394 protein-coding genes, 1 tRNA gene, 3 pseudogenes and 1 riboswitch (2 of these 399 cut by a window edge) are annotated in these 449,162 nt (G+C 67.0%); of the genes and pseudogenes, 225 read left to right on the forward strand and 173 right to left on the reverse strand.

What is annotated here, in order from left to right:
• Positions 1-367: the 3' portion of a dihydrofolate reductase family protein gene (locus ACSQ3N_RS18870; protein WP_436147121.1), read on the forward strand. Its footprint begins 179 nt before the window's first position; 367 of the gene's 546 nt are visible here — the last part of the coding sequence; the start codon falls outside the window, past its left edge; the stop codon is at positions 365-367.
• An 85-nt stretch (positions 368-452) separates the two neighbouring features.
• Here the strand turns inward: ACSQ3N_RS18870 and ACSQ3N_RS18875 are convergent, their stop codons facing one another.
• The gene (locus tag ACSQ3N_RS18875; RefSeq protein ID WP_056423167.1) at positions 453-890 is read right to left on the reverse strand and encodes an Lrp/AsnC family transcriptional regulator; all 438 of its coding nucleotides are present in this window, start codon (positions 888-890) and stop codon (positions 453-455) included.
• A 130-nt stretch (positions 891-1,020) separates the two neighbouring features.
• On the opposite strand from ACSQ3N_RS18875, the gene ACSQ3N_RS18880 reads away from it, so the two are divergent.
• Positions 1,021-1,560: an RBBP9/YdeN family alpha/beta hydrolase gene (locus ACSQ3N_RS18880; protein ID WP_436147122.1), complete on the forward strand. Its 540-nt coding sequence runs from the start codon at positions 1,021-1,023 to the stop codon at positions 1,558-1,560.
• Positions 1,561-1,617: 57 nt separating this feature from the next.
• Here the strand turns inward: ACSQ3N_RS18880 and ACSQ3N_RS18885 are convergent, their stop codons facing one another.
• Entirely contained in the window at positions 1,618-2,292 is a 675-nt protein-coding gene (locus ACSQ3N_RS18885; RefSeq protein WP_436147123.1) for a DUF2242 domain-containing protein, read from the reverse strand.
• A gap of 531 nt (positions 2,293-2,823) precedes the next feature.
• Here ACSQ3N_RS18885 and ACSQ3N_RS18890 point away from each other — a divergent pair.
• The 4 genes from ACSQ3N_RS18890 (at position 2,824) to ACSQ3N_RS18905 (ending at position 7,984) form a co-directional block, all read left to right on the forward strand.
• Complete coding sequence (locus ACSQ3N_RS18890; protein WP_436147124.1) at positions 2,824-3,321, forward strand: thermonuclease family protein; 498 nt, start codon at positions 2,824-2,826, stop codon at positions 3,319-3,321.
• Between the two features lie 157 nt (positions 3,322-3,478).
• A complete protein-coding gene (locus tag ACSQ3N_RS18895; RefSeq protein ID WP_436147125.1) occupies positions 3,479-4,747 on the forward strand; it encodes an MFS transporter in 1,269 nt (422 codons plus the stop codon).
• A 176-nt stretch (positions 4,748-4,923) separates the two neighbouring features.
• The gene (locus ACSQ3N_RS18900) at positions 4,924-6,516 is read left to right on the forward strand and encodes a DUF1800 domain-containing protein (RefSeq protein ID WP_436147126.1); all 1,593 of its coding nucleotides are present in this window, start codon (positions 4,924-4,926) and stop codon (positions 6,514-6,516) included.
• Positions 6,517-6,775: 259 nt separating this feature from the next.
• Positions 6,776-7,984 (forward strand): DUF1501 domain-containing protein, encoded by a 1,209-nt coding sequence (locus ACSQ3N_RS18905; protein WP_436147127.1) that lies wholly within the window; start codon positions 6,776-6,778, stop codon positions 7,982-7,984.
• A gap of 85 nt (positions 7,985-8,069) precedes the next feature.
• Here ACSQ3N_RS18905 and ACSQ3N_RS18910 read toward each other — a convergent pair whose 3' ends face one another.
• Positions 8,070-8,987 carry a DHH family phosphoesterase gene (locus tag ACSQ3N_RS18910; protein WP_436147128.1) on the reverse strand — a complete coding sequence of 306 codons (918 nt, stop codon included), beginning with the start codon at positions 8,985-8,987 and terminating at the stop codon, positions 8,070-8,072.
• Between the two features lie 128 nt (positions 8,988-9,115).
• Between ACSQ3N_RS18910 and ACSQ3N_RS18915 the strand changes: the two genes are divergently transcribed.
• Positions 9,116-9,580 (forward strand): TerB family tellurite resistance protein, encoded by a 465-nt coding sequence (locus ACSQ3N_RS18915; protein ID WP_056170703.1) that lies wholly within the window; start codon positions 9,116-9,118, stop codon positions 9,578-9,580.
• A gap of 50 nt (positions 9,581-9,630) precedes the next feature.
• On the opposite strand, the gene ACSQ3N_RS18920 is transcribed toward ACSQ3N_RS18915, so the two are convergent.
• Positions 9,631-9,966, reverse strand: a complete 336-nt coding sequence (locus tag ACSQ3N_RS18920) for an ankyrin repeat domain-containing protein (RefSeq protein ID WP_436147129.1) — start codon at positions 9,964-9,966, stop codon at positions 9,631-9,633.
• A gap of 110 nt (positions 9,967-10,076) precedes the next feature.
• Between ACSQ3N_RS18920 and ACSQ3N_RS18925 the strand changes: the two genes are divergently transcribed.
• Positions 10,077-10,934, forward strand: coding sequence for a pseudouridine synthase (locus ACSQ3N_RS18925; protein ID WP_436147130.1), 858 nt, complete (start codon positions 10,077-10,079; stop codon positions 10,932-10,934).
• Between the two features lie 9 nt (positions 10,935-10,943).
• Here ACSQ3N_RS18925 and ACSQ3N_RS18930 read toward each other — a convergent pair whose 3' ends face one another.
• Entirely contained in the window at positions 10,944-11,534 is a 591-nt protein-coding gene (locus ACSQ3N_RS18930; RefSeq protein WP_436147131.1) for an NAD(P)H-dependent oxidoreductase, read from the reverse strand.
• A 509-nt stretch (positions 11,535-12,043) separates the two neighbouring features.
• Between ACSQ3N_RS18930 and ACSQ3N_RS18935 the strand changes: the two genes are divergently transcribed.
• The 4 genes from ACSQ3N_RS18935 (at position 12,044) to ACSQ3N_RS18950 (ending at position 14,804) form a co-directional block, all read left to right on the forward strand.
• Entirely contained in the window at positions 12,044-12,556 is a 513-nt protein-coding gene (locus ACSQ3N_RS18935) for an MgtC/SapB family protein (protein ID WP_436147132.1), read from the forward strand.
• A gap of 257 nt (positions 12,557-12,813) precedes the next feature.
• Entirely contained in the window at positions 12,814-13,758 is a 945-nt protein-coding gene (locus tag ACSQ3N_RS18940) for a DMT family transporter (RefSeq protein ID WP_436127521.1), read from the forward strand.
• Positions 13,759-13,892: 134 nt separating this feature from the next.
• Positions 13,893-14,120 (forward strand): hypothetical protein, encoded by a 228-nt coding sequence (locus ACSQ3N_RS18945; RefSeq protein WP_056170078.1) that lies wholly within the window; start codon positions 13,893-13,895, stop codon positions 14,118-14,120.
• Positions 14,121-14,264: 144 nt separating this feature from the next.
• Positions 14,265-14,804, forward strand: a complete 540-nt coding sequence (locus ACSQ3N_RS18950) for a DUF924 family protein (protein WP_056170080.1) — start codon at positions 14,265-14,267, stop codon at positions 14,802-14,804.
• A 54-nt stretch (positions 14,805-14,858) separates the two neighbouring features.
• Here ACSQ3N_RS18950 and ACSQ3N_RS18955 read toward each other — a convergent pair whose 3' ends face one another.
• The 3 genes from ACSQ3N_RS18955 to ACSQ3N_RS18965 form a co-directional block, all read right to left on the reverse strand.
• A complete protein-coding gene (locus ACSQ3N_RS18955) occupies positions 14,859-15,635 on the reverse strand; it encodes a fumarylacetoacetate hydrolase family protein (protein ID WP_056170709.1) in 777 nt (258 codons plus the stop codon).
• A 117-nt stretch (positions 15,636-15,752) separates the two neighbouring features.
• A complete protein-coding gene (locus ACSQ3N_RS18960; RefSeq protein WP_056170712.1) occupies positions 15,753-16,730 on the reverse strand; it encodes a Bug family tripartite tricarboxylate transporter substrate binding protein in 978 nt (325 codons plus the stop codon).
• Between the two features lie 253 nt (positions 16,731-16,983).
• Complete coding sequence (locus ACSQ3N_RS18965) at positions 16,984-18,225, reverse strand: pyridoxal-phosphate-dependent aminotransferase family protein (protein WP_056170083.1); 1,242 nt, start codon at positions 18,223-18,225, stop codon at positions 16,984-16,986.
• A 123-nt stretch (positions 18,226-18,348) separates the two neighbouring features.
• On the opposite strand from ACSQ3N_RS18965, the gene ACSQ3N_RS18970 reads away from it, so the two are divergent.
• From ACSQ3N_RS18970 to ACSQ3N_RS18985, 4 genes are all read left to right on the forward strand, one after another.
• Entirely contained in the window at positions 18,349-19,044 is a 696-nt protein-coding gene (locus ACSQ3N_RS18970; protein WP_056170086.1) for a GntR family transcriptional regulator, read from the forward strand.
• Positions 19,045-19,055: 11 nt separating this feature from the next.
• On the forward strand, positions 19,056-22,100 hold the full coding sequence (locus ACSQ3N_RS18975; protein ID WP_056170089.1) for an FAD-binding and (Fe-S)-binding domain-containing protein: 3,045 nt from the start codon (positions 19,056-19,058) through the stop codon (positions 22,098-22,100).
• 205 nt (positions 22,101-22,305) lie between these two features.
• Complete coding sequence (locus tag ACSQ3N_RS18980) at positions 22,306-22,854, forward strand: hypothetical protein (protein ID WP_056170092.1); 549 nt, start codon at positions 22,306-22,308, stop codon at positions 22,852-22,854.
• Positions 22,855-22,995: 141 nt separating this feature from the next.
• Positions 22,996-23,880, forward strand: coding sequence for a LysR substrate-binding domain-containing protein (locus tag ACSQ3N_RS18985; protein WP_436147133.1), 885 nt, complete (start codon positions 22,996-22,998; stop codon positions 23,878-23,880).
• 62 nt (positions 23,881-23,942) lie between these two features.
• Here the strand turns inward: ACSQ3N_RS18985 and ACSQ3N_RS18990 are convergent, their stop codons facing one another.
• The 3 genes from ACSQ3N_RS18990 to ACSQ3N_RS19000 form a co-directional block, all read right to left on the reverse strand.
• On the reverse strand, positions 23,943-24,347 hold the full coding sequence (locus ACSQ3N_RS18990) for a hypothetical protein (protein ID WP_056418947.1): 405 nt from the start codon (positions 24,345-24,347) through the stop codon (positions 23,943-23,945).
• Between the two features lie 87 nt (positions 24,348-24,434).
• Positions 24,435-24,611 (reverse strand): hypothetical protein, encoded by a 177-nt coding sequence (locus tag ACSQ3N_RS18995; protein ID WP_436147134.1) that lies wholly within the window; start codon positions 24,609-24,611, stop codon positions 24,435-24,437.
• Positions 24,612-24,952: 341 nt separating this feature from the next.
• Positions 24,953-25,888, reverse strand: coding sequence for a succinylglutamate desuccinylase (locus ACSQ3N_RS19000; protein ID WP_436147135.1), 936 nt, complete (start codon positions 25,886-25,888; stop codon positions 24,953-24,955).
• Positions 25,889-26,076: 188 nt separating this feature from the next.
• Between ACSQ3N_RS19000 and ACSQ3N_RS19005 the strand changes: the two genes are divergently transcribed.
• Positions 26,077-29,220: a WD40 repeat domain-containing protein gene (locus ACSQ3N_RS19005; protein WP_436147136.1), complete on the forward strand. Its 3,144-nt coding sequence runs from the start codon at positions 26,077-26,079 to the stop codon at positions 29,218-29,220.
• Between the two features lie 63 nt (positions 29,221-29,283).
• Here ACSQ3N_RS19005 and ACSQ3N_RS19010 read toward each other — a convergent pair whose 3' ends face one another.
• Positions 29,284-30,306, reverse strand: coding sequence for an OmpA family protein (locus ACSQ3N_RS19010; RefSeq protein ID WP_200926923.1), 1,023 nt, complete (start codon positions 30,304-30,306; stop codon positions 29,284-29,286).
• 190 nt (positions 30,307-30,496) lie between these two features.
• Positions 30,497-30,961, reverse strand: coding sequence for a redox-sensitive transcriptional activator SoxR (soxR, locus tag ACSQ3N_RS19015; protein ID WP_304439422.1), 465 nt, complete (start codon positions 30,959-30,961; stop codon positions 30,497-30,499).
• Positions 30,962-31,069: 108 nt separating this feature from the next.
• Here soxR and ACSQ3N_RS19020 point away from each other — a divergent pair, with 108 nt between their 5' ends.
• Positions 31,070-31,504 (forward strand): RidA family protein, encoded by a 435-nt coding sequence (locus ACSQ3N_RS19020; RefSeq protein ID WP_056170720.1) that lies wholly within the window; start codon positions 31,070-31,072, stop codon positions 31,502-31,504.
• 251 nt (positions 31,505-31,755) lie between these two features.
• Entirely contained in the window at positions 31,756-31,899 is a 144-nt protein-coding gene (locus tag ACSQ3N_RS19025; RefSeq protein WP_007855012.1) for a hypothetical protein, read from the forward strand.
• 111 nt (positions 31,900-32,010) lie between these two features.
• Here ACSQ3N_RS19025 and ACSQ3N_RS19030 read toward each other — a convergent pair whose 3' ends face one another.
• From ACSQ3N_RS19030 to ylqF, 3 genes are all read right to left on the reverse strand, one after another.
• The gene (locus tag ACSQ3N_RS19030) at positions 32,011-34,293 is read right to left on the reverse strand and encodes a putative bifunctional diguanylate cyclase/phosphodiesterase (protein WP_436147137.1); all 2,283 of its coding nucleotides are present in this window, start codon (positions 34,291-34,293) and stop codon (positions 32,011-32,013) included.
• A 231-nt stretch (positions 34,294-34,524) separates the two neighbouring features.
• Positions 34,525-35,532 (reverse strand): Bug family tripartite tricarboxylate transporter substrate binding protein, encoded by a 1,008-nt coding sequence (locus ACSQ3N_RS19035; RefSeq protein ID WP_436147138.1) that lies wholly within the window; start codon positions 35,530-35,532, stop codon positions 34,525-34,527.
• 267 nt (positions 35,533-35,799) lie between these two features.
• On the reverse strand, positions 35,800-36,768 hold the full coding sequence (gene ylqF / locus ACSQ3N_RS19040; RefSeq protein WP_056170118.1) for a ribosome biogenesis GTPase YlqF: 969 nt from the start codon (positions 36,766-36,768) through the stop codon (positions 35,800-35,802).
• Between the two features lie 180 nt (positions 36,769-36,948).
• On the opposite strand from ylqF, the gene ACSQ3N_RS19045 reads away from it, so the two are divergent.
• A complete protein-coding gene (locus tag ACSQ3N_RS19045; protein ID WP_436147139.1) occupies positions 36,949-37,200 on the forward strand; it encodes a hypothetical protein in 252 nt (83 codons plus the stop codon).
• A 65-nt stretch (positions 37,201-37,265) separates the two neighbouring features.
• Positions 37,266-37,436, forward strand: a complete 171-nt coding sequence (locus ACSQ3N_RS19050) for an oxidoreductase-like domain-containing protein (RefSeq protein ID WP_436147978.1) — start codon at positions 37,266-37,268, stop codon at positions 37,434-37,436.
• 129 nt (positions 37,437-37,565) lie between these two features.
• Here ACSQ3N_RS19050 and gshA read toward each other — a convergent pair whose 3' ends face one another.
• Positions 37,566-39,092: a glutamate--cysteine ligase gene (gshA, locus tag ACSQ3N_RS19055; protein WP_436147140.1), complete on the reverse strand. Its 1,527-nt coding sequence runs from the start codon at positions 39,090-39,092 to the stop codon at positions 37,566-37,568.
• Positions 39,093-39,163: 71 nt separating this feature from the next.
• Entirely contained in the window at positions 39,164-40,072 is a 909-nt protein-coding gene (locus ACSQ3N_RS19060) for an SDR family NAD(P)-dependent oxidoreductase (protein WP_056170122.1), read from the reverse strand.
• A gap of 348 nt (positions 40,073-40,420) precedes the next feature.
• Between ACSQ3N_RS19060 and ACSQ3N_RS19065 the strand changes: the two genes are divergently transcribed.
• From ACSQ3N_RS19065 to tolA, 12 genes are all read left to right on the forward strand, one after another.
• Entirely contained in the window at positions 40,421-40,702 is a 282-nt protein-coding gene (locus tag ACSQ3N_RS19065; RefSeq protein WP_056170125.1) for a DUF427 domain-containing protein, read from the forward strand.
• Between the two features lie 539 nt (positions 40,703-41,241).
• Positions 41,242-41,877: a DUF938 domain-containing protein gene (locus tag ACSQ3N_RS19070; RefSeq protein WP_436147141.1), complete on the forward strand. Its 636-nt coding sequence runs from the start codon at positions 41,242-41,244 to the stop codon at positions 41,875-41,877.
• Between the two features lie 76 nt (positions 41,878-41,953).
• Complete coding sequence (locus ACSQ3N_RS19075) at positions 41,954-42,247, forward strand: 2Fe-2S iron-sulfur cluster-binding protein (RefSeq protein ID WP_056170130.1); 294 nt, start codon at positions 41,954-41,956, stop codon at positions 42,245-42,247.
• Between the two features lie 124 nt (positions 42,248-42,371).
• On the forward strand, positions 42,372-44,117 hold the full coding sequence (locus ACSQ3N_RS19080; RefSeq protein WP_436147142.1) for a DUF2235 domain-containing protein: 1,746 nt from the start codon (positions 42,372-42,374) through the stop codon (positions 44,115-44,117).
• 146 nt (positions 44,118-44,263) lie between these two features.
• Positions 44,264-45,385, forward strand: a complete 1,122-nt coding sequence (gene ribBA / locus ACSQ3N_RS19085; protein ID WP_436147143.1) for a bifunctional 3,4-dihydroxy-2-butanone-4-phosphate synthase/GTP cyclohydrolase II — start codon at positions 44,264-44,266, stop codon at positions 45,383-45,385.
• A 15-nt stretch (positions 45,386-45,400) separates the two neighbouring features.
• Complete coding sequence (gene ribH / locus ACSQ3N_RS19090) at positions 45,401-45,865, forward strand: 6,7-dimethyl-8-ribityllumazine synthase (RefSeq protein WP_436147144.1); 465 nt, start codon at positions 45,401-45,403, stop codon at positions 45,863-45,865.
• Positions 45,862-46,449: a transcription antitermination factor NusB gene (nusB, locus tag ACSQ3N_RS19095; RefSeq protein WP_436147145.1), complete on the forward strand. Its 588-nt coding sequence runs from the start codon at positions 45,862-45,864 to the stop codon at positions 46,447-46,449. Before ribH ends, nusB begins: the two co-directional genes overlap by 4 nt.
• Positions 46,450-46,595: 146 nt before the next feature.
• A complete protein-coding gene (locus ACSQ3N_RS19100; protein WP_436147146.1) occupies positions 46,596-47,792 on the forward strand; it encodes a pyridoxal phosphate-dependent aminotransferase in 1,197 nt (398 codons plus the stop codon).
• A 28-nt stretch (positions 47,793-47,820) separates the two neighbouring features.
• Positions 47,821-48,240, forward strand: a complete 420-nt coding sequence (gene ybgC / locus ACSQ3N_RS19105) for a tol-pal system-associated acyl-CoA thioesterase (RefSeq protein WP_056170144.1) — start codon at positions 47,821-47,823, stop codon at positions 48,238-48,240.
• Positions 48,237-48,953 (forward strand): protein TolQ, encoded by a 717-nt coding sequence (gene tolQ, locus ACSQ3N_RS19110; protein ID WP_056170148.1) that lies wholly within the window; start codon positions 48,237-48,239, stop codon positions 48,951-48,953. The genes ybgC and tolQ overlap by 4 nt, the downstream gene beginning before the upstream one ends.
• A gap of 4 nt (positions 48,954-48,957) precedes the next feature.
• Positions 48,958-49,386, forward strand: a complete 429-nt coding sequence (locus tag ACSQ3N_RS19115; RefSeq protein WP_056170151.1) for an ExbD/TolR family protein — start codon at positions 48,958-48,960, stop codon at positions 49,384-49,386.
• 34 nt (positions 49,387-49,420) lie between these two features.
• Positions 49,421-50,401, forward strand: coding sequence for a cell envelope integrity protein TolA (gene tolA, locus ACSQ3N_RS19120; RefSeq protein ID WP_436147147.1), 981 nt, complete (start codon positions 49,421-49,423; stop codon positions 50,399-50,401).
• A gap of 251 nt (positions 50,402-50,652) precedes the next feature.
• Here the strand turns inward: tolA and ACSQ3N_RS19125 are convergent, their stop codons facing one another.
• Positions 50,653-51,993, reverse strand: coding sequence for an MFS transporter (locus ACSQ3N_RS19125; protein WP_056418988.1), 1,341 nt, complete (start codon positions 51,991-51,993; stop codon positions 50,653-50,655).
• A 250-nt stretch (positions 51,994-52,243) separates the two neighbouring features.
• On the opposite strand from ACSQ3N_RS19125, the gene cyoA reads away from it, so the two are divergent.
• The 7 genes from cyoA (at position 52,244) to ACSQ3N_RS19160 (ending at position 59,478) form a co-directional block, all read left to right on the forward strand.
• Positions 52,244-53,308 carry a ubiquinol oxidase subunit II gene (gene cyoA / locus ACSQ3N_RS19130; RefSeq protein WP_436147148.1) on the forward strand — a complete coding sequence of 355 codons (1,065 nt, stop codon included), beginning with the start codon at positions 52,244-52,246 and terminating at the stop codon, positions 53,306-53,308.
• Positions 53,309-53,332: 24 nt separating this feature from the next.
• Entirely contained in the window at positions 53,333-55,342 is a 2,010-nt protein-coding gene (cyoB, locus tag ACSQ3N_RS19135) for a cytochrome o ubiquinol oxidase subunit I (RefSeq protein WP_436147149.1), read from the forward strand.
• A complete protein-coding gene (cyoC, locus tag ACSQ3N_RS19140; protein ID WP_056170167.1) occupies positions 55,335-55,979 on the forward strand; it encodes a cytochrome o ubiquinol oxidase subunit III in 645 nt (214 codons plus the stop codon). Before cyoB ends, cyoC begins: the two co-directional genes overlap by 8 nt.
• A complete protein-coding gene (gene cyoD / locus ACSQ3N_RS19145) occupies positions 55,980-56,426 on the forward strand; it encodes a cytochrome o ubiquinol oxidase subunit IV (RefSeq protein ID WP_056170170.1) in 447 nt (148 codons plus the stop codon).
• The gene (locus tag ACSQ3N_RS19150; RefSeq protein ID WP_304439423.1) at positions 56,423-57,304 is read left to right on the forward strand and encodes an SURF1 family protein; all 882 of its coding nucleotides are present in this window, start codon (positions 56,423-56,425) and stop codon (positions 57,302-57,304) included. The genes cyoD and ACSQ3N_RS19150 overlap by 4 nt, the downstream gene beginning before the upstream one ends.
• Positions 57,305-57,316: 12 nt before the next feature.
• The gene (locus ACSQ3N_RS19155) at positions 57,317-58,669 is read left to right on the forward strand and encodes an ATP-binding protein (protein WP_056170174.1); all 1,353 of its coding nucleotides are present in this window, start codon (positions 57,317-57,319) and stop codon (positions 58,667-58,669) included.
• A gap of 146 nt (positions 58,670-58,815) precedes the next feature.
• Positions 58,816-59,478 carry a response regulator transcription factor gene (locus tag ACSQ3N_RS19160; protein WP_235507422.1) on the forward strand — a complete coding sequence of 221 codons (663 nt, stop codon included), beginning with the start codon at positions 58,816-58,818 and terminating at the stop codon, positions 59,476-59,478.
• Positions 59,479-59,600: 122 nt separating this feature from the next.
• Here ACSQ3N_RS19160 and ACSQ3N_RS19165 read toward each other — a convergent pair whose 3' ends face one another.
• Both ACSQ3N_RS19165 and ACSQ3N_RS19170 read right to left on the reverse strand, forming a co-directional pair.
• Positions 59,601-60,674: a purine-nucleoside phosphorylase gene (locus ACSQ3N_RS19165; RefSeq protein WP_056170733.1), complete on the reverse strand. Its 1,074-nt coding sequence runs from the start codon at positions 60,672-60,674 to the stop codon at positions 59,601-59,603.
• Positions 60,675-60,835: 161 nt separating this feature from the next.
• On the reverse strand, positions 60,836-61,153 hold the full coding sequence (locus ACSQ3N_RS19170) for an ankyrin repeat domain-containing protein (protein WP_436147150.1): 318 nt from the start codon (positions 61,151-61,153) through the stop codon (positions 60,836-60,838).
• Between ACSQ3N_RS19170 and ACSQ3N_RS19175 the strand changes: the two genes are divergently transcribed.
• The 5 genes from ACSQ3N_RS19175 (at position 61,152) to ACSQ3N_RS19195 (ending at position 67,751) form a co-directional block, all read left to right on the forward strand.
• Positions 61,152-61,319 (forward strand): hypothetical protein, encoded by a 168-nt coding sequence (locus tag ACSQ3N_RS19175; protein ID WP_436147151.1) that lies wholly within the window; start codon positions 61,152-61,154, stop codon positions 61,317-61,319. The genes ACSQ3N_RS19170 and ACSQ3N_RS19175 overlap by 2 nt on opposite strands.
• Before the next feature lie 48 nt (positions 61,320-61,367).
• Positions 61,368-62,048, forward strand: coding sequence for a TetR family transcriptional regulator (locus ACSQ3N_RS19180; RefSeq protein WP_436147152.1), 681 nt, complete (start codon positions 61,368-61,370; stop codon positions 62,046-62,048).
• Between the two features lie 207 nt (positions 62,049-62,255).
• Positions 62,256-64,145, forward strand: coding sequence for a hypothetical protein (locus ACSQ3N_RS19185; protein ID WP_436147153.1), 1,890 nt, complete (start codon positions 62,256-62,258; stop codon positions 64,143-64,145).
• Entirely contained in the window at positions 64,145-65,518 is a 1,374-nt protein-coding gene (locus ACSQ3N_RS19190) for an alpha/beta hydrolase family protein (protein ID WP_436147154.1), read from the forward strand. Before ACSQ3N_RS19185 ends, ACSQ3N_RS19190 begins: the two co-directional genes overlap by 1 nt.
• Positions 65,519-65,612: 94 nt before the next feature.
• Positions 65,613-67,751, forward strand: coding sequence for a UvrD-helicase domain-containing protein (locus ACSQ3N_RS19195; protein ID WP_436147155.1), 2,139 nt, complete (start codon positions 65,613-65,615; stop codon positions 67,749-67,751).
• Positions 67,752-67,928: 177 nt separating this feature from the next.
• Here ACSQ3N_RS19195 and ACSQ3N_RS19200 read toward each other — a convergent pair whose 3' ends face one another.
• Entirely contained in the window at positions 67,929-68,714 is a 786-nt protein-coding gene (locus ACSQ3N_RS19200) for a sulfite exporter TauE/SafE family protein (protein WP_436147156.1), read from the reverse strand.
• A gap of 218 nt (positions 68,715-68,932) precedes the next feature.
• Between ACSQ3N_RS19200 and ACSQ3N_RS19205 the strand changes: the two genes are divergently transcribed.
• Positions 68,933-69,838, forward strand: a complete 906-nt coding sequence (locus tag ACSQ3N_RS19205) for a LysR family transcriptional regulator (RefSeq protein ID WP_436147157.1) — start codon at positions 68,933-68,935, stop codon at positions 69,836-69,838.
• Positions 69,839-69,995: 157 nt separating this feature from the next.
• On the opposite strand, the gene sbmA is transcribed toward ACSQ3N_RS19205, so the two are convergent.
• From sbmA to ACSQ3N_RS19235, 6 genes are all read right to left on the reverse strand, one after another.
• Positions 69,996-70,991, reverse strand: a complete 996-nt coding sequence (gene sbmA, locus ACSQ3N_RS19210; RefSeq protein WP_056170194.1) for a peptide antibiotic transporter SbmA — start codon at positions 70,989-70,991, stop codon at positions 69,996-69,998.
• Between the two features lie 191 nt (positions 70,992-71,182).
• Positions 71,183-73,717 (reverse strand): ankyrin repeat domain-containing protein, encoded by a 2,535-nt coding sequence (locus ACSQ3N_RS19215; protein WP_436147158.1) that lies wholly within the window; start codon positions 73,715-73,717, stop codon positions 71,183-71,185.
• 188 nt (positions 73,718-73,905) lie between these two features.
• The gene (gene acnB / locus ACSQ3N_RS19220; RefSeq protein ID WP_056170739.1) at positions 73,906-76,515 is read right to left on the reverse strand and encodes a bifunctional aconitate hydratase 2/2-methylisocitrate dehydratase; all 2,610 of its coding nucleotides are present in this window, start codon (positions 76,513-76,515) and stop codon (positions 73,906-73,908) included.
• Positions 76,516-76,673: 158 nt separating this feature from the next.
• Positions 76,674-77,303, reverse strand: a complete 630-nt coding sequence (locus tag ACSQ3N_RS19225) for a hypothetical protein (RefSeq protein WP_056170200.1) — start codon at positions 77,301-77,303, stop codon at positions 76,674-76,676.
• 39 nt (positions 77,304-77,342) lie between these two features.
• On the reverse strand, positions 77,343-78,404 hold the full coding sequence (locus ACSQ3N_RS19230; RefSeq protein WP_082517010.1) for an HpcH/HpaI aldolase/citrate lyase family protein: 1,062 nt from the start codon (positions 78,402-78,404) through the stop codon (positions 77,343-77,345).
• Between the two features lie 14 nt (positions 78,405-78,418).
• A complete protein-coding gene (locus ACSQ3N_RS19235; protein WP_056170206.1) occupies positions 78,419-79,405 on the reverse strand; it encodes a malate dehydrogenase in 987 nt (328 codons plus the stop codon).
• A 215-nt stretch (positions 79,406-79,620) separates the two neighbouring features.
• On the opposite strand from ACSQ3N_RS19235, the gene ACSQ3N_RS19240 reads away from it, so the two are divergent.
• The 8 genes from ACSQ3N_RS19240 (at position 79,621) to ACSQ3N_RS19275 (ending at position 86,298) form a co-directional block, all read left to right on the forward strand.
• A complete protein-coding gene (locus tag ACSQ3N_RS19240; RefSeq protein WP_056170208.1) occupies positions 79,621-80,409 on the forward strand; it encodes a GntR family transcriptional regulator in 789 nt (262 codons plus the stop codon).
• 134 nt (positions 80,410-80,543) lie between these two features.
• Complete coding sequence (sdhC, locus tag ACSQ3N_RS19245; RefSeq protein WP_056170211.1) at positions 80,544-80,978, forward strand: succinate dehydrogenase, cytochrome b556 subunit; 435 nt, start codon at positions 80,544-80,546, stop codon at positions 80,976-80,978.
• An 80-nt stretch (positions 80,979-81,058) separates the two neighbouring features.
• Positions 81,059-81,424, forward strand: a complete 366-nt coding sequence (gene sdhD / locus ACSQ3N_RS19250; protein ID WP_056170214.1) for a succinate dehydrogenase, hydrophobic membrane anchor protein — start codon at positions 81,059-81,061, stop codon at positions 81,422-81,424.
• A gap of 32 nt (positions 81,425-81,456) precedes the next feature.
• Positions 81,457-83,262, forward strand: coding sequence for a succinate dehydrogenase flavoprotein subunit (gene sdhA, locus ACSQ3N_RS19255; RefSeq protein ID WP_436147159.1), 1,806 nt, complete (start codon positions 81,457-81,459; stop codon positions 83,260-83,262).
• 28 nt (positions 83,263-83,290) lie between these two features.
• Positions 83,291-83,992 carry a succinate dehydrogenase iron-sulfur subunit gene (locus ACSQ3N_RS19260; RefSeq protein ID WP_056170220.1) on the forward strand — a complete coding sequence of 234 codons (702 nt, stop codon included), beginning with the start codon at positions 83,291-83,293 and terminating at the stop codon, positions 83,990-83,992.
• A 22-nt stretch (positions 83,993-84,014) separates the two neighbouring features.
• On the forward strand, positions 84,015-84,335 hold the full coding sequence (locus ACSQ3N_RS19265) for a succinate dehydrogenase assembly factor 2 (RefSeq protein ID WP_056170223.1): 321 nt from the start codon (positions 84,015-84,017) through the stop codon (positions 84,333-84,335).
• Between the two features lie 62 nt (positions 84,336-84,397).
• A complete protein-coding gene (locus ACSQ3N_RS19270) occupies positions 84,398-85,708 on the forward strand; it encodes a citrate synthase (protein WP_436147160.1) in 1,311 nt (436 codons plus the stop codon).
• 188 nt (positions 85,709-85,896) lie between these two features.
• Complete coding sequence (locus tag ACSQ3N_RS19275) at positions 85,897-86,298, forward strand: hypothetical protein (RefSeq protein ID WP_436147161.1); 402 nt, start codon at positions 85,897-85,899, stop codon at positions 86,296-86,298.
• 21 nt (positions 86,299-86,319) lie between these two features.
• On the opposite strand, the gene ACSQ3N_RS19280 is transcribed toward ACSQ3N_RS19275, so the two are convergent.
• Positions 86,320-87,390, reverse strand: coding sequence for a GlxA family transcriptional regulator (locus ACSQ3N_RS19280; RefSeq protein WP_436147162.1), 1,071 nt, complete (start codon positions 87,388-87,390; stop codon positions 86,320-86,322).
• Positions 87,391-87,608: 218 nt separating this feature from the next.
• Between ACSQ3N_RS19280 and ACSQ3N_RS19285 the strand changes: the two genes are divergently transcribed.
• The 3 genes from ACSQ3N_RS19285 to ACSQ3N_RS19295 all read left to right on the forward strand — a co-directional run bounded on the left by ACSQ3N_RS19285 (position 87,609) and on the right by ACSQ3N_RS19295 (position 91,710).
• Positions 87,609-88,724 (forward strand): S-(hydroxymethyl)glutathione dehydrogenase/class III alcohol dehydrogenase, encoded by a 1,116-nt coding sequence (locus ACSQ3N_RS19285; RefSeq protein WP_436147979.1) that lies wholly within the window; start codon positions 87,609-87,611, stop codon positions 88,722-88,724.
• A gap of 327 nt (positions 88,725-89,051) precedes the next feature.
• Positions 89,052-89,918 carry an S-formylglutathione hydrolase gene (gene fghA, locus ACSQ3N_RS19290; RefSeq protein ID WP_436147163.1) on the forward strand — a complete coding sequence of 289 codons (867 nt, stop codon included), beginning with the start codon at positions 89,052-89,054 and terminating at the stop codon, positions 89,916-89,918.
• 34 nt (positions 89,919-89,952) lie between these two features.
• Positions 89,953-91,710, forward strand: coding sequence for a phosphoethanolamine transferase (locus ACSQ3N_RS19295; protein WP_436147164.1), 1,758 nt, complete (start codon positions 89,953-89,955; stop codon positions 91,708-91,710).
• A 54-nt stretch (positions 91,711-91,764) separates the two neighbouring features.
• Here ACSQ3N_RS19295 and ACSQ3N_RS19300 read toward each other — a convergent pair whose 3' ends face one another.
• The 8 genes from ACSQ3N_RS19300 to ACSQ3N_RS19335 all read right to left on the reverse strand — a co-directional run bounded on the left by ACSQ3N_RS19300 (position 91,765) and on the right by ACSQ3N_RS19335 (position 102,566).
• A complete protein-coding gene (locus ACSQ3N_RS19300) occupies positions 91,765-93,240 on the reverse strand; it encodes an NAD-dependent succinate-semialdehyde dehydrogenase (RefSeq protein WP_436147165.1) in 1,476 nt (491 codons plus the stop codon).
• A gap of 310 nt (positions 93,241-93,550) precedes the next feature.
• Positions 93,551-95,206 (reverse strand): ABC transporter ATP-binding protein, encoded by a 1,656-nt coding sequence (locus tag ACSQ3N_RS19305; RefSeq protein WP_436147166.1) that lies wholly within the window; start codon positions 95,204-95,206, stop codon positions 93,551-93,553.
• Between the two features lies 1 nt (position 95,207).
• Positions 95,208-96,095 carry an ABC transporter permease gene (locus ACSQ3N_RS19310; protein WP_056170242.1) on the reverse strand — a complete coding sequence of 296 codons (888 nt, stop codon included), beginning with the start codon at positions 96,093-96,095 and terminating at the stop codon, positions 95,208-95,210.
• Positions 96,096-96,119: 24 nt separating this feature from the next.
• Positions 96,120-97,076 carry an ABC transporter permease gene (locus ACSQ3N_RS19315; protein ID WP_056170245.1) on the reverse strand — a complete coding sequence of 319 codons (957 nt, stop codon included), beginning with the start codon at positions 97,074-97,076 and terminating at the stop codon, positions 96,120-96,122.
• 36 nt (positions 97,077-97,112) lie between these two features.
• Positions 97,113-98,732, reverse strand: coding sequence for an ABC transporter substrate-binding protein (locus ACSQ3N_RS19320; RefSeq protein WP_056170248.1), 1,620 nt, complete (start codon positions 98,730-98,732; stop codon positions 97,113-97,115).
• 103 nt (positions 98,733-98,835) lie between these two features.
• The gene (locus tag ACSQ3N_RS19325; RefSeq protein ID WP_436147167.1) at positions 98,836-100,128 is read right to left on the reverse strand and encodes an NAD(P)/FAD-dependent oxidoreductase; all 1,293 of its coding nucleotides are present in this window, start codon (positions 100,126-100,128) and stop codon (positions 98,836-98,838) included.
• Between the two features lie 49 nt (positions 100,129-100,177).
• Positions 100,178-100,843, reverse strand: coding sequence for a haloacid dehalogenase type II (locus ACSQ3N_RS19330; protein ID WP_436147168.1), 666 nt, complete (start codon positions 100,841-100,843; stop codon positions 100,178-100,180).
• A gap of 241 nt (positions 100,844-101,084) precedes the next feature.
• Positions 101,085-102,566: an aldehyde dehydrogenase family protein gene (locus ACSQ3N_RS19335; protein ID WP_436147169.1), complete on the reverse strand. Its 1,482-nt coding sequence runs from the start codon at positions 102,564-102,566 to the stop codon at positions 101,085-101,087.
• A gap of 230 nt (positions 102,567-102,796) precedes the next feature.
• Here ACSQ3N_RS19335 and ACSQ3N_RS19340 point away from each other — a divergent pair, with 230 nt between their 5' ends.
• From ACSQ3N_RS19340 to ACSQ3N_RS19375, 8 genes and pseudogenes are all read left to right on the forward strand, one after another.
• Positions 102,797-103,693, forward strand: a complete 897-nt coding sequence (locus tag ACSQ3N_RS19340) for a GNAT family N-acetyltransferase (protein ID WP_436147170.1) — start codon at positions 102,797-102,799, stop codon at positions 103,691-103,693.
• Positions 103,694-103,778: 85 nt separating this feature from the next.
• Positions 103,779-104,732, forward strand: coding sequence for a 2-hydroxyacid dehydrogenase (locus ACSQ3N_RS19345; protein ID WP_056170258.1), 954 nt, complete (start codon positions 103,779-103,781; stop codon positions 104,730-104,732).
• 219 nt (positions 104,733-104,951) lie between these two features.
• The gene (locus ACSQ3N_RS19350) at positions 104,952-106,355 is read left to right on the forward strand and encodes an aminotransferase class III-fold pyridoxal phosphate-dependent enzyme (protein ID WP_436147171.1); all 1,404 of its coding nucleotides are present in this window, start codon (positions 104,952-104,954) and stop codon (positions 106,353-106,355) included.
• A 58-nt stretch (positions 106,356-106,413) separates the two neighbouring features.
• Positions 106,414-106,908 carry an Lrp/AsnC family transcriptional regulator gene (locus tag ACSQ3N_RS19355; protein ID WP_056170752.1) on the forward strand — a complete coding sequence of 165 codons (495 nt, stop codon included), beginning with the start codon at positions 106,414-106,416 and terminating at the stop codon, positions 106,906-106,908.
• Positions 106,909-106,934: 26 nt separating this feature from the next.
• Positions 106,935-107,288: pseudogene (locus ACSQ3N_RS19360) on the forward strand ((2Fe-2S)-binding protein); the annotation flags it as partial.
• Positions 107,289-107,395: 107 nt separating this feature from the next.
• On the forward strand, positions 107,396-108,832 hold the full coding sequence (locus ACSQ3N_RS19365) for an FAD-dependent oxidoreductase (RefSeq protein WP_436147172.1): 1,437 nt from the start codon (positions 107,396-107,398) through the stop codon (positions 108,830-108,832).
• Complete coding sequence (locus tag ACSQ3N_RS19370; RefSeq protein WP_056170268.1) at positions 108,829-109,989, forward strand: NAD(P)/FAD-dependent oxidoreductase; 1,161 nt, start codon at positions 108,829-108,831, stop codon at positions 109,987-109,989. The genes ACSQ3N_RS19365 and ACSQ3N_RS19370 overlap by 4 nt, the downstream gene beginning before the upstream one ends.
• Positions 109,990-110,296: 307 nt before the next feature.
• Positions 110,297-110,656 carry a cupin domain-containing protein gene (locus ACSQ3N_RS19375; RefSeq protein WP_436147173.1) on the forward strand — a complete coding sequence of 120 codons (360 nt, stop codon included), beginning with the start codon at positions 110,297-110,299 and terminating at the stop codon, positions 110,654-110,656.
• Between the two features lie 188 nt (positions 110,657-110,844).
• On the opposite strand, the gene ACSQ3N_RS19380 is transcribed toward ACSQ3N_RS19375, so the two are convergent.
• From ACSQ3N_RS19380 to ACSQ3N_RS19390, 3 genes are all read right to left on the reverse strand, one after another.
• Positions 110,845-112,113 (reverse strand): M20 aminoacylase family protein, encoded by a 1,269-nt coding sequence (locus tag ACSQ3N_RS19380; protein ID WP_436147174.1) that lies wholly within the window; start codon positions 112,111-112,113, stop codon positions 110,845-110,847.
• Positions 112,114-112,483: 370 nt separating this feature from the next.
• Positions 112,484-113,659, reverse strand: coding sequence for a PA0069 family radical SAM protein (locus ACSQ3N_RS19385; protein WP_436147175.1), 1,176 nt, complete (start codon positions 113,657-113,659; stop codon positions 112,484-112,486).
• A 62-nt stretch (positions 113,660-113,721) separates the two neighbouring features.
• The gene (locus tag ACSQ3N_RS19390) at positions 113,722-114,621 is read right to left on the reverse strand and encodes a LysR family transcriptional regulator (RefSeq protein WP_436147176.1); all 900 of its coding nucleotides are present in this window, start codon (positions 114,619-114,621) and stop codon (positions 113,722-113,724) included.
• A 66-nt stretch (positions 114,622-114,687) separates the two neighbouring features.
• On the opposite strand from ACSQ3N_RS19390, the gene mdlC reads away from it, so the two are divergent.
• From mdlC to ACSQ3N_RS19410, 4 genes are all read left to right on the forward strand, one after another.
• Positions 114,688-116,283 (forward strand): benzoylformate decarboxylase, encoded by a 1,596-nt coding sequence (gene mdlC / locus ACSQ3N_RS19395; RefSeq protein ID WP_436147177.1) that lies wholly within the window; start codon positions 114,688-114,690, stop codon positions 116,281-116,283.
• Positions 116,284-116,373: 90 nt separating this feature from the next.
• On the forward strand, positions 116,374-117,372 hold the full coding sequence (locus ACSQ3N_RS19400) for a Bug family tripartite tricarboxylate transporter substrate binding protein (RefSeq protein ID WP_436147178.1): 999 nt from the start codon (positions 116,374-116,376) through the stop codon (positions 117,370-117,372).
• Between the two features lie 106 nt (positions 117,373-117,478).
• The gene (gene rnk, locus ACSQ3N_RS19405) at positions 117,479-117,892 is read left to right on the forward strand and encodes a nucleoside diphosphate kinase regulator (RefSeq protein WP_436147179.1); all 414 of its coding nucleotides are present in this window, start codon (positions 117,479-117,481) and stop codon (positions 117,890-117,892) included.
• A 96-nt stretch (positions 117,893-117,988) separates the two neighbouring features.
• Positions 117,989-118,396: a hypothetical protein gene (locus tag ACSQ3N_RS19410; protein ID WP_056170755.1), complete on the forward strand. Its 408-nt coding sequence runs from the start codon at positions 117,989-117,991 to the stop codon at positions 118,394-118,396.
• Positions 118,397-118,412: 16 nt separating this feature from the next.
• Here the strand turns inward: ACSQ3N_RS19410 and ACSQ3N_RS19415 are convergent, their stop codons facing one another.
• On the reverse strand, positions 118,413-119,531 hold the full coding sequence (locus tag ACSQ3N_RS19415) for an acyltransferase family protein (protein ID WP_056170294.1): 1,119 nt from the start codon (positions 119,529-119,531) through the stop codon (positions 118,413-118,415).
• Between the two features lie 234 nt (positions 119,532-119,765).
• Here ACSQ3N_RS19415 and ACSQ3N_RS19420 point away from each other — a divergent pair, with 234 nt between their 5' ends.
• The 3 genes from ACSQ3N_RS19420 to ACSQ3N_RS19430 are packed head-to-tail and all read left to right on the forward strand — an operon-like array spanning position 119,766 to position 122,752.
• A complete protein-coding gene (locus ACSQ3N_RS19420) occupies positions 119,766-120,350 on the forward strand; it encodes a GbsR/MarR family transcriptional regulator (RefSeq protein WP_056170756.1) in 585 nt (194 codons plus the stop codon).
• A gap of 4 nt (positions 120,351-120,354) precedes the next feature.
• Entirely contained in the window at positions 120,355-121,734 is a 1,380-nt protein-coding gene (locus ACSQ3N_RS19425; protein WP_436147180.1) for a cytochrome ubiquinol oxidase subunit I, read from the forward strand.
• Between the two features lie 16 nt (positions 121,735-121,750).
• Positions 121,751-122,752 carry a cytochrome d ubiquinol oxidase subunit II gene (locus tag ACSQ3N_RS19430; RefSeq protein ID WP_369817176.1) on the forward strand — a complete coding sequence of 334 codons (1,002 nt, stop codon included), beginning with the start codon at positions 121,751-121,753 and terminating at the stop codon, positions 122,750-122,752.
• A gap of 170 nt (positions 122,753-122,922) precedes the next feature.
• Here the strand turns inward: ACSQ3N_RS19430 and ACSQ3N_RS19435 are convergent, their stop codons facing one another.
• From ACSQ3N_RS19435 to ACSQ3N_RS19470, 8 genes are all read right to left on the reverse strand, one after another.
• Complete coding sequence (locus tag ACSQ3N_RS19435; protein WP_056170757.1) at positions 122,923-124,062, reverse strand: ABC transporter substrate-binding protein; 1,140 nt, start codon at positions 124,060-124,062, stop codon at positions 122,923-122,925.
• 244 nt (positions 124,063-124,306) lie between these two features.
• A complete protein-coding gene (locus ACSQ3N_RS19440) occupies positions 124,307-125,260 on the reverse strand; it encodes an NAD(P)H-dependent flavin oxidoreductase (RefSeq protein ID WP_436147181.1) in 954 nt (317 codons plus the stop codon).
• A 169-nt stretch (positions 125,261-125,429) separates the two neighbouring features.
• On the reverse strand, positions 125,430-127,220 hold the full coding sequence (locus ACSQ3N_RS19445) for an acyl-CoA dehydrogenase (RefSeq protein ID WP_056170304.1): 1,791 nt from the start codon (positions 127,218-127,220) through the stop codon (positions 125,430-125,432).
• A 77-nt stretch (positions 127,221-127,297) separates the two neighbouring features.
• Positions 127,298-128,230: an electron transfer flavoprotein subunit alpha/FixB family protein gene (locus ACSQ3N_RS19450; protein ID WP_436147182.1), complete on the reverse strand. Its 933-nt coding sequence runs from the start codon at positions 128,228-128,230 to the stop codon at positions 127,298-127,300.
• A 12-nt stretch (positions 128,231-128,242) separates the two neighbouring features.
• A complete protein-coding gene (locus ACSQ3N_RS19455) occupies positions 128,243-128,992 on the reverse strand; it encodes an electron transfer flavoprotein subunit beta/FixA family protein (protein WP_436147183.1) in 750 nt (249 codons plus the stop codon).
• Between the two features lie 207 nt (positions 128,993-129,199).
• The gene (locus tag ACSQ3N_RS19460) at positions 129,200-130,537 is read right to left on the reverse strand and encodes a mechanosensitive ion channel family protein (RefSeq protein ID WP_056170760.1); all 1,338 of its coding nucleotides are present in this window, start codon (positions 130,535-130,537) and stop codon (positions 129,200-129,202) included.
• Positions 130,538-130,542: 5 nt separating this feature from the next.
• Positions 130,543-131,334: an enoyl-CoA hydratase gene (locus tag ACSQ3N_RS19465; RefSeq protein WP_056170313.1), complete on the reverse strand. Its 792-nt coding sequence runs from the start codon at positions 131,332-131,334 to the stop codon at positions 130,543-130,545.
• Between the two features lie 297 nt (positions 131,335-131,631).
• Positions 131,632-132,537, reverse strand: a complete 906-nt coding sequence (locus ACSQ3N_RS19470; protein ID WP_056170316.1) for a histone deacetylase family protein — start codon at positions 132,535-132,537, stop codon at positions 131,632-131,634.
• A 101-nt stretch (positions 132,538-132,638) separates the two neighbouring features.
• On the opposite strand from ACSQ3N_RS19470, the gene ACSQ3N_RS19475 reads away from it, so the two are divergent.
• The 4 genes from ACSQ3N_RS19475 to mltB all read left to right on the forward strand — a co-directional run bounded on the left by ACSQ3N_RS19475 (position 132,639) and on the right by mltB (position 137,852).
• Complete coding sequence (locus tag ACSQ3N_RS19475; protein WP_436147184.1) at positions 132,639-133,559, forward strand: AAA family ATPase; 921 nt, start codon at positions 132,639-132,641, stop codon at positions 133,557-133,559.
• Between the two features lie 3 nt (positions 133,560-133,562).
• Positions 133,563-134,606, forward strand: a complete 1,044-nt coding sequence (locus ACSQ3N_RS19480) for a DUF58 domain-containing protein (protein WP_436147185.1) — start codon at positions 133,563-133,565, stop codon at positions 134,604-134,606.
• Positions 134,607-134,706: 100 nt separating this feature from the next.
• Positions 134,707-136,734, forward strand: a complete 2,028-nt coding sequence (locus tag ACSQ3N_RS19485; protein ID WP_436147186.1) for a transglutaminaseTgpA domain-containing protein — start codon at positions 134,707-134,709, stop codon at positions 136,732-136,734.
• A gap of 17 nt (positions 136,735-136,751) precedes the next feature.
• Positions 136,752-137,852: a lytic murein transglycosylase B gene (gene mltB, locus ACSQ3N_RS19490; protein WP_436147187.1), complete on the forward strand. Its 1,101-nt coding sequence runs from the start codon at positions 136,752-136,754 to the stop codon at positions 137,850-137,852.
• Here the strand turns inward: mltB and ACSQ3N_RS19495 are convergent.
• From ACSQ3N_RS19495 to ACSQ3N_RS19535, 9 genes are all read right to left on the reverse strand, one after another.
• Positions 137,792-138,883: an LLM class flavin-dependent oxidoreductase gene (locus ACSQ3N_RS19495; RefSeq protein WP_436147188.1), complete on the reverse strand. Its 1,092-nt coding sequence runs from the start codon at positions 138,881-138,883 to the stop codon at positions 137,792-137,794. The genes mltB and ACSQ3N_RS19495 overlap by 61 nt on opposite strands.
• 2 nt (positions 138,884-138,885) lie before the next feature.
• On the reverse strand, positions 138,886-139,830 hold the full coding sequence (locus ACSQ3N_RS19500; RefSeq protein WP_436147189.1) for an ABC transporter substrate-binding protein: 945 nt from the start codon (positions 139,828-139,830) through the stop codon (positions 138,886-138,888).
• Positions 139,831-139,854: 24 nt separating this feature from the next.
• Complete coding sequence (locus tag ACSQ3N_RS19505) at positions 139,855-140,790, reverse strand: ABC transporter substrate-binding protein (protein WP_396503937.1); 936 nt, start codon at positions 140,788-140,790, stop codon at positions 139,855-139,857.
• A gap of 165 nt (positions 140,791-140,955) precedes the next feature.
• Positions 140,956-142,842 carry an amino acid ABC transporter permease/ATP-binding protein gene (locus ACSQ3N_RS19510; protein ID WP_436147190.1) on the reverse strand — a complete coding sequence of 629 codons (1,887 nt, stop codon included), beginning with the start codon at positions 142,840-142,842 and terminating at the stop codon, positions 140,956-140,958.
• Between the two features lie 76 nt (positions 142,843-142,918).
• The gene (locus ACSQ3N_RS19515; protein ID WP_436147191.1) at positions 142,919-143,503 is read right to left on the reverse strand and encodes a GNAT family N-acetyltransferase; all 585 of its coding nucleotides are present in this window, start codon (positions 143,501-143,503) and stop codon (positions 142,919-142,921) included.
• Between the two features lie 27 nt (positions 143,504-143,530).
• Positions 143,531-144,736: a M20 aminoacylase family protein gene (locus ACSQ3N_RS19520; RefSeq protein ID WP_436147192.1), complete on the reverse strand. Its 1,206-nt coding sequence runs from the start codon at positions 144,734-144,736 to the stop codon at positions 143,531-143,533.
• The gene (locus ACSQ3N_RS19525) at positions 144,736-146,094 is read right to left on the reverse strand and encodes an LLM class flavin-dependent oxidoreductase (RefSeq protein ID WP_436147193.1); all 1,359 of its coding nucleotides are present in this window, start codon (positions 146,092-146,094) and stop codon (positions 144,736-144,738) included. Before ACSQ3N_RS19525 ends, ACSQ3N_RS19520 begins: the two co-directional genes overlap by 1 nt.
• Positions 146,095-146,131: 37 nt before the next feature.
• Positions 146,132-147,133: an LLM class flavin-dependent oxidoreductase gene (locus ACSQ3N_RS19530; RefSeq protein ID WP_436147194.1), complete on the reverse strand. Its 1,002-nt coding sequence runs from the start codon at positions 147,131-147,133 to the stop codon at positions 146,132-146,134.
• Positions 147,134-147,264: 131 nt separating this feature from the next.
• Positions 147,265-148,611 carry a branched-chain amino acid ABC transporter substrate-binding protein gene (locus ACSQ3N_RS19535; protein ID WP_436147195.1) on the reverse strand — a complete coding sequence of 449 codons (1,347 nt, stop codon included), beginning with the start codon at positions 148,609-148,611 and terminating at the stop codon, positions 147,265-147,267.
• A gap of 95 nt (positions 148,612-148,706) precedes the next feature.
• Between ACSQ3N_RS19535 and ACSQ3N_RS19540 the strand changes: the two genes are divergently transcribed.
• Positions 148,707-149,093 (forward strand): Hsp20/alpha crystallin family protein, encoded by a 387-nt coding sequence (locus ACSQ3N_RS19540; protein ID WP_056416980.1) that lies wholly within the window; start codon positions 148,707-148,709, stop codon positions 149,091-149,093.
• Positions 149,094-149,260: 167 nt separating this feature from the next.
• Here ACSQ3N_RS19540 and ACSQ3N_RS19545 read toward each other — a convergent pair whose 3' ends face one another.
• Complete coding sequence (locus ACSQ3N_RS19545) at positions 149,261-150,232, reverse strand: helix-turn-helix domain-containing protein (RefSeq protein ID WP_436147196.1); 972 nt, start codon at positions 150,230-150,232, stop codon at positions 149,261-149,263.
• A 221-nt stretch (positions 150,233-150,453) separates the two neighbouring features.
• Here ACSQ3N_RS19545 and ACSQ3N_RS19550 point away from each other — a divergent pair, with 221 nt between their 5' ends.
• The 6 genes from ACSQ3N_RS19550 (at position 150,454) to ACSQ3N_RS19575 (ending at position 156,488) form a co-directional block, all read left to right on the forward strand.
• Complete coding sequence (locus tag ACSQ3N_RS19550; protein ID WP_436147197.1) at positions 150,454-151,671, forward strand: amino acid ABC transporter substrate-binding protein; 1,218 nt, start codon at positions 150,454-150,456, stop codon at positions 151,669-151,671.
• Between the two features lie 6 nt (positions 151,672-151,677).
• Positions 151,678-152,556, forward strand: a complete 879-nt coding sequence (locus ACSQ3N_RS19555; protein WP_436147198.1) for a branched-chain amino acid ABC transporter permease — start codon at positions 151,678-151,680, stop codon at positions 152,554-152,556.
• The gene (locus ACSQ3N_RS19560; protein WP_436147199.1) at positions 152,553-153,500 is read left to right on the forward strand and encodes a branched-chain amino acid ABC transporter permease; all 948 of its coding nucleotides are present in this window, start codon (positions 152,553-152,555) and stop codon (positions 153,498-153,500) included. The genes ACSQ3N_RS19555 and ACSQ3N_RS19560 overlap by 4 nt, the downstream gene beginning before the upstream one ends.
• On the forward strand, positions 153,493-154,257 hold the full coding sequence (locus ACSQ3N_RS19565; protein ID WP_436147200.1) for an ABC transporter ATP-binding protein: 765 nt from the start codon (positions 153,493-153,495) through the stop codon (positions 154,255-154,257). Before ACSQ3N_RS19560 ends, ACSQ3N_RS19565 begins: the two co-directional genes overlap by 8 nt.
• Positions 154,254-154,964 (forward strand): ABC transporter ATP-binding protein, encoded by a 711-nt coding sequence (locus ACSQ3N_RS19570; protein WP_436147201.1) that lies wholly within the window; start codon positions 154,254-154,256, stop codon positions 154,962-154,964. The genes ACSQ3N_RS19565 and ACSQ3N_RS19570 overlap by 4 nt, the downstream gene beginning before the upstream one ends.
• A gap of 72 nt (positions 154,965-155,036) precedes the next feature.
• Positions 155,037-156,488, forward strand: a complete 1,452-nt coding sequence (locus tag ACSQ3N_RS19575) for an aldehyde dehydrogenase (RefSeq protein WP_436147202.1) — start codon at positions 155,037-155,039, stop codon at positions 156,486-156,488.
• Between the two features lie 1,069 nt (positions 156,489-157,557).
• On the opposite strand, the gene tsaD is transcribed toward ACSQ3N_RS19575, so the two are convergent.
• Positions 157,558-158,607: a tRNA (adenosine(37)-N6)-threonylcarbamoyltransferase complex transferase subunit TsaD gene (tsaD, locus tag ACSQ3N_RS19580; protein WP_436147203.1), complete on the reverse strand. Its 1,050-nt coding sequence runs from the start codon at positions 158,605-158,607 to the stop codon at positions 157,558-157,560.
• A 143-nt stretch (positions 158,608-158,750) separates the two neighbouring features.
• Positions 158,751-159,920 carry a branched-chain amino acid ABC transporter substrate-binding protein gene (locus ACSQ3N_RS19585; protein ID WP_436147204.1) on the reverse strand — a complete coding sequence of 390 codons (1,170 nt, stop codon included), beginning with the start codon at positions 159,918-159,920 and terminating at the stop codon, positions 158,751-158,753.
• 206 nt (positions 159,921-160,126) lie between these two features.
• Between ACSQ3N_RS19585 and ACSQ3N_RS19590 the strand changes: the two genes are divergently transcribed.
• From ACSQ3N_RS19590 to ACSQ3N_RS19605, 4 genes are all read left to right on the forward strand, one after another.
• Positions 160,127-160,753: an ANTAR domain-containing response regulator gene (locus ACSQ3N_RS19590; RefSeq protein WP_056170376.1), complete on the forward strand. Its 627-nt coding sequence runs from the start codon at positions 160,127-160,129 to the stop codon at positions 160,751-160,753.
• A 488-nt stretch (positions 160,754-161,241) separates the two neighbouring features.
• Complete coding sequence (locus ACSQ3N_RS19595; protein WP_056170379.1) at positions 161,242-162,486, forward strand: CmpA/NrtA family ABC transporter substrate-binding protein; 1,245 nt, start codon at positions 161,242-161,244, stop codon at positions 162,484-162,486.
• A gap of 65 nt (positions 162,487-162,551) precedes the next feature.
• A complete protein-coding gene (ntrB, locus tag ACSQ3N_RS19600) occupies positions 162,552-163,511 on the forward strand; it encodes a nitrate ABC transporter permease (protein ID WP_436147205.1) in 960 nt (319 codons plus the stop codon).
• Positions 163,512-163,622: 111 nt separating this feature from the next.
• Positions 163,623-164,435: an ABC transporter ATP-binding protein gene (locus ACSQ3N_RS19605; RefSeq protein ID WP_436147206.1), complete on the forward strand. Its 813-nt coding sequence runs from the start codon at positions 163,623-163,625 to the stop codon at positions 164,433-164,435.
• Positions 164,436-164,630: 195 nt separating this feature from the next.
• On the opposite strand, the gene ACSQ3N_RS19610 is transcribed toward ACSQ3N_RS19605, so the two are convergent.
• Positions 164,631-165,068: a CBS domain-containing protein gene (locus tag ACSQ3N_RS19610; RefSeq protein WP_056170385.1), complete on the reverse strand. Its 438-nt coding sequence runs from the start codon at positions 165,066-165,068 to the stop codon at positions 164,631-164,633.
• Between ACSQ3N_RS19610 and ACSQ3N_RS19615 the strand changes: the two genes are divergently transcribed.
• From ACSQ3N_RS19615 to ACSQ3N_RS19625, 3 genes are all read left to right on the forward strand, one after another.
• Positions 165,067-165,558, forward strand: coding sequence for a hypothetical protein (locus ACSQ3N_RS19615; RefSeq protein WP_436147207.1), 492 nt, complete (start codon positions 165,067-165,069; stop codon positions 165,556-165,558). The two genes, ACSQ3N_RS19610 and ACSQ3N_RS19615, sit on opposite strands and share 2 nt — an antisense overlap.
• 30 nt (positions 165,559-165,588) lie before the next feature.
• The gene (locus ACSQ3N_RS19620; protein WP_056170388.1) at positions 165,589-165,876 is read left to right on the forward strand and encodes a hypothetical protein; all 288 of its coding nucleotides are present in this window, start codon (positions 165,589-165,591) and stop codon (positions 165,874-165,876) included.
• Positions 165,877-165,957: 81 nt separating this feature from the next.
• Entirely contained in the window at positions 165,958-166,251 is a 294-nt protein-coding gene (locus ACSQ3N_RS19625; protein ID WP_436147208.1) for a DUF4148 domain-containing protein, read from the forward strand.
• Positions 166,252-166,336: 85 nt separating this feature from the next.
• Here the strand turns inward: ACSQ3N_RS19625 and ACSQ3N_RS19630 are convergent, their stop codons facing one another.
• From ACSQ3N_RS19630 to ACSQ3N_RS19645, 4 genes are read right to left on the reverse strand one after another with little or no spacing between them, the layout of a single operon-like run.
• A complete protein-coding gene (locus ACSQ3N_RS19630; RefSeq protein ID WP_436147209.1) occupies positions 166,337-167,356 on the reverse strand; it encodes a TRAP transporter substrate-binding protein in 1,020 nt (339 codons plus the stop codon).
• Positions 167,357-167,410: 54 nt separating this feature from the next.
• A complete protein-coding gene (locus tag ACSQ3N_RS19635) occupies positions 167,411-168,706 on the reverse strand; it encodes a TRAP transporter large permease (protein WP_436147210.1) in 1,296 nt (431 codons plus the stop codon).
• A 5-nt stretch (positions 168,707-168,711) separates the two neighbouring features.
• Positions 168,712-169,239, reverse strand: coding sequence for a TRAP transporter small permease (locus ACSQ3N_RS19640; RefSeq protein ID WP_436147211.1), 528 nt, complete (start codon positions 169,237-169,239; stop codon positions 168,712-168,714).
• Positions 169,236-169,721, reverse strand: coding sequence for a gluconokinase (locus ACSQ3N_RS19645; protein ID WP_436147980.1), 486 nt, complete (start codon positions 169,719-169,721; stop codon positions 169,236-169,238). The genes ACSQ3N_RS19640 and ACSQ3N_RS19645 overlap by 4 nt, the downstream gene beginning before the upstream one ends.
• A 204-nt stretch (positions 169,722-169,925) precedes the next feature.
• On the opposite strand from ACSQ3N_RS19645, the gene ACSQ3N_RS19650 reads away from it, so the two are divergent.
• Positions 169,926-170,951, forward strand: a complete 1,026-nt coding sequence (locus ACSQ3N_RS19650; RefSeq protein WP_436147212.1) for a LacI family DNA-binding transcriptional regulator — start codon at positions 169,926-169,928, stop codon at positions 170,949-170,951.
• Between the two features lie 163 nt (positions 170,952-171,114).
• Here ACSQ3N_RS19650 and ACSQ3N_RS19655 read toward each other — a convergent pair whose 3' ends face one another.
• Entirely contained in the window at positions 171,115-172,773 is a 1,659-nt protein-coding gene (locus ACSQ3N_RS19655) for a methyl-accepting chemotaxis protein (RefSeq protein WP_436147213.1), read from the reverse strand.
• A gap of 113 nt (positions 172,774-172,886) precedes the next feature.
• On the opposite strand from ACSQ3N_RS19655, the gene ACSQ3N_RS19660 reads away from it, so the two are divergent.
• Both ACSQ3N_RS19660 and ACSQ3N_RS19665 read left to right on the forward strand, forming a co-directional pair.
• On the forward strand, positions 172,887-173,066 hold the full coding sequence (locus tag ACSQ3N_RS19660; RefSeq protein WP_436147214.1) for a hypothetical protein: 180 nt from the start codon (positions 172,887-172,889) through the stop codon (positions 173,064-173,066).
• A gap of 214 nt (positions 173,067-173,280) precedes the next feature.
• A complete protein-coding gene (locus tag ACSQ3N_RS19665) occupies positions 173,281-174,495 on the forward strand; it encodes an MFS transporter (RefSeq protein ID WP_436147215.1) in 1,215 nt (404 codons plus the stop codon).
• A 369-nt stretch (positions 174,496-174,864) separates the two neighbouring features.
• On the opposite strand, the gene ACSQ3N_RS19670 is transcribed toward ACSQ3N_RS19665, so the two are convergent.
• Together ACSQ3N_RS19670 and ACSQ3N_RS19675 are read right to left on the reverse strand one after the other, a co-directional pair.
• Positions 174,865-176,664: a protein kinase domain-containing protein gene (locus ACSQ3N_RS19670; RefSeq protein ID WP_436147216.1), complete on the reverse strand. Its 1,800-nt coding sequence runs from the start codon at positions 176,662-176,664 to the stop codon at positions 174,865-174,867.
• Positions 176,654-176,800 carry a hypothetical protein gene (locus ACSQ3N_RS19675; RefSeq protein WP_436147217.1) on the reverse strand — a complete coding sequence of 49 codons (147 nt, stop codon included), beginning with the start codon at positions 176,798-176,800 and terminating at the stop codon, positions 176,654-176,656. The genes ACSQ3N_RS19670 and ACSQ3N_RS19675 overlap by 11 nt, the downstream gene beginning before the upstream one ends.
• A gap of 206 nt (positions 176,801-177,006) precedes the next feature.
• On the opposite strand from ACSQ3N_RS19675, the pseudogene ACSQ3N_RS19680 reads away from it, so the two are divergent.
• From ACSQ3N_RS19680 to ACSQ3N_RS19710, 7 genes and pseudogenes are all read left to right on the forward strand, one after another.
• Positions 177,007-178,227 (forward strand): annotated as a pseudogene (locus ACSQ3N_RS19680) (NAD(P)/FAD-dependent oxidoreductase); the annotation flags it as partial.
• 72 nt (positions 178,228-178,299) lie between these two features.
• On the forward strand, positions 178,300-179,151 hold the full coding sequence (locus ACSQ3N_RS19685) for a type IV pili methyl-accepting chemotaxis transducer N-terminal domain-containing protein (RefSeq protein WP_436147218.1): 852 nt from the start codon (positions 178,300-178,302) through the stop codon (positions 179,149-179,151).
• A 95-nt stretch (positions 179,152-179,246) separates the two neighbouring features.
• Positions 179,247-182,084: a nitrate reductase gene (locus tag ACSQ3N_RS19690; protein ID WP_436147219.1), complete on the forward strand. Its 2,838-nt coding sequence runs from the start codon at positions 179,247-179,249 to the stop codon at positions 182,082-182,084.
• Positions 182,085-182,256: 172 nt separating this feature from the next.
• Complete coding sequence (gene ybiB, locus ACSQ3N_RS19695) at positions 182,257-183,180, forward strand: DNA-binding protein YbiB (protein WP_436147220.1); 924 nt, start codon at positions 182,257-182,259, stop codon at positions 183,178-183,180.
• Positions 183,177-184,016, forward strand: coding sequence for a uroporphyrinogen-III C-methyltransferase (gene cobA / locus ACSQ3N_RS19700; RefSeq protein ID WP_436147221.1), 840 nt, complete (start codon positions 183,177-183,179; stop codon positions 184,014-184,016). Before ybiB ends, cobA begins: the two co-directional genes overlap by 4 nt.
• Positions 184,017-184,272: 256 nt before the next feature.
• Positions 184,273-184,986 (forward strand): methyl-accepting chemotaxis protein, encoded by a 714-nt coding sequence (locus ACSQ3N_RS19705; RefSeq protein ID WP_436147222.1) that lies wholly within the window; start codon positions 184,273-184,275, stop codon positions 184,984-184,986.
• Positions 184,987-185,336: 350 nt separating this feature from the next.
• Complete coding sequence (locus tag ACSQ3N_RS19710) at positions 185,337-186,830, forward strand: cellulase family glycosylhydrolase (protein ID WP_436147223.1); 1,494 nt, start codon at positions 185,337-185,339, stop codon at positions 186,828-186,830.
• Between the two features lie 106 nt (positions 186,831-186,936).
• On the opposite strand, the gene ACSQ3N_RS19715 is transcribed toward ACSQ3N_RS19710, so the two are convergent.
• Positions 186,937-187,425 (reverse strand): acyl-CoA thioesterase, encoded by a 489-nt coding sequence (locus ACSQ3N_RS19715; RefSeq protein WP_056170428.1) that lies wholly within the window; start codon positions 187,423-187,425, stop codon positions 186,937-186,939.
• Between the two features lie 196 nt (positions 187,426-187,621).
• Here ACSQ3N_RS19715 and ACSQ3N_RS19720 point away from each other — a divergent pair, with 196 nt between their 5' ends.
• Positions 187,622-188,755: a sterol desaturase family protein gene (locus tag ACSQ3N_RS19720; RefSeq protein WP_056170431.1), complete on the forward strand. Its 1,134-nt coding sequence runs from the start codon at positions 187,622-187,624 to the stop codon at positions 188,753-188,755.
• A gap of 35 nt (positions 188,756-188,790) precedes the next feature.
• Here the strand turns inward: ACSQ3N_RS19720 and ACSQ3N_RS19725 are convergent, their stop codons facing one another.
• The gene (locus ACSQ3N_RS19725; RefSeq protein WP_056170434.1) at positions 188,791-189,276 is read right to left on the reverse strand and encodes a DUF4124 domain-containing protein; all 486 of its coding nucleotides are present in this window, start codon (positions 189,274-189,276) and stop codon (positions 188,791-188,793) included.
• A 98-nt stretch (positions 189,277-189,374) separates the two neighbouring features.
• Between ACSQ3N_RS19725 and ACSQ3N_RS19730 the strand changes: the two genes are divergently transcribed.
• Positions 189,375-190,622 (forward strand): NAD(P)/FAD-dependent oxidoreductase, encoded by a 1,248-nt coding sequence (locus ACSQ3N_RS19730; RefSeq protein ID WP_056170436.1) that lies wholly within the window; start codon positions 189,375-189,377, stop codon positions 190,620-190,622.
• A gap of 121 nt (positions 190,623-190,743) precedes the next feature.
• On the opposite strand, the gene ACSQ3N_RS19735 is transcribed toward ACSQ3N_RS19730, so the two are convergent.
• Entirely contained in the window at positions 190,744-194,001 is a 3,258-nt protein-coding gene (locus ACSQ3N_RS19735; RefSeq protein WP_056170439.1) for an EAL domain-containing protein, read from the reverse strand.
• Positions 194,002-194,363: 362 nt separating this feature from the next.
• On the opposite strand from ACSQ3N_RS19735, the gene rpsU reads away from it, so the two are divergent.
• Together rpsU and ACSQ3N_RS19745 are read left to right on the forward strand one after the other, a co-directional pair.
• The gene (rpsU, locus tag ACSQ3N_RS19740) at positions 194,364-194,576 is read left to right on the forward strand and encodes a 30S ribosomal protein S21 (protein WP_007833691.1); all 213 of its coding nucleotides are present in this window, start codon (positions 194,364-194,366) and stop codon (positions 194,574-194,576) included.
• Positions 194,577-194,792: 216 nt separating this feature from the next.
• On the forward strand, positions 194,793-195,239 hold the full coding sequence (locus ACSQ3N_RS19745; protein ID WP_056170441.1) for a GatB/YqeY domain-containing protein: 447 nt from the start codon (positions 194,793-194,795) through the stop codon (positions 195,237-195,239).
• Positions 195,240-195,353: 114 nt separating this feature from the next.
• Here ACSQ3N_RS19745 and ACSQ3N_RS19750 read toward each other — a convergent pair whose 3' ends face one another.
• Complete coding sequence (locus tag ACSQ3N_RS19750) at positions 195,354-196,349, reverse strand: LysR substrate-binding domain-containing protein (RefSeq protein ID WP_235507424.1); 996 nt, start codon at positions 196,347-196,349, stop codon at positions 195,354-195,356.
• A 112-nt stretch (positions 196,350-196,461) separates the two neighbouring features.
• On the opposite strand from ACSQ3N_RS19750, the gene ACSQ3N_RS19755 reads away from it, so the two are divergent.
• Positions 196,462-197,556, forward strand: coding sequence for a tartrate dehydrogenase (locus tag ACSQ3N_RS19755; RefSeq protein ID WP_056170444.1), 1,095 nt, complete (start codon positions 196,462-196,464; stop codon positions 197,554-197,556).
• 128 nt (positions 197,557-197,684) lie between these two features.
• Entirely contained in the window at positions 197,685-198,176 is a 492-nt protein-coding gene (locus tag ACSQ3N_RS19760) for a hypothetical protein (RefSeq protein WP_436147224.1), read from the forward strand.
• A gap of 90 nt (positions 198,177-198,266) precedes the next feature.
• On the opposite strand, the gene ACSQ3N_RS19765 is transcribed toward ACSQ3N_RS19760, so the two are convergent.
• Positions 198,267-198,881 (reverse strand): DJ-1/PfpI family protein, encoded by a 615-nt coding sequence (locus ACSQ3N_RS19765; RefSeq protein ID WP_056170780.1) that lies wholly within the window; start codon positions 198,879-198,881, stop codon positions 198,267-198,269.
• Positions 198,882-199,033: 152 nt separating this feature from the next.
• On the opposite strand from ACSQ3N_RS19765, the gene ACSQ3N_RS19770 reads away from it, so the two are divergent.
• Entirely contained in the window at positions 199,034-200,383 is a 1,350-nt protein-coding gene (locus ACSQ3N_RS19770) for a PLP-dependent aminotransferase family protein (protein WP_436147225.1), read from the forward strand.
• Positions 200,384-200,507: 124 nt separating this feature from the next.
• On the opposite strand, the gene pmbA is transcribed toward ACSQ3N_RS19770, so the two are convergent.
• Positions 200,508-201,941 (reverse strand): metalloprotease PmbA, encoded by a 1,434-nt coding sequence (pmbA, locus tag ACSQ3N_RS19775; RefSeq protein ID WP_436147226.1) that lies wholly within the window; start codon positions 201,939-201,941, stop codon positions 200,508-200,510.
• A 64-nt stretch (positions 201,942-202,005) separates the two neighbouring features.
• Between pmbA and yjgA the strand changes: the two genes are divergently transcribed.
• The 3 genes from yjgA to ACSQ3N_RS19790 all read left to right on the forward strand — a co-directional run bounded on the left by yjgA (position 202,006) and on the right by ACSQ3N_RS19790 (position 204,420).
• Positions 202,006-202,692, forward strand: a complete 687-nt coding sequence (gene yjgA, locus ACSQ3N_RS19780) for a ribosome biogenesis factor YjgA (protein WP_436147227.1) — start codon at positions 202,006-202,008, stop codon at positions 202,690-202,692.
• Positions 202,685-203,314 (forward strand): molybdopterin adenylyltransferase, encoded by a 630-nt coding sequence (gene mog / locus ACSQ3N_RS19785; protein ID WP_436147228.1) that lies wholly within the window; start codon positions 202,685-202,687, stop codon positions 203,312-203,314. The genes yjgA and mog overlap by 8 nt, the downstream gene beginning before the upstream one ends.
• A gap of 209 nt (positions 203,315-203,523) precedes the next feature.
• Positions 203,524-204,420 carry a hypothetical protein gene (locus ACSQ3N_RS19790; RefSeq protein ID WP_436147229.1) on the forward strand — a complete coding sequence of 299 codons (897 nt, stop codon included), beginning with the start codon at positions 203,524-203,526 and terminating at the stop codon, positions 204,418-204,420.
• Positions 204,421-204,463: 43 nt separating this feature from the next.
• Here the strand turns inward: ACSQ3N_RS19790 and cysE are convergent, their stop codons facing one another.
• Entirely contained in the window at positions 204,464-205,246 is a 783-nt protein-coding gene (cysE, locus tag ACSQ3N_RS19795; protein ID WP_436147230.1) for a serine O-acetyltransferase, read from the reverse strand.
• 35 nt (positions 205,247-205,281) lie between these two features.
• Positions 205,282-206,076 carry an RNA methyltransferase gene (locus ACSQ3N_RS19800; RefSeq protein ID WP_436147231.1) on the reverse strand — a complete coding sequence of 265 codons (795 nt, stop codon included), beginning with the start codon at positions 206,074-206,076 and terminating at the stop codon, positions 205,282-205,284.
• Between the two features lie 182 nt (positions 206,077-206,258).
• Between ACSQ3N_RS19800 and ACSQ3N_RS19805 the strand changes: the two genes are divergently transcribed.
• On the forward strand, positions 206,259-207,236 hold the full coding sequence (locus ACSQ3N_RS19805) for an inositol monophosphatase family protein (RefSeq protein ID WP_056170468.1): 978 nt from the start codon (positions 206,259-206,261) through the stop codon (positions 207,234-207,236).
• A gap of 243 nt (positions 207,237-207,479) precedes the next feature.
• Here ACSQ3N_RS19805 and ACSQ3N_RS19810 read toward each other — a convergent pair whose 3' ends face one another.
• The 3 genes from ACSQ3N_RS19810 to ACSQ3N_RS19820 all read right to left on the reverse strand — a co-directional run bounded on the left by ACSQ3N_RS19810 (position 207,480) and on the right by ACSQ3N_RS19820 (position 216,179).
• Complete coding sequence (locus ACSQ3N_RS19810; RefSeq protein ID WP_056170471.1) at positions 207,480-208,610, reverse strand: response regulator; 1,131 nt, start codon at positions 208,608-208,610, stop codon at positions 207,480-207,482.
• A 33-nt stretch (positions 208,611-208,643) separates the two neighbouring features.
• Positions 208,644-213,491 (reverse strand): PAS domain S-box protein, encoded by a 4,848-nt coding sequence (locus ACSQ3N_RS19815; RefSeq protein ID WP_436147232.1) that lies wholly within the window; start codon positions 213,489-213,491, stop codon positions 208,644-208,646.
• A gap of 141 nt (positions 213,492-213,632) precedes the next feature.
• Positions 213,633-216,179 carry a putative bifunctional diguanylate cyclase/phosphodiesterase gene (locus ACSQ3N_RS19820; protein ID WP_436147233.1) on the reverse strand — a complete coding sequence of 849 codons (2,547 nt, stop codon included), beginning with the start codon at positions 216,177-216,179 and terminating at the stop codon, positions 213,633-213,635.
• A gap of 424 nt (positions 216,180-216,603) precedes the next feature.
• Between ACSQ3N_RS19820 and ACSQ3N_RS19825 the strand changes: the two genes are divergently transcribed.
• The 10 genes from ACSQ3N_RS19825 (at position 216,604) to ACSQ3N_RS19870 (ending at position 230,572) form a co-directional block, all read left to right on the forward strand.
• Positions 216,604-217,152, forward strand: a complete 549-nt coding sequence (locus ACSQ3N_RS19825; protein ID WP_056170478.1) for a hypothetical protein — start codon at positions 216,604-216,606, stop codon at positions 217,150-217,152.
• Positions 217,139-217,876 (forward strand): hypothetical protein, encoded by a 738-nt coding sequence (locus ACSQ3N_RS19830; RefSeq protein WP_200926929.1) that lies wholly within the window; start codon positions 217,139-217,141, stop codon positions 217,874-217,876. Before ACSQ3N_RS19825 ends, ACSQ3N_RS19830 begins: the two co-directional genes overlap by 14 nt.
• A 337-nt stretch (positions 217,877-218,213) precedes the next feature.
• Positions 218,214-220,808: a DNA mismatch repair protein MutS gene (mutS, locus tag ACSQ3N_RS19835; RefSeq protein ID WP_056170482.1), complete on the forward strand. Its 2,595-nt coding sequence runs from the start codon at positions 218,214-218,216 to the stop codon at positions 220,806-220,808.
• A 181-nt stretch (positions 220,809-220,989) separates the two neighbouring features.
• Positions 220,990-221,817, forward strand: a complete 828-nt coding sequence (locus tag ACSQ3N_RS19840; protein WP_056170484.1) for a proteasome-type protease — start codon at positions 220,990-220,992, stop codon at positions 221,815-221,817.
• Between the two features lie 74 nt (positions 221,818-221,891).
• Positions 221,892-222,704, forward strand: coding sequence for an alpha/beta fold hydrolase (locus tag ACSQ3N_RS19845; protein WP_056170487.1), 813 nt, complete (start codon positions 221,892-221,894; stop codon positions 222,702-222,704).
• A 156-nt stretch (positions 222,705-222,860) separates the two neighbouring features.
• Positions 222,861-223,685: a carotenoid biosynthesis protein gene (locus ACSQ3N_RS19850; protein ID WP_056170490.1), complete on the forward strand. Its 825-nt coding sequence runs from the start codon at positions 222,861-222,863 to the stop codon at positions 223,683-223,685.
• The gene (locus ACSQ3N_RS19855; RefSeq protein ID WP_436147234.1) at positions 223,682-225,223 is read left to right on the forward strand and encodes an oxygenase MpaB family protein; all 1,542 of its coding nucleotides are present in this window, start codon (positions 223,682-223,684) and stop codon (positions 225,221-225,223) included. Before ACSQ3N_RS19850 ends, ACSQ3N_RS19855 begins: the two co-directional genes overlap by 4 nt.
• A gap of 17 nt (positions 225,224-225,240) precedes the next feature.
• Positions 225,241-227,025, forward strand: coding sequence for a diguanylate cyclase domain-containing protein (locus ACSQ3N_RS19860; RefSeq protein WP_436147235.1), 1,785 nt, complete (start codon positions 225,241-225,243; stop codon positions 227,023-227,025).
• 74 nt (positions 227,026-227,099) lie between these two features.
• Positions 227,100-228,905, forward strand: coding sequence for a diguanylate cyclase domain-containing protein (locus ACSQ3N_RS19865; RefSeq protein ID WP_436147236.1), 1,806 nt, complete (start codon positions 227,100-227,102; stop codon positions 228,903-228,905).
• 173 nt (positions 228,906-229,078) lie between these two features.
• Positions 229,079-230,572 carry an FAD-binding oxidoreductase gene (locus tag ACSQ3N_RS19870; RefSeq protein ID WP_436147237.1) on the forward strand — a complete coding sequence of 498 codons (1,494 nt, stop codon included), beginning with the start codon at positions 229,079-229,081 and terminating at the stop codon, positions 230,570-230,572.
• A 155-nt stretch (positions 230,573-230,727) separates the two neighbouring features.
• Here ACSQ3N_RS19870 and ACSQ3N_RS19875 read toward each other — a convergent pair whose 3' ends face one another.
• The 6 genes from ACSQ3N_RS19875 to ACSQ3N_RS19900 form a co-directional block, all read right to left on the reverse strand.
• Complete coding sequence (locus ACSQ3N_RS19875; protein WP_436147981.1) at positions 230,728-232,053, reverse strand: diguanylate cyclase domain-containing protein; 1,326 nt, start codon at positions 232,051-232,053, stop codon at positions 230,728-230,730.
• A gap of 160 nt (positions 232,054-232,213) precedes the next feature.
• Positions 232,214-233,038 (reverse strand): undecaprenyl-diphosphate phosphatase, encoded by an 825-nt coding sequence (locus tag ACSQ3N_RS19880; RefSeq protein WP_436147238.1) that lies wholly within the window; start codon positions 233,036-233,038, stop codon positions 232,214-232,216.
• Between the two features lie 105 nt (positions 233,039-233,143).
• The gene (locus ACSQ3N_RS19885) at positions 233,144-234,640 is read right to left on the reverse strand and encodes an efflux transporter outer membrane subunit (protein WP_082517019.1); all 1,497 of its coding nucleotides are present in this window, start codon (positions 234,638-234,640) and stop codon (positions 233,144-233,146) included.
• 9 nt (positions 234,641-234,649) lie between these two features.
• A complete protein-coding gene (locus tag ACSQ3N_RS19890; protein WP_436147239.1) occupies positions 234,650-237,832 on the reverse strand; it encodes an efflux RND transporter permease subunit in 3,183 nt (1,060 codons plus the stop codon).
• Positions 237,829-241,059: an efflux RND transporter permease subunit gene (locus ACSQ3N_RS19895; protein WP_436147240.1), complete on the reverse strand. Its 3,231-nt coding sequence runs from the start codon at positions 241,057-241,059 to the stop codon at positions 237,829-237,831. The genes ACSQ3N_RS19890 and ACSQ3N_RS19895 overlap by 4 nt, the downstream gene beginning before the upstream one ends.
• 15 nt (positions 241,060-241,074) lie before the next feature.
• Complete coding sequence (locus ACSQ3N_RS19900) at positions 241,075-242,412, reverse strand: efflux RND transporter periplasmic adaptor subunit (protein WP_436147241.1); 1,338 nt, start codon at positions 242,410-242,412, stop codon at positions 241,075-241,077.
• Positions 242,413-242,841: 429 nt separating this feature from the next.
• Between ACSQ3N_RS19900 and ACSQ3N_RS19905 the strand changes: the two genes are divergently transcribed.
• From ACSQ3N_RS19905 to ACSQ3N_RS19940, 8 genes and pseudogenes are all read left to right on the forward strand, one after another.
• Positions 242,842-243,252, forward strand: a complete 411-nt coding sequence (locus ACSQ3N_RS19905; protein WP_056170799.1) for a DUF2306 domain-containing protein — start codon at positions 242,842-242,844, stop codon at positions 243,250-243,252.
• A gap of 82 nt (positions 243,253-243,334) precedes the next feature.
• Positions 243,335-243,904, forward strand: coding sequence for a DUF6622 family protein (locus ACSQ3N_RS19910; protein WP_436147242.1), 570 nt, complete (start codon positions 243,335-243,337; stop codon positions 243,902-243,904).
• Positions 243,905-243,955: 51 nt separating this feature from the next.
• Positions 243,956-244,261: a 2TM domain-containing protein gene (locus ACSQ3N_RS19915; RefSeq protein ID WP_436147243.1), complete on the forward strand. Its 306-nt coding sequence runs from the start codon at positions 243,956-243,958 to the stop codon at positions 244,259-244,261.
• Entirely contained in the window at positions 244,258-245,340 is a 1,083-nt protein-coding gene (locus ACSQ3N_RS19920; protein ID WP_436147244.1) for an alpha/beta hydrolase family protein, read from the forward strand. The genes ACSQ3N_RS19915 and ACSQ3N_RS19920 overlap by 4 nt, the downstream gene beginning before the upstream one ends.
• A 62-nt stretch (positions 245,341-245,402) precedes the next feature.
• Positions 245,403-246,359: an alpha/beta hydrolase gene (locus tag ACSQ3N_RS19925; RefSeq protein ID WP_436147245.1), complete on the forward strand. Its 957-nt coding sequence runs from the start codon at positions 245,403-245,405 to the stop codon at positions 246,357-246,359.
• Between the two features lie 37 nt (positions 246,360-246,396).
• Positions 246,397-246,702: a 2TM domain-containing protein gene (locus ACSQ3N_RS19930; RefSeq protein WP_436147246.1), complete on the forward strand. Its 306-nt coding sequence runs from the start codon at positions 246,397-246,399 to the stop codon at positions 246,700-246,702.
• A gap of 42 nt (positions 246,703-246,744) precedes the next feature.
• A pseudogene (locus tag ACSQ3N_RS19935) lies at positions 246,745-247,816 on the forward strand (sensor histidine kinase).
• Positions 247,813-248,661, forward strand: a complete 849-nt coding sequence (locus ACSQ3N_RS19940) for a LytR/AlgR family response regulator transcription factor (protein ID WP_436147247.1) — start codon at positions 247,813-247,815, stop codon at positions 248,659-248,661. Before ACSQ3N_RS19935 ends, ACSQ3N_RS19940 begins: the two are co-directional and overlap by 4 nt.
• A gap of 60 nt (positions 248,662-248,721) precedes the next feature.
• Here the strand turns inward: ACSQ3N_RS19940 and ACSQ3N_RS19945 are convergent, their stop codons facing one another.
• Positions 248,722-249,354, reverse strand: a complete 633-nt coding sequence (locus ACSQ3N_RS19945) for a LysE family translocator (RefSeq protein WP_436147248.1) — start codon at positions 249,352-249,354, stop codon at positions 248,722-248,724.
• A 57-nt stretch (positions 249,355-249,411) separates the two neighbouring features.
• On the reverse strand, positions 249,412-250,044 hold the full coding sequence (locus ACSQ3N_RS19950; RefSeq protein ID WP_436147249.1) for an ABC transporter ATP-binding protein: 633 nt from the start codon (positions 250,042-250,044) through the stop codon (positions 249,412-249,414).
• Positions 250,045-250,120: 76 nt separating this feature from the next.
• Here ACSQ3N_RS19950 and ACSQ3N_RS19955 point away from each other — a divergent pair, with 76 nt between their 5' ends.
• From ACSQ3N_RS19955 to ACSQ3N_RS19970, 4 genes are all read left to right on the forward strand, one after another.
• Positions 250,121-250,489 carry a hypothetical protein gene (locus ACSQ3N_RS19955; protein ID WP_436147250.1) on the forward strand — a complete coding sequence of 123 codons (369 nt, stop codon included), beginning with the start codon at positions 250,121-250,123 and terminating at the stop codon, positions 250,487-250,489.
• Between the two features lie 366 nt (positions 250,490-250,855).
• Positions 250,856-251,743: a transglutaminase-like domain-containing protein gene (locus tag ACSQ3N_RS19960; RefSeq protein ID WP_436147982.1), complete on the forward strand. Its 888-nt coding sequence runs from the start codon at positions 250,856-250,858 to the stop codon at positions 251,741-251,743.
• 153 nt (positions 251,744-251,896) lie between these two features.
• On the forward strand, positions 251,897-252,067 hold the full coding sequence (locus ACSQ3N_RS19965; protein ID WP_200926930.1) for a hypothetical protein: 171 nt from the start codon (positions 251,897-251,899) through the stop codon (positions 252,065-252,067).
• 240 nt (positions 252,068-252,307) lie between these two features.
• Positions 252,308-252,997 carry a glutathione S-transferase family protein gene (locus ACSQ3N_RS19970; protein ID WP_436147251.1) on the forward strand — a complete coding sequence of 230 codons (690 nt, stop codon included), beginning with the start codon at positions 252,308-252,310 and terminating at the stop codon, positions 252,995-252,997.
• Between the two features lie 30 nt (positions 252,998-253,027).
• Here ACSQ3N_RS19970 and ACSQ3N_RS19975 read toward each other — a convergent pair whose 3' ends face one another.
• The 7 genes from ACSQ3N_RS19975 to ACSQ3N_RS20005 all read right to left on the reverse strand — a co-directional run bounded on the left by ACSQ3N_RS19975 (position 253,028) and on the right by ACSQ3N_RS20005 (position 261,309).
• A complete protein-coding gene (locus ACSQ3N_RS19975) occupies positions 253,028-254,122 on the reverse strand; it encodes an XdhC family protein (protein ID WP_436147252.1) in 1,095 nt (364 codons plus the stop codon).
• A gap of 165 nt (positions 254,123-254,287) precedes the next feature.
• Positions 254,288-255,034, reverse strand: coding sequence for a CoxG family protein (locus ACSQ3N_RS19980; RefSeq protein ID WP_436147253.1), 747 nt, complete (start codon positions 255,032-255,034; stop codon positions 254,288-254,290).
• Between the two features lie 180 nt (positions 255,035-255,214).
• On the reverse strand, positions 255,215-256,429 hold the full coding sequence (locus ACSQ3N_RS19985; protein ID WP_056170533.1) for a vWA domain-containing protein: 1,215 nt from the start codon (positions 256,427-256,429) through the stop codon (positions 255,215-255,217).
• A 144-nt stretch (positions 256,430-256,573) separates the two neighbouring features.
• Entirely contained in the window at positions 256,574-257,506 is a 933-nt protein-coding gene (locus ACSQ3N_RS19990) for an AAA family ATPase (protein ID WP_056170536.1), read from the reverse strand.
• 120 nt (positions 257,507-257,626) lie between these two features.
• A complete protein-coding gene (locus ACSQ3N_RS19995; RefSeq protein ID WP_056170539.1) occupies positions 257,627-258,418 on the reverse strand; it encodes an FAD binding domain-containing protein in 792 nt (263 codons plus the stop codon).
• An 11-nt stretch (positions 258,419-258,429) separates the two neighbouring features.
• Complete coding sequence (locus ACSQ3N_RS20000) at positions 258,430-260,817, reverse strand: xanthine dehydrogenase family protein molybdopterin-binding subunit (protein ID WP_056170540.1); 2,388 nt, start codon at positions 260,815-260,817, stop codon at positions 258,430-258,432.
• 21 nt (positions 260,818-260,838) lie between these two features.
• Entirely contained in the window at positions 260,839-261,309 is a 471-nt protein-coding gene (locus tag ACSQ3N_RS20005; protein ID WP_056170543.1) for a (2Fe-2S)-binding protein, read from the reverse strand.
• A 225-nt stretch (positions 261,310-261,534) separates the two neighbouring features.
• Between ACSQ3N_RS20005 and ACSQ3N_RS20010 the strand changes: the two genes are divergently transcribed.
• Entirely contained in the window at positions 261,535-262,686 is a 1,152-nt protein-coding gene (locus ACSQ3N_RS20010; protein WP_056170545.1) for a helix-turn-helix domain-containing protein, read from the forward strand.
• A gap of 175 nt (positions 262,687-262,861) precedes the next feature.
• Here ACSQ3N_RS20010 and ACSQ3N_RS20015 read toward each other — a convergent pair whose 3' ends face one another.
• Together ACSQ3N_RS20015 and ACSQ3N_RS20020 are read right to left on the reverse strand one after the other, a co-directional pair.
• Positions 262,862-263,668, reverse strand: a complete 807-nt coding sequence (locus ACSQ3N_RS20015; protein WP_056170548.1) for a TOBE domain-containing protein — start codon at positions 263,666-263,668, stop codon at positions 262,862-262,864.
• A gap of 69 nt (positions 263,669-263,737) precedes the next feature.
• Positions 263,738-264,442 carry an alpha/beta fold hydrolase gene (locus ACSQ3N_RS20020; RefSeq protein WP_436147254.1) on the reverse strand — a complete coding sequence of 235 codons (705 nt, stop codon included), beginning with the start codon at positions 264,440-264,442 and terminating at the stop codon, positions 263,738-263,740.
• Between the two features lie 165 nt (positions 264,443-264,607).
• Here ACSQ3N_RS20020 and modA point away from each other — a divergent pair, with 165 nt between their 5' ends.
• The 8 genes from modA (at position 264,608) to ACSQ3N_RS20060 (ending at position 271,574) form a co-directional block, all read left to right on the forward strand.
• Positions 264,608-265,399 carry a molybdate ABC transporter substrate-binding protein gene (gene modA, locus ACSQ3N_RS20025; RefSeq protein WP_436147255.1) on the forward strand — a complete coding sequence of 264 codons (792 nt, stop codon included), beginning with the start codon at positions 264,608-264,610 and terminating at the stop codon, positions 265,397-265,399.
• 62 nt (positions 265,400-265,461) lie between these two features.
• Positions 265,462-266,142 (forward strand): molybdate ABC transporter permease subunit, encoded by a 681-nt coding sequence (modB, locus tag ACSQ3N_RS20030; RefSeq protein WP_056413008.1) that lies wholly within the window; start codon positions 265,462-265,464, stop codon positions 266,140-266,142.
• Entirely contained in the window at positions 266,142-267,242 is a 1,101-nt protein-coding gene (modC, locus tag ACSQ3N_RS20035; protein ID WP_436147256.1) for a molybdenum ABC transporter ATP-binding protein, read from the forward strand. Before modB ends, modC begins: the two co-directional genes overlap by 1 nt.
• A 61-nt stretch (positions 267,243-267,303) precedes the next feature.
• Entirely contained in the window at positions 267,304-269,037 is a 1,734-nt protein-coding gene (locus tag ACSQ3N_RS20040; protein ID WP_436147257.1) for an EAL domain-containing protein, read from the forward strand.
• A complete protein-coding gene (locus ACSQ3N_RS20045; RefSeq protein ID WP_436147258.1) occupies positions 269,034-270,161 on the forward strand; it encodes a saccharopine dehydrogenase NADP-binding domain-containing protein in 1,128 nt (375 codons plus the stop codon). Before ACSQ3N_RS20040 ends, ACSQ3N_RS20045 begins: the two co-directional genes overlap by 4 nt.
• A complete protein-coding gene (locus ACSQ3N_RS20050; protein ID WP_056170560.1) occupies positions 270,161-270,703 on the forward strand; it encodes an SRPBCC family protein in 543 nt (180 codons plus the stop codon). The genes ACSQ3N_RS20045 and ACSQ3N_RS20050 overlap by 1 nt, the downstream gene beginning before the upstream one ends.
• Positions 270,703-271,101, forward strand: coding sequence for a DoxX-like family protein (locus tag ACSQ3N_RS20055; RefSeq protein WP_056170561.1), 399 nt, complete (start codon positions 270,703-270,705; stop codon positions 271,099-271,101). Before ACSQ3N_RS20050 ends, ACSQ3N_RS20055 begins: the two co-directional genes overlap by 1 nt.
• Positions 271,098-271,574 (forward strand): DUF2269 family protein, encoded by a 477-nt coding sequence (locus ACSQ3N_RS20060; RefSeq protein WP_056170565.1) that lies wholly within the window; start codon positions 271,098-271,100, stop codon positions 271,572-271,574. Before ACSQ3N_RS20055 ends, ACSQ3N_RS20060 begins: the two co-directional genes overlap by 4 nt.
• Positions 271,575-271,711: 137 nt before the next feature.
• Here ACSQ3N_RS20060 and ACSQ3N_RS20065 read toward each other — a convergent pair whose 3' ends face one another.
• The 3 genes from ACSQ3N_RS20065 to ACSQ3N_RS20075 all read right to left on the reverse strand — a co-directional run bounded on the left by ACSQ3N_RS20065 (position 271,712) and on the right by ACSQ3N_RS20075 (position 274,142).
• Positions 271,712-272,539 (reverse strand): extracellular solute-binding protein, encoded by an 828-nt coding sequence (locus ACSQ3N_RS20065; protein ID WP_436147983.1) that lies wholly within the window; start codon positions 272,537-272,539, stop codon positions 271,712-271,714.
• An 83-nt stretch (positions 272,540-272,622) separates the two neighbouring features.
• Entirely contained in the window at positions 272,623-273,375 is a 753-nt protein-coding gene (locus ACSQ3N_RS20070; protein WP_436147984.1) for an ABC transporter ATP-binding protein, read from the reverse strand.
• A gap of 29 nt (positions 273,376-273,404) precedes the next feature.
• Positions 273,405-274,142: an ABC transporter permease gene (locus ACSQ3N_RS20075; RefSeq protein ID WP_056412989.1), complete on the reverse strand. Its 738-nt coding sequence runs from the start codon at positions 274,140-274,142 to the stop codon at positions 273,405-273,407.
• 55 nt (positions 274,143-274,197) lie between these two features.
• On the opposite strand from ACSQ3N_RS20075, the gene ACSQ3N_RS20080 reads away from it, so the two are divergent.
• From ACSQ3N_RS20080 to ACSQ3N_RS20110, 7 genes are all read left to right on the forward strand, one after another.
• Positions 274,198-275,322 (forward strand): substrate-binding domain-containing protein, encoded by a 1,125-nt coding sequence (locus tag ACSQ3N_RS20080; RefSeq protein WP_436128170.1) that lies wholly within the window; start codon positions 274,198-274,200, stop codon positions 275,320-275,322.
• Between the two features lie 252 nt (positions 275,323-275,574).
• A complete protein-coding gene (locus ACSQ3N_RS20085) occupies positions 275,575-276,114 on the forward strand; it encodes a TRAP transporter small permease subunit (RefSeq protein WP_056170573.1) in 540 nt (179 codons plus the stop codon).
• A gap of 122 nt (positions 276,115-276,236) precedes the next feature.
• Entirely contained in the window at positions 276,237-277,775 is a 1,539-nt protein-coding gene (locus ACSQ3N_RS20090) for a TRAP transporter large permease (RefSeq protein ID WP_056170575.1), read from the forward strand.
• 37 nt (positions 277,776-277,812) lie between these two features.
• Positions 277,813-278,304 (forward strand): hypothetical protein, encoded by a 492-nt coding sequence (locus ACSQ3N_RS20095; RefSeq protein WP_436147259.1) that lies wholly within the window; start codon positions 277,813-277,815, stop codon positions 278,302-278,304.
• 270 nt (positions 278,305-278,574) lie between these two features.
• The gene (locus ACSQ3N_RS20100; RefSeq protein ID WP_436147260.1) at positions 278,575-278,988 is read left to right on the forward strand and encodes a hypothetical protein; all 414 of its coding nucleotides are present in this window, start codon (positions 278,575-278,577) and stop codon (positions 278,986-278,988) included.
• Between the two features lie 32 nt (positions 278,989-279,020).
• The gene (locus ACSQ3N_RS20105) at positions 279,021-279,230 is read left to right on the forward strand and encodes a hypothetical protein (RefSeq protein WP_056170582.1); all 210 of its coding nucleotides are present in this window, start codon (positions 279,021-279,023) and stop codon (positions 279,228-279,230) included.
• Between the two features lie 152 nt (positions 279,231-279,382).
• Positions 279,383-279,949 carry a dihydrofolate reductase family protein gene (locus ACSQ3N_RS20110; protein ID WP_436147261.1) on the forward strand — a complete coding sequence of 189 codons (567 nt, stop codon included), beginning with the start codon at positions 279,383-279,385 and terminating at the stop codon, positions 279,947-279,949.
• 89 nt (positions 279,950-280,038) lie between these two features.
• On the opposite strand, the gene ACSQ3N_RS20115 is transcribed toward ACSQ3N_RS20110, so the two are convergent.
• Positions 280,039-281,121 (reverse strand): TRAP transporter substrate-binding protein, encoded by a 1,083-nt coding sequence (locus ACSQ3N_RS20115; RefSeq protein WP_056170587.1) that lies wholly within the window; start codon positions 281,119-281,121, stop codon positions 280,039-280,041.
• Between the two features lie 472 nt (positions 281,122-281,593).
• On the opposite strand from ACSQ3N_RS20115, the gene ACSQ3N_RS20120 reads away from it, so the two are divergent.
• Positions 281,594-282,547, forward strand: coding sequence for an IS110 family transposase (locus ACSQ3N_RS20120; RefSeq protein ID WP_436146346.1), 954 nt, complete (start codon positions 281,594-281,596; stop codon positions 282,545-282,547).
• Between the two features lie 78 nt (positions 282,548-282,625).
• Here the strand turns inward: ACSQ3N_RS20120 and ACSQ3N_RS20125 are convergent, their stop codons facing one another.
• From ACSQ3N_RS20125 to ACSQ3N_RS20140, 4 genes are all read right to left on the reverse strand, one after another.
• Positions 282,626-283,708 carry a TRAP transporter substrate-binding protein gene (locus tag ACSQ3N_RS20125; RefSeq protein WP_056166900.1) on the reverse strand — a complete coding sequence of 361 codons (1,083 nt, stop codon included), beginning with the start codon at positions 283,706-283,708 and terminating at the stop codon, positions 282,626-282,628.
• Between the two features lie 354 nt (positions 283,709-284,062).
• Positions 284,063-285,952 carry a 1-deoxy-D-xylulose-5-phosphate synthase gene (gene dxs, locus ACSQ3N_RS20130; RefSeq protein WP_056166904.1) on the reverse strand — a complete coding sequence of 630 codons (1,890 nt, stop codon included), beginning with the start codon at positions 285,950-285,952 and terminating at the stop codon, positions 284,063-284,065.
• Between the two features lie 113 nt (positions 285,953-286,065).
• Positions 286,066-287,055, reverse strand: a complete 990-nt coding sequence (locus ACSQ3N_RS20135) for a polyprenyl synthetase family protein (protein ID WP_436147262.1) — start codon at positions 287,053-287,055, stop codon at positions 286,066-286,068.
• Positions 287,052-287,294: an exodeoxyribonuclease VII small subunit gene (locus ACSQ3N_RS20140; protein WP_056166910.1), complete on the reverse strand. Its 243-nt coding sequence runs from the start codon at positions 287,292-287,294 to the stop codon at positions 287,052-287,054. Before ACSQ3N_RS20140 ends, ACSQ3N_RS20135 begins: the two co-directional genes overlap by 4 nt.
• A 319-nt stretch (positions 287,295-287,613) precedes the next feature.
• On the opposite strand from ACSQ3N_RS20140, the gene ACSQ3N_RS20145 reads away from it, so the two are divergent.
• From ACSQ3N_RS20145 to flhC, 5 genes are all read left to right on the forward strand, one after another.
• Positions 287,614-288,753 carry an aromatic ring-hydroxylating oxygenase subunit alpha gene (locus tag ACSQ3N_RS20145; protein ID WP_436147263.1) on the forward strand — a complete coding sequence of 380 codons (1,140 nt, stop codon included), beginning with the start codon at positions 287,614-287,616 and terminating at the stop codon, positions 288,751-288,753.
• A gap of 117 nt (positions 288,754-288,870) precedes the next feature.
• Complete coding sequence (locus tag ACSQ3N_RS20150; protein ID WP_056166916.1) at positions 288,871-289,782, forward strand: DMT family transporter; 912 nt, start codon at positions 288,871-288,873, stop codon at positions 289,780-289,782.
• Between the two features lie 70 nt (positions 289,783-289,852).
• Positions 289,853-290,758 carry a sulfurtransferase gene (locus tag ACSQ3N_RS20155; protein WP_436147264.1) on the forward strand — a complete coding sequence of 302 codons (906 nt, stop codon included), beginning with the start codon at positions 289,853-289,855 and terminating at the stop codon, positions 290,756-290,758.
• 316 nt (positions 290,759-291,074) lie between these two features.
• Positions 291,075-291,401 carry a flagellar transcriptional regulator FlhD gene (gene flhD / locus ACSQ3N_RS20160; protein ID WP_056166924.1) on the forward strand — a complete coding sequence of 109 codons (327 nt, stop codon included), beginning with the start codon at positions 291,075-291,077 and terminating at the stop codon, positions 291,399-291,401.
• Positions 291,402-291,456: 55 nt separating this feature from the next.
• The gene (gene flhC, locus ACSQ3N_RS20165) at positions 291,457-292,023 is read left to right on the forward strand and encodes a flagellar transcriptional regulator FlhC (protein ID WP_396504065.1); all 567 of its coding nucleotides are present in this window, start codon (positions 291,457-291,459) and stop codon (positions 292,021-292,023) included.
• A gap of 181 nt (positions 292,024-292,204) precedes the next feature.
• On the opposite strand, the gene ACSQ3N_RS20170 is transcribed toward flhC, so the two are convergent.
• Together ACSQ3N_RS20170 and ACSQ3N_RS20175 are read right to left on the reverse strand one after the other, a co-directional pair.
• The gene (locus ACSQ3N_RS20170; RefSeq protein ID WP_436147985.1) at positions 292,205-292,756 is read right to left on the reverse strand and encodes a FlgO family outer membrane protein; all 552 of its coding nucleotides are present in this window, start codon (positions 292,754-292,756) and stop codon (positions 292,205-292,207) included.
• A gap of 23 nt (positions 292,757-292,779) precedes the next feature.
• A complete protein-coding gene (locus tag ACSQ3N_RS20175) occupies positions 292,780-293,523 on the reverse strand; it encodes a hypothetical protein (protein WP_056166930.1) in 744 nt (247 codons plus the stop codon).
• 187 nt (positions 293,524-293,710) lie between these two features.
• Between ACSQ3N_RS20175 and ACSQ3N_RS20180 the strand changes: the two genes are divergently transcribed.
• A complete protein-coding gene (locus ACSQ3N_RS20180) occupies positions 293,711-295,066 on the forward strand; it encodes an AI-2E family transporter (RefSeq protein ID WP_436147986.1) in 1,356 nt (451 codons plus the stop codon).
• A 91-nt stretch (positions 295,067-295,157) separates the two neighbouring features.
• On the opposite strand, the gene ACSQ3N_RS20185 is transcribed toward ACSQ3N_RS20180, so the two are convergent.
• On the reverse strand, positions 295,158-295,394 hold the full coding sequence (locus tag ACSQ3N_RS20185; protein WP_156372039.1) for a hypothetical protein: 237 nt from the start codon (positions 295,392-295,394) through the stop codon (positions 295,158-295,160).
• Between ACSQ3N_RS20185 and ACSQ3N_RS20190 the strand changes: the two genes are divergently transcribed.
• Positions 295,393-295,767, forward strand: coding sequence for a hypothetical protein (locus ACSQ3N_RS20190; protein WP_156372040.1), 375 nt, complete (start codon positions 295,393-295,395; stop codon positions 295,765-295,767). The two genes, ACSQ3N_RS20185 and ACSQ3N_RS20190, sit on opposite strands and share 2 nt — an antisense overlap.
• A gap of 257 nt (positions 295,768-296,024) precedes the next feature.
• Here ACSQ3N_RS20190 and ppc read toward each other — a convergent pair whose 3' ends face one another.
• Positions 296,025-298,814 (reverse strand): phosphoenolpyruvate carboxylase, encoded by a 2,790-nt coding sequence (gene ppc / locus ACSQ3N_RS20195; protein WP_436147265.1) that lies wholly within the window; start codon positions 298,812-298,814, stop codon positions 296,025-296,027.
• Between the two features lie 197 nt (positions 298,815-299,011).
• Here ppc and hemC point away from each other — a divergent pair, with 197 nt between their 5' ends.
• The 7 genes from hemC (at position 299,012) to ACSQ3N_RS20230 (ending at position 305,864) form a co-directional block, all read left to right on the forward strand.
• A complete protein-coding gene (gene hemC / locus ACSQ3N_RS20200) occupies positions 299,012-299,977 on the forward strand; it encodes a hydroxymethylbilane synthase (protein ID WP_436147987.1) in 966 nt (321 codons plus the stop codon).
• A 12-nt stretch (positions 299,978-299,989) separates the two neighbouring features.
• Positions 299,990-300,811, forward strand: a complete 822-nt coding sequence (locus ACSQ3N_RS20205) for a uroporphyrinogen-III synthase (protein WP_436147266.1) — start codon at positions 299,990-299,992, stop codon at positions 300,809-300,811.
• Positions 300,808-301,923, forward strand: coding sequence for a uroporphyrinogen-III C-methyltransferase (locus tag ACSQ3N_RS20210; RefSeq protein WP_056166944.1), 1,116 nt, complete (start codon positions 300,808-300,810; stop codon positions 301,921-301,923). Before ACSQ3N_RS20205 ends, ACSQ3N_RS20210 begins: the two co-directional genes overlap by 4 nt.
• A gap of 160 nt (positions 301,924-302,083) precedes the next feature.
• Positions 302,084-303,361: a heme biosynthesis HemY N-terminal domain-containing protein gene (locus ACSQ3N_RS20215; protein WP_056166948.1), complete on the forward strand. Its 1,278-nt coding sequence runs from the start codon at positions 302,084-302,086 to the stop codon at positions 303,359-303,361.
• Positions 303,362-303,757: 396 nt separating this feature from the next.
• Entirely contained in the window at positions 303,758-304,333 is a 576-nt protein-coding gene (locus ACSQ3N_RS20220) for a cytochrome b (RefSeq protein ID WP_056166951.1), read from the forward strand.
• 174 nt (positions 304,334-304,507) lie between these two features.
• Entirely contained in the window at positions 304,508-305,083 is a 576-nt protein-coding gene (locus ACSQ3N_RS20225; protein WP_056167040.1) for a YceI family protein, read from the forward strand.
• 202 nt (positions 305,084-305,285) lie between these two features.
• Positions 305,286-305,864 carry a YceI family protein gene (locus tag ACSQ3N_RS20230; protein WP_056167043.1) on the forward strand — a complete coding sequence of 193 codons (579 nt, stop codon included), beginning with the start codon at positions 305,286-305,288 and terminating at the stop codon, positions 305,862-305,864.
• 134 nt (positions 305,865-305,998) lie between these two features.
• Here the strand turns inward: ACSQ3N_RS20230 and ACSQ3N_RS20235 are convergent, their stop codons facing one another.
• Both ACSQ3N_RS20235 and ACSQ3N_RS20240 read right to left on the reverse strand, forming a co-directional pair.
• Positions 305,999-306,442 (reverse strand): ATP-binding cassette domain-containing protein, encoded by a 444-nt coding sequence (locus tag ACSQ3N_RS20235; protein WP_436147267.1) that lies wholly within the window; start codon positions 306,440-306,442, stop codon positions 305,999-306,001.
• 21 nt (positions 306,443-306,463) lie between these two features.
• Entirely contained in the window at positions 306,464-307,750 is a 1,287-nt protein-coding gene (locus ACSQ3N_RS20240; RefSeq protein ID WP_235507346.1) for an ATP-binding cassette domain-containing protein, read from the reverse strand.
• A gap of 349 nt (positions 307,751-308,099) precedes the next feature.
• Between ACSQ3N_RS20240 and ACSQ3N_RS20245 the strand changes: the two genes are divergently transcribed.
• Positions 308,100-308,720 (forward strand): VOC family protein, encoded by a 621-nt coding sequence (locus ACSQ3N_RS20245; RefSeq protein ID WP_056167046.1) that lies wholly within the window; start codon positions 308,100-308,102, stop codon positions 308,718-308,720.
• Positions 308,721-308,976: 256 nt separating this feature from the next.
• On the opposite strand, the gene ACSQ3N_RS20250 is transcribed toward ACSQ3N_RS20245, so the two are convergent.
• Positions 308,977-310,833 carry a M48 family metallopeptidase gene (locus ACSQ3N_RS20250; protein WP_056167048.1) on the reverse strand — a complete coding sequence of 619 codons (1,857 nt, stop codon included), beginning with the start codon at positions 310,831-310,833 and terminating at the stop codon, positions 308,977-308,979.
• Between the two features lie 363 nt (positions 310,834-311,196).
• Here ACSQ3N_RS20250 and ACSQ3N_RS20255 point away from each other — a divergent pair, with 363 nt between their 5' ends.
• Both ACSQ3N_RS20255 and galU read left to right on the forward strand, forming a co-directional pair.
• Entirely contained in the window at positions 311,197-314,094 is a 2,898-nt protein-coding gene (locus ACSQ3N_RS20255; RefSeq protein ID WP_056167051.1) for a valine--tRNA ligase, read from the forward strand.
• Positions 314,095-314,190: 96 nt separating this feature from the next.
• Positions 314,191-315,078 (forward strand): UTP--glucose-1-phosphate uridylyltransferase GalU, encoded by an 888-nt coding sequence (gene galU, locus ACSQ3N_RS20260; protein ID WP_056167053.1) that lies wholly within the window; start codon positions 314,191-314,193, stop codon positions 315,076-315,078.
• Between the two features lie 333 nt (positions 315,079-315,411).
• On the opposite strand, the gene ACSQ3N_RS20265 is transcribed toward galU, so the two are convergent.
• The 3 genes from ACSQ3N_RS20265 to cysM form a co-directional block, all read right to left on the reverse strand.
• A complete protein-coding gene (locus ACSQ3N_RS20265; protein WP_056167055.1) occupies positions 315,412-315,639 on the reverse strand; it encodes a sulfurtransferase TusA family protein in 228 nt (75 codons plus the stop codon).
• Positions 315,640-315,668: 29 nt separating this feature from the next.
• A complete protein-coding gene (locus ACSQ3N_RS20270; protein ID WP_056167057.1) occupies positions 315,669-316,235 on the reverse strand; it encodes an NUDIX hydrolase in 567 nt (188 codons plus the stop codon).
• A 95-nt stretch (positions 316,236-316,330) separates the two neighbouring features.
• Entirely contained in the window at positions 316,331-317,233 is a 903-nt protein-coding gene (gene cysM / locus ACSQ3N_RS20275; protein ID WP_436147268.1) for a cysteine synthase CysM, read from the reverse strand.
• Positions 317,234-317,273: 40 nt separating this feature from the next.
• Between cysM and ACSQ3N_RS20280 the strand changes: the two genes are divergently transcribed.
• Both ACSQ3N_RS20280 and ACSQ3N_RS20285 read left to right on the forward strand, forming a co-directional pair.
• A tRNA-Leu gene (locus tag ACSQ3N_RS20280) sits at positions 317,274-317,358 on the forward strand.
• 740 nt (positions 317,359-318,098) lie between these two features.
• A complete protein-coding gene (locus ACSQ3N_RS20285; RefSeq protein WP_436147269.1) occupies positions 318,099-318,815 on the forward strand; it encodes a hypothetical protein in 717 nt (238 codons plus the stop codon).
• 203 nt (positions 318,816-319,018) lie between these two features.
• Here ACSQ3N_RS20285 and ACSQ3N_RS20290 read toward each other — a convergent pair whose 3' ends face one another.
• The 3 genes from ACSQ3N_RS20290 to ACSQ3N_RS20300 form a co-directional block, all read right to left on the reverse strand.
• On the reverse strand, positions 319,019-320,452 hold the full coding sequence (locus ACSQ3N_RS20290; RefSeq protein WP_436147270.1) for a hypothetical protein: 1,434 nt from the start codon (positions 320,450-320,452) through the stop codon (positions 319,019-319,021).
• A 331-nt stretch (positions 320,453-320,783) separates the two neighbouring features.
• The gene (locus ACSQ3N_RS20295; RefSeq protein WP_436147271.1) at positions 320,784-321,173 is read right to left on the reverse strand and encodes a GNAT family N-acetyltransferase; all 390 of its coding nucleotides are present in this window, start codon (positions 321,171-321,173) and stop codon (positions 320,784-320,786) included.
• A 70-nt stretch (positions 321,174-321,243) separates the two neighbouring features.
• Positions 321,244-321,795, reverse strand: a complete 552-nt coding sequence (locus ACSQ3N_RS20300) for a GNAT family N-acetyltransferase (protein WP_436147272.1) — start codon at positions 321,793-321,795, stop codon at positions 321,244-321,246.
• A 620-nt stretch (positions 321,796-322,415) separates the two neighbouring features.
• Between ACSQ3N_RS20300 and ACSQ3N_RS20305 the strand changes: the two genes are divergently transcribed.
• The 3 genes from ACSQ3N_RS20305 to ACSQ3N_RS20315 all read left to right on the forward strand — a co-directional run bounded on the left by ACSQ3N_RS20305 (position 322,416) and on the right by ACSQ3N_RS20315 (position 324,770).
• Complete coding sequence (locus ACSQ3N_RS20305) at positions 322,416-323,468, forward strand: DUF262 domain-containing protein (RefSeq protein ID WP_436147273.1); 1,053 nt, start codon at positions 322,416-322,418, stop codon at positions 323,466-323,468.
• Positions 323,469-324,107 carry a hypothetical protein gene (locus ACSQ3N_RS20310; protein ID WP_436147274.1) on the forward strand — a complete coding sequence of 213 codons (639 nt, stop codon included), beginning with the start codon at positions 323,469-323,471 and terminating at the stop codon, positions 324,105-324,107.
• 162 nt (positions 324,108-324,269) lie between these two features.
• Positions 324,270-324,770: a hypothetical protein gene (locus ACSQ3N_RS20315; protein ID WP_436147275.1), complete on the forward strand. Its 501-nt coding sequence runs from the start codon at positions 324,270-324,272 to the stop codon at positions 324,768-324,770.
• Positions 324,771-324,939: 169 nt separating this feature from the next.
• Here ACSQ3N_RS20315 and ACSQ3N_RS20320 read toward each other — a convergent pair whose 3' ends face one another.
• The gene (locus ACSQ3N_RS20320) at positions 324,940-325,773 is read right to left on the reverse strand and encodes a tyrosine-type recombinase/integrase (RefSeq protein ID WP_436147276.1); all 834 of its coding nucleotides are present in this window, start codon (positions 325,771-325,773) and stop codon (positions 324,940-324,942) included.
• A gap of 141 nt (positions 325,774-325,914) precedes the next feature.
• Here ACSQ3N_RS20320 and ACSQ3N_RS20325 point away from each other — a divergent pair, with 141 nt between their 5' ends.
• Positions 325,915-326,088, forward strand: a complete 174-nt coding sequence (locus ACSQ3N_RS20325) for a hypothetical protein (protein WP_436147277.1) — start codon at positions 325,915-325,917, stop codon at positions 326,086-326,088.
• Positions 326,089-326,148: 60 nt separating this feature from the next.
• Here ACSQ3N_RS20325 and ACSQ3N_RS20330 read toward each other — a convergent pair whose 3' ends face one another.
• From ACSQ3N_RS20330 to ACSQ3N_RS20345, 4 genes are all read right to left on the reverse strand, one after another.
• Positions 326,149-326,361: a hypothetical protein gene (locus ACSQ3N_RS20330; RefSeq protein ID WP_436147278.1), complete on the reverse strand. Its 213-nt coding sequence runs from the start codon at positions 326,359-326,361 to the stop codon at positions 326,149-326,151.
• A 341-nt stretch (positions 326,362-326,702) separates the two neighbouring features.
• Positions 326,703-327,623: a DUF6279 family lipoprotein gene (locus ACSQ3N_RS20335; protein ID WP_436147279.1), complete on the reverse strand. Its 921-nt coding sequence runs from the start codon at positions 327,621-327,623 to the stop codon at positions 326,703-326,705.
• A gap of 3 nt (positions 327,624-327,626) precedes the next feature.
• On the reverse strand, positions 327,627-327,842 hold the full coding sequence (locus ACSQ3N_RS20340; protein ID WP_436147280.1) for a hypothetical protein: 216 nt from the start codon (positions 327,840-327,842) through the stop codon (positions 327,627-327,629).
• Positions 327,843-327,927: 85 nt separating this feature from the next.
• Positions 327,928-328,881 (reverse strand): LysR family transcriptional regulator, encoded by a 954-nt coding sequence (locus tag ACSQ3N_RS20345; RefSeq protein ID WP_436147988.1) that lies wholly within the window; start codon positions 328,879-328,881, stop codon positions 327,928-327,930.
• 179 nt (positions 328,882-329,060) lie between these two features.
• On the opposite strand from ACSQ3N_RS20345, the gene ACSQ3N_RS20350 reads away from it, so the two are divergent.
• Both ACSQ3N_RS20350 and ACSQ3N_RS20355 read left to right on the forward strand, forming a co-directional pair.
• Positions 329,061-330,257: an acyl-CoA dehydrogenase gene (locus ACSQ3N_RS20350; RefSeq protein WP_436147281.1), complete on the forward strand. Its 1,197-nt coding sequence runs from the start codon at positions 329,061-329,063 to the stop codon at positions 330,255-330,257.
• 107 nt (positions 330,258-330,364) lie between these two features.
• The gene (locus ACSQ3N_RS20355; RefSeq protein WP_436147282.1) at positions 330,365-331,633 is read left to right on the forward strand and encodes a CaiB/BaiF CoA transferase family protein; all 1,269 of its coding nucleotides are present in this window, start codon (positions 330,365-330,367) and stop codon (positions 331,631-331,633) included.
• A gap of 243 nt (positions 331,634-331,876) precedes the next feature.
• Here the strand turns inward: ACSQ3N_RS20355 and ACSQ3N_RS20360 are convergent, their stop codons facing one another.
• The 4 genes from ACSQ3N_RS20360 to ACSQ3N_RS20375 form a co-directional block, all read right to left on the reverse strand.
• Positions 331,877-333,535 carry a hypothetical protein gene (locus ACSQ3N_RS20360; RefSeq protein ID WP_436147283.1) on the reverse strand — a complete coding sequence of 553 codons (1,659 nt, stop codon included), beginning with the start codon at positions 333,533-333,535 and terminating at the stop codon, positions 331,877-331,879.
• A gap of 193 nt (positions 333,536-333,728) precedes the next feature.
• Positions 333,729-334,238 carry a 6,7-dimethyl-8-ribityllumazine synthase gene (locus ACSQ3N_RS20365; protein WP_436147284.1) on the reverse strand — a complete coding sequence of 170 codons (510 nt, stop codon included), beginning with the start codon at positions 334,236-334,238 and terminating at the stop codon, positions 333,729-333,731.
• A 206-nt stretch (positions 334,239-334,444) separates the two neighbouring features.
• A riboswitch (FMN riboswitch) is annotated at positions 334,445-334,625 on the reverse strand.
• A 107-nt stretch (positions 334,626-334,732) separates the two neighbouring features.
• Complete coding sequence (locus ACSQ3N_RS20370; protein ID WP_396503605.1) at positions 334,733-335,215, reverse strand: hypothetical protein; 483 nt, start codon at positions 335,213-335,215, stop codon at positions 334,733-334,735.
• Positions 335,216-335,352: 137 nt separating this feature from the next.
• Complete coding sequence (locus ACSQ3N_RS20375; protein ID WP_436147989.1) at positions 335,353-336,285, reverse strand: LysR substrate-binding domain-containing protein; 933 nt, start codon at positions 336,283-336,285, stop codon at positions 335,353-335,355.
• Positions 336,286-336,499: 214 nt separating this feature from the next.
• On the opposite strand from ACSQ3N_RS20375, the gene ACSQ3N_RS20380 reads away from it, so the two are divergent.
• The 7 genes from ACSQ3N_RS20380 to ACSQ3N_RS20410 all read left to right on the forward strand — a co-directional run bounded on the left by ACSQ3N_RS20380 (position 336,500) and on the right by ACSQ3N_RS20410 (position 344,735).
• On the forward strand, positions 336,500-337,507 hold the full coding sequence (locus tag ACSQ3N_RS20380) for a TRAP transporter substrate-binding protein (protein WP_436147285.1): 1,008 nt from the start codon (positions 336,500-336,502) through the stop codon (positions 337,505-337,507).
• A 257-nt stretch (positions 337,508-337,764) separates the two neighbouring features.
• Entirely contained in the window at positions 337,765-339,546 is a 1,782-nt protein-coding gene (locus tag ACSQ3N_RS20385) for an IlvD/Edd family dehydratase (RefSeq protein WP_436147286.1), read from the forward strand.
• Between the two features lie 202 nt (positions 339,547-339,748).
• Positions 339,749-340,996 carry a fumarylacetoacetate hydrolase family protein gene (locus ACSQ3N_RS20390; RefSeq protein ID WP_436147287.1) on the forward strand — a complete coding sequence of 416 codons (1,248 nt, stop codon included), beginning with the start codon at positions 339,749-339,751 and terminating at the stop codon, positions 340,994-340,996.
• 50 nt (positions 340,997-341,046) lie between these two features.
• A complete protein-coding gene (locus tag ACSQ3N_RS20395; RefSeq protein ID WP_436147288.1) occupies positions 341,047-341,646 on the forward strand; it encodes a TRAP transporter small permease in 600 nt (199 codons plus the stop codon).
• Positions 341,647-341,718: 72 nt separating this feature from the next.
• The gene (locus ACSQ3N_RS20400) at positions 341,719-342,999 is read left to right on the forward strand and encodes a TRAP transporter large permease (protein ID WP_436147289.1); all 1,281 of its coding nucleotides are present in this window, start codon (positions 341,719-341,721) and stop codon (positions 342,997-342,999) included.
• Between the two features lie 56 nt (positions 343,000-343,055).
• Positions 343,056-343,811, forward strand: coding sequence for an SDR family oxidoreductase (locus ACSQ3N_RS20405; RefSeq protein WP_436147290.1), 756 nt, complete (start codon positions 343,056-343,058; stop codon positions 343,809-343,811).
• 60 nt (positions 343,812-343,871) lie between these two features.
• A complete protein-coding gene (locus tag ACSQ3N_RS20410; RefSeq protein WP_436147291.1) occupies positions 343,872-344,735 on the forward strand; it encodes a fumarylacetoacetate hydrolase family protein in 864 nt (287 codons plus the stop codon).
• Between the two features lie 172 nt (positions 344,736-344,907).
• Here the strand turns inward: ACSQ3N_RS20410 and ACSQ3N_RS20415 are convergent, their stop codons facing one another.
• Together ACSQ3N_RS20415 and ACSQ3N_RS20420 are read right to left on the reverse strand one after the other, a co-directional pair.
• On the reverse strand, positions 344,908-345,462 hold the full coding sequence (locus ACSQ3N_RS20415) for an acyloxyacyl hydrolase (RefSeq protein WP_436147292.1): 555 nt from the start codon (positions 345,460-345,462) through the stop codon (positions 344,908-344,910).
• Between the two features lie 362 nt (positions 345,463-345,824).
• Positions 345,825-346,466 carry an NAD(P)-dependent oxidoreductase gene (locus tag ACSQ3N_RS20420; RefSeq protein ID WP_436147293.1) on the reverse strand — a complete coding sequence of 214 codons (642 nt, stop codon included), beginning with the start codon at positions 346,464-346,466 and terminating at the stop codon, positions 345,825-345,827.
• A gap of 139 nt (positions 346,467-346,605) precedes the next feature.
• Here ACSQ3N_RS20420 and ACSQ3N_RS20425 point away from each other — a divergent pair, with 139 nt between their 5' ends.
• The 4 genes from ACSQ3N_RS20425 to ACSQ3N_RS20440 all read left to right on the forward strand — a co-directional run bounded on the left by ACSQ3N_RS20425 (position 346,606) and on the right by ACSQ3N_RS20440 (position 350,686).
• On the forward strand, positions 346,606-347,508 hold the full coding sequence (locus ACSQ3N_RS20425) for a LysR family transcriptional regulator (RefSeq protein ID WP_436147294.1): 903 nt from the start codon (positions 346,606-346,608) through the stop codon (positions 347,506-347,508).
• Positions 347,509-347,860: 352 nt separating this feature from the next.
• Positions 347,861-348,820 (forward strand): chemotaxis protein, encoded by a 960-nt coding sequence (locus tag ACSQ3N_RS20430; RefSeq protein WP_056165232.1) that lies wholly within the window; start codon positions 347,861-347,863, stop codon positions 348,818-348,820.
• Positions 348,821-349,144: 324 nt separating this feature from the next.
• A complete protein-coding gene (locus ACSQ3N_RS20435) occupies positions 349,145-349,726 on the forward strand; it encodes a hypothetical protein (RefSeq protein ID WP_235507301.1) in 582 nt (193 codons plus the stop codon).
• A 252-nt stretch (positions 349,727-349,978) separates the two neighbouring features.
• A complete protein-coding gene (locus ACSQ3N_RS20440; protein ID WP_436147295.1) occupies positions 349,979-350,686 on the forward strand; it encodes a DUF4124 domain-containing protein in 708 nt (235 codons plus the stop codon).
• 51 nt (positions 350,687-350,737) lie between these two features.
• On the opposite strand, the gene ACSQ3N_RS20445 is transcribed toward ACSQ3N_RS20440, so the two are convergent.
• Complete coding sequence (locus ACSQ3N_RS20445) at positions 350,738-351,682, reverse strand: SDR family oxidoreductase (RefSeq protein WP_436147296.1); 945 nt, start codon at positions 351,680-351,682, stop codon at positions 350,738-350,740.
• 79 nt (positions 351,683-351,761) lie between these two features.
• On the opposite strand from ACSQ3N_RS20445, the gene ACSQ3N_RS20450 reads away from it, so the two are divergent.
• From ACSQ3N_RS20450 to ACSQ3N_RS20465, 4 genes are all read left to right on the forward strand, one after another.
• On the forward strand, positions 351,762-352,826 hold the full coding sequence (locus ACSQ3N_RS20450) for a CDP-6-deoxy-delta-3,4-glucoseen reductase (protein ID WP_436147990.1): 1,065 nt from the start codon (positions 351,762-351,764) through the stop codon (positions 352,824-352,826).
• An 11-nt stretch (positions 352,827-352,837) separates the two neighbouring features.
• Positions 352,838-355,096, forward strand: coding sequence for a sensor histidine kinase (locus ACSQ3N_RS20455; protein ID WP_436147297.1), 2,259 nt, complete (start codon positions 352,838-352,840; stop codon positions 355,094-355,096).
• The gene (locus ACSQ3N_RS20460) at positions 355,093-355,773 is read left to right on the forward strand and encodes a response regulator transcription factor (protein ID WP_436147298.1); all 681 of its coding nucleotides are present in this window, start codon (positions 355,093-355,095) and stop codon (positions 355,771-355,773) included. Before ACSQ3N_RS20455 ends, ACSQ3N_RS20460 begins: the two co-directional genes overlap by 4 nt.
• Positions 355,774-355,840: 67 nt before the next feature.
• Complete coding sequence (locus ACSQ3N_RS20465; RefSeq protein WP_436147299.1) at positions 355,841-356,818, forward strand: Bug family tripartite tricarboxylate transporter substrate binding protein; 978 nt, start codon at positions 355,841-355,843, stop codon at positions 356,816-356,818.
• Between the two features lie 30 nt (positions 356,819-356,848).
• Here the strand turns inward: ACSQ3N_RS20465 and ACSQ3N_RS20470 are convergent, their stop codons facing one another.
• The gene (locus tag ACSQ3N_RS20470) at positions 356,849-357,700 is read right to left on the reverse strand and encodes an ABC transporter substrate-binding protein (RefSeq protein ID WP_436147300.1); all 852 of its coding nucleotides are present in this window, start codon (positions 357,698-357,700) and stop codon (positions 356,849-356,851) included.
• Between the two features lie 281 nt (positions 357,701-357,981).
• The gene (locus tag ACSQ3N_RS20475; RefSeq protein WP_436147301.1) at positions 357,982-358,983 is read right to left on the reverse strand and encodes a GlxA family transcriptional regulator; all 1,002 of its coding nucleotides are present in this window, start codon (positions 358,981-358,983) and stop codon (positions 357,982-357,984) included.
• 124 nt (positions 358,984-359,107) lie between these two features.
• Here ACSQ3N_RS20475 and ACSQ3N_RS20480 point away from each other — a divergent pair, with 124 nt between their 5' ends.
• A complete protein-coding gene (locus ACSQ3N_RS20480) occupies positions 359,108-359,743 on the forward strand; it encodes a cysteine hydrolase family protein (RefSeq protein WP_056412815.1) in 636 nt (211 codons plus the stop codon).
• Between the two features lie 92 nt (positions 359,744-359,835).
• On the opposite strand, the gene folK is transcribed toward ACSQ3N_RS20480, so the two are convergent.
• From folK to xylF, 11 genes are all read right to left on the reverse strand, one after another.
• Entirely contained in the window at positions 359,836-360,372 is a 537-nt protein-coding gene (folK, locus tag ACSQ3N_RS20485) for a 2-amino-4-hydroxy-6-hydroxymethyldihydropteridine diphosphokinase (protein ID WP_436147302.1), read from the reverse strand.
• Positions 360,373-360,448: 76 nt separating this feature from the next.
• The gene (gene pcnB / locus ACSQ3N_RS20490; RefSeq protein ID WP_436147303.1) at positions 360,449-362,071 is read right to left on the reverse strand and encodes a polynucleotide adenylyltransferase PcnB; all 1,623 of its coding nucleotides are present in this window, start codon (positions 362,069-362,071) and stop codon (positions 360,449-360,451) included.
• A gap of 44 nt (positions 362,072-362,115) precedes the next feature.
• Positions 362,116-362,841: an HAD family hydrolase gene (locus ACSQ3N_RS20495; protein ID WP_436147304.1), complete on the reverse strand. Its 726-nt coding sequence runs from the start codon at positions 362,839-362,841 to the stop codon at positions 362,116-362,118.
• 33 nt (positions 362,842-362,874) lie between these two features.
• The gene (hda, locus tag ACSQ3N_RS20500) at positions 362,875-363,573 is read right to left on the reverse strand and encodes a DnaA regulatory inactivator Hda (protein ID WP_396503913.1); all 699 of its coding nucleotides are present in this window, start codon (positions 363,571-363,573) and stop codon (positions 362,875-362,877) included.
• 373 nt (positions 363,574-363,946) lie between these two features.
• Positions 363,947-364,951, reverse strand: coding sequence for a Gfo/Idh/MocA family protein (locus ACSQ3N_RS20505; RefSeq protein ID WP_436147305.1), 1,005 nt, complete (start codon positions 364,949-364,951; stop codon positions 363,947-363,949).
• A 24-nt stretch (positions 364,952-364,975) separates the two neighbouring features.
• Positions 364,976-366,292: a xylose isomerase gene (gene xylA / locus ACSQ3N_RS20510; RefSeq protein WP_436147306.1), complete on the reverse strand. Its 1,317-nt coding sequence runs from the start codon at positions 366,290-366,292 to the stop codon at positions 364,976-364,978.
• Between the two features lie 62 nt (positions 366,293-366,354).
• A complete protein-coding gene (gene xylB / locus ACSQ3N_RS20515; protein ID WP_436147307.1) occupies positions 366,355-367,803 on the reverse strand; it encodes a xylulokinase in 1,449 nt (482 codons plus the stop codon).
• Between the two features lie 15 nt (positions 367,804-367,818).
• Positions 367,819-369,006 (reverse strand): ROK family protein, encoded by a 1,188-nt coding sequence (locus tag ACSQ3N_RS20520; RefSeq protein ID WP_436147308.1) that lies wholly within the window; start codon positions 369,004-369,006, stop codon positions 367,819-367,821.
• Positions 369,003-369,797, reverse strand: a complete 795-nt coding sequence (locus ACSQ3N_RS20525; RefSeq protein WP_436147309.1) for an ATP-binding cassette domain-containing protein — start codon at positions 369,795-369,797, stop codon at positions 369,003-369,005. Before ACSQ3N_RS20525 ends, ACSQ3N_RS20520 begins: the two co-directional genes overlap by 4 nt.
• Positions 369,794-370,927: a sugar ABC transporter permease gene (locus ACSQ3N_RS20530; RefSeq protein ID WP_436147991.1), complete on the reverse strand. Its 1,134-nt coding sequence runs from the start codon at positions 370,925-370,927 to the stop codon at positions 369,794-369,796. Before ACSQ3N_RS20530 ends, ACSQ3N_RS20525 begins: the two co-directional genes overlap by 4 nt.
• Positions 370,928-371,127: 200 nt before the next feature.
• Positions 371,128-372,156 carry a D-xylose ABC transporter substrate-binding protein gene (gene xylF, locus ACSQ3N_RS20535; protein WP_056165270.1) on the reverse strand — a complete coding sequence of 343 codons (1,029 nt, stop codon included), beginning with the start codon at positions 372,154-372,156 and terminating at the stop codon, positions 371,128-371,130.
• A gap of 452 nt (positions 372,157-372,608) precedes the next feature.
• Here xylF and purM point away from each other — a divergent pair, with 452 nt between their 5' ends.
• The 8 genes from purM to ACSQ3N_RS20575 all read left to right on the forward strand — a co-directional run bounded on the left by purM (position 372,609) and on the right by ACSQ3N_RS20575 (position 384,715).
• A complete protein-coding gene (purM, locus tag ACSQ3N_RS20540) occupies positions 372,609-373,673 on the forward strand; it encodes a phosphoribosylformylglycinamidine cyclo-ligase (protein ID WP_056165272.1) in 1,065 nt (354 codons plus the stop codon).
• Between the two features lie 46 nt (positions 373,674-373,719).
• Positions 373,720-374,868 (forward strand): AI-2E family transporter, encoded by a 1,149-nt coding sequence (locus ACSQ3N_RS20545; RefSeq protein ID WP_436147310.1) that lies wholly within the window; start codon positions 373,720-373,722, stop codon positions 374,866-374,868.
• A 376-nt stretch (positions 374,869-375,244) separates the two neighbouring features.
• Complete coding sequence (locus ACSQ3N_RS20550) at positions 375,245-380,083, forward strand: RHS repeat-associated core domain-containing protein (RefSeq protein ID WP_436147311.1); 4,839 nt, start codon at positions 375,245-375,247, stop codon at positions 380,081-380,083.
• A 26-nt stretch (positions 380,084-380,109) separates the two neighbouring features.
• Entirely contained in the window at positions 380,110-380,544 is a 435-nt protein-coding gene (locus tag ACSQ3N_RS20555) for a hypothetical protein (protein WP_156372001.1), read from the forward strand.
• Positions 380,545-380,648: 104 nt separating this feature from the next.
• Positions 380,649-381,176 (forward strand): hypothetical protein, encoded by a 528-nt coding sequence (locus ACSQ3N_RS20560; protein ID WP_436147312.1) that lies wholly within the window; start codon positions 380,649-380,651, stop codon positions 381,174-381,176.
• Between the two features lie 78 nt (positions 381,177-381,254).
• The gene (locus tag ACSQ3N_RS20565) at positions 381,255-382,658 is read left to right on the forward strand and encodes an RHS repeat-associated core domain-containing protein (RefSeq protein ID WP_436147313.1); all 1,404 of its coding nucleotides are present in this window, start codon (positions 381,255-381,257) and stop codon (positions 382,656-382,658) included.
• The gene (locus ACSQ3N_RS20570) at positions 382,646-382,933 is read left to right on the forward strand and encodes a hypothetical protein (RefSeq protein ID WP_156372071.1); all 288 of its coding nucleotides are present in this window, start codon (positions 382,646-382,648) and stop codon (positions 382,931-382,933) included. Before ACSQ3N_RS20565 ends, ACSQ3N_RS20570 begins: the two co-directional genes overlap by 13 nt.
• A gap of 177 nt (positions 382,934-383,110) precedes the next feature.
• Positions 383,111-384,715, forward strand: coding sequence for a methyl-accepting chemotaxis protein (locus ACSQ3N_RS20575; protein WP_056167941.1), 1,605 nt, complete (start codon positions 383,111-383,113; stop codon positions 384,713-384,715).
• 220 nt (positions 384,716-384,935) lie between these two features.
• Here ACSQ3N_RS20575 and ACSQ3N_RS20580 read toward each other — a convergent pair whose 3' ends face one another.
• Complete coding sequence (locus tag ACSQ3N_RS20580) at positions 384,936-386,129, reverse strand: extracellular catalytic domain type 1 short-chain-length polyhydroxyalkanoate depolymerase (RefSeq protein ID WP_056167938.1); 1,194 nt, start codon at positions 386,127-386,129, stop codon at positions 384,936-384,938.
• Positions 386,130-386,590: 461 nt separating this feature from the next.
• Between ACSQ3N_RS20580 and ACSQ3N_RS20585 the strand changes: the two genes are divergently transcribed.
• The 5 genes from ACSQ3N_RS20585 (at position 386,591) to ACSQ3N_RS20605 (ending at position 389,965) form a co-directional block, all read left to right on the forward strand.
• Positions 386,591-387,376: a carbon-nitrogen hydrolase family protein gene (locus ACSQ3N_RS20585; RefSeq protein ID WP_056167934.1), complete on the forward strand. Its 786-nt coding sequence runs from the start codon at positions 386,591-386,593 to the stop codon at positions 387,374-387,376.
• Positions 387,373-388,002: a DJ-1/PfpI family protein gene (locus tag ACSQ3N_RS20590; protein ID WP_056167932.1), complete on the forward strand. Its 630-nt coding sequence runs from the start codon at positions 387,373-387,375 to the stop codon at positions 388,000-388,002. The genes ACSQ3N_RS20585 and ACSQ3N_RS20590 overlap by 4 nt, the downstream gene beginning before the upstream one ends.
• The gene (locus ACSQ3N_RS20595) at positions 387,984-388,994 is read left to right on the forward strand and encodes a GlxA family transcriptional regulator (RefSeq protein ID WP_056167929.1); all 1,011 of its coding nucleotides are present in this window, start codon (positions 387,984-387,986) and stop codon (positions 388,992-388,994) included. The genes ACSQ3N_RS20590 and ACSQ3N_RS20595 overlap by 19 nt, the downstream gene beginning before the upstream one ends.
• A 75-nt stretch (positions 388,995-389,069) precedes the next feature.
• A complete protein-coding gene (locus tag ACSQ3N_RS20600) occupies positions 389,070-389,576 on the forward strand; it encodes a GAF domain-containing protein (RefSeq protein ID WP_056167926.1) in 507 nt (168 codons plus the stop codon).
• The gene (locus ACSQ3N_RS20605; protein ID WP_056167923.1) at positions 389,573-389,965 is read left to right on the forward strand and encodes a hypothetical protein; all 393 of its coding nucleotides are present in this window, start codon (positions 389,573-389,575) and stop codon (positions 389,963-389,965) included. Before ACSQ3N_RS20600 ends, ACSQ3N_RS20605 begins: the two co-directional genes overlap by 4 nt.
• Positions 389,966-390,227: 262 nt before the next feature.
• On the opposite strand, the gene ppk2 is transcribed toward ACSQ3N_RS20605, so the two are convergent.
• Positions 390,228-391,142 (reverse strand): polyphosphate kinase 2, encoded by a 915-nt coding sequence (ppk2, locus tag ACSQ3N_RS20610; RefSeq protein ID WP_056169174.1) that lies wholly within the window; start codon positions 391,140-391,142, stop codon positions 390,228-390,230.
• Between the two features lie 126 nt (positions 391,143-391,268).
• On the opposite strand from ppk2, the gene ACSQ3N_RS20615 reads away from it, so the two are divergent.
• Positions 391,269-392,348 carry a transporter gene (locus tag ACSQ3N_RS20615; protein WP_156372070.1) on the forward strand — a complete coding sequence of 360 codons (1,080 nt, stop codon included), beginning with the start codon at positions 391,269-391,271 and terminating at the stop codon, positions 392,346-392,348.
• A 134-nt stretch (positions 392,349-392,482) separates the two neighbouring features.
• Positions 392,483-393,367 (forward strand): hypothetical protein, encoded by an 885-nt coding sequence (locus ACSQ3N_RS20620; RefSeq protein WP_056167921.1) that lies wholly within the window; start codon positions 392,483-392,485, stop codon positions 393,365-393,367.
• A gap of 77 nt (positions 393,368-393,444) precedes the next feature.
• Here ACSQ3N_RS20620 and ACSQ3N_RS20625 read toward each other — a convergent pair whose 3' ends face one another.
• Complete coding sequence (locus ACSQ3N_RS20625; protein WP_436147314.1) at positions 393,445-394,293, reverse strand: SirB1 family protein; 849 nt, start codon at positions 394,291-394,293, stop codon at positions 393,445-393,447.
• A gap of 82 nt (positions 394,294-394,375) precedes the next feature.
• Positions 394,376-395,941 carry a murein biosynthesis integral membrane protein MurJ gene (murJ, locus tag ACSQ3N_RS20630; protein WP_056416930.1) on the reverse strand — a complete coding sequence of 522 codons (1,566 nt, stop codon included), beginning with the start codon at positions 395,939-395,941 and terminating at the stop codon, positions 394,376-394,378.
• Positions 395,942-396,139: 198 nt separating this feature from the next.
• On the opposite strand from murJ, the gene rpsT reads away from it, so the two are divergent.
• Together rpsT and ACSQ3N_RS20640 are read left to right on the forward strand one after the other, a co-directional pair.
• Complete coding sequence (gene rpsT, locus ACSQ3N_RS20635; RefSeq protein ID WP_056167912.1) at positions 396,140-396,442, forward strand: 30S ribosomal protein S20; 303 nt, start codon at positions 396,140-396,142, stop codon at positions 396,440-396,442.
• Positions 396,443-396,688: 246 nt separating this feature from the next.
• Positions 396,689-397,876: an AAA family ATPase gene (locus tag ACSQ3N_RS20640; RefSeq protein ID WP_436147315.1), complete on the forward strand. Its 1,188-nt coding sequence runs from the start codon at positions 396,689-396,691 to the stop codon at positions 397,874-397,876.
• A gap of 19 nt (positions 397,877-397,895) precedes the next feature.
• Here ACSQ3N_RS20640 and ACSQ3N_RS20645 read toward each other — a convergent pair whose 3' ends face one another.
• Positions 397,896-398,216 (reverse strand): DUF3579 domain-containing protein, encoded by a 321-nt coding sequence (locus ACSQ3N_RS20645; RefSeq protein ID WP_056167907.1) that lies wholly within the window; start codon positions 398,214-398,216, stop codon positions 397,896-397,898.
• A 271-nt stretch (positions 398,217-398,487) separates the two neighbouring features.
• Here ACSQ3N_RS20645 and ACSQ3N_RS20650 point away from each other — a divergent pair, with 271 nt between their 5' ends.
• Genes ACSQ3N_RS20650 through ACSQ3N_RS20660 form a run of 3 tightly spaced genes read left to right on the forward strand, consistent with a single transcriptional unit; the run spans position 398,488 to position 401,318 of the window.
• Positions 398,488-399,684, forward strand: coding sequence for an aspartate aminotransferase family protein (locus tag ACSQ3N_RS20650; RefSeq protein ID WP_056416922.1), 1,197 nt, complete (start codon positions 398,488-398,490; stop codon positions 399,682-399,684).
• Positions 399,685-399,698: 14 nt separating this feature from the next.
• Positions 399,699-400,625: an ornithine carbamoyltransferase gene (argF, locus tag ACSQ3N_RS20655; protein ID WP_436147316.1), complete on the forward strand. Its 927-nt coding sequence runs from the start codon at positions 399,699-399,701 to the stop codon at positions 400,623-400,625.
• Between the two features lie 12 nt (positions 400,626-400,637).
• Positions 400,638-401,318, forward strand: a complete 681-nt coding sequence (locus tag ACSQ3N_RS20660) for an HD domain-containing protein (RefSeq protein ID WP_056167898.1) — start codon at positions 400,638-400,640, stop codon at positions 401,316-401,318.
• 29 nt (positions 401,319-401,347) lie between these two features.
• Here ACSQ3N_RS20660 and ACSQ3N_RS20665 read toward each other — a convergent pair whose 3' ends face one another.
• Together ACSQ3N_RS20665 and ACSQ3N_RS20670 are read right to left on the reverse strand one after the other, a co-directional pair.
• Positions 401,348-401,755 (reverse strand): N-acetyltransferase family protein, encoded by a 408-nt coding sequence (locus tag ACSQ3N_RS20665; RefSeq protein WP_436147317.1) that lies wholly within the window; start codon positions 401,753-401,755, stop codon positions 401,348-401,350.
• A gap of 196 nt (positions 401,756-401,951) precedes the next feature.
• A complete protein-coding gene (locus ACSQ3N_RS20670; protein WP_162241079.1) occupies positions 401,952-404,132 on the reverse strand; it encodes a TonB-dependent receptor plug domain-containing protein in 2,181 nt (726 codons plus the stop codon).
• 111 nt (positions 404,133-404,243) lie between these two features.
• On the opposite strand from ACSQ3N_RS20670, the gene ACSQ3N_RS20675 reads away from it, so the two are divergent.
• Positions 404,244-404,900, forward strand: a complete 657-nt coding sequence (locus tag ACSQ3N_RS20675) for a response regulator (protein WP_056167888.1) — start codon at positions 404,244-404,246, stop codon at positions 404,898-404,900.
• Positions 404,897-406,357 carry a sensor histidine kinase gene (locus tag ACSQ3N_RS20680; protein ID WP_056167885.1) on the forward strand — a complete coding sequence of 487 codons (1,461 nt, stop codon included), beginning with the start codon at positions 404,897-404,899 and terminating at the stop codon, positions 406,355-406,357. Before ACSQ3N_RS20675 ends, ACSQ3N_RS20680 begins: the two co-directional genes overlap by 4 nt.
• Before the next feature lie 359 nt (positions 406,358-406,716).
• Here the strand turns inward: ACSQ3N_RS20680 and ACSQ3N_RS20685 are convergent, their stop codons facing one another.
• The 3 genes from ACSQ3N_RS20685 to ACSQ3N_RS20695 are packed head-to-tail and all read right to left on the reverse strand — an operon-like array spanning position 406,717 to position 409,208.
• Complete coding sequence (locus ACSQ3N_RS20685) at positions 406,717-406,974, reverse strand: hypothetical protein (RefSeq protein ID WP_056167881.1); 258 nt, start codon at positions 406,972-406,974, stop codon at positions 406,717-406,719.
• A gap of 6 nt (positions 406,975-406,980) precedes the next feature.
• The gene (gene feoB / locus ACSQ3N_RS20690) at positions 406,981-408,891 is read right to left on the reverse strand and encodes a ferrous iron transporter B (RefSeq protein ID WP_056167879.1); all 1,911 of its coding nucleotides are present in this window, start codon (positions 408,889-408,891) and stop codon (positions 406,981-406,983) included.
• Positions 408,888-409,208, reverse strand: coding sequence for a FeoA family protein (locus tag ACSQ3N_RS20695; protein WP_056167875.1), 321 nt, complete (start codon positions 409,206-409,208; stop codon positions 408,888-408,890). Before ACSQ3N_RS20695 ends, feoB begins: the two co-directional genes overlap by 4 nt.
• Before the next feature lie 261 nt (positions 409,209-409,469).
• On the opposite strand from ACSQ3N_RS20695, the gene ACSQ3N_RS20700 reads away from it, so the two are divergent.
• From ACSQ3N_RS20700 to kynA, 4 genes are all read left to right on the forward strand, one after another.
• Positions 409,470-409,916: a hypothetical protein gene (locus ACSQ3N_RS20700; protein WP_436147318.1), complete on the forward strand. Its 447-nt coding sequence runs from the start codon at positions 409,470-409,472 to the stop codon at positions 409,914-409,916.
• Between the two features lie 206 nt (positions 409,917-410,122).
• Positions 410,123-410,782: an arylformamidase gene (kynB, locus tag ACSQ3N_RS20705; protein WP_436147319.1), complete on the forward strand. Its 660-nt coding sequence runs from the start codon at positions 410,123-410,125 to the stop codon at positions 410,780-410,782.
• Between the two features lie 92 nt (positions 410,783-410,874).
• Positions 410,875-412,185 carry a kynureninase gene (kynU, locus tag ACSQ3N_RS20710; protein WP_436147320.1) on the forward strand — a complete coding sequence of 437 codons (1,311 nt, stop codon included), beginning with the start codon at positions 410,875-410,877 and terminating at the stop codon, positions 412,183-412,185.
• A 144-nt stretch (positions 412,186-412,329) separates the two neighbouring features.
• Positions 412,330-413,217, forward strand: a complete 888-nt coding sequence (gene kynA, locus ACSQ3N_RS20715) for a tryptophan 2,3-dioxygenase (protein ID WP_056167867.1) — start codon at positions 412,330-412,332, stop codon at positions 413,215-413,217.
• A gap of 232 nt (positions 413,218-413,449) precedes the next feature.
• Here the strand turns inward: kynA and ACSQ3N_RS20720 are convergent, their stop codons facing one another.
• Positions 413,450-413,827: an MliC family protein gene (locus tag ACSQ3N_RS20720; RefSeq protein WP_056167864.1), complete on the reverse strand. Its 378-nt coding sequence runs from the start codon at positions 413,825-413,827 to the stop codon at positions 413,450-413,452.
• Between the two features lie 647 nt (positions 413,828-414,474).
• Between ACSQ3N_RS20720 and ACSQ3N_RS20725 the strand changes: the two genes are divergently transcribed.
• Complete coding sequence (locus ACSQ3N_RS20725; RefSeq protein ID WP_436147321.1) at positions 414,475-415,737, forward strand: MFS transporter; 1,263 nt, start codon at positions 414,475-414,477, stop codon at positions 415,735-415,737.
• Here the strand turns inward: ACSQ3N_RS20725 and ACSQ3N_RS20730 are convergent.
• Positions 415,697-416,182, reverse strand: coding sequence for a hypothetical protein (locus tag ACSQ3N_RS20730; RefSeq protein WP_436147322.1), 486 nt, complete (start codon positions 416,180-416,182; stop codon positions 415,697-415,699). The two genes, ACSQ3N_RS20725 and ACSQ3N_RS20730, sit on opposite strands and share 41 nt — an antisense overlap.
• 139 nt (positions 416,183-416,321) lie before the next feature.
• On the opposite strand from ACSQ3N_RS20730, the gene ACSQ3N_RS20735 reads away from it, so the two are divergent.
• Both ACSQ3N_RS20735 and ACSQ3N_RS20740 read left to right on the forward strand, forming a co-directional pair.
• Positions 416,322-417,212, forward strand: a complete 891-nt coding sequence (locus tag ACSQ3N_RS20735) for an ornithine carbamoyltransferase (protein ID WP_436147323.1) — start codon at positions 416,322-416,324, stop codon at positions 417,210-417,212.
• Positions 417,199-417,561 carry a MerR family DNA-binding protein gene (locus ACSQ3N_RS20740; protein WP_436147324.1) on the forward strand — a complete coding sequence of 121 codons (363 nt, stop codon included), beginning with the start codon at positions 417,199-417,201 and terminating at the stop codon, positions 417,559-417,561. Before ACSQ3N_RS20735 ends, ACSQ3N_RS20740 begins: the two co-directional genes overlap by 14 nt.
• A gap of 104 nt (positions 417,562-417,665) precedes the next feature.
• On the opposite strand, the gene ACSQ3N_RS20745 is transcribed toward ACSQ3N_RS20740, so the two are convergent.
• From ACSQ3N_RS20745 to ACSQ3N_RS20765, 5 genes are all read right to left on the reverse strand, one after another.
• Positions 417,666-418,877 carry an FAD-dependent monooxygenase gene (locus ACSQ3N_RS20745; protein ID WP_056416873.1) on the reverse strand — a complete coding sequence of 404 codons (1,212 nt, stop codon included), beginning with the start codon at positions 418,875-418,877 and terminating at the stop codon, positions 417,666-417,668.
• A 165-nt stretch (positions 418,878-419,042) separates the two neighbouring features.
• Positions 419,043-421,559, reverse strand: coding sequence for a putative bifunctional diguanylate cyclase/phosphodiesterase (locus ACSQ3N_RS20750; RefSeq protein ID WP_436147325.1), 2,517 nt, complete (start codon positions 421,557-421,559; stop codon positions 419,043-419,045).
• Positions 421,556-424,933, reverse strand: a complete 3,378-nt coding sequence (locus tag ACSQ3N_RS20755) for an EAL domain-containing protein (protein WP_436147326.1) — start codon at positions 424,931-424,933, stop codon at positions 421,556-421,558. The genes ACSQ3N_RS20750 and ACSQ3N_RS20755 overlap by 4 nt, the downstream gene beginning before the upstream one ends.
• Positions 424,934-425,267: 334 nt before the next feature.
• On the reverse strand, positions 425,268-428,204 hold the full coding sequence (locus ACSQ3N_RS20760) for an aconitate hydratase (RefSeq protein WP_436147327.1): 2,937 nt from the start codon (positions 428,202-428,204) through the stop codon (positions 425,268-425,270).
• A gap of 213 nt (positions 428,205-428,417) precedes the next feature.
• Positions 428,418-428,825, reverse strand: a complete 408-nt coding sequence (locus ACSQ3N_RS20765; protein ID WP_436147328.1) for a hypothetical protein — start codon at positions 428,823-428,825, stop codon at positions 428,418-428,420.
• A 132-nt stretch (positions 428,826-428,957) separates the two neighbouring features.
• On the opposite strand from ACSQ3N_RS20765, the gene ACSQ3N_RS20770 reads away from it, so the two are divergent.
• Positions 428,958-429,842 (forward strand): helix-turn-helix domain-containing protein, encoded by an 885-nt coding sequence (locus tag ACSQ3N_RS20770; RefSeq protein ID WP_436147329.1) that lies wholly within the window; start codon positions 428,958-428,960, stop codon positions 429,840-429,842.
• A gap of 302 nt (positions 429,843-430,144) precedes the next feature.
• On the opposite strand, the gene ACSQ3N_RS20775 is transcribed toward ACSQ3N_RS20770, so the two are convergent.
• Entirely contained in the window at positions 430,145-430,450 is a 306-nt protein-coding gene (locus tag ACSQ3N_RS20775; protein ID WP_436147992.1) for an H-NS histone family protein, read from the reverse strand.
• Positions 430,451-430,929: 479 nt separating this feature from the next.
• Between ACSQ3N_RS20775 and ACSQ3N_RS20780 the strand changes: the two genes are divergently transcribed.
• Positions 430,930-431,775 (forward strand): symmetrical bis(5'-nucleosyl)-tetraphosphatase, encoded by an 846-nt coding sequence (locus tag ACSQ3N_RS20780; RefSeq protein ID WP_436147330.1) that lies wholly within the window; start codon positions 430,930-430,932, stop codon positions 431,773-431,775.
• Positions 431,776-431,960: 185 nt separating this feature from the next.
• Here ACSQ3N_RS20780 and ACSQ3N_RS20785 read toward each other — a convergent pair whose 3' ends face one another.
• From ACSQ3N_RS20785 to ypfJ, 3 genes are all read right to left on the reverse strand, one after another.
• The gene (locus ACSQ3N_RS20785; RefSeq protein WP_436147331.1) at positions 431,961-433,463 is read right to left on the reverse strand and encodes a DEAD/DEAH box helicase; all 1,503 of its coding nucleotides are present in this window, start codon (positions 433,461-433,463) and stop codon (positions 431,961-431,963) included.
• 398 nt (positions 433,464-433,861) lie between these two features.
• Positions 433,862-436,078: a SulP family inorganic anion transporter gene (locus ACSQ3N_RS20790; RefSeq protein WP_436147332.1), complete on the reverse strand. Its 2,217-nt coding sequence runs from the start codon at positions 436,076-436,078 to the stop codon at positions 433,862-433,864.
• An 89-nt stretch (positions 436,079-436,167) separates the two neighbouring features.
• Entirely contained in the window at positions 436,168-437,058 is an 891-nt protein-coding gene (gene ypfJ, locus ACSQ3N_RS20795) for a KPN_02809 family neutral zinc metallopeptidase (RefSeq protein ID WP_436147333.1), read from the reverse strand.
• Positions 437,059-437,180: 122 nt separating this feature from the next.
• On the opposite strand from ypfJ, the gene pcp reads away from it, so the two are divergent.
• The 3 genes from pcp to ACSQ3N_RS20810 all read left to right on the forward strand — a co-directional run bounded on the left by pcp (position 437,181) and on the right by ACSQ3N_RS20810 (position 440,654).
• Positions 437,181-437,858: a pyroglutamyl-peptidase I gene (gene pcp / locus ACSQ3N_RS20800; RefSeq protein ID WP_436147334.1), complete on the forward strand. Its 678-nt coding sequence runs from the start codon at positions 437,181-437,183 to the stop codon at positions 437,856-437,858.
• A gap of 106 nt (positions 437,859-437,964) precedes the next feature.
• Positions 437,965-438,960, forward strand: coding sequence for a delta(1)-pyrroline-2-carboxylate reductase family protein (locus tag ACSQ3N_RS20805; RefSeq protein ID WP_436147335.1), 996 nt, complete (start codon positions 437,965-437,967; stop codon positions 438,958-438,960).
• On the forward strand, positions 438,957-440,654 hold the full coding sequence (locus tag ACSQ3N_RS20810) for a diguanylate cyclase (RefSeq protein WP_436147336.1): 1,698 nt from the start codon (positions 438,957-438,959) through the stop codon (positions 440,652-440,654). The genes ACSQ3N_RS20805 and ACSQ3N_RS20810 overlap by 4 nt, the downstream gene beginning before the upstream one ends.
• Positions 440,655-440,669: 15 nt before the next feature.
• Here the strand turns inward: ACSQ3N_RS20810 and ACSQ3N_RS20815 are convergent, their stop codons facing one another.
• The 9 genes from ACSQ3N_RS20815 to ACSQ3N_RS20855 all read right to left on the reverse strand — a co-directional run.
• A complete protein-coding gene (locus ACSQ3N_RS20815; RefSeq protein ID WP_056167820.1) occupies positions 440,670-441,053 on the reverse strand; it encodes a hypothetical protein in 384 nt (127 codons plus the stop codon).
• A gap of 212 nt (positions 441,054-441,265) precedes the next feature.
• Positions 441,266-441,838 carry a dCTP deaminase gene (gene dcd / locus ACSQ3N_RS20820; protein WP_056167817.1) on the reverse strand — a complete coding sequence of 191 codons (573 nt, stop codon included), beginning with the start codon at positions 441,836-441,838 and terminating at the stop codon, positions 441,266-441,268.
• A gap of 93 nt (positions 441,839-441,931) precedes the next feature.
• The gene (gene guaD, locus ACSQ3N_RS20825; RefSeq protein WP_436147337.1) at positions 441,932-443,230 is read right to left on the reverse strand and encodes a guanine deaminase; all 1,299 of its coding nucleotides are present in this window, start codon (positions 443,228-443,230) and stop codon (positions 441,932-441,934) included.
• A gap of 92 nt (positions 443,231-443,322) precedes the next feature.
• A complete protein-coding gene (locus tag ACSQ3N_RS20830) occupies positions 443,323-444,468 on the reverse strand; it encodes a BMP family ABC transporter substrate-binding protein (RefSeq protein WP_436147338.1) in 1,146 nt (381 codons plus the stop codon).
• A gap of 85 nt (positions 444,469-444,553) precedes the next feature.
• The gene (locus tag ACSQ3N_RS20835; RefSeq protein WP_436147339.1) at positions 444,554-444,679 is read right to left on the reverse strand and encodes a hypothetical protein; all 126 of its coding nucleotides are present in this window, start codon (positions 444,677-444,679) and stop codon (positions 444,554-444,556) included.
• A gap of 11 nt (positions 444,680-444,690) precedes the next feature.
• Complete coding sequence (locus tag ACSQ3N_RS20840; protein ID WP_056167808.1) at positions 444,691-446,283, reverse strand: methyl-accepting chemotaxis protein; 1,593 nt, start codon at positions 446,281-446,283, stop codon at positions 444,691-444,693.
• Positions 446,284-446,562: 279 nt separating this feature from the next.
• Positions 446,563-447,615 (reverse strand): adenosine deaminase, encoded by a 1,053-nt coding sequence (locus ACSQ3N_RS20845; RefSeq protein WP_436147340.1) that lies wholly within the window; start codon positions 447,613-447,615, stop codon positions 446,563-446,565.
• 154 nt (positions 447,616-447,769) lie between these two features.
• Positions 447,770-448,936 (reverse strand): BMP family ABC transporter substrate-binding protein, encoded by a 1,167-nt coding sequence (locus ACSQ3N_RS20850; protein ID WP_436147341.1) that lies wholly within the window; start codon positions 448,934-448,936, stop codon positions 447,770-447,772.
• Positions 448,937-449,102: 166 nt separating this feature from the next.
• Positions 449,103-449,162 carry the 3' end of an ABC transporter permease gene (locus ACSQ3N_RS20855; RefSeq protein WP_436147342.1) on the reverse strand. The gene runs 861 nt beyond the window's last position, so the window shows 60 of its 921 coding nt (coding positions 862-921); its start codon lies off the right edge, out of view; its stop codon occupies positions 449,103-449,105.

Genomic DNA, 449,162 nt, shown 5'->3' on the forward strand with positions numbered 1-449,162 from the left:
CATCGGCGCGGGCCAGCCGTGGCCGTATGAACAGCCCGCGTGGGTGTTCACCTCGCGCACGCTGCGCAGCGTGGCCGGTGCCGATGTGCGCTTTGTAAAGGGCGATGTGCGGCCCGTGCACCAGGCCATGGTGCAGGCCGCGGCGGGGCGCAATGTGTGGGTCGTGGGCGGTGGTGAACTGGTGGGGCAGTTCCACGATGCAGGCCTGCTGGACGAGTTGATCGTGCAGGTGGCACCGGTCACGCTGGGCGCGGGCGCGCCGCTGCTGCCGCGGCAGATCACACAGCCTGGGGCGCTGCGCCTGCAGTCGGTGGCCACGCTGGGCGGCATCTTTGCGGAGTTGCGATATGCGGTGCAGCGGCCCTGATGCACTTGCTGCCCACCGCTATGCTTTCTATAGCTGTCAGCGCTTTATCAACAAGCGGTAGCGGCGTTTTTAGCTCAAAAGACGCTCAGTCCAGCGCCACCGTTTTGCTCACCGGGTGCGACAGCACCAGCGACGTGGACACGCTGCCGTGCGCAGCCAGTGCGTCCACCACGCGCTCCAGGTCCGCGGGCTGGCCGAAGGCGCAGCGCACCACGAAGCAGTCTTCGCCCGTGACGCGCACGGCGTCCAGCACCTCGGGCATGGACTGGAACAGCTGCACGTAGCGCTGGATGTGTTCGTGCGTGGTGCGCACCCGCACCACGGCCTGCAGGCCCAGGCCCACCGCCGCCAGGTCGATGCGGGCCGCGTAGCCGGCGATCACGCCCGCGTCTTCGAGCTTCTTCACGCGCTCGCTCATCGCGGGCTGCGACAGGCCGATCTGCTTGCCCAGCGCCGACAGGCTCTGCCGCGCGTCGCGCTGCAGCGCCATGAGGATCTGACGGTCTTTCTTGTCCAGCTCCACGTGCAAGTCCTTTGCCAGCAGGCGATGGGTTCAAGGTTTGGGGGTGCGCTTTTCGATGATGCCCCCTGGTCGGGAATGCGCGCCGTGCCTATCGTAGACGGTCTTTCACCACCTCGAGAAACATCACGCCATGCGCCCTGTCCTGCTCATCCCCGGCATCCACAACTCCGGTCCGCTTCACTGGCAATCATTGTGGCAAGCGCAGCATGCCGGCGTCTCGCGCGTGCAGCAGTCCGACTGGGACCACCCGCTGTGCAGCGACTGGGTGCAGGCGCTGGACGCTGCCGTGGCCCGCGCGAGCGAACCGCCGATTCTGGTGGCGCACAGCCTGGGCTGCCTGGTGGCGGTGCACTGGGCGGCCCTGAGCACGAGGCCCGTGCACGCCATGCTGCTGGTGGCCGTGCCCGACCCGGTGGGGCCGAACTTTCCAGCCGATGCGCAAGGCTTTGCGCCGCTTCCAGGCGCCCTGCCGCCGATGCGCCGGTTGACGCTCATCAGCAGCACCGACGACCCCTATTCCACGCCCGGCTTTTCAGCGCTGCGTGCGGCCGACTGGGAGGCCGAGCATGTGGTGCTGGGCGCTGCAGGCCACATCAATGCCGACAGCGGCCTGGGCGCATGGCCGCAAGGGTGGAAACACGTGGAGCGCTGGCGCGCGCAGGCAGTCTGAGAACGCAGCGCACGCAGTCAAGGCTGGCGCGGGTGGCACAGCACCATCGCAGTGGGCTCAGCCGCCCAGCGCCTGTGCCTGATCAATGACGAGGTAGCGCTTGACCAGGTCGAAGAAGCTTTCGTAGAACGTGTCCTTGGAGATGGTCTCGCTGCCCACCTTGACCATCGACTCGCTGCTGGCCGACAGCGGCAGCGACACCGAACCGATGGCGCCCACCCCCAGGCTGGCGGAGTTGTTGGTCTTGCGCAGCGCGTAGGTGTCCTGCAGCGCGGTGACGAAGCCCAGGCTCACCTTGCCGTCACTGGCCTCGGGCACGCAGACCACGCGCACGACCATCTGCAAATGCGATTCGGCCTCGGGCTGAAAGCTTTTCTTGCCCTCCACCAGGTCGGCGCTGCTCGACGAGATAATGTAGCCCTGGCTCAGCAGGGCCCGGCGCGACGCCTCGCAGGTCTGGGCCGGCGTGGCGTCGAACATGCGCGAGTAGGTGGTCACCGAGCCGAAGCTTTCCTGCACGCCGAACGTCTTCACGTTCGTACCCACGCAGCCGGCCAGCAGCACCGCCGCCCCCACCAGCACGGCTGCGGCAACGCTGCGCGCCGCAGGTCGCCGTGGGCCCCTGCCAAAAAGGGAGTCCGTCAGCGACGGCGTGAGGGGACACGCAACGTCTGGCAACAGATGCTCCTGGTGGGGTGTCTGGATCTCGGTTCGGGTCTGGGTCTGGGTCATGTCGATCTCACCAATCAATGGCGTGGGCGCTGGCAGGGGCCGCAGCAGGGCTGCCGGCCCCGCGTACTGTGACGGCACCCGCGGCGCCCGGTTCCGTGGATTCTATGAATTCCGGCCTGCGCCGCACGCGCGATGCTGCACTGCACTATGCCGCCAGCTTACGCAGGTCACCGTCAGGAAATGGCGATTGAACGTATCAATTTGCACCACGGGCCAGCGTCTACCCTGAATCTGCTTCTGAATGGATAGCTGCTGGCGCAAAGGACACCAGCGCCTGTGCCGATTTTCCCTCCTCCCAGCCGACACGGCCAGTTATGCCCGTTCCATGTGCAGCAAGCTGTGGATAAATCATGGAACAAGCCGCAAAACCCGCGCCAGCGCTCGCGCCCACCGCACTGCCCAAAAAACCGGCATTGCTGCCCCAGCCTGCGCACCCTGCCACCCCATCGGACGCAGCCGTCAACAGCTATACTATTGATAGCTAATTGCGCATATCCATCGAGCGGCAAGGCCCCAAACGGCCCCACACCCATGCGCTGCGCCACCGACGGGCCCGCCGCATTGCCAGCCGTCAAATCCGCCCCCACCACCGTGCCCCTTGCCACCCTGCTCTGCCTGGTCGTCGCCATCAGCGACGGCGACACCCTCACGGCCCGCTGCGGCACGCCCGGCACCTATGAGCAGGTCAAGGTGCGCGTGGCAGCCATCGATGCGCCAGAGTCGCGCCAGGCCTTCGGCCAGATGTCGCGGCAGAATCTGGCGCGGCTGTGCTTCAGGCAGCGCGCCGCGTTGCAGCCGGTGGACGAAGACAGCTACGGACGCACGGTCGCCAACGTGCGCTGTGGCAGCACCGACGTCGCCACAGCGCAGGTGCGTGCGGGGCTGGCCTGGGTGTACACGCCGTATGCCAGCGCCCACCCGCATCTGGTACCACTGCAAAGCCAGGCGCGCAGCGGCGGCACGGGGCTGTGGTCGCAGCGCCGCCCGCAGGCGCCGTGGGACTACCGGCACCGCCGCAGCAGGCATTGAAGACGCTGGCGACGCCTACGATGTCGTTGGCGCTTCTGGGGGTCTTTACCTCGCCGCCCGGCAAACGCGCGGCTAAGCCAGTAGCATCGAAGGGTCTTTCCCCCGGCCCCTGCGGCACGCTCTGCAGCCGGCCGCCCTGCCTGCCTTTCGCCTTTTCATGACAGCCCCCCAACCCACTCTTGCGGCACCCGATGCCGAGACGGCCAGTGTCTACCGCCATTCCGGCTTTATTTCCTTTCTGATCGCCCGGGTGGTGGCCGTGGTGGCCACCCAGGTGCAGGCGGTGGTGGTGGCCTGGCAGGTGTACGACCTGACGCGCGAGCCGCTGGCGCTGGCCTATGTGGGCCTGGCGCAGTTCCTGCCCATGCTGTGCCTGCTGTTGCCGGCCGGCGACCTGATCGACCGGTTCGAGCGCAAGCGCATCCTGGCCATCAGCTGGTCGGTGGGCGGCGTGTGCAGCGCACTGCTGTGGTGGCTGTCGGGCCACGGGGCCAGCGGGGTGGCGGGCATCTACGCGGTGCTGGTGCTGTACGGCTGCTCGCGCGCTTTCTCGGGCCCGGCCATGCAAAGCCTGCTGCCACAGATCGTGCCACGCGCACAGCTGGCGCAGGCCATTGCGGCCAACAGCATGCTCATGCGCGTGGCCAGCATCGGCGGGCCGCTGCTGGGCGGGCTGCTGTATGCGCTGGGCGGCGGCGAGCTGACGTACGCCGTGTGCTGCGTGTGCTTTGCGCTCGGCGTGGTGCTGCTGCTGCGCGTGGTGGTGGCGCACGCCACCGCGCCCGGCCCCACGCAGGGCACGATGTTCGAGCGCTTTGGCGCGGGCATCACCTTCATCCGCACGCGGCCGATCATCCTGGGCACCATCTCGCTCGATCTGTTTGCCGTGCTGCTGGGCGGCGTGATCGCGCTGCTGCCCATCTACGCCCACGAGGTGCTGCACGTCGGCCCCACCGGCCTGGGGGCGCTGCGCAGCGCCATGGCCGTGGGCGAGGTGAGCGCGGGGCTGTACCTGAGCATGCGCCCCTTCAACCGCCATGTGGGGCGCACCATGTTCATCGCGGTGGCGGTGTTCGGCGCGGCCAACCTGGTGTTTGCGCTGTCGACGGTGTTCTGGCTGTCGTTCGCAGCGCTGTTGGTGGCGGGTGCGGCCGACATGGTGAGCGTGTACATCCGCGGGGCGCTGGTGCAGTTCTCGACCCCCGACACCATGCGCGGGCGGGTGAACGCGGTGAACATGCTATTCATCGGCTCATCGAATGAACTGGGCGAGTTCCGCGCCGGCACCAGCGCGGCGTGGCTGGGTGCAGTGCCTGCCGCCATCGTGGGCGGCCTGTGCACGCTGGGCGTGGTGGCGACCTGGGCCACGGTGTTCAAGCCACTGCGCAAGGTGGACAAGTTCGAGGAAGCCGCGCAGGCCCGATAGCTCCCCCGGGCCGCTCGGTGCGGGCTCAACATGGCCGGCCGCTACAGCTGCTCACAACCTTCGGCGCGTTTGTATCGCGTGGGTAAAACCCGCTGCGGGGCCTTGCCTTGCCTGCGCGGCAAGCGCAGCATGGCGCCCCAGCCCTGGCATCGATGGGCTTGCAGGACACCCGCACCATGCGCCATGACACGCCCGCTTTGTTGAGCACCACCCCGCCCATCAACCGCCGCCAATGGCTGGCACTCGCAGCGCTGGGCGCATCGGCCAGCGCTTTGCCTGCCCTGCCCACCTGGGCGGCCGTGCCCGCGGCGCCGGCCGATGCAGCCGACGACGCCGTGCGTGCGCGGCTGGTGGACCGCATCACCTGGGGCAGCACCGCGCAGGGCGCGCAGGCCATGGCACCGCAGGGCATGCAGGCCTGGCTGGCCAGCCAGCTGCGCCCCCCCGCCGACGCGCCGCTGCCCGGCGACGCCCAGGCGCAGATCGACGCCATGGCCATCACGCGGATCCCGTTCGACACCCTGGCCCTGCAGATGCAGGAGCGCCAGCGCGAAGCGCGCGCACTGCCCACCGAAGACGAACGCAAGACCGCGCTGGAGGCCTGGCAAAAAGACATGCGCAACCTGCAGCGCGAGGCCAGCCAGCGCTTCGTGCTGCGCGCGCTGTACTCGCCCGCCCAGCTGCGCGAGAAGATGACCTGGTTCTGGATGAACCACTTCAACATCTTTGCCGGCAAGGCCAACCTGCGCGCCGCCGTGGGCGACTATGAAGAGCGCGCCGTGCGCCCGCATGCGCTGGGCCGCTTTCGCGACCTGCTGGGCGCCACCACGCGCCACCCGGCCATGCTGTACTACCTGGACAACGTGCAGAACGCCGTAGGCCGCATCAACGAGAACTACGCCCGCGAGCTGATGGAGCTGCACACCCTGGGCGTGGGCGGCGGCTACAGCCAGCAGGACGTGCAGGAGCTGGCGCGCGTGCTCACGGGCGTGGGTGTCAGCATGCGCCCGCTGGACGACGAGCCGCCGCGCATGAAGCCCGCGCTGCGCGCCCAATACGTTCGCCAGGGTTTGTTCGAGTTCAACCCCGCGCGCCACGACTGGGACGCCAAGACCCTGCTCGGCCAGCCCCTGCGCGCCCAGGGCCTGGCAGAGCTGGACGAGGCGCTGGACCGCCTGGCCCGCCACAGCGCCACGGCCCGCTTCATCACGCGCAAGATGGCCGTCTACCTGGTGGGCGACGCACCCTCGCCCGCCCTGCTCGACACCCTGGCCCGCACCTTCGAGCGCACCGACGGCGACATCGCCGCGGTGCTGGCCGCGCTGTTCCAGGCGGGCGAGTTCCAGGCCTCGCTGGGCCAGCGCTTTCGCGACCCGGTGCAGTACGTGCTGGCCGGCGCCCGGCTGGTGCACGGCGACCAGCCGGTGCTGGCCAACACTGAGCCCTTGCTGGGCTGGCTGCAGCGCCTGGCCGAGCCGCTCTACGGCCGCGCCACGCCCGACGGGTACCCGCTCGACTCCGCCACCTGGTCGGGCTCGGGCCAGATGAGCACGCGCTTCGAGGCAGCCCGCGCGCTGGGTGCCGGTGCCGTCGCCAACGCGGGCGCGCCGAGCCAGCGCACACCGCCGCCTGCGCTGTCGCAGACGCCCTACCTGCGCCAGATCGACGCCACCCTGGCCCCGGCCACACGCGCCGCGCTGGTGCAGGCGAATTCGCCGCGGGAATGGAACCTTTTGTTCCTTTCATCTCCCGAATTCATGCACGGCTAGAGATGGAGTACATCCCCCTGAGTCGCTTCGCGCCTCGGTGCGTCCGCCGGAGGCTGTCGCTCTTCAGGCACGTCCAAGCCTGCGCAGGCAGGCTTGGAGCCGCGGCCTTCAGCCCCTTCTCTCGACCCGCTGCGCGGTTCGGGAAGGGGGACGCAGCCAGTGCGGCGGGGCGGCCCTTGCACAGCTGCCCTCGCTTCGAGAGTGCGAAATTCGAGCGCAATAGTGCATGCCATTCGCCGACGTCATTCAAGGAGATCACATGCTGAGACGACACTATCTCCAGGCTTTGGGCGCTGGCGCCCTGGGCATTGCCACCGCTTCCGCCCAGGTGTCCGCTGCCCCGCGCGCAGGCGACGCGCGCCTGCTGCTCGTGTTCCTGCGCGGCGGGTACGACTGCGCGAACCTGCTGGTGCCCACCAGCAGCAGCTTCTATTACGAGAACCGCCCCAACATCGCCATCGCCCGCCCCGGGCAGGAGGGCGGCGCGCTGGAGCTGACCAGCGACTGGGGCCTGCACCCGGTGCTGGCGCAGTCGATGCTGCCGCTTTACCAGCGGCGCGAGCTGGCCTTCGTCCCGTTTGCCGGCACCGAAGACCTGTCGCGCAGCCACTTCGACACGCAGGACAGCATCGAGCTGGGTCAGCCCCTGGCGGGGCGGCGCGACTATGGGTCGGGCTTCCTCAACCGCCTGGCGGCCGAGCTGGGCGCCCGGCAGCAAGACGCATCGCCGATGGCCTTCACCAGCACCCTCCCCTTGGTGCTGCGCGGCACGGTCGATGTCCCCAACACGGCGCTGGCCGCCGCGGCCGGCAAGCCCGGCGTGGACGAGCGGCAGGCCGGGCTCATCGACATGATGTACCGCAGCACCAGCCTGGCCCGGCCCGTGGCCGAGGGCTTTGCCACACAGGGCGAGGTGGCCCGCAGCATGCAGGGCGAGATGGATGCCGCCAGCCGTAATGCGCTGAGCACCAAGGGCTTCGAGGGCACGGCGCGGCGCATGGCGCGGCTGATGCAGACGCGCTACCACCTGGGCTTTGTCGACGTGGGCGGGTGGGACACGCACGTGGGCCAGGGCAACGCCACGGGCGCGCTGGCCAACCGCCTCGAAGAACTGGGCCGCGGCCTGGCGGGCTTTGCGGACGAGATGGGCACGGCGGCCTGGAAGAACACCGTGGTCGTGGTGGTCAGCGAGTTCGGCCGCACCTTCCGCGAAAACGGCAACCGCGGCACCGACCACGGCCACGGCACCGTCTTCTGGGTGCTGGGCGGCGGCGTCGGCGGCGGGCGCATTGCGGGCGAGCAGCAGGCGCTGTCGGCCACCACGCTGTTCCAGAACCGCGACTACCCCGTGCTCAACGACTACCGTGCGGTGCTGGGCGGGCTGTTCGCACGGATGTACGGGCTCAACGCTGCGGCCGTGGGGCGGGTGTTCCCTGGCACGCGGGGCGTGGACCTGCGGCTGGTGTAGCCGCAATCGATTGCTATATTTTCGATAGCTGCCAGCGCTCACCTATCAAGCGGTAGCGGCCTGCAGAGCCCCGATATCGGCCGGGTCAGGCGTTGAACGTGCCCGTCAGCAGTTCGGGCAGGCGTTCGATCTTCATCTTGAAACCACACGCCTGCGCGTGGCCGCCGCCGCCCATGCTTTCGGCGAGCGCAATGCAGTCGAAGTTGCGCTGTGCACGCAGGCCCACCTTCACGCCCTTCTCACCCGCGCTCCACATCAGCGCGAAGGTGCCGGTCTTGGCCGAGAGGATGTCGCCCACCAGGCTGTGGAACATGCCGGGCGCGTTCACCATCAGGCCAGTGATGCCGTTGAACACCAGCGGCTGCGCGCCTTCGGCGATGCTCGCGCACAGCTTGCGGTACTTCTCGTCCATGGCCGCGCCGCGCGCCATGAACTGCGTGAGCTCGTCGGGCGTGAAGGCTGCGATCTGCTGCCAGCGCGCAAAGCCCTGCTCTTCCATGTCGAGCGCCGACAGGAAGGCCCCGCTTTCCGGGAACTCCCACTTCCAGATGTCGCGGTCTTCCACATACTGCAGCAGCGCGGGTACGGGCTCGTGCGGATGAAAGAACTCCCACGCCAGGCGCGCGCCCGACTTGCTCATGTCGAAGTGCACCACGCCGCAGCGGCAGGCAAAGCCGGTGAGCTTTTCGGCCGCGCTCTTGTGGTGGTCCAGCATCACGAGCTTGGCCGCGCGTTCGTCGATGGCGGTCATCACCTCGGCGGCGAACGAGAAGTCGAGGATGTAGACCGCCCGGCCCTGCACCGGCGGCAGGTCGTCCACGGTGGTGATATCGCCGTGGTCCAGCCCCACGTATTCGGCACGGTCGCCGTAGTACAGCCATGCGGCCAGCGCCGCGCCAAAGCCATCGGGGCAGTTGCGCCCGTGGTACAGAATCAGCGGGGCCGGGTCGTTCTTGTCGGGCGCAACCAGCAGTTGCAGGGGGAGTATGGTTTTCTTCGTCATGGCCCCCGATTGTCGCCGGGGCGGTGGCAGGCGGCGAGCACTGCATCGCCAGCCAGGGAACCAAGCGCGGCCCTGCGGCCTCCATCCATGCGTACATGCACGCCCCGGCTCCACAGAAAGCACACCCCATGTTCCAGACACTCAAAGACCTGCTCGACAGCCTGATGCAACCGGCCCACACCGCCACGGCACAAGACCAGGCCCACGCCGTGCAACTGGCCGCCGCCGTACTGCTGGTGGAGGTGGTGCGGTTCGATGCGGCCATGGACCCGGCCGAACGCACGGCCATGGTCACCGCCCTGCGCAGCAAGTTCGACCTGGCGGGCGATGAGCTGGACCGCCTACTGGAGCTGGCCGTCGACACCTCCCGCAGCGCCTACGACTACCAGCGCTTCACCGGCAGCCTGAACGACCACTTCACGCAGCCGCAGAAGGTGCAACTGGTCGAAGCCATGTGGCAGGTGGCGTACGCCGACGCACGCCTGGACGAGAACGAGATGCATACCATCAGCAAGGTGGCCGGCCTGCTGCATGTGACGCACGGCGAGTACATCGCCGCCAAGATGCGCGCGAAGGAAGCGGCTGGCGTCTGAATCGTCTGAATCGTCTGAATCGTCTGCACCGCATACGACTCAGGGGGCGTCTACACCGGCAGCCAGCGCCACCAGAAGGGGTTCTTGACCTCCCGCACACCGCGCTCACGCAGCAGCGTGACGAACTCTGTGCGCCCATGGCGCCGGGCCGCCTGCAGCGGCGTCATGCCGTCGAACTCCGAGCGCAGCTGCGGGTCTGCGCCGTGGTCGAGCAGGTAGTGCGCGATGGCATCGTGCCCGTGGATGAGGGCCGCCACCAGCGGGGTGCACAGGATCTCGGGATGCTGGTAGTTGGGGTTCACGCCCGCGCCGATGTGGTGGCGCACCAGCGCCAGGTCGCCTGCCAGGGCGGCGGCATACATGTCTTTCCAGTCTCCGGCCGACATACGCAGCAATCCTTTGCATGAACTTGATCGCCGCAGTGTAGGTACGCCCGGCGTGCTGCACAATGCGCGCCTTCCCTCATTCGGCCTGCGCCACCGGCCCGGCCTCTTTCATGCACCCTCCCCTGCACATCCTCTGGCGCGACGAGCACCTCGTGGCCGTCTACAAGCCCGCTGGCTGGCTGGTGCACCGCACGGGGCTGGACGCGGGCGAAACGCGCTTTGTGATGCAGACCCTGCGCGACCAGCTGGGCCAGCACGTGTTCCCCGTGCACCGGCTGGACAAGGGCACCTGCGGCGTGCTGGTGATGGCGCTGCACAGCGATGCGGCGCGCGCACTGTCGCAGGCTTTCGAGCACCAGGCCACGCACAAGCGCTACCTGGCGCTGGTGCGCGGCTGGGCGCCGGGTGCCATCGAGGTGGACCACGCGCTCAAGCCCGATGACGCACCGGCCGATGCCGCGGTGCAGGAGGCCCACACGCGCTTTCAGCGCCTGGCACAGCTCACGCTGCCCGAGGCCAGCGACGCCCGCTTTGCCAGCACGCGCGCATCGCTGGTCGAGGCCATACCGACCACAGGCCGACGCCACCAGATCCGCCGCCACCTCAAGCACCTGGCGCACCCCATCATCGGCGATGCGACCCATGGCAAGGGCCCCATCAACCGCTGGTGGGCCGAGCGCCTGGGCCAGCAGCGGCTGTGGCTGCATGCGTGGCAGCTCACGGTGCCGCACCCGGTGAGCGGGGTGCACATGACCTTCGACAGCGGACTGCAGTGGCCGACGGCCCTGCCCGGCAGCCCTGTCGCAGTGGACGATGGCGGCAAAGGCAACGGCAATCACAACGGGAACGCCTTGCGCGCAGCCCCCACGGCCGACTGGGAGCGCCTGCTGGCGGTGCTGCCCTGGCAGCGCTCCGACGATCTTCCGGAAAACCTTTCAAAAGCCCTGCCGGGAGCAGCCCGGCCCTAGGCGATAGCCCTACGCGGCCTTCGCACCCAGCGCCTGCATGCGCGCCTTCCACTTGGCCACCCCGCCGTCGCCCAGTTGCTCCACGCTGCCCACCAGGGTCTCGTGCACGGGGGCGATGCCCACAAAGCCCAGAATATTGCGCTCCAGCGACTTCACGCTGTGCGCCCGGAAGTACCAGCGGTAGACCAGCGCCGGCATGCCCATGGTCACGACCACGCGCGCGCTGCGGCCGGTCAGCCCCTTGCGGCCGAACGGGTTGCTGCCCTCGGTGGTGAACGCAAAGCCGGGCCGCGCCACTTGCTCCAGAAAGCCCTTGAGCAAGGCCGGCATGTCGCCCAGCCACAGCGGAAAGAAAAGGACGATGTGCTGCGCCCAGCCAATGTCCTCTTGCGCAGGCTTGAGCCGTGCCGGCAGCAAGCCCAGCTCCCATTCGTGCTGGCTGCGCAGCAGTGCGAAGTCGATGGCGGCGACGTCGATGTGCCGCACCGCGTGGCCGGCACTGGTGGCGCCCTGGGCGTACGCCTGCGCCAGGGCATGGCACAGATGGGGCGCGCTGGCGTCGGGGTGTCCCTGGATCAGGACGATGCGCTGCGGGGTCATGGGGGGCTCCTCACCGGGCCGCGCCAGGCCCCAGGGGCGGCGGCCTGGGCAAACGGCGGCGTGGGGGCCCACCGCGCATCGTGGCACGCAGCAGGGTGCCATGCAAGCGGTGCGACCCGAGCCTGGCGAACAAGGATGTAAGACCTGATGCGCGCGGTGTCCGAGCGTGATTGAAACGCTCCTTTTTTAATAGCTGCTGGCGCTTTCCTGGCAAGCGGTAGAGGCATATTTTTGCCATTTTTTTTGTTCAACACGGGCCTGCGTGACTGGCGGCGTCGGCTGTGTCCTACCCGCCGGGCGGTCGGTCGCCTGTAGACGGCTGCCGCGGCAAGGCGCACAGTGCGCGGACGGTGGCCCAGCCGGCGCCCTCATCCCTAACCCCTACCTACCCCAACCCTGCACCATGCATGCTCTTGCCAGCCCACTGTGTCCACTGATGTCGCTGCGTTCACCGTGCCCGTGCACGGAGTCTTCCACGGCGCTGATCGCCGCATCCAAGGACCGCTCCCATGGCTGATATCTGGCACGAAATCACCAGCACGGTGGCGTCCGAGTTTTCGGACGTCACCGACGTGGGCCAGGCCACACGCATCGTCGTGCGCCTGACGATGGCCGGGGTGTTGGGCGGCCTGCTCGGGTGGGAACGCGAACACGCGGGCAAGGCGGCCGGCGTGCGCACCCACATGCTGGTGTCGATGGGGGCGGCCCTGTTCGTGCTGGTCGCCCAGCAGGCGGGCATCGAGCCGGCCGACAACAGCCGGGTGCTGCAGGGCATCATCGCGGGCGTGGGCTTTCTGGGCGCCGGCACCATCCTCAAGGGCGATGCCGAAAGCCAGGTCAAGGGGCTGACCACGGCGGCGGGTATCTGGCTCACCGCCGCCATCGGCGTGGCGGCCGGCCTTGGCCGCGAGACCACGGCCGTGCTGAGCACGCTGCTGGCGCTGCTGGTGCTGTGGGCCATGCCGATGCTGCACGACCGGATGGCGCGCACCGCCACACAACCCCGGCGCGAAGACGACTGAGCGCGCTAAACCTGCCACGCGGGCGGCTGCAGCGGCCCGCGCGTGCGCTACACTTTTTGGCCCTCCTCCACACGGGCCTTCGGCATGCGCAGACAGCACCCGCATGCCGCCGGCAGTCCCATGCACCGCCAACCAGCGCAGCGCGCACTTCCCCTGAGCGACACGGCAGCGATGCCCCATTCCACGCGCCCTGTGCGCGGAGATTCTCGGGCGCTTGAAGCCCCCTGCGCCGCCAGCAGCCACGGGGCGCTGTGCCCATGAGCCAGGCCCGCGAACCCGGCACGCTGCAAGCCCCTGCCGCCGACAACGCCGCCACCGCAGCGCAGGCCGAGGCCTCCGGCAACCTGCGCGGCATCATAGCCATGGTGCTGGCGGTGGGGTGTTTTTCATTGATGGACGCGCTGCTCAAGACGCTGTCGGCCAGCTACCCCGCCATGCAGGTGGCGGCGCTGCGCGGCTGGGCGGCCTTGCCGCTGGTGGCCCTGTACGTGCTGTGGCGCGGCGAGGTGCGCGGGCTGCTCAAGGTGCGCTGGCCGCTGCACCTGCTGCGCGGCGTGCTCAACATCTCGATGCTGGGGCTGTTCGCCTACGCGCTCAAGGAGCTGGGCCTGGCCGAGGCCTACACGCTGTTCTTCATTGCGCCGCTGCTCATCACCGCGCTCTCCACCGTGGTGCTGCGCGAGAAGGTGCGCGCCGCGCACTGGGTGGCCATTGCGCTGGGCATGGTCGGCGTGCTGGTGGCGCTGCGGCCCAGCCAGGATGCGTTCTTCACGCTGGGGGCACTCGCAGTGCTGGGCGCCGCCTGCGGGTACGCCGTGTCGGCCATCACGGGGCGGGTGCTGACCCGCACCGACTCCAGCGCCAGCCTGGTGTTCTGGACCACCACGCTCCTGGCCCTGGGCGCGGGCGCACTGGCCTGGCCCGGCTGGGTGGGTGTGGACCGGGCGCACTGGCCGCTGGTGGCGGGCCTCGCCGTCACAGGCTTTCTGGGGCAACTGGCGATCACCGAGGCCTTCCGCCACGGGCAGGCGTCGGTGGTGGCGCCGTTCGAATACACGGCCCTGGCCTGGGGCATGGGCCTGGACTGGGTGCTGTGGCAGACGGTGCCGGGCTATTCCACGCTGCTGGGCGGCGCCATCATCATCGGCAGCGGGCTGTACCTGGTGCGGCAGGAGCGTACGCAGGCGGTGGTGCCGCCCTGACCGGCCAGCCCCCCCACAGCACAACGCTGGAACGCGGCCCGCGCCCACGCAGGGCGCGGTCTTACAGCCACGCAGACCGCGTCGCAGTGCAATGGGCGATCAGCACTGCGGCACGCGCCGCGCAAGGAGATCGCATGACACAACACGCCACCATTGCAGGCCACGTCACTTACACCCCGGGCGACGGAGCACCGCTCACCATCCCCAAGGGCCCTGTGGAGCTTGAGCCCGCCAAGGACAGCACCACGCTGAGCTGGACCGCCGACAACGACGCCGTCGGCTCCGCGGCCATACCGCGCGACCAGTTCAACCAGTACGTGCGCGACGGCAAGATCCGGCTGGACAAGGACGCGCAAAAGTAAGAGGCTCACCAGGGCGGGCTGCGGCAGGCCGCACTCACGCTGCGGCGGCGCCCCAAGGCGCGCCGCCGTGGGCTGCTTTTCACAGCCACGGTGGTCTGCTGAAGCAGCACCAACCGCCCTTTTCAACGACTAGCCTTTGCCCCTATGCCTTCAGAAAACATCCTGCGGTTCTGGTTCGAAGAACTCAGCCCAGCCCAGCACTTCGCGCAGGACGACAAGGTCGACGACCTGATCCGCACCCGCTTTGGCGCCACGTGGGAGGCCGCGCGACTGGGAGAACTCTGGACCTGGCGCGACAGCGCCCGGGGCCGGCTGGCGGAAATCCTGGTGCTGGACCAGTTCTCGCGCAACATCCACCGCGGCTCGGCCCTGGCGTTTGCACAGGATGCCCAGGCCCTGACGCTCGCACAGGAGCTGGTGGCCAGCCGGCGCGATGCCGAGCTGCCCGTGGAGCAGCGCGCCTTTGCGTACATGCCCTACATGCACAGCGAATCGCTCACCATCCACGCGCAGGCCATGGCTTTGTTCAGCCAGCCGGGGCTGGAGCACAACCTGCAGTTCGAGCAGCGCCACCAGGAAATCCTGGCGCGCTTTGGCCGCTACCCGCACCGCAACGCGGCGCTGGGCCGCAATTCAACGCCCCAGGAAACCGCCTTTCTGGCGCAGCCCGGCTCGTCGTTCTAGGGACCGCGGCAGGGCCTGCACCAGCCAAGCCTGCGGGCCAGCTCCGGCGCGCAGCTACAGCTGGGCCGTGGCGCTGCCCACACCGTCGAAAGACACCACAACGCTGTCGCCCCGTTGGGCCTGCAGCAACCCCACCCAGGACCCCGTCGTCACGACCGTACCCGCAGGCACGGTCGCACCGCTGCGTGTGAGGTGGCGCAGCCACACCGGCAGCAGCCAGGCCGGATCGCCCAGCGGGTGCGTGCCCTGGCGCACCACCGGCGCCTGCGAGCCGATGCGCACCTCGCACGGCTGCGCGGCCCAGTCCCGCGCCGCGTAGGGCACCCACTCGCCGAGCACCAGCGCGCCGTGCGACTGCAGGTCGGCCAGGCGCAGCAGCGCGGGCGCGTCGCCGCCTTCCTGCCAGCGCGAATCCACGATCTCGATCGACACGGCCATCGCATCGACCCATGGGCCCGCGGTGGCCGGCGTCATGGCCGCGGCTTGTTCGGGCGACACGGCCCGGCCCAGGCGCAGCGCGATTTCGGCCTCGATGCCCGGCGTGTGGAACCGCATGTCTGCATAGTCGGCCGGGCTGGTGCGCACGCCCGCGGGCGGCAGCGGCGCATGCGTGAGCACCGCCTGGCGATGGGGCCCGCCGGACTTCCAGTGCTGCGCCGGGCCTGCCCGAAACCAGCCCATGCCCTGGGCCACAGCCTCCTGCGCTGCATAGGCCGCAGCCGCATCGCCCAGCGCCCCGGCCCACGGCAGGGCGATGGTGGTCTGGCCTGTTTGCCAGGCGGCGACCAGGGCGTGGGTCAATCCGCGGGTCGGGTCTTTGTCTGTCTGCATCTGATTCATCCCAGTATTTTGCAATCGCACGCAGCCTACAAAAAGCGCAGCCCGGGCCCGGGCCCGTGCCACCGTGCAAGGGCCCAAGGCGCGAAGCGACTCAGGGGGTCACTTAACTTAACTCTCCACCTTCACATTGCCATCCTTCACCACCTTGCCCCACTTGGCAATCTCGGTGGCGATGAAATCCTTGAACTTGTCGCGGGTGCCGCCGCCATCCTCGGCGCCGTAGGTGTCCATGCGCTCCTGCACATCGGGCATGGCCAGCACGGTGTTCACGTCGTGGTTGATCTTGTCCGCGATACCGGGCGCCAGCTTGCCGGGGCCGACCAGGCCATACCAGGTCGTGGCCTCGAAACCCTCGAAGCCCTGTTCCTGCATGGTGGGCACGCCCGGGTGCCCCTTGGCGCGCTTGGTGCGCGTCTGCGCCACGGCCGCCACCTTGCCGCTTTTGACATGCGGCGTGGCCGAGGTCATGGTTTCAAAGCAATACTGGATCTGGTTGCCCATCAGGTCGGCCAGCGCGGGGCCGCTGCCCTTGTAGGGCACGTGCAAGGCATCCACACCCGCCTGCAGCTTGAACATCTCCAGCGCCAGGTGCTGCGCAGAGCCCGGGCCTGCGGAGCCAAAGGTCACCTTGCCCGGGTTGGCCTTGCACAGGGCCACGAGTTCCTTCACCGTGAGCGCTTTTTGCGCAGGGCCCGCGATCAGCAGGTTGGGCGTTACACCCACCATCACGATGGGCACGAAGTCCTTTTGCGGGTCGTAGCGCAGCTTGGGCTGCAGGCTGGGCGCGAGCGCATGGCTGTTGATGTGCGCCATCAGCAGCGTGCTGCCATCGCTGGGCTGCTGCGCCACGTACTCGGCCGCCAGCACGCCGGCCACACCCGCCTTGTTCTCCACGATGACCGACTGCTTCCACAAGGTCGACAACTTGACCGCCACCACCCGCGCCAGCGCATCGGTGCCGCCGCCGGGCGGAAAGCCCACCACGATGCGCACCGGGCCGGTGGGCCACTCCTGCGCAAACAGGCGCGGGGCGCCGAGCGAGGCCGCCGCCGCGCCAGCGGACTGGATCAGGGAACGTCTTTTCATCATCGCTTGTCTCCTTCGTGGGCCCTGGTCGGTGCGGGCCGGGTTGAATGAACTCAGCAAAGCCAAGGCCCCTGCGGCGCGCGTGCAGTGCACGGCGGGCGGTGGGGACTGGAAAACACGGGATCGGTCGATGCGCTGCGGCCTCGGCAGACCGCCAGCGGGAGCGGAAAAATGCGCACATTCAGCAGCCGGCACCTCCCGCAGGCGCCGGCCGGTCCATCTGTCAGAACACGGCTGAACGAAAGCCGCAGGCTCAGGCCGCCTTCTTCAACGCTGCGGGCGCCGCATGGCTGGCGAAGTAGTCCATGCTGGCCTGCACGCCGCTGCCGGCCAAGGCCACGCCCGAGAGCTTGAGCCCCATCTCCACGCCCGCCACCATGGCGATCAGCGTGAGGTCGTTGCTGTCGCCCAGGTGCCCCATGCGGAACATGCGCCCCTTGAGCTTGCCCAGGCCCGTGCCCAACGACAAATCGAACCGCTGGTGGATGAGCCGGCGCAGGGCATCGGCATCCACGCCCTCGGGCGTGATCACACCGGTGAGCACGGGCGAATACACCGCCGGGTCGGCGCACTGGATGGGCAGGCCCCAGGCGTTGACTGCGGCGCGCACGCCCGCACCCCAGCGCTGGTGGCGCGCAAAGACGTTCGGGAGGCCCTCGGCCAGCAGCATGTCCAGCGCCTCGGACAGGCCGTACAGCAGGTTGGTGTTGGGCGTGTACGGCCAGTAGCCGTCCTTGTTCATCTCCACGATCTCGTCCCAGGCCCAGAAGGCACGGGGCAACGTGGCCTTCTTCGAGGCTTCGAGCGCGCGCGGCGACAGCGCGTTGAAGCTGATGCCTGGCGGCAGCATCAGGCCCTTTTGCGACCCGCTGATGGTCACGTCCACGCCCCACTCGTCGTGGCGGAAGTCGGCGCTGGCCAGGCCCGAGATGCTGTCCACCATCAGCAGCGCAGGGTGGCCTGCCGCGTCGATGGCCTTGCGCACCGACGCGATGTCGGAGGTCACGCCCGTGGAGGTCTCGTTGTGCACCACGCACACTGCGCGGATTGTGCGCTCGGTGTCCTTGCGCAGGCGGGCCTCGATCAGGTCGGCCTGCACGCCCCGGCGCCAGCCGCCGGCCAGAGGCAGGTGCTCGTCCTTGCCCTCCCAGGCCAGGAACTCGGTGGAGATGCCCAGGCGCGTGGCCATCTTCTGCCACAGCGAGGCGAAGTGCCCGGTCTCGAACATCAGCACGTGGTCGCCAGCGCTCAGGGTGTTGCACAGGGCTGCCTCCCACGCGCCGGTGCCCGATGCGGGGTAGATCGCCACCGGGTGCCGGGTCTGGAAAATCTTCTGGATGCCCGAGAGCACCTTGAGCCCCAGGCCACCGAACTCGGGCCCCCGGTGGTCGATGGTGGGCAGGCTCATCGCCCGCAGAATGCGGTCTGGGACCGGGCTCGGGCCCGGGATCTGCAGGAAGTGGCGGCCCGTAGGGTGAAAGTCGAGTTGCAGCATGGAGCGTCCTTTCTTTTTTCAGTTTTGCATGCAAAAACTGCTATTGCATGCGGGTATACCCCCAAATCAACAGGATTGTTCGGGTAATTTTTTGCATGCAAAATTCAAATCAACAATCACACCATGGCTGAAATCATTGAAATCTCCCGCCTCGCGCTGCATGACCAGGTCGCCGCGCGCCTGCGCACCATGCTGGTGGAGGGCCACATTGCGCCCGGTGCCAAGCTCAACGAGCGCGAGCTGAGCGAGCAGCTGCGCGTGTCGCGCACCCCGCTGCGCGAGGCCATCAAGCTGCTGGGCGCCGAAGGCCTGGTGGACCTGCTGCCCAACCGCGGCGCGGTGGCGGTCAAGCTGACCGAAGCCGACGTGGTCAACACCTTCGAGGTGCTGGCCACGCTCGAAGGCATGTCGGGCGAGCTCGCGGCCCAGCGCATCGGCGACGCCGAGCTGGCCGAGCTGCGTGCCCTGCACTACGAAATGATGGCCTGCTTCGCGCGGCGCGACCTGTCGGGCTACTACCGCATCAACGCCAGCATCCACACCGCCATCAACGAGGCGGCGAACAACCCGGTGCTCACGGCCACCTACCGCTCCATCAACGCCCGCGTGCAGTCGCTGCGCTTTCGCACCAACCAGAACGAGGCCAAGTGGAAGCTGGCCGTGGCCGAGCACGAACAGATGATCGAAGCCCTGGCCGCGCACGACGCCGAGGCCATGCGCCGCGTGCTGGTGGCTCATGTGCAGCGCAAGCGCGACACCGTGCTGGAGCTGCTGCGCGCAGGCGAGATCTATCCATTGAGACGCCAAGCCCCCACCTAGGACCCCACTCCATGCGCATCGAACCCGCCAGCAGCCTGCAGCCAGCCGGTACCACCCTGCCCCCCAACGAGACCTGCGAGGCGCTGGCGCGGCGCTTGGCGGCAGAGACCGAGGGCGAGGTGCTGTTCGATGCCGGATCGCGCGGGCGCTACGCGACCGATGCCTCCATCTACCAGATCATGCCGGCCGGCGTGCTGGTGCCGCGCACCGAGCGCGACATCGCCACCGCCATCGACATTGCGCGCGACCTGATGGTGCCCGTGCTGCCGCGCGGCGGCGGCACCAGCCAGTGCGGCCAGACCACGGGCGCGGCGCTGGTGATCGACAACAGCAAGCACTTTCGCAAGGTGCTGGCGCTCGATGCCGAGGCCCGCACCGTCACGGTGGAGCCGGGCATCGTGCTCGACCACCTCAACGCCCAGCTCAAGCCCCACGGCCTGTGGTACCCGGTGGATGTGTCCACGAGTGCCCAGGCCACGCTGGGCGGCATGGCGGGCAACAACTCCTGCGGCTCGCGCTCCATTGCGTACGGCAACATGGTGCACAACGTGCTGGGTGCGAGTGCCTGGCTGAGCGATGGTGAGCTGGTGGACTTCGGCCCGCTGGCCACGCTGGGCCCGCGCGCCAGCGCCATAGCGCAGCACGTGCACGCCCTGGCCCAGCAGCACCGCAGCGAGATCGCCGAGCGCTGGCCCAAGGTGATGCGCCGCGTGGCGGGCTACAACCTCGACATCTTCGACAACCAGAGCGAAAAGCCCTACACCGCCGATGGGAGCGTGAACCTGGCGCACCTGCTCATCGGCTCCGAAGGCACGCTGGCCTACACGCGCAGCCTGACGCTCAAGCTCAGCGAGCTGCCGCGCGCCAAGGTGCTGGGCATCGTGAACTTCCCGAGCTTCCACAAGGCCATGGACTCGGCGCAGCACATCGTCAAGCTCGGCCCCACGGCGGTGGAGCTGGTGGACCGCACCATGATCGAGCTGGCGCTGGCCAACCCGGCCTTTCGCCCCACGGTGGAAACCGCCCTTATCGGCAAACCCGAGGCGATCTTGCTCGTGGAATTCTCGGGCGCCGACAAGGCCGCGCTGCTGCCGCAACTGCGCCAACTGGTGGAGCTGATGGGCGACCTGGGCATGCCCGGCAGCGTGGTCGAGATGCCCGACGAGGCCCCGCAGAAGAACCTGTGGGAGGTGCGCAAGGCGGGCCTGAACATCATGATGAGCCTCAAGGGCGACGGCAAGCCCGTGAGCTTCATCGAAGACTGCGCCGTGCCACTCGAACACCTGGCCGAGTACACCGACGGCCTGACCGAAGTGTTCGCCAAATACGGCAGCCGCGGCACCTGGTACGCGCATGCCTCGGTGGGCACGCTGCACGTGCGTCCCATCCTCGACATGCGCACCGATGGCGCCGCCAAGATGCGCGCCATTGCCGAGGAGGCCAGCGCCCTGGTGCGCAAGTACAAGGGCGCCTTCAGCGGCGAGCATGGCGACGGCCTGTGCCGCGGCGAGTGGATCGAATGGCAGTTCGGCCCGGCGATCAACGAGGCGTTCCGCGCCATCAAGAACCACCTGGACCCGATCGGCCTGTACAACCCCGGCAAGATCATCGACCCGCCCAAGATGGACGATGGCGCGCTGTTCCGCTTCGCGCCCGCCACGGCGCCCAAGCCCTACAAGCGCATCCCCCTCACGCCCGTGCTCGACTGGTCGGCCTGGAACGTGCAGGCCGACCCGGTGACCGAGGTGACCACCGCCCCCGGCACCGGCGGCGACGTGACCGGCGGCTTCGCCAAGGCCGTGGAGATGTGCAACAACAATGGCCACTGCCGCAAGTTCGACGCCGGCACCATGTGCCCCAGCTACCGCGTGACACGCGACGAGCAGCACTTGACGCGCGGCCGCGCCAATACGCTGCGCCTGGCCGTGTCGGGCCAGCTCGGGCCCGACGCCTTTACCAGCGAGGCGATGCACGACACCATGGACCTGTGCGTGGGCTGCAAGGGCTGCAAGCGCGACTGCCCCACGGGCGTGGACATGGCCAAGATGAAGGTCGAGTTCCTGGCCCACTACAAGCGCAAGCACGGCCACACGCTCAAGGACAAGCTGGTCGCCCACCTGCCCACCTATGCGCGCACGGCCAGCCATTTCGCCTGGCTGCTCAACCTGCGCAACACGGTGCCCGGCGCCGCCTGGCTGGGCGAAAAGCTGCTGGGCTTTTCAGCCCAACGCTCGCTGCCCGCATGGCGCAGCGACACCTTCTGGCGCCGCCACGACAAGGCGCTGTTCAGCAGCCAGGCCGACACCATTGCCGCCGCACAGGCTGGCCGCAAGGCCGCCGTGCTGTTCGTGGACACCTTCAACGGCACTTTCGAGAGCGAGAACGCCCTGGCCGCCGCGCGCGTGCTGCACGCCGCAGGCTACGTGCTGCACACGGTGGAAAAAGCCGGCGGCCACCACTGCTGCGGCCGCACCTATCTGGCCACCGGCATGGTCGACGAAGCCAAGGCGCGCGCCGGTGCGCTCATCGACGCCCTGCTGCCCCTGGCCCAGGCCGGCATCGCCATCGTGGGCCTGGAGCCGTCGTGCCTGCTCACCCTGCGCGACGAGGCCCTGGTAATGGGCCTGGGCGACAAGGCCGTGACGGTGTCCCAACAGGCCCTGCTGTTTGAAGAATTCCTCGCCCGCGAAGCCAAGGCAGGGCGCTTCGCCCCATCCCTCCAGCCCGCAGGCCGACCCATCCTGCTGCACGGCCACTGCCACCAGAAGGCCTTCGGCGCCGTGCCCCCCATCCTGGAGGTGCTGCGCCTGATTCCCGACGCCAAGCCCGAGCTCATCGAAAGCTCCTGCTGCGGCATGGCCGGCAGCTTCGGCTACGAGGCATCGCACTACGAGGTCTCGATGCAGATGGCCGAAGCCGCGCTGCTGCCCGCCGTGCGCAAGAATCCCGATGCCATCGTGGTGGCGGATGGAACCAGTTGCCGGCACCAGATCGCGGACGGCGCGCAGCGCGAGGCGGTGCATGTGGCGCGGCTGCTGGACCGGCTGCTGACGTAGCAAGCAGTGACGCAGCCGAGGCTGCGAGCGTGGCAGTCCATAGAAGACGAACGCATGGACATTCGGGCTGGCCGCACCTAGTATTCGGTTTTTCCGACCCGAATACGCCATGCTGAATTACCGCCACCTTTACACTTCCTGGATGGTTGCCAAGGAAGGCGGATCTGACACCAGAACGCTGCAATATTTATAGATCAATCCACCCATGCACAAGCTGTCCCATGCCATCTCCGGATCCTGGGTGCCCTACTCGCATGGCGCTGTCTACAGCGTCGTGCCGTCAGGCGAAGGAGAAAAACTTCTGGCGGGTATACCCGCTAGCGATTGGAGACCGTTTGAGCGTCTGGTCAGCAGCCTGGAGCCCCCTTACCTGCTTCTCTACGTACTGCATACACCTCGGGGCGAGGGGGACGCAGGCCGCTATCAGAGCCCGGCCTTGTCACCACTGCAGTTTCAGAAATTCATACAGCGGTTCGGCAGCTATCTGTCATCTGACGCGCGGTTCGATATCTGGGCTCATTCCCCGACAGAGAAGGCAACGATCGTCTGGGACAGGCATGACCAGTTGTTCGCCTACGGCCCTATTGCAAAGTATTCAGCAGTACTGGATGCACTGGGGTTTAGCCATGGTGACGCAGGTATATCGCTCGCTCACCAGCACCACTACCGCCCGGAATCCGATGCCACCGCACACGATATCCTGCGCAGCCTTCCTTGGACGCACTCACCATTGCGGCCCGAGGACGAACAGTGAAAGAGGCGTCCAAGCTTTGCTGATATGCAAGGCATCAGCCGGCGGAGTAACAGCCATTGGATTGAAATTGAGCATGCGAACCCGGAATAGACACCATACCCAGACGAACCTAGTATTCGGTTTTTTCGATCCGCGAACCCCATGCTGAACTACCGCCACCTCTACTACTTCTGGATGGTTGCCAAGGAAGGCGGCTTTGCCCGCGCCGCAGACCGGCTGGAGATGGCGGTGCAGACCATCAGCGCCCAGGTGCGTGATCTGGAAAAGGCACTGGGCCACCAGCTGCTCAAGCCGTCCGGGCGCGGCGTTGCGTTGACCGAGGCGGGCCAGGCGGCCTATGCGCGGGCCGAAGAGATCTTTCAGCTGGGCCAGAGCATTCCGGACGAGGTGCGGGAAGCCGCCAGTGCCAAGGTGGCGCGGCTGTCGGTGGGGCTGTCGGACGGCATCTCCAAGCTGGCGGCGCATGCTTTGCTGGAGCCGGTGCTGGGCACGCCCCACCTGCGCCTGGTGTGCCACGAGGGGGAGTTCGACGAGCTGCTGTCGGAGCTGGCCCTGCACCAGCTCGATGTGGTGCTGGCCGGGCAGGCGGCGCCGCGCAACCCGAACCAGCGCTTGTCCAGCGAACGCATCGCGCGCTCTGCCCTGCAGTGGTACGGGCCGGCGTCGCTGGTGCGCAAATCTGCACGTGACCATTTTCCGCAGTCGCTGCAGGACCTGCCGGTGCTGCTGCCCACCGCCCACTCACCCCTGCGCGCCACGCTGGACCACTGGTTCGAGGATATCGGTGTCCGGCCCCGCATCGTGGGCGAGTTCGAAGACAGCGCCTTGCTGGCCGTGTTCGCCGCCCGGGGACTGGGCGTGTTCCCGGTCAGCCAACTGGGCGCGCAGGATGTGGGGCTGGTGCGGGGCCTGCGCATGCTGGGCGACTGCCCCGGCATCAGTGAAGAAGTGCACGCCATCTGGTCGCGCCGCGGGCAGCACCACCCGCTGGTTCGGCAGATGGTGGACTCCGCGCGCGGTGCTTAGCGGGTGCATGACGGCGGCGGCGGGGGCATCGGCAGGCCGCTGCAGCCCGCCCCACGGTTGCCTCAGCCCTGCGCTGGCAGCTTGCTGACACGCCACTGCGTCAGCGCCGCCCGCATGATCCAGGCTTCTTCCGCGGCCACGTGGCTGTCCGCCATGGCAGCGGCGTCGGCGAAGTACAGCACCTTGTGTTGCAGGTCCGGCTCCGTCACTTCCGCCATCACGGCGTCCAGTGTGGCCTGGTCGATGCTGCCGGTGAGCACGCGGCGCTCGTGTGCGGCCATCAGCAGGTCTTCGCACAGGGTGTTGAGCACCTGGGCGAAGCCGCCGGGTGCCAGGCCGATTTGTCGCTCGATGTCCTGGCCGTACAGGGCTTCCAACTCCTGGCGGCTGACGTTGCCGTCGGATATCAGCAGCAGGGCGACGATACGGGCTGCTGCTTCGGGGCTGTTGTGGGAATAGCTGCGCATGGTTCTTCCTTGTCGATGGGGTGGTTGTTCAGGACGCATGGGGTCATGCCAGACGGCATGGCGAAGGCGGGCCGCAGGCCCGCCGCTTCAATCGCGGTAGCGGTAGCGGCGGCGCGTGTTGTCACGCTGGGATGCAGGGACCCGCAGGGGGACCAGTGCCGGTGCACGCAATGCACCGTACCGTTGCGACCATTGCCAGACCCGTTGCAGCACCTGGGCGCGCAGCGCATTCAGCAGTGAATGGACGAACATCAATCGCTTCATAGGTACCTTGTCGTGGTTGAACAAGGCTTGAATGTGCGGTTGCAGGCACGATTCAAGAAGCAGGTTTTCTATGAGTCATGCATCGGTGGAACCGAACCTGACCTCAATGCCGGACTTTGGCGGCATCCGCCGACGGGCGCTTCAAAGGCGGCCTGCAGAGCAGTATTGCCGTGGGCAGCCCATGGCCCGTGCCCCTGTGCGCAAGCCCCTTTCGGCGAGACGGCACGCCGATGGATTGCATGCCTGTGCCGCCCCAACGCCAGACAGCACAGAAGGCACAGGCAGGCCGCTGGGTGGACAGCGCTGGCAGCGCGCCCACCTCGCCTGCGCAGCGCCGGCCTTCAGATGGGCCGTGTCAGATAGACAGCCTCGCGCCCCACGATGGGCTCGCGCGTGGGCATCAGCACCGTGCAGTCGTCGCACAGCGCGCGAATCTCGTGCGGTCCGTCAGTCGCGATGAGTGCGCCCTTGGCAAACACTTCAAAGCCCTGGATGGGCCGCGCAAAGCGAAAGTCGGGCGTGCGCACCATGCAGGTCTCCAGCAGCTCGTAGCGGCGCTGGGGGCCGGGCGCCGGGCGGCCCCCAGGCGCGTCGATGAGGCCGAAGTGGGCCAGAAAATCGAGCGCCACCGCCGTGGCCATGTCGGCCGCGGACTGCAAAAAGTGCTGCCCGCACTCGACCACCAGGGCCACGCCTTGGCTGTCGGCCAGGCCGTGGCGGCCATGCTGGATGAGCGGCGTGCCTGAGCCCAGGCCACTGGGCATGACCAGGTGCACCGGCGGGCGGCCGATGGACAGCGCCACGTCCGCATTGCGCTGGTAGGCCGGATAGACCCAGAAGGGCTCCACGTCCTGGCTGGTGGAGTGGATGTCGAGAATTTGGTCGGCCGCGGCCACCACGGGGCGCAGGGCGCGGGCGCGCAGCAGCTCGGGGCTCTCGGCCGTGCCGTCGAGCTCGGTGGCGGACCAGATGCGGTTGAGGTTGTGCACCAGCTGGCGGCTCTCGAACGGGCGGCTCTGATCGAACGACTCGTACGCCGCCACGTTGGCAAAGCTGATGGTGAGCGTGCCGATGCGGGGTCGCACGCCGCTGTCGAGCAGGTGCGTGGCGGCCACCATGCCGCAGATCTCGTTGCCGTGCGTGAGCGCATTGATCAGCACGTGGGGGCCGGGTTGGCCCGACTCAAAGCGGTGCACGTAGTCGATACCAACATTGCCCTGGCGATAGGCAGACAAATCGCGCGGCAGGACTTCAAAGGCGGGAAGGTTTTGGCTCATGGGATGGTGATGCTAAGACAACACATGATTGTGTCCCCAATGGCCGGACAGCGCACGCGACCACATCAAAGACCGCGAGCGAAAAATGCAAGCGCCTGCCACCAGCCACTGCAGCAGCGGGCGATGGGGCGATGTACCATGCCCGCCAGTTCCTGGTACCGGTCTGACGCCCTCCCTCGCCTATGCCCATGCCCATTGCCCGAATTTGCCCGCTGGCCGACGTGGCCACCCATTTGCCCGCCGACAGCTCGATCAGCGAGCGCCTCCGGCACGAGCCCGGCGAGCTGGACCACGAGCTGGTGCTCTACCTGCAGGGCGATGTGACGGTCTCGGAGCTGCACCTGAATGCCCCGCTCGACAGCGACCACCCGCTGCACGCATTGGTTGCGGGCGCAGCGCAGGGGGGCGAGACGCCGTACCTCGTGCTCATCGACGGCAGCCTTCAGATCGGCGGCGCCCTCACAGCCGAGGACGATGGCGCCGCAGCGCACCTGGTGGTGCTGGGCAGCGCACACCTGCGCAACGCGGTGCTGGCCGGGTCGCTGCTGTACGTGCGTGATGCCCTGGTGGTGGACGACCTGCTGTGGGGCGACGGCAGCGACGGCGCGCTGCAGGCGTCTGGCGGCCTGCAGGCGCGTGTGGCGCTGTTCACGGACGATTTCACGGTGCAGGTGCAGGGCCCCGAGCAGGTGGAGTTTTTGATGGACGAGGTGCGGGGCGTGGCGCACCGCGCGGAGTTTGGCCGCGAGATCGTGGGGGCTATCTTCCCCGACGAGTTCCATGACGGCATCGACGCCGGCGAAGACGGCCTGCACCCCATGCTCGACCGCGAACGCGTTCTGGCCGCGGTGCGTGCAGGCGACAGCGCCACCCGCACGAGCGAGGAGATCAACGCCCAGTGGCCCGTCGCCCAGGACCTGTGCGCGGACGATGCCATCAGCGTGGAGAACATCTTGGCGGTGGTGCGCACCCCGGTGATTGCGCACAAGGAGCACAAGGCCTACGGCTGGTTCCAGCAGACCGACTTCTCGGTCTGCCAGCGGCATGTGGACGACGATGGCGACCAGCGTGACGACAACGTGTTCATCACCGTCTGGAAGACCTGGGACTTCTATCTGTCGGTGGACATGGCGCGCACCCCGCAAGGGCTGCTGTCCCGGCTGGCGGCTGCCGTGCTGCGCCGGCCCGTCACCACCACGCCTGTGCTGACGCTGGTGTACCGCCCTTACACCGACGGCGAGCCCGGCGAGTGGCAAGCGCTGGCACCCGACTCCGCCGCCGAGGCATGGACCGCCTGCCAGACCGCTTGGCGCGGCGTGCTCGACTACGTGCGCAAGACCGTGGGCCAGCACCGGGCCCGCTACCCGCTCTACCAGCGGCTGCAGGCCGAACTGACCCCTCGGCAGATCGAGGACTTCACCAGCCTGCCCGTATTCACCGAGCGCTACAACGACTGGTGGGACAGCGACAAGAACGGCCACTGGCAGGATGAGGTGTGGGTGGGCGCGCGCCAGCCCTGCATGCACGACGGCGAGCCCTGGGGACGGGCGCTCAAGTTCAGTTGGGAGAACGGCAGCCCCGCGCCGGGGGACGACGACGACAACGCCCACAGCGTCTACCAGATCGATGTGGACGAAGCCCGCGAGGGGCCGGCGTTGGTCGAGTTCACCCACGCGCAGCGCCAGAACGAAGCGCGCGTGGCCTTGCCGCGCGGCGCTGCCGACCACATGGCGCGCCTGCTGCGCTTTTACCGGCTGGTGCAGGCCCGTCTGCGTGACGAGCATCAGCGCGAGCAGGCCCGCGATGCTGAAGCCCGCCGCATCGAGGCTGCGGTGCATTTGCTGGCGGTGCCGCCCCTGGCGCCGGATGTGCCGGACGCAGCGATCTTCCCGCTGGAGCTGATGACACTGTCTGAACAATGGCAGGCCGACGGGCAGGCCTATGTAGCGGCCATCCGAGCCCATCAATTGGCCATGGATGCCCAGGCGCTTCGCGGTGACGACGAGGACGATGCGGTGGAAGTCACTGGTAGTGACGGCGAGCACGACGAGCAAGAGTCACAAGAGGCAAAAGAGTCACAGAACGAGGAAGATGCCCTGCCCTCCGACCCGCGCAAGGCAACAGCCCCCACGGTGCTGCAGCTTGCACGCGTGGTTTACGCCCAGGCGGACGAAGACCTGGCGGAGCGGTTTCGCCAGCGCTTCGCCTTTGCGCCGGATGCCTACGTCAAGCGCGCCGCCAACGCCGGTCGTTTCATCGGACCGGTGATCGCCCTGGACGACGGCCGGGTGCTCGCCCGCATCGGCCCGGCGTATGACGATACCGCGCACTGGGTGGCGCTGCACGGCATGCGCCACACGGCGCTGACGCTGCTCCGTGGCCTGGGCCGGTCCCATGACCGGCAGGTCTTTGCGCAGAGCGACGGCCAGCAGGTCACCACGCACCTCGGCTTTGAAGGCCCGGTGATTGCGCGCTTCGATCTGCCGCGTGGCAACGAGGGGCTGCCTCCCGAAGTGGCTGTGGCCGCGGGCCCGCTGGGACAGCGCTGCGATGAGCTCATCCCCTTCAACGACGGACAGCGTGTGCTGCTGCTCAACCCCACCGGCGTGTACCTGCTGACCGCGGCGGGCAGCGGCACGGGCGTGCAGCGCTTGCACCCGCAGACCTTCGAGGAAGAGGGCCCCTACACGTGGCCCAAGAACCAGATGGACGACGAGGTGGGTGGCCAGACCATCACCACGCTGGCGCTGGACATGCTGCACATGGCACTGTCGCGCGATGAGCGCCACATTGCGGTGGGCGACCAGGACAGCCGCCACATCCTGCTTGACGCACGAGGGGCGGTAGTGGCGGAGTACGACACGTTGTCGTCCTATCCGCACCACGCCGCCTTCTCGCACGACAGCACGCGCCTGTTCGCCAACTCGTGCCACATGTACTGGGGTGCCACGTTATCGGCGTCAGTCGACCACCCACCGCTGCAACCTGCGGGGTCCGATCAGTTGGAGACACCGCCGCTGGACGAGAGCTGCCGCGTGTACGCATCGGTCACCGAACCCGGACTGGTGATCCTGGGCGACGCCGACGGCTACCTGCACGCCATCGGCGACGACGGCCGCCCGCTGTGGCGCCACCACATCGGCAGCACCATCAGCGGCATCGACATATCGCCCGACGGCAACACGCTGTGTGCGGCCAGCTACGGGGGCTACCTGGTGCAGCTGGAGCGCAGCGAGGCGGGCATGGACCTGTACTCCATCGGCACCTCGCCGTATGTGGAAACCAGCCGCTGGATCTTCTGGAAGGACGAAGCAACACCGCTGCGCTGGTGAGCCTGGGGCCGCCGCTGGGCACAGACGTGCTCGTGGCGCAGCGGCCCTCCCCATCGATCCCCCTTACTGCAGCACCAGCTCCACGCGGCGGTTCTTGGCCCGGCCGTCTTCGGTGCCGTTGTTGGCCACGGGTGCCAGCGAGGCCACCCCGTTGCCCACCAGGCGGTTGCCGGCGATGCCGTAGTCCTTGGCCAGCACGGCGGCCACCGCGTCGGCCCTGCGCTTGGACAGGGCCAGGTTGCTGTCAAAGCCGCCCACGCTGTCGGTGTGGCCCACCACATGCAGCTTGACAGCCGGCTCGGCCTTCAGGAAAGCCGCGATCTGGTCGAGCGAGGGCTTGGACTCGGGCTTCACGTCCGCCTTGCCGGTGTCGAACAGGATGCCGTAGATGGCGACCTTGCCGCTTGCGGTGATGGACTTGCCGATGTCGGACGCGCTGACCACCACCATGTTCTGCTCCATGGCCTTGGTCTCCAAAATGTCCACCGCCATGTACGCGCCCTGCCGGGACTTGTACGTCGCGTCTTCCTTGGGCCAGTCGACGGCCACCAGGCGCACCGTGGTGCTGCCCTTCTGGAAGGTGCCGGTGCGCACGGTTCCGGCATCGGCCGCGTACATCACGTATTCGCTGCGGTTGTTCTTGATGAAGTCGCGCTGGCCGCTGCTGAAGTTGGCCAGGAAGTTGGTGTAGTTGCCCGCTGCGCTGTCGCGCGTGGAGTCGTACAGCGCGGTGAAGCCGTTGGCCGCGAGGTCGTTGGCATAGTTGCGGTACAGCTCCAGCGACCGCGTGGCGCCCGGCGCCTCGTACCAAAGGCGGGTGAGTTTGCCCTCCAGCGCCAAAGGCGGCTTCACGTATTGCCGCTTGTTGGTCTGCAGGTCGAACTCCTTGAAGGTGGAGGTCTGGAACTCCACCGCTTCGAAATTGCGCACCTCGTAGCCGACGATGGTGCTGCCGCCAAACCGCTTCACGGCCGGGTGGTCCTTGGCGCCAGCGAGGTCCTGGGCGCTGGCGGGCATGTGGCTGGCCACGGCCAGGAACCCGAGGCACAGCGATGCGCCCCATTGACGAAACAGCCGCATGGTCATGAACATTCTCCGGTTGGAACTGGCGTGGGCCCTGTGGCGCCCTCTTGCGCCCTCGTGCGCCCGGTGGGGTGCTGCGCCGCGTCGGCGAGGCCCGGCCATCATAGGGGAGCCCCTGGCGGCGCGCCATGCAGAGAATGTGCAGAAGCGGCCGGCAGCGGCGTTTGCGCGCAAAAGTTCACGCTCGACGGCATTAAAAATGCGGGCCCGGTCCTTCCTTGGCGAGCGTGTCCTGCGCATTGCGCAGCGGGCAGACCTTGAGCGACAGGCACCCGCAGCCGATGCAGCCGTCCAGCTGGTCGCGCAGTGCGGTGAGTGTGCGGATGCGTTCGTCCAGGTCCTCGCGCCAGCGTTGCGACAGCCGCCGCCAGTCGGCCACCGTGGGCGTGCGGCCCGCGGGCAGGGCCTGCAGCGCGTCGCCAATAGCCGCCAGCGGCACGCCCATGCGCTGGGCGACCTTGATCACCGCGACCCGGCGCAGCACCGACCGGGGGTAGCGCCGCTGGTTGCCCGCGCTGCGCAGGCTGTCGATCAAGCCCCGCGCCTCGTAGAAATGCAGGGCCGACACCGCCAAGCCGCTGCGGCGGGCGACCTCGCCCACGGACAGGTCGGCCGCCATGTCCACCGGGGTGTCGACAAGGGAATCGTCGTGTTGCATGCGTTGGCCTTTCATCGGTGCTTGACCTCAACTTAACCTGAGGTTTGATACTAGCAGCTGTTTCCCTTCAGATCAGGACACCCCGTGCCGCCCATCGCTTCGCGCCTCATGCCAGATCACGCCGCACACATCGTGCACATCAACCCCGAAGGCCTGTACGACCCCGCGCCCAACGGCTACACGCATGTGGTGGCGGCGCCGCTGCACGGCCGCACCGTCTTTGCCGCGGGCCAGGGCGGTGAAAACGCAGCGGGCGAGTTGCCGGCGGGTTTTGCCGCGCAGCTGGACCAGACCCTGTCCAACATGCAAACCGCACTTGCCGCGGCGGGCGCCACGGTGCACGACGTCGTGCGGCTCACCCTGCTGGTGGTTGACCACACCGAAGCGCGCCTGGCAATGTGGACGGACGCGGCGCGCAGCGTGTGGAAGGACGGCCCCGCCCCCGCCTGCACACTGATACCCGTGCCGCGACTTGCGCTGGACGGCATGCTGGTGGAGGTCGAAGCAACCGCCGTGGTGGTGCCACCGGCGCCGCCAAACTGACGGGCCCGCAAGCCGGTGCGCATCTGCCGCACCATCGCGCGCCCGTGCCCCGGGCCTTGCAGGCGCCGGACGTGTTACGCGTGGGGCGTCAACGGCCGGTGATTACCGCTTTGTGCCTGGGGGCCTGCATGCCGTCAGCAGGTCACACGCACAAAGGGCCTGCAAAGCGCTGCCCCGGCCTTCAAACGCCCTCGGTTGTGGCGTACCATCGCGCGCAGTGGTCGCATACCGAGACCCATAAAGGAGGACCCATGGCCAAAGGTGAACAGCGCAGCAACAAGATGGCGAAGAAGCCCAAGAAGGACACGTCGATTCCCAAGGAGTCGCACGGATCCGACCGTCCCATGCCCCCCGTGACGGCAGTGCTGCCACGCGGCAAGGACAAGAACAAGTAACCGCCAAGCGCAGCCGCCAGTCCCGCGCTGCGGGGCTGAACGCACAACGGCCCCCAGTGCCTTGCGACCTGCTCTCAGGTTGCAAGGCACTGGGGGCCGTTTTCATGGGGGTCAGGCCGCGTTACTCGCGGGCAGTCGTGCCAGCCAGTCCTCCTGCGGCTCAGGCCGGCCAAAAAGGTAGCCCTGGTAGATGATGTCGGGCGCGCGTTGGCGCAAGAAGTCGGCCTGCTCGCGCGTCTCGACCCCTTCGGCCACGACACGCAGGCCGAAGTGGCGCGCTACCGACAAGATGCCCTCCACCAGCACGCCGTCGTCGGCGTTGGTGGGAGCCTCGTGCACGAACGAGCGGTCGATCTTGAGCTCCTGGATCGGCAGTCGCTTGAGGTACGCGAGCGATGAATATCCCGTGCCGAAGTCGTCCAACGAGAATTCGACGCCCAGGGCCGCCAACTCGCGCATCTTGGCCACGGCCTCGTCGAAGTCGTCGATCACCAGGCCCTCCGTCACCTCCAGCGTGAGCAGCGAGGGGTCCGCGCCCGAGGTGGCGAGGATGTCGCGCAATTGCGGGATAAAGTTGGTCTGGCGGAACTGCCGCGCGCTCAGGTTGACCGACAGCTTGAGGCGCCGCTCATGCATGGCCGGCTGGGCCAGCAGCGCGCAGGCATGCGTCAGCACCCAGGTGCCCAGGCCCACGATCAGATCGGATTCTTCGGCAATGGAAATGAAGGCGCCGGGTGCCAGCAGCCCGTCGCGCGGATGCTGCCAGCGCACCAGCACTTCGGCCCCGGTAAGCCAGCCGTTCACGTCCACCTGCGACTGCAGGAACAGCCGCAGCTCGTCGGCCGCAATGGCTTGGCGCAGCGACCGCTCCACCTGGAACCGCTGCTCCGCCGCCTCACCCATGCCTTGTTCGAAAAAGGCGGATCGCCCGCCCCCGGCCTGCTTGGCCCGGTGCAGCGCGGTGCCTGCACGGCGCAGGGCCTCGTGCGGCGAGTCGGCGGCGTTCTGGGGGTAGAGGGTGATGCCGATGCTGGCACCGAGCTGCGCCTCTTCGGCGCAGCCTTCGAGCCGCATGGGCTGCAGCAACAAGGCCTGCAGTTGCTCGGCAAAGGCCAGCGCGCGGCGGCTGGCCTGGGGCGGCAGCAGGCCCAGGTCGTGCAGCACGATGGCGAATTCATCGCCCGCCACGCGCACCAGCAGCCCGTGCGCAGGCAGCATTTGCGACAGGCGCAGGGCCACGGCCTGCAGCAGGCGGTCGCCCATTTCGCTGCCACGCGCATCGTTGAAGATGGTGAAGCGATCCAGGTCCAGCAGCACCAGCACATGCAGCGGCTGCGAGCCCACGCCGCCCCGCCAGCGCAGCGCGGTGAGGCGCTCGACCAGCATGGTGCGGTTGGGCAGGCTGGTCAGGGCGTCGAAATGCGCCAGCCGGTGGATCTCGGCAGCTGCGCGTCGGCGCTCGGTGACGTCCTGCTTGATCTCCACATAGTGGGTGATGTGGCCGTCGGGCTGGCGAATGGGGGCCACCACCACGGCTTCGACGATCTCCGCGCCGTCCTTGCGGCGGTTGACCTGCTCACCCACCCAGTTCTCGCCGCGCGCCAGCGTGTCGCGCAGGCTCACCCACTGCACCAGCGTCATGCCGTTGTTCGACACGTACGACGACGATTGCCCGATGACCTCGTCCTGCGCAAAGCCGGTGCGGGTGAGGAAGGCGGCGTTGACGTACTCGATGCGGCCTTCGAGGTCGGTGATGGCGATGCTCTCGGGGCTTTGCTCCACGGCGCGCAGCAGCTTGCGCAGCTCGGCATCGCGCGTGGCCAGGCTGGAGGCGGTCTGCTGCGCTTCCCGCACGCGGCGCAGGTAGCTGCGGCGCGACAGCAGCGTGGCGGCGGCCGTCACGGCCAGCACGCCGCTGAGGTAGGCCACGTACGCGGCCAGGTTGCCGTAGCGGGCCGGGGGCATGTAGTTGTTGAGGTCGGCCCACACGAACACGATGAACAGCAGGCCCGTGGCCCCCGTGAGCCACAGGGTGTAGCGCGCCCCCAGCACCCAGCCGGCGACCACGATGATGACCGGGAAGTTCAGCAGGCTGGGCCCGCGCAGGCCGCCGTTGCTGGCCGACAGCGCCGCCACCACGGCCCATACGCCCCACACCAGCACCAGGCCCGCCTGGTGCCAGCGCCGCAGATGGCCCAGCAGCACAGCCACCGCGCCCATGACGCCCACGCCCAGGTTCAGCAGCACGCGGGCCCAGGGCAAGGGCTCGTCGAGCAGCAGCAGCGCGGCGATCATGGTGCCGGTGATGGCGACCGTCCACGAGCCGGCGCGCACGAGCTGCTGGCTCGTGACGTCGTCGTGGGGGCGGTGCGAAGAAGAGGCGGCTGAGGGCATGGTCAATGAAGTGACAACCTTTGCGGCATGGTAACGCTATCCATGGGCCGCAACGAGTCAGCCATCGCCGTCAGATTTGAGAGGTGCTGTCAGCCCTTCCCCGCTCTGCGGCCAGGGAAAACCCTTTGGCACAGTCCATCGCGGGGCCTGTACGGCCCCGCTGGGGCCGCACGGTCTCGGCCAGTGTGGTGCTGGCGTGCACCAGCCCGTGCAGCACTGCCACCCAGGGCGCTACGAGGGCGTCTGAACGCCCGCCACCTTCACCACCCGGCGCCAGCGCTCGATTTCCTTGCGGATGAAGTCGGTGTAATCCGCGGAGCGTGATGCCACGACCACCAGGCCCTGGGCTTCCAGCTGCTTGCGGATCTCGGTGGCCTTGAACGCGCTGTCCATTTCTTTTTCAATCCGGGCCACCACGGCGGGAGGCGTGCCGGCGGGGGCGGAAATGCCCACCCACGATACGGCCTTGAAGCCGGGGTAGCCTGCCTCGGAAATGCTGGGCACATCGGGGAGCTGCGGGTTCCGGAACAGGCTGGTGACGGCCAGCGCACGCAGCTTGCCGCTGCGCACATGGGGCGCCACCGCGTCCAGGTTGGTGAACATCATGCCGGCCTGGTTGGCCATGACCGCATCCAGGGCAGGCTTGGCGCCGGTGAACGGCACCCCGGTGAGCCCCAGCGTCGTGCAATTACGGGTGCCTGAGGCCCCGTTCACGCACGTGCTGATGGTTTGCTTGAGCAGTTCCATCGCCAGATGCCCCGACGAGGCATGCACCTGCGCATAGGTCAGCTTGCCCGGCTGGGCCTTGCCGACGGCAATCAGCTCCTGCAGCGACTTGAGGGGCGACGCCGCGCCCACCACCAGCACATTGGGGCCTTCGGACAACTGGAAGATGTGCACGAAGTCCTTCAAGGAGTCGTAGTCGAGCTGGGGGTTGAGCGCATGGCTGATGGCGTTGGTGCCCACGCCCGACAGCACCAGCGTGTAGCCGTCTGGCGCGGCACCGGCTGCGGCCTTGGTGCCTTTGCTGTCGGTGTTTTCCACCTGGACGGGCTGCCCGAGCTTTTGCCCCAGTTCCTTGGCCATCACCCGGCCGAGCTGGTCGCTGCTGCCGCCGGCCGGAAAGGGAATGATCAGCCGCAGTGGCTTGGTAGGCCAGCTGTCCTGCGCCATGGCGGGCAGGGAAAAAGACACAAAAAAAGCGGCCACCGCGCACGCCGCTGCACTCACATATTGCATGGACAAAGTCTCCAGTCGTTGTTTTCAACACCGGCGCGGAGGGGCCCGAAGGCACTGGTCTACGCCGAACCCGGAGCCGGACCTGGACTGCGAAAGCAATCACCAAGTCGCGCTGGGTAACTAGATGTACGATGTCATATCACAATGTTGCGCACCAGCAGGTTTTCCCTATGTGCGGTGGTGCGACGCACGGTCGACGCCTGATGGGTGGGTTGGCGGCACGAGGTGTCGCAGCGCGTGGAAATAACTGCGTAGAGGCCTTCGGTGCTACGGCGCGTCCCCGGACGACGGCTCGCGCACGCCGGAGCCCTTGCCCTTGGACTTGGCGCGCGCGTCCTTCTTGGCCTGGCGCTTGGCGTCTTCGGCCAGGCCTGCATCGCGCCACACCTCGAACTCTGCGGGGGTCTCCAGCGTGATGCGGCCCAGGATGGCGGTGCGGAAATCGGTCATCACGATCTCGGCGGTCTTTTGCAGGTTCACCCGGCCACCGCCCAGCATGGCGCCGCGCTTGCGGCCGATGGCTTCGAGCAGCTCATCGTCCTGCATCGTGGCCATGGTGCCGGCAGGCAGGCCCAGCTTGTAGCGCGCCTCCAGCAGCGGCGCGTAATTCGTCTGCAGGCGGCGCAGCAGCTCCAGCGCCACCAGTTCTTCGTCGTAGGCGTTGCGGCCCACGGCGCCGCTGGCGGCCAGGTTGTAGCCGCTCTCGGGCACGATGATGCGCGGCCACAGCATGCCGGGGGTGTCCCACAAATAGAAGTCGTCGGCCAGGGTGATGCGCTGCTCGATCTTGGTGATGCCGGCCTCGTCGCCCGTCTTGGCCTGGCGCTTGTTCGACAACGTGTTGATGAGCGTGGACTTGCCCACGTTGGGCACGCCGCAGATCAGCACGCGCATGGGTTTGGCCATGCCGCCCCGGTTGGGCGATAGCTGGTGGCAGGCGTCGATCAGCTTGCGCGCGGGTGCCGCGTCGGATGCGTCCAGCGGCACGGCGCGGGTTTCGCTCTGGGCGTTGTACCAGTCCACCCACAGCGGGGTGCGCGCGGGGTCGGCCACGTCCTGCTTGTTCAGGATCTTCACGGTGGGCTTGTGACCGGTCAGCTCGGCCAGCAGCGGGTTGCTGCTGGAGCCCGGCAGCCGCGCGTCCAGCACCTCGATCACCACATCGATGTCCTTGATGCGTTCGGTGATGGCTTTCTTGGTCAAGTGCATGTGACCGGGGAACCACTGGATGGCCATGCGGGTTTCTTTCTTCTGTGGGGTTGTCTGTCAGTGCAGCGGGGGCGGTTGCCCGGGGCTGCCACTGGGGAATTGTGGGGCCGCGCGGTGCGGTCTGCGCCCAGCCCCAAGCGGCGGGCGCCAGGCGCCAAGGATAATCGCGGTCTTTCCTGCTTCTGGCCGCCGCGCTTTTTGACCACCATGCCCGCCCCCACACCCGCCCCTCGCACAGCCCCCACCAGCAAGGCCGACAAGGAAGTGCTGTTCAAGGGCGTCACCTGCGCCCTGATCGGCCTGGTGATCCTGCTGGCGCCCTACGTGGCCCGCGCCACCAGCGTGCGGGAGCTGATGTCTCAGGCTTCGCTGGTAGGCTGGTTCGCCCTGGTGCTGGGGCTGGCTTTCATCGCGCAGTACGGCATGCGCCGGGCCAAGGCCCGCCGCCACCTTCCGTGACACCCGCCACCGGCCCGACCGCCGCCCTGCCCGCCCGCGCGGTGGACGGTGCCTCTGCCCAGGCCATGTTCCAGGCGCTGCGCGAGCTGGCGCAGGCTGCCGGCATCACCCTGCGCAACCCGCCGCCGGAGCCGACAACCTGCTGCGGCCGGGGCTGCAACGGGTGTGTGTGGGAGGGGTTTCTGGACGCCGCCGAGTACTGGCGGCAGGAAGCGCTGCTGCAGTTGCAGGGCTGATAAAGATGTTTTCAGCCCCTACCGCTTGATGGGCGGGCGCCAAAAGCTATCAAATAAATAGCAAACTACCGCTAAACCGCCTCCACAGGAGCAAGGTGATGCAGGCCGGCGCCGCGGCAACGCAGGGGCTCAGCCCAGTTCCTTGACCGCCATGTACTGCTCGCGCCAGGTTTCGAACGGCAGCGTGTCACCGGCTTCGATCGCCTTTTGCGCGGCCACCGACTCGTCGGCCAAGGCCAGGTAGCGTGCCTGCTGCTCGGCCGTCCAGGGCAGGCTGAGCAGTGCGTCGCGGGCCGCGGCGGATTGGGCCAGGGCAAAGCTTTCAAAGCTGTCGTGGTGCACCGAGTGCATCGCGTCGAGCACGCGGGCCGACGGCGTGTCGCCGGGGGCCGCCATCAAGGCCAGGGCATCCTGCAGCGCCGCGCTGTAGTCGCTGGTGCCGTGGGTGGCATCAAGCGCTGCGGCCAACGGCACGCATTCGCCCAGCACCTCGGCGCCCCAGTCGGCCAGGGTCACGCTGTGGCCGTTGCGCGCCAGTTGCAGGCCCGGCTCGCGGCCACGCTCGGCCGTGAGGTGCTGGTTGTGCTTGAGCTCGGCGATCTCGGCCGGCGTGTCGGGGGGGCTGTCGGACAGCAGGCAGTGCAGCAAAAACACGTCCAGCAGGCGCATGGTGGGCGCCGTGATGCCCACGGGCACGAACGGGTCCAGGTCCATCAACCGCACTTCGACGTATTCGACACCGCGCTCGCGCAGCGCATGCAACGGGCGCTCGCCGGTGCGCACGGTGCGCTTGGGGCGGATGGTGCCGTAGAACTCGTTTTCGATCTGCAGCAGGCTGGTGCCCAGCTGGTTGTAGTCGCCACCGGGGTTGCGCACGCCCAGGCTTTCGTAGGCGGGGTACGGCTTGGTCAGCGCCTCGTGCAGCGAGTTGGCGTAGCCCTTGAGGCCGTTGTAGCTCACGGCCAGCGTGGCCTGCGCGTCGCTCTGGTAACCCAGGCGGCCCATGCGCAGCGACGTGGCGTGCGGCAGGTACAGCGCCTTGCCGCCGGGCAGTTGCTGCAAGCCATGCTCGCGCCCCGCCACAAAACAGGGGCACAGCGCGGGCGATGCGCCAAACAAATACAGCAGCACGAACGCGTGGCGGCGGAAGTTGCGGATGAGCGAGAAGTACTGCTCGCTGTCCACCCCCGGCAGCGACCAGTTGTAGTGAATGCCCGAGATGGTCTGCATGCGCCGGCCGTACCGGTGCCCCAGGCCCATGCGGTAGATGCTTTTGGCCCGGCCCACGTTGGAGCTGCCATAGCGGCCGATGGGGATGGTCTCGTCGGTGGGCAGCCCGCAGGGCATGCTGGAGGCCCAGAGCAGCTCGCCGCCGCTGTCCTTCAAGGTGTGGTGCACGAACTGGTGCACCTCGGTCAGCTCGTTCAGGCACTCGTCCACGCCCTTGCGGGCGCCGGTGATGAGCTCCAGCTGCGACTCGCTGTAGTCGGTGGTGATGAGGGGGTGCGTGAGCGCGGAGCCCAGCGCCACCGGGTGCGGCGTCAGGGCCAAGCCCCCCGCTGGCAGCGCGCGCAAACCTTCCTTCTCGATGCCGCGGCGAATCCCTCCCAGGGCGTCCGCGGGGTAGGCGGCCAGTCTCTCGTGCAATTTGCTCATATGTTTATACCGATCCAACTTCTGTCGGCCCGGAACTTAGCACGGAGCAGGCTGGCGTGCCCGGACAAACCTCAAGCCCTTGCGGCCAAGGCCTTTCCTACTTCGTTGGTTCCCTGCGCCGCACCGCTTTGTGGTACCTGCTCGCCCGCGCGCTCCGTCACCTCGGCCAGGCGGGCCGCCAGCTGCTCGGGCACGTCGGCGCCGATGCCGACATGGATGCCCTGGGTCAGGGTGATGTGGGCCGCCTCGAAAGTGCCCGCACCGGCGCACAGGATGGTGCGGGTGGGCGCGCTGTCGTGGGCCAGCACCAGCATGGCGGGCACCACGGCCTCGGGCTTGAGGGCGTCGAGCACCTCTTGCGGCATCAGCCCTTCGGTCATGCGCGTGGCCGCCGTGGGGGCCAGGGCGTTGACACGGATGTTGTACTTGGCGCCTTCAATGGCCAGGGTCTGCATCAGCCCCACCTGGGCCAGCTTGGCCGCGCCGTAGTTGGCCTGGCCGAAGTTGCCGTACAGGCCGGTGGACGATGTGGTCATGACGATGCGGCCGTATTGCTGCGCCACCATGTGCGGCCACACGGCCTTGCAGCAGTGGGCGGCGCCCATCAGGTGCACATCGACCACCAGTCGGAAGTCGGCCATGTCCATCTTGGAAAACGACTTGTCGCGCAGGATGCCGGCGTTGTTGACCAGGATGTCCACCCGGCCCCAGGCGTCGATGGCCTGCTGCACCATGGCTTCGACCGCGGCGAAGTCGGTGACGGACGCACCGTTGGCCAGGGCCTCGCCGCCCGCCGCGCGGATCTCGTCCACCACGGCCTGCGCGGCCGACACGGTGGCACCGCTGCCGTCCACCGCACCGCCCAGGTCGTTGACCAGAACCTTGGCGCCGCGCGCTGCCAGGGCCAGCGCATGCTGGCGGCCCAGGCCGCCGCCGGCGCCGGTCACGATGGCCACGCGGCCGTTGAAGTCGATAGCCATGGAATGGGTCTCCTGTGGTGTCTGGATGATGAAGAAAGGAAAGAAGGCCCGCGCCCCGGATAGGGCGACAGGCGCTGCGCGTGGGACTGTAAGTCAGATGCGGGTGGGCGATGGTTGCGCACGCGACTGCGATGCCGGAGCGCGCCTTTCACAAAAACACGCACAACAGTCCGCCCCAATCAGGTATCGTGCCGATGCCCGCGCCGGGCCGACAACCCAGCGGCGCCGGCACTTCCGCGCACACACCGCATTCAGCACGGACCCGCAGCATGGCGAAATGCTCTTCTTTTCATAGCTTCCACCGCTTGCCAGTTGAGCGCTGCGAGCGCATTTGACCCAAGGAACCCCATGAAAGCAACCTGGAACGGCGTCACCATCGCCGAAAGCGACGACACCGTGGTGGTCGAAGGCAACCACTACTTTCCTGAAGCCGCGCTCAAGCGCGAGTTCTTCACCTTCAGCAACCACAAGACCACCTGCCACTGGAAGGGCCAGGCCAGCTACCTGTCGCTGCTGGTCGACGGCGAGATGAACACCGACGCCGCCTGGTTCTACGCCGACCCCAAGCCCGAAGCCGACGAGATCCGCGGGCGCGTGGCGTTCTGGAAAGGCGTGAAGGTCGAGGCCTGACCACTGGCCCTCCGGGTTATCCCTGCAGGCACTGGACAATCGTGTGGATAAATGTGGACAAGCCTTGTATGACAAGCTCAAGTGCTTGATTCATAACGGAACACACTGCACTGCACAATTTTTAGGCAACCAACGCAAAGCGTCCTTCGGTTATCCCTGCCAGCACTGGACAATCCTGTGCATAACTCTGAACAAGCTTTGTATGGCGCACCTAAGCCATTGATTTTAAAAGACTATCCCTGCGTTGATTAAAAAGAAGGCAATCATCCGCAGCCCGCGGGACCGCCACAGCGACCTAGCGCGGCGGGTACAAAAAGCCCCGGTTATCCCTCCCAGCACTGGACAATCATGTGGATAAGTCTGCACAACGCTTGTATGACAGACATAAGTCATTGATTTGCAAGGACTATCCTTGCATTGCTTAAAAACAAGGCAACAGGCATGCCGCCATTGGCAAACCGGCTGCAGTCGCCCGCCTACCGCTCCACTCCTTTATTGATAGCGCCTTGCGCCCGCCCCACAAGCGACAGCCCCCAAAAATGTCCCCATCAGCCCTTCAGAACAGCCCCGCCGCCGAACGCAACCGCGCGCCCATCCTGGACTGCCTGCGCATGCTGCTCGGCGCCGAGGGCCGGGCGCTGGAGATTGCCAGCGGCACAGGCCAGCATGCGGCGCACTTTGCGGCCGCCCTGCCCGGCTGGACCTGGCAGCCGACCGACCTGCAAGGCACCCACTTCGATTCCATCACCGGCTGGGCCGCCCAGGCGGGCGCCGCCAACGTGCGGGCGCCGCTGCGGCTCGACGTGCTGCGGCCGCGCTGGCCGGCCGAAGGCGACGCCTTTGGCGCCGAGTTCGACCTGATCTATTGCGCCAACATGCTTCACATCGCCCCGTGGGCGTGCTGCGCCGGGCTGATGCAGGGCGCGGCGCGCCAACTGGCACCGGGCGGGCTGCTCGTGACCTATGGGCCCTACCTGGAAGACGATGTGCCGACCGCCGCCGGCAACCTTGCATTTGACGCCAGCCTGCGCGCGCAGGACAGCACCTGGGGCATTCGGCGCCTGGCGGACGTGGCAGCCACGGCTGGCGAGGCCGGGCTGGCGCTGCAACAGCGCCACGCCCTGCCCGCCAACAACCTGTTGCTGGTGTGGGCCCGTGCCACCCCGGCACCCTGACCGCCTGCGGCCTGCCTGCCCGACCCGCAAGCTGCACTGACGAATTGACTGAATCACTGACTGACCGCGCCATCCCATGACCACTCCCGCAGCCCCCTTCTTCATCGCCAAGATCGACCCCGACGGTTTGCAATGCGACGCCTGGCCCGAGCAACCCCTGCTGTTGTCCATGGAGCAAGGCGGCATCGACTGGCCCAGTTCCTGCCGCAACGGCACCTGCCGCACCTGCATCGGCATGCTGGCCGAAGGCGAAGTGCGCTACGCCATCGAGTGGCCCGGCCTCACGGCCGAAGAAAAAGCCGAGGGCTGCGTGCTGCCCTGCGTGGCCTACCCGATGAGCGACGTGCGCCTGGAAGCGCCAGGCATCTGATACCGGCTGGCGGGGCCTGACCCCGCGCCGACCCGGTGCCCGAATGGCACTTTCGCGCTTGCTGCGCCGGGCGGTCCTCACCCAGAATCTTCTGCACAACCATTGCAAAGAGAGGGAGGACACCATGAGCACCCAACACGCGCAGGCAGCGCCGCCAGCACGGCCAGCACCGGTAGAGCCTGCCGCCACCGCACCCAACGCCGCCGACCGCGCCCCCACCCGCGAGGACATCCTGGCCCAGTGCATCGCCGCAGACGCGCAATGGGCCAAGCAACCCGGCCGCAACCTCGTGCTGCTGTTCGACGGCACCGGCAACATCCTGGGCAACCAGCAGGACACCAATGTGGTCAAGCTGCTGCGCATGCTGGGCAAGGGCGAGGACCCCGCAGGCATTGCGCCCACCCAGCTGGTCTACTACGACCCCGGTGTGGGCACGGCCAACGAGTTTCCGGCGGACGGCATCGTGTCCAGCACCAAGAACCGCCTGCGGCAACTGGCGGGGCTGGCACTGGGCAACGGCGTGTTCCCCAACATCGCCGAGGCCTACCGATTCCTGGTCAACACCTACAAGCCGGGCGACCGCATTTACCTGTTCGGCTTCTCGCGCGGCGCGTTCACGGCGCGGGCGGTCAGCGGGATGATCAACATGTACGGCCTGATCCACACCGAGGGCCTGCCGCTCATCGACACCCTGGTGCGCACCTACTTTGCGCCCATCGACCACAAGAACCAGACTGGCACCAAGAGCCGCAAGGATTTTGCGCAGGACGTGATCGACAACTTCTCGCTGGGCCGCACGCCGCTGGTGCACTTCGTGGGAGTGTGGGACACGGTGGAGGCCATCGGCCTGGGCGGGGTGGGCAGCATCAAGATCAGCAATTCCAAAGGGTTCGCGGACAAACGCTTCGTCCACGTGCGCCATGCCATGTCGCTGTTCGAATCGCGCAGCAAATACGCGCCCCGCCGCTACGACGATCCCGATTTCACCGCCGAAGAGCAGCGCTGGCGCAGCTACGACCAACGCTGGTTTCGCGGTGTGCACAGCGACGTGGGCGGCTCGTACGCGCGTGACGGGCTGTCCAACCTCACGCTGGCCTGGATGGTGGACGAGGCCCTGGCCCACGGCCTGCGCGTGGACAAGAGCCGGCTGCAACCCGGCAACCCGCTCACCGCCATGCACGACCAGGCGTACGACTGCCCCTATTGGGTCTGGACGGGCCTGAGCGCGCGCGAACGCGAGGCCAGCGACTTCATCGACCCCACCGCCCGCCCGGTGGACGGCGCCGTGCCCGCAGAGACCGTGCCGCGCACAAAGCCCTGGCGCTGGGTAGGCATAGCGCTGGCCATTGCCACGGCGGTGCTGTTCGTCATCACCGCCCTGGCGGGCCGGGCCGCCTGCGACCTGAGCGCAGCGCCGGGCTGGGTGAAGAGCCTGCCGTCGGGCTTTCAGGCGTCGGCCCACTGGCATGCCACCTGGGGCGTGACGTGCGGCAACACCGATGCCGTGCGCCACGCCATCGCCTGGGACTGGGCCCTGCTCGCCAGCTACGCCCTGTGGCTGGCCTACCCCGTGGCGTGGGCCCTGCGGCGGCTGGTGGCGCGGGCTGTGCCCCCGGGCCGGGCGCTGGGCTGGCTCTATCGGCATGCGCACGGGGTGATGGGCCTTCTGGTGGTGTCGGACATCGTGGAGAACTGCATCACGCTGCATCTGCAATCTCCGCACCAGCCGGACTGGCCCACGATGCTGACGGTGGCCACCAGCATCAAGCTGCTGTCCCTGCTGCTGCTGGGCTGGGTGATGGTGGCCGGAGCCCTGGCCGGGCGCGAGGGCGGCCGCGCGCCCGCGTCGCCCGTGCCCCAAGTGCACTAAAATCGCTGCTTTTGGGGCGCACAGCGCTCCTGCACCGCGCGCCCGGCGCCGCGCTGCCCGCTCTTTGGAATCGGCCCTACCCGGGCCGTGGCCGGATCAGCGTGCGGTGCTCGCCACCCGCGCTGCCCACCGAAAGCCAGCCTTCCATGACCTCCCCCCTGACCCCCGTGCCGATCTCGCCCGTCGAGGACATCGTGGCCGAGATGCGCGCCGGGCGCATCGTCATCCTGGTGGATGAAGAAGACCGTGAAAACGAAGGCGACCTGGTCCTGGCCGCAGACCACGTGACTCCTGAAGCCATCAACTTCATGGCGCGCTTCGGCCGCGGCCTGATCTGCCTGACCCTGAGCCGCGAGCGCTGCGAGCGCCTGCGCCTGCCGCCCATGGTGGCGAGCAACGGCACCAAGATGGGCACGGCCTTCACCATCTCCATCGAAGCCGCAGAAGGCGTGACCACCGGCATATCCGCCGCCGACCGGGCCCGCACCGTGCAGGCCGCCGTGGCCCCCAACGCCGTGGCCGCCGACTTGGTGCAGCCCGGCCACATCTTCCCGCTGCAGGCCGTCGAAGGCGGCGTGCTCATGCGCGCAGGCCACACCGAAGCCGGCTGCGACCTGGCCGTGATGGCCGGCTGCAGCCCCGCATCGGTGATCTGCGAGATCATGAAGGACGACGGCACCATGGCGCGCCTGCCGGACCTGCAGCTCTTTGCAGCAGAACACGGCCTCAAGATTGGCACCATCGCCGACCTCATCGAATACCGCAGCCGCAACGAATCGCTGGTCGAAAAAGTGGGCACGCGCGTGCTGCAGACCGCCTTTGGCGCCTTCACCGCCCACGCCTTCCGCGACAAGCCCAGCAAGGAGCTGCACCTGGCCCTGGTCAAGGGCCAGTGGGGCGCCGATGACGTGGTGCCCGTGCGTGTGCACGAGCCGCTGTCGGTGCTGGACGCGCTGGAGGTCAACCGCTCCATGCATTCGTGGAGCCTGGACACCAGCCTGCAGTACCTGTCCGAGCAGGGCAAGGGCGTGGCGGTGCTGCTCAACTGCGGCGAAACGGCGGACCAGTTGCTCGCCCAGTTCGAGGGCACGGCCCGCGCGGCGCAAGCGCCCGAGCGCGGCCGCATGGACCTGCGCACCTACGGCGTGGGCGCACAAATTCTGCGCGAGTGCGGCGTGCACCGCATGGCCCTCATGGGCCAGCCGCGCCGCATGCCCAGCATGGCGGGCTACGGCCTCGAGATCACCGGTTTCATTCCCAAAGAGTAAAAGTACAGGATCACTATGTTTGGCGCAGAAAAAGGAACGGCGGACAAGCTCGATGGCAAGAAACTGCACATCGGCATCGTGCAGGCCCGCTTCAACGAAAGCATCACCAACAACCTGGCCGCCGCGTGCCGCGCCGAGCTGCTGGCGCTGGGTGTGCAGGAAAAGAACATCAAGCACGTGCTGGTGCCCGGCGCCCTTGAAGTGCCCGTGGCCCTGCAAGCCATGGCCGAGGCCGACGAATACGACGCGCTGATCGCACTGGGCTGCATCATCCGCGGCGAGACCTACCACTTCGAGCTGGTGGCCAACGAGTCCGGCGCGGGCGTCACGCGCCTGACACTCGACTACCAGATCCCGATCGCCAACGCCATCATCACCACCGAGAACATGGAACAAGCCATCGCCCGCCAGACCGACAAGGGCGTGGATGCTGCCCGTGTCGCGGTGGAGATGGCCAACCTGCTGGACGAACTGTCATGAGCGAAAGCAACACCCCCTCCGGCAACCGCCCGCCCAAGCAGGTGCGCACCGGCCTCAAGACCACGGGTGCGCGCAAGGCGGCCTCCAAGTCCAACCGCAGCCGCGCCCGCGAATTTGCGCTGCAGGCGCTGTACCAGCACCTGGTGGGCGGCAACGACGCCCATGCCATCGACGCGTTCACGCGCGACCTGGCGGGCTTTCACAAGGCCGACTCGGTGCACTACGACGCGCTGCTGCACGGCTCGATCGCCAACGCCGCCGACATGGACGCACTGATCACCCCGCTGCTGGACCGCAAGATGGCCGAGATCTCGCCCATCGAGCACGCCGTGATGTGGATCGGGGTGTACGAGTTTCAGCACTGCCTGGACGTGCCGTGGCGCGTGGTGCTCAATGAATGCATCGAGCTGGCCAAGGAATTTGGCGGCACCGACGGCCACAAGTACGTGAACGCCGTGCTCAACGGCCTGGCTCCCAAGCTGCGCGCGGTCGAAGTGGCCGCCGACAAGGCTTCGGGCAAGGGCAGCATCGCCGCCGACGACGACACCGGCAACCACACCGACGACGAAACGCCCGCGGCCTGAGCGCCCGGCCTTCATCGCGCACCACTGCCGGCACCTGCGTTGCACGCTGTCGGCGGCCGCCACCCTGGCGCTCTTTCTTTTGGCGGCGGAGCATCGCCGCTGCCCAGGACCGATGGGCACCACGGACCTTTTGCCATGAGGTTTCCATGAAGTTTTCCACGCGCGCCGAGCGCATCGAACCGTTCTATGTGATGGAAGTCGCCAAGGCCGCGCAGGCCCTGGCACGCGAGGTGGCGGGCACGCGCGAGCCGATGATCTTCTTGAACATCGGCGAACCGGACTTCACCGCACCACCGCTGGTGCAAGAGGCCGCCGCCCGCGCCGTGCACAGCGGCGCCACGCAGTACACGAATGCCCTGGGCCTGGACGCTCTGCGCGAACGCATCAGCGGCTGGTACCAGAGCCGCTTCGGCGTTCAAGTGCCCGCACGCCGCATCGTGGTGACGGCGGGTGCGTCGGCCGCGCTGCAGCTGGCGTGCCTGGCGCTCATCGAGTCGGGCGACGAGATCCTCATGCCCGACCCGAGCTACCCCTGCAACCGCCACTTCGTGAGCGCTGCAGAAGGCAAGGCCGTGCTGCTGCCCACCACGGCGGCCGAGCGCTACCAGCTGACCGCCGAGAAGGTGCGCGCCGCGTGGACCGAGAAAACCCGCGGCGTGCTGCTGGCCTCGCCGTCGAACCCCACGGGCACGTCGATTGCGCCCGGCGAGCTGCGGCGCATCCATGAGGTGGTGCGTGCGAACGATGGCATCACGCTCATCGACGAGATCTACCTGGGCCTGTCGTACGAGGAAGAATTCGGCCACACGGCCCTGGCCATCGACGACAGCATCATCAGCATCAACAGCTTCAGCAAGTACTTCAACATGACCGGCTGGCGCCTGGGCTGGATGGTGGTGCCCGACGCGATGGTGCCGGTGGTCGAACGCCTGGCGCAAAACTTGTTCATCTGCGCGAGCACGGTGGCGCAGCATGCGGCGCTGGCGTGCTTCGAGGCCGAAAGCATTGCCGAGTACGAACGCCGCCGCGCCGAGTTCAAGGCCCGGCGCGACTTCTTCATCCCGGCACTGCAGTCACTGGGCCTGGCCGTGCCGGTGATGCCCGACGGCGCGTTCTACGCCTGGGCCGACTGCACCGAGGCCGCGCAGCGCCTGGGCGTCGCCTCGGGCAAGAACTGCAGCTGGGACTTCGCCTTCGAGGTCATGCGCCGCGCCCACATCGCGGTGACGCCGGGGCGCGACTTCGGCACGGCAGAGCCCGAGCGCTTCATCCGCTTCTCGACCGCCAACTCCATGGCGCAGCTCGAGGAGTCGGTGGAGCGGCTGCGCAAGCTTCTCGGCTGAACGATGACAGACAGCGAGCGGACCCACGATGGCGTTTGAATTTCCGATCCGCATCTATTGGGAAGACACCGATGCAGGCGGCATCGTGTTCTATGCCAACTACCTCAAGTTCTTCGAGCGCGCCCGCACCGAGTGGCTGCGCTCGCTGGGCGTGGGCCAGCAGCTTCTTCGGGAACAAACCGGCGGCATGTTTGTCGTAACCGATGCGCAGCTGCGCTACCACCGCCCCGCACGGCTGGACGATGAACTCATTGTTACCGCCGGCCTACAGGCCGCAGGCCGGGCATCGTTGACAATAGTGCAGCGCGCGCTCCTGAAACCAGAGCAGATGACCGACCCGAGCACCACCTTGCTGACCGAAGGCACCATCCGCATCGGATGGGTGGATGCTGCCACCCTGCGCCCTGCAAGAATACCGAGCACCCTTCTGGAACAACTCACACCATGAACTCCCAAAACATGTCCATCATCTCCCTGGTGCTCCACGCCAGCTGGGTGGTGCAACTCGTCATGCTGCTGCTGCTGGGCGTGTCGGTGGCCAGCTGGGCGGCCATCTTCCGCAAGCTGTTTTCCCTGAAGCGCGTGAAGACGCTCAACGACGACTTCGAGCGTGAGTTCTGGTCGGGCACCAGCCTCAACGACCTGTACGCCAGCGCGGCCCAGAACGCCAAGCAGGCCGGCCCCATGGAACGCATTTTTGCCAGCGGCATGCGCGAATACCAAAAGCTGCGCGAGCGCCGCATCGTGGACCCCGGCACCCTGCTCGACGGCGCACGCCGCGCCATGCGCGCGAGCTTCCAGCGCGAGATGGACGTGGTCGAATCGAGCCTCTCCTTCCTGGCATCGGTCGGCTCCGTGTCGCCGTATGTGGGCCTGTTCGGCACGGTGTGGGGCATCATGCATGCGTTCACCGGCTTTGCCGGCATGGAGCAGGTGACGCTGGCCACGGTGGCGCCCGGCATTGCCGAAGCCCTGGTGGCCACCGCCATCGGCCTGTTCGCCGCCATCCCCGCCGTGATCGCCTACAACCGCTTCGCCCGCGACATCGACCGCGTGGCCACGCACCAGGAAACCTTCATCGAAGAGTTCTCCAACATCCTGCAGCGCAACCTGGGCGCCCAGCCAGCGCCCACCACCGGCCACACGGCCTCGGGGCACTGACACCATGCCCGCCATGGCATCCCGCGGCCGGGGCCGCCGCACCATCAACGAGATCAACATGGTGCCCTTCATCGACGTGATGCTGGTGCTGCTCATCATCTTCATGGTGACGGCGCCCATGCTCACGCCCGGTGTGGTCGACGTGCCCAGCGTCGGCAAGGGCAAGAACATGCCCAAGGTGGTAGCCCAGGTGATCGTGAACAAGGACGGATCGCTCCAGTTCAAGACCCCCGAAGCCACGCGCAGCCTGAGCCAGCGCGAAATCGGCGACGCCGCCAGCCGCTGGCAAAAGGCCCAGGGCGCCGACAGCGCCAGTGCGGTGGTCATCAGCGCCGACAAGGGCGTGCAGTACGAAAACGTGGTGAAAGCGATGGACGCCCTGCAGAAGGCCGGCGTGCAACGCGTGGGCCTGTCCGTCAAGCAGGGCGGTTGAACCGAACCCGCGCCAGACGCTCTCACCTACGCCCATGCAAGCCCACAACGACCGCGACCAGTTTGCCCCGCCGCGCCCGCCCGCGCGGCTGCGCGCCATCACGCTGGCGGTGCTCGTGCATGCGGCGCTGATCGGCGCCCTCACCTGGGGCGTGAACTGGAAGAACACCGCAGACCAGCCCGCAGTGGAAGCCGAACTCTGGGCCGCCGTGCCCGTGCAGGCTGCGCCCCGCGCTGTGGAGCCTCCTCCACCCCCCCCTGCGCCCCCGGAAGTCCGCCCGCCCGCGCCCCCACCACCCGCCCCACCGCCACCGCGGGCCATAGAGCCGCCCGACACGCGCGAGGCCGACATCGCCATCGAACGCGAGAAGAAGCGCCTGGAGCAGGAAAAGAAAGCCCGCGAACAGCAGCAGGAGCGCGACAAGCGCGAACGCGAGCGCAAGGAAGACGAGCGCAAGGACCGCCTGGAGCAGGAGAAAAAGGACCGCCTGCAGAAAGAAAAAGAACGCGAGAAGGACAAGGAACAGCGCGAGAAGCAATTGGCCGAGCAGAAAAAGGCCGAGCAGGACAAGCAAAAGAAGCTGGCCGAGGACAAGCGCAAGGCGGACGAAGCTGCCAAGCGGAAGGCTGATGCGGAAGACAAGCAGCTGGCCAAGCTGCGCGAAGACAACCTGCGCCGCATGCAGGGCATGGCGGGCGCTACGGGCGGCGAAACAGCCACCGGTACCGCACAGCGCAGCGCAGGCCCGTCGGGCAGCTACGGCGGCAAGGTCGCTGCCAAGGTCAAACCCAACATCGTCTACCCCGATGCGCTGTCGGGCAACCCACGCGCAGAGGTGGAAGTGCGCCTGTCACCCGACGGCACCATCGTGGGCAAGCGGCTCGTGCAGTCGAGTGGCAACAAGGCCTGGGACGACGCCGTGCTGCGCGCCCTGGACAAGACCGAGACGCTGCCGCGCGATGTGGACGGTAGGGTGCCCTCGTCCCTCACGATCGGTTTCCGGCCCCAGGACTGACACCTGGAACTGAGAGCGAGGGTTCGATCAAGCCCCGCAGCTTGATCGAACCACCCCTTGTCATCGGCGTGCCACAGTGCCACACGCGCCAGCAGTAGCGACTGCGGCGGCGTCACAGACCGTCGATCCACGCAAACCCATTACGCCCCATACCAAGCAAAAAACCCGGTGGCTGCACAGGCAGCCACCGGGTTTTTGTTGTGCATCAGGTGGGCAGAGCGCAGGTCGTGCATCACCTGCCCACAGGTCGCTTACCGATCCCGCCGCTCCATCCGGCGGTTCAGGTTCAGCGCCCCCAGCGTGCAGGCCACACCCGACAGCAGGTACACCGTCAGGGCCAGCAGCCCGAACTGCGACGACAGATACAAGGCCACCAGAGGCGCGAACGCGGCGCCGATGATCCAGGCCAGATCGGCCGACAGCGCAGCGCCCGTGTAGCGGTACTGCGGCGAGAAGTTGGCCGTGACCGTGCCCGAAGCCTGGCCGTACGACAGGCCCAGCAGCACAAAGCCCAGCAACAGGAACATGGTGCTGCCCACTTCGCCCGAGTTGAGCAGCACGGGCGCCATGAAGCTGAACACACCGATCAGCACCGCCATGCCGCCCAGAAGCTTGCGGCGGCCCAGGTGGTCCGACAACCAGCCCGACACCATGATGGCGCCAGCGGCCAGGAAGGCACCCACGATCTGCACACCCAGGATCTGCGTCACGGGCTGGTCCGAGTACAGCGTGATCCACGACAGCGGAAACACGGTGACCAGGTGGAACAGCGCAAAACTGGCCAGCGCCGCAAAAGCTCCCAGCAGCACATTGCTGCCCTCGTCGCGCATCACGCGGCTCACGGGCACGGGTTGCAATTCACGCTCCTGCAGCAGCTCGGCGTAAGACTGGCCCACCACCAGGCGCAGACGGGCGAACAATGCCACGACGTTGATGGCAAACGCCACGAAGAACGGATAGCGCCAGCCCCAGGCCAGGAATTCCTGCACCGAGAGGTTGCTGTACAGGTAAGTGAACAGGCCGGCCGCCAGCACGAACCCGAGCGGTGCGCCCAGCTGGCCGATCATGGCGTACCAGCCGCGGCGGTCCTTGGGGGCCGACATCGCCAGCAGCGACGGCAGGCCGTCCCACGAACCGCCCAGCGCCAAGCCCTGACCGATGCGCAGGATCAGCAGAGCGACGATGGCCACCACGCCGGCATCCTTGTAACCCGGCAAGAAGGCCATGCCGACGGTGCACACGCCCAACAGGAACAGGGCGATGGTGAGCTTGGTGCCACGCCCCCAGCGACGCTGGATGGCCATCGAGATGGCGGTGCCGATCGGGCGGACCACGAAGGCCACCGCCAGCAGCGCAAACGCCATCAGGGTGCCGTCCAGGCGCGACAGGAAGGGGAACAGGAACGACGGGAAGACGAGGACGCAGGCGATCCCGAAAACGAAGAAGTCGAAATACTCGGACGAGCGTCCGATGATCACGCCCACAGCGATTTCGCTGGGGGTGACGTCCTCATGCGTATCAGCCCGCGAGAGAGAGGCGGCGCTTTCTTCAAAGCCGGCCGCAGGGAAAGTGGCAGTGGCGGGGCTGCTCATGAACAGGGCTCCTTCGTTGTGTGAATAAGACAGCCTTGTTCTACACCCAAGTTCGGCTGCCGACAAGTGCGGTTTCACTATGACGGATGCAGGACAAAGCCGTAACCATCTGCTTTTGCACCAGGTTGGGGCAAAATTTTTTGACCTTGGACAAAATGTCCAATGTACAAAAAAGCTAGAGCTATTACATTCGACGGCACTCCGTTATCCGCGTTTACCCTTAAACAAACGCCCCGATTGCGCTCATCCCATGCCCAAAACCCCTCTGACCCGCGTGCCTGTCTGGCTCGCCGCGCTGGCTGCCGTGGGCAGCCTGGCCGGCTGCAGCAAGGCGGTCGTCCTCAACCCTGCCGGTGACATTGCCGCGCAGCAAGGCCACATGGTCATCCAGGCCACGCTGCTGATGCTGATCATCATCGTGCCGGTCATTGCGCTGACCCTGTGGTTCGCCTGGAAGTACCGGCACAACAATGCCGCCAACACCGAAGACGACTACGACCCCGACTGGCACCATTCCACCACGCTGGAGCTGGTCATCTGGACGGTGCCGCTGATCATCATCATCGCCCTGGGCGCGCTGACCTGGATCGGCACGCACAAGCTCGACCCCTACCGTCCGCTGGACCGCATCTCGTCGTCCAAGCCGCTTGATGCGCAATCGACGCCGCTGGAGGTGCAGGTGGTGGCCATGGACTGGAAGTGGCTGTTCTTCTACCCTGAACTGGGCATTGCCACGGTGAACGAACTGGCAGCGCCGGTGGACCGCCCCATCCTCTTCAAGCTCACCGCCACGTCCACGATGAACGCGTTCTACGTGCCTGATCTGGCGGGCATGATCTACGCGATGCCTGGCATGCAGACCGAGCTGAACGCCGTGATCAACCAGCCCGGCGTGTACAAGGGCATGTCCTCGCACTACAGCGGTTCGGGCTTCTCGGGCATGACGTTCAAGTTCCATGGCCTGAGCCAGGGCGACTTCGACCAGTGGGTTGCCAAGAACAAGTCCGAAGGCAAGCCGCTCACGCGCCAGACCTACCTGGACCTGGTCAAGCCCAGCGAGCGCGACCCAGTGCAGCGCTTCGCCAGCGTGGAAGACGGCCTGTACGACAAGGTGCTGAACCGCTGCGTCGAGGACGGCAAGATGTGCATGCACCACATGATGTCCATCGACGAGCGCGGTGGCGAGGCCTTCATGAAGGCCCAGGGCCTGAACCTGCCCCAGGACGTCTGCACCGTGGGCAACGCCGCCCAGGTGGTGGCCGCCCTCGAAGCGCGCCACGCCGCGGTCTACGACCGCACCCTCTCCCGCCAATGATCCGCGCATAAGAGACCGACGAACATGTCCACCTCACCCGTTGTAACCGAACCGCACTGGGCCCTGGGCCGAATCACCTGGGACTCGGTCCCCATGGCGCACGAGCCCATCGTGCTGTGGACCTTCATCGCCACCGTGCTCGGTGGCCTGGTCGTGCTGGCCGGCGTCACCAAGTTCAGGCTCTGGGGCCCGCTCTGGCGCGACTGGATCTGCAGCATCGACCACAAGCGCATCGGGATCATGTACATGATCCTCGGCCTTGTCATGCTGCTGCGCGGCTTTGCCGACGCGGTGATGATGCGCCTGCAGCAGGCCATGGCCTTCGGCGACAACCTGGGCTACCTGCCGCCGCACCACTACGACCAGATCTTCACGGCCCACGGCGTGATCATGATCTTCTTCGTGGCGATGCCGCTGGTCACCGGCCTGATGAACTACCTCGTGCCGCTGCAGATCGGCGCGCGCGACGTGTCGTTCCCGTTCCTCAACAATTTCAGCTTCTGGATGACCACCGCCGGCGCCGTGCTGGTGATGGTGTCGCTGTTCCTGGGCGAGTTCTCCACCGCCGGCTGGCTGGCTCTGTCCAACCTGGGGGCGCAGAACCCGGGGGTGGGGCTTGACTACTACATCTGGGCGCTGCAGATCGCGGGGGTGGGCACGACGCTGTCGGGCATCAACCTGATCGTCACCATCATCAAGATGCGTGCGCCCGGCATGAACCTGATGCGCATGCCCGTCTTCACCTGGACGGCCCTGTGCACCAACGCGCTGATCGTGGCGTCGTTCCCCGTGCTGACGGCAGCCCTGGTGCTGATGTCGCTCGACCGCTATGCGGGCACCAACTTCTTCACGAACGACCTGGGCGGCAACCCCATGCTCTACGTGAACCTGATCTGGATCTGGGGCCACCCCGAGGTCTACATCCTGATCCTGCCCTGCTTCGGCATCTTCTCCGAAGTGGTCGCCACGTTCTGCAAAAAGCGCCTGTTCGGCTACACCTCCATGGTGTACGCCACGGTCGTGATCACCATCCTGTCGTACCTGGTGTGGCTGCACCACTTCTTCACCATGGGCTCGGGCGCGAGCGTGAACACCTTCTTCGGCATCACGACCATGATCATCTCGATCCCGACGGGCGCGAAGATCTTCAACTGGCTGTTCACCATGTACAAGGGCCGCATCCGCTTCGAGCTGCCCATGATGTGGACCGTGGCCTTCATGGTGACGTTCGCCATCGGCGGCATGACCGGCGTGCTGCTGGCCGTGCCACCGGCCGACTTCGTGCTGCACAACAGCCTGTTCCTGATCGCCCACTTCCACAATGTGATCATTGGCGGCGTGCTGTTCGGCCTGTTCGCCGGCATCAACTACTGGTATCCCAAGGCGTTTGGCTACAAGCTCGACCGCACCTGGGGCGTGCGCTCCTTCTGGCTGTGGGTGGTGGGCTTCTGGGTGGCCTTCGGCCCGCTGTACGTGCTGGGCCTGATGGGCGTCACGCGCCGTGCCAACCACTTCGAAGACGCCTCGCTGCAGCCCTACTTCGTGGTGGCCGCCATCGGCGCCGCGATGATCGCTGCCGGCATCGGCTGCTTCCTGATGCAGATCGTGGTGAGCTACCTCAAGCGCGACGAACTGCGCGACGTGACCGGCGACCCGTGGGATGCCCGCACGCTCGAGTGGGCCACGTCGTCGCCACCGCCCGACTACAACTTCGCCTTCACGCCTGTGGTGCATGAAATCGATGCGTGGTGGGACATGAAGAAGCACGGCTACCAGCGTCCTTTGAGCGGCTACGCGCCCATCCACATGCCAGCCAACACCAGCTCGGGTGCGGTGATATCGGCACTGTCGCTGGTGCTGGGCTTTGCGCTGATCTGGCACATGTGGCTGCTGGCCGGTGCGTCGTTTGCCGCCGTGATCCTGGTCGCCATCATCCACACGTTCAACTACAAGCGCGACTTCTACATCCCCGCCTCTCAAGTGACGGAGACGGAAAACCTTCGCACCCAACAACTGCGCGCCAGCCATGTCTGATATCCGTACCACCCCCGGCGCAGCAGGCGCCGCGACCGCAGCGCTCCCGCTGCGCCAGTACCACCCCGCGCACGAGCCGCACCCCGAAAACGGCACGGCCCTGGGCTTCTGGCTCTACCTGATGAGCGACTGTCTCATCTTCGCCGCTCTGTTCGCCACCTACGGCGTGCTGGGCCGCAGCTATGCGGCGGGCCCCACGGGCGCGCAGCTGTTCGACCTGACGCTGGTGGCCATCAACACGGCCTTCCTGCTGCTGTCGTCCATCACCTTCGGCTTTGCCATGCTGCGCAAGCAGGTGGGTGACGTGAAGGGCACGCTGCTGTGGCTGGCCGTGACCGGCTTCTTCGGCCTGTGCTTTCTGGGCCTGGAGCTGTATGAGTTCTACCACCTGATCCACCAGGGCGCCACGCCCCAGCGCAGCGCCTTCCTGTCCGCCTTCTTCACGCTGGTGGGCACCCACGGCCTGCACGTGACCTTCGGCCTGATCTGGCTGGTGGTGCTGATGATCCAGATCGGCAAGCATGGCCTGATCCACGAGAACAAGCGCCGCCTGATGTGCCTGTCGATGTTCTGGCACTTCCTGGACGTGGTCTGGATCGGCGTCTTCACCTTTGTGTACCTGATGGGAGTGCTGTAAATGAGCGCACAACACACACACGCACCAGCACCTGCACACCATGCGCACGGTGATCATGGCCACGGCCATGACGACCACCATGGCGATGTGGGCCCCCACAGCAGCCTGCGCGAATACGCGATCGGCTTCGTGCTGTCGGTCATCCTCACCGCCATTCCGTTCTGGCTGGTGATGGCCAAGGTGATCGCCGACCGCAACACCGCCGTGCTGGTGCTGGGCGCCTTCGCGGTGGTGCAGATCCTGGTGCACATGGTGTACTTCCTGCACATGAACGGCAAGGTCGAAGGCGGCTGGACGCTGCTGTCCACCATCTTCACTGTGGTGTTCGTCGCCATCGCGATCAGCGGCACCTTGTGGGTCATGTTCCACATGAACAGCAACATGATGCCCGACCACCCCACGCCCACGCCGCCCAAGCACGAGGCGACCGGGCACAACACGCCTTGACCACTGCGCCGTCCTTCGTGGCACGCCCCGCCGCGCACCGCGCGCTGCGCCGGGCCGTGCTGCTGGTGGTCGGCATCGCGCTGTTCCTGGGCTTTGTGGCCCTGGGGACGTGGCAGGTACAGCGGCGGGTATGGAAGCTCGATCTCATCGAGCGCGTGGACCAGCGCGTCCACGCGGCCCCGGTCCCCCTGCCCTCGGCAAGCGAATGGCCCGGCATCGACGCTGCGCGCCATGAGTACCTTCCGGTCACCGTCCGCGGACACTGGCTGCCGGGCAAGACCGTGCTCACCCAGGCCGTGACGGCCCTGGGGTCGGGCTTCTGGGTCGTCAGCGCCTTGCAGCAGGACGACGGCACGGCGGTGCTGGTCAACCGCGGCTTCATACCGCAAGAGCAGCGCGCCGCGTGGCCTCCGTCCGACCCCGCGACGTCGACCACAACCCCTTCTGCACCGCCCTCCCCCGTCACCGTGCAGGGCCTGATCCGCATGACGGAACCCAAGGGCGGCTTCCTGCGCAGCAACGACCCTGCGCAGCAACGTTGGTTCTCCCGCGATGTGGCGGCCATCGCGCAGGCACTGCAGCTGGGCCACGCGGCACCCTTTTTCATCGACGCCGGCCTGCCCACCGCCGGCACACGAGCGCTGACCGCCGAGGCCGTCGAGGTGGCAGGCGCCGCTGCAACCGCCAGCACCCCATGGCCCCGCGCAGGCATGACCACCATCCGCTTTCCGAACAGCCACCTGGTCTACGCCATCACCTGGTACGGCCTGGCCATGATGGTCGTGGGCGCGGCCTGGCTGGTGGTGCGCTACGAGCGCCGTGCAGGCCTGAACGGCGGCGGCGCTGCCAACGCAGGCCTGGGCGGCACAGGCCGGTAGACTCCGCCCACCATGCCCCTGCAACGCATCGCCAAAAGCGGTGAACTTCTGCGCAGCAGCCCGCGCGCTGCCGATGCCGCCGCCGGCATCAAGAACCTGCAGCAGCTCATTCAGCTGCGCTGGATGGCTGTCATCGGCCAGATCTTCACCATCGAGGTGGCGCACCACAGCCTGCGGCTGAGCATTCCGCTGGTGCCGATGCTGCTGGTGGTGGCCTGCCTGGCCGTGTTCAACGTGGTCAGCCTGCTGCGGCTGCGCATGGGCGTGCAGGTGCGCAATGTGGAGGTGTTCCTCGCGCTGCTGGTGGACGTGGCCGTGCTCACCACCCAGCTGTACCTGAGCGGCGGCACCAGCAACCCTTTCGTCTTCTTGTACCTGCTGCAGATCGCCCTGGGCGCCATCCTGCTGCGCGGCGCCTACATCTGGACCATGGTGGCCATCACGGCCGTGTGCTTTGGAGCGCTGGCCACCTACCACCTGCCGCTGGAGCTGCCGCAGGACCTGCACCAGGGCCTGTCCAGCCTGTACGTCATCGGGCTGCTGGTGTGCTTCGTGCTCAACGCCATCCTGGTCGTGGTGTTCATCACCCGCATCAACCTGAACCTGCGCGAGCGCGACGCCCGCCTGGCCGCCGCGCGCCGCCGCCGGGTGGAAGAAGAACACATCGTGCGCATGGGCCTGCTGGCCTCGGGCGCAGCCCACGAGCTGGGCACGCCCCTGTCCACGCTCGCCGTGATCCTGGGCGACTGGCAGCACGATGCAGAGCTGATGGCCGACCCGGTACTGCGCGAAGACATCGACGAGATGCGCACCCAAGTGCAGCGCTGCAAGGGCATCGTGAGCGGCATCCTGCTGTCCGCTGGCGAGGCTCGCGGCGAGCATTCGGAGCAGACCACCGTGTGCAAGTTCGTGGACGCGCTGGCCGAGGAATGGCGCACCACGCGCTCCATCCCGGCGTTCTCGTACCACAACGACTTCGGCGACGACACGCCCATGGTGTCGGACACCACGTTGAAGCAGATGGTTTTCAATGTGCTGGACAATGCTCGGGACGCCTCGCCCCAGTGGGTGGAACTGCTCATCACTCGCGACGACGCAGCGGAAGCGCCAGCGCTGTGCATCACCGTCAACGACGCAGGCCCCGGCTTTGCGCCCGGCATGCTGGACCACCTGGGCGAGCCCTACCAGTCCACCAAGCAGCGGCCGGGCAGCGGACTCGGCCTGTACCTGGTGATGAACGTGGCGCGCACCCTGGGCGGCAGCGTGTCGGCCCGCAACCGGGCGGCGGCGGGCGGCGCGCAAGTGAGCATCCGCCTGCCCCTGGCGGCCATCGTGCTGCCCAAGGCGCACCGGCCCGCGGGCTGAGCGGTGCGGCGCCCCGCAGCGTCGAGGCCCCAGGGCGACAATGCCTGCCAAGCGGCTGCAGCCAGCCGAGCGCAATGCAGCGACGGAGACAGCCCAGACAGACAAAGAGAGAAATAGAGAGAGAGGACGAACCACCCGGACCCGCCATGCAACCCAGCAAAAGCAGCAACTCCATCAGCACCGACAACACCGTCAACCTCGCTACCGGCAACGGCGCAGCCGCGTCCCAACCCGCGGCTGACTCCGGCGCGGACGCGGGCACCAAGGCGCCAGTCACCGAAAAGCCCCTGCTGCTGATCGTGGAAGACGACGAGGCCTTTGCGCGCACGCTGGCCCGCTCCTTCGAGCGGCGTGGTTACCGCGTCCTGCAGGCCGCCAGCCTGCCCGAGGTCGAGGCCGTGCTGACCCAGCACACGCCGGGCTACGCCGTGGTGGACCTGAAACTCAAGGGCGATGCCTCGGGCCTGGCCTGCGTACAGAAGCTGCATGCCGCCAGCGAAGGCATGCTCATCGTCGTGCTGACCGGCTTTGCCAGCATCGCCACCGCCGTGGAAGCCGTGAAGCTGGGCGCCTGCCACTATCTGGCCAAGCCATCGAACACCGACGACATCGAGGCCGCCTTCGGCTTGAAGGCAGGCGACACCGAGGTGGACGTGACCAACCGGTCCAGCTCGCTCAAGACGCTGGAGTGGGAACGCATTCACGAGGTGCTGGCGGAGACGGGGTTCAATATCTCGGAAACGGCACGGAGGCTGGGGATGCACCGCAGGACGTTGGCGCGGAAGCTTGAGAAACAGCAAGTGAGCTGAGCAAGACGCCTACAAGTTCCCCGGTCCGGACCAGTCTGTCGCGGCGCCGGAGCAGTGATCGAAGGCGACTTCGTGGTCATCGCCCGTCCTTCCAAGTGGGTTGAGAACAGGCGGCACGGACCCTACCGCGCAGGCACCCCACCCTGCCACTGCCCCCAGTTCCGCACGATGTGGTCCACCACCCGCGTGCCCACCAGCGCCACGTTCTCCACCGTCTCGGCAAAGCCCCCTGCCGTCTCACCCGGCGCCGGGTCCAGGTGCTGCAGCGTGGTCTCATTCGGGTTGCCCTGGTCAAAATTGACCGCGCCGCGCAGGCTCATCAGGCGGTCGGTGCCGTGGGTGCGCTTGACCACCAGAGAGATGGCGGCAGCTTCCATTTCGGTGATGACATAGTCATCGGCGCCGTAAAGCTTCGCGATGTATTGGGCCTGGCGGGACATGCCGGGGCCGTGGAAGAACGTGTCGCCAGTCATGTGGGTGCCACTGGTCACTGCGGGGCTGCGGCGGGCCGCTGTGTCGGGGTAGCGCAGGCGGTAGGTGCGGGCGCTGTCCGAGTCCTTGAGGGGCATGTCCACCGTGAGGTTCATGGCCCAGTCCACCAGCAGTGGGTTCATTTGAATGCGGCGGTATTCCTCGTAGCCCTTGCGCGGCATGAAGGTGGGGGCGCCGGGGGTGTTCTCTTCAGGCGCCCAGCGGTGGCCCAGGTCGTAGTCCACCAGCCAGGTGCCCCAGCTCACATCGGCGATGGTGCCGCGCTGCGGCGGCGTGCCGGCCACGCCGGAGATCACGTAGTACGACTGCGCGAAGTCGAACTTCGGGTTCAGCAGGATGGCCTGCATGGACGATGACGAGTTGACCTTGCCCATGCCCAGCACGGCACCGCAGACACCATCGGTGTTGCAGTACACGGGGCGCAGGGCGCCGGGCACGGTGATGGGGGTGGCGTCTTTCCAGTACCGCTCGTACCAGTGCTGGAACTCGCCCGCGCGGTCGCCGGTGTTCTTGCCGATCTCGAACATGGCGGCGACGAAGACTTTGACGCGGATGGGCGCGTCCTCCGCATGGGCGCCGGTGGTTGCTGACGGGGGCGCGCTTGCGCAGCCTGCCAGGGTGGTGGCGGCCAGCACCGGCAGCAGCCAGCGCGTGGGTTGGAAAGAGAGGCAGGAGGAGAGCGAGAAAAGGGAGAAGGAGCGCATCGAAGACACCTTGGCAAGAAGAGAGAGCGTTGCCGCGCCGGGTTTGGCGTGCACATGCATGGCAACCAGCAAGCAGGCCACCGGCAGCGCAAGAAATGCGCCATTGTGCGCCGCGATGCGATGGCGTTGCAGTACTGCTGCCGTGCTGGTGACGTGTCGGATCAGCGGGGCCGGTAGCGCTGGAGCAGGGCTGCAATCGCCTTGCCGTCTTCGTCCTGGCGGCGCTCTGCACGCATGCGGGCGGTGTGGCCCATCCAACCCGTGATGTCGGGGTCGGCACCATGGGCGAGCAGCAGTTCCACCATCTCGGGGTATCCGCGCCGCACCGCCAGGCACAGCGGGGTCTCGCCAATCGTGGGCTCGTCGTTGGCATTGACGACTGCGCCCTGCTGGATCAGCCACTCTGCCGCGCGGTAGTGGTCGCCCTCCACCGCGTAGTAGCGGGGTGCGGCCCAGGTCGTCGAAGGTGTGCAGCGCATGGCCGTCCGCGGCCAGCAGGCGGCGCATTTCGTCGCGGTTGCCTTCGGCGGCGGCGCGGTGCAGGCGTTCGCGCTCAAACCAGGCGTCGTCGTCGTGGTCGTTGTGGTTCAGGTGGCCCATGGTGAAGCGTACCGGGTGAACGGGGGTGTGCTGGCAATCCATTGAGGGCAAGCCCTAATGCACATGAATTAATTCAAGTGCATTATCCACCCCATGAACTCTGTCCTTGTCTCGGCTGTTACCGACCTGCCAGCACCATCCGCCACCGACCCGCAAGCCACCCGCACCCGCCTGATCGAAGAGGCCCTGCAACTCATGGCGCGCGAGGGGATGAATGCGGTGTCGCTGCGGCGCATCGTGATCGCGGCGGGGGCGCAGAACCCTTCGGCGCTGCACTACCACTTTGGGGGGCGCGATGAGCTGGTGGCGGCCATTGCCAGCTATCTGCAGCAGTGGCTGGAGCCCCGGGCCTGTGCGCGGCTGCACGCCCTGGAGGGCCAGGCGCAGCCCTACACCGTGCGCGATGTGGTGGAGGCCGCCTTCGGCCCTGTGATCGCCATGCTGAGCGCGCCCGCGCTGGGGCGCGATGCGGTCAACTTCATCGGGCGGCTGGGGTGGGACTATGGCGAAAAGGGGCAGGAGATCTCGGCCGCCCTGCACCGCCGCACGCTGGAGCTGACGCTGGCGCGGCTGCAGGCGCTGATGCCCGCCGTGGGGCGCGAGACGATCCAGTTCCGCCTGCTGCTGACCATGAACGCCGTGTACTACGGCATCTCGTACCGCAGCTACATGCGGCGATCGCCCTTTGGTGCCATGGACCTGTCGATGCCCGGCAGCGAGGCGCGCGAGCACGAAGAATTCCTCGACTACCTGGTGGCGGGGTTGAGCGGCTAACAAAACCTCCCTGGCGCCGTTGCTCTGCCCTGCAGTACGGGCAGCACTGTCTGCGGCACAAGCGCCTGGCCAGAGAGGCTTTCTTCACCGCTTTGACCCCCCTGTGATGAACCACGCGTGTGCGTTGCCTGGGCAACGCACCTGCAGCGCCAGCCTGCGCCCATTTTTTTCTTGCCAGTTTCAACCACCACCACGGAGACCACAACGATGACAAAGAACCAATGCAACAGCACCACCCCTGCCCGGCCCGGCATGCCCGCGCGCCGCACCCTGCTGGGCTTGGCCCTGGCCACCGCCCTCACCGCCCTCACCGCCTGCGGCGGTGGCGGGCAGGCGCTGGTGAATGGCGGTGTCACCACCACGGGTGATTTCACCATCAGCACGCACGAGCTGGCCAGCCGCGCCAAGGCGGCGCGCACACCGGGCACGGCAGGCGTCACGGTAGCACCGGGCAGCAAGCTGGCCACGCAGTTCGGCGCGGCGGGGCCGGACCTCAACCGGGTGCGCTACACGCGCTACGGGCTGGCGGCCAATGCCGGCAAGCCGGTGGATGCGGTGCTGGTGGCCATGCCGGGCACGCTGGCCGCGTCGCACAGCTACCTGATCCTGGCCGAGAACCTGGTGCGCCGCATGTGGACCGACCACCAGGCGGTGGTGGAGGTGTGGGGCGTAGACCGCCGGTCCGTGGCACTGCAGGACATGGAAGGCCTGCAGACAGCAGAGCGCGAGCGCGATGCGGCGCTGGGCCTGAATTTTCTCTACGGTGGCGAGCTGGGGCTGCCGCTGCCGGCCCAACTGGCGCGGCGCGCGGTGTTCCATGAAAGCCGCGAGATCCCCTTCCTCGCGGACTGGACGCCGCAGGTGCATTCGCTGGACCTGGACGCGGTGGTGACGCAGGCGCACACGGTGGCGCGCCATGGCAATGTCTTCTTGGGCGGGCATTCGGCGGGCACGGGCTTTGTGGCGCGCTATGCGGCCACGGACTTCAACCTCACGGGCACGGGGCCGGCGCAACCGGGCTACGCCAAGCTCCGGGGGCTGGTGCTGTTCGAGGGGCCGGGCGGTGCGCTGGCAACGAGCACGCCCACGGCGGCGCAGCTCGATGCAGTGGTGCGCGCGGCCGATGGCGGGCTGTATGCAGCGGTGGCCTCGGGGGCCGAGCCTGGCTTTGTTTCGCGCCCCGGCCTCACGCCGCGCGTGAGCGCATCGACCGAGATCGCGGGCATGCAGATGGCCTTCGAAGGCACCATCAACGGCACGCAGGCGCTGCTGCAGGCAGACCAGGGGGGCGTGGCGGGCAACAACGTCTACAACCGCGTGGCGGACTTCACCAAGCGCGACTTCCCGGTCACGGCGGGCGCGGCCATCGGCACCTTCATGGACGACGACAACCTGCAGCGCACGGTGTTCTATTCCGTGTCGATGGGCTACCTGGGCCCGGCGCGCGCTGACGGCCTGCGCACCTGGCTGGACAATACCGACCCACTGCCACCCGCAGCGTTCCGCGACTTCGGCCCGCAGCCGGCCACGCTGGTGGCCAACCCACCCGCCTGGGGCAAGGAGGTGGAGCCCACCAACCTCCAGCGCCTGTCGCGCGCGCTGTTTGTGGGCAACACCACCTACAGCGACTGGTACTACCCCAGCTCGGGCCTGCTGCTCGCCAATGCCGAGGGCAGCGGAGGCGCCAACCTGGGGCTGGATACCAGCGCGCTGTCGCTGCCCGTGGCCCAGGGCGGACGCGGCCGCGCCGACATCGTGAACCAGACGCAGGCGCGCAAAATCGACATCCCCGTCATCGCCTTCGGCGGCACGAATGGCCTCACGCCCGTGGCCGGCATATGGCGCGGCTTTGCCGAGGCCATTGCGCCCTGCGCCGCAGCCAGTTGCAAGGCCGGCATGGCGCGCACGCCCGCCGGCCAGCCCACGCTGGTCGCCAACCGCCAGTACGGCGGGGTGGAGGGCGGCTTCGAGGTGCACATGAGCGAGGGCTATTCGCACGTGGACATCGTGACGGGCGACGACAATGCGACGAACAACGTGATCCGGCCACTGGCGGCGTTCCTGCAGCGCAACGCGAGCGCCGGGGGTGCCAAGTGATGCGCAGCAGTTGCCTTGCCGCCGCAGCGCTGCTGGCCCTGGGCAGCCTGGGCGCCACGGCCCATGCGGCAGAGCCCGCGCCGCTGGACTGCCTGGGCCCGGTCCAGCACGAAGCGCCCGCACCCGGCTCGGCCGAGTGGCAGCAGCGCGATGCCGACAACATGGCCTGCGCACGCCAGCGCATCGACGACTTTGCGCAGCAGCCCGCCGCGCTGTTCACACCCGGCAAGACGCCCGCGCTCGACGCCTACCGCAATCCGGCCAGCCATGCGGACAGGCGCTTTCGGTACACCGAGGCGAGCACGCCATCCGCATCGGGCAAGCCGATTGCGGTGGAGATCTACCGGCCCTGCGCCGCTGGCACCTGCACCGGCATGCCGGCCGGGCTCAAGACCTTCGCGCCGCCCTACCCCGCGGTGGTAATCGTGCACGGGGGCTACAGCTCCAAGCGGCTGCACCGCTCGGCCGCGCAGGTGCTGGCCGAGGCGGGGTACATGACCATCGCACTGGAGACCACGGCCCCCATGGGCACGCACGGGCCCGATGCGCAAAGCGTGGTGGACTGGGTGTTTGCCACGCCCAAGGCGCCGCTGGCGGGAGATGCCACACCATTCTTCCCGCACTGGGACCAGCTGGATGTGCGCATGGTGGGCATTGCCGGCCACTCGCAAGGCGGCAGCACGGCCAGCCTGCTCGGCCAGGCGGACAAGCGCATCAGCGCCATCGTGGCCTGGGACAACCTCACGGCGCTCAAGACCGGCTGGGTCGACAAGATCGGCATGGACCCACCGGCTGACCTGGCCCTGCGCACGCCAGCACTGGGCCTGGGGGCGGACTACTACTTCAAGGTGGTGCCCACCACCGAACCGCCCGAGCCCGCCAAGGCCAACACCCAGGGCGGCCGGGGGCGCGGTGGCGAGCCCCACCCCAAGGACCCGGGCTACCAGGAACTCAAAAGCGCCGGGGTGGACACCATGCTGGTGGTGCTGCGCGCGGGCACGCACCTGGACTTCTCGCTCTTCGGCGGGCCGGCCAGCCGCTATGGCGAGAGTGTCATCAACTACTACACCCTGGCCTGGTTCGACCGCTACCTGAAGGGCGCGCACGACCCGGCGCTGGCGGCCGATGCGTTCCGCCGCCTCACCGCCCCAACCTTCGACGACTCGGCCGACCGCCACAACATCAGCCAAGGGCTGTACGACCAGGCGGTTGCAGGGGATTCGGTCCTAAAGGGCAACCAGCCCTACCTGGTGGGCGGCACGCCGGTGCGCGACCGGCTGTCGTTCTACTACCAGTCGCGCTGCGCGATCACCCAGCCGGGCCGCAGCGTGCGGGTGGCGTCGGAGGACATGCGGGCGGCGGGCTGCCGGTGACCTGTGCGGCGGGCCCGCACCGCGGCAGGGGCTTGCGGCGCAGGGCCCGGCCGCCAGTCAAGGACAATGGCACCCCGCCCCACCCACCGACTCCATGCCCGCTCCACGCTCTCCCGCCTCTGCCTCCGCCTCCGCGCCATCTCCCGCACGCAGCTGGGCCCACACCCGGATCACGGCCACCGCGGAGCAGCGGCGGGTGCTGGACTCCCAGGCCACGGCGTCGATCATCAGCGCGCTGGCGGGCACGGGCAAGACGACCACGCTGTGCATGAAGGCCTGCAACCTTCTGGCCACGCTGGGGGACCAGAAGGCCGCGGCGCGCATCCTGGTGCTGGCGTACTCCCGGGCCGGCGTCACGGCCATCCGCGACCGCATGCTGCAGCTGCACGGCGCCGTGCCGCGCAGCCTGGAGATCCTCACCATGGAGCAGCTGTGCGAGCAACTGCTGCGTGAGCAGGGCGACCCGGTGGAGATGCTGGACGACCCCGTACGCCGTCGCTTTCTGATCCTGCAGGCCCAGCAGGCGCTGCGCCAGGAGCTTGAGCGCAGCGCGGGCAGCGATGGCCTGGACGACGAACTGTTTTCGCACAGCGTGGACGTCGACGCGTTCCTGGCCTTCGAGGCGCTGGCCAAGAAGAAGCTCCTGGACCAGGAGGCGCAGGCCTCGGGGCTGTCGCTGCGCGCGTTTTGTGAAGACCGGGACATCGACCACGCCCTGTACCGCCTGTACGGCCAGTACGAGCGCATGCGCGTGGGCATGAACCATGAACCGCGCTTCTACGCCGAGGGCGACTGCACCTTCGAGCTGTGCCGCCAGTTGGGCGAGCTGGACTGGGACCAGCCCTTCGAAGGGCTGCAGGGGCGCTACAGCGCTGTGCTGTTCGACGAGCTGCACGATCTGGACGAAGGCGCGCTCACCGTGCTGCGCGCGCTGGTGCGGGGCGACAACGGTTTCTTCGTGGGCGCCGGGGACTTCAACCAGCACATCCACGAAGGCTCGTTCTCAGTGTTCGGCGGTGGCATGCAGCACATCCTGGCCTGCCTGCCCGCGGGCACCGAGGTATTCAACATCCACACCACGCGCCGCTTCGGCGCCGACATCTGCGCGGCGCTCAACCCCTTGTTCGGCGTGGAGTTCGCGCCGGTGGCGGGCAACTCGGACGCCTTCCTGCACCTGGCCTACGACAGCGACGAACATTGCGCCCAGCAACTGGTGGAGCTGCACGCGCAGATCGTGAACGGCTGGGGGGCGCTGCAGGAGCAGAAAGGCCCAGTGGCGCGCAATGGCCAGACGGTTCCCCAGAACGCGCAGCACAGCTCGCTGAATGTCGTGCTGCGCAACCCGCAGGACAGCATCCTGCTGGAATGGGTGTTCGGCCACGAAGGCGTGCACTACGGCACCCAGGGCCTGAGCCCGTTCTACCTGCGGCGCGAGGTGGCGCTGGCGCTGGCGCTGATGTGGGCGCTGCACGGCAGCGAGGGCGACCAACCCCATGCCGATGCAGGGGAGCGCCATCTCACCCCCGGCATCGTGGGCGCCGCCATCGAGGGGCTGCTGCACTACGGCCGCCGCGCGCCCCGCACCGATGCGGTGGACACCGACCTGCTGGCGCAGGGCCAGTTCGACACCGCGGTCTGGGCAGGCCTGCCCGGTGCCGACGAAGGCCAGAAGCTGGCCGCCACGCTGCACAGCAGCAGCGCCCGCATGCGGCGCTTCATTGCGCATGGAGCGCTGGCCCCCAATGCGCCAGAGCTGACCGATGCCTGCGCGCGCATCATGGCGCTGGAGCCCACGGACAAGGCGGCCGTGTTGGCCGATGCGGGCGCGTTCTGCCAGCACCCGCTGGTGCAGCGCATCTTTGCCGATGCGCCCATCCAGGACCGCGAGCGGCGCGCCTGCCTGGCCAGCCTGGAAAGCCTGGGCCGGCTTGCGCGGCAGATCCCGGTGGCGGAGTTTCTGGGCCGCCTCACGCTGATCGCCACCGCCAGCATCGCCATGCACGAGCAGGGCGAACCCGTGAGCCTGCGCCTGCTGACTGTGGAGGCCTGCAAGGGCCGCGAGTTCACCTTCGTGGCCGTGCCCTTTGTGGAGCGCGGCCGCTTCCCGGGCCCGGCGCCCCAGCAGGAGGCCTACCGTGAGCGCAACATGCTGTACGTGGCCACCACCCGGGCCCGCGCCGCGCTGTGGGTGCTGGAGAGCGCGGCCAAGCCGGTGTTGCCCGGCCCGGTCTGAGACGCGTTGGCAGCCAGACCGGGAGCCTCTCCAGGTTCCGCAACGACGCCAGTCCTCCGCCCTTCCAGCGGCTGGCAAAACTCAGCGCAGCGGTCCTGGCCAGGCGTTGGGTCGCAGACAGTACTGCAAGGACGGCAAGACCCGACAACGGCGCCAGGAGCGCTTTGCCAGCCGCCGTCACCGAGATGCAAAGCCGTGCCAGGCCACCACATCCGCCACCATGTACACCCCCAGGGCCAGCAGCCCCACCATCAGGCAGCGCCTGAACCACACGGCCGACATGCGCTGGCGGATGCGCGTGCCCAGGGCCATGCCCAGCAGTGCGGGCACCAGCATCCACGCGGACAACACCAGGGTCGAGACCGGGTAGCTCGCATTGAGCGCCAGCCCACCCGCCAGCGCCAGGGTGGACACGGTAAAGCACAGGCCCATCGCCTGCACCAGCGCATCCCGGTGCAGGCCCAGGGCCTGCAGGTAGGGCACGGCGGGCACCACGAACACGCCGGTGGCGGCCGTGACCCCGCCCGTGGCCAGGCCCACCAGGGGCGACAGCCAGGCCTCCGCCCGGGGCGGTACATGCAGGCGCGCCCCCAGCAGTCCCCACACCGCGTAGGCGATGAGCGCCACGCCCAGCAAGGCGCGCGACCAGGCCCCCGCGGGCGCCCCCAGCAGCCAGGCGCCCAGCCACGTGCCCGCGCAGATGCCCCACTGCAGGCCACCCAGGCGGCGCAGCAGCGGCCACAGCGTGGCCCAGGGGCGCAGCTGCCAGAGGTTGGTGACCAGCGACGGCACGATGAGCAGCGCCGCCGCCTCGGCCGGTACCACCAGCAGCGCCAGCAAGGCCATCGACACGGTGGGCAGCCCCAGGCCCACCACGCCCTTGATGCAGCCCGCGAGCACGAACACGGCAGCCATCGCCACCAGCCACGTTTCGCCGTGGGCGCCCAGGCCGAGGCCCGTCATGGGTGCGGCTCCGCCGGCATGCGCCGGGCCTTGCGCGCCGCACGCCGGTATCCGGCAGGTTTCGTCTGATGCATCGCCAGTACTCCGCGGCCCGCACCATGCGGCGGGCCATGGGCGCATTCTTAGCAACACCGGTGTGCCTGGAAATGCGGAAGCCGCGCAGCCAGCCTCAGGCACAGCCGAAGCCTGCTGCAGTGGGCTGTGGTAGCTTTGCGCCCATGCGCTTTGACCTGACCGACCTGCGGCTTTTCGTGCACGTGCACGAGGCGGGCACCATCACCGGCGGCGCCGAGCGCAGCCACATGGCGCTGGCATCGGCCAGCGAGCGCATTCGCGGCATGGAAGACGCGCTGGGCGTGCCGCTGCTGGTGCGCGCCCAGCGGGGCGTGCAGCCCACGCCGGCGGGCCACACGCTGCTGCACCACGCCCGGCTGGTGCTGCGCCAGATGGAGCACCTGCGCGGCGATCTGGGCGACTACGGCAACGGCCTGGCGGGCCATGTGCGCCTGCGGTGCAACTCGTCGGCCCTGAGCGAATTTCTGCCGGCGGCGATGGCGGGCTTTCTGCAGCAGCACCCGCGCATCTCCATCGATGTGCAGGAAGCCCCGAGCGAAGACGTGGCAGATGCCGTGCGCTCCGGCCTGTGCGACATGGGCCTGGCGTCGGATGCGGCGGACCTGCAAGGGCTTGCCACCTGGGCGCTGCGGCCGGACCCGCTGGTGCTGGTCGTACCGCGCCACCACGCCCTGGCCGGCGCGCCACGGCTGGCACTGGCCGACGCGGCGCACCTGGACTTCATCGGCCTGGCCGAAGGCAGCGCACTGCAAAGCCATGTGGCGCGGCACGCCCAGCGCATGGGCCAGCGGCTGCGCTTTCGGGTGCGGCTGCGGCACTTCGAGGCCGTCTGCCAACTGGTGGGGCTGGGCGCCGGAGTGGGCATCGTGCCCCTGGCCGCCGCCCAGCGGCACCGCCGTGCGCACGGCATCAAGGCTCTGCGGCTGACCGACGGGTGGGCCCATCGCAGCCTGGTGCTGTGCACCCGCAGCCCCGGCGAGCTGCCGCAGCATGCGCTGCAACTGCTGCAGCACCTGGTGGCGGGCGCGACGCCCACTGCACGCGAATGACCAGTGGGCGTTGCTGCAGCCCGAATATCGAATAAAAAAAGGCGCTACCGCGCTCTAGAAAAGCGCCAACAGCTATTAAAAATATAGCAAACCACTGAAAGGCCAACGAATGGCCCGCGGTGCAGTTACCAGCCGGCGCCCGCCCTGATCTGCCGCCTCAGCCCGCCAGCCCCTCTGCCATCGGCGCCGTCATCTGCCGCTCGAAGGCGCGCAGGCGCTTGTAGACCGAGATCTGCTCCACCACCGTGCTCCAGTTCAGCACCAGGAACTGGAACGACTCGAGCACCTTGTCGAACGCCCGCGCGATCTGCTGCATCACCCCCAGCGTGATGGCACCGGCCACCAGCGTGGGCCCGAGTGCCACCAGCGGCACGAGCACGCTCACCTGCAGGTAGGACCATTTCACGACGTCGAAATACAGGTAGTGGAAGAACAGCCGGAAGTAGTTGCGCCGCACGTCCTGGAACAACGCGGCGGCAGTGGGCGGGGATGCGCGGGCCGCGTCGTCCTCGCCCAGCACCAGTTCCTTGCGGTAGGCCGCCTCCACGCGCTGGTTCTGGAATTCGAGCCCCGGGAGCTTCACGCCCACCAGCGCCAGCAGCAGCGTGCCGCCCAGCGACCACAGCAGCGCCACCCAGACCAACGAGTGCGGCACGGCACCCAGCACCGGCAGCGCCGTGACCTTGTCCGAGAGCGTCCACAGGATGGGCAAAAACGCGGCCAGCGTCATCAGGCTGCGCATGAAGCTCAGCCCCAGGTCTTCCATGATGCGGGCGAAGCGCATCGTGTCCTCCTGCACCCGCTGCGCCGCGCCTTCGATGTGGCGCAGCCGGGGCCAGGCGGCCATGTAGTGCTCGTTCATGGCCTGCCGCCAGCGAAAGATGTAGTGCTTGGAGAAAAAGTCCACCAGCACCGCCGTGGTCACGTACAGCATGGCCACGTGCGTGAAGGTGGAAAGCTGGCGCCAGAACTCCTGCATCGTGATGCTGCCGGGCTGGCTCAGGCCCTTTTGCACCAGGTCGTAGAAGCTGCCGAACCAGTCGTTGATCTGCACGTCGAGCTCGACGCGGTACCAGGTGGCCAGCAGGATGACGATGGAGCCCAGGATCGACCAGGCCCACCACCGGCGGGAGAAAAAGAAGGACTTGAACATCGTGGATGCCGAGTTGTTATGGTTCTGCGGAATGTGATCGAGGCGTCGCGCGAACGTTCCGTGGCTGGCTCACGGTTCTTTCTGGCCGATGTCCGTGTCGTGGCCTCGCTGCCTGCACCTTCTCTCAGCCCGCATTTCCATCACAGCGCCCCACTCTCGCGTCGCGCCGCATCGAGCCGCAGGGCACCGCGTCAGCGCTGGCGCTCCAGGAGCCAGCGCTCGGCGTCGGCCTGCTGGCCGAAGCGTGCCCAGTCCAGGGCCGTCTTGCCGTGCGGGTCGCGGCGCCACAGGTCGATGCCGCGGCCCTCCAGCCACTGCAGCACCGCCACCCGGCCTTTGGCGGCCGCCAGCATGGCGGGCGTCTCGCCGCGGCTGGCGGGTGCGGGTTCATCCAGCGGCTGGCCCTGGTCGGCCAGCCATTGCAGGCACGGCACGCACCCGCTTTGCGCAGCCATGTGCACGGGGCCCCAGTCCCAGCGGTTGCGGGCTTGCAGGCTGGCACCGGCCTGCACCAGCCGCTGCGCCACGGCCAGATGGCCGCCCCAAAAAGCGCGCAGCAGCGCGGTGTCGCCCCGCTCGCTGTCTTTCTGCGTCTGGCGCAGGTCCGGCTGCGCGCCCGCCTTGAGCAGCAGCTCCACGTGGGCCATCTGCCCCCGGTGCGCCGCCAGCATCAACATGGAAGACCCGTTGTCCGCCAGCAGGTTCGGGTTGGCGCCATCGCGCAGGGCCTGCTCCAGCGCAGCGGCATCGCCCGCGTTCTGCGCATCCATCAGCCGGCCGTCCGGGCCCGACCAGGTCCGGTGCGACGCGGCACCGCCGGCTGCGTTGATGGTGGCGACGCCCACGGGACTGCGTGGCGCCCACCACAGGGCCACAACCACTGCGCCGATGAACAACCAGCCCCAGGCGGGTCGAGACACGTCCTGGCGCTGCGAACGCCGGGCGCCCGGCGTGAAACGGCCGCGGCGGTCCTGCCAGGCCTTGGCAATGGCCCGGCCCACGCCGGCCGCAGCATCGGGCCCGTTCAGCGCCGGCGTGAGCTGCACCAGCGTGCCCTGCGCGTTGCGGCCATACACCGCATGGTGGTTGTTCTGCGCGCTGCCGCTGCCCGTGGCATACACGACCTTGTGCACCAGCGACTGGCTGGCATCGCCCGCCACCGATCTCACGGAGGTCCACATCCAGGAGCTGCAGCGCGCCACCACGCCATCGTCCTGCACCCGGGTCACCCAATTGCGCGTTGCCGCGTGCAGCGCCACGGCCAGCAGCCCCGCCGTCGCGGCCAGCCCGCCCCACGACTGGGGCAACACCACGCCATGCAGGCCGATACGGTCATTGACGAGCCATTCCATGGCCAGCGCCGCCAGCGCGATGCCGGCTCCCCAGCGCCAGGCCTGCTGCTCAAAGCTGATCTGCACGCCCTGCGGCAACTCCTGCAGGACAGCGCCTGCAGGCCACGCGGGGATGGTGCCCGGGATCTGCGCGGCCTCTGGCGGGGCAATGGGCTCCTCGCGCTTCCACACTGCGCGGGGGTCGAAGCGGTCCTCGGGCACCGAATCGCCAAAGCCCACGGGGGCGGCCTTGACGGGTAGGTCGTAGGACAGCTCCATCGAACCATCGGCCCCCAGCAGTTCGACCCTCCAGTCGACCCGCTCCCGGCCCCGCTGCGCACCGTGGGCGGGTGCGTCTGGCGGCACCTCGAAACGTGCGACCAGCCGCAGGCCGCCGTCGGGCATGGGCTGCAGCGAGGCCGGGGCGTCCACCGCTTCGACCTGCCGCTCGGGCGAGCCGGAGCTCGATTCATCCACCCGGTACTGCGCCAGGCGCAGGCGCAGGGCCTGGGCGCCGGGCTGTGCAGCAGTACGGTGCGTCAACCGGAGTGTGACCTCCACCAAGCGGCCCGCCTGGGGCTGCTGGGGCAACGAGGTGAACGCCGAGCCCCGGTAGCGCCACACCATGCGGGTCTGGCGGATGGCCAGGCCCAGCATCAGCACACCGACCAGCACGAAGACGCCGATGAACCCCTGGGCCCAGCCCGACGCATTGCGGTCGGACCAGAGCAGCGCGGCCATGGGGAACGACAGGCCGCACCACAGCAGGCTGAAAATCCAGGCCCCGACCGCCGTGCCGTGCAGTGAATTGCGCGGGGCCGGCCCGCTGGCTGGCAGCTCGCCCTGCGCGGGCTGCGCCAGGCCCATCGACTCGCCGCGACCGATGAGCAGCAGCACAAAGACACAAGCCGCCACCACCCCCACCGCGGTGAAGATCAGAGCAAACGGCAAGCGAAAGATCTGCAGCCGCCACCGGATGGAAGAATCGATCAGCGACTGGGCAGGGTTGTCCGGATTCACCCGTACCGTGATGGGCTGGTCGCGGGCCTGCGCCTGCTGCAGCCGGCCGTGCCACTGCTGGTGCCAGTCGCCGATGTTGTCGGACCCGCTCTGCGCATCGAGCCCCACCCGTGTTCCCTCGTGGCGCGCGCCGTTGAACTCGTAGCGGTAGCGGGCCTGCACTTCGTACGTCGTGCCGCCCTTGCTGCCCGGGTGCCGCTTCAGCTCGGCGCTGATCACCTGCGCAGGTACCTGCTGCCACTGCCCCACCTGCCAGGCGGTCCACAGTGTCTGAGCCAGAGGCTTCAAACCGAAGAAGTAGCCCCCCAGGCCGAAGGCGACGGCAAAAATCGCGCTGAACACCAGCGCCCCTGCGCGCCCCATTGTGTTTTTCATGAATCCCTCCCTTGTCGTGGTGGTTGTTGTTATGCCGCGAGCTTAGCTGCCAACATATGACAAATCAGTGACTGTCATGTTGCCGACAAACCACTGTCACGAGCCACCCTCCCACAACGCGGGCCCCCATAAAAAAAGCGGCCCCGAAGGGCCGCTTGGCAGGCAACGGTCTGGCCGCCGCCGCGGGATCAGCAGGCCACGGCCGCCGACGCAGGTGCAGCCTTGGCGGCCTCTGCGTACTCTTCGATCTGATCGAAGTTCATGTAGCGGTACACGCTCGCCTTGTCGGCGTCGATCACGCCCATTTCCTTCAAGTACTCTTCCTTGGAAGGAAGGTAGCCCAGGCGCGACGCGATGGCAGCCAACTCGGCAGAGCCGAGGTACACGTTGGTGTTCTTGCCCAGGCGGTTGGGGAAGTTGCGGGTCGAGGTGGAGATCACCGTCGCGCCTTCACGCACCTGCGCCTGGTTGCCCATGCACAGCGAGCAGCCGGGCATTTCGGTGCGCGCACCGGCCGTGCCGAACGCAGCGTAGTGGCCTTCCTTGATCAGCTCGCTCTCGTCCATCTTGGTGGGCGGTGCCACCCACAGCTTGACGGGGATGTCGCGCTGGCCGCCCAGCAGCTTGGCTGCAGCGCGGAAGTGGCCGATGTTGGTCATGCACGAGCCGATGAAGGCTTCGTCGATCTTGGTGCCCGACACTTCGGACAGGAACTTGGCGTCGTCCGGATCGTTGGGGCAGCAGACGATGGGTTCCTTGATGTCGGCCAGGTCGATCTCGATCACGGCGGCGTACTCGGCGTCCTTGTCGGCTTCGAGCAGGTCGGGCTTGGCCAGCCAGGCTTCGACCTTCTCGATGCGGCGCTGCAGCGTCTTGGCATCGGCGTAGCCGTCGGCGATCATGTTCTTCATCAGAACGATGTTGGAGGTCAGGTACTCCTTGATCGGCTCGGGGTTGAGCTTGATCGTGCAGCCGGCGGCGGAGCGCTCGGCGGACGCGTCGGACAGCTCGAAGGCTTGCTCGACCTTCAGGTCTGGCAGGCCTTCGATCTCGAGCACGCGGCCCGAGAATGCATTGATCTTGCCGGCCTTGGCCACCGTCAGCAGGCCCTGCTTGATGGCGTACAGCGGAATCGCGTGCACCAGGTCGCGCAGGGTCACGCCGGGCTGCATTTCGCCCTTGAAGCGCACCAGGATGGACTCCGGCATGTCCAGCGGCATCACGCCGGTGGCAGCGCCGAAGGCCACGAGGCCAGAGCCCGCTGGGAACGAGATGCCGATGGGGAAACGCGTGTGCGAGTCACCGCCGGTACCCACGGTATCGGGCAGCAGCAGGCGGTTGAGCCAGCTGTGGATCACGCCGTCGCCAGGACGCAGGGCCACGCCGCCGCGGTTGGAGATGAACGCTGGCAGTTCGCGGTGGGTCTTCACGTCCACGGGCTTGGGGTAGGCGGCCGTGTGGCAGAAGGACTGCATCACGAGGTCGGCCGAGAAGCCCAGGCAGGCCAGGTCCTTGAGCTCGTCGCGCGTCATCGGGCCGGTGGTGTCTTGCGAGCCCACGGTGGTCATCTTGGGTTCGCAGTAGGTACCGGGGCGCACGCCCTGGCCTTCGGGCAGGCCGACAGCGCGGCCGACCATCTTCTGCGCCAGCGTGAAGCCGGCCTGCGTGGCCACGGGTGGCGTCGGCAGGCGGAACACGGTGGAGGCTGGCAGGCCCAGGAATTCGCGGGCCTTGCTCGTCAGCGAGCGGCCGATGATGAGGTTGATACGGCCGCCGGCGCGCACTTCGTCGAACAGCACGTCGCTCTTGAGCTGGAACTCCACCACGGTGGCGCCGTCCTTGACGATCTTGCCGTCGTAGGGCATCACGTCGATGACGTCACCCATCTCCAGCTTGGACACGTCCACTTCGATCGGCAGCGAGCCCGAGTCTTCCTGCGTGTTGAAGAAAATGGGGGCGATCTTGCCACCCAGCGTGACACCGCCGAAGCGCTTGTTCGGCACGAACGGGATGTCCTGGCCGGTGGCCCAGACGATGGAGTTGGTGGCCGACTTGCGCGACGAGCCGGTGCCCACCACGTCGCCCACGTAGGCAACCAGGTGGCCCTTCTTCTTCAGGTCGTCGATGAACTGCATCGGGCCGCGCTTGCCGTCTTCTTCGGGCTTGAACACTGCGTCGGGACGGGTGTTCTTGAGCATGGCCAGGTAATGCAGAGGGATGTCGGGGCGGCTCCAGGCATCGGGTGCGGGCGACAGGTCGTCGGTGTTGGTTTCGCCAGGCACCTTGAACACGGTGACGGTGATCTTCTTGGCGACTTCAGGGCGCGACGTGAACCACTCGGCGTTGGCCCAGCTTTGCATGACTTCCTGCGCCTTGGCGTTGCCGGCCTTGGCCTTGGTCGCCACGTCATTGAAGAAGTCGAACATCAGCAGCGTCTTCTTGAGCGCATCGGCTGCAACGCCCGCCACTTCAGCGTCGTCCAGCAGTTCGATCAGGGGGTGCACGTTGTAGCCGCCCACCATGGTGCCCAGCAGCTCGGTGGCCTTGGACTTGGAGACCAGGCCCACCTGGATGTCACCGTGCGCCACGGCGGCCAGGAAGCTGGCCTTGACCTTGGCGGCGTCGTCCACGCCTGGGGGCACGCGGTGCGTGAGCAGGTCCAGCAGGAAGGCGTCTTCGCCAGCGGGCGGGTTCTTGATCAGCTCGATCAGTTCGGCCACTTGCTTGGCTTCCAGCGGCAGCGGCGGGATGCCCAGGGCGGCGCGCTCGGCCACGTGGTCACGGTAGGCTTTCAACATCATTTTTCTCCGGTTGCGTTCTAAAGTGGGGCGGCATGCAGCGGGCTGGCGCCGTCATCGCGACGGCACAGCCGGGCTGCACGCAGTTCGGTCTGTCTGTCTGTGTTGTTATGTGGTTGTTATGCGGGCAGCCTCTGGCGGCTTCGGCCTGGCAGGGCTTACTTGACCGTCATCGGCTCCAGCACGCTGACGGGCGGGTTCTTCTTGATGGCCTCGGCCACCAGTTGCTGCTCGGGGCTCATGCATTCGTCGGCCAGGCGCTGGCCGACCTTCTGGTTCATCAGCATGGACTTGTTGCCGATCTGCAGCCAGACCGCGCCGCCCTTCTGGTCTTCCAGGCGCACGGTGCCGGTGGTGGTGGCCACGGGCGACATGAAGTACTTGAAGCCCTTGCCTTCCACGTGGAAGTGGCCAGGCGATGCAGGCTCGGCAGTCACCGTCACGAAGGCGCCCAGCTCGCAGGGGATGCGGCCGGTGTGCACGCGATCGGCAATGGCCAGCTCGGCAGGCGACAGCGCAGCTTCAGCGGCAATGATGCCGGCGGCCACCTGGTTGGTCGCGCTCTTGAGCTGCGTGCGGCTGCTGGTGGGTTCGCTCTTGGCCACGGCCTTCTTGGGGGCCGCCTTCTCGGAGGACTTGGCAGACTTGGCTTCGGACTTCGCCGCCGGCTTGGCGGCAGGCTTGGCAGCGGCCTTGGTTTCAGACTTGGCCGCAGGCTTGGCGTCCGTTTGCGCCAGGGCGAGGGCTGGGGCCAGCAGCATCAAGGCAGAGGCGATAAGGAATTTCATGGAGGGTCCTGCGTGGGGGTGTGGGCGGGTATCTACAACTCAAGCGAAAGCCGGCGCGTCAAACCAATGGCGCACCGCCTGGGGAAGCGCGCGCCCGGTGCTGTGGGCGCGCTCGATGACCTGCCAGAAGAAACGGTAGCTGGCACGGTCGTGCAGCGTGCCGTCCATGCTGATCGGAGCCCAATCAGCATCGGCGGCAGCCGCTATTATTTTGGAAGCATGCTCGATATCGTCCTGCTGCGGCGCGAACGCTTGCAGGATGGGGCGGATCTGCGCCGGATGGATGCTCCACATGCGGGTGTAGCCCAGCTCGTGGGCAGCCTGGCTGGCCGCACGTTGCATGGCCGCCGTGTCGGCGAACTCCGTCACCACACAATGGGACGGCACCTTGCCGTGCGCGTGGCAGGCCGCGGCGATCTCCAGCTTGGCGCGCACCACCAGCGGGTGCGTGAACTGCCCGGCCGACGTCATGCCATGGGCCGGGATCGCACCGGCATGGGCCGACACGAAGTCCATGAGCCCGAAGCTCACGCTCTGCACGCGGGGATGGGCTGCGATCTCGAAGGCACGGTGCACAGCCGCCGGGGATTCGATCAGCACATGGATGGGCAGCTGCGAGGGCGACGCGCGGTCGATGGCGCGCTCGGCCAGCAGGACATCGTCCACCGACTCGACCTTGGGCACCATGATGTGGCACAGCCTGTGGCCCGCCTCGCCGGCGATCACGGCCACGTCGTTGGCGAATGCGGGGTGGTCCACCGCATGCACCCGGGCGGCCACGCGGGCGCCGGGGGCTGCGGCAACAGCCAGTGCAGCCACCAGCCGCGCGTGCTCGGACTCCAGACCGACGGGCGCCCCGTCCTCGCAATCGAGGGTGACATCAAAGACGCAGGTTCCGAACTCTTGCGTCATCTCGGCCTGCAATTGCAGGCTTTTGCGCATGCGCGCTTCCACGCCGCTGTAGTGGTCGCAGACCGGCAGAAAACCGGTCTGCGCCTGGGCGCCTAGAAGCACATCGCGCGGATGGGGTTGTGCAGCGCCCTGCCCCTGTTCAGGGGCTGGGGCGGCCCGAAGGCCCGATGCCTGTGGCGTCGGCTGCATGGTGCGGGCTGGTTTTACAGCAGGTGCTTGACGCCGTCCTGCTCGCCTTGCAGCTCGGCCAGGGTCTTGTTGATGGCTTCTTGCGAGAAGGCATCGATCTCCAGGCCTTCGACGATCTTGTACTCGCCGTTTTCGGTGGTGACCGGGAAGCCGAACACGATGCCGGCAGGAATGCCGTACTCGCCGTTTGATGGCACGCCCATCGTGACCCACTCGCCATTGGAGCCCAGGGCCCAGTCACGGATGTGGTCGATGGCGGCGTTGGCAGCCGAAGCGGCCGACGACAGGCCGCGGGCGGCGATGATGGCCGCGCCGCGCTTGCCCACGGTGGGCAGGAAGGTGTCGGCGTTCCAGACCTGGTCGTTCACCAGGTCCTTGATCGACTTGCCGTTGGTGGTGGCAAAGCGGTAGTCGGCGTACATGGTGGGCGAGTGGTTGCCCCACACGGTCAGCTTGCGGATATCGCCCACCTTGGTGCCGGTCTTGGCCGCCAGTTGCGAGGCAGCGCGGTTGTGGTCCAGGCGCAGCATGGCTGTGAAGTTCTTGGCTGGCAGGTCGGGGGCCGACTTCATGGCGATGTAGGCGTTGGTGTTGGCGGGGTTGCCCACCACCAGCACCTTGACGTTGCGCGAAGCCACTGCGTTCAGGGCCTTGCCCTGTGCGGTGAAGATCTGGGCGTTGGCGGCCAGCAGGTCGGCGCGCTCCATGCCGGGGCCGCGAGGACGGGCACCCACCAGCAGGGCGTAGTCGGTGTCCTTGAAGGCTTGCAGGGGATCGCTGTGGGCTTCGATGCCGGCCAGCAGAGGGAATGCGCAGTCTTCCAGCTCCATGATCACGCCCTTCAGGGCGTTCTGGGCCTTCTCGTCGGCGATTTCGAGCAGTTGAAGAATGACGGGCTGGTCCTTGCCCAGCATTTCGCCGGAGGCGATGCGAAACAGCAGGGCATAACCGATTTGGCCAGCAGCGCCGGTGACGGCCACGCGAACAGGCTTCTTGCTCATGGTGAAAACTCCAGGAAGTGAAAAAACAGAAGGTGATGCAAACAAGCACCAGCCTCTGTTACCAGCAGCCCGTGCCCCGCAAAACAGCCTTGGAGTGTACCGCTGATTGGACACCCCGGTCAATTTGTCTTATGTCTTATATAAGATATGATTGAGACCTCTTCGTCGTCCGCAAATCCCTGCCGCAACGCAGGGCTCCACCGCGCCCGCCTGCCATGTCCTCGCTTCCTTTCGCCGCCGACAACCCTGCTGCGCCACCGGGCACCGCGGGCGGTGCCACGCCGGCGTTCAGCCCGCTGTACCAGCAGATCAAGGGACTGATCCTGCAGAGCCTGCAACAGGGCGAATGGAAGCCCGGCGAAGCCATTCCGAGCGAGATGGAGCTGGCCGCCCGCTTTCGGGTCAGCCAGGGCACGGTGCGCAAGGCGATCGACGAACTGGCGGCCGAGAATCTGGTCATGCGCCGCCAGGGCAAGGGCACGTTCGTGGCCACACATGCCGAGCAGCATGTGCAGTACCGCTTTCTGAAACTGCTGCCCGACACCGGCGACGCCCGCGTCGAGGGCCCCGCCCAGCGCCGCGTGATCGACTGCCGCCGCGTGCGGGCCAATGCCGAAGTGGCGCGGGCGCTGGCCTTGCGCAGCGGCGATGCCGTCATGCAGGCCCGGCGCATCCTCGCCTTTGCAGGCGTGCCCACCATCCTGGAAGACATCTGGCTGCCCGGCCAGGCTTTCAAAGGGCTGACGGCAGACCAGTTGGCCAGCTACCAGGGTCCCACCTACGCGATGTTCGAGCTCGACTTCGGCGTACGCATGGTGCGGGCCGAAGAAAAGATCCGGGCCGTGCTGCCAGACGCGGAGCAGGCCGGCCTGCTGGGCATTGCGCCCACCACGCCGCTGCTGAGCGTGGAGCGCATTGCCTATACCTACAACGACGTTCCGATGGAGTTACGGCGTGGTCTGTACCTGACCGACACCCACCACTACCGTAATGAATTGAGCTGACTTCAAGCTGGCACCCGAGTATTAACCTCGAATATTGCGACCCGCTTGAAACCCCGGTTGTTGCGTTGCAATAGAATTTTGCGTTCTTTGCATCTCCGAATTACAAAGAAGTTACATCCACGAAAGCACTCAACATGACCGAGCTCGCCAAAAAACGGCCTGAATTTCGCAACATCAACGCGTTCAAGGACCTGACCACCTACCGCATGACGCCTGCAGCGTGGGTGTCGATCCTGCACCGCGGCAGCGGGCTGATCATGTTCCTGCTGCTGCCTTTCATCATCTGGATGTTCGACACCTCGGTGTCGTCTGAATTCTCGTTCGCCCGGTTCACCGCGGCGTTCAGCATCGGCATCGGCTTCGTGCCTGGCTGGTTCATCAAGCTCGTGGCCCTGGCCCTGATCTGGTCTTACCTGCACCATTTCAGCGCCGGCCTGCGCCACCTGTGGATGGACGTGAGCCACAGCGCCGTGAACAAGGAATTCGGCAAGACCTCGTCCATCGCAGTCTTCGTGGTCAGCATCACGCTGACCCTCGCGCTGGGCGCCAAGCTCTTCGGCCTGTACTGATCGATCCACCACCCCCGATAAAAAAAGCGGTGACTGCTGCCATTCCGCAGCCAACACCGCCGCACCAGAGGAAAGCAGCGATGTCTGTCAATTACGGTTCCAAACGCGTCGTCGTCGGCGCTCACTACGGCCTGCGCGACTGGCTCAGCCAGCGCGTCACCGCCATCCTGATGGCCCTGTTCACGCTGGCCCTGCTGGCCCAGGTGATCTTCTCCAAAGGCCCTCTGGGCTACGACAAATGGGCGGGCATCTTCTCGGCCCAGTGGATGAAGGTGCTGACCTTCACCGTGATCATCTCGCTGGCGTGGCACGCGTGGATCGGCATGCGCGAAATCCTGATGGACTACGTCAAGCCCGTGGGCATCCGCCTGGCACTGCAGGTTTTCACCATCGTCTGGCTCGTCGGCTGCGCCGGCTGGGGCATCCAGGTTCTGTGGCGTCTCTGATACCGATCCCCCGCGACTGAAGGCAAACAACAATGAGCTACACCAAAGCTAACATCACCAAGCGCAAGTTCGACGTCGTCATCGTCGGCGCCGGCGGCTCCGGCATGCGCGCATCGCTGGAACTGTCCCGCGCAGGCCTGAACGTGGCCTGCCTGTCCAAGGTGTTCCCCACCCGCTCGCACACCGTGGCGGCGCAGGGCGGCGTGTCCGCATCGCTGGGCAACATGAGCGAGGACAACTGGCACTACCACTTCTACGACACCATCAAGGGTTCGGACTGGCTGGGCGACCAGGACGCCATCGAGTTCATGTGCCGCGAAGCACCCAACGTGGTGATCGAGCTCGAACACTTCGGCATGCCGTTCGACCGCAACCCCGACGGCACCATCTACCAGCGCCCCTTCGGCGGCCACACCGCCAACTACGGTGAAAAGCCCGTGCAGCGCGCTTGCGCCGCGGCTGACCGTACCGGCCACGCCATGCTGCACACGCTGTACCAGCAGAACGTGAAGTCCAAGACCAACTTCTTCGTGGAGTGGATGGCCCTGGACCTGATCCGCAACGCCGAAGGCGACGTGGTCGGCGTGACCGCACTGGAGCTGGAAACCGGCGACCTGTACGAGCTGCACGCCAAGGCCGTGCTGCTGGCCACCGGCGGCGCGGGCCGCATCTTCGCGGCATCGACCAACGCCTTCATCAACACCGGCGACGGCCTGGGCATGGCCGCACGTGCCGGCATCCCGCTGCAGGACATGGAGTTCTGGCAGTTCCACCCCACCGGCGTGGCCGGCGCTGGCGTGCTGCTGACCGAAGGCTGCCGCGGCGAAGGCGCCATCTTGCTCAACAGCAATGGCGAACGCTTCATGGAGCGCTATGCGCCTACCCTGAAGGACCTGGCACCACGCGACTTCGTGTCGCGCTCGATGGACCAGGAAATCAAGGAAGGCCGTGGCTGTGGTCCCAACAAGGACTACATCCTGATGAAGCTCGACCACCTGGGCGCGGACACCATCCGCAAGCGCCTGCCGTCGGTCGAAGAAATCGGCCACAACTTCGCCAACGTGGACATCACCAAGGAACCGATCCCTGTGGTGCCCACCATCCACTACCAGATGGGTGGCATCCCCACCAACATCAACGGCCAGGTCGTGGTGCACGACGGCCAGCAGAACAACGTGGTCAACGGCCTCTACGCCGTGGGCGAATGCTCGTGCGTGTCGGTCCACGGCGCCAACCGCCTGGGCACCAACTCGCTGCTGGACCTGCTGGTCTTCGGCAAGGCGGCTGGCAAGCACATCGTCAACTTCGTCAAGGAATCCGGCGAGCACAAGCCAGTGCCTGCCGACGGCTCTGACCGCACACTGACGCGCCTGAACCAGCTGCAGGACTCCAACGAAGGCATCTACGCGCAGGACGTGGCCAACGACATCCGCTCCAGCATGCAACTGCACGCCGGCGTGTTCCGCACGCAGACCAGCATGGACGAAGGCGTGGGCAAGATCAACGCGATCCGCGACCGCGTGAGCGGCGTGACCCTGAAGGACAAGTCCAAGGTCTGGAATACGGCCCGCATGGAAGCCTTGGAAGTCGACAACCTGATCGAAGTGGCGCAGGCCACGATGACCTCGGCCGCTGCCCGCAAGGAATGCCGTGGCGCGCACACCGTGTACGACTACGAGCACCCTGCCGACCACGCCGAGTTCCCGCTGGGCCGCAACGACAAGGAGTGGATGAAGCACACCCTGTGGCACAGCGCGAACAACAGCCTGACCTACAAGCCCGTGAACCTCAAGCCCCTGACGGTGGACAGCGTGCCTCCCAAGGTCCGTACGTTCTGATGAACCAGCAGCCTCACGAAAGAACAACATGAAGCGCACCTTTCAAATCTACCGCTACGACCCGGACAAGGACGCCAAGCCCTACATGCAGACCATCGAGATCGAACTCGACGGCCACGAACGCATGCTGCTGGATGCCTTGGTCAAGCTCAAGGAGCAAGACCCCTCGCTGTCGTTCCGCCGTTCGTGCCGCGAAGGCGTGTGCGGCTCCGACGCGATGAACATCAACGGCAAGAACGGTCTGGCGTGCCTGACGAACATGAACACCCTCAAGGGCACCATCGTTCTGAAGCCCCTGCCCGGCCTGCCGGTCATCCGCGACCTGATCGTGGACATGACGCAGTTCTTCAAGCAGTACAACTCGATCAAGCCCTACCTCATCACCGAGGACCTGGCGCCCGAGAAGGAACGCCTGCAGAGCCCCGAAGAACGCGAAGAGCTCAACGGCCTGTACGAGTGCATCCTGTGCGCCAGCTGCTCCACCAGCTGCCCCAGCTTCTGGTGGAACCCCGACAAGTTCGTGGGCCCCGCCGGCCTGCTGCAGGCCTACCGCTTCATCGCCGACAGCCGCGACGAAGCCACCGGTGCGCGCCTGGATAACCTGGAAGATCCGTACCGCCTGTTCCGCTGCCACACCATCATGAACTGCGTGGACGTGTGCCCCAAGGGTCTGAACCCCACGAAGGCCATCGGCAAGATCAAGGAACTGATGGTGCGCCGCGCCGTCTGACCGTATCCAGAGCATCACCTTCATGTCCGACACCCCGACCCCGGTCCTGCCATCGCCCTCCGATGTGCTGGACGACCGCGAACGCGCAAAGCTGCACTGGCGCTGCCGGCGCGGCCTGCTGGAGAACGATCTCTACATCGAGAACTTCTTCGCCAAGCACGGGGCGGGCCTGACCTGGCGCCAGGCCCACGGCATGAACACGCTGATGGACCTGGCGGACAACGACCTCCTGGACCTGGTGCTCGCGCGGCGCGAGCCCGAAGGTGAACTGGATACAGAAGAAGTGCGTGAAGTACTCGGCATGCTGCGGCTCAGTGGTGGCGCAGTACGGCCACGGCCCTGAGCAAGACCTGAGACAAGGCCTGAACCCCCGGATTACCGGCAACCTACCCAAGGAAAGTAACAATGAAGCTAGCTGACAACAAAGCCACCCTGTCGTTCAGTAACGGCAGCCCCAGCGTGGACCTGCCGGTCTACCAGGGCAGCATTGGCCCGGACGTCATCGACATCCGCAAGCTGTATGCGCAAACGGGCATGTTCACCTATGACCCGGGCTTCCTGTCGACGGCAGCCACCCAGTCGGCCATCACGTACATCGATGGCGACAAGGGCGAACTGCTGTACCGCGGCTACCCCATTGAGCAGTTGGCGCAAAACTGCGACTTCCTGGAAACCTGCCACCTGCTGCTGTACGGTGACCTGCCCAACGAAGCCCAGAAGACCGACTTCACCAGCCGCGTGACCAACCACACCATGGTCAACGAGCAGATGCAGTTCTTCCTGCGTGGCTTCCGCCGTGACGCGCACCCCATGGCAGTGCTGACCGGCCTGGTGGGCGCCCTGTCGGCCTTCTACCATGACAGCACCGACATCAACAACCCGCAGCACCGCGAGATCGCTGCCATCCGCCTGATCGCCAAGATGCCCACCCTGGTGGCCATGGCGTACAAGTACGGCGTGGGCCAGCCCTACATGTACCCGCAGAACAACCTGAGCTACGCAGGCAACTTCCTGCGCATGATGTTCGGCACGCCCTGCGAAGAGTACAAGGTCAACCCTGTGCTGGAACGCGCACTGGACCGCATCTTCATCCTGCACGCAGACCACGAGCAGAACGCATCGACCTCCACCGTGCGCCTGTGCGGCTCGTCGGGCACCAACCCGTTCGCGGCCATCGCCGCCGGTGTGGCGTGCCTGTGGGGCCCTGCCCACGGCGGTGCCAACGAAGCAGCCCTGAACATGCTGTACGACATCCAGGCCCAAGGCGGCGTGGAGAAGATCGGCGACTTCATCAAGCAGGTCAAGGACAAGAACTCCGGCGTCAAGCTCATGGGCTTCGGCCACCGGGTGTACAAGAACTACGACCCGCGCGCCAAGCTCATGCAAGAGACTTGCAATGAAGTGCTGGCCGAACTGGGCCTGGAAAACGACCCGCTGTTCAAGCTGGCCAAGGAGCTGGAAAAGATCGCTCTGGAAGACGACTACTTCGTGCAGCGCAAGCTCTACCCGAACGTGGACTTCTACTCCGGCATCGTGCAGCGCGCCATCGGCATCCCCGTGAACCTGTTCACCGGCATCTTCAGCCTGGCCCGCACCGTGGGCTGGATCGCCCAGCTGAACGAAATGATCGGCGACCCCGAGTACAAGATCGGCCGCCCCCGCCAGCTGTTCACCGGCTCCGTGCGCCGTGATGTGCCGCCCATCGGCAAGCGTTGATTGGCAGCCTGGTTCCTTGAAGTCTCCGGTCTTCGAGGTACCTGCTCTGGAAAGCCCGCTTCGGCGGGCTTTTTTCATGGTGTACCGCGCCTGCCCATGCGCAAAGCAGCCGGCGACCCGCTAGGATGGCGCAGAGGACGGCGCCACGGCTCCGGCCGATCGGTACCCATGAGCGACGGAGCCCACCCATGCATCCCCTCAAGCGCATCAATCACCTGGGCTCGGCGGTCCTGCTGGTCCTCGCCGTGCTGCTGGCCTTCGTCCTCATGCTGCCCGAGCTGGGCATCGCGGCAGGTTGGAAGCCCAAGACCACGCCCTACCGGCTGGTCAACAACCCGTTCATCGGCTGGTCCCTGGTGGTTGCACTCGGCGCTCGCCTGGTGCTGATCCGCGCGGGATCGGAGCTTTCCCAGTGCATGAGCGCGCTGGTGCTTGTCGGCCTGGTCTTCGGCCTGGCCATCGTCAGCGGGCTTTTCTGGGACCCCTGGCTGTGCCCCGCCCTGGTGGCAGCCGTGCTACCGATCCAGAAGGCGGCGATCCAACGGCTCCAGACGCTGGCACACCATCGGCCTGCAGGTTCGCGGAGATAGGGAGGGCGGCATCACAGCCCGTCAACGCCGCCCTTGCCCACCGAAACGCTCCCGATATGCCTGCGGCGTAATCCCTAGGTGCCGCACGAACAGCTGCCGCAGCGCCTGCTCCGACCCCATGCCCACGCGCGCGGCCACGGTCTTGAGCGGTAGCGTGGACTGCGACTCGAGCAGCCGCCGCGCGCCCTCGAGCCGCGCGGCATCCACAAACGCCGAAGGCGTCTGCCCTGTCTCCTGCACGAACACCCGCCGAAAGTGACGCTCGCTCATGGCAGCGCGGTCGGCCAGCGCTGCCAGGGACATGGGCTCCTGCAAGTTCTCCAGCACCCAGGTCTGCACGGCCTGGATGTCGCGGTGGGCGGTGCCCTGGCTGGCCAGTTGCACGCTGAACTGCGACTGGCCACCGGGGCGCTTGAGGTACATGACCAGATCGCGCGCCACCTCCAGCGCGAGGGCGTGGCCAAAGTCGTCTTCCACCAAGGCCAGCGCCAGATCGATGCCGGCCGTCACACCGGCCGACGTCCACAGCGGGCCGTCGCGCACGTAGATAGCATCAGGGTCCACGTCGATGGCAGGGTAGCGCTGGCGCAGCAGGGCGGCCACGCTCCAGTGGGTGGCGGCGCGCCGGCCGTCGAGCAAACCGGCGGCGGCCAGGAAGAAGCTGCCGGAGCACAAGGCGATCATGCGGTCCACGCGCGGGGCGACGCGGGCGGCCCAGGCCACCAGGTCGGGCGAGGCGGCCAGCACCTGTTCGATGTTGCGCGAGCCGACCAGCACCACGGTGCAGCCCGGGCCGCCCTCTCCTTTTTCTTGTTGCTGCTCCAGCTCGGCCAGGGTGTGGGTGGCGGTCAGGGCCATCAGGGTGTCCGACTGCACGGCCCCGGCCTGCGCCGCCACCACCCGCACTGCGTAGCCATCAGGCCGGCCGTGCTGGCGCAGGTGCACGTTGGCATAGTCGAACACGGACATGGGCCCCACGGCCTCCAGCGCCTTGAAGCCGGGGTACACGACCAGATCGACGCGATGGGGCTTGCCGGCGGGGTGGTGGTGGTGCTGTGTTTGTGATTGTGGGTGGTGGTGGTTGGCGTCCATGCGGCGTGGCAGTGCGGAAAAGGCGATGCAACTATACGAGAGCCCATGTCCGCCAAGGCCATGAACAGTGGTATTCGGCCATACCCCCAAGGTCTGCGGCCATGGGGTTCTGAGCACGCCGCACATGGCCTACAGTCACAACGTCAACGCACGCCGCAAGGCCACAGAGCCTTCGGCGCCCTCTCCCCTCTGCCAACCCATTCCCACAGACCATGACCATCAAATCCAAAGCCGCCGTGGCCTTCAAGGCCGGAGAACCGCTGCAGATCGTCGAGATCGACGTCGCGCCGCCAAAAAAGGGCGAGGTGCTGATCCGCATCACCGACACCGGCGTGTGCCACACCGACGCTTTCACCCTGAGCGGTGACGACCCCGAAGGCCTGTTCCCCGTGGTGCTGGGCCACGAAGGTGCCGGCATTGTGGTGGAGGTGGGCGAAGGCGTGACCAGCGTGAAGCCGGGCGACCATGTGATCCCGCTGTACACGGCAGAGTGCGGCGAGTGCCTGTTCTGCAAGAGCGGCAAGACCAACCTGTGCGTGTCGGTGCGCGCCACGCAGGGCAAGGGCGTGATGCCCGACGGCACCACGCGTTTCAGCTACAACGGCCAGCCGATCTACCACTACATGGGCTGCTCGACCTTCAGCGAGTACACGGTGGTGGCCGAGGTGTCGCTGGCCAAGATTCACCCCGACGCCAACCCCGAGCAGGTGTGCCTGCTGGGCTGCGGCGTGACCACCGGCCTGGGCGCGGTGAAGAACACGGCGAAGGTGCAGGAGGGCGATACGGTCGCAGTGTTCGGCCTGGGCGGCATCGGCCTGGCGGTGATCCAGGGCGCCAAGCTGGCCAAGGCGGGCCGCATCATCGCCGTGGACACGAACCCCTCCAAGTTCGACTTGGCCCGCACCTTCGGCGCCACGGACTGCATCAACCCCAGGGACTTCGACAAGCCGATCCAGCAGGTGATCGTGGAGATGACGACCTGGGGCGTGGACCACAGCTTCGAGTGCATCGGCAACGTGAACGTGATGCGTGCGGCACTGGAATGCGCGCACCGCGGCTGGGGCCAGTCGGTGATCATCGGCGTGGCGGGTGCGGGGCAGGAGATTTCCACCCGCCCGTTCCAGCTGGTCACGGGCCGCAAGTGGATGGGCACGGCGTTCGGCGGTGTGAAGGGCCGCAGCGAGCTGCCCGGCATGGTGGAAGACGCCATGGCCGGCAAGATCCAGCTGGAGCCGTTCGTGACGCACACGATGGGCCTCAAGGACATCAACGAAGCATTCGACTTGATGCATGAAGGCAAGTCGATCCGCTCGGTGGTCAAGTACGCTGCCTGATCGATCGGGTGAACAGGGGGTGGCGGAAGCCGGTGCCGGGCGTCGGTCTTAGTGCACATGCCCAAGCTGGCATGCCAGTAAGCGTGCAACGATGCGCGGACGCCTTCCTCCGCCCTTTCGGGTCTAGCTTGGCGACGCCTCGCCGTGTGGCCTGACGAGCCCGCAACCCGTTCGGGCTGAGCCTGTCGAAGCCTCGCGCTGCGCATCGACAAGGCTCAGCGTGACCGGGGTTCTCGTTTTGACTGTGCAGCGGCCTGATTTCAGATAAAAACAGCCCCTACCGCTTGCCTATCAAGCGCCAACAGCTATATTTTTGAGAGCAAAAACATGACAACCTCCCTGGACCTGCTCAGCAGCCATGCCTGCTTTGGCGGCGAGCAGCGCTTCTACCAGCACGCCTCTACCGAGATCGGTCTGCCGATGAAGTTCTCGGTATTCCTGCCGCCTGCGGCGCAGCAGGGGCCCGTGCCAGCCCTGCTGTACCTGGCGGGGCTGACCTGTACCGAAGAGACCTTCATGGTCAAGGCCGGTGCGCAGCGCCTGGCGGCCGAGCTGGGGCTGGCGTTGATCGCGCCAGACACCAGCCCGCGCGGCGCCAACGTGCCGGGCGAGGCCGAGAGCTGGGACTTTGGCGTGGGTGCGGGCTTCTACCTCGACGCCACGGCAGAGCCCTGGGCGCGGCACTGGCGCATGGAGAGCTACTTGATGAACGAGTTGCTGCCCCAGGTGGTGCCGCAATTGCCGGTGGACGGCGAACGGCTGGGCATCTTCGGCCATTCGATGGGCGGGCACGGCGCGCTGACGCTGGCGCTGCGCCACCCGGGGCGGTTCAAGAGCCTGTCGGCCTTTGCGCCCATCTGCGCACCCACGCAGTGCCCCTGGGGCGAAAAGGCTTTCACCGGGTACCTGGGCGCGGACCGCACGGGCTGGATCGAGCACGATGCCACCGTGCTGATGCAGCACCAGCCGGTGGCGCCCTACCCCGCGGGCATTCTCATCGACCAGGGGCTGGCCGATAAATTCTTGGCCACGCAGCTGCACCCCCACCTGTTCGACGCCGCCTGCCAGGCCATCGGCCAGCCGCTGACCTTGCGCCAGCACGCCGGCTACGACCACGGCTACTACTTCATCCAGACCTTCATGGCCGACCACCTGAAGCACCACGCCGCTCACTTGAAGCTCATTCCACGTTAATGCGGCCTTAAGTCTCGGGCGCCACAGTGCGCCCATGCCTTTGATCCTGCAGCGCCTGCTGCTCTCCCCCGCGGCCGTGGGCGTTGCCCCCCGGCCTGGCGCTGCCGCCGCGCCCCGTGCCTTGCACCCTGCCTGGGTGGTGGTGTTCATCAGCGTCTGGCTGGCCGCGGCGTGCAATGTGCCGCTGTGGCGCGAAGTGGCCCAGTTGCCCGGGCATGGCAGCCTGCGCGGGTGGATTTTTGCCGCAGCGTTTCTGGTCATCGTGGCGGCGGGCAATGCAGCGCTGCTCAGCCTGCTGGCGTGGCGCCTCACGCTCAAGCCCGCCGCTGCGGTGCTGGTGGTCATGGCGGCTTTCGGCGCGTATTTCATGTTGGCCTACGGGATCACCATCGACGCGAGCATGCTGGTCAACGTGCTGCAGACCGACGCCCACGAGGCCGCCGACATGCTCAGTTGGCGCATGGCCGGCACCGTGTTCGCGCTGCTGGCGCCGCCTCTGGTGTGGCTGTACCGCACGCCGGTGCGGCGCTTGAGCACGGTGCGGCAGGTGGCGCACAATGGCGCGTTGCTGCTGGGTGCCATCGCCGTCATCGTGGTGTGCCTGCTGATGGTGTTCCAGGACTTTGCCTCCACCATGCGCAACCACACCAAGCTGCGCTACCTCATCAACCCGCTCAATAGCGTGTACGCACTGGGCAACATCGCCACCCGGCCCTTGCGCATCGACGGCAGCAAGCTGTTGCCGCTGGGCCGCGATGCCCAGCTGGGCGCGAGCTACGCGGGGCAAAAAGCGCCGCCCCTGCTGGTGCTGGTGCTGGGCGAAACCGGCCGCAGCGGCAACTTCGGGCTCAACGGCTATGCGCGCGACACCACCCCCCTGCTGTCGGCCCGCACCGACCTGGTCAGCGCGCGCAATGCCTGGTCTTGCGGCACCAGCACTGCGGCATCGGTGCCGTGCATGTTCTCGCACCTGGGGCGCACCGGCTACGAGGCGCGCGCCGCCAATTTCGAGAGCCTGATCGACGTGCTGCACCATGCCGGCCTGGCCGTGCTGTGGGTGGACAACCAGTCGGGCTGCAAGGGCGTGTGCGACCGGGTGAGTAACGACATCAATACCTCGGCACTGAAGGACCCCGCGCTGTGCGCCACCCGCGGCGAATGCCTGGACCGCATCATGCTCAAGGACCTGGACGCGCACGTCGCCGCGCTGCCTGCAGAGCAGCGCCGGCGCGGCACGGTGGTGGTGCTGCACCAGTTGGGCAGCCACGGCCCGGCGTACTCCAAGCGCTCCTCGCCCGAGCTCAAGAAGTTCTTGCCCGAATGCGCATCGACCGCGCTGCAGGAATGCGAACGCCAGCAGGTGGTGAACGCCTACGACAACAGCATCCGGGAGACGGATGTGTTCCTCGACTCGGTGCTCAAATGGCTCTCCACGCGCTCTGATCAACCGGAAGCAGCTATGATTTATGTAGCAGATCACGGCGAGTCGCTGGGCGAGAACAACATCTACCTGCACGGCCTGCCCTACGCGATTGCGCCCGACGTGCAAAAGCATGTGCCCTGGCTCACCTGGCTGTCGCCTGCCATGCAGTCCCGCTCCAGTCTGCCGACAGGCTGCCTGCAGCAGGACCTGGCGCAGCGGCGCATCACGCACGACAACTACTTTCATTCCGTGCTCGGCCTGATGGACGTGACAACGGGCGCCTACAACCCCGACCTGGACATGTTCACGGCCTGCAGGAACAAGTCGCAGTCCATGGCCGCAGCCGCTTCTGCAGGCAGCCGGCTGTGATTCTGGGCCTGCGATGAAAAGCGCTGAACGTATCCGCACCGCGCAAGCAACGCGTTAGTCCAGCTGTCCCTGGCAGATGTATTTGGTGTGCAGGTAGTCGTCCAGCCCGTGCGTGGAGCCCTCGCGGCCGTAGCCTGATTCCTTGACGCCACCGAACGGCGCGGCCTCTGCCGAGATGGCGCCTTCGTTGATGCCCACGATGCCCGTCTCCAGCGCGTCCGCAACGCGCCAGATGCGGCGCACGTCGGTGCTGTAGAAGTACGCCGCCAGCCCGAACGGCGTGTCGTTGGCCGCGGCGACCACCTCGGCCTCGTCATGGAAGATGGTCAGCGGCGCCACAGGGCCGAAGGTTTCCTCACAGGCGCAGGCCATGCTCGCGTCCGCACCGGCAAGCACCGTGGGGGCGTAGTAGGTGGCACCCAGTGCCGTCAGGCGCTTGCCGCCAGTGAGCACCTGGGCGCCCTTGGCGATGGCATCGTGCACATGGCGCTCTATCTTCTGCACTGCCCGTTCGTTGATCATCGGGCCGATCTGCGAGGCAGGGTCGCTGGCGGGGCCCACCTTCAGCGCTGCGACCCGGGCGGTGAGCTGACTGGCAAATGCCTCGTGGACACTGGCATGCACGAACACCCGGTTGGGGCACACGCAGGTCTGGCCACCGTTTCTGAACTTGGCGGCCATGAAGCCGTCCACGGCCGCGCCGATGTCCGCGTCTTCAAACACGATGAAGGGAGCGTTGCCGCCCAGCTCCAGCGACAGCTTCTTGAGCGTGTCGGCGCTGCGCCGCGCCAGGTGCTTGCCCACAGGCGTGGAGCCGGTGAAGGTGATCTTGCGCACGCGGGCCTCATCGAGCCACACGTCCACAACGTCGGGCGTTCGCTCGCGTGAAGCGGTCACGATGTTGAGCACGCCCGGAGGCACCCCCGCCTCGTGCGCCAGCAGCACCAGGGCCAGCGAGGTGAGCGGGGTGTCCTCGGCCGGTTTGCACACCACCGTGCAACCTGCGGCCAGCGCCGGGGCGATCTTGCGCGCGATCATCGCGGCCGGAAAGTTCCACGGCGTGATGGCGGCCACCACGCCCACGGGCTCGCGCAGCGCGAACATGCGCCGGCCGGGCACCGGGGCCGGGATGATTTCGCCGTTCATGCGCGTGGCCTCCTCGGCAAACCATTCGATATAGCTGGCGGCGTAGGCCACCTCGCCCTGGCCTTCGGCCAAGGGTTTGCCCTGCTCCAGCGAGATCAGCTTGCCCAGGTCGTCCTGGTGGGCCACCACCAGATCGTTCCAGCGCTTGATGATGGCGGCGCGCTGTTTGGCGGGTACCTTCTTCCATGCCGGGAAAGCGGCGTGCGCGGCTTCCAGCGCGGCCAGCGCCTCGGCAGCGCCGGAGTCAGGAACGCGGGTGATCGTCTCGCCGGTGGCGGGGTCGGTGACGGCAAAGCGCGCTGTAGCGGTGTCGGTCCAGGCGCCGGCAATGAAGTTGGCGTTGCGGATCAGGTCGTGGCGGGTGAGGGCAAGGGTCTGTGGCATGGGGTTGCGGGCGTGGTGTGTGGCACAGGGTGCGGGCGTGGGCGATGGGCTTGGATGGCGGGCGTGGTTAGTGCACTTGGGTTCGGGCTTGGGATGACCGTCGAATGGTTTTAAGCGAACAGTTACGAGCGTCAATAGGGGCACAGGACTGCCGTGATGGGCAGACATGCGAATGAAATTGGCACCTACCGCGCTCCTGTAGAGCGCTACCAGCTATAAAAAAAGGAGCACTACCGCCTAGCCATCGCTGCAGCGCCCGCACCGGCAAGGCGCAACTTGCGGTCATGCGTCTAGGCAGGCGTTCAGACCTTCAGGCGGTCGAGGCGGCCGCAGGAGCCACGCCCACCGCAGCGCCGCGCTCTGCGTCACGCTCATCCAGCCAGCCCTGGCGCAGCTCGGGCACCGACCGTGCCAGCAGCTCGAAGTACGGGTGGTGCGGCCCGCTGTCGAAGTTGGCACGGGCCAGCTGATCGAGCTTGCGGCCGTGCTGCATGACGATGATCTCGTCGCACACCGCACGCACGGTGTGCAGGTCGTGGCTGATGAACAAATAGGACACGCCCAACTCGCGCCGCAGGTCCGCCATCAGGTCCAGCACGGCAGCCCCCACCACCGTGTCCAGCGCCGACGTCACCTCGTCGCACAGGATCAGGTCCGGTTCTGCGGCCAGGGCGCGCGCCAGATTCACCCGCTGCTTTTGCCCGCCCGACAGCCCGCCGGGCAAGCGCTGCGCCACCGCGTGCGGCAGGCGCACCAGGTCGAGCAGTTCATGGATGCGGCGCTGCAACGCGTCGCCCTGCAGGCCTTTGTAGAACTGCAGGGGGCGTGCCAGGATGCGCTCGATGGTTTGCGATGGGTTCAGCGCCGTGTCGGCCATCTGGAACACGATCTGGATGCGGCGCAGCTCGTCCCTGGTGCGGTGGCGCAGCTCGGGCTGCAGCTCGCGGTGGTGGAACAGCACGCTGCCCTTGCACGGCGCCACCAACCCCGCGATGGCGCGGGCCAGCGTGGTCTTGCCCGACCCGGACTCGCCGATCACGCCGATGGCCTGGCCCCGATGCAGCTTGAAGCTGATGTCCTCAAGAATCAGCGTGGCAGGCTGGCCCTGCGCATCCGTGGCACCGTAACCGGCAGAAAGGTTGCGCACTTCCAGCAGCAGTTCACCCTCGCCCTTGCAATGCCCGGCCACGCGTGGTGTGGGGCGTGCCGCCGCTAGCAGGCTTTGCGTGTAGCAGTGCGTGGGCGCCTGCAGGATGTGCGCGGTGGTGTTGATCTCCTGCGTCTGCCCGCCGCGCAGCACCAGGATGTGGTCAGCCATCTGCGCCACCACGGCCAGGTCGTGGCTCACGTACACCGCCGTGGTCCGCCGCTCGCGCACCACGCGGCGAAACGCGCGCAGCACCTCGATCTGGGTGGTCACATCCAGCGCCGTGGTGGGCTCGTCGAGGATGACCACGTCGGGGTCGGTGATCAGCGCCATGGCCGCCATCAGGCGCTGCAGCTGCCCGCCCGACACTTGGTGCGGATAGCGCTGGCCTATGGTTTCAGGGTTTGGCAGGGCCAGTTCGGCGAACAGCTGCACCGCCTTGGCTTCGGCCTCTGCGCGGGGCATGGTGCCGTGGATGCGCGTAGGCTCCACCACCTGGTCCAGAATGGTGCGCGACGGGTTGAACGACGCCGCTGCGCTCTGCGCGATGTACGACACCGTGCGCCCGCGCAGCGCCCGCTGGCCTGCGGGCGACAGGTTGAGCACATCGGTGTCGCCGATGTGCACACTGCCCCCTGCGATGGTGCAGCCGTAACGGGCAAAGCCCATCAGTGCCAGCGCCGTAGTGGTCTTGCCCGAGCCCGACTCGCCGATCAGCGCCAGCACTTCGCCGGGCTCGATGGCAAAGCTGAGGCGGTCCACCAGCGTCTGCCCGCCGGCGGTGATGTGCAGGTCCTTGACCACCACAGAAGCGCCCATGTCAGCACCTTCCCCGCGCACGGGCAGACCGGCCCGGCAGGTTGTCGATCACCAGGTTCACGGCGATGGTAAGGCTGGCAATGGCGAGTGCCGGTGCGATCACCGAGGCGCCTGCATCGGGCAGGGCGCCGATGTTCTCCCGCACCAGCGAGCCCCAGTCTGCAGCAGGCGGCTGAATGCCCAGCCCCAGAAAGCTCAGGCTGGCCAGGAGCAACACCACGTAGACGAAGCGCAGGCCCAAGTCGGCCAGCATGGGGCCCAGGATGTTGGGCAGTATCTCGCGCAGCATGATGTACAGCGTGCTCTCGCCCCGGGTGCGGGCCACCGTCACGTAGTCGAGCTCGTTGATGTTGACGGCCAGAGACCGGGCGATGCGGTAGGCGCCCGGCACGTAGATGAGTGCCGCCGTGAACACCAGCATGCCCACCGAAGAGCCAAACCCCGCCACCAGCACCAGCGCAAACATCTTGCTGGGGATGGACGTGAGCGTATCGAGCAGCCGGCTCAGTACGCTGTCCACCACCGTACCGCTAGCGGCGGCCAGCAGGGCCAGCACCGTCCCTGTGGCGCTGGCCACCAGCGTGGCGACCAGTGCCACGCCCACGGTGTAGCGGGCCCCCTGCACCACCCGCACCAGCATGTCGCGGCCCAGATAGTCGGTGCCCAGCCAGTGGGTGGCATTGATGGGGCCATAGACGACCGATGCCTGCAGATCCACCAGGTGGCGCGGCAGCAGCCAGGGCCCTGCCAGCGCCGCCACCAGCCAAAGCAGCAGGACCAGCAGCCCCACACTGCCAGCCCAGCCGAAGCCGGCCAGCCAGTGGCGCGCAGCGCTTCGGCCACGCACGGCATCGGCCGAAGCCGTGCGTGCAGGAGGGCTGGTGTCCATGGTGCGGTCCTCGCTCGGTAGGGGTCAGCGGTGCCGCAGGCGCGGGTTGGCGACGATGCCGCACACGTCGGCCAGCGTGACCAGCACCAGGTAGCCGGTGCAAAAAATCATGGCGCAGGTCTGCACCAGCGGCATGTCGCGCTGGGTCACGCCATCGACCATCAGCTTGGCAATGCCCGGGTAGTTGAAGATGGTTTCGATCACGATCACGCCGCCCAGCAGGTACGACAGCGACAACGCCACCGCGTTGGCGATCGGCCCCACCGCGTTGGGCAGCGCGTGGACCAGCACCATGCGCAAGGGCGACGCCCCCTTGAGCCGCACCATCTCGATGTAGGGCGCCTCCAGCTGGTCGATGACCGCGGCACGGGTCATGCGCATCATCTGCGCCACGATCACGCAGCACAGGCTGAGCACCGGCATGGCAAACGCACGCAGCATCTGGCCCACGGATTCGATATCGCTCACATACGACAGCGCAGGCAGCCAGCGCAGTTGCACCGCGAACACCAGCACGGCCAGCGTGGCCACCAGAAATTCGGGCACGGACACCACCGCCACCGACAGGTTGGACGCAATCCGGTCCAGCCACGACCCACGCCACACTGCCGAGGAGATACCCAGCGCCAATGCGATGGGTACGGAGAAAAGCGCCGTCACCGCCGCCAGCAGCAGTGAATTGGGCAGCCTGCTGGCCACCAGGTCGCCGACCGGCATCTGGGTGGTGGCCGACTGCCCGAGATCGCCGCGCACCACGCCCCACAGCCACCGCAGGTAGCGCGTGGGCGCCGGTACATCGAGGCCCATCTGGGCGCGCAACGCGGCCAGCGCGTCGGGCGTCGCGTCCTGCCCCAGTTGCTCCTGGGCGGCATCGCCCGGCAGCACCGCCGTGATCGCAAACACGATGACCGACACCGCCAGCAGCGAAAGCAACGCAAACAGCAGGCGTTTGGCCAACAGCGAGAGGATCACACGGTTCATGCGAAAGCTGGGGTGACGGTTGCCGGGTCGTGCGCGTCAGGCGTCCAGCCAGACGTGCTCGGCGAAAGAGTAGCCCATCAGCCCGCCCAATGGAATCGGAGACAAACCCTTGAGCTTGCTGGAGTGCCCGTCGATGCTGGCCAGGAACAGGGGAATACCGATACCCGCCTCGCCATGGATCATGGTCTGCATGTCGGCATACATCTGCTTGCGCTTGGCCAGATCGGTCTCGGCCCGTGATGCCAGCAGCAACTGGTCGAACTGGGCGCTCTTCCAGCGGGATTCGTTCCACGCAGCATCGGACTTGAAAAATTGCGTCAGGATCGTGTCGGCGCTCGGCCGGGGGTTGACGTTGCCGAAGCCCACCGGGCTGGTGAGCCAGTGGTTCGACCAGTAGCCGTCGGCGGGCATGCGTTTGATATCCAGGTCGATGCCGGCGCGCTGGGCCGACTGCTGCAGCAACAGCGCGATTTCGACAGAGTACATCGCGGCCGGTGACACCACCACCGGCACCTTGCCCGTCACGCCCGATTTCTGCAAGTGGAACTTGGCCCTGTCCAGGTCGTATGCACGCTGCGGCAGGCCTTTGAAGTGGAACCGGTTGGTGGGGTCGATGGGCTGGTCGTTGCCGAGCACGGCGTAGTCCAGCGCAATCGTCTTCTTCATCTGCTCGCGGTCGAACAGATGCTTCATGCCGAGCACGAAGTCGGGATTCATGCCCGGCCCCACGTCCTTGCGCATGATGAGGTCGGAGTACTGGCCTGACTGGGTGGTGAAGACGGCGTAGCCCGGCGTGCCGCTCACACGCGCCACGGCGCGCGGGTTGATCGAGGCCACCAGGTCCATGCCGCCAGACAGCAGCGCATTCACGCGGGCGCTTTCATCGCCGATACCCACAAACTCGATCTCGTCCAGGTAGGGTTTGCCGGGCTTCCAGTACGCCCCGTTGCGCACCACCAGCGAGCGCACGCCCGGCTTGAATTCCTTGAGCTTGTACGGCCCGGTGCCGATACCGGCATTGAAGTCGGTGGTGCCGTCCTTGACGATGTGAAAGTGGAAGGTTCCCAGGATGACCGGCAGGTCCGAATTGGGCGCCGACAGCACGATGGTGACTTCGTTCGGCCCACTGGCGCGCACCGATTCGATCTGCTCGGCCAGCACCTTGGCTTTGGAGGCCGTGGCCGGGTCTTTGTGGCGCTGGATGGAGAACACCACGTCGGCCGGCGTCAGGGCCTTGCCGTCGTGGAACACCACGCCCTTGCGCAGGGTGAACACCCAGGTCTTGGCGTCCTGCGTGGCGAACGACTCCGCCAGCGCAGGCTGGGGGGTGAGCGAGGCATCGAGCACCGTGAGCCCGTTGTAGAGCATGGTCCCACGCGAGTAGTCCGTCTGGTTGGACTGCTTGGCGGGGTCGAGCGTGTCGGTGGCCGCGGCCGTTGCGCCTGCCACGCGGATGCGCCCGCCCCGCTTCGGTGTCTGGGCGTGGGCCGTCATGGCCAGCCCGGCGATGCTGCCGGCCACGGTGGCCTGCATGCCGCAGGCTGCCAGCATGGCCAGCACGTCGCGCCGCGAAGCGCCCCGGCGCAGCGAGTCCATCACACGAAGGCTTTCGCGGGAACCGACAAGTTGCTCGAACTGGTGGTGGCTATCGCTCATGGTGCAGCTCCTGGTTGAAAAGCAAGTGGGTGGAAATCGTTGGAGGGAAAGGCAGACTGGCGAACTGATGACGCTGGGACTTCAGGGGTTCAGGCGTCTGGCCTCAGGCCAGCCGGTCCTTGAGCCGGTAGTACAGGCCCACGGCCGGCAGGAACCACGGCGGGCCGAAGTGCCCTGCAATGGCTGGCCACGCCCTGCCGCCCCATGGGTTGGCACTGGCATTGCCAGCCATCACGGCCGCCATGCACTGACCCATGTGCACGGACATCTGGGTGCCATGACCGCTGTAGCCCATGGAATAGAACAGGCCATCGCGCTCACCAGCGTGGGGCAGGCGGTCTTGCGTCATGTCCACCAGGCCGCCCCAGCAGTAGTCGAGCCGCACCGGGCCAAGCCTTGGGAAAATCTCGCTCAGGCCAGCCCGCAGGATCTCGCCACTGGCGGCATCCGACTGCGGACTGGAGATGGCAAAACGGGCACGTCCGCCAAAGACCAGCCGATGGTCGGCCGTGAGGCGAAAGTAATGGTGGATGTTGGCGATGGTGGTGTACGTCCTGCGGGCCGCCAGCAGGGCGCTGGCCCGGTCTTCGCCCAGCGGCTCCGTCACCACGATGAAGCTGCCGATGGGAACGATGCGCCGCCGCAACCAGCCAAAACTGCCATAACCACCATGGCGCGACGCACCGGTTGCCAGAAGCACCTGGTCGGCCGTGACGACCCCATGGGCTGTGTGCAGCTTGTGCGTGCGCCCCTGCACCCGTTCCAGCCGGTCGACGCGGGCGCCGGTGTAGATCTCGGCACCCTTGCGCTGTGCAGCACGCGCCAGCCCCAGCGCAAACCGCCCCATGTGCATCTGCGCGCTGCGTTTGTACAGCAGGCCGCCATGAAAGCGGTCGCTCTGCACCTCGTCGCGTACGCGGGCGGCCGTGAGCACGTCCACGTCGGTGTCCACGCCGTCTGCCACCAGCCGCTCTGCGCTGCGGTGCAGCGCCTCCATCTGCTGGGGCCGCGTTGCGAGCTTGAGCTTGCCGTGGCGCAAAAAGTCGCAGTCGATCGATTCCTCGCGCACCAGGCGGGCCACGGTGTCCACCGCATCGTCGTAGGCGTGGTACCAGGCGCGGGCCTGCTGCACGCCCACCCGCGCAGCCACGTCGGCATAGTCCACGGCCAGACCGTTGTTGACATGCCCTCCGTTGCGCCCCGATGCCTCAGGGGCCACGGTGGGCCCCGCTTCGAGCACGGCCACCGTGGCTCCTTTGCGGGCCAGCTCCAGCGCTGCGGACAGGCCCGTGAACCCCGCCCCGACGATTGCCACGTCCACCTTGGCAGGCAGGCTGCGCCGTGCCTCGGCAGGCCATACCGGCAAAGCATCGTTCCAGTACGAGTCGAGCTTCATATCAGGCAGTGAGCATCAGCGACCAACGGCATGCGGCATCAAACACGGGTCAGAGGCCGACCACGCCCGCAAGACCGCCGATATCCTGGATCTCGGTATAGCGGTACGCAGGGTTGCCAGGGCCGTGCCCGCGGTTCACGAACACCTTGTTGACGATGCCGATGTCGTCGGCGGACATGAGGTCATAGCGCAGGCTGGACGAGACATGCAGGACGTCTTCCGGATTGCAGCCCAGCGAATCGAGCATGTATTCGAACGGTTTGAGGCGCGGCTTGTAGGCCTGGGCTTGCTGGGCCGTGTACACCCGGTGGAAAGGCGCACCCAGCATGGCGACGTTTTTCTGGATCTGATCGTCCGAAGCGTTCGAGAGGATCACCAGCGGAATCTCCTTGGCCACCCTGGCCAAGCCTGCAGGCACATCGGCATGGGGGTCCCAGGTCGGGACGGCGTCGTAGTACTTTTGCCCGTCGGTGTCGAAATACTGAATCTTCCACTTCTTGCACAACCGGCGCACCGCATTCTTGAGGACCACCTCGTAGGGCTGCCAATCACCCAGCACTTCGTCGAAGCGGTAGGCGGTGAAGTCAGCGATGAACTGGTCCATGCGCTCGGCCGGAACGCGGTCGGCGAACAGTTCACGCGTCATCTCCCCCATGCGAAAGCGCGTGAGCGTGCCGTAGCAGTCGAAAGTCACGTACTTGGGACGGAAAGTCATGGTTTCGAATCCTTGGGTTGTGCCGTCACGGGCCGGCGCGGGCCGCCTGCCTTACGCAGCATTTGCGACGGTGTCATGACCAAATGGTTGAAGGCCATTGAAGCACGCTGCTTGGCCGAGTTCATAGGGAAATACGGGGCGAGACACGGGCAATCTGCGTTTTGCAGCACGACCGCAGCATGCAATGCTGTCTGCACCGACGCAGTGCATACCTGCACCTCTGCAACCCTTGCAGACACGGTTATTGCGCCGCAGCAAAATCTATCAACACGCTTTTGAAGCGCAGGTTGGCCTCCACGGCCTGCCGCCCCAGATCCTTGCCGAGACCGGACTGGTGATAGCCCCCGGTGGGAATGACGAAGTCGGCGGTGCGGCCGTAGCGGTTGATCCAGACCGTGCCAGCAGAGATGCTGCGCATGGCGCGCAGGGCGCGGCCGATGTCCGCCGTGTGCACCCCCGCGGCCAGTCCGTAGTGCTCGTGGGCAGCCAGCGCGAGGCCCTCTTCTTCGTCGTCGAAGGTCTGCACGGTGAGTACCGGACCAAAAATTTCCTCTTGCACGGCCGGGTTCTCCCCTGCCACGCCCTCGATCAGCGTCGGCTGGAAGAATGCGCCGCCGGGCCCGCCGTCAAAGAGCCCGCCACCGCAACGCACCCGTCCACCTGCATCGCGTGATCGCTCCACGATGTCGAGAATGCGGGCCGCCTGCGGCGACGAGATGATGGGCGAGAGCGTGGCCTCGGCATCCCAGGTGGCACCTGGGCGCAGCGCAGCAAATCGTGCCGCAATGCGCTCCACCAGGCGTTCACCGATGCCGCGCTGCACGATGAGCCGTGAGCCAGCCACGCAGACCTGGCCCGCATTGCCCGTGATGGCGCCCGCAATGATGCCGGCCAGCCGGTCGATGTCTGGCGCATCGTCGAACACCAACTGCGGGCTTTTGCCGCCCAGCTCCAGCGTCACCGGCTTCGGGCCCTGCAGGGCACAAGTGGCCATGATCGCCGCGCCGGTGCGGGTCGAGCCGGTAAAGGTCATCTTGGAGACCAGCGGGTGGCGCGTCAGCGCATCACCCGTGGTGCGCCCATCGCCCTGCACCACGTTGAAAAGCCCCGGCGGTATACCCGCCTGCACCGCCAGCTGCGCCAGGCGCACGGCAGAAAAAGGCGTCAGTTCCGAGGGCTTGAGCACCACAGCATTGCCTGCGGCCAGTGCGGCCCCCACCTTCCAGGACACCATCACCAGCGGAAAATTCCACGGAGTGATCGCACCCACCACGCCGTAGGGCTCGGCCACCACCATGCCCAGATGATCGTGCCGCGTGGCGGCCACTTCGCCACCCAGCTTGTCGGCATATTCTGCAAAGAACCTCAGCCCTTCAGCCGTGAAAGGCACGTCCCACGCCGCAGCATCGCGCATTGGTCGCGTGGAGCACACGGCTTCGAGGGGCGCCAGATTGGGTGCGTCTGCCTCCACCAGGTCCGCCCAGCGCCGCAACACACGGGCTCGGTCCCGGGGAGCGCGGCGTGCCCAGTCTGATTGGCGCCATGCCTGCCAAGCATTTTGTACCGCAAAGTCCACGGTCCCTCTATCGGCCAGGGGCAAATCGGCGTGCAAATGGCCATCCGAAGGGCGCAGAACGGGCATGCGGAGGGTGTCAGAAACGAGCTGCCCCCCAATGAAATGACCCGAAGGTACAGCGACGGCGTTGGGGTCGAACACGGACATGGGGCAGTGCGCGGGGTAAACGCAGAAAAGATGGACAAGCGTCCGATGCTAGGCAGTAAGCCCCAGCATATGTGCCTGTAAGCAGCCACTGTTCCGCAGCGAATATCAAAACGCGGGCACTCCACAGATGATGCTTGCAAGTTGCGTCCAGCCCTCTCATTGGCGCTGGTGCGCAGAGGCGATGTCGTCCAATATGAGCGCCAATTTCCATTGACATGAGGTTGATTTTCATGCCCCCCACGCATTCCGCTCCCTTGCCGCCCGGCACTTTCATTGCCGACGACGGTGTTGTGCTGCGCGCCATGACGTCGGAAGACCTGCCCCAAGCGCACGCCCTGTCGGCCGAACTGCGCTGGCCCCACCGTCCTGCAGACTGGGAGCAGGTGTTTGCACACGCCGAGGGACTGGTGGCCGAACGTGACGGGCAGGTCGTCGGCACGGCCCAGCGGTGGCTGTGGGGACCGGACCACGCCACCATCGGCTTGGTGATCGTGTCCCCAGCTTGCCAGGGCCGCCGCATCGGCCATCGCCTCATGACGGCCCTGCTGGACGGCCTGCAAGGCCGCACTGTGCTGTTGCACGCTACCACGGAGGGGCGTGGCCTGTATGAGCGCCTTGGCTTTGTGCGTACCGGCGAGGTGCGCCAGCACCAGGGGATGGCGGTGTCGACGCCGCTCATCGCCCTGGCACGAGGCTGTCGCCTGCGGCCAGCCGGGCTGAATGAAGCCCAGGCATTGCACAACCTGGACGCGCAGGCGCGCGGCATGCCGCGTCCCGCGTTGATCGATGACCTGCTGAACCAGTCCGAAGCCTGCGTGGTGCTGGACTGTGACGGCGAGCAACTCGGTTTTGCTCTGCTGCGCAGATTTGGCCGCGGTCATGCCATCGGGCCGGTGATCGCCCCAGATGTTCAAGGCGCCAAGGCGCTGATCGCCCACCTCGCAGGCATGAATGCCGGCCGCTTCACCCGCATCGACATCGACTTCGACAGCGGCATGACCGAGTGGCTTGAAAGCATCGGGCTGCCGCGGGTCGACGCACCCACCACCATGGTGCGCGGCGCGCCGCTTCAGAGTCCTGCCGAAGGTCCCAGGTTGTTTGCAATCGCTACCCAGGCGGTGGGCTGAGCGAGCGGACCGCGACGTCCTTGCATTTGCACTCGCCCCTGTACCTGCCTAGAGCAAACGCAACGCAACGCCAACTCTTTGCAGCATGACTTCGCCCGCACCCAAATCCCCACCCACATTCCTGTATAAAGCCGACCCCGTTCGCGGCAGGCAGTGGGCCGAGGTGTTTCGCGAACAGGCTCCAGAGATCGACTTTCGCATCTGGCCCGACGTCGGCGACCCTGACGCCGTGCGCTTCATGGCTGCGTGGGAGCCGCCGGAGCAGATCGGCGAATTGTTCCCCCACCTGCAGGTGCTGTTTTCGTCAGGCGCCGGCGTGGATCAGTTCGATCTGCATGCCCTGCCCGCCCATCTGCCGGTAGTCCGTATGGTCGAGCCCGGCATTGTGCAAGGAATGGTCGAGTACGTGACGCACGCTGTGCTCGACCTGCACCGCGACATGCCGCAGTACCGGCGCCAGCAGTTGCGTGGCGAGTGGCGCCCGCTGCCGGTGCGCCCTGCCAGCCAGCGCCGCGTGGGTGTTCTGGGCCTGGGCTCGTTGGGCCAGGCGGTGCTGATGCAGCTCAAAAGTCTCGGCTTCATCTGCGCGGGCTGGAGCCGCTCCACCCACACAGTGGCGGGGGTGGATTGCTACGCTGGTCCAGATGGCCTGTGCCAATTCCTGCCCCGGCTTGATATTGCCGTGTGCCTGCTGCCGCTGACCGATGCCACCCGGGGCATTCTGAACAGCGAAATGTTCAGCCGACTGCCAAAAGGGGCGTCGCTGGTGCATGTGGGCCGCGGGGCTCAATTGGTCAGCGAGGACCTTCTCGAGGCGCTGGCCAGTGGGCAGATCGCCCAAGCAGTGCTGGATGTGACCGACCCGGAGCCGTTGCCCTACGGTCATGCGCTGTGGCGGCACCCCCATGTGCAGATCACACCCCACATTGCCAGCATGACCCAGCCCCAGAGCGCTGCGGCAGCCGTCATCGACAACTTGCACCGATTCCGTGCAGGCGAGCCAATGACCGGCTTGGTGGACCGGCGCCGAGGCTATTGAAACCATGCAGATAGTGCCCCGGATCCACCGCGTTACCGCCTTTAGTCCATCGGCAGAACTATGTGCCGTCCAAGACCGAACAACCGCAGGCTGCCGCGTGCAAAAGCCTCAAAGAAGCACAACCTTGTCAAGCGCGGGGTGTAACCTTGGCGTCAAGAGCGGTTGCTGGAAAGGCCTCTTGCCATCACCCTTGTCCCTAGCTTTCCACGGATAGCCGCAATGACCCATTCCGAAGCCCTGCCCCAAATTGCAGCCCTGGACGCAATAGATCGCGCCCACCTCATCCACCCTGTGGCACCTTGGCGCACGCACGAACAGCGCGGCCCCACCATCCTGTCGTCGGCCCACGGTGCATGGCTGACCGATGCCAAGGGACACCGCCTGCTCGACGCCTTTGCGGGCCTGTGGTGCGTGAACGTGGGCTACGGCCAGGAGAGCGTGGTCCAGGCCGCGGCAGAGCAAATGCGCCGCCTGCCTTACGCCACGGGCTACTTTCACTTCAGCAGCGAGCCCGCCATCCGCCTGGCCGAAAAACTTGTTCAGATCACGCCTGCGCCGCTCCAGCACGTGTACTTCACGCTCGGTGGCTCCGACTCCATCGACGCCGCGGTGCGATTCATCGTGCAGTACTGCAACGCCATCGGCAAACCTGGCAAGAAGCATTTCATTGCGCTGGAGCGGGGCTACCACGGCTCGTCATCCACCGGCGCTGGCCTGACCGCACTGCCCGTGTTCCACCGGGGGTTCGACCTGCCCTTGCCCACGCAGCACTACATTTCATCGCCCAACCCTTACCGCGCGCCTGATCCGCAAGACGGGGCCGCCATCATCGCCGCATCGGTGGCTGCACTGCGTGCCAAAGTCGCCGAGCTGGGGGCGGACCATGTGGCAGCATTCTTTTGCGAACCCATCCAGGGTTCGGGCGGCGTCATCGTGCCGCCCAAGGGCTGGCTCAAGGCCATGTGCGACACCGCGCACGAGCTGGGCATCCTTTTTGTGGTGGATGAAGTCATTACCGGCTTCGGCCGCACAGGACCCATGTTCGCGTGCGATGCCGAAGGCGCCGAGCCCGACCTCATGACCGTGGCCAAAGGCCTCACCTCCGGCTACGTGCCCATGGGCGCCACGCTCATGTCCGACGCGGTTTATTCTGCGATTGCCGATGGTGCCCCGGCGGGTGCCTCCATCGGCCATGGCGCCACTTATTCCGCCCACCCCGTCAGCGCTGCGGTGGCACTGGAAGTGCTCCGCCTGTATGAGGCAGGCGGCATCCTGGCCAACGCTCAACGCATGGCCAGCACCTTCGCGAACGGCCTCGACGCGTTGCTGGAACACCCGTTGGTAGGGGATTCGCGTCACCGCGGCCTGCTGGGTGCTCTGGAGCTCGTGAGCAATAAACACACTAAAAGCGGGTTTGCGCCCGCATTGGGACTGCCCGAGCGCATCGCGGCCGCCAGCTACCGCCAGGGCGTTGTCTTCAGAGCGTTCGGCGACAACATCCTGGGTTTCGCGCCGGCACTCACTTACACGCGGGACGATTTCGGCCTGCTGTTCGACCGCGTGCGTGCAACCTTGGACGAAGTGCTGACCGCCCCAGACGTCCGCGCAGCCCTTACAGAATGAACGCTACTGGCAGCCGCCGAGCAAAATCGACGCAATTTCTCCTCGCTTGCAAACCATGATGAACGAAGCCTTCAAGATCGACCGCCTGGACCTGCGCATTCTGGCGCAGTTGCAAAAAAACGGGCGCATGACCAACGTGGACCTGGCGGATGCCGTCGGGCTCTCGCCCAGCCCTTGCCTCATCCGCGTGAAGCGCCTGGAACAGGCGGGGTACATCGGTGGCTACGGCGCGCATCTGCGACTGGAAAAGCTGGGCGACACGCTCACCGTCTTCACGGAAATCACGCTGGCCGATCATCGTCGCGAAGATTTCACGCGATTCGAGGCCGCGCTGCGCGAAGTCGATGAGGTACTGGAATGCCACCTGGTGAGCGGCGGCTACGACTATCTGGTGCGCTTTGTCACGCGGGGCGTCAACCACTACCAGGAGATCATTGAAGAGCTGCTGGAGCGCAATCTTGGTATTGCCAAGTACTTCAGCTACATCGTCATCAAGTCCCCATTCATCAAGACACATTGCCCGATTGAACGGCTGTTTCCCAACCAGCGCTGACGCCACACATTACCGTGATGCCACCCATGCGCGCCCCCGCTCCGCCACAGGCCGCCCGCTTCGTGCGGCTGGCCGAAACGGACCGCCCCTCGGTCTACATCACCATCGACGGCGCCACCTGCATGGCGCTTGCTGGCGACACCCTGCTGGTTGCGTTGATGTGCCACGGCCGACGGGTGCGCGACAGTGAATTTGGTGATGGGCCGCGCGCGGGTTTTTGCCTGATGGGCGCCTGCCAGGATTGCTGGGTGTGGCAGTCCACCGGAGAGCGGCTGCGCGCGTGCTCGACTCCAGTGCAGGCTGGCATGGAAGTGCTGACCCGCCCACCAGCCGGGCACTGGCCGATGACGCAGGACCTGCGGGAATCGCTGACACAGCACGGCGCAGCAGTTCCCGTCTCGCATATCCATGCCGACATGGCCACGGATGCAGATGCAGATGTAGGCCTTCGAGCCGGTGCCGCATCTCCGCCGACCAAAGGCGCCGCATGAGCACGCCCACAGAACCTTCCGTGCCGACCACCGATACAGCGCCGGGCACCGCGCCGCGCATCGTCATCGTCGGTGCCGGCCCCGCGGGCGTGCGCGCTGCACAGGCCGTCGTGCAAGCAGGCCTGCGTCCCACCCTGGTCGACGAAGGCTGTCGCGACGGCGGCCAGATCTACCGTCGCCAGCCAGAAGGTTTTAAACGCCCCTACGCCAAGCTGTATGGCGCGGAAGCATCCAAGGCCGAGTCTCTGCACCGCGACTTTGCGGCCCTTCGCGACCATGTCGACTACAGGCCTGACACCCTGGCGTGGAACGTGACCGCAGGCGAGTTGCATGTGGTGCGAGCGGGCGACACCGCAACCCTGCCGTACGACGCACTGCTGGTGTGCTCTGGCGCCACCGACCGACTGATGCCGGTGCCCGGTTGGCAGCACGCGGGCTGCTACAGCCTGGGCGCCGCCCAGATCGCGCTGAAGGCACAGGCATGTGCCATTGGCTCGCAGGTGGTCTTCATGGGCAGCGGGCCCCTCTTGTACCTGGTGGCATCTCAGTATGTACAGGCCGGAGCGCGTGTGACCGCAGTGTTGGACACTGCACCAGCGATGAAGTCATGGAAGGCGCTGTCCGGGCTGCTCGCGCGGCCGCGGCTGGCACTGCGCGGCCTGTCACTCATTCGCAGCCTGCGTGCAGCGGGTGTGCCGGTGCTGCAGGGTGTGACCCCGGTGGCCATCGAAGGCGACGGCACGCAGGGCGTGCGTGCAGTGACCGTACGGCCGTCACAAGGGGCGGACCGCCGGTTCGAATGCGATGCTGTCGGCATGGGCTGGCATCTGCGCGCCGAGACTCAGCTGGCCGACCTGGCGCGGTGCGATTTCTACTTCGAGCCGGTCACACGGCAATGGCTGCCCCGCATCGATGTCGATGGGCGGAGCAGCACTGCGGGGGTGTACCTGGCAGGCGACGGCACGCGCATTTTGGGCGCAGATGGTGCCGAAGCCGCGGGCAGGCTGGCGGCACTGGCGGCGCTGTCGGACCTGAAGCACGCTGCGGGGACTGCCGTGCACGCACGCGAGTCCCCCGCGCTGCGCAGTGAACTGGCGCGCATGGACCGTTTCCGCCAAGGGCTGGGCCACGCGTTTCCCTGGCCCCACGCGCATGCCGCAGTTCTGCCTGACACGGCTGTAGTGTGCAGGTGCGAATCGGTCACGGCGGGTGAGCTGCGGCGCTGCGTGACCGAGCTGGACAGCCGCGAGGTCAACCGCGCCAAGGCCTTCAGCCGCGTGGGCATGGGCCGTTGCCAAGGCCGTTTTTGCGGACACGCCGCGGCAGAGATCGTGGCGCACACCTGCAGCATTCCGATTGAACAAGTGGGCCGACTGCGCTCGCAGGCGCCGGTCAAACCGCTCATGATGAACACGCGCGAGGTGCAGGCATGAGTGCGTCCCGCACCGGCGCGCACGGCACTGACGTGCTGGTGCTGGGCGGTGGCCTGATGGGCACCACCACAGCCTTTTTTCTGCGCCAGCACGGCCTGTCGGTCACGCTGCTGGAGCGCGAACTGGTGGGCCGCCAAGCCAGCGGGACCAATTTTGGCAATGTGCGCCGCCAGGGGCGCGAACTGCACCAGATGCCATTGGCCCACCGCGCCCGCGCCGTGTGGGGCCGCATCCGCGAACTGCTGGGCGAGGACGCTGAGTTCGTACCTTACGGCCACCTGCGCGTGTGCTACACCGAAAAGCAGGCCGCCGTGATCGAGCAACATGCGCTCGATGTGAAGCCCCTGGGTCTTCACCTGCAGCTTTTTACCGCTGCGCAGCTGCGCCAACGCTGGGGCATCTTCGCGCCAGGAGTGGTGGCAGGCTCCTACTCTCCCGAAGACGGTCACGCAAACCCACGACTCGCAGGTCCTGCGTTCGCACGCGCGGCGCAGCGAGCGGGCGCCCGGATCATCGAGCATGCGGACGTGCTGCAGGTCGAGCACGACGGCAAGGGCTTTACCGCCCACACGGCGGACGGGAGACGCTTTCAGGCACCACAGATGCTGGTGGCATGCGGCGCGTGGTCCAACCGCATGGCAGAGCAGTTTGGCGAAGGTGTGCCGCTGGAGGCCCGCGGCCCGCAGATGGGCGTGACAGAGCCTCTGCCTTACGCCCTGGGGCCGTCCATCGGACTGTCCTCGCCTGTCGAGCACGAGGGGATGTACTTTCGGCAGATTGCGCGCGGCAACATCGTGTTTGGCGGCGGCCTCAAGGGCCCTGCCCACGCCGACCATGTGCGGGCTTACGTCAAGCCTGACAACGTGCTCAGGCAACTGCGCGAGTTGCGCCGCTTTGTGCCGGCGTTCGACAACGTGCAGCTCATTCGCGTGTGGAGCGGCATCGAAGGCTATACACCCGACTGGCAGCCCGTCATGGGCCCGAGCGCCAAAGTGCCGGGGCTGCACTATGCCTTCGGCTTCAACGGAGAAGGTTTTGCCATCAGCCCAGGGGTGGGCGAAACCATGGCCGAATTGATCGCTACCGGATGTACCGCCATCCCGATGAAACCGTACGCGATTGAAAGGTTTGCTGCAGGCCAAACGCTGTCGTCTTGAGCGATTGTTCTTGAGCATTCTTGTCGTGAGCTTGATAGGGAGCGGGCCCGGCGCGGTCACAAACCGAACCGTGCCCCTTCCGCAACCGCCTGCCATCCTTCCCGTGCTGATTGGCGTAGGGGGTGAGTCACGCCACATGCAGCGACCCGGTGCCAAGCAGCCCATGGCTGCTCCCCACGCAGCTGATCCAGAACCCGTAGAACTTCAATGGCTTCCCGTCCTTGAGTGACCGCCATGGCCCTCATTGACCTTCTCAGACCTTCCATTCGATTTAACGCTTTTTCAACCGCCCAACCCAAGGCCACCCATGACCCGCAACCTCGTCACCTTCAGTTTGAACAACCTCGGCGATCCCCGCGAGTACGGGCCGCCGGCGGATCGCGTGCTCGAAGGAGACATCGTTGTGCGCAACTGGGATATAGACAGTGCCAAGGACGGCGCCGTGCGTGCTGGCGTCTTCGAGTCGACACCGGGGACCAACCGTTCCATCAAGGGCGATACCTGGGAGTTCTGCTACATCCTGTCTGGCGAAGCAGAGATCACCGAAGACGGCCACGCCCCCATCACTTTTCGGGCGGGCGATTGTTTCATCATGAAGCCGGGCTACACCGGCACATGGAAGACGCTGGAGACCGTGCGCAAAGTGTGGGTCGTGGCGTCGACGTAGCGCCAGCCCTGCGCGCACACATAGCAGATTGACTGCGGCCCACCGCAACCGTGGATTGCTCCGCACATCGGCTCAGGCCGGCGTTTGGGGCATTCACGGTCGCCCGCTGTCACTCTGACATCTGCACTCGCAACGCCAAACGCCAAAAGGCAAACGTGAATCGCCAATCAACCATCGATTCCCGCCGGTCAGCGCGCATCCGCCGCTGACAAGGCCCTTGCCGCTATCTCACAGAACCAGCGCACCCCCAGCGGCAATGCATCGTCGTTGAAGTCATAGCAGGGGTGGTGCAGTGCATGCTCTCCGTCGGGGCCTGGTTCTGCCTGGCCCTGGCCCAGCCACAGGTAGGCGCCGGGCTTGCGCTGCAGCATGAAGGCGAAGTCTTCGGATGTGAACGCGGCGCGCGGTGCCACATGGGCCTGCAGGCCGACAGCGCGCGCTGCGGCAAGCGCCAGTGCAGCCTCTGCTGCGGTATTGATGGTGGCCGGGTAGTAACGCAGGTACTTGACGTTCACCTCGGTGCCGCTGGCCAGTGCCACGCCCTGAGCGGTGGCGCGCAGCGCGGCTTCGATGCGGTCTTGTGTGGTGGCATCGAAGCTGCGCACGGTGCCGGTGATCTGCACCTCTGCCGGCAACACGTTGTGGCTGTGGCCACCCTCGATGCGGGTAACCGACAACACGGCGGACTCGCCCGGGTCGATGCGCCGGGCCACGATGGTGTTGAGCTGCCCCACGAGTTGGCTGGCCGCCAGGATGGCATCGGGCGTGTGGTGTGGCTGGGCCGCATGCCCGCCGCGGCCCCGCACGGTGATGTCGAAACGGTCTGCGGCCGCCATGATGGGCCCGGGACGTGTCTGCACCTGGCCCAGCGGCAGGTCGGGCCAGTTGTGCAAGGCATAGACGCTGTCGCAAGGAAACCGCTCGAAGAGCCCGTCGTCGATCATTCGGGCCGCACCGCCCTTGCCTTCTTCGGCAGGCTGAAAGATGAAATGCACCGTGCCCTTCAAACCCAGCGCCTGGTGCGTGCGTGCCAATTGCTGCGCGGCACCCAGCAGCATGCTGGTGTGACCGTCGTGTCCGCAGCCGTGGTGCTTGCCGGGCGACCGGCTGGGATGCGCACGTTGGCCCAGTTCCACCATCGGAAGCGCATCCATGTCGGCGCGCAGGCCCACGCTGGGCATGTCTTTGCCGGTGCCACTGTGTTTGCTTTCACCGGGGCCGCAGTGCAGCGTGCCCACTACGCCCGTGCCTCCCACGCTCTCGTGCACTGTGAGTCCGAGCAGCCGCAGAGCGCGGGCCACGATACCTGCGGTGCGTCGCTCCTCGAAGGCCAGTTCGGGATGCGCATGCAGGTCGTGGCGCAGGGCCACCAGGTCGGGCAACAGGTCAGACACAGGCGCTGCGATGGCGGCGCCTGAGAATGCATGGGGAGCGCTCGCCGCCGCTGCGGCGCTCATTGCCCTGCCTCCACCGCATCGGCCAACTGCGCCGGTGTCAGTGTTCCCACCACATCAAACGTCAGTACCCTGAAATCGCGCAAAGCCATGGGTTTCTCCTGTTCTGACTCGCGGCACGCTTAAGAGTTGCGGATGCAGGCGGCCCGCCGCGCACGCCAAAAAGAGTCAAGCTTATGGGCGAGCGGAGCGGGCTTGATGCGGATCGGATGGCGCTCGTCAGCATTCCATGCGTTTTTGAGACTCAAGCACGCAGATGGTGAAAAACACAGGCGCTCGCAGCAATTGCCCTCAGGCAGGGCCATTTTTCGGACAGGCGAGGCGTCGCGGAGCAGAACGCCAACCCAGCCATCTGCCACATCAGCCCCCGCCTTCAGAACAAGCTGCCCTGCCCCCGCGTCAGCCCAGGCCTGAACTGCGTCAGATCCAGCTCGACCCTGGCGCGGTTGAGCCCCAGACGCCGGCACGCGCCGGCAAACCGCTGGCGCAGCAGATCCGCCCAGAGTCCGCTGCCCTTCATGCGGGTGGCAAAGTTGCTGTCGTAGCTCTTGCCCGCGCTGCGCTGGGTGGCGTCGATGCTGTGCAGGTCCTGCACCCGGGCCATCACCCGCGCCGCGCGCTGCGGGTAATGCACTTCCAGCCATTCGCGAAAAACGGCGTCCAACTCCCAGGGCAGGCGCAGCACCGTGTAGAACGCGCTCTGCGCGCCGGCATCGCGCGCGGCTTCAAGTACCTGCTCCATGTCCTCAGTGATGAAGGGGATCTGCGGGGCCACGCTCACGCCCACCGGGATGCCTGCATCGGCCAGCGTGCGCAGAGTGCGCAGGCGCCTGTGGGGGGCCGCAGCGCGCGGCTCCATGCGGCGGGCCAGCACGGGGTCCAGCGTGGTGATGGTCACGTACACCGCCGTGAGATGCTGCGCCGCCAACGGGGCGAGCAGGTCCAGGTCACGCTCCACACCACTCGACTTGGTGATCAGCGAAAACGGGTGGCGCGCATCCCTCATGACCTCGATCAGGCTGCGGGTGAGCTTGAGCTCGCGCTCCACGGGCTGGTAGCAGTCGGTGGCCGAGCCGATGTTGAGCAGGCGCGGCACATAGCGCGGCTGCGCCAGCTCGTGGCGCAGCACCTCGGCGATGTTCTGCTTGGCCACGATCTGGGTCTCGAAGTCGAGCCCGGGCGAAAAGTTGAGGTAGCTGTGCGTAGGCCGGGCGTAACAGTACACACAGCCATGCTCGCACCCTCGGTAGGGATTGACGGACAACTCGAAAAAGATGTCGGGTGAGTCGTTGGCGCAGATGGCGCTGCGCGCGGTCTCCAAGTGCACGGTGGTGGTCAGCGCAGGCGCGCCGTCTTCCTCCTCATGCCCCTGCCCTTCGTCACCCTGGACGGCACGCCCCCAGCCGTCATCTGCCACCTCCCGCACATCGCGTGTGAACCGGTGCGGCATGGCGGTGGCGGCACCGCGGCCGCGGATTGCCTGAATGGGTATGCGCACTTCCGCCGGCACCTCGGGCAGGTCGGGGTCGAAAGCGGTCTTGGGCGTCATGACTGTACAAATATACAGTATTTATTCCCCTACACAAATGGCATTCCGAAGAAGCTGCCGCCCTATTCCCTAAAGAGCTTTTCGATCAGCCCACGCATCCATTGATTGCCGGGATCGCTTTCAAACCGCCGGCTCCAGTGCAGCGACACGGTGAAGTCGCGCAGCGGAAACGCAGGCTCGATGAGCGTGTAGCCGCCGTCGGCTGCAAAGGTGCGCGCGATGTTGCGCGGCATGACCACCGCCAGGTCGGTGGCACGCACGATGGCAGGCAGCACCATGAAGTGCTCGGTGGTCAGCCGCAGCCGGTCTTGCAGCTGCACCATCTCCAGAATGCGCAGCGTGTCCGAATGCGTGCGCACGCCCACAAACTCCAGTTGCCGCAAATCCTTGAGCAAGGCCGGCCCGCTGCGCTTGCGTGCCGCAAAGGGGTGGCCCGCGCGCAGCAGCACCACGTAGCGGTCCTTGATGAGCTGCACGCGCTGCGTGTCCTTCACCGTGGGCAAGAAGCCAAACGCAAAGTCGATGCGGCCGCTGTCCAGCCGCTGCGCGATCTCGATGCGCGGCACGGGCAGTGTCTCCAGCCGCACACCGGGGGCCTCGCGCCGCAGCGCCACCATCAGGTCCGGCAGAAAGCGGCCTTCGCCGATGTCGCTCATGTGGATGCGGAACACCTTGTGCGAATCGAGCGGGTTGAACAGCGCAGACTCGTTGAGGGCTTCCTCCAGCAAGCCCAGCGCGCTGCGCACCGCATCGGCCAGCCGGTCGGCCTTGGGCGTGGGCTCCACACCGCCGCCCGCGCGCACGAACAGCGGGTCCTTGATCAGCAGGCGCAGGCGTGTCAGCGCCTGGCTGGCCGCAGGCTGCGTCAGGTCCAGCAGCTCGGCGGCGCGGCTGACGTTGCGCGTGCGGTAGACGGCATCGAACAGGCGCAGCAGGTTGAGGTCGATGTCCTTGATATGCATTGGATGAATACCGCTTAGTCACTTCATTGTATTGATGGATGAACAATGCACGCAGAAGATCGAGGGATGCCTTCAGAAACCTTGCTCCCCACCGTGCGGGAGGCCGTGCTCGACCTGCTGCGCGGCCTTCACATCGACACCATCTTCGGCAACCCGGGCTCGACCGAGCTGCCGCTGTTCCTCGACTTTCCGGCGGACTTCCGCTACATCCTGGGCCTGCAGGAATCGGTGGTCGTGGGCATGGCAGACGGCTATGCGCAGGCCACGCACAACGCGGCGTTTGTGAACCTGCACTCGGCTGCGGGTGTGGGCCACGCCATGGGCAACATCTTTACGGCGCACAAGAACCGCACGCCCATGGTCATCACGGCAGGGCAGCAGGCGCGGTCCATCCTGCCGTTCGACCCTTTCCTGTTTTCGGGCCAGGCCACCGAGCTGCCCAAGCCCTACGTGAAGTGGAGCATCGAGCCCGCCCGCGCCGAAGACGTGCCATTGGCCATCGCGCGGGCCTACTACATCGCCATGCAGCAGCCCCGCGGGCCGGTGCTGGTGTCCATCCCTGCGGACGACTGGGACAAGCCCTGCGAGCCACTGCAGGCCCGCACCGTGAGCACCGAAACGCGCCCTGAGCCGCGGGTGCTGCAGGCCATTGGCGACGCGCTCGACGCCGCGCAGCGCCCAGTCTTCGTGGTCGGCGCCGCCGTGGACCGCGACCGCGCCTGGAATGATGTGCTCGCCCTGGCCGAGCGGCACAACGCCGCCGTGTGGACCGCGCCCATGTCCGGCCGCTGCGGCTTTCCGCAGGACCACCGCCTGTTTGCGGGCGTGCTGCCCGCCATGCGCGAGAAGATCGTGGCGCTGCTGGGCGGGCACGACCTAGTGTTCGCGCTGGGCGCTGCGGCCTTCACGTACCACGTGGAAGGCTTCGGCCCGCATGTGCCACCGGGCGCGCAACTGGTGCAGCTGATCGACGACCCGGGCACCGCCGCCTGGACACCCGAGGGCACCTCGGCCGTGGGCAGCGTGCGCCTGGGTGTGCAGGACTTGCTGGCACGGCCGGCGCCGGCTATGCGCGCCCTGCCCCCGCCCCGCGCAGCACGCCCACGCGCCGAGCCTTCGGCACCGGGCGCGTTGATGAGCGTGCCCTACGTGATGCAGACACTGGCCGAGGTGCGCGATGCCGCATCAGTCGTGGTGGAGGAAGCGCCCAGCTCCCGCGCCGCCATGCACGCCTACCTGCCCATCGTGCAGAGCGAAACCTTCTACACCATGTGCAGCGGTGGCCTGGGCTATGGCCTGCCGGCTGCGGTGGGCGTGGCGCTGGCAAAGCCCGACCGAAAGGTCATCGGGCTCATTGGCGACGGCTCGGCGATGTACTCCATCCAGGCGCTGTGGAGCGCGGCGCAACTCAAACTCCCCATCACCTTCATCATCCTGAAGAACCGCCGCTATGCAGCGCTGCAGGAATTCGCACCCACCTTCGGCTTCCACGAAAACGACAAGCTCGAAGGCACCGACCTGCCCGACCTGGACTTCCTCGCGTTGGCACGGGGACAGGGCTGCGACGCCGTGCGCGCGAGCGATGCGGCCCAGTTGGCGCATGCGCTGCGGCAAGCCCTGTCCCATCCCCGCCCGATCCTCGTGGAGGTGGACGTGGCCTGACGACACCTACCCCGGCACGGCATGAACCGTGCGGCTTTCTGGATACCTCGCACAAGACCCGGAACACCTGGGCACCCACCGGAGACAAACATGCATTCCTTTCCCCTTCGCACCACCCGCCGGCTGCTGGGCACGCTGGCACTGGCCGGCACCGCAGCGGGCCTGCTGCTGCCCGCCACGGCACTGGCCGACACCTGGCCCGCCAAGCCGATCAAGGTCATCGTGAACTTCCCGGCGGGCGGCGCCGCGGACCAGATCGCCCGCGCGGTGACGGTGCCGCTGCAGGCGGCCCTCGGCCAGCCCGTTGTGGTCGAGAACCGCGGCGGCGCGGGCGGCAACATCGGCGGCGAGGCGGTGGCCAAGTCGCCGGCAGACGGCTACACGCTGCTCATGAGCTCGGGCGGCATGGTGTCGGTCAACCCGCACCTGTATCCCAAGATGCCGTTCGACCCCACCAAGGACCTGGTCCCCGTGGCCGCCGCTGCGCGGGTGCTGGTGTTCCTCGAGGTCCGGCCCACACTGCCGGTGAACAACATCGAGGAGTTCATGAAGTACGTCAAGGCCAATCCGGGCAAGCTGAGCTTCGGCACGCCGGGCAACGGCAGCTCGCCGCACCTGGCAGCCGAGATGCTTAAGGCCCAGGCCAATGTATTTGCGGTGCATGTGCCCTACCGCGGAGCAGCCCCCGCCATGCAGGACCTGCTGGGCGGGCAGGTGGATTTCATGTTCGACCCGGGCATCGGCCTGCAGCACGTGAAGGCCGGCAAGCTCAAGCTGCTGGCCGTGGGCAGCTCCAAGCGCTCGCCGCTGTTCCCGGACGTGCCCACGCTGGACGAGGTGGGCCTCAAGGGCTTCGATGCGGACACGTGGTTCGGCTTCTACGCGCCCGCGGGCACACCGCCCGACGTGGTCAGCCGGCTGAACCGCGAGATCAACAAGGTACTGGCCACGCCGGCCGTGAGGGAGCGCATCCACGCGCTGGGCGGCGTGCCCGCGCCCATGTCGCCGGCCGACTTCAATGCCCGCGCCGCCATCGACAGCACGCGTTTTGGTGCGCTGATCAAGGCGCGCAACATCACCGGCGACTGACGGTGTACGCCGCGGCGCGCGCTGTCGTTGAATGTCCGCGCGCGGCAGTGCGAGATTGCGGATGGTCTACAGTCCCGCGCTTTGCCACAACCCCAGAGGTACCGCCATGGCGCGCAAGCCCCAGATCATCCTGTCGTCGCTCGACGTTGACCGCATCGAGGCCCTGCTGGCCGCGATTCCGGCCAGCGTCTTTCCGGGCAAGGCCGAGCTGCAGGCAGAGCTCGACCGGGCGGACGTGGTGGCGCCCGAAGAGATTCCGCCGAACGTGGTGACGATGAACTCCACCGTGCAGTTCTCCATCCTGGAGACGGGCAAGGAGTTCTGCCTGACCCTGGTCTACCCGCGCGACACCGACGGCAGCGCCGACCGCCTGTCGATCTTCGCGCCCGTGGGCAGCGCCTTACTGGGCCTGTCGGTGGGCGACGAACTGGCCTGGCCGGGCCCGGGCGGCAAGTCCATGACGGTGCGGGTGAAGGACCTGCTGTACCAGCCCGAAAGCGCTGGCGAACTGCACCGCTGAGGCACCACGGCTGCCCGGATGGCGCCCCGCCCCCGGGGCGCTGGCGCCACACACGGCTTGGCGCTTGCCGTGCGAGCAGTGACAATGGCACCCGCCATGACCACGCCGCCAGACCTGCCGACGCCGCCCGCACCGCGCCCGCCGGAGACTCCTCCGTCCATCGACGCGTTCGATCCGGACTCGACCCTCGCATTCCAGCGGCGCATGGAGCGCGCCCCCGAGTGGTTCTGCTCGTTCCTGGCCGGCAACAGCCGAGAGAAGAGCCGTCTCAAGCGCGAGATGGCGACGATGCGGGGCTCGGTGGTGTGGCTGGTGCAGCAGCGCCGCCAGGGCAACTGGACGGCCGACGAGCGCACGCACCTGCGCGACGTGATGCGCTCGGCCTCGTCCGTCAGCCCCTATCTTTTTATCTGGGTCATTCCCGGATCGATGCTGATCCTGCCTTTCATGGCGTGGTTTCTGGACCGGCAACGCAAGCGGCGGGAGCGCCTCCCGCCCGCCTGAGCGCCCAAGCCCCGCGCTAAGCCCAGTTGCTGGACACCGCCACCAGCATGCCCGCCCCGACCAGCCCCACCTGCCAGCGCAGAGCCGTGGTCCACGAGGGAACATGCCGCTCCACATGCAGATACAGCTGACGGCCCGCGGCCAGCGATAGCATGAACGCGAGCAGCATGCCCAGGGCATTGAGCACCGGCGACTCCGGCCACAGGCGGCTGACCACGGCATTTACCAGCAGGCACACCGCAAAGTGCACCAGGAACACCGAGTACGACATTTGCCCGAGTTGCACCAGCGGCGCCACGCCCCGCCACGACCGAACGCTGTCGGAGCGCAAGGCCGCCACCAGGCACAACGCAGTGGCCAGCGCCACCAGGATGCGGCCACGGTGGTCGATGGCCAGGGCAACGCCCCCCAGCACCACCATCAGGGCCACCCAGCCTTGCGCACGTGGGGCCTGCACCGCCCAGTAGGCCAGCATGCCCAGGCCGTAAGAGCCAAAAAAGTACACCGCCCACATGTCGAGCTCGGGCATGCGGTTCAGAACCCACAGCGAGGCCGCCATGCCGGCCACGATGGCGCTCTTGGCCAGCAGCGCCGCATGCTGCTGTGCCCGGGCGCCCGGAAACGCGCGCGCGCCGGCCCACACCAGCACACTCAGGGCGAACAGCTGAAAGTCGATGGCCACGTACCAGACCCCAGCCGACAAGGCACTCTCGCCCACGATGTCCTGCAGCAGCAGCGCATTGGCCAGCAGCTGCGCGAGCGTGGGTTCGTCCGGCACGGAGGCATGGTCCAGGCCGGGCCGTACCAGCGCGGCCACGATCACGGTCAGCAGCAGCGCCACCGCATAAGGCACCACCAGCCGCACGAAGCGCTTGGCGATGGCATGGCCCGCGTGGTCAAAGCGCGGCACACCCTGCGGTGCCAGGCTGGAGGCAGCCAGGTAACCGCCCAGCACCAAAAACACTTGCACCGCCATGCGACCGTAGTCGTACAGCCAGCCGATGAGCCCCGGCGCCAAGGGCTGGGCGATGTCCGACATCGGCCCATAAAACGCCAGGTGGTGCCACACGATGGCAATGCACGCCAGGCCTTTGGCCATATCGATGATGGGCGTGCGGGAGATGGGTGAAGACATGCTGGTTGGGGGCCGGGAGGTGAAGGTGCCGCAGGCCGTGCGCCTACAGGCGCACAGGCCAAAAACCTTCTATTGTCCCCTGTGATGGCACAAATGCTCGTCACGTAGGTGTCTGCACCCCGCCCGTACACCGCACCGCGCCTCGGACATGGATAACCCAGCGCACAACCCCGGCATATTCTGAATTTTCAGTAAATACTGAAAATTCAGAAATTACAGGCACAATGCATGGCCATGACCTACATCAACCATCTGCCCCCCCTCAACCGACAGTTCGTCGCCCACTTCGGCGAGATGGGCAGCCGGTGGGGCATCAACCGCACGGTGGGGCAGATGTATGCGCTCATCTTTCTGTCGTCCCGCCCGCTCAATGCTGACGAGATTGCCGAGACGCTGGAGTTCTCGCGGTCCAACGTGAGCATGGGCTTGAAAGAACTGCAGGCCTGGCGCCTGGTCAAGCTCAGCCACCAGCCCGGCGACCGGCGCGAGTATTTCGAGGCGCCCAAGGACGTGTGGGAGATCTTCCGTGTGCTGGCCGAAGAGCGCCGCCGCCGCGAAATCGAGCCCACGCTGTCGATGCTGCGCATGGCGCTGCTCGAAGAACCCGGCACCGACGCGGAGCGCCACGCCCAGGAGCGCATGCGCGAGATGCACGAGCTCATCGACCGGCTCATGACCTGGTTCGACGACGTGCAGCGCCTGGCGCCCGAGACCGCCATGCAGCTCATGGGCATGGGCACCGCGGTGACCCGGGTGCTGGAGTTCAAGGACCGGCTGACGGGCAAGGGCTCGCCGGCCAAGGACAACAAGGGGGCCTGAGGCCATGGACACCTTCATGCTGTCGCGCATCCAGTTCGCGGCCAACATCAGCTTTCACATCCTGTTCCCGACCATCACCATCGCGCTGTGCTGGTTCCTGGTGTTCTTTCGCCTGCGGTACACCGCCACGCGCGGCACGCCGGCCGCCAAGGGCTGGGAGCAGGCCTACTACCTGTGGACCAAGGTGTTCGCGCTCACCTTTGCACTGGGTGTGGTCTCGGGCATCACGATGAGCTTTCAGTTCGGCACCAACTGGCCGGGTTTCATGGAGCACGTGGGCAACATCGCCGGGCCGCTGCTGGGCTACGAGGTGCTCACGGCCTTCTTTCTGGAAGCCACCTTCCTCGGGATCATGCTGTTCGGCCGGGGCCGCGTGTCCGAGCGGGTGCACCTGGTCGCCACGCTGATGGTGGCGTTCGGCACCACGCTGTCGGCGTTCTGGATCTTGAGCCTGAACTCCTGGATGCAGACACCGCAGGGCTACGAGATCATCGACGGCAAGTTCCACGCGGTGGACTGGCTCGCCATCGTGTTCAACCCGTCGTTCCCCTACCGCCTGGGCCACAAGCTGCTCGCATCGGCACTGACCGCCGGCTTTCTGATCGCCGGCGTCAGCGCGTGGCAGTTGATCAAGGGCACGGCCACCGAGGGCACGCGCAAGGCGCTGCGCACCGCCGTCACAGCCGTGGCCATCGCCATCCCGCTGCAGATCCTCATGGGCGACATGCACGGCCTGAACACGCTGCAGCACCAGCCCGCCAAGATCGCGGCCATCGAGGGTATCTGGCACACCGAGAAAGGCGCGCCCCTCACGCTGTTCGGCCTGCCCAACGAGAAAGAACGCCGCACCGACTACGCGCTGCAGATCCCCAAGGCCGCCAGCCTGATCCTGGCGCACGACATCGACGCCGAGCTCAAGGGGCTGAACGAGTTTCCGAGTGCCCACCCGCCGGTAGCGCCGGTGTTCTGGGCCTTCCGCGTGATGGTGGGCATGGGCATGCTCATGCTGGCCGTGGCCTGGGCCAGCGCCTGGGTGCTGTACCGCCGTCGCAAGCAGGCAACCGCCGCCCTGCCCCGCGTGCTGCTGTTCACGCTGGTGGGCATGACGTTCTCGGGCTGGGTGGCCACGCTGGCCGGCTGGTACGTGACGGAGATCGGCCGCCAGCCCTACCTGGTCTACGGCCTGTTCAAGACGGCGGACGCCGTGGCCGCGCACCCGCCGGCGATGGTGGCGACCACGCTGGCGGCCTACCTCACGGTCTATGTGCTGCTGCTCGTGGCCTACATCGGCGTGATCAAGTACATGTCCGAGCACCCAGCCATGCCCGTACCGGCCGTTCCGCCTCCAGGCCAGTCGCCGCTGCCCACACCCCCTGCTGCCTGAGGAGAACACCATGGAAATGACCCTGGCCCACACCCTGCCCCTGGTCTTCATGGCCGTCATGGGCCTGGCTCTGCTCGCCTACGTGATTTTGGACGGGTACGACCTGGGCGTGGGCATCCTGCTGCCCCTGGCCACCGATGCCGAAAAGGACGTGATGGTCTCCAGCATCGGCCCCTTCTGGGACGCCAACGAAACCTGGCTCGTGCTGGGTGTGGGCGTGCTGCTGATCTGCTTTCCGATGGCGCACAGCGTGGTGCTGTCGGCACTGTACCTGCCCGTGGCGGCCATGCTGCTGGGGCTGACCCTGCGCGGCGTGGCGTTCGACTTTCGGGTGAAGGCCCGCGATGCGCACAAGGCCACCTGGAACAAGCTGTTTGCCGGTGGCTCGCTGGTCACCACGCTGGCGCAGGGCTGGATGCTGGGCGCGTATGTGACCGGGTTTCAGAACGACGCCTGGGGCCTGCTGTTCTCGGCGGGCATCGCGCTCACGCTGCCGGCGGCGTACGCCATGCTCGGTGTGGGCTGGCTGCTGATGAAGACCGATGGCGACCTGCAGACCAAAGCCGCCACGTGGGGCCAGCGCGTGCTGTGGCCCATGGGCCTGGCGCTGCTGGGCATCTCGCTGGCCACACCGCTGGTCAGCCACACGGTGTTCGCCAAATGGTTCGTACTGCCCGAGCTGTTCGCGCTGCTGCCGATTCCGCTGGCGTGCGTGGCGGCGTTCTTCGCCATCCGCCACGTGCTGGGCACGCCGCGCGTGGTGCAGGCCGGCTACGGCTGGATCGTGTTCGTGGCCACGGTGCTGATCTTCATGCTGGCGTTCCTCGGCCTGGCCTACAGCATCTACCCGTACATCGTGATCGACCGCCTCACGGTGTGGGACGCCGCCAGCGCACCGGAGTCGCTGGTCGTGATCGGCATCGGCATGGCCATCACGCTGCCGGCGATCATCGTGTACACGGTCTTCATGTACCGGGTGTTCTGGGGCAAGGCGCGGGAGCTGACGTATGGGTTGTGAAGGGTCAGCGATGCAGGCCGCACACCACCAAGACCGTTCGCGCTGAGCCCGTCGAAGCGCCGTGCAAGGCTTCGACAGGCTCAGCCCGAACGGATGGAGGCTGCAGAAGCTGCTCCATCTCGCTACCTCATGGACTCGCCCAACACCCCGCCGCTGCAGCCAGCTCAATATCAATACCGCAAGCTCCCCTCCGCATCCACAATGGCCAGCTCCACATAGGTAGACCCGTTGTGGCTCCTGGGCGAGTACTTGACGTTGAAGCGCCCGAACGAGATCTCGCCCGCGTCTTCCATGGTCTTGGTGAACGACTCGGTGGTCAGGTTGCGGCCGGTGCGGCGCAGGCCCTCCACCAGCAGCCGGGCGTGCACGAAGCCCTCGAACTGCGAGGCCGACGGCTGGGCGTTGGGCGACTTGGCGCGCAGCAGGGCCAGGTACTCGGCCACCACCGGCACGGTGGTGTTGCGCAGCGACGGCATGATCTGCGCCAGGATGATGCCGCGCGCCTTGTCCTTGAGCTCGCGCTGGATCACGTCCATGCTGGCCACCGAAAATCCGTAGTACGCCGGCCGCGCCGCCGTGGCCTGCACGGCCTTGACGAAGCTGGTGAACGTGGTGCCCGCCGTGGCCACGATGACGGCCTGCGGCTGCGCCTTCTCGGCCGCTTGCGCGGCGGCCGCGAAGTCGGGCTGCTTGGGGTCGACCTTGATCTCGGCGACGAACGCGAGCTTTTCTTCGTCGGATGCCTTCTTGAGTTCGGCCAGCAGTGTCTTGCCCAGGCCGTCGTCCTGGTAGAACACCGCCACGCGGCTGATGCCCTGCTGGCGCAGCTGGGACACGATCTTGGTGGCCTCGCTGGCGTAGCCTGCGCGCACGTGGAAGACCAGCGGGTTCAGCGTTTCACGGAACACCGATGCCCCCGTGACCGGGCCGAACAGCAGTGTGCGGTGCTCCTTGATCAACGGCAGGATGGCGGCGGTCTGTGCCGTGCCGGTGCTGTTGTAGATCATGAAGACCTTGTCGGTCTCCAGCAGCTGGCGCGTGTTCTCCACGGCCTTGGCGGTGTCGAAGGCGTCGTCCAGCGTGGTGTAGCGGATCATGCGGCCGTGCACGCCGCCCTGCGCGTTCACGGCGTCGAACATCAGCCGCGAGCCCTCTCCGTACTGCGCCGTCTGCGGGCCCAGGGGGCCGGAGAGCACTGCCGACGCGCCCAGCCGGATCTCGTCGTTCGTCACGCCCTCATTGCGGGCATGCGCGCCCTGGCTGGCACCCAGGGCCAGCAACAGCAGGCCCAGCAAAGTTGAACGAAGCATGGCGCGATCCCCCGCGATGATGGTGAGCAGCACTCGCTGTCCGCGGCGCTGATCTGGTTATGGTTCATCATCATTCACCAGGCCGAGCGGCGCCGTCTATTGGGGGTTTGCCCGGTCCCGATCGGTGCAAAAACCTGCCAGAGCCGCTGCACAAACAGCTGCGCCCGCAGCGCGTGACACGCTGCGGGCGCAGGGGAGATACTAGCGGGCCGACCCCACAGCCGGCCTGACGGGGATGCAGAACTCAGAGCTTGAGGCGGGCGCGGGCGGCCTCGTACTCGGTGCGCAGGCGAGCCACCAGGTCGGCGGTGCTGGTCACGGCGTCGATGGCACCGATGCCCTGGCCGCAGCCCCAGATGTCCTTCCAGGCCTTCTTGGCGTCGCCGCCGAAGTTCATCTTGCTGGGGTCGGACTCGGGCAGGTTGTCGGGGTCCATGCCAGCCGCGCGGATGGACGGCGCCAGGTAGTTGCCGTGCACGCCGGTGAAGAGGTTGCTGTAGACGATGTCGTCGGAGTTGCCGGCCACGATGGCCTGCTTGTACTCGTCGCTGGCACGCGCCTCGTGCGTGGCGATGAAAGCCGAGCCGATGTAGCCAAAATCCGCGCCCATGGCCTGCGCGGCCAGCACCGCATCACCGCTGGCGATGGAGCCGCTGAGCGCGACGGGGCCGTCGAACCACTGGCGGATTTCCTGGATCAGCGCGAACGGACTCTTCACGCCTGCATGGCCGCCTGCACCGGCCGCCACGGCGATCAGGCCGTCGGCGCCCTTCTCGATGGCCTTGTGCGCGAACTTGTTGTTGATGATGTCGTGCAGCACCACGCCACCCCAGGCGTGCACGGCCTGGTTCACGTCCTCGCGTGCGCCCAGGCTGGTGATGATGATCGGCACCTTGTACTTGGCGCAGACCTGCATGTCGTGGTCGAGCCGGTCATTGCTCTTGTGCACGATCTGGTTGATGGCGAAGGGCGCGGCGGGCTTGTCCGGGTTCGCCTTGTTGTAGGCGGCCAGCGTCTCGGTGATCTCGGCCAGCCATTCGTCGAGCAACTCGGCCGGGCGCGCATTGAGCGCGGGCATGGAACCCACCACACCCGCCTTGCACTGCTCGATCACGAGCTTGGGGTTGCTGATGATGAACAGCGGCGACCCGATGACGGGGAGCGAGAGGTTCTGCAAAACAGGAGGCAGTGTGGACATGGCAGCGACTTCCAGAACAAAGAATTTGATTCAAAACAGCCCCTACCGCTTGATAGGCAAGCGCTAGCAGCTATTATTTTTATAGCAATCGCCTTGAGACATCACCCAAGGCAAGTCTCCTCACCATCGACGGCAGGGCACGGCTGAGCAAAGGCTGGGCCGGTGCCGATCAGAACGCGTCGAGCGCCAGTTCCGTCACGCTGGCAGCACCTTCGACGATGCTGTCGCGCAGGCCCGGTGCCTTGACCAGGATGTGCTCCGCGTAGAACTGCGCTGTCGTGATTTTTGCCTGCATGAACACGGTGTCCTGTCCCTTGTGCAACAGCTCCTGGGCCACCAGCAGGCTGCGCGCCAGCTGCCAGCCCGCCACGACGTTGCCTGCCAGCATCAGGTAGGGCACGCTGCCCGCGAACACAGCGTTGGGCTGGGTCTTGGTGCCGCCCGCCACGAAGTCGATCACGTCGAGCAGCGCCTTGCGCGCAGCCGTGAGGCGTTTGGCGACGGCCAGGGCGGCCGGGGTGCCGCTGGCCAGCAGCTCGCCTTCGGTGGTCTCGATCTGCGCAGCAATGCCCTTGGCCACCTGGCCGCCATCGCGCGCCGTCTTGCGGCCCACGAGGTCGTTGGCCTGGATGGCGGTGGTGCCTTCGTAGATGGTCAGAATCTTGGCGTCGCGGTAGTACTGCGCGGCGCCGGTTTCTTCGATGAAGCCCATGCCGCCGTGCACCTGCACGCCCAGGCTGGTGACCTCCAGGCTGGTCTCGGTGCTGTAGCCCTTGACCAACGGCACCATGAACTCATAGAACGCCTGGTTCTGCTTGCGCGTGTCGGCGTCCGGGTGGTGGTGCGCGGCATCGAACGCGGCCGCCGCCACGGTGGCCATGGCGCGGCAGCCTTCCACGGTGGCGCGCATGGTCATGAGCATGCGCTTCACATCGGGGTGGTGAATGATGGCCGCGCTGGCGGCCATGGAGCCGTCCACCGGGCGGCTCTGCACGCGGTCCTTGGCGTACTGCACGGCCTTCTGGTAGGCGCGCTCAGAGATCGCGATGCCCTGCATGCCCACGGCATAGCGCGCGGCGTTCATCATGATGAACATGTATTCGAGGCCGCGGTTTTCTTCGCCGACCAGGTAGCCCACCGCACCACCGTGGTCGCCGAACTGCAGCACCGCCGTGGGCGATGCCTTGATGCCCAACTTGTGCTCGATGCTCACGCAGTGCGCGTCGTTGCGCGCGCCCAGCGTGCCGTCCTGGTTGACCATGAATTTGGGCACCACGAACAGGCTGATGCCCTTCACACCCTCAGGCGCACCCGCCACCCGGGCCAGCACCAGATGCACGATGTTCTCGGCCATGTCGTGTTCGCCGTAGGTGATGAAGATCTTGGTGCCGAAGACCTTGTAGCTGCCATCGGCCTGGGGTTCGGCACGCGTGCGCACCAGGGCCAGGTCCGAGCCCGCCTGGGGTTCGGTCAGGTTCATGGTGCCGGTCCACTCGCCGGTCACCAGCTTTTCAAGGTACGTGGTCTTGAGCTCGTCGCTGCCGGCGGTGAGCAGCGCTTCGATGGCGCCGTCGGTCAGCAATGGGCACAGCGCAAAGCTCATGTTGGCGCTGTTGGTCATCTCGATGCACGCCGCACCGATGGTCTTGGGCAGGCCCTGGCCGCCGAAGTCGGCCGGGTGCTGCAGGCCTTGCCAGCCGCCTTCGCCGTATTGGCGAAAGGCCTCCTTGAAGCCGGGGGTGGTGGTGACCACGCCGTCTTTCCAGCTCGACGGGTTCTTGTCGCCTTCGAAGTTGAGCGGAGCCAGCACGCCCTCGTTGAACTTGGCGCACTCTTCCAGCACGGCCTGCGCTGTGTCGAGCCCCGCGTCTTCAAAACCGGGGATCTGCGCGATCTGTTCAATGCAGGCCAGGTGCTCGATGGCGAACAGCATGTCCTTGACGGGGGCGATGTAACTCATGAAAGTCTCCGAGATAGCGGAAAAAACTCAAAAAAAAGGCACCGCAAGCGATGCCTTTTTGCGGGCCAGCGGCGTGCTCAGAGCGCCTTGACCAATTCAGGAACGGCCGTGAACAGATCAGCCTCCAGGCCATAGTCGGCCACGCTGAAGATCGGCGCTTCCGGGTCCTTGTTGATCGCGACGATCACCTTGGAGTCCTTCATGCCGGCCAAGTGTTGGATGGCGCCCGAGATGCCGGCGGCCACGTACAGCTGCGGCGCCACGATCTTGCCCGTCTGGCCCACTTGCAGGTCGTTCGGTGCGTAGCCCGCATCCACCGCGGCGCGCGATGCGCCGATGGCGGCGCCCAGCTTGTCGGCCAGGGGGGTGATGACTTCGTCGAACTTTTCCTTGCTGCCCAGCGCGCGTCCACCGGAGACGATGATCTTGGCGGCGGTCAGCTCGGGGCGGTCGTTCTTGGCGATCTCGCTGCCCAGGAAGGTGCTCTTGCCGGCGTCGGCGGTTGCAGCGGCGGTTTCCACCGCTGCGGAGCCACCAGTGGCGGCAGCAGCGTCAAAGCCCGTGGTGCGCACGGTGATGACCTTCACGCTGTCGGCGCTTTGCACCGTGGCGACGGCGTTGCCGGCGTAGATGGGGCGCTCGAAGGTGTCGGCGGCGACCACCTTGGTAATGTCGCTGATCTGCGCGACGTCGAGCTTGGCGGCCACGCGGGGGGCCACGTTCTTGCCGCTGGCGGTGGACGCGAACAGGATGTGGCTGTAGCTCGAGGCAATGGCCAGCACCTGGGCGGCCACGTTTTCTGCCAGGCCGTGTTCGAGGCCCGGGGCATCGGCATGGATGACCTTGGCGACGCCGGCGATCTGGCCCGCAGCGGCTGCGGCGGCGCCTGCGTTGTGGCCGGCCACCAGCACGTGCACGTCGCCGCCGCACGCCACAGCGGCGGTCACAGTGTTGAGGGTTGCGCCCTTGATGGACGCGTTGTCGTGTTCTGCAATAACGAGTACGGTCATTTCTTGTTCTCCTTAGATGACTTTTGCTTCGTTCTTGAGCTTGTCGACCAGGGCGGCCACATCGGCCACCTTGACGCCGGCGCCGCGCTTGGCGGGCTCGGTCACCTTCAGGGTCTTCAGGCGAGGCGCCACGTCCACGCCGAGGTCTTCGGGCTTGACGATGTCGAGCTGCTTCTTCTTGGCCTTCATGATGTTGGGCAAGGTGACGTAGCGGGGCTCGTTCAGGCGCAGGTCGGTGGTGATGACGGCGGGCAGCGTCAGCGACAGCGTCTCAGCGCCGCCATCCACTTCGCGGGTCACGCTGACCTTGTCGGCCGACAGTTCGACCTTGCTGGCGAAGGTGGCTTGCGGCAGGTCGGCCAGCGCCGCCAGCATCTGGCCGGTCTGGTTGGCATCGTCGTCGATGGCCTGCTTGCCCAGGATGATGAGGCCGGGCTGTTCCTTGTCGAACAGGGCCTTGAGCAGCTTGGCCACGGCCAGGGGCTGCAGCTCGACGTCGGTCTCGACCAGGATGGCGCGGTCGGCGCCGATGGCCATCGCGGTGCGCAGGGTTTCCTGGCACTGGGTCACGCCGCAGGACACAGCGATGACTTCGGTCACCAGGCCCTTTTCTTTCAGGCGCACGGCCTCTTCGACGGCGATTTCGTCAAAGGGGTTCATGCTCATCTTCACGTTGGCGATGTCCACACCCGTATTGTCCGATTTGACGCGGACCTTCACGTTGTAGTCCACCACGCGCTTGACAGGGACCAAGACCTTCATTGCTGCGGCTCCTAGAGTTGGTTGAATTGACGTTTACGTAAACTAGAACATTCTATGCCGCGCTGCAGCGAGAGTGCTACGGAGCCGGGACACAGCGTGCAGGATCGAAAAAAAGAACGATCGTGCTTTTTACGGATTATAGGCGACTGCAGCGGCCACTTGTCCAGTGCGGCTGTCGCATGCGGCAACCGGGGTCTGCGTCAGGGCCTACGGAGCCGCACCGGACGGCGCGGAAGGCGTAACCGCAGGCGCCAGGGCCGCAGGCAATGCGCCATCGACCTGCACATGCATGACCCGCTGCGGGTAGGGGATTTCGATTTTGTGGGCGCGCAAAGCCTTCAGGATGGCGCGGTTGATTTCAGAGCGCAGCCCCAGCGACCCGTTCTCCGGGTCGGCGATCCAGAAGCCCACGGTGAACTCCAGGCCATCGGCCCCAAACGCCGACAAGGCCACGCTGGGAGCAGGGTCGCGCAGTACGCGGCTGCTGGCCAGCGCGGCCTCGGCAAGCAGGCCGGTGGCAAGGTCCACATCGGTCTCGTAAGCCACGCTGACCACCGTGGAGAGCCACACCCGCGTGTCGGCCAGCGACAGGTTCTCGACCCGCTGGATGATCAGCATCTCGTTGGGCACGATTGACTCGCGGCCCGTGGACGAGCGCACCACGGTGTAGCGCGCCCTGATGTCGGTGATGCGGCCTTCGAAATTGTCGACGCGCACGTTGTCGCCGATGCGCATGCTGCGTTCGGCCAGGATCACGAAGCCGCTCACGTAGTTGGACGCGAGCTTTTGCAGGCCAAACCCCAGCCCCACGCCGATGGCGCCACCCAGCACAGACAGTGCGGTCAAGTCGATCCCCACGGCCGACAGCGCCATGATCAGGCCCACGAAAATCAGCAGCGCCCGCACCGCGTTGCTCACCGCCTTGCGCAGCGACAGCTCGGCGCCCGTGGCGGCACGCAGCAGGCGCGCCTCGATGGCGGCCGATATCCACAGCGCGATCAGCAGCACCGCGCCTGCGGTGAGCGCCCCTTCGATGAGAGTGCGCACCGACAGGTTGGAGCCACCGACCTTCCAGTGGATCTGGTCCAGCTCCTCCAGCACCAGCGGCAGCAGGCCCGTGACCCACAGCACCATGCCCAGCCAGGCCACCCAGGAAATCGATCGCTCGATGGGCCGCACCCAGGTGGCGTCCGGGTACGCGGCCTGCAGCACCTTCACGCCGATGCGGATCACCACCAATGACACCAGCACCGGAATCGCCACCCGGAACACCGCCAGCGGCATCCAGTGCATCAACGAGGTGCGGGCCACGTAGGCCAGGCTCAGCAGCGCCAGCGGGAACAGCGCTCCGTCGATGACGCGGGTGCCGAACAGGATCGACCGCGGGTCCCCGTGGTGCAGCCCGCGCTGCAGCAGCGTGACCAGCCACCAGGCCAGCCCCACGCAGGCCACCAGCGCGGCCAGCTCCACCAACACCGTGGGGCGCACAAAGGCCTCGGCCCAGCGCCCCAGGCCGTCCAGCATCAAACTTGCGTCTACAGCCATGGTGTTCACTGCTTCCATTCAGGCTGGCGCTTGTCGGCAAAGGCGCGTGCGCCCTCCTGCGCCGCGGCGTCCATCATGTTCGTGGCCATGGCCTGGCCCGCCAGCTGGTAGGCGGCGTCCATGCCCAGTTCGCGCTGCTGGTACACCAGCGCCTTGCCCATGGCCACGGCCACGCGGGGCTTATTCAGGATGGCCTGCACCAGCTGCTCGACTTCGGCATCCAGCGCGTCGGCCGGCACCACCCGGTTGACCAGCCCCTGCGCCAGCGCGGTGGGCGCGTCGATGAAGTCGCCCGTCAGCAGCATCTCCATCGCCCGCTTGGCCGGCACATTGCGCACCAGCGGCACGCTGGGCGTGGCGCAGAACAGGCCGTAGTGGATGCCGCTGGTGGCAAAGCTGGCGGTGTCGGCCGCCACGGCCAGATCGCACTGCGCCACCAGCTGGCAACCCGCCGCGGTGGCCATGCCCTGCACGCGCGCAATCACCGGCACCGGCAGCTTGTGGATGGTGAGCATCATGCGGCTGCATTGGGCAAACAGCTTTTGGTAGTAAGCCAGCTCGGGGTTCGCGGCCATGTCCTTCAAGTTGTGGCCCGCGCAAAAGGCCTTGCCCGCTGCAGCCAACACCACCACCCGCACCGACTCGTCGCGGCCCGCGGCATCCAGCGCCTGCTGCAGCGCGGACAGCATCTCGGTGCCCAGCGCGTTGAAGCGGGCCGGGTCGTTCAGGGTCAGGGTGACCACGCCGCGCGCATCGCGGGTGGCCAGCAGCAATTGTTCAGAGTTCAAGGTCGTCATATCTTTTCTATTCATAGACAGCGAGCGTCAAACCAAGCACGCTGCCATGCCAGCGCCACCGTGGAACTGGCTCCGCCAGGCCACGGGTGGCGTCCCCTCAGGGGGAAGACGCCGCAGGCGGCTCAGGGGGAGCCAGGGATGCTCTGCACGAATCAGCGCGTCGTGGGCATCTGCGGGCTCGGGCAGTCTGCAGCGTTGCAAATACTCGCAATAGCTCCAGCTATTGCTGCGTTTTGCGCCTTGCAGCCCCTCCCGATCCGCAGCGCCCACTTTCCGCTTGATTCGTGCAGAGCATCCCTAAAGATCCGCAAGGACCCGCAAATGCGCTTCCACGCTGCGCGCCAGCGGCCCCATCACATAGCCGCCTTCCAGGCACGAGACGATACGTCCCTTGGAATATCGCAGCGCCACATCCTTCACCCGCTGGGTGATCCAGGCGTAGTCCTGCTCGGTCAGGCCCAGCTGCCCCATGTCGTCTTCGCGGTGACCATCGAAGCCTGCGCTCACAAAAATCATTTCGGGCTTGAAGGCCTCCAGCCGGGGCATCCACATCATCTCGATGATCTCGCGGATGTCCATGCCGCGGGTGTACGCCGGTACCGGCACATTGACCATGTTGGGGGCCGGGCTCTGGTCTCCGCTGTACGGGTAGAACGGGTGCTGGAAGATGCTGACCATCAGCGCACGCGGGTCGTTGGCCAGAATGTCCTCGGTGCCGTTGCCGTGGTGCACGTCGAAGTCCACCACCGCCACACGCCGCAGGTTGTAGCGCTGCAGCGCGTACTTGGCCGCCACCGCCACGTTATTGAAGAAGCAAAAGCCCATGGCCTTGTCACGGCAGGCATGGTGGCCGGGCGGGCGCACGGAGCAGAACGCGTTCTCGATCTCCCCGGCCATCACCGCATCGGTCGCGGCCAGCGCCGCACCAGCAGCGCGCAGCGATGCCTTCCAGGTGTGGGCGTTGATGGAGGTGTCGGTGTCGATCTGCGCGTAGTGGGGGCCGCCTGCCATCAGCTCTTCGTTGAGCCGGTCGGACAGGCCGCGCAACGCTGCGATGTGCATGCGGCCGTGGGCCAGTTCAATGTCGGCGAGCGACGCCTCGGGGGCGTCGTAGCGCTCCAGCGCATCGCCCACGCCGGTGACCAGCAAGCGGTCTTCGATGGCATCCAGCCGTTCGGGGCATTCAGGGTGACCCGGGCCCATCTCGTGCTTCCAACAGTCCCGATGGGTGAAATAGCCCGTCTTGCTCACAGTCTTGTCCCCGCGTATCGCAATTTTTGGTGTTTTTCGGATAACGTCGCGCTATGAATGCACAGCACAAGATCAAATCCTTACTGGATCAGCTTAACACGGTGATCGTGGGCAAACAGGCGCAGGTACAGGACTGCGTGGCCTGCCTGCTGGCCGGCGGGCACCTGCTCATCGAAGACGTGCCCGGGGTGGGCAAGACCACGCTGGCCCATGCGCTTTCGCGCACATTCGGCCTGCAGTTTTCGCGCGTTCAGTTCACGGCCGACCTGATGCCGAGCGACCTGACCGGCGTATCGGTCTACGAGCGAGGCAAGGAGGCTTTTGTGTTCCACCCTGGCCCCGTATTTGCTCAAGTGCTGCTGGCCGACGAGATCAACCGCGCCAGCCCCAAGACCCAAAGCGCGCTGCTCGAGGCCATGGAAGAAAAACAGGTGTCGGTGGAAGGCGAGACGCGCCCCCTGCCCCACCCCTTTTTCGTGATCGCCACGCAAAACCCGCACGACCAGCTGGGCACCTTCGCACTGCCCGAATCGCAACTGGACCGGTTCCTGATGCGCATCTCCATCGGCTACCCCGACCGGGCTGCCGAGCGCGTGCTGCTGGCCGGCGCCGACCGCCGCGACATGGTGGACACCATGCTGCCCCTGCTGTCCGACGAAGAGCTGGCCGAACTGCAGCGCCAGGTGGTGGCCGTGCACACCGCCGACCCGCTGCTGAACTATGTGCAGGACCTGATCGCCGCCACCCGCTCGGGCCGCTGGTTTTTGCAGGGCCTGTCGCCCCGCGCCGGCATCGCCCTGGTGCGTGCGGCCAAGGCCCAGGCCCTTATCAGCGGGCGCGACTACGTGGCCCCCGACGACGTGCAGGCCGTGCTACCCCAGACGATCGCCCACCGCCTGGTGCCTGTGGGGGATGCGGGGCGCGGGGCTGTGGAGCAGGTGCGGGCCATGGTGGATGCAGTACCGCTGGCCTGACGCATGGACTCCGCTGCCCCGCTTTCCCTCTCACCCTTGGCGCGCTGGCGTGGCTTGGCGGCGCGGCTTAGCCCGATAGCACCGCTGCGCCGGCGCTTTCAGCACTGGTGGCAGGGCCGGTTGCCGCTGAACGACACGCTGACGCTGACCCAGCGCAATGTGTACATCCTGCCCACCGGAGCGGGCTGGATGCTGGCGCTGACGCTGATCGTCCTGCTCATTGCCTCAATCAACTACCAGCTCAACCTGGGCTATCTGCTGACGTTTCTGCTCGCCGGCAGCGCGGTGATCGGCATGCACATCTGTCACGCCAACCTGCGCGGCCTCACGCTGCACCTGAAAGCGCCGGATCCGCATTTCATGGGCACCAGCACGGCGTTCGACATCCAGGTGTCCAGCGAGCGCAAGACGCCCCGCTACGGCATTGCGCTGTCGGTGCACGGCACGGGCAAGGAGCCGCACCACTGGGCCTGGACGGACGTGCCGGCGCAGGGGCAGGCCAGCGTGCAGGTGGCCTTCAAGCCAGAGCGCCGGGGTCTGCACCGTGTGCCCACCCTCACCGCCGAAACCCGGTTTCCGCTGGGCACCTTCCGGGTGTGGACATACTGGCGCCCCGCCGCGCAGGTGCTGGTGTACCCCGCGCCCGAAAATCCCGTGCCGCCCTTACCCTCCGGTGAGCCGCGCACGGGTGGTGCCGGCAGTACGCCGACTCAGGGCATCGGCGAGTTCGACGGTGTGCGCGCCTACCGGCGCGGCGACCCTTTGAAGCTGGTGGTCTGGAAGAAAGCCGCCAAGACCTTGGGCACGGGCACGGATGACCTGGTCAGCCGGGATGCGCAGCAGGCCCAGCGGCAGGAGCTGTGGCTGGACCTGGCGCGCGCCACGCTGCCCGACCATGAGGCACGCATTTCGCGCCTTGCGGCCTGGGTGCTGCAGGCCGACCGGCTGGGGCTGGAATATGGACTGCGCCTGCCGGGCGTGGAAATCCACCCCGACACCGGCGTCGCGCACCGCAGGCGTTGCCTGGAGGCGCTGGCGCTGTGCTGACCACAGCACCGACCCCCCCCTCCGCAACACCCATAAGCCCCAAAAGCTATGTTTTCAATAGCAAACCATTCACCGGAACGCCGAGCGTGACCCTTTCGCAATGACCCTGCGCCAAACGCTGACCTCCCTGCCGCGCGACGCGCGCGACACGCTGTTCCTGTTGTTCGTGATCGTCTGGGTCATCGCCCCGCAGGTCCCCAACCTTCCGGTGTGGACCACCGTGCTTGCGGGCGGGCTGCTGCTGTGGCGCGGCTGGCTGGCCATCCAGGGCAAGGCCCTACCGGGCCGCTGGACGGTGGCCGCGCTGCTGGCGCTGGCGGTGGTGGGCACGCTGCTCACCCACCGCACCATCCTTGGTCGCGACGCCGGGGTGACGCTGATCGTGTTGCTGCTGGTGCTCAAGATGCTGGAGCTGCGCGCCCGGCGCGACGCGATGGTGGTGTTCTTCCTGGGCTTCTTCACAATGCTCAGCAATTTCTTCTTCTCGCAGTCGCTGCCCACGGCGGCGGCCATGCTGGTGGCGCTGCTGGGCCTGCTCATGGCACTGGTCAACGCGCACATGCCCGTGGGGCGCCCTGCCCTCGCGCAGACCTTCCGCATCGCCGGCACCATGGCCTTGCTGGGTGCCCCGATCATGGTGGCGCTGTTCATGCTGTTCCCGCGCATGGCGCCGCTGTGGGGCATGCCCAGCGAGAACCTCACCGGGCGCAGCGGCCTGTCGGGCACGATGAAGATCGGCGACATGGCCGAGATCGCGCTCGATGAGCGCGTGGCCATCCGCCTGCGCTTCGAAGGGAGCGTCGACGATGTGCCGCCCCAGGCGATGCTCTATTTCCGAGGCCCCGTCTTGACGGGCTTCGACGGCCGGCAGTGGAATGCGGAACCGTTTCGCGAAGACAGCGCATGGGCGGCCCGTGTGGCCCTGCCGGCAAACCTGCAGACCAGCGGCCCCGCCGTGCGGTACGAAGTGACGCTCGAACCCCAGCGGCAACCCTGGCTGATGGTGCTGGAAGCCACCCCCGAGGCGCCCAGCCTGCCCAACATGCAGGCTTACATGACGCAGGATCTACAGTGGCTGACCACGCGCCCCATCACGGAGGTGCTGCGCTATAAGGCCGTGAGCTACCCGGAGTTCCGCCATGGCCCACAGCAATCGGTGCGCCCATTGCGCGTGCACACCGAGCTGCCGCCCGGTTTCAACCCGCGCACCCTGGAGCTAGCCACGCAGATGCGGGCAGACCCGGCCCTGTCCGGCGGAGGGACGCAGGCCCTCGTCACTGCAGCCCTGCAACGCCTGCGCACCGGCGGCTACAGCTATTCCCTCGACCCTGGCGTCTTCGGCGAACACACCGCCGACGAATTCTGGTTCGACCGCAAGGAAGGTTTTTGCGAACACATCGCCTCCGCGTTCGTCATCCTGATGCGCGCCATGGACGTGCCTGCGCGCATCGTCACCGGCTACCAGGGCGGTGAGCGCAACCCGGTGGATGGCTACTGGACCGTGCGCAACGCCGATGCGCATGCCTGGGCCGAAGTCTGGATGGAAGGCCGCGGCTGGGTGCGCGTGGACCCCACCGGCGCGGTATCCCCCGGCCGGATCGGCCAGTTCCAGCGCCTGCGGGCCCCCCAGGGCGCTTTCGCTGCGGCAATGGGCACCATGGGGATGACCCAGAGCCTGCGCGCCGTCTGGGAAGCCGTCAACAACAGCTGGAACCAGTGGGTGCTCAACTACACCCAGAGCCGCCAGATGGACCTGCTCAAGGCCCTGGGGTTCGAATCGCCCAGCTGGCAGGACCTGACCACCGTCCTGGGCTACCTGATCATCTCAGCTGCCGTGGTGGCTGGAGCCTGGGGCCTGTGGGAGCGCAGCCAGCACGACCCGTGGCTGCGGCTGCTGGCGCGCACGCGCCAGCGGCTGGCGCGGGCAGGCCTGGCGTTGCCAGACAACCTGCCGCCCCGCGCGATGGCCGAGCGCGTGCAGGCACAATTCGGCACCCCGGCCGCCGCGGTGGCCGACTGGCTGCTGCGCCTGGAGCGCCTGCGCTATGCCCCCGACCCCGGCGTTGAACTCGGCACGTTGCGCAGCGAATTCCGCAGCCTGCCCTGGCCCAAGCCCGCACCCCATTGAATACACCGATATCGGACATGCTGAACCCCTTGAGCCGGACCGCCCTTGCAATTGCTATCACATTGGTAGCATCCATCTCCACCCCAGCAAGCGCTAACACGCAAAAAACCCCGAAACCCGCGGGCAAGAGCAGCGCAGCGCCCGCCAGCCAGCCCGCCGTCCTGTACGCCACCCGCCCGGAGGCCCTGCAGTTTGCCGACGACCTGGCCGCGCGCCGCGACCTGGACCGCGAGTGGGTGCGCCAGGCCATCGGCCAGGCGCAGTTCCTCACGCAGGTGCCCCGCCTGATGCTGCCGCCCGCCAAGGGCACGGCCAAGAACTGGCGCGTGTACCGCAGCCGCTTTGTGGAGCCCATACGCATCCGCGCGGGCGTGCGCTTTTGGCAGCAGAACGAGGCCGCACTCGCGCGGGCCGAGCGCGAATACGGCGTGCCTGCAGAGATCATCGTGGGCATCATCGGCGTGGAAACCATCTACGGCCAGCAGATGGGCAACTTCCGTGTGATGGATGCGCTGGCCACGCTGGCCTTCGACTTCCCGTCGGCCCACCCGCGCGCCAAGGAGCGCACCGAGTTCTTTCGCCGTGAGCTCGAACAATTCCTGAGCTTCACCAACCGCAGCAACACCGACCCGTTCGAGGCCCGGGGCAGCTATGCCGGTGCCATGGGCCTGGGCCAGTTCATGCCGTCCAGTTGGGTGCGCTATGCCATCGACTTCGATGGCGACGGCCGAGTGGACCTGTTCAACAGTCCGACCGACGCCATCGGCTCGGTCGCCAACTACTTTCGCGGCCATGGGTGGACGCCCGGCATGCCCACGCACTTCGGCGTGCAGTTCGATGCCGCACGCCTGCAGCTCGATGACCTGATGGCCCCTGACATCCTGCCCACCTTCAGCGTCGCCAGCATGCAGGCCAAGGGCGCCGTGCTGGACGCCGCGGGCGTGCAGCACACCGGCCCGCTGGCGTTGATCGAACTGCAAAACGGCGGCGATGCTGCGAGCTACGTGGCAGGCACCGAGAACTTCTACGCCATCACCCGCTACAACTGGTCGAGCTACTACGCGATGGCCGTGATCGAACTGGGCCGCGAAGTGTCCGCCGCACGCGCCGGGCAGTGACCGCCGCAAGCCCCAGGCCCCGAATCAGCCGGTGACCAGCCGAGTTCCGGTGCGATGTACCGCGCGGTGTCGCTCAGGATCTGCGCATAGTCTTCGACGCTGAAGTCGTACGGAAGCTCCAGCCGCAACGCCTGCACCTGCGGCACGATGGGGTCCTGGCGCAGGCTCTCCAGAATCTCGTCCGACGTGCCCACCAGGTCGCGCGCGAACAGCGTGCGGCGGTCGCCCTGCGGTCCCAGCGTGCGCGGCAACCGCAATGCAGCCCATGCACGGTAGCGGGCGCGCGTGCCGGCGTCCGCACTGTCCAGCGGCACGATGACCCGCCCCAGCGCCACACGCGGCGCATACGGCGCCGACCAGTTCGCGTGGAACAAGTCGAGCTGGCTGCGCTGCGCCGCGAAGAAGTCGTCCGTCTGCTCACCTCGGTTGAGATTGCCGATCAGCAAGTGGTAGCCGTTCGCACCCGCCCATTGGGCTGACCGCAAAGAGCCGCCCCCGTACCACAGGCGCTCCACCAGCCCTGCAGCATGCGGCTGCACCCGCGGGCGCTGGCGGCCTGCAGGCGACTCCACGAAGAAATCATCGTCACCCAAGAAGTCGCCGCGCAAATTGCTGCGCAAGCGCTCCACCCGGGCGTGCGAAAAATCGATGGCCTGCGCATCGCCGTCGAACAAGCGCCCGCCCAACAGCGGCCCGTACGGCGGCGCCCCCGCACTCAGCCCCACCTGCAGCCGCCCGCGCGACAGCACATCCACCGTGGCCAGGTCCTCGGCCAGACGGAACGGGTTCTCATACCCCATCTGAATCACCGCCGTGCCCAGCGCGATGCGCCGCGTGCGCTGTGTGGCCGCAGCCAGCAGCGTGGCCGCGGACGACACCGCCCGCTCCAGATGCCGCTGACGCACCCACGCGCCCTGGTAGCCCAGGGCTTCCCCCAGCTCGAACAGGCGCAAGGTGTCTTCCAGCCCTTGCAGCGGGCTGTCCTCGGCGTAGTTGCCAGGGGTCAGGAATGCGAGATGCGCGATGGCCATTTTCAAAACTTCGGTAGTCCTGGGGGGTTGGTTTCGGATTTGGGCAAAGCCTCCTCCAGCAGGCTCCAGCGCTGTAGCGCCTGCGTGTACTTGCCGTTATTTATGAGCCTGTTGGTGGCCAGCGTCAGCGCATCGGCCAGGCCCGAGCCCTTGCGCGTGGTGATGGCCACGTCGGACTTGAGCGGCCAGCCCGCGTTCACCGTGCCCACGAGCTTGATCTTGCCGTCCTTGGCCGCGTGGTAGGCCTGCGGCGCGTTGGGGTTGAAGTTGGCGTCGGCCCGGCCCGACACCACGCCCAGCAGCCGCGCGGCGTCGTCGTCAAAGTACACGGGCTCCACGGGCTTGAGGCCTGCGGCGACGTTCTGCTTGTTCCACTCCAGCAGGATGCGCTCCTGGTTGGTGCCCGATCCGGTGATGACCTTGAGCCCCGCAATGTCCTTGGGCTCCTTGATGGACGTGATCTTGCTGTCGGCGCGCACATAAAAGCCGTGCAGCCCCAGGCGGTAGGTGGAGAAGTCGTACTTCTCCTTGCGCAGCTCCGTCACGCCCACGTTGGAGATCACCGCGTCGTACTTGCCCGAGGTGAGACCGAGCGGCCAGTCGGCCCAGGCAATGGGCAGCAGTTCGAGCTTGAGCCCCAGCGCGTCGGCAATCAGCTGCGCATAGTCCGGATCGAACCCCACCACGGTCTTGGCGTCGCTGGCATACGTGGCGATGGGCGGCGCAAACGGCGCGATCGCCACGGTGAAGACGCCTTCCTTCACGAACTTGAAATTCTTCGGAATGGCCTGGACGGCCGCTGCGTCTTTCTCGGCGCGGATGCGGCCTTTTTGCTCCGGACTGAAGTCGAACGCGGTGGCAGCACCGGCCACGGTCCACGCGCAGGACAGCGCGCACGCCGAGGCCAGGGCCACCAGGCTGCGGCGCGATAAGGAATGGAGAGTCATGAACAGTCCTTGAAGGCCGCAGGCTTACTTCTTGGGCAGGCCGGGAGGGTTGGTGCGCGAGACCTGGATGGCTTCGGACTGCAGGTTCCAGCGCTCGAGCGCCTTGGCATAGTTGCCGTTCTTGATCTGCGCGTTCAGTGCCGCGGTGATCGCGTCGGCAATGCCCGAGCCCTTGCGCGAGGTCACGGCGATCTCGGCCGCCTGCGGCCAGCCGCCCGAGAAGGTGCCGACCAGTTTCGTCTTGCCATCGCGCGCGTTGTGCGCGGCGATGCCGTTGGGGGCCAGGTACGCGTCGGCGCGGCCCGAGGCCAGCGCCAGGTACAGCACCACATCGTCGTCGTAGTACTGGATGTCCACAGGCTTGAGGCCTGCGGCGATGTTCTGCTGGTTCCAGCGCAGCAGGATCTGCTCCTGGTTGGTGCTCGCGCCCACCACCACCTTCAGGCCAGCCACATCCTTGGGTTCCTTCACCGACGTGATCTTGCTGTCGGCCTTCACGTACACACCCAGCTGGTCGTTGCGGTAGGTCGAGAAGTCGAATTTCTCCTTGCGCTCCTCGGTCACGGTGACGTTGGAGATCACCACGTCGAACTTGCCCGACTGCAAGCCTAGCGGCCAGTCAGCCCAGGCCACCGACACCAGCTCCAGCTTGCGCCCCAGGCTGTCGGCCACCAGCTGCGCGATGTCCGGCGCGTTGCCCACGGGCGTCTTGTTGTCGGTGGCATAGGCGCCAAACGGCAGCCGGCCCGTGGTGGTGCCCACGGTGAGCACACCATCTTTCGCAAACTTGAAATCCTTGGCGACGAGCTTGATCGCCTCGTCCACCTTCTGCGACCGCGGACGCGTGGGCTGCTCGGGACTCAGGTCGATGGCCTGCGCAGAGGCGTGGATGGGCGCCAGTGCGGCGATGGAGGCAGCGGCCAGTGCCAGGGCTGCGAGGGTTCGGTTCACAAGGGTCATGGATCGGCTCCGGGGATGAGATGGATGGGTCACGAAAACAGGCAAAGGAAGAAGCAAAAAATCGGATAGATCACAGCGGCACCCATGCCGCAGCCCGGCCTGGGCTACCGGCCGGCTGACCCATAAGGGCCGTTGCGGGTGAGGGAATATGAGGCGGCCGGCTGCTCAGAGCACCTTGGCCAGGAACTCCGCCGTGCGGGGGTGGTCGGGCTGGCTGAACACCTTGGCGGGGGTGCCGGTCTCCAGTACGCGGCCCTGTTCCATGAAGACGACCGTGTCGGCCACCTCGCGGGCAAAGCCGATTTCGTGCGTCACGATGATGAGCGTGGTGCCGGTGCGCGCCAGCTCCTTGATCACGTCGAGCACCTCGCCCACCAGCTCGGGGTCCAGCGCAGAGGTGGGCTCGTCGAACAGCAGCACCTTGGGCTTGAGCGCCAGTGCCCGGGCAATCGCCACGCGCTGCTGCTGCCCGCCGGAGAGCTGCCGTGGATAGCTGTGCGCCTTGTCGGACAGGCCCACGCGTGCCAGCAGCTCCAGCGCCAGCGCTTCGGCCTCGGCACGCGGCAGCTTGCGCACGGTGACCGGTGCTTCGACGATGTTCTCCAGCACCGTGAGGTGCGGGAACAGGTTGAAGTTCTGGAACACCATGCCCACGTCCACCCGGCGTTGGAGGATGTCCTTCTCACTCAGCTCGTACAGGGTGTCGGCGTCCTGGCGGTAGCCGATCAGCTCGCCATCGATGGCGATGAAGCCGTCGTCCACGCGCTCCAGGTGGTTGATGGTGCGCAGCAAGGTCGACTTGCCCGAGCCCGACTGCCCCAGGATCACCGTGACGCTGCCGGGTGGCACCGTCAGCGTCACGTCCTTCAGTACGCGCAGGGCGCCGTAGCTCTTGGACACGCCGTGGATGGTGACCTCGCCACCGCGATTGCGCTCGCCCGTCCAGCGCGGCACGGTGGCGACGGCGGGCGTGGGCGCTGCTGCCGGTGCGGCCACTGCCGTCTCAGCTTGAGTAGCCACGCGCCGCGCAGGCCACAGGCGCTGCGCAATGCCGCTGAAGATCGATGGCGGCGGGCTGCGCAGCGCGCCTTTGGAGAAATGCCGCTCGATGTAGTACTGCAGCAGCGAGAGCACAGTGAGGATCACCAGGTACCACACGGTCGCCACCATCAGCAGCGGGATCACCTCCAGGTTGCGGCGGTAGATGATCTGGATGGTGTAGAACAGCTCGGGCAGGGCCAGGATGTACACGTTGGACGTTCCCTTGGCCAGTCCGATGATGTCGTTGAAGCCCGCGGGCAGGATGGACCGCATGGCCTGGGGCAGCACGATGCGAAACGCCTGGCGGCGGCGCGGCAGGCCCAGGGCGGCCGCCGCTTCAAGCTGCCCCTGGTCCACTGACAAAATGCCGCCACGCACGATTTCAGACGCGAAGGCTGCCTGGTTCAGCGTGAGACCGATCAGCGCCGCCACGAAGGGGCTGATGAGCTGCGTAGTGGGGTACGAGAAGAACGTCCAGCCGGTGAATGGCACGCCCAGGCTCACGGTCTCGTACAGGTAGCCCAGGTTGTTGATGATGAGCAGCAGCACGATGACCGGGATGGACCGGAAGATCCAGATGAAGGTCCACGACAGCCCCGCCAGCAGCGGCGAGCGCGACACGCGGGCAAGCGCCAGGGCCGTGCCCAGCGTGAAGCCGAACAGCGCCCCGAGCGCCGTGAGCAGCAGCGTGCGGCCCAGGCCCACCAGCACAGGCTCCGAGAAGAAATACTCGCCGAAGATGCTCCAGCCCCAGCGCGGGTTGGTGAACACCGAATACAGCACCAGCGCGATGACCACCGCGGCAAACACCGTGCCGGCCGCCCGTGCCCGGTAGCGCGCGGGCACGACTTTGTAGTGTGAATAGTCGCCCTTCACCGGCGCAGGGGCCGGGGAAGACGAGGGTGTGAGGGCAGGCGCGCTGGGTGCATGGCTATGCGCACCAGGCGGTACCGCATGACCGGGGCCCAGCGGCAGACCGGCAGCAGCGTCCAGGGTGGTGGAGGTGGACATAGTGGTGAGGTCTCGCAGGCTGTCGGGGTTCGTGGAAAAGAGCGGGGGCAGGCGGGGCCGGTGTCCGTGGCGGCTTTCAGGCCGCTTGCGCAACGACCGCGGCGCGTCCTACGCCCAGGGCTTGCGGTGTGGCGGGCGCCGTCAACGTGGCGGTGGACTCCAGGCCCTCCACGGCGCGCAGGGTCTTCTCGAACGGCAGATGGCGGTACGTCTCGTGCGGCAGCGATGTGTCGAACAGCGCCGTGTACCCATGGCCCAGATACAGCCCGACGGCCTCGGGCTGGCGAAAGCCGGTGGTGAGGTACAGCCGCGCATAGCCCTGGCGCAGCGCCTGCGCTTCGAGCTCCAGCAGCACCTTGGCGGCGAGGCCCTGGCGGCGGTGGGCCGAGTGCGTCCACACGCGCTTGAGCTCCGCCGTGTGCGCATCGCTGTGGCGCTTGAAGGCGCCGCCGCCAATGGCCTGCCCGCCGCGCAGCAGCAGCACAAAGCTGCCACCGTGCTCCGGCGTGAACAGTTCGGGCGGGTACTTCTCCATCTCGCGCTGCCCGCCTTCGCGGTCATAGAACTCGCCGTAGCGCGACTCGTACTCGTGCGACAGCTCGTCGATGAGCGGGCGGGCCAGGGGATCGGCGGGCGAGGTGTAGATGAAGCGGTCACTCATGGAGAGGGCTTTCTCGTGAAAGGGGTCTCAGGCCAGAAACCGCTCGGCCAGCCGCACCCAGTACGTGGCCGAGGGCGCCAGGATGGCGTCGTTGAAGTCGTAGTATGGGCTGTGCAGCGATGCCCCATCGCCGTTGCCCACGAACACGTAGCTGCCGGGGCGTTTGAGCAGCATGAAGGCGAAGTCCTCGCTGGCTGTGCGCGGACGAAAGCCTGCGTCCACGCGGGCTGCGCCAAAGGTGTCCAGCGCCACGCTGCGTGCCAGCTCCGTCTCGGCCTCATGGTTGAGCACGGCCGGATAGCCGGGCCGGTACAACACATCGGCCGTGGCGCCGAAGCTCTCGGCCTGCGCGCGGGCGATGGCCGGAATGCGCTCCTTGAGCACCTCGCGCACCTCGGGCTTGAAGGCGCGGGCCGTGAGCTTGAGCTCCACGCTCTCGGGCACCACGTTGGGCGCGTTGCCGCCATGGATGGAGCCTACGGTGACCACGCCCATGTCCAGCGGATCGACGTTGCGCGAGACCACCGTCTGCAGCGCGGTGATGATGTGCGCGCTGGCCACCACCGGGTCCACCGTCTCGTGCGGCGCGGCGCCGTGGCCGCCCTTGCCGCGCACGGTGATGGTGATCTGGTCCACCGAGGCCATGGCAGGCCCCGTCACGCAGCCGAAGTGCCCCGCGCCCACGCAGGGCCAGTTGTGCAAGCCGAACACCGCGTCGCACGGAAAGCGCTCGAACAGTCCCTCGCCGATCATGCGGTGGGCACCGCCGCCGTTCTCTTCGGCGGGCTGAAAGATCAGGTTGAGCGTGCCGTCGAAGCGGCCCGACTCGGCCAGAAAGCGCGCGGCAGCCAGCAGCACCGTGGTGTGCCCATCGTGTCCGCACGCATGCATCACACCAGCGTTCTGGCTGGCATACGGCAGGCCCGTGGCCTCGGCGATGGGCAGTGCGTCCATGTCGGCTCGGATGCCCAGGGTCTTGGTGCTCTGCCCCCGGCGCAGCGTGCCCACCAGGCCGGTGCCCGCGATGCCGGTGGTGACTTCGTAGCCCCAGGACGCGAGGCGCTCGGCCACAATGGCCGAGGTGCGGTGCTCCTGGAACGACAGCTCCGGGTGCTGGTGCAGGTCCCGGCGCAATGCCTGGAACTCGTGGATGAAGGCGGCAATGCCCTCTTCCACACTTTTCACCCGCTGCAGGTCGTGCGCGGAAGCCGCTGCTGGCAATGCGGCGCCCATCACGCGGCTTTCTTCTCTGGCGCCGTGGGTGCGTCCACATCGGCCTGCGCATACCGGCTGGCCTTGCGCGGCAAGCCCAGGTGGTCGCGCAGCGTGTGACCCGGCAGCGTGCGCTGGTAGCGGCCGCGTGCCTCCAGCACGGGGATCACGTGGGTGATGAAATCATCGAGCCCCTGCGACAGCACGGGAAAGCCCAGGATGAAGCCATCGGCCGCGCCCTCGTCCACCCAATGGATGATCTCGTCGGCCACGCGCTCACCCGTGCCCACGAACTGCGAGCGCGGCGTGGCGGCCTCCAGCGCCACCTGGCGCAGGGTCAGGCCTCGTGCCTTGGCATCGGCCTTGATGCGGTCGGTGGTGGAGCGAAAACTGTTGCGGCCGATCTCGCCCAGCTCCGGGAAGGGCGCGTCCAGCGGGTACTGGCTGAAGTCGTGGTGGTCGAAGTAGCGGCCCAGGTAGGCCAGCGCTTCATCGACCGTGAGCAGCTCGCGAATGGCCTGGTACTTGGCGTCCGCCTCTTCCTGCGTGGCGCCCACCACGGGGCCGATGCCGGGGAATATCTTCACATCATCAGCCTGGCGGCCATGCACCACGGCACTGGCCTTGACCTTGCGCAGAAAGCTGCGCGTCTCCTCCACCGACGGCGAGTGGGTGAACACCGCATCGGCGTACTTGCCCGCCAGGCCGATGCCCGAATCCGATGAACCCGCCTGGAAGATCACCGGCTGCCCCTGCGGCGACCGGCCGATGTTGAGCGGTCCCGCCACCTGGAAGAAGCGGCCCTTGTGGTTCAGCGTGTGCAGCTTGGCCGGGTCGAAGAACTGGCCCGTGGCGCGGTTGCGCACCACGGCGTCTTCGTCCCAGCTGTCCCACAGGCCTTGCGTCACCTGCAGGTATTCGTCGGCGATCTCGTAGCGCAGCGCATGGTCGGGGTGGTTGCGGCTGTAGTTGCTGGCCGTGCCCTCGAGCGGCGTGGTCACCACGTTCCAGCCAGCGCGCCCCTGGCTGATGAGGTCCAGCGACGCGAACTGCCGCGCCACCGTGAATGGCTCGCTGTACGAGGTGGAGATGGTGCCCGCCAGCCCGATCTTCGACGTCGCCACGGCCAACGCCGACAAGATGGAGATGGGCTCGAAGCGGTTCAGAAAGTGCGGGATGGACTTGGCGTTGATGAACAGCCCGTCGGCCACGAAGGCGAAGGCGATGCCGTTGGACTCGGCCTTCCGCGTGGTCTCGATGTAGAAGTCGAGGTTGACGCTCGCGTCCGCGGGGCCTGCGGGGTGCTTCCACGAATTCATGTGGCCGCCTGCACCGTGCAGCATGACGCCGAATCGGATGGGTTGTGGGGTGTTGCTCATGGTCTCTGTTCCTGGGGAAAGTGGTGCGGCTGGCGGGTCAGGCCTCGGCGGTGGCATAGGCGCCCGCCAGCAGTTCGACCGAGGCCAGGCGGTCGGCAAAGCCTGTGACGGGCGTGTCGACCACGAACTCTTCGATGCCGTAGCGCTCGCTGAGCGCATCGAGCTGCTCGCGCACATGCTCGGGCGAGCCGGCGATCACATGGGGCCGGGTTTCTTCGAGCCGGTAGTCCGCCACGCCGGCCTGGCGCGCAAACTCCGCGGCGGCCTGGGCACTGGGCAGGTTCACGCTCTGCCCGGTGGACAAATGCAGCTTGAAGACGCGCAACGCGCCCACCAGGCTGTCGGCCTGCGCCTGCGTGGGGGCCACGAGCGCATAGAGCGCCAGCGACGGGGCCCGGCCCGCAGCTTCGCGGTACACGCGCACCGTGCGCTCGATGTTGACGGGGTCGCCGTTGAAGTGGCCCGCGTACGTGAAGTGCCAGCCATGGCGCGCCGCCAACGCCGCGCTGTCGGGGCTGCCGCCGAGCAGGTGGCGCTCGGGCAGGCTGGGCGGTGCGGGGTAGGCCACAGCGCCCGCCAGCGCGTGGTCAGGGTCCAGCGTGCCGTGCAGGAAGGCGTCCAGCTCCGCAAAGCGCGCGCTGAAATCGGACGGCCTGGATTTGTCGTGCAGCGCCTGCAGCGCCCGGGTGGACAGCGGCAGGCCACCGGGCGCCTTGCCCACACCCAGGTCCACGCGGCCGGGCGCCAGGGATGCGAGCACCTTGAACGCCTCGGCCACCTTGAAGGGGCTGTAGTGCTGCAGCATCACGCCGCCAGAGCCGATGCGGATGCGCGAGGTGCGCGCCAGCAGGTGCGCCACCAGCACCTCGGGCGCCGAGCCGGCCAGGCCCGGGTTGCCGTGGTGCTCGGCCACCCAGAAGCGGCGGTAGCCCAGTTGCTCGGCGCGCTGGGCCAGCGCTACGGTGCGCTGCAGCGCCTCGGCCGCCGTGGCCCCTTCGGGGATGGGACTTTTGTCGAGCAGGGAGAGGGCGTAGGACACGGTGGAGGCAGCGATTCGCGCATGGGTGATCAATGCGACAAATTCTGTGGCCCGACGGCCTGCACCGGTTGCGCTAACTTTTCATATCGATATGCGGCGCGCGCTGCGCCGCATACCGCCCACGCCGTGGGTCAGGGTCGCTGCATGGTGCAGCTGTGCGGCTGCTGTGCCTTGGCGGCGGAGATCTGTCGCACCACGCGAAAGCCGTAGCCCGAGCCTTCCACGTCGAACTTCACGCCCGGTGCGCCCTTCTTGTCCATCACGCCCACCACCAGCGCCTGCTGGAACTGGTGGTCCGCCGCGCGCATGCTGCCGCCCTGGCCCGACAGCTGCACATTCGCGCTCTCCATCTGCCGCGCCACAGCCACGGCGTCGGTGCTGCCCGCGCGCTCGATGGACTGGGCCAGCGCCTCGACCATGAGCTGCATGCGCATGTGCACGTAGTCATCCTGCGGCTTAGGGAAGCGCGTGCGGAACGACTGGTAGAACGCCTCGCTCTGCGCGCCCGGCACGTTGGGCAGCCAGTCGGCCACGGCCACCACCTTGCCGATGCCCGCGTCGCCGATGGCGGCGGGCGCGCCCAGGGCGTTGCCATAGAAGGTGTAGAAGCTGCCTTCGTAGCCCACCTCGCGCGCGGCCTTCACCAACAGCGTGAGGTCGTTGCCCCAGTTGCCGGTGACCACGGCCTGCGCGCCGCTGGTCTTGATCTTCACCGCATAGGGCGCGAAGTCCTTCACCCGGCCGATGGGGTGCAGCTCGTCGCCCACCACGGCCACGTCGGGGCGCTGGGCGGCCAGTTGCTTCTTCGCCTCGCGCAGCACGGCCTGGCCGAAGCTGTAGTCCTGGCCGATGAGGTAGACGCTTTTCAAGGCCTTGTCCTCGCGCATCACTTCCATGAGCGCGGCCATGCGCATGTCGGCATGGGCGTCGAAGCGAAAGTGCCAGAAGCTGCATTTCTCGTTGGTGAGAATGGGGTCCACCGCCGAGTAGTTCAAAAAGATCACGCGCTTGTTCGGCTCGCGCTCGTTGTGCTTGTTGATGGCCTCGATCAGCACCGCCGCGGTGGCCGACGAATTGCCCTGCAGGATGACCTGCGCGCCGTCGTCGATGGCCGCGCGCAGTGCCGACAAGGCCTCTTCGTTCTGGCCCTTGCTGTCGTAGCGCTCCAGCGCCAGCGGGCGGGGGCCGCCGCTGCTGGCGGGCAGCTGCACGCCGCCGCGTGCGTTCACACGCTCCATGGCCCAGTAGACGTTGCGGTACACGGCCTCGCCGGTGTTGGCAAACGCGCCCGAGAGGCTTTCGATGAGCGCCACCTTCACCGGCTTGGCGGGCGCACTGGCAGCTGTTGAAGCGGTGCCTTGGGCCGCCGCCGGGGTCACCAAGAACAGCACCCCGGCGACGCCGACAACTGCGGCAAAAACCGATGGACGTAATGCCGTGGCGCCTGTTTTCAAGCCCCCGGAACGCAATTTATTCATGCCACTTTTTCCCTTGAAAAGCGATGCGGCCGTACACAACTCCTGTCCATGCGGCGACCACGTCGAGAGCCGCGCAGTGTATAGGAGTACTTTCCATGATCTTCGCCCCCGTCGCCCGCCGTTCCGCCTTCAACGCACCCCGCTCTGCCGACCTGGCGCTGCAACGCTTCTTGCTGGGCAGCTTCGCCAATGCAGCCCCTGCAGGCTCTGCCGGCGTGAGCGTGACCCAGGACGAAAAGACCACCACCTTGCAGCTCGATGTGCCCGGCCTGGCGCGTGAGCAGCTGTCCATCCAGATCGAAGGCAACCAGGTGCGCCTGCACAGCGTGGAAGGCGCGCCCCGCCAGGTGCAGCGCGCCTGGGAGCTGGCCACCGACATCGACGCCGCCAACAGCTCCGCCAAGCTGGAAAACGGCGTGCTGACCCTGACGCTGGCCCGCCTGGAGCCCGTGAGCCGGGCCACGTCGCTGAGCATTCAGTAAACGGCTGCGCTTGTTGCACAGTTGCCCGCCCACACAGGGGCGGGCAGTCAGCCACCAGCACGACTGCTATTGATTCAATAGCTGGAAGCGCCCTTACCGCACGCGGTAGGGGCGCTTTTTCTTATGAAACGACCTGCCGGCAGGCCTGCGCAGCGGCCCGGGCGCGCTCAGTGTGGCAGTGCAGGAACCCGGGCCCGCGCACGGTACTCGCTGGGGCTGCAGCCCACATGGGTGCGGAACACGCGGCTGAAATGCGCGCTGTTCGAAAAGCCCCAGGACAGCGCGATGTCCGTCACTGATCGCTGCGCCTGCGCACTGCTGCGCAGGTCGCGCAGGCAGGCCTCCAGCCGCCGGCGCTGGATCATGGCGGCCAGCGTTTCCTCGTCGTCGGCCACCGCGTTGTAGAGGTGCCGCTTGCTGCAGTTGAGCGCCTGCGCCATGCGGTCGATGGTGAGTTCGGGGTCGCCCAGGTGGCGGTCGATGAACTGGCCGATGCGGTCGCGCAGGGCCTCGCGCTGCGACACGGCGCTGTGCTGGCCGTTGCGCTCCAGCAGCGACAGCTGCACCAGGTGCGTGATCACGTCGGCCACACCGTCGGCAGCGGTGTCGGACATGCTGGGCAGCTCGGTGAACGCCGCGCGCATGGTGTCCCACGCCAGGCGCGACACGCCCGTGGTGCCTGAAAACCGCTGCACCATCAGGTCGTCGAGCTTGAGCTTGCGCTCGGGCAGTTGTTCCTTGGGGATCATCAGCACCATCTGGCGCACGGCCTCGGGGTTGCTCACGGCATAGGCGCGCGTGGTGTCGTACACGCTCCACTCGCCGGGCGACAGCCACACCTGGCGGCCGTTCTGCTCGAAGCAGGCGCGCCCTTCGAGCTGCGCCACCACCTTGATGTAGGCCCGGTCGCTGCTGCGGATGAGGCTGGGGGTGCGCACGACACGGTGGCGGCTCACGTCGAGCTGGCACAGGTTGATGTAGCCCGCCTGGCCCGACGTGATGTGGCCCGCGAAGGCCTCGTCGCCGAAGGCATCGGACTCCAGCCCGCCAATGAGGCGCCACACCGCATCGCCCCACAGGTGCAGGCGGTCGCGCGGTGGCACGGTGTCGGTCGATACCTCGGTCAGAGGGTGGGCCATGGGTGTCTCCAGTCGTCATGCAGACGGTGCCGCCTGTCTCAGCGGGATTATCGGCCGCGCCGCTATTCCTGCGGCGGGCACGGAAATCCGGGTAAACCCCCTGCGCCGTGCACGCTGGGACAAGGCTTTTGTGCACGCTCAGCCCAGCGTACCGGGTTGCGTCTTCCTACGATCCGGGTACGGCCTGCACTGCGCGGGCCTCCCATCCGAGGAGACACACAATGACAACGCATTCACCGTCCCAACCCTCCAAGCGCCAATGGATCAAGGGGGCCGCCGCCACCGTGGGCGCGCTGGCCGTGGCGCCGCAGCTGCTGGCCCAAGGCAATGGCAGCGGCCCCGTGCGCATCGGCTACGCGATTGCCCGCACGGGTCCCTGGGCTGCGGGCGCCCAGGTCAGCCAGGAGCCCAACTACCTGCTGTGGGCTGAACAGGTGAACGCCGCCGGCGGCCTGAGCATCAAGGGCGCCAAGCGCCCCATCGAACTCATCGGCTACGACGACCGCAGCGAGACCGAGACCTGCGTGCGCACGTTCGAAAAGCTCATGGGCAGCGACAAGGTGGACCTGATCCTGCCGCCCTGGGGCTCGGGCGCCAACTTCGCCATCGCGCCGCTGGCCAACCGCTTCGGCTACCCGCTGCTGGCGCCCACCGCCCTGTCGCGCAAGCTGATCGACATGAACCTGCCCTACTTCTTCTCGCTGCTGCAGCAGCCCGACAAGATGATGGGCGCGCTGGTGGACATGCTGGTGGCCAACGGCGTGAAGTCAGTGGCCATCGTTTACATGGACGACCTGTTCGGCCTGGAAAACTTCGCGGCGCTGAACAGCGCGCTCAAGAAGACCAGCATCCAGGTGGTGGAGAGGAAGAGCTACCCGCTGGGCGTGAAGGACCTGGCGCCCGTGCTGCGCGGCATCAAGGACCTGAACCCCGATGCCTTCATCGGCATCACCTACCCGCCCGACACCATCCTGGCCAGCCGCCAGGCGCGCGAGGTGGGCCTGAACCCCAAGTTCTTCTACGCCTCGGTGGGCACCGCCTTCCAGTTGTACAAGAACGTGATGCAGGCCAACACCGAAGGCGTGATCGGCATGGGATCGTGGAGCGTGAAGACCAGCCCCGAGGCCAAGGCGTATTTCGACGCGCATGTGAAGAAGTTCAGCAAGGAGCCCGACCGCTGGGCCAGCGGCCATGCCTGGGCGGGCCTGCAGATCCTGCAGCAGGCCGTGGAGAAGGTGGGCCTCGACCGCAAGGCGCTGCGCGAGCACATCGCCAAGAACGAGTTCAAGACCATCCTGGGCGGCATCCGCTTTGCAGGCAGCGAGAACGCATCCATCCCCGGCACCGTGAGCCAGTGGCAGGGCAGCGACTTCGAAGTGGTGTGGCCCAAGGACCGCGCCACGGCGCAGCTGAACACCAACAAGCCCGCCTGGAAGTAAGACGGCATGTCCCTGACCTCCTGGGCCGAACTGGTCGCCAGCGGCCTCATTACCGGCGGCATCTACGCGCTGGTGGCCATGGGCCTGAACCTGCAGTACGGGCTGATGCGCATCATGAACATCTCGCATGGCGAGTTTGTGATGCTCGGCGCCTTCCTCACCTGGTGGGCACACACCGCCTGGGGTTGGTCGCCGCTACTGCTGATGCCCATCGCCTTCATCGCGCTGTTCGTGCTGGGCGTGGCGGTGCATGCGCTGTGCTTCAAGCGCCTGGCGGCGCGCGCACCCAACGTGGACGTGTTCGAGGCACGCAGCCTGATGGTGGGCTTTGGCCTGATGTTCCTGGTGCAGAACACCGCCCTGCTGATCTGGGGCGGCGACCTGCGCGGCTACGAATACCTGGCCGACCCGGTGCAGGTGGCAGGCATGCGCTTCACCGAGAACAAGCTGGTGCTGTTCGGCGTGGCACTGGCGCTGTCGGCCGCGCTGATCGCGCTGCTCAAGCTCACGCTGCTGGGCAAGGCCGTGCGGGCGCTGATGCAGTCGCCCACGGGCGCGCAGTTGGTGGGCATCAACACCCGGCGGCTGCACCCGATGATGTTCGGCATTGGCCTGGGCCTCTCAGGCGTGGCGGGGGCGCTGCTGTCGATGACCTACGAGATCTCGCCTTCCATGGGCGAGCCCTACACCGTGACCGCGCTGATCGTGATCACGCTGGGCGGCTTCGGCAGTCTGGCGGGCAGCCTGGCCGGGGGCCTGCTGCTGGGTGTGGTCGAAGCCCTGGGCATGCACTTCAGCAGCCCCTCTCTCAAGATGCTGCTGAGCTATGCGGTGTTCATCGGCGTGCTGATCTGGCGTCCTAACGGCCTCTTCTCCAAAAAATGAAACTCCATTCCAACAAGCCCTGGCTCGCGCTCGCCGCGGGCACGGCCGTGGTCGGCACCCTGCCCTGGCTGGTGTCCGAATTCATGGCCTCGGTGCTGCTCAGCTGCCTGATGTACATCGCGCTGGCCACCAGCTGGTCGCTGTTCTGCGGCGCTACGCGCTATCTCTCGCTGGCCACCTCTGCCTTCTTCGGCATCGGGGCGTATGCCAGCGCCACGCTGCTCGGTAGCCTGCCCTGGCCGCTGGTGATCGTGGCCGGCGCACTGATCGCCGCCGTGGTGGCCATCGTGATGGGTGCGGCGGTGCTGCACCTGCGCGGCACCTATTTCGCGGTGCTGACCTTCGGCATGACGGAGCTGATCCGCCATGCGGTGACCTTTGTCGAAAAGCAGGTCTCCGGCACGGTGGGCCGCGTGCTCACGGTGGTGCCCAGCAACGAGACGGTGTACCTCACGGTGCTGCTGATCGCGGCGGGCGCCATCGCCACCGCGATTGCCGTCCAGCGCAGCCGCTTCGGCCTGGCGCTCTCGGGCATCGGGGCCGACGAGCAGCGCGCGCAGACGCTGGGCGTGGACACGCGCCTGGCCAAGATCGCGGGCTTCGGCATCACGGCCGCGTTTGCCGGCGCCGTGGGCGCGGCCATGGCGGTGCGCTGGACCTACATCGAACCGGCAGCAGTGTTCAGCCCCTTCATCGGCTTCCAGACGGTGCTGATCGCGCTGATCGGCGGCGCGGCCAGCATCGGCGGCCCGGTGCTCGCGGCCATCGTCTTCAGCCTGCTGGCCGAGACGCTGCGCCTGCAGCTGCCCTACGGCTACATGATGGTGCTGGGTCTGCTGCTGATCCTGTGCGTGATGTACCTGCCCAACGGGCTGGCCACGCTGTGGCAGCGCAAGCGGGCGGCCACGCCCGCCGCACCTGCCACGGAGGCTAGCCATGTCTAAGGCCCTCTTGACCATCGACAGCGTGACCGTGCGCTTTGGCGGCCTGACCGCCGTGGACGGCGTGAGCGCCACACTGCATGCGGGCGAGCTCATCGGCATCATCGGCCCCAACGGCGCGGGCAAAACCACGTTCTTCAACGCCATCTCGGGCGTGCAGCCGCCCACTTCGGGCACGCTTGTCTGCGGGGCCGACAACCTCACCGGCAAGGGCCCGCACCACTATGCGGCCCACGGCATCGCGCGTACCTTCCAGACACCGCGCGTGTTCCCGGACATGACGGTGCGCGACAACGTGCGCTTCGGCATGCAGTTCGCGGGCCGCCACCGTCAGGGGCCCGTGGGCCTGCGCAATGAGGACGAGATCCTGGCCATGCTGGGCCTGTCGGCCCTGGCAGACCGACCCGCAGCCGACGTGACGCCTTCGCAGCAGCGCCTGCTGGAGATCGGCATGGCCCTGGGGACGCGCCCTCGCCTGCTGCTGCTCGACGAGGTGGCCGCCGGCCTGACCGAGGCCGAGGTCGACGCCATGGCCCAGCGCATCCGCCGCCTGCGCGATGACTGGGGCCTCACTGTGGTGTGGATCGAGCATGCGGTGACCACGCTGCTCAAGTACGTGGAGCGCGTGCTGGTGCTGCACCAGGGCCGCAAGATCGCCGACGGCACGCCGGCCGAGGTGGTGCATAACCCGGAGGTGATTGAGGCCTACCTGGGCGATGAGATGGGCACACAGACAACGCCCGAAGGAGCCACGGCATGAGCGGCGCACACCTTACGGTACAAGGCCTGACCACGGGCTACAACGGCTTTCAGGTGCTGCAGGACCTGTCGCTGGAGGCCCAGCCCGGCATCACGGTCATCGTCGGCCCCAACGGCGCGGGCAAGACCACGCTGCTCAAGGCGCTGGCGGGGCTGCTGCCGCGCCAGGGCACGGTGCTGCTCGACGGCCAACCAGTTCCCGCGATGAACGCGACGGCCTGCGTGCAGCGCGGCCTGGCCCTGGTAGCCGAGGGCCGCCAACTATTCCCGCAGATGACGGTGACCGAGAACCTGGAACTCGGCGGCTGGCTGGTGCCCTCGCGGGTGCGCGCCGAGCGCCTGGCCCAGGCCTTCGAGGACTTCCCGCGCCTCAAGGAACGCGCCCAGCAACTGGCCGGCACCATGAGCGGTGGCGAGCAGCAGATGGTGGCCGTGGCCCGCGCCATGATGAGCGGCCCGCGCCTGTTGATGCTGGACGAGCCATCGCTGGGGCTGGCACCGCGCATGGTGGACGAACTGCTCGCCATCGTGCAGCGCATCGCGGCGCAGGGCGTCACCGTGCTCATGGTGGAGCAGAACGTGCGCAAGGCGCTGCAGGTGGCCCAGCGCGGCTATGTGCTGGAGCGCGGGCGCATCGTGGCGTCCGGTGAGGCCTCGACCTTGTTGCAATCGGATGCAGTGCGGCAGGCGTATCTCGGCGTAGCCTAGCCGCCGCCCTATTCCCCTCATTTTTTTCTTGATCGAACTTCCTTCGTTCTTGTTGTCCAGGAGACTTTTCCAATGACTGCCATTTCCATGCTGATCCACGGCGAGCGCGTGCAAGCCACCGGCGGCGCGACTTTCGAGCGCCGCAACCCGCTCGACGGCTCCGTGGCCACCACCGCCCCCGCCGCCACCGTGGCCGATGCCAAAGCCGCCGCAGACGCCGCCGCCAAGGCCTTCCCGGCCTGGTCGGCCCTGGGCCCCAATGCCCGCCGTGCGCTGCTGCTCAAGGCGGCGCACGCGCTCGAAGCCAAGGGCGATGCATTTGCTGCCGCCATGGCCGCAGAGACCGGCGCATCGGGCCTGTGGGCCGGCTTCAACGTGCACCTGGCAGCGGGACTGCTGCAGGAGGCTGCGGCCCTGACCACGCAGATCGCGGGCGAGGTGATCCCGTCCGACGTGCCCGGCAGCCTGGCCATGGGCGTGCGCCAGGCCGCTGGCGTGGTGCTGGGCATCGCGCCGTGGAACGCGCCCATCATCCTTGGCGTGCGCGCCATCGCCACGCCGCTGGCCTGCGGCAACACGGTCATCCTCAAGGGCTCTGAGCTGAGCCCCGCCACGCACGGTCTGATCATCGAGGCCCTGCAGGAAGCCGGCCTGCCCCCGGGCGTGGTCAACTTCGTGACCAACGCGCCCGCCGATGCCGGTGCCGTGGTCGAGGCCATCGTGGCCCACCCGGCCGTGCGCCGCGTGAACTTCACGGGCTCGACCAAGGTGGGCCGCATCATCGCGCAGACATGTGCCAAGTACCTCAAGCCCGTGGTGCTGGAGCTGGGCGGCAAGGCCCCGCTGCTGGTGCTGGACGATGCGGATGTGGATGCCGCCGTGGCAGGCACCGTGTTCGGCTCGTTCGCCAACTCGGGCCAGATCTGCATGTCCACCGAACGCATCATCGTGGACAACGCCGTGGCCGATGAGTTTGTGGCCAAGCTGGGCGAGCGCGCCAAGGCACTGCCCCTAGGCGACCCGCGCAAGGGCCCGGTGGTGCTCGGGTCGGTGGTGGACATCGCCACGGTGCACCGCTGCAATGCGCTGATTGACGACGCGCTGGCCAAGGGCGCCACGCTGGTGTGCGGCGGCAAGAGCGAGAACACGCTGATGGCCGCCACCATCCTGGACCACGTGACGGCCGAGATGGAGATTTATCGCGAGGAGTCGTTTGGCCCGGTCAAGCCGGTGGTGCGTGTGAACGGCGTAGAGGAGGCGATCGCCTGCGCCAACGACAACGAGTTCGGCCTGTCATCCGCCGTGTTCAGCCGCGATGTGTCGAAGGCGTGGAATGTGGCGGCGCGCATTGATTCGGGGATTTGCCACGTCAACGGGCCGACGGTGCATGACGAGGGGCAGATGCCGTTCGGGGGGGTGAAGAGTTCAGGGTACGGGCGGTTTGGGGGGATGGCAGGGGTGCGGGAGTTTACGGAGCTGCGGTGGATTACGGTGCAGACGACTGCGCGGCACTATCCGTTCTGAAGCGGTGCTGTCTGTGGATTGAGGTTGTGCTGCCGCCCATCCGTTCGGGTTGAGCTTGTCGAAATCTGGGCACATCGATCCACGTCCGTTCGGGTTGAGCCTGTCGAAACCAAGGCGCAGCGACCCACATCCGTTCGGGTTGAGCTTGTCGAAACCTGGGCGCTGCTCGCAGGCTCGCTGATGGGCAGCATGCCTTTGTTGACGGCGGAGGCCGGGAGTCGCCCGGCGTGCGAGTAACTTTCTTTCGCGTCGCCGAAAGAAAGTCACCAAAGAAAGGGCGACCCTACAGCCTGCGTCCCCACTCGCCCTGCGGGCGAGTGGGGCAACCTGCGGTGCTCGTGCGGGGGGCGCGCTGCGGAACTCGCTGCGCGCTTCGCGCTACGCTCAAACAACCGCAGCGAGTCAGTAGACGAAGGCGTGTGCCCTTCGGCACACGCCCGCCCCCCGCACTGCGCTCCTCGGCGCATCCTGAAGGGCTGGGGGAGCCAACATCCACACGGGCCATCGCTGCGCTCGGCCTAGCGGTCGCGGCGCGAAGCGCCTGCGCGTTCGGGGCCGAGCAACGCGATGGCCCGTGTGGCTGTTCGGATGTTCGGCTGTCCACCCCCTGCTGGCTGCGCCTGCGGCGGGGCGGTTGCGGGGTGGCATGCGCGTCGGAGCGCGCATGCTTCGTGCACTGACTCGCCGCAGTTGTTTGAACGAAGCGCGCAGCGCGCAGTGAGTTCTGCGGCGCACCCCGCAACCGCCCCGACGCAGGTTTGCCCCTTCGCAACGCGAAGGGGTCGCAGACTTGGGGTCGCCCTTTCTTTGGTGACTTTCTTTCGGCGACGCGAAAGAAAGTTACCGCGCCGCCGGGCGCGCACCCCGGCTCCCGCCCTCAGCACAGGCACACCTCTCAAACCAGCGAGCTAGCGAGCAGCGCCCAGGTTTCGACAAGCTCAACCCGAACGGCAGAGGTAAGAAGACAAGCCAAGGCTTCGACAAGCTCAGCCCGAACGGCCTGCGTTGCGAACGGCTCGGCATGTAAACGGTTTCTCGAACGCAAAGTACCGGCATCTCGACAAGCTCATCAAGCCCCCGCAGCAATCGCATCCAACGGCCACCGCGGCTTCACATCAAACGCATAGTCGCTGCTGGCATCCTGCTGCCCCGCCTGCAACCGCATCGCCGCCGCCATCGCAATCATCGCCCCGTTGTCCGTGCACAAATGCAGCTCGGGGTAGTGCACCCGCACCCCCACAGCCGCACAGGCCCCATTCAACTGCGCACGCAAATGCCGATTGGCGCCCACGCCACCGGCCACCACCACACGCTTCAAGCCGGTCTGCTTGAGCGCCGTCAGCGTCTTGCGCACCAGCACGTCGACGATCGCCGCCTCGGTGCTGGCGGCCAGGTCGGCCTTGCGGGCTTCGAGCTCATCGCCCAGCTTCTTGGCCTGCGTGAGCACCGCCGTCTTGAGCCCCGCAAAAGAAAAATCGAGGTCCCCGCTATGCAATAGAGGCCGCGGCAGTTTGAACGCCGTGGCACTGCCCTGCTCCGCCAGCCGCGACAACGCCGGGCCGCCGGGGTAGCCCAGGCCCATGAGCTTGGCGGACTTGTCGAAGGCCTCGCCGGCGGCGTCGTCGATGGTCTCGCCCAAGATCTCATAGCGGCCCACGCCGTCCACGCGCATCAACTGCGTATGGCCGCCCGACACCAGCAGGGCCACAAACGGAAACTCCGGCGGGTCCGCGCTCAGGAAGGGCGACAGCAGATGCCCTTCGAGGTGGTGCACGCCCAGCACGGGCTTGCCCAGCGCCGCACCCAGCGCACAGGCCACGCCAGCGCCCACCAGCAAGGCGCCGGCCAGGCCAGGGCCGCGGGTGTAGGCCACCACGTCCACGTCCGCCAGCGTGTGGCCAGACTCGGTGAGCACCTGCGTGGTCAGCGGCAGCACACGGCGGATGTGGTCGCGGCTGGCCAGCTCGGGGACCACGCCACCATAGGCCTGGTGCATCTCGATCTGGCTGTGCAGCGCGTGCGACAGCAGGGTGGGCACGGCGGTGTCGCCGCTGGAGCGCACCAGGGCCACGCCGGTTTCATCGCAGGAGGATTCGATTCCAAGGATCAGCAAACTCATCGCCCGAGTGTAAAACCCGCACCGGGATGGCCCACCGCCAAAGCACAAAGCCCCTGCGGGCGGTGGCCGGCAGGGGCTTTGTGGGTGAGCGTGGTGCGCAGAAGGGGTTCAACCCACCGGCACGGCGCAACCTCAGGGGACTGCTACCAACGGTCCGACCGCATCCGCAACTCCCAGCTGCCGCTGCGCAGTTCGTACACGCCCACGGCGCCGTAGCGCTGCTCGCCCTTGTCGTCCCAGGTCATGGTGCCGATCACCGGCGCATAGCCGTTGATGCTGTGCATCGCCTTGGTGATCTCTGAGGGCTCTGCCGACTTGGCCTTCTGGATGGCGGCAGACAGCACGTACATGCTGTCGTAGCTGTAGTGGCCACCGTAGGCCGGCGGCTTCTTGTAGGCCTCGATGTACTTTTCGAGGAAGGGCTTGCCGGTGGCGAATTCCTTGGCCTCCAGCACGGGCGACGTGGCGTAGATGCCGTCGATGATGCCGGCGCCCTTGACCATGTCGGTGGTCTTGATGGTGTCGCCGCCCAGCAGGCTGACCTTGGTGTGGTCGACCTTGCGCAGGGCTTCGAGCAGCGCCAGCGCCTGAAAGTCGTTCAGGGTGGAGACGATGACCTCGACCTTGGCGGCCTTGAGCTCGCCGGCCAGTTCATTGAACGCCGTGGTCTTGTCGTCGAATGACTTGCGCACCACGACCTCTTTCTTCTCGGTCTTGAGCTGTGCGGCCGCGCCGTCGGCCAGGCCCTTGCCGTAGGGCGTGCCATCGTCCAGCGCGGCGTAGCGCGAGGCGCCGAGCTGCGTGGCCGCGAACGAGCCGATGGCGCGCGCCTGCAGGGTGTCGTTGCCGACCATGCGGAACGTGGTGGGAAAGCCCAGCTGCGTGAACTTGGGGTTGGTGGAGATGGCGATCTGCGCAATGTCCTTGGCCGCGTAGATGGGCGCGGTCTCGATGCTCACGCCCGAGTTCAGGTGGCCGATGACCGCCACCACACCCGCATCCACCAGTTGCTGGGCCACGGTCTTGCCGGTGGCGGCGTCGGCCTTGTCGTCCACCGAGACCACCTCCAGCGTCACGCGCTTGCCGTCCACGGTGTAGCCGCCCTTGTTCAGCTCGGCCACCGCCAGGTTCACGCCGTTGAGCAAGTCCTGCCCCAGCGCCCCCAGCGGGCCGCTCAAGGGCTGGGCCACGCCGATCTTGATGGTGTCGGGCACCTTGCTGCACCCGGACAGGAGCAGCAGCGCCGCAGACGTGACCACGGTCAAGGCCAGGCCGGCGGAAAGAAAACGGCGCCGGTCGTTAAGCTTGTTCATGCAGATTCCTCATCAGTATGTCAATGTGACCAGATGTATATGCGAGCGAATGGAAGGCGGCTATCGGGTATGCCCTGCCAATCATCAAACTATTAGCAAGTTTCAGGCCCTGCAAGGCATAAATGCTTCGGTGATGTGATGATCGGACGTCTTGCACCGCTGTAGCGCACCAATTTGTGGCGTAAAAATTGCTTATGCTTCGGGGTATGAACGAGTCTTTGCGCATCGTGGTGGTGGCCCCGGACCTGGCCATTGCCGATCCCGACGACGAACACGCCGTATTGCAGGCGGAGCGTTCGCGGGCGCTGCGCATCGGGCTGCTGGAGAACAACTTCAACCTGGTGGCCACACTGCCGGCTGACGTGTTCCTGAGCGAGCGCATCGCCCAGTTGCAACCCGACCTGATCATCGTGGACGCTGAGAGCGAGGCCCGCGACGCGCTCGAGCATGTGGTGGTCGCCACGCGCGACGAACGCCGGCCCATCGTGATGTTCACCAACGACGAGGACACATCGCACGTGAAGGCCGCAGTGGCCGCGGGCGTGTCGGCCTACATCGTGGCCGGTCTGTCGCCCCAGCGCATCCGCCCCATTCTGGACGTGGCGATGGCGCGCTTTCAGCACGAACAGGCCCTGCGCGCCGAGCTGGCCGATGCCAAGACCGAGCTCAAGGACCGCAAGACCATCGACCGCGCCAAGGGCCTGCTGATGCAGCGCCAGAACCTGACCGAGCAGGCAGCGTACGAGAAGCTGCGCAAGACGGCTATGGACAAGGGCCTGAAGCTCGTGGACGTCGCCCAGCGGATGCTGGATGTGATGGACCTGCTGGGCTGAACCCGTGACATCCCCATAGGCACTGCTCGCCTGCAGCAAGGGGCTTCTCGATGTGCTGCGCGTCGGCCTTTGCCTGGCGTCCCTGCCCGGGCCCCGCCCAGTTCTCACCACCACTCCCAGATGGTGCACCGCACAAAGGCAGTGCGGGCGCTCCTGCAGCACCCATCGCACAACCATTTGATTAAAACTGGCCGCTACCGCTTGATAGACAAGCGCTACCAGCTATCAATTACATAGCAATTACTGCGCCGCCTTGGCGCGCAGCTGGTGCGTCACAGGTTGGCACGCAGCTTGCGTTAACCCTGGCAAGACCAATGAAGGTCTTGCCCCTGACAGCAGCGGCCCAATGGCGGGCCGGTGCTGATGCCAAGCCCCAATGCTTGGCAATGGACAAAGGCGTCCCCACCCGCCCCGACGTATGCATGCGTGCATCTCGCGGGGTGTGGTGTGGACGCCTTTTTGTTTTTAACGCTACGAGGAAGTGCCCCATGACCGATCTGCTCAAAACCAGCCTCAACCGCCGCACCGTGCTGCAGGCCGCTACCGTGGGCGCCGTTGGCGTCAGCCCCGCGCTGCGTGCGCTGGTGCATGCCCAGGGCTCGGACGCCCCCGAGAAGAAGGAAGTCAAGATCGGCTTCATCCCGCTGACGGACTGCGCCAGCGTGGTGATGGCCTCGGTGCTGGGCATCGACAAGAAATACGGCGTGACCATCATCCCCACCAAGGAAGCCTCCTGGGCCGGTGTGCGCGACAAGCTGGTCAACGGCGAACTCGACTTTGCCCACGTGCTGTACGGCCTGGTGTATGGCGTGCACCTGGGCCTGGCCGGCCCCAAGAAGGACATGGCCGTGCTGATGAACCTCAACCACAACGGCCAGGCCATCACGCTGTCCAAGAAGCTGGCGGACAAAGGCGCGGTCAACGGCGCGGGCCTGGCCAAGCTGATGGCCAGCGAAAAGCGCGAGTACACCTTCGCGCAGACCTTCCCCACCGGCACGCACGCCATGTGGCTGTACTACTGGCTGGCGGCCAACGGCATCAACCCGATGAAGGACGCCAAGGTCATCACCGTGCCGCCGCCACAAATGGTGGCCAACATGCGCGTGGGCAACATGGACGGCTTCTGCGTGGGCGAGCCCTGGAACCACCGCGCCATCATGGACGGTATCGGCGTAACCGCCACCACCACGCAGGACATCTGGAAGGACCACCCCGAGAAGGTGCTGGGCACCACGTCCGAGTTCGTGCAGAAGTACCCCAACACGGCGCGCGCCGTGACGGCCGCCATCCTGGAGGCGAGCAAGTGGATCGACGAAGGCCTGGCCAACAAGAACAAGATGGCCGAGACCATTGCCGGCAAGGCCTACGTGAACACGGGTGTCGATGCGATCAACCAGCGCATCCTGGGCCGCTACCAGGACGGCATGGGCAAGACCTGGGACGACCCCAACCACATGAAGTTCTTCAACGACGGCGCGGTGAACTTCCCGTACCTGTCGGACGGCATGTGGTTCCTCACGCAGCACAAGCGCTGGGGCCTGATCAAGGACCACCCTGACTACCTGAACGTGGCCAAGGCCGTGAACCGCATCGACGTCTACAAGCAGGCCGCCGCCGCATCGAAGACCCCGGTGCCCAAGACCGAAATGCGCAGCAGCAAGTTCATGGACGGCGTGGTGTGGGACGGCAAGGATCCCGCCAAGTACGCCGACAGCTTCAAGGTCAAGGCCTGATCGCCCTGGCCTGACGACGACATTCACCCCGCCAGCACCACCCGCCCCTCTTTCAGGAGAACACCATGGTCAGCGCCGTCTTTCACACCCCGTTGGATGCAGCCCCGCCGGTTGCCACAAAAGCCATGCACCCTGCAGCCACCGCCACCACGGCCAGCGCTATGCCAGCCATCGGCACCAGCAGCCAACCGCAGTCCACCACCGCCAGCACGCCGTCAGCCCCGCGCCGCGACTGGGCTGCCCTGTCACGCAGCTTCTGGATGGCCGTGCTGCCGCCACTGTGCGGCCTGGGCCTGCTCATCGGCCTGTGGGCGGTGGTCTCCACCACCACAGGCGGCAGCATTCCGACGCCCCTGGAGACATGGAAACAGGCGCTCGAGATTTTCAGCAACCCGTTCTACCGCAACGGCCCCAACGACCAGGGCGTGGGCTGGAACGTGCTGATGTCGCTCGAACGCGTGGCCGTCGGCTTCGGGATGGCGGCGCTGGTGGGCATTCCGGCGGGCTTCGTGATCGGGCGTTTCAACTTCCTGTCGCGCATGTTCAACCCGCTGATCAGCCTGCTGCGCCCGGTGTCGCCCCTGGCCTGGCTGCCCATCGGCCTGCTGGTCTTCAAGGGCGCGAATCCTGCCGCCATCTGGACCATCTTCATCTGCTCCATCTGGCCCATGATCATCAACACTGCCGTGGGCGTGCAGCGCGTGCCGCAGGACTACATGAACGTGGCCCGCGTGCTCAACCTGTCGGAGTGGAAGATCGCCACCAAGATACTGTTCCCCGCCGTGCTGCCCTACATGCTGACCGGCGTGCGCCTGGCCGTGGGCACTGCGTGGCTCGTGATCGTGGCGGCCGAGATGCTGACCGGCGGCGTTGGCATCGGCTTCTGGGTGTGGGACGAGTGGAACAACCTGAACGTCAAGAACATCATCATCGCGATCTTCGTGATCGGCATCGTCGGGCTGGTGCTGGAGTTTGCGCTCATCAAGCTGGCCACCGCATTCACGTTCGAAGAGGTCAAAGCCTGAACCACACGTGACCCACCCCTGAGCTGCGCCTGCAGCGTGCCCCCTCAAGGGCACACCGCGGCCCGGCAAAAACCGGCTCCATCGTGGCCTCGAAACAAACAGGAGTTCCTCATGCACACCTCTCTCACCAGCAAGTTCATTGAAGTCCATGGCGTGGAGCAGACCTTCAAGACCGCCAAGGGCCTGTTCCCGGCGCTCAGGGACATCAACCTCACGATCGCCAAGGGCGAGTTCGTCGCGCTGATCGGCCACTCGGGCTGCGGCAAGTCCACGCTGCTCAACCTGATCGCCGGCCTGACCACACCCACCAACGGCGCGCTGCTGTGCGCCAACAAGGAGATCAAGGGCCCGGGCCCCGAGCGCGCGGTGGTGTTCCAGAACCACTCGCTGCTGCCGTGGCTCACCTGCTTCGACAACATCTACCTGGCGGTGGAGCGCGTGTTCGGCGGCAAGGAAAGCAAGGCGCAACTCAGGGCCCGCACGGACGCCGCGCTGGCATTGGTCGGCCTCACGCCTGCGGCGCAAAAGCGCCCTGGCGAAATCTCGGGTGGCATGAAGCAGCGCGTGGGCATCGCCCGCGCCCTGTCGATGGAACCGCAGGTGCTGCTGATGGACGAGCCCTTTGGCGCACTGGACGCATTGACGCGCGCCAAGCTGCAGGACGAGTTGCTGGAGATCGTGGCGCGCACGCAGAGCACCGTGGTCATGGTCACGCACGATGTGGACGAGGCCGTGCTGCTGTCCGACAAGATCGTGATGATGACCAACGGCCCCGCCGCCACGATTGGCGAGGTGCTGGCTGTCGACCTGCCCCGCCCCCGCCGCCGCGTGGAACTGGCCGAAGACGCGCAGTACGTGCACTACCGCAAGGCCGTGATCGATTTTCTGTACACCCGCCAGGGGCACGTCGAGAAAGCGGCTTGAAGCCCCGCGCTGCCAGGCGTGGCAGTACACCCCAGGCGCTGGCCGGTTCCGGTCAGCGCCTTTTCATTTGCCCCTGATACGCACGCAGGTTGAACCCGTGCGGCCCGAGCCAGTGTCGCGGTGCAAGGGCCGCCCCGCCGCAGGGGCGGCGTGCCCTTCCAGGGCGAAGGCGCGCAGCGCCTCAGCGGGCAGTAGTCAATGACTGCCGCTGATGTACTGTTCCAGCTGCTCGATGATGAATTTTTGCTCCGAGATGATGTCCTTGACCAGGTCGCCGATGGAAATCATGCCGACCAGCTTGCCGTTGTCCACCACGGGCAGATGTCGCAGGCGGCCGGTGCTCATCATCTGCATGCACTGCTCGCTGGTCTGGTCGGGCCGCACGAAACGCACGGCCGAGGTCATCACATCGCGCGCGATGGTGGCCGCCGAGGTGCGGCCCAGCAGGGCGATCTTTCGCGCATAGTCACGCTCGGTGAAGATGCCCACGATGGCATCGCCCTCGGTGACCACCAGCGCACCAATGCCTTTGTCAGCCATGAGCTGCAGGGCAGCCAGCACCGAATCGGTGGGCCGGATGGTGTGCACGGTGGCGTCGGGCTTGGCCTCGAGAATCTTGGAGACGATGGTCATGGAACCTCCCTCTGAAACCTGGAACAGGTGCAGAGAGATTTCAGCCCATAAGCCCTGCCAGCGCAACCCGCGCAAGCCCGATTTGCGGTGCTTTGTGGGCGATCCGCCGCATCAGTTGTTTCGTGCCTGTTGCAGTCGGCCCGCACCGAAACAAACTGAAAAGAACCGAAACCGCTACGAGACGACGCAGCGCGCAGTGATGGGCACGATAGAGCCCATGTTCAACGCACTTCTCATGGGTTCAACGCCTGGTGGCACGAAGCTCCCGTTGTTGTTGTCGTCGCAAGACACGCGCTGCATCTGGCAACTGACCGCTTCATCGATTGTTTCCAATACTGGAACAGTCAGTTTGCGACCAGCTAGTTTTTCTCTGAACAGCCCCGGCGTACAGTTCAACCCATCGATGAGCCGAACCCGCAAGGCGACTCACCGAACCCGGGATCTGGCGATGGACACCTTTCGTTCCTGCACTGGTTACCGGTTTTTTTGAGACGCTTTTTTAACTTCAAGGACTTTCATCATGAACAACACCGCACGCTTCCTCTCCATCGCCGCCGTTGCCGCTTTCGCCTCCTTCGGCGCCCAAGCCGACGAAGCTGACGCTTCGCAATTCGCCACCAAGTTCGACACCAACCGCACCCGCGCTGAAGTGGCTGCAGAAGCTTCCAGCGTTGCTCAGACCCGCAGCATCGAGCCAGCAGGCTCCCGCGTCGTGACCTACAAGTCCACGGCTGACCGCGCTGCCGTGCGTGCCCAGGCTGCTGACGCCGTTCGCACTGGCCAGATCCCTTCGGGTGAGCAAGGCTGATCTGAATCCCACGGATTCAACGCCTGCCTCTCGCTGATAAGTAAACAACCTGATTTCTAAAAATTACCCTGGAGTTCCATCATGAACAAGACCGCACGCTTCCTCTCCATCGCCGCTGTGTCCGCTTTCGCTGCCTTCGGCGCCCACGCTGACGAAGCCGACGCTTCGCAATTCGCCGCCAAGTACGACACCAACCGCACCCGTGCCGAAGTGATGGCCGAAGCCTCGACCGTTGCCGCCACCAGCAGCACCATTCCTTCCGGCTCGCGCGTCCTGTCCTTTACTTCTACGGCCGACCGCGCTGCCGTGCAGGCCCAGGCAGCAGAAGCCCTGCGCACCGGCCGGATCTCTTCGGGCGAAATCGGTTCGCTGTAATCCGCAGACTGCAGCTCTGGCTGCAATGCAAAAAAGGCCGAGGCCCCCAGGGGCCTCGGCCTTTTTCTTTGGTCTGAAGCCTGGCTTACTTCCCGCCGCGCGCCGCAGCCACCGCGCCCTGCACTTCCTTCCACAGGTCTTCACCCACATTGGTCGCGATGCTGGCATTCACGGCGCCCAGTTTCTCGCGCATGCGGCTGGCTTCGGCGGATGACAGTTCGTTGACCTGCATGCCTTTGCCCTTCAAATCGGCCAGTGCCTTGTTGGCCTCATCCCGCGTGTCCTGGCGCTCGAAGTCGCGGCTCTTCTTGGCGGCATCGAGCAGCACCTTCTGCTCGGCCTTCGACAGGCCGTCCCAGTACTTCTTGCTGACCAGCACGATCCAGGGGCTGTAGACGTGGTTGGTCACGGTGAGGTATTTCTGCACCTCGTAGAACTTGCTCGACAGGATGGTGTTGTAGGGGTTCTCCTGGCCGTCGACGGTGTTCGTCTCCAGCGCCGAGAACAGCTCAGAGAACGGCAGCGGCACGGCGTTGGCGCCCAGGGTCTTGAAGCTGTCGAGGAAGACGTTGTTCTGCATCACGCGCAGCTTGATGCCGTTCATGTCCTCGAGCTTGGTGACGGGGCGCTTGCTGTTGGTCAGGTTGCGAAAACCGTTCTCCCAGTACACCAGGCCCACCAGGCCCTTTTCCTGCAGCTTGTCCATCACCTTCTGGCCGACGGGGCCGTCCAACACTACGTCGGCTTCCTTGGCGTTGTTGAACAGAAAAGGCGTGTCCCAGATGGCCATTTCCTTGGTGATGCCCACCAGCGTGGCGGTGGAGCCGACCATCATCTCCTGCGCGCCGCCGATGAGTGCCTGCTGCATTTGCAGGTCCGAACCCAGCGCCGCGGCGCCGATGGCGCGCACCTTCATCTTGCCGCCCGAGGCCTTCTCGACCTCTTGCGCAAACAGCTTGGTGCCGCGGCCCTGGTTGGACACTTCGTTGAGGCCATAGCCAAAGCGGATGATGCGCGGCTTGAAGTCCTGGGCGGCAGCCTGGAACGATGTTGCGAGAGCGGCTACCGACAGGGCGGCCAGCAGGGTACGGCGGAAAGTCTTCATGGTTGTCTCCATTGGCGAACGAAAGAAATACACGGAAAAAATCAGTGCGAGGCGTTACCTCATCCAGTGCACAGGCGCGGTCACGATCTGCGGGAACACCACCAGCAGCGCCATGATCAGCACATAGGTCAAGAGGAACGGGTTCACGCCGCGGATCACGGTGGGCATGGAGATGCGCCCCACGCCCGCCACCACGTTCAGCACGGTGCCCACCGGCGGCGTGACCAAGCCGATGGAGCCGTTGAGCACGAACATCAGGCCGAAGTAAACCGGATCGATCCCCGCCTTGACGGCGATGGGCAGCATCACGGGCGCGAAGATCAGGATGGTGGGCGTGAGGTCGAGCGCCGTGCCGATGAGCACCAGCACGATCATCATCACCGTCATCAACAGGCGAGGGTTCTCGACCAGCGGCCCGAGCCAGCCGGTCAGCACGCTGGGCAGGTCGGCCAGGGTGATCATGTAGCTGGCCACCTGGGCGCCAGCGCACAGGAACATCACGATGGCCGTAGTCTTGGCGGCGCGCACCAGCACGCCATAGATCTCAGGCACGCGAATCTCGCGGTGCACGAAGAGCGCCACCACCAGCGCGTAGAACGCAGCCACCACCGCCGCCTCGGTGGGCGTGAAGATGCCCGACTTCATGCCGCCGATGATGATCACCGGCATGAGCAGCGCCCAGAAGGCCTTGCCGGTGGAGCGCCAGCGATCGCGCATCGGCAGCGGCGCGGGGCCGGCCGGCAGCACCATGCCGCGCAGCACCCAGCGCCACGCCACGATCAGGCCCGCGCCCATGATCAGCCCGGGCACCACGCCCGAGACGAACAGTGCCGAGATCGACGTGTTGGTGGTCACGCCGTAGATCACGAAGGCCATGGACGGCGGGATGATGGGGCCGATCACGCTGCCCGCGGCGATCAAGCCCGCCGATGAATCCACCGGGTAGCCGTTCTTGCGCATCATGGGCAGCAGGATGGCCGACATGGCCGCCGCATCAGCCAGGGCCGAGCCCGACATGGCCGAAAGCAGCACCGCCGCGCCGATAGCCACGTAGCCCAGGCCGCCGCGGATATGCCCCACCCAGGCCTGCGCCATGTCGATGATGCGGCGGCTGATGCCGCCCGAGTTCATCAACTCGCCCGCAAGAATGAAGAATGGCACCGCCAGCAGCGGAAAGCTGTCGACCCCGGCCACCAGGTTCTGGGCCAGCAGCTGCGTGTCCCAGAAATCGAGCACCCAGGCCATGCCGGCCCCGGTGAGCACCAGGGCCAGGCCCATGTTCATGCCGGTGGCCATCAACGCCAGCATGCCGACAGAAAAAACGATGAAAGCTTGCGCTTCTGCACCCATGGCCATCACTCCAGCTCGGCGCCGTGACCGAGGTCCAGCGGCTTGCGTTGAATCAGCTCGACCAGCGCCATGACGCCAATGGCCACCGCACACAAAAAGGCCGGCAGCGGTAGCAGGGCCGACGAATAGCCGAGCACGACCGAATGGCTGTCCGCACCCACCACCACCTGCTGCCAGGCGCCCCACGCGAGCATTGCGCAGGCCGCGATCACCAGCAGGCGGATCACCGCAGTCAACACGGCGAAAGCGGCCGGGCGGCGCGCCAGCAGGCCCGCCAGCGTGGTAAAGGCCATGTGCTCACCCGCCGGGTAGGCGGCTGCCGCGCCGATGAACACCATCCAGACGAACAGCAGGCGCGACAGCTCTTCGCTGGCCACCACGCCACTGCCAAATCCGTAGCGCAGTACCACGTTGACGAACACGGCCACAGCCATCACGCCCAGGCAGGCGGCCATCAGGGCCTCGGCGGTGCGCGTCAAGCGCCCGGTCGGCCGGGGTGTGGGGGAATCGGGTGGGGACGATGTGTTGCTCATGCTGCCTCCGTGGCTGCAATCCAGGCGGACGCCTGTTGTTGAAGGGTTGCCAAGTCCACCGTGGCATCGAGCCGCAACACCCCGGGCTCGCCCACAGGCGACTCGAGCGTGGCGAACTGGCTGTCCACCAGTGCGGTCGAAAAGAAGTGCGTACCCGCCCGCGCCGCCACACGCTGGCCGGCGCTGACACGGTCAATCTCCAGAAACACGAAGCGCAGGCCGGGGCACGCAGCGCGCAGGCGGTCGCGATACGCCTTCTTGAGCGCCGAGCAGGTCAGCACCACGCCCTGCGGGTGCGCCTGCAGCAGTTGGCCCAGCGTGGCGAGCCAGCCTTCGCGGTCGGCGTCGGTGAGCGCGATGCCCTGGCGCATCTTTTCTCGGCTGGTGGGGCTGTGGTGGTCGTCCCCTTCGATCAGGGGCAGGCGCTCGGCCTGGGCCAGAGCGGAGCCCAGGCTGGACTTGCCGCAACCTGCCACGCCCATGACCACCAGAAACACCGATGACGGTACAAAATTCATATTGGTAGCGCTATCCAACGAACTTTTGAAAAAGCATCCTTGCGGGATGCTCAAAATACAGAGGAAATTTCAGCCTCTTCGGGTAAAAATCAGGCATTCGCCTTGTCCAAGCCTATGGACAGCGCTATCCTAACCAGATCACAGCCCACACCAATCCGGGTTAACCCTTTGAACAAACCAGAGTCCCGACGCCGCTCCAGCGGCCGCACCACGCTCAGCGACGTGGCCAAAACTGCCGGGGTGAGCCCCATCACCGCGTCCCGCGCACTGCGCGGCGAGCGGGGTGTGGCCCAGGAGCTGGTGCAGCGTGTGAAGGATGCCGCGCAGCAACTGGGTTATGTGCCCGACCCCGCCGCCCGCGCCCTGGCGTCGCAACGCAGCGTGCAGGTGCCGGTGCTGGTGCCGCTGCTGTCTAACGCACTGTTCGTCGACGTGCTGGACGCCGTGCACCGCACGCTGTTCCCGCACGGCTACCAGGCGCTGATCGGCGTCACGCACTACGACCCGCAGGAAGAAGAGCAACTGCTGCGCACCTACCTGGCCCACCGCCCGGCGGGCCTGCTGGTGACGGGCTTTGACCGCACCGAGGCATCGCGCCAGATGATCGCCGCCAGCGGTGTGCCCTGCGTGCACCTGATGGAGATGACGTCCGCACTCGGCGTGTACTGCGTGGGCTTTTCGCAGCAGGACGCAGGCCATGCCATGACGGCGCATTTGCTCGCGCAGGGCCGCAAGCACATCGCCTTCGTCGCGGCGCAGCTGGACCCGCGCACCCTGCAGCGCGCCGAAGGCTACCGCCGCTGCCTGCGCGAGGCGGGCCTGTACGACCCGCGGCTGGAGCTGCTCAGCGCCCAGCCGTCCTCCATCCGACTGGGCGCCGAGCTGCTGGAAGAAGTGCTGCGCACCCGCCCCGGCGTGGATGCCGTGTTCTTCTGCAACGACGATCTGGCGCAAGGCGGCGTGCTGGCGGCGCACCGGCTGGGGCTGTCCGTACCGGCGCAGGTTGCGATTGCAGGGTTCAACGACCTGGCGGGCAGCGACCAGATGCTGCCGCCGCTGACCACCGTGCGCACACCGCGTTCGGCGATTGGCGAGGCCAGTGCGCAGATGCTGCTGGCGCTGATGCGCGGTGAACTGCCGGATCAGAACTCGGTGGACCTGGGCTTCGAGCTGACGGTGCGCGGGAGTACCTAGCTCCTGCTGAGCCGCTGAGCGGCATCCTCCGGGGGGAACGTGGGGACGCTATCTGTGCCCCCGCGAAGTCGGCCCCCTGGTGGTGCTGATTGAAGCGGCATCTATTGCAAACGCGCTGCAGCCTGGCCAAGCTGGGGCAGGCTGTGCCGGCGAGCTTGGGGCCTTACACCGCTGCCAGCTCGCGGCTCGAAGACGACTCGGTCTTGCCCTTCATCTCCTTGCGCAGTGCCACCGCATCCCGCGCCTGGTTTGGCGCCGACGCGTCGATGCGGAATACCTGCACCGTCTCGGTCATGGTCTGCGCCTGGCCGTTGAGCTGCATGGCCGAGGCGGCGTTTTCCTCCACCAGCGCGGCGTTCTGCTGCGTGATGGTGTCCAGTTGCGCCACGGCCGAGTTGACCTGCGAGATGCCGCTGAGCTGCTCGTTGGAGGCGCTGTGGATCTCGCCGATCAGCGTGTTCACGCGGCGCACCAGCTCGAGGGATTCGGTCATGGTCTTCTGGGCGGCGTCGGTCTTTTCGTGTCCTTCGCTCACCTTGTGGGCCGAGTCGTCGATGAGCTGGCGGATCTCCTTGGCGGCCGACTGCGTGCGGTGCGACAGGCTGCGCACTTCCGACGCCACGACCGCAAAGCCCCGGCCCTGCTCGCCCGCGCGCGCGGCCTCGACCGCAGCGTTGAGCGCGAGGATGTTGGTCTGGAACGCGATGGAGTCGATGAGCTGCGTGATCTCGCTGATGCGGCCGGACGCGGCCTGGATCTGTTTCATGGTGCTGGCCACGCCATCGACCGCCTCGCTGCTGCGCTCGGCCACCTGGGTGGCCTGCGTGGCCAGCACGGTGGCCTGTCGCGCGGACTCGGCCGTCTGTTTGACGGTGCCGGTGATCTCCTCCATGGATGCCGCCGTCTGCTGCAGGTTGCTGGCCTGCGCCTCGGTGCGCGACGACAGGTCCTGGTTGCCCTGGGCGATCTCGCGGGTAGAGACCTGCATGTGCTCGCTCTCCTGGCGCGCGTCGCGCACGATGGACAGCAGGTTCACGTTGAGCTGCGCCAGCGCTTTTTGCAGGTCGCCCACGGTGTCGCTGCGCGACGCGGTGATCTTTTGCGTGAGGTCGCCGGCGGCCATGCGGTTGGCCCAGCGCAGCATCTGCGCCAGTGGCGCGACCGTTGCCTTGTGCAGGTACGACGCCACGCCCAGCGCCAGCAGCGCCACCGCCACCCATGCCACGGTGGATGCAACCGTCATCTGGTGCCCGCCCAGCCAGGCGGCGCCAAAGGAGGCGATCACCAGCAGCAAGGTGCACAGCATCATCTTGCCCATGGGCCCCAGGCGCACCGCGTTGGCCAGACGTCCCCAGGAGGTGTTCTTCACCAGTTGGCCGGCGCGCAGCACGTGCACCTGCGCGCCCGCCTGTTTCTCGGCCTGCATCTGGCGGTACAGCTGGTCGGACGCGTTGATCTGCTCGCGCGTGGCCTCGGTGCGCACCGACATGTAGCCGGTGGGCTGGTCGCCCTGCATCAGCGGTGTGACGTTGGCCATCACCCAGTAGAAGGAGCCGTCCTTGCGGCGGTTCTTGACCGCAGCCGACCAGGGCGCCCCGCTGGCAATGGTCTCCCACATGTCGCGGAAGGCCTCCTCGGGCATGTCCGGGTGCCGGATCATGTTGTGGGGCTGGCCCAGAAGCTCTTCCTTTTCGTACCCGCTGACCTCGATGAACATCGGGTTGCAGTAGAGGATGCGGCCCTTGAGGTCGGTGGTCGAGACCAGGGTCTCACCCTTGGGGAAGGCATATTCTTGCGTGCTGACCGGGAGATTGACGCGCATGGAAACCCTTTCGTGGAGATGCCTCGCACCCCATTGGGAGAACGCGGCCGTTCTGAAAGCCAGGCACATGCTAAGACGCGAAACAGGTTTTTTGAAACTATTAAATGTGCTGGGTGCAAAAAATCACCATCCTGGTGCAACGCACCAACTGCAGGCCCGGCCCCCACGTTGAAGCGCACCATTGCAGAGATCTGCAGGGGCTTTACATCAAAATAGATAGCAAAGAATCCATATACATCAAGCGGCACGGCCTGAAAGAGCTTGAAGAAGCGCAGCACCAGCAGCTGGCATAGCCATTGCTTCGTTGAGGCTGCAGCCAAAGCTGGCTGCGTGTCAGCCCGGTGCAATGGCGGATTGGGCGAACAGGACGTCGGCGTCTTCATGGAATACGTACAGGCTGCACACAGCAGCCTGCGTGGTCCGTGCAGGCGCCTTTTTTGTTTTTCTGGCCCGGTTGCAGATGGCCCCCCGCCATCGCAGCCTTCTCGCTCTTCGCACACGACAGCCATGCTTCAATTCCGAGAGTTCCTCAAATCCGGCCACGCACCCACGCTGTGGTCGTCGTTTCTCTACTTCGGCTTCTCGTGCGCCATCTGGGTGATCAACGGCGCGATGGCGCCCTTCATCCGCGAGACCTTCAACCTCACGCCCACGCAGATGGGCATGATGCTGTCGATCCCCATCTTTGCGGGTGCGCTGATGCGCTTTCCGCTGGGCATCCTCGCGCAGTACATCGGGCGCAAGAACGCCACGCTGGTCGAGATGGCGGGCATCTTCTTCGCCATGGGCTATGGCTTCTTGTTGGTGCACACCTACAACGACCTGCTGGCCATGGGCGTGCTGCTGGGCGTGGCGGGTGCGAGCTTCGGCGTGGCGCTGTCGCTGGGCTCGGGCTCCTTCCCGCCGCGCTACAAGGGCTTGGCCATGGGCATCGTGGGCGCGGGCAACGTGGGCACGGCGGTGGCAGCCCTGCTGGCACCCGCACTGGCGCAAAAGTTTGGCTGGCAGGCCGTGTACGGCTTTGCCGCGGTGAGCGTGGCCGTGCCCGCGCTGGTGATGGCCATCTACGCCAAGGAGCCGCCAGACCTGGCAGCGCATTCGAGCTTTTGCGACCACATCGCCTGTTTGTTCGAGAAGGACGGCTGGGCGTTCAGTCTGATCTACGCGGTGACGTTTGGCGGCTTTATCGGCCTGACCACGTTCTTGCCCAGCTACTTCAGCGACCAGTTCGCCGTGAGCAAGGTGCAGGCTGGCCAGTTGACGATGATGGCGGCCTTTCTGGGCGCGGCCCTGCGCATCTTCGGCGGCTGGCTGTCGGACCACTGGGGCGGCGTCAACACGCTCACCGGCGTGCTGGCCATCACCGCGGTGAGCATGGTGCTGTGCGGCCTGGCGGAAAACTCGCTGCCTGTCACCATGCTGCTGTTCCTGCTGTGCTTTGCAGCCCTGGGCGCAGGCAACGGCGCACTGTTCCAACTGGTGCCCCTGCGCTGGCCGCTGACCACGGCGGTGGCGGGATCGATGATCGGCGAGATCGGCGCACTGGGCGGCGGCCTGATCCCCAATGGGATGGGTATCTCGCGCCAGTACACGGGTACGTACCTGTGGGGCTTCGTGGGGATTGCCGTGTGCGCGCTGGCCATGCTGGTGCTGCTGCGGGTAATGCAGCAGCGCTGGACACGGACGTGGGCGGAGAAGGGTGGGCGGGCGCGCAGCGCATGACGTGCGTGAGCACGTAAGCGCGCAACGCTTGCCGACCTTTCGGTAAAAGGGCGTTCATACAAAGGTTTGAGGGGCCCCAACCCTCCGCGTCCGCACGCTTCATGCAGCGCCCTGAAAACCCCCTCTCCCCTCGCGGGAGAGGGTTGGGGAGAGAGGGCAGAACAGGCAGTGCGCCCCGTAGTAGCACCCCCCTCTCCCCCCGCCCTCTCCCGCAAGGGGAGAGGGAGTCAAGGCACCGCCGCGCCAGGTGGTTAAGCGCTGGGGCGGCTCAAGGCGCAGCAAAGCGCTGCACTTCAAACTAAAAATGCCCCTAACGCTTTCTGGACAAGCGCTACCAGCTACTTTTTTGATAGCATCACCATCCCCGCCCTACCTCGGCAAAAACACCAGCCAATACACCAGCAGCACATTCACCAACACACTCACGACCAGCGCGATCTTCCACAGCGCCATGGCGTCGCGCTGCATCAAAGGCTGGGGACCGGTAGAGCCCAACGGACGTGACGCACCACGCTCCAGCGCCAGCAGCATTTCTTCTGCCGTCTCGAACCGCTGCGCACGCTGGCGCGCCACTGCCTTCAAGGCAATGTGATCGAGCCAGATCGGCACACCCGGGTGGTGGCGGCTGGGGGCCACCGGATCGCGGTGGTAGCGACCCAGCTGGTACGGCACGACGTCGCCATACGGCAGGCGGCCCTGGCTGAGCAGCTGGTACAGCGTCACCCCCAGGGCGAACAGGTCGCTGCCGGCATCGGGCAGTTGCCCCTCTGTGTCCGCGCTGCGCTCGTAGCCCGGCCACTGCTCGGGGTTCATGTAGGTGGGCGTGCCTGCGTGCAGGCGGCGCGTGGCGGCGGGTTCGCGTCCGGACAGGGCCACGCCCAGGTCCAGCACGCGCAGCACGCCGTCGTCGCCCAGGTGCAGGTTGTCGGGCTTGATGTCGCGGTGCACTACGCCCTGGCGGTGCAGCCAGCCCAGCACCCGCGCGGCCTGCACGGTGACTGCCAGGGCCTGGGCCACGCTCAGGTGCTCGCGGGGGCGCAGGCGCTGGCCCAGCGTGGCGCCCGCATGCCAGTCGTACAGCAGGTAGAAGGCGCTGGCGCCGGGGGGCGCGGCCTCGTCCGCGATGGCGCTGGAAACGGTGGCCGCGTCGTGGGGCGGCCAGTCGTTCAGCCGCGCCAGATGCGTGGCCGCCTGGCCTGACTGCATGCGCCGCGCCACCCAGGCTTCGTGGGCCAGCGTGGCGCGTTCTTCCGCGTCATGGGCGCGCGACGGCAGCAGGGTCTTGAGGGCGTACAGCCGCTGCGTGGCGCCCTCGCGCCCGGCATCGCGGACCTGGTAGATGCGGTGGATGCCGCTGTCGGCCACCAGCGCCGTCACCGTGAGGCCGTCGACCTGGTCGCCCACCTTGAGCAGCGGCAGCACGGGCAGGTCCTGGGCGCGGCGGGACTCGTCCTGCAGCGTGGCCTCCTGCACGCCCTGCACGCGCACCACCAGCGCGGTCACGTTGTCGTTGCTGCCGCGGCGCAGTGCGGCTTCGGTCAGCGCATCGCTCAAGGCCTGCGCTGTGCCTCCCTCGCGCAGCAGGTGGCGCAGCTCGCGCTCGGGCACGCTGCCATGCACGCCGTCGGACAGCAGCACAAACAGGTCGCCGCTGTGCAGCTCGCCCTGGCTGTAGTCGACCACCACGTGGTCATCCAGCCCCATGGCACGGGTGATCTGGTGCGCGAAGTCGCGCTGCGCCATCACGTGGTCGGTGGTCAGCAACTGCAGGCGGCCACCGCGCAGCAGGTAGGCGCGCGTGTCGCCCACATGGGCCAGCGTGTACGACTGCCCCCGCAGCACCAGGGCCGTGAGCGTGGTCAGCCCCACCGCGGGCTGGCGGCGCCGGTTCATGGACGCCAGCCAGCCGTTGTGCGCACTCAAGATGCGGTCCAGCGCCACGGTGGTGTCCCAGGTGTCGGGCGTGGCGAAGTAGTCGTTCACCAGCGTGTTCACGGTGGTCTGCGCGGCCTCGCGGCCATTGCCGCCGGTGCTCACACCATCGGCAATGGCAGCAATGGCACCCCGCTCGCGGTCGCGTCCCTGCCCGGCCACCAGCGCGGCAAAGTCCTCGTTCAGCGGCTTGCGCCCTGCCTCGGAGGTGTAGCCAAAGTCCAGTTCAAAACTCATGCACCAGCTTCATGCAGGTTTCATGCCCAAGGTGGTGCATGCCGCGCCAGGCCAGGGCGCCCGCACCCAGCGCCTGCGCAGCCCTGGGGCCGATGCGCACCACCACCCAGCCGCCGCGCCGTGTGCCGCCCCACATCAGTGCGCAGCGACTGGCACAGGCATTGCTTTACACCACCAACGACCCTTCGGGGTCTCGCGGCTCCCCCTTGCAATGGCGCACGGAAGAGTTGCCCGGACAAAGGCGTCCCCACATGCCGTTTCGAGATGGATCGAGGCAGCATCGTGAGGGACGCCTTTTTTGTTTTTCGCACTGGCCCCGCAGTGGCGCAGAAGGAGTCATGAATGAAAAAGCTCAAACTGGTGATGGTAGGCAACGGCATGGCCGGCGTGCGCACCCTCGAAGAGCTGCTCAAGATTGCCCCCGACCTGTACGACATCACGGTCTTCGGCGCCGAGCCCCACCCCAACTACAACCGCATCATGCTGTCGCCCGTGCTGGCGGGCGAGCAGACCCTCGACGAGATCATCCTGAACGACTGGTCCTGGTATGCCGACCACCACATTGCGCTGCACACCGGCTTCACGGTGAACGAGGTAGACCGCGTGCGCCGCGTGGTCAGCGCCACCAACAGCGCGGGCGATGTGGTCACGGCCGAGTACGACCGGCTGATCCTGGCCACCGGTAGCAATCCCTTCATCCTGCCCGTGCCCGGCAAGGACCTGGCCGGTGTGCTCGCCTACCGCGACATTGCCGACACGCAGGCCATGATCGACGCTGCCGCCACCTACCAGCACGCCGTGGTCATCGGCGGCGGCCTGCTGGGCCTGGAGGCCGCCAACGGCCTCATGAAGCGCGGCATGACGGTGAGCGTGGTGCACGTGGGCAAAACGCTCATGGAACGCCAGCTCGACGACGTGGCCGGCCGCATGCTGCAGCACACACTGCAGGAGCGCGGCATGAATTTCCTCCTCAACGCCCAGACGCAAGAGCTGGTGGGCGGCGCCGACGGCCGCGTCACGGCGGTGAAGTTCAAGGACGGCCGCACGGTGCCCGCCGACCTGGTGGTGATGACCGTGGGCGTGCGCCCCAACACCGCGCTGGCCGAAAAGATGCGCCTGCACGTGAACCGCGGCATCGTGGTCAGCGACACCCTGCAGACCATCACCGACGCCCGCATCTACGCAGTGGGCGAATGCGCCGCGCACCGGGGCGTCGCCTACGGCCTGGTGGCCCCGCTATTCGAGCAGGGCAAGGTGCTGGCCAACCACCTGGCAGAGATGGGCATCGACCGCTACCAGGGCTCGCAGACCTCCACCAAGCTCAAGGTGACAGGCATCGATTTGTTCTCGGCCGGCGACTTCCAGGGTGACGAACACACCGAAGAGATCGTGATGAGCGACCCCATGACCGGCATGTACAAGAAGCTCGTCATTAAGGACAACAAGCTGGTGGGCGCCTGCCTGTATGGCGACACGGTGGACGGCAGCTGGTACTTCGAGCTGTTGCGCGAGGGCCGCGCGGTCGAAGAGATCCGCGACCAGCTGATGTTCGGCCCGTCGAGCGCGGACTGAGCCGCCACCCCTGCAACTGCCAACCGCCACACACCAGCGCAACGTCACTCCAAGGCCACCACGATGAAGACTGCCGCCACCGCCCGCCTGCCCGCCGCCCTGCACCGCAGAACCCTGCTGATCACCGCAGGCGGCGGTGCCGTGGCCTGCGCCCTGGCCTGGGTGCCCCGGCCAGCGCACGCGCAGGTCGCCAACCTCAACGACGCCATCAACAAGGCCGGGCGCCTGCGCATGCTCAGCCAGCGCATGGGCAAGGCCTGGCTGGCCATCGCGCACAAGGTGCAGGAGACCGCGGCGCGCCAGGTGCTGGAGCAGTCCGTGGCGCTGTTCGAGCGCCAGCTGGCCGAACTCAAGGCCTACGCGCCCACACCGACCATCCGCGAGACTTACGGCCAGCTCGACACCGCCTGGGCCGCCCACAAGGCCACGCTGCTCGGCGCGCCGCCCGCACTGGCTGGCGCCGCCGCCATGCTGCAGGCCGACGCCAAGGTGCTGGCCCTGGCCCACCTGGGCACCGTGCAGTACGAAGCCGCCTCGGGCAAGCCCGTGGGCCACCTGGTCAACCTGGCCGGCCGCCAGCGCATGCTGAGCCAGCGCATGGCCAAGTTCTACCTAGCGGCGCTGCTGCCGGTGGACGCTGCGGCGGCCACCACTGAAATCGCCAAGGCGCGCACCGAATTCGTCGCGGCCACTGAGGTGCTGCGCAAGGCGCCCGAGGCCAACGACCGCATCCGCCAGGAGCTGCTGCTGGCCGACGGGCAGTGGGTTTTCTTCGATGCCGCCCTGCAGCGCATGCAGGCCGGCAACGCCACGGGCAACACGGCACGGCTGGTGTCGGATGTATTCGTGGCCAGCGAGAACCTGCTGTCCAGCATGGACAAGGTGACGGGGCTCTACGCTGCGCTGGCGGGATGACAGGCTGCGTTGATTACATGCCAGCCCTGGACTGACGAGCACGCACACACGGCACCGCCCCACCGCCTTCACAACACAACAACAAGACCGCGCCCATGACAGAAACCCATTCCACCTGCCCCTACTGCGGCGTAGGCTGCGGCGTGATCATCGAGAGCAACGGCGCGCAGATCACCGGTGTGCGTGGCGACCCGCTGCACCCCGCCAACTTCGGCCGCCTGTGCACCAAGGGCTCGACCCTGCACCTCACGGCCAGCAGCCCCATCACCCTGCAGACCCGCCTGTTGCAGCCGCAGCAGCGCCTGCAGCGCACCGATACGCCCCAGCCGCTATCGTGGGACGCGGCCCTGGGCCTGGCGGCCGGCCAATTCGCCGACATCATCCGGCAGCACGGCCCCGGCGCCGTGGGCTTCTACGTCAGCGGCCAGTTGCTCACCGAGGACTACTACGTCTTCAACAAGCTGGCCAAGGGCCTGATCGGCACCAACAACATCGACACCAACTCGCGCCTGTGCATGAGCAGCGCCGTGGCGGGCTACAAGCAGACCCTGGGCGCCGATGCGCCACCGGCCTGCTACGACGACGTGAAGCACGCGCAGTGTTTGTTCATCGTGGGCAGCAACGCGGCCTGGGCGCACCCCATCTTGTTCCGCCGCATCGAAGACGCGCGCGCTGCCAACCCGGGCATGAAGGTCATCGTGGCCGACCCGCGCCGCACCGACACCGCGGGCATGGCCGACCTGTTCCTGCCGCTGCAGCCCGGCAGCGACGTGATGCTGTTCAACGGCATGCTGCACCTGATGCTGCGCGAGGGCTGGACCGATGCAAAGTACATCGCCGCGCACACCAACGGCTTTGCCGAACTGCAGGCGCTGGTGAGCGAAGCCACGCCCGAGCGCGTGGCCGAGGTGTGCGGCATTTCGGTGGCCGACCTGACCACCGCCGCAAAGTGGTTTGCCACCTCCACATCGACCCTGAGCCTCTACTGCCAGGGCCTGAACCAGAGCAGCAGCGGCACCGCCAAGAACGCCACGCTCATCAACCTGCACCTGGCCACAGCGCAGATCGGCAAGCCCGGCGCCGGCCCCTTCAGCCTGACCGGCCAGCCCAACGCCATGGGCGGGCGCGAGGTGGGCGGCCTGGCCAACCTGCTCAGCGCGCACCGCGACCTGGCCAACCCCCAGCACCGCGACGAAGTCGCTGCGCTATGGGGCGTGGCCGACGTGCCCGCCACGCCCGGCAAGACGGCCGTGGAGATGTTCCAGGCCGCCGCCGACGGCGAGATCAAGGCGCTGTGGATCGCCTGCACCAACCCCGCGCAGAGCATGCCCGACCAGGCCACCGTGCGCCGCGCCCTGCAGCGCGCCGAGTTTGTGGTGGTGCAAGAGGCCTTTGCCACCGCCGCCACCTGCGCCTATGCCGACCTGCTGCTGCCCGCCACCACCTGGGGCGAGAAGACCGGCACGGTGACCAACAGCGAGCGCCGTATCTCGCGCGTGCGCAGCGCCGTGCCCGCACCGGGCGAGGCGCGGCACGACTGGGCGATCGCGGTGCAGTTCGCCCAGCAGCTCGAAGCGCGGCTGCGCCCCGGCGCGCCCACCCTCTTCCCCTACACCACAGACCACGCCGACGCAGGCGCTGAAAAGGTATGGCAGGAGCACCGCGAGAGCACGCGCGGACGCGACCTGGACATCACCGGCCTGTCGTGGAGCCTGCTCGAATCGCAAGGCCCCCAGCAGTGGCCGCTGCCGGAGGGCACCACCACCGGCAAGGCCCGCCTGTACGAAGACGGCATCTACCCCACCGCCGACGGCCGGGCCCGCTTTGCCGCCCACGCCTGGAAGCCCGTGGCCGAGCCGCGCGAGTCGCGCTACCCCTTCAGCCTGACCACCGGCCGCCTGCGCGACCAGTGGCACGGCATGACGCGCACCGGCACCCTGGGCCGCCTGTTCGGCCACGTGGCCGAGCCCAGCGTGCAGCTGAACCCGCAGGACATGGAACAGCGCGCCCTGAAGAACGGCGACCTGGTTTACGTGACGAGCAAGCGCGGCACCATCGTCGTGCCCGTGCAGGGCGACACTACCGTGGGCGTGTCGCAGGCCTTCATGGCCATGCACTGGGGCAGCGAGTTCCTGAGCGGCTGCTCGTCCACCGGCGAGCGGCTGGCGGGCGTCAATGCGCTGACCACCTCGGCCTACTGCCCCACGTCCAAACAGCCCGAGCTCAAGCACGCGGCCGTCAAGATTTTGAAGGCCGAGCTGCCCTGGACGCTGCTGGCCATGGCCTGGCTACCTGCCGACACGGCGCAGGCCACGCGCGAGGCGCTGTCCGCGCTGATGGCGCAGTTTCCGTTTGCCAGCTGCGTGCCCTTCAGCAACAACACGCCGTTGAACGAACCGGGCCGCGAGCGCGTGGGCGTGCTGCTGCGCGCCGCCGCGCACGAAGCCCCGCCGGACGCGACCATCGAGCACATCGAATCGTTGATGGGCCTGGCCGGCAACGACACGCAGCGCTACGCCGACAAAAAGCGCGGCCAGCGCCGCGCGGCGCGCCTGGTGCGCCGGCCTGATGCCATGACGCTCGAAGGCATCGTGCTGGCCGGCGACACCAGCGCCGAAGGCTGGCTCAAGACCCTGCTGCAGGAAGAACTCCCCGCCCAAAGCTACGGCCGCCTGCTGCTGGTCCCCGGCGCCAAGGCCCCGGTGGCGGTGCAGTCGCGCGGCAAGACGGTGTGCACCTGCTTCAACGTGACCGACGCCGCCATCACCACCGAACTGGCCCGCTGCCACGGCACCGACGCCGACCGCCTGGCCCAACTGCAGGGCACACTGCGCTGCGGCACCAACTGCGGCTCCTGCCTGCCCGAACTCAAACGCATGGTCCGCGCCACCGGCCCCCTGGCCCCGAAACCTCTGGCGCAGGCCACCATATAACCAAAAGTTGTCTGGCTTAAAGGAAAATAGCGGCTCAGTTCCCTTCGAACCCCACAAGGACTTGTGCAACAGGGCTCCAGCTAGGCATTTTCGGCGCAGACAGTACTTGCGTACGGCAAGCCGAAATAACGACGCTGGAGCCCTGTTTCACAAGTCCCGCTAAAAAAATACCATGGGCATAAGCCAGTACATCAAGGAAATTGGGCGCGGCGCGCGTGGCGCCAAGCCGCTCACGCGCGACCAGGCCACCGACCTGTTCGGCCAGGTGCTGGACGGCCACGCGAGCGACCTGGAGATCGGCGCTTTCTGCCTGGCCATGCGCATCAAGGGCGAGACGGCCGAGGAGATGTGCGGCTTTCTCGACGCCACGCACCAACGCCTGGCCCTGCTGCCCGCCACCGACCGCCCGCTCATCGTGCTGCCCAGCTACAACGGCGCGCGCAAGCTGCCGGTGCTGACCCCGCTGCTGGCCCTGCTGCTGGCCCGCAAGGGACTGCCCGTGCTGCTGCACGGCATGCGCACCGAGGCGCGCCGCATTTTGGCATCGGATGTGCTGCTCGCGCTTGACATACATGCGCTGACAGCTCCTGAAAAGATAGCAAATGGAACCGTGCGCCACATCCACACCCAGCACCTGCATGCGGGCCTGGCCCGCCTGCTGGCCGTGCGCGAGGTGGTGGGCCTGCGCAACCCGGGGCACAGCGTGGTCAAGCTGATGAGCCCGTGCGCCGGGCCGTCGGTGGTGGTCACCGCGTACACCCACCCCGAATACTTCGAGATGCTGCAGACCACCTTCCGCACGCTGGGCATGACCGCCCTGCTCTCGCGCGGGCTCGAAGGCGAAGTCGCCACCGACCCGCGCCGCACCCCGCGCTACGACGGCTTCATCCACGGCACACATGAGTTGCTCGAGGCCCAGCAGCCCGGCACCGCCAGCGAGGTTCCCGGCCTGCCCGCCGAGATCGACGTGGCCACCACCGCCGCTTACACCCGCCGCGTGCTGGCGGGCGAGCTGCCCATTCCGCCCGCCATCGAAAAACAGGTGGAACACATCTTGCACCTTGCGGATCAAACAGCCCCGGAGACATCGCCATGAGCCGCCCCACGCCACCCGCCAGTCCCTCCACGCCTGCCGCCGCAGTCACCTTGACGCCCCACCTGGGCACCGGCGGCCGCTGCACCCTGGTCGGTGCCGGCCCGGGAGACCCGGAGCTGCTGACCATCAAGGCCTTGAAGGCCATCCAGGCGGCCACCGTGCTGTTGGTGGACGACCTGGTGAGCGACGCCATCGTGGCCCACGCCCCGCCCACCGCCCGCGTGGTCTACGTGGGCAAGCGCGGCGGCTGCAAGAGCACGCCGCAGGCCTTCATCGAAAAGCTGATGCTGATGGCCGTGAACGAGGGCGAGAACGTGGTGCGACTGAAGGGCGGCGACCCCTTCATCTTCGGCCGCGGTGGCGAAGAGGTGGAGCACCTGCGTGCCGCGGGCGTGCAGGTCGAGGTCATCAACGGCATCACCTCGGGCCTGGCAGGGCTGACCTCGCTGGGCGTGCCGCTGACCCACCGCGAGCACGCGCACGGCGTGGTGTTCGTCACCGGGCATGCGAAGCCTGGCGATGCGGGCACCGACTGGCGCCAGCTGGCGGCCACGGCGCGCGACGCCAAGCTCACGCTCGTGATCTACATGGGCGTGAGCGGCGCGGCCACCATCGAGCAAGAGCTGCTCACCGGCCTGCCCGCCCATACCCCCGTGGCCATCATCCAGCACGCCAGCCTGCCCCAACAGCGCCACGCCATCACCACGTTGGGCGTCTTGCACGCCACCATCACCCGCGAGGGGCTGGCCAGCCCCTCGGTAATCGTGGTGGGCGATGTGGTGCGCGGCGTGGCGCTGGCATCGCAGGATGTGCCGATGGCACGCCGCGCGGGCTAGCGCCTCTGGTACGGCATGGACTGGCGGCCAGGGCGGGCCGCCGTGCACTGCCGCGGCGCCAATGCCGACCCACGAACCCCTGCAGGGCCGCGGTGCGTGCGCGGCTTTGCGCCCACGGCAGCGCAGCGCAGCGGGCGGTCAGCGGCGCCTTGGCTGATGGCCGTTGCGACCCCGCTGCACGCTGGCCCGTCGAATGAACACTGGCCCGGCTATTGCTTGTTGTGGGTATCTGAATGCAACAAGCACAAGGACCCCCATGGCAGCCTATCCCGTCCCCTCTCGCACCGGCATGCCTGCATCGCCCTCCACCCTGCCGGCACCGTCGCCCGCCGCCTCGCGCGACACCGACATGTCGCTGGTCAACCTGGCCGCACGCCAGCGCATGCTGTCGCAGCGCATGGTGCTGCAGACCGTGCTGGCCGCCGGTGGCAGCGAGCTGCACTTGAAGGCGGCGCGCACCACGCTGGTCCTGTTCACCGCCAGCCAGGCCCGCCTGGTCGACACGCCGCGGCACCTGGACGGGCCAGATGCTGAGCGTGTGCGCAAGGTCTACGGTGCCCCTGGCGGCGTCGGCGCCACCATCGATGCCTTTGCCCGCCAGGTCGGCACCGCGCTGGACCTGACCGAAGCCCGCAGCCCCCGCGTGGAGGACGCACTGGCCCGGCTGGTGGAAAACACCGATGCCGCACTCGAAGCGCTGAACACCGCCACCACGGTGTTCGACCAGGTGGGCAAGGCCAAGGCCGAGGTCCTCATGAAGGAGCTGGCCGGCATCGTGGCCTCCATCCAGACGGTGGCGCGGGAGGCCAAGGTGGTGAGCTTCAACGCCCAGGTGATGGCCGCCCGCGCGGGCCAGCATGGGCGGGAGTTTGCGGTGGTCGCCAATGTGCTGTCGGGCATCACCAACGAAATCGACGGCCTTTCGCTCCAGGCCGTGTCGCTGGCGGGGCGCAGCCGCAGCGCCGCCTGACCGGGGCTCGCTCAGGCCACTCGCCGCAGCGTGGTCCGCTGGCTCGTCGACACGCAAAACGTCGGACGGCGTCGCGTTGTGTGGTGTGGTGTGGCACGGAGCTGAACACCGCTGCATGGCGAACCGTCGCCCTTGGCTCGGTGCCGTTGCACCGTGATCGACAAAGCGTCTGTCGGACGCGGCCAACACCCAGACGCGTCCCTAACAGACGCTTACAAGGTGGGCCCGATACCTCGGCATTTGCGTGCTTGGCGGACCTATGATTTCCGTAGAAATTGCCTGCGCGGCCACCCGCTGGACTCCCTGATCGGGAGACGCACGGCACCCAACACCCAGCCAGAGAGGATTCCATGCAGCTCACCACACTTTGCCAACGCCTGACGCTCGCCGGCTGTCTGCTCGCCACCTGCAGCGGCGCCTGGAGCTACTCCATCAACGCCGGGAAGGTCACCGACAGCGCCGGAAATGCGGTGCAGCTGCGCGGCGTCAACTGGTTCGGCTTCGAGACCCAGACGAACGTGGTGCACGGCCTGTGGGCCCGCAACTGGAAGGACATGATCACCCAGATGCAGCAAAGCGGATTCAACGCCGTGCGGCTGCCGTTTTGCCCCGCCACGCTGCGCGGCAATGCCCCCAACAGCATCGACTACAGCCGCAACGCCGACCTGCAGGGCCTGTCGGCCATCCAGGTGATGGACACCATCGTGCAGGAGCTCAGCCGCCGGGGCATGTATGTGCTGCTGGACCACCACACGCCGGACTGCCAGTCGATCAGCGAGCTCTGGTACACGCCGAGCTACAGCGAGCAGCAGTGGATCGCGGACCTGACCTTCCTCGCGCAGCGCTACGGCGGAGTGGCCGGCGTCATCGGCATCGACATCAAGAACGAACCCCACGGCGCAGCCACCTGGGGCACGGGCAACCAGGCCACCGACTGGAACCGCGCGGCAGAACGCGCTTCCGCCGCTGTGCTGCAGGTGGCGCCGCACTGGCTGATTGCGGTGGAAGGCATTGGCGAAAACCCCGTGTGCTCCAGCAACACGGGCCACTTCTGGGGCGGCAACCTGGAGCCGCTGGAATGCACGCCGCTGAACATCCCCGCCAACCGCCTGCTGCTGGCACCGCACGTCTACGGCCCCGACGTGTATGTGCAGCAGTATTTCAATGCGGCGGATTTCCCGGCCAACATGCCGGCCATCTGGGACCGGCACTTCGGCCGGTTTGCGCAGGCCGGCTATGCGGTGATGCTGGGCGAGTTCGGCGGCAAGTACGGCCGGGGCGATGCACGCGACGTGCTGTGGCAGAACGCGTTGGTGGACTACCTCGTGACCAAGGGCATGCGCAGCGGCTTTTACTGGTCTTGGAACCCCAACAGCGGCGACACCGGCGGCATTCTGAACGACGACTGGGGCACCCTGCGCGCGGACAAGGTGCAGTTGCTGCAACGGCTGTGGGGCAGCGTGGCACCTGCACCTGCACCTACGCCAGCACCGGCTCCGACACCAGCTCCCGCGCCCGCACCCACGCCGGCTCCGGCTCCGACTCCCGCTCCGGCCCCCACCCCGGCACCAGCACCTACGCCAGCACCCGCACCCAATTTTTCGGTCGTGCAGATCATGGACAGCGACTGGAGCGCCGGCTATTGCCAGCGCGTCCGAGTCATCAACATGGGTTCGGTGTCCGGCAACTGGGCCGTCAACATCCCCGTCAGCGGCACCATCAACAATCTGTGGAACGCCACCTGGACGCAATCCGCAGGCCGCTTGAGCGCTTCGGGTGTGGCCTGGAACAAAACCCTGGCCGCGGGCGCCACGGCCGAGTTCGGCTTTTGCGCGGCGCGCTGAACGGCGGCTTGCACCACGGGCCAGCGGCTTCACAGCTGGCCACTGCGGCCACGGTCACCACGGCGAGCCGCGCTGTCAAGGCGCGGCGCTTGCCGGGGGCCGCAGGCTAGGTACCCGCCGTCTCCCGCACCTGCGTGAACCGCTCGGCCAGCTCCTTGCGCAAGGCCTTGCGCAGCAGGGCGGCCTCCCAACGGCGCTTCTCGTCTGCCGTGGTGGGCGACAAGGGCGGCACCTTCACCGGCTTGCGCGACTCGTCCACTGCCACCATCGTGAAAAAGCAGCTGTTCACATGCCGCACCACCTGCGTGCGGATGTCTTCGGCCACCACTTTGATACCAATCTCCATCGACGAAGAGCCGGTGTAGTTCACGCTGGCAAGGAAGGTCACCAGCTCACCCACATGGATGGGCTGCAGGAACATCACCTGGTCCACGCTCAGCGTCACCACGTAGCAGGCCGAATAGCGGCTGGCGCAGGAATACGCCACCTGGTCCAGCAGCTTCAAGATGGCCCCGCCGTGCACATTGCCCGAGAAATTGGCCATGTCGGGGGACATCAGCACGGTCATGCTGAGTTGGTGTGAGGGGATGTTCATGCTGGAATTTTAGGTGGGGGTGGGATGGGGTGCGTCGCGCCCTCGCAACGCCGCGGCCGCTAAACTTGGGGCAGCACAACCCATGCCACGGCGCGACCGGCCGGTCACTGCAGACCGTCACCCCCGCCGCCCCAGGCCGCCGCCGGCACGCGGCCCATACCGATACCAGGCACACGATGCCGGAGGGAACAGCAACATGCTCGAAATTGACAAGCTCAATGAATTCACCGAAAGCCACGGCGCGCTGCGGCGCGGGCGCGGCCTCGTCTCGGGGGTGATCGCCCTCACGCTGGCCATCCTGTGCTTTCTGGGAGTGCTGGCGTTTCACTTCCCCGAGTACCTGACCACGCCGCAGCTGCGCAAGAGCTACGACGTCACGGTCATCCGCAACATCATGCTGGGCGCGATGGCGGTGGCGGGCGGCATCTCGCTGGTCAACATCCTCTTCAACAGATCGCGCTGGCTGGCGACGTTCGCCTTCGCCATCGTGGCGCTGGCCGCTTTCCTGGGCGGCCACAAGGTCGAAGTGGACCCCAACTTCCCGGACAACACGCCCTACATCGGCCTGGACTGGTTCATCCTCGACCTGCTGGGCAGCTCGCTGATCTTCATCTTCATCGAGAAGCTGTTCGCACTGCGCAAGGACCAGCCCATCTTCCGCGAAGAGTGGCAGACCGACTTTCACCACTTCATCGTGAACCACATGGTGGTGGGCTTCGTGCTGCTGGCCACCAACCTCATCGTGCACAAGTTCTTTGGCTGGGCGGCCAGCGACGGTATCCGCGGCTGGGTGCAGGGCCTGAACTTCTGGGTGGCGCTGTTCCTCATCGTGCTGGTGGCCGACCTGGTGCAGTACTGGACGCACCGCGCTTACCACGAGGTGCCGGTGCTGTGGCGCCTGCATGCCGTGCACCACAGCGTCAAGAGCATGGACTGGATGGCCGGCTCGCGCCAGCACATCCTGGAGCTGCTGATCACCCGCACCCTGGTGCTGGCGCCCATCTACGTGTTCGGGTTCTCGAAGGAAGTGATTGACGCGTACATCGTCGTCGTGGGCTTCCAGGCGGTGTTCAACCATGCCAACGTGAGCGTGCGCCTGGGCCCGCTGCGCTACGTGCTGGTCACGCCCAACTTCCACCACTGGCACCACAGCCAGGATCAGGAGGCGCTGGACAAGAACTATTCAGCGCACTTCGCGTTTCTGGACTACCTGTTCGGCACGGCCGTGAAAAGCGACAAGCTCTGGCCCGAGAAGTACGGCGTGCTGGGCGACTACGTGCCCAACGGGTTTGTGAAGCAGTTCAAGTTTCCGTTCACCTGGAAGGGCTGAAACGGCGTCCGTCGCGCGATCGAAGAATGGCGCGGTCAGAGCGTGCTCAGTTCCTTCTCGAGCGTCCTCAACTGCTCGCGCAGCTCCTCGGTACGGGCCTCGCAGGCAGACTTTCCCTTGGCCACCGCAGCCGCCGCTTCCTGCGCGAACTGATTGCCGGACGCAATGGATTTGCGCAACGGCCCGGCAGTGGCCACGGCCTCTGCCGGGGCTGCTGAGCACTCCCGCTGGTTGCGATCAACAGCAGCACGTGCCTGGGGCACACCCTGGTTCTGCAGGTAGTTCTTGCGTTGCCACGATGGGCCGAATGCGCCCTCTTTCCCGGTGGACTGCGCGGGCGCGATGGGCGTGGCGCCCTCCATGGCGGGCCGCGCCTCGATCTTCTCGCTCTGCCCACCCACGCACGGCGCATCCTGGAACGCCACCTTGCCATCGGCACCCGTGCATTTGTTGATGGCCCAGGCCGGGGCCAGAAAGCCCAGGGCCAGGGCGCAGGCGGCATAGCGGATGGTGGGGTGCATGGATCTGTCCTCGGAATACGGCGGCGCGTGCCGATGGCCATCCTACAGCGCCACACGGCCGATGGTCCAATGGCGACACCCTACAATCCGCCGCTCCCATGACCACCCCATTCTTTGACGCCATCATCATCGGCGCCGGCGCTGCCGGCCTGTTCTGCGCGGGCCAGGCGGGCCAGCGGGGCCTGAAGGTTCTGCTCATCGACCATGCCGAGAAGGTGGCCGAAAAAATCCGCATCTCGGGTGGCGGGCGCTGCAACTTCACCAACCGCGACCTGGACCCGGCTGCGCCGCACAAGCACTTTGTCGGCCAGAACCCGCAGTTCTGCCGCTCGGCGCTGTCGCGCTACACGCCGGCGGACTTCATCGCGCTGGTGCAAAAGCACGGCATCGCCTTTCAAGAAAAGCACAAGGGCCAGCTGTTTGCCGACCGGTCGGCTGAGGACATCATCGCCATGCTGCTGGCCGAATGCGCAGCGGGCGGAGTGACGCACTGGCAGCCGTGTGGCGTCAAAAAATTAGCCTTTTTGCCCTGTACCGCTGGTCCAGAAAACGCTCGCAGCTATCAAATTGATACGGACCGAGGCCCCGTGCAGACGCGCTCGGTCGTCATCGCCACCGGCGGCCTGTCGATCCCCAAGATCGGCGCGACGGACTTTGGCTACCGGATGGCACAGCAGTTCAACCTGCCGCTGGTCGAGCGCCGGCCCGGCCTGGTGCCGCTGACGTTCGACGGCGATGCCTGGGCGCCGTTTGTGCAACTGGCAGGCCTGGCGCTGCCGGTGGACATCAGCACCGGTGCCAAGAAAGAACGCATGGCCTTTCATGAAGACCTGCTGTTCACCCACCGCGGCCTGTCGGGCCCGGCGGTGCTGCAGATATCGAGCTACTGGCGCGAGGGCACTCCGCTGGCCGTCAACCTGGCGCCCACCGTGGACCTGCCCGCTGCGCTGGCCCAGGCCAAGTCACGCTCGCGCAAGCTGATCGCCAACGAACTGGCCACGCTGGTCCCGAGCCGCCTGGCCGATGCCTGGGCCGGCCGCGAAGCCGACTGGCAGCGCCCGGTGAACGAGGCCTCGGACAAGGCCCTGGCGCGGCTGGCCGAGCAGTTGGCCCGCTGGGAGCTGACCCCCACCGGCACCGAGGGCTACAAAAAAGCCGAAGTGACCCTGGGCGGCGTGGACACCAAAGCGCTATCGCAGCAGACCATGGAGTGCAAGACGCAACCGGGCCTGTACTTCATCGGCGAGGTGGTGGACGTGACCGGCTGGCTGGGCGGCTACAACTTTCAGTGGGCCTGGGCCAGCGGCCATGCGTGCGCGCAGGCGTTGAAGGCGACACCCCCCTGAGGCCCTGCGGGCCTTCCCCCCGCTCTCGCAGCGCCAGAGCGCTGCGGGCAGGGGGACGACGCCCTCGCTGCGGGGCGGCCCTTGCTCGGCGTCCCTCGCCTGCGCAGCGCATGTTCGGCCGCTACGCCGTCGCAACCGCCCTCACTTGCAGCGCCCGCTGCTGCAACGCCCAGTCTTCCAGCTGCGCCACCGGCAAGGGCCGGCTGAAGTGGTAGCCCTGCAGCTCCTCGCAGTCGAGCACGCCCAGCACCTGCGCGGTGGCCAGGTCTTCCACGCCCTCGGCCACGATCTTGAGCCCCAGCGTGTGGCCCAGCGCGATGATGGCGCGCGTGATGGCCATGTCGGCGGGGTTGTTCAGCATGTCGCGCACAAAGGATTTGTCGACCTTCAGGCGGTCGATGTCAAAGCGCTTGAGGTAGGCCAGGCTCGAATACCCCGTGCCGAAATCGTCGATGGACAGTTGCACCCCCAGCGACTTGAGCGCCGCCAGTTGCTGCTCGGCCGCGTGGGCGTTGTCCATCAGTTGCGACTCGGTGATCTCCAGCTCCAGCCGGTGGGCGGGCATGCCGGTGCGGGCCAGCAGCGCCTCAATGTCGGGCACGAGCAGCGGGTCGGCCATCTGCGCGGCCGACAGGTTGACGGACACCGAGATGTCCGCCAGCGGGTGCCGGGCGCCACCAGTACCGCCACCACTGCCATCCCCCGCTGAGCGCGGCAGCGCCTGCCAGCGCGCCCACTGCTCGCAAGCCTGCTGCAGCACCCAGCTGCCGATGGCGCGGATCATGCCCGTCTCTTCGGCGATGGGGATGAATTCGCTGGGCGGTATGGCGCCGATGGACGGGTTGTTCCAGCGCAGCAGGGCTTCCACCCCCAGCAGGCGCCCGCCCTTGGCCGCCAGGCGCGGCTGGTAGTGCAGGCTCAGCTCGTGGCGCTCCAGCGCGCGGCGCAGGTGCTGCTCCATGGTCTGGCGCGCCAGGGCGCGCTGGTCGGTCTCCACCGAATAGAAGCGCGCCGCGTCACGGCCGGTGGTCTTGGCCTCGTACATGGCAGCGTCGGCGCGGCGCATGAGCTCGTCGATGTCGCCGCCATCCTCGGGGTACACGGCGATGCCCACGCTGCACGACACGTTCAGCTCGTGCCCCTCCACCGGGTGGCTCTGGCGGATGAGCGGGATCAGACGCCGCTCCACCAGCTGCTGCACGTCGTCGTGCCCGGCCACGTCGCGCATCACCACCACGAACTCGTCGCCGCCCAGGCGGCTGACGGTGTCGCGGCTGCGCACGGCCTGTGTGAGGCGCCCGGCCACCGAGCGCAGCAACCCGTCGCCGATGTGGTGGCCCAGCGTGTCGTTGATGGCCTTGAAGCGGTCCAGGTCGATGAACAGCACCGCCACCTTCTCGCCGGTGATGGGCGCCTGCGCCAGCGCCAGTTGCAGGCGCTGCACGCACAGCGACCGGTTGGGCAGCTCGGTCAGCACGTCGTGGTGCGCCAGGAACTGGATGCGCTCTTCGTTGAGCTTGCGGTCGGTGATGTCGATGGCGATGCCGATGTGGTTGGCCACGGCCCCGCCCTTGCTCTCGCGCACGGCAGACACCATGAGCCAGGCCGGGTAGGTCTCGCCGGAGCGGCGGCGAAACCGCACCTCGCCCTGCCAGGATTCCTTGTCGAGCATGGTGCGGCTGATCTGCGCCGACAGCGGCTCGCCGCCCGCCTCTTCCAGCAAGAAGCCCAGGTCCTCGCCGATGACCTCGTAGAAGTCGTAGTGCGTGCTGCGGCAGAACGCCTTGTTCACGCTGATGATCTGCTGCTCGGCGTTCATGATGATGATGCCCTCGGACGAGGCCTCGAACACCTTGGCCCACAGCTCCAGCCGCTGCTCCATGACCTTGAGCACGTTGATCGGCGTGAACGCCGTGAGCACCGCGTCGCGGCCCTGGAACTGCAGGCGCCGCGCCGACAGCACGGCCCACGAAGGCTCGGTGCTGCCCTTCCAGCGCACCTCGAACTCATCGACCGAGCCCTGGTCCGCCAGGCGCTGGAAGAACCGCGCCCGCACGCCGGGCTCCAGCCCCACGGCCCAGGGGTCGGTCTTGCGCCCGCCCAGCCAGTGGCCGGCCGGCGCGTTCGAATGCAGCACCTCGTGCTCGGGCACCGAGGTGACGACCATCGGGATCGGGAACGCCTCCACCAGCTCGCGCTGCGCCTCGGCCGCGCGGGCACTGGCGGCCAGCTCCTGCTGCAGCACGCGGTCGCGGTCGAGCTGCGAGAGCATCTCGTTGAACGCGGTGACCAGGCGGCCGATCTCGTCGCGGCTCGACCAGTGCGCGCGCAGCGTGTGGTCGCCGCTCTTGCGCACCTCGTCGGCCACGCGCGCCAGCTGCTGCAGCGGCTTGGCGATCTGCCGGGCCACCAGCGTCACCAGGCTCAGGATGCAGCCCAGCAGCACCAGCGCCGTGCCCAGGTGCAGCCACATGCGGGCAAACAGGCCCTCCACGCGGCGGTTGAGCAAACGCTCCAGGTCCGCAATGCCCACCGTCCACGCATCGCGCAGGGCACCGAGCACCTGGACCTGCTGCGTTTCCACCTGCGCCAGCGTCAGGCGCGACTCGCCGGACGCCACGCCCTGCAGCAGCGCCTGAAAACCCTCCAGCGACGTCTTCAATGCCTCGCGCTGGACCATGAGGGCAGTGCGCATCTCCGGCGACCCGGCAATGAACGCCTGGTTGTAGTCGGACTCGATGCCCAGCATCACTGCGTCGAGCCGCCCCACCAGCGTGAGCAGCTCCGACGACCATTGCGGCCCGCGCCCCGTGGGCGCCGCGTGAAGGAACACCACGGTGTCGTGCACCGCCTGCAGCAGCTCGGGAAACCGCAGCACCACCAGCGACATGCCGTAGTAGCTGTCCAGGTCCGGGTCCAGGATCAGGTTGGACTGGTTGCCCACCGTGGTGAGCAGCTCGCGCCCTTCGCGCAGCAACTGGCTGCGCAGCCGGGTCAGCGCGATGGTGTCGGTGGCCGGCGGCGGGCTTTGCACCAGTTGCTGCAGCACCGAACTGAAGCGTTCGCCCACATCGTGCGTGCGCAGCTGGTCGTCGTAGGCCTGGCGCACACCCGCCAGCCGCGTGAGGACATCGGCCACCACGGGCGGCTGCTGCTGCGGCGCGGCGAGGAACTGGCCCATCAGCCCATCGCGCAGCACGGCGGCGTAGGTGGTGCCCACGATCTCCTTGCGCGTGAAGTCGATGGCCACGTACTTCTCGTGGATCAGGATGCTGGAGACGTAGATCACCGCCGACAGGTCCAGCAGGTAGATGAGCATGAGCTTGCGGCCCACACTGAGGCGGCCCAGCCAGCCCGAAACGCGGTGCATGAATGCCATGGTCTTGGTGTCTGCGCGTGGCGGGCCCCGGTCAAGAGGGCCCGCGTTCGCGGTGAATGTTGCTGTTACAACATGAAGCAAATTCCACGCCACGCGGCGCCTTTGAGCCCGGCCCAGCAAGGTTCGGTGCGCTTTCCTTCTCCGCGTACAGGGTAGCCAATGAGCCGCCCGGGCACGTTGCGATCAGGGGTGCGCTCCAACTGCTTGCACTACTTGGCGGGACAAGGGCTATAATCTCCGGCTTTGCTGGCAATGCCCCGTCGGCCAAATACTAGTTACAGACGGGGAACCCGCCACACACGGCCTTCAGGCTCGATCTCCTGGAGTCCCTCTGTGGGCACATTTTGGAAACCATTTAGCTAATGACTACGATCCGCGTAAAAGAAAACGAACCCTTTGACGTCGCACTGCGCCGCTTCAAGCGCACCATTGAAAAGCTCGGCCTGCTGACCGACCTGCGCGCCCGTGAGTTCTACGAAAAGCCCACCGCCGAGCGCAAGCGCAAGAAGGCAGCCGCCGTGAAGCGTCACTACAAGCGCGTTCGCAGCATGCAACTGCCCAAGAAGCTGTACTAAGTACAACTTCGGCTTTGCCCCTCACCGGGCAGCCGCCAAACCCGCGCTAGGGACGCCAAGCGCGGGTTTTTGTTTTTTCGGGTCTGCACAAAGCCCCTCTGGCGTCGTTGCAGCGCCTTGCCGTATCGAGACTACTGTCTGCGGCGCTGCGCCTAGCCAGAGGGGCTTTGTGCAAACCCTCCTTCTCTGCCTGACTTAATAAAAAAGGAAGCTGCCATGAGCCTCAAGGAAAAGATCACCGAAGACATGAAGACCGCCATGCGCGCCAAGGACAGCGAGCGCCTGGGCACCATCCGCCTGCTGCAGGCCGCGATGAAGCAAAAGGAAGTGGACGAACGCATCGAGCTGGACGACGCTGCGGTCGTGGCCATCGTGGACAAGCTCATCAAGCAGCGCAAGGACTCCATCACCGCCTTTGAAGGCGCGGGCCGCCAGGACCTGGCCGACAAGGAAAAGTCGGAAATGGCCGTGCTGCAGGCCTACCTGCCCGAGCGCATGTCGGCCGACGAGACGCTGGCCGCCGTCAAGGCCATCGTGGCCGAGCTGGGCGCTGCAGGCCCCGGCGACATGGGCAAGGTCATGGGCGTGGTCAAGACCCGCCTGGCCGGCAAGGCCGACATGGGCCAGGTCTCTGCCGCCGTGAAGGCTGCGCTGGCGGGCTGATCGCAACGCGGTGCCACGGCGCCACGGCGCTGCGGCGCTGCGGCGCTGCGGGTGGCCTCGGCCATCCACTATCAAAATAATAGCTGCTAGCGCTTGATGGACAAGCGGTAGCGGCTATTTTTTCATCAAGGGCTGAGCGACCGCCGGGCCTGCGCCTGCAGACCCCGCCCCCTGTGCGTCCAAGACCTGCCCGCCTTGCGGCTGCACCTTGCCCCACTCCGTGCGGAAGTACTCCTCCAGAAACTCCACACACACCCGCACCTTGGCCGACCGGTCCAACCGCGTGGGGTACACGGCCCATACATTGGCCTCCTGGTACCAATCGGGCAGCACCTGCACCAGCCGACCAGAGCGAAAGTGCACGCCCACATCCCACAACGAGCGCAGCGCGATGCCGCGGCCATCCACGGCCCACTGCACCACCATCTCGCCGTTGTTGGCCGAGAGCGGGCCGCGCACCTTCACCGTCTCGTCCACCGCGCCGCTGCGCAGCCGCCACACACCGAACGGGTGGTCGCGCTCCTTGATCACCAGGCAGTCGTGGCTGGGCAGCTCGGCCAGCGTGCGGGGTGTGCCGTGGCGCGCGAGATAGGCGGGGGCGGCGCACAGCACCCGGTGGTTGTCGGCCAGGCGGCGGGCGATCAGGTGCGGCGCGATCTCGTCGCCCACGCGCACGTCCAGGTCAAACCCCTCGCCCGCCACATCCACCAGCCGGTCAAAGACCTCCAGCCGCACCTGCAGGCCCGGGTGCTGCTCCACCAGGCGCGACAGCGCAGGCGCCACGATCTGGCGGCCAAAGCCGAAGCTGCTGCTCACCCGCAGCTGCCCGCGCGGCTCGCGCCGGGTGATGGCCACCTCCTGCAGCAGCTGGTCCATGTCGTCCAGGATGCGCTGCGCCCAGTGGAAGACGCGCTCGCCCTCCTCCGTCACCGCCACGCGCCGGGTGGTGCGGTGCAGCAGCTTCACGGCCAGCTCCTGCTCCAGCAGGCGGATGCGCTTGCTCACGTACGCGGGCGAGACGCCCAGCTCCGTGGCCGCATCGCCAAAGCTGGCTTTGCGCACGACCACGGTGAACACGCGCAGGTCGTCGGTGGCCGGGTTTTTATGCACGATGTGTGAAGAATAAGAGCACAGTTGCCGGATTGTATTTTTTGGTGGCCTGCCGAACAATCCTGCTACACCCTGATTTTTTCTTCCTCTCTCCAGACCCAAAGGAACCCGCATGAGCACCAGCCCCACCTACAAGATCGCCGTCATCCCTGGCGACGGCATCGGCAAGGAAGTCATGCCCGAAGGCCTGCGCGCGGTGCAGGCCGCCGCCCAGCGCTTCGGCATCCAGCTCGAAACCACCACCATCGACTGGGCCAGCTGCGACTACTACGCCGCCCACGGAAAAATGATGCCCGACGACTGGAAGGCGCAGCTGTCGGGCATGGACGCGATCTTCTTCGGCGCCGTCGGCTGGCCCGCCACCGTGCCGGACCATGTGTCGCTGTGGGGCTCGCTGCTCAAGTTCCGCCGCGAGTTCGACCAGTACATCAACCTGCGCCCCGTGCGCCTGTTCGAAGGCGTGCCCTGCCCCCTGGCCGGCCGCAAGCCCGGCGACATCGACTACTACGTGGTGCGCGAGAACACCGAGGGCGAGTACACGTCGCTCGGCGGCATCATGTACGAGGGCACCGACCGCGAGATCGTGATCCAGGAGTCGGTCTACTCGCGCCACGGCGCCAACCGCCTGCTCAAGTTCGCGTTCGACCTGGCCCAGAGCCGCGCCAAGAAGCACGTGACCCTGGCCACCAAGAGCAACGGCATCGCCATCAGCATGCCCTGGTGGGACCAGCGCGCCGACGACGTCGCCAAGGCCTACCCCGACGTCAAGCTGGACAAGCAGCACATCGACATCCTCACCGCCCGCTTCGTGCTGCAGCCCGGCCGCTTCGACGTGGTGGCCGCCACCAACCTGTTCGGTGACATCCTGAGCGACCTGGGCCCCGCCACCACCGGCACCATCGGCCTGGCGCCCTCGGCCAACCTGAACCCCGAGCGCAATTTCCCCAGCCTGTTCGAGCCCGTGCACGGCTCGGCGCCCGACATCTACGGCCAGAACATCGCCAACCCCATCGCCATGATCTGGTCCGGCGCGCTGATGCTGGACTTCCTCACGCAGGGCCAAGGCGCAGGCCGCGCCGCGCACGATGCCATCGTGGGCGCGATCGAAGAAGTGCTCAAGAGCGGACCGCGCACGCCAGACCTGGGCGGCAGCGCCAACACCACGCAGGTGGGCGAGGCGGTGGCAGCGTTGGTGGCACGCAACTAAATACGCAGCGCGTTGGCTGAAATGCGGGCGCGCAGCCAGGCTTCAGGCAGCGCCAGCGAGCCGATCTGTGCGTTGGATGGCAGACTGCAGGCTTCGTGGCTGCTGCCACCTCTGGTCGGAGACTTGCCGTGAGCCTCAAGGCCCTCCCCCTGGTGCTGATCATTGGAGGACTCGTCTGGATCGGTGCCGAATATGCGGAGAACCGCAAGCGGCCTTCGCGGCTGAAGGTTCCTGCCGAAACCGAGCTGAGTACGGTGTCCGGCAAAGCCATCGACGCGCGCGTGATCGAGCGCAAGGCCCAGAAGAACGTGCTGGCCAGCCGCTTTTCCGAGCTGGACATCAAAAGCCCTGCCGGCGTGGTGACCGTGCGGGTGGGAGATCCCCATTCAGAGCGCGTGCTGGCCGGCTTGAGCGGAGAAACCGTCACGGCCAAGTACGACCCCAACGACGACAAGGCTGTGTTCAGCCTCAGTACACCCAGCCGGCAGGTCATCACCTACCGCGATACCGCTGCGTACAAACACAAGCTGGCCGAGTCGAACAGCGGCGGCTACACGGCCGGGTGGATCGCCGTGGCGCTGGGTTTTGCAGGTCTCTGGATCAGCCGCAAACTGCGGTAGCGCCCATCTGAATCTGATCCGCGCTGCGGCCCGCAGGCATCCGCGGTGCCGATGCGCAGACGCCAAAACCGCCACTGCCCATACTGCTACCTACGCAGCTTCAGGTTGAGGCAGATAAGCCCCCAGGTACTTCAGCGCATTCGCTACATAGGCCTCCTTCTCGCCCACCGGGGCCATGTAGTGCAGCGCGTCCGTGGCGGCCTTCAGGCCCTCGCTGCGGGCGATGATCCAGGCTGCGAGATAAGGCGATGCCAGACAGCCCCCCGCGGTGGCCACGTTGCCCTCCGCGTAGAACGGCTGGTTCAGCACATTCACCCCCGCCGCCTGCACCCACGGCTTGGTGGTGAGGTCCGTGCACGCCGGTACTGTGCCCAGCAAGCCCAGCCGGGCCAGCACCAGCGTGCCGGAGCACTGCGCGGCAATCAGCTGGCGCGCAGGGTCCAGCGCCAGCCGATCCATCAGCGCTGCGTCTTCCACCACCTCGCGTGTGCGCACGCCGCTGCCCACGATGACGGCATCGGCCGTGCGTGCCTCGTCCAGCAGCGACTGCGCGCGCACCGTTACGCCGTTCATCGACGTGACCTCCGGCGTGGGGCAGCACAGGCTCACGCGCCAGCCCGCGCGCTTGATGCGGTGCAGGATGCCCAGCGCGATGAGCGAGTCGAGTTCGTTGAAGCCGTCGAAGGTCAGGATGGCAATGTGCATGGGAGGTGCGCCGCAGCGGGCGTGTGGTGTGGGGTTGAAGAACAAAGCCCATCGTAGGCAAGCTGCCCCATACAATCAAAAAATTGTCCTGAGTACATCCCGCAGTCACGTACCGCCTATCGCGTACCGCCCTGCATCACACGCCGTGCCACATGACACCACCTTTGTTCCAACCCGTCGTGGACGACCTCGCTGCGCAGATTCGCGCAGGCCGTCTGCCGCCCGGCACCCGCCTGCCCACGCACCGCCAGCTGGCGCGCCAGCACGGCATCGCGCTGACCACGGCCACGCGGGTCTATGCCGAACTGCAGGCGCTGGGACTGGCCATTGGCGAAGTCGGCCGCGGCACCTTTGTGCGCGAGACCACTGTGCCTGCCGGCCAAGCCGTGGACCAGCAGGCCGTCGCGGCCGGGGTGATGGACCTGAACTTCAACTACCCATCGCTGCCTGGGCAGGCCCGGATGCTGGCCAGCGGCCTGCGCCGACTGGTGGCCGGTGGCGACCTGGAGGCTCTGTTGCGCTACGCCCCGCACGGCGGCCGCCAGCACGAGCGCGCGTGCGTGGCACACCATCTGGCCAGCGCACGCGGCCTGGTGGTGGACCCCGCCCAGGTGCTGATCGTGGATGGCGCACAGCACGGCCTGGCCGTGGCCTGCATGGCGCTGCTGCAGCCCGGCGATGTGGTGGCGGTGGACGCGCTCACCTACCCGGGGTTCAAGGCACTGGCCGGCATGCTGCACCTCACGCTGGCGCCGCTGCCCGCCACGGCAAATGGCACCGATGGCCCCGACCTGGACGCGCTGCGGCGCCTATGCGCCCGCCGGCGTGTGAAGGCCATCTACACCATGCCCACCCTGCACAACCCCCTGGGCTGGGTCTGCAGCGCGCAGTGGCGGCAAGAGCTTGCGGCCATCGTGCGCCAGCACGGGCTGGTGGCCATCGAGGACGCGGCGTACGCCTTTCTGGCCAAGGATGCGCCCCCGCCCCTGGCCACCTTCGCGCCCGAATCCACGGTGTACGTGTCCGGCCTGTCCAAAAGCGTGGCCACCGGGCTGCGCTTCGGGTTCACGGCCGCGCCGCCGCAGTGGGCACCGCTGCTGCAGCGCGCCATCCGCACCACCACCTGGAACACGGCGGGCGTGGTCACTGCCCTGGCCTGCGGATGGCTGCAGGACGGCACCGTGCGACGGCTGGAGGCAGAAAAGCGCCGCGACGCCACGGTGCGGCAGGCCATCGCATGCAAGGTGCTGGCCGGGCTGCCGCTGGTGGGCCACCCCGCGTCGTATTTCAGTTGGCTGCCCCTGCCCGAGGGCGTGCGCGCCGACCGCGTGGCGGTCGCGCTGCTGAAGAGCGGTGTTTCGGTATCTACCGCCGAACCGTTCGCCACATCGCGCCAGGTGCCCCACGCGGTACGGCTGGCACTGGGCTCGGTGGGACACGAGCCGTTGCGCGCGGCGTTGCAAACGGTGCGCAACGTGGTGGCGGACCTCACGGATCGCTGATGCGCCCCTGGCCATAGCGCGGCCATGAAAAAAGGCTCCGGCAGGTGCGGGAGCCTTTGGTCTTTGGCGAAAGCACCGTGGCACCGGACTCGCCGGCACTGCGGTGCACCAACGCATCAGCGCATCAGCTGCCGGCCACCTTCATCCGATTGACCAGCACCGACCCCACCGACTTGGCGCCGTAGTTGTACACATCAGCGCCCACCGCCTCGATGCCCTTGAGCATGTCCTTGAGGTTGCCCGCAATGGTGATCTCGTGCACCGGGAAGGCAATGCGGCCGTTTTCGACCCAGAAGCCGCTGGCCCCGCGCGAGTAGTCGCCCGTCACGTAGTTCACGCCCTGGCCCATGAGCTCGACCACGAACAGGCCGGTGCCCAGCTTCTGCAGCATGGCATCGAGGTCGTCGCCGGGCTGGGTCAGCCGCGACGTCAACGTCAGGTTGTGCGAGCCACCGGCGTTGCCCGTGGTCTTCATGCCCAGCTTGCGCGCCGAGTAGCTCGACAGGAAGTAGCCCTGCACGCGCCCGCCCTGCACCACCTTGCGCGGCGCCACGCGCACGCCTTCTTCGTCGAACGGCGAGCTGCCCTTGCCGCGCAGCACGAACGGGTCTTCGGCGATGTCGATGTGCTTGGGGAACACCATCTTGCCCAGCGAGTCGAGCAGAAAGCTGCTCTTGCGGTACAGCGAGCCGCCGCTCACGGCCTGCACGAAGCCGCCCAGCAGGCCTGCGGCCAGGGTCGACTCGAACAGCACTGGGCACTGCGTGGTGGGGATCTTGCGGCTGCCCAGGCGGCTCAGCGCGCGCTGCGCTGCGTAGCGGCCCACGGCCTCGGGCGATGCCAGCTCGGCCGCGTCGCGCATGGAGCTGTACCAGGCGTCGCGCTGCATCTCGGCGTTGCGACCGGGCAGCGAGGCAATCGGTGCCACCGAGAAGCTGTGGCGCGAGCTGGCGTAGCCACCCCGAAAGCCGCGTGTGTGGGCGCTGAAGAAGTGGCTTTGCTGCGCCGACACGCCCGCGCCTTCGCTGTTGGTGATGCGCCGGTGGGTCTTGAGCGCAGCGGCCTCGCATTCCATCGCCATTTGGGCAGCCTGTTCGCTGTCGACGGCCCAGGGGTGGAACAGGTCGAGGTCGCGGTGGGTGTCGGTGGGCGCAATGTCATCGGCGTCCGGCAGACCCGCCACCGGGTCTTCGGCCGTGAAGCGGGCGATGTCGTACGCGGCCTGCACCGTCTGCTCGATGGCCTTGTTGGAGAAGTCCGAAGTGCTGGCGTTGCCGCGGCGGTTGCCGATGTAGACGGTCACGCCCAGGGACTTGTCGCGGTTGCGTTCGACGTTCTCGAGTTCGCCCTTGCGCACGCTGACCGACAGGCCGCAGCCTTCGGATGCTTCGGCGCCGGCATCGGTGGCGCCCAGCGTCTTGGCATGCGCCAGGGCGCGGTCCACCAGCTCTTCAAAGAAGGGGCGGCTGTAGCTGAAGCCCGAGTCGGGAGTGCGGGGGGCGGCGGCTGCGGCAGCAGCGCCTGGCGCGCGCGCGGCGCTTTGGGAGGGTTTGTTCATAGCGACGGCTATGATACTTGCCGCTGTGGCGCGCGCTGCGCCACCTCCCATTTGCCCCCACCCCATGTCACGCAAACCCAAAAAAGGCTACTTTGTGAGAGGCCAGTTCGTTGCCGAAGGCAGCGAAATGGACATTCAACTCAAGGCCGAACTCAAAGGCACGCCGGATGCCAGCCGCACGGATATGAAGCGCGAAAGCGATGAACTTCAGGATCTGGGCAAAGACCTGCTGGGCCTGCGTGCAGACCTGTTCAACAACGTGGGCCTGCCCGACAAGCTGGTGGACGCCATGGCCGAGGCCAAGCGCATCACCAATTTCGAGGGCAAGCGCCGCCAGATGCAGTACGTGGGCAAGCTCATGCGCAAGCTCGACCCCCAACTGGTGGACGCTGCCCGCCAGGCGCTGGAAGTGCAGCGCACCGGCTCTGCGTCGGACAAGCTGGCCCTGCACCTGGCCGAGCAGTGGCGCGACCGCCTGATCGCCGACGACGACGCCCTGCCCCAGTGGATGGCCGAGCAACCCGGCACCGACACGCAGCAGCTGCGCGCCCTGATCCGCCAGGCCCGCAAGGATGCGCAACCGGCCGGCAAGGAAGCCAATGTCCAGGTCTCCCAAGGCCTGGCGCCGCGCAAGGGCCGTGCGTACCGTGAGCTGTTCCAGCTGGTGCGCGAGCACCTGGGCGGCGGTGCCGGCGACGCCGATAACCACGGCGACCTGGACAACGACGGCGACGAGGACGGCAATGACTGACACCCCCACAGGCACGGGCGGCGCGCCGCACGATGCCGTGCGCATCGGCATCGTGTCGGTCAGCGACCGCGCCAGCACCGGTGTGTATGAAGACAAGGGCCTGCCGGCCCTGCAGGACTGGCTGGCCCGCGCGCTGCACAACCCCATCGCGTTCGAGCCGCGCCTGATCCCCGACGAGCAGGAGCGCATCAGCGCAACGCTGATCGAACTGGTGGACACCGCGGGCTGCCACCTGGTGCTCACCACCGGCGGCACCGGCCCCGCCCTGCGCGACGTGACGCCCGAGGCCACGCTGGCCGTGGCGCACAAGGAGATGCCGGGCTTTGGCGAGCAGATGCGCCAGATCAGTCTCAAGTTCGTCCCCACGGCCATCCTCTCGCGCCAGGTGGCGGTGATCCGCGGCCAGAGCCTGATCATCAACCTGCCCGGCCAGCCAAAGGCGATTGCCGAGACGCTGGAAGGCCTGAAGGACGCCGAGGGCGCGCAGATCGTGCCCGGCATCTTCGCGGCCGTGCCCTACTGCATCGACCTGATCGGCGGGCCGTACCTGGAGACCCGGGATGCGGTGTGCAAGGCGTTCCGGCCCAAAAGCGCGGTGCGGCCGCCCAGGCCGGCGGCATAGACGCCTGCGCCCCAAATCCTTCCGACTGCCAGAACGACTACCCGCGCCAAGGCGGGCTCGTCGAACAATACCTGCCACTTCCGAACATGCCCATCTACCGTTGCAACCAATGCAGTTTCGTCTCGGAGGACGCCACAACCCCGGTGGGCACACGGGTCGCCTGCGGCCGTTGTGGCACGCCCAGCATGGTCTACGGCACGGTGTTCTATGTGGAAAAGCTGGTCGAGCGGTACTTTGCAGCCTTGCGGGAGGTGGCGGCGCTGCAGCAGGCAGACAAGCCGGTTGCGGCCGACAGCGGCGGTCCCGCACCCGTGGAGGACGCAGCGGCGAAGATCGATACGCTGGCAGGTATCGATCACAACAACACCACCGCGCTCGCCACGGCAGAACAGCATGCTCCGCTGAGCGCATGGTTTGCAGCGCGCCAGATCGAGGCCCGCTTCGACTATGCCTTGGTAGATACCAGCGGCTTCTTCGATGACGCCGCGAAGATGCTAGGTGAAGGCTACGAGCTGTATGCTGAGCTGATCGACCGCGTGCGGTTTGCCTACCGCAAGAGCCATGGTTGGGTGAATCTGGAGCTGGCCAACCTGTCGCAAAAGGACGCACAGGCCATCAACACACTGTGCCGCCAGCTCTACAGCCACACGTTTTTCTCGCGCTATCACTATCAAAAGCCCGAAAAGATCGTCAGGCTGACCTTGCAGACCGCCCCGGCCGTGCGGCAGTTCTTCGATGGCGGCTGGCTGGAGTGGTATGCCTTCATCGAGCTGCTGACGCAACTGCGCCAGCGCGGGCGCGCTGCCTCGTGCGCCCGAAGCGTCAAGGTTGTGTTCCCGAATGAAGACCTGCACGAGCTCGATGTCATTGCCCTGCCTGAAGGCCAGGCGCCGATCTGCATCGAATGCAAATCCGGCGAATTCCGCCGAGACATCGACAAATACTTGCGACTGCGCAAGCGACTGGGCGTGGACCGCAGCCGCTTCATCATTTGCGCCACCGACTTGAACGAGGAACAGGCCGCGGGCCTCACCACCATGTACGAGCTGACCTTTGTGACGCTTGGCTCACTGGGAAAGCACCTCAACGCACTGATCAAGGCGTGATCGAGTCCTGATCGTGGTCACGCCCTGACTGAGGGCCCCGGCGCTACTTGCCCACCAGCTCGTTGAACTTGCCCGCCTCGAACTGCTCCTTGATCGCCGCGTCGCAGGGCACGCAGTCCTGGGCCTGGTGCGATGAGGCGGAGAGCTTCTCGATGGCCTGCCACAAGAGCGCGATCTGGTGCTCCTGCGACGAGGCGTTGTCGATCAGCCCGCGCATGGCCTGCGAGAGCGGATCGTCCTCCTGCGTGATGCCGTAGGCCGTGAACTTGCGGGCCTGCTGGGGCTCGGTCACGTCGGCGCTCTCGCCTGCCTTGGACGGGATGATGCGGGCCGGAATGCCCACCGCCGTAGCGCCTGGCGGCACGGGCTTGATCACCACTGCGTTGCTGCCGATCTTGGCGCCGTCGCCTACCTCGAAGCCACCGAGCACCTTGGCACCCGCGCTGACCACCACGTCGCGGCCCAGGGTGGGATGGCGCTTGGCGCCCTTGTACAGCGAGGTGCCGCCCAGCGTCACGCCCTGGTAGATGGTGCAGCCGTCGCCGATTTCGGCGGTCTCGCCCACCACCACGCCCATGGCATGGTCGAAGAACACGCGCTCGCCGATCTTGGCGCCGGGGTGGATCTCGATGCCGGTGGACCAGCGCGCAAAGTGCGAGATGAAGCGCCCCGGCCACTTCAGGCCGTTGTTCCAGCACCAGTGCGCGGGCCGGTGCAGCCAGATCGCGTGCAGGCCCGGATAACAGGTGATCACCTCCCACGTGCTGCGCGCGGCAGGATCGCGGTCGAGGATGCACTGGATATCGGAACGCAGGCGGGCGAGCATCGGGTGTTTTCGTTATGTGTTTATGGCCGCACAGTCTATCGTTTTGACCCGCTGGCCTCGATCATCGATTTGGCGACACCTCGCAGGATGTGGATTTCTTCGGGGCTGAGCTGCGCGCGGTTGAAAAGCTGGTTAAGGCGCGGCATGAGCTTCTTGGGCGCGGCCGGGTCCAGAAAGCCGATGGCCGTGAGCGCCTGCTCCCAGTGGCCCAGCATGCCGGCCACCTGGGCGGCGTCGGCCAGGCTGCGCTCGGTGGTGGCGTCCTGCACTGCAAAGCCGCCCAGCGCCAGGCGCCATTCGTAGGCGATGACCTGGATGGCGGCGCCCAGGTTGAGCGAGCCGAAGCCGGGGTTGGTGGGGATGGAGAGCGCCACATGGCAGCGGTAGACGTCTTCGTTGGCCATGCCGAAGCGCTCGGAGCCGAAAAGGAAGGCCACGCCGGCCTGGCTGGCCGGTTTTGCATCCAGATCTGATGCTGTATCAGGCCCTACCGCTTGCTGCGACTGCGCTGCCAGCTCACTTTTCAGGAGCATCTCGAAGTGATCCCGGGGTGACGCTGTGGGCGGGCCGAAGTCGCGCGGGGTCATGGCGGTGGCGCACAGGTGGCTGATGCCATCGAGCGCCTCGTCCAGCGTGGCGACGATGCGGGCGTTGTTCAGCACGTCCAGGGCGCCGCTGGCGCGCTGGATGGTTTCCTCGCGCCGCAGCACGTTGGCCCAGCGGGGCGCCACCAGCACCAGGTCGTCGAAGCCCATGGTTTTCATGGCGCGGGCGGCAGCGCCCACATTGCCGGCGTGGCTGGTGTTGATCAGGACAAAACGGGTCTTCATGGCGCAGGAACGGTAGGAGCGCAACGGCGCAGAAAAGCCGTGCGTTAGGCAAAAAAAGGCGGTCCGGGTAAAATCCCGCCCTCATTGTCGCCGCCCGCATCGCCGGGACGGACCGACCCGCTCATGATTCGCAGGCCGCCACGCCCTTTTTGTGCCGGGCGCCCTGCTCACCACCACAATTTATGTCGTCCAATCTGCACCCCATGCTCAACGTGGCCATCAAGGCTGCACGCGCCGCCGGCGCCATCATCAACCGCGCGGCCCTGGACGTGGAATCGGTGCGGATCTCGCAAAAGCAGATCAACGACTTCGTGACCGAAGTGGACCACGCGTCCGAGAAGATCATCATCGAGACGCTGCTCACGGCATACCCCGGCCACGGCATCCTGGCCGAAGAATCGGGTACGGAATACGGCGCCAAGGATTCGGAATTCGTCTGGATCATCGACCCGCTGGACGGCACCACCAACTTCATCCACGGCTTTCCCGTCTACTGCGTCAGCATCGCGCTCGCCGTGAAGGGCAAGGTCGAGCAGGCCGTCGTGTACGACCCTAGCCGCAACGACCTGTTCACCGCCACCAAGGGCCGCGGCGCCTACCTGAACGAGCGCCGCATCCGCGTGAGCAAGCGCACCCAGCTCAAGGACTGCCTGATCTCCACCGGCTTCCCCTTCCGCCCGGGCGACAACTTCAAGAGCTACCTGAACATGATGGCCGACGTGATGCAGCGCACCGCCGGCCTGCGCCGCCCTGGTGCCGCCGCGCTGGACCTGGCCTATGTGGCCGCGGGCTTTACCGATGGCTTCTTCGAGACCGGCCTGTCGATCTGGGACGTGGCCGCAGGCTCGCTGCTGGTGACCGAGGCGGGTGGCTTGGTGGGCAACTTCACGGGTGAAGCGGACTTTCTGGAGCAGCGCGAGTGCCTGGCCGGCAACCCCCGCATCTACGGCCAGCTGGTGCCCATTTTGGGCAAGTACAGCAAGTTCGCGAGTGCAGGCGACAAGGCGGCGGTGCGCCAGGCGGCTGTAGCAGAAGGCGGCAGCGGTGCAGACCCGATCGATGAGCAAGAGCCTGCGGAAGCGGACAATGCTGGCAATGACGCCCAGGACAACCATGCAGCCAAGAATGGCGGCGGCAAGAGCGAAGACGCGCCTTTCTGACATCCGCAACCTGCAGCCTGAACCGTTCGGGCTGAGCCTGTCGAAGCCTTGCGAAGCGCTTCGGCAAGCTCAGCGTGAACGGTTTTTTGGTTTTGCGAGATCACTGCAGGTGAGCCTGCGGCCCTGGAGACATGGGCCTCTTGTCCCGCCCGCCCGGGCAGCCGGTGAAAAGCCCTCTTTTGTGCGGCATGCGTTCACTGGCCGCACAGCTTGCAGGCTGGCGCGCCACACCCTCACCAGCCATCAAGAAGGGTCAGGATACTTCTGCGCGATGTTGCGAAAGTCTTCCGCGATGTCCACGAACGCATCCACCATGTCCGGATCGAAATGCGTGCCCTTGCCGCGCACGATGGTGTTGCAGGCCTGGTCGTGCGAGAACGCGGGTTTGTAGACGCGCTTGCTGATCAGCGCGTCGTACACGTCCGCCACGGCCATCAGGCGGGCGGCGACAGGGATGTCCTCACCCTTGAGACCCTCGGGGTAGCCCGAGCCGTCCCACTTCTCCTGGTGGCTGTAGGCGATCTCCTTGGACACGCTGAGGAAGGCCACGCGCATGCCCAGGCGGCGCTCGGCCTCGTCGATGGCGTTGCGGCCCAGCGTGGTGTGGGTCTTCATGATCTCGAACTCCTCTACCGTGAGCTTGCCGGGCTTGAGCAGGATGGAGTCCGGGATGCCGATCTTGCCGATGTCGTGCAGCGGCGCCGACTTGTACAGCAGCTCGATCATGCGGTCGGTCAGCGCATGCTCGAAGCGCGGGTGGCTGCGCAGCCGCTCGGCCAGTGTCTTCACGTACAGCTGCGTGCGGCGGATGTGGTTGCCGGTCTCGTTGTCGCGCGTCTCGGCCAGCGAGGTCATGGCCATGATGGTCACGTCCTGGATGGCCTGCACCTCCAGCGTGCGCATGGCCACTTCGCGCTCCAGGTAAGCGCTCTTGTCGCGCAGGAAGTCGGCCGTGGCCTTCAGGGCCAGGTGCGTGTTCACGCGCGCCAGCAAAATGGGCGGGCTGATGGGCTTGGTGATGTAGTCCACGGCCCCCAGCGCCAGGCCCATGCGCTCGTCGTTGGGGTCCGAGCGCGCGGTCAGGAAGATCACCGGGATGTCCCGCGTGGCGGGCGATGCCTTCAGGCGGCGGCAGACCTCGTAGCCGTCGATCTCCGGCATCATGATGTCCAGCAGGATCAGGTCGGGCGGCGTGCCCGACTGCGCGATCTTCAGGGCCTTCTCGCCATGGTTGGCCACCTTCACCAGGTAGTGCTCGCGCAGCAGGCTGCCCATCAGGGTGAGGTTGTCGGGCGTGTCGTCCACCACCAGCACCGTCGCGATCGGCTTATCGACGAGTGCGGATTGCTGGGGGGCAAAGGGCGCGTTGTCCATGGAGTCGGGTCCTGCGTAGTGCTCTGCTCGGTGTCAATGAGCAGCGGGGTGTTCGGAGCCTGGCACCGCTGCCATGGCCCCCAAGGCCTGCTCGAAGTCGAAGTTGAGGGTGTGCACCTCTACCTGCGCAAACGCAGGTCCCAACGCAGACTTCAGCACAGGGCCATTGTGTTGTAAAAACTCGGTCGCCGCAGGGTCATCCTGCTCCAGCAGCCGGCGAAGGCGCTGTAAGGCATCTGCCGATGACAGCGCAGGCGCACCCGCTGCGGCCGGGGCCTCCAGAGCGGCGCGGGGCCCTGCCGCCGCCTGTTGCGCCCAGCTTTGCAGCGCCTGCAGCAGGGGCTGCAAGGCCGTGGCCAGCGGCACCAGCAAGGCTGTCACGCTGTCGCCCCGCTGGCCGCTGCGCAGTGCCTGCTCCAGCGCCTGGGCCTGGTCTGCCACGGCCTGGGCGCCGATGTTCGCCGCCACCGATCGTAGCGTGTGTGCCAGCCGCTCCGCCAGCACAAAATCGCCAATGGCCAACGCCTGCTGCACATCCCCCATCACCGATGCCTGGCCCTGGGCGAACCGGCGCAGCATCTCTGCGTAGAGCCCTGGCTTGCCCAGGGCGCGCTGCAGGCCCAGCACCGTGTCGAGCCCCGGGGCCACAGGCGGCACGACGGGGACCGTGGGGGTCGCCTCGCCGGGCGGCCTGGCGCCCGGCTCCTCCAAGCCCACCACCGCGGCCGGAGTCGGCGCCTTGCCCAGCCCGGGGCGCGGCCGTATCCAGCGAGTCAGCGCCGCCCACAGCGCGGCCGGTTCGATGGGCTTGGCCACATGGTCGTTCATGCCGGCGGCAAAGCAGCGCTGGCGGTCGGCCTCCATGGCGTTGGCGGTCATGGCCACGATGGGCAGGCGGGCAAAGCGCGGGTTGCTGCGCAGCTGGCGCGTGGCGGTCTCGCCGTCCATGATGGGCATCTGCATGTCCATCAGCACCACGTCGTAGGCCTTGCGTTCGATGCACTGGATGGCGGCCTGGCCGTTCTCCGCCACATCCACGGCAAACCCCGCCTCCTGCAGCAGCTCGACCGCCACCATCTGGTTGAGCTCGTTGTCTTCCACCAGCAGCACCCAGGCGCCGCGGATCGCCAGCGGCAGCTCTTCGGCAGCGGGCGCCGGGGTGACCATGCGGCGCGCACTGAAGGTGGAATGCTCCTGGGGCTGCATCAGCGTGTCGAACAGCAGCGATGCGTTGACCGGCTTGATGAGCACCGTCTCGATGCCCTGGGAGCGCGCTGCGCGCATCACGTCCTCGCGGCCGTAGGCGGTGATCATCAGCATCTTGGGCACCTCGGCCATGCCCAGGCCGCGGATGTGGCCCGCCAGCTCCACGCCGTCCATGCCCGGCATGTGCCAGTCGAGCAGTAGTAGGCCGAACGGGCGGCGCTGCGCCATCGACTCGCGCAGCCGCTCCAGCGCCTCCAGCCCGGAATGGGCCTGGTCCACCTCGAACCCCATGGCCTGCAGCATGTCGGACAGGACCGTGGCGGCGGTCTGGTTATCGTCCACCACCAGCACGCGCCGCCCGCGCAGGTCGGGCGGCGGCAGCAGCACGCGGGCCGGTGCGCCGCGCTCCAGCGGCAGCGACACCCAGAAGGTGGAGCCTTTGCCGAATGCGCTGTCGGCCCCCACCTCGCCGCCCATCAGCTCGGCCAGGCTCTTGCAGATGGCCAGGCCCAGGCCCGTGCCGCCGTAGCGGCGGGTGGTGGAGGTATCGGCCTGCTGAAAGCTCTGGAACAACCGCCCCATCTGCTCGGGCGTGAGGCCGATGCCGGTGTCGCGTACTTCAAAGCGCAGCATGACGCGGTGGCCCGCGGCCTCCAGCAGCCGCACGGCGATGCTGATCTCGCCGTTGTCGGTGAACTTGATGGCGTTGTTGGCGAAGTTGATGAGGATCTGCCCCAGCCGCAGCGAGTCGCCCACCAGGTTGGGAGGCACGTCGGCCGCCACGTCGCACACCAGCTCCAGGCCCTTGGCGCCCGCCTTGTAGCCCACCACGTCCGAGACGCTCTCGAGCATGCGATCGAGCACGAAGGGCTGCTTTTCGACCGTGAGCTTGCCTGCCTCGATCTTGGAGAAATCCAGGATGTCGTTGATCACGCCCAGCAAGTGCTGGCCGGCCTGCTGGATCTTGCTCACGTAGTCGTGCTGGCGGGGAGACAGGCCCGATTTCAGCGCCAGATGCGACATGCCGATGATCGCGTTCATCGGTGTGCGGATCTCGTGGCTCATGTTCGCCAGGAAGTTGGACTTGAGCGCGGTGGACTCCTCGGCCAGCTCCTTGGCGCGGCGCAATTCTTCCTCGGCGCGCTGGCGGTCGGTGATGTCGACGAAAGTGCCGATGGCGCCGCCCGGCGATCCGTCCGGCCGCGAGAAGCCGTGCAGCCAGAACAGCGTGTGGTGGATCTTGCCGTCGGCGTATGGCATGTCCACCTCTTTGTGCACCGACTGCACGCCGTGCAGCGCCTCCTGCGCGTCATCGTCGAACTGCGCACGCTCGCTCTGGGGCAAAAAGGTCAGGTCCATCACCGTCTTGCCGATCAGCGTCTCGCGCTGTACGCCGAACGACTGCTCGTACGCGCGGTTGAAGCCGATGTAGCGGCCGTCCGCGCCTTTGTAGAACAGCGGCACCGGGATGGCGTCGATGAGCGCCTGCTGGAAGTCGAGCTGCTCGGCCACCTGGGCCTCCAGCACCTTCTGGTCGTGGATGTCCACGTTGACACCCACCACCCGCACGGCCTTGCCCGCCGCGTCGCGGAAGATGCGCGCTGCCGACAGGAACCAGCGCGCCTCGCCGTCGGGCCGCACGATGCGCCACGAATCGCGCAGGTGGGTGTCGCTGCTCGCCAGGCACTGGCCGAAATGCTCCAGGGCGCGGTCGCGGTCCTCGGGGTGCAGGCGTTCGGTCCAGTCGTGCCGGTTGCGCAATTGGTCGCCGGGTGGCAGGCCCAGCATGGACACCAGCTTTTCGCTCCACAGCACCTGGTCGGTCATCAGGTCGATGTCGAACACGCCTATCTTGCCGGCCTCCTGCGCCATCTCCAGGCGGTCGCGGGCCTGCTGCACGGCCAGCTCGGCGCGCCGCTGCTCGCTCACATCCTCGATCACCCAGATCGACGCGGTCTTGAACCCCTCCATCTGCAGGCTGCGGCCTGCCAGGCGTGCTTCGAAGCTGCTGCCGTCCAGGCGGCTCAGTGCGGCCGTCTCGCGCAGCGCTTCGCCAGCGGCCAGCCCCGGGCCCACGCGGGCAAAGAACTGTTCGGCAGCCGCAGGGGTGCCAAAGAGCCGCGACATACTCATGCCCAGCAGCTCCGACGCCTCGCCCCCCATCAGCTCCACGAAGGACGGGTTGAACTGCCGGAAGTGCCCGTCGCACACCAGCAGGATGGGCGGGGCGTTGTCGAAAATGGCGGTCTGCTGCTCCAGCAGCTCGTTGAGCAGGCGCTCGCGCCGCTCCAGCTCCTTGTGCGACTGGATGCGCTCGGAGACGTCTTCATGCAGGCCCACGATGCCGATGCGTTTGCCGTTCTCGTCGAGCACCGGCGACAGCGTGGCCTCGTCGTGGTAGGTGCTGCCATCCCGGCGCCGGTTCACGAAATGGCCCTGCCAGGACCGGCCCGACAGCAACGTGGACCACATCGCCTGGTAGGTTTGGGCAGGCGTCTGGCCGCTGGCCACGATGGACGGTTTCTTGCCGCGCACCTCGGCCAGCGAATAGCCCGTGTTGCGCTCGTACTGGGTGTTGACCCAGTCGATGCGCCCTTCCCCATCGGTGATCACCACCGACACCGGGCTGGTTTGCAGCGCAGCGCCCAGCAGCCTGAAGCGCTCGAGCGCAGCCGCCACCCGCGCCCGGCTGCGCAGCAGATCGAGCAGCAACAGGCCCAGCAAGAACAGCAGCACGAACGTGGCCCCGCCCACCTGGATGCGCTGGGTGGGCGTCATCAGCGCGCTGATGTCGTCCAACACCACCAGTTGCCAGGGGCCTCCCGGGTCCTTCCAGTCGATGCTGCTGCGGCTGAGCGCATAAGTCACGCCGTTCAGAAGCACTTCCTTGGCATCGGGAGAGAAAGGGAGCGCGGACGCCACGCCGTTCTCGAAATGGTTGCCGAACTGGCGTGTCGCGCGGATCGCGTCGATGCGTGCCTGGGTGAGCGGCGGCGCCACCGCAAACTGCCACTCGGGCCGGGTGGACGAGAACGCCACACCCTGTGGCGACAGCAGCACCGACGGCAACTCGGTGCGCCTGAGCAATTCGTCCACCACCTCGAAGCCCACCTTGAACATCACTACGCCGATGATCGAGCTGGCCGGCGTGTCGCGGTCGTACAGGGGTGCGGCGTAGTACAGGCCGCGCTCCTGCGAATTGCTGCCAATGGCTGCGTAGACGCTCACCGCGCCCTCCACCGCCTGCTGGAAATACGGGCGATAGCCCAGGTTGATGCCGGTGGAGCGGGCGCCGGCCGTTTCGTGCGCCACCACCGTACCGTCGACCGACATCACGTACACACCATTGACCAGGAACCGGCCGCGGGCCACGCCCAGCCGGCTGAGCGCTTCAGGGTGGTCGGGTGGCAGCTTGCCGGTGGCCATGTCCTTGAGCAGCGGCTCGCTCAGGCCCAGCAGCGACACGGCACCGAGCATGCTGCCGCCGGTGGTCTGGCTGATCAGCAGGTCGGAGGTCTGCTGCAGCTGGCGGGCCCGGTCTTCCTCACGCTCGCCTGCGCGCCAGTGCACAACCCCTTGGACCACCAGCCAGGCGCCGAACATGGCCAGCACCGCCACCAGGGCCAGGCCCCGCTTGCCGGGGGCATTGCTGTCGAGCACTTTGTCCAGAAACATGCCAACACCTCCGCCCGCGCGCTTCACACCCGGCCCCTGCCCGTTAGCGGACACGCATCACTGCGGTGTGTGCACCTCTTGCACTGCCAACTGGCGCCGGGCGCGGACAAGCGCCATCGTCGTGGTGCGCGCAGCGCTGCGTCAGCGTGTGGCAAACAAAAAGGCATCGATGTCCTCCACCGGCCCGGGCCGCCCAAACAAGTACCCCTGGAACCCCTCGCACCCATGCAGCCGCAAGAACCCCAGCTGCCCCGTCGTCTCCACCCCCTCTGCCACCACCTCCAGGTCCAGGCTCTTGGCCAGCGCCAGAATGGTCCGCACAATCGCCGCGTCGTTCGGGTCCGACAGCACGTCCCGCACGAAGCTCTGGTCGATCTTCACCTGATCCAGCGGCAGCCGCTTGAGGTAGGACAGGGATGAATAGCCGGTGCCGAAGTCATCCAGCGCAAACCCCACGCCTTCGCTCTTGAGCTGCACCATGCGGGCGATGGTGTCTTCGATGTCCCCCAGCAGCAGGCTTTCTGTGAGTTCGAGCTTGAGCCTTCGGGGGTCGGCCCCGTGCTCCCTCAGGGTCTGCAGCACTTCGGCCACGAAGCCTGGCTGGCGGAACTGGCGGGCGCTCACGTTCACCGAGATGGACAAATGCGCCGTCTCGATGTGCTGGCCCCAGCGCTGCAGCTGCGCGCAGGCGGTCTGCAGCACGTACTGGCCCAGTGGCAGGATGAGCCCGGTCTGCTCGGCCAGGGGGATGAAGTCGCCCGGGCTGATCATGCCGCGCTGGGGGTGGCGCCAGCGCACCAGGGCTTCGGCGCCCAGCAGGGTGGCCTGGTGGTCAACCACGGGCTGGTAGTGCACCAGCAACTCGCCCCGCGCCAGGCCCTGGCGCAGGTCGGCTTCCAGGTTGGAGCGGGCATTCACTGCGGCCTGCATGTCCGGGTCGAAGAAGCGCTGGGTGTTGCGCCCGGCGGCCTTGGCCTGGTACATGGCCAGGTCGGCGCGTTTCAAGAGTTCATCCACCGACAGGCGTTCGTCGCCAAAGAGGGTGATGCCGATGCTGGGGGTGCTGTAGTGCTGGGCGCCGTCGAGTTCGAAGGGCTGGTTCAGGTGGGCCAGCAGTTTCTCGGCCACGGTCTCGGCCTGGGCGGCGGCTTCGGCCAGGTCCGGGGACAGGGCTTCGAGCATGACGACGAATTCGTCGCCGCCGAAGCGGGCCACGGTGTCCGCCTCGCGCACGCTGCCCACCAGGCGGGCGGCGACCTGGGACAAGAGCTGGTCGCCCATGTCGTGGCCCAGGGTGTCGTTGAGGTCCTTGAAGTTGTCGAGGTCGATGAACAGCAGGGCGCCCAGGTTCCTGGTGCGCTGGCAGGCAGCGATGGAGCGCTGCAGGCGGTCGAGCAGCAGGCGGCGGTTGGGCAGGCCGGTGAGTGCGTCGTAGAAGGCCAGGCGCTCGATCTCTTGCTCTGCGCGCTTGCGGTCGGTGATGTCCATGGTGAAGCCATGGGAGACCACCGTGCCGTCCGGCTCGCGGTGCGGAATGGCATTCGTCATGTGCCAGCGGATGCTGTCATCTGGCATGCGCACGCGGTATTCGCACTGCCAGGGCACGAGCTTGCGCACCGAGGTGATGGCAGACTTCTGCACATGCGGCAAGTCTTCGGGCAGCACGCGCAGCATCAGCACTTCGTGGTCGGCCGTCACCTCGTGCGGCTCCACCCCCATGAACTCGCGCACCGCATCGCTGATGTACTGCACGCTGGTGGTGCCATCGGCATGCAGGCGGTACTCATAGATGAAGCCCGGAATGCGGCTGGCGATGCGCTGGATGAACAGCAGCTGCTCGCGCAGCTGTTCGGCCGCGCGGTGTTCGTCCGTCACGTCCTGCACCACGCCCATCACCACCTGCACGCCGTCGCGCGGCAGCGTGCGCTGCACGCGCGAACGCATCCAGCGCACCTCGCCGTCGGGCCGGCGCCAACGGTACTCCACGTCCAGGCCCTGGCCGCGCTCGCGCACCTTGTCGAACACGCCGCGGTCCTCAGGCAGGATGCCGCTCACGGCGCGCTCCGGGTCCACCCACTCCTGCTGCTCGAATCCCGCAATGTTGCACAGGCCGGGCGACCACAGCAGCACCGTCTCGCCCGGGTCCTCGATGCGGCGCCAGTGGCCTGCACGGGCCAGGCTTTCCATGGTGTTGAAGACGTCGGTCTGCTCGCGCAGTTCGCGGCGCACTTCTTCCAGCGCGTGCTCGGCGTTGGCCAGCGCGGCACGCAGGGTCTCGGCCTCGGTGGCGTCGCGCACCGTGACGACGATGCAATCGTTGGTCACGCGGCGTGCGGACAGGTCCCACGCCAGCAGCAGGCGGCCGGCTTCGCGCACGACCTGGCGGCACTCCAGTGGCGCCCCCACCCGCACCACGCCCTGCAGCTGGTCCAGCAACTGGGTGCCGGCCAGCAGGTCGAACACCTCACTCGCGTCAGCGCCGGCGTGGCGCACGGCGCCCAGCCCCGGCATGCGGCGCGCCGCTGCGTTGGCGGCCAGCAGCAGCAGACGGCCGCCCTGCAGCCGGAACTCCATCAACGCTACCGGCACCGCATCCACCAAGGCCTGCAGGCGCGCCTGCGCCATGGGCTCGATGGCCCCTTCGCCAGCGGGAGCCAGAAGGTCGGTCAGCAGTTCGGACGAAATCACGGTCGGTCGAAACCTCTGAGAGAAGGGGAGTCTGCGCACGCGAAACGGCACGGCGCAACGCCCTGGCGGCCACTGCGCCAGGCCATGTCACAGCATACAGGCAAGAGTATGTCAAAACGTAACGCCGGGGCAAACAGACGTGTAACCGCGTGAGGGGAAACCCCAGGGGGTTGAATGGCTGGCCTCACTGCATGTCCGAGACGTTAGAGCGCTACATACCCACGATGCGCCAGTACAGGTCAGCGACAGGGCATGCGGTTGTCGATCAGTGCCACTGACGCAGCCCCCTCATTTTTTATAGCCTCCAACCTGTCACTCTTGCCCCTACCCTGTCCCTACCCATCCGCGTAGCTTCTCCAAAGCTTGCCAAACGCTTGTGCATCAGCGATATTCGCAATTCACGAATAGCGAATTCACATCATCCATGGACCTCAAACCCCAAGACCTGCTGGTGCTGCTGAAGGTCGCAGCCCGCCCGCCCCAACGGTGGCCCTACGCCGCCCTGGGCGAGTCGCTGAGCATGAGCGCGTCGGAAGCGCATGCCAGCGTGAAGCGGGCCGTGGCATCAGGCCTCGCCGTGGCGCCGTCACGCGTCGAATGGTCACCGGTCCGGCCGAACCTGCTTGAGTTCATGCTGCATGGCGTGCGCTACGTCTGGCCGGCCACGATGGGCCCCGTCAAGCGCGGTGTCCCGACGGCATTCGGAGCCGAGCCGCTGGCCAGCCAGTTGACGGCCGCCCCCGGAGAGGCACCCGTGTGGGTGCATCCCGAGGGGAAGGCCAAGGGGCCCACGCTGTCACCGCTCTACCGCACCGCGCCACAGGCGGCTCTGGCCGACCCGTCGCTGCATCGCCTGCTGGCCTTGCTCGATGCCTTGCGCACAGGCAGGGCGCGCGAGCGCAACCTTGCGGCCCAACTCCTGGAAGCCGAACTGATGCGCTCACACGCTGAGGCACCCGATGCGGGCCGATGATCCGAATCTGCCGCAACTGCGCCAGATCGCCGAGGCACTGGGCGATCTGCGTGAACAAGTGGTGTTCGTCGGCGGCGCCGTCGCCGGCCTGCTGGTGACGGACCCGCTGGCCGACCCCGTGCGTGCCACCCGCGACGTCGACGCGGTAGTGAACGCCAGTCGAGCCCTGTTTTATCGCATCGAGAAAGCAGTGGCGCAGCGCGGTTTCGCGCGCGACATGGGCAGCGATGTGATCTGCCGCTGGGTGCACAAGGAGTCGGGCCTGCTGCTCGACCTGATGCCGGTACAGCCGGAGGTGCTGGGGTTCTCCAACCGCTGGTATCCGTATGCGGTCGAAAGTGCGGCGCCTGCGAATTTGGGGTCGGGGATCACGATTCGGCTGGTCAGCGCCGTGGCCTTCGTCGCCACCAAGCTGGAAGCCTTTGCAGGCCGTGGCGGGGGCGACTACCTGAGCAGCCACGACATCGAAGACGTGCTCAACATCGTCGATGGACGCGAGGAGCTGGCCGGTGAGATGGCTGTGGCGCCCGCCGCGCTGCGGCAGGCCGTGAGCGCAGCGTTGACTCAACTGCTGGCGAGCCCGGACTTCGCAAACGTGCTGCCAGGCTTGATTGCCGAGCCGGAGCGGTCTGGGTTGGTCCAGCAACGCCTGAAGGCCATGTGTCTGGGCGATGAGTTCGTCCAGCCTGGAAATTTCAGCGGATACCCTCCCCGTAATCTGTAGATGGTCCCAGGCCGCTGAAGCGGGCAAGAACGGATCACCTGCTGGCCGACATCTGGCGCATGAGCATTGAGGGCATCCGGCAGACGGTGTTGTCTTTCATAGATGCCGAGAACATCGGGATTTTTCACTGCAGTTCAAAGGCGGGCTCCAAGCGATGGCCAGATCAACGAAAATGCGCTTCGGTCCACAACAGCCCCTCCCCAAAGCATCGGCAGGGCTGACGGCCATCGAAAATCCCTGGCAATGCAAGACCAAGAAATAGCTGGTTAAGTTGTTGAACACACAAGACAAATCCCAAACACCCGCAGGGGAGCAGGACCTCGCCGGTCATACCCCGATGATGCAGCAATATTTAGCGCTCAAGGCCGGGTACCCCGACACGCTGCTGCTCTACCGCATGGGCGACTTCTACGAAGTCTTCTGGCAGGACGCCGAGAAGGCGTCGCGCCTGCTCGATATCACGCTCACGCAGCGTGGCCAGTCGGGTGGCCAGCCGGTGTTGATGGCGGGGGTGCCGTTTCATGCGCTCGAGAACTACCTGGCGCGCCTGATCAAGATGGGCGAGTCGGTGGCCATTGCCGAGCAGGTGGGCGAGGTCGGCGCGGCCAAGGGCCCGGTGGAGCGCAAGGTGGTGCGCGTGGTCACGCCCGGCACGCTGACCGACACCGAGCTGCTGCCCGACAAATCCGAATCGCTGCTCATGGCCGTGCACCAGGCGCCGCGCGCGCGCTGCGGCTTGGCCTGGCTGAGCGTGACGCAGGGCCGCGTGTACCTGGCCGAATGCGCGCACGACGAGCTGGGCGGCTGGCTGGCGCGTGTGGCGCCCAGCGAGCTCATCTACAGCGCCGGTGTGACCGAGCGCTTCGAGCAGCAACTGCAGGTGCTGCGCCAGGGCGGCGCCTTCACCTGCCCCATGAGCCCGCGGCCCGACTGGCAGTTCGACAGCGCCCTGGGCGAGCGCAAGCTGCTGGAGAACCTGGGCGCGGCCAGCCTGCAGGCCTGGGGCGCGCAGGACTTGGGCGAGGCGCACGCCGCCGCCGCGGGCCTGCTGGCCTATGCCGAGCACACGCAGGGCCGCACGCTCACGCACGTGCACAGCGTGCAGGTGCAGCGCGGCGACGATCTGATCGACCTGCCTGCCACCACGCGCCGCAACCTCGAACTGGTCAAGACCCTGCGCGGCGACGATGCGCCCACCCTCTTCTCCCTGCTCGATACCTGCATGACCGGCATGGGCAGCCGCCTGCTCAAGACCTGGCTGCTGGAGCCCCAGCGCGACCGCGACCAGGCGCGCCAGCGGCTGTCGGCCACCACGGCACTGCGCGGCGATGCGCATGGGGCCGGCGGGGGCAGCGGCCCGTGGTCGCTGCTGCGCGGCGAACTGAAGGGCGTGAGCGATGTGGAGCGCATCACCGCCCGCATCGCGCTGCGCCAGGTGCGCCCGCGCGAGCTGGTCGCCTTGTGCAAGACGCTACAAAAATCAGAGCACCTTGCGCTTTCCGGGCAGGCGCCAGAGCCCTATTTGATTCAGATCTTCAGCCACCTGCACCCGCCCGAGGGCTGCACCGCGCTGCTGTGTGCGGCCATCGACGAGGAGCCCGCGGCCCTGGTGCGCGACGGCGGTGTGATCGCCAGCGGCTTCGACACCGAACTCGATGAGCTGCGCGCCATCCAGACCAACTGCGATGCCTTCTTGCTCGACCTGGAAACGCGCGAAAAAGCCCGCACCGGCATCCCCAACCTGCGCGTGCAGTTCAACAAGGTGCATGGCTTCTACATCGAGGTGACCAGCAGCCATGTGGACAAGGTGCCCCATGATTACCGCCGCCGCCAGACCCTGAAGAACGCCGAGCGCTTCATCACGCCCGAGCTCAAGACTTTCGAGGACAAGGCGCTGTCGGCCAACGAGCGCGCCCTGTCGCGCGAAAAATGGCTGTACGAGCAGATCCTGGACCAGTTGCAGCCCCACGTGCCCGCCCTCACCCGACTGGCCCAGGCCCTGGCCGCGCTGGACGTGCTGTGCGCCCTGGCCGAGCGCTCGCTCACGCTCAACTGGTGCGCGCCCCAGTTCGTGCCCGAGCCCTGCATCGAGATCGAAAACGGCCGCCACCCGGTGGTCGAGGCCCGCCTTGCCGAAACATCGAGCGGCAGCTTCATCGCCAACCACACGCGCCTGAACGCCAACACGCGCATGCAGATCATCACCGGCCCCAACATGGGCGGTAAGAGCACCTACATGCGGCAGGTGGCGCTCATCGTGCTGTTGGCGTGTATCGGCAGCCACGTGCCCGCGTCGCACTGCCGCCTGGGGCCCATCGACGCCATCCACACCCGCATCGGTGCGGCGGACGACCTGGCCAACGCGCAGTCCACCTTCATGCTGGAGATGACCGAGGCCTCGCAGATCCTGCATGCCGCCACGCCGCACAGCCTGGTGCTGATGGACGAGATCGGCCGGGGCACCAGCACCTTCGACGGCCTGGCGCTGGCCAGCGGCATCGCCACGCACCTGCACGACAAGACGCGCGCTTTTGCCCTGTTCGCCACGCACTACTTCGAGCTGACCGAGCTGCCCGCCAAGGCGCGCCACGCCATCAACATGCATGTGAGCGCCACCGAGTCTGGTGCGGACATCGTGTTTCTGCACGAGATTCAGCCCGGCCCGGCCAGCCGCAGTTACGGTATCCAGGTGGCCAAGCTGGCGGGCATGCCGTCGCCGGTGTTGCACCATGCCCGCCATGCGCTGGCCGCGCTGGAAGAGCGCGCGGGCGAGAACGACCTGCAGGTGGATTTGTTCGCCACGCCGGAGGCGCCCGAGGGCGCGGGCGCAAGCCCCATCGAAGCAGCCCTCGCCGGCATCAACCCCGATCAGCTGAGCCCGCGCGAGGCGCTGGACGCGCTCTACCAACTCAGGAAAATGCTGGCTATTTGAGCGTAAATGCCACCTGCCGCATGTCTGGCGTGCGCTACCAGCTATTATTTCAATAGCAATTCATTGAAAACTGCGCCAGCGCCGTGCTGCGCGCAGGGCCTTGCACAGGCCATGCACCAACCTGGAGCGCAAGCCGGACTAAACTTGCGGGTTCCCCCACCACCGACCCACCATCTGCTCCATGACGTATTGCGTCGCCATCAAACTCAACGCCGGGCTGGTTTTCCTGTCCGATTCCCGTACCAACGCCGGCCTGGACCAGATCAGTTCTTTTCGCAAGATGATGGTCTATGAGAAGGCGGGCGACCGCTTCATGGTGCTGCTGTCGGCCGGCAACCTGTCCATCTCCCAATCGGTGCGCGAAATCTTGCAGACCGAGCAGCTCAAGGACGGAGACTCGGGCGAGACCATCTCCATCTGGAACGCCAAGAGCATGTTCGACGCCGCCCGCGTGCTGGGCGCCGCGGTGCGCCACGTGCACGAGCGCGACGGCCTGGCGCTCAAGCGCTCGGGCGTGGACTTCAACGTGTCGATGGTGTTCGGCGGCCAGATCAAGGGCGAGGGCATGCGCCTGTTCCAGGTCTACTCGGCCGGCAACTTCATCGAGGCCACGTCCGAGACGCCGTACTTCCAGGTGGGCGAGTCCAAGTACGGCAAACCCGTGCTCGACCGCGTGCTCACGCCCGAGACCCCGCTGGACGAAGCCGCCAAGTGTGCGTTGGTGTCCATGGACAGCACGCTCAAGTCCAACCTGTCCGTCGGCCTGCCGCTGGACCTGGTGGTGTACGAGGTGGACAGCTTCTCCACCTCCAAGGTGGTCTGCATCGACGAGCACAACCCGTACTTCCGCATGCTGCACGACAGCTGGGGCCAGAAGCTGCGCGAAGTCTTCGACAGCATCGAGGACCCGGCCTGGGGCGGCGGCGCCACCAGCGTGCCCATCATGGTGACGCCTGCGCGCAGCAAGCCGCTCAAGAAGATCACCACCCACCTGGACAAGCTCATCTGAACGGTAGCGTGCCGGGCCGCTCCGGCCGGCCCGCGCGCACTTCTCCCGCCCTTGCGGGCGGGCATCTCCCATTCATGCTCCCCATCGTTTTCTCGCACGCCAACAGCTTCCCGGCGAGCACCTACCGCGTCCTGTTCAAGCACCTCAAGGCCCGCGGGTTCGATGTGCATGCCGTGGACCGCTACGGCCACGACGCGCAGTATCCCGTCACCAACAACTGGCCGCACCTGGTGCAGCAACTGGCCGACTTCGCCACGCCCCACGTGCAGCGACTGGGCGAGCCGGTGTTCCTGGTGGGCCACTCCCTGGGCGGTTTTCTCAGCGTGATGGCCGCCGCACGCCACCCTGAACTGGTGCGGGGCGTGCTGCTGATCGACTCGCCCCTGCTGGGCGGCTGGAAGGCCAACGCCGTGGGCGTGGCCAAACGCACGCAGGTGGTGGGCTCGATATCGCCCGGCAAGATCAGCCGGCAGCGGCGCTTCAGCTGGGCCAGCACCGACGAAGCGCTGGAGCACTTTCGCAAGAAGAAAGCGTTTGCGCGCTGGGACCCGGAGGTGTTGCACGATTACGTCACCCACGGCCTGGTGGACCACGATGGAAAGCGCGTGCTGGGCTTTGATCGCGCCGTGGAGACTGCCATCTACAACACGCTGCCGCACAACCTGGGGCGCTTGCTCAGCGCCCATCCGCTGATGTGCCCGGCGGCCTTCATCGGCGGACGCGATTCGGAGGAGATGAAGCAGGTCGGCATGGCCATGACGCTGCGCATCACCGAAGGCCGCACGATGATGCTGGACGGCAGCCACCTGTTCCCCATGGAGCAGCCGGTGGCCACGGCGGCCGCCATCGAGGCGGCGCTGCTGAACCTCGCATCGCTGAACCAGTGACGTCGGTGAAATGAAAATTGTGAACTGACGGCGATATAACACCAAAACAGACGGTAAAAGCACAGAAAAGGCATTGCAGTCTCTGTAAAAACAGGGGGCGCGAATAAGGGGTGCATCCTCTACACTGGGGGTTTGTTACAGCGTGATACAGACAACATGCCTGCACAGAATCCTCTGGTGGCCCGACTGCCAGCATTGACCTTCGCCCTGCTGGCTGCCTTCCTGGTAGCCACCGCAGTGCGCACATACAACTACACCACCATTGCCATCGTCACGGCATCGGTGCTCATGTTCGCGTGCTGCTGGGCCAGTGCCACGCATTTGCTGGGCGCCCGGCCGGCGCTGCAGTTCATGCTGATCGCCGTGGGCCTGGGCTGGTTCGCAGAGCAGATGGGCAGCACGCACGGCTGGTTCTTCGGGCACTACACGTACACCGAGGTGCTGGGGGCCCGGCTCGTCAATGTGCCCATCGTCATCCCCATGATGTGGTTCTCGCTGACCTACGCCGGCTATGTGATCAGCAACCTGATCGTCTGGCAGTCGCCGGTGGACGGCGCGCCGGGGCTGGGCAATGCCGCCATGCTGTCGTTTCTGGCGGCGATGATCGTCACCGCGTTCGACCTGGGCGCCGACCCGTACCTTGTCTACACCCTGAAGGCCTGGATCATGGCCAAGACCGATGGCGCCTGGTTCGGCGAAACCGTGCAGGGCTTTTTCGGCTGGGTGTTCGTCGCGTTCTGCATCATCTTCAGCTTTCGCATGTCGGTGCGCAAACTTCCGCTTCGGCCCAGCAGCCCCTTTCTGCGGCGCCACGCGCTGGTCCCGCTGGCCATCTACGCGTGCGGCATGGTGTTCCAGATGATCCTGGGCAACCCGGTGGAGATCCGCTCGATCGCGCCGTTTGCCATGGGCATACCACTGCTGTGCGCGGTCGCCGGCTTTCAGCGCTGGCGCGCACCTTCATCAGGAACTGGCGCATGAACACTGCCACCATCACCATCGACACCCCTGCCCCCGCCACCCGCGTGCCCCCTCTTCCCGAGGCCGAGCTGGCCGGCATGCAGCACCACGCCGACCCGTTGGCAGACCAGACGGTCGCCGACATGCTGGGCCCGTGGCCGCCCGGCACCGTCGATGCCGACGCCGAGCAATGGAAGCGCCTGGACACGGTGAACATCCTGCTGGGCCAGTGGGCGGACAACGCGGGCATTGCGCAGTGGACCGTTGCGGTGGGCCCGGTGCACGGCACCGTGGGCGGCAAGCCTGTCAGTGGCTATGTGGACCAGGCCATGGCCGACGCGCTGAACCACTACGTGCGCACCGCCCAGGCCTTGCCCGACTGGGCCGACCCCCGCAAGATCGAGCGCGCCGAAAAACTCTTCATGGAGCACGGCGCGCTGTCGTGCATCCTGCTGTTTTGCGCCAGCCTGCCCGAGTGCTACGTGATCCCGGATTTGTCGGCCGTGCTGCACACTGCAGGGCAACTGGAGCAGAACACCGAGTACCGCATCCGCTCCACCGCCGCGATGATCTTCCCGGTGATGCTGCACGGCGGCATGAGCGAGCGTGGCGCGGGCGTGGCCCAGGTGCTCAAGGTGCGGCTGATCCACGCCACCATTCGCAACCTCATCCTGCATGGCAGCCCGCAGAGCGCCGTGGCCCACCTGCGCTCCGGCCAGGACAGCGTGGTGCCCCCTACCGCGCTTCCGCCCGGCGCCCGCGTGACGATGTTCCAGATGCTGCACGCGCGCGGCTGGGACGTGGCCGACGACGGCCTGCCCTGTAACCAGGAAGAGCTGGCCTACACGCTGCTGACCTTTGGCTATGTGTTTCTGCGCAGCCTGCACAAGCTGGGCATCGGCCTGCCCCGCCACGATGAAGAGGCCTACCTGCACACCTGGAACGTGGTGGGCCATGTCCTCGGTATCGAGCGCTCGCTGATGGTCGACACCATGGAGCATGGCAAGGTGCTGATGGCGCAGATGCAGGCGCGCGGGCGCGCAGACCCCATCGCACCCGACCCGCGCCCCGCCCTGGGCCAGGCGCTGATGCAGACCATGGCCAAGTACCTGCCCTGGGACATCATCAAACCGTTCCCCCGGCTCATGACCCGCTACCTCTGCGGGAGCGCAACGGCCAGCGACTTGGGGCTGACCCAGCCCGTGCCGTGGTCGTCCGCGCTGCTGTTCTGGGTGGTGCTGACCGTGGCCCGCGTGCTCGATGCGGTGGCACGCCTGGTGATGCCGCGGTTTTCGCTGGTGCGCGCGCTCACCCGGGTGCTGGGCTACCACTTCATGAGCCATGTCCTGATGAGCCAGACACGGCCGCTGCAATTGCCCACCGAGCTGCTCAACCAGGTCGACGACGTGGTCCATGCATGGAGCGACGACCCGCACGCGCCGCGGTGGCTCAACCGCCTGGAAGACCGGCTCACCACCCGCGGCAGCTGGAGCCCGGGCCTGGGTCGGGCGCAGAAGATGCAGGCCACGGGCTCCGCGCAGGCTCAGCGATCCGCGTGACCGGGGCCCCGATACTGATGGACCTGCTGCTGTACACCCTCCTGATGCCGGCCCGGCTCTGGCGCGCGCACGCAGGCTTTCTATCGACCCTGCTGTGCCTGCTCGTACCCATGGCCCTGCCGCTGCAGGTGCAGGCCGACGAGCCCCTGGTGCTCACGCAGACGAGGCCCCAGGTGAATGCCTGGGAGGCCATCACGCTCAAGGCCGACACCACGTACAGCCTCTCGGTCGAGGACATGCTCGCGCGCCTGGACGAGTTCGAGGCGCCCGCCCAGCGCGGGGGATCACTGGGTGTGCACAAGGCGGCGATGTGGCTGCGCATTCCCGTCGTTGCGCCCGAGTCGCTGCGCACCCCCTGGGTGGTCGATCTGGGCTACAGCTCGCTGCAGGCCGAGATCTACCTGACCCGCGGTGGCCAGGTACTGCAGAAGGTGAGCACCCGCCAGCCGGGCGAGGGGCAACTGTCCAGCCGCACCCCTGCGATGGCGTTCGACCTGCAGGCCGGGCAGCCGTACGACCTGCTCATCCGGGTGCAGGCCACGGGGCCGCTGATCCTGCCCATCACGGTGGGGGAGATGCCCTACCAGATGCATGCAGCCCTCAGTGAGCAGATGCTGCAGGGCCTGCTCAACGGGCTGGCGTTCTTCCTGCTCGCGTACAGCCTGGTCCAGTGGGTCACGCAGCGCGACCGGATGTTCGGCTTCTATGCGCTGGTGGTGGTGGGCAGCGCGATTTTTTCGCTGCAGTTCTTCGGCCTGGGGGCCCAGTTTTTGTGGCCGAACAATGTGTGGATGGGCCGGTATGCAGGCCTGGCAGCAGGGCTGATGGCCCTGGCGGGCTCGTTCCTGTTCCTGGGCCACACGCTGGCCGGCGACACACCGCACAGCCGGTACGCGCGCACCATGCGGGCCGGCGCGGCGATCACTGCAGCGGTCTGCGCTGCACTGGTGCTGGGCTGGGTGAGCGTGCCCTTCGGCATCGCGTACATGAGCCTGGCAGGCGCCCTGCCCTCCCTCATCAGCCTGCCCGCCGCCATCACGCGGGTGCGGCACAAAGACCCGATCGGCGCCACCTTGCTGGCGGCATGGATCGCGTTCGGCGTGGCCGCCGCGGTCATGGTGTGCCTGGTCCAGGGCTGGGTGCCAGCGAACTTCTGGACGCTGCATTCGTTCCAGTTCGGCGCCACGCTGGACATGCTGCTCTTCTTTCGCGTGCTGGGCCTGCGCGCCAACGCGGCCCAGGCACGCGCCGTGGAAGCCATGCAGGAGCGCGATCTGATGCGCTCGCTGGCCCACACCGACCACCTCACCGGCCTGAGCAACCGGCGCGGCCTGCAGCATGCGCTGCATTCCGCGCTGGCGCAGTGCTCCGAGCAGCGGCTGGTGGCGCTCTACCTCATGGACCTGGACGGGTTCAAACCCGTCAACGATGCGCACGGCCACGACGTCGGCGACGACCTGCTGGTGGCCGTGGGCCACCGCCTGCAGCGCAGCGTGCGCCACCACTCGGACATGGTGGCCCGGCTGGGTGGCGATGAATTCATCATCATGGCGCAAGGCCTGGAAACGCCGGAGCAGGCGCATGAGCTGGGGCAGGCACTGCTGCGCGCCTTCGAGCAGCCCTTCCAGCTGAGCCACCTCCAGCTGCACGTGGGGCTCACGGCGGGCTACGCCATCGCGCCGCTGGACAGCGAAGACCCGCTGGGGCTGATCCGGCTGGCCGATGCGGCCATGTACACGGGCAAGCAAAACGGCAAACGCTCGGTCCGCCGCGGCAGCAACGAACTGGCGCCGTCCGTTTGAGCAGCGTCAGCCACGCCACCCCACACACCAAGCCCCTGCTGCCCTCCTATACTGCCTGAGCGTCCATCCACCCCATGTGCACCGCCTTCCTTTTGCTACCGTGGCAACGGTTGCCAGCCCTCCTCAGGCGCTGGCTGGCAGGCTGTGTTCTGCTGCTGGTGGCCTTGTGGTGCCACAGCGGCTGGGCGCAGGGCGACGGCACCAGCGGCCGCATCCTGCTGCGCGATGACGTGCACTCGCACGAGGCCTGGCCCGCAGTCACCATCCTGAACGATGCGTCCCGCGTGCTGTCGGTGAACGATGTCATGGCGCGGACCGCCGAGTTCGCCGCGCCCCCGCGCAGCAGCGGCACGCTGGGCGTGCGCACCGATGCGGTGTGGGTGCGCGTGCCGGTCACCGTGGCGCCCAGCTCCGACGGCACCTGGGTGCTGGACATCGACTACCCCGTGCTGCAGCGCATCGAGGTCTACCTGACCCATGGGGGCCACGTGACCCAGCAGGCCACTCTCGGCAGCCTGCAGCCGTTCTCGCAGCGCCCGCTGCGCACCCGCACGCATGCCCTGCCGCTCCTGATGCAGCCGGGCCACCACTACGACCTGCTGCTGCGCGTGGAGACCACCGGCGCGATGGTGCTGCCCATCACGCTCAACAAGCCCACCGCATGGCACAGCGCCGCCATGAACGAGCAGATGCTGCAGGGCATCCTGACCGGCCTGGCGCTGTGCCTGTTGATCTACAGCCTGGCGCAGTGGATCAACCTGCGGGACATCCTGTTCCTGCAGTACGCGCTGCTCATCACCGGCAGCACGCTCTTTTCGCTGCACCTGTTCGGCCTGGGATCGCAGTACCTCTGGCAGGACAACATCTGGCTCGAGCTGCATGCCGCAGGCCTGTCGGCGCTGATGGCCACCTGCGGGTCGTTCCTCTTCATCAGCCAGGCCCTCGTGGGCCACCGGCCGCAAAGCCGGCTGCTGCGCGCCATGCGGGCCGGCGGGGTGCTGTGCGCGCTGCTGGCCGTGGTGCATGCGCTGGACGTGCTGAGCACCGCGGCCATCGCCGCCGTGGTGAGCATCCTCGGGCTGGTCCCGGCGCTCATGGGCATCCCCGGCGCCGTGCGCCGCGCGCGGCAGGGCGACCCGGTGGGCACCAGCCTGCTGCTGGCCTGGCTGATCTACTTTGCCGCAACCGCCACGGTGATCGGCGTCATCCGCGGCTGGGTGCCGGTGAACTTCTGGACCATGCACTCGTTCGGCTTTGGCGCCACGCTGGACATGCTGCTGTTCATGCGGGTGCTGGGGGTGCGCACCAAGGCGCTGCGCACCGAGGCCATCGACGCCAACCGCGAACGCGATGCCATGCGCTCCCTGGCCCACACCGACCCGCTCACCGGGCTGCCCAACCGGCGCGGGCTGAACATCGCGCTGGCCTCGGCCCTGCCCCGCTGCGGCCCCGACAAGCTGCTCGCGGTGTACGTGATGGACCTAGACGGCTTCAAGCCCGTCAACGACCGGCACGGCCACGATGTGGGCGATGAGCTGCTGGTGGCCGTCACGCGCCGCCTGCAGGGCCACCTGCGGCAAAGCGACGTGGTGGCGCGTCTTGGCGGCGACGAGTTCGTGGTGATGACGGGCGACCTGGGCAATGCGCAGCAGGCCCATGAGCTGGGGCACAAGCTGCTCGATGCCTTCCGCTCGCCGTTCTCGCTGGGGCATTTGCAGGTCTCCGTCGGACTGACCATCGGCTACGCCCTGGCGCCGGAGGACACCAACGACGCCGTGGGCCTGCTCAAGCTCGCCGATGCAGCGATGTACAGCGGCAAGCAGGGCGGCAAGTTCTGCCTGCGCCGCAACACGGGCGATCTGGCGTTGTCGTCATCCTGACCTGACTCCAGGCGGGCCCTTGATGGCTGCCTCTCTGAGCGTGGCCTTCGTGCACAAAGGCCTGTCCCTGTCCCTTGCATGTGCTGCATGGTCGCACCGGTCATTCAGAACTAGTCAAAAAACCCTAGCTGCGATAAACACGGGGCTCCATTTACTCTGGAGGACCGTTCGCCATGCCCCATCGCAAGAGCCCTGCCCGTCATGCCAAGGATGAACGCATCGCACTTTACAGGTCGCACGCCGCATTGAATACGGCTGCCGTGGTCGCCGCCGACGGCGCTGGTGAAGCCATGTCGTGGGAGGCCATCGCCGAACTCGAATACCACATCGTCGGGCGCGTCGTGCTGCCGTCCGACCGCAGCTACGAGAAGGACCGGCAGGAATCGAACCCCGCGTTCCAGGCCTACCCCCAGGTCATCGTCTACTGCCTGTGCGAAGGCGACGTGCTCGAATGCCTGGCCGTGGCGCGCAAGTACCGGCTGTGGGTGGCGGTGCGCAGCGGCGGCCACAGCACGGCGGGCTATTCGGTCAACAGCGGCATGGTGATCGACATGAGCGGCATCGCGGGCGTCACGCTCGACCCGCTGGCCAAGCGTGTTCACGTGCTGCCAGGCACCGACTTCGATACCTTCAACGGCGCCATGAAGGGCACCGGCTGGCACGTGCCCACCGGCGCCTGCGGCAATGTGCGCGTGGGCGGCTTCGTGCAGGGCGGCGGCTACGGCTACACGTCGCGCGCCTTCGGCATCCAGAGCGACGTGGTGGAATCGTTTCGCGTGGCGCTGGCCAGCGGGAAGATCGTGCTGGCCAGCGCGGCCGAGAACCCCGAGCTGTACTGGGCGATGCGCGGAGGCACGGGCGGCAACTTCGGCGTGCTGCTGCAGGTGACCTACCGCATGGTGCGCCTGGACGACGTCTGGGCCTGGGCCATCAGCTGGGACGAGGCCCATGCCGCCGACGTGCTCACGCTCATGCAGCGCGACTTCATGAAGACCGGCGCGCCCGATGCGCTGGGCTACATGATGAACCTGGGGCTTCAGAACAACGTGCCGGTGTACATGGTGCAGGGCATGTTCTGCGGCACCCGCGAGGCCGGCCTGCAGGCCATTGCGCCCCTGCTGGCCGTCCCTAGCGCACAGCTGCTGGTCGACAAGTCGGGCAGCTACCCGGCCATGAACACCTGGCTGGAGGACCATCCCTACAGCCTGCCCGACAACCTGCCCAATGGCGTGGCAGAGTCCAAGGCCAGCGGGTACATCAGCACGCGGCTGTCCAAGGCAGACTGGCAGCGCATCATCGACTACTTCAAGACCTCGCCCAACCCCTGGTCGCTGGCGTACCTTGAGCCCTACGGCGGGGCCATCAACCGCTACCCGGTGGGGGACAGCGCCTTCATCCACCGCAACGCGGATGCCGACCTGGTGGTGGACGTGTTCTGGCGCAACCCTGCCGAGCGGGCCCAGATGGAGGCATGGCTTGCGGGCTTCATGAAGCTGGTCAAGCCCTTCCTGAACGGGCACGTTTACCAGAACTACCCGGACGGCAGCCTGGCGAACTTTGCCGAGGCCTACTGGGGGCCCGCCTACCCGCGTCTTCGCAAAGTGAAGGCGCAGTACGACCCGACCAACTTCTTCCACTTCGCGCAGAGCATCGCGCTGCCGGACTAGAGTGCCGGTTCCCACCAGGGCCCGGCGCCCTGGTGTGGCACGGCGATGGCACCGACCGGGGCCGCACGCCCGCCAGTCACCCAACCCATCGGCCAATTAGCAAACCAGCCGATCAGCCGATCAGCCGATCAGCCGATCCATCATTCCGCAGTCCGTCAATCCGTGTCGGCGTAATGCAGGCGACCCTTGCCCGCGCGCTTGGCGCTGTACATGGCCTGGTCGGCGCGGTTCATGAGTTCGTCGATGTGCCCTTCCAGCGGGGGGCAGATCGCCACACCGATGCTGGCGCCGATGACCAGGTCCCGCCCCTCCACCTGCATCGGCTGCTGCAGCGCATGCAGCAGCCGGTGGCCGATGGTGTCCGTCACATCGCGCGTGACTTCGTGCTCCAGCATGACCAGGAACTCGTCACCTCCCAGCCGCGCCATCGTGTCGCCCAGGCGCACGGTGCTGGCAATGCGCTGCGCCACGATGCGCAGCACCTCGTCGCCGGCGCGGTGGCCTTCGGTGTCGTTGACGCCCTTGAAGCCGTCCAGGTCGATGAACAGCAGCGCCACGGAGGCCGCGTTCTGCCGGGCGGCGTCCAGCGCCTTCTCCAGCTGCTGTTGAAACGCCGCCCTGTTGAACAGGCCGGTGAGCGAATCGTGGTGGGCCAGGTAGTGCTGCTGGCGCGCGATCTCGATCTTGGCGGACACGTCTTCGACCAGCGCCATGATCGATGTGACCTGGCCATCCGCATCGGTCAGCGCCGAGTTGAACCACTCGCAATGCACCTCGGTGCCGTCGTCGCGCAGGAACGAGGTTTCGGCCCGGTTCTGTGACTCCTGCCCTGACTGCAGGCGCTGCAGGGCCAGCAGCAGGCTGGTGTCGGCAGGCGAGAGGTGTAACAGCTCGGGCAGCAGTTGCCCTTCCAGACCCGCCACATGCACCCAGCCCATGAGCTGCACGGCACGCTGCGAACAGTGCAGCAGCCGCAGGTTGTGGTCCATCTCAAAGACCGACAGCGGGCTGTTCTCCATGTGCGACGACAGGCGCTGGTTGGCGGCCCGCAGCGCATCCATGGCGACCTGCAGTTCATGCACGTCGAGCGCGGTGGTGATGAAGCCTTCGATGGAGCCCTCGGCGTTGTGCCATGGCGTGAGGCAGATGGTGCGCCACTCGTCAAACCCATACGGCGTGCGCAGAAGTCGCTGGTACTGCACCCGCTCGCCCGACAGCACGCGGGCCACGAAAGGCATGAAAGCGGTGACAGCCGCATCACCGTACATCCTGGTCAGCGACCTGCCCACCAGTTGCTCGGGCACCGTGCCGAACCAGCGCGCGTACTCATCGTTGACATACAGCATGGTGAGGCTGCGGTCCACCACCGCCATGGTGGCTCCAGCGCTGCGCGTGATCACATCCAGCAATTCGCCCTTGGACAGGCTGTGGCCAGGGGCGATGGCCCGATAGTCGGACAACTCTGGATCGTCTTGCTTCATGCGGCGAAAGCCCCAGCGGGCAGGGTCATCGGTGGAACGCCCCGCGCGCCAGTCCTCCAGAAAGGTCACCGCCGCGCGCCTCGGCCCCTGCGCCGAGCGGCAGGGTGTGCCGTCAGCTTATCACTTTCGTTCTATAACCAATCCATCCGGATGCGCAAAGTCATTCCGCCCACTGCACCCAGCCCGTCCAGGCGGTCACCAGCACGATGATGCCGAAGACGATGCGGTAGTACGCAAAAGGCACGAAGCTGTGGCTGCTGATGTAGCGCAGCAGCCAGCGCACGCACAGCCAGGCGCTGATGAACGAGAACACCAGCCCGACCGCGAACATCGGAATGTCGGCCGCCGACAGCAGCGCGCGCTCCTTGTACAGGCTGTACACCCCGGCCCCGATCAGCGTGGGGATGGCCAGGAAGAACGAGAAGTCCGTGGCGGCCTTGCGCGACAAGCCCAGCAGCATGCCACCGATGATGGTCGCGCCGCTGCGGCTGGTGCCCGGCACCATGGCCAGGCACTGCACCAGGCCGACCTTGAGCGCATCGAGCGGCGTCATCTCGTCCACCGTCTGGATGCGCGTGGCGGCGGGCGAGCGGCGCTCGGCCCACAAAATGATGAAGCCGCCCAGGATGAAGGTGCTGGCCACCACGACGGGCGTGAACAGGTGCTCCTTGATCATCTTGCCGAACAGCAGGCCCAGCACCACCGCCGGCAGGAAGCCGATGAACACGTTGAGCGCGAACCGCTGGGCCTGGCGCTCGGTGGGCAGGGCCACCAGCGTGTCGCGGATCTTTTGCCAGTACACCAGGATGACGGCGAATATGGCGCCCGTCTGGATGGCGATGTCGAACACCTTGGCCTTGGCGTCGTCGAACCCGAGCAGCGAGCCCGCCAGGATCAGGTGCCCCGTGGAGGAAATGGGCAGGAACTCGGTCAGGCCCTCGACCACGCCCATGATGGCGGCCTTGGCCAGCAATAGAACGTCCACGCGCACTCCTTAAGGAAAATTTAATTCAAATATGCCTCTACCGCTTGCCAGGCAAGCGCTAGCAGCTATCAAAACAGGAGTATATGCGCAGCGGGCTGCCGCCCTTCAGGGCCGCGCCTGTGCAGACGCCTGCTGAGGCGTCTGTGCCGATGCCTGCCACGGCGACTGCCACCCGCCGCCCAGGGCCTGCACCAGCGTCACCGCCGCCAGCTGGCGGTTGACCTGCAGCTGCAGCAGCGCACGCTGTGCGGACAGCGCCGAGGCCTGGGCCGTCACCACCTCGGTGTAGCCCACCTGCCCTTCGCGGTAGCGGTTGAGCAGCTGCTGCGCCGTGCGCTCCGCCGCGGCCACCGCCTCACGGCGCAGCGGCTCCTGCTCCTGCAAGGTGCGCAGCACCGTGAGCTGGTCTTCCACCGTCTGGAACGCTGTGAGCACCGTCTGGCGGTAGACCGCCACCCGGCCCTCGCGCGCGGCCTGGGCTTCTTCCACCCGGGCGGCGGTGGCGCCCGCATCGAAGATCGTCTGCGCCACTGACAGGCCGAGCGACCACACCAGTGTGGATGCCTTGAACAAATCGGCCACGCTGCTGCCGCCACTGCCCACCGACCCGCCCAGACTCAGGCCCGGGAAATACGCCGCACGCTGAATGCCGATCTGCGCATTGGCCGCCGCCACCGCGCGCTCGGCCGCTGCGATGTCGGGCCGGCGTTGCAGCAGCGTCGATGGCACGCCCAGCGGCACATCGGGCACCTGGGCCGACCACTGCGCGCGCGGCAGCGAAAAATCGGCCGGCGCGCGCCCGGTCAGCACGGCCAGCGCATGCTCGAAGCGGGCGCGGTTCTGCCGCACGGTAGCCAGGTCCGCTCGGGCGTTGGCCAGCTGGGTCTGCGCCTGCAGCACGTCGGTCTGCGCCACCACGCCCGCGCTGTAGCGGTTGCGGGCGATCTGCAGGCTGCGCTCGTAGCCGTCCACCGTGGCGTCCAGCAGCTCGATCTCCGCATCCGCCTCGCGCAACTGAAAGTACGCCGAGGCCAGCGTGCCCACGGCCGACAGGCGCGCTGAAGCCAGGTCGGCCTCGCTCGCTTGCGCGCTGGCCTGGGCGCCGGTGACGCCGCTTTGCAGGCGCCCCCACAGGTCAGGCGCCCAGTCGACCCCCAGCGATGCCTGGGTGGTCAGGCCCGAGCGCGCAGCGCCCTCGCCCCCGTTGCGCGTGGCACCGCCCGACAGGCTCACCGACGGGAACAGCCCCGCCCGCTGCTGGCGCACCACGGCCTGCGCCTGCGCATAGGCCGCCACGGCGGCGGCGATGTTCTGGTTGGACAGCTGCACCTGCTCGGCCAGGCGGTTGAGCTCGGCGTCCTGAAACAGCTCCCACCACGGGCCGCGGTCCAGCGCGTCGGCGGGCGCTGCCGGGGCCCAGGTGGCACCGGCTTCCTTGAACGCGGCGGGCACCGCCATGTCGGGCTGCTGATAGGGCGGCGTGACCGAGCACGCCGACAGCAGCGCGGCGGCGGCCAGCACCAGTGCCAGCGTCGTGGGTCGGGCCGTGGGGAGCCGAGCGGCGTGTGCGCCGGGTGTGAACGGGGCGTGGAGGTAGGTCATGGGCACCGATCAGGTGGCCGTGCCGGGGGCACCGGCGCGGCTCAGATGTTGTTCGTTGGGAGCGGGCGTGCGCAGCTTGTCGAGCAGCACGTACACCACGGGGGTCGTCAGCAAGGTCAGCAACTGGCTGGCGATGAGCCCGCCGATGATCGCCACGCCCAGCGGCTGGCGCAGCTCCGAGCCCTGGCCGAAGCCGATGGCCAGGGGCAGCGCGCCCAGCGCCGCCGCCATGGTGGTCATGAGGATGGGCCGAAAGCGCATCATGCAGGCCTCGCGCACGGCATCGAGCGCCGACAGCCCGCGCGCGCGCTCGGCCTCCAGCGCAAAGTCGATGATCATGATCGCGTTCTTCTTGACGATGCCGATCAGCAAAAACACGCCGATGAGCGCAATGATGGTGAACTGCATGTTGAACAGCAGCAGTGCCAGCACCGCCCCCACGCCGGCCGAGGGCAGCGTGGTCAGCACCGTGATCGGGTGAATTAGGCTTTCGTACAGCACGCCCAGCACGATGTAGATCACGATGATGGCCGTGATGATGAGGAACGCCTGCTGCCCCTGCGACTGCTGCGCGCTGAGCGCCGTGCCCTGGAAGCTGCCGCGCACGTTGGTGGGCATGGCGATGTCGGCCTCGGCCTGCGCAATGACCTGCTGCGCCTGCCCGAGCGACGTGCCCGGGTCGATGTTGAACGACACCGTGGTGGCCAGCTCGCCGTCCTGGTGGCTGATGGAGGTGGGCGACGCCCGCTCCACCACCTTGGCGATCGCGCTCAGCGGCACCATGGTCGATGCCGCCGTGCTGATGACCTGCCCGGTGGACGCACCGCGCTGCCCCGGGTTGGCCACCGTGCCGGTGGCGCCCGTGGGGTTGGCGGCCACGTAGATGTCCTTCAGGGCCGGCGGGCCACGCGTGTACTCCGGCGCCCATTCCATGATGACGGCGTACTGGTTGAGGTCGCCATAGATGGTGGCCACCGAGCGCTGGCCGAACGCGTTGTACAGCGCGTTGTCGATGGCCGACGACGTCACGCCCAGGCGCGACGCGGTGGCCTTGTCCACCTCGATGTACGTCTCCACGCCGTTCTCGGCGAGGTCAGTGTCCACATCCTTGAGCAGCGGCTCGTCCTTGAGCCGGTCGGCCAGCTTGCCAGCCCAGAGCTTGAGGTCGGCCATGTTGTCGCTCTTCAAGGTGTACTGGTAGGTCGAATTGCTCGACCGCCCGCCCATGCGCAGGTCCTGCACCGGGTTCAAGAAGACCCTGAGGCCCGTGATCTGGTTGAGCTGCGGCCGCAGCCGCGCGATGACCGCAGGCGTGCTGTCGGTGCGCTGCTTGAGGGGCTTCAGGTTGACGAACATGAAGCCTCCGCCCGCGCGGCTGCCGCCCGAAAAACCCACCACCGTGTCCACCGCCGGGTCCTTGCGGATGATCTCTACCGCCTGGCGCAGCTTGGCCGCCAGCGCGTCGGACGAGATGCTCTGGTCGGCGCGCAGGCCGGCGTTGAGCTGCCCGTTGTCCTGCTCCGGAAAGTAGCCCTTGGGAATCTTGGCGAACAAATAAACGTTCAGGCCGATCACCGCGAGCAATATCAACACCACCAGCCCCTTGCTGGCCAGCGCCCAGTCCAGGCTGCTGGCGTAGGTGCGCAGCACGGCCTGGTAGCCGCGCTCGGTCCAGCGCGCCAGGCGCGACGGCGGCTTGTCGTTGGCGGGGTCGTGCGCGCGCAGCAACCACGCGCACATCATGGGCGTGGTGGTGAGCGATATGACCAGCGAGATCATCACCGCCGCCGACAGCGTGATGGCGAACTCGCGGAACAGCCGGCCCACCTGCCCGTCCATGAACAGCAGCGGAATGAACACCGCCACCAGCGACAGGCTGATGGACAGCACCGTGAAGCCCACCTCGCGCGCGCCCTGCAGCGCCGCCTGCATGCGGTCCATGCCCGCCTCGATGTGGCGCATGGTGTTCTCCAGCACCACGATGGCATCGTCCACCACGAAACCGGTGGCCACCGTCAGCGCCATCAGGCTCAGGTTGTTGAGGCTGAACCCCAAAAAGTACATCACCCCGAAAGTGCCCAGCAGCGACACCACCGTGGCCACCGCCGGGATCACCGTGGCCCGCACCTTGCGCAGGAACAGCCCCACCACCAGCACCACCAACGCGATGGAGACCATGAGCGTGAGCTCGATCTCCTTGAGCGAAGAGCGGATGGAGTTGGTGCTGTCCGACGCCACCGCCACCTGGATGTCCTGCGGCAGCTGGGCCTGCAGGTCGGGCAGCAGCGCGCGCACCGAGTCCACGGTCTCGATGATGTTGGCGCCGGGCTGGCGCGTGACCAGCACGATGATGGCCGGGTCGCCGTTGAACAGGCCCACCGTGCGGCGGTTTTCCACGCCGTCTTCCACCCGCGCCACATCGCCCAGCCGCACGGCCGCGTTGTTGCGCCAGGCGACGATCAGCGACTCGTATTCAGACGCCTTGCGCGCGGGCGACGGCGTGTAGATCTGCAGGCGGCGCCCGTCGCCTTCGATGGCGCCCTTGGGGCGGTTGGCGTTCGAGGCCTGAATGGCGGCGCGCACGTCTTCGGTGCTGATGCCGTAGCGGTTGAGTGCGAACGGCAGCAGCTCCACGCGCACCGCGGGCAGCGAGCCCCCGCCGATCTCCACCTCGCCCACGCCGTCCACCTGCGACAGCCGCTGGCTGACCACGTTGGACACCGCGTCGTAGATCTCACCCGGCGTGCGGGTCTTGGACGTGAGCGCCAGGATGATGACGGGCGAGGCCGCCGAGTTGCGCTTGCGGTAGGTGGGGTTGCTGCGCAGCGTGGCAGGCAGGTCGGCGCGGGACGCGTTGATGGCGGCCTGCACCTCGCGCGCTGCGGCGTCGATGTCGCGGTTCAGGTCGAACTGCAGGCTCACGCGGGCCGAGCCGTTGGAGCTCGACGAGGTCATCTCGTTGACTCCGGCGATCACGCCCAGGCGCCGCTCCAGCGGCGTGGCCACGCTGGTGGCCATGGTCTCGGGGCTGGCACCGGCCAGGCTGGCCGACACCGAGATGGCCGGGTAGTCCACCTGCGGCAGCGGCGACACCGGCAGCACGAAGAACGCCGCGATGCCCGCCAGCGCGAGGCCGATGGTCAGCAACACGGTGGCCACTGGCCGTTCAACAAAGGGACGAGACAGGTTCACCGCACGTCTCCGGCACCCGCACCGGCGCTGGCCGGAGGCTCCACACCCTGCTGCGGCGCAGCGGCGGTGCCCCGGCCCGTGACACGGCGGCCCATGCGGTCAAACGCCAGGTAGATCACCGGCGTGGTGAACAGCGTGAGCATCTGGCTCAGGATCAGCCCGCCAAAGATTGCCAGGCCCAGCGGCCGGCGCAGCTCGGCGCCCTCGCCCCAGCCCAGCATCAGCGGCAGCGCCGCGAACAGCGCCGCCAGCGTGGTCATCAGGATGGGCCTAAAGCGCAGCAGCGCGGCCTGGTGAATGGCCTCCTGCGGCGACTTGCCCTGGTTGCGCTCGGCGTCGATGGCGAAGTCGATCATCATGATCGCGTTCTTCTTGACGATGCCGATCAGCAGGATGATGCCGATGATGCCGATCACCCCCAGGTCGTTGCCAGTAACCATCAGCGCGAGCAGCGCGCCCACGCCCGCGGACGGCAGGGTCGAGAGGATGGTGACCGGGTGGATGTAGCTCTCATACAGCACACCCAGCACGATGTACACGCACACCATCGCGGCCAGGATGAGCCACAGCTGGCTGGACAGCGACTTTTCGTACGCGCCGGCGGCGCCCAGGAACTCCATCGACAGCCCGGCGGGCATCCCGATCTCCTTGGGGGCGGCGCGGATCGCATCCACCGCCGCGCCCAGCGACACACCCGGCGCCTTGTCGAAGCCCAGCGTGGCCGCAGGGTACTGCGACACCCGCGTGACCTGCAGCGGCGCAGGTTGCTCGCGGATGGTGGCAATGGCCGACAGCGGCGTGGGCGCGCCCGAGCCGGTGCGCAGCTGCAGCGTGCCCAATGCCTCGGGCGTGTTGAGCTGGTCCTGCTGCGCCTCCAGGATCACGCGGTACTGGTTGGTCTCGGTGAAGATGGTGGACACGATGCGCTGGCCGAAGGCGCTGTATAGCGTGTCGTCCACACTGCTGGCCGTGACCGACAGGCGCGACGCGGTGTTGCGGTCGATGTCCACATAGGCCGACAGGCCCTGCGCACCGGCATCGGTGGTGGCGTTGCGGATCTTGGGCTCGGTTTTCAGGCGCTCCGCCAGCTTGCGCGTCCAGTCGTTGACCTGCGCTGCATCCACGCCGCCGATGGACGCGCGGTATTCGGTGGGCCCGGTCTCGGCGTCGATGGTCAAGTCCTGCGTGGGCTGCAGGTACAGCGTGACGCCCGCCACCGACTGCACCCGCTCGCGCAGGCGCTGCATGATGGCCTCTTGCCCGTCGCGGTCGGGCTTGAGGTTGATCAGCATGCGCCCGGCGTTGAGCATGGTGTTGTTGGCCGCGTCCACGCCCACGAAGGAGCTGAGCGACTGCACGTCCGGGTCCTGCAGGATGGCGCGCGAGGCCGCCAGCTGCAGCTCGCTCATGCGGGCGTAAGAGACATCTTGCGACGCCTCGATGCGCGCCTGCAGCTGGCCGGTGTCCTGCGTGGGGAACAGGCCCTTGGGGATCACCACGTACAGCAGCGCAGTGAGCACCAGCGTCAGCACCGCCACCACCATGGTCGCGCCCTGGTGGCGCAGCACCCACACCAGCCACCGGTCGTAGCCCGCGATCACGCGGTCGAAGCCGCGGTTGATGCGGCCCGCCACGCCGTGCTGCCCACCCACAGGCTCGGGCCGCAGCCAGCGCGCGGCCATCATGGGCACCAGCGTGAGCGACACCACGCCCGAGATCAAAATGGTGATGGCCAGCGTCATCGCGAACTCGCGGAACAGCCGCCCCACCACGTCGCTCATGAACAAAAGCGGAATCAGCACGGCGATCAGCGACACCGTGAGCGAGATGATGGTGAAGCCGATCTGCGTGGCACCCTTGAGCGCGGCCTGGAACGGCGGCTCACCCTCTTCGAGGTAGCGCGAGATGTTCTCGATCATCACGATGGCATCGTCCACCACGAAGCCGGTGGCAATGGTCAGCGCCATGAGGCTCAGATTGTTGAGGCTGTAGCCCAGCAGGTACATCACCCCGCAGGTGCCGATGAGCGAGATGGGCACGGCCAGGCTGGCAATCACCGTGGCGCGCAGGCTGTGCAGGAAGAAGAAGATCACCAGCACGACCATCAGCACGGCCAGCAGCAGCTCCATCTCCACATGGTGCACTGAACCGCGGATGCCGGTGGTGCGGTCGGACAGCACCTGCACCTTCAGCGATGCAGGCAGGCCCGCTTCGAGCTCGGGCAACAGCTTCTTGATGCTGTCCACCGTGGCGATCACGTTGGCGCCCGGCTGGCGCTGCACGTTCAGGATGATGGCCGGGGTCAGTGTGGCCCCGGACTCCTTGGCGTCTGCATCAGCCCCTACGGTCCCGCTACCTAGCTGGCGGCGGTCGGGCGCGGCGCCGGGCAGCTCGTTGAGGCCCGCCCACGCGCCCAGGCGGTTGTTCTCGGCGCTGTCCACCACACGCGCCACCTCGATCATGCGCACCGGCGCGCCGTTGCGCCACGAGACGATGAGGTTGCGGTAGTCGTCCGCCGTGAGCAGCTGGTCGTTGGCGTTGATGGTGTAGGAGCGCTGCGGCCCGTCGAAGCTGCCCTTGGCGCTGTTGGCATTGGCCGACGTGATGGCCGTGCGCAGCGTATCCAGGCCGATGCCGTACGACGCCAGCGCCTTGGTGTCGGCCTGGATGCGCACCGCAGGCCGCTGCCCGCCCGCCAGCGACACCAGGCCCACGCCGGTGACCTGGCTGATCTTTTGCGCCAGGCGCGTGTTGACCAGGTTCTGCACCTCGGTCAGCGGCAGCGTGTCGGAGCTGATGGCCAGCGTGAGCACCGGCGCATCGGCCGGGTTGACCTTGGCGTACACCGGCGGCGCGGGCAGGTCGGCGGGCAGCAGCGAGTTGCCGGCGTTGATGGCCGCCTGCACCTCCTGCTCGGCCACGTCGAGCGCCAGGCCCAGGCCGAACTGCAGCGTGATGATGGACACGCCCGACGCGCTGGTCGAGGCCATGCGCTCCAGCCCCGGCATCTGGCCGAACTGGCGCTCCAGCGGCGCACTCACCGTGCGGCTCATCACCTCGGGGCTGGCGCCGGGGTACAGGGTCTGGACCTGGATGGTGGGGTAGTCCACCTCCGGCAGGGCCGACAAGGGCAGGAAGCGAAAGCCCAGCAGCCCCGCCAGCACGATGGCCAGCATCAGCAGGGCGGTGGCAACGGGCCTCTCGATGAACGGACGCGAAGGACTCATGGTGTCAGCGCGCGCTCAAGGATTTTGCGGTGGACGCTGGCGGCGCTGGCCGCCTTCACCACGTTCTCCGCGGGGCCCCGACGCACCGCTGCGCGGCCCGCTGGCACCCGAGCGGGGGCCGCGCGCACCTTGCGTATCCGCCGTCTGCACGGCCATGCCGTCCTGCAGCCGGTCGCCGCCCTCGGTCACCACGCGCTCGCCCTCTTTCAGGCCTTCGGCAATCGCCATCAGCCCCACGGTGGCCTGGCCCCGCTTGACCTTGCGCAGCGTCACCGTGCGGTCTTCGTTGATCACATACACATAGTCGCCATTGGCCCCGGTGCGCACGGCCGTCACCGGCACCACGATGGCGGGCACGTTGCGCAGCAAGAGCTGCACGTTCACGAACTGGTTGGGGAACAGGCTGCCTGCTGCGTTGTCGAAACGGGCCTTGGCCTTCACGGTGCCGGTCGTGGTGTCGATCTGGTTGTCGAGTGTGGAGAAACGCCCCTTGCCAACCTCGGACTTGCGCGTGCGATCCAGCGCAGTCACGGCCAGCGCGTCGGATTCGCGCTGCGCGGCCAGCACGTCGGCCACGCGGTCTTGTGGCACGGCAAACTGCACGTCGATGGGCGCCACCTGCGTGATGGTGGCAATGCCCGTGGCATCGCCCGAGGACACCAGGTTGCCAGGGTCCACCGTGCGCAGGCCGATGCGCCCTGTTGCGGGCGAGGTGATGCGCGTGTAGCTCAGGTTCAGGCGGGCCGTGCCCTCCTGGGCCTTATCGGTCATCACCGTGCCTTCGAGCTGTTTGACCAGCGCGGCCTGGGTGTCCACGTCCTGCCGCGCGATGGAGTCCTGCGACAGCAGGGTCTGGTAGCGCGCCAGCGTCAGGCGCGCGTTTTCCAGCTGGGCTTCGTCGCGCTGGCGGGTGCCCTGGGCCTGCATCAGCGCCTGCTCGAAAGGCCGGGGGTCGATCTGGGCCAACAGCTGCCCCTTCTTGACCATCTGCCCTTCGGTGAACAAAACCTCGGTCAGCGTGCCCGACACCTGGGGCTTGAGCGTGACCGTGATGGTCGGGATGACGGTGCCCAGGGCGTCGATAATCACCGGCAGCTCTGCCTTGCGGGCCAGCGCATCACCCACCGTGACCATGGCCCGCCCGCCGCCGGGGCCGCCGCGGCCCGGGCCCGGCGCTTCGCTCGGGTCGTTGGCGCGCTTGACCAAGTACCAGGCCGCGCCACCCACCAGCGCCACCAGCAGCAGGGCCAGCACGCTGCCCATCCAGCGTCGCCGAGGGCGCGGGGCCCGGGGTGGCTCGGGAGGGACAGCCGGTGGCGGGACGGGCGCGTGGACTTCTTCTTGCGGATTCATGGCGGTGCTATGGGGTGTTCTGAGAACGAGTTCGCGATCTTGTTCGGCCGGGTCAGCGCATCGTAGGGGGCCAGTTCACGGTCTGCCTTGAACGCTGTGCGAAGAAAAGTAAACCTGACGGGCTGAAACCTGCGTGCAAGGGCTGACGCGAAGCCACGCCACGCCAGATTGCACTGCTGGGTGCTCGCCAGGGTACTTGCCTCGCCCGCCTGCCGGCCCGGACGACCACACGGTAGTTTGCCTGCTCTTGGGGCCTGGCACAGCGTCCCAAACCCGCGGCCGGCCGTAGGCCAGGGCCGAATGTTGACCACCGGCCGCTCCCGGTGCCTGCATTTCACGCCCGCCAGGCTGCATTTCGTCGCACACCGCTGGCGGCAGCACAGGCGCAGCGGCACAGTCCACCCCATCGAACGCCCTGGAGACCCCACCATGCAGCTCACCCCCGTCATCGCCATCCATGCCGCCGCCGCGCTGGCGGCCATCGCCATCGGGCCGGTCGCACTGTGGGCCCGCAAGGGCGCCACCCAGCGCCCCCGCCTGCACCGCGCAGCCGGCTACGCCTGGGTCACCCTGATGGTCGCCACGGCCATCTCCGCCATCTTCATCACCGGCGGCAGCGGCCCCCGGTGGGGCAGCTTCGGCCTCATCCACCTGCTCATCCCCGTCACGCTGGGCATGCTGGTGCTGTCGTTCGTCTACCTGGCTCGCCGCAACATCGCCGGCCACCGCAAGGCCATGCAGCGCGTGTACTTCGGCGCCTGCGTGGTGGCCGGCGCCTTCACGCTGCTGCCCGACCGGCTGCTGGGCCATTCGCTGTGGACCCAGCTGGGCGTGCTCTGAACAGTCCGCGTGTCTGACTGCCCGCCACGCCACCCGTCACCCCGAACCAACCCCATTCACCGAACCTTCCAAGGACTACACCATGTTGCTCCAACTCCTCGTTCACCAGCCCCAGGCACTGGGCCAGATCATTCAGCAAACACCCTACTGGGTCTGGGGCCTGCTGGCCCCGCTGGTGTGGCTGGGCGCCAGCCAGCTGTTCGACCGCACCGCCAGCCTGGTGCGGGTGACGGTCATGCCAGTGGCCATGACGGGCTTTTCGATCTACGGGCTGGCCTCGGCCTTCGGCGGCGCGGGCCACACCGGCGCTGCGGTCGGTGCCTGGGTCGTGGCGGCTGTCACTGCCACCTGCCTGGCGCTGTGGTTCCAGCCCACGGCGCCAGCCGGCACGCTGTACGACGGTGCCTCGCGTTGCTTTCAACTGCCGGGCAGCGCCATGCCGCTGGCACTGATCATGGGCATCTTCCTGACCAAGTACCTGGTCGGCGTCGAGCTGGCCATGCAGCCTGCACTGGCCCGCGACGGCAGCTTCGCCCTGCAGATCGCTGCGCTCTATGGCGTGTTCAACGGCCTGTTCGCGGCCCGGTCGCTGCGGCTGTGGCGCCTGGTGCGCAGCAGCACGGGCTTTGCCAGCCAGCCTGCCGGCGCCTGAGGGCGGCCGTCCCCCCATTCCCACCACTCACTTGATCCCCAGGAGTTCCCCATGCGCCACCACCGTTACGACCACGACACCGCCATCGACCCCATCGAACGCCAGGCTCGCAGACGCGCCGGTGCCAAGCTGGGCTGGTACATGCACGCCGGTGTGTATCTGCTGGTCAACCTGCTGCTCGTGACCCTGTCTGCCACCAGCGGCAGGCACTGGGCGGTGTACCCCGCGCTGGGCTGGGGCCTGGGCCTGGCCATTCATGGGATGGTGGTGTTCCTGGTGTCGGGCAGCGGGCTGCACGAACGCATGGTGCAGGCCGAGCGCAAGCGGCTGGCCCTTCAACAGGAGCCGCGCCTGTGAGCCGCACACCGGCCACAGCGCGCACCCCGGCGTGGCGGCTGCTGGCCGCGGGCCTGCTGGCCCTTGCCACCGCCAGCGCCGCCCACGCCGGCACGGGCGTCCGGGAGTTGCCCGGCCTGCAGGGCGACGGCCCGGTCACCGTGTTCTACCCCAGCGGCAGCGCCGACCAGCCAGTGCAGCGCGGCCCCTTTACCCTGCAACTGGCCCCGGACGGCGCGCCCACCCCTGGCAACGGCCGGCTGGTGGTCATCACGCACGGCTCGCGCGGCAGCCCCTGGGTGCACACCGACCTGGCGCGTGCGCTGGTAGCCAGCGGCTTCGTCGTCGCCCTGCCCGAGCACGCGGGCGACAACTACAAAGACCCGTCCACCCCCGGCCCCGAGAGCTGGAAGCGCCGCCCCGCAGAAGCCTCCCGCGCCATCGACGCCGTGGCGCACGATGCGCGCCTGGCGCCACTGGTGACTGTGGACAGGGTGGGGGCCTTCGGTGGCTCGGCCGGCGGCCACACTACGCTGACGCTCGCAGGGGGCCACTGGTCGCCCGCACGGTTTCGCGCGCATTGCGAGGCCCACATCGCCGAAGATTTTTCGTCGTGCGTCGGCTTCATCACCCGGCTGCACGGCAACCTGCTGGACGGGCTGAAAAAAGCCGTGGCGCTGGGCGTGATCCGCCAGCGCTTCGACGACGCCACGGACTACGCCTACTCCGACCCGCGCGTGCAGGCGGCCATCGCCGCCGTGCCCTTTGCCGCCGACTTCGACATGGCCACGCTGGCTACGCCGCGCATTCCGCTCGGGTTGATCACCGCGGGCCTGGACATCAACCAGGTGCCGCAATTCCACAGCAGCGCGGTGCTGGCCGCCTGCCAGGACCGCTGCACCCTGGTCGCCCACCTTCCCGACGCCAGCCACGGCATGATGCTGTCGCCCCTGCCGCCGATGCACCTGCTCGGCACCGTGCACCAGGCGCTGCTGGGCGACCCGCCGGGGTTTGACCGCAGCAGCGCCGTACCCCAGGTGGATGCCAAGGTCGTGGCGTTCTTCACCCAGCACCTGCAGCCGCTGCGGCGCACACCCTGATTCATCCCGTGTATCTTGAGCGCACCCTTCCGATCATGTTCCGTCATCGCCGATTTACCCTCATGCTGACTCCCGCTTTTCTGCTGATCGCCTGCATCGTGGCGCTTGCCGCCGCCATTGCACTGGGTGGCCCCAAGCACATCCTGCCCCTGGCCAGTGTCCACACGCCCTTCGAAGGCGTGGATTTCAGCGGCGTCCCTGCGCCGCAGCGCTTCGCCGCCCGTGACGGCACCTCGCTGGCCTGGTACGACTACCCAGCGGCAGGCCCGTCGGCGGGCGGGCCACAGCGTCGTGTGGTGCTGGTCCACGGATCGTCGTCGCGCGCGCGCTCGATGCACGTCCTGGCCAAGGCTCTGGCGGCCGAGGGGCTCGCGGTGGCGGCGCTCGACATTCGCGGGCACGGCGAGTCGGGCCCGCGCGGCGAAGCTGCCTATATCGGACAGTTGGACGACGACCTGGAGGACTTCCTGCGCAGCGTGCCGCATGCCGGACCGCAGACGCTGATGGGGTTTTCCGCGGGCGGCGGGTTTGCGCTGCGCGTTGCAGGGAGCAGTCGGCAGGATCAGTTTGATCGCTACGTGCTGCTATCGCCTTTCATCGGTGTGAATGCCATCACCGCGCGGCCGGATGTGGGCGGATGGGCGTCGGTCGGCGTGCCGCGCATTGTGGCGCTGAGCTGGCTCAACCGTTTGGGCATTACGCAGTGGAACGACCTGCCCGTCCTGCGTTTTGCGTTGGACCCATCGGTCCGTGATGGGCTGACGCCCAGCTACTCGTATTCCCTGGCGGTGAACTTTCGCCCCCAGGATGATTACCAGAGAGACATCCGCAACGCGCGCAGCACCGTCTGCGTAGTGGCCGGCCAAGACGACGAAATCTTCTACGCCGACCGCTATGCAGACGTTTTTGCGCAGGCGGGCAAACCGGTGCCGGTGACCTTGCTGCCGGGCATCAACCACATGGGGCTGACACTCAATGCCGACGCCGTGCGCGCCGTCGCGCAAGCCTGCAAGACCTGAGCTGCGGCTTTCAGCGCCCTAGAATCGACCCTTCACCATGCCCCACCCCATGACCCCCGACGACATCGAACAACTGGCCCGCCGCCGCGCCGGCGCCAAGCTGGGCTGGTATGTGCATGCTGCCGCCTTCGTCGTGGTCAATCTCGTCCTGTTCAGCATCTCCCGCTACGGCTTCGGAAGCCGGGCCTGGTCGGTGTTCCCGCTGCTGGGCTGGGGTCTGGGGCTGGCGCTGCACGGCATCTCGGTGTTCGTGCTGGGCACCGGCAGCGGCCTGCGTGAGCGCATGGTGCAAAAGGAGCGCGAGCGGCTCCTGCGCGCTCAGCAAGAGCGCAACCAGCGCTAGGCCCCACGGCCCCGCGCCCCACACCACCCCGCCCGCGCTGCCATGAAAATCGACTGGATCGAGAAGCTGCAGCACCTGCTGCAGGTGCTGGCCTTCTGCCTGGCCATCGCGGCTTTGCAGTACGCCTTTCAACCCGAAAAGCCCTATGACATCCCGGCCCGGTATTCGCTGGCCATCGGCTCGCTGACCTGGGCGCTCATCGACTTCGGCCGGCACCTGTTTCCGTCCAGCAAGGAGACGGGCTGGCCCACGGGCCTGTCCGGGTTCCCTGCTGCCGTTTGCCAGCATCGTGCTGGGCTACCTGGGCGGCACGCTGCTGGGCGACTGGTGGTGCGGCTATTCTTCGTGGGACCAAGGCGGCCGCGCGCAGCTGCGCATCTCCATCGGCATCACCGTGGTGGCGGGGTTCCTGGGCACCTATTACTTCTACACCAAGAGCAAGAGCGCCTGGCTGCTGGCCAAGGTGAACGAGGTGCGCAGCCAGGCCAGCGAAGCGCAGCTCAAGCTACTGGAGACCCAGCTCGAGCCGCACATGCTGTTCAACACGCTGGCCAACCTGCGCATGCTGATCGGCACCGACCCGGCCCGCGCGCAGGAGATGCTGGACCGCATGATCGGCTACCTGCGCGCCACGCTCAGCGCATCGCGCAGCACCCAGCACCCGCTGGAAAACGAGTTCGAGCGCCTGCGCGACTACCTGGAGCTGATGGCGGTGCGCATGGGCCCGCGCCTGGCCTACACGCTGGACCTGCCCGACGCGCTGCGCGACGTGCCCGTGCCCCCGCTGCTGCTGCAGCCCCTGGTGGAAAACGCCATCCGCCACGGACTGGAGCCGCAGGTCGAGGGCGGGCACATCACCGTGCGCGCCAGCACCCGGCAGGGTGACAGCGGGCCGCAGCTGGTGCTGGAGGTGACCGACACCGGCGCGGGCCTGCCCGACACCCTGCCCACCCCGGGCCCCGGGCAGAGCTTTGGCCTGGCCCAGGCCCGCGAACGGCTGGCCACGCTGCACGGGGCCGCAGGCACTCTTAAATTGATAGCTGGTAGCGCTGGCGGGACAAGCGCTACGGTCACTTTTCCCTTGAAATCGAGCCCGTCGAGCACCACCCCATGACCCAGCCTGCCCTGCGCGCCCTGATCGCCGAAGACGAACCCCTGCTCGCCGCCGCGCTGCAGCAGGAGCTGGCCCGCGTCTGGCCCGAGCTGCAGGTGGTGGCCACCGTGGGTGACGGCCTGTCCGCCGTGCGCCAGGCCCTGGCGCTGCAGCCGGACGTGCTGTTCTTCGACATCCGCATGCCTGGCCAGAGCGGGCTGGATGCGGCCGTGGAACTGGCCGACGCCTGGCCTGCCGATGGTCCGTCGGGCCGCCCCTTCCCGGCGCTGGTGTTCGTGACCGCCTACGACCAGTACGCGGTGCAGGCGTTCGAGGCGCAGGCGGTGGACTACCTGCTCAAGCCGGTGCAGGCGGCCCGGCTGCAAAAAACAGTGCAAAAACTACAGCTGGCGCTTTCCAGCAAAGCGCCAGCAGCTATTGATTTGGAAGCAACCATGGCGCAGCTGCGCCATTTGCTGGTGGCGCCGGGGGTGGCGGCACCCGTTGCCGCAGCTGCGCCCGCTGTGCCGGCCACGGGCGCGCCGCTCACGCTGATCCAGGCCAGCAGCGGCAGCCAGATCCACATGGTGCCGGTGGCCGACGTGCTGTACTTCGAGGCGGCCGACAAGTACGTGCGGGTGCTGACCGCCGCGCGGGAGTACCTGATCCGCACCCCGCTCAAGGACCTGATCGGCCAGCTCGACACCCAGGTGTTCTGGCAGATCCACCGCAGCACGCTGGTGCGCGCCAGCAGCATCACCACAGTGACCCGTGACGAGGCGGGCAAGCTGCACCTGGAGCTGGCCGGCCGGCCCGAGAAGCTGCCCGTGAGCCGCCTGTACGCCCACCTGTTCAAGGCGATGTAGCGCAGCAGCGCAGCGCTGGCCTGGCTGCGCCCCCGCTGCTCGCTCTACCGCGTCACCGCGTTACCGGTTGGTGGCCAGCAGCAGTCCGCCCGCGCCCATGAAGAAACCGCCCGTGGCCTTGTTCAGCCGCACCACACCGCGGGATGTGCGGATGAAGCGGCGGATCTGCCGCCCACCCGCCGCGTATACCGCCGTGGACACGAACTCGGCGGCCAGGTAGACAGCGCCCAGCACCACGAACTGGCGCACGGCCGGCTGGGCCGGGTCGATGAACTGCGGGAAGACCGCGGCAAACAAAATGATGGCCTTGGGGTTGGTGATGCCCAGCAGGAACTCCTGCGTGATGAGCGCCCGCATGTTCACCGGCGCGCCGGACTCCTTCACATCGCCGCCCTCCTCCACCTCCAGCCCGCTGAACTCGCGGCTGCGCCACGCGCGCCAGCCCAGCCAGAACAGGTACAACGCGCCCACCCACTTGACCACGGTGAACGCCGTCTCGGACGCCAGCAGCATCGCGCCCAGCCCGACAGCCGAAACCGTCAGGAAGATGGCGAACGCCGCCACCCGGCCCACCGTGGCCACCAGCGCGGCGCCCACACCCGCGCGAATGCCGTTGTTCAGGCCACAAAAATTGTTGGGGCCGGGCGTGAGCGCAATGGCCACCGCCACGGGGGCGAAGAGGAGCGCGTCCATGGTGTTCCTTCAGGTAACAGAAAAATCGGAGAAGCTGTGGGCGGGAGATCGCCCAGTTTAGCGAGCCCGGGCCAAGGTCAACGTGCTGCCCCAGGCCACGCCCGGAAGCGCCTCGTAGTGGGCCACCACCACCAGCCGTGCAGGGTCGCTGGCCGCCCGGGCCAGTACCTGCACCAAATAGTTGATCGAGGGCTTGTCCAGCCCCGCCACAGGCTCGTCGATGAGCGTGAGCGCGGCCCCGCTGGCAAAGCCACCCGCCATCAACACCTTGCGCCGGCTGCCGGTCGACAAGGCAAAAAACGGCTTGTCCAGATGCGGCTCCAGCGAGAAGCCTTCGAAATGCAAGGCCAGCGCCGCAGCGTCCCAGGCCGGGTACTGCGCGGGCAAGCCTGCCAGCCACTGCCGGGCCGTGATCTCATCCAGCGCCGTGCTGCGCGGGTCTTGCCAGAACACCTGCGCGCGGTAGGCCTGGGGCGCGCTGCGCTGCGGCACACCCTGCAGCACGATGTCTCCAGCCTGCGGCACCAGCTCGCCCGCCAGCACGCGCAGCAGCGTGGTCTTGCCCGTGCTCTCGTCGCCCTGCACCAGCGCCAGGCCCGCCGGCCATGCCAGCGACACCCCTTCCAGCACCGCGCATTCGGGGTAGGCAAACCGCAACCCCGTCACCTGCAACATCGAGCTGTCGGCCACCCTGTTCCCCTTTTTGGACAAAAAGCGATTCTAGGCACCACGGCAGGCGGCCCGGCCCCGTGCCGCACAATGCCCCATGAGCTTGAACTACCTGGACTTTGATTACAGCGAAGACGACGAAGGCACCGGCACGTTCGACGCCATGGCCAGCGTGCTGCCCGCGCAGCTGGCCGCGCTGCACGCCGAGGTGGCGCTGGTGCTGCAATGGGCGCACTCGGAATTCCCCGACGCCTGCGGGCCTTCGGAAGACGGCGGGCAGTGGCAGTACGACCTGCAGGGCGTGCAGGACGTCAGCACCCCGTTGGCGCTCGACTTCAACGCGGCGACGGGCGGCATCCACAGCGCGCCAGGCACGCCTGCCCCCCCGCGCACCACGCTGACCCTGTCAGTCAGCGGCAACACGGATTTCTGCGCGGCACTGCGCAGCGCGTTCGGTATCTCATGATGGTGGTGTGCCCAGCCCCGCATCCCTCGCCCAACCTGCGCGACGGCGCGCCGTCGGCCTACACGGCCCGTGGCACGTGCGGGTCTATCCTGATGGCAGGCTGTCGCGCCCGGTGTACGGATGCGCAGCACACCAAGGACAACCCATGGACCGCCCACTCCAGACCTTCAGTTCCCCATCTGCCGCCCGCCGCGGCGCAGCTCCATCCACATCTCTGGCCGGATCGTGGAGCGCAGCATGAACTCTCTGCATTTAGTGTCTACCCCTCCCTATGGTGCTTCGATGACCTCTGACGTCTGGCCACTCTCCGGCGCAGCGGGCACGCCAGGTGCCGCGCCCACGCGCCCTCTGGAAGACCGCGTGCGCATGGACCTGCACATCGGGTTGCGCTACGAGATCGACCAGTACGGCGCGGACTTCGTGTTCAACATCCACGCCGCCAAGACACCCCAGCAGACGGTCAGCAACGAACGCCTGGTCATCAACCAAGACATTTCGTACCAGATCCACACCGACCCCGCCACGCTCAACCGCTCGCTGCGGCTGCATGGCGAACCGGGCGTGCTGGAGCTGTCCTACTCCGCCACGGTGGACATTGCCCACCACCGCGCCAACCCGATGCAGCTGGCCGAAGTGCCCGTGCGGCAGCTGCCGCCGGAGGTGATGGGCTACATCTACCCCAGCCGCTACTGCCAGTCCGACAGGTTGCTGCGGCTGGCCAACAAGGAATTTGGCGCGCTGTGGCAAGGCCACGGCCGCGTGCAGGCCATCCGCGACTGGGTGAACCGCCATGTGGCCTTCACATCCAACACGTCCAACTCCAACACGTCCGCCGTCGACACGCTGATCGAGCAAGTGGGCGTGTGCCGTGACTTTGCGCACCTGATGATTGCGCTGTGCCGCGCGGTGAACATCCCCGCGCGCTTCACCACCGGCACCGACTACGGCGCAGACCCGAGCCTGGGCCCGCCCGACTTTCATGCCTATGTCGAGGTGTACCTGGGCGACCGCTGGTACATCTTTGACCCGTCTGGCACCGCCATACCGATGGGGCTGCTGCGCTTTTCCACCGGGCGCGACGCTGCCGACGTGGCGTTCGCCACCATCTTTGGCGGCGTGCGTGCCGATGCGCCGGTCATCCGCACCACCGCCATCGAGGACATCGGGCAGGGTTTTGTGCAGCCCGTGCATTGCGTGGAAGCCCTGTCTACCGACCAGGGAACCATTGCAGGCAACCATTTTTCCGTGCCCTGACGGTGAGGACGAAGCCCTGCTGGCGGCTCAGCCACAGCGCCGCGCAGCAGATGGCATGAGTGGTGGCAAGATACACACATTGCGCGCTGAAAAAGCCCGCAAGCGGCGTGTAGCCTAAAATCACTCTTTTTTCCACTTCGACAGAGAACCACCATGGGCAACAAGATCGTTACCGAAGCAGACCGCAAGCGTACCCCCCGTCCCCAGCCCCTGCCTGGCTACTCGCTGGCCACTCCTGGCCGCGGCCAGCGCAACAGCCTGGAGCGTGGCGTGTCCACCCGCAGCAAGAAGAACCCTGGCAAGCGCACCCACAAGGGCGGTTGATATCTGCCGCTGGGGCCTGCGCCCGGCGCCAAAGAATGCCCTCCTCGCGAGGGCTTTTTTGTGTCTGCAATCTGCTCCGGCTGCAGTGGCACGCTCACCCCGTTGCCATGGCCCGGAGCGGATAACAAAATTCAGCGGAGCGGTTCTGGCCTGGCGCCACTTCGCAGGCAGTACACGCAGTACGACAAGACGTGGCAACGAGGCCAGAAGAGTTTTGTCAACCGCTCTAAGATGCGCGCCATGATCACCGTGCACCATCTCGAAACCTCGCGCTCTCAGCGCATCCTGTGGCTCCTTGAAGAACTGGGCCTCCCCTACGAGCTCAAGATCTACCAGCGCGACAAGGCCACCAAGCTGGCCCCGCCCGAGTTGAAAAAGATCCACCCCCTGGGCAAGTCCCCCGTCATCACCGATGGCGACGAGGTGATTGCAGAGTCCGGTGCCATCGTCGAATATCTGGTGGAAACCTACGGCGCCCAGGCCGGTGGCGACCTGGCCCACCTGCAGCCTGCGCGCGGCACGCCCGCCTATCGCCAGTGCCGGTTCTGGATGCACTACGCCGAAGGCTCGCTGATGAACTGGCTGGTGATGAAGCTGGTGTTCATGACCATCCCCACCCAGCCCATGCCTTTCTTCGTGAAGCCCATCGCCAAGGCGCTGTGCGGCAAGGTGCAGGACAAGGTGATCGACCCCAACGTGAACACCGCGCTCGACTTCATGGAGCAGCACCTGGGCCAGAACACCTGGTTCGCGGGCGAGCACCTGAGCATGGCCGACTTCCAGATGAGCTTTGCGGTCGAGGCCGCCCTCTCGCGTGCCAGCAAAGCCGCCAGTTGCCCGAACCTGCAGGCCTACAAGCGCCGCATGGAAGCGCGTCCCGCGTACCAGCGTGGCATCGCCAAGGGCGGGCCGGTGGTCATGGGGGCCTGAACGGGCGGCTGAACGGGCGGCTGGCTCGGGTCAGCCCAGGCCGCACACCAGCGCACCGGGGTCGTTGTGCGCCAGCTCCCGCTCGTTCTTGGCCTGCGCCACCTCCACGTCGCGCGGCAGGGCCACGCCGTTCTTCACCGCCAATATCTCGGCCATCACGCTCACCGCGATCTCGGGCGGGGTCTTGCTGCCGATGTAGATGCCGATGGGCCCGCGCAGCCGCGCCAGGCTCTCGGCCGTCTGGTCGAAGTGCTCCATCATCCGCGCGCGGCGCGCCTCGTTGTTGCGGCGCGAGCCGATGCCGCCCACGTAGAACGCCTCGGTGTACAGCGCCTCCAGCAGCGCCAGGTCGTCGAGCTTGGGGTCGTGGGTGAGCGCCACCACGCAGCTGCGCCGGTCGGGCTTGAAGGCGGCCACCACGTCGTCCGGCATGTCGCTCACCACCGTGGCGGCGGGCACGTTCCAGCTGCCGCGGTATTCCTCGCGCGGGTCGCACACCGTGACCGCGAAGCCGTTGAACAGCGCCATGGTGGCCAGGTACTCGGCCAGCTGCCCCGCGCCGATCAGCAGCATGCGGTATTCGGGGCCGAAGGTGTTGGTGAGCTGCTGCGCGTCCAGCACCAGGTCCTGCGGCGCTGCGGCGGCTTGCAGCGTGACCACGCCATCGGCCAGGCGCACGCTGCGCTGCATCAGGCGGCCGGCCTCCAGCGCTTGGATCAGCGCGGCCAGGCCGGCCGGGTCGGGGTCGTACTCCAGCAACAGCTCCAGCGTGCCACCGCAGGGCAGGCCGAACCGGTGCGCCTCGTCCGCCGTGATGCCGTACTTCACGAAGGCGGGCGGGCCGCTCGGGATGCTGCGGTCCACCGCCGCATCGCCTGCACCGGCCGCACTGGCTGCGGCGGCCACCTGCGCATAGGCCCGCGTGTGGCGGTCGATCAAATCGTCCTCGATACACCCACCCGACACCGACCCCACCACCGCCCCGTCTTCGCACAGCGCCATGATCGAGCCCACCGGCCGCGGCGACGATCCCCAGGTCCGCACAACGGTGGCCAGCAGCGCCTGCCGCCCCGCAGCCCGCCAGCCCTGCAGCGTGCGCAGCACCATCACATCCAGGTTTTCCATTTGCTTCTTCGCTAGTTCATTTCAACGGTCTTGCACCGCCATCCACCACGCCCGCTGCGCCCCAAAGCAGCACGGTGCCCCCGCCAGCGCCACCGTGGATCCGGCTTCGCCGGTCCACCGGAGGCGTCCCCCTCAGGGGGAAGGCGCAAAGTGACTCAGGGGGAGTCAGTTCCACCACCACGCTAACAGCACCAGCGCGCCTGCGCCGGCCGCCCACACCCAAACCGGTATGCCGCTGGGGGGATTGTCGTCACCCGCTGTGGCGGCCAATGCGCTGTGCTCTGCGGCGGCAGTCGCCCCTGAGGCTGCAGACACGGTGGCGGCGGCAGTGGGCGCACCGGGCCCGCTGCCTGCCTGCATCCCAGTCGCCGCTGCCAGGGCCGCCACCGCAGGCTCGGGCTCTTCGGGCGGCACCGCTGCACCCGCTGCGTCGTCTGCCACAGCGCGCGGGTGGCGGCGCTGCATCTCGTTGTCAAAGCGCTTGAAGAAATCCTCGGCCATCGACTTGGCCGCGCCATCGATCAGCCGCTGGCCCAGCTGCGCGATCTTGCCGCCCACCGTGGCCTGCACGGTGTAGTGCAGCTCGCAGCTGTCCTGCCCTGCCGCATCGGCGGGCAGCGGCACCAGCCGGACCTGCGCGCTGCCCTTGCCGAAGCCGGCCACGCCGCCCGATCCGTCGAAGGCGATGGTGTAGCTCTCGGGCGGCACGATGTCCGACAGCGTGATCTTGCCCGCGAACTTGGCCGACACCGGCCCGATCTTGAGCGCCATGGCCACGCTGTACTGGTGCTCGGCGGTGGGCTCGACCTTCTCGCAGCCGGGGATGCACAGCTTGAGCACCTCGGGGTCGTTGAGTGCGTCCCAAGCCTGCTGCTGGCTCACGGCAAGGGTACGGCTGGCTTGCATTTCCATGGTGGGGTCCTCTCAGTGTTCACAAGTCTCAGAAATCCATTGCATTCGATACAGCGCAGCCCCTTCACCGTTCGTGCTGAGCCTGTCGAAGCACTGCACCGCGCTTCGACGGGCCCAGCATGAACGGTGGTGATGGCATTCGTCGGCAACCACCACCGCCTCCGCGTCCGCTCCAAGTCCTCACTGCCGCAGCAGCGCCGCCAGGCTGACCGCCAGGTCCTGCAGCCGCGCGAGGTTGTGCACCGCCAGCATGCCGTGCGCCTGGCGGTGCAGCGCCGCCGCGCCCCGCGCGGTGGGCGCATAGCCGCCAAAGCGCAGCAAGGGGTTGAGCCACAGCAGGCGGCCGCTGTGGCGGCGCAGCCAGCCCAGCTCGCGCTCCAGCAATTCGGGCGCGCCGGTGTCCAGGCCGTCGGTGATGAGCAGCACCAGCGTGCGCCGCCCCACCAGGCGCCGCGCGTGCTGCAGGCGCAGCGCGGCCAGGCTGTCGCCCATGCGCGTGCCGCCGGCAAAGTCGGCAATCGCCTGGCCGGCCACCTCCAGCATGGCGTCGGTGTCGGCCAGCCGGAACGCAGGCGTGAGGTCGGTCAAGCCCGTGCCGAACGCGAACACGTCGCGCCGCAGACCGGGCCCTGCATGGCGCGGTGCGGTGGCCGCGTGCAAAAAGGCCAGCAGCAGCCGCGCGTAGCGCTCCATGGAGCCCGACACGTCCACCAGCACCAGCAAGGGCAGCGGCTGCTGGCGGCGCTGCAGGCGCGGCAGGGTCAGCAGCTCGCCGCCGGTGCGCGCGGCCTGCTGCATGGCGCCGGGCCAGTGCGGGCGGCTGCCGCGCACGCCGGGGCGGGTGCGGCGGGCCGCGTAGTGCGGCAAGGGCAGTGCGATGTCCCGGGCCAGGCGTTCCACCAGCAGGTATTCGCTGGCCGACAGCTGGTGGAAGTCCGCATGGTGCAGGCGCTGCCGGTCGCTGGCGGTCATGGCGGCGTCAAGGTCGATTTTTTCGTCCTCCCGCACCGGCGGGGCGTTGCGCGCGGCGTGCACCGGCGCCAGGGCCTCGCTCACGCGCGGACGGCGCTTGGCGGGCTCGGCCTTGGTCTCGGCGCTGGGCAGCATCTGGGCGAGCAGCTTCTGCGCAATGTTCGGGTTCTTGAAGTAGGCGTCGAACAGCTCGCGGAACACCAGGCGGTCCTGCTCGCGGCTGATCAGCACCGACTCCAGCGCGGCGCCAAAGTCGGCGCGCTCCACGCCCACCAGCATCACGGCCTGCTGCGCCAGCGCCATGCGGGCGGCATCCACCGGCACCCCGGCGCGGCGCAGGGTGCGGCCAAAGCCGGTGAGGTTGTCGGCCAGCTTGCCGGTGCGAGCGTCGCCGAGTTGAGAGATGGGTGTGCCTCCCGCCATGGTCGCACCCTCACAGGTTCCCACACAGGTGACGGATACGCATTCGATCATTCCAGGCCGTTCGGGCTGAGCCTGTCGAAGCCTCGCGCAGCGCTTGGACAAGCTCAGCGTGAACGGCTGCGTATTTTGGAAGGCCGCTTGGCATCACGCGTCGGCAGGCTGCAACAGCTGCACCGCCATGTCGCTCGTCAGCGCCGCCACGTCCTCGCGCTGCTTGAACAAAATGCCGGCCGTGTCGGACACCACTTCGGGGTCCACCACGATGGTGTCCAGCGCCACCAGCGCCTTGGCCCATTCCACGCTTTCGGCAATGCCGGGCGCGCGCTGGAAGGCGTTGGCGAAGGGCTGGCTGCGCAGCCGGCCCACGAAGTCTGCGACCTGCTGCGCCAGCGCCGCACTGGCGCCCGGCACCTGTGCGCGCACGATGGCCAGTTCGCGGTCGCGGTCGGGGTAGTCCAGCCAGTGGTACAGGCAGCGGCGCTTGACGGCGTCGTGCAAATCGCGCGTGCGGTTGCTGGTGAGCAAGGTGACGGGCGTGGCGCTGGCGCGCACCGTGCCGATTTCGGGGATGCTGACCTGGTACTCGCCCAGGTATTCGAGCAGGAAGGCCTCGAAGGGCTCGTCGGCGCGGTCCACTTCGTCAATGAGCAAAACAGCGCCGGGCGCGGGGGCCTGCAGGGCCTGCAGCAGGGGGCGGCGGATGAGGTAGCGGTCCTGGTAGACCTCGCGCTCGACCTGCGCCATGTCGGCGTTGGCCTTGCCTTCCGCCAGGCGCATGTGCAGCAGCTGGGCGGCATAGTTCCACTCGTACAGTGCCTCGCGCTGCTCCAGCCCGTCGTAGCACTGCAGGCGGATCAGGCTGCGAGAGAGCACCGCGCTCAGGGCCCGGGCCAGCGCGGTCTTGCCCACGCCGGGCTCGCCCTCCAGCAGCAGGGGGCGCTGCAGTTGCAGGGCCAGGAACACCGACGTGGCGAGGCGCCGGTCGGCAAAGTAGCCCACGCCCTGCAGGGCCTGCAGCAGCCCGTCCACGGAGGCGGACGCCGGGTGGTGTGCAACGTGAGGGATTTGTGGATTCATTGCTATTTAATTGATAGCTTCTAGCGCTTGCCTAACAAGCGGTAGCGGCCATTCTTATCCAATACCTGCCCACCACAGAACACTCGGCCCCGTGGTGGGTCACCCAACTCCCCTCCTCGCTTATCCCACCAACTGGGCCACGGCACGTTGCGTCTGCACGCTGATCAGGTTGGCGCGGTAGGCGGCGCTCGCGTGGATGTCGCTGTTCAGGTCGCTCGCGTCGATCTTCACGCCAGCGGCCGATGCGGGCGTGAAGCTCTGGTTGAGCGCTGCCTCCAGCCCCGCATGCCGGAACACGCTGCTGGCCGCGCCGGTGATGGCCACGCGCACGCCGCTGTCCGTCTGCGCTACGAACACGCCCACCAGCGAAAAGCGCGACGCGGCCTGCTTGAACTTGAGGTACACCGCGCGCTTCGGAATCGGAAAGCGGATGGCGGTGATGATCTCGCCCTCCTCCAGCGCGGTGGTGTACATGCCGACGAAGAAATCATCGGCTGCGACCTCGCGCTGGTTCGTGATGACGGTCGCCCCCAGGCCCAGCACCGCGCTGGGGTAGCAGGCCGCGGGGTCGTTGTTGGCCACGGACCCGCCCAGCGTGCCGCGCGCGCGCACCTGCCGGTCGCCGATGTGGGCGGCCAGGTCGGCGAGCGCCGGGATGGCGCTTTTAACCTCTGCGCTGTTCGCCACGTCCATGTGGCGCGTCATGGCACCGATGACCAGCGCGTTGCCCTCGCGGCGGATGCCGGCCAGCTCGGCGATGTTGTTCAGGTCGACGATCTTCCCGGGATTGGCCAGCCGCAGGCGCATCGACGGCAACAGGCTCTGCCCGCCCGCCAGCAGCTTGCCGCCCTGGGCGATGAGCTGCGCGGCGGCTGCGGTGGACGATGGGTTTTCAAAGGTGAAGGCGTACATGGTGTATTTCCTCAGGCCTTGGCTTTTTGAATGGCTTCCCACACGCGGTGCGGCGATGCGGGCATGTCGAACTCCTTCACGCCCAGTGGGTGCAGCGCATCCAGCAGAGCGTTGATCACCGCGGGCGGCGACCCGATCGCCCCCGCCTCGCCGCAGCCCTTGGTGCCCAGCGGGTTGTGCGTGCAGGGCGTGCATACATGGCCCAGCTTGAACTCGGGGAAGTCATCAGCGCGCGGCATGGCGTAGTCCATGAAGCTGCCCGTCAGCAGTTGGCCCGTCTCGCGGTCGTACACGCAGTTTTCCATCAGCGCCTGGCCGATACCCTGCACCAGGCCGCCGTGCACCTGGCCCTCCACGATCATCGGGTTGATGATGGTGCCGAAGTCGTCCACCGCGGTGAACTTGTCCACCCGCGTGCTGCCGGTGGCGGGGTCTACCTCGACCTCGCAGATGTAGGTGCCTGCGGGGAAGGTGAAGTTGGTCGGGTCGTAGAACGCCGTTTCGTTGAGCCCGGGTTCGAGCTTGTCGAGCGGGTAGTTGTGCGGCACATAGGCCGTGAGCGCCACCTGGCCGAACGGGATCTTTTTGTCCGTGCCGCGCACGGTGAACTCGCCGCCGCTGAAGTCGATGTCGGCGTCGCTCGCCTCCATCAAATGCGCCGCGATCTTCTTGGCCTTGGCCTCAATCTTGTCCAGCGCCTTCATGATGGCCGCGCCGCCCACGCTGATGGAGCGCGACCCGTAGGTGCCCATGCCGAACGGCACGCGGCCCGTGTCGCCGTGCACGATGTCCACGTTCTCCACCGGGATACCCAGGCGCGCGGCCACCACCTGCGCAAAGGTGGTTTCGTGCCCCTGGCCGTGGCTGTGCGAGCCGGTGAACACCGTCACGCTGCCGGTGGGGTGCACGCGCACCTCGCCGCATTCGAACAGGCCCGCGCGCGCACCCAGGGCGCCTGCGATGTTGGACGGTGCGATGCCGCAGGCCTCGATGTAGCTGCTGTAGCCGATGCCGCGTTTCAGGCCCTTGGCCTCGCTGGCCGCCTTGCGCGCCGCAAAGCCCGCCACATCGGCCAGCTGCTGCGCCTGCGTCATGCACGCGTGGTAGTCGCCCACGTCGTACTGCAGCGCCACCGGCGTCTGGTAGGGCCAGCTGGTGATGAAGTTGCGCTTGCGGATCTCGTCCTGTGGCAGGTTCATTTCCCAGCCGCAGCGCGAGACCAGGCGCTCGAGCAGGTAGGTGGCCTCGGGCCGGCCCGCGCCGCGGTAGGCATCGACCGGCGCGGTGTTGGTGAACCACGCGTCCACCTCGACATAGATCTGCGGCGTGGTGTACTGGCCCGCCAGCAGCGTGGCGTACAGGATGGTGGGCACCGCACTGGCAAAGGTGCTGAGGTAGGCGCCCATGTTGGCATCGGTGTGCACGCGCATGGCCAGAAACTTGCCATCCTTGTCCATCGCCATCTCGGCATGGCTCACATGGTCGCGGCCATGCGCATCCGACACGAAGGACTCGCTGCGGTCGGCCACCCACTTGATGTTGCGGTTGAGCTTCTTGGCCGCCCAGGTCAGGCACACGTCCTCGGCATACAAGAATATCTTGGAGCCGAAGCCGCCGCCCACGTCGGGCGCGATCACGCGCACCTTGTGCTCGGGCAGGCCCATCACGAAGGCCGTCATGAGCAGCCGTTCGACGTGCGGGTTCTGGTTGCTCACGTACAGCGTGTACTCGTCGTTGGCGCGGCTGTAGCTGCCGATGGCCGTGCGCGGCTCCATGGCGTTGGGGATCAGCCGGTTGTTGACCAGATCGAGCTGCGTCACATGCGCCGCGTTGGCAAAGGCCGCATCCACCGCGCCCTTGTCGCCGATGGCCCACTTGTAGCAGTGGTTGTCCGGCGCCGCGTCGTGCAGGCCTGCGCCGGCCACCGTGCCCGCCGCTGCATCGGCCACGCTGACCACCGCGGGCAGTACGTCGTAGTCCACCTCCACCAACTCAGCCGCGTCGCGCGCCTGCTGCTGCGTGAGGGCCACCACCACGGCCACGTGGTCGCCCACGTAGCGCACCTTGCCCTGCGCCAGGATGGGGTGCGGTGGCTCCTTCATCGGTTGCCCATCAGTGCTGGTGATGAGCCAGCCGCAGGGCAGGCCGTTGATGTTGTCGGCCGCCACATCGGTGCCCACAAAGATGCCCAGCACGCCCGGCGCGGCCTTGGCGGCGGTGGTGTTGATGCTGTTGATGCGCGCGTGCGCATGCGGCGAGCGCACGAACACCGCATGGCTTTGCGCAGCCAGCACCACGTCGTCGGTGTACTGGCCCGCGCCGGTGAGGAAGCGGTAGTCCTCTTTGCGCCGGAGCGATTCGCCGATGTGCGGCAGCTTGGAGAAGTCGGATGCACCCATGGTCTGTCTCCTTGTTTTCCGTTATGCCGAGGCCATGGCTTTTTGGCCGACCTGCACAGCGCGCACGATGTTCTGGTAACCCGTGCAGCGGCAGATGTTGCCTTCGAGCAGCTCGCGGATCTCGCCTTCGTTCGCGTGCGGGTGGCTGTTGCACAGGTCCACCGCGCTCATCACCATGCCCGGGGTGCAGAAGCCGCACTGCAGGCCGTGGCATTCCTTGAAGGCCGCCTGCATGGGGTGCATGGTGCCGTCCGGCGCGGCCAGGCCCTCGATGGTCTGCACATCGGCGCCCTGGGCCTGCACGGCCAGCATGGCGCACGATTTGACCGCGCGGCCGTTGACGTGCACCGTGCACGCGCCGCACTGGCTGGTGTCGCAGCCCACGTGGGTGCCGGTGAGCAGCAGGTGCTCTCGCAGCGCATGGACCAGCAGGGTGTTGGGTGGAACGTCAACACGGGCCGCGCGCCCGTTGACCGTGAACTGGACTTGCATCTGGCTGTCTCCTAGAAGAGTTTGGCTGTGAACCTGTCCTAAGCCGCTGCATCTTCTGCCCGCCCCCCGGCCCCATCCCTAGGGAGAACCCTGAATTTCCGGCAGCGCGCGCCGGAAATTCTCAAAATGAAACATGTTGCGCCGCACACCGGAGCATCATGCGGGGCACGCCGCTGCGGCCGCCCCTGCTGCAGCGCCGCCACCCGCCATCCACCCGGGATACCGATGCTCGCCACCGCACCGCCATCACCCGCCGAGGACCGCCACGCCCTGATCGCCCAGGCGCGCCGCGCACTGCTGGACGAGGGCGCGCTGACCACGCGCACCGCGGTGGAGCCGTGGATCACGCGGTCGTGGCAGCGCTGCCTGGACCGGGGCCTGCAGCCCGCGCAGCGCGTGGCCTTCGACATGGTGAGCGCGCCCGCCCAGCGCCGCAGCCGCGAGCAAAGCCACGCCCTGCTGCGCGCGGCGCGCCCGGTGCTGGACCAGCTCACCCGCGCGATTGCCGGCATGCGGTACTTCGCCATCCTGACCAATGCACAGGGCATCGTGGTGGACGTGCAGGGCCCGTGCGACCGCCACGACCCGCGCGCCAGCGCCATCGGCCGCGTGGGCATCGACCTGTCGGAAGCCGCAGTGGGCACCACCGCCATCGGCGCGGCGCTGTCCGAGCTGCAGCCGGTGTGGCTGCACCGGGGCGAGCATTTCTTCGACGACAACGGCAGCTACAGCTGCGCGGGCGCGCCGCTCTTCGGCCCCGACGGGCAGTGCATCGGCATGCTGGACCTGACCGGCGTGGATGTGCCCGAGCGCCCCGAACTGCGCCACCTGGTGGCCCGGTCCGCCCGCGCCATGGAAGACGCGCTGCTGCTGCAACTGCCCCACGCCCTGCTGCTGCGCGTGAACTGGCCCGGCAGCACGCTGGGCAGCGAAGCCGACGGGCTGCTGGTGCTGGACGGCGACGGCTACGTGCTGGGCTGCAACAGCATGGCCCGGCAACTGCTGCCCCTGCCGCTGTGCCCGCCCGGCAGCCTGCGGCACTGCAGCGACCTGATGGCGCTGCCCTGGCCCCAGCTCTTCGATGCCGCCCGCTCGCGCGGCACGCCCGCGCCGCTGGACCTGCCGCTGTGGTCGGGCCTGCGGCTGTCCGGCCTGGCCCAGGCCCCGCACCAGGCTGCGCCCGGCAGCGGCTGGACTGCAGGCCATGCGGCCATGGCGCCGATTGCCACATCGCCCGCCCCGCTGCGCGAGGCCGAGACCGCCCTCATCCGCCGGGCCGTGCAGGACGCGCGCGGCAACGTGGCCGAGGCTGCACGCGCCCTGGGCATCAGCCGCGCCACGGTGTACCGCAAGCTGGGGGTGCCCAAAGGTCATTGAGCGCAGGCGGCGGGCACACGCGGTGGGCATGCGCGGTGGGACCACGCCCGCAGGGACGCAAATTTCTTGAATAAAAAAGTGGCCTGCCGCTGGGTAGACAAGCGCCACCAGCTATCAAATACATAGCATCTGCGTGGACTGCGCCGCACGACGGGGACGGCGGACCGCGGCGCCTTCAGACTTCCGCCAGCGCCAGCACCACCGCGTTGTCGTCCACGATCAGCTCCACCTGGCTGCCTGCGCGCAGTCCGCTGCCCGCCGCGGCAAAGCCCACCATCTGCACGCCCGCGGCCAACTCGGCCGATACCTCATCGCCCGACTCGCCGCGCACCACGCGCACGGCCTTGGCCGGCAGGCGAAAGCTGCCCGTGGCAGCGCTCTGCGCGCCAGCATGGGTGCGCGAACCCGCCCTGCGCTCCACCCGCACCGCAGTGGCTTTGCACAGCGCCTGCACCACCAGCCCCGGCTGCAGGCCCAGCAGCTCCGCACTCTCGCGGGTGATGCGCGATGCGAGCACCGTCGCACCCGCGAGATCGCCCAGCTCGGCCTCGAGCACCAGGTGCACGCGCACGATCTGCCCCAGCACCTCCAGCCGCTGCACCACGCAGGGCCACTGGTTGCGCATGCTGGTGCGCACCGCCAGCCTCGCCAGCGCGGGCCCCGCATGCGGCGTGGCCTGCCAGCGCGAGAGCACGGCGCCCCGCGCCTGGGTCATCGCATCCGCAGCCGCCAGCAACTGCTGCCCCGCCTCGGTCAGCCGCGCGCCCCCGCCGCCGGCACCACCCACCGCCCGCACCACCAGCGCCGCACCGGCCAGGTTGGTGAGCGTGTCCACCGCCTGCCACGCCGCCTTGTAGCTCACCCCCACCACGCGCGCCGCCTGCGAGATGGAGCCGGTGTCACCGATCTGCCGCAGGATGTCGATGCGCTTGTCGGTCAGGGCGTGGGTCAGTGCGGACGAAATGGACAGCGATGAGGGCATGGAAGATTCAGGATGATGGCCGGGCAGTGCAGCCAAGCTGTTGCAACGAGGCAGCAGTGTCGCACCACGCTAGCCGCGCAGCGTGGCGAGGACGCGGGCAAACACACGCTCACGTTCCACGGGGTGGTCCTGCAGCCAGGCATGCAGATGGTGGCCTGCCCCGGCCAGACGGATCACCTCGACGCCGCGCGCCCGTGTGGCCCGGGTGATGTATTCGTGCTCGACCTCCCGGGGGATCACCGCGTCGAGCTCGCCCAGCACCATCAGCAGCCGGCCTTCGAATTGTTCCAGCGCGCTGAATGCAGGCGACGCCGCAAAGGCGGTGGTGGCGCGAATGACCTGCTGGAATGCCGGCCCGAAAGCCACCGGCTGCGCCGCGGCCTCGTACGCGGCCGGGCAGAACAGCACGATGGCCGCAGGCATCAGGCGCGGGATGAGGCTGCACGCGATGTGGCCGCCCATGCTGCTGGCGATGAGTGACACCGGCGGCTGCAGGCCGAGCCTCTCCACCACCGCCAGCGCCTGCGCCACACGGTCGTCCAGGCTGGAGTCGGACATCGGCCCTGGGCTGTCGCCCTGGCCCGCAAAATCGAACGCCGCCGCAGATTGATCCTGGCCCGCCAGGTAGGTCAACAGAGGCCGGTAGCCCTGGCGCGACGAGCGCCCGCCACCGTGCAGGGCCAGCGTGCGCGGGGGTTGTGGCGAAATGCCGTGACAAGCTGTTCCATGCAGCGCCCTGCCTTTGCACAGCACCTGAAATTCTTGCTCTTGCATCCGCCAAAGCTTACAGCGCAGCCGACTGCGGCCTGGCCGATGCGGCTGCCTCCATTGGCCTGACCCGGCGCAGCCGGCCCCCCCCGGCCCCACCAGCACACCAGAGCGATCTGCATATACTCGCGCTATTCCATTCATGAATAGCGCCACCCGCGCCGCGCCGCCATGCTGCATCGCCTTGCCTCCCTGCCCCGCATCCTCACCGCCATCGGCTGGTCCACCAGCCTGTCCACGGGACTGTTCGCCGCCCTGCTGCAATCGGCCCATGCCGACACCGTGTCGGTCGCGGTGGCGGCCAACTTCACGGCGCCCATGCAGAAGATCGCCACCGCCTTCGAGGCCGACACCGGCCACAAGGCCGAGCTGTCGTTCGGCGCCACCGGCAAGTTCTACGCGCAGATCACCAACGGCGCGCCGTTCCAGATCCTGCTGTCCGCCGATGACACCACGCCCGCCCGGCTGGAGAAGGAAGGCAAGGCCGTGGCCAACGCACGCTTCACCTATGCCATCGGCACGCTGGTGCTGTGGAGCGCGCAGCCCGGCTATGTGGATGCGCAGGGCGCCGTGCTCAAGACCGGCGGCTTCAAGCACCTGGCCATCGCCAATCCCAAGCTGGCGCCCTATGGCCTGGCCGCCATGCAGGCCATGGACAAGCTGGGCGTGACCGCGCAGCTGCAGCCGCGCTTCGTGCAGGGCGAGAACATTGCCCAGACGCACCAGTTCGTCGCCACGGGCAATGCGCAACTGGGCTTCGTGGCGCTGTCGCAGGTGATGGCGGACGGCAAGATCACCAGCGGCTCGGCCTGGCAGGTGCCGGCGGATCTGCACGAGCCCATCCGCCAGGATGCGGCGCTGCTCACGCCGGGCAAGGACAGCGCGGCGGCCACGGCGCTGCTCCAGTACCTGCGCGGCGACAAGGCCCGCGCCATCATCAAGTCCTACGGCTATAGTTTCTGAAGGGCGCGTGCGCAAATCGCTTGGCACCGCTTCCCGACTTCCAAGACACTTTCCGACGCTCCATGCCCTTTTCCAGCGCCGATCTGGCGGCCATCGGCCTGACGCTGCGCCTGGCCGGCACCACCATGGCGCTGCTCCTGGTGCTGTGCACGCCGCTGGCCTGGTGGCTGGCGCACACGCCGTCGCGCTGGCGCGGTCCGGTGTCCGCCGTGGTGGCGCTCCCGCTGGTGCTGCCGCCCACGGTGATCGGCTTTTACCTGCTGGTCACGATGGGGCCGCATGGGCCCATCGGGCAGTTCACGCAGAGCCTGGGGCTGGGCACGCTGCCGTTTACCTTCTGGGGGCTGGTGGCGGGCTCGCTCATCTATTCGCTGCCGTTCGCGGTGCAGCCGCTGCAGCATGCGTTCGAGAGCATCGGCCGGCGGCCGCTCGAAGCCGCTGCCACGCTGGGCGCCGGGCCGCTGGACCGGTTCTTCACCGTGGCGCTGCCGCTGGCCCGCCCAGGCTTCATCACCGCGGCGATCCTGAGCTTTGCGCACACGGTGGGCGAGTTCGGCGTGGTGCTGATGCTGGGCGGCAACATCCCCGGCGTGACGCGCGTGGTGTCGGTGCAGATCTATGACCATGTGGAAGCGCTGGAGTACACGCAGGCGCACTGGCTGGCCGGCGGCATGGTGGTCTTCTCGTTCCTGGTGCTGCTGGGCCTGAACCTCACGCGGCGCCGGGCGTCGATGGTGTCGTGATGAGCGCCAACGCACCGAGTTCTCAGCAGATCGAGGCGCGCCTGCACCTGGCACGCCCCGGCTTCACGCTGGATGTGGACCTGCGCCTGCCCGGGCGCGGCGTGACCGCGCTGTTCGGCCCCTCGGGCTGCGGCAAGACCACCTGCCTGCGCGCCATTGCGGGCCTGGAGCGTGCGCAGCCGGGGCACGTGCAGGTCAACGGCGAGACCTGGCAGGACGACGCACAGCACATCTGGCGGGCCACGCACGAGCGCGCTCTGGGCTATGTGTTCCAGGAAGCGAGCCTGTTCGACCACCTCACGGTGCAGGGCAACATCGGCTACGGCCAAAAGCGCACGCCGCCCGCGCGCCGCCAGGTGGCGCTGAAGCAAGCAGTGGACCTGTTGGGCATCGGCCACCTCATGGACCGCAAGCCCCAGGCCCTGTCGGGCGGCGAGCGCCAGCGCGTGGCCATTGCACGCGCCCTGGCCACCAGCCCGCGCCTGCTGCTCATGGACGAGCCCCTGGCCGCGCTGGATGCACCGCGCAAGGCCGAGGTGCTGCCTTACCTCGACACACTGCAGCGCACGCTGGACATCCCGGTGCTGTACGTGAGCCACGCCATCGACGAAGTGGCGCGGCTGGCCGCGCACATGGTGCTGCTGGAGGACGGCCGCGTGCGCGCCCACGGCCCCACGTCCGAACTGCTGGTGCGGCTGGACCTTCCCCTGGCCCATGGCGACGCTGCCGCCACGGTGATCGACGGCCACGTCACGCAGCACGACGACCACGACCTGGTGACCACAGTGGCGTTCGCAGGCGGGCAGCTGCTGCTGGTCAGCCCCGGCGAGCATGCCGTGGGCGCGCCGATCCGGCTGCGCATCCAGGCGCGGGACGTGAGCATTGCGCTCACGCCGCCCGCGGACACGAGCATCCTCAATATCCTGCCAGCCACGGTGGCCCATGTAGCGCACGACAGCCCGGGCCAGCTGATGGTGGCGCTGAACGCCGGGCCCACGCGGCTGCTGGCGCGGGTGACCCAGCGCTCGGCCAGCGTGCTCGGCCTGGTCCCGGGCAAGCCGGTGTACGCGCAGATCAAGGGCGTGGCCATCGTCAACTGAGCGCAACAGTGGGCCCGTCCACGGGTCGTATGATGACCGCCTACAACGAGGGTGGGGCAACATGGTTTCAATCTGGCATGACGCCGCGCAGGCGTTCGGGGTGGGTTTTCCTGCGCCGCTGCAAGGCCTGCTGTTCTGGGTGACTGCATCTTTGGTGGTGCACGTGTGCCAGCGCCTGGTGGAGCACACGGCGTTCTCGGCCGACCCGCCCAGCCGGCGCGTGAGTGCATCGCACGCATCGCTGGGCATCGGCTGCATCGTGTGGGCGCTGGACGTGGTGGGCCTCTTTCTCTATGAAGAGCTGGCGCACCACGCCGTGGCACTCGACCTGGTGCCCGCGCTCAGCGGGCTCATCATCATGGCGGTGAGCACGCGGCTGACCATACCCACGCTGAGCACCAGCGCCAGCAAGCTGCACATCGCAATGGCGGGGGCCTGCCTGGCGGCGGGCATGCTGCTGGCGCACTTCACCATCACGCAGGACCTGGTGCGCAGCTTCGCCACGGTGAACTGGGCGGCGATCGTGCTGGCGGCGGCCATTGCGCTGTGCCTGGCCACCTGGACATCCATCCGCCACCGGGCGGTGAAGATGAGCGTCCTCACACCCCATCTGCTGCGCCGGTCGTGGGAAGAAAAAGCCGTGTGCGGCGCGGCCATCCTGCTGCTGCACTGGCTGCTGGTCAACACGTTCGGCCTGCTCAGCGTCCCGGCTGGCGACACGGCGCACAACAGCGCGCTGCTGGTCTGCGTGCTGGTGTTCGGCACGGCGCTGGCCGTGGAGCAGCTGCGCAACATGCACTTCGACGCGGGCCGCCAGCAGTTGCTGCGCCGCGGGCTGTCGATGATGCGGGCGTCCAACATGGCGCACAACCCCGAGCGCGACATGCAGCTGTCCCTGATTGCCGACCGGCTGCACGACCTGCTGCAGCCCGACCGGCTCACGCTGCACTTTCAGCCCATCGTGGACCTGCGCCAGCCCGGCGTGCAGTTCGAAGCGCTGCTGCGCGTGAAAGACCCGGCCCTGGGCCCACTCAACCCCGAAATTTTTCTGCTGGCCTGCGAGCTGCAGGGCCGCACCGGCGATGTGGACCGCATGATCCTGCGCAACGCGCTGGACTGCCTGGCCGCTTGGCGCGAGCAGGGACTGCTTCAGATCACCATCAGCGTGAACGTGGCACCCAGCACGCTGCTGGCGACCGGCTTCTCAGATTGGCTGCGCGCAGAACTCGCGCAGCGCGCCTTGCCCCACCACGCGCTGCGGCTGGAGATGACCGAGCACGCCGTGATCGCGCTGGGCGCACCCATGGTGGACGCGCTGCAGGCGCTGGGCACACTGGGCATCGCGGTGGTGATGGACGACTTCGGCACCGGCTACTCGTCGCTGGGCATGCTGGCGGACCTGCCGATTGCGGGCGTCAAGTGCGATAGGTTGTTCGTGCAGCAACTGGCCAGCGATGCGCGCAGGCAGTCGCTGCTGCGGCACATCGGCGCGCTGACCCGCGAGTTCGGCCTGTCGGTGGTCGTGGAGGGCGTGGAGACCGCGGGCGAGCTGCAGGCCGTGGCTGCCGCGGGCCTGCACGCCATCCAGGGCTACCTGTACAGCAAGCCTATGGCATCGGCCAGCGTGCCGGCCTGGTACGCCAACGAGATGCAGCCGCGCCGCAAGGCACTGCAGGCCCTGCTCTCCCACACCACCCGGGCGGCCGCTGGCAGCGCTGCGGCGGCGCCGGTGCTGTCCGCGTCGCGCGCCTCCGGGCCCGACTTTCTGCACTCCGTTCATCCCTCTCATTCGTGACAACACTCACCACATTGGTCCTGGGCGGCTACGGCAACTTTGGCGCGCGCATCTGCCGCGCCCTGGCGGGCAACCCGGCCCAGCACCACCACATGACCCTGCTGGTGGCAGGCCGCGATGCAGCCCGCGCGCAAGCGCTGGCAGACACGCTGCACCACGGCGCACGCGGCGTGGCACTGGACCACCAGGCCCCGGGCCTGGCGGACCAGTTGCGCGCCTGGGGCGTAGGCCTGGTCATCCATACTGCCGGCCCGTTCCAGGCACAGGCCTACGCCGTGGCGCAGGCAGCGGCCGAGGCCGGGGCGCACTACATCGACCTGGCCGACGGCCGGCGCTTCGTGTGCGACTTCCCGGCGGCGGTGCACGGCACCTTCGCTGCGGCGCAGCGCACCGCCGTCACGGGCGCGAGCACCGTGCCCGCGCTGTCGTCTGCCGTCATCGACCACCTGTGCGCCGGCTGGCAGCACATCGACAGCATCGACATCTGCATCGCCCCCGCTCAGCGCGCACCGCGCGGGCAGGCCACGCTGGCGGCGGTGCTGAGCTACTGCGGCGTGCCCATTCCCGTGTGGGAGGGCGGCCGGTGGCAGCACCGGCGCGGGTGGGCCGACCCGGTGCCGGTGCACTTCAAGCGCCTGCGCCCCCGCCTGGCCGCGGTGTGCGACATCCCGGACCTGGAGCTGTTCCCAGAGCGCTACCAGGTGCGCGATCGCGCGGTGTTCCGAGCCGCGCTGGAGGTGGGCCTGGCGCAGCGCAGCTTCGCCGCCATCGCCGCGCTGCGCCACTGGGGCCTGCTGCCGCACCCCGAGCGCCTGGCCGGGCTGCTGCACCGCGCGGGCGGCGTGCTGGACGTGCTGGGCACGCCGCTGGGCGGCATGGTGGTGCGCGTGGCCGGCACGGATGCCCACGGCCACACGCGCCGCCGCGCCTGGCACATCGCGGCCGACCACGACCACGGCCCGGAGATCCCGTGCATGGCCGCCATCCTGCTCGCGCGGCGCCTGGCGGCCGGCAACCCCTTGCCGCTGGGTGCGCACACCAGCACGGGCCTGCTCGCACTCGAATCCTTCGCGCCTGAATTCGACCGCTGGGGCATGGTGAACGATGTGGTGGAAGAAGCCTAATGGCCCACGGAAAGTTGACGTTCCCTATGCCTGCACGCGCAGACATCGTGTTCGATGCATTTCACTACCATGAGTGGAAAGTTCAGTGGGATTCTCTGGTGCGTGATACGCAGGTACTGGATGGTTCGAGCTGCCCCAGCGTGGGCGCAATGACGGAGAACGCGGGTGCAGGCGCTCTGCGCACGTTGTCGATGCGTACCCGCTTCATACAGTACGACCGCCCCCTACTGGCAGCGGCAACCATGGTCGGGCGTTCTTTCCCGTTTGTGCACTGGGCTGCATCGATGCGCCACGAACCCGTGGGCTCCGGCCATTCGCAGCTGGTATATACCTACACATTCCGCACCCGTCCAAGGCTCTTGCGGTGGTTCATGGAACCCCTGGTGAACTGGGTTTTCATCCGCAAAACGCGTGATCGCTTCCAGCGCCTGGAGAAATTCTTGCAGCACCATTCGAACGATATCCACACGTGGCAGCAAAGTCGGCACGAACTGCCCGTGGTGTCGGTACACGCTGCTGTCACAACGCCCCCAGCCCGCTGATGTTCACGCAAGCAACCTTGCGCCTGCTGCGCTACAGCCTCGTGGCCGTGTGGCTCATCACGGCTGTCGTCAGCGTGTGGGAGCTGCACGGTCAAAGCCGCGACCTGCTGGCCGGCCTGCCGGCCGCGCTGCAGACGCCCGGCTGGACCACGGCACTCATTCTGGGCGGCGCCGCTGCCGATGCGGTGCTGGGCGTGTGGATGGCGCTACGCCCGGGCCGCGCCGCGTATGCCGCCGCGCTGCTGCTGATGGCCACCATGACGGTGCTGGCCACCGTGATCCAGCCCGACCTGTGGCTGCACCCGCTGGGGCCCTTGACCAAGAACCTGCCCATCGCCGCCATCCTGTGGGTGCTGCTGCACAACGCGCCGCATGCCGCGCGCGCAGATCGACCATGAGCCTGTACCTCATCCTCAAGTGGATCCACATCGTCTCCAGCATGCTGCTGGTGGGCACGGGCCTGGGCTCGGCGTTCTACATGTTCTTCACCAACCGCAGCGGTAACGTTCAGGCGCAGGCCGTGGTCACGCGGCTGGTGGTGCGGGCGGACTGGTGGTTCACCACGCCCACGGTGTTCGTACAGCCCGCCACGGGGCTGGGCATGGCGTACATGCTGGGCCTGCCGTTGACAACGCCGTGGCTGACGCTGTCGCTGGGGCTGTATGTGCTGGCGGGCGCCTGCTGGCTGCCGGTGGTGTGGCTGCAGCTGCGCATGCGCGACATGGCGGCAGAGGCTGCGCGCACAGGCAGCCCCCTGCCCCCGCAGTACTGGCGCTGCGCCCGCTGGTGGGAGGCCCTGGGCTACCCGGCGTTCGTGGCGATGGTGGTGGTGTTCTACCTGATGGTGAACAAGCCGAGCCTGTGGGGCTGAGTCCCCATCGGACGGTGCTTCAACCCCGCAGGGGTTAGCCAACCGGCGCGCCCCAATCCAGCGCCACCGTGGAGCCGGCTTCGCCGGGCCACGGGTGCCGTCCCCAGGGGAGATGGCGCGCAGCGACTCAGGGGGGATTACTTTCCTGCGTTCGGGAAGAACAGCTGCTCGCCGCCGATCTTGTAGCTGGCGATGACCTGCTGGCCGGCGGGCGACACGACCCAGTCGACGAATTTCTGCGCGTCCTGCGCCTTCACGTGCGGGTGCTTGGCAGGGTTGACCACCATCACGCCGTACTGGTTGAAGAGCTTGGTGTCGCCCTCGACCAGGATGGCCAGGTCGGCGCGGTTCTTGAAGTTGAGCCAGGTGCCGCGGTCGGCCAGCACGTAGGCGTTGCTCGACGCCGCGATGTTGAGCGCGGGGCCCATGCCGCAGCCGCATTCCTTGTAGCCGCTGCCCTTGGCGGCATCGGCACCCGCGAGCTTCCAGTAGCGCAGCTCGGCAGCGTGGGTGCCGCTCTTGTCGCCGCGCGAGACGAAGTTGCCGTTGCCCGCCGCGAGCTTTTGCAGCGCCTGCACGATGTCCTTGCCGCGCGTGCCTGCCGGGTCGTCCTTGGGGCCGACGAGGATGAAGTCGTTGTACATGACGGGGTAGCGCTTGACGCCCCAGCCATCGGCCACGAATTTCTCCTCGGCTGCCTGGTCGTGCACGAAGAGCACGTCGGCGTCGCCCCGGCGCGCCATGTCCAGCGCCTGGCCCGTGCCCAGGGCCACCACCTTCAGGTCGATGCCGCTGGTCTTCTTGAACTCGGGCAGCAAGTAGCCGAACAGCCCCGACTGCTCGGTGGACGTGGTGGACGCCATCGTGATGCTCTGCGCGGACGCTGCGCCAGATGCTACAAAAATAATAGCTGCCAGCGCTTGCTGAATGCGCGGTACAGGGCCAAAAAGCTTGAAATTCTTCATCACCGGGCCGCCCCGGGACGAGAAAGCGGAGTCCTCGGGCGACAGCGACGGCACGGGGTGGCGAGCGTGGGGGGCGGTTTTTTTCATACCAGTTCTCCTTTGACAAACAGACGGGCGGCCTCGGGCAGGGGGCCGTTGAAGAAGTCGTGCACCGGCAGGTCGGCCACCAGGCGGCCGTGTTCCATGTAGATCACGCGGCTGGCCAGGCGCTTGACCTGGCCCAGGTTGTGGCTGCTGAACACCATGGTCACCGGGTGGGCGGGACCGCCAGCGCCGTGGCTGGCGGCGAAGTCGGCCATCAGGGACTCGACCTCGCGCTTGGCGTGCGGGTCCAGGCTGGCGGTGGGCTCGTCCAGCAGCAGCACGTCGGGCCGCAGTGCCCAGGCGCGCGCCAGCGCCAGCCGCTGCTGCTGCCCGCCCGACAGGGTGCGCGCGTTCTGCGCGGCGATGCCCTGCAACCCCACGCGCTGCAGCGCCGTGAGCGCGGCCAGCCGGGCATCGCGCCAGCGCGTGCCGCGCAGCCACAGGGCCAGCGCCACGTTGTTCAGGGCGCTGGTGCGCAGCATGTGCGGCCGCTGGAACAGCATGGCCTGGCGCAGCGTGCGGTTGCAGTGCAGGCCTCCGCCGCCGGTGGCATCGGCCAGGCCGTGCAGCACGCGCAGCAGCGTGCTCTTGCCGCTGCCGTTGGCGCCCACCAGGGCCACGCGCTCGCCGGGCACGATGCACAGGCTGACATTCGCCAGCGCCACCACGGCGCCATAGCGCACCGAGACGTGGCGCAGGTCCACCCACGGGGCGCCGTCGTTGGCGGCTGGCTGGCCTGGCGCGCCGGCCATCTCCACGCCTTGGGTGGTGTGCACTGCGCTCATGCGGCCACCCCCACCGGCATGCCGGAGGCCGCACCGTCCACCCGCTCGCGCCATCGGCGCACCAGGGCGATGACCACGTTGAGCGCCAGCACCACGGCCAGCAGGAGCATGCCCAGCGCCAGCGCCAGCGGCAGGTCGCCCTTGCTGGTCTCGAGCGCGATGGCGGTGGTCATGACGCGGGTGAAGCCGTCGATGTTGCCGCCCACGATCATGACGGCGCCCACCTCGGAGATGGCGCGCCCGAACGATGCGATCAGCACGGTGAGCAGCGCGTAGCGCTCGTCCCACGCCAGCAGCAGGCTGCGCAGTAGCGTGCCCGCGCCCAGGGAGCGCAGCTGCTCGCCGTGCGCGCGCTCTGCGTCTTCCACCGCCTGCCGCGTGAGCGCGGTGACCACCGGCAGCACCAGGATGGCCTGGGCCAGCACCATGGCCTTGAAGCTGAACAACCAGCCCAGCGACCCGAGCGGCCCGCTGCGCGACAGCAGCAAATACACCACCAGCCCCACCACCACGGACGGCACGGCCAGGAGGGTGTTGAGCACCGCTAGCACCGCGCCGCGCCCCGCAAACCGCGCCACCCCAAGCCATGCGCCCAGCACCAGCCCCAGGCCGCAGGCCAGCAGGCAGGCGGTGGCGCTGACCGACAGGGAGCGGCCCACGATGGCCCACAGGACCGGGTCGAAGGAGAGGGTGAGTTGCAGCGCTGTGCTCGCGCTTTCGGTCAGCGTGGACATATATTGAATTGGGCTATCGTAGGCACCCTGCCAATATCCAGCCATATGAAATCCTGTGCATAGGGTCCAACTCCACTACACGCTGAGCCGCGACGCGGGCACTGCACTCATTCGCAACCCCTTGCCGGAGCTGCTGCAGGCCGTGGCCGAGCATGGCTCCATCTCGGGCGCGGCGCGCGCGCTCGACCTCTCCTACCGCCATGTCTGGGGCGCGCTCAAGCGCTGGGAAGAGCAGCTGGGCGGCGAACTCATCATCTGGGGCAAGGGGCAGTCTGCCCAGCTCAGCGAGTTCGGCACCAAGCTGCTGTGGGCCGAGCGCCAGGCCCAGGCGCGGCTGGCGCCGCAGATCGCGGCACTTCATGCGGACCTGGAGCGCGCGTTCGCAGTGGCCTTCGACCCGCAGGCCCACGTGCTCACGCTGTACGCCAGCCACGACGACGCGCTGGCCGCACTGCGGGCGCATGCGGCCACACCGGGGCGCACCGGCGGGCTGCACCTGGACATCCGCTTCACGGGCAGCGTGGACGCGATCCGCGCGCTCAATGAAGGGCGCTGCACGCTGGCGGGTTTCCACACGGTGGAGAACGCCCAGGCCGAGTCGCTGACCGCGCGCACCTACCAGCCCCTGCTGCAGCCGGGCCTGCACAAGGTCATCGGCTTTGCCCAGCGCACGCAAGGGCTCATCGTGGCGCCGGGCAACCCGCTGCAGTTGAACACCCTGGCCGACGTGGCCCGCACCGGGGCACGGTTCGTGAACCGGCCGCTGGGCTCCGGCACGCGCGTGCTCATCGACGAGCTGCTGGCGCAGGACGGGCTGGCACCGGGCGCGCTGGCCGGCTATGCGTCCGACGAGCCATCGCACACCGCGGTGGCGCAGGCCGTGGCCGCCGGCGCGGCCGATGTGGGCGTGGGCATCGAGCTGGCGGCGCGGGCGCGCGGCCTGGGCTTTGTGCCGCTGGTGCGCGAGCGCTACCACCTGGCCTGCCTCAAGGCGAGCCTGGACCAGCCCGCCACCCTGGCCCTGCGCACCCTGCTGCAGACGCCCGACTGGCTGCAGCAGATGGCCGGGCTGCCGGGCTACACGCCGCTGCGCTGCGGCGAGGTGCTGGCGATGAGCCGGGTGCTGCCCTGGTGGCGCTTTGCCAAGCCCAAGCGCGCCTCCCGCGCCCAGGCGGCCTGAGAACGCATACAGGCAGCGCATGCCGCACAAGCGCATGCTGCGGGGGTGGTGCCAAGAGGGAAATGGTGTGGGGATACCGGCGCGCAAAGCCTCGGAAAGCGCCGATGAAGGGGCCCGACCCTGAGGAAAACCCCATGTCGGCGCGTCAGGCTTTCTTCAGCGCTTGGGGAGTAGGATGCGCGTTACTTTCAGACACCCTCGGGCCCAGCAGCGCATTGGGCCCGCCCCATTTTCATACTCAGGAGACACAACGTGTCAGCACTTCTCAAATTGGCCTTGGGCATGGACTGGATTTCCAGCAAGCTGAGCAAGATCGCCACCTGGACCGTCCTCGCCGCCGCCCTCATCTCTGCCGGCAACGCCTTCGTGCGCTACGGCATCGACATGAGCTCCAACGCCTGGCTCGAGATCCAGTGGTACCTGTTTGCCGCCACCGTCATGCTGGGCGCGCCCTTCGTGCTGATGCTCAACGAGCATGTACGCGTGGACATCATCTACGGCAAGCTGCGCGGCAACAAGCAGGTGTATGTGGACATCATGGGCCTGGCGCTGTTCCTGCTGCCTGCCATGGCGCTCATCGCCTACCTGAGCTGGCCCCTGTTCGAGCGCGCCTTCCTGTCGGGCGAGATGTCGGGCAACTCCGGCGGCCTGATCCGCTGGCCCGCCATCATCCTGATGCCCGTCGGCTTCACCCTGATGGTCCTGCAGGGCCTGGCCGAAATCATCAAGCGCGTGGCCTACCTGCGCGGCATCTACCAGATGAACACCCACTACGAAAAGCCGGTGCAGTAAGCAGCCCGCTCCTTCGGCCGCTCCCTCCAGGACGCGCCATGAAGAAGACCCCGCGGCACCCCGGCCCCGCTTGCTAGGACGGCCTGCCGCGCTCTCACTCCCGGAATTTCAGGAACAACAAAATGCACATGGAAAACTTCGCCCCGATCATGTTCGCGGGGCTGGTGGTGGTGATGCTGATCGGCTTCCCCGTCGCCTTCTCACTCGCCGCCCTGGGGCTGGCGTCGGGCTTCTTCGCCATCGAGATGGGGTGGTTCCCGCCCGTCTTCATGGCCAACCTGCCCATCAACATCTTCGGCATCCTCTCCAACGAGCTGCTGCTGGCGATCCCGTTCTTCACCTTCATGGGCGCGATCCTGGAGAAGTGCGGCCTGGCGGAAGACATGCTCGACTCGATGGGCCAGCTCTTCGGCACCGTGCGCGGCGGCCTGGGCTACTCGGTGATCATCGTGGGCTTCATCCTCGGCGCCATCACCGGCACCGTGGCCGGCCAGGTGATCGCCATGGCGCTGATCTCGCTGCCCGTGATGATCCGCTACGGCTACAACATGCGCTACGCCACCGGCGTGCTGGCCGCCTCGGGCACCATCACGCAGCTGGTGCCGCCATCGCTGGTGCTGATCGTCATGGCCGACCAGCTGGGCCGCTCGGTGGGCGACATGTACCGCGGCGCCTGGGGCCCCTCCATCCTGCAGGTGGTGATTTTCGCGGGCTACACGTTCTTCCTGGGTGTGTTCAAGCCGCACTACCTGCCAGGCATTCCGAAGGAAGCGCGCACCATGTCGGGCGCCAAGCTCTGGCTCAAGTGCCTGCGCGGCATCATCCCGTCGGCGCTGCTGATCTTTGCGGTGCTGGGCTCCATGGGCGGCCTGCCCGGTATCGACACTGCCATCGCCACCCCCACCGAAGCCGGTGCCATGGGTGTGGTCGGCGCCATGCTGCTGGCCGCTATCCACCGGCGCCTGAGCCTGTCGCTGATGTGGGAAGCCATGCAGGGCACGATGCGCCTCACGGCCATGGTGGTGTTCATCCTGATCGGTGCCCGCGTGTTCTCGATGGTGTTCCAGGGCGTGGACGGTGCCAAGTGGGTCGAACACATGCTCTCGGGCCTGCCGGGCGGCCAGGTCGGCTTCCTGATCGCGGTGAACCTGTTCATCTTCTTCCTGGCGTTCTTCCTCGACTTCTTCGAAATCGCCTTCATCATTCTGCCCATGCTGGGCCCGGTGGCCGACAAGCTGGGTATCGACCTGATCTGGTTCGGCGTGCTGCTGTGCGTGAACATGCAAACGAGCTTCATGCACCCGCCCTTCGGCTTTGCGCTGTTCTACCTGCGCGGCATCGCCAACACGCTGTTCAAGGAGGGGCGCATTCCCAAGCCCGTGCTGTCCAGCGACATCTACATGGGCGCGATCCCCTGGGTGATCATGCAGCTGCTGCTGGTGGCCATCGTGATCTTCGTGCCGCAGACCGTGACGATGTTCCTGCCCAAGGCCGAGGTGATCGACACCGACAAGGTGCAGATCGAAGTGCCGGTGGACGACATGCGCAACGAGGACTCATCGTCCGGCGGCGAAAACCCCTTTGGCGACTCCGCCACGCCACCCGCTGAGCCTGCCACGCCAGCAGACCCCGCGGCAGCGCCGGCCGAGCCTGCCAAGTGATGGCAGCCGTGATCGCGCGAACCAAGGTGGCCTGCGCATGCTGATGAACATCACGCCGCAGCCCCTGATGGAGCCCTTCCGTTTTGCCCCGAAAGACGGTGAAGTGAAGGGCGCGGCGTTCTCGCCCACCTTCCGGTTTTTTGCCACGCTGATCGTGGGCGGATGTACCCTGTGGTTCTACCAGCTGTGGTCGCGCGGCGCCCTGGGCAGCGGCGTGAGCAACGGCACGGGCTGGTTCATCGCCGGCCTGTTGCTGATGGCCTGGACCTGGTGGAGCATCATGGTCAGCCGCACCCGCATCACCCCCAGCGGCCTGCACCAGCGCTGGGTGTGGGACAAGTCCATGGCCTTTGACGACCTGGCCTACGTGCGCTTGATCCGCGTGCCGGGCTTGAGCTGGTTGATTGCGCCGCGGCTGTATGTGCGCACGCTGGCGGGCAAGTTCACGGTGTTCTATGGCGCCACGCCGCAGCTGATGGCGGAGTTCGAGCGAATCGGAGCAGAGCTGAAAGCGTTTCGGCAGATGTGATTGCGACATGCAGGACGCTTGGCCGGCCTCGCCAAAAAACCGCGTTGAGGCGCGGTTTTTTTTCGTTCGATCGCGGCATGTTGGTGAACAGTGGGCCGTCGCATCTTGACTCTGCGCCACTCCGTGTGGATAGACTTCCAGCATCGGCCCAATGCGGTCAGGCAAAGACGGGGCGTCGACGACTGCTCCAAGCTGATCTGATTCAACAGGGTCTGCCACTTTGGCAACCAAGGCAACCATGGCGACTGATGGCGCTTTGCAAGGAAATAAATGCTGTTAACAGATATAGCCGTGGAGCACACGCTGGTGTCCAAAAAGGATGGCGTTCGTCAGACGTTTTTGCTGCATCCCTTTACCGATACGCAGCGAGATTCGCTGGGTAAATTCGAGATCGTTCGTGACATCCAAGAGCCTGGATACAAAGACGTCAAACGTTCAACCTTTGTGACGTTCCAGCAATTGGCAGAGCTGTATGCGAAGGGGGTCCTCGACGAATTCGGGTTTTCCGTTCGCATGTGTCCGGGTCAGGGCACGTACCCTGGCAAGCATCCAGCAAAAAAGATCCTGCCTTCGAATATCAAGCCAGGCTCACCGTTCGACCTGGCTGTTCAACAGGTGGATGTTTCGAAGTCCGCCACTCGCGAGTTGAGGACAGCCTTGCTGCGCACCAGCGTCAAGCTTTGAGGTCCACTGCGCCGATTGATGTGGGAGTACCTGTGAATTCATCCGTTGCACATTCCGAACTCATCGCCACGTTCAGACGGGCTCAGGCAGATGCCGCTCACAAGCTCGGGTTGATCAAGGCTGCTGAGAACAAGGGCCCCAAGGCCGTCCAGGCTGCCGTCGAAACCGCTGCAAAGGCGGTAAAGCGCAGAGACTCGTATGCGAAAAAACTGGACAGCCTGGGAGTGAGCCTCGAGACTTGAGCGCAGCCGAACCTGCGGCCCGACACCAGCGATGGGCCAGTACCCACCCGTGGTGCGAGCGGCAATGGGCTAAAAGGCACAACAGCGCAGCAGTGGCCGCAATTGCTCAACAGCGGCCCTGAGCACCTGATCACCCAACGCGGAGCCATCCCATGGGACTTCTCACCTTCAGCCTCAACCTCACCCTGGACGGCTGCATCGACCACCAGGAGGGCATTGCCGACGACGAGACACACGCCTTCTTCACCCAGCTCATGGACCAGCACGGCGCAATGCTCTGGGGCCGCGCCACCTACGAGATGATGGAGGGCTACTGGCCGGCCGTCGCGCGCGGTGATATGCAGGCGCCGCCGGCCGTGCGCGAGTGGGCGGTGAAGCTGGAGGCCAAGCCGAAGTACGTGGTCTCGTCCACACGCAAAGATTTCCCGTGGACCCAAAGCCACCACATCGCTGGCGGTGCTGACTTACTAGAACAGGTGCAGGCGCTGAAGAACGCGACACCTGCTGGCGTGCTGCTCGGCAGCGGCCAGCTCGCGGCGGCGCTGGATGCGCTGGACCTGATCGACGAGTACCGATTTCTGATGCATCCCCGCATCGCGGGCCACGGCCCGACGCTGTACGCCAGCGGGCTGCCCGGCACGCGACGGCTTGAGTTGATTGCTGCGGCGCCTATGCGCAACGGCGCCGTCGCACTGCACTACCGGCGCGCGCGTGACTGAGTGCGGAATGGGGAAGCCTCTCCACGCCACCCATAAAAAAACCGCGCCGAAGCGCGGTTTTTTGTTGCAATGCCTGGCGCAGCGCCAGATCAGAGCTTGATGGTCTGCATGTAGCTGTCGAAACGGCCTTCGGCCACGCGGAACCATGCCACCTGGTCCTTCTGGAATGCGGCGAAGTCGGTGTAGATCTTCTTCCACTCGGGGCTCTTGGCGCTGTTTTCTTCGTACACGGCCAGCGAGGCTTTGTAGGAAGCGTCCAGGATTTCCTTGCTGAAGGGCAGCAACTTGGTCTTGGCGCCGATCAGTTGCTTCAAGGCGACGGGGTTGCGGGCGTCGTACTTGGCCAGCATGTCCACCGATGCCTGTGCGGCAGCGGCGGCGATGATGGCTTTGTTCTCGGCCGACAGGGCGTCGAAGGCCTTCTTGTTGATGAAGAAGTCCACTTCAGGACCGCCTTCCCACCAGCCGGGGTAGTAGTAGTTCGGAGCCACCTTGTTGAAGCCGAGCTTCTGGTCGTCGTACGGGCCCACCCACTCGGCCGCATCGATCGTGCCCTTTTCCAGCGCTTGATAGATTTCGCCGCCAGGGATGCTCTGGGGCACCACGCCCATCTTGGTCATCACGTCGCCCACCAGGCCGCCGCCCAGGCGCATCTTCAGGCCCTTCAGGTCAGCAGCCGTCTTGATTTCCTTGCGGAACCAGCCGCCCATTTGCGTGCCGGTGTTGCCACCTGCAAAGCTGAGCATGCCGTAGCCGCCGTAGAACTCGTCCAGCAGCTTGCGGCCGTTGCCGTGCAGCATCCAGGCGTTCATCTGGCGGGCGTTCAGACCGAAAGGAATGGCCGAGCCCAGGGCGAATGCGGGGTTCTTGCCGTAGAAGTAGTAAGGCACCGTGTGGGCCATTTCGACGGAGCCCTGCTGCACGCCGTCGACCACGCCGAAGGGAGGCATCAGCTCGCCGCCTGCATGGACCGAGATCTCGAACTTGCCGCCGGACATGGCCTTGACAGCGTTGGCGAACACTTCGGCACCACCGTAGATGGTGTCAAGGGGCTTGGGGAAGCTCGATGCCAGGCGCCAGCGCACTGCGGCTTGCGCGTGCACTGCTGGTGCCACACCGGCAGCCAGCACACCGGCAATACCTGCCTGCTTGATGATTGAACGACGATCCATGAGTTCTCTCCGAATACTTGTGATTGCACACCCTGGCACGCAAGCGGGTCGCCCGCAGCCAAGGACCTTCTAGCCCGATTGATTGTAGGAACATGCCCCCCCGCAGATTTGGGGGTTTTCCCGTGAAAGCCCGGCGCACGCATACGGGCTTCAGGGTTCTGCAAGCATCGCCATTCAGAGCACCAACGATGGCTCTGCGGCGTCACAGCGCGCAAGCGCCATCACCAGCCGCAGAAACTGGCGCGCCCCATGCGAGTGCACCCGCGGAACTGGCTTGTATGGTGGAGGTGTTGGGGTGGAGGGCCTGAGTACCGGCTATCGGCTTTGACCGACTGGCGAAGATAGCCCCCACCCCGCCCCTGAGCGTCGATAAGGAACTGAGCCGCACCTCAGCGCCGATCTGTAAGCAAGCTAACGCCTGTGGCGGGATTCCACCCCAACGATCGTCATTGTTCATTGGAGGAATCTCATCATGCAAGTACCCCTTTGTTTCATCGGCGTGGACGTCTCCAAGGCTGAGCTGGTCGTGGCCACCCACGGCCAGGACGCTTGCCTTGCCGTCTCTAACGAGTCCACTGCCATCGTGCAGTGGTTGCACACCCTGCCCCCTGGCGCGCTCTTGGCCATGGAGTCCACCGGCCGCTTTCACCAGCTGCTGGCCACCCTGGCCGCCGGCATGGGTTTGACGGTGTTCGTGCTCAACGCCCGCGATGTGTACTTCTACGCCAAGGGCCTGGGCGCGCGCGGCAAGACCGACCGGGTGGATGCCCGGATCATTGCCCGCTACCTGGCCGAGCACCACGAGCGGCTGCACCCGCACCGTGTCCCCAGCGCCTGTCAGGCCGAACTGGAGCAGTTGCTGGGCCAGCGCTGGACGGCGGTGACCAAGCGCACCGCGCTGCGTCAGTCGCTGCGCGGCTGCAGCACGAGCATCGCGCAGGCGGCCGCGGGGCTGGAGGACGCCTTTGGCACCTTGCTGCACACCATCGATGGGCGCATTACGCAGTTGATCAAAGAGCAAGAGCAGTTGCACCGCGCTCGCACGTTGCTGCAAAGCATCGTGGGCATCGGTCCCCAATCGAGCGCGTTGCTGGTCACCGTGCTCGATCGCGTGGCGTTTTGCAGCTGTGATGCGCTGGTGGCCTACAGCGGGCTGGATCCCCGGGCCCACGACTCTGGGCGTAGCAGGGGGCGCAGGCACTTGTCCAAGCGAGGGAATCCGGCGCTGCGCCACCAGATGTTCATGGCGGCGATGTCGGCGTGCCACACGGTCACGTTTGCGGCGACCTACCAAGCGCTGCGCGCCAGGGGGCTCAAGAGCACAGAGGCCCTGGTAGTGCTGGCGCGCAAGCTGCTGCGCATTGCCTTTGCTGTGTGGCGATCGGGCAAGCCGTTTGATGCTCATCGCATCACCCCAAGCGCTTGACTCGAACCATAGAACCTTTGCCAGGCCGCTGGGTGCGTCCCCCTCAGGGGGAAGGCGCCGCAGGCGACTCAGGGGGAGCTAAATCTTCTGCGCCGACATGAACGTGTCATACCGCGCTTCCGCAAACCGGAACCACAGGATCTGGTCACGCTGGAAGTTGCGCATGTCGCCGTAGATCTTTTTCCACTCCGGGCTTTTGGAGTCGTTCTGCGCGAAGACGTCCATCGATGCCTTGAACGCGGCATCCATCACGGTCTGCGAAAACGGCAGCACCTTGGTCTTGGCGGCCACCAGTTGCTTGAGCGCGTTGGGATTGAGCGCGTCGTACCGGGCGAGCATGTCCGTGTGCGCTATCGATGCCGCAGCCTCGATGATGAAGCGGTAGTCTGGCGTGAGCGACTCGTAGGCCTTCTTGTTCACATAGAGGTCGACCTCGGGGCCGCCCTCCCACCAGCCCGGGTAATAGTAGTAAGGCGCCACCTTGTTGAAGCCCAGCTTCTGGTCATCGTAAGGGCCGATCCACTCGGCCGCATCGATCACGCCCTTTTGCAGCGCCTGGTAGATCTCGCCGCCCGGCAGGCTCTGCGGAATGGCGCCCAGCCTCTGCATGACCTCGGCCACCAAGCCGCCACCCACCCGGATCTTCAGGCCTTTGAAGTCCGCAGGCGTCTTGATCTCGCGCAGGAACCAGCCGCCCATCTGCGTGCCTGTGTTGCCGCAGGCAAAACTCACGATGTTGTAGCCGGCGTAGAACTCGTTCATGAGCTTGCGCCCGTTGCCATGCAGCATCCACGCACTCATCTGGCGGGCATTGAAGCCGAAAGGCACCGCACAACCCAGCGCGAACGCCGGGTTCTTGGCGTAGAAGTAATACGGCACGGCGTGGCACATCTCCACCGCGCCGCTCTGCACGCCATCCACCACGTCGAACGGGGGCATGAGTTCTCCGCCGGGGTGGACCGATATCTCGAACTTGCCGTTGGACAGGGTGCGCACGGCCTTCGCGAACACCTCGGCGCCGCCGAAGATGTTGTCCGAGGAGCGCGGAAAACTGGATGCTATGCGCCACCGCAGCGTGGGCTGGGCATGCACGGCCGGCGCAACGCCTGTGGCCAGTACACCCGCCAGACCGGAGTGCTTGATGAGCGAACGGCGATCCATACAAAAAGTCTCCAGAGGGGTGGTAGTGCCGGAAGGGAGCAGCCAGGGCACCCTTGCAGCGCCCGCACGGGCTGGTGGCCCGTTGCTTTTTGACGCAATTGTAGAAGGCAGGGGTGCGGACTGCCCTCTAGGTTTTCCCGGGCGCCGGGCGAGGTATCTCTGCGCCCGGCCGAAGCCGTCCAGGGCCGCAGCGGCAACTGCCCCGCTCTGGCCGATCGCAGTGCAAGGTGACGCCGAAGCGATGGCGCCGCACGCGGCGACGCTCCGAACGCGGCCGGCCATCAGTGCACGGCCTGTGCGGGCCGCCCATGCCAGTAGCCATTGCCGCACCACCGCCCCCTGGCGGTGTGCCGATCAGGACGCCAGGAAGCGTTGGCGGATCGCCCGCTCGATGCCCGCGGCATCCAGGCCCTGCAGTGCCAGCAGCTTGGCCGGGTCGCCATGCTCGATGAAGACATCGGGCAGGCCCAATTGCAGCACGGGGCGCACGATGCCCATGGCGTTGAGCGCCTCGGTCACGGCGCTGCCTGCGCCGCCCTGGATGGCGCCCTCTTCCAGCGTCACCAGCACATCGTGGCGCTCGGCCACGTCGCGCAGCAGGGCCTCGTCGATGGGCTTGGCCCAGCGCATATTGGCCACGGTGGCATCGAGCGCGTCACCGGCCTGCAGGGCCGGGTACAGCAGCGTGCCGAAGGCGAGGATGGCGATGCGCGGGGTGCTGCCGGGCGCAGCAGTGCCCTGTCGTTCGCGGCGGATCTCGCCCTTGCCGAACGGCAGGCCTTCCAGCCCCGGCAGGGGCGCCACGCCCGCGCCGCTGCCGCGCGGGTAGCGCACGGCCACGGGGTGGTTCTGCGCGAACGCGGTGGACAGCAACTGGCGGCATTCGCGCTCGTCGGCCGGGCACGCCATGCTCATGTTGGGAATGCAGCGCACGAAGGGGATGTCGTACGCCCCCGCGTGCGTGGCGCCGTCGGCCCCCACCAGGCCCGCGCGGTCGAGCGCAAAGACCACCGGCAGGTTCTGCAGCGCCACGTCGTGGATCAGCTGGTCGTAGCCGCGCTGCAAGAACGTGGAGTAGATCGCCACCACGGGCTTGACGCCCTCGCAGGCCATGCCGCCCGCAAAGGTCACCGCGTGCTGCTCGGCAATGCCAACGTCGTAGTAGCGGTCCGGGAAGCGCTTTTCGAACTCGACCATGCCCGAGCCCTCGCGCATGGCGGGCGTGATGCCCACCAGGCGCGTGTCGTGCGCGGCCATGTCGCACAGCCATTGGCCGAAGACCTGGGTGAACGTGGGCTTGGGCGGCGTGGCGGGCTTGGTCAGGCCCACGCTGGGGTCGAACTTGCCCGGGCCGTGGTAGGCCACGGGGTCGGCCTCGGCCAGCTTGTAGCCCTGGCCCTTCTTGGTCACCACATGCAGGAACTGCGGGCCCTTGAGGCTCTTGATGTTCTCAAGCGTGGGGATGAGCGAGTCGAGGTCGTGCCCGTCGATGGGGCCGATGTAGTTGAAGCCGAATTTTTCGAACAGCGTGGCGGGCACCACCATGCCCTTGGCCTGCTGCTCGAAGCGCTTGGCCAGCTCCAGCAGCGGCGGCACGGGCTTGAGCACGGTCTTGCCCACGTTCTTGGCGGCGGCGTAGAACTGGCCGCTCATGAGCTGCGCCAGGTACCGGTTGAGCGCACCCACGGGCGGGCTGATCGACATGTCGTTGTCGTTGAGCACCACGAGCAGGTTGGCATCGGCCACGCCGGCGTTGTTCAGCGCCTCGAAGGCCATGCCGGCCGTCATGGCGCCGTCGCCGATGATGGCCACCGCGTGGCGGTTTTCGCCCTTGAGCTTGGCCGCCAGGGCCATGCCCAGCGCGGCCGAGATGCTGGTGCTGGAATGCGCGGTGCCGAAGGTGTCGTACGGGCTCTCGGCCCGCTGCGGAAAGCCCGATATGCCGCCCATCTGCCGCAGCGTCTGCATGCGGTCGCGCCGGCCGGTCAGGATCTTGTGCGGATAGGTCTGGTGGCCCACGTCCCACACCAGCCGGTCTTCGGGGGTGTTGAAGACGTGGTGCAGGGCCACCGTCAACTCGACCGTGCCCAGGTTGGAGCTCAGGTGCCCACCGGTCTGCGAGACGCTTTGCAGCACGAACTCGCGCAGTTCGGTGGCCAGCGCCTTGAGGTCTGCGCGGGAGAGCTGGCGCAGGTCTGCCGGGTCGTTGATGGTCTGCAGCAGGGGAAAGGACGTGGTTGACATTACTATTCTTTTGATAGCTGCCAGCGCTTGCTGGACAAGCGGTAGGGGCTAGTTTTCATCATGATCGGCAACAACGGGGCAGGCACGGCGCATGAACGGGGTGAGGACGAAGCTCAATGAGAGCGGCGCACGACCATGTCCGCCAGCGCCCCCAGGGCGCGGGCGTCGGGCAGTCCGCTGCGCGCGAGCGCCGCGTACGACTCTTGCAGCAGTTCTTGTGCATAGGCCTGCGCCCGTGCCAGGCCCAGCAGCGACACATAGGTGGGCTTGTCGGCCGCGGCATCCTTGCCCGCCGTCTTGCCGAGCGTGGCCGAATCGGCCACCACGTCCAGGATGTCGTCCACCACCTGGAACGCCAGGCCCATGGCCGCACCATAGTCTGACAGCGCCTGGTAGGCCGGCTGCGCGGCATGGCCGCACACGGCGCCCATGAGCACGCTGCCCTGCAGCAGCGCGCCGGTCTTGAGCCGGTGCATCTGGCGCAACTGGTCTTCGGTCAGCACTATGCCCACGCTGGCCAGGTCGATGGCCTGCCCGCCCGCCATGCCGGCCGAGCCCGCCGCGCGCGCCAGCAGGCGGCACAGCGTGGCCTGCGTGGCCGGCGGTATGGCGCTGCCGTCGGGCGTGAGCAGCTCGAACGCAAACGCCTGCAGCGCGTCGCCCGCCAACAGGGCCTGCGCCTCGCCGAACTGCACGTGCACCGTGGGCTTGCCCCGGCGCAGCACGTCGTTGTCCATGCAGGGCATGTCGTCGTGCACCAGCGAGTACGCGTGGATCAGCTCGACCGCGCACGCGGCGCGCAGGGCTGCGTCGTCAGCCGGTGTGGTCGCCGCTGCCGCGGTTGTCGTCGCCGCTGCCGCTGCGGGGTGGGCGCTGCACACGGCCTCGTATGCGGCCATCACCAGCAGGGGCCGCAGCCGCTTGCCGCCATCGAGCACCGCATAGCGCATGGCATCGCCCAGGCCGGCCGGCGCGCCGTCGCCCACCCAGTTCGACAGGGCCTGCTCCACGCGAGCAAGGTGGTGGTGGCTCCAGGGGCCGGCTTCAAATTCAAAAGGCACGGGATTCGTTGCTGCGGATGTCGGCGCGGGCACTGCACTCATTCCTGGCTCCATGGTTGCAGTTGGCCCTCGTCCAGCACCTTGATCTGGTCCTGCACGGCTTCGAGCCGCTGCCGGCAAAAGGCCAGCAGCGTGGCGCCGCGCTGGTAGCCGGCCAGCATCTGGTCCAGCGGCAGCTGGCCCGACTCGATGCGGGCCACAAGCTGCTCCAGTTCCTCCAGCGCCGCTTCGTAGCTGGCGGGTTCGGAAGGAGGCGCGGGGGTGGCGGGGGCCTTGGGCATGGAGGGGGCGCAGAGCGCGGGTGAAAAAACCGGTCATTTTAGGCGCACCACTGCGACGCAGGGGGCCAAGGCCGCAGAATGGGCGCGCCCTTGCCGAAGCCAATCGCCAGCTGGTCCATGCCCAGGGCATCGCGGCGGTTTGATCTGCATCTAGAACGAAGCTTTTCAATACACGTAGCGGGGATGCGGGAATAACCCCACCGCCTATAATCCCATTCCCGCACACCGGCTCATGTTCCCGAGCCGGTTTCTTTTTTCTGGATGCGCTCCGGCGCACCTCCCGCACTTCCCTGTGGGGAGTCTTTAGGTCAGGTCACCCATGTCTGATTTAAGTCTTCAACTGCAGCAGGCCGCAAGCCAACTACCAGTTTCAAGCTACTTTGACGATGCGCTGTTCCAGCGCGAGCTAGCCACCATCTTCCAGCGCGGGCCCCGCTATGTGGGGCACCAACTGAGCGTGCCGAATGCGGGCGACTACTACGCACTGCCCCAGGAAGGCGAGGGCCGCGCGCTGGTGCGCAACGCCCAGGGCGGCGTCGAGCTGGTCTCCAACGTCTGCCGCCACCGCCAGGCCGTCATGCTCAAGGGCAAGGGTTCGCTGCAAGGCCAGGGCAAGGGCCATGCGGGCGGCAACATCGTGTGCCCCCTGCACCGCTGGACGTACAGCCCGAAGGGCGAACTGCTGGGCGCGCCCCACTTCTCGCACGACCCGTGCCTGAACCTGAACAACTACCCGCTGCGCGAGTGGAACGGGCTGCTGTTCGAAGACAATGGCTACGACGTGGCCGCCGACCTCGCCCAGATGGGCCCGCGCGCCGACTTGAGCTTTGACGGCTACGTGCTCGACCATGTCGAGATGCACGAGTGCAACTACAACTGGAAGACCTTCATCGAGGTCTACCTGGAGGACTACCACGTCGGCCCCTTCCACCCGGGCCTCGGCAGCTTCGTGACGTGCGACGACCTGCGCTGGGAGTTCGGCCAGAACTACTCGGTGCAGACCGTGGGCGTGGCCAACCGCCTGGGCAAGGCCGGCAGCCCGGTGTACGAGCGCTGGCACGAGGCGCTGCTGGCCTTCCGCGAGGGCAAGCCGCCCAAGCACGGTGCGATCTGGCTCACGCTGTACCCGCACATCATGGTGGAGTGGTACCCGCACGTGCTGACCGTGTCCACGCTGCACCCCATCAGCCCGACCAAGACCATGAACATGGTGGAGTTCTACTACCCTGAAGAGATCGCGGCGTTCGAGCGCGAATTTGTCGAGGCGCAGAAGGCTGCCTACATGGAGACCTGCGTCGAGGACGATGAGATCGGCGAGCGCATGGACGCCGGCCGCAAGGCGCTGCTGGCGCGCGGCGACAATGAAGTCGGCCCCTACCAGAGCCCCATGGAAGACGGGATGCAGCACTTTCACGAGTGGTATCGCAACGCGATGGGTGAAGCAGTACCAAAGCGCTGAACTGGGGCGCAAAGCCGCCTGAATCCGCGGGTTCACCCGCAATGCTCTCATTACAATAGCTGCCAGCGCTTGGTAATCCAGCGCGGCAGCTATTTTTACTTTCGAGACTCATTCCCCATGCAAGCCCTCTGGATGGTGTTGGCCGCGTTCCTGTTTGCCAGCATGGGCGTGTGCGTGAAGCTCGCCTCCAGCTTCTTCAACTCGGCCGAGCTGGTGTGCTACCGCGGCCTGATCGGCATGGCCATTCTGTGGCTGCTGGCCCGGTCGCAAAAGGTGAGCCTGGCCACGCAGTACCCGGGCATGCATGCGTGGCGCAGCTCGGTGGGCGTGGTGTCGCTCGGGGCCTGGTTCTACGCGATTGCCCATTTGCCCCTGGCCACGGCCATGACCCTCAACTACATGAGCAGCGTGTGGATCGCGGCCTTTCTCATCGGCGGCACGCTGCTGGCCTGGCGGCCCTCGGCCACCACCCCGCGCCCCGCGCTGCAGGGCACGCTGATCGCCACCGTGCTCACCGGCTTCGTGGGCGTGGTGATGATGCTGCGCCCCAGCCTGGACGCGCACCAGGCCTTCGCCGGCATGATCGGACTGATGTCGGGCCTGTCGGCCGCGTTTGCCTACATGCAGGTCGTGGCCCTGTCGCGGCTGGGCGAGCCCGAGTCGCGCACGGTGTTTTACTTTGCGCTGGGCTCGGCAGTGGCGGGCGGCGCGGCGCTGCTGTTCACCGGCACGTCGGTGTGGCCGGGGTGGCAGGCCCTCTGGCTGCTGCCCATCGGCATCCTGGCGGCGGGCGGCCAGCTGTGCATGACCAAGGCGTATGCCAGCGCCAAAACGCAGCGCGGCACCCTGGTGGTGGCCAACCTGCAGTACTCGGGCATCGTGTTCGCCGCCATCTACAGCGTGGCCCTGTTCGGCGACCAGTTGCCGCCCATCGCCTGGGCGGGCATGGCGCTCATCGTGGGCAGCGGCATTGCCGCCACCATCCTGCGCGCTCGTGCCGCACCCGGCGCGCCCGCTGAAGAACATTGATACGAACTGGATGCACGGGACGGCGCGCAACTGGACACAATGGAGCCCGTTGTTTTGACATCCCACTTCGATGACCACCTCTTACACCACCCTCATTTCCGCTTCTGAACTGCAGGCCCTGATCGACGGCGGCGCGCCGCTGATGGTGTTCGACTGCAGCTTCGACCTGATGCATCCTTCGGCCGGTGCACAGCAGTACGACCAGGCCCACATCCCCGGCGCCGTCTACGCCGACCTCGACCACCACCTGAGCGCCAAGCACGGCGCGCCCGGTGCGGGAGGCACCCTGACCGCGCAAGAGGCCGACAAGCCCGCGTCCGGCGGCCGCCACCCGCTGCCCAGCCGCGAGCGATTTTCGATGTGGCTCTCCAGCGTAGGCTTTGCCAACCACATGCAGGCCGTGGTGTACGACCGCCAGGGCGCCAACTACTGCGGTCGCCTGTGGTGGATGCTCAAGTGGGCGGGCCACGATGCGGTGGCCGTGCTCGACGGCGGCCTCCAGGCCTGGCAGACGGCCGGTGGCGCGGTGGCCAGCGGTGAGGATCCCGCGCACTTCCAGTCCAACTTCGAACTGGGCGAGCCCCTGCGCCGCCTGGCCACGGCCGACGAGGTGCTGGCCGGCCTGGGCAGCCCCGCGCAAAACGTGATCGACGCCCGTGCCGGCGCACGCTTTCGCGGTGAAGTGGAGCCGCTGGACCCGGTGGCGGGCCACATCCCCGGCGCGCTGAACCGCCCGTTTGCCGAGAACATCGGCGCGGACGGCCGCTTCAAGCCCGCCGCCACACTGCGCGCGGAGTTCGACGCCCTGCTCGCAGGCCGCGACCCGGCCACCGTGGTGCACCAGTGCGGCAGCGGCGTGAGCGCCGTGCCCAACCTGCTGGCCATGGAAGTGGCCGGCCTGGGCCCTACCGCGCTGTTTGCCGGCAGCTGGAGCGAATGGTGCTCAGACCCCGCCCGCCCGGTCGAAAAAGGCTGATTCGCGCCACAACATGCCAACGCGGCGTGTAAAACCGCAAAAAAGATGGTTTTGCAGGCGCTATCAAAACCATGAGCAGAATCGGGCAGGGTGTGCATACAGGCACAGCACCCCTGCACCAATGGAAATGCGGGACAGCGCCTGAGGTTCTTGTAAGGCAAATTCCTACACGACCCACCGCACAACCAGACACGCGGCACATCCAAACCCCGACTTAATTTCTGATTGGGGCGGTTTCACAATCCATTTCATCGGATCACGCAAAGCCTGCAATCAGCAGGAAACGCGGACCCCGAACTGGAAAAAGGAAGCTGCCATGACCAACGAACAAATCCTCGCTGAAATCCGCGAAGCCAACCTCACTTACCTGATGCTGGCCCAGACCCTGATTCGCCAGGACAAGGCGGAAGCCGTGTTCCGCTTGGGCATGAACGAGGAGTCTGCCGATATTCTCGCTTCGCTGTCCGCAGCGCAAGTGATGAAGCTGGCCTCCCGCAACACGCTGCTGTGCAGCTTCCGTGTGGACGACAACCTGGTGTGGAGCTTGCTGACCAACCACTCGGCCAAGAAGGTGGGGAACGAAGCCACGAACACGCTGCACGCCAACATCCTGATGGCCAGCCGCGTGTCTGAAGTGCTCTGACAGAGCAGCGCTTCACCTGCCCCGCCCTCACCGCCCACCCCGCCGAAAGCCCTCCATGTCGTCCACCACCCCTGCCGCCGCCGTCAAAGCCCCAGCCAAGAGCGTTCTGAACGAATCCAAGCAGATCGAACGCGCTGCCATGCTGATCCAGATGGGCGCACGCATGCAGGTGCTGGAATCGGAAACCACGCTGTCGTACGAGCGGCTGATCCGCCTTTACAAGGAGATCGCGGGCAAGTCGCCGTCCAAGGGCCAACTGCCCTTCTCGACCGACTGGTTCCTGACCTGGCAGGAAAACATCCACAGCTCGCTGTTTTTGAACATCTACGAATATCTGTCCAAGGGCGTGGACCTGGATTCGGTGGAACTGCTGACCAAGGCCTACCGCCTGTACAACGAACAGGTCGCCACGGCCGAGATCGAACCCCTGCTGTCCTTCACCCGCGCCTGGCGCCTGGTGAAGTTCGTGGACGCCGGCATGCTCACCCGCACCAAGTGCTCGCAGTGCAGCGGCCAGTTCGTGACCGAGCTGTACGAAAACCGCCACTTCACCTGCGGCCTGTGCAACCCACCCGCACGGGCCGGCAAGAGCAAGACCGCCGGCGCGCTGATGCTGCATTGACCTTTCCAGCAAAAAGCCCCGCACGGACTACCGGCGGGGCTTTGGTGTTTCTGGAGGAGACAACAGTCCACTGGTCTATGAACTCGCATGGACCAAGCCAGTGCCCCCGCGCAAGGGCCGCCCCGCCGCGCTGGGGGCGTCCCCCTCGGGGGAAGGCGCGAAGCGGCTCAGGGGGGCTTCACTACCTTCCAGCCAGCAACGCCCGCACGTTCTCATCCATCGGCACCGCATAGTTGTGCGCAGCCACCACCGTGTTGCCCACGGGGTTCACCAGCTTCAAGCTGATGTAAACCACCGTCGTGGACACCGCATACGTGCCCACCACCACGGCCTGCGCGTCCTGCGCCTGGCTGACCTCGCGCACCTCGCGCGACAGAAGCAACTCGCCCTGGTCGCGCTGCAGCAGCAGGTTGTCGCGCAGCTTCACCTCGGTCACCCGCAGCCCGCGGTGCACCAGGCGGCCCGCAATCTGCTCGGAGAAGATGCGGCCCAGACGGGACGATTCGGTCAGGCGGTCCACATTCACCAACGTGGCCACCAGCACCGGCTGGCGCGCGTCCAGCGGTGCGTACTGCAGCAGCGCGTCGGCAGCGCGCTCGTTGGTCTCGATCAGGTCGCTGCGCGAAATGCCACCGGCCCGGTCGCCGTAGTAGTAGCTGTGCATGGGGTTGCTCGCACAGCCCTGCAGGCCCAGGGCCAGGCAGGCGGCAGCCAGTGTGTGCATGGCGCGCATTGGGGCGCGGGGCAGGCGGGGCGTCATGGTGCCACCACCTGCCACGTTTTCATGGGGGTGGGCGGGGGCGGCATGGGGGGCGGCGGCTCAGGCGCCTTGGCCTTGTACAGGACCGAGTCATCCTGCTCGATGTAGTAGACATCGGCCGTGCGCGCCAGGTACCGGTCTGCACTTTCGAGCGACGTGGTGATCAGCACTTCGGTGCGCGTGGGCCCACCGGCTGCGGCGCCGCTGATTGCGTATTGCGTCAGGTCGGTGATCGCGCCCAGCGCGACGATCCCGCCGAGCATTGAACCCGCGCTCTGGTGGTAAAGATGCCAGTCACGCGCCACGCCCACGCCCAGTGCCAGGCGCGTCCAGGGCATCGGGCCCTTGCTGACCACCCGTGCCTCGTGCTGCACCAGTTGCGTTTCAAACGTCAGCGTCACGGCCGTCGGCTGGGTGGACAAGGTCACGCCCCGGTCCAGCAAGCGCGTGATGAGCAGCTTGCGAAATCCGTTGTTGAAGCTGGTGTCGCCTGCGATCGTCGACACGTAGATGGGGTACTCGCCGGCCGGCCAGGCGCTGATCTTGCTGGCGATGCGGCTGGCCACATCGTCGGCCAGCACATCCCAGTGGTGCACAGCGCGCGCCTTTTTCTGGTCGGTGGCGGGATAGTTGTCGGCGCGGGGCACATCCAGAGACGAGCAGCCGGCCATCAGCAGGACGGCAGCAGCTGCCGCGGCGCGCCACAGCACGCCCACCGCCCGTGGTCGTTGGTGTTTCATGCGCACGACCCCCTTGTCGCCGTGAAGTGAATGGAATGCAGGCATTGCAATGGCATCGCGTCATCGTAGCGGTGCAGGGGTTACCGCCATCAGGCAATAAGCGTGGGTTTTGCGCCGTTCTTCCCCCGGCACAACACGAGCGGTGGCGTGGCCGCCTACAAACGCGGTGGGATGGCTGCAGCACAATCTGCGCATGACTGCGCCCGCTGCCGACCCCCTGCCCCCTGCCCCCGCCACCACCGCGGACGCCACCCCTGCCAGGCCGGCCGGCACCGCCCCTCAGGAGACAGCGCATGCAGCAGCGCCCCCGGCGCAGCCTCCCTCATCAACTCCGGCCGCTGACCGAATCAGCCCGCAGACTGTGGCGGCACCCGCAGGTCCTGCGACACCCGCCATGTCAGAAGCCGCGCTGTCCTCGGCCTCCCCCACCGCCTTGAACAGCCCGCTCATGCTCCACATGCCCGTGGACGTGCGCAACCTGTCGCTCGCCCTGCTGGCCCTGTTCGCCAGCGTGGCCTTGTTGCACTGGGCCAGTGCGGTGTTCATCCCCATCATGCTGAGCCTGCTGCTCACCACGGCGCTGCGGCCTGCCGTCGAGATGCTGCACCGCGCCCGCGTTCCGCGCTGGCTGGGCGCGGGCGTGCTGCTGATCGCCATCGTCGGCAGCCTGGCCACCGCCGCCTGGTCGCTGAGCGACGGCGCTGCACAACTGGTCGACTCCCTGCCGGTAGCCGCCAAAAAGGTGCGCGACAACATCCGCTCGCGCGCCACCACCGCCAGCCCGCTGGACACCGTGCAGCAGGCCGCCGCCCAGATCGAACAGGCCGCCAATGAGAACACGGCCGCCGCCCCCGCCCGCCGCGGCGTGCAGCGCGTGATCGTCGAGCGCCCGCCCTTCAACGTGCGCGACTACCTGTGGAGCGGCACCATGGGTCTGATGTCGGCCCTGGGGCAATTGACGGTGGTGATCTTCCTCACCTTCTTCGCGCTCGCTTCCGGCAACCTGTTTCGCAACAAGCTGCTGCGCATCGCCGGTACCAGCCTGGAGCGGCGCAAGGTCACCATCCACGTGCTGGAAGACATCACCAACCAGATTCAGCGCTACCTGCTGGTGCAGGTGTTCACCAGCGTGCTGGTGGGCGTGGCCACGGGCCTGGCGTACTGGGCGCTGGGCCTGCAGAACGCCGCCGTGTGGGGCGTGGTGGCCGGGGTGCTCAACCTCGCGCCGTACATCGGCTCGGCCTTGGTCACGGGTTCATCGGCGCTGGTCGCCTTCCTGCAGTTCGGCACCATCGACATGGCCCTGGCCATCGGCGGCGCGTCGCTGGTGATCCACACCCTCATCGGCAACCTGCTCACCCCCTGGCTCACCAGCCGCACAAGCAGCATGAGCCCCGTCGCCGTGTTCGTGAGCGTGCTCGCCTGGGGCTGGCTGTGGGGCCTGTGGGGCCTGCTGCTGGGCATCCCGGTGATGATGGCGGTGAAGGCGATCTGCGACCGGGTGGAAGATTTGAAAGCGGTGGGGGAGTTGCTGGGGGACTAAGGCGCCGTGTCACCCCGTAGCACTGCTGCTGCGCGGGGGCAACGGCCCACCGCCAACGACTGGGAGCTGTGCGAGCGACAGCGAATCGGCGTCAAAATTGCGCTGACTCGTTGCGCCGACGCTTGGCCGACTGGATGGTGCTGACCACGAACCATAGCGTGATGAGCCCGGTGGCGGTCAGCGTCTTCTCCTGCGCGAAGGCCTCTGCCTCCAGCCGGCGAATGGTGCTGTACACCACGATCGGGGAGATTTTCTCGTCCTGCTCTGCCGCGGCTTCCAGCGCCGCTATTTCCTGGTCGGCCTTGCTCCAAGTGATCCAGCGGGCCATGGGCGCCACCGCCAAAAACCAGAGGGCCAATGCAGCCAGCAACAGCGCCATCCGACGGATGATGCGGCCTCGCAGTGTTGAAGAAGAAGAACTCAGCATAGGTATTGATTGCAATGGGTGCGTTCCATGGGTTCATCCAATAGCCAGGGGCATGCAGGCAATCAAGCTTGAGCAGTCCGCCGCCAAACCAGACAGTTGCTGCACGCAGGCCAATGCCCCCGCTGCTGCCATTGCGACCACAGAACGCAAACACGCAGGCGAATGGCCTGCGTGCTTTGTGGTTCTGGAGATGGTTGTGCGCCGACGCTTTTCGCTTGGCTGGGGTCGCGCCGCAGATGCCGTCTATGACCGTGCTCCCCTCAATCTATCGTAGTAGAACGCCGCAGCGGGTAATGCCGGATTGGGGGTGCTCTAACCACCGAAGGTAGGGATTTAGACCGCGCCAGCCGCTGAAATGCTGGCGCCTTCCATCGTGCGGGTGATGGATGTGCACCCGGCCTCTCCGCAGGGGAGATAAGGCCATGGGGACACGGCCCCCTCGGAACCCCGCACCGCCGTGCTTCACAGCACGCCCTGCTCAACGCTCAGTGCTCAGTGCTCGGCACCACAGGGTCGTGCCGTGGAATCGCGTCAGCCCGTATTCCGCAACCCCGCTGCAATCCCGTTGATGGAGATATGAATCCCGGTCTGCACCCGCTCATCCCCCTGCCCTGCGCGCCAGCGCCGCACCAGTTCGACCTGCAAGTGGTGCAGCGGGTCGATGTACGGAAAGCGGTGCTTGATCGACCGGGCCAGTGCCACGTTGTTCGTCAGCCGCTGCTTGTCGCCGGTGATGCGGGTCAGGGCCTCGGCGGTGCGCTGCCATTCGGCCTCGATGGCGGTGAAGACCTTCTTGCGCAGGCGTGCGTCGGTCACCAGTTCGCTGTAGCGTGAGGCCAGGGCCAGGTCGCTCTTGGCCAGCACCATGTCCATGTTGGACAGCAGGGTGCGGAAGAACGGCCACTGGCGGTACATCTTTTGCAGCAGCGCCAGTTGGCTCTTGGGGTCCTTGCCTTCGGCGTTGACGAAGGCATCGACTGCAGAGCCGAAGCCGAACCAGCCGGGCAGCGTGAGGCGGCACTGGCCCCAGCTGAAGCCCCAGGGGATAGCACGCAGGTCTTCGATCTTCTGGCTGGCCTTGCGGCTGGCCGGGCGCGAGCCGATGTTGAGCTCGGCGATCTCGCGGATGGGTGTGGAGTTGAAGAAGTATTCGGTGAAGCCCGGCGTTTCGTACACCAGTGCGCGGTAGCTGCCCATGCTCGCCAGCGACAGTTGGGCCGCGGCGTCGAGGAACGCCTTGGTCGCAGGCTTGGTGGGCTGCAGCAGCGTGGCTTCGAGCGTGGCGGCGACCAGCGTCTCCAGGTTGCGCCGGCCGATCTCTGGGTTGGCGTACTTGGAGGCGATGACTTCGCCCTGCTCCGTCAGGCGGATCTGGCCGCGCACGGTGCCGGGGGGCTGGGCCAGGATGGCCTGGTAGCTGGGGCCGCCGCCACGGCCCACGGTGCCGCCACGGCCGTGGAACATGCGCAGCTGGATGCCGTGGCTGGTGGCCAGGTCGTCGAACAGCTCCACCAGCGCGATCTCGGCACGGTACAGCTCCCAGTTGCTGGTGAAGATGCCGCCGTCCTTGTTGCTGTCGCTGTAGCCCAGCATGATGTCCTGCTCGCTGCCGCTGCGGTGCACCAGGCCTGCCACACCCGGCAGGGCATAGAACTCGCGCATGATGGGCGCGGCATTGCGCAGGTCTTCGATGGTCTCGAACAGCGGCACGACGATGAGGTCGTTGCGCGCATCGCCGTCCAGCGTGCCGCGCATCAGCCCCACTTCCTTTTGCAGCAGCAGCACCTCCAGCAGGTCGCTCACGGTTTCGGTGTGGCTGATGATGTAGTGGCGGATGGCCTGGTGGCCGTAGCGCTGGCGCATGACCAGGGCCGCCTCGAAGATGGCGAGTTCGCCCCGGGCATGGTCCGAGTAGCTGGCGCCCACCACACGCAGCGGGCGTGCATCGTTGAGCAGGCGCAGCAGCAGCGCGCGCTTGTCGGTCTCGGACAGCGTGGAATACGCGGTCTCGATGCGTGCCGTGGACAGCAGCTCGGCCACCACTTCTTCGTGCTTGTCGGAGCTTTGGCGCAGGTCCACCGTGGCCAGGTGAAAGCCGAAGACCTGCACCGCGCGGATCAGCGGGTGCAGGCGCTCGGCGGCCAGGGCTTCGCCGTGGTGGGACTTGAGCGACGCCTCGATCACGCGCAGGTCGGCCAGGAAGGCCTCGGCACTCACGTACGGGTTCTGCGGGGCGACCGCATGGCGCGCCGCCTCGCCGCCGGTCAGCTCCTTGAGCGAAGCGGCCAGGCGCGCATAGACGCCCGTCAGCGCACGGCGGTAAGGCTCGTCCACCCGGTGCTCGTTGGTGTCGGGCGAGCGCGCAGCCAGCGCTTCCATCTCGGCCGACACCTGCACCAGGCGTGCCGACAGCGACAACTCGCCGCCCAGGTAGTGCACCTCGGTCAGGTAGTGGCGCAGTGCCACCTCGGCCTGGCGGCCCAGGGCGTACTGCAGGGTCTGCGCGGTGACGTTGGGGTTGCCGTCGCGGTCGCCGCCGATCCACTGGCCCATGCGCAAGAAGCTGTGCACGGGGTACTGGCCCAGCTCGGCTTCCAGGTCGGCATAGATCTTGGGGATCTCGCGCAGAAAGGTGGCTTCGTAGTACGACAGCGCGTTCTCGATCTCGTCGGCCACGGTGAGCTTGCTGTAGCGCAGCAGGCGCGTCTGCCACAGCTGGGCCACGCGGGCGCGCAGTTGGGCCTCGTTGGCGGCCAGCTCGCGCGGGGTGAGCGCGTCCTTGGCAGTGTTGTACAGCTGGGCGCGCACCTGGATGTCGTCGCGCGTGGCCAGCAGCTGGGCGATGTCGCGCTCGGCATCCAGAATGCTCTTGCGCTGCACTTCGGTGGGGTGGGCCGTGAGCACCGGCGCCACGTAGCTGCCGGCCAGCGTCTGCGAGATGGTCTTGGGCGCAATGCCGGCCCAGCGCAGGCGCGACAGGGCGACCTCGATGCTGCCCTCTTGCGTGTCGCCGGCGCGCTCGTGCACGGCGCGGCGGCGGATGTGGTGGCGGTCCTCGGCCAGATTGGCCAGGTGGCTGAAGTAGGTGAAGGCGCGGATCACGCTCACCGTCTGGTCGCCCGACAGGGACTTGAGCAGCTTCTTGAGCGCCCGGTCGGCCTCCTGGTCGGCGTCGCGCCGGAAGGCGACCGAGAGCTTGCGCACCTGCTCGACCAGCTCATAGGCGGCCACGCCTTCCTGGTCGCGGATCACGTCGCCCAGGATGCGGCCGAGCAGGCGGATGTCGTCGATCAGGGGCTGGTCCTTGTCGGATCGTTTCATGCAGGTGTCTCCGGGAATGGATGGGATGGCCGGGGGCCGCCCGCCCGGTCTGCGCCAGGCCACACCACAGCCCCGGTGCGGGCGCATGCTAGCATCGCCCGCCCCTGAAAGATTACAAACAGGTTACGAACTTGAGCACCCCCAAAGACGCCCCCCACGCCTCGCCGACCGGGTCGCTGCCCCCCCAGGAGTCTCGCTTGCCGCAAGGGCACAGCCCCGCGGCAACCCCGCCGCTGTCCATCGTGATCGCCACGCGCGAGAGCCGTCTGGCGCTGTGGCAGGCCGAGCATGTGCAGGCCCTGCTGCGCGCGCAGGGCCACACGGTGGAGCTGCTGGGCATGACCACCAAGGGCGACCAGATCCTGGACCGCTCGCTGTCCAAGGTGGGCGGCAAGGGCCTGTTCGTGAAGGAGCTGGAAGTGGCGCTGGAAGAAGGCCGCGCGCACATCGCCGTGCACTCGCTGAAAGACGTGCCCATGGAGCTGCCCGAAGGCTTCGTGCTGGCCTGCGTGATGGAACGCGAAGACCCGCGCGACGCCTTCGTCTCGCCCCGCTATGCGTCGCTCGCCGATCTGCCCCAGGGCGCGGTGGTGGGCACCTCCAGCCTGCGCCGCCAGGTGCTGCTGCAGGCCCTGCGGCCGGACCTCAAGATCGAGCCGCTGCGCGGCAACCTTGACACCCGCCTGCGCAAGCTGGACGAAGGCCAGTACGACGGCATCGTGCTGGCGGCCGCGGGCCTCAAGCGCCTGGGGCTCGAGTCCCGCATCCGCACCGCGTTCGAGCCCGACACCATGCTGCCCGCAGCGGGCCAGGGCGCGCTGGGCATCGAGGTGCGCGGCGAGCGGCAGGACCTGGTGGACGCGCTCGCTCCGCTGGCGCACCAGGCCACCTGGCTCACCGTGGCGGCCGAGCGCGCGGTCAGCCGTGCGATGGGCGGCAGCTGCTCCATGCCCCTGGCGGCGCATGCCACGCTGAGCAACGATGTGCTGCACATCGACGCGGCCTGGGGTGATCCGGACGGCCGGGCGCCGCTGGTGCGCGCACAGGCCCACGGCCCCGTGGCCACGCTCGTGCAGGCCGAAGCACTGGGCACCGCGGTGGCCGAGCGCCTTCGCGCTGGCGGCGCGCGCGGCGTGGACCCAGCGTCCCGCCCGCAAGACTGAGCCGAGGCGGCCATGCCCCTGCCCCGGGTGATCGTCACGCGGCCGGCCCGCGAGGCCGCGCACTGGGTCGATCAGCTTTCGGCGCACGGCCTCGATGCCGTCGCGCTGCCGTTGATCGGCATCGGCCCCTGCACCGACCCCGCAGCCCAGCAGGCGCTGGCCCAGGCGCGTGCACGGCTGGCCGGGTACCGCGCGCTGATGTTCGTGAGCGGCAATGCCGCCACCTACTTTTTTGCATCAAAACAGCCCCTACCGCTGGATAGGCAGGCGCTACCAGCTATCAAAACAAGAGCATGGGCACCCGGCCCGGGCACAGCGGCCGCGCTGGTGCAGGCGGGCGTGCCACCCAGCCAGATCGACGGCCCGGCGCCCGATGCCGCGCAGTTCGACTCCGAATCGCTGTGGCAACAGGTGCACGGCCAGATCGGAGCCGGTGACCGTGTGCTCATCGTGCGCGGGCGCTCGGCCACGCCCGACGGCGCGCACGAATCGGTGCAGGGCACGGGGCGCGACTGGCTCGCACAGCAGATCACTGCCGCCGGCGGGCAGGTGGACTTTGTGGTGGCATACCAACGCGGCGCACCCACTTTCCATGCGGCGGAGAGGGCGCTGGCGCAACAGGCCGCGCAGGACGGCTCGGTGTGGCTGCTGAGCAGCTCCGAGGCCGTGGCCCATCTGGCACAGGCGCTGCCGGGCCAAACCTGGGCAGCGGCGCAGGCGCTGGCCACCCACCCACGCATCGCCCAGGCCGCCCGCGCAGTGGGCTTTGGCACGGTGCGGGAATGCCGTCCGGCGCTGGCCGACGTGGTGGCGTCGATAGAATCGGGCGCATGAGTTCCGCGCCTTCCCACGACCTGCCTCCAGCCCACGCCGGCGCGCCCGTGGCCGCACCGGCGGCCATTCCAGCCCCTGCACCGGCACCCGCCGCCACAGGCCGCGGCGGCGCCGTGACGCTGCTGCTCGGCACGGTGGCCGCCGCCGCGCTGATCAGCAGCGGCCTGTTGTGGCAGCGGCTGAGCGCCATCCAGGAGCAACTGGCCCGGCAGTCCGCCGACTCCGGCGCGCAGGCCATCGAAGCCCGCACCATGGCCCGCCAGGCCGAAGAACTGGTGCGCGACACCGCCGCCCGCCTGTCGGTGGCCGAGGCCCGCGTGAGCGAGGTGGCGCTGCAGCGCAGCCAGCTTGAAGAGCTCATGCAAAGCCTGTCCCGGTCGCGCGATGAAAACCTGGTGGTGGACATCGAGTCCGCCATCCGCCTGGCCCAGCAGCAGGCCCAGCTCACCGGGAGCCTGGAGCCGCTGGTGGCGGCCCTCAAGAGCGCCAACCAGCGCATCGAGCGGGCAGCCCAACCGCGGCTGGCGCCCGTGCAGCGCGCCATCGGCCGGGACCTGGACCGCCTGACGCGCGCCGCCGTCACCGACACCGCCGGCCTGCTGGCCCGCCTGGACGACCTGGTGCGCCAGGTGGACGAACTGCCCGTGCTGAACGCCGTGGCGCAGGCAGCATCAACCAAGCGCCTGTCCACCGGCCCGGCCGCTGTCGGCAGCCCGCCCGCCCCCACCGAGGGCATGGCGTGGTGGCAAGCCACCCTGCAGCGCAGTTGGGAAGTGGTGCGCGACGAAGCCCGGGGCCTGGTGCGCGTGAGCCGTATCGACCAGCCCGAGGCGATCTTGCTGGCGCCCGAGCAGACCTTCTTTTTGCGCGAGAACCTCAAGCTCAAGCTGCTCAACGCGCGGCTGGGCGTGCTCGCGCGGCAATTCGAGTCGGCCCGCGCCGACCTGACCGCCGCCACCGTGGCCTTGAACAAGTACTTCGACCCCGCATCGCGGCGCACCCAGAACGCGGCCAGCACGCTGCAGACCGCGCAGGCCAGCATGAAGGCGGCCGAGCAGCCGCGGCTGGACGAAACCTTGTCCGCCCTGGCCACCGCAGCAGCCGGAAGGTAAATGAATCACCCCCTGAGTCGCTTCGCGCCTTCCCCCTCTCCTGCGGGAGGGGGACGCCACCGGTGGCCTGGCGAAGCCAGTTCCACGGTGGCACTCGCCTCTGGCCGCGCCAGTGTCACGGGCAGGCGCGCAGTGCAGCGGATCACTGAGCAATATTGAAATGCGCGCAGCACTTTGGCTTTTGGCATTGTTTGGCGTGGCCGTGGCGGCCGCGCTGTTTGCGGGCAACAACCAGGGCACCGTCACCCTGTACTGGCCGCCGTATCGCATCGACCTGTCGTTGAACATGGTGGTACTGCTGCTGGTGGGCGGATTCGTCACCGTCTACGCGGCACTGCGTGCCCTGGCTGCGCTGCTGGAGCTGCCGCACCAGGCCCGCCGCTGGCGCGTGCAGCAAAAGGAGCGCGCCATGCACGCGGCCTTGCTCGATGCGCTGACCCACATGCTGGGCGGCCGTTTCATCCGCTCGCGCAAGGCGGCGGTGGCGGCGCTGTCGCAAGAGAGCGCGCTGGCCGCCTCCGGCGAAGGCGTGCCGCACGGCGGCCAGCTGCGCGCTCTGGCGCACATGATTGCGGCCGAGGCATCGCATGCCCTGCAAGACCGCGCGACGCGCGAAAGCCATCTGCAGGATGCGCTGCAGGAGGCCCCGGCCCGCGGCTCCGTCAACGAGCAGGAAATGCGCGAAGGCACGCAGATGCGCGCCGCCCGTTGGTCGCTGGACGACCGCGACCCGAGCGCAGCGCTGGAACGCCTGGCCGCCCTGCCCCAGGGCGCGGCGCGGCGCACGCTGGCCTTGCGCATCAAGCTCAAGGCCACGCGCCTGGCACGGCAGACGCAAGAGGCACTCGACACCGCGCGCCTGCTGGGCAAGCACCGCGCTTTCTCGCCCAGCGCGGCGCAGAGCATCGTGCGCGGCCTGGCCACCGAGCTCATCAACAGCGCGCACGACACGGCGCAGCTGCAGCAGATCTGGCTGTCGCTGGAATCGTCCGAGCGCAACATGCCCGAGCTGGCAATCCATGCCGCACAGCGCCTGGCATCGCTGGGTGGTGACGCCACGCAGGTGCGCGCCTGGCTGCTGCCGGTGTGGGACCGCATGGTCGGCCTGCCCGACGCGCTGGCCGAACACCATGCGCTGAAGCTGGTGCGCGCGCTGGAAGCGGGCCTGGATGCACTGGACGCGCCCTGGCTGGCCCGCATCGAATCCGCCCACCAGGCGAATCCGCGCGACGCGCGGCTGCAGTACCTGGCCGGCATGGCCTGCCTCAAGCGCCAGCTGTGGGGCAAGTCCCAGCAGTTGCTCACGCAGGCCGCGCAGCAGCTGGCCGACGCCGGCCTGCGCGCCAGTGCATGGCGCCACCTGGCCGAACTCGCCGAGCAGCGGGGCGACGATGCCGTCGCGGCCGAGGCGTGGAAGAAAGCCGCGCTGGGCCGGTAACCCTGCGCCGCGCAATCCGCGCAATCCGCGCAATCCGCGCACCGGCGGCTTGAGCGAGCTGCCCGAGCACGCCGTTTGAAAGAGCCGCCAGGACGCGCTGCATGACAGAGCGACCTGCCGCCATGCCGCCGCTTCACAGTCCGACCGGCGCGGTCCGACCAGACCCCGGGCGCTCTTCATCCATCGCCTCACCCGATGCCCCCTGACCGCACAGGGTTACCCCAAGCATTGGGGAACTTTGATTGCTCAGGCCCCCTCAATTCATTTTTTTTGAACTGAGTGGTCAATCTGCCTGAAGCCGGGCCTGCCCCTGGCTTCCTACACTGCCCTATCACCGGACGCGCACCAGCACCCGCTGCAGCACGCCGGCGCCCACATTCCTGAGCCACCTTTTTGATGACTGCAACCGCCCAAGCCCCTGCTGCCGCAGCACCACCACGCCGCTACACGCGCACCGCCATCCTCCTGCACTGGGTGCTGGGTCTGGCGCTGATCGGACTGTTCGGCTTCGGCCTGTACATGACCGGCCTGCCGTTCTCGCCCCAGCGGCTCAAGTTCTACAACTGGCACAAGTGGGCGGGCGTGACCATCCTCGTGCTGTCGGTGCTGCGCCTGCTGTGGCGCTTGACGCACCGCCCCCCAGCATTGCCTGCCGCTGTCGACAACGCCATGCCGCGGTGGCAAAAACTGGCGCACCACGGCACGCACCACCTGCTGTACTTGCTGTTCTTCGCCGTGCCGCTGATCGGCTGGGCGTACAGCTCTGCGGCGGGCTTTCCCATCGTGTTCCTGGGCCTGTGGCAGCTCCCCGACTTCGTGCCGGTGAGCAAGGAGCTGGCCGAGGCCATCAAGCCCTGGCACCAGTACACCGCGTTCGCGATGGCGGGGCTGGTGCTGCTGCATGTGGCGGCAGCGCTCAAGCACCAGATCATCGACCGCGATGGCCTGCTCCAACGCATGCTGCCTCGATGAAACACCCCCTGAGCCGCTTCGCGTCTTCCCCCTTTCCTTCGGGAGGGGGACGCACCCGGTGGACCGGCAAAGCCGGATCCACGGGTGCGCTGGCGAGTGCTCGCCCCAGTCATCCGTCAGTGGCACATCTCGGCACTGCTCTCTTTTCCAACAATCTTTGATCGGAGTTTCCGAATGAACTTGTCTTCCGCCTTCTCCCGCATCGTGCTGGGCGCCGCCCTCGCCGTGGGCGCCCAGGCCGCCATGGCCCAGCAGCAACTCGTGCCCGCCCAGAGCGAGGTGCAGTTCACCGCGCGCCAGATGGGCGTGCCGCTGGATGGCCACTTCAAGAAGTTCAGCGCCCAGGTGGCGTTCGACCCGGCCAAGCTGGCCACCAGCAAGATCGCGCTCACCGTGGACACCGGCAGCGCCACGCTGGGCTCCAAGGAAACCGATGCCGAGCTGCCCAAGCCCGTGTGGTTCAACGTGCCCAAGTTCCCGCAGGCGCAGTTCGAGTCCACCGCCATCAAGGCACTGGGCGGCGGCAAGTTCGAAGTGGCCGGCAAGCTCACCATCAAGGGCAATGCCCAGAACGTGGTCGTTCCCGTGACGCTCACGCAAAGCGGTCCCACCACCACGGCCACCGGCACGCTGCCCATCAAGCGCCTGGCCTTCAAGATCGGCGAGAACGAGTGGGCCGACACCTCGATGGTGGCCGACGACGTGACCGTCAAGTTCAAGCTCGCGCTCACCGGCGTGGGCAAGATTTGAATGAAGCTCCCCCTGAGTCGCTCCGCGCCTTCCCCCTCTCTCGCATTGCTGCGCAATGCGGGAGGGGGACGCTCCCAGCGCGGCGGGGCGGCCCTTGCGCGGGAGCGCTGGCCTCGGCCATGCCTGTTTGGGGCGTGAGCTGACAACTCAAACTTATTCGTGTTCCTTCATCCCTGAACCTTTCCTTTTAAGGAGTTTTCGCATGCGCAAGTCCCTGTTCTCCCTGCTGGCCGTCGCCGCCGCCACTGCCATGACCGCTGGCGCCGCCCAGGCCGCCAACTACGCGATCGACCCCACGCACACCTTCGTGACGTTCGAGATCAGCCATTTCGGTGCCACGACCAACCGCGCCCGCTTCGACAAGAAGCAAGGCACGGTGGAGTTCGACCGCGCAGCCAAGACCGGCAAGGTGGAGATCTCCATCGACACCACCTCGGTGAACTCGGGCACGCCTCCGTTCGACAAGCACCTGCAAAGCCCTGACCTGTTCGATGCTGCCAAGCACCCCACCATCAAGTTCGTGTCCGACAAGTTCAGCTTCAACGGCGACAAGGTCAGCGAAGTGACCGGCCAACTGACGCTGCTGGGCAAGACCGCCCCCGTGACCCTGAAGGCCACGCAGTTCAACTGCTACGACAGCCCGATGCTCAAGCGCGAAGTGTGCGGCGGCGACTTCGAGACCACCATCGACCGCACCCAGTGGGGCATGAACTACGGCGTGGAATGGGGCTTCCCCAAGAACGTGCGCCTCGTGGTGCAGATCGAAGCCGTGAAGCAGTAATCACGGTCGTCACTGCCTCCAAGGCGCTGCTGGCGTCTTGGCCCAGAAGCCACCCGCAGCGTCAGCGCAGCGGGTGGCTTTTTTCTGGGGCGCGCCACCGTGGGCATCTGGGGCGCCAACTGCCCGGTGTGCGCTCAGGCGACGTCCAGCGACGCATCCAGGTCCCAGCCCTGCGGCCGCCACGCCCACACCACATCCGGCTGCAGTGCACGCAAAAAGGCGTGGTCGTGGGACACCACGATCCAGGCGCCGGTGAAGGCCTGCAGCGCTGACTGCAGGGCTTCCACGGCGGCCATGTCCAGGTGGTTCGTGGGCTCGTCGAGCAGCAGCATCTGCGCCGGCTCGCCCGCCCACAGCGCGCAGGCCAGCGCGGCCTTGATGCGTTCGCCACCGCTGAGCTGGTCCGAAGGCTGCCGCACCTTGTCCGCCCCCAGCCCCATCTGCGCCAGGTGCGTGCGCAACGCAGCCTCGGGCAAGGGCGAGCCCAGCGCCTGCAGTTGCGCGAGCACGCTGCGCCCGGGCGGCAGCATGTCGGTGTTGTGCTGGTCCAGCCAGGCGGCCCGCACGCTGCGCAACACGCGGCCCCCAGACACGTTGCCCTACACGTTGCCCGACACATCCCCCGAAACATTGCCCGAGACGTTGCCCGACCTGCCGCCCGCAACCTCGCCCGGCGCCGCGATCAGCCGCAGCAGGCTGCTCTTGCCGCAGCCGTTGGGCCCCGTGACCGCGATGCGCACCGGCCCGCTCCACACACCATTCAGCGGCGTCTGGCCGGGTGCGGCATGGGGCACCACCACCTGTTCGAACGCCAGCACCTGCTTGCCCGCGGGCACAGCGCTTTGCGGCAGCACCAGCGTGGCCGATGCCTGTGCGGGAAGGCGCGAGGCCGCCTCGCGCACCGCGTCGTTCAGGCGCATCCGCTCCTGCTGCTGGCGCTCGTGCTCGCGGCCGGCGTGGGCCTGGGAGTTGTTCTTCTGGCGGTCCAGCAGCACGGACGCCTGGTTGGCCGTGCGCCCCACTTCGCGGCCCCGGGCCGCGCGGCGCAGTTGTGCATCGTGGTCCCGCTGCAGCGTGCGCAGGGCCCGCTCGCGCTCGGTGCGCGCGTGGTCCAGATCCGCCTGGGCGGCTGCGGCTTCGGCCTGGCGCTGCGCCTGGTACAGGGCCCAGTTGCCGCCATAGCGCTGCAACCCGGCCGGGGACAGCGCCACGATGCTGCCCACCGTCCCCAGCAGCTCGCGGTCGTGGCTGGCCACGAGTACGCTGCCGGGCCACTGGCCGAGCGACTCCATCAACCAGCGGCGGGCGGGGCGGTCGAGGTGGTTGGTGGGCTCGTCCAGCACCAGCAGGTCCGCGCCCGACAAGAAAGCGCCCGCCAGCGCCACCCGCATGCGTTCGCCGCCACTGAGTTGCCGGGCCGCGTGCCCTGGCTGAAGGTGGGCCAGGCCCAGCGCCTGCAGCGCCTGTTGCCAGCGCGCGGGCAAGTCCCACCGCCCATCGGCCGCCAGCACGTCGTCGGCAGACCCCTCCCCGGCCGCCAGCCGCGCCAGCGCGCCCAGCACCGGCCCCAGGCCGGCGATGTCGGCCACCGTGGCCTGCGCCGCGGCGGCGACCTCCTGCGCCACCGCGTGCACCGAGGGCTGGCCCAGCACCACGCCGCTGGCCGGCTGCAGCGCACGCGACGCCAACTGAAGGAAGACGCTCTTGCCACTGCCGTTGGCACCCACGATGCCCGTCACGCCGCGGCCCACGGCCACGGTCAGGGGGCGCGCCCACAGCGCATGCCCGCCAGGCGGGCCCCAGGTGACGTCGCGAAACTGCAGCACGCTGGCGCCGGCACGCGGATGCGGCGGCGCGCCGCCGTCAGCTGCGTAAGAAGCCGTCAAGACGGCAGACGATGAAAAACCCGAAGAAGGATGAGCAGCTGAAGCTGCGGCAGCGCTGCGGCTGCTGAGGGTGGATGCGGCAGCGCTGCGGCTGCCAGGGGCGGATGTGCCCCGTGAAGGTGTCGCCATGCCAAAGCACTCCAGACAAGACAGAGAGCCCCCTGGCCTTCGCAAAGGCAAGCGGGGGAACGGCTTGAAGGGGCTTACAGGCGCATGGGAGTCGGGCCTCGGTGGGTGGGGCAATGGTCGGATGCGGACTGTACCGCAAACTCGTCGCCCCCAAAAATTAACTTAACGTAAATTGATTACGAATAGTAGAATTGCAAGCATCCATCTGAGGAGACACCGCATGAATGCCGTCCTGAAGCCCGACCTGGCCACCCTGCCCGCGCCCGCTGCCATCCAGCAACTGCACCACTACGCCTACAAGGCGCGCGACGCCGAGGAAACGCGCCACTTCTACGAAGACATCCTGGGCCTGCCGCTGTACCACATCATCCAGAGCGACCACGTGCCCAGCACCGGCGAGTACTGCCCGTACACGCACTTCTTCTTTCGCCTGAAGGACGGCTCGTTCATCGCCTTCTTCGACCTGGGTGACGACGTGAAAGCCGAGCCTTCGCCCAACACGCCGCTGTGGGTCAACCACATCGCCTTCCGCGTGAACACCATCGAAGAGCTGGAGAACACCAAGCAGCGCCTGCAGGCCCACGGCATCGAGGTGCTGGGCGTGACGGACCACCACATCTTCAAGAGCATCTACTTCTTCGACCCCAACGGCATCCGCCTGGAGCTGTCGGCCCAGCTGGCCAATGAAGAAGCCATGGAAAAGGACAGCACGGTGGCGCATGCGCGCCTGAAGGAGTGGACGGCGCGCAAGGAGCAGTGGCGCAAGGAGCGCGCCGAAGGCAAGGCGGCCCAGCCCCTGAAGCCGCAGCAGAACGACCGGCCGGAGTACGCACAGGGCTGATGCGATGGCCCGGGGGCGCCCGGCTGGCACGCGCTTGTGATGAAAAAGTGCTCTACCGCTTGGTAGGCAAGCGCTACCAGCTATAAAAAGCGTAGCAAACAAAATCGACGTCCGGCGCGGGCAGGCTGCTGGCGGCTACAGCTGATAAGACACGAGCTGCACCCACAGCCAGCGCTCGCCGGCACATTCCCAGCCGTCCAAAAGCGCCTCCCCTCTAACGGGCAATGGGGCGCTCCCGCAGGCGCTCCGTGGTGGCTCAGCCGCCCTGCTGATGCGCCCGCATGATCTGGTGCCGCTGCCAGTAGTGGCTCACCGCTGCGTTGAACTCGTCCTTTTGCTTGGCCAGGCCGCCGAGCTTGATCTTCGTGGTCTTGGCCGTGCCCAACGCGCCCTTGTCGGGGTGGGTCACGATGAGCGCATTGCCGAAGCTGCTTTCCTTGTACTCCAGCGCCTTCACCGCGTCCCAGAACACGGTGGTCTCGTCGGCGCTGGTGCGGATGCCGTCGATGCTGATCTCCACGGTGTCACTGCCCTTGAGCGTGAACACCACCGGCGGGAAGTACTTCAGCACCACGGCGCGCTCTGCGTCATTGGCCGGCTCGTAGCGGTAGGCCAGGCTGCGCTCGTGGTCTTGCGCGAACTGCTGCTCGTAGTCGCTCCACAGGCGCTGCTCGATGGCGTCGGCCGTGAGGATCTGCTGCACCCAGGTGGCCGCAGGCACGCGCACGGCGATGCTGCCCCAGTCCTGCTCCTTCAGGGCCATGCCCACGTTGCGCAGCCGCTCCGGCATGGCGGGGTGCGAGTCGTAGGGGTGGGGCACGTTGGCGGTCTTCATCGCGGCCAGGAAGTCGTCCGACGCAGCATACGGCGCGAGGCCCTGGGCCACGAAGCTGGCGATGCCCAGCGTGGCCTGGTCGTGCCGCTCGTTGCGGCCAAAGAGTTCGTCCTCGATCTTGTGGCGGTACTGCGCGTACGCCGCGATCTTGACTAGCGACTGCGCGATCGCCGCGGGGGTGATGAGCTTGGCGGCGATGCGGTCGGCCTTGAACTCGCGCTCGCGGCTGTCGCGGGCCAACGCGATCTCGAAGATCATGCGGTACAGGTCGAGCACGGGCGAGACGACGGCCGTGAGCCCGCCGGTGCGCATGGCGTGACGGTAGTGGTCGTACTGCACGAGCTTGGGCCCCAGCCGGGCGCTGCTTCTGGTGTCGCCACCGCGCAGGTGGGCCAGTTCATGGCCGAAGACCGCGTCGGCTTCGGACTGATCGAGGATGCGCAGCAGCGGCAGGCTGACGAACAGCGTGCGGCCGGTCAGAAGCTTGTCGCCCACGGCCAGCGGGGCCTCGGTCACGAAGAAGTTGGCGTCGATGCCGGCCACGATGTGCTGCGGCGGCTCAGTCTTCAGGCGCTCGGCCATGTGGCGTATGCGCTTCCACAGCAGCGGTGCATCCTCTTCGGACACCAGCTCGCCCACGGCGCGGCTTTCGGAATGCACCCGCTTGAAGATGCCCGCCACCGCCACGAACACCCCGGCCGCCACGGCCAGGCCGACGATGATGATCAGCTTGGGCGAGTACTTGTGAAAGAAGAAGGCCGTGACCCAGAACGACAGCCACACCGCCATCGTGCCCTGCACGACCAGCGCCGCCGCGCTGGCCCAGGTGGTCAGGCGCCAGCCGGTGACGAAGCTGGTGTACTGCAAGGTGCGGTCGGCAAACGCCAGCGCGCCCAGGCCCAGCACCGACAACAGCAGCAAGGCGCTGGCCACGAGGGTCCAGAACGACACCTTGCGCGCCATGTTGAACTGCCACACGTCCGAGTACCGCTCGCACAGCGCCTCGCGGTAGTCCTGCGCCTCGGGGTCGGTGCTGCCGCAGATGGTGGACGGCGGGTTCAGGCGGTAGTAGTCCTTGCGCGCCAGCTTCTCGGCCGCGGGCATGCCCTTTTCGGCGTCGATGCGCTGGCTGATGCCGGCCACGAAACCCGCGTCCTGGTCGCGCTGCGCGTAGCCGCTGAAGAAGTACGTCCCCGCCGGCACCAGGAACAGCGCGAGCAGCGCGTACACGAAGACCTTGGCCAGGGCCGTGCGGAAAGAAGATGGAACTGCTGTCATGGGTTCGGACGTGTGTTGTGGCGGCCCAATGCCCGAAACCGGCGCTTTTGCGCGCCGCCTTTCGGGCCGGTAGTCCACCGTGTTGTATGTAGTGATCCGAAGAGCACGCGCGTGCTCTCTTGCATGGAGCCCGGCCTGCTTCGCTGCGGCCTTCCCTCGCTCCATGGGCGGCGATTATCGGCACCGCTGTGGCTGCAGGCGCAGGCACAAGGTAACAATTGGATAGAAACGCTGGATGAACGGTCGGACAGCCCGCAGCCCCACGGCGCCGGGGCAGTGGCTGCGCTCCCGTAAAATGCCCGGTCCATCTTGTCCGACCCGGCGCCGCACAGCGTGGCCGCCCGGTCCCACTGCCCCATACCCATGAGCTCGCCCCTGCAACAAACCGGCCTCGACAGCCTGTCCAAGTCTTTTGAACCCGCCGCCCTGGAAGCCCACTGGGGCCCCGAATGGGAGCGTCGTGGCTACGGCGTAGCGGGCTTCCGGGGCACCGGCGCCGCCCAGGCGGGCGAGCCCGCGTTCTCCATCCAGCTGCCGCCGCCCAACGTGACAGGCACGCTGCACATGGGCCATGCGTTCAACCAGACGATCATGGACAGCCTCACGCGCTACCACCGCATGCGTGGCTTCAACACGGCGTGGGTGCCGGGCACCGACCACGCGGGCATCGCCACGCAGATCGTGGTGGAGCGCCAGCTGCAGGAACAGGGCATCAGCCGCTACGACATGGGCCCGACCCCGCCCGAGGCGCGCAAGAACTTCGTGAGCAAGGTGTGGGAATGGAAGGAAAAGTCGGGCAACACCATCACCACGCAGATGCGCCGCATGGGCGACAGCGTGGACTGGAGCCGTGAATACTTCACCATGGACGACAAGCTGTCCACGGTGGTGACAGACACCTTCGTGAAGCTGTACGAGCAGGGGCTGATCTACCGCGGCAAGCGCCTGGTGAACTGGGACCCGAAGCTGCAGTCCGCCGTGTCCGACCTGGAAGTCGAGAGCGAAGAAAAAGATGGCTCGCTGTGGCACATCGCCTACCCCCTGGCCGACGGATCGGGCAGCCTCACGGTGGCCACCACCCGCCCCGAAACCATGCTGGGCGACGTGGCCCTGATGGTGCACCCTGAAGACGCGCGTTACACCCACCTCATCGGCAAGATGGTGAACCTGCCGCTGTGCGACCGCCAGATCCCGGTGATCGCCGACGACTACGTGGACAAGGAGTTTGGCACGGGCGTGGTCAAGGTCACTCCTGCGCACGACCAGAACGACTACGCCGTGGGCCAGCGCCACAAGCTGCCGATGATCGTGGTGCTGACCCTGCAGGCCACCATCAATGAGAACGCGCCGCCCAAGTACCAGGGCATGGACCGCTTCGTGGCCCGCAAGGCCGTGGTGGCCGACCTGGAAGCTATCGGCGCGCTGGTCGAGGTGAAGAAGCACAAGCTCATGGTGCCCATCTGCACCCGCACCGGCCAGGTCATCGAGCCCATGCTCACCGACCAGTGGTTCGTGGCCATGAGCAAGGTGTCCGAGCAGGACCCCACGGGCAAGAGCATCGCGCAAAAGGCCATCGACGCGGTGGCCACGGGCGAGGTGACGTTCGTGCCCGAGAACTGGGTCAACACCTACAACCAGTGGATGAACAACATCCAGGACTGGTGCATCAGCCGCCAACTGTGGTGGGGCCACCAGATCCCGGCGTGGTACGACGAAGACGGCAACGTGATCGTGGCCCGCACGGAAGCCGAGGCGCAGGCCAAGGCCCCTGGCAAGACGCTGCGCCGCGACGAGGACGTGCTCGACACCTGGTACTCGTCCGCGCTCGTTCCGTTCAGCACCATGGGCTGGCCTGAGCAAGGTGACGCACCCACCGACGATTTCAACCTGTACCTGCCCAGCACCGTGCTGGTGACCGGCTACGACATCATCTTCTTCTGGGTGGCCCGGATGATCATGATGACCACGCACTTCACGGGCCGCGTGCCGTTCAAGCACGTGTACATCCACGGCCTGGTGCGCGACGCGCAGGGCAAGAAGATGAGCAAGTCCGAAGGCAACGTGCTCGACCCGGTGGACCTGATCGACGGCATTGCGCTCGACCCGCTGCTGGACAAGCGCACCACCGGCCTGCGCAAGCCCGAGACTGCGCCCACGGTGCGCAAGAACACGCAAAAGGAATTCCCTGAAGGCATTCCGGCCTACGGCGCCGATGCGCTGCGATTCACCTTTGCGGCGCTGGCCAGCCTGGGCCGCAGCATCAACTTCGACAGCAAGCGCTGCGAGGGCTACCGCAACTTCTGCAACAAGCTCTGGAACGCCAGCCGCTTCGTGCTGATGAACTGCGAGGGCCAGGACTGCGGCCTGAAAGAGCACACCAAGGAAGAATGCCAGCCCGGCGGCCCCGCCCACGGCTACATGCACTTCAGCCAGGCCGACCGCTGGATCACGTCGCTGCTGCAGAAGACCGAGGCCGAGGTGGCCAAGGGCTTTGCCGAGTACCGCCTGGACAACGTGGCCAACACGATCTACGACTTTGTCTGGAACGAGTACTGCGACTGGTACCTGGAGATCGCCAAGGTGCAGATCCAGAACGGCACGGAGGCCGAGCAGCGCGCCACGCGCCGCACGCTGATCCGCACGCTGGAAGCCATCCTGCGGCTGGCCCACCCCATCATCCCGTTTATCACCGAGGCCCTGTGGCAGACGGTGGCGCCGGTGGCTGGTATTGCCGGCGAGTCGGTCAGCATCGCCCGTTACCCCCAGGCGCAACTGGACAAGATCGATGAGGCCGCCATCGCTCATATGGGCCGTGTGAAGGGCCTCGTGGACGCCTGCCGCGCACTGCGTGGCGAAATGAACGTCTCGCCGTCGACCCGCCTGCCCATGTACGTGGTGGGCGACACCGAGTTCATGCGCGGTGTGGCGCCGGTGCTGCAGGCGCTGGCCAAGCTCAGCGAGGTCAAGGTGTTCGACGACGAAGCCGCCTGGGCTGCTGCCGCGCAGGCCGCGCCCGTGGCTGTGGTGGGCGATGCCCGCATGTGCCTGTACATGGAGATCGACGTGGCGGCCGAGAAGGCCCGCCTGTCCAAGGAGATCGCCCGCACCGACGGCGAGATCACCAAGGCGCACAACAAGCTCTCCAACGAAGCGTTCGTGGCCAAGGCACCCCCTGCCGTGATCGACCAGGAAAAGAAGCGCATCGCCGACTTCGGCGTCACGCTGGGCCGCTTGCGCGATCAACTGACACGACTGGGCTGACAACCGACGCCATACTCTTCGGGCTGGCGGGCCGGCCCTGGCGGCGGCCCCTACCACCCGATTTCACTGCTTCACATCCCCGAAGGAACCTCCTCCATGACCGTTGCCACCACCGTCCGCAAAGCCGTGTTCCCCGTCGCCGGCCTGGGCACCCGTTTTTTGCCCGCCACCAAGGCGTCTCCGAAGGAAATGCTGCCCGTGGTCGACAAGCCACTGATCCAGTACGCGGTGGAAGAAGCCTACGCCGCCGGCATCCGCCACATGATCTTTGTCACGGGCCGGAGCAAGCGCGCCATCGAAGACCATTTCGACACCGCGTACGAGCTGGAAGCCGAACTGGAAGCCGCCGGCAAGAAGGAGCTGCTGGACCTGGTGCGCTCCATCCAACCCGACGACATGGACTGCGCCTTCGTGCGCCAACCCCGTTCGCTGGGCCTGGGCCATGCCGTGCTGTGCGCCGAACCGCTGGTGGGCAAGGAGCCGTTTGCCGTGCTGCTGGCCGATGACCTGATGGTCGGCCCCCAGGGCGGCCCGCCCGTGCTGGCCCAGATGGCCGCGGCCTTCCGCCAGCAAGGCCGCTCGGTCATCGCCGTGCAGGAAGTGCCGGAAGACCAGGTGCACAAATACGGCATCGTGGCCGGTGAATCCGCCGGGGGCCCACTGATCCGCATCGAGCGCATCGTCGAGAAGCCCAAGGCCGACGTGGCCCCGTCCCGCATGGGCGTGGCCGGCCGCTACATCCTCACGCCCGGCGTGTTCGACGAGATCCGCAACCAGCCGCGCGGCGTGGGCGGCGAGATCCAGCTCACAGACGGCATCGCCCGCCTGATGCAGAACGAGGCCGTGTACGCGTTTCAGTACCAGGGCAAGCGCTATGACTGCGGCAGCAAGGAAGGCTTTTTGGAAGCCACGGTGGAACTGGCGCTGCGCCACCCGCAGGTGGGTGCGCACTTCCGTGAGTACCTGAAGGCGCTGGAGCTGTAATCGTAAGCGCGACCCCGGGGATCAGACCCCGGGGATCGGGCTCCGGGGATCAGGACTCGGGAATCAGAGGTGGCCCACCGGCGCACCATCACCCCTGCCCGTTCGGGCTGAGCCTGTCGAAGCCGGGTACCGCACCTGCCCCGCGCAGCGAAAGCTGACCGGGGCCCAGTCACAACACCCTGCCTGCACAACAAAAAACCCTCTCCCAGCAAACGCTGCGAGAGGGTTTCTTTTGTGGATGGCCGGGCGTGCGCCAGCGGGCCCCAGCCCTGCACAGGACGCCCAGCGGCGTGAACCGCCTGCGGTGCCTCCGTGCGTGCGCCCGTCAGGTCTTCAACGCCGACGCAGCACGTGGATGTATTCCTCACCCACCGTCTGCTGCTCCACCAGCTCATTGCCCGTCTGCTTGGCAAACGCCTGAAAGTCCCGCAGCGAGCCGCTGTCCGTCGCCACCACCTTGAGCAACTGGCCGCTGGCCATGTCGGCCAGCGCCTTCTTGGCCTTGAGGATGGGCAGGGGGCAGTTCAGGCCCCGCGTGTCGACTTCTTTGTGGATGTCCATGGTGTTGTGTCCGTATCTTGTCTTGTGCTTCAGTCTTTGGGCGGCAGGTTCAGGCCCCGGCGGCGTTCTTCATTTTCTTCGGCCGTGAAGAACACCGGCTCGTGCCCGCGCGTGCGCAGCCAGTCGGCCAGCGCATAGCCGGTGCCGGCAGGCCAGCACTTGAGCTTGTCGAGGTCATAGAACCGGTAATCCACCAGCTCGGGCGACAGCCGCACCTCGCCCTGCGCCACCACATGGTAGGCAATGATGACTTGGTTCATGCGCAGAAACTCGTACGCCCCCACCATGGTGGTGGACAGCACATCGAGGTTGGTTTCCTCCTTCACCTCGCGCGCGATGCCTTCCTGCGGCGACTCGCCCGCCTCCATGAAGCCGGTGATCAGCGCAAACATCTTCTCCGGCCAAGCCGCGTTGCGCGCCAGCAGCACCCGGCCGTCCACCTCCACGATGGCGGCCAGCACGGGCGTGGGGTTGTTCCAGTGCGTCCATCCGCAGGCGGGGCAGCGCAGACGCTCCTTGTCGCCACCGTCTTCGGCCAGGGTGATTGGCTGCAGCGCGGTGCCGCAGTGGGTGCAGTAGCGGGTTTCGTAGTGCATATGCTCTTATTTTGATAGCTGCTTGCGCACGTTCATCCAGCGGTAGCGGCCGTTTTCATTAAAAAAGAAGGGCACGCAGCCGGCCTTCCTCTAGATCACGCGGGGAATACGCCGGTGGACAGGTAACGGTCGCCCCGGTCGCACACCACGAAGACGATCGTGGCGTTGCTTTCGCGTGCCGCGATCTGCTGCGCCACCCAGCAGGCCCCGGCGGCAGAAATGCCCGCAAAGATGCCCTCTTCGCGCGCCAGGCGGCGGCACATGTCTTCGGCGTTGTCCTGGTTCACGTACACCAGCTCGTCCACCGTGCTCGCGTCGTAGATCTTGGGCAGGTATTCCTGCGGCCACTTGCGGATGCCGGGGATGCGCGAGCCCTCTTCCGGCTGCGCGCCGATGATCTGGATGGCCGGGTTCTTCTCTTTGAGGAACCGCGACACACCGGTGATGGTGCCCGTGGTGCCCATCGCGCTCACGAAGTGCGTGATGCGCCCGCCGGTCTGCTCCCAGATCTCGGGGCCGGTGGTTTCGTAGTGGATGCGCGGGTTGTCCGGGTTGCCGAACTGGTCGAGCACCTTGCCCTCGCCCCGCTTTTGCATCGCCTCGGCCAGATCGCGCGCATGCTCCATGCCGCCGCTCTTGGGGGTGAGCACCAGGTCTGCGCCAAAGGCCTTCATGGTCTGGGCGCGCTCGATGGACAGGTCCTCGGGCATCACCAGCACCATGCGGTAGCCCTTGATCGCCGCCGCCATGGCCAGCGCAATGCCGGTATTGCCCGACGTGGCCTCGATCAGCGTGTCACCGGGCCGAATGTCGCCCCTCTCTTCGGCCCGGCGGATCATCGACAGCGCCGGCCGGTCCTTGACCGAGCCCGCCGGGTTGTTGCCCTCGAGCTTGCCCAGCACCACATTGCCGCGCGCGGCATTGTCCTGGGCCCCAATGCGCTGCAGCGCGACCAGCGGCGTGTTGCCAACCGCATCTTCAATCGTCGGATATTTCATGCGCCCTACTGTGCCATAATTTGCGGCTTCACGAATTCCAGCCCGGGTGGTGAAATTGGTAGACGCAGGGGACTCAAAATCCCCCGCCGCAAGGCGTGCCGGTTCGATTCCGGCCCCGGGCACCACGAACGAGTCCAGAAGAGTCCATGCTCTTCTGGACTTTTTTTTATTTGTCCTTTGGGATCAGCAGCTTGGCTGTCCGTACCCGTCGAGACCAGCCGCCCATCCGAGAAAACTAGGGCATATTTACATGTGCCAGGTCTACAGCTTGTGCCCCCACTGCGGGGTCGTATCGCACCCTGGAAAGCGCCCTGAAGCGGACTCTTGTGACAGCAGACGTCAGCCCAACGTCTTTCCATACTATTTCCGTCATACAGAGCGTCCGAATCTGCTGCTAGGCACATTTTTTCGCGCTCTCGGTCAGGTCCCACAACTCACCGAAACCCACCGAATTCACGAACCGCCCGCCGGTAGTGCCCCCAGCCGCTCGGATTTGTGCCGCTCGCCTTGCACGGTCACCCTTCTCACACGGCCCCCTTAATTGCTCAACGCCCGACGGACCCGCCCCGCTATTGCCCCGGCGCCGGCCCTGCGCGAGGACGCCCAGTCGCTGCGCACGCAGCTCAGTGCAGCCCGCAGACGCAGCGAGGCGCAGCGGCCCGCCGGTGGTCCTGCGCGCAGTGTTGCAGGGACTCATTGGCAAGTTCTCGCAAGGCCGGGCGTGCGGCGCGCCGTCACCTGCAGAAGACAGATCGCCGGCGAGTCTCCGCTGTCGACAAGAAGGTGTTGCTGCAGTTCAACACCGGCACGGGCCAGGCCACACCGCAGAAATCCAGTTGACCGACTGCTGAAAGGAACCCTCACCTTGACCACCAAGACCACCTCCATTCAGGCCGAAGTGACCCAAGCCGAAGCCACCTATCACGCTGCGCTGCGGGCGCTCGCACAGGCCTGCGCGGAGTTCAACAACGGCGCGGGCAAGACCTACGCCGAGCTGCTGGAGCGCCATGCGGAGCTGCGCAAGAAGATCGCCGCGCATGAGGCCGCGGCCGGGTCCGCAACGCAGGAATTCAAGCGCCTGTTGGCGGCCTCGAACTACGAGAAGACCAAGGCGGTCAAGGATGCGTTGTTCACCAAGAACGACGCCCAGTCGATTGCCGAAGAGCTGCGCGAGGCGCTGGCCGATTCGGAGCGCACGGCACTGCCCATCCGGGCCAGTGCATCACGGGCTGCGGAGCACTACGCAACCACCCACGATGCCGCCTATGGGGCCTATGCACGCCTGGAGGCCTACAAGGCCTTGGCAGAGTGCGAAGAGGCCCTCTCGAAGGCCATGGCGCTGCTGGCGCACGTTCCCGACCCGCTGGGCTTTGATCAGCGCGCTGACGATATGCAGGCCTACCGCATGAAGTTCGTCGCGGACCGCCTTACGGCCGTGGCGCTGGAGCGGCCTGAGGCTTTGGAGCAGCCCGAGGTGGAGGCGCTCGGTGTGCTGGAGCTGGGACCGTTTACGGGGCGTGCGTACCTGACGCCGGTGCAGGCGCTACAGCTGCAGCGCGCGGAGGATGCTGCAGCGGCCTGAGCGTCGCGGTGATTCTTGCCAGGCGTGCGCCTGGCGCTGAAAGCGGAAGGCCCCGGCAGTGATGTCGGGGCCTTTTTTCGTTGGACTGCAGTCGGCCAGGAGCAGCCGGTGGTGGCAGATGAAAGCGGACCATCAACGTTTGACATGAGAGGCGTCACAAGGGCGTAGCCCTTGCGACGTCCTCTCAATGAAAGGGTTGGGCGTCACCTCTCGGTGGCCTCAGTTGGGGTCGGTGGCTCCACGGGCGCCTTGGGGAGGGATATCGCGCCGGTTCCGTTCAATATGGCTTGACGGCATGCACTGGCAAACTCCCCGTCGGACCGAGAGGATAGGTACTGCGCAGCATAGAAGAGCTCGGACGTTGCCAGCAGAGCTGTTCCGTTGGACTTTGCTGCAACGATGCATTTGTCAGTAAATGCTTGTTCGGTCCTGCTCTCGGGAGCAGTCAGTCGGTAGGCGTTTCCGAAGAGAACTCCTTTTGCTGGTGCGGTGACTTCTTCCCTCTGTAGATCCTCGTGAAGGTTCATCGAAAGTTGGCGAAGCTTGTCAACGTTGATTGCTTTGCTGTCCTTGCCCTCCGCCTCGCCGATCAATCTGCCTTCTGTCGATTCGAATACGACGTCAAACTCTGATGCACCTTCTCGAAAAGACTTGGTGTCGAATCCGAGCAACTTAAGCGCAGCGATTACAACTCTCTCAAGTGCCTTTCCCTTTTCATAGAGTAGTCCGCGTAAAGAACCTGCATCAGAAAGTTGGCGAAGGACATCTTCTTTGTTGCGTTGAACTCGTTCAAGCTCCGATTCCACTTCGAGCAGCTTCGATCGAAGGGTCAACTCCAAGCCTAGCGCGAAACGGGGATCTACCGCCCAACCGGGCTCTGGTGTGGACTCGCCTTCTGCTTGAAGAGCGGCATCAAGACCTACGATGCTGCTTACCAATCTTGCTGCGAACTTCCGCGCGTCGGCCGTCCACTCGGTCCCTTCGTCGTCATCTTTCGATTCTAGGAACCCGTCTTGATAGAAGTCGATGTCGGGCAGGCATACGATTGAACCGCCAGACTTTTGATGCCTCAACAGTGTGCCGACGGTCTTGTCGCCATTGCGAGTCAGCATCGTAGGTGGATACTCGTTGTTCTGAATTAGAACGCAGTACTCGGAGTACGCCGCGAACTCAGACCAGTACGGGGCAAGCACTTCAGCGCCTTTCGAGGCGAGCTTAAGCAACGTTCCCTTTGCGTTGACGGGGTTCAGGTCAAGCGGTAGGCACTTGTAGTTGTTGAATAGACCAACTATCTGAGTAGTTGATCTGTTGCGGCCGGTCCCAGAGTACTGGCGCTCACCCGTGTCTATGTATACCTCTTCGATGGCTGGGAGAAATAGCACAATCGTCTTGCCAGACTCGAAGGCTTGGTTGATCTCCCGCCGCCAATGTTCACTTGCCTCCTTAATCTTGAAGGACGCTTGATCGTCTAGGCTGGGCTTACCTTTGTATTGGTCGCGGTAAGAAATCCAGCTCTGGATTGATGGACGAAAAAGAATGATGTCCCAGTCGAGCAGGGAAGTTCTTGAGTCAAAGTCCTTCTCGGAAACCGCGTCAGTTGCGAGATCGACACCTACCGTGAGGATATGCTTTGCCATAAGCGATGCACTCTCTTGTAACGCTAAACGTAATTTGGCCGCGAAATCTGCGGGATAAACTGGAACGTGCGGAATTTTTTGGACACTGATTTCTCCTGGAGTCTGCTTACTGCATAGCTTTGCCAGCGATGAGCTGTTCAAACGTCCAAATGCAAAAATTTCATGAACACCGGCACGCGTTAAGTCAGCAAACTATAGCTTGCCGTAGCAAGACACCGGAATTTCCAATAGCAGCGTGCAGCGAGTTGAGGCAGCTTCCGGGCGGCGCTTCTAAACGGCGGCTCTGGGCCCAATGCGGGTGTATGCGCGCCCTGTGGCGGTCCTCGATCGGTCAGCGTCGTTGGCGCTCCATCGTGGTCGTTGAGGAGATGAAGCCTAGCTTAGCGAAGAACTCAGCAGCGCCTTGTCTCCCTGCTCGAAGCATCCAAGTGATCTGCGGGTTATATCCGACGAGTCGCTCGACGAGCGCCTGTCCGATTCCTTGGCGCCGACATGCTTCTGCGACTACGACCATGGACACATAGCCGTTAGAAATCCCGTCGGTTATTGCCCGTGCGAAGCCGACTATTTCCAGATCAACGACCGCGACTATGGTTCGCTGTGACGCGGCAATCAGCCGATGAAGATCGTGAATGTCGCCTACTCGGTGAGCCCATCCGTTTGCACAAAGCAGACGATGGATAGCTTGGATATCGGAATCATTTGGACTGCGAAACTGCATAACTCACCTCATGGGATAGGAGATGGGGTTGCTATTGCGAAGGGTGGGTCGGACCGAGTTCTGCCTGTCGCTACGGCCTGCAAGCGGCGTAGATGAAGCAGTCTCTGGGCTCGGCTGAAATGTTCGGATGAACCGTGTGCCGGGCGAGCCGCCCCTCTTGCAGGAAGCCGCTTTTCTCCAACGCTCGGGCGGACGGGCGGTTGTCGACATCGCAGGTCGCTTCAACGCGATACACACTTGGTAGACGAAGCGCGAGGGCTGTAAACGCCTGAAGGGATTCAACCATCAAGCCTTGGCCCCAATGCCGGCGTGCGAGCACATATCCAACGTTGACAATGTGGCCGCTCGGACGAGCTTCGAGCATGCCAATGAGTCGGCCGCTCGACTTCAGGGTGATGATGTACGGGAACGCCAAGCCAGCGTTCCACTGAGCGACACAGCCAGCGATGAAATCATGTGTGGTCTCCACCGAGGCATGCGGTTGCCAAACCATGTACCGAGCGACATCCGCATCTTGGGTGTACGAGGCGAACATTTCCTCGGTATCCGAGAGATGCGGAGCGCGCAGCGCGAGGCGCGAGGTCTCAATAAAACTGGGAAATGCCGGGGAAGTCTTGTCCATCAGATGTTAGGTCGGTAGGTTTGGTTGTGGCCGTGTCCTGACGCACAACCATCATAGGTCCCGTAACGTAACTCGATGCTCGACTGAATGCCTATATGTTCAGTCAAAAGCCGTCAAATCCGAGCACTCGAAGCGGCTCGGAGACGGGTTGCAAAGCTGCACCACGCCTAGCGAAGTCCACAGTCGGCGGGGTCAGCATAACCGGTCTCTTTAGCGGGCAGGTGAGGCGGGGTCTCCACTGCGCGCCGCCCCTGTTCGGGGTAGTTCGAATGAGAGCAGTGGCGGTGGAAATCACTCATCGATGTTGACGTGCATCCGCCCTTCGCGGCCACTGATAGGATGCCGACTATGGTCCAAGTGCGGCATTCGAGTGTGTCGCAGAATATGGCCGTCAGAGGGTATAGGACAGTCAACGTTGTTCGGCAGAGTGTGTGCTCTACCAGGCCGAGGAAAGTATTGCACCCGGATGCCTCCCCTTCAAGAAACAGTTATGGTTCTTAGCATTCAGTCAATGATCGTGAGCCCGATCCCGCTAAATGATTAAATTTGCAACATTTAGACCATGTATTGCATAAGCCGGAAATTATTAAGTTCATCAAAATAGATAGAAAGCCTGAGCAATGAAAATTGAAGAGTCAAAGCATTCGATTGCAGAATTGATTGATCTTTATAAACGCAAAGACCTCACAGTAAATGAGGAATATCAGCGTGCGCCTCGTATTTGGCCGCCGGCTGCAAGAAGTTACTTTATCGACACCATCCTATCGGGCTATCCCTTTCCCAAGATTTATCTTTGGGAACAACTTAATAAAGCAACGCTGCGGCCGCAACGCGAAATTGTCGATGGGCAGCAACGGATGACGTCGATCATCGACTTTCGGGATAATAAATTCGCCCTGACGGCAAACTCTGCGCACTACTCCGGAAAGAAATTTGAAGATTTAACCGAGGATGCCCAAGAGAATTTCCTGACGTATACCGTTTCCTGTGATGTCATCCGAAATGCGCAACGGGCGGAAATTTTGCAAATGTTTAGAAGGATGAACGCTTACACGTTGCCTCTGAACGAGGCCGAGAAGAGACACAGCGAATATTTTGGCGCATTTAAAAATTGGGTAAATTCACTTGTAGATAACTGGGGTCAATTGTTTATTGAATGGAAGGTGCTCTCCAGTCGAGCAATCGTGCGAATGGAAGATGCCGAATTCATTACCGAAATTGCATTAGCAATGCATGTTGGCATAGTAAGCACCAGTACCTCATCATTGAAGGGTTTATACAAAACATATGACGACGATTTTCCGGAGAGTGAAGAATGGGGGCATCGGATAAATGCAGCATTGCAATTTATTCAAACGGATCTGTCAGGCATCCAAGGTTCGTACATGACCAAATCTTACGCATTCATGTCGCTGATCACGGCTCTTATTCACACGCGTTGGGGCTTGCCGGGAGTTCAACAAACCACAGGAATTGTTCCTACAGGTCATTTTCCAGTTAATACTTTCCCAGTCCTTACCGAATTACTTGCACTCGCATCAGCGCATGAGATGAAAGATAGTACCGGTCGACACAAGGACTATGTGGAGGCCTGCAAAGGGGGGACGAATCGCGTTAATCAACGACTAGCGCGATTTAAGGCGATATCGGAGGCATTAGAGGAGCAACTATAAGTGGAGCTGAATCGTCTTCAGCAGCGGTTTGAAATCAGTTTAAATCGTGCGGATAACCAACTGGTTTCATATCTTTCTAATGTCCAACAGCAAAATTTAAAGGTCGCTGAAGTCCACCAGCTGGAAGGCTGGCTGTCTGAGCTATGGCAAATGTGGTGCAGATTTTGCCGAACCACGGTCGTAGCGTCTTGCACTGGTTGCAGCACACAGGCAGCGGGGCCCATAGCGGCAGTCCATGCCGGGCGCGGCGAAGTTTCATACATCGCGGCGAAACAGAGAAACGGGAACGCACCCCCAAAGCATGGACATAACTCTGTGCTGCGCCTAGAGCCGACATGGGGCCATATTGCGCGCCTAATTGAAGTGATTCAGGCCCTTTCACCAGCTAATACGAATTCGTTGTTGGGTGGATTCGGGACAGTACCGCAAATAGATGAAGTCCGTATAATTCGAAATGCCGCTGCACACCGAAATATTCAAACATATAACGAGGTGCTGGCAATAAGCGCAGGCTACAAGGCAACGGGCATTACTCATCCGGTGGAGGCATTGCTGTGGATTGACCCACCGACTGGGCGCACGCTGGTCCAAGCTCGCATGGACGATATGCGTATCGCAAGCAGAAACGTCTGTGCCTGAGATAGCAAATTACTGCAACTGTGTCGACTTGGTAGGGGCCTACTATCGTTGACAGGCTGCAAGCTACTTTGAGTCGCAATTAGGTCCAAAATAATCCGCGGGCCTTGCGGAATTCATCACGCTAAGCATTCATCAGAAAGATCACAGATCTAAGGAGGCGAAATGAAGAGAGGTTCGAACTATTGGGTAGGGAAGCGCCCTTCAAGTGGAAATCGATGGGTATACACCACGTCCGGAATCGTAATCGACGATCCAAAACTGAAGGAAGCAATCTTTCGGATGCAAAGGCGTTATACAAAGCAGTGGAACGACATCGAACTTGATCGATCTCGATCCCTCTCCGAACACACGCATGAAGTCCTTGGCGCTAAAATAGTCGGAGGAAACAGAAGATTCACCCTTCACGCACATGAAGACAATGTGAATCACTGGATTCTCGAAGTATTTTACTCACGTGGATTCTCCGAATTTCATCCAGGCTGGTCATTCGGAAAGAACCCATTTCGCTCAATCGATGACATGCTACGTATTCACTTGCATTGGAGCGATGAAGGTAAAGTAAAGTTTGAACAATGGATTGAAGCAGAGAGCTTTGCAAATCAGCACAAGGGAGAGGCGACGGAATATCTTTCAAAGTCGCCGGTTCGGAAGCGGAGCGTCTAACCCATTCACCCAGAGGACATGCTCTGACAAACCGGGGCACGCCTCTCTAGGCGAAAGTTGGGCTTCCGCCTTCACCCCTCGCTATAGACCGCTCTTGGCCGCTAGTAGCCGCAAGAGCAACTTTTACGCGCCACTTGCGCTGCCCACCATTAAATAGTGGACACGGACCTCAGTGGCGAATTGCCCGATCTCCCCCCAAATAGTCCGCCCACCACTGCATAAGCTTGGTCCGGTCTGCCATGTAGGTGGTGCGGTGATACGCGGCACGGATTTCGTTCTGCTCCCGATGCGCGAGCTGCCGCTCGATCACATCCGGGTTCCATCCGTGTTCGTTGGCCACGGTCGAGAACAAGGCTCTAAAACCGTGGGCCGTGGCGATGGTCTTGTATCCCATGCGGGCGAGCGCTGAGTTGAACGTGTTCTCGCTCAGTGGCTTGCTGGGGTAGTACGGGCTCGGGAACACCAGCTCGCGACCGCCGCTGATGGCTTCGATCTTGTCCAGCACTTCGAGGGCCTGTTTAGACAGTGGCACACCATGTTCCTCGCGCATCTTCATGCGCTCTGCGGGAATGGTCCACAAGGCGGCCTTGCGGTCGAACTCCACCCAGCGCGCGCCGCGCACTTCCCCGGGCCTGCAGGCCGTGAGCATGAGCATGCGCAGGCCCAGCACGATGCTAGGGGCGCCGTCATAGGCCGCGAGCTTGCGCATGAACTCGGGCAGCTCTTTTTCCGCCAGGGCGGCACGGTGTTGGACGGTGCGGGGTTTGAGGATCTCGGAGGGCACCAGATCGAGCATGGGGTTGGTGTCGATGCGCTGGTGGGTCACGGCCCAGCGGTAGATGGCTTTCACGCGCTGCAGCACGCGGCCGGCCTGGTCAGTTGCGCCGCGGGCTTCGACCTGTTTGACAGCATCCATGACGTCCCGGGCCTTGAGGCTGGCCATGGGGCGTGAGCCCAGTGTGGGGAAAATGTCGTTTTCGCAGACAACAGCAGGAGGGATCACCGATCATGCAATATCCGACATGCAACAACCTGAATGCAGCGACCGACGTGAGGTGCATGAGATGCCAAACGACGCTGATTCACGAGGCGGCGGGCCATTCGGAATGGGTTCAAGAATGCTGCGAACGCACTCGACTCGCGCATGTACTCGGGCATCGGGGCGTTCTTCGGTTTTGCGCTGACCGCCGTGCTTTTGAAGTTTGTCCTGACGGAGCACTGGCTTTCGGACCGGCAGATTTACCTGTCGGCAGTGGTGGCAGGCGTCGTGGGTTCGATCCTTGGGCGACTGTTCCTCAAAGCCAGGCAAAACTTCTGAGGCTGGCGCGCGGTGACTGAACTTTGGTCATCAAAAAGCAAATGCCAAGGTAAAACCTGCTCACTTGCGCTGCGGTTGGGCCATGGCAACGCTCGCACCGCTTGACCGCTGCGCCGCACGAAGCTCGGCCAGCGCCTCCTGCACCGCCCGCCGGTACTCCGGCGTCAGATCCTCGGTCTTGAGTTCGCGCTCGTGGAATTGGGCGCGGTGCGGGTCTTTCAGCAAGTCCTGAATCACGATGCCCTTGAGCTTTACATAGACAGCGTTGTCCATCGGGGTCTCCTGCAAGTGCCAAGCAAGGACCCCATGATCCACCCAAATGCGCAAAAGACGCCATGGGGGATTGCCACGGGATGCGTGCCAACCACAGGCAAGCAGTCGCAGCCCTCAATACGTCGTGGGGCCACCGATCAGCATGTACTCTGGCTTCGCGCGTCAATGCCTGTAGCTACGGCCTGACTGCACAGCAGCGGGCAGCAGCGCTCAACAGCCACAGTACCTGCCAGCCCCTGCCGGTCAAACCTCTTCGCCGCGAGCTATAGCGAACCATCCCGCACCAGTCAGGCCTGCTGGTTCGCCACCGCGGCCCCCACGACCTGCACGGCTCTACCCCGTCACTGCGCAGCCAGCGTCATGAAATCCTGCTCATACGACTTGGCCGACGCCACCGCCTTCACGCGCTGGGCCGGCGTGGTGGCGTTGTGCACTTGTGCAAAGCCGGCGCAGCCTTCGGTCACCAGCGTTTGTGCGTAGCTGCGGTAAGCGGGGTCGGGGGATTGATCGAACCGGGCCAAGTACTCGCGCACCAGGGTTTTCGTCTGGGCGGTGTTCTGCCGGTCGCGGGCCACGGTCTGCAGAACGTGCACAAGGTCCTTTTGGCGGCGCAGGCGTTCGTTGTAGGTGCGCTGGGGGTCGAAGGAGGACTGGGCGATGAAGGCGCGCAGCGCGGCCTTTTGCGGCTCGTCCAGCCGGCCATAGAAGCCCTCGGCCCGCGAGAGCAGTTCCTTGAAGCGGTGTTCACGCAGTTTCTCGGGCGTGGGGTCGAGCCATTCCTTGCGCCAGTCGGCATTGCTGTCGGCCTGCTTGCGCTCCAGCTGGCGGATCTGGCTGTCCGTCAGCTGCGATGCCAGCCACAGCATCTTGGGCTCGGCCTGGCTGACCACCTGGTCGAGCTGGGTGCGGATATCGGCGTAGGTGCTGCAGGCCTGCTGCGCGGTCACGTCGTCCGCCAACTGGCGCTGCACCTTCTGCAGCACCTGGGCATGCTGGGGCAGCATGGTGTCGCGGTGCCACTGGTGCAGGTCATCGAGCTCATCGCGCACGCGTTCGCTCTGTGCGTCCGACAGCCCCAGGTAGCGGTTGATCTGCCACGCCATGAGCTGCGGCGCCTGGTTGTAGGCCAGCTTGACGGTGCTGCAGCCCTGGAGCAGCAGCGCCATGGCGGCGCCCAGCACCACCGCGCGCAGGGCGCGGGCCCTGCCCGACAGGGGCGTGCGCTTCAAACGAGGCGCTGCAACAGCGGTGTGGTGTGCCACGGGTCAGTTGTCTTGCCGGCGTATGAGCTGGCGGCCGCTGGGGGTGATGGTCAGGTCTCCGGAGATGCCCTTGGCGATGAAGCCCCATTCCAGCAGCCGCGCGGACACGTGGTCCTTGAGCGCGTGGGGCATGGTGATGGTCTGGCCCATTTCGAGTTGCTTCAGGGTTTCGATCTCGTCGACGGTGGGATCGAAATGCGGTGCATGGTAGGTCGTCATGGAGGGCGCTTTCAGGTTGTGATTTATGTGTTGACTGATCCTTGCAGCGCCAGATTAGTTCAGCCAGAAGGCGCATGCAAGCGCATTAGCCGGGTCCCGGCATTGGACTGCCCCCCAACGCGGCCATGTCCTGCAACCAGCGTGAGAACGCGGTCAACACCGGGGACTGCGCGGGCTGCGCGGGGCTGATGAGGTAGTAGCCGCGCTCGCCGCGCAGGGGCCGGGCGCAGGCCACCACCAGTTCGCCGCTGGCAAGCTCCGCCTCGATCAGCAGCGGCGGGATCAGCGCCACACCCATGCCGTGCGTGGCCGCCACGGCCAGCATGGAGAACAGCTCGTAGCGCGGGCCATCGAGCGCGTGCGGCGCCTCCACCGCCATCGCATCGAACCACTGCCGCCAGCCATACGGGCGCGTGCTTTGCTGCAGCAGGGGCAACTCGGCCAGCGCTTCGGCCGCCACGGGCTGGTGGGCGCGGCCCCGGCCGCGTGGCGCGGCGGATTCGAGCAAGCGGGGGCTGCACACGGGCACGACGTCTTCGTGCATCAGCAGTTGGGCTTGCACGCCGGGCCAGTTGGCCACCTGCTCCGGCGTGCCGGCGTACAGCGCGGCGTCGAAGGTGGTGTCGGCAAACAGAAACGGCCGCGTCTGCGTATCGATGTGCACCACGATGTCGGGGTGCACTTGCGCCAACTGCGGCAGGCGCGGTATGAGCCAGCGCGTGGCGAACGTGGGCACGGCCGCCAGCGACAGCGTGCCGCCCTCGCCCTGGTGTGCCATCACGTCCAGCGTGTCGCGCTCCAGCCCCTGCAGCCAGCGCGCCACCTGACGGCCATAGTGCGCGCCGGCGGGCGTCAGCACCACGCCGTGGCGGGTGCGGCGAAACAGCTGCACGCCCAGGAATTCTTCCAGTGCCTGGATCTGGCGGGAGACAGCGCTCTGCGTCAGAGACAACTCTTGCGCGGCGCGGGTGTAGCTCTCGTGGCGGGCGGCGACTTCAAAACAGGCCAGGGCCTGGGTCGATGGAATGTTGCGGCGCATGATGAAGATGAACTTGTACGGTGCCCACCGGCAGGCGGTGTCTGGCGCAAAGTATTCCATACATTCCATCCATGCATATCTGAATGAAAAGAACTCGCTTGCAGCACGCTGGCGCGAGGCCTACGATGCGCCCCAGAACACCTTTGTTGCCACCCTTTTTTGCACCTGGAGACACGCACATGGCCCACGCCTCTTTTCAATGGGATGACCCTTTCCTCCTGAGCCAGCAGTTGACCGACGACGAGCGCGCCATCCGCGACGCTGCCGCCGCCTACTGCCAGGACAAGCTGGCACCCCGCGTGCTGGACGCCTTCCGCCACGAGAAGATGGACGTGAGCATCTTTCGCGAGATGGGCGAAGTGGGCCTCCTGGGCCCCACGATCCCCGAGCAGTACGGCGGTCCCGGCCTGTCGTACGTCGCCTACGGCCTGATCGCCCGCGAGGTGGAGCGCGTGGATTCGGGCTACCGCTCTATGGCCAGCGTGCAGTCGTCGCTGGTGATGGTGCCCATCCATGAGTTCGGCACCGAAGCGCAAAAGCAGAAGTACCTGCCCAAGCTCGCCACGGGCGAGTGGATCGGCTGCTTCGGCCTGACCGAGCCCGACCACGGCTCTGACCCCGGCAGCATGGCCACGCGCGCCTACAAGGTCAATGGCGGCTACAAGCTCAAGGGCAGCAAGATGTGGATCACCAACAGCCCTGTGGCTGATGTGTTCGTCGTCTGGGCCAAGGAAGTCTCCGAAGGCGGCGCCGTGGGCCCCATCCGCGGCTTTGTGCTGGACAAGGGCATGAAGGGCCTGACGGCTCCTGCCATCCACGGCAAGGTGGGCCTGCGCGCATCGATCACCGGCGAGATCGTGATGGACGACGTATTCGTGCCTGAAGAGAACGCGTTTCCTGAGGTGCAAGGCCTGAAGGGCCCCTTCACCTGCCTGAACAGCGCGCGCTACGGCATCGCCTGGGGCGCGCTGGGTGCGGCCGAGTTCTGCTGGCACACCGCCCGCCAGTACACGCTGGACCGCAAGCAGTTCGGCCGCCCCCTGGCTGCCAACCAGCTCATCCAGAAGAAGCTGGCCGACATGCAGACCGAAATCGCCATCGGCCTGCAGGCCTGCCTGCAGTTCGGCCGCATGAAGGACGCGGGCACGGCCAGCGTGGAAGGCACGTCCATCATCAAGCGCAACAGCTGCGGCAAGGCCCTGGACATCGCCCGCCTGGCGCGCGACATGATGGGGGGCAACGGCATCAGCGACGAGTTCGGCGTGGCGCGCCACCTGGTGAACCTGGAAGTGGTGAACACGTATGAAGGCACGCACGATGTGCATGCGCTGATCCTGGGCCGGGCGCAGACTGGCATTGCAGCGTTCAGCAACTAAGCCTTCGAAGCCATCATGGCCCGGTAGATTCACTGCCATTACTCCTAAAACGATAGCTGCTAGCGCTTTATAGACAGGCGCTAGCAGCCTTTTTCATTCAAATTTCCATGACCACATCCAATGCAGGCGCCCTGACGGGCATCAAGGTGCTCGACCTCTCCCGTGTGCTGGCCGGCCCGTGGTGCACGCAGGTGCTGGCCGACCTGGGGGCGGATGTGGTGAAGGTAGAACGCCCCGGCGTGGGCGACGACACGCGCCAGTGGGGCCCGCCCTTTTTGAAGGACGCCGAGGGCAACGACACGAACCAGGCGAGCTACTACACCGCCTGCAACCGCAACAAGCGCTCGGTCACCATCGACATGGCATCACCCGACGGGCAGGCGCTGATCCGGCAGATGGCGCAAGAGGCCGACATCGTGGTCGAGAACTTCAAGGTCGGCGGCCTGAAGCAATACGGCCTGGACCACGAGAGCCTGCGCGCGCTGAACCCGCGCCTCATCTACTGCTCCGTCACCGGCTTTGGGCAGGACGGGCCATACGCCGAGCGCGCGGGCTACGACCTGATGGTGCAGGCCATGACGGGCCTGATGAGTATCACCGGCCAGGCCGACAGCCAGCCCGGCGGCGGCCCGATGCGCGTGGGCGTGGCCGTGATCGACCTGTTCACCGGCCTGTACGCCAGCAACGCCATCCTGGCCGCGCTGCATGTGCGCGACAACGCGGCCACTGGCACCGGCCAGGGCCAGCACATCGACATGGCGCTGCTCGACGTGGGCATGGCCGTGCTGGCCAACCAGGCCTCAGGCTTCCTTGCGACCGGCAAGGCGCCCGAGCGCATGGGCAACAGCCACCCGAGCCTGGCGCCCTACCAGGACTTTGCGACCGCCGACGGCAACATGCTGCTGGCCATCGGCAACGACGGGCAGTTCCAGCGCTTTTGCGCCGCGGCCGGCCAGCCCCAGTGGGGCACCGACCCGCGCTATGCCACCAACACGCTGCGCGTGAAGCACCGCACCGACCTGATCCCCGCCATGGAGGCCGTGACGCGCACGCGCACCACCGCCGACTGGATCACGCTACTGGAAGACAAGGCCGTGCCCTGCGGCCCGATCAACACCATTGCCCAGGCGTTCGACGATGCCCAGGTGAAGGCGCGCGGCCTGACGGTGACGCTGCCGCGCTGGAAGGACGGCGAGGCCGCCACCGATGGCGTGCAGCAGATCACCGGCGTGGCCAGCCCGCTGCGCCTGTCGGCCACGCCACCCGTGCTGCGCAATGCGCCGCCGGCGCTGGGGCAGCACACGGACGAAGTGCTTGCCGAGATGGGGATCAGCCCTGAGCGTGTTGCAGCACTGCGGGCGACGGGCGTGGTGTAGACGCTCCCGACCGATGCGGTGAGCCGCGACGCCCCGCCTCATCCGATGCGGGGCGTTTTTTCTGCAGCGACTTTCGTTTCTGGCTGAATTGATCGATTGCAGCATGGGTCCCAACACCCCAAAACCGTTAGGGCTGAGCCCTTCGACGGGCTCAGGACAGGCCTGTCGAAGCCTCGCGCGGCGCTTGGACAGGCTCAGCGTGAACGGTGGGATGTGGTGGGGCGCAGATGAACACGTTTCGCCTCACGCCAGCGGTGCTGCAGCCTCCAGCAAGCACGCCGTCACCTCGTCCGAGAACCGCATCAGCCGCCCGTCCAGCAGCACCGCCTCCGACCCTTGCGGATCAAGCGCAGCCGGTGGCAACCCATGGTCCAGCAACGCCTGCGCACACCCCACCCAGTCGCAACCGGGCTCCGGTGTGTTGATGGACCCCCACGACAACGCACCGCAGGCGTTGTCGTCGAAGCCATGCGTGGCCTGCCAGCGCGCGCCGTGCTCCAGCAGGAAACGGGTCAGCGCCGCGTCGCCCCGAAAGATGGCCAGGTGCAGCGCGGTGCCGTCCCAGTCGCCCCCCTTCGCGTCGATGGGCCAGCCCAGGCGCACCATCAGCCGCACGGCAGGGCCGCAGTCCGCTTGCGCGGCCAGTTCGGGCAGCAGGCGCTGCTGGGGCGGCGACAGCGCGTTGACCAGCCCGGGCTGGGTGACCAGCAGCGTGCGCGCCCGTGCCTCGTCGGCCTCGGCGCAGGCGGCGATGAACTGCTCGTCGGCAGGTACCTCGCCCCCGCCCGCCGCGGTGCGCAGAAACTCCGCCACGGCCGGCAGCCCATACCGCAGGGCCTGGATGTGCGCCGCCGTGCCGTCGGCGGTGTGCACGGCAGGGTCGGCCCCCGCGGACACCAACGCCTGCACGTGCGCCGGGGAGCGCCGCCGCCGCAGGGCCCACAGCAGGGGCGCGCTGTGGGGGGCGGGCCCGCCGTCCTGACCCAAGGGCTCGTTCGCATCCGCATCGTGGGCCAGCAGCAGTTGCAGCGCAGGCAGGTCGTCCATGTCGAGCACTCTGTACACCGCGTTCGTGCCCTGCACCCGCGCGCCCGCCTCCAGCAGCATCCGCGTGCAGTCCAGGCTGCCCAGCGCGTGGTACAGCGACTCGCCATCGTTGGGGTCTGCGCCTGCGTCCAGCAGCAGGCGCGCCATGCCGGCGTGGTGGTTCTGACCGGCTGCGCCGTACAGGGCTGACAAGGGGTGCGTTGCATCGGGCGTGGCCAGCGACGCAGGGGGCCAGCGGCTGCCCACCCGCTGGTTGGCATCGGCACCCGCTTGCAGCAGCAGGGCCACGCAGGCCTGCAGGCGGTCCGCAAAGGCCGGCCGCCGCGCCAGGCTGGAATGCGCCACGGCCAGCAGCGGCGGCAGCTGCAAGGGCCCGCCAGCGCGTTGCACCCAGCCCGGGTCTTGCGCAATGGCCTGGCGCAGGCGCGCCTCATCGCCCACGGCACAGGCCAGCCACGGGCCTTCGTCCTGCGGGATGGCGCCATCGGCCCACAGCCGTTCGGCCAGCCGGGGACGGGCGCTGTGGTTACCGCCTGCAATGTCGCCGGCGTAGACCAGCCGCAGCCATTGCAGGGTGGCGCGCTCCGGGTCATCCACCAGCGCGCGCCGCGCCAGCACCAAGCCCTGGAAGTCGGCCCACGACGCAAAGCCATGCTCGCGCGCCAGGCACGATTGCGCGTCGTGCAGCTTCAGGCCCAGGGCTACGATGGCGGCATCGCCCAGGCCTGCGGCCAGAGGCAGCGCGTGGCGAAAGCGCGCCAGGGCCTCGGGCTCGCCGCGGCGGTAGCCGGCCAGCAGGTCCTTGGCTTGTTTCTTGAGATGGCCCAGGTCGGGCCGAGGGGGAATGCGTTTCACGAGAACCTCCGTGCATGGATCGCCGACGGCCCGCAACTCCGGCAGCACAAAGGATGAAAAGAAAGGTCAGCTCGGCACGGAACACGAAGAGTGCTCCAGGAGTGGCAAGTGGGTTCAACCCTTCCCGCGGGCCCGGGCGCGGCCTGCACCGCGGGCGGCATCTTACCGCCACGCAGCGCGTAGCCGCGAGCGATCAATCCCCGTGCGCAGGCTCCAGCGCCTTGTACTGCGCCATGGTGCGCAGGCAGGCGTCGGCCACTTCGGTGCCCTTCTTCACGAAGTGTTCGCGGAAGAACTTGAGGTGATCGTCATGTTCGTGGAAGTCGCGCGGCGTGAGCACGGCAGACATCACGGGCACCTCGGTGTCGAGTTGCACGCGCATCAGGCCGTCGATGACGGCAGTGGTCACGAACTCGTGGCGGTAGATGCCGCCGTTGACCACCAGCGCACAGGCCACGATGGCGTCGTAGCGACCGCTTTGCGCCAGGCGCTTGGCCAGGAGCGGGATCTCGAAGGCGCCGGGCACTTCGAACTGCTCGATCTGCCCGGCGGGCAGCCCGTTGCGGCCGAACTCGGCGATCGCGGCATCGCGCGACTGGTGGACGATGTCCCGGTGCCAGCCGGCGCAGATGATCGCGACGCGTTCGCTGCGGCGCGCCGTGGCGGCGGAGATGGCTGTCTGGGAAGGAATGGACTGATTCATGGACTTATCTCAAAAGCGAGGAAAGGATTACCAGAATCAGGGCGCGCGAACAGGACTGCCGTGCACCGGCAGCACCGCACGCACCGCTGCGGGCAAGGCCGGGCCGGGCGACCAGGCCGGTGATGGATCACCACCTCGGGCCGCACAGGACGGGACACGCTGCGCAGATGCACGCACGGCACCACCCCTGCGGGCGGCCCCTGGTTTCGCGATCTCTTTCATCCGGACTGTGACCGTCGGCTCTGGCATCTCACCAGATCTGCTGACCCCGGGCCGCCACCACTGCTGGCACGGCCCGGGCGCTCGCGGGCTGCTGCAGTGCAGATGCAAAGACATCTGCCCGCAGATACCGCCGGTGGGGAATTTCGCCCCGCCCTGAGAACGCTGCCGGGCAGGAGACATCCCGCCCGGCGCACGGATTCTAGGGGAAACCCTGGTGCCCTGCAGTCGCCTGCGCGATGGCCCTGCCGCCACCGTTGAGGCGCATCAACCCGTCAGCGCGGCTTCTCGAAGCCGCCCTCCACCCAGGCCGTGGCGCTGGCGGGGGTGAGCTTGAAGGTGGGCGGCGCCGGCACCCGCGCCAGTTCTTCACCCAGATCGTCCTGGGCACTCAGCGTGGCCGTGGCGCCTTCTTCGTCGGGCACGATGGCCAGCGCCACCTTCAGCCGCTGGCCGTTGACGGTGACCGACACGTTCTTGTTGAGCTGCGCATGCAACTGCTGCTCGTGGCGGCGCAGCACCTCGCTGGCGGTCTTGACCAGGGTGTGGAAAGCCGAGACGTCGAGCGGCTTGGGGTTCTTCTTGTCGCGCCCCATGGTCCAGGGGCCGACCAGCGCGGGCTCCGTCTCGCCCTTGAGCGTCATGGACACCGCCCAGCCGTCGTCATCCTCGTTCTTGATGACCTGCGCGGTCCATTGGCCGTCGGACCAACGGCGCGGTTCCTGGATGGTGTCGGGCGTGTCAGGGGTGTCTTGCATGGAGAGAAGGCTTGCAGAAGATTCGGGGAAAGGGCGCAGAGCATAACGGCCCGGGCGGGCGGGCGCGGCTGCAAGGCATTTTCCATAACCTTTGGTTATCGATAGCCGAGTGCCCACGGCGCCCACAGCCAGGCCGGTCAGGGCCCATCGGCGGCAGGGCTTGCCACCTCGCGCAGCACGTCGGTGAAGGCCTGCATCGCAGGCGTGGGCGACTCTCCCAGCCGGGTGATGAGGCCGTAGTCGGGCATGCGGTCGGGCAGGTCCACGGGGATGCGGGCCAGCAGGCCCTTGGCGATGTACCGCTCCACCAGCGCCTGGGGCTGCAGCGACAGCATGTCGGTGGTCTGCATCATCTGGAGCGCAAACAGGAACGACGGGGTCTCCACCACGCCCGAGCTGAGCGCTAGGCCGTTGCGGCCGAAGATGTCGTCCGACACCCTGCGCACCGCGGTGGACGCGGGGTACAGGATCCACGGCCAGTGCGACAGCTCCGCCATGTCCAGGTCGCGCGCGCCGCGCAGGGGGTGGTGCAGGCCGCCCACCACCAGCAACGGCTCGTTGGACAGGCGTTCGTAGTGGAATTGCGCGCGCTGCGCCTCGTCGGTGAAGCGGCCGATCATCAGGTCGATCTTGCGCTCGGCCAGCCACACGATCAGCTGGTCGCTGCTTTGCTCCAGCACCTTGAGCACCAGCAGCGGGCGCAGGCGCTGGATCTCGGCCACCGACGCCGTCAGCACATGCGCGGCCGATCCTGTGATGGCGCCAATGGTCAGGTGGCCGTGGCCACCCTCCTTGAGAGCATTGAATTCATCGACGAACTTGCGGTGGCCGGCGAGCGCGCTGGCCGCGTAGCGCAGCGTGAACAGCCCCAGCTCGTTGGGCCGCATGCCGCGCGACAGGCGATCGAAGAGCCGCGATTCCAGGATCTCTTCGATGTCCATCAGGATCTTGGTGGCGGCCGGCTGCGTGATGTGCATCTGCTCGGCCGTCAGGCGCAGGTTGCGCGTCTGGCCCAGGATGTCCAGGAACTGCAGGTGCCGAAAGCGCAGCCGCGCGCAGGCTTGCGCCATCGACAGAGGTTTACCCGATACAGGGGTGGAGGCCACAGCAACTCATAAGCATTTGGAATGGATGCTAGCAAAAAATTGAGTGGACCCCGCGCCCAGCGAAACCTACTCTCTCGCCTGCGTCGGGAGGGTCCTGCAGAGACCCGATGGCGCCGGTGAACCGCCTTTTTGGCCGTGCTCCACCGTGCCCCAGCCATTCCATATTCGGAGACAACACATGCAATTCAAAGCCCTGGCCCTGGCGGCCACGATCCTGGCCGCCGTGGCCGCACCCGTGTCGGCGCAGATCAAGGACCACGTGTTCAAGGTCGGCATCGGCCTGAACGACGACCACCCCCAGGCGCAGGCCGTCAAGCATTTTGCCGAGCAGCTCTCGGCCAAGAGCGGCGGCAAGCTGGTGGCCAAGCTGTACGCCAGCGGCTCGCTGGGCAACGACGTGAGCATGACCTCGGCCCTGCGCGGCGGTACGCTGGAGATGACGGTGCCCGACAGCTCCACGCTGATGGCGCTGATCAAGCCGTTTGGCGTGCTGAACCTGCCGCTCACCTTCAACAACGAGCAAGAAGCCGACGCGGTGCTCGACGGCCCGTTCGGCCAGAAGCTGCTGGCCAAGCTGCCCGAAAAGGGCCTGGTGGGCCTGGGCTTCTGGGAGAACGGCTTTCGCCACGTGACCAACTCACGCCGCCCCATCACCAAGGCGGAAGACCTGGCGGGCCTGAAGCTGCGTGTGATCCAGAGCCCGCTGTTCCTCGACACCTTCAACGCCCTGGGCGCCAACGCCACGCCCATGCCTTTCACCGAGCTGTACTCGGCCATGGAGCAGGCCGCGGTGGACGGACAGGAGAACCCGCCCGCCACCATCCTGTCGAGCAAGTTCTATGAGGTGCAAAAGCACCTGGTGCTGTCGCGACATATGTACAGCGCCTGGGTGCTGCTGATGTCCAAGAAGACCTGGGACGGCCTGTCGGCGCAGGAGCAAAAAATCGTGCAGGACGCCGCGCGCGAAGCCACCCTGTTCGAGCGCAAGACCATCCGCGCGTTCAGCGAGACCGCACTGGGCGAGCTGAAGAAGGCAGGCATGCAGGTGACCGAACTTGCACCCGCCGAGCAGTCCAAGATGCGCGCCAAGCTGCAGCCGGTGCTGACCAAGTACGCCAAGGAATTCGGTGAGGAGACCACTGGCGAGATGAACGCGGAACTCGCCAAGGTGCGGGGCGGGAAGTAATTTTTATGTTCCGCCCGAACCGTCCACTGAGGGCTGTCGAAGCGCTGTGCAAGGCTTCGACAGGCTCAGCCCGAACGGGTTGGGTTTGATCGAATCGCCGCGGAAGGCTTCGACAAGCTCAGCCCGAACGGGTGGTGATGTCATCGAAACACCCCCCAAGCCATCGCACGCACCAGTCCGAAAGTTTTGTGGTTCGATTTCAAGCATGCCAACCCCCTGGCGCAGCGCCCGTCCCTCCTGCTGACACACCGCGATCCATGACCAAAACACCCCGCCGCCCCTTCCGCTCCCGCGAATGGTTTGCCGACCCCGCACGCTCGGACATGACCGCGCTGTACCTCGAGCGCTTCATGAACTACGGGCTCACGCCCGAAGAGTTGCGCTCGGGCCGCCCCATCATCGGCATCGCGCAGACCGGCAGCGATCTGTCGCCCTGCAACCGCATCCATGTGGACCTGGCGCGGCGCGTGCGCGAGGGCATCCGCGACGCCGGGGGCATTCCGATGGAGTTTCCGGTGCACCCCATCTTCGAGAACTGCCGACGCCCCACGGCTGCGCTCGACCGCAACCTGGCCTACCTGGGGCTGGTGGAGATCCTGTACGGCTACCCCATCGACGCGGTGGTGCTGACCACCGGCTGCGACAAGACGACACCTGCGGGCGTGATGGCGGCGTCCACCGTGGACATACCGGCCATCGTGCTGTCGGGCGGCCCCATGCTCGATGGCTGGCACGACGGCGAACTGGTGGGCTCGGGCACCGTGATCTGGCGCAGCCGCCGCCTGTTGGCTGCGGGCGACATCGACGAAGAAGAATTTTTGCAGCTCGCCTGCAGCAGCGCGCCATCGGCCGGCCACTGCAACACCATGGGCACCGCATCGACCATGAACGCGGTGGCCGAGGCGCTGGGCCTGTCGCTGCCGGGCTGCGCCGCCATTCCGGCGCCCTACCGCGAACGCGGGCAGATGGCGTACGAGACCGGGCGGCGCATCGTGGAGATGGCGTACGAGGACCTGCGCCCTTCGCGCATCCTCACCCGCGAGAGTTTTCTGAACGCGCTGGCCGTGGTCAGCGTGGCCGGGGGCAGCAGCAACGCGCAGGTGCACATCATGGCCATGGCGCGCCACGCGGGCGTGGACCTGCGCCCCGAGGACTGGACGCAGCATGCCTACGACCTGCCCCTGCTGCTGAACATGCAGCCCGCCGGCAAGTACCTCGGCGAGCGGTTCTTCCGCGCTGGCGGCGTGCCTGCGCTGATGTGGGAGCTGCAGCAGGCAGGCCGCCTGCATGCCGACTGTATGAGCGTGACCGGCAAGACCCTGGCCGACAACCTGCAGGGCCGCGAGACGCGCGACCGCGAGGTGATCTTTCCGTTCAACGCGCCGTTGATGGAAAAAGCCGGCTTCCTGGTACTGCACGGCAACCTGTTCGACTTCGGCATCATGAAGACCTCGGTGATCTCCGCGTCCTTCCGCCAGCGCTACCTGAACAAGCCAGGCGCAGAGGGCATCTTCGAAGCGCGCGCCGTGGTGTTCGAGGGCGCCGACGACTACCACGCGCGCATCAACGACCCATCACTGAACATCGATGAAGGCTGCATCCTGGTGATGCGCGGCGCGGGCCCCATCGGCTGGCCGGGCTCGGCCGAGGTGGTGAACATGCAGCCGCCCGACGCACTGATCCGCCGCGGCATCAACACCTTGCCCACGCTGGGCGACGGGCGCCAATCGGGCACGGCGGACAGCCCGTCGATCCTGAACGCATCGCCCGAGAGCGCGGTGGGTGGCGGCCTGTGCTGGCTGCTCAGCGGCGACACGATTCGCATCGACCTGAACACGGGCCGCTGCGATGCGCTGGTGGCCCCCGAGGAGATCGAGCGCCGCCGCCGCGAGCTGCCCGCGCCGCCCATCCCCAGGAGCCAGTCGCCGTGGGAGGCACTTTACCGCGAGAAGACCGGGCAGCTGGTGGATGGCGCCACGCTCGACTTTGCGCTGGACTACCGGCGGATTTCGGAGCACACGCCGCGGCATAACCATTGATGGGGTGGGCGATGCGTGGCCCGTGCCCTCCCCCCTCCCCACCGTTCGGGCTGAGCTTGTCGAAGCCTTGCGCAGCGTTTCGACAAGCTCAACGTGAACGGATGGGGTGATGCAGGGATGGCATGCGGGAGAGCACCCAGCACCCGCCCACTGCTGCGAAAACTCTGGGCAGAGAACCAGAACTTCATTTCAAGGACTTCCCATGACCGACACCTCAGCATCTTCCGTCCTGCAGCGGGCGGCGCAAGCGCCCGCACCGCACGCCCGCATCCTCCCCGAAGACGGCCTGGCCGGCACCCTGGTCGGCCGCGCCTGGGTCCCCGGCGCTGTGCCCGGCCCCGCAGTGATCGCCCTGCGCTCCGACGGCGTGTTCGACCTGAGCCGCCACTACCCCACCATGAGCACGCTGCTCGACACCCCCGCGCCCGCCGACGCAGCGCGAGCAGCCCCCGGCCAGTACCTGTGCAGCGTGGATGACCTGCTGGCCAACAGCCACACCGGCCAAGCCGGCCAGCATGGCGTGCGCGACGCAGCCCTGCCCTGGCTGCTCGCCCCCTGCGACCTGCAGGTGGTCAAGGCCGCCGGCGTGACCTTCGCGGCCAGCCTGATCGAGCGAGTCATCGAAGAGCAGGCCCGCGGCGACGCGGCCCGTGCCCAGGGCCTGCGCAGCCAGGTGGTAGGACTCATCGGCGAAAGCCTGGCCGACATCCGCCCCGGCTCCGAGCAAGCAATGGCGCTCAAGGCGCTGCTGCAAGACAAGGGCCTGTGGTCGCAATACCTCGAAGTCGGCATTGGCCCCGATGCCGAGGTCTTCACCAAGGCGCCGGTGCTCGCCTCGGTGGGCACGGGCGAGGAGATCGGCATCCGCGCCGATTCGGCCTGGAACAACCCCGAGCCCGAGGTGGTGCTGGCCGTCAACAGCCGCGGCGACATCGTGGGCGCCACGCTGGGCAACGACGTCAACCTGCGCGACATCGAGGGCCGCAGCGCGCTGCTGCTGGGCAAGGCCAAGGACAACAACGCGTCCTGCGCCATCGGCCCCTTCATCCGGCTGTTCGACGCAGGCTTCGGGCTGGACCAGGTGCGCAGCGAGACCGTGCACCTGCGCGTGGCGGGCACCGACGGCTTCACGCTGCGGGGCATCAACACCATGGCCAGCATCAGCCGCGACCCCACCGACCTGGTGGCGCAGACGCTGGCCGCGCACCAGTACCCGGACGGCTTCATGCTCTTCCTGGGCACGCTGTTCGCGCCCATCGAAGACCGCGACCAGCCCGGCAGCGGCTTCACCCACAAGCTGGGCGATGTGGTCACCATCCAGAGCGCTTGGCTGGGCGCGCTGCACAACACGGTGACGCACAGCGAGATGGCGCCGCCCTGGCGCTTTGGCCTGCGGGCCTTCATCGCCAACCTGGCCGCGCGCGGGCTGCTGCAAGGCGCGGCGCTCTGAGTCCATAAAAAAGCACAACACCGGCACAGCCACCCACGGAGACATTCACCATGCTCAATACCTTCATAAACCACTACGTCCGGGCCATCAACCTTCTCATCGCGCTGGCGCTGGCCGCCATGGTGGTGCTGGTGTTCGGCAACGTGGTGCTGCGCTACGTCTTCAACTCCGGCATCGCCGTCAGCGAAGAGCTGTCGCGCTGGCTCTTCGTGTGGATCACCTTTCTGGGCGCGGTGGCGGCCATCAAGGAGAACGCGCACCTGGGCACCGACATGCTGGTGTCGCGCCTGTCGGTGCGGGGCAAGAAGGTCTGCATGGCGCTGGGCCACGTGCTGATGCTCTACATCACCTGGCTGTTCTTCGACGGCAGCTGGCAGCAGATGAAGATCAACTGGGATGTGGAGGCCCCGGTCACGGGCGCATCGATGGCCATCTTCTATGCCTCGGGCGTGGTGTTCTCGGTGTGCGCGGGCTTCCTGCTGACGCTGCAGCTGCTGCGCGTGCTGACCGGCAAGGCGAGCGAGGACGAGCTGGTGATGGTCAAGGAGTCCGAAGAGCAGGCCGAGCTGGAAGCGCTGCAGGCCGAACTGGCGCGCGAAGACGCGGCCGCGCGGGCCCTGGGCCAGGCGCCGAAGCAGCGCGGCCAATAAGCAAGCACGCACGCACGCATGCATGCATGCATGCATTCATAGATGGCACATCAAAAATAACGGAGACAACACATGACCGTGCTGATTTTTCTGGGGGCCCTCATAGGCACCATGGCGCTGGGCATCCCGATCGCCTATGCGTTGCTGGCCGCCGGCGTCGCGTTGATGTGGCAGCTCGATCTGTTCGATGCGCAGATCCTGGCGCAGAACTTCATCAATGGCGCCGACAGTTTTCCGCTGCTGGCCGTGCCCTTCTTCATGCTGGCCGGCGAGATCATGAACGTGGGCGGGCTGTCGCAGCGCATCGTCAACTTTGCGCTGGCGCTGGTGGGGCATGTGAAGGGAGGCCTGGGCTATGTGGTGATCCTGGCCGCCTGCCTGCTGTCTTCGCTGTCGGGCTCGGCCGTGGCCGATGCGGCGGCGCTCACCGCGCTGCTTCTGCCGATGATGATCAAGGCCGGGCACAAGAAAGAGGTGTCCGGCGGGCTGATCGCGGCGTCGGGCGTCATCGGGCCCATCATTCCGCCGAGCATTGGCTTCGTGATCTTCGGCGTGGCGGCCAACGTGTCGATCAGCAAGCTGTTCATCGCGGGCATCGTGCCGGGCATCATGATCGGCGTGGGCCTGGCGGTGACCTGGTGGTGGGTGGGCCGCAAAGAGGTGCTGGCCGTGCCGGAGAAGAAGACTGCAGCCGAAGTCTGGCGCACCGCGCGGGAGTCGGTGTGGGCGCTGACCTTGCCGGTGTTCATCCTGGTGGGCCTGCGCATGGGCGTGTTCACGCCCACTGAAGCCGCGGTGGTCGCAGCGGTGTATTCGCTGTTCGTGGCCAGCGTGATCTACCGCGAGCTGCCGCTGCGCGCGCTGCTGCCCATCTTCACCACCGCGGCCAAGACCACGGCGGTGGTGATGTTCCTCGTGGCGGCGGCCATGGTGTCGTCGTGGCTCATCACCGTGGCCAACCTGCCTGCGCAGATGGTGGAGCTGCTCAAACCCTTCATGGGCAACCAGACCTTGCTGCTGATCGCGATCATGGTGCTGGTGATGCTGGTGGGCACGGCCATGGACATGACGCCCACCATCCTCATCCTGACCCCCGTGCTGATGCCCGTGATCAAGGCCGCGGGCATCGACCCGGTGTACTTCGGCGTGCTGTTCATCATCAACAACTCCATCGGCCTGGTCACGCCGCCGGTGGGCACCATCCTGAACGTGGTGGCCGGTGTGGGGCGCATGAAGATGGACGAGGTGACGCGCGGCGTGCTGCCCTTCATGGCGGCCGAGTTCGCGGTGATGTTCATCATGGTGCTCTTCCCGCAGACGGTGCTGGCGCCGCTGCGCTGGTTCACGGGCTGACGGCGCCCATCCCTGCCCAACAGCACTCCCCACCCACTCTTCACGCCCCGCATTCCATGACACTCCGACTTGCAGGCAAGACCGCCTTTCTCACTGCCGCCGGCCAGGGCATTGGCCGCGCCACGGCCATCGCCTTCGCGGCCCAGGGCGCGCGCGTGATCGCCACCGACATCAATGCCGCAGCACTGGCCGCCCTGCAGCGCGACACCGGATGCGAAACCCGCGTGCTGGACGTGACGCAGCCCCAGGCCGTTCGCGACGCAGCCGCCGCCGTGGGGCCGGTGGACGTGCTGTTCAACGGCGCGGGCTTTGTGCACGCGGGCAGTGTGCTCGACTGCACGGACGACGAGTGGGACTTCGCGTTCACGCTGAACGTGCGTGCGCAGTTCCGCACCATCCGAGCCTTCTTGCCGGGCATGCTGGAGCGCGGCGCCGGGTCCATCATCAACGTCGCTTCGGTGGCGGGCAGCATCAAAGGAGCGCCCCGGCGGTTCGTCTACGGCACCACCAAGGCGGCGGTCGTGGGCCTGACCAAGTCGGTGGCCGCCGACTTCGTGGCCCAGGGCATCCGCTGCAATGCCATCTGCCCCGGCACGGTGATGTCGCCGTCGCTGCAGGACCGCATCACCGCGCAGGCCGCGGCCACGGGCCAGAGCCTGGCCACCGTGGAGGCGGGCTTTGTCGAGCGCCAGCCCATGGGCCGCCTGGGGCGCGCCGAGGAGATCGCCGCGCTGGCGGTGTACCTGGCGAGCGACGAGTCATCGTTCACCACGGGCACCGCCCAGGTCATCGACGGCGGCTGGTCCAACTGATTTCATCTACGCTCTGCGTTTTGCGCCACCCATCATCCAACCCCTCCACCACTACGAACCATGAAGCTGCTTCGCCATGGCCCCAAGGGCCAGGAAAAACCCGCCCTGCTGCACACCGACGGGACGGTGCGCGACCTGAGCGGCGTGCTGCCCGACATCAGCCCCGCCACCCTGGCGCCCGCTGGCCTGGCCGCGCTGGCCGCCATCGATCCCGCCACGTTGCCCGTCGTGCCCCAGGGCCGCCTGGGCGTGCCGTGGACGGGCATGCGCAAGTTCATCGCCATCGGCCTGAACTACGCCGACCACGCGGCCGAAGCCGGCATGGCCATCCCGAAGGAGCCCATCATCTTCACCAAGACGGTGGACTGCGCTGTGGGCTGCAACCACCCGGTGGTGCTGCCGCAGGGTTCGGTCAAATCCGACTGGGAGGTGGAGCTGGGCGTGGTGATCGGCACCCGCGCGCGCTACGTGAGCGAGGCGGATGCACTGCAGCACGTGGCCGGCTACTGCACCATCAACGACATCTCCGAGCGCGAATACCAGCTCGAGCGCGGCGGCACCTGGGACAAGGGCAAGGGCTGCGACACCTTCGGCCCCATCGGCCCCTGGCTGGTGAGCGCCGACGAAGTGGGCGATCCCCAGAATCTGTCGATGTGGCTGGACGTGAACGGCGAGCGCCAGCAGACCGGCAGCACCCGCACGATGATCTTCACGGTGGCGCAGCTGGTGAGCTACCTCAGCCGCTTCATGACGCTGGAGCCCGGCGACCTCATCACCACCGGCACCCCGCCCGGCGTGGGCATGGGCAAGAAGCCCCAGGCGCAGTTCCTCCAGCCCGGCGACGTGATGCGCCTGGGCATCGAGAAGCTGGGCGAGCAGGAGCAGACCGTGTTCGCGTGGGACCCGCAGCTGATCGACGGGTGACGGGTGACGGGTGATGGGTGATGGGCGCCCTGTGCGTCCCGGGCACCTCGCGCGCAGTGGGGGCAATACGGCGTTTAGTAACTAAAAATTGCCTCTTCCGCGCACTGGACAAGCGCCCACAGCTATCAAATAAGTAGCACTCAACGCGTTCATGCGCGCGCCCCGACTTCGTTCAAAAGGCGAAGCCGTAGCGCAACTGCACGAAATCCTCGCCCGGGTTGGGCTTGCGGATGCCACCGTTGGAGACATGGCGCACGATCAGCATCAGCTCGTGCTGCCTCTGCGCACCGAAGTTGAAACCAATGCCCTGGTGGTCGGTAAAGTTGAAGCGCGTGCTGAAGGTCTTGTGCCGTGTGGCGTAGCGCCCGTCGAGCACCGACAGGCCGATGCCCCCTTCCATGAACCACGCCGACCGCCCGCCGTCAAACCGCAACCGCAGCGTGGGCACCAGCGCCAGCTGGGTCCAATGCCGCCGCTCCGACGCCGCCGTACCAGCGGGCGCGCGCCAATGGGCCACGTGGGCATCCCAGTGGCCCGAGAGTTCGCCCCCCAGGAAGGAGCGGCGCCATTCCCAAGGCAATTGCACCCCCACCGATGCAAGCCCCACATCCCCGGCGGCGCGGGCGCCGTCGATGAAGATGCGGCGCTGCTCCGGCGGAGCATCCTGGGCGCTGGCGGTGGTCGATAGCACGCCGATTGCCGAGCCCAGGACGCACAAGAGGCTCATGCGGCTCAAGCGGCGCCAAGCGCGCAAGGCTGCAGGCAAGCGGTTGTATATGGGGGATTGCTGCGTATTCAGCGAAGAAAAAGTAGGCACAGAAACAAACTCCGGAAGCGCTGGGTTGCCGGCGGCCTGCGCAAGCCAAACCGCTCGGCACCGACCGCGAGCGGACGCAGCAACGTCCAGTCACGCGGGCGGGCAGCTTCCCGAGTTTTCTTGCAATTTTTTACCGCCTTCAACATATCGTGCCGCTACCGTGAGCACGCTCCCTGTAGGACAAGGCGCTTTTTCCGCCCGACGGGGGGCCGGGACTGAACGGCTGCGCCCCATGAGGCGCGCCACGTGATGTCAATTCGCCTCGATGCGTATCAATGCGCCACCGTGAACCGCTGCTGCACGTGCCGCGGCGTTTCCAGCTCGTCGGCAATCGCCACGGCCAGGTCGGTCACGCTGATGCCGCCGGGCGCCTCGCCATTCATCAGGGGCGCCTCGGTGCCCAGGCGGTACTTGCCGGTGCGCTCGCCCGGGGCCAGCAGGATGGGGGGCGACAGGAAGGTCCAGTCCAGCGTGTTCTCGGTGCGGATCCAGTTCAGGGCCTCGCGTGCAGCCAGGGCGCCCTGCTTCCATTCGGCAGGGAAGTCCGGCGTGTCCACCAGTTGCACGCCGGGCGCCACGAACAGGCTGCCGGCGCCGCCCACCACGAGCAGGCGCCGCACGCCCGCCTGCTTGGTACCGTCGATGATGGCGCGGGTGCCCTTGAGGAACTGGTCGTGGATGTCAGGCACCGTCCAGCCGGGGTTGTAGGCACTGACCACGGCGTCGTGGCCGGCAGCGGCTTGGGCGATCTGTGCGGCATCCTGGGCGTCGGCGACGACCACCGTCAGCCGTTCACGGGCGGTCAGCTTGCCGGGGTTGCGGGCCAGCACGGTCACGCGGTGGCCGCGCTGCAGCAGTTCGTCGAGCACGGCCGAGCCGACAAAGCCGGTGGCACCAATCAGGGCGATGTTCATGGAGGGTTCCTCAGGTCAGAGAGTTGGGATGCAGTGAGAATAGGGGCTTGTCAAAGCGTGCGGTAGAGGGCTTCAAATGCCTTGTGCTTGAAGCTGTACTTCACAATCAACCGCTTTTTCACCCCTACGCCTTCTTTCCATGGACGACCTCAAACGCATGGCCGTGTTCGCCGCGGTGGTGCAGCACGGCTCGATGAGCGGTGCCGCGCGCGCGCTGGGCATGAGCACTTCTGCCGTGAGCCAGCAGGTGCGCAAGCTGGAGAGCGACGGCGGCGTGACGCTGCTGCACCGCTCCACGCGCAAGCTGGCGCTCACCGAGGCGGGCCAGCGCTACCACTCCCGCTGCGCCGCCATGTGGGCGGCCGCCGAGCAGGCGCGGGCGGAGCTGGCGGCCTCACGTGATGCCCCCAGCGGCGAACTGCGCCTGTCGGCCACGGTGGGGTTTGCGCGGCACATCGCCCCGGCGCTCGGTGACCTGCTGGCCGCCCACCCGGCCCTGCGCCTGCGGCTGCTGGTGGACGACGCCACCATCGACCTCATCAATGCCCGCATCGACCTGGCGGTGCGCTACGGTCGCCTGGCCGACTCCACCTGGGCCGCACGGCGGCTGGGCAGCATGCAGTGGCGGCTGTGCGCATCGCCCGCCTGGGTGGCCGCGCACGGCTGGCCCGAACACCCCGATGCGCTGCTGTCGCACAGCTGGCTGGGCTTTGCGCGCGAGAACGGCGGGCTGCTCGTCGACCTGCGCAGCCCTGCCGGCGAGCCGCGCGCACTGCGGGTGGAGCCACGCATCGCCAGCAACAACCAGCTGTCGATCCAGCAGATGTGCGAGGCGGGGCTGGGTCTGGCGCTGGTGGGCAGCATGGATTCACACGAGGCGCTGCAGGCCGGGCGGCTGGTGCAACTGCTGCCAGACTGGTCGTTCGGCACCATGGACATCTGGGCGGTGACGCCCCAGCGCGACGCCCAGCCGGCCAAAGTGCGCCAGGCCATCGCGGCGCTGCAGGACTACCTGCGGCAGGTGCCGGGGGTGGCGGACTGAGACGCTGAGGCACCGCGGGGCTGCCTGACGTGCTGCGGCAACGGGGGAACGGGGCAACGGGGCAACATGGCTGAAAAGTTCTGGTGCCCTGCTAGGGCAATACGGTACAAAGCCAGAGGCCTCGCGGGGCCGCATGGCTGCGCGCCGCCACTGCACAAGGACGCCCGGGCCTGTCGGACCAGCGGCCTTGCACCGGGTAGGGATATCAGCCCCGGGCTGTGTCGGCGCCGCGACGGCGCGATGCTGCAGCGCACTATTCGGGTATTGCCTGAAGATTTAGCGCACTGCGCACAGCGTTCTGCTCCTAAAATTTGTAAAAGCGCGTATCTTTTTTCTGCGCAAAGGATCCATCATGAAAGCAGTGCAGCAGGACATCGACGAGCGGACTAACCTCACCAGCACCAACAAGTTCGAGCTGCTGCTGTTTCGCCTGGGTGTGGACGCCGCCCTGGGCAAATCCGAGCTCTTCGGCATCAACGTGTTCAAGATCCGCGAGATCGTGGCCATGCCCAGCATCACCCCGATCGCGGGGACCACGCCCCACTCGCTGGGCGTAGTCAACCTGCGCGGCCAAGTGATCCCGGTGCTGGACATGCCCTCCATCGTGGGTTGCAAGCCCCAGACGGGCCTGAACATCATGCTGGTGACCGAGTACGCCCGCACCACCCAGGCGTTTGCGGTCGAATCCGTGGAAGACATCGTGCGCCTGGACTGGAAGCAGGTGCTCTCGGCCGAAACCAGCGGCGCCAAGGGCAAGCTGGTGACCAGCATCGCCCGCCTGGACGGCAACACCGACGAATCGCGCCTGGCCCAGGTGCTGGACGTGGAAGCCATCCTGCAGATGGTGTCGCCATCGGACGGCCATGAGGTCACCGAAGAGAAGGTGGGCGCCAAGCTCAAGCTCAAGCCCGGCACGATGATCCTGGCGGCCGATGATTCCTTCGTGGCCCGCTCGCTCATCGAGCAGGAACTCAAGGCGCTCAAGGCGCCGTACGAGATGGTCAAGTCCGGCAAGGAGGCCTGGGACCGTCTCAACGCCATCGCCAAGAGCGCCGAGGCCGAGGGCAAGACCGTGCTCGACCGCGTCGCCATGGTGTTGACCGACCTGGAAATGCCCGAGATGGATGGCTTTACCCTGACCCGTAACATCAAGCAGGATGCGCGCTTTCACGGCCTGCCGGTGGTGATCCACTCGTCGCTGTCGGGCTCTGCCAATGAAGACCACGTGCGCAGCGTGGGCGCCGATGGCTATGTGGCCAAGTTCGTGGCCGAAGACCTGGCGGAAACCATTCGCCGCGTGCTGCCCAAATGACGCGACTGCCGCGGTGAGGCCTTCAGGGCTGAACTGCGGACCGAGATTTTGAAAGTTTTAGACGGCTACCGCTTGCTGGACAAGCGGTAGCCGCTATCATTTTTGAGTCTTCGCGCAGCTATGCCACAGCTCCGGATACACGCCGTAGGGGAAAACGTCCTACTCGCGGCATCGACGTCCGGTCAACCAACCCCCCGCCCCGAACGCTAAAGTGGGACACGCGTGAAAACGCAGCCCACGCATTTGTAACACTCCGCCGGGGTGCTTTTCGGGGGCTTTACGAGCAGGTCGGAACGCCCACGCCCTGCCGGGGGTCTGAACAGTATGAAAAACACATTCGCCCGCATCATTTCCCTCGCGGTATTGGGCGCCGCAGCGACCGGTTGTGCCACTGTGCCGGGCGATCCGTACTACGAGCCCGCATACCAGCAGCAGCCTGGCTATATCTACAACTCGCAGCCGGTGTACTCCAGCCCGCCGGTGTATTCGAGCCCACCCGTCTATTCGAGCCCTCCGGTGTACCCCGGCTACTCGGCCCCTGGCGCAACAATCTACTACGGCAGCCGTGACCGCGACGACCGCTGGGAACGCGACCGTGATCGCAATAACAACAACTGGCGCGATCGTGAACGTGAACGAGAGCGCATCGAGCGCGACCGTGCCGAACGTGACCGCGCCGCCCGCGATCGTGACCGCGACCGCCGTGACCAGCAGGCGCGCGATGCAGACCGCCGCCAGCGAGACCGTGACCAGGCAATCCGCGAGCAGGCCGATCGAGACCGTCGCGCTGCCGAAGATCGCCGTAACCGTGAGTCCCGCCCCGGTCGCATGGCACCCGACAGCTACACGCCAGCCCCGGGTGACTGGCGTGCACGCCAGGGCATCAACAACCCTGACAAGCCTTGATCCCCAGCGGCGGGCTGTGACGACCACGAAGACCGGCAACCGCCTGCTGCGGTGTGCCGGTCTTGTGGTGCAGCCCGCACGGCCAAGGGATTCTGGCGCCGTCCGTTAAAGCAGATTCGTGAAGAGAATTCAGGCGCCGCTTATCCACCGAGAGCCGCCGCCAGCCACCGCGTGCACACAACACAGCTTCTGCCAAGGTAGCATTGGAGCGAAAATCCGGGCAATCCTCCTCGACTCTTTCAGGTCACTGCCATGACGATCCGCCTGCATCACCTTCTGCTGTGCCTGTGCGCGGTTACCCTCGGGACTGCAGCACAGGCCCAGGTGCTGCGCTGTACCGATGCCCGCACCGGCAAGGTGACCTACACCGACGGCGAGTGCGCCGGTGGCACGGCCGCCCGAGAGGTCGAAGCACGCAAGTCCCCGCAAGAGCTTCAACAAGAGCGAGAACTGGCAGCCGAAGCGCTGGAGCGCAAGCAGCAGCGCCTGCAATCCGAAGCCACCGCGGCAGAGCTGGACGCCCGCCGCGCCGCGGAGCGCGACCGCGCGAAGGCAGCGCAGGCAGCCGCAGCCGCCCCCCAACCGCAAGACTACGCACGGTCGGCCGAATGCGCCCGCTCCCGGCGCAACCTGGACATGGTGGCGTCGGGCTTGTCACGCTCCAACTACGAGCAGGACGTGCGCCTGGAGGCTGCCCAGCGGCAGGTGGACTTGGATTGCCTGGGTCCGCAGGGTTATGCCGAGGTCGAAAAGGCCCGGGCCAACCAGCCCCGCGTGGTGGTCGTGCCCCAGCGCTATCCCCCTGTGTACCAAGCCCCTCAGCCCCCGCCGCGCCTCACGCAGTGCGGCGACTTCCGGTGCACGGACAACCAGGGCAACACTTATCCCCGTGTGGGCCCGGGGCGCTTCCCCGGCCAGGGCGGCGTGTGCCGATCCAACGGCGGCCAGGCGCCTTGCTGACTTGGGCGACGTGGAGCTGCCTCCCCGTCGTCGCCCCTGCATTCAAAGCACTTACGCGCGCAGGCCCTGTTCCACCGTGGGATAGCGCAACACCAGGCCCAGCTCTTTCAGCATGCGCCGGTTGTCCAGCCGGCGCGATTCGCTCATGAAGCTCAGCAGCATCACCGACAACTGCTCCTGCGCCGCGCTGCGCGGCACGCGGGCCGGCCGTGGCAGGCCGTACAGGTCGGCCGCCAGGTCGAAGTAGTCGCCCATCTTGAGCTCTGTCTGGTCGCTCACGTTGTAAATGCGCTGAGGCCGGGCGCGCCACAGCGCGGCCAGGCAGGCACGCGCCAGGTCGTCCGCGTGGATGTGGTTGGTGAACACATCGTCTTCAGGCACCAGCACGGGTGTGCCGCGGCGCAGACGGGCTTCGGGCGTGCCTCCTTCGCGGTTGGGGGCGTAGATGCCGGGAATGCGCAACACGCTGGCGCGCACACCCGCACGGCCCAGGTGGCGCACCGCCCGCTCGGCGTTCACACGGCGTTGTGCACGCGGCGTGCCGGGGGCCACGGCACGGGTCTCGGGCACCAGGGCGCCGCCGCAGTCGCCGTACACACCGGTGGTGGATGCGTACACCAACGACACCGGCAGGCTGCGCAAGCGCAGCGCCCGGGCCAGTGCCACCGTGCGCGGATCACGCCACCAACCCTGGCCGCCAGCGCCTTCACCGGGTGGCGGTGCCAGGTGCAATACCCGCGTGGCAATGCCCGACAGGCGCTTGAGTGTGGCCGCGTCGTCCAGGTTGCCGCGCAGCGGGCGGATGCCTTGGGCGCGCAAGGCGGCAGTGCGCTCGGGGCTCGACGTGAGTGCCAGCACCTGCATGCGCCCTGCTCCCGGGCCGGTGTGCAGCTGGCGCGCCACGCGTTGACCCACGTCACCACAGCCCACGATCAGCAGGCGCTCGCGGCGAAAACGCGCCGGCAGGGCGCCAAGGGGGTTTTGGTTTGAAGGCAAAATCGGTCCGTTTACTCAGCCGGGTGAATGCGAAGAACACCGGTTCTTGAAGAAGTACGTTCCCAAGGATACCCACAAGATGACCAGCGCCGAGACCGCGAGCCCGAGAGCCTTCCAGATCACCGTACAGCCCAGCGGCCGCGCTTTCACCGCCAACGCCGGCGAAGCCATCCTGGCCGGCGCCATCCGCAGCGGCGTCGGCCTGCCCTATGGCTGCAAGGACGGCGCGTGCGGCTCGTGCAAATGCAAGAAGATCAGCGGTGCCGTCCACCATGGCGAGCACCAGTCCAAGGCGCTCACGGCCGACGAAGAGGCCGCTGGCCTGGTGCTGACCTGCTGCGCCGAGCCGCTGACCGACGTGGTGCTGGAGTCGCGCCAGGTCACCGACGAGAGCGCCTACCCCATCAAGAAGATGCCGGTGCGCGTGTCCACCCTCACCAAGGCATCTCACGACGTGATGCAGGTGCGCCTGCAGCTGCCCGCGGCCGACACCTTCCGCTACCACGCGGGCCAGTACATCGAATTCATCCTGCGCGACGGCGCGCGCCGTGCGTACTCGATGGCCAACGCGCCGCACACGCAGGCCGAGGCGCCCGGCGTGGAGCTGCACATCCGCCACATGGCGGGCGGCAAGTTCACCGACCACGTGTTCGGCGCGATGAAGGAAAAGGAAATCCTGCGGGTCGAAGGCCCGTTCGGCAGCTTCTTCCTGCGCGAGGACTCCGACCGCCCCATCGTGCTGCTGGCCTCGGGCACGGGCTTTGCGCCCATCAAGGCGCTCATCGAGCACATGCAGTTCAAGGCCATCACCCGCCCCACGGTGCTCTACTGGGGCGGGCGCCGGCCGGGCGATTTGTACATGCACGACTGGGTGTTGGCCCGCGCGGCCGAGATGCCGCACCTGACCTATGTGCCCGTGGTGTCGGACGCGCAGCCCGAAGACGGCTGGACGGGCCGCACGGGCTTTGTGCACCAAGCCGTGCTCGATGATTTTGCCGACCTCTCGGGCCACCAGGTGTATGCCTGCGGCGCGCCCATCGTCGTCGAGTCTGCTCGCGACACCTATAGCGCCCAGCGCGGCCTGCCTCCCGAAGAGTTCTACGCCGACGCCTTCACCTCCGAAGCCGACAAGCACGGCGGCTGAGGAGCGCGGGCATGGAGATGCCGCAAGGCCTGCCCAACTCGCAGCAGGCGTCCGCGCACGCGTTACCGCCTGCGCCTGCGTCAGCGTCCGCCAGCCCCTCCATCGAGCCGGCAGCCGGGCGCAAGGCCCTGCGCGCCAGCGGCCCCATGGCGGCCGTGCTGGGAATGGCGGTGCTGCTGGTGCTGGGTGCGGGCGAATGGGCCACGCGCAACGAGCTCGATACACAGTGGGACAACCTGCGCCGCTCGGCCGAGGTGCAGGCGTTGGCGTTGCGGGGCGTGGCCACGCGTTACAGCTATCTGCCCTTTACCGCGGCGCAGCAGCCGCTGGTGGCGCAGTTGCTGCGCAATCCCACCTCGCCGCAGGTGCGCGAGGCTGCCAACGCCTACCTGCAGACCGTCAACACCCGCGCGGGCTCCGACACGCTGTACGTGATGGATGCCCAGGGTATGACCCTGGCGTCGAGCAACTGGGACACCCCGAGCAGTTTCGTCGACCAGAACTACGGCAACCGCCCGTATTTTCGCGACGCGCTCCATGGCCTGACGGGCCGCTTCTACGGCGTGGGCAAGACCACCGGCGAGCCCGGTCTGTTCGCATCCGCGCCCGTGCAGCAGGCCGACGGCAAGGTGATCGGCGTGGTGGCCGTGAAGGTGCGCATGCAGCCCATCGTGGACACCTGGTCGCAGCTGCGGGACCCGGTGTTCGTGGCCGACGAGCGCGGCATCGTGTTCCTAGGGTCGGTGGCGCCCTGGCTCTATAAGACCACTCGGCCGTTGCCGCACGACGCGGTGCGGCAGGTGCAGCACGACGAGCAGTACGGCGCGCAATGGTCGCCGGAGCCGGTGCCCTGGAAGCTGGAGCTGCCTGCCGACCAGCCCGGCGGGCAACTGCGCGTGCCGGACACCGGCAAGGAATACCTGGCGTACGAGGAGCCCCTGCCCGACCTCGGCTGGTCGCTGACCATCACGGCCGACAGCAAGGTGGTGGCCGTGGCCCGCCAGCAGGCGTGGGCGCTGGCCACCCTGGCGTCGGGCCTGCTGGTGCTGGGTGCGCTCTACTGGCAGCTGCGCGAGCGGCGCCTGACCGAGAACCGCCAGGCCCGCATCGAGCTGGAGCAGCGTGTGCATGAACGCACCCACGAACTGCAGCAGGCGCAGGCGTTTCGCCAGTCGATGGAAGATTCACTGCTGGTGGGCATGCGGGCGCGCGACCTCGAAGGCCGCATCGTCTATGTCAACGCTGCCATGTGCGACATGGTGGGCTACAGCGCGGACGAACTCATCGGCTGCCTGCCGCCCTACCCCTACTGGCACCCCGACGACCTGGCGCGGCACTGGAAGGACAGCGACACCGCCTTGGCCGGCAAGGCCACGCCCCACGGCCACGAGAACCGGCTGCGGCACCGCAACGGATCGGACGTGTACACCATGTTCTACACGGCGCGGCTCATCGACGGCGATGGCGAGCACATCGGCTGGATGAGTTCGGTGGTGGACATCACCGCCCAAAAGCGGGCCGAAGAGCACCAGCAGCAGCGCGAGGCCCAGTTGCAGCGCGTGCAGCGCGTGATCACCGTGGGCGAGATGGCGTCGACCCTGGCACACGAGCTGAACCAGCCGCTGGCGGCCCTGGTCAACTACGCAGCCGCCGCCAAGTCGCTGGCAGCGCAGGGCAAGGCCGACCTGCTGAACGACACCCTGGCCGCCCTGTCGGCCCAGGCGCTGCGTGCCGCCGACATCGTGGGGCGCATTCGCCGCTGGGTGCGCCAGCACCCCGAGTCGCGCGAGCCTTGCGACCTCAATGCCGCGGTAGACCAGTCCCTGGCCCTGCTGCTGCGCGCTGAAGCCCGCCGGCACGGCGTGGCGGTGCGCCTGGACCTGGCACGCGAGCCCGTGCGCGTGAGCGCCGACCGCGTGCTGCTGGAACAGGTCGTGCTGAACCTGGGCCTGAACGCACTGCAGGCCATGCAGTCGCAGGCCGCCCCCACCGCGCGGCACGAGCTGCTGCTGCACACCACCACCGAGGCGGGCCGGGCGTCCCTGCAGGTGCTGGACCGCGGGCCGGGCCTGGCCCCCGAGATCGCCGACCGCCTGTTCGAGCCTTTCTTCACCACCCGCTCCGACGGCCTGGGGCTGGGGCTGAACATCTGCCGCTCCATCGTCGAAAGCATGGGGGGCGAGCTGCTGGCCCGCAACCGCGAGGGCGGTGGCGCGGTCTTCGAGATCCGGCTGCCGTCCCACACCCCGCCACCCGCACTCTCGCCATGACTGACCACCACCCCACCACCCCTTTGGCCTGCGCAACACCTGCGGTTCATGTCTACATCGTCGACGACGACGAAGGCGTGCGCCACTCCCTGGCCGCACTGCTTCTGGCCGGCGGCCATGTGGCAGAGCATTTCGAAGGCGGGGCAGAGTTTCTGGCCCATGCCGACCTGTCCCGGCCTGGCTGCGTGCTGCTGGACCTGCGCATGGACGGCATGAGCGGGCTGCAGGTGTTCGAGGCCATGCGCCAGCGGGGCACGGTACTCAAGACGGTGTTCCTGTCCGCCCACGGCGAACTCGCTTCGGCCGTGACCGCCGTCAAGCAGGGCGCGGTGGACTGGCTGGAAAAGCCGTGCGACGAAGCCACGCTGCTCGCCGCCGTGCACCGCGCCGCGACCCTGTCCAAGGAAGTGGCCGCCCACACGCAGCGGCGCACCCAGCTGCTGGAGCGCTGGAATGCCTTGAGCCCCCGCCAGCAAGAGGTGGCGCGCCTGCTGGCCACCGGCATCAGCAGCAAGGAGGCCGCCCGCGCCATGGCCCAGCGCGACCCGGAACGCCCCATCGACCCGCGCACCGTGGACACGCACCGCTCGGCCATCTTTCTCAAGCTGGACATCCGCTCGTCGCACGAACTGGGCATGCTGGTCGAGGACCTGGGGCTCTCCAGGACTCCGTCCTGACCCCAAAGAATGCCCCACCCGAAGGTTTTCGTAAGCCTTCTTACGATTTTTTTGCACAATGGCACCCATGAACCGCAGAAACATACTCATCGCCAGCGCCGCCATCACCGCGGCTTTCTCCTCCCACGTCGCGCTTGCGCAGGACTCGGGCCAGCCCATCCGGCTGATCGTGCCCTACGCAGCGGGCGGCCCCATCGACGTGACGGCCCGTGCGCTGGCCGAGCGCGTGCGCGACTCGCTGGGCACCGTGATCATCGACAACAAGGGCGGCGCGGGCGGCAACATCGGTGCCGACGCCATCGCCAAAGCCGCGCCGGACGGCCTGACCATCGGCATCGCGGCCACCGCCACGCATGCGGTCAACCCCTGGCTGTACACCAAGATGCCGTACGACGCGGCCAAGGATTTTGCGGGCATCACGCAGATGGTGCGCGTGCCCAACGTGCTGGTCATCAACGCAGCCAAGGCCGAGCAGCTCAAGATCCACACCGTGGCCGACCTGATCGCCTACGCCAAGGCCAACCCCGCCAAGCTCAACTACGGCAGCGGCGGCAACGGCAGCGCCGGCCACCTGGCAGGCGAGATGTTCAAGCAGCGCGCCGGCATCTTCGCGCTGCACATCCCCTACCGCGGTGCCAACCCCGCACAGCTGGCCCTGCTGGGCGGCGAGGTGGACTTCAACATCGACAACCTGGCCGCCGCCGCGCCTAACATCCGCGCAGGCAAGCTCAAGGCCCTGGCCGTGACCTCGCTGGACGCCTCGCCCTCGCTGCCCGGCGTGCCCGCCCTGTCCGCCACCTTCAAGGGCTTTTCCATCGACACCTGGTGGGGCCTGGTGGCGCCTGCAGCCACGCCCAAGCCCATCATCGACAAGCTGAACAAGGCTTTCGTGGCGGCGCTCAACGCGCCTGAAACCAAGACCCGCTTCGCCGCTCTGCTGGCCGAGCCGGTGTCCACCACACCAGCACAGTTCGACAGCTTTATGGCCGCCGAGCGCGCCAAGTACCAGCAGGTGGTGAAGGCGTCTGGCGCGAAGGTGGATTGACCGCCCAAAGCGCGCTGCGCTGGGGCTGTCTCACGAAATGAAGCGGCCGTCTCGGGTGAGCATCGAAATGTCGGTGAACGATGTCCCGAGGCGCTTGCCGCCCCGGTAGTCCAGCTTGTAGTCGCCATAGGCCAGCGGTGCCTCCTGCAAGGCATCAGCCACCGCGGCCGCAGTGGCCGCCCCTTTCGTTCGGCCCAGTGCGTCGGCAAAGGCGCGGCCCAGCAAAAAGCCCTGGTAGGTCATGTAGTTCTTGGGCACCGCCGACGCGGCGATGGCGGTTTCGTAGTCGCGCGCCAGCGGGCTGAGCGTGGAAAACGGGTTCGGCACCACCTGCGACACGATGAGCCCGGAAGCACTGCTGCGCACCGAATCCACCAGCCCGGGCGTCGCACCCTGCGACAACAGGTAGATCGAGCCGGGAAACACATGGGCCTGGTGCAATCGATCGAGCAGGACTTTCACCCCCGCACCGGCATACACCATCACCAGAAATGCCGCCTTCGAATCCAGGAAGGCTTTGAGCACCACGTCTGCATTGGAGCCATCGGGCGCAGCAGCGATTGCGCCTTTGAACTCGATCTTGTTGTCCTGCGCTGACAGGCGCGCACTGTCGACCCAGGAGGCGCCTGCGGGCACGTCGGTGTGCACCACGAACACGCTCTTGTGCGAGATGGTGGCGCCATGCCGCACCATGTTCCTGACCTCATCGCCGTAGCTGGCGCACGAGAAGAATGTGAACTCCTGCTTGATTTTGCGCACGCTGTCGTCTCCGGTCAGCGCAAAGAGCGGCACCCGCTTTTCCTCGCAGTACGGCATCACGGCCTTGGCCACGCCCGTGCCGGCCACGCCGATGATCGCGGCCACCTTTTCCTTCTCCACCACGAGCCACGGCGGATGGAGACAACCGCAGACTTCAACCGTCGTTGCAGCGTCACCCCAACCTGCCCTTCGCCGCTAGCGACCCGCGGCTGACGGCCAACGCCACGGCATACGCCGCAGACGCACTGCAGTTCCACCAACGTGCAAAGGGCCTCCGCCGGGTGGTCCGCAAAGCGGTGCATGCCTTCTACCCTATGCAATTCAACAAAAAAACAGCCACTACCGCTTGTCTATAAAGCGCCAGCAGCTATAAATTTAGTAGCAAAAACAATGGCTGCATCGAACTATTCAGTGCGCCGAAACTGCCGCCGGTAGGCCGACGGCGCAATGCCCAGGCTGGCAGAAAAATGCTGCCGCAGCGAAACCGCCGAGCCGAAGCCGGCAGCGAGTGCCACCGCTTCGATGGACTGGTCGCCACCCTCCAGCAGGCGCTGGGCGAGCGCGATGCGCTGGTTCTGCAGCCACTGGCCCACGGTGGTGCCGGTGGACTGCCGAAAGCGCCGCGTAAAAGTGCGCGGGCTCATCACGGCGCGCTCGGCCAGGGCCTCCAGGGTGTGGGTTTGGTGCAGATGCTCACCCACCCACTGCAGCAGCGGCGCCAGCCGGTCGCCACGCACCGACGGGGCCACCGGCTGCTGGATGTACTGCGCCTGCCCGCCCTGGCGGTGCGGGGCGACCACCATGCGGCGCGCGGCGCGGTTGGCCACCTCGGCGCCGTGCTGCTGGCGCAGCAGGTGCAGGCAGCAGTCGATGCCCGCAGCCGTGCCGGCCGAGGTGAGCACCAGGCCATCCTCCACGTACAGCACCTCCGGTCGCGGCAGCACGCGGGGGTAGCGCCGCGCAAACTCCTGCGCCAGCGCCCAGTGCGTGGTGGCGGCACGGCCGTCGAGCAGCCCCGCCTCGGCCAGCACAAAGGCGCCCAGGCACAGCCCCACGATGCGCGCGCCGCGGCGGTGTGCCGCCTGCAGCGCCGCCAGCAAAGCAGGTGGCGCCGGCGCCAGGTCATCGCGCCAGGACGGCACCACGATGATCTGCGCGCGCCGCAGTGCCACCAGGCCATGGTCCACGTGGATACCAAAACCCGCTGAGGTGCGCAGCGGCCCGCGCTCCACGCCACACACCACCAGCCGGTAGCGGTGCGCGCCCTCGGCCGTGCGGTCCTCCCCAAACACCAGGCAGGGCACCGACAGGTGAAACGGGCTGATGCCGTCGAAGGCCACCACGGTCACGGTGTCCGGGGCGGGCGACGAAGCGGGCAGCGGGGAAGACGCGGCAGAGGCAGGCATGATGGCCCGATTCTATCGATGCATGTCAATCCAGCCACTTTTGGTGGACAGCCCAAGCGCGAACAATCACCTCATTCCCGAACGGCAATTCCAGACTTTTCTTCATCCACCCAGGACCGTGACCATGACCTCTGCCACCACCGCCCCCCGCCGCGCCTTGATCGTCATCGACGTGCAAAACGAGTATTTCGCGGGCGGCAACCTGCCCATCGAATACCCGCCCGTTGCCGACACCCTGCCCAACATCGCCCGCGCCATGGACGCCGCCCACGCCGCCGGCGTGCCGGTGGTGGTGGTGCAGCACACGGCGCCGACCGGTGCGCCCGTGTTCGACAAGGCCACCGACCGTTGGCAACTGCACCCCGAAGTGGCCCGCCGCCACGCCGACCACCGTATCGAAAAGAGCATGGCCAGCGCCTTCACGAACACCGGCCTGGCCGAGTGGCTGGCCGAGCGCGGCATCGACACCCTCACAGTGGTGGGCTACATGACGCACAACTGCGACGCCAGCACGATCTACGAGGCCTCGCACCGCGGGCTGTCGGTGGAGTTCCTGGCCGATGCGACGGGCGCCCTGCCCTACGCCAATGCCGCGGGCCGCGCGAGCGCTGAAGAGATCCACCGGGTGTTCAGCGTGGTGTTCCACAGCAACTTTGCCGCAGCCGTGTCCACGGCCGACTGGATGGCCGCGGTGCAGGCGGGCACGGCGCTGGCCAAGGACAACGTGTTTGCGTCCAACCAACGCGCGCGGCAGGGTTGAACCCCTGAGTCGCCGGCGGCGCCCGCCCCAGGGCGACACCACCTGCGGCTTGCCGGGTCTCGGCAGAGCCGATCAGCGCGACCAGTGGGCGGCTACAGCCCTTCGCACCACGCGGCCGACAGCCGCTCGATGCGCTGATCCTGCACCGCCGCCAGCCACTCAGGGTGGACTTGGCGGGGCGCGATCTCGGCCAGGGGCAGAAGCACGAACGCGCGTTCCTGCAAGCGCGGGTGCGGCACGGTCAGCGTGGGCGTGTCGATCGCCTGTTCGCCAAAAAACAGGATGTCCAGGTCCAGCGTGCGGGGTGCGTTGCGGTAGGGGCGCTCGCGGCCGGCGGCCGCCTCGATGGCCTGCAGCGCGCTCAGCAAGGCCTGGGGGGCCAGGGCAGTGCGCACGGCGACCACCGCGTTGTGATAGTCCGGGCCCGTGGCGTCCACCGGCGCGCTGCGGTACAGCGACGATGCGCGCAGCACCTGCGTGCCTGGCAAGGCATGGATGGCACGGGCGGCTGCGCGCAGGGCGGCGGCGGCATCGCCCAGGTTGGCGCCCAGGCCGATATAGGCCGTGGAAGCGGATTGGTCGTCAGGCCGCAGCACAGGCGCTGCGCCGCTCTGCGGTGCCGGGGTCATCGGGGTCTGCGCCGTGGGTTGTCTTGTGGCTGCCGCACCCACCGCATCGCGGCTGCAGGGCGCGGGGCCATGCCGATCAGGCGTCCTGCTCGGGGCCGGGGACCGAGCTGCTGGCACTGCCGTCGCCCACGGGCTTGCGGCGACGGCGGCGGCGCTTCTTGGGGGCGGCTGCGCCGTCGGCCGTGAACTCGGCGGCGCCGTCACCGGCATCGGCTGCGTCGGCATCGCCGCCCTCGCGGGGGGCCGCGGCGGGTGCAGGGGCGGGTGCAGGTGCCGGGCGCGGCACGCGCTTGACCACCGCCTGCTGGGCCTTCTGGCGGGTCTTTTGCTCTTCCTTGGCCTGGTCCATCAGGTCTTCGCGGCGCTCGTCGTCGGCGCCCTGGAAGTCCTGCCACCACTCCGCCAGGGCCTCCTCCACCTCGCCCACATCGGCGCGCAGGCGCAAGAAGTCGAAGCCCGCGCGAAAGCGCGGCTGGATCACCATGCCGAACGGCGTGCTGCCCACGCGCTTTTCAAAGCGGGGCTGCATGACCCAGATCTCGCGCATGTCTGCGGCCAGCTTGCCGCGGCCCGACACATCGCCGATGCGCTTGTCGAACACATCGTCGATGGCGTCCTGCAGCGCAGGCAGCGGGTGCTGGCGCTGGGCCAGGCGCTCCGTCCAGCTCTTGCGCACGTCTTCCCACAGCACGCAGGCCAGCAAGAAGCTCGGGGCCACGGGCTTGCCCTCGTTCACACGGCGGTCGGTGTCCAGCAGCGCGGCCTTCACGAACGGGGTGTCGGCGCGCTCCACCGCCACGTCCAGCAACGGGTAGATGCCCTTGGCCATGCCCAGCTTGCGCAGTTGCTCCACGCTCGCGATCGAGTGGCCCGTCTGCAGCAGCTTGAGCATCTCGTCGAACATGCGGCTTTGCGGCACGTCGGCCAGCAGGGTCTGCGACTCCACCAGGGGTGCGGCGGTCTTGGCCTCGATGGTGAAACCCAGCCCGCTGAGCTTGGCCGCAAAGCGCACCGCGCGGATGATGCGCACCGGGTCTTCGCGGTAGCGCGTGGCCGGGTCGCCGATCATGCGCAGCGTCTTCTTCTTCGCGTCCTGGATGCCCTTGTGGTAGTCCACCACGATCTGGCTGACCGGGTCGTAGTACATGGCGTTCACCGTGAAGTCGCGGCGCGTGGCGTCTTCGTCCTGCGGGCCCCAGACGTTGTCGCGCAGTACGCGGCCCGATGCGTCCACGGCATGCTGCATGCCCGCCAGGGCCGCCCTGGAGGTCTTCTCGTTGCCGCTGACCTGCTGCCCTGCGGCGCTGTTGTCCAGGTAGGCGCGGAAGGTGGAGACTTCGATCACCTCATGCTCGCGGCCCCGGCCGTGCACCACGTGCACGATGCGAAACCGCTTGCCGATGATGAACGCGCGCCGAAAGAGGCCCTTGACCTGCTCGGGCGTGGCGTTGGTGGCCACGTCGAAGTCCTTGGGGCGCAGGCCCAGCAGCAGGTCGCGCACGGCGCCGCCCACGATATACGCCTCGTAGCCGGCCTGCTTGAGCGTGGCCACGACCTCGGCAGCCCGGCGGTCCACCAGCTCGGGGTCGATGCCGTGCACCGTGGCGGGCACCTCTTCGCGCTTGCCGAAATGGGGCTTTCCGCCCGAGGTGCCGGGGGTCGATTTGCCCAGCAGTTTGTCAATGAACTTCTTGATCATGGGTCAGCGAGTGAAGCAAAAGGTCTGGCGCAGGCGCGCGGGTGTCAGGAAGCAGCGTCCTGGCTGGCTTCAGTCTGGGGGAACAGGTCCAGTATGCGCCAGCCGCGCTCCTGGGCCAGCGCGCGCAGGCGCGGGTCGGGGTTGGTGGCCACGGGGCGGTTCACCTTCTCCAGCAGGGGCACGTCGTTCATGGAGTCGCTGTAGAACGTGCTGTCCACGTCCGCCCAGCCGAGCTGGCGCGCGGCCAGCCACTCTTCCATGCGGCGCACCTTGCCTTCGCGCATGGTGGGCACGCCGTCGATCTCGCCGGTGTACCAGCCACTGAGCGGGTCGCGCGCCAATTGCACGGCCAGCAGCGCATCGTCGGCGACGCCGAGCGCATGGGCGATGGGGCGGGTCACGAACTCGTTGGTGGCGGTGACGATCAGCACCGTGTCGCCTGCGGCCTGGTGCTGGCGGATCAAATCGCGCGCCTGGGGCTGGATGGCCGGGCCGATCACCTCGCGCATGAACTGCGCATGCGCGGCCGCCGAAGCCTCGGGCCCGCGCAGGCGCACGGCCTCGGTCGCAAAGCGCACGTAGTCATGCACGTCGAGCGTGCCGGCCTGGTAGTGCGCATAGAACTCGCCGTTGCGCCGCGCGAACTCCACCGGGTCGTTCCAGCCGATGCGGATGGTGAACTCGCCCCACTCGTAGTCGGAGTCGAGCGGGAGCAGCGTGTGGTCGAGGTCGAACAGCGCAAGCCGCAGGGGGCGGGTGTCAGAGGTCATTCAGGTTCACAAAAGGCAAGGAAGGACGCGTCATCATTCCGATTCGAGCATCGTTTTGAGCAAGGGGATGGTGATCGCCCGCTGGGTGCGCAGCGCAAACGCATCGAGCTGGTCGAGCAGCAGCATCAGGCTGCCCAGGTCGCGCGAGAAGCGGTTGAGCATGTAGTCCATCACGTCGTCGCCCAGGAACACGCCGCGGGCGTCGGCCTCCTGGCGCAGCACCGAGCGGCGCTCGGACTCGCCCAGCAGCTGCAGCTGGAACACATGGCCCCAGCCCAGGCGGCTACGCAGGTCGTCGCGCAGGGGCAGGTCGGCCGGGGGCAGGTTGCCGGCGGCCAGCACCCAGCGCTGGCTGCCGCTGGCCGGGCTGATGGCGTTGACGAACCAGTTGAACGCCGTGGCCTGCTGGGCGGTGTCGTACAGATGCACGTCGTCCATGACGATGGCGGCCCAGTCTTCGTTGAAGTCCGGCGGCTCGGCCACCGACGGGTCGAGCCAGCCGACGCTGGCGCCCTGCTCCCGGAGGGACTGGCGCACCGCCTTGAGCAGGTGGGTCTTGCCGCTGCCGGGCTCGCCCCACAGGTAGGTGGGCACGGGCGACCGAGTGGCCAGGCTGCTGCCGTCCCCGGCAGCCAGGCGCAGGTGCTGCAGCGCGGCCTCGTTGGGGCCGGCAAAGAAACGGGCCAGGGTGGGCCCTGTGGCCAGGCCGATGTCCAGCGCCAGCTGCTTCATCATGCGCGGCACCCCCGCGGCCGGGCCAGGCCAGCGGTGGCGGGTGCAGGAGCGGCGGACAGGAGTGGGATCGGCAGCGGCATCACAGGTGAATTGGAAGGTGCCTGACCATAGAGCAGCTGAGCAACTACGGCGGGCACCGCGGACAAGAGGCTGGGGCGCGGGGTCGCCCCGGGCCGGCCTCGCAAGGACGGATGGCGACAGTGAGCGGGATTTTAGACTGCCGCCAACCGGCTTCGGGCGGCCGCCAGCGTTCCGGGCCCGGACGGCGGCGCCGGAGGGCTTGTGCGCCCTGCCCGGGGCAGCCTGTCAATGATGCCAAACCCCCGGCTGGTGGGCCCGGGCGCCCTCTACTCGCGGGTTCGCGCCGTCCTCAGGCAAGCGCTTCCCACCGCCCGCTGCGCTCGGACTGCCACAGCGCGTCGATCACCCGTGCCTGGGCCACCGCGTCGTCGATGCCCTGGGCCTGCGGGGCCTCACCGTCCCGCACGCGGCGGGAGAAGGCCTCCACCTGCAGCTGGTACTGGTCGCAGGCCGGCAGGGTTTCGGTGGTGATGCTGCTGCCGTCCAGCAGGCCGCCCTCGTCCAGCGCCAGGCGCATTTCGCCACCGCGCACTGCGTTGAAGGGGATGAAGAGCTCGATGCGGCCGCGCGTGCCCACCACCTGCACCCGCTGGTAGCGCACGCTCTGCGTCGACACGGTGAAGCTGGCCTGCCTGCCCGCGCCGAAATCCAGCAGCGCGCTGGTCAGCCGGTCGGTCCCCAGCGCCGGGTCGCGGTCCACCAGGGCGACGGCGCGCTGCGGCTCTGCCTCGAACAGGTAGCGCCCGGCCAGCACCGCGTAGCAGCCGATGTCGTACAGCGCCCCGCCGCCGATGCCCGGCTGGTTGCGGATGTTGTGCGGGTCGTCGTTGAAGTACGAGAAGAACACCTGCACCGCCTGCGGCGTGCCGATGCGGCCGGCCCGCACCAGCTCGCGCGCGCGGTGCCACTGCGGGTGGTGGCGCACCATGAAGGCCTCTTCGATGTGCACCTGGCCTGCAGCGGCGCGCAGGGTGCCAGCCTCGGCCGCGCTCAGCGCCACGGGCTTCTCGCACAGCACATGCTTGCCGGCGGCCGCGGCCTGCAGGGTCAGCGGCACATGCAGGTGGTTGGGCAGCGGGTTGTAGATGGCCTCGATGGCCGGGTCGGCCAGCAGCTCTTCATAGCTGCCATACGCCTGGGCGATGCCCAGTTGCTGCGCCGCCTGCCGGGCCGCTGGCAGCGTGCGCGAGGCGATGCCGCGCAACTCCACCAGCGGGCTCGCCAGCAAGGCCGGTATCACGTGCTGCATGCCGATCCTGGCCGTGCTCAGCACGCCCCACACCACAGGTTTCATAACCAAGCTTCCGGTTCGTTGTTGTCAAAGATAGCTGTTGAGCAGATTCTCCAGCAGCTCCTGCCGGCCCGACACCGGCCGCGTGTCCTGGTTGCGCTCCAGGGCGCGGTCGGCCACCTCGGCCAGCCCCAGCCGGCCGGCCAGCAGGTCCTGGCCGAAGGCCGCGTTCCAGCCAGCATAGCGGGCATCGACGTGGCGGGCCAGGCGGCCGTCGATGATCATTTTCTCGGCAATCAGCAGCGCGCGGGCCGCAACGTCCATGCCGCCGATGTGGCCGTGGAACATGTCCTCGGCATCCAGCGACTGTCGCCGCACCTTGGCGTCAAAGTTGAGGCCCCCGGTGGTGAAGCCGCCGGCCTGCAGGATCAGGTACAGGGCCAGCGCGGTCTCGGGGATGTTGTTGGGGAACTGGTCCGTGTCCCAGCCGCACTGCATGTCGCCGCGGTTCATGTCGATGGAGCCGAAGATGCCCAGGTCGATGGCCGTGGCGATCTCGTGTTCGAAGCTGTGCCCCGACAGCGTGGCGTGGTTGGCCTCGATGTTGACCTTGATCTCCTTGTCCAGGCCGTAGCGGGCCAGAAACCCGTAGACCGTGGCGGTGTCGAAGTCGTACTGGTGCTTGGAGGGCTCGCGCGGCTTGGGCTCGATCAGGATGGTGCCGGTGAAGCCGATCTTGTGCTTGTACTCCACGACCATGTTCAAGAAGCGCCCCATCTGGTCCAGCTCGTGGCCCACGCGGGTGTTGAGCAGGGTTTCGTACCCCTCGCGGCCGCCCCACAGCACGTAGTTCTCTCCGCCGAGCTTGAGCGTCGCGTCCATCGCCTCCTTCACCTGCAACGCGGCCAGCGCAAAGATTTCGGGGTCGGGGTTGGTCGATGCGCCCGACATGAAGCGCCGGTGGCTGAACAGGTTGGCCGTGCCCCACAGCAGCTTCATGCCGGTCTGGGCCTGCTTGGCCTGCAGCACGTCCACCATCTCGTGCAGGTACTTCACGCTCTCGCGGGGCGTGCTGCCCTCGGGCGCCACGTCGCGGTCGTGAAAGCAGTAGTACGGCGCGCCCAGCCGGGCAAAGAAGTCGAACGCCGCATCGGCCTTCAGCCGCGCCGCAGCCATGGGGTCAGCCACCTGCTGCCACGGGCGCTCGAAAGTGCCGTCGTACCCAAAGGGGTCGAACCCGTTCCAGCAGAAGCTGTGCCAGTAGCACACGGCAAAACGCAGGTGGTCTTCCATGCGCTTGCCCAGCACCAGACGGTCTTTGTCGTACCACTTGAAGGCCAGCGGGTTGGTGGAATCGGGGCCTTCGTAGGCGATGGGGGAAATGTCGGAGAAGTAGGTGCTCATGGTTTTCTCGGCTAAGGACGGAACATGGCTCGGGACAGGGCTCAGGACGGGGCTCGGGGACATCAGGGCCTGCGGTACAGGCTGCGAAACAAGGCATGGCGCGGCGCCAGCAAGGCGCGCTCGGCAGGGTCAGGCAGGTAGACGGTGTCGATGGGCGGCGGCAGGCACGCCCACTCCATGGGGGTGCCGACACTCAATGCGCCCAGGCGGGCCGCGCCCAGCGCGCCGCCCACGGCCGAGCCGCCGTGGGTCACGATCTCCACGTTCAGCGCGCTGGCCAGCATCTGCGCCCAGAAGGCGCTGCGGGCGCCACCGCCCACCAGCGACAGGCGCGACACCTCGCTGCCCGCGGCGTGCAATGCCGCCAGGCCGTCCCGCAAACCAAAGCTCACGCCCTCCATCACCGCATAGCCCAGGCGTGCGGCGTCGGTGTCCATGTCCAGCCCGTGGAAGCTGCCGCGCACCCGCGCATCGTTGTGGGGCGTGCGCTCGCCGCTGAGGTAGGGCAGAAACACCGGCGCTGCCTCGCGGGCCCGGGCGCTCAGCGCCGCGGCGCGTGCGGCCACCTCGCCCGCGTCTGCAGCGCCCAGCAGGTGGGCCACCCACTGCAGCGCGCTGGCGGCGGCCAGCATCACGCTCATCTGGTGCCAGCGGCCCGGCACCGCGTGGCAGAACGCGTGCGTGGCACTGGCGGCATTGGGCTGGTACTGCGGTGTGACCACAAACAGCACGCCGCTGGTGCCCAGCGACAGAAACCCCTGCCCGGACTGCACCGCGCCCATGCCCACGGCGCTGGCGGCGTTGTCGCCCGCGCCACCGGCCACCACCGTGCCGGGCCGCAGGCCCAGCGATTGCGCCACATCGGTCCGCAGGCGCCCGCTCGCTGCGCTGCCCTCCACCAGGCGCGGCATGTGCCGGCGCGCCAGTCCGGTCAGTGCCAGCAGTTCATCCGACCAGTCGCGGCGCTGCACATCGAGCCACAGGGTGCCGCTCGCGTCCGACAGATCGCTCACGTGCTCGCCGGTCAGCATCAGGCGCACATGGTCCTTGGGCAGCAGCACCTTGGCGATCTGCCGGAACACCGCGGGTTCGTGGCGTGCCACCCAGCGCAGTTTGGGGGCCGTAAAGCCGGGCATGGCCAGGCTGCCGGCCAGGCCGCTCAGCGCCGGCAGCTCGCGCATCATCTCCGCGCACTCCTCGGCGCTGCGAGTGTCGTTCCAGAGGATGGCGGGGAGCAGCACGCGGTCGTGTGCATCGAGCAGCACCGCGCCATGCATCTGGCCCGACAGGCCGATGGCCTCGGTGGCTGCGTATTCCTCGGGGTGCACGGCCCGCAGGCTGGCCAGGGCGTCCTGCGTGGCCGCCCACCAGTCGGCCGGGTCCTGCTCGGTGTGGCCGGGGTGGGGGCGCGACACCGACAGGGGCGCACCGGCGGCACCCAGCACCTGCTGGTCCGGGCCGAGCAACAAAGCCTTCACTTCCGAGGTGCCGATGTCGATGCCGATGTACATGGTGGATGGCTGCGTTCAGTGGAGATGGGCGGGCGGTGTGGCGCCTGCCGGTGGTGGGGCCAGGGCCTGCTCATCGGCCCCCGCCGCGGCGACTGCCGGTGCGTGCATGGGCCGCAGCTCGTGGTGCAGCACCAGCGCGGCCGCGCCCACGGCCGAGGCCAGCAGGCCGTAGCGGGCTGCGCGCACGGCGGGCGCCGCCACGCCCGCGCTGGCTGCGTAGGCATCGAGCGTGTCGCGGGCCTGCTGCACGATGCCGGGGTGCCGCTCGCACGAGGGCCCACCCACCACCAGGGCGCCGGGGTTGAAGGTGGTCCAGAGGTTTTGCAGCACCACGCCCAGGAACACGCCGCCGCGCGCGGGGTCGCTCTGGCGCTCGAGCGCCCGGGCCCCGAAGAAGGTCTCGGCACACCCCCTGCGCCCGCAGGAGCACGGCGGCCCGTCAATCTGCAAAATGCTGTGGCCGATTTCGCCGGCCATGCCCTGCAGCCCCGTGAACAGCCGGTCGTTGAGCACGATGCCCGCCCCCACGCCCACGCCGCAGGTCACGAAGATCAGCGAGTCCGTCGCCTCACCATCTGCGAACTCGTACTCGCTGAGCGCGGCGGTGTCCGCCTCGTTCTGCACATGCACCGCCACCGGCGGGCTGCCCGCGTCGGCCAGCGCACGTGTGATCAGCGGCAAAAAGGCCACGTCGCGCCAGCCCAGGTTGGGCGCAAAACGGATGGAGCCGGTGGCCTCGTCGAACGCGCCGGGCACGCCGATGCCCACGCCCGACACGGTGACCGGCCTGGCGGTCAGCTCGGCCTGCGTGCGCACCACCAGCGCCGCCACCTGGCGGCACACGGCGGCAGGGTCGCGGTCGGCCAGGGGGGCCTCGGCCGCGCACAGCACCTCGCCGGTGACCGACACGCCCACCACCCGCAGCGACTCGACGCCGATCTCCACCCCCACCATGGCACGGCGGCTGCCGTCCAGGCGCAGCGGTGTGGACGGGCGGCCCATGCCTTGCGCGGCGGCCAGCCCGGTCTCGGCGAGCCAGCCTTCGTCGATCAGCTCCCGCACCAGCAGGCTCACGGTGGATTTGGTCAGGCCGCTCTCGCCGGCCAATTGGGCGCGCGAGAGGCTGCCGCGCTGGCGCAGCAGCCGCAGCAGCACGCTGCGGTTGATGCGTTTGACAAGTTGCTGGTCGCCGGTGGTCTTCATGCGGGTGTGGGGGTCGGCGCAGGCTCGCCAAGGCGGTGGGTCTGCGCTTTTCCGTCGGGTTGTTTGCCTGCGATGATCATGCCCAGAACTTCGTCCTCGGTGACATCGGCCGTGCGGTAGGCGCCCACCATGCGCCCGTTCTTCATCACCGCCAGGCGGTCGCTGAGCCCGAACACATCGGGCATGTCGTGGGTGATGAGGAAGATGCCCACGCCTTCGGCCTTGAGCTGGCGCACCAGGCGGCCCACCATGGCGGTCTCCTCGGGGCCCAGCGCGGCGGTGGGCTCGTCCATGATCAGGATGCGGGCGTTGAAGTAGATGGCGCGCGAGATGGCCACCACCTGGCGCTGCCCGCCCGACAGGCGCCGCACCGGCGTGCGCACGTTGCGGAAGTTCTTGTTCAGGCGCTCGAAGACCTTGCGGGCTTCGGCGTCCATGCGGTGGTCGTCCAGCGTGTTCCAGCGTGTGAGCAGCTCGCGGCCCAGAAACAGGTTGGCCACCGCGTCCAGGTTGTCGGCGAGCGCCAGCGTCTGGTAGATGGACTCGATGCCCAGCCGCTGCGCATCGGCCGGCGTGCGGATGTGGGCGCCCAGCCCCTGCACCAGCACCTCGCCGCTGTCGATGGGGTAGGCACCGGCCAGCATCTTCATCAGCGTGGACTTGCCCGCGCCGTTGTGCCCCAGCAGGGCCACCACCTCGCCCGGGTACAGGTTGAGGCTGACGTCGTCCACCGCCCGCACGCCACCGAACGACTTGCGGATGCCGCGCATTTCCACGAGGGGCGCGTTCATGCGGTGTCTCCGGTCAGGCGGCGGTACACCACGTCGAACACCACGGCCGCGATCAGCACCTGCCCGATGATCACGTAGCGCAGGCCGATCGAGATGTCGAGCAGCAAGAGCCCGCTGTCGATGCTCTGCATGATGAGCGCCCCCAGCACCGACCCCAATATGGAGCCGCTGCCGCCCGCCAGCGCCGTGCCGCCGATGACAGCAGCCGCGATCACGAAGAGCTCCATGCCCGTGCCCAGCGAATTGGTGCCGGCGTTGAGCCGCGCAATCGAGACCATGGCCGCAATCGTGATGAGCACGCCCATCAGCGCAAACAGCATCAGCGTGACGCGCCGCACCGGAATGCCGACCAGGGCCGCGGCCTCCGGATTGCCGCCGATGGCGAACACGTAGCGCCCAAAGCGCGTGCGCCGCACGATGAACGACAGCACCACCGCCACGCCGCCCCAGATGAGCACGGGGATGGGCACGCCCTGCGGCGCATCCTTGGTGGGTATCTGGTACGCGTTCATGGTGGCGACAAAGCCCACGGCGACCACGGCCGGCACGGCCGCCACCAGCGCATCGAGCCACAGCGCCGGGTTGGGCACGCCGTACGAAGCCTTGGCCCGGCGCCGCAGCCAGGTCTTCAGGCCCAGCGCCACCACCAGCACCACGGCCAGCACCCAGCTGGCCTGCACGCCGATGGCACCATCGAAGCCGCCGCCCAGGCGCTGAAAGAAGCTGTCGCTGACCGGCTGGGTCTTGCCGTCGGCCACCATGAAGGCCGCGCCGCGAAACGACATCAGCCCGCCCAGAGTGACCACGAACGATGGCACCCCCAGCATCGCCGTGAGCGCGCCCTGGTAGAGCGACACACCGATCGCCACCGCCAGCCCGGCCAGCGACGCCGCCACCCAGTGCCAGCCGGCGGTGTACATCAGCGTGGCGATCAGAACGCCGACGAAACCCATCACAGAGCCCACCGACAGATCGATGTGGCGCGCCACGATCACCAGCACCACCACCGTGGCCACGATGCCGACCACGGCCGTCTGCTGGGCGATGTTGTAGAGGTTCTCGGGCGACAGGAACAGGCCGCCCGAGAGGATGTTGAACACGACGGCGGTGACCACCAGGACGGCGCCCATCAGCACCAGCCGCCAGTCGATGGCCAGCTGCCTGAGGGCATGGGGAACAGGACTCACAAGCGCACTCCGCCAAAATTGTTCGTGAAGGGACCGGGCGCAGGCCAGCCCGCCGCGCGCGGCAGGGCCCCGCTCCCGGTCCGGGAGCTTCAAAACGTGTTGTTCAGCCACCGGGCGGCATGCAGCGCCGCGCCGGGGTCACGTCACTTGCAGGCGGCGGGCGCCTTGGCCGCATCCACACCCTTGCACAGCGCGTCCTTCTGGATCCAGCCGGCCTTCACGACGAGGTCGAGGTTCTTGGCGGTGATGGGCACGGGCTTCAGGAACTGCGCCTGCAGCGGCACCTTCTTCTCGCCGCCGTTCCAGGTCTGGGCGCCGGCCACCTTCTGCCCCTTGGCCAGCGCGACGGCGGCGGCTGCGGCGTCGCGGCCCAGGTCGCGGGCGTCCTTCCAGACCGACACGGTCTGCGAGCCCTGGGCCACGCGGTTGAGCGCCGCATGGTCGCCGTCCTGGCCCGACACCGGAATGCCCTTGATGCCCTTGGCCGTGAGCGCCGCCACCACACCGCCGGCCGTGCCGTCGTTGGAGGCCACCACGGCGTCTATCTTGCCGCCGCTTTTGGTGATGATCTGCTCCATGTTCTTTTGCGCGACCTCTGGCTTCCAGCCTTCGGTGTATTCCTCGCCGACGATCTTGATGTCGCCCTTGGTGATGGCCGCCTCGATCACCTCCTGCTGCCCGCCGCGCAGGAAGTTGGCGTTGGGGTCGGTGGGCGAGCCCTTGATCATCACGTAGTTGCCTTTGGGCTTGGCCTCGAACACCGCGCGGGCCTGCATGCGGCCGACCTCGACGTTGTCGAAGGTGATGTAGAACACGCCGGGCGCCTCGATCAGGCGGTCATACGCCACGACAGGGATCTTCTGCTGCGCGGCCTTGTTGACGGCGGGCAGGATGGCGTCCTTGTCCATCGCCAGCACGATCAGTACCTTGGCGCCCTTGGCGATCAGCGAGTCGACGTCCGACAGCTGCTTTTCGGGCGAGCCGCCCGCGTCGGCGCTGATGTAGCTGGCACCGAGCTTGGCCAGTTGGTCCTTGATGGCCTTCTCGTCGGTCTTCCAGCGCTCTTCCTGGAAGTTGGACCAGCTCACGCCCACCACCTGGGCGAAGGCGCTGGCGCCGGACAGGCCCAGCACCAGGGCTGCCAGGGCGGTCAAGGTTGTCTTCAATTTCATTCTTGTCTCCATTGATGGCCTCGTGCGGACCTTGGTTGGTGTGAACGACGTTGACTGTCGCGCCGCAACCCCTCTCGCTGAACCCTGCAGGCTGCAGTCCGTGGCGGGCAGCTCCCCTTCCGGGCAACTACCTCCGCCGACATAGTGCGGACGACGAACTAATTATGAAAGGGCTGAACCGGCGCACACATCGGGGCAAACCCGACATAGTTTGATGAGTGAACTTATTAGTTGCACAGAGATGGAACGGTGATCCCGCGAATGCCGCGCCGTGCCCTGCGGGTAGCCGTCGCGGCGTGCGGTGGCCGGCGTGCTCATGCGATGGCACCGCCCGGGTGCCAGCTTCAAATCCCCCGCCCGGTCAGGGCTGAGAAAGTCCGTCCCGGGCGTGCCGCTTAAAATCCCCGGATTCCAGCCCGCCCGGCGGGTCTACCAGCACCAAAGCCCCTTCCATGAGCTCCTCTGCCTCCTCCACCCCCATCTCGTACAAAGACGCCGGCGTTGACATTGACGCGGGCGACGCGCTCATCGAGCGCATCAAGCCGCTGGCCAAGAAGACCATGCGCGAAGGCGTGCTGGCGGGCATCGGCGGCTTTGGCGCCTTGTTCGAAGTGCCCAAGCGCTACAAGGAGCCCGTGCTGGTGTCCGGCACCGATGGTGTGGGCACCAAACTCAAGCTCGCGTTCGAATGGAACATGCACGACACCGTGGGCATCGACCTGGTGGCCATGAGCGTGAACGACGTGCTGGTGCAGGGCGCCGAGCCCCTGTTCTTCCTCGATTACTTCGCCTGCGGCAAGCTCGACGTGGACACCGCAGCGGCCGTGATCGGCGGCATTGCCAAGGGCTGCGAGCTCTCCGGCTGCGCGCTGATCGGCGGCGAAACCGCCGAGATGCCCGGCATGTACCCCGCAGGCGAATACGACCTGGCAGGTTTTGCGGTGGGCGCAGTCGAAAAATCGAAGATCCTGACCGGCCAGAACGTGAAGCCCGGCGACGTGGTGCTGGGCCTGGCCAGCCACGGCGTGCATTCCAACGGCTTCAGCCTGGTGCGCAAGTGCATCGAGCGCGCGGGCGCCACAGCCCCGGCCACGCTGGACGGCAAGCCCTTCAAGCAGGCCATCATGGAGCCCACCCGCCTGTACGTGAAGAACGTGCTGGCCGCGTTGGCAGCCCACCCGCATTCCGATGACGCCGGCGGCATCAAGGCCCTGGCCCACATCACTGGCGGCGGCCTGCTGGAGAACATTCCGCGCGTGCTGCCCGACGGCACCGCCGCCCACCTGACCAAGGGCAGCTGGCCCCAGACCGAACTGTTCGCCTGGCTGCAGAAGACGGCCGGCATCGACGACATCGAGATGAACCGCACCTTCAACAACGGCATCGGCATGGTGGTGGTGGTGGATGCTGCCGCCGCAGAAGCCACGGCCGCCACGCTGCGCGCCGCGGGCGAGCAGGTGTACGCCATCGGCACCATCGCCGCACGCGGCGAAGGTGCTGCCGTGGTCGTGGCCTAGTCGGCACGCGACACGCACAACGTCGGCCCGCCTGAACGACCCGCGCATGGCGCACACACCGCCCTCGACCCCCACAGTCCTGAACAACACGCCAGATCCGGCGGCAACGACGGCAACGACGGCGACGGCGGCCTCGGCGGCCCCGGTCACGCTGCCGCCGCGCCTGAGCACACAGGGCATCGTGATTGCCAGCTATGTGCTGATGGCGGCCACGCTGCTGCTGGTGATGTGGCGCGGGCTGCTCCCGGGCCTATTGTGCGTGTGCCTGGGTTTTCTGCTGACGCGGGCGCTCACCCGCTGGTTCGCACAGGGCCTGAGCCGGTTGCGGCGCCAGGCCCATCCTTCGGTTTCGGCGTTGCGCGTTGCGCAGATTGCGGCGGCGGCCCTGGTGATGCTGCTGCCGCTGGTGCTGCTGGCCACAGGCCTCACGCATTCGCGCGGCTATCTGGTGACCGCGCCGCAGCAGTACCAGGAGCTGCTCAACTACATGGCGCGCACCGTGCTGGAGCTGCGGCTCAAACTGCCGGTGGACATGGCCAGCCACCTGCCCGAAGGCGTGGCCGACATCCAGCGCATCATCGCCAGCTACCTGGGCGCCAAGGCCGGCGCGCTGGCCATGGCAGGCCGCGCCTGGCTGGCCGGTGTGTTGTTTGCGTATGTGGGCCTGCTGATTGGCGCGCTGGCCGCCGTGCGCCCCGCTGTGCTGGCGCGCGGGCCACTGGCGCAGCAGCTGCGGCTGCGCATCACGCTGTTCGGCGAAGCCTTCCGCCAGATCGTGGCCGCGCAGTTCTGGATCGCGGCGTTCAACACCCTGCTGACGGGCCTGTTTTTGCTGTTCGTGCTGCCGCTGTGGGGCCTGGAGCTGCCCTACACGCCGGTGTTGATCACCTTCACCTTCATCGCCGGGCTGGTGCCCATCGTGGGCAACCTGGTGTGCAACGTGGTGATCACCATCGTGGGCCTGTCGGTGTCGCCGCTGGCCGCCGCTGCCTGCCTGGGCTTCCTGATCCTGATCCACAAGGCTGAGTACGTCATCAACGCCAAGGTGGTGGGCCGCCGCACCCAGATGGGCGTGTGGGAGCTGCTGTCGGTGATGTTCGTCGCCGAGGCGGTCTTCGGCCCCGCGGGGCTGGTGGCGGCACCGCTGTTCTATGCATACCTGAAAAAGGAACTGGTGGCGGCGCGGCTGGTGTAGCCCGCGCGCAGGTTCTATCCGGTGCACCCCTGTGTGCCCAGCCAATAGCCGGTGTCGCGTCGTTCACGCCGCACCGTCCGGCTCTCAAGGACCTTTTATCGTCATCCAACTTCTGATCGATATCCAAGAGCGGCGTATCGCCCTCGCCATCAAGATTTTCAAATGCGTATGCACCTCGAAAATCCCAATGAAACACTGAACTACAACGTCTTTTCGACAGGTCTCTCATGACCGCGTAAGAGTTGTATCGGACGATAAAACAAGCACGCCCCGGGCGCTGTTTTGCACTCCCTCGAACCTATCATGCGCGGCGATTTGAAGCCCCCTTCCAGAGGGGACATCGCTACACAAAAAATGATATCGAGAGGGAATCACCATGGGCAAGCCGGCAGCAAGGCTGGGAGATCTGACGAAGTCCGGAGGGCCGATCACGCAGGGATCGCTGACCGTGCTGATCGGCTCGCAAGGCGGCATCGCCTGCTCTACCTGCCCGGGCGGCAAGGCCATCGGCAGCCCCGTCAACCCCACGCTGGGCGCCAAAGTGCTGGTGGGCACGGAAGACCTGGACTTTGCCTTGCCCGGCCCCATGCCGCTGGTGTGGCAGCGGCAGTACAGCAGCTACGTCAACGCAGAGCACGGCAGCGACTGCGGGCTGCTGGGCTACGGCTGGAAGCTGCCGCACGAGCTGAGCATCGAGCTCAAAGCCACACAGACCCTGCTGCGCGATGCGGGCGGGCGGGTCATCACGTTCGACGAAGCGCTGGAGCCGGGCCAGAGCCTGCACAGCGACAGCGAAGGGCTGCTGCTGATGCGCGGAGGCGGCATGGGGGTGGCGCAGGCCTTGTCTGCTCTGGCTGGTAATACCGAGAATCCTCCCGTTCCCACTACCGGCGCCAACCCTTACCCCAACACCGCAGAAGAACTCCTGCCCTGGCACCGGCAACAGCGCTGGGCCCACGTACCTGCCGCCGCCAAGGCCGACCCCAACTACCTGCTGGCAGCCACGCAGGGCGGGCGCACCGTCTGGCTCTTCAAGGTGCAAGCCGAGGGCTCTTCCAAAGGTTTCTGCCGGCTCATCGGCCTGATGGACGCCTACGGGCGCAGCCAGCACTACCAGCACGACGAGCGCGGACGCCTGCAAGGCATCACCGACGGGGCGGGCCGGCGCTATGCGCTCCTGTACAACCGGCCCAGCAGCGCAGCGACAGCCGCAGACGCAGGAACCGCCCCTGTCCCCACGCAAACCCTGGCAGGCCTGAACCCCGACAGCGGCCTGCGCCTGATCGGCGTGGATTGCACCTACAACCCGCACGACCCCGAGCATGCGGGTTCTGGCTCAGGCTCAGGCTCCGGTGCTGGCGCACAGCGGCACGACCCCATCCCCCTGGTGCGCTACCACTACAGCCCCCTGGGCGACCTCATCGCCGTGCACGCCCGCGACGGCCGGCGCACCCGCCAGTTCACCTACGACAGCGCCCACCGCATGGTCGCCCACCGGGTGGGCAGCGGCCCCGAGCACACCTACGTCTACGAAGACCAGCGCCAAGACCAGAAAGTCGCTGACGCCAGTGGCAACCCGCCACCCCGCCCCGGCGCCCGCGTGGCCGAGCACCACAACGAAGAAGGCCTGAGCTACTACTTCGACTACGAAGATGCCCACCCCCAGGACCCCCGGGCCGCCAGCTGCACCACCGTGCGCGACAGCCTGGGGCGCGTGACCCGGTACCACCACGAAGGCACCGGCGGCCTCAAACGCATCACCCGCGAGGTGCAACCGGACGGCAGCGAAGCACACTACCAGTACGACAGCGCAGGCCGGCGCATTGCCGCCACCGACGCCCTGGGGCGCACCACCCACTGGCGCTACGACGGCCAGGGCCACCTGCTCGGGGTGCAAGGGCCCGACGGCCGCAGCAGCCAGCAGCGCTGGGGCCTGCCCGGCACCGCCGCCGACGGCCTGCTGCTGCACAGCACCAGCGCCAGCGGCATCCACACCCACTACGAATACGACCCCTGGGCCCGCCTGGTACAGACCACCGTGGTGGCAGGCGACATCGCCCTCACCACCCACCTGGAATACCCGAGCGGGCCGCCCCACGCCGCCGCAGGCAACGCCCGCGCCTGGGTGGACCAGCCCATTGCGCTGATCGATGCCCAGGGCGGGCGCAAGACCCTGGGCTACAACGCCGTCGGCCAGCTTGCGAGCTACACCGACTGCTCGGGCCACACCAGCCGCTGGCTGCACGACGCCTTTGGCGAGCTCATCGAAGAGACCGATGCCCTGGGTCAACGCATACGCCACCAGCGCGATGCTATGGGGCGACTGCAGCAGACGACCCAGGCGGACGGCACGCTGGTGCAATACCGCTGGGGCAGCAACGAACAAGTCCAGGCCATCACCCTCGGAGCGCTGGCCAGCCCGGGACCAAGCTCACCCAGTACATCGGTACAGACCACCACCATCACCTATGAGCACGACCTGTGGGGCCGCGTCACCGCGCAGACCCAGGCGGGCGCAAGCCTGCACCTGCGCTACGACGTGGCCGGGCGCCTGACCGAGCTGATCAACGAGAACCATGCAGTTACCCGCTTCGCCTACGACAGCCAGGACCGGCTGGTTAAGGAAACAGGGTTCGATGGGCGCAGCCAGAGCTACCGGTATGACGCGGCGGGCCAGCTGATCGAGAAGACCGATGCGCAGGACAGTGGCATGGGCGCACAAAGCCAGGGCACAACAGAAAGCCAGGGCACGGTGCGCAGCCGCTACCACTACGACAGCGCAGGGCGGCTGATCTACCGCGTCACCGGCAAAGTGGATGCAGCAGCCGCACATTCAAAGTTAGCAACACCGGCAAATCAACGCACCCCAGACACCAACCTGCAGATCCACCAGTTCGGCTACAGCGACAGCGGGGAGCTCCTGGACACCCAGGGCTGGGAGCTGGACGGGCTCGATCGGCCCGAACACTGCGATGCACCCGCTACTGCGCCCGCCGAGCTGATCGCTGCCTGGCTGGAGATCAACACCCATCAGCTTCACAGTGCCCTGAGCCAACAGCACGACGCCCAAACTCTGGCGAGCAGTCCCCTGCTGCAAAGCCTGCAAGCCGACCGGCTGCACAAAACCAGCCGTGTAGACCTGCAGCGCGATGCCCTGGGGCGCCCCACTGGCGAGGTGCAAACGCTGTACGGCAACTCCAGCGGCAAGACCGCCATCGAATTCGAGCACCGCATCCACCACCGCCTGGGCGCCCTGGGGCAACGCGAATCGAGCGAACTGCAGGGTATCGGCCAGCTCGACTGGCTCAGCTACGGCTCGGGCCATGTGCACGGCGTGCTGCTCAACCAGATGCCCCTGTTGGCGCTAGAGCGCGACAAGCTGCACCGCGAAGTGGGCCGCACCCTGCACCTGCTGCCCGGCGAGATGGCCAGCACAGCGCCCACCCAGAGCCGCCAGCTCGATCCCCTGGGGCGCCTGCTGCACCAGCGCTGGCAGGGCCTGCCCGGACCCGGCAGCGCCCCCGCCAGCGCAGCGCCCCTTATCGGCGGCCTGCGGCAACGCCGCTACACCTACGACAGCCTAGGCCAGCTCGTGGGCATCCAGACCCCGACCCACGCAGACGCGTACCAGTATGACGCCCGCCAGCGCCTGACCGGGCAGCGCAGCGCCAGCGCCCAGGGCGAGCAGCAAGCGCGCTGGAGGCTCGACGCGGCGGGCAACCGGCTGCCCGACCCAGTACCCAGCAAGCACCCGGGCGGCAACACCGCCGCCGGCGCCGACTGGACCGCCCAGGTCCAGCAGCACCTGCACGACCCGCGGTTTAACTTGTTGCAGCCTCAACCCACCACAGACAACCCTGCCACAGAGCACGTGGAACGCTGGCCGGACAACCGCATCGGCTGGAGCCAGGGGGCAGGTGACGAAGGCGCCACCCACTACGGCTACGACGACTGGGGCAACCGCACCGACGCCCGGCATGGCGACGGGAGCACCACCACCTTGCACTACGACGCCCTGCACCAATTGCGGCAGGTTCTCCAAACCAATGCCCAAGGACAGGTGAAAAGCAAAACCACGTACCGCTACGACGCGTTCGGACGGCGAGTGAGCAAGACACACCAAGACACCGGCAAGGACAGCCAGAACACACACTACGGCTGGGATGGCGACAGGCTTGTGCACACCCAGTCCCACGGGCAGATCCAACACACGGTGTATGAGCCGAGCAGCTTTGTGCCGCTGCTGCAGATCCAGCGCAGTCAGCAAGGCCACACCGACCCCGTCAAAACCCTGCTGGACCTGACCGGCAGCGGCGACTCAGAGCAAGAACTGCAGCATGGCGACAGAGAGATGCTGCACCAGGCCCTGAACGAAGTGCTGCAGCCTGGCTATCAACTGTCCGCCTTGCTGCCGCAGGACATGCGAAGCCAAGTGCAGGCATCCCTGCAACTCATCAAGGACACACAAGCCCATACCGAGGATGCCCACCCGCTGACCATCCGGCACATCCTGACGGACCACCTGGGCACACCCATTGCGCTGGTGAATGCCAACGGGCAAGAGGCCGGACAGGTGAGCTGGGCGGCCCGGTACGGCGCCTGGGGGGAGATCGAACAGGAATACAACCCCCACCGCATCCATCAACCCATCCGCTTGCAGGGGCAGCAGCTTGATCAGGAGACGGGGCTGCACTACAACCGGTTCAGGTACTACGACCCAAGGGTGGGACAGTATGTGAGCCAGGATCCTATTGGGTTGATCGGAGGACTAAATACGATAGCTTACCCAAGGGATCCTTTGAGTTCTGTAGATCCTCTAGGCCTCAATCCAATGGGCGCGCCTTCCAAAGGCCCCGATATTGGAACAGCAAAAGGCATATTCGATAAAATCTCTGACGCTCTTGATTGGAAGGAGAACAAAGAAATTGGGCGTCAAGTGAAAATTGATCAAAATACGCTGATGTGTAAGGCAGAAAAAGAAATTGCAGATAAAGTCGATAGAGATGAGCTTACCCCTGAAGCAGCTAAATTGGCTTTGGCTGCAAAAGAGACCTCAATCTATGCCGCTGGTCCGGTGTCGGCAGCTGTGGAAAGTGCGTCAGATGGCCCAATCGCCAAGTCCGCAAAAGCTCTGGGATACGCAACGGCACCTGCAAAAAATTGTGCTGCTTTATTGGCTCCTCCAAGTGCACCAACAATTGAATTTTTCAAATAATGACGAAATTTAATGCATTTTTCTTTGTGAGTTTTTTTGTTTGGATTGTAGGTGTGGCAGCCATTGTTTTTGGTAGTGAGAAAACGTTCTTGGTTTCATGGGTAATGCAAATAGTTGGCATTTGGGCAATCGGCTGGATTTTTCTAATGTTAATTTCAAGAAAAATACTTAATATATATAAATTGAATAAGCAGAATTTTAGGATTGCAGTATTTGCAGTTATTTTTTGTTTTTACCTGATATTCCCTGCGGGAACTATGTTGGAAATCATTCTTTATAATTTTGGTTGGCAGGAGTGTTTTCATAATTTGAAGGGGCTTGAAAAGCCTGCTTTGAGCAGGTTTTTTAAGATGATTGCTATTGATGCTTTAAATATTTCTGTGTCGATATTTGTCAGTACATTTTTAATCCTACTGATTTCAAAATTGACATCCAAATATGGCAATATTGCAGAAACCTAATTGTTGCGACATGAGCCCTATCTAGCCCAACACAAAGGGACATGTATGCGACGGCTGACCTGCCAACGGTCAGTTCAAGCAGTCTCGAACTTCCACCTGTTCAGGTGATCAGCGAACTGCAGGGCATCGGCCAGCTCGACTGGCTCAGCTACGGCTCGGGCCATGTGCACGGCGTGCTGCTCAACCAGATGCCCCTGTTGGCGCTAGAGCGCGACAAGCTGCACCGCGAAGTGGGCCGCACCCTGCACCTGCTGCCCGGCGAGATGGCCAGCACAGCGCCCACCCAGAGCCGCCAGCTCGATCCCCTGGGGCGCCTGCTGCACCAGCGCTGGCAAGGCCTGCCCGGACAAAGCAGCGCGCCCTCCAGCGCAGCGCCCCTCATCGGTGGCCTGCGGCAACGCCGCTACACCTACGACAGCCTGGGCCAGCTGGTGGGCATCCAGACCCCGACCCACGCAGACGCGTACCAGTACGACGCCCGCCAACGGCTGACCGGGCAGCACAGCGCAAGCGCCCAGGGCGAGCAGCAAGCGCGCTGGAGACTGGACCCGGCGGGCAACCGGCTGCCTGACCCAGTGCCCGGCAAGAACTCGGGCGGCAACACCGCTACCGGCGCAGACTGGACCGCCTAGGTCCGGCAGCACCTGCACGACCCACGCTTTAACTTGCTGCAGCCCCAACCTACCACGGACAACCCTGCCACAGAGCACGTGGAGCGCTGGCAAGACAACCGCATCGGCTGGAGCCAGGGCGCAGATGATGAAGGCGCCATCCACTACCGGTATGACGACTGGGGCAACCGCACGGAGGCGCGCCACGGCGATGGCAGCACCACCGCCCTGCATTACGACGGCCTGCACCAACTCAGGCAAGTCACACGGATCGACCCGCAAGGACAGGTGCAAAGCAAAACCACCTACCGTTACGACGCGTTCGGACGCAGGGTGAGCAAGACACACCAACAGACTGACGAGGAAAGCCAAGCCACCCACTACGGCTGGGATGGGGACCGGCTGGTGCACACCCAATCCCACGGCCATATCCAGCACACGGTGTACGAGCCGGGCAGCTTTGTGCCGCTGCTGCAGATCGAGCGCCACAAAGATGGGCAGACCAACCCCGTCAAAACCTTGCTGGCCCTGGCCGGCAGCGGCGACGCACAAGCGCAAGAACCAGAGCTGCAGCAATGCGACCAAGAGATGCTGCACCAAGCGCTGAAGGAGGTCCTGCAACCGGGCTACCAGCTGTCCGCCTTGCTGCCGCAGGAGATGCGAAGCCAAGTGCAAGAGTCGCTGCAGCTCATCAAGGACACCCAAGCCCACATCGAAGATACCCACCCGCTGACCATCCGGCACTTCGTGACGGACCACTTGGGCACACCCATTGCGCTGGTGGACGCCAACGGACAAGAGGCTGGACAGGTGAGCTGGGCGGCCCGGTACGGTGCCTGGGGGGAGATCGAGCAGGAGTACAACCCCCGCTGCATACATCAACCCATTCGCTTGCAGGGGCAGCAACTTGATGCGGAGACCGGGCTGCATTACAACCGGTTCCGCTACTACGACCCAGGGGTGGGACGGTATGTGACTCAGGATCCCATAGGATTACAAGGAGGAATTAATAATTTTTCATATGCGGCGAGTAATCCACTAAAGTATGCTGATGCTCTTGGCCTGTGCCCCTGTGGCAGTCCTACTGATTTGATCAATAGCGCGCGCTTGGATAAACGCGACTGGAGTCAACAGGCTGACAGGCGCGATATCAATAGTGGCTTTGGTTCAGGCACTTATAAATGCAATCTTTTTGCGGACACCCAATATGAGAATTCAGGCTATAGCCTGCCTAATATGGGTGGAAGTCCGCTATCCCGACTTCTTGAAAAATACCCGCCTGGTGCTGGCGAACTCTCAAAGCCTGGCTATCAAGTGCCCGGATGGCCTACTGTGTCAGGACCTGCCCAACCTGGCGACTTGGTCGCTTCTGGTGGGCACGTGGGAATCGCCACAAGTTCAACCACGACCATCTCGGCTTCTCCCAGTGGAGTCATCGAAAACAAATGGGGTTTCAGACCTGACCAACAAAGCGTTATTCGGAGGTGTACGTGCGCAAAGTAATTCTGATATTTTTAAGCATTTTCTTTGCAATTTCGTCAATTGCTTTAATAACATATTATTATACAAAAGATGCCTATTACTCAGTGGGCCGCAATGATGGCCTGATCGAAGCAAATGCAGGCACGCTAAAACGTTTGGCGGAAATTGTAAAGGTAATTCCTGCATGTACTGAGGAGCAACAAAGAGAGGGTCAAAACGTCGTTGCGATAAAGGCAGAAGCCGTACATGCCGTTTATAAAGGTTCTGCGACGATTACACTTTGCCTGGCACATTAGAGTGAATGATTTCCGGTATTTATTGAGTCGATGTTGTATCAAGCGATATTCGAATCGGCTGGATTGAGATCCGCATGCCCAGCCAGCATCCATGCGGGTTTGTTCCGAGCGGGGCTGGATGTATCCAGCAGTAACCTGCCATGGCGCGGCCTTCTCTGCCGCAGACAAAGGCTGTCGATGACCATTGCAAGAAAACTGGCCTTACTGGTCTTGAGCGCCATCCTGGGCATCGTGGTGATGACGGCGTGGTTCCTGGTCTCCGAGCGCAGGCTCATCCTGGAGGAGCGCCAGACCGGCGTGCGCCAGGTGGTGGAGGCCGCGCACGGCATCGCCACGCACTTTCATGAGCTGAGCACCAAGGGCGGCATGCCGGACGACGAGGCCCGCAAGCGCGCGGCGGCCGCCATCCAGGCGGTGCGCTACAGCGGCAACGAGTACGTGTGGATCAACGACATGCACCCGCGCATGGTGATGCACCCGGTGCGCCCCGAACTCAACGGCCAGGACCTGACGGCCAACAAGGACCCCAACGGCAAGCAGCTGTTCGTGGACTTTGTGCGCACGGTGCAGGCCAACGGCTCGGGGTTCGTGCCCTACCTGTGGCCCAAGGCGGGCAGCGACAAGCCGGTGGAAAAGACGTCGTACGTCAAAGGCTTTGCGCCCTGGGGCTGGGTAATCGGCTCGGGCGTGTACATCGACACCGTGGATGCGGCCATCTATAAGCGCGCGCTGGGCTTTGGCGCCATCGCACTGGCGCTGGGCGCGGCGCTGCTGGTGGTGGGCACGCTGATCTCGCGCAACCTGCTGCGCCAACTGGGCGGCGAGCCTGGCTATGCCCGCACCATCGCGCGCAGCATCTCCGAGGGCGACCTGTCGGTGGACGTGAACACCCGCACGGGCGACCAGTCGAGCCTGATGCTGGACATGCAGGCCATGCGCGATAGCCTGCACCGCATCGTGCAGCGGGTGCGCGAGGGCACAGAGCACATCGCCAGTGCATCGCGCGAAATCGCCCTGGGCAACCACGACCTGTCCGGCCGCACCGAGTCGCAGGCCAGCGCGCTGGAGCAAACGGCCGCGTCGATGGAAGAGATGACGTCCAACGTGAAGCAGAACGCCGACAACGCGCGCCAGGCCAGCGTGCTGGCGCAGTCGGCCTCCGAGGTGGCGCGCCAGGGCGGCGCGGTGGTCGAAAAAGTGGTGCAGACCATGGGCTCCATCGACGCGTCGTCGCGCAAGGTGTCGGACATTACCGGGGTGATCGAGGGCATCGCATTCCAAACCAACATCCTGGCGCTGAACGCCGCGGTGGAGGCCGCGCGCGCAGGCGAACAGGGCCGGGGCTTTGCGGTGGTGGCCAGCGAGGTGCGCAGCCTGGCGCAGCGCTCGTCCGAGGCGGCCAAGGAGATCAAGGCGCTCATCAGCCGGTCGGCCGAAGAGGTCAAGCAGGGCACCCAGCTGGCCCACGAGGCCGGCACCACCATGCAGAACGTGGTGGACAGCGTGCAGCGCGTGTCGTCGGTGATCGAAGAGATCAGCCAGGCCAGCCGCGAGCAGACCGACGGCATCGAGCAGATCAACCAAGCCGTGGCGCAGATGGACCAGGGCACGCAGCAGAACGCGGCGCTGGTCGAGGAAGCCACCGCGGCGGCTGCCGCGCTGCAGCAGCAGGCGAACGACCTGCAGCAGGTGGTGGCGGCCTTTCAGCTGCAGGCAGAACACGGTGGCAGTCCTGGGGCGCCCGCCCTGCCCGCTGCGGGAGCGCCGCGCCAGTTGCGGTGAACGGAGGGCTTGAGGGCAAGCGTGTCTCGATCGGGGATGCGTTGCAGCGTTGCCCGCCCGGTCACTGCGCTGCCCTGGCCTGCCCTGGCTTAACCTGCCCGGCCCAGCATGGACACAGACAAGCCATCAAGCCACGCATCGCGCAAGGCACCAACCGCCTCTTGCTATTAAAAATATAGCTATCAGCGCTTACCTATCAAGCGGTAGGCGCTCTTTTTTATCAAACTTTTCTGCGATCGAACTGTTTGGCGACAAAGGCCCAGATCAGGGCTGAGGCATCGGGCCCCACCGGGTCGCTGTACGGCTGGTCGGCCGCGCCGCCGCTCCACGCATGGGCCAGCCCCACCACTTCACGCAGGGCCACCACGGTGCGTCCGCGGGCCTTGAATTCGGTGACCTGCGTGGCATGCCTTTGGCCGCGCTGCAGGGTGCGCGCCGCCCCGGGACGTGCGCCCAGTTTCTCGGCCCACAGCGCCGCCGTGGCCGTGGCGTTGCGCACCGACACCACGTTGTCGGCATCGCCATGCAACAACAACAAAGGGGGCAGTACGGCCGGCACCGCAACAGCTGCGGCCGCCGTGGTGCGGGCCACCTTGGCAGGGCGGGCCATGGCTGGCCGTGCGCGCCCGGCGGGCGCTGCAGCCACGGGGGGCAGGGCCCCCGTCACGGGCTCCGGCAGCTGCGCCTCGCGCCGCCCGCCCATCGCCGCCATGGCAGTGGCCGCGGACTCCGCCGTACCCGGAGCCACGCCCGAGTGCATGGCGACGGCGCAGAACCGGTGCGGGTAGGTGGCCGCCATCAGCACCGCCATGCTCGCACCCGCTGACAAACCGGCCACGGCCACGCGCGAGAGATCCACGGGGTGGCGGCTCGCCACTTTGTCGACGGCAGCCAGGAGCGTGGCTGCTTCGGCCTCGGCCTTGCCGCTGCGGCGCTCGAACCAGTTCCAGCAGCCATGCGCATTAGCCACGCGCTCTTGCTCGGGGTACAGCACCAGAAAGCGCTCGCGCGCGGCCAGCCGGTTCATGCGCGACGACACGGCCAGGTCGCGCCCCGTCTGGCCGCAGCCGTGAAGCATCACCAGGAGCGGAAAGGTCTCGCCAGGCCGCGCCACCAGCCCTGGCGGCACGAAGAGGTGGTAGCGACGCGCCCCGGCTGGCCCCGGCGCCACGCCGGCCAGCCATTCGCCCCGCACTGCAGGCACGCGGGGCTTGCGGGCGCGGCTGGTGGCACTGCGGGGGGCTGCGGGTGCGAGCGCCGATGCCACAGCTGCTGCACGCAGGGGTGCCACCACCTTGACCACCTTCTTCTTGGGCGTGCGCACCGGCCCCGTGGCGCGCACCAGGGCCTTGAGGTTGCGCTGGTACGCCCGCGTCAGCGCTGACAGGGAGAACATGCGTGAACGTCGGGCCATGGGTGTGGATGAAGCGGTAGAGGCAGTGGCAGAGGCGGTGTCGGGGAGTCCCCGGTGAAGAGCACGCTGCAGAAAGACGTGATCGACAGATAAGGGAAAACCCTAGCCACCTTAACAGCATCTCGGGCCCTGCGCGCATCGACTATTAATTTGATAGCTGTCAGCGCTTTCCAGGTAAGCGGTAGAGGCCATTTTTTGCCATATTCCAAGTCCTTCAACTGCGCTGTGGACGGTGGCGCGCGACCGGTCTGCCCATCGGGCCTGCGGGATGTCCCAAATTGATCGAAACATGTCCCACGGGGTTCGGACTTGCTCCTGCAGGCCAGGCACCATTGGCGCCATGCCTTGAACGATGGCATCCGCCCGGTCTCACTGCGATGTCCCATAGTGATGGCACCGTGATGACGCAGGACGGATGCCCGATGGATCACCCAGAAACCTACACACCAGGACCCACCGCCATGCGCACCACCGTCTGTGAACTCCCCCACCTCCCCGCACTGCTCGACCCCGCCTGGGCGGCGCTGTGCGCGCACACCCATGCCGAGCAGTCGGCGCTGGTGCTGCTGCCCGAGTTCGCGTTCGTAGAGCCCGTGTGGGAGACCCTGCCCCCGGACCCCGCCCGCTGGGATGCCGCCGTGGCACTGAGCGATGCGTGGCAGGAGCGCCTACACGAACTGGGCGCCGACTGGGTGGTGAGCGCGCGCCCTGTCACGGTGGACGGGCGTCGCCTCAACGAAGGTTTTGCCTGGTCGCGCCTGGGCGGCTACACGCCGCTGCGGCGCAAGTTCCACCTGCCCGACGAGCCGGGCGGCTGGGAGGCGCACTGGTTCGAGCGCGGCGACGCTGCCTTTCCCCGCTTTAACGCCGGGGCGCTCGCGTTCGGGCTCAACATCTGTTCCGAACTCTGGGCGCTGGACACCTACGGCGACTATGCCGCGCTGGGCGGCCTGCAGGCCATCCTCTCGCCCCGCGCCACAGCCGCCGCCACCACCGCAAAGTGGCTGGCCGTGGGCACCGTGGCCGCCGCACGCACCGGGGCGTACAGCCTGTCGTCCAACCGCGTGGACACCGCCGCCGGCACCTACGGCGGCGCAGGCTGGGTCATCAGCCCCGACGGTGTGCTGCTGGCGCGCACCTCGCCCGCACAGCCCTTTTGCACGGTCGACCTGGACCTGCAGGCCCCGGCCGCCGCGCAGGCCACCTACCCGCGCTACGTCTTTTCTTCGACTTCACCACAGCCATGACCTCAATCACTGCAGCTCCGCACCCCCTGAACATCGCCATCCTCGTCTTCGACGAGGTGGAAGCGCTGGACCTGGGTGGCCCCTACGAAGTGTTCACCACCGCCACCCGCATGCAGCAGCGCCTGCAGCCCGGCGCACCCGCGCCGTTTGCCGTGCAGTGCGTGGCCCGCAGCCTGGCGCCCGTGCAGGCGCGCGCCGGCCTGCGCGTGCTGCCGGACGCCGACTTCACCACCGCCACGGCGCCCGACGTGCTCATCGTGCCCGGCGGCGTGGTGGATGCCGCCGCAGCCTGCGCCCAGACCCGTGCCTGGGTGGCGCAGGCGGCGCGCGGCGCGCAGATCACGGCGTCGGTGTGCACCGGCGCGTTCATCCTGGCGGCGGCCGGCGTGGTCACCGACGGACCTGTGACCACGCACTGGGAAGACATTGCCGACCTGCGCGCGCAGTTTCCAGCGCTCGACGTGCGGGAGAATGTGCGCTGGGTGGACCGGGGCGCCCTGGTCACATCGGCCGGCATCAGCGCGGGCATCGACATGAGCCTGCACCTGGTGACGCGCCTGGTGAGCGAGGCGCTGTCAAAGCGCACTGCCCGCCAATTGGACACGCCATGGAACCCGCAGCCCTGACCCCACCCACCCCCATCCACGTCTACTTCGCCCTGCTGCCCGGCAGCCTGGTGCTGGACTGGGCGGGCCCGGCCGAGGCACTGCGCATCGCCAACCAGACCTTGCGCGCGCGCGGCTTGCCCGAGCGATTCGTGCAGCACTTCGTGAGCCCCACGCCCGAGTCACTCTCGTCGGTGGGGGTCGCGATCAGCGGGCTGGCACCGCTGCCCGACACGCTGCCCAGCCCGGCGTGGGTGGTGCTGGTCGGCCTGGTCGGCCAGCGCATCGACGTGAGCGGCCACGAGGCCCAGGCGCTGCTGCACTGGCTGCGCGGCCTGCGCTTGGCGGTCGGGCAGCTGGAGCTGGTGACCGTGTGCGCGGGTGCCGTGCTGGCGGCGCACGCGGGGCTGCTGACCGGGCGGCACGCCACCACGCACCATCTGCACCTGGACGAGCTGGCCGAGGTGGACCCGCGCTGCGACGTGGCCGCCAACCGCGTGTTCGTGACCGACGGACCGGTGTACACCAGCGCGGGCGTCACCACCGGCATCGACCTGCTGCTGCACCGCATTTCGGACCTTTGCGGCCCCACGGTGGCGGTGCAGGTGGCGCAGGCCATGGTCATCGTGCTGCGCCGCGGGCCGGACGACCCGCAGTTCTCGCCGTTTCTGCACCACCGCAACCACCTGCACGCCGCCCTGCACCGCGTGCAGGACGCCGTGGGCCAGCAGCCGCAGGCCGAGTGGAGCGTGCCCGCCATGGCCGAGGTGGCGCACACGTCGCCGCGGCACCTCACGCGGCTGTTTCTGGAGCATGCGGGCATCGCCCCGCTGGCCTACCTGCGCCGCATCCGCCTGGCCACGGCCGAGGCGGCGCTGCAGTCCGGGCGCAACGTGACGCAGGCGGCGCAGATGGCGGGCTTCAGCTCCGACACGCAGCTGCGCCGCGCCTGGCACCAGTTCGGCCGGGGCGGCACGCCCTCCCAGGGCGCGGGCCGGGGTCAACCCCACTGACCCACCGGGTGCCCGCGCAGTGGCCGCAGCCACGGCCATAATTGGCGCCATCGCGACTGCTGCCCCCACACCGCCATGAAAGAGCCCCCTCGCCCCGCCAACGAGGATGACCGCCTGCAGGCCCTGCGCCAGCTGCTGATCCTGGACACGCCGCCCGAAGAACGCTTCGACCGGCTCACGGCCTTTGCTGCCGAAGAGTTCGACATGCCCATCGTGCTGCTGTCGCTCATCGACGCAGACCGGCAGTGGTTCAAGGCCCGAGTCGGGCTGGACGTGTGCGAGACCGGGCGCGGCATCTCGTTCTGCGGCCACGCCATCCTGCAGGACGAGACCCTGGTCGTGCCAGACGTGGCGCTGGACGACCGCTTTGCCGACAACCCCCTGGTCACCGGCGAGCCGCACATCCAGTTCTACGCGGGTGCGCCGCTCAAGATGCCGGGCGGGCAGAACATCGGCACGCTGTGCCTCATCGACCGCACACCGCGCCAGCTGGACGAGGTGGACCTGGCCATCCTGGGCTCACTGCGCGACCTGGCCGTGGAAGAGCTGGTGCGACGCGCCAGCGAGGAGAACGCCGCATGAGCCAAAGCCCGCAATCGCAAGACATCCTGCTGGTCGAGCCCAGTTCGCTGACCGGCAGCATCATCGTGGCCACCGCGCGCCAGCTGAATTTGCCGCCGGTGCGCCAGGTCAACAGCGTGCGCAATGCGCAGCAGCAGTTGACGAACAAAGGCTTCTCGGGCGTCATCGTGTCGCTGGATGAGGTGGCCGAAGCGGTGGCCCTGCTGGAGCGGGTGCGCAGCGCCCAGTTCGCGGTGGACGCCCAGGTGCCGGTGGCCGTCACCACCGATCAGGTCGACGCCTCCACCGCCGTGCAGATGAAGGCCCTGCAGGTGCGGCGCGTGCTGCTCAAGCCCTTCAAGGTGCGGGATGTGATCTCGACGATCCTGATGCTCAGGGCTGCGGCGTAGCGCGCACTGGACTTTGCCCTTTTTAGGGCTCTACCGCTGGGTGAACAATCGGTAGATGCTATAAAAATAGTAGCTCCGCGATAGATTGCTGGACACGCAACTGGCCGACCTGCCGATCTGCCAACTGGCGAGCTAGCCAACTTGCAAAGCAATCAACAGGTCAAGCAGTCGAGCCGGCTATCGAGCCATACAGCGGGCACTCAGGCAGCCGGCCAACTGGAATCACCCACCGCCCGCCGCTCAATTGCCTGAGCCAGGCGCCTTAGTACACCTCTGGCACGTACATCGACGCAGGCACGGGCTGGCGCAGGTATTCGGGGTTGCGCACGCGCTCGGGCAGCACCACGGTGGGGTGCGGCACCTCTTCATACGGCATCTGCGACAGCAGGTGCGCGATGCAGTTCAGCCGCGCCTTTTTCTTGTCGACGGCCTGCACCACCCACCAGGGGGCTTCGGGGATGTGGGTGCGCTCGAGCATGGTTTCCTTTGCCTTGGTGTAGGCCTCCCAGCGCACGCGGCTCTCCAGGTCCATGGGGCTCAATTTCCACTGCTTCAAAGGGTCGTGGATGCGGCCCAGAAAGCGCAGGTGCTGCTCCTCGTCGGTGATGGAGAACCAGTATTTGATGAGGCGGATGCCCGAGCGCACGAGCATCTTCTCGAACTCGGGCACGGTGCGGAAGAACTCTTCGTACTCGTCGTCCGAGCAAAAGCCCATCACGCGCTCCACGCCGGCGCGGTTGTACCAGCTGCGGTCGAACAGCACCATCTCGCCCGCAGCGGGCAGGTGTGCCACGTAGCGCTGAAAGTACCACTGCGTACGCTCGCGGTCGTTCGGTGCGGGCAGCGCCGCCACGCGGGCCACGCGGGGGTTCAGGCGCTGGGTGATGCGCTTGATCACGCCGCCCTTGCCCGCGGCGTCGCGCCCCTCGAACAGGATCACCACCTTCTCGCGGCTGTGCTGTACCCAGTCCTGCAGCTTGACCAGTTCGCCCTGCAGGCGGAACAGTTCCTTGAAATACTGCTGGCGGGCGAGCTTGTCGGCGGCCGTGGGCGCGCCGATGTCGTCCACCTCGCGGTCTTCGATCTCCAGCTCCAGTTCTTCGTCGTAGCTGTCGATCAGGTCGTTGGCGATGCGCTGCATCAGTTCCTGGGTGTCGAGGGCGTTGTTGTAGAGCATGGGCGTCAGGGTCTTCACACAAAGAGCGCCATGGTGTCTTCGGCTGGTGACGCTGTCGTGACAGTTGAATGACAACCGCGTGATTTGTCACGGCAGCGTCACAACTGCGCACCATCATGCACGTCCGTGCCCACCCCTGCAACCCCCGCTCCCCCCAGCCCGCCTGTTCCGGGCGCCCTTCACGCCAGCCTCAACTACGGCGGCGATGCCGCAGGTCTCATCTGCGGCTATCTGCTGGGCGACGACGCCCTGCCGCGCGAGGTGGACTCCGTGCAAGCCGCCCAGTGGCTGGCCTTGCAGGCGCAGGGCACCGCTGCCGCAGCCCCGGGCGAGTTCCTGTGGCTGCATTTCAACCTGAGCCAGGCCCAGGCCGTGCGCTGGATGGAGCGGCACGCCAACTTGCCCGAAGCGTTCTTCGACGCGCTCAAGGACCGCTCGGTCTCCACCCGCATCGAGCGCGACGACGACACGCTGATCGCGGTGCTCAACGATGCGCACTTCGACTTCGCGTTCGAGCCTTCGGACATCGCCACGCTGTGGACCAGCGTGGCGCCGCACCTGATGGTGACGGGGCGCACGCGCCCCCTGCGGTCGGTGGATGCCTTGCGCACGGCGGTGCGCAGCGGGCAGGCGCCGCGCTCCAGCGTGGGGCTGCTGGCCGAGCTGATGCGCACGCAGGCGTCGGGCCTGGTGAACATCGTGCGTGGCGTGACGCAGCGCATCGACGATGTGGAAGACGCACTGCTGGCAGGCCGCCTGGACCACAAGCGCGCCCGCCTGGGCGTGCTGCGGCGGCTGCTGGTACGCCTGCAGCGGCTGCTGGCGCCGGAGCCTGCGGCGCTCTTTCGGCTGCTGCAGCACCCGCCCGCCTGGATGGGGGCGGACGACGCGCAGGAGCTGCGCGACTCGACCGAAGAGTTCTCGGTGGTACTGCGCGACATGCAGGGGCTGCAGGAGCGCATCAAGCTGCTGCAGGAAGAGATTGCTGCCAGCGTACAGGAGGCCAACAGCCGCAGCCTGTTCGTGCTGACGGTGGTCACGGTGCTGGCCCTGCCCATCAACATCCTGGCGGGCCTGTTCGGCATGAACGTGGGCGGCGTGCCGCTGGCGGACGAGCCGCACGGCTTCTGGATCATCGTGGCCGTGGTGGTGGCCTTCACGGCCGTGGCAGGCTGGCTGGCGCTGCGGGATGCGCGCGACCGGTGAGCGAAGGGTCAGCGGCCGCTGAGCTGCCGCATCAGCGCAGCGGGGCGATTGCGCGGGGCCTGTGGCCGGGCATGTCTACAATCGCGCCCCTTGCCCGCCTCCGATTCGCACTCCCCAGCCCAGCCCTGCCTGCCATGAACATCGTCGTCAACGAAGAACTCAAAGCCTATATCGAACCCCTGACCCCCGACGAGCACGAGGCCCTGGAGCGCAGCATCCTGGCCGAAGGCTGCCGCGATGCGCTGGTGCTGTGGGGCGATGTGCTGGTGGACGGCCACAACCGCTATGGCATCTGCCAAAAGCACGGCCTGCCCTTTCAGACCGTGCAGAACCCGCGTTTTCAGTCGATGGAAGACGTCCACCTGTGGATGATCGACCAGCACCTGGGGCGCCGCAGCGTGTCCGACTTCCAGCGCGGCGTGCTGGCGCTGCGCAAGCGCGAGATCATCGCGGACCGCAAGGCCCGCGCCACCACGGCGGACGAAACCACTGAGTCGGCCGCCAATGCCACAACCGATGCGTCCGCAGCCGCCCCCGAAGCGATGGCCGCACTGCCCGCGCCCGACCCGTTGAGCAGCCGCGAGGCCATCGCAAAGGCCGCCCGGCTGAGCAGCAGCCAGGTGGTGATGATCGAAAAGATCCAGAAGCAGGCCGCGCCCGAGCTGGTGGCCGCGGTGAAGTCCGGCACCATCTCCATCAACGCCGCTGCCGCCGTCGCCACGCTGCCTGCCGAGGAGCAGGTGGCCGCCGTGGCGGCGGGCAAGGACGAGCTCAAGCAGGCCGCCAAGCGCGTGCGTGAACTCAACAAGCGCAAGCCCAAGGAAGACGCCCCGTTGCCAGAGGCCGAAGGCGCTGACGCCGATACTGGTGCAGGCGCTGGCGCAGGCGCAAGCTCAGGCGCTGATGAACTGCAGGCACTGCGCCACCGCGTGGCCGAACTCACGGCTGAGAACACCGAACTGCGCCGGCAGCTGTTTCAACTGCAGGCGGCCCTGCCAGCAGACGGCGCGCCGTTCTAGGCACGGGTTTCGTTCGGCGCTGACCCCAGGGTGCCCGGCGCGCAGGCGGCAGGTCTGCCTGCCTGCGCTGCTGCAGGTCAGCCCGCGCTGCGCAAGGCGCTCAGGCGGTCGGAGATCAGGTCGATGTCAAGGCCGTCCTCGACATGGTCGAGGTAGGTTTCCAGGTCCACCACGGCCTCCGCAGTATTGCCGCGTTCGGCATGCGCCAGGCCCCGGTCGCGCCACTCACCCCAGGACTGTGGCTGCAGCACGATGAGGCGGTCCAGCACGCAGATCAGGCGCTGCCAGTCCTGCTGGGTGCGGTGCACCTCCTTCAGGTTGCGCAGCATGCGCGCAATGATGTCGCGCGGTGTGGCGGCCTGCAGGTACAGGCCCAGCGGCACGTCGTAGTCGTCCACCAGGCCGCTCTGGCGCTTGTAGGGCTCCAGCCGCTCGGACAGCTCCTCGCGGCTGAGCGACTGGCCCGAAATCGGGTCGAGCACCACCTGCCCCTTGGGCAGCAGTACCTTGACCATGAAGTGCCCCGGGAAGGCAATGCCACGCGCGTGCAGGCCCAGGCCCTGGGCCAGCTCCATCCACAGGATGGCCAGCGAGATCGGAATGCCCCGGCGCGTGCGCAGCACGGCGTTGAGGTAGCTGTTCTCGGGGTCGTAATAGTTGTTAATGTTGCCGGCAAAGCCCAGGTCGGCAAAGAAGAACTGGTTGAGCGTGCGCAGGCGCTGCAGCGCGGGCGCATCGACCGGCAGGCGGCGCTTGGTGCGCGCGAGCAACTGGTCCATGTCGCCCAGCAGCAGCTGCACGTCCATTTCGGGGTACTCGTCCTGGGCGAGGCTGGCGGCGGCTTCCAGCAGCGGAAAGTGGTCGTCGCTCTGCACCAGCGATGCAAAGTACTCGAGCGAGGTGGGCACGGAAAGACTCAGGGGCATGGCGTTGTTGTAAGTGCACCCTGCCCTGGCGTCAAGCTGCACAAACCCAGGTTTTGCCAGGCTGTTACCAGCATCACCGGCATCAGCGCCGCAGCAACTGGCGCAGCTTGAGCCCCGCCGCCCACAGCGCGCCGAAATACAGCGCGGCAGCGGCCGCCATGAGCGCCGCCAGCAGCCCTATGCGCCGCAGGGTCTGCCCCTTCATGTCCACCCAGTCGAAATGCTGCGAGCCCCAGAGCAGCAGCACGGCCAGCAAGGCGCTGGCGGCAATCACCTGCAAGGCGAACATGCCCCAGCCCGGCAGCGGCTGGTAGCTGCCGCGCCGCAGCAGGCCGATCAGCAGCCACAGCGCGTTGACCAGGGCCCCGAGGCCAATCGACAAGGCCAGGCCCGCGTGGGCGATGAAAGGCACCAGCGCGATGTTGAGCAACTGCGTGATGACCAGCACGGCAATGGCGATCTTCACGGGCGTGCGCACGTCCTGGCTGGCGTAGTAGCCGGGCGCCAGCACCTTGATGGCGACGATGCCGATCAGCCCGGCGCCGTAGCCCGACAGCGCGAGCGCAATCTGCCCCACATCGTCGTCGGTGAGCTTGCCGTAGTGGAACAGCGTGGCCACCAGCGGTGTGGAAAAGGTCAGCAGCGCCACCGCGCAGGGCACGGCCAGCAGCACCACGATGCGCAGGCCCCAGTCGAGCATGGCCGAGTACTTCTCGGCATCGCCCGCCGCCTTGGCCGCCGTGAGCTGTGGGGTGAGCACCACGCCCAGCGCCACGCCCAGCAGCGCGGTGGGGAATTCCATCAACCGGTCCGCATAGAACAGCCAGGTCACGCTGCCCGGCGCCAGGTACGAGGCGATCTGCGTGTTGATCATGAGCGAGATCTGCGCCACCCCCACGCCCAGCACCGCCGGCCCCATGAGCGTGAGCACGCGGCGCACGCTGGGGTCGGCCCAGGCGGCACGCACGGTGCCCCAGGTGACGCCGATGCGCGGCATGAGCCCCAGGCGCACCAGGGCCGGTATCTGCACGGCCAGCTGCAGCACGCCCCCCAGCATCACACCGCCGGCCATGGCGTAGATGGGCTCGATGCCGCGGGCCTCCAGCTGCGGCGCACCCAGCCAGGCCGCGGCGATCATGCACACGTTGAGCAGCACGGGCGATGCGGCGGGCACGGCGAAGTGCTTCCAGGTGTTGAGGATGCCCGCCGACAGCGCGACCATGGACATGAAGCCGATGTACGGGAACATGAAGCGCGTCATCAGCACCGCTGCGTCGTAGGCCTCGGCGTTCTGGCGCAGGCCGCTGGCCAGCGCCCATACCAGCAGCGGCGCGCCGACCACGCCCAGGATGCATACCAGCAGCAACACCCAGGCCAGGGCGGTGGCCACCGCGGAGATGAGCTTGTGCGTGGCTTCCTCGCCCTGCTGCGTCTTGGCGGTGCCCAGCACCGGCACGAAGGCCTGGCTGAACGCCCCTTCGGCAAACAGCCGCCGGAACAGGTTGGGGATGCGGAAGGCGACCTGGAAGGCGTCGGTCAGCGCGTTGGCCCCGAACATCGAGGCCATGAGCAATTGGCTCATGAGTCCCGTCACACGGGAGGCCAGGGTCAGCAGGGAAACGGTGGAGGCGGCTTTGAGCAATGACACCGCTGGAGTGTATTCCCCCTGTGCCGCTGCGCGGCTTCACCCCAGTGGGGACGCATCGGGCGGCACGGCCAAGCCCACGCCCTGGGTGCGCAGTCGATGGCGCTGCGCCGGTTTTTGAGTGCGGTGGCAGCTGAAACCCGGTCTGGGCTATAATCGCGGGCTTTGCTGGCATCATCCTCAGACTCAAGGAACTAAATCATGGCATCCGCTAAACCCAAGAAGAAGAACCCGCGCCTGGCGTCGGGCCGCAAGCGCGTCCGTCAGGACACCAAGCTGAACGCAGCCAACACCTCGCTGCGCTCCAAGTACCGTACCGCTGTCAAGAACGTCGAAAAGGCTGTTCTGGCTGGCGACAAGACCAAGGCGACCGAACTGTTCGCCAAGATGCAAGCCGTGGTGGACTCCGTGGCCGACAAGGGCATCTTCCACAAGAACAAGGCTGCTCGCGACAAGAGCCGTCTGTCTGCCAAGGTGAAGACCCTGGCTCTGGCAGCCGCTTAAAACTCATTTTCCGCCTGATTCACTTCAGGCAAACAGCCCGAACGGCATGTGCCGTTCGCCGTTTGTAACGGGTGCGCTGCCAGCAAACGAAAAAACCGCCTTCGGGCGGTTTTTTCGTTTCCGAACGTTTTGCGCCGGTTTGGCGCTCCGTATCCAAAGCCGTCGCTCCAGAATGCACGTTATCAGGCTTTACGCCAAATTATGGATTGATCATAATTATTGGAATTTCATAAAAATCCATAAACCATGACGTTCCGCCGCACCGCCCTTGCCGAGCAGATGGCCACGCAGTTGCTCAGGCCCTCGTTCCTGGACACGTCCCTGCGCTCCGGGCTGTTCCTGTCGGGCCAGCGCCGGGTGGGCAAGACCACGTTCCTCGCGACCGACCTCATCCCTGCGCTCGAGGCGCTGGGCGCCATCGTGGTCTATGTGGATTTGTGGAGCCAGCCCCAGGCCAACCCGGCGGACCTGGTGCACGAGGCCATCCGCAAGACGCTCAAGGAGCTGCAGACGCCCGGCTCGGGCATCTTGAAGCGCCTCCAACAGGTCGCCAGCGTCGAAGCCGGGGCGGCGGGGTTCAAGTTCGGCTTCAAGCTGGCCGACGTGGGCAAGGACGACGGCACCACCCTGGCCCACGCCTTCGAGGCACTGATCGACCAAGCCAGAACGGACGTGGTGCTCATCATCGACGAGGTGCAGCACGCACTGGGCAGCGCCGACGGCGACCACCTGCTGCACGCGCTCAAGGCCGCGCGCGACGCCATCAACACCCGCCCCGACACCCCTGGCTACTTCTTGTTCATCGGCACCGGCTCGCACCGCGCGCGGGTGCAGGAGCTCACGCTCAAGGGCAACCAGGCCTTCAACGGCGCGGTGACCAACGAGTTTCCGGTGCTGGGGCGGGACTTCATCGACTACGTGCTGGAGCAGGTCCGCCCGCAGCTGGGCGCCATGCTGCCTTCGGCCGACATCACCGAAGCCGCCTTTCGTAGCATGGGCAGCCGGCCCGAGGAGCTGATGAAGGCGCTGAACGTGCTGCGCAGCCTGCCCGCCGATGCCCTGCCGGACGAGCACCTGCCCACCATTGCCCAGTCGCTGGGCGCCGCAGCGGCCGATGTGGAGCTGCAGAAGGTGGAGGCCATGGGCCCGCTGGCGGAGGCGGTGTTCTCGCGCATCTGCAGCATCGGCGGCGACGTGAAGGGTGTGTTTACCGGCGAAGCGCTCAAGGCCTACGCGGTGCAGATCGGCCGCGATGTCACTGCCCAGGAGGTGCAGGGCATCATCGGCATGATGACCTCGGCCAACCTGCTCATGCGTGTGAAGCACGGCCACTACGGCGTGACGGACCCGTTCGTGGAAAAAGCCTGGATGAACAGGCTGCAGGCAGACCATTTGCTGCGCGCGGGCCCTGCGGGCAGCAACGCCCAGCGCTGAACCCCGGCGCTGCGCGGCTTCAGCCCTTGGGCGGCGGGTCGGGCAGCAGGCAGGCCTCGGCCACCTGCAGATCGTTGTCGCGTGCGAAGTTGATGACGAAATCCCAGGCCATGGGCTCGTGGTCGCGCAGGTCGCGGTGCACCACCACGCATTTCACGCCGTTCATCGTGGTGGGGATGCACCAGGGCGAATAACTCAGATGGCTGCCAGGCCGCGCTCCGCCAGGGCGAAAGCTGCTCATCACCCCGGCCAGCCGCTCGGCCCAGTCACTGGGGCGAAAGGTCTTCCCGTCGTGGGTGATGCCCTGGATGAAGACTTCTTTGGAGGAGGGGGAAACCATCGGGGGATTGGAGTGGTAGTAAGGGCGCCCCAAGGCAGGATCACTGCATGCTGCACCGCAACGCGACATTCTAACTCTTATATAAGAGCTACCCCTCTAATCCACGGCCGGCACCGGGAATCAGGCCCGGACTGCTGCCAACGCACGGCATTGCAGTAATGCGCAATCGTCAACAGCCGTTCACCGTGCTCCCCCTAGAATCGTGCTTCGCTTTCTCGGGCTTTGATCCCAACAGGGCAGCCCATTCACCGCACCGTCAGGAGATTTCTGCATGACCGCTACCACCCCGGCAGCTTCGCCCCACGTGATGAACACCTATGGCCGCGTCCCCATCGCGCTGGCCCGCGGTCAGGGCAGCCGAGTCTGGGACGTCAACGGCAAGGAATACCTGGACGGCCTGGGCGGCATCGCCGTGAACACGCTGGGCCACAACCATGCCAAGCTCGTGCCCGCGCTGCAGGACCAGCTCACCAAGCTGATCCACACCTCCAACTACTACCACGTGCCGCTGCAAGAGCAGCTCGCCGCCAAACTGGTGGAGCTGTCGGGCATGCAGAACGTGTTCTTCTGCAACTCGGGCCTCGAAGCCAACGAGGCGGCCCTCAAGATCGCCCGCAAGTTCGGCGTGGACAAGGGCATCGCCAAGCCCGAGATCGTGGTGTACGAGAAGGCGTTCCATGGCCGCTCCATCGCCACCATGTCGGCCACCGGCAACCCCAAGATCCACAACGGCTTCGGCCCACTGGTTGAAGGCTTCATCCGCGTGCCGCTCAACGACATCGAGGCCATCAAGAAGGCCACCGAAGGCAACCCCAACGTGGTGGCCGTGTTCTTCGAGACCATCCAGGGCGAAGGCGGCATCAACGGCATGCGCATCGAATACCTGCAGCAGCTGCGCAAGCTGTGCGACGAGCGCGGCTGGCTCATGATGATCGACGAAGTGCAGTGCGGCATGGGCCGCACCGGCAAGTGGTTCGCCCACCAATGGGCGGGCATCGTGCCCGACGTGATGCCCCTGGCCAAGGGCCTGGGCTCGGGCGTGCCGATCGGCGCGGTGGTGGCCGGCCCCAAGGCCGCCAACGTGCTGCAGCCCGGCAACCACGGCACCACCTTCGGCGGCAACCCGCTGGCGATGCGCGCCGGGGTCGAGACCATCCGCATCATGGAAGAAGATGGCCTGCTGGCCAACGCGGCCAAGGTGGGCGACCACCTGCGCGCGGCGCTGCAGCGCGAGCTGGGCAGCCTGCCGGGCGTCAAGGACATCCGCGGCCAGGGCCTGATGCTGGGCATCGAGCTTGCCAAGCCCTGCGGCGCCCTGATCGCCCGCGCGGCCGAGGCTGGCCTGCTGCTGTCCGTCACCGCCGACACCGTGATCCGCCTGGTGCCGCCGCTGATCCTCACCACTGCCGAGGCCGACGAGATCGTCGCCAAGCTGACCCCGCTGGTCAAAGCCATCCTGGCTGAATGAAGAGCAAGCACGCCATGACGCTGAAACATTACCTGCAGTTCAACGACCTCACCGCCGACGAATACGCGTACCTCTTCGAGCGCGCCGCGCTCATCAAGAAGAAGTTCAAGGCCTACGAAAAACACCACCCCCTGGTGGACCGCACGCTGGCCATGATCTTCGAAAAAGCAAGCACCCGCACCCGCGTAAGCTTCGAGGCCGGCATGTACCAGCTGGGCGGCTCCGTGGTGCACCTGACCACAGGCGACAGCCAGCTGGGCCGCGCCGAGCCCATCGAAGACAGCGCCAAGGTCATCAGCCGCATGGTCGACCTGGTGATGATCCGCACGTACGAGCAGGCCAAGATCGAAAGCTTCGCCGCCAACTCGCGCGTGCCCGTCATCAACGGCCTGACCAACGAATACCACCCCTGCCAGATCCTGGCGGACATCTTCACCTTCATCGAGCACCGCGGCGCCATCAAGGGCAAGACCGTGGCCTGGGTGGGCGACGGCAACAACATGGCCAACACCTGGCTGCAGGCAGCATCGCTGCTGGGCTTCAAGGTGCATGTAAGCACCCCGCGCGGCTACGAAGTGGACGAGAAACTGGCCGCTGGCGCCCGCGGGATCAGCGCGGGCAGCTATCAATTCTTTAGCAACCCGCTCGAAGCCTGCCAGGGCGCGGACCTGGTCACCACCGACGTGTGGACCAGCATGGGCTACGAGGCCGAGAACGAAGAGCGCAGATTAGCCTTTGCCGACTGGTGCGTGGACACCGAGATGATGGCCGCCGCCAAGCCGGATGCCCTCTTCATGCACTGCCTGCCCGCCCACCGCGGCGAAGAGGTCGAAGCCGATGTGATCGACGGGCCGCAGTCGGTGGTGTGGGACGAGGCAGAAAACAGGATGCACGTGCAGAAGGCACTCATGGAGTACTTGTTGCTCGGGAAGGTTGCCTGAGCGGCAAGTCCCATGCCCTGGCGCCGCCAACCAGCCCACAGCGCCGAACTGCAGGCGCACTGGAACGCACTGGGCCAGGCGCTGGGCCGCGACACCCACACTTGGCGCGCCGAGGGCCGCCGCCTGATCCTGAGTTGGGCCCACTGGCCCCGTGCGTACCACGACACCACACACATGTGGGCCTGCCTGCGGCATCTGCAGGCCGTGCAAGACCAGCAGCCCGACGCCCTGCAAGACCCCCATGCTGTGGCCCTTGCGCTGTGGTACCACGATGCGGTCTACTGGCCGTGGAGCAAGCACAACGAGGAACGCAGCGCTGAATGGGCCGCGCGCTTTCTGCGCAGCCAGGGTCTGCCCGAATCCATGGTTGTGCGCGTGCACCAGCACATCCTCGACACGCGGCACTGCCCCGGTGCGTTGACCGGCGATGCACAGTGGGTTGTCGACATCGACCTGTCCATCCTCGGCCAGAGCGATGCGGTCTACCGCCAGTTCGAGCGCAACGTGCGGCGTGAATACTTCTTTGTCCGCTGGCCGCGCTACGTGGCGGGCCGCAGCGCGGTGCTGCAAGGGTTTGTGGACCGGCCGCGGATTTATGGCTCGGAGTGGTTCCACGAGCGCTATGAGGCACAGGCGCGCGCAAACCTCCAGAACGCCTTGCAAGCTCTGTCCGCAAGCCGCTTGTACGGCTGAGCAGGTCACAGCGCCGCCCCGCGCAGGGCTCAGTCCAACCGCAGGCTCATCAGCGCAGCGTCGAAGTACACCCCGTCAAGACACACTGCCTCCGGCTCCACACCGTATGTTGAGAAACCCAGCGACCGGTACAGCTGGGCCGCCGCATCGTTGGGCAAATACATCATGAGATTGATCCGCCGCGCACCTTGAGCGCGTGCGTGCTCAATGGCCCGCACAACCAGCCTGCGCGCAAAACCTCGGCGTCTGAACCGTGGGGAAACAAAAGTGCCCCACAACAATACTTTGTGGCGAGACGATGCGAATTTGCTCTGCCATGCCACGGCTGCTGTCCCCGCCAACACACCATCGCAAAAGACTCCGAACACGGCATTCGGCGCCGGATACGCCAGTTGCTCCCTGAAGCCGTCCAGAGAGCGGCTCAGTTCTTCTTCCAACGTGAGACCCATGGGTATCGGGTTGTCCGCTGTCAGTTCGCGGCGCAGCGACGAAAACACCTACGCATTGGCAGCAGACAGCTGCCGCATTTCGATCAAAGCGTTGGAGGCATCCATGGTTTCAATGGGATCAATAGACATTTGGGATTAAGCCGCTCAGCTGCCAGTGAGGGGCATGACCTGCTGCCGGCGACGATCAGAACTGCGTGCCCACCGTCAGGTACACGCGCTGTGTCAGCTGCATGCTGCTGGTGCTCAGTAGCGGCACCGGGCCCGATGCATCTACGCGGTCGCGGCGAAAGCGCGCGTCGCCTACGTTGTAGATGCCGAGACGCCAGTAACCCAGGCCTCGCACCAACTGCCCCACGTACACATCCAGCATCGCATGGGCACGGCTGCGACCCGCCAACACCGGGTCGACATTCTGATCTGCAGGCCCGGTCATCGACAGCGTGGCGCCGCCGTACCAACCGCCTCCGCGCGGCATAGGGCGGGCTGCACTCAACGTGACGATGTAGCGGGCTTGCCCGGGAATGCGCTGGCCCTCGTTGCGCCCACTGGTCATGCGCGACTGCAGCAGGCTGGCGTTGGCAGACAGCGTCCAGTCGCTGGCCAGCCCCAGCCAACCCAGGCCGGTGCGGGCGTCCGCCTCCAGGCCCCAGACCATGGCGTCGCCCACGTTGCTGCGCTGCTCCACCCAACGCGCGCCCTGTAGCTGGAGCGTGGGCGCGAGCGCATCGCTCACCCTGCGCACGAAAACGTTCAAGCCCATGTGGCCCGCCGCCAGCCGGCGCTCGAAGCCTGTGTCCAGCGTCCACGTCACTTCAGGGCGCAGGTTCGGGTTGCCAACGGTATCGGGGTTGCTCAGGCTGTTGCTGCCCTGGCTGGGAATGGTCCGATCGACCAAGTCCCACACGCGGGGCAACTGCGTCACGCGGGCCAGGTTGGCGCGCCACTGCAGGTCGTCGGACAGCGGTGTGCGCGTGTGCAGCGAGGGCTGCAAAATGTTCCATTGCCTCTGGCCCGCCACCAGCGAGCTACCACCATGGAGCGTGACCTGCTCGCCCCGCAGCCCGAGGGTGAGCGTGGTGTTGGCGGGAAGCTCCCATTCGTTTTGCCCCCACAGTACGGCGCGGCGGATTCCAGACTCCAACGCAGTGTTCGACTGCAAATCGCCACTCGCTGTAGTGCGGACGTGCAACTGACGGTCTTCCAGCTGCGCACCCACGCTCCAGAGCAAAGCGCTGGTGGTGCCGGTGAGCTTGGTACTCAGGCTCACCAGGTCCTCCCGCCGGTCATCCAGAAAGCTGTAGCTGTCGGTCACTGCAGCGGCCCCCGCCATTCCCGCAGCGCGGACCAGCGTTCCATCGCGGTCCACGGTGTCGCTCGCCCGGCTCGCAGCCAGCGTAGTTTCGAGCTTGCTGGCGGCAAAGCGGTGCGTCCAGTCGGCCGCGGCCTGCAGGTAGCGGCGCTCGTAGCGGTGTGCTTCCTTTGAACTCAGCGCATAGGTTCCATCACCGCTGCCCACGCCGACCGACTCGCCGGCAAACTCGCCCCGGCTGAACGTTGCGCGCAGCGTAAGCTGGTCTTCCGCGCTCAGCCGACCGCTGACGCGCGGGACCAACGCATAGTCATTGCGTCGATAGCGAGCGCTGGTGTCCGACTGGGCGACTTCTGCACCCGCACGCTGCGTGCTGCGGTGGGTGTCCGAGCCCAGCAGCAGCCCTGTGGCCGACGCGGCCACGAAGTACGACCACGGCGGGCTGTGCGCTGCATCACTCTCATCGCCAGCCTGTGCCGGCGTGGCGCCGATAGGACCCGTGCGCGAGAAGAAGGCCTGGCCCGCATTGCGCCCCCACACATGGTTGTCCGTCAGGCGCAGCACCGTCTCGCGCTTGACCGTGGCTTGGCGCAGCACGATGTTGATGGTGCCGCCCGTAGCGCCTGAGAATTCCGCCGTGGGCGCGCGCACCACCTCGATGCGCTCGATCAGCTCTGGCGGCAGTTGGTCGATGGGCAACTGCGATCGCTTGCTGCCTACGCGCTGTCCATCCACCAGCAACTGGGTCGCGCCACGGTCCATGCCGCGCATGCGAATCTCCACACTGCCGTCCCCTGACGGCGTCACCTGCACGCCGGGCAACTGACGCAGCACATCGGCCACCGAGAAAGCGCCCATCTGCTCGATGTCATTGCGGTCCACCACCACCAGCGAGCCCGCGGCAAAGAAGCGCTGCTCGAGCGAGCGGCGCGCCGTCACCGTCACGCCCTCCAATTGCGGGGGCGCGCCCGCTCCCTCGGCCTGACCCTGGGCCCACGCAGCATGGCCCGCCAGACAAGTCATCCACATCGCGGCATGGCGCTTGATTTTTCTCATACCTACCCTCCTCCGGTCATTGTCCAGCGCGTGTCTTAAGCGCAGCCAAAGACGGCGCGCCAACATGCTGTTGCCCCGTCCAACCGTGGTGCAAACCGCCACAATCCCCCCATGCACATCCTGCTCATCGAAGACGACCTGGACCTGGGCCGGGCCCTGCAGTCCGCGCTGAAGGTCGAGGGACTGACCAGCGAGTGGCTGCGCCGCGCGGTGGACGCGCCCGCCACAGTGGATGCCACCACCGTGGACTGCGTGCTGCTGGACCTGACGCTGCCCGACGGCAGCGGGTTCGACCTGCTGGCGCGCTGGCGGGCGCAGGGGGAGCAGGTGCCCGTCATCGTGATCACCGCGCGCTCGGCGGTGGAGGACCGGCTGGCGGGACTGGACGGCGGCGCGGACGACTTTGTGATCAAGCCCTTTGCCACGGCCGAGCTGATGTCGCGCATCCGCGCGGTGCTGCGCCGCAGCGCGCGGCAGGCCAGCGAGCGCTGGGTGCTGGGCGAGCTGGTGATCGAGCCCCGGCGCCACCAGGTGCGGCGTGGCAGCGAGGCGCTGGACTTGTCGCCGCGCGAGTTTCAGCTGCTGCTGGAGCTTGCGCGCGAGCCTGGCGCCGTGGTGCCCAAGGGCGTGATCGCGCAGCGGCTGGACCCGCTGGGCGAGCCGGTGGACTTTGGCGCCATCGAAGTGCATGTGTCCAACCTGCGCCGCAAGATCGGGCCAGAGCTGATCCGCACGGTGCGTGGCGTGGGCTACCTGCTTCAAGCATGAGCGCACGCACGACATTGCACGCCAGATGGCAGCGGCTGGCCGAGCCCACCCTGGTGCGCCGCAGCGTGGTATCGGTGCTGCTGGCGTTTGTGCTGGTCTGGGGGGTGTTGCTGTGCTACATCTTCATGACCTACAAACACACCATCACCAACGACCCGGGCCTGCAAAAGTACGGAGACGCCCTGCTGGTGTCTCTGCAGGACGTGACCGACCCCGCACACGCTGCAGCGGCCATCGACTCCACCGAAACGTGGACCTACATACGACGCCGCCAGATTGGCATTTTTCCTGGCAAGACACTGCACGCACTCAGTGATGCAGACGGCAATCCGGTGTTTGCCTCGCATGAGTTGAAGACCCTGAATCTACCCCCCAGGCACCCGGAGGCGGTGGGCGTGATTACCGAAGCCATCGCAGAGGGCACCGTGTACCGCATCTACACAGGCCACAACGCCCGGTGGGCCTTGCAGGTGTTCGAGCCCAAGCGCACGGATGCAGCCTTTCTGGCTTACAACGGCCGCTTCATCCTGCCCTACCTGCTGCTGGCCATGCCCTTCGTGCTGGTGCCCGTGTGGCTGTCGGTGCGCAACGGCCTCAAGCCGCTGCAGCAGTTGGCCAGCCGCATTGCCCGGCGCAACAACGACGACCTGCAGCCTGTGGGCTTCGACGCCCGCCACCGCGAGCTCAAACCGCTGGAGCAGTCCCTGGACACCCTGCTGGCCCGCATGCGCCAGAAAGTCGAACGCGAACGCGCCTTCGTGCAGGACGCCGCCCACGAGATCCGCACGCCCCTGGCCGTCATCACCGCCCAAGCCCACGTCATGGCACGTTCGCAAAGCGAAGCCGAGCGCACGCAGGCCCAGGCGCACCTCGAGCAGGCCATCGCCCGCACCTCGCACCTGGCGCAGCAGCTGCTGGACCTGGCCGCGCTCGATGAAGCGCAGCGCCCAGCCCCGCGCGACCTGGACGTGGCGCAGTGGCTGCGCGCCGCGCTGGCGCAGGCCGCGCCGCGGGCCATGGCCCGGCAGATCGAACTGTCGCTGGACGCGCCCGACAGCCTGACTGCGCGGCTGGACCTGCCCGCGCTGGAATCGGTGGTGCACAACCTGCTGGACAACGCGGTGCGCTACTCGCTCGCAGGCGGCACGGTGGCTGTCGGCCTGCGGGTGGACGACGGTGGCACAACGCTGCAATTGGCGGTGCAGGACGACGGGCCGGGCATTCCAACCGCTGAGCAGGGCAAGGTATTCGAACGCTTCTACCGCGGCCCGGGCCATGCGGCCGGTAGCGGTAGCCACAACGATGGGGACCATGCCACCAACGGCTCCGGCCTGGGCCTGGCCATCGTGCGCCAGGCCGCGCTGCGCATGGGCGGGCAAGTGCGGCTGGGCCAGGGGCTGGGTGGGCGGGGCGTGGGATTCTTCGTGGAGATACCGCTGGCGGCGCGCCGGGGCTGATGCGGCGCTGATCCGAGCGGGCCATGGCCGTCGTGACAACCGCTGGCCATCGGCCTGATGAGCTTCAGCCTCAGCGAACTCGCGGCCTGATGAGCTTCAGCCTCAGCGAACTCGCGGCCTGATGAACTGCAGCCTCAGCGACCTCACCATCCGTTCGGGCTGAGCCTGTCGAAGCCAGGGCATGCCCCAAGCGTACAAGGCTTCGACGGGCTCAGCCCGAACGGATTGGGGGTACGTGACGCATGTGGCCATCCAAGCCATCCAAGCCATCCAAGCCATCCAAGCCTATTAGATGCTCCAGCGCCCTCTACCGCTTGATGGACAAGCGCAAGCAGCTACAAATAATATAGCAACCTATATCAATGCCGCGAGCGTGGCATGGCCACTGTTTTCTCGGCAGCCTCGCCCGGCAACGATGCTGCAGGACCGCAGCCACCGCCACCGCTACTGCAGCTGCTGCACCCCCCACCGCCGTCCCCGCTGCCGCAGCCCGGTGCCTGCACCAGCGCCGGATGCACCCGGCCCAGACGTTGCCGCCAACCCTGCGGCATGTAGCGCCACGCCACGTAGAGCATGGCAACGGCCACGATCACGCCGACGATGATGTCCTGGGCCATGGTTGTCTACCCTCCACCCATCGCCAGTGCGATGCGGTACGTCACGAAGCTGGCCAGGTAGGCCAGCGCAAACAGGTACGCCGTCATGATCAACGGGTACCGCCAGCTGTTGGTCTCGCGCTTGACGGTGGCGATGGTCGACAGGCACTGCGGCGCGAAGATGAACCACACCAGCAGCGACAGCGCCGTGGCCAGTGACCATTGGGCGGCGATCAGCGGGCCCAGCTGCGCGGCAGTCTCCTCGCCCGTGGCAGACAGCGCGTATACGGTGCCCAAGGCCCCCACGGCCACCTCGCGCGCGGCCATGCCGGGCACCAGGGCGATGGAGATCTGCCAGTTGAAGCCGATGGGCGCGAACACCACCGCCAGCAGGCTGCCGATCTTGCCCGCCAGGCTGTATTCGATGGCGGGCCCGGTGGCGCCCACCGGTGGCGCCGGGAACGACGACAAGAACCACAGCAGCACGGTGAGCGCCAGGATGATGCCGCCCACGCGGCGCAGGAAGATCTTGGCGCGCTCCCACAGGCCGATGGCCAGGCTGCGCACGCTGGGCCAGCGGTAGGTGGGCAGCTCCATCAGCAGCGGCGCGGCACCGGTGTTGGTGCGCGCCAGCCGGGCCACGGCGGCCACCGCCATGGCGCTGACGATGCCGGCCACGTACAGCGCGAACAGCACCAAGCCCTGCAGGTTGAACACACCGGCCACCGTGCGCTCCGGGATGAAGGCCGCGATGAGCAGCGCATACACCGGCAAACGTGCCGAGCACGTCATGAGCGGCGCGATCATGATCGTCACCAGCCGGTCGCGCCAGCTCGGAATGGAGCGCGTGGCCATGATGCCCGGGATGGCGCACGCAAAGCTCGACAGCAGCGGGATGAACGAGCGGCCCGACAGGCCCACCACGCCCATCACCCGGTCCAGCAAAAACGCCGCGCGCGGCAGGTAGCCCGAGTCTTCCAGCACCAGGATGAAGAAAAACAGGATCAGGATCTGCGGCAGGAACACCACCACCCCGCCCGCGCCGGCGATGATGCCGTCGGTGAGCAGGCTGCGCAGCGTGCCCTCGCCCATGTTCGCGTTGACCCACGCGCCCGCGGCCTCGGTGGCGGCCTTGATCCAGTCCATGGGCGCAGCGGCCCAGCTGAACACCGCCTGGAACATCAGGAACAGCGTCACGGCCAGAAGCACCATGCCCCACACCGGGTGCAGCACCACCGCGTCGATGCGGTCGTCGCGGTGCAGGCTGACCTGCGGTGCGCGCACCGCCATGTCGATGATGCGGCGCACCTGCTGGTGCAGCTGCATCACCTGCTGCTGCGCGCTGCCTTCGGGCATCGCCACCGGCACCTGCGCGGCAGCCAGCGCCGCAGGCTGCACCGTGTCCAGCCATTGCACCAGTTCTTGCGCACCGCCGCCCCGCACGCCCACGGTGGCCAGCACCGGCATGCCCAGCTCGCGCGCCAGCGCCTCGCGGTCGATCACGATGCCCTGGCGCTCTGCCACGTCGCTCATGTTCAGCACCAGCACCATGGGCAGACCCAGGGAGCGGGCCTCCAGCACCAGGCGCAGGTTCAGCCGCAGGTGGGTGGCATCGGTCACGCAGACCAGCACCTCGGGCGCGGGCTCGCCCGCCCTCCGGCCGGTGACGATGTCGCGCGTGACAGCCTCGTCCATGCTCTGCGCATGCAGGCTGTAGGCACCCGGCAAGTCCAGCACGCGCACGCGCCGGCCGCTGGCTGTCTGCAGCGAGCCTTCCTTGCGCTCGACCGTCACGCCCGCATAGTTGGCCACCTTCTGGCGGGCACCCGTCAGCAGGTTGAAGAGCGCGGTCTTGCCGCAGTTGGGATTGCCCAGCAGGGCGATGCGCAGCGAGGCAGTTGCCGACGGCGCGGTGGTGGAGGTGCCTTGCGCGCTCATGGCTGTACCTCGACGCCGACTTGCACCTGCACCATCGACGCCTCGCTGCGGCGCAAGGCAAACGTGGCCTGGCCAACGCGCACAGCAATCGGGTCCACCCCGAACCCACCGCGTGCGACCACACGCACCGCCTCGCCAGGGAGAAAGCCGATCTCCATCAGACGCAATACCGTGCCCTCTTCCTGCTCGCCGCTGGCGCTGCGAAGGCCCGTCACCAGCGCCGGGGTGTGCAGGGCCAGCCCGTCAAGGCAGGTGGATGGCGCAGGGCCAGTGAAGAACTGCTGCGGCACAGCGGCGCCATCGTGCGAGGTAGTCATCGGAGTCTGATTTTTTGAATGTTATTGATTCTCATTTTAATGACACCAAGGTTGGGAGTTTGGTTCCGTCGAAGAGGGTTGATGCAGCGCAACAAGCCTGCAGGGACTGCCTCGCTAGAAGAGGCTCTGCCATTGCTGCGGCAAACGCACTACGGCTTCAGGTCTGCGGGCTGGAACGGCGCCACATCGGCAGTGCCCATTGCTAGCGCCTTGTTTGTGTTACACCTGAAAATCGCTGGTCACTAAGCATTGCGAAGACGAATGAACGATTACTTCTGGCTCCTTTGTGCGGCGTGGTGTGGTCTCACGGGCGCGGTCTATATACGGTATAGGCTTGGAAAAAGTGTGGCCGCTGGAGAATTTTCCGCAGAGGAGGTCGCATCCTTCACGCGGGCATACGCGCTTTGGATCTCCTGCCCCTGTGTTCTTCTTTGGGTCCTGCAAAGGTCGGAGGGCGACAGCGCAGCGCCGATGTTTCTGACGTGGCCGCAACCGCAGAGATCGCTGGCCCTATCCGTCCAGATTTTTCTGTGGAGCGCACTGCTCTGGTGGGTATTCCTCAAGGATGGCGCCTCGACCCTCTCGAGATACCTGCGCGCGACGCAGCGGAACCTGGGCATCTTCAATGGCCCTGCCGCGATCCGCATAGCTGCCGCTGCTGCAGTGGCAAGCGGGCTGTTCGCAGCCTTTTTCGGTGGTCGTCCCTGACAGACGCACCCACGCGGACGACGCGCTACGCGGGCCTCGGCGCGGGCATGTGGCCATGCAGGGTCGACTCTGGGGCGAAGGTGAACGGCAAGCAGGGTTGATCTTCTGACGCACTTTTTGATAGATCGTTTAGGCTTCAACAAAATATGAAGGGTGTTGGAAATAACCGACACCACGGGTTTTCCGGGACATGCAAACTTTGTCCCATGCCAACCAGCCCCTCTTCCTCCGCCGCCCGCAGGCTCTGGGACATTTCGCCGCCCGTGCATGCGGGCAGCCCCGTGTTCCCGGGCGACACGGCGTACAGCCAGCAGTGGTGCGCCACCATCGGGCCCGGTTGCCCGGTGAACGTGAGCGCCATCACGCTGTCGCCCCACGTGGGCGCGCATGCCGATGCGCCGCTGCACTATGACGAGCACGGTGCCAGCATCGGCGATGTGTCGCTCGACGCCTTTCTGGGCCCCTGCCGCGTGATCCACGCTATCGCGCGCGGGCCGCTCATCACCTGGGACCACATCGCCCACGCGGTGGGCGCCACGCTGCCGCAGCGCGTGCTGGTGCGCACCTACCAGCACATGCCCCAGGACCGTTGGGACGGCGCACTGGCGGCCTATGCCCCCGACACCATCGAGCGCCTGGCGGACCTCGGCGTGCTGCTGGTGGGCATCGACACCGCCAGCATCGACCCGGCCGATAGCAAGACTTTGGACAGCCACCAGGTCATCCGCCGCCGCGGTCTGCGCGTGCTGGAGAACCTGGTGCTCGACGATGTGCCCGAGGGCGACTACGAGCTGATCGCCCTGCCGCTCAAGCTCACCACCGCCGACGCCTCACCCGTGCGCGCCGTGCTGCGTGCGTTGGCCTGATCACTCATTTTTATAAAGCTTTTGGGCCGCTACCGCTTGCTGATAAAGCGCCAGCAGCTATCAAAACAGAAGCAAACAACCACCTATCTGCCATGACCATCACCGCACAAGACTGCCGCGCGCTCGACGCACAAGACCCCATCGCCCCGCTGCGCGAGCACTTTGCGCTGCCCCGGGGCGTGATCTACCTGGACGGCAACTCGCTGGGCGTGGCACCCAAGGCCGCAGCAGCCCGCGTGGCCGATGTGGTGACGCGCGAGTGGGCCACGGACCTCATCCAATCCTGGAACACCGCGAGCTGGTTCGACCTGCCCCAGCGCCTGGGCAACCAGCTGGCCCCGCTGATCGGTGCGGGCCCGGACGAAGTGGTCTGCACCGACAGCACTTCGATCAACCTCTACAAGGTGCTGAGCGCGGCGCTGAACATCGCCCGCGAGGACAACCCCGCGCGCAAGCGCATCGTCAGCGAGCGCAGCAACTTCCCCACCGACCTGTACATCGCCGAAGGCCTGTGCAAGGAGCGCGGGCTGGAGCAGGTGCTGGTGGAGCCCGAAGACATCGCCGCCGCGCTGAACCCCGACGTGGCGGTGCTGATGCTCACCCATGTGAACTACCGCACCGGCGCCATGCACGACATGGCCGCCATCACGGCCGCCGCGCATGCCCAGGGCATCCTGTGCGTGTGGGACCTGGCGCACAGCGCGGGTGCGGTGCCCGTCGATCTGAACGGCGCGGGTGCAGATTTTTCCGTCGGCTGTGGCTACAAGTACCTCAACGGCGGCCCCGGCGCGCCGGCGTTTGTGTGGGTACACCCGCGCCACGCCAGCCGTTTCTGGCAGCCGCTGTCGGGCTGGTGGGGCCACGCGGCGCCGTTCCAGTTCACGCCCGACTACCAGCCTGCACCCGGCATCACGCGCTACCTGTGCGGCACGCAGCCCATCATCAGCCTGTCGGCCCTGCAGTGCGGGCTGGACGTGTTCACCGTCGCGCAGGCACTAGGCGGCATGGCCGCGCTGCGCACCAAGTCGCTCGCGCTCACCGACCTGTTCATCCGCCTGGTAGAGGAGCGCTGCGCAGGCCACGGCCTGGGCCTGGCCACGCCGCGCGACCACGCACAGCGCGGCTCGCAGGTCTGCCTGACGCGCGACGAAGGCGCGGGCGTCAACGGCCAGGGTAGCGGCGCCTACGCCATCGTGCAGGCGCTGATCGCCCGCGGCGTGATCGGCGACTTCCGCAAAGGGGACGGCGGCACGGGCCCGCACAAGGACATCCTGCGCTTTGGCTTCACGCCGCTGTACCTGGGGTTTGAAGACGTGTGGAATGCGGTGGAGCACCTGCGCCAGGTGCTGGAGAGTGGCGATTGGCAGAAGCCCGAGTTCAACCAGACGCACGCGGTGACCTGAGGCCTGTCGGCATCCCAAAACACCTCAACCGTTCACACCGGGCTTGTCGATGTGCCGCGCAAGGCTTCGACAAGCTCAGCCCGAACGGTCTTGAATGATCGACCGCGAATACGCACGACGCCACGCGAACGCAGGAGACCCACCATGTGCCCTTTTTCCCAGACCACCGTCCCCGCCAGCGACGCACCGGCCGCCGCCCTGCCCGAGTCCATCGTGCACGAGGAACGCGCCCAGCTCGACTTCAGCCAGTCGATGAGCTATGGCGACTACCTGCAGCTCGACGCCATCCTCACCGCGCAAAAGCCGCTGTCGCCCGCACACGACGAGATGCTGTTCATCGTGCAGCACCAGACCAGCGAGCTGTGGATGAAGCTCATGCTGCACGAGCTGCGCGCGGCCATTGCGCACATCGCCAACGACGAGCTGCAGATGGCGTTCAAGATGCTGGCGCGCGTCTCCAAGATCATGGAGCAGCTGGTGCACGCCTGGGACGTGCTGGCCACCATGACGCCGCCCGAGTACACCGCCATGCGCCCGTACCTGGGCCAGTCCAGTGGATTCCAGAGCTATCAGTACCGCAGCATCGAGTTCGCCCTGGGCAACAAGAACCGCGCCATGCTCAAGCCGCACGAGCACCGCGCCGACCTGCTGGCCCAGGTGCAGGCCGCGTACGAGGCGCCGTCGCTGTACGACGAAGCCCTGCGCCTGCTGGCGCGCCGCGGCATCCCCGTGCCCGCCAGCCACCTGGAGCGCGACTGGACGCAACCGTACGCAGAAAGCGACGGCGTGGAGCAGGCCTGGCTGGTGGTGTACCGCAATCCCAAGGAGCACTGGGACCTGTACCAGCTGGGCGAGGAGCTCACCGACCTGGAAGACGCATTCCGCCTGTGGCGCTTTCGGCACGTGACCACCGTGGAGCGCGTGATCGGCTTCAAGCGCGGCACGGGCGGCACCGGCGGCGTGAGCTACCTGCGCAAGATGCTGGACGTGGTGCTGTTCCCGGAGATATGGAAGCTGCGCACGGACCTGTGACGCGGCCCACGCGAACAAGGAGGCTGCTCACTGCACGGTGAACAGGCCTTCCAATCGCCGCTACTGCGCTACTGCTGTCTGCACGGTCAGAGCCCGCACACACTGCGGATGAGAGCGCCGCACGGCACTCTCCAGGTGCTCAGGCTCAGGCAGGGATGACCGCAGGGCGCGGGGCCCGGGACGGCCTCCGCAGCCATTTCACCGCCGCACAGGCGATGAAAGAAAGGCGCAATCAGCGCACGCTGCCTTGCGTGCCGCCCGCCACCATCATGGGGCGGTTGCTGCGGCACCAGATCGGTGCCAGGTGACCGATCTGGATGGTCAGCTCGTTGCCCTTGCCCAGCACGGTGGTCGGGCCGTTGCTGTAGGCGTAGCCGGTTTCAGCCGCCTGCTTGGGCAGGTCCACGGTCCAGCCGCTGCGCAGCAGCACGCCCATGTCCTGATCGGGGAAGAACTGCATTTCCACCTTCTCGCCGTTGCCGCATGCAAACTGCATGCTGCCACGGTCCGTGGGCTCGGAGAAAGCCTGCAGCGCAGGCGGTTGGCTGGCGCAACCCGTCAGCATGAGAGTCACCAGCGCACCCGAACCCAGCACAACCATCTTCTTCATCGGTCACTCCTGACGTCGCGGTGCACCTTGGCGGCACACCCGACAACAACCATCCAACATCCACACCTTGGGGCCTGCGGACTCGCGGCCCCGGCTACCACCCAAGCACAAACCTTGCCACTCCTGCCTGCCGGTCCCCCCCTGCGGGCGGTACCACGCCGGATGGGTCCTCCCGGCCTGCTGGCACGAGGCCGAAGCCACCGGATTCCAGATCCTTCGGAGCCCCCCAGAGGCATGTCCACAAGAGTGCCCCAGGGCTTTCGGCCCGTCATTGGGGTGATCCCCACATCGAGAGGCTCCTCTAAAGTCTGCCCCCGGCCTGTGGCGTGCCTGTGACGGCACCAAAAGCCCCCGGGCATGGCTCCATTGAGATCACCAGCCATCTCAATGGCTTTTGAACTGGTGGATTGCATGCAACTGTTGAAAAGAAAGCAGCCCCGCAGCGGTGCAGGTAGCACCCCATGCAGGGGATCAGGACATACCCTAGGCGGGGCAGGTCGAGCGCTGCCACAGCCACCTGCCACACCGGGCCGCACACCAGCTGCGCACAGGCGGCGACAGCGGGCATGCCGATCAGCAGGTACGCTCGCCGGATCCAGCGGGCCGGACATGACTTCCGAGCGCCGCCTCTTTCTGGAGACCACCCCTTGCCTGCGCCCCCATCCCCCTCAGCGTCGCCCCCGCCCCCTGCCTTGCTGCCCGCCCGCGCCGCCTGGGCCATGCTGCTGGCGCTGGTGTCCGGCTTTGCGCTGAGCCAGGCGTTTCGCACCATCACGGCCATCATGGCCACCGGACTGCGTGCGGAGTTCGGCCTGTCGGCCCAGGCGCTGGGGGTGTTTGCCGGTGCCTTTGCGTTCGCCTTCGGCACCATGCAGCTGTTCATGGGCGTGGGGATCGATCTGTATGGCGTGCGGCGCACGCTGCTGGTGGCGTTTCCGCTGGCTATCGCCGGGTCGCTGCTGTCGGCGCTCGCGCCCGGCTACGGCGTGGTGCTGCTGGGCCAGGTGCTGATCGGCGTGGGCTGCGCGCCGGCCTTCCTGGTCTGCACGGTGTTCATTGCGCGCTACTTCGCGGCCAGCCGGTTTGCGATGGTGTCGGGCGTGGCCATGGGCGTGGGCGGGCTGGGGATGCTGTTCACGGGCACGCCGCTGGCGTGGCTGGTGCAGCAGTCGTCCTGGCGCATGGGGTTTGCCGTGCTGGCGGTGTTGGCGACGCTGGCCTGGCTGCTCATCTTCTGGAAGGTGCACGAGCCTGCAGCGGCGGGCCACGGCACCCAGCCGCGTGAATCGGTGGGCGCCGCCGTGCGCGGTTTTGGCGCGCTGTTCCTGCTGCCGCACACGGCCGGCATCATGCTGCTGGCGCTGATGACGTACGCGTCGTTCCTGACCTTGCGCGGGCTGTGGCTCGGGCCGCTGTTGATCGAGCGGCACGGCTACTCGCTGGTGGCCAGCGGCAACGTGGCCATGCTGTCGTCGCTGGTGTCGCTGTTCACCCCCGCGCTGTTCGGGCGGCTCGATCCGGGGCCGGGGCGGCGGCGCCGCTGGATCACGGGCTTTACGGTGCTGCTGGCCGCGCTGTTCACCGCCGTGGGCCTGCTGCATGCGGAATGGCTGGACGTGGCAGGCTCCATCGCGGTGGGGCTGCTGTCGGGCTACATGGTGCTGCAGTACGCCGACGTGCGCTCGGCCTACCCCGCGGCGATGACCGGGCGCGCCATGGCGGTCTTCACCATGGCGCTGTTCCTGGGCGTGGCACTGATGCAGTGGGCCACGGGCCTGGCAGCATCGCTGGCCGCCGCGCGGGGCGCCGACCCTTACGTGGCGGTGATGCTCACCATCGCCAGCATGCTGGCAGCCGGGGTGCTGGCCTTCAGGCTGCTGCCTGCGCCTTGTCACGGCCCTGCGCGCTGATGCCAGCGGCCCGCGGCGGGCACTGGGCGGGGCCCGTGCCCTGCACCCGCCACCACTGCAACACCCCGAACAGCAGCTCGAACGCGGTGAAGCCCAGCACGATGGCATTGGCCCCGTGCGCCACGGCATAGATCTGCCACGCAGAGAACAGCATGCGCGCCAGTCCATCGAGCCGCCCCAGCAGCCGCGACGGCGCTGCGATGCGGGCGATGGACCACACCACCACCACCGACCCGAGCAGGTTGGCAAACAGCATGTGCGTGGTGTCGAGCGGGTGCAGCGTGCCTGGCAGGGCCAGCGCCTGGGCCAGCGCGGTGAGCTGCGCGTACAGCCACGCAAAGGTCCAGGGCAGTGCGAACGGCCAGGTGACGAGCAGGTCGTACCAGCCGCTGGCGCGCACGATGCGCAGGTAGCGCGATTCGGAAAATGCAGGAATGGTGGCCATGGCAACGCGGTCATCGAAGTGAAGGAAGCGCCGAGCTTCAGGCCTGAAGTACGCTTCAGGGTCAAGCACTTTCTGCGACGCGTGCTGCTCTTTCTTTGTTTCTCTTCCACACGCCTTCATCCCGGCAGCGGGCACTCCCATGAACCTTCTCCAACTGACCGACCTGCAACCTGACGACATCCGCCGCATCTGGGCGCTGGCGGGCGAGGCGCCGGGGCCCGCACTGAACCCCGCGCCGGGCGGCACCGTGGCGTGGTCGTTCGAGGGCAACGGCATCCGCACGCGCACGACCTTCATCGAGGCATTCCGGCAGCTGGGCCTGGCGTTCACCGAGCTGCCCCAGCTGCTCAAGACCGCAGAGCGGCCCGAGGACCTGGCTGGGTACCTGGACCCGTTCTATGCGCTGTACGTAGTGCGCGAGTCCGACCACCCGCGGCTGTCGGCGTTTGCGGCGGCGTCGCGCCGGCCGGTGATCAACGCGATGTCAGCCCAGGGCCACCCGTGCGAGGTGCTCACCGATGCGTACTACGTGGACACCCGGATCAAGCCGCTGCAGGACGCGCGCGTGTGCCTGTGGGGGCCCAGCACCAACGTGTTCCGCTCATGGCACGAACTGGCGCAGGTGCTGGGGTTCGCGCTGGTGCAGGTGTGCGACCGGCGCTTTCACGAGGTGCTGCCGCAGGTTGAATTCGTGGAACCGTCCGCGCTGCCGCAGGCGGTGGACGTGGTGATCACCGACAGCTGGCCGGCCAGTGCCGAAGCCGACGCCACCACGCAAACCGACCTGACGCCGCTGTCCGAGGACCACCTGGCCGCGATGGGCTCCCCCGCCCTGCTGCCCACGCCACCCTTCACCCTGGGCCGCGAGCTGACGGTGGACCCTGCGGCCTACCCCGGCTTTGTGGGCTACGCGCAAAAGGAGCTGCTGCTGCCCGTGCAGATCGCCGTCGTGCGCTGGGCACTGGCGGCCGCCGCCGAGGCCGATGCCAAACGGGTGGCCCACCAGGGCGACGGCCATGCTGATCGGTGAGCTGGCCACCGCGTCGGGCCTGAGCCGCGAGGCGCTGCGCTTTTACGAGCAGCAGGGCCTTATCCGCGCGCGGCGCCTGGCCAACGGCTACCGCGACTACCCGCCCGAGGCGGTGATGCTGGTGCAGTACATCCGCACCGCGCAGCAGTTGGGCTTCACCCTGGCGGAGATCGGCGACCGCCTGCCGGCCATCTGGGACGCGCCAGACCCAGCACCCGCCCTGGCCGAGGTGCTGGCCAGCAAGCTCGGAGAGATCGACGCACGCATCGCTGCACTGCAGAGCCTGCGCCAGACCCTGGCCGAGCGCGTGGCCACCGACTGCCCGCTGCGCGCCGCCGAGCCGCGCTGAAGGCGCACCCAGCCCGCCACACCCGGACCCACACCGCTGATTTCGGCTAAAAACAGCCGCTACCGCGCTATGGAAAAGCGCCACCAGCTATCAAATAAATAGCATCACAGAGAACTGGCGATCGACCCGTCGCCCCGGTACAGCCAGGGCACATCGAGCACCCGCTCGCCCAGCAGGCGCAGCGACAGATCGCGCCCCCAGCGCACCGGCCCCGTGGCGTGGAAGATGCGGCCATTGCGGGTGGACCGCGCCTGCACGCGTGCGTTGCGCTGCCAGCGGTTGAGGGCGTAGCGGGTCAGCCGCAGGGGCACCTCCAGGTCGTGCATGGCCAGGGCGCGCTGCAGCTCCGCCGCGTCTTCGATGGCCATGCCCGCACCCTGGGCCAGGTAAGGGCGCATGGGGTGGGCTGCGTCGCCCAGCAGGCCCACCAGGCCGCGCGCCATCTCGCCCGCGCTGCGCACCGGCGGGCGGTCGCACAGCGGCCACAGGCGCCAGCCGGCGGCCCCTGGCGCGGCCACGCTGCGCACCACGTCCTGCAGCGCGGTGCAGGTGCCCTTCAGGGCGTGCTCCAGGCCCGCGGCGTTGGCGGCGTGGTCCCAGTTCTCCAGGTCGTGCGGCACCGGCCCCTGCACGATGACGACGATGTTCTGCAGCTCGCCCCGGCGCACGGGGTACTGCACCGCGTGCAGGCGCGGGCCCAGCCAGGCGGTGACCTGGGCGGTGCGCAGCGCCTGGGGCAGCGCGTGCTGCGGCACCAGGGCGCGGTAGGCCAGGTGGCCGGTCACGCGCGGTGGCACGGGGCCCAGCAGTTGCGTGCGGGTGCGGCTCCACAGGCCGTCGGCGCCGATGAGCGCATCGCCCTCCACCTCCTTGCCGCGGCTGGTGCGCACGGTGACGGCGGTTCCGTCGTCGGCAAAGCTGTCGATGGCGTGGGCCAGGTGCAGCTGGGTGTCGGTGTATTTTTCGACGGCGGCCAGCAGCAGGCCGTGCAGGTCGGCGCGGTGGATGGTGGCGTAGGCCGCGCCGTAGCGCTGCACCGCCGTCGGGCCCAGCGGCAGCTCGGCCAGGCCGCGGCCGCTGACGGCGCTGCGCACCTGCAGGCGGCTGGGAAACGCCGCCACGGCCTGCAGCGGCTGCTGCAGCCCCCAGGCCTGCAGGCGGCGCACCACGTTGGGCCCGATCTGCACGCCAGCGCCGACCTCGCTGAACGCGGCCGCGCGTTCGTACAGCCGCACCTCCCAGCCCGCGCGCGATGCGGCCAGCGCAGCCGCCAGCCCGCCGATGCCGCCGCCGGCCACCAGGACCTGCTTTTTCATCGCCCCCCCACCGAAGGCTCCAGCGCAGCCCCGGCACGGGACTGCGACCACACAGGACGGAAAGCGCGCATGCAATGTGTCATGCGCCGATTGTGCCGCGCGCCCGGGCGCCGATCTTTGTCATGGCGCAGGGCCCGCGCAGGCCCACGTGAGCGCACCGGGTGGCTACAGCGCCGGCCGCAGCGCCCGCTCCAGCACCTCGGCCGGCATGGGGCGTCCGAACAGAAAGCCCTGGAACGCCTGGCAGCCGTGGCGCTGCAGAAATTCCAGCTGGCCCGTGGTCTCCACGCCTTCGGCCACCACCGTGAGGTCCATGCTGTGCGCCAGGGCCAGGATGGTGCGCACGATGGCCGCGTCGTTGGGGTCGGTCTGCAGGTCGCGCACAAAGCCCTGGTCGATCTTGATCTGATCGAGCGGCAGGCGCTTGAGGTAGGACAGCGACGAATATCCCGTGCCGAAGTCGTCCAGCGAGAAGCCCACGCCGTAGCGGCGCAGGTACTCCATGCGCGAGATCACGTCCTCCACGTCGGTCAGCAGCAGGCTCTCGGTGAGCTCGAGCTTCAGGCGCTCAGGGTTGGCGCCGCTCTTGTGCAGGATGCCCAGCATCTGCTCGACGAAGTCGGGCTGGCGGAACTGCCGCACGCTCACGTTCACCGACAGGAAGAACTGCCGCGTGAGCGAGTGCCGCGACCAGGCCACGAGCTGCGCGCAGGCGGCTTCGAGCACCCACTGCCCGATGGGCAGGATGAGCCCCGTCTGCTCGGCCAGCGGGATGAACTCGGCCGGCGACACGAGCCCGCGGCGCGGGTGCTTCCAGCGCACCAGCGCCTCGGCGCCCATCAGCCGGCCCTTGCCATCCACCACGGGCTGGTAGTACAGCACCAGCTCGCGCTCCTGCAGGCCGCGGCGCAGGTCGGCCTCCAGGGCGGAGCGGTTGCTCACGGCGGCCTGCATGTCGGGGTCGAAGAAGCGCTGGGTGTTGCGCCCCGCGGCCTTGGCCTGGTACATGGCCAGGTCGGCGTGCTTGAGCAGCTCGTCCACGCTGCCGGTCTGCTGGCCGAACAGCGCGATGCCGATGCTGGGCGTGCTGTGGTGGCTGGTCTCGCCCAGCGCGTAGGGCGTGCCCAGCGTGGCGGCGATGTGGCTGGCCACCAGCGCGGCCTCGGCGCTGGCGTGGGGGCCGTCGGCGCTCAGGCCCTCCAGCAGCACCACGAATTCATCGCCGCCAAAACGCGAGACCGTGTCGGCATCGCGCACGCAGGTGGTCAGGCGCTGGGCCACCTGCAGCAGCAGCTGGTCGCCGGTGTCGTGGCCCAGGGTGTCGTTCAGGTCCTTGAAGTTGTCGAGGTCGATGAACAGCAGCGCGCCCTGCGCACCCGAGCGGCCCACGGCCGCCATGGCGCGTTGCAGGCGGTCCACCAGCATGCGGCGGTTGGGCAGGCCGGTGAGCACGTCGTAGAAGGCCAGGCGCTCGATCTGGCTCGCCACCGCCTTGCGCTCGGTGATGTCGCGGCCCACGCCGCGGTAGCCGCGCAGCGTGCCCTGCGCATCGATCACGGGCACGCCGCTGACCGAGATCCAGTGCATCGTGCCGTCGGGCCGGTGGCGGTGCAGTTCCAGGTCGCGAAACGGCTGGCGCGCCTGCAGCACCGCGCGGTGCGCGGCCCAGTCGGCATCGGTCATGTTGAGCGCACCCAGCTCCCAGCGGGTGTGGCCCAGCACGTCTGCCAGCGGCAGGCCGTTGACGCTCAGGTCGCCCGCCAGCTGCACGAAGCGGCCTTCGGCGTCGTGCTCCCAGTACCAGTCCGAAGAGAGGTCGCTGAGCGAGCGAAAGCGCATCTCGCTCTCGCGCAGCTCGTTCTCCACCCGCACGTAGTCGCTCACGTCGGTGAAGGTGCGCACCAGGCTGCCGTCGGGCAAGGTGGTGGTGCGCACCTCCAGCGTGTGGCCTTCGCGCGTGCTGCGCCAGTACAGCTCGGGCGCGGGGGCCACGGCGCCGCGGGCCACGTATTCATGGCCGCGCCGGTCCACCAGGCTGTAGCCTTCGCCGAAGTCTCCGCGCTCGGCCTGCACGCGGGTCAGCTCGGCCATGGTAGGGCGCGCCGCCATCAGCGATTCGGGCAGGTTCAGCAGCTCCAGCACACGCTGGTTGTAGACCGTGATGCGCCCGTCGGGCCCGGTCTTGAAGATGCCCTGGCTCATGCTGCCCAGCGTGGCCTGCAGGGCCGAGCGCTGCTCCTGCAGCAGCGCGAGCGCGTCCTGCCAGATGCGTGCGTCGACCATGCGCACGGGCTGCTGGCCCTGCACGCTGGCGGTCTTCATGAGCGCGGCCAGCCGGTGCAGCAGCTCGCCCAGGTGGGCCGTGCCGTCGGCATCGCGCAGCACATAGTCCCCCAGGCCACAGCGAAAGGCGCGCGCGGCCAGGGCCTCCTGCTGGACGTCGATGCACATCAGCACGGGCCGGCCCGCACACAGTTCGAGCACATCGGGCAGCTCCTGCACCGAAGGCTTGAGGCACAGCACCACCGCGTCCCACGCCTGCGATGCGAGCGGGGCCATGGCGGCCTCCGGCCCAGGGCTGTTGACCACGCGCCAGTCGGGGTGGTTGACGGCGATGAGCCGCCGTGCGAGCGCCGCGTGCTGCGTGTCGCTGTCCACCCACAGGACGCCCGTCCCGCTCATGCGACAGGGCCTTTAGACAGGGAGGCGGCAGTGGACGGCGGCTGCGGATGCTGTGGCGCGGGGGGCGTCGCCTGCGTGGCCGCACCCGTGCCCAGGTTGTGCTCACGCGCAAACACATCCACCGGCACCGGCCGCCCAAACAAGTACCCCTGGAACCCCTCGCACCCATGCAGCCGCAAGAACCCCAGCTGCCCCGTCGTCTCCACCCCCTCTGCCACCACCTCCAGGTCCAGGCTCTTGGCCAGCGCCAGAATCGTCCGCACGATCGCCGCGTCGTTCGGGTCCGACAGCACGTCCCGCACAAAGCTCTGGTCGATCTTCACCTGGTCCAGTGGCAGCCGCTTGAGGTAGGACAGGGATGAATAGCCGGTGCCGAAGTCATCCAGCGCGAAGCCCACGCCTTCGCTCTTGAGCTGCACCATGCGGGCGATGGTGTCTTCGATGTCCCCCAGCAGCAAGCTTTCGGTGAGCTCGAGCTTGAGCCTTCGGGGGTCCGCCCCGTGCTCCCTCAGGGTCTGCAGCACTTCGGCCACGAAGCCGGGTTGGCGGAACTGGCGGGCGCTCACGTTCACCGAAATGGACAAATGCGCCGTCTCGATGTGCTGGCCCCAGCGCTGCAGCTGCGCGCAGGCGGTCTGCAGCACGTACTGGCCCAGTGGCAGGATGAGCCCGGTCTGCTCGGCCAGCGGGATGAAGTCGCCCGGGCTGATCATGCCGCGCTGGGGGTGGCGCCAGCGCACCAGGGCTTCGGCGCCCAGCAGGGTGGCCTGGTGGTCCACCACGGGCTGGTAGTGCACCAGCAACTCGCCCCGCGCCAGGCCCTGGCGCAAGTCGGCTTCCAGGTTGGAGCGGGCGTTGACCGCCGCCTGCATGTCGGGGTCGAAAAAGCGCTGGGTGTTGCGCCCGGCGGCCTTGGCCTGGTACATGGCCAGGTCGGCGCGCTTCAAGAGCTCGTCCACCGACAGGCGTTCGTCGCCAAAGAGGGTGATGCCGATGCTGGGGGTGCTGTAGTGCTGGGCGCCGTCGAGTTCGAAGGGCTGGTTCAGGTGGGCCAGCAGTTTCTCGGCCACGGTCTCGGCCTGGGTGGCGGCTTCGGCCAGGTCCGGGGACAGGGCTTCGAGCATGACGACGAATTCGTCGCCGCCGAAGCGGGCCACGGTGTCGGCCTCGCGCACGCTGCCCACCAGGCGGGCGGCCACCTGGGACAGGAGCTGGTCGCCCATGTCGTGGCCCAGGGTGTCGTTGAGGTCCTTGAAATTGTCGAGGTCGATGAACAGCAGGGCGCCGAGGTTCTTGGTGCGCTGGCAGGCGGCGATGGAGCGCTGCAGGCGGTCGAGCAGCAGGCGGCGGTTGGGCAGGCCGGTGAGTGCGTCGTAGAAGGCCAGGCGCTCGATCTCTTGTTCTGCGCGCTTGCGATCGGTGATGTCGCGGCACACGCCCAGCACGCCGGTCACGCGGCCGTGCAGGTCGCGGATGGGGGTCTTGATGGTCTCGAACTGGCCCTGGTAGCCGTCCTCGGCAAAGGTGAGCGTCTCTTCGTACACCAGTGGCTGCCAGGCCTGCATGGCGCGCAGGTCGTACTTGCGAAACCGCTCGGCCACCGCGGCAGGCACCAGGTCGAAATCGTTGCGCCCCACCACCTGCCGCTCGGGCAGGCCGGCAAACCGCTCGAACACCGGGTTGACCGACAGGTACACGCCTTGCGCATCCTTGAGGAACACCATGTCCGGCATGGCGTTGACCACGCGCGCCAGGTGCGCCTTTTGCAGGGCCAGTTCGGTCTCGATGCGCTTGAGCTCGGTCAGGTCGTACGCGAACACCACCACGGCCGACACGCCCTGGTCGGTGACCGCCTCGGGCGCGATGGTGGTGTGGCGGTACTGCGGTCCGTCGGGGGCGTCCACGCGGTTCTCGAACACCGCCGTCTCGCCGCCAAAGGCCTTGTCGAAATACGGCTGCATGCGCGCCATCAGTTCGGGGGGCAGCACGTCCTTGAGCACCCGCCCTTGCAACTGCGCGGGTTCGGTGCGCAGCCAGCGCGCCTGCTGCTCGTTTACGTACAGCACGCGCAGGTCCTTGTCCAGCCTCGCCACGCCGCCCGGCACCTGGCGCAGCATGTTGGCCATCAAGGCCTCGTGCGCATGCGCGGCTTCTTCGGCCAGGTGGTGGGCGGTGATGTCGGTCTGCACGCCGTCCCACATCACGCGGCCATCGTCGAGCGGGCGGGGCGATGCGCTCAGGTGCATCCAGCGCAGCTGGCCGTCGGCGCGGCGGATGCGGAACACCACATCGAGCGTGGACATGGTGAGAAACGACGCACGTTCCAACTGCCGCAGGCGCTTGAGGTCTTCCGGGAGGATCTGGCGGTACACCCGCAGAGGGTCGCGCAGCGCGTCCTGCGCGCTCACGCCGTGCAGGCGCTCCAGCGCCTCGCCCACATGGACGAAGTGCGTGCGGCCATCGAGCTCGCGCACCACCTGGTAGAGCACGCTGTGCGGCAGGTTGCGCCCCAGCAGGGACAGGCGGCCCTCGCTCTCGCGCAGGCGGCGCTCGGCCTCCTGCACGCGTGCGAACGGCAGGCGAATGCCGGCATTGAAAACGGCTTGGTACAGCAGTGCATAGGCCACCACGCGCAGGCCGTGGGCCAGTGGCCCGCCCACCGGCGAGTGGCCGCCCAGCGTGGCCACCGTGACTTCGCCGCACAGGAATGCCAGCGCGGCCCAGGCCAGCACGCGCTCGCGCCGTTGTGCGTGGCGCTGCGCCCCGCGGTAGCACCACACAGCCGCCACCGCCAGCGCCATGACAAGCGCCCAGGCCAGGTAGCGCCGCAGCCCGCCCCCCGCGGCCGATGCGAACCAGCCGGGCAGCGGGCCGAGCGACGAGACCACCAGCAGCAGTGCCACTGCACCCGCGCCGGCCAGCCACGCCCTGGCCGGGCCCGGAGCGGCCACCTGCAGCCCCATGAGCAGCAAGGTGACGGTTTCGGCCAGCCGCGCCCAGCTGCTGAGCCACAGCGAGATGTCGGAGGTGGCCGAGGGCATGTGCACCGGCGTGGAATGCGCGAGCACGCCGTGCAAAAAGTTGCAGGCCGCCGCCACGACAAAGCCGGCGGCCAGCACATTGGCGCGGGCCTGCTCGGGTGCATCCAGCGTGTGCAGCGACACGGTGACCACCAGCAGGCCCAGCAGCACAGCCATCAGCTCGAAAAAAGGCTCGAGCCCGTGCTGCGCGCCCGCCCCTTCGCCCAGCACCCGCGCCAGGGGCACCACGGTCAGCGCCAGCACAGCCACGACGAGCACCACCGTGGCGGCGGGCGCGTCGATCAGCTGCGGCAGGCGCGGCCTGGAGGAGCGTGTGAGGGGTGGTGGGGCCATGGGCGAGCGAGAGACAGGCGTATTTCTACAGAGTTCTACATCGCGTCACAAGTGTATCCATGAGTAAACCCAACGGCAGGATGCCCGGCCGGCTTTACTTGGCCCCCTCCACCACGAGTCTTGCCACGCAGTCGTAGCCTCAATGTCGGCACTCTGCCGTGGACCCTGAGGGTGTCGGGGCCGCAGGGGGTAACCCTTGCGCCCCCACCTTTTACGTCAGCTTGCGCGACCAGCCGGTCATGGCGCGGGGCCCCACGGGCTCAGTGCGGTGTCTGAAGGCCGCGCGCCCGAGGAGCACCACACAGCGCTGCCCAACGCACGACCCCCCCCAACCTCAGCCCTGCAGCAACTGGCGCAGCACGAACGGCAGGATGCCGCCGGCCTGGTAGTAGTCCACCTCGATGGGGGTGTCGATGCGCAGCGTGACGGTGACCTCCTGGCGCGAGCCGTCGGCGCGGCGGATCACCAGTTGCGCATCGCTTTGCGGCGTGAGTGCGGGGTCGGGCACCACGTCGATCTCTTCGTTGCCGACCAGGCCCAGCGTCTCCCACGACTCGCCCGCCTTGAACTGCAGGGGCAGCACGCCCATGCCCACCAGGTTGGAGCGGTGGATGCGCTCGAAGCTGCGCGCCACCACGGCCTTGATGCCCAGCAGTTGCGTGCCCTTGGCCGCCCAGTCGCGGCTCGACCCCGTGCCGTATTCCTCGCCCGCGAAGATCACCGTGGGCGTCTTCTGCGCGATGTACTGCATGGCGGCGTCGAAGATGAACATCTTCTCGCCCTGCAGCGCACCTTCGTTCTGGAACACCGTCACGCCGCCCTCCTCGCGCGAGCCGTCGGCGGTGGGCGGGATCATGAGGTTCTTGATGCGCACGTTGGCGAAGGTGCCGCGCATCATCACGTCGTGGTTGCCGCGGCGTGCGCCGTAGCTGTTGAAGTCGGCCTTTTGCACGCCGTTGAGCTGCAGCCACTGGCCGGCGGGCGACGTGGCCTTGATGGAGCCCGCAGGCGAGATGTGGTCGGTGGTGATGGAGTCGCCGAACAGCGCCATGATGCGCGCGCCGTGCACTGCAGAAGCGGTGAACTCGCCTTGTTCCAGCGTGAACTGGGCAAAAAACGGCGGCTCAGCGATGTAGGTGCTGGCAGGCCAAGTGTAGGTATTGCCGGAGACGCCCAGAATCTTCTCCCACAGCTTGCCGGGCTCGGTGCTCACCTTGGCGTAGTTCTCGCGGAAGGCCTTGCCGTTCATCGCGAACTTCATCAGCTGCCGGATCTCGTCGCTGGTGGGCCAGATGTCGCCCAGGTACACGTCGCGCCCGCCCTTGCCTTTGCCCACGGGCTCGGTCATCAGGTCCTTGAGCACCGTGCCGGCGATCGCGTAGGCCACCACCAGCGGCGGGCTGGCCAGGAAGTTGGCCTTCAGGTTGGGGTGGATGCGCGCCTCGAAGTTGCGGTTGCCCGACAGCACGGCCGCGCACACCAGGTCGTTGCTAGTGATCACGTCATTGAGCTCGGCCGTCAGGTCGCCCGCGTTGCCGATGCAGGTGGTGCAGCCGTAGCCCGCCAGCGCAAAGCCCAGCTTTTCGAGGTAAGGCAGCAGGCCCGTCTCGGTGAGGTATTCGGTAACGATGCGCGAGCCGGGTGCGAGCGAGGTCTTGATGTGCGGTTTGACCTTGAGCCCCGCCTCCACCGCCTTCTTGGCCAGCAGGCCCGCGGCCAGCAGCACGCTGGGGTTGCTGGTGTTGGTGCAGCTGGTGATGGCGGCAATGAGCACGTCGCCGTTGCCGATGCTCACGTCGCCGGGCCGGCTGGCCTGCTGCGCCGGCACGTCGGCGCGCGCGGCGGCCAGCGTGGGCTTGTTGTGCTCCATCTCGACCAGGAAGCGCGGCCCGCCCGAGGGCGCGGGCTTTTCGGCGGGCGTGACGGGGTCGGCCGGCGCGTCGTCAGGGCGCACATGGTGGCGGGTGTGCAGCAGCTCGGCTGGGCGATTGAAGCCGTTGCTGGCAATGGGCTGGCTGAACAGCTCGGCGAACTGGCTGGCGACCTTGCCCAGCTCGATGCGGTCCTGCGGGCGCTTGGGCCCGGCCAGGCTGGGGGTGACGTCGCCCAGGTTCAGGCGCACAACTTGCGAGTAGTCGATCTCGCCGGCCAGCGGCACGCCGAACAAGCCCTGCGCGCGGAAGTACGCCTCGAAGGCTTCGATCTCCACCTTGGTGCGGCCCGTGCCCTGGAAGTAGTCGATGGTCTTCTCATCGACCGGGAAGAAGCCCATGGTGGCGCCGTATTCGGGCGCCATGTTGCCGATGGTGGCGCGGTCGGGCAGGGACAGCGTGCGCGTGCCTTCGCCGAAAAATTCGACGAACTTGCCCACCACCTTGTGCTGGCGCAGGATCTCGGTCACGGTGAGCACCAGGTCGGTGGCGGTCACGCCCTCGCGCAGCTGGCCCGTGAGCTCGAAGCCCACCACATCGGGCGTGAGGAAGTACACCGGCTGGCCCAGCATGGCGGCCTCGGCTTCGATGCCGCCCACGCCCCAGCCCACCACGCCGATGCCGTTGATCATGGTCGTGTGGCTGTCGGTGCCCACCAGGGTGTCGGGGTAGTAGACGGGGCGCGTGGCGTCCTTGGTCTTGTGCACGCCGCGGGCCAGGTATTCCAGGTTCACCTGGTGCACGATGCCGAAGCCCGGGGGCACCACGCCGAAGGTGCTGAAGGCCTGCATGCCCCACTTCATGAACTCGTAGCGCTCGCGGTTGCGCTGGAATTCGAGCTTCATGTTCAGGTCGAGCGAATTCTTCTTGCCGTAGTAGTCGACCATGATGGAGTGGTCGACCACCAGGTCCACCGGCACCAGCGGCTCGATCTTCTTGGGGTTCTTGCCCAGCCGGCCGGCCACGCTGCGCATGGCGGCCAGGTCGGCCAGCAGCGGTACGCCGGTGAAGTCCTGCAGCACCACGCGCGAGACGACGAAGGGGATCTCGTCCTTGCGCTCGGCATTGGGCGCCCAGTGCGCCAGCTGCTGCACGTGCTCGGGCGTCACCTTGCGGCCATCGCAATTGCGCAGCACCGATTCGAGCACGATGCGGATGGACACCGGCAGGCGGCTGACCTCGGGGAACTGGCGGGCCAGCGCGGGCAGGGAGTAGAAGTACCCCTCCTTGCCGGACGCTGTCTTGAAGCTCTTGAGCGTGCTGGCAAACGCGTGGCGCGGCGACGAGCCGGTGGCTGGGCGGGAAGACGGGGTGGCTGGCGGCTTGGGCGATGAGGCCATGGCGAACTCCTGTGTGACGCAACAGGCCTATTCTGTCAGCCTCACGTGACGGCGCAATCGTGGGGGTATGCACAGGTGTCGCACGGCGCTGCGTGCGCCCGGCACGTGCATGGACCCGGGCCACAGCGCTGAAAATTCAAATAAAAATAGCCGCTACCGCTTGATGGACAAGCGCCAGCAGCTATTTATTTGATAGCAATCGTCTGCATTACCCTACGCGGCTGCCCACACAGGCAGGCGGCGCACACCGAACCACTGCAGTTCAGCCAACAACGCCACCGACACCACATGCACCACCAGGTATGCCTGGCCGAGCAGCGTGGGCGTGAGCGGCGAGGCCAGCAGCAGCGCCAGGCTGGCCAACGCCCACGCAAAGTTGCCCACGATCAGCACCCACAGCCAGCCCCGGGGCATGGGCTCGGACCGCGCTATCGCCACGGCCAGCGCCGCATAGCCCAGCAGCAGCACGCCGGTGACCTGCAGCAGCCCCGCCGGCAGGCCCAGCCATTCGGTCAGCGGCGCAGTCAGCAGCAGGTGCAGGGCACCGAGCAAGACACCCGTGGACGCATCGAACCAGACCACGGCACGCAGGAATCGGGGGGAAGACATCAGACTGAACATGGAAGGCTCCTTGGTGAGGTGAAGTGAAGTGAAAACAGCGAAGACAGGCCTGCATCGTTGCCGCCACGGCGCACCGAGTCGATGACGTGGCAGGTAATGGCCCGTGAGCGCTTTGACCCTAGGATGTGGCCCATGACCTCCTCCGCATCCTCCGCATCCACCCCGTCGCACCGCCCACCGCGCCCCACCCTGCCGCACCGCGCCGCAGCGGCCGGGCCCGCATCGTTCGGCGACCACCTGCGCACCTGGCGCCAGCAGCGGCACCTGAGCCAGCTGGAGCTGGCGGACGAGGCGGACATCTCCACGCGCCACGTGAGCTTCATGGAAACCGGCCGCACCAACCCCAGCCGCGACATGGTGCTGCGCCTGTGCGAACGCCTGGCCGTGCCCCTGCGCGAGCGCAACGCCCTGCTGGTGGCGGCCGGCTATGCGCCGATGTACCGCGAGCGCGCGCTGGACGACCCGGCGCTGGCCGCCGCGCGGCAGGCGGTGGAGCTGGTGCTCAAAGGCCACGAGCCCTGCCCTGCCATCGCGCTGGACCGCTGCTGGAACGTGGTGGCCACCAACCGCGCGGCCCAGGCCCTGCTGGCGGACCACGTCGCGCCCGAGCTGCTCGCCCCCCCCGTCAACGTGTTCCGCCTGAGCCTGCACCCCGAGGGGCTGGCGCCGCGCATTGCCAACCTGGCGCAGTGGCGTGCGCACCTGTTCGAGCGGCTGCGCCAGCAGATCCAGGCCACGGCCGACCCGGCGCTGATCGCATTGCAGGCCGAACTGCTGGAATATCCCGAGCCCGCAGGCGCCCAATCCACCGTGCTGCCCGGTGAATTGCTGGGCGTGGTAATGCCTTTCTGCTTTGAAAGCCGCCACGGCATGCTCTCGCTGATCAGCACCACCACGATATTCGGCACCCCGGTGGACGTGACGCTGCAGGAGCTGGCAGTGGAGTCATTCTTTCCAGCCGACGATTTCACGGCGCAGGTGCTGCGCGACGTGGCGGCGCAAAACAGGCAGGCGTAAATGGCGGGCAGCAAATAGACCTTCTGGCCTGCTGCTGTCTGGGCGCCATGCAATGGCGCAGGGTTTGAGGCGGGGGCAGGGTTTCCCCCTAATTATCCAAAGTTGTACTGCGACGCCACTTTGGCCAGACAAGCGAGGCATCTCCCGCCATCGCAATCGAGCCAAGCCGCCGCTGCTGTGAGGATGGATAAACACCATTCAACCCTGCACCCCGGCCTGCACCAATTGGGGGATTAACGAATCCACAAAAAAGCCCGCTGAAGAGCGGGCTTTTTTACCATCCGGACGGTCCGGGCGGTGAATCAGATGACGAACTTATCGCGGCTTTCGTTTTGAATCCACTTGGGCGCCTTGCCACGGCCAGTCCAGGTTTCGCCGGTGGCGGGGTTGCGGTACTTGGGCGCGACCTTGGTGCCAGCGGTGGAGCTGCGGGTGCCCTTGCCAGCAGACTTGCCAGCGGGGAACACGTCTTGCGCGGTCAGGCCATATTCAGCCACCAGCGAACGAACCTGAGCGACAGCGCTCGACAATTCGCTGCGGCGCGCTTCGTTGATTTGCTGTTCGAGGGCTTCACGCTGCTTCAGCAGGTCTTTGTAGCTAGTGGTCATGATGTCTGGATTTAGGTGTAAGGGTGAAAGACAGGCGCGATTATAGGAATATTTTCTGCCGTGTGGTTCACAGCCCCGAAAAAATCCCATTTTCAATGCCATGGAATAAGCCAGCGCCATTTGTAGGAATCGTCCCACCTTTGCGACTACACCTACCTCCATGGGGATGGGTTGGACGACCTGAAAGCCCTGGGCACCGGGTGCGATATCCATCGGAATATGCCAGCCACTGTGGGCCGGGAGCGCCTCTACCATCTATCTGCAAGCCGTAAAGTTTTATTGCGAACGCATCACGCCCTGTAAATCCTGAATATCGGGCGCGCGCCCCACAGACTGTGGCCTGCAACGCTTTCAAGGCATTGGCGCATCCGCCAAGCCCGGCCTGAAATGCACTCTGCATTCAGCAATCGACACCGGTTGCCGCCGCGGGCCGTGCAATCCCGCAGAGAATCGCTGCTCCTTACACACCACAAGTACCCATGGCTCTTTACTGCATCGGCGATATCCAGGGCTGCGACAGCGCGCTGGGGCGCCTGCTCGACGAGATCGGTTTTTCTGCCAGCCGCGACACGGTGTACCTGCTGGGCGACCTGGTGAACCGCGGGCCCGATTCGGCCGCCGTGCTGCGCCGCTGCATCGCGCACGACGGCGCGCTGCGCAGCCTGCTGGGCAACCACGACCTGCACCTGCTGGCCGCGGCCCACGGGGCCCGCAAGCCGTCGCGCCGCGACACGCTGGCCTCCGTGTTGGAGGCGCCTGACCGCGAGGCCTTGCTGCAGTGGGTGCGCAGCCAACCGCTGGCCCGCACGCACACGCACGCCGGCGAGACGCTGCTGATGGTGCACGCCGGGGTGCTGCCCGCCTGGTCTGCCCAGGACGCATTGGCGCATGCCGACGAGGTGGCGGCCGTGCTGCGCGGGCCCGACCTGCCCGGCTTTCTGCAGGCGATGTACGGCAACACCCCTGACCGTTGGAGCGACGAGCTGACCGGCAACGACCGCTTGCGCGTCATCGTGAACGCGCTCACGCGGCTGCGCTTTTGCTCGGCCCGCGGGGAGATGGACTTCGACAGCACCGAGAGCGCCAGCGATGCGCCCGCAGGTCTGATGCCCTGGTTCGACGTGCCAGGGCGCCGCGCGGCAGGCACGCTGGTCGCGTTTGGCCACTGGTCCACATTGGGCTGGCTCAACCGCAGCGATCTGCTGGGCCTGGACACCGGCTGCGTGTGGGGCGGCTGCCTGAGCGCCGTGCGTTTTGGCGCGACGCTGGCCGACCGCGAACTGCTGCAGGTGCACTGCGAGCAGTCGCAAGCACCCGGCGCCTGAACCCGGGGCTGCACTGCGGGAGCACAGAGCCCCACGGCACAAGAGCGCGAAGGAAGGGCACAAGGTGAGTTGCCCAAAAAGCGACGCTACAAAAAATATAGCTGCCAGCGCTTGTGTACCAAGCGGTGGCAGCTATTTTATTGAGCAACCCGGTGCATCACCAGGCGCAGCGACTACATGCTGACTTACTGCGTCGTTGCTTCCGGCTGCACAGCTTTGAACAACGCGGCCACCTTGCGCTTGGGCTTGATGTTGGCCGACACGCTGCTGCGCGGGGCCGACTTGGCGGACTCCCAGGCGGGGGCGGCGTCGGCGGCTGCATTGGCTTCGTAAGGCTTCTCGAAGAACGGGTCGCGCGACGGCATTGCGGGCCGAAAGCCGCGGTGCTGCTCGCGCGGCTCGCGGCCTTCGCGGCCACCGCGGTGGTCGCGCTCACGTTCACGCTCGCGGCGCGGAGCGGCCGAGATGGCATCGCGGCCATCGCCCGTTTCGCCGGCTTCGCGCCAGGCACGGCGGCCATCGTTGATGCGGCCGCGGGGCTGGTCTTCGTCGTACTCAACGGCTTCGAGGTCGATCTTCTTCTTGATCAGCTTCTCGATGTCGGCCACCAGGCGCGTGTCGCTGCCGGACACCAGCGTCACCGCCAGACCCGAGGCGCCTGCACGGCCGGTGCGGCCGATGCGGTGCACATAGTCTTCGGCATTGAACGGCACGTCGAAGTTGAACACCGCCGGCACGTCCTTGATGTCCAGGCCGCGGGCGGCCACATCGGTACACACCAGCAGGTCGACTTCACCCTTCTTGAAGGCCTCCAGGGCCTTCAGGCGCTCGTCCTGGCTCTTGTCGCCATGCAGCGCGGCGGTCTTGAGACCCTCGCGCTCCAGGCTGCGGGCCAGGCGTGCGCAGCCCAGCTTGCTGTTCACGAAGATGAAGGCCTGCTTGATGCCCCGGGTTTTCAAGACCTGGTGGATCGCGCGGCGCTTGTCGTCGTCGTTCGCGCTGTAGAAGCGCTGCTCCACCGTGGACGCCGTCTCGTTGGGGCGAGCCACTTCGATGGTGATGGGGTTTTGCAGATAGCTGCCGGCCAGGCGCTTGATCTCGGGCGAGAACGTGGCGGAAAACAGCAGCGTGGTGCGCTGCTTGGGCAGGTACGACAGGATGCGCTGCAGGTCGGGCAGAAAGCCGATGTCCAGCATGCGGTCCGCCTCGTCGAGCACCACGTACTCGACCTGGTTGAGCACCGCGTTCTTGGCCTCGATGTGGTCGAGCAGGCGGCCTGGCGTAGCCACCAGCACTTCGACGCCTTTTTTCAGCTCAAGGGTCTGCGGCTTCATGTCCATGCCGCCGAACACCACGGTGCTGCGCAGCTTGGTGTGCTTGGCGTACAGCGCGATCTGCTGGGCCACCTGGTCGGCCAGCTCACGCGTGGGCAACAGCACCAAGGCGCGCACGGGGTGGCGTGCAGGCGATGTGGAGCTGTTCTCGTGCTTGAGCAGGCGCTGCAGCAGGGGCAGCGAGAAGGCGGCCGTCTTGCCGGTGCCGGTCTGGGCGGCGCCCATCACGTCCTGCCCGGTGAGCACGACCGGAATGGCCTGCTCCTGGATCGGCGTCATGGATTCGTAGCCCATTTCGGCCACGGCACGCGCCAGCGGCTCGGCCAGCGAAAGATTGGAAAAGGAACTTGTCATTAAGAGCGTGTTGGAAGGCGACGCTGAATATGTCTGAGCAATGTGACACCCCCAGGTTCGAGGCGGGCCACAAGGCGCAAACCGTAGCGGTGACCATCGCCACCGCAAGGATTGCAACGCCGCAGATCGGGCCTCCCACGGGCGGGGTGCCGTGGGCAAGGGCCTGACTGGGCGTTGCGCTAGAACCTGCTCATGACCTTCCGCGGTCGGGGGCCGCGCGAGGTCATGAGCAGGCTCGCAGCCCTCTATTGTCGCACCGGTGGCCCAAAAAGCGATTTTTCAGGCAGGAATGGGGTGCGAGCGGGCCCGCTTTCCGTCGCCCAGAACGGCATTTGCTATGTTTTATATAGCTTCCAGCGCTTACCTATCAAGCGGTACCGGCAGTTTTGATCGATGTATCACTCCAGCACGGCGCGCAGCTGGCGTGTGGTGGCGGCCAGCCGGCGGGCCCCGATCATCGCGAGGTTATTCATCACCGTGAGCGCCGCCTCGGGGTACAGCCGGGCCCACGCGTCGAACTGGTCGCGCGACAGCCGCACCAGTTGCGCAGGCCGCCGCTCGGCCCCGGCGCTCGCCGTGCGTGCTGCACCGTTCAGGAAAGCCATGTCGCCGAACGCCATGCCCGGACCGACAGTGGCGAGCCTCAGGCCCGTCTCGGGCGGCCACTGCGTGGCCAGCGTGATGTGGCCGGACTGCACCACCAGCAGGTCGCGATCATGGTCGCCCGCGCTGAAAACCACGCTGCGGGCGGGCACGGCCACAGGCACCAGCAGGGCCAGCAGCGCGGCGCCGGCCTCGGGGCCCACGCCCTCGCCGATCTCGCCCAGCAGGTCGCGCTCGGGGTGGGCGGGGCGCTGGTCGAGGGGGCGCTGCAGCAGGATGCCGGCCTCGGCCCATTCCAGCGCGCGGTCCAGATCGGCAAAGCTGCGCACGTGCTCGCCCGCATGCTCGCGCGCCAGCGGGTCGAGCCCCGCCACCGCGCCGGCGATGCCTTGCTGCGCCAGGTCGCGCACCAGCGCGCGCAGCTGGGCCAGCGCCGTGCTGTCCCAGGCCGGCACGCGCGCTGCATCCAGAATGACCCAGCGGTGGCGCGGCTGCAGCAGCATGCGCACCTGTTCGGCCAGGTGCGCGGCCACGCCGAAGGACATCACGCCCTGCAGCTCGAACACCGCCACCTGGTTCATACGCGGTACGAGCCAGCTGTCCGATCCCGCGCGCCGCAGCCGGCGCGAGCGCAACTCGCCATCCAGCCGCACATGCCGCAGCACCTTGGCGGCCGAGTCGTGCAACAGCACAAAGGTGGCCACCACCAGGCCGGCCACCAGCGCCCCCACGCCGCCCATCACCGCAAACACCAGCGCCACCAGCCAGCTCTGCGCCCAGGTCACGCGCGAGCGCCGGGCATAGCGCAGCGACCACATCAGTGCGGGCACCTGCAGCAGCCCCGCCAGCACCAGGCCGCCCGCCAGACCCGCCATGGGCACCCAGTGCAGCCACCAGGCCCCGGTGACCGCCACGCCCAGCATGATGGCCGCATGCCAGCGCGGGCCGCTCGCCAGCCCCGGCGCGCCGCCCGAGCCCCCAGCCTGCGCCAGCAGGATGCGCGAGCGCGATGCGCTGGTGGAGGCAGGGATCATCCCCGCCAGGCCGCACAGCGCGCCCAGCAGGCTCTCGCGCCGAAGGGCTTGGTTGGCATTGCCGCGCAGGCCGTGGTCGAGCTCCAGCTCCTGGTTGAAGACCATGATCTCCAGGCTGTTGACCAGGGCCATGAGCAGCGCCAGCACCACCAGGGCCGAGCCGTGCTGCTGCGCCAGCGCCACCCACGGGATGCCCGTCCAGTCGGGCCACAGCGGCCCGGCAAACGCGCTGGCCTGCACCGCGGGCGCGAACACATCGCCCAGCCCCGCGCCCCACACGCCCGCCAGCGCCACCGCCAGTGCCACCAGCGCCACCGCCGTCAAAAGCCCCGGCGCACGCGGCCAGCGCCAGCGCAGCGCCCAGGCCAGTGCCACCACGGTCAGGGCCGCGAGCGCATGCCAGAGCGTGCGCGCACTCCACAGCGCATCGGCGGCCCCGGCGCCAAAGCCGTTGCGCACCTGGCCCACCACCATCGACAGCCCCACTCCGGCCGCAAAGCCATGCGTGACCGAGATCGGCAAGAACCGCGCGACAGATGCCAGCCGCAGCACCCCCAGCAGCCACTGAAAGACAAACGCCAGCGCCACCGTGGCACCGCTCACCGCCAGCACCTGGCGTGCGCTCAGGCCCAGCTCTGGCGCAGCTCCATGGGCCGTGGCGAGCACCGCCGCAAACAGCAGGGCCACCACCGTGGTGGGCGCATAGACCACGCCGGGACGCGGCACCACCAGCGTGAGCAGCAGGCCCGGCAGCGCCGCCGACCACAGGGCCAGCGCGGCCAGCGAATGGTCCCCCGCCAGCGGAGCGAAGGCCAGCAGCCCCAGGCCCACGGCATGCGGCACGGTGACGGCAGCGGCAGACCAGGCTGCCGCTGCGCCCGATGCCTGGGGCGCAGCCGCCTCGGGCTCCAGCGTGTTCCAGCCGGTGGGCGATGGGGTCTGAAGCGGCGCAGGCCGTGACTGCTGGACGGATGGCATGAGAGAGGTGCTGCCGCTGCGATGGAGCCGACGATGGCGGTCTTGGGGCTGCGGCAGCAATTGCTACAAACTACCGCGGCACACCGCCCTTACAGGCTGCGGGACGTGAAGGTGTCGCACGCCTTCACGTTGCCGTTCTGCAGGCCGTTGTTGAACCAGCGCTGGCGCTGCGCACTGGTGCCGTGGGTGAAGCTCTCGGGCACCACGGCGCCGCCGCTGGCGCGCTGCAGCGCGTCGTCGCCGATCTTGGCGGCAGCGTTCATCGCCTCTTCCACATCGCCCTTCTCCAGGATCTGGCGGGCGTTTTGTGCGTGGTGGGCCCACACGCCGGCAAAACAGTCGGCCTGCAGCTCCAGGCGCACCGACAGCTGGTTGTACTCAGCCTTGCTCACGCGGCCACGCATCTGGTCCACCTTGGCGCTGATGCCCAGCTGGTTCTGCACGTGGTGGCCCACCTCGTGGGCAATGACATAGGCCTGGGCAAAGTCGCCGGGCGCACCCAGCCGGTTCTTCAGGGTTTCATAAAAGCCCAGGTCGATGTAGACCTTCTGGTCGGCGGGGCAGTAGAACGGCCCCATCGCCGCCTGGCCTGTGCCGCAGGCCGTGGGCGTGGCACCGCGAAACAGCACGAGGCGCGGGTTCTGGTACTGGCCGCCGCCCTGGCGGAACACGGCCTGCCACACGTCTTCGGTGTCGGCCAGCACGGTGGACACGAAGCGCGCCATGGTGTCGTCCGCGGGCGGGCGGTGCGCCGGGCCCTGCGGTTGCTGCTGCTGCACTTGCGCCGGAGAGCCGCCGCTCAGCAGCCCCAAAATCGTCAGCGGGTTGATGCCCAGCACCCAGCCGCCCACCAGGGCGATCACGATGGTGCCGATGCCGATGCTGCGCCCGCCAAAGATGGGCGAGCCGCCCCCGCCGCCACCGCCCTCGTCCCGGCGGTCTTCCACATTGTCGGATTCGCGATTGCCTTCCCACTTCATGCCAGTCTCCAGCGCCCTCCTCCCTGGAAGGCATGGGCGCCATGTTACGCGCCAACAAGGGCGGCGCCGGGCAGATTACGATGGCCCACCTCGCTTCACGCCCGCCGCGCAGGCACCCCCCCATGCACCACCACGCCTCCCACTACGCGCCGCCCGCCGAGCCGGTGATCCTGCTCACCGGGTTCGACCCCTTCGGCGGCGACGCGCTGAACCCCAGCTGGCTCATCGCCCAGGCGCTGGATGGCCAGCGCATCGGCGGGCACAGGGTGGTGTCCGTGCAGTTGCCCACGGTGTTTGGCCGGTCGCTGCACCACTTGGGAGCGCTGATCGACGCGCACAAGCCTGCCCTGGTGGTGTGCCTGGGCCAGGCGGGCGGGCGGGCCGCACTCTCCATCGAGCGGGTGGGCATCAACGTCAACGACGCGCGCATCCCGGACAACATGGGCGCCCAGCCCGTCGACACGCCCGTGATGCCCGGCGGGCCGGCCGCGTATTTCGCCAGCCTGCCCGTCAAGGCCATGCTGCGCGGCGTGCAGCGCGCCGGCGTGCCCTGCGAGGTGTCGCAGACGGCCGGCACCTTTGTCTGCAACCACGTGCTGTACGGGCTGATGCACCTGCTGGCCACGCGCCCTGCGGGCCCCCAGGGCGTGCGCGGTGGATTCGTCCACGTGCCCTGGCTGCCCGGGCAGGGCGCGCCCTACCTTCCGCTGCGCGACATGGTGCGGGGCCTGCATGCGGCCCTGTGGGCGGCCGTGTTGGCGCGTGAAGACATTGCGCTCGGAGCGGGCGCCACGCACTGACTCCCACCCACGGCGCGGGGGCCGAATGCGATCCCGCCGGCCAATGCCCCCTGAACTGGGGCTTGCCCGGCCCCCCGGTGCGCCGCGGCGTGTGTACATTTCCACCATGCCTTCTTCGCACCGCCCGGAGCCCTCCCGCACGCTGGACGCCGCCGCCACTGCCGCGCTGCTGCCCTGGACCGCGCTGGCCGACGAGATCGCCGCCGTGCTGCGGGATGCGTCGGTGCTGGTGCCCGCCCGCACCGTGCTGCCACTGCCGCTGGGCGGCACCCTGTTCGTGATGCCCGCCACCGACAGCCGGGTGGCCATGACCAAACTCATCACCTTGACACCCGCCAACGCAGGCACGCCCCGCCCCACCATCCAGGGTGACGTGCTGGTGTTCGACGTGGCCACCGGCGAGCGCCGCCTGGTGCTCGACGGCCCCACCATCACGGCGCGCCGCACCGCGGCAGCGTCGCTGCTGGCCGCACGGCACCTGGCGCAGGAGCCGCAGGGGCCGTTGTTGGTCGTAGGCGCCGGCGTGCAGGGCTTTGCGCATGTCGAAGCCTTCGTGCAGGGCCTGGGCGTCCGGGACGTTCGCGTGGCGTCGCGCAGCGCGGCCAGCGCCGAAGCCCTGGCCCAGCACGCCCGCACCCTGGGTGCCAAGGCCCGCGTGGTGGCCGACGCGGAGGCCGAGGTGCGCCACTGCCCCCTGATCGTCACCTGCACCCCCGCGCACAGCGTGGTGCTGGGCACCCCGCCGCTGGCCGATGCCTTTGTGGCGGCCGTGGGCGCCTACACCCCCACCATGGCCGAACTCTCCCCCACCCTGTGCCGGCACATTGCGCAGCACGGCCACATCGTGGTCGACACCCCCGACGCGCGCCACGAGGCGGGCGACCTGCTGCAGGCGGGCATTGACGTGGCCGACCTGCCCACCTTGGGCGACGTGCTGCAAGGCCCGCGCATCCAGCGCACCGGCCCCGTGCTCTTCAAGAGCTGCGGCTGGGCCGGGTGGGACCTGGCCGCGGCGCGGCTGGCGGTGCGTGCGCACGACCATGCACGCGCTGCGGCCGGTACCGTCGGTACCGCCGAGCCGCACCAATGGGCCACGCCATGAGGGTGCGACGCTTTTCGGATCTCAGCCTGCGCTCGCAGATTGCGCTGGTGTTCGGCACCATCGTGGTCGCGCTGGCTGCCTTGCTGTCGCTGGGCTTCGGCGAGTTGATCAAGGTGCGCAACGAACGCGATGCGGGCGCCTCCTTGATGATGGTTGCCGAGAACGCGGGCAAGCTGCTGGCCAATGGCTTACTGGACCGCAGCCGCGAAGCCGAAGTACTGGCCGCCGCCGAGGTCGTCTGGGTCAAGGGGCTGGACTCGCCAGAGGCCCACCACATGCTGTCGCGCAGCCAGGCCGCGCAGCCCAACAGCGTGTGGATCGGTGTGGCCGACGCGCAGGGCGTGGTGCGCAATGCGACGGGCGGGTTGCTGCTGAACCAGAGCGTACTGGAGCGTCCCTGGTTCAAGGCCGGCATCGACAAGCTCTATGTGGGCGACGTGCACCCCGCCAAACTGCTCGAAAAACTGCTGCCGCCCCAGGCGTCAGGCGAGCCGTACCGGTTCGTGGACTTCGCTGCGCCGATCCGCATCGGCCCCACCACCGTGGGCGTGCTGGGCATCCACGGCAGCTGGGAGTGGACCGGCGAGGTCATCGAAAGCCTCACCCCGCCGCCCACGGAGGATTCCGCCCTGGAACTCTTCGTCTTCGACCGTGCAGGGCAGCTCATCTACGCCCCCGATGGCCAGACCCAGGCCCTGCAGGCGGCCGGCCAGCAGTTGCCCAAGCCCCCGCCCACGGCCCGGGGAGGGGCGGGTGACGGCACGCAGCCCGCCGTGGTCCGCTGGCTGGACGGGCGCGAGTACCTGACCGCCATCGCCCCGATGAAGCCCCGCAACAAGGCCAGCGACCTGGGCTGGCGCGTCGTGGCCCGCGAGCCGGTGGAGCTGGCCTTTGCCGAGGCGGGCCGCACCGTGCGCCTGGCGCTGGTCATCGGGCTGACTGCCGCCATGGTGGCATCGGTGCTGGCGTGGCTGGCGGCGCGGCGGCTGAGCGACGACCTGTATTCGCTGGCCGATGCCGCCACGGCCGTGGAGGCCGAAACGCCCGGCACACGCATCCCGCAGACACGCAGCAGCCGCGAGGTGCGCAAGCTCTCGGGCGCGTTGCGGCGCATGACGCACCACTTGCTCACCGCCCGCGAGGCCATGGAAGAAAAGGTGCGCATGCGCACGCTGGAGCTGGAAGCCGCCAACCGCGCCCTGGACCTGCAGGCCCGCACCGATGCGCTCACCGGCCTGCTCAACCGCCGCGGGTTCGAAACGCAAATGGCTTTTGCACTGGCGCTGGCGCGGCGCGGCGGCCGCCCGCTGAGCCTGATCACCGTCGACGTCGACCACTTCAAGCGCGTGAACGACACCTACGGGCACGAAGCCGGCGACGAAGTGCTGAGGCGCCTGGCCCGCACGCTGGAGCTGCGCCTTCGCAATTCCGACGTGGTGGCACGGGTGGGGGGCGAGGAGTTTGTGGCGCTGCTGCCCGACACCGACCTGGCAGGTGCGCGGTCCATCGCCGAGGCGCTGGTAACCGCCATGGACGAACAGCACGACCCGGTGGTCGGCCACATCACCGTGAGTGCGGGCGTGGCCACCATGCACGGCATGTACGACGATGGCGCCGACATGCTGCGGCGGGGAGATGCAGCTCTGTACGAAGCCAAAGGCCAGGGACGCAATCGGGTCTGCGTGGAGACCTGAGGGACCTGAGGGCTGTTACACCAGGAGGAGGTGTCCGCGTCCTTGCTCGTCCATCTCGGCTGCCACGCGGCAACCTTCAGGCGCCGCGGCGTCGAAGTAAACCTGCAAGCGGGCTGCCAGCGCGCCCAGGCTTTCGTCGCGCGAGTCATAGGCGGCATTCAGGCGGCTCTGGGCATAGGGCCGGTGGCCCAGCATCATGTCGGTGTTGACACAGTGGCCCGCAGCAGCCATCTTGAGCACAAAAACGTTGAGCAAATCGCAGGGCCAGTAGGTGGCGTGGTGCGGCATGCCGACAAACGCTGCCGCGCGGCGTTGCGAGGCAAACGATGCGTCGGTGGTGAGGGAAAAATCAGCGCCCCGGTTTTGCGCGGGTGCCGAGGGTGCAGCAAAGGTCAGCATGGGGAACTCCTTTTTGTCTCACCACCAGACCATCTGGAGGCTTGACACCATGCTAAGAACCTTACGTGCGCTTGCACTTCAGCCGATGGACCATGCCTGTGTAGGACACCGGCTGTCGGCACCGCCCGCCCGCGGCTGAGCGCCTACGGGGCCACCTCGTTGCCTGGGTGGCTGGGTGGCTGGGTGGCTGGGTGGCTGTGTAGCGGCGGGAATCAGGCCTTGGGCAGCGTGACGCCGACCTGCCCCTGGTACTTGCCTCCGCGGTCGCGGTAGCTCACCTCGCACACATCGTCCTTGTCGCTCTCGAAGAACAGCACCTGCGCGCAGCCTTCGCCCGCGTAGATGCGGGCCGGCAGCGGCGTGGTGTTGGAGAACTCCAGCGTCACGTAGCCTTCCCACTCGGGCTCGAACGGGGTCACGTTCACGATGATGCCGCAGCGGGCGTAGGTGCTCTTGCCCAGGCAGATAGTCAGCACGTTGCGCGGAATGCGGAAGTACTCCATGGTGCGTGCCAGCGCAAAGCTGTTGGGCGGAATGATGCAGCTGTCACCATGAAAGTCTACGAAACTCTTCTCGTCGAAGTTCTTCGGGTCCACCACCGTGCTGTGGATGTTGGTGAACACCTTGAATTCGGGCGCGCAGCGGATGTCGTAGCCGTAGCTGCTGGTGCCGTAGCTGATGATCTTGCGGCCTTCGGCCTCGCGCACCTGGCCGGGCTCGAAGGGCTCGATCATCCCGTGCTCGGCAGCCATGCGGCGGATCCATTTGTCGCTCTTGATGCTCATCGGTCAATTCCCTGCGCAGTGGCCCGGGCTGTCGACAAAAACGACGACAAACGGCCGGGCGCTATGAAATATGTAGCTGGTAGCGCTTGTTTATCAAGCGCGAGAGGCATATTTTGCTTGAGAAATCACGGTTTGCTCCACCAGCCGGTCGTCGCCCAGCACGATCAGCGCAAACAATAGCTCATCCAGGTTGCGCGCCTGGGCGGTCTTGCGCTCCAGCAGCGGTGTGGCTCGGGGGTTCAGCACCACGAAGTCCGCCTCGCAGCCCGGCTGCAGGTTGCCCACCACGCCCGCTAGGCCCAGCGCCTTGGCGGCGCCCGCTGTGTGCTGCCACCACAGCTGCTGGGGCGACAAGCTCAGGCCCTGCTTGCTCTGGCCCTCCCGGCCCACGTAGTACGCCGCCAGCATGGTGTGGAACGGGCTGAAGCTGGTGCCCCCGCCCACGTCGCTGGCCAGGCCGTAGCCAAAGCCCACGCGGTCCGCGCCCGCGTAGTCGAAAAAGCCGCTGCCCAGGAACAGGTTGCTCGTGGGGCTGACGGCCGCCACGGTGCCGGTGTCACGCATCAATGCGCGGTCGTCGTCGTCGAAGTGGATGCAGTGGGCGTACACCGCACGCTCGCGCATCAGGCCGAAGTCGTCGTACACCGCCAGGTAGCTGCGCGACGCGGGGAACAGCTCGCGCGCCCAACGGATCTCGTCCAGGTTCTCGGCCACGTGCGACTGAATCCACACGTCGGGGTAGCGCGCGGCCAGATCGCCCGCGCCGCGCAGCTGCTCGGGCGTACTGGTGGGGGCAAAGCGCGGCGTGATGGCGTAGCCCAGGCGGTCCACGCCGTGCCAGCGGCGGATGAGTACTTCGGTGTCGAGCAGGCTCTGCTCCGTGTCGTCGCGCACGCCGTCGGGGGAATGCCGGTCCTGCAGCACCTTGCCGGTGATCAGGCGCAGCTGGCGGCGCTGCGCCTCGGTGAACAGCGCGTCCACGCTGGCCGGGTGCGAGGTGGCAAACGTCAGCGCCGTGGTCACGCCGTTGCGCAGCAGCTCGTCGACGAAAAAGCCCGCCACCTGGGCGCCGTAGGCCGGGTCGACAAAACGCGACTCGTGCGGAAACGTGTAGTTCTCCAGCCAGGGCAGCAGGCCGTCCGCGGGCGAGCCGATCACGTCGGTCTGCGGAAAGTGGATGTGCATGTCCACGAAGCCCGGCGCCAGAATCCGGCCCGGAAGGTGCGTGACGGGGTGGCCGGCGTACTGGTGGGCGAGCGCTTGCCAAGCACCCGCCGCCACCACGCGCTGGCGGCCCTTCGCATCGGGGCCGACGGCCAAGAGGCCGTCTTCTTCATACAGCGCCGATCCATCGTCGGCAAAGCGCAAAAGGGCTGAGCGGTATACGTGCATGGGCGCTAGCTTAGCGGCGGCTGTGGCCCCGGACATACGCTGCGTGCAATAAACGCTATGGCCTGCGCGCCGACGCAGCCCAGGTAACCGCGTCAGCGGGTGATGCGGCCCTGCACGCCTTCCACCAGCCAGTTCATCTGCAGGATCTGTGCATCCGTCAGGGACTGGCCGGCAGCGATCACTTCGCGCCCTTCGTTGTCGCGCACTGCGGCCTTGGTACCCGCGCGGAACGGCTGCAGCTGCCCCGCGCCGATGGCCTTCTGTGCGGCCAGCACCTCCTGCTGCACGGCGGGCGGCACCTTGGGGCCGAAGTCGCCCACGCGGATCAGGCCCTCGCGCACGCCGCCCCAGAGGTTGCCGCTCTTCCAGGTGCCGTTTTGCACCGCGCGCACGCGGTCGGTGTAGTAGCGGCCCCATTGGTGGGTGACGGCGACGATCTGCGCGTCCGGCCCGGCTTTGCGCATGTCGGAGTGGTAGGCCACGGCCATCTTGCCGCGCTCCTGCGCTGCGGCCATCACCGCGGTGGATCCGGTGTGAAACGCCATCACGTCCACGTCCTGGTTGAAGAGCACCATGGCCGCATCGCGCTCCTTGGGCGGGTCGAACCACACGTTGATCCACACCACCTTGACGGTGGCCTGCGGGTTGACCGAGCGCATGCCCAGCGTGAACGCGTTGATGCCCTGCAGCACCTCGGGGATCGGAAAGCCCGCCACGTAGCCCGCCACGCCGGTCTTGCTCATGCGGCCCGCCGCGATGCCTGCTAGGTAGCGACCCTCGTAGTAACGCGCGTTGGCCGCTGCCACGTTGGGCGCGGTCTTGTAGCCGGTGATGGACTCGAACTTCGCGTTCGGATAGTCCTGCGCCACCTTGAGCGTGGGCTCCATGTAGCCGAAGCTGGGCGTGAAGATGATCTGATGCCCCGTGGCCGCCAGGTCGCGGATCACGCGCTCGGCGTCGGCCCCCTCGGCCACGTTTTCCACAAAGGTGGTTTGCACCTGTGCGCCCAGCGCCGCCTCCACGGCCTTGCGGCCCTCGTCGTGCTGGCGCGTCCAGCCGGCTTCGGTGATGGGGGAGACGTAGACGAAGCCCGCCTTGACGGGCTGCTGCGCTGGCGCGGGGGCAGGTGGTTTGGCACCGGCCGGGGTTTGGGAGACAGCGGGAAAGGTGATGAAAACGGCGCCCGCCAGCGCACTCACACAAGCCGCACGCAGTGCGGTGGCGAGGTTTTTGTACATGGTGTTCCTCTACATGGCCCAGGTTGAAAAGCGGAGCCACCGCAGGGCGGCGGTGGTCCACGAAAAAAATCGGTCGGTCAGTGGTTCAGTCGATGGTCCTGCGGTCGGTGGGCAGTTCGGCAAACGGTTCGCTGGACAGGTCGATGGTGAACAGGTCGATGGTGATGGGTGCCGGGCAGGCTGCGGGGCGGCGCCCACCCTTCGCCTGCATCGACGCCCCCATCAGCCCAGGCGCGGCACCCTGAGGCGTGCGGAGTCCGAAACGGTACCGCCCAGGCGGAAGGCACCCACCACTTCGGACAGGCGCGCGGCCTGGTCCTTCAGGCTTTCGGCGGCTGCGGTGGATTCCTCCACCAGCGCGGCATTTTGCTGCGTCATCTGGTCGAGCTGGCTCACCGCCACGTTCACCTGGCCTATGCCCAGGCTCTGCTCCGACGCTGCGGCGCTGATCTCGCCAATGATGTCGGTCACGCGGCGCACCGAACTCACGATCTCGGTCATGGTGGTGCCGGCGTTCTGCACCAGGGCAGAGCCCGACTCGACCTTCTCGACCGACACGCTGATGAGCGCCTTGATCTCCTTGGCGGCCTCGGCACTGCGCTGCGCCAGGCTGCGCACTTCGGTGGCCACCACGGCAAACCCGCGGCCCTGCTCGCCTGCACGGGCCGCTTCGACGGCCGCATTGAGCGCGAGGATGTTGGTCTGGAAGGCGATGCCGTCGATGGTGCCGATGATGTCCGCGATCTTCTTGCTGCTGGTGTTGATCTCGTCCATGGTGCTCACCACCTGCGAGACCACCGCGCCACCGCGCTCGGCCACGGCAGCGGCCGATGCGGCCAGCTGGTTGGCCTGCACGGCCGAATCAGCGCTCTGGCGCACGGTGCTGGTCAGCTCTTCCATGGAGCTGGCGGTTTCCTGCAGGCTGCTGGCGGTCTGCTCGGTGCGCGCGCTCAGGTCCTGGTTACCGATGGCGATCTGCGTGCTGGCTGTGGAGATGCTGTCCACCACGCCACGCACTTGCTGCAGCGAGCCTTGCAGCGCGCTGCGCATCAGGTCCAGCGCGCGCAGCAGGCGGCCGGTTTCGTCGTTGGCGTAGCTGGCTTCGGGCTGGCCGGTCAAGTCCATGTCGGCGATGGCTTCGGCAATGGCCTCGGCATGGCGCAGCGGGCGCGTGATGCTGGTGGCCAGCAGCCAGGCCAGCAAGGCGCCCAGCAGCAGCGAGACGCCGGTGCAGACCTGCAGCAGCAGGGTGGTCTGTGCGCGCAGGGTTTCGCTGCGCTTGCCGGCGTCATCCAGCTGCGCGCGCTGCGCGTCCACCATCTGCTGCACGCCTGCGAGATAACTGCGCGAGGTGGGCTCAAAGCGCTCACTGAACACCTTGTTGGCGCTCTCGGCGTCGCCCGCCTGCTTGAACTTGCTCACTTCCTCGCGCGCCGCAAGGTAGTCCTTGCGCAGCTGGCCCACCTGGTCGAAGAGCTTCTTCTCTTCGGGCGTGTCCATCTTGGATTCGATGAACTTTTGCAGCTCGTTGGTGTTGCGGATCGACTCGGCCGTGGCCGGTGCGAAGTACGGGATCAGGCTCGCGTCGCTGCTCTTGGCGATGGCCGCGGCGCGCTGCACGCCCGACGTGGTGTGGCGCAGCCAGTCGGCCCCCGCGCGCTCGGTCTTGATGTTGTCGGACACCATGGTGTCGATCTCCTGGCCCAGTTGGCCGAGCTTGACCACCGCCACCACGCTGCTGGCAAAAAACAGGGCCAGGATCAGGCCCAGCACCAAAGTGAGGCGCTTGCCGATGGAAATTTGACTGAGAAACATGGGGGAAAGCTCCGTGGTGGCGCGGGCGCGCGCCTCGCCAGCCCATGGTCCATGGGCTGAGGGGGTCTGGATCGAGGGAAGTCAAAACGGGGGTGCGGCTGACGGCGCCCCAGGATGCGGGCCTCAGCCCGCTCGTACAAAAACTCACAATTCTAGGGTTTACCCGAAAATTTAGCTAGTCCTGCACCAAATGGGGGATAAAACCAAGGCCTCTGGAGGGCCTGTGAAGGCGGCTGCACCATGAGCCATCCCGCAACGCAGCGCGAGAGTGGTCCGTTCTCAGTAGTCATGCTCCACACAGCGCTCGAAGGTCTCCTTGAGCTTGTGCTCCCACGTACGCTTGTCGGCATTGCCTGCAAAGCTGGCTTCGAAGCTGTTGAAAGCGAGCTGGTAGGCGTGCTTGGCCGTGAGGTGCGTGGCGGCGAACACCTGGGTGAAGTTGTCGTTGATGTAGCCGCCAAAGTACGCCGGGTCGTCCGAGTTGACCGTGGCCGCCAGCCCTGCGTCGAGCAGCTTGCCCAGGTTGTGGTCCGCCAGGTCGGGGAACACGCGCAGCTTGTGGTTGGACAGCGGGCACACCGTGAGCGCGATGCGGTCCTGCGCCAGGCGCTGCATCAGCGCCGCGTCGTGCACCGCCTGCACGCCATGGTCGATGCGCTCGACCTTGAGCACATCGAGTGCGCTCCAGATGTACGCCGGTGGCCCCTCTTCCCCCGCATGCGCGACCAAGCGCAGGCCCAGTTCGCGGCAGCGGGCGAACACGCGCGCGAACTTCTCGGGCGGGTGGCCCACTTCGCTCGAATCCAACCCCACGCCCACGATCTTGTCCAGGAAGGGCTGTGCCTGCTCCAGCGTCTCGAACGCGGACTCTTCGCTCAGGTGGCGCAAGAAGCACAGGATCAGCGTGGCGCTGATACCGAGCTCGGTGCGCGCGTCCTGGCAGGCGCGGTGCAGGCCGTTGATCACGGTCTCCATCGCCACGCCGCGGGCGGTATGGGTCTGCGGGTCGAAGAAGATCTCGGCGTGCAGCACGTTGTCGTGCGCGGCGCGGACCAGGTAGGCGCGTGCCATGTCGTAAAAATCCTGCTCGTGCAGCAGCACGCTGGCGCCCGCGTAGTAAATGTCGAGAAAGCTCTGCAGGTCGGTAAAGGCGTAGGCACTGCGTAGCGCTTCCACACTGGCGTAAGGCAGGGTCAGCCCGTTGCGCTGCGCCAGCGCGAAGATGAGCTCGGGCTCGAGCGAGCCTTCGATGTGGATGTGCAGTTCTGCCTTGGGCATGGCGCGCAGCAGCGCAGGCAGGCGGTCGGCGGAGATGGGCGGGACTTTGAACATGGCGGCCTGGCCTCTCATTTTTCTGTGGGGATGGGCGACATCATGCACCGGCATGGCACCAACGAAAAGGGCCGCACAAAGCGGCCCTGAGACATTGTCGCGATCCACCTTGCAGGCACCACACGGCGCCCGCAAAGGTGTTCACACAGGTGTCTTACTTCTTGTCGCCGCCGGGGATCTTGCCTTCCACGCCCTTGACGTAGAAGTTCACGCCGCCGAGGAATTTGTCGTCGGCCACAGCGTCCTTTTCCAGCACGGCCTTGCCATCCTGGCCGACGATCGGGCCCTTCCAGATCACGAAGCTGCCGTCGGCCAGGCCCTTCTTCACTTCTTCGACCTTGGCCTTGGTCTCGGCGGGCACGTCTTCAGCGATGGAGACGATGTCGATCGCGCCTTCCTTCACGCCCCACCAGCTTTGGCCGGTGGCCCACTTGCCTTCCAGAGCGTCCCGGGTGGCCTTGGTGTAGTACGGGCCCCAGTTGATCACGGCCGATGCCAGGTGGGCCTTGGGGCCGTAGGCGGTCATGTCCGAATCCCAACCGAAGGCGCGCTTGCCCTTTTCCTGCGCGGTCTTGAGCACGGCGGGCGAGTCGGTGTTCTGGAACAGCACGTCGGCGCCGCCGTTGATCAGCGACGTGGCGGCTTCGGTTTCCTTCGGTGGGCTGAACCATTCGTTCACCCAGACCACCTTGGTCTTGATCTTGGGGTTGACCGACTGCGCACCCAGCGTGAAGCTGTTGATGTTGCGGATCACTTCAGGGATCGGCACCGAGCCCACCACGCCCAGCGTGTTGGTCTTGGTCATGGCACCGGCGATCACACCGGCCATGTACGCACCTTCGTAGGTGCGGCTGTCGTAGGTGCGCACGTTCTCGGCGGTCTTGTAGCCGGTGGCGTGTTCGAACTTCACGTCCTTGAAGTCCGGGGCGATCTTCTGGATGGACTCCATGTAGCCGAAGGTCGTGCCAAAGATCAGCTTGTTGCCTTGGCCGGCCAGGTCGCGCAGCACGCGCTCGGCGTCGGCGGACTCGGGCACGCTTTCGACGAAGCTCGTCACGATCTTGTCGCCGAATTCCTTCTCGATGGCCTTGCGGCCGTTGTCGTGGGCGAAAGACCAGCCGCCGTCACCGACAGGGCCGACGTACGCGAAGGCGATCTTCAGAGGCTCGGCCTTGGGCGCAGGGGCCTCTGCCGCAGGAGCCGGTGCGGGCGCGGGGGCCGGTGCCGGTTCTTCCTTCTTGCCACAGCCCACGAGCGCGGCGGCGGCAACGGCGGAGAGCGCTGCCACCTTGAGCAGGGAGCGTTTCTGCAGATCAGTCATGTCGGTTTCCTTATGAATAGGTGAAGAGAGGTTTACCACGGCAAACGCACGAAAACGGTGATTATGGTCCGATCTACCGGGCAGTAACCAAAGGTTTTTCAGCTCCTGCAGTCCGGATGCAAGACCCGGGCCACGGAGGCAGTTTCTGCAAAATGCCCGGCGCGGCTCAGAAGCCTGGATAGAAAGGCTTGCCCAGCGACGCGGGCATGTTGATGCGGATCCACGC

It is taken from the genome of Acidovorax sp. LjRoot194 (assembly GCF_964253015.1).
In the GTDB taxonomy this organism is placed as follows: Bacteria; Pseudomonadota; Gammaproteobacteria; order Burkholderiales; family Burkholderiaceae_C; genus Acidovorax.

What these genes read in the sequence shown, in the direction of transcription:
- ACSQ3N_RS18880 (WP_436147122.1), top strand. Translation starts at nt 1,021, where the DNA reads ATGCGCCCTGTCCTGCTCATCCCCGGCATCCACAACTCCGGTCCGCTT.
- ACSQ3N_RS18885 (WP_436147123.1), bottom strand. Translation starts at nt 2,292, where the DNA reads ATGACCCAGACCCAGACCCGAACCGAGATCCAGACACCCCACCAGGAG.
- ACSQ3N_RS18890 (WP_436147124.1), top strand. Translation starts at nt 2,824, where the DNA reads ATGCGCTGCGCCACCGACGGGCCCGCCGCATTGCCAGCCGTCAAATCC.
- ACSQ3N_RS18895 (WP_436147125.1), top strand. Translation starts at nt 3,479, where the DNA reads ATGACAGCCCCCCAACCCACTCTTGCGGCACCCGATGCCGAGACGGCC.
- ACSQ3N_RS18900 (WP_436147126.1), top strand. Translation starts at nt 4,924, where the DNA reads ATGCGCCATGACACGCCCGCTTTGTTGAGCACCACCCCGCCCATCAAC.
- ACSQ3N_RS18905 (WP_436147127.1), top strand. Translation starts at nt 6,776, where the DNA reads ATGCTGAGACGACACTATCTCCAGGCTTTGGGCGCTGGCGCCCTGGGC.
- ACSQ3N_RS18910 (WP_436147128.1), bottom strand. Translation starts at nt 8,987, where the DNA reads ATGACGAAGAAAACCATACTCCCCCTGCAACTGCTGGTTGCGCCCGAC.
- ACSQ3N_RS18915 (WP_056170703.1), top strand. Translation starts at nt 9,116, where the DNA reads ATGTTCCAGACACTCAAAGACCTGCTCGACAGCCTGATGCAACCGGCC.
- ACSQ3N_RS18920 (WP_436147129.1), bottom strand. Translation starts at nt 9,966, where the DNA reads ATGTCGGCCGGAGACTGGAAAGACATGTATGCCGCCGCCCTGGCAGGC.
- ACSQ3N_RS18925 (WP_436147130.1), top strand. Translation starts at nt 10,077, where the DNA reads ATGCACCCTCCCCTGCACATCCTCTGGCGCGACGAGCACCTCGTGGCC.
- ACSQ3N_RS18930 (WP_436147131.1), bottom strand. Translation starts at nt 11,534, where the DNA reads ATGACCCCGCAGCGCATCGTCCTGATCCAGGGACACCCCGACGCCAGC.
- ACSQ3N_RS18935 (WP_436147132.1), top strand. Translation starts at nt 12,044, where the DNA reads ATGGCTGATATCTGGCACGAAATCACCAGCACGGTGGCGTCCGAGTTT.
- ACSQ3N_RS18940 (WP_436127521.1), top strand. Translation starts at nt 12,814, where the DNA reads ATGAGCCAGGCCCGCGAACCCGGCACGCTGCAAGCCCCTGCCGCCGAC.
- ACSQ3N_RS18945 (WP_056170078.1), top strand. Translation starts at nt 13,893, where the DNA reads ATGACACAACACGCCACCATTGCAGGCCACGTCACTTACACCCCGGGC.
- ACSQ3N_RS18950 (WP_056170080.1), top strand. Translation starts at nt 14,265, where the DNA reads ATGCCTTCAGAAAACATCCTGCGGTTCTGGTTCGAAGAACTCAGCCCA.
- ACSQ3N_RS18955 (WP_056170709.1), bottom strand. Translation starts at nt 15,635, where the DNA reads ATGCAGACAGACAAAGACCCGACCCGCGGATTGACCCACGCCCTGGTC.
- ACSQ3N_RS18960 (WP_056170712.1), bottom strand. Translation starts at nt 16,730, where the DNA reads ATGAAAAGACGTTCCCTGATCCAGTCCGCTGGCGCGGCGGCGGCCTCG.
- ACSQ3N_RS18965 (WP_056170083.1), bottom strand. Translation starts at nt 18,225, where the DNA reads ATGCTGCAACTCGACTTTCACCCTACGGGCCGCCACTTCCTGCAGATC.
- ACSQ3N_RS18970 (WP_056170086.1), top strand. Translation starts at nt 18,349, where the DNA reads ATGGCTGAAATCATTGAAATCTCCCGCCTCGCGCTGCATGACCAGGTC.
- ACSQ3N_RS18975 (WP_056170089.1), top strand. Translation starts at nt 19,056, where the DNA reads ATGCGCATCGAACCCGCCAGCAGCCTGCAGCCAGCCGGTACCACCCTG.
- ACSQ3N_RS18980 (WP_056170092.1), top strand. Translation starts at nt 22,306, where the DNA reads ATGCACAAGCTGTCCCATGCCATCTCCGGATCCTGGGTGCCCTACTCG.
- ACSQ3N_RS18985 (WP_436147133.1), top strand. Translation starts at nt 22,996, where the DNA reads ATGCTGAACTACCGCCACCTCTACTACTTCTGGATGGTTGCCAAGGAA.
- ACSQ3N_RS18990 (WP_056418947.1), bottom strand. Translation starts at nt 24,347, where the DNA reads ATGCGCAGCTATTCCCACAACAGCCCCGAAGCAGCAGCCCGTATCGTC.
- ACSQ3N_RS18995 (WP_436147134.1), bottom strand. Translation starts at nt 24,611, where the DNA reads ATGAAGCGATTGATGTTCGTCCATTCACTGCTGAATGCGCTGCGCGCC.
- ACSQ3N_RS19000 (WP_436147135.1), bottom strand. Translation starts at nt 25,888, where the DNA reads ATGAGCCAAAACCTTCCCGCCTTTGAAGTCCTGCCGCGCGATTTGTCT.
- ACSQ3N_RS19005 (WP_436147136.1), top strand. Translation starts at nt 26,077, where the DNA reads ATGCCCATTGCCCGAATTTGCCCGCTGGCCGACGTGGCCACCCATTTG.
- ACSQ3N_RS19010 (WP_200926923.1), bottom strand. Translation starts at nt 30,306, where the DNA reads ATGACCATGCGGCTGTTTCGTCAATGGGGCGCATCGCTGTGCCTCGGG.
- soxR (WP_304439422.1), bottom strand. Translation starts at nt 30,961, where the DNA reads ATGCAACACGACGATTCCCTTGTCGACACCCCGGTGGACATGGCGGCC.
- ACSQ3N_RS19020 (WP_056170720.1), top strand. Translation starts at nt 31,070, where the DNA reads ATGCCAGATCACGCCGCACACATCGTGCACATCAACCCCGAAGGCCTG.
- ACSQ3N_RS19025 (WP_007855012.1), top strand. Translation starts at nt 31,756, where the DNA reads ATGGCCAAAGGTGAACAGCGCAGCAACAAGATGGCGAAGAAGCCCAAG.
- ACSQ3N_RS19030 (WP_436147137.1), bottom strand. Translation starts at nt 34,293, where the DNA reads ATGCCCTCAGCCGCCTCTTCTTCGCACCGCCCCCACGACGACGTCACG.
- ACSQ3N_RS19035 (WP_436147138.1), bottom strand. Translation starts at nt 35,532, where the DNA reads ATGCAATATGTGAGTGCAGCGGCGTGCGCGGTGGCCGCTTTTTTTGTG.
- ylqF (WP_056170118.1), bottom strand. Translation starts at nt 36,768, where the DNA reads ATGGCCATCCAGTGGTTCCCCGGTCACATGCACTTGACCAAGAAAGCC.
- ACSQ3N_RS19045 (WP_436147139.1), top strand. Translation starts at nt 36,949, where the DNA reads ATGCCCGCCCCCACACCCGCCCCTCGCACAGCCCCCACCAGCAAGGCC.
- ACSQ3N_RS19050 (WP_436147978.1), top strand. Translation starts at nt 37,266, where the DNA reads ATGTTCCAGGCGCTGCGCGAGCTGGCGCAGGCTGCCGGCATCACCCTG.
- gshA (WP_436147140.1), bottom strand. Translation starts at nt 39,092, where the DNA reads ATGAGCAAATTGCACGAGAGACTGGCCGCCTACCCCGCGGACGCCCTG.
- ACSQ3N_RS19060 (WP_056170122.1), bottom strand. Translation starts at nt 40,072, where the DNA reads ATGGCTATCGACTTCAACGGCCGCGTGGCCATCGTGACCGGCGCCGGC.
- ACSQ3N_RS19065 (WP_056170125.1), top strand. Translation starts at nt 40,421, where the DNA reads ATGAAAGCAACCTGGAACGGCGTCACCATCGCCGAAAGCGACGACACC.
- ACSQ3N_RS19070 (WP_436147141.1), top strand. Translation starts at nt 41,242, where the DNA reads ATGTCCCCATCAGCCCTTCAGAACAGCCCCGCCGCCGAACGCAACCGC.
- ACSQ3N_RS19075 (WP_056170130.1), top strand. Translation starts at nt 41,954, where the DNA reads ATGACCACTCCCGCAGCCCCCTTCTTCATCGCCAAGATCGACCCCGAC.
- ACSQ3N_RS19080 (WP_436147142.1), top strand. Translation starts at nt 42,372, where the DNA reads ATGAGCACCCAACACGCGCAGGCAGCGCCGCCAGCACGGCCAGCACCG.
- ribBA (WP_436147143.1), top strand. Translation starts at nt 44,264, where the DNA reads ATGACCTCCCCCCTGACCCCCGTGCCGATCTCGCCCGTCGAGGACATC.
- ribH (WP_436147144.1), top strand. Translation starts at nt 45,401, where the DNA reads ATGTTTGGCGCAGAAAAAGGAACGGCGGACAAGCTCGATGGCAAGAAA.
- nusB (WP_436147145.1), top strand. Translation starts at nt 45,862, where the DNA reads ATGAGCGAAAGCAACACCCCCTCCGGCAACCGCCCGCCCAAGCAGGTG.
- ACSQ3N_RS19100 (WP_436147146.1), top strand. Translation starts at nt 46,596, where the DNA reads ATGAAGTTTTCCACGCGCGCCGAGCGCATCGAACCGTTCTATGTGATG.
- ybgC (WP_056170144.1), top strand. Translation starts at nt 47,821, where the DNA reads ATGGCGTTTGAATTTCCGATCCGCATCTATTGGGAAGACACCGATGCA.
- tolQ (WP_056170148.1), top strand. Translation starts at nt 48,237, where the DNA reads ATGAACTCCCAAAACATGTCCATCATCTCCCTGGTGCTCCACGCCAGC.
- ACSQ3N_RS19115 (WP_056170151.1), top strand. Translation starts at nt 48,958, where the DNA reads ATGCCCGCCATGGCATCCCGCGGCCGGGGCCGCCGCACCATCAACGAG.
- tolA (WP_436147147.1), top strand. Translation starts at nt 49,421, where the DNA reads ATGCAAGCCCACAACGACCGCGACCAGTTTGCCCCGCCGCGCCCGCCC.
- ACSQ3N_RS19125 (WP_056418988.1), bottom strand. Translation starts at nt 51,993, where the DNA reads ATGAGCAGCCCCGCCACTGCCACTTTCCCTGCGGCCGGCTTTGAAGAA.
- cyoA (WP_436147148.1), top strand. Translation starts at nt 52,244, where the DNA reads ATGCCCAAAACCCCTCTGACCCGCGTGCCTGTCTGGCTCGCCGCGCTG.
- cyoB (WP_436147149.1), top strand. Translation starts at nt 53,333, where the DNA reads ATGTCCACCTCACCCGTTGTAACCGAACCGCACTGGGCCCTGGGCCGA.
- cyoC (WP_056170167.1), top strand. Translation starts at nt 55,335, where the DNA reads ATGTCTGATATCCGTACCACCCCCGGCGCAGCAGGCGCCGCGACCGCA.
- cyoD (WP_056170170.1), top strand. Translation starts at nt 55,980, where the DNA reads ATGAGCGCACAACACACACACGCACCAGCACCTGCACACCATGCGCAC.
- ACSQ3N_RS19155 (WP_056170174.1), top strand. Translation starts at nt 57,317, where the DNA reads ATGCCCCTGCAACGCATCGCCAAAAGCGGTGAACTTCTGCGCAGCAGC.
- ACSQ3N_RS19160 (WP_235507422.1), top strand. Translation starts at nt 58,816, where the DNA reads ATGCAACCCAGCAAAAGCAGCAACTCCATCAGCACCGACAACACCGTC.
- ACSQ3N_RS19165 (WP_056170733.1), bottom strand. Translation starts at nt 60,674, where the DNA reads ATGCGCTCCTTCTCCCTTTTCTCGCTCTCCTCCTGCCTCTCTTTCCAA.
- ACSQ3N_RS19175 (WP_436147151.1), top strand. Translation starts at nt 61,152, where the DNA reads ATGGCCGTCCGCGGCCAGCAGGCGGCGCATTTCGTCGCGGTTGCCTTC.
- ACSQ3N_RS19170 (WP_436147150.1), bottom strand. Translation starts at nt 61,153, where the DNA reads ATGCGCTGCACACCTTCGACGACCTGGGCCGCACCCCGCTACTACGCG.
- ACSQ3N_RS19180 (WP_436147152.1), top strand. Translation starts at nt 61,368, where the DNA reads ATGAACTCTGTCCTTGTCTCGGCTGTTACCGACCTGCCAGCACCATCC.
- ACSQ3N_RS19185 (WP_436147153.1), top strand. Translation starts at nt 62,256, where the DNA reads ATGACAAAGAACCAATGCAACAGCACCACCCCTGCCCGGCCCGGCATG.
- ACSQ3N_RS19190 (WP_436147154.1), top strand. Translation starts at nt 64,145, where the DNA reads ATGCGCAGCAGTTGCCTTGCCGCCGCAGCGCTGCTGGCCCTGGGCAGC.
- ACSQ3N_RS19195 (WP_436147155.1), top strand. Translation starts at nt 65,613, where the DNA reads ATGCCCGCTCCACGCTCTCCCGCCTCTGCCTCCGCCTCCGCGCCATCT.
- ACSQ3N_RS19200 (WP_436147156.1), bottom strand. Translation starts at nt 68,714, where the DNA reads ATGACGGGCCTCGGCCTGGGCGCCCACGGCGAAACGTGGCTGGTGGCG.
- ACSQ3N_RS19205 (WP_436147157.1), top strand. Translation starts at nt 68,933, where the DNA reads ATGCGCTTTGACCTGACCGACCTGCGGCTTTTCGTGCACGTGCACGAG.
- sbmA (WP_056170194.1), bottom strand. Translation starts at nt 70,991, where the DNA reads ATGTTCAAGTCCTTCTTTTTCTCCCGCCGGTGGTGGGCCTGGTCGATC.
- ACSQ3N_RS19215 (WP_436147158.1), bottom strand. Translation starts at nt 73,717, where the DNA reads ATGAAAAACACAATGGGGCGCGCAGGGGCGCTGGTGTTCAGCGCGATT.
- acnB (WP_056170739.1), bottom strand. Translation starts at nt 76,515, where the DNA reads ATGTTGAAAGCCTACCGTGACCACGTGGCCGAGCGCGCCGCCCTGGGC.
- ACSQ3N_RS19225 (WP_056170200.1), bottom strand. Translation starts at nt 77,303, where the DNA reads ATGAAATTCCTTATCGCCTCTGCCTTGATGCTGCTGGCCCCAGCCCTC.
- ACSQ3N_RS19230 (WP_082517010.1), bottom strand. Translation starts at nt 78,404, where the DNA reads ATGCAGCCGACGCCACAGGCATCGGGCCTTCGGGCCGCCCCAGCCCCT.
- ACSQ3N_RS19235 (WP_056170206.1), bottom strand. Translation starts at nt 79,405, where the DNA reads ATGAGCAAGAAGCCTGTTCGCGTGGCCGTCACCGGCGCTGCTGGCCAA.
- ACSQ3N_RS19240 (WP_056170208.1), top strand. Translation starts at nt 79,621, where the DNA reads ATGTCCTCGCTTCCTTTCGCCGCCGACAACCCTGCTGCGCCACCGGGC.
- sdhC (WP_056170211.1), top strand. Translation starts at nt 80,544, where the DNA reads ATGACCGAGCTCGCCAAAAAACGGCCTGAATTTCGCAACATCAACGCG.
- sdhD (WP_056170214.1), top strand. Translation starts at nt 81,059, where the DNA reads ATGTCTGTCAATTACGGTTCCAAACGCGTCGTCGTCGGCGCTCACTAC.
- sdhA (WP_436147159.1), top strand. Translation starts at nt 81,457, where the DNA reads ATGAGCTACACCAAAGCTAACATCACCAAGCGCAAGTTCGACGTCGTC.
- ACSQ3N_RS19260 (WP_056170220.1), top strand. Translation starts at nt 83,291, where the DNA reads ATGAAGCGCACCTTTCAAATCTACCGCTACGACCCGGACAAGGACGCC.
- ACSQ3N_RS19265 (WP_056170223.1), top strand. Translation starts at nt 84,015, where the DNA reads ATGTCCGACACCCCGACCCCGGTCCTGCCATCGCCCTCCGATGTGCTG.
- ACSQ3N_RS19270 (WP_436147160.1), top strand. Translation starts at nt 84,398, where the DNA reads ATGAAGCTAGCTGACAACAAAGCCACCCTGTCGTTCAGTAACGGCAGC.
- ACSQ3N_RS19275 (WP_436147161.1), top strand. Translation starts at nt 85,897, where the DNA reads ATGCATCCCCTCAAGCGCATCAATCACCTGGGCTCGGCGGTCCTGCTG.
- ACSQ3N_RS19280 (WP_436147162.1), bottom strand. Translation starts at nt 87,390, where the DNA reads ATGGACGCCAACCACCACCACCCACAATCACAAACACAGCACCACCAC.
- fghA (WP_436147163.1), top strand. Translation starts at nt 89,052, where the DNA reads ATGACAACCTCCCTGGACCTGCTCAGCAGCCATGCCTGCTTTGGCGGC.
- ACSQ3N_RS19295 (WP_436147164.1), top strand. Translation starts at nt 89,953, where the DNA reads ATGCCTTTGATCCTGCAGCGCCTGCTGCTCTCCCCCGCGGCCGTGGGC.
- ACSQ3N_RS19300 (WP_436147165.1), bottom strand. Translation starts at nt 93,240, where the DNA reads ATGCCACAGACCCTTGCCCTCACCCGCCACGACCTGATCCGCAACGCC.
- ACSQ3N_RS19305 (WP_436147166.1), bottom strand. Translation starts at nt 95,206, where the DNA reads ATGGGCGCTTCTGTGGTGGTCAAGGACCTGCACATCACCGCCGGCGGG.
- ACSQ3N_RS19310 (WP_056170242.1), bottom strand. Translation starts at nt 96,095, where the DNA reads ATGGACACCAGCCCTCCTGCACGCACGGCTTCGGCCGATGCCGTGCGT.
- ACSQ3N_RS19315 (WP_056170245.1), bottom strand. Translation starts at nt 97,076, where the DNA reads ATGAACCGTGTGATCCTCTCGCTGTTGGCCAAACGCCTGCTGTTTGCG.
- ACSQ3N_RS19320 (WP_056170248.1), bottom strand. Translation starts at nt 98,732, where the DNA reads ATGAGCGATAGCCACCACCAGTTCGAGCAACTTGTCGGTTCCCGCGAA.
- ACSQ3N_RS19325 (WP_436147167.1), bottom strand. Translation starts at nt 100,128, where the DNA reads ATGAAGCTCGACTCGTACTGGAACGATGCTTTGCCGGTATGGCCTGCC.
- ACSQ3N_RS19330 (WP_436147168.1), bottom strand. Translation starts at nt 100,843, where the DNA reads ATGACTTTCCGTCCCAAGTACGTGACTTTCGACTGCTACGGCACGCTC.
- ACSQ3N_RS19335 (WP_436147169.1), bottom strand. Translation starts at nt 102,566, where the DNA reads ATGTCCGTGTTCGACCCCAACGCCGTCGCTGTACCTTCGGGTCATTTC.
- ACSQ3N_RS19340 (WP_436147170.1), top strand. Translation starts at nt 102,797, where the DNA reads ATGCCCCCCACGCATTCCGCTCCCTTGCCGCCCGGCACTTTCATTGCC.
- ACSQ3N_RS19345 (WP_056170258.1), top strand. Translation starts at nt 103,779, where the DNA reads ATGACTTCGCCCGCACCCAAATCCCCACCCACATTCCTGTATAAAGCC.
- ACSQ3N_RS19350 (WP_436147171.1), top strand. Translation starts at nt 104,952, where the DNA reads ATGACCCATTCCGAAGCCCTGCCCCAAATTGCAGCCCTGGACGCAATA.
- ACSQ3N_RS19355 (WP_056170752.1), top strand. Translation starts at nt 106,414, where the DNA reads ATGAACGAAGCCTTCAAGATCGACCGCCTGGACCTGCGCATTCTGGCG.
- ACSQ3N_RS19365 (WP_436147172.1), top strand. Translation starts at nt 107,396, where the DNA reads ATGAGCACGCCCACAGAACCTTCCGTGCCGACCACCGATACAGCGCCG.
- ACSQ3N_RS19370 (WP_056170268.1), top strand. Translation starts at nt 108,829, where the DNA reads ATGAGTGCGTCCCGCACCGGCGCGCACGGCACTGACGTGCTGGTGCTG.
- ACSQ3N_RS19375 (WP_436147173.1), top strand. Translation starts at nt 110,297, where the DNA reads ATGACCCGCAACCTCGTCACCTTCAGTTTGAACAACCTCGGCGATCCC.
- ACSQ3N_RS19380 (WP_436147174.1), bottom strand. Translation starts at nt 112,113, where the DNA reads ATGAGCGCCGCAGCGGCGGCGAGCGCTCCCCATGCATTCTCAGGCGCC.
- ACSQ3N_RS19385 (WP_436147175.1), bottom strand. Translation starts at nt 113,659, where the DNA reads ATGACGCCCAAGACCGCTTTCGACCCCGACCTGCCCGAGGTGCCGGCG.
- ACSQ3N_RS19390 (WP_436147176.1), bottom strand. Translation starts at nt 114,621, where the DNA reads ATGCATATCAAGGACATCGACCTCAACCTGCTGCGCCTGTTCGATGCC.
- mdlC (WP_436147177.1), top strand. Translation starts at nt 114,688, where the DNA reads ATGCCTTCAGAAACCTTGCTCCCCACCGTGCGGGAGGCCGTGCTCGAC.
- ACSQ3N_RS19400 (WP_436147178.1), top strand. Translation starts at nt 116,374, where the DNA reads ATGCATTCCTTTCCCCTTCGCACCACCCGCCGGCTGCTGGGCACGCTG.
- rnk (WP_436147179.1), top strand. Translation starts at nt 117,479, where the DNA reads ATGGCGCGCAAGCCCCAGATCATCCTGTCGTCGCTCGACGTTGACCGC.
- ACSQ3N_RS19410 (WP_056170755.1), top strand. Translation starts at nt 117,989, where the DNA reads ATGACCACGCCGCCAGACCTGCCGACGCCGCCCGCACCGCGCCCGCCG.
- ACSQ3N_RS19415 (WP_056170294.1), bottom strand. Translation starts at nt 119,531, where the DNA reads ATGTCTTCACCCATCTCCCGCACGCCCATCATCGATATGGCCAAAGGC.
- ACSQ3N_RS19420 (WP_056170756.1), top strand. Translation starts at nt 119,766, where the DNA reads ATGACCTACATCAACCATCTGCCCCCCCTCAACCGACAGTTCGTCGCC.
- ACSQ3N_RS19425 (WP_436147180.1), top strand. Translation starts at nt 120,355, where the DNA reads ATGGACACCTTCATGCTGTCGCGCATCCAGTTCGCGGCCAACATCAGC.
- ACSQ3N_RS19430 (WP_369817176.1), top strand. Translation starts at nt 121,751, where the DNA reads ATGACCCTGGCCCACACCCTGCCCCTGGTCTTCATGGCCGTCATGGGC.
- ACSQ3N_RS19435 (WP_056170757.1), bottom strand. Translation starts at nt 124,062, where the DNA reads ATGCTTCGTTCAACTTTGCTGGGCCTGCTGTTGCTGGCCCTGGGTGCC.
- ACSQ3N_RS19440 (WP_436147181.1), bottom strand. Translation starts at nt 125,260, where the DNA reads ATGTCCACACTGCCTCCTGTTTTGCAGAACCTCTCGCTCCCCGTCATC.
- ACSQ3N_RS19445 (WP_056170304.1), bottom strand. Translation starts at nt 127,220, where the DNA reads ATGAGTTACATCGCCCCCGTCAAGGACATGCTGTTCGCCATCGAGCAC.
- ACSQ3N_RS19450 (WP_436147182.1), bottom strand. Translation starts at nt 128,230, where the DNA reads ATGACCGTACTCGTTATTGCAGAACACGACAACGCGTCCATCAAGGGC.
- ACSQ3N_RS19455 (WP_436147183.1), bottom strand. Translation starts at nt 128,992, where the DNA reads ATGAAGGTCTTGGTCCCTGTCAAGCGCGTGGTGGACTACAACGTGAAG.
- ACSQ3N_RS19460 (WP_056170760.1), bottom strand. Translation starts at nt 130,537, where the DNA reads ATGGCTGTAGACGCAAGTTTGATGCTGGACGGCCTGGGGCGCTGGGCC.
- ACSQ3N_RS19465 (WP_056170313.1), bottom strand. Translation starts at nt 131,334, where the DNA reads ATGACGACCTTGAACTCTGAACAATTGCTGCTGGCCACCCGCGATGCG.
- ACSQ3N_RS19470 (WP_056170316.1), bottom strand. Translation starts at nt 132,537, where the DNA reads ATGGGCCCGGGTCACCCTGAATGCCCCGAACGGCTGGATGCCATCGAA.
- ACSQ3N_RS19475 (WP_436147184.1), top strand. Translation starts at nt 132,639, where the DNA reads ATGAATGCACAGCACAAGATCAAATCCTTACTGGATCAGCTTAACACG.
- ACSQ3N_RS19480 (WP_436147185.1), top strand. Translation starts at nt 133,563, where the DNA reads ATGGACTCCGCTGCCCCGCTTTCCCTCTCACCCTTGGCGCGCTGGCGT.
- ACSQ3N_RS19485 (WP_436147186.1), top strand. Translation starts at nt 134,707, where the DNA reads ATGACCCTGCGCCAAACGCTGACCTCCCTGCCGCGCGACGCGCGCGAC.
- mltB (WP_436147187.1), top strand. Translation starts at nt 136,752, where the DNA reads ATGCTGAACCCCTTGAGCCGGACCGCCCTTGCAATTGCTATCACATTG.
- ACSQ3N_RS19495 (WP_436147188.1), bottom strand. Translation starts at nt 138,883, where the DNA reads ATGGCCATCGCGCATCTCGCATTCCTGACCCCTGGCAACTACGCCGAG.
- ACSQ3N_RS19500 (WP_436147189.1), bottom strand. Translation starts at nt 139,830, where the DNA reads ATGACTCTCCATTCCTTATCGCGCCGCAGCCTGGTGGCCCTGGCCTCG.
- ACSQ3N_RS19505 (WP_396503937.1), bottom strand. Translation starts at nt 140,790, where the DNA reads ATGACCCTTGTGAACCGAACCCTCGCAGCCCTGGCACTGGCCGCTGCC.
- ACSQ3N_RS19510 (WP_436147190.1), bottom strand. Translation starts at nt 142,842, where the DNA reads ATGTCCACCTCCACCACCCTGGACGCTGCTGCCGGTCTGCCGCTGGGC.
- ACSQ3N_RS19515 (WP_436147191.1), bottom strand. Translation starts at nt 143,503, where the DNA reads ATGAGTGACCGCTTCATCTACACCTCGCCCGCCGATCCCCTGGCCCGC.
- ACSQ3N_RS19520 (WP_436147192.1), bottom strand. Translation starts at nt 144,736, where the DNA reads ATGGGCGCCGCATTGCCAGCAGCGGCTTCCGCGCACGACCTGCAGCGG.
- ACSQ3N_RS19525 (WP_436147193.1), bottom strand. Translation starts at nt 146,094, where the DNA reads ATGAGCAACACCCCACAACCCATCCGATTCGGCGTCATGCTGCACGGT.
- ACSQ3N_RS19535 (WP_436147195.1), bottom strand. Translation starts at nt 148,611, where the DNA reads ATGAATAAATTGCGTTCCGGGGGCTTGAAAACAGGCGCCACGGCATTA.
- ACSQ3N_RS19540 (WP_056416980.1), top strand. Translation starts at nt 148,707, where the DNA reads ATGATCTTCGCCCCCGTCGCCCGCCGTTCCGCCTTCAACGCACCCCGC.
- ACSQ3N_RS19545 (WP_436147196.1), bottom strand. Translation starts at nt 150,232, where the DNA reads ATGGCCCACCCTCTGACCGAGGTATCGACCGACACCGTGCCACCGCGC.
- ACSQ3N_RS19550 (WP_436147197.1), top strand. Translation starts at nt 150,454, where the DNA reads ATGACAACGCATTCACCGTCCCAACCCTCCAAGCGCCAATGGATCAAG.
- ACSQ3N_RS19555 (WP_436147198.1), top strand. Translation starts at nt 151,678, where the DNA reads ATGTCCCTGACCTCCTGGGCCGAACTGGTCGCCAGCGGCCTCATTACC.
- ACSQ3N_RS19560 (WP_436147199.1), top strand. Translation starts at nt 152,553, where the DNA reads ATGAAACTCCATTCCAACAAGCCCTGGCTCGCGCTCGCCGCGGGCACG.
- ACSQ3N_RS19565 (WP_436147200.1), top strand. Translation starts at nt 153,493, where the DNA reads ATGTCTAAGGCCCTCTTGACCATCGACAGCGTGACCGTGCGCTTTGGC.
- ACSQ3N_RS19570 (WP_436147201.1), top strand. Translation starts at nt 154,254, where the DNA reads ATGAGCGGCGCACACCTTACGGTACAAGGCCTGACCACGGGCTACAAC.
- ACSQ3N_RS19575 (WP_436147202.1), top strand. Translation starts at nt 155,037, where the DNA reads ATGACTGCCATTTCCATGCTGATCCACGGCGAGCGCGTGCAAGCCACC.
- tsaD (WP_436147203.1), bottom strand. Translation starts at nt 158,607, where the DNA reads ATGAGTTTGCTGATCCTTGGAATCGAATCCTCCTGCGATGAAACCGGC.
- ACSQ3N_RS19585 (WP_436147204.1), bottom strand. Translation starts at nt 159,920, where the DNA reads ATGAACAAGCTTAACGACCGGCGCCGTTTTCTTTCCGCCGGCCTGGCC.
- ACSQ3N_RS19590 (WP_056170376.1), top strand. Translation starts at nt 160,127, where the DNA reads ATGAACGAGTCTTTGCGCATCGTGGTGGTGGCCCCGGACCTGGCCATT.
- ACSQ3N_RS19595 (WP_056170379.1), top strand. Translation starts at nt 161,242, where the DNA reads ATGACCGATCTGCTCAAAACCAGCCTCAACCGCCGCACCGTGCTGCAG.
- ntrB (WP_436147205.1), top strand. Translation starts at nt 162,552, where the DNA reads ATGGTCAGCGCCGTCTTTCACACCCCGTTGGATGCAGCCCCGCCGGTT.
- ACSQ3N_RS19605 (WP_436147206.1), top strand. Translation starts at nt 163,623, where the DNA reads ATGCACACCTCTCTCACCAGCAAGTTCATTGAAGTCCATGGCGTGGAG.
- ACSQ3N_RS19615 (WP_436147207.1), top strand. Translation starts at nt 165,067, where the DNA reads ATGGAACCTCCCTCTGAAACCTGGAACAGGTGCAGAGAGATTTCAGCC.
- ACSQ3N_RS19610 (WP_056170385.1), bottom strand. Translation starts at nt 165,068, where the DNA reads ATGACCATCGTCTCCAAGATTCTCGAGGCCAAGCCCGACGCCACCGTG.
- ACSQ3N_RS19620 (WP_056170388.1), top strand. Translation starts at nt 165,589, where the DNA reads ATGAACAACACCGCACGCTTCCTCTCCATCGCCGCCGTTGCCGCTTTC.
- ACSQ3N_RS19625 (WP_436147208.1), top strand. Translation starts at nt 165,958, where the DNA reads ATGAACAAGACCGCACGCTTCCTCTCCATCGCCGCTGTGTCCGCTTTC.
- ACSQ3N_RS19630 (WP_436147209.1), bottom strand. Translation starts at nt 167,356, where the DNA reads ATGAAGACTTTCCGCCGTACCCTGCTGGCCGCCCTGTCGGTAGCCGCT.
- ACSQ3N_RS19635 (WP_436147210.1), bottom strand. Translation starts at nt 168,706, where the DNA reads ATGGGTGCAGAAGCGCAAGCTTTCATCGTTTTTTCTGTCGGCATGCTG.
- ACSQ3N_RS19640 (WP_436147211.1), bottom strand. Translation starts at nt 169,239, where the DNA reads ATGAGCAACACATCGTCCCCACCCGATTCCCCCACACCCCGGCCGACC.
- ACSQ3N_RS19645 (WP_436147980.1), bottom strand. Translation starts at nt 169,721, where the DNA reads ATGGGCGTGGCAGGTTGCGGCAAGTCCAGCCTGGGCTCCGCTCTGGCC.
- ACSQ3N_RS19655 (WP_436147213.1), bottom strand. Translation starts at nt 172,773, where the DNA reads ATGCGCGTCAATCTCCCGGTCAGCACGCAAGAATATGCCTTCCCCAAG.
- ACSQ3N_RS19665 (WP_436147215.1), top strand. Translation starts at nt 173,281, where the DNA reads ATGCTTCAATTCCGAGAGTTCCTCAAATCCGGCCACGCACCCACGCTG.
- ACSQ3N_RS19670 (WP_436147216.1), bottom strand. Translation starts at nt 176,664, where the DNA reads ATGAGTTTTGAACTGGACTTTGGCTACACCTCCGAGGCAGGGCGCAAG.
- ACSQ3N_RS19675 (WP_436147217.1), bottom strand. Translation starts at nt 176,800, where the DNA reads ATGTGGGGCGGCACACGGCGCGGCGGCTGGGTGGTGGTGCGCATCGGC.
- ACSQ3N_RS19685 (WP_436147218.1), top strand. Translation starts at nt 178,300, where the DNA reads ATGAAGACTGCCGCCACCGCCCGCCTGCCCGCCGCCCTGCACCGCAGA.
- ACSQ3N_RS19690 (WP_436147219.1), top strand. Translation starts at nt 179,247, where the DNA reads ATGACAGAAACCCATTCCACCTGCCCCTACTGCGGCGTAGGCTGCGGC.
- ybiB (WP_436147220.1), top strand. Translation starts at nt 182,257, where the DNA reads ATGGGCATAAGCCAGTACATCAAGGAAATTGGGCGCGGCGCGCGTGGC.
- cobA (WP_436147221.1), top strand. Translation starts at nt 183,177, where the DNA reads ATGAGCCGCCCCACGCCACCCGCCAGTCCCTCCACGCCTGCCGCCGCA.
- ACSQ3N_RS19705 (WP_436147222.1), top strand. Translation starts at nt 184,273, where the DNA reads ATGGCAGCCTATCCCGTCCCCTCTCGCACCGGCATGCCTGCATCGCCC.
- ACSQ3N_RS19710 (WP_436147223.1), top strand. Translation starts at nt 185,337, where the DNA reads ATGCAGCTCACCACACTTTGCCAACGCCTGACGCTCGCCGGCTGTCTG.
- ACSQ3N_RS19715 (WP_056170428.1), bottom strand. Translation starts at nt 187,425, where the DNA reads ATGAACATCCCCTCACACCAACTCAGCATGACCGTGCTGATGTCCCCC.
- ACSQ3N_RS19720 (WP_056170431.1), top strand. Translation starts at nt 187,622, where the DNA reads ATGCTCGAAATTGACAAGCTCAATGAATTCACCGAAAGCCACGGCGCG.
- ACSQ3N_RS19725 (WP_056170434.1), bottom strand. Translation starts at nt 189,276, where the DNA reads ATGCACCCCACCATCCGCTATGCCGCCTGCGCCCTGGCCCTGGGCTTT.
- ACSQ3N_RS19730 (WP_056170436.1), top strand. Translation starts at nt 189,375, where the DNA reads ATGACCACCCCATTCTTTGACGCCATCATCATCGGCGCCGGCGCTGCC.
- ACSQ3N_RS19735 (WP_056170439.1), bottom strand. Translation starts at nt 194,001, where the DNA reads ATGGCATTCATGCACCGCGTTTCGGGCTGGCTGGGCCGCCTCAGTGTG.
- rpsU (WP_007833691.1), top strand. Translation starts at nt 194,364, where the DNA reads ATGACTACGATCCGCGTAAAAGAAAACGAACCCTTTGACGTCGCACTG.
- ACSQ3N_RS19745 (WP_056170441.1), top strand. Translation starts at nt 194,793, where the DNA reads ATGAGCCTCAAGGAAAAGATCACCGAAGACATGAAGACCGCCATGCGC.
- ACSQ3N_RS19755 (WP_056170444.1), top strand. Translation starts at nt 196,462, where the DNA reads ATGAGCACCAGCCCCACCTACAAGATCGCCGTCATCCCTGGCGACGGC.
- ACSQ3N_RS19765 (WP_056170780.1), bottom strand. Translation starts at nt 198,881, where the DNA reads ATGCACATTGCCATCCTGACCTTCGACGGCTTCAACGAACTCGACTCG.
- ACSQ3N_RS19770 (WP_436147225.1), top strand. Translation starts at nt 199,034, where the DNA reads ATGACACCACCTTTGTTCCAACCCGTCGTGGACGACCTCGCTGCGCAG.
- pmbA (WP_436147226.1), bottom strand. Translation starts at nt 201,941, where the DNA reads ATGAACAAACCCTCCCAAAGCGCCGCGCGCGCGCCAGGCGCTGCTGCC.
- yjgA (WP_436147227.1), top strand. Translation starts at nt 202,006, where the DNA reads ATGTCACGCAAACCCAAAAAAGGCTACTTTGTGAGAGGCCAGTTCGTT.
- mog (WP_436147228.1), top strand. Translation starts at nt 202,685, where the DNA reads ATGACTGACACCCCCACAGGCACGGGCGGCGCGCCGCACGATGCCGTG.
- cysE (WP_436147230.1), bottom strand. Translation starts at nt 205,246, where the DNA reads ATGCTCGCCCGCCTGCGTTCCGATATCCAGTGCATCCTCGACCGCGAT.
- ACSQ3N_RS19800 (WP_436147231.1), bottom strand. Translation starts at nt 206,076, where the DNA reads ATGAAGACCCGTTTTGTCCTGATCAACACCAGCCACGCCGGCAATGTG.
- ACSQ3N_RS19805 (WP_056170468.1), top strand. Translation starts at nt 206,259, where the DNA reads ATGTCGTCCAATCTGCACCCCATGCTCAACGTGGCCATCAAGGCTGCA.
- ACSQ3N_RS19810 (WP_056170471.1), bottom strand. Translation starts at nt 208,610, where the DNA reads ATGGACAACGCGCCCTTTGCCCCCCAGCAATCCGCACTCGTCGATAAG.
- ACSQ3N_RS19815 (WP_436147232.1), bottom strand. Translation starts at nt 213,491, where the DNA reads ATGTTTCTGGACAAAGTGCTCGACAGCAATGCCCCCGGCAAGCGGGGC.
- ACSQ3N_RS19825 (WP_056170478.1), top strand. Translation starts at nt 216,604, where the DNA reads ATGGACCTCAAACCCCAAGACCTGCTGGTGCTGCTGAAGGTCGCAGCC.
- ACSQ3N_RS19830 (WP_200926929.1), top strand. Translation starts at nt 217,139, where the DNA reads ATGCGGGCCGATGATCCGAATCTGCCGCAACTGCGCCAGATCGCCGAG.
- mutS (WP_056170482.1), top strand. Translation starts at nt 218,214, where the DNA reads ATGATGCAGCAATATTTAGCGCTCAAGGCCGGGTACCCCGACACGCTG.
- ACSQ3N_RS19840 (WP_056170484.1), top strand. Translation starts at nt 220,990, where the DNA reads ATGACGTATTGCGTCGCCATCAAACTCAACGCCGGGCTGGTTTTCCTG.
- ACSQ3N_RS19845 (WP_056170487.1), top strand. Translation starts at nt 221,892, where the DNA reads ATGCTCCCCATCGTTTTCTCGCACGCCAACAGCTTCCCGGCGAGCACC.
- ACSQ3N_RS19850 (WP_056170490.1), top strand. Translation starts at nt 222,861, where the DNA reads ATGCCTGCACAGAATCCTCTGGTGGCCCGACTGCCAGCATTGACCTTC.
- ACSQ3N_RS19855 (WP_436147234.1), top strand. Translation starts at nt 223,682, where the DNA reads ATGAACACTGCCACCATCACCATCGACACCCCTGCCCCCGCCACCCGC.
- ACSQ3N_RS19860 (WP_436147235.1), top strand. Translation starts at nt 225,241, where the DNA reads ATGGACCTGCTGCTGTACACCCTCCTGATGCCGGCCCGGCTCTGGCGC.
- ACSQ3N_RS19865 (WP_436147236.1), top strand. Translation starts at nt 227,100, where the DNA reads ATGTGCACCGCCTTCCTTTTGCTACCGTGGCAACGGTTGCCAGCCCTC.
- ACSQ3N_RS19870 (WP_436147237.1), top strand. Translation starts at nt 229,079, where the DNA reads ATGCCCCATCGCAAGAGCCCTGCCCGTCATGCCAAGGATGAACGCATC.
- ACSQ3N_RS19875 (WP_436147981.1), bottom strand. Translation starts at nt 232,053, where the DNA reads ATGAAGCAAGACGATCCAGAGTTGTCCGACTATCGGGCCATCGCCCCT.
- ACSQ3N_RS19885 (WP_082517019.1), bottom strand. Translation starts at nt 234,640, where the DNA reads ATGACCTACCTCCACGCCCCGTTCACACCCGGCGCACACGCCGCTCGG.
- ACSQ3N_RS19895 (WP_436147240.1), bottom strand. Translation starts at nt 241,059, where the DNA reads ATGAGTCCTTCGCGTCCGTTCATCGAGAGGCCCGTTGCCACCGCCCTG.
- ACSQ3N_RS19900 (WP_436147241.1), bottom strand. Translation starts at nt 242,412, where the DNA reads ATGAATCCGCAAGAAGAAGTCCACGCGCCCGTCCCGCCACCGGCTGTC.
- ACSQ3N_RS19905 (WP_056170799.1), top strand. Translation starts at nt 242,842, where the DNA reads ATGCAGCTCACCCCCGTCATCGCCATCCATGCCGCCGCCGCGCTGGCG.
- ACSQ3N_RS19910 (WP_436147242.1), top strand. Translation starts at nt 243,335, where the DNA reads ATGTTGCTCCAACTCCTCGTTCACCAGCCCCAGGCACTGGGCCAGATC.
- ACSQ3N_RS19915 (WP_436147243.1), top strand. Translation starts at nt 243,956, where the DNA reads ATGCGCCACCACCGTTACGACCACGACACCGCCATCGACCCCATCGAA.
- ACSQ3N_RS19925 (WP_436147245.1), top strand. Translation starts at nt 245,403, where the DNA reads ATGCTGACTCCCGCTTTTCTGCTGATCGCCTGCATCGTGGCGCTTGCC.
- ACSQ3N_RS19930 (WP_436147246.1), top strand. Translation starts at nt 246,397, where the DNA reads ATGCCCCACCCCATGACCCCCGACGACATCGAACAACTGGCCCGCCGC.
- ACSQ3N_RS19940 (WP_436147247.1), top strand. Translation starts at nt 247,813, where the DNA reads ATGACCCAGCCTGCCCTGCGCGCCCTGATCGCCGAAGACGAACCCCTG.
- ACSQ3N_RS19945 (WP_436147248.1), bottom strand. Translation starts at nt 249,354, where the DNA reads ATGGACGCGCTCCTCTTCGCCCCCGTGGCGGTGGCCATTGCGCTCACG.
- ACSQ3N_RS19955 (WP_436147250.1), top strand. Translation starts at nt 250,121, where the DNA reads ATGAGCTTGAACTACCTGGACTTTGATTACAGCGAAGACGACGAAGGC.
- ACSQ3N_RS19960 (WP_436147982.1), top strand. Translation starts at nt 250,856, where the DNA reads ATGGACCTGCACATCGGGTTGCGCTACGAGATCGACCAGTACGGCGCG.
- ACSQ3N_RS19965 (WP_200926930.1), top strand. Translation starts at nt 251,897, where the DNA reads ATGGGCAACAAGATCGTTACCGAAGCAGACCGCAAGCGTACCCCCCGT.
- ACSQ3N_RS19970 (WP_436147251.1), top strand. Translation starts at nt 252,308, where the DNA reads ATGATCACCGTGCACCATCTCGAAACCTCGCGCTCTCAGCGCATCCTG.
- ACSQ3N_RS19975 (WP_436147252.1), bottom strand. Translation starts at nt 254,122, where the DNA reads ATGGAAAACCTGGATGTGATGGTGCTGCGCACGCTGCAGGGCTGGCGG.
- ACSQ3N_RS19980 (WP_436147253.1), bottom strand. Translation starts at nt 255,034, where the DNA reads ATGGAAATGCAAGCCAGCCGTACCCTTGCCGTGAGCCAGCAGCAGGCT.
- ACSQ3N_RS19985 (WP_056170533.1), bottom strand. Translation starts at nt 256,429, where the DNA reads ATGGCGGGAGGCACACCCATCTCTCAACTCGGCGACGCTCGCACCGGC.
- ACSQ3N_RS19990 (WP_056170536.1), bottom strand. Translation starts at nt 257,506, where the DNA reads ATGAATCCACAAATCCCTCACGTTGCACACCACCCGGCGTCCGCCTCC.
- ACSQ3N_RS19995 (WP_056170539.1), bottom strand. Translation starts at nt 258,418, where the DNA reads ATGTACGCCTTCACCTTTGAAAACCCATCGTCCACCGCAGCCGCCGCG.
- ACSQ3N_RS20000 (WP_056170540.1), bottom strand. Translation starts at nt 260,817, where the DNA reads ATGGGTGCATCCGACTTCTCCAAGCTGCCGCACATCGGCGAATCGCTC.
- ACSQ3N_RS20005 (WP_056170543.1), bottom strand. Translation starts at nt 261,309, where the DNA reads ATGCAAGTCCAGTTCACGGTCAACGGGCGCGCGGCCCGTGTTGACGTT.
- ACSQ3N_RS20010 (WP_056170545.1), top strand. Translation starts at nt 261,535, where the DNA reads ATGCTCGCCACCGCACCGCCATCACCCGCCGAGGACCGCCACGCCCTG.
- ACSQ3N_RS20015 (WP_056170548.1), bottom strand. Translation starts at nt 263,668, where the DNA reads ATGCCCTCATCGCTGTCCATTTCGTCCGCACTGACCCACGCCCTGACC.
- ACSQ3N_RS20020 (WP_436147254.1), bottom strand. Translation starts at nt 264,442, where the DNA reads ATGCAAGAGCAAGAATTTCAGGTGCTGTGCAAAGGCAGGGCGCTGCAT.
- modA (WP_436147255.1), top strand. Translation starts at nt 264,608, where the DNA reads ATGCTGCATCGCCTTGCCTCCCTGCCCCGCATCCTCACCGCCATCGGC.
- modB (WP_056413008.1), top strand. Translation starts at nt 265,462, where the DNA reads ATGCCCTTTTCCAGCGCCGATCTGGCGGCCATCGGCCTGACGCTGCGC.
- modC (WP_436147256.1), top strand. Translation starts at nt 266,142, where the DNA reads ATGAGCGCCAACGCACCGAGTTCTCAGCAGATCGAGGCGCGCCTGCAC.
- ACSQ3N_RS20040 (WP_436147257.1), top strand. Translation starts at nt 267,304, where the DNA reads ATGGTTTCAATCTGGCATGACGCCGCGCAGGCGTTCGGGGTGGGTTTT.
- ACSQ3N_RS20050 (WP_056170560.1), top strand. Translation starts at nt 270,161, where the DNA reads ATGGCCCACGGAAAGTTGACGTTCCCTATGCCTGCACGCGCAGACATC.
- ACSQ3N_RS20055 (WP_056170561.1), top strand. Translation starts at nt 270,703, where the DNA reads ATGTTCACGCAAGCAACCTTGCGCCTGCTGCGCTACAGCCTCGTGGCC.
- ACSQ3N_RS20060 (WP_056170565.1), top strand. Translation starts at nt 271,098, where the DNA reads ATGAGCCTGTACCTCATCCTCAAGTGGATCCACATCGTCTCCAGCATG.
- ACSQ3N_RS20065 (WP_436147983.1), bottom strand. Translation starts at nt 272,539, where the DNA reads ATGAAGAATTTCAAGCTTTTTGGCCCTGTACCGCGCATTCAGCAAGCG.
- ACSQ3N_RS20070 (WP_436147984.1), bottom strand. Translation starts at nt 273,375, where the DNA reads ATGGCCGGCGCGCCAGGCCAGCCAGCCGCCAACGACGGCGCCCCGTGG.
- ACSQ3N_RS20075 (WP_056412989.1), bottom strand. Translation starts at nt 274,142, where the DNA reads ATGTCCACGCTGACCGAAAGCGCGAGCACAGCGCTGCAACTCACCCTC.
- ACSQ3N_RS20090 (WP_056170575.1), top strand. Translation starts at nt 276,237, where the DNA reads ATGCACATGGAAAACTTCGCCCCGATCATGTTCGCGGGGCTGGTGGTG.
- ACSQ3N_RS20095 (WP_436147259.1), top strand. Translation starts at nt 277,813, where the DNA reads ATGCTGATGAACATCACGCCGCAGCCCCTGATGGAGCCCTTCCGTTTT.
- ACSQ3N_RS20100 (WP_436147260.1), top strand. Translation starts at nt 278,575, where the DNA reads ATGCTGTTAACAGATATAGCCGTGGAGCACACGCTGGTGTCCAAAAAG.
- ACSQ3N_RS20110 (WP_436147261.1), top strand. Translation starts at nt 279,383, where the DNA reads ATGGGACTTCTCACCTTCAGCCTCAACCTCACCCTGGACGGCTGCATC.
- ACSQ3N_RS20115 (WP_056170587.1), bottom strand. Translation starts at nt 281,121, where the DNA reads ATGGATCGTCGTTCAATCATCAAGCAGGCAGGTATTGCCGGTGTGCTG.
- ACSQ3N_RS20120 (WP_436146346.1), top strand. Translation starts at nt 281,594, where the DNA reads ATGCAAGTACCCCTTTGTTTCATCGGCGTGGACGTCTCCAAGGCTGAG.
- ACSQ3N_RS20125 (WP_056166900.1), bottom strand. Translation starts at nt 283,708, where the DNA reads ATGGATCGCCGTTCGCTCATCAAGCACTCCGGTCTGGCGGGTGTACTG.
- dxs (WP_056166904.1), bottom strand. Translation starts at nt 285,952, where the DNA reads ATGTCAACCACGTCCTTTCCCCTGCTGCAGACCATCAACGACCCGGCA.
- ACSQ3N_RS20135 (WP_436147262.1), bottom strand. Translation starts at nt 287,055, where the DNA reads ATGAGTGCAGTGCCCGCGCCGACATCCGCAGCAACGAATCCCGTGCCT.
- ACSQ3N_RS20140 (WP_056166910.1), bottom strand. Translation starts at nt 287,294, where the DNA reads ATGCCCAAGGCCCCCGCCACCCCCGCGCCTCCTTCCGAACCCGCCAGC.
- ACSQ3N_RS20145 (WP_436147263.1), top strand. Translation starts at nt 287,614, where the DNA reads ATGTCTGATTTAAGTCTTCAACTGCAGCAGGCCGCAAGCCAACTACCA.
- ACSQ3N_RS20150 (WP_056166916.1), top strand. Translation starts at nt 288,871, where the DNA reads ATGCAAGCCCTCTGGATGGTGTTGGCCGCGTTCCTGTTTGCCAGCATG.
- ACSQ3N_RS20155 (WP_436147264.1), top strand. Translation starts at nt 289,853, where the DNA reads ATGACCACCTCTTACACCACCCTCATTTCCGCTTCTGAACTGCAGGCC.
- flhD (WP_056166924.1), top strand. Translation starts at nt 291,075, where the DNA reads ATGACCAACGAACAAATCCTCGCTGAAATCCGCGAAGCCAACCTCACT.
- flhC (WP_396504065.1), top strand. Translation starts at nt 291,457, where the DNA reads ATGTCGTCCACCACCCCTGCCGCCGCCGTCAAAGCCCCAGCCAAGAGC.
- ACSQ3N_RS20170 (WP_436147985.1), bottom strand. Translation starts at nt 292,756, where the DNA reads ATGCGCGCCATGCACACACTGGCTGCCGCCTGCCTGGCCCTGGGCCTG.
- ACSQ3N_RS20175 (WP_056166930.1), bottom strand. Translation starts at nt 293,523, where the DNA reads ATGAAACACCAACGACCACGGGCGGTGGGCGTGCTGTGGCGCGCCGCG.
- ACSQ3N_RS20190 (WP_156372040.1), top strand. Translation starts at nt 295,393, where the DNA reads ATGGGCGCCACCGCCAAAAACCAGAGGGCCAATGCAGCCAGCAACAGC.
- ACSQ3N_RS20185 (WP_156372039.1), bottom strand. Translation starts at nt 295,394, where the DNA reads ATGGCCCGCTGGATCACTTGGAGCAAGGCCGACCAGGAAATAGCGGCG.
- ppc (WP_436147265.1), bottom strand. Translation starts at nt 298,814, where the DNA reads ATGAAACGATCCGACAAGGACCAGCCCCTGATCGACGACATCCGCCTG.
- ACSQ3N_RS20205 (WP_436147266.1), top strand. Translation starts at nt 299,990, where the DNA reads ATGCCCCTGCCCCGGGTGATCGTCACGCGGCCGGCCCGCGAGGCCGCG.
- ACSQ3N_RS20210 (WP_056166944.1), top strand. Translation starts at nt 300,808, where the DNA reads ATGAGTTCCGCGCCTTCCCACGACCTGCCTCCAGCCCACGCCGGCGCG.
- ACSQ3N_RS20215 (WP_056166948.1), top strand. Translation starts at nt 302,084, where the DNA reads ATGCGCGCAGCACTTTGGCTTTTGGCATTGTTTGGCGTGGCCGTGGCG.
- ACSQ3N_RS20220 (WP_056166951.1), top strand. Translation starts at nt 303,758, where the DNA reads ATGACTGCAACCGCCCAAGCCCCTGCTGCCGCAGCACCACCACGCCGC.
- ACSQ3N_RS20225 (WP_056167040.1), top strand. Translation starts at nt 304,508, where the DNA reads ATGAACTTGTCTTCCGCCTTCTCCCGCATCGTGCTGGGCGCCGCCCTC.
- ACSQ3N_RS20230 (WP_056167043.1), top strand. Translation starts at nt 305,286, where the DNA reads ATGCGCAAGTCCCTGTTCTCCCTGCTGGCCGTCGCCGCCGCCACTGCC.
- ACSQ3N_RS20245 (WP_056167046.1), top strand. Translation starts at nt 308,100, where the DNA reads ATGAATGCCGTCCTGAAGCCCGACCTGGCCACCCTGCCCGCGCCCGCT.
- ACSQ3N_RS20250 (WP_056167048.1), bottom strand. Translation starts at nt 310,833, where the DNA reads ATGACAGCAGTTCCATCTTCTTTCCGCACGGCCCTGGCCAAGGTCTTC.
- ACSQ3N_RS20255 (WP_056167051.1), top strand. Translation starts at nt 311,197, where the DNA reads ATGAGCTCGCCCCTGCAACAAACCGGCCTCGACAGCCTGTCCAAGTCT.
- galU (WP_056167053.1), top strand. Translation starts at nt 314,191, where the DNA reads ATGACCGTTGCCACCACCGTCCGCAAAGCCGTGTTCCCCGTCGCCGGC.
- ACSQ3N_RS20265 (WP_056167055.1), bottom strand. Translation starts at nt 315,639, where the DNA reads ATGGACATCCACAAAGAAGTCGACACGCGGGGCCTGAACTGCCCCCTG.
- ACSQ3N_RS20270 (WP_056167057.1), bottom strand. Translation starts at nt 316,235, where the DNA reads ATGCACTACGAAACCCGCTACTGCACCCACTGCGGCACCGCGCTGCAG.
- cysM (WP_436147268.1), bottom strand. Translation starts at nt 317,233, where the DNA reads ATGAAATATCCGACGATTGAAGATGCGGTTGGCAACACGCCGCTGGTC.
- ACSQ3N_RS20290 (WP_436147270.1), bottom strand. Translation starts at nt 320,452, where the DNA reads ATGGCAAAGCATATCCTCACGGTAGGTGTCGATCTCGCAACTGACGCG.
- ACSQ3N_RS20295 (WP_436147271.1), bottom strand. Translation starts at nt 321,173, where the DNA reads ATGCAGTTTCGCAGTCCAAATGATTCCGATATCCAAGCTATCCATCGT.
- ACSQ3N_RS20300 (WP_436147272.1), bottom strand. Translation starts at nt 321,795, where the DNA reads ATGGACAAGACTTCCCCGGCATTTCCCAGTTTTATTGAGACCTCGCGC.
- ACSQ3N_RS20305 (WP_436147273.1), top strand. Translation starts at nt 322,416, where the DNA reads ATGAAAATTGAAGAGTCAAAGCATTCGATTGCAGAATTGATTGATCTT.
- ACSQ3N_RS20315 (WP_436147275.1), top strand. Translation starts at nt 324,270, where the DNA reads ATGAAGAGAGGTTCGAACTATTGGGTAGGGAAGCGCCCTTCAAGTGGA.
- ACSQ3N_RS20325 (WP_436147277.1), top strand. Translation starts at nt 325,915, where the DNA reads ATGTACTCGGGCATCGGGGCGTTCTTCGGTTTTGCGCTGACCGCCGTG.
- ACSQ3N_RS20330 (WP_436147278.1), bottom strand. Translation starts at nt 326,361, where the DNA reads ATGGACAACGCTGTCTATGTAAAGCTCAAGGGCATCGTGATTCAGGAC.
- ACSQ3N_RS20340 (WP_436147280.1), bottom strand. Translation starts at nt 327,842, where the DNA reads ATGACGACCTACCATGCACCGCATTTCGATCCCACCGTCGACGAGATC.
- ACSQ3N_RS20345 (WP_436147988.1), bottom strand. Translation starts at nt 328,881, where the DNA reads ATGCGCCGCAACATTCCATCGACCCAGGCCCTGGCCTGTTTTGAAGTC.
- ACSQ3N_RS20350 (WP_436147281.1), top strand. Translation starts at nt 329,061, where the DNA reads ATGGCCCACGCCTCTTTTCAATGGGATGACCCTTTCCTCCTGAGCCAG.
- ACSQ3N_RS20355 (WP_436147282.1), top strand. Translation starts at nt 330,365, where the DNA reads ATGACCACATCCAATGCAGGCGCCCTGACGGGCATCAAGGTGCTCGAC.
- ACSQ3N_RS20365 (WP_436147284.1), bottom strand. Translation starts at nt 334,238, where the DNA reads ATGAATCAGTCCATTCCTTCCCAGACAGCCATCTCCGCCGCCACGGCG.
- ACSQ3N_RS20370 (WP_396503605.1), bottom strand. Translation starts at nt 335,215, where the DNA reads ATGCAAGACACCCCTGACACGCCCGACACCATCCAGGAACCGCGCCGT.
- ACSQ3N_RS20375 (WP_436147989.1), bottom strand. Translation starts at nt 336,285, where the DNA reads ATGGCGCAAGCCTGCGCGCGGCTGCGCTTTCGGCACCTGCAGTTCCTG.
- ACSQ3N_RS20380 (WP_436147285.1), top strand. Translation starts at nt 336,500, where the DNA reads ATGCAATTCAAAGCCCTGGCCCTGGCGGCCACGATCCTGGCCGCCGTG.
- ACSQ3N_RS20385 (WP_436147286.1), top strand. Translation starts at nt 337,765, where the DNA reads ATGACCAAAACACCCCGCCGCCCCTTCCGCTCCCGCGAATGGTTTGCC.
- ACSQ3N_RS20390 (WP_436147287.1), top strand. Translation starts at nt 339,749, where the DNA reads ATGACCGACACCTCAGCATCTTCCGTCCTGCAGCGGGCGGCGCAAGCG.
- ACSQ3N_RS20395 (WP_436147288.1), top strand. Translation starts at nt 341,047, where the DNA reads ATGCTCAATACCTTCATAAACCACTACGTCCGGGCCATCAACCTTCTC.
- ACSQ3N_RS20400 (WP_436147289.1), top strand. Translation starts at nt 341,719, where the DNA reads ATGACCGTGCTGATTTTTCTGGGGGCCCTCATAGGCACCATGGCGCTG.
- ACSQ3N_RS20405 (WP_436147290.1), top strand. Translation starts at nt 343,056, where the DNA reads ATGACACTCCGACTTGCAGGCAAGACCGCCTTTCTCACTGCCGCCGGC.
- ACSQ3N_RS20410 (WP_436147291.1), top strand. Translation starts at nt 343,872, where the DNA reads ATGAAGCTGCTTCGCCATGGCCCCAAGGGCCAGGAAAAACCCGCCCTG.
- ACSQ3N_RS20415 (WP_436147292.1), bottom strand. Translation starts at nt 345,462, where the DNA reads ATGAGCCTCTTGTGCGTCCTGGGCTCGGCAATCGGCGTGCTATCGACC.
- ACSQ3N_RS20420 (WP_436147293.1), bottom strand. Translation starts at nt 346,466, where the DNA reads ATGAACATCGCCCTGATTGGTGCCACCGGCTTTGTCGGCTCGGCCGTG.
- ACSQ3N_RS20425 (WP_436147294.1), top strand. Translation starts at nt 346,606, where the DNA reads ATGGACGACCTCAAACGCATGGCCGTGTTCGCCGCGGTGGTGCAGCAC.
- ACSQ3N_RS20430 (WP_056165232.1), top strand. Translation starts at nt 347,861, where the DNA reads ATGAAAGCAGTGCAGCAGGACATCGACGAGCGGACTAACCTCACCAGC.
- ACSQ3N_RS20435 (WP_235507301.1), top strand. Translation starts at nt 349,145, where the DNA reads ATGAAAAACACATTCGCCCGCATCATTTCCCTCGCGGTATTGGGCGCC.
- ACSQ3N_RS20440 (WP_436147295.1), top strand. Translation starts at nt 349,979, where the DNA reads ATGACGATCCGCCTGCATCACCTTCTGCTGTGCCTGTGCGCGGTTACC.
- ACSQ3N_RS20450 (WP_436147990.1), top strand. Translation starts at nt 351,762, where the DNA reads ATGACCAGCGCCGAGACCGCGAGCCCGAGAGCCTTCCAGATCACCGTA.
- ACSQ3N_RS20455 (WP_436147297.1), top strand. Translation starts at nt 352,838, where the DNA reads ATGGAGATGCCGCAAGGCCTGCCCAACTCGCAGCAGGCGTCCGCGCAC.
- ACSQ3N_RS20460 (WP_436147298.1), top strand. Translation starts at nt 355,093, where the DNA reads ATGACTGACCACCACCCCACCACCCCTTTGGCCTGCGCAACACCTGCG.
- ACSQ3N_RS20465 (WP_436147299.1), top strand. Translation starts at nt 355,841, where the DNA reads ATGAACCGCAGAAACATACTCATCGCCAGCGCCGCCATCACCGCGGCT.
- ACSQ3N_RS20475 (WP_436147301.1), bottom strand. Translation starts at nt 358,983, where the DNA reads ATGCCTGCCTCTGCCGCGTCTTCCCCGCTGCCCGCTTCGTCGCCCGCC.
- ACSQ3N_RS20480 (WP_056412815.1), top strand. Translation starts at nt 359,108, where the DNA reads ATGACCTCTGCCACCACCGCCCCCCGCCGCGCCTTGATCGTCATCGAC.
- folK (WP_436147302.1), bottom strand. Translation starts at nt 360,372, where the DNA reads ATGACCCCGGCACCGCAGAGCGGCGCAGCGCCTGTGCTGCGGCCTGAC.
- pcnB (WP_436147303.1), bottom strand. Translation starts at nt 362,071, where the DNA reads ATGATCAAGAAGTTCATTGACAAACTGCTGGGCAAATCGACCCCCGGC.
- ACSQ3N_RS20495 (WP_436147304.1), bottom strand. Translation starts at nt 362,841, where the DNA reads ATGACCTCTGACACCCGCCCCCTGCGGCTTGCGCTGTTCGACCTCGAC.
- hda (WP_396503913.1), bottom strand. Translation starts at nt 363,573, where the DNA reads ATGAAGCAGCTGGCGCTGGACATCGGCCTGGCCACAGGGCCCACCCTG.
- ACSQ3N_RS20505 (WP_436147305.1), bottom strand. Translation starts at nt 364,951, where the DNA reads ATGAAACCTGTGGTGTGGGGCGTGCTGAGCACGGCCAGGATCGGCATG.
- xylA (WP_436147306.1), bottom strand. Translation starts at nt 366,292, where the DNA reads ATGAGCACCTACTTCTCCGACATTTCCCCCATCGCCTACGAAGGCCCC.
- xylB (WP_436147307.1), bottom strand. Translation starts at nt 367,803, where the DNA reads ATGTACATCGGCATCGACATCGGCACCTCGGAAGTGAAGGCTTTGTTG.
- ACSQ3N_RS20520 (WP_436147308.1), bottom strand. Translation starts at nt 369,006, where the DNA reads ATGAAGACCACCGGCGACCAGCAACTTGTCAAACGCATCAACCGCAGC.
- ACSQ3N_RS20525 (WP_436147309.1), bottom strand. Translation starts at nt 369,797, where the DNA reads ATGAACGCGCCCCTCGTGGAAATGCGCGGCATCCGCAAGTCGTTCGGT.
- ACSQ3N_RS20530 (WP_436147991.1), bottom strand. Translation starts at nt 370,927, where the DNA reads ATGGGCGCCGTCCTGGTGGTCACCGCCGTCGTGTTCAACATCCTCTCG.
- xylF (WP_056165270.1), bottom strand. Translation starts at nt 372,156, where the DNA reads ATGAAATTGAAGACAACCTTGACCGCCCTGGCAGCCCTGGTGCTGGGC.
- purM (WP_056165272.1), top strand. Translation starts at nt 372,609, where the DNA reads ATGAGCTCCTCTGCCTCCTCCACCCCCATCTCGTACAAAGACGCCGGC.
- ACSQ3N_RS20545 (WP_436147310.1), top strand. Translation starts at nt 373,720, where the DNA reads ATGGCGCACACACCGCCCTCGACCCCCACAGTCCTGAACAACACGCCA.
- ACSQ3N_RS20550 (WP_436147311.1), top strand. Translation starts at nt 375,245, where the DNA reads ATGGGCAAGCCGGCAGCAAGGCTGGGAGATCTGACGAAGTCCGGAGGG.
- ACSQ3N_RS20575 (WP_056167941.1), top strand. Translation starts at nt 383,111, where the DNA reads ATGACCATTGCAAGAAAACTGGCCTTACTGGTCTTGAGCGCCATCCTG.
- ACSQ3N_RS20580 (WP_056167938.1), bottom strand. Translation starts at nt 386,129, where the DNA reads ATGGCCCGACGTTCACGCATGTTCTCCCTGTCAGCGCTGACGCGGGCG.
- ACSQ3N_RS20585 (WP_056167934.1), top strand. Translation starts at nt 386,591, where the DNA reads ATGCGCACCACCGTCTGTGAACTCCCCCACCTCCCCGCACTGCTCGAC.
- ACSQ3N_RS20590 (WP_056167932.1), top strand. Translation starts at nt 387,373, where the DNA reads ATGACCTCAATCACTGCAGCTCCGCACCCCCTGAACATCGCCATCCTC.
- ACSQ3N_RS20595 (WP_056167929.1), top strand. Translation starts at nt 387,984, where the DNA reads ATGGAACCCGCAGCCCTGACCCCACCCACCCCCATCCACGTCTACTTC.
- ACSQ3N_RS20600 (WP_056167926.1), top strand. Translation starts at nt 389,070, where the DNA reads ATGAAAGAGCCCCCTCGCCCCGCCAACGAGGATGACCGCCTGCAGGCC.
- ACSQ3N_RS20605 (WP_056167923.1), top strand. Translation starts at nt 389,573, where the DNA reads ATGAGCCAAAGCCCGCAATCGCAAGACATCCTGCTGGTCGAGCCCAGT.
- ppk2 (WP_056169174.1), bottom strand. Translation starts at nt 391,142, where the DNA reads ATGCTCTACAACAACGCCCTCGACACCCAGGAACTGATGCAGCGCATC.
- ACSQ3N_RS20620 (WP_056167921.1), top strand. Translation starts at nt 392,483, where the DNA reads ATGAACATCGTCGTCAACGAAGAACTCAAAGCCTATATCGAACCCCTG.
- ACSQ3N_RS20625 (WP_436147314.1), bottom strand. Translation starts at nt 394,293, where the DNA reads ATGCCCCTGAGTCTTTCCGTGCCCACCTCGCTCGAGTACTTTGCATCG.
- rpsT (WP_056167912.1), top strand. Translation starts at nt 396,140, where the DNA reads ATGGCATCCGCTAAACCCAAGAAGAAGAACCCGCGCCTGGCGTCGGGC.
- ACSQ3N_RS20640 (WP_436147315.1), top strand. Translation starts at nt 396,689, where the DNA reads ATGACGTTCCGCCGCACCGCCCTTGCCGAGCAGATGGCCACGCAGTTG.
- ACSQ3N_RS20645 (WP_056167907.1), bottom strand. Translation starts at nt 398,216, where the DNA reads ATGGTTTCCCCCTCCTCCAAAGAAGTCTTCATCCAGGGCATCACCCAC.
- ACSQ3N_RS20650 (WP_056416922.1), top strand. Translation starts at nt 398,488, where the DNA reads ATGACCGCTACCACCCCGGCAGCTTCGCCCCACGTGATGAACACCTAT.
- argF (WP_436147316.1), top strand. Translation starts at nt 399,699, where the DNA reads ATGACGCTGAAACATTACCTGCAGTTCAACGACCTCACCGCCGACGAA.
- ACSQ3N_RS20660 (WP_056167898.1), top strand. Translation starts at nt 400,638, where the DNA reads ATGCCCTGGCGCCGCCAACCAGCCCACAGCGCCGAACTGCAGGCGCAC.
- ACSQ3N_RS20670 (WP_162241079.1), bottom strand. Translation starts at nt 404,132, where the DNA reads ATGAGAAAAATCAAGCGCCATGCCGCGATGTGGATGACTTGTCTGGCG.
- ACSQ3N_RS20675 (WP_056167888.1), top strand. Translation starts at nt 404,244, where the DNA reads ATGCACATCCTGCTCATCGAAGACGACCTGGACCTGGGCCGGGCCCTG.
- ACSQ3N_RS20680 (WP_056167885.1), top strand. Translation starts at nt 404,897, where the DNA reads ATGAGCGCACGCACGACATTGCACGCCAGATGGCAGCGGCTGGCCGAG.
- ACSQ3N_RS20685 (WP_056167881.1), bottom strand. Translation starts at nt 406,974, where the DNA reads ATGGCCCAGGACATCATCGTCGGCGTGATCGTGGCCGTTGCCATGCTC.
- feoB (WP_056167879.1), bottom strand. Translation starts at nt 408,891, where the DNA reads ATGAGCGCGCAAGGCACCTCCACCACCGCGCCGTCGGCAACTGCCTCG.
- ACSQ3N_RS20695 (WP_056167875.1), bottom strand. Translation starts at nt 409,208, where the DNA reads ATGACTACCTCGCACGATGGCGCCGCTGTGCCGCAGCAGTTCTTCACT.
- ACSQ3N_RS20700 (WP_436147318.1), top strand. Translation starts at nt 409,470, where the DNA reads ATGAACGATTACTTCTGGCTCCTTTGTGCGGCGTGGTGTGGTCTCACG.
- kynB (WP_436147319.1), top strand. Translation starts at nt 410,123, where the DNA reads ATGCCAACCAGCCCCTCTTCCTCCGCCGCCCGCAGGCTCTGGGACATT.
- kynU (WP_436147320.1), top strand. Translation starts at nt 410,875, where the DNA reads ATGACCATCACCGCACAAGACTGCCGCGCGCTCGACGCACAAGACCCC.
- kynA (WP_056167867.1), top strand. Translation starts at nt 412,330, where the DNA reads ATGTGCCCTTTTTCCCAGACCACCGTCCCCGCCAGCGACGCACCGGCC.
- ACSQ3N_RS20720 (WP_056167864.1), bottom strand. Translation starts at nt 413,827, where the DNA reads ATGAAGAAGATGGTTGTGCTGGGTTCGGGTGCGCTGGTGACTCTCATG.
- ACSQ3N_RS20730 (WP_436147322.1), bottom strand. Translation starts at nt 416,182, where the DNA reads ATGGCCACCATTCCTGCATTTTCCGAATCGCGCTACCTGCGCATCGTG.
- ACSQ3N_RS20735 (WP_436147323.1), top strand. Translation starts at nt 416,322, where the DNA reads ATGAACCTTCTCCAACTGACCGACCTGCAACCTGACGACATCCGCCGC.
- ACSQ3N_RS20740 (WP_436147324.1), top strand. Translation starts at nt 417,199, where the DNA reads ATGCTGATCGGTGAGCTGGCCACCGCGTCGGGCCTGAGCCGCGAGGCG.
- ACSQ3N_RS20745 (WP_056416873.1), bottom strand. Translation starts at nt 418,877, where the DNA reads ATGAAAAAGCAGGTCCTGGTGGCCGGCGGCGGCATCGGCGGGCTGGCG.
- ACSQ3N_RS20750 (WP_436147325.1), bottom strand. Translation starts at nt 421,559, where the DNA reads ATGAGCGGGACGGGCGTCCTGTGGGTGGACAGCGACACGCAGCACGCG.
- ACSQ3N_RS20755 (WP_436147326.1), bottom strand. Translation starts at nt 424,933, where the DNA reads ATGGCCCCACCACCCCTCACACGCTCCTCCAGGCCGCGCCTGCCGCAG.
- ACSQ3N_RS20760 (WP_436147327.1), bottom strand. Translation starts at nt 428,204, where the DNA reads ATGGCCTCATCGCCCAAGCCGCCAGCCACCCCGTCTTCCCGCCCAGCC.
- ACSQ3N_RS20765 (WP_436147328.1), bottom strand. Translation starts at nt 428,825, where the DNA reads ATGTTCAGTCTGATGTCTTCCCCCCGATTCCTGCGTGCCGTGGTCTGG.
- ACSQ3N_RS20770 (WP_436147329.1), top strand. Translation starts at nt 428,958, where the DNA reads ATGACCTCCTCCGCATCCTCCGCATCCACCCCGTCGCACCGCCCACCG.
- ACSQ3N_RS20775 (WP_436147992.1), bottom strand. Translation starts at nt 430,450, where the DNA reads ATGACCACTAGCTACAAAGACCTGCTGAAGCAGCGTGAAGCCCTCGAA.
- ACSQ3N_RS20780 (WP_436147330.1), top strand. Translation starts at nt 430,930, where the DNA reads ATGGCTCTTTACTGCATCGGCGATATCCAGGGCTGCGACAGCGCGCTG.
- ACSQ3N_RS20785 (WP_436147331.1), bottom strand. Translation starts at nt 433,463, where the DNA reads ATGACAAGTTCCTTTTCCAATCTTTCGCTGGCCGAGCCGCTGGCGCGT.
- ACSQ3N_RS20790 (WP_436147332.1), bottom strand. Translation starts at nt 436,078, where the DNA reads ATGCCATCCGTCCAGCAGTCACGGCCTGCGCCGCTTCAGACCCCATCG.
- ypfJ (WP_436147333.1), bottom strand. Translation starts at nt 437,058, where the DNA reads ATGAAGTGGGAAGGCAATCGCGAATCCGACAATGTGGAAGACCGCCGG.
- pcp (WP_436147334.1), top strand. Translation starts at nt 437,181, where the DNA reads ATGCACCACCACGCCTCCCACTACGCGCCGCCCGCCGAGCCGGTGATC.
- ACSQ3N_RS20805 (WP_436147335.1), top strand. Translation starts at nt 437,965, where the DNA reads ATGCCTTCTTCGCACCGCCCGGAGCCCTCCCGCACGCTGGACGCCGCC.
- ACSQ3N_RS20810 (WP_436147336.1), top strand. Translation starts at nt 438,957, where the DNA reads ATGAGGGTGCGACGCTTTTCGGATCTCAGCCTGCGCTCGCAGATTGCG.
- ACSQ3N_RS20815 (WP_056167820.1), bottom strand. Translation starts at nt 441,053, where the DNA reads ATGCTGACCTTTGCTGCACCCTCGGCACCCGCGCAAAACCGGGGCGCT.
- dcd (WP_056167817.1), bottom strand. Translation starts at nt 441,838, where the DNA reads ATGAGCATCAAGAGCGACAAATGGATCCGCCGCATGGCTGCCGAGCAC.
- guaD (WP_436147337.1), bottom strand. Translation starts at nt 443,230, where the DNA reads ATGCACGTATACCGCTCAGCCCTTTTGCGCTTTGCCGACGATGGATCG.
- ACSQ3N_RS20830 (WP_436147338.1), bottom strand. Translation starts at nt 444,468, where the DNA reads ATGTACAAAAACCTCGCCACCGCACTGCGTGCGGCTTGTGTGAGTGCG.
- ACSQ3N_RS20835 (WP_436147339.1), bottom strand. Translation starts at nt 444,679, where the DNA reads ATGCAGGCGAAGGGTGGGCGCCGCCCCGCAGCCTGCCCGGCACCCATC.
- ACSQ3N_RS20840 (WP_056167808.1), bottom strand. Translation starts at nt 446,283, where the DNA reads ATGTTTCTCAGTCAAATTTCCATCGGCAAGCGCCTCACTTTGGTGCTG.
- ACSQ3N_RS20845 (WP_436147340.1), bottom strand. Translation starts at nt 447,615, where the DNA reads ATGTTCAAAGTCCCGCCCATCTCCGCCGACCGCCTGCCTGCGCTGCTG.
- ACSQ3N_RS20850 (WP_436147341.1), bottom strand. Translation starts at nt 448,936, where the DNA reads ATGACTGATCTGCAGAAACGCTCCCTGCTCAAGGTGGCAGCGCTCTCC.